The sequence below is a fragment of the Microbacterium sp. DMC48 genome, from assembly GCF_056313825.1.
Genome location: NZ_JBQUZN010000006.1, coordinates 1 through 454,694 on the forward strand (window position 1 = coordinate 1; position 454,694 = coordinate 454,694).

Below are 454,694 nucleotides of genomic sequence, written 5' to 3' on the forward strand. Positions count from 1 at the left end.
GACACCTACGTACGCACGCAGGTCGACGCCCGCTTCGACGTGCTCGCCTCGGACGAGGATGCCGCGGCATCCTCCACCATCGACGCGACCGCCTTCGATCGCTTGCACGACGTTCTCTCGCGCTACTACCGCCTGCTCATCGTCGACACCGGCAACAACATGCGCGCCTCGAACTGGGTTGCCGCCGTCGCCGCAGCCGACCAGCTCGTGATCGTCTCGACGGTGCGCGAAGACACCGCGGCCAGCGCCGCATGGCTGCTCGACGGCCTGCGCGAGAAGGGCTTCGACCACAAGATCGACGAGGCCGTCACGATCCTGGCGGCCCCGTCCGCCAAACCCGACCGCAAGCTGGCCGAGCGCCTGGAGCGCCACTTCTCGCAGGTCACGGCCGAGGTCGTGCACGTGCCCTTCGATGCGGCGCTCGTCGACGGCGGTCCCATCGACTTCGACGCCCTGTCGCCCGAGACCCGCGATGCGTGGCTCACGGTCGCGGCATCCATCGCCCGCCGCCTCTGACGCCGCGCCCTCGCGGGCCCGCCCCGTCCCTTCAGCTCGCTCACCCAACTGCAAGGGCTTTGACGGTGACGCGCCGACGGGGTGCTCCGGTGCCGCGGCGCACTCAGTCCGCGAGCAGACCGCCGCCGAGGTTGACGGGGCTGTCTTCGATGTTGCCGACGATGCCGCGGATGATGCCGGCGCCGTCGGTGCCGCGGAGGCTCTCGTACCAGGCGTCGGTGACGGCCGGGTCGAACGCGTGCGTCTCCCACCCGCGCTTTCGCGCCCGCAGCACCAGCTCGCCCGCCCGTTCGACGCGCATCGCGGCGTACCGGCGGAGGGTGTCGGCGACGCTCAGCGTGTTGGTGGCGAACGCGATGCCGAGCGCGAACGCGTCTTCGAGCGCTGAGCACGCCCCCTGGCCGATGTCGGGGGAGGTGTTGTGCGCCGCGTCGCCGAGGATCGCGACCCGGCCCTTCGTCCAGGTGTCGAACGGGGTGATGTCCCAGATCTCGACGCGGTTGAGCGAGGCGGCCGGATCGATCGCGGCGAGCAGCTCCTGCACCCCGGGTGCCCAGTCGCCGAACGCCTCGCGCAGCGGCGCGAGGTCGCCGCGATCGTACGCGAGTCCCGAGGGCTGCGGGATGTCGAACCAGAAGTAGAAGCGGTCGCCGGCGATCGGCATGACCGCGGCGCGCTTGCCCTCGGCGACATACGTCGTCCAGGCCGTGGCGCGCCCGATGGTTTCCGAGACCGGCACGAGTCCGTTGAAGTTCGTGTACCCCGAGTACTCGCGCGCGATCGGCGGCGCGCCCTCGGGCTGCACGTAGTCGCGGATGATCGAGCGGGCGCCGTCCGCACCGATGAGCATGTCGGCGGTGTCGGTCGTGCCGTCGGCGAACGTGGCGGTCACGCGCGTGCCGTCGTCGGCGATGCCGGTGAGCTTCTTGCCGAGGTGGATGCCGTCGAGCCCGAACCGCTCCATGAGCAGCGCCTGCAGGTCGGCGCGGGCGACGGGGTACGGCTTCTGACCGGTCTGGGTGGTGACGGGTGCGAGCGAGAAGTCGCACATCGTCTCGCCGGTGTGGCCGTCGAGATAGACCATGTCGGCCATGTCGCCGCCCAGGGCTGCGACCTCGGCACCGAGTCCGAGCCAGTTGAGCACCTTCACGCCGTTCGACCACAGCGACAGCGCCGCTCCCACCGGGCGGTTCTCGCGCATCTGGTCGTAGATGACGACATCGTGCCCGAGCCCTTGCAGCGCGATGCCCGCGCTCGTTCCTCCGACACCCGCTCCGACGACGATGACCTTCATGCCCGCCACGCTACGGATGCCGTGTCACCGCAACGTTTCCCCGGGGTAACCGCCGGCGCCCTCCCACCCGTCCCCCGCGCCCGGGGCCCCGCGCGCTCGGCCCCGGCCCGCCGACCGCGAGACACGCGCTGCGCACCGAGACACCGGTGCGCAGCGCGTGTCTCGGTGCGGGGACGGTGTCTCGCGGTTCCACGGGCCGCGCCCGGCCTGTGGCCGCCCCGCGCCGGGTCAGGTGCCGCGGTAGGTCGAGTAGGCGAACGGGCTGAGCAGCAGGGGCACGTGATAGTGACGGGTGTCGGCGATGGTGAAGGCCACCGTGACCGAGGGATAGAACGTCTCGGTGCCGCGGGCTGCGAAGTACGGTGCGGTCGCGAACACGAGCGCGTAGGTGCCCGGGGGCAGCTCGTCGGGTCCGAGGGCGAGACGCCCGTCGGCATCCGTCCGCCCGCTCGCGACGGCGACCCCGTCGGCGTCGAGGAGCTTCACGTCGACGCCGGATGCCGGGGCTCCGGCCGCGCCGTCGAGCACATGCGTGGTGAGGTGGGTCATGCGATCGTCGCCTCCAGGCGCAGCAGCGCGATCTCGCGCAGCTGGTCGAGGGCCTCGGCGGCCTCGGTCTCGTCGTCGTTGCCGAGGCGGCGCTCGAGCTCGTCGCGCATCTGCTCGGGCGTGCGTCCGGCCGCGCGGATGAGGAAGACGCGGCCGAAGCGTTCCTCGTAGGCGGCGTTGCCGTCGGCGATCGCGGTCGCCGTCGCGGCCGCGGCCGACGACATCGACGCCTGTTCGCGGCGCGACGCCTCGGCGTCGGCTCCCGCGCCGCGCGGCTTCTCGCCGATGCGCGGGTGGTGGGCGAGGGCGGTGTCGAGCTCGGTGCGCGTCCAGGTGCGCGCGAGCGCGTCCGCCCGGGCGATCAGCGCGTCGCGCGTTCCGTAGGGACGGCCCGCGACGACGGCGTCGACCCAGGCGGGGACGGCGGCCCAGACGCCGACGGTGGATGCCGCGGTATCCACCGGGAGCGCGTCGAACGCGTCGATGCTCATCTCGGCGACCATCAGTGGGCTCCGTGGACGACGAGCCAGCGGGCGACGACCGGTTCGCCGGACGTGTTGTGCAGTCGGTGCGGACGCGAGCACGGGTAGCTGATCGCGTCGCCGGGGCGCAGGACAACGCGTTCGTCATCGAAGTCGACGGTCAGCTCGCCCGAGATGACGGTGCCGACTTCGTAGCCTTCGTGACGGAAGAGCCCGGCATCGCTGTGGGCGGTCGCGCCGGGCGGGTAGGTCGACTCGAAGTAGTCGACGCCGGGAGTCGGCACCGGAGAGATGCGGCGGAAGGTCACGCCGTCTTCCAGCACGATCGTGGTGTCGTGCTCGGCGCGCCGCAGTCCGAAGCGCGTCGGTGTGGCCGGCGCCTGCGATCCGGAAGGGTCGAAGACCGACGTCAGCGGAACGTCGAGTTCGTCGGTGATCGCGATCAGGCGCGAGACGCTCGGCTGCATCACGCCGCGCTCGATCTGCGACACCGCACTGGGCGAGATGCCGAGTCGACGTGCAAGGTCCCGCGCCGACATGCCACGGGCGACCCGCAGCGCGCGCAGCCGCTCACCGACGCCCTCGGTCGCGCTGTCGGCGCGATCGGCATCGAGCTCCGGCGGATCGACGGCGGGGGCGCGGGTCATGTCGCGATCGTATCGGGCGCGGATGCCGAGCGGGCGCCGCTCCGGTCGGGGTTCACGCACTCGTCACATGTGAAGAGCCAACTTCACACAGCCGTTACATGAGTGAAATCGCGCGCGCAGCGTGAAGCAATAACTTCACATTGCGCACCACCCAGGCCACGGACTCCATGTCGCGGTCCGCTCCACCTCCGTCACTGCCTCGGAACCCCTGGAAGGTACCCATGACCTCTCTGACCCCAACATCGACCCCGCCGTCGACCGGTGTCTACGACATCGTCGAAGCCGCCGGCATGCCCACGGGCGCCGGCAACATGAAGCCGCAGTACGACGAGCGTCTCGCCAACGAGGACCTCGCGCCGCTGCGCAAGCAGAAGTGGAGCGCGTACAACATCTTCGCGTTCTGGATGAGCGACGTGCACTCCGTCGGCGGTTACGTCACCGCCGGCTCGCTGTTCGCGCTGGGCCTGCAGAGCTGGCAGGTGCTGATCGCGCTGCTGGTGGGCATCGTCATCGTGCAGTACTTCGCCAATCTCGTCGCCAAGCCCAGTCAGAAGACGGGGGTGCCGTATCCCGTCGTCAACCGCGCGATCTTCGGCATCCGCGGGGCGAACATCCCCGCCATCATCCGCGGCCTGATCGCCATCGCCTGGTACGGCGTGCAGACGTTCCTGGCCGCCGAGTCGCTGAACATCGTGTTCCTGAAATTCGTGCCCGGCTCGGCCGCCCTGCTCGACGTGTCGTTCCTGGGGCTGTCGGCTCTGGGCTGGATCTCCTACGGCATCCTGTGGGTGGCGCAGTTCCTGCTGTTCTGGAACGGCATGGAGGTCATCCGCCGCTTCATCGACTTCGCCGGCCCCGCCGTCTACGTCGTGATGATCGCGCTCGCCGTCTACCTCGTGTCGCAGGCCGGCTGGCAGAACATCTCGTTCAACCTGTCGACCAAGCAGTTGGACTTCTGGTCGTCGATCCCCGTGATGTGCGCCGCGATCGCGCTGGTCGTGTCGTACTTCTCCGGCCCGATGCTCAACTTCGGCGACTTCGCCCGCTATGGCAAGAGCTTCGCGGCGGTCAAGCGCGGCAACTTCTGGGGTCTGCCGATCAACTTCCTGTTCTTCTCGCTGCTGACGGTGATCACCGCCTCGGCGACCGTGCCCGTGTTCGGTCAGCTCATCACGGACCCGATCAAGACGGTGGAGGCCATCGACGGCTGGTTCGCGATCCTGCTCGGCGGACTCACGTTCGTCACCGCGACGGTGGGCATCAACATCGTCGCGAACTTCATCTCGCCGGCGTTCGACTTCTCCAACGTCGCTCCGAAGAAGATCTCGTGGCGCGCGGGCGGCATGATCGCCGCGGTCGGGTCCGTGTTCCTGACCCCCTGGAACTGGTACTCCAACGACGACGCCATCCACTACACGCTGGGCCTGCTCGGCGCGCTCATCGGTCCGCTGTTCGGCATCCTCATCGCCGGCTACTACGTCGCCGGACGCCAGCGCATCAAGACCGACGCCATGTTCACGATGGACCCGACCGGCCCCTACTGGTACCGCCGCGGTTTCAACCCGAACGCGATGAAGGCGCTGCTGGTCGCCGGCATCCCCGCGGTGTTCCTCGGGGTCTTCCCGAAGCTGTTCGCCGACATGGGTCTGTTCGACATCTCGTGGGTCAGTGACTACAGCTGGTTCATCGGCTGCGGCCTGGGCTACGCCGCGTTCGCGCTCTTCGAGCGCATCGACCCCCGGGTGCCGACGTTCGACGGCGAGAGCGACGGCGTCTCCGACGGCACGATCGACGGTGCCGCGGCGACCGCGGCCGCCGAGCCGCCCGCCATCTCGGCCGAGATCCCCGTGGCCGCAGCCACCGGCACGACAGCGGGATCCGGCGCTCCGTGAGGATCCTCCTGATCAACCCCAACACCTCCCGGGCGATGACCGCGACCGTTGCGGCCGCCGCCCGGGAGGTGTCGGGTGCGGATGTCGAGATCGCCGCCGTGTGTCCCGATCCCAGTCGGGGGCCGGCGGCGGTGGAGAGCCATGTCGACGAGGTGGCTGCGGCCGCCGCCGTCGTGGAGCTGATCCGCGCCGATCTGGCCACCGGCGGCAGTGACGCCTACGTCATCGCCTGTTTCGGCGACCCCGGTCTCGACGCGGCCCGCGAACTCGTCGACGTGCCGGTGATCGGCATCGCGGAGGCCGCCATGCACGTGGCGGCGATCGCCGGGCGTCGCTTCGCGGTCGTGACGACCCTCGGGCGCACGCTCGGTCGGGCCCGCGACCTCGTCGCCCGCTACGGCATGGAGCGCGCCTGCGCGCAGTACCGCGCGGTGGAGATCCCCGTGCTCGACCTCGAGGAGCCGGACGAGCAGACCTTGGCCCGCATCGAACGGGAGTGCCGCGCCGCGCTCGATCCTCCCGTCGGCGGTGCGGCCGGCGGGGCGGCCGGTGACCCGGTCGATGCGATCGTGCTGGGCTGCGCCGGCATGGCCGACCTCTGCGCGCGACTGTCGGCCCGTGTCGATGCTCCCGTCATCGACGGGGTCGCCGCCGCCGTGGGCCTCGCGATCGGCATGGCCCGCATGGGCGTGCGCATCGGCTCTCGGGGCGAGTATGCGCCGCCGCCGGTGCGGAAACACCCGCGAAACGACGCCTGGGTAGCGTCGGAAGTGCGTGCGGGCGACGCGATGACGTCGCTTACGCAACCGACGGTGAGAGAGGCGATGCTGTGGCAGACGTGAGCGTGATCCGGGCCGAGCGCGCCTGGATCGAGGGGGCCTTCCGGCCCGCCGAGGTGCGGATCGTCGACGGCGTGATCGCCGAGGTCGCGGCGTCCGAAGACCTCGCGGGGGTGGATGCCGCGGCATCCGCCGACGTCGTCGTGCTCGGCGCCGACGAGGTGCTGCTGCCGGGACTCGTCGACTCGCACGTGCACCTCGACGAGCCGGGGCGCACCGACTGGGAGGGCTTCGCGACCGGCACCGCCGCGGCCGCGGCGGGCGGCATCACGACCCTGTTCGACATGCCGCTCAACTCGGTACCCGTCACCACGACGCCCGAGGCGCTCGCCGCCAAGCGTGCCGCGGCCGCGGGCAAGCTCGCGGTCGACATCGGCTACTGGGGCGGCGCCGTGCCCGAGAACCTCGGAAGCCTGGCCGCGCTCGCTGCCGCCGGCGTCGTCGGTTTCAAGTGCTTCCTCGTGCCGAGCGGCATCGACGAGTTCGGTCACCTCGACCGCGCCGGCCTGCACGCCGCGCTCACCGAGATCGCCGCCTTCGACGGCCTGCTCATCGCGCACGCCGAAGACGAGGCGCACCTGCACGATGCCGCCGTCGAGGTCGGCGCGGGCCCGGCGGGCGAACTCGGACGTCACTACGACACGTTCCTGCGCAGCCGGCCCCCGGTCAGCGAGGAGGCGGCGATCGCCGCCGTCATCGATGCGGCCCGCGCCACCGGGGCGAGGGCTCACATCGTGCACGTCGCCGACGGGCAGGCGCTCGACGCCGTGCGCGCGGCGAAGGCCGACGGCATCCGCCTCACGGTCGAGACCTGCCCGCACTACCTCACGCTGTCGGCCGAAGAGGTTCCCGACGGCGCGAGCGCGTTCAAGTGCTGCCCGCCCATCCGCGATCGCGCCAACCAGGACCTGCTGTGGGAGGGCGTACTCGACGGCACGATCGACGCCATCGTCAGCGACCACTCGCCCGCCACCCTCGCGCTGAAGACCGCCGGCGGCGGCGACTTCGGGCTGGCGTGGGGAGGCATCGCGGGCGTGCAGACCGGGTTCGCCAGCGTCTGGACCGAGGCGGCGCGCCGCGGCATCCCGCTGGAGAGACTGCTGCCGCTGTTCACGACCGGACCGGCCCGCATCGCCGGGATGCCGGGCCTCGGCGTCATCGCACCGGGCGTGCGGGCGAACCTCACCGTCTTCGCGCCGGAGCGGTCGTGGACCGTCGACGCGCACCGTCTGCTCTACCGGCACAAGCTGTCGCCGTGGGACGGGCGCGATATGCGGGGCGGCGTCGTCACCACCGTGGTCGGCGGCACCGTCGTGTACCGGGCGGGCGACGACGACGTGCGGGCCCGGCCGGGAATCGAACTGCTGACCGACGGTGCGGATGCCGTCGCCGACACGATGCGCGAGGGAGCGACATCATGACCGAGACCATCGAGATCCTGCAGCCCGGATCGGGCCGCATCGCCGGGGAGCACTACCTCGCGGCATCCCCCGAGACGGTGCTCTGGGGGCGGCTGCCGTGCGCCGTCGACGCGCCGGTGCTGACGGTGGCCGCCGGCGCGACGGTGACGATCGACACCGTCAGCCACGAGGGGATCCTGCCCGATCAGGGCCAGAACCCCCTGGGGTACTTCACCGGTCACGGCGTTCCCGCCGCGCACGTGCTGACCGACGCGATCGAGATCGCCGCGACGGTGGCCCGCGACGCCATCGCCGACGGACCGCACGTCGTGACGGGGCCGATCTTCGTCGAGGGCGCCGAGGTCGGCGATCTACTGAAGATCACCGTCGTCGATCTCGCGCCGCGCGTTCCGTACGGGGTCATCTCCAACCGGCACGGCAAGGGCGCGCTCGTCGGGGTCCTGCCGCGCGGGCCCGAGAACGTCAGCGTGTTCACGCCGGTGTCGGACGGTCGCGGCATCCTGCCCCTGGTCGACGGTGGCGAGCGCGTCGTGCGATTCCCGCTCGCGCCCTTCCTCGGCACGATGGGCGTCGCCGTCGCGGGCGACGAGCGCCCCCACTCGGTGCCCCCGGGCGCGCACGGCGGCAACATCGACATCAACCTGCTCGTGGAAGGTGCGGTGCTGTACCTGCCGGTGCAGGTGGCCGGCGCGCTGGCGTACGTCGGCGACCCGCACTTCGCGCAGGGCGACGGCGAGGTCGCGCTGACGGCGCTCGAGGCGTCGCTGCGCGCGACGCTGCGCTTCGACGTGGTGCCGCGCGCGGAGGCGCTCGCTGCGTTCGGGGAGGTGACCGGGCCGCTCGTGCGCACGCCGGAGTATCTGGTGCCGACGGGGCTCGACGTCGACCTCGACGAGGCGATGCGCAAGGCCGTGCGGGCCGCGCTCGATCTGCTGCAGGCCCGGTACGGGATGGCCGAGCACCTGGCCTACGCGTACCTGTCGGCCGCCACCGACTTCGACATCTCGCAGGTCGTCGACATCGTCTGCGGCGTGCACGCGCGCATCCGCGAGTCGGACTTCGCGGCCGTCCGTCCCGCCTGGCTGACCGGCGAGGACGCCTCGTGACCGCGGCTCCGACCATGCCCGACGCGCTGCGCGCGGCGTTCGAGGCGTACGAGCGGGCGATCCTGTCCAACGACCTCGACGCCCTGGATGCCGCGTTCGCTCCCGGTGAGCGCACGCTGCGCGGCGACGGCGCGGGGCTGCTGGTCGGACACGACGCGATCAGCGCGTTCCGCGGCGCCCGCGGCGGGGTGTCGGCCCGCACCATCGAGCGGGTCGAGTACCGGCCGCTCGCCGAGGGGGTCGCGCTCATCGTCGCCGTCTCCCGGTTCGCTGCCGGCGGCACCGGTCTCCAGACACAGGTGTGGCAGCTGATCGACGGGCGGTGGCTCATCACGGCTGCGCACGTCACTCCGCGCTCCGCGGCGTTCGACCGCTCGATCTGGCGCACCGTCGGCGACCCGCTGTATCAGGGCGCCTGGGACGGACCGCTCGCCGGCCTCACCGTCGCGGTGAAGGACCTCTTCGCGATCAAGGGCTATCGCATCGGCGCGGGAAACCCGACCTACCTCGACTCCGCCCGCGCCGAGACCACCAGCGCCCCCGCGGTGGGCGACCTGCTGCGCGGTGGGGCGTCGCTGCGGGGCATCGCGCGCACCGACGAGTTCGCGTACTCGATCGCGGGCGACAACGCGCACTACGGCACCCCGCCGAACGCCGCCGTGCCGGGGGCGCTTCCGGGTGGCTCGTCGAGCGGCCCGGCATCCGCCGTCGCGCTCGGGCAGGCCGACATCGCCCTCGCGACCGACACCGCCGGGTCGGTGCGCGTGCCGGCGTCGTACCAGGGCCTGTGGGGCCTGCGGACGACGCACGACCTCGTGCCGCGGCAGGGGCTGCTGCCGCTCGCGCAGAGCTTCGACACGGTCGGGTGGCTCACCCGCGACGGCGCCACGCTGCAGGCGGTCGCGGACTGGTGTCTCAGCTACGACGGCTCCGACTCGACCGCCTCCGTCTTCGGGGCCTCCGCCGACGACCTGCCCTGGCGGTTCCGGGTGCCGATCGAAGCACTCGCCGCCGCCGAGCCGGCCACGCGCGCGGCCTTCGAGGCGATGCTCGCGGCATCCGCTCTGCCCGTCGAGGAGGTCTCGCTCGGCGACCTCGACGACTACCTCGTGCCGTTTCGCACCGTGCAGGGGGCGGAGGCCTGGCGCAACAACGGGGAGTGGCTGCGCGCGCACCCCGGCTCGACCGGACCTGCCGTGACGGAGCGCTTCCGCGCCGCTGCCGCGGTCACCGCCGCCGACGAGTCCGCGGCGCGCGCGGCCCTGGCCCCCCGGCGCGACGCCCTGCACGCGCTGGTCCGCGACGCCGTGCTGCTGCTGCCGACCGTGCCCGGTCCGGCGCCGTCGCGCACGGCCACCGGCGCCGAGGTGGATGCCGTGCGCACGAACACCCTGCGCCTGACGACGCCGGCCGCCGTGGGCGGCCTTCCCGCGCTGTCGGCCCCGCTGCTGACCGTCGCCGCCGCGGGCGGAACCGCCCCGGTCGGCGTCAGCCTGATCTCGCGCGCCGGCACCGACATCGCCCTCGTGCGCCTCGGCCGCGCCCTCCACACCCGCATCACCGAAACGGAATCCGCATGAGCGCCACCGCCCTTCCCGGCCCGATCGCCCCGCCCGCGCGGCTGCTGATGGGCCCCGGCCCCATCTCGGCCTACCCGAGCGTGCTGACCGCCATGTCGGCGCCGCTGGTCGGTCAGTACGACCCCTTCATGACGGCGACGATGACCGAGACCCAGGAGCTGTATCGCGGGGTGTGGAGCACCCGCAACGACGCGACCCTGCTCGTCGACGGCACGAGCCGTGCCGGCATCGAGGCGGCGATCGTCTCGCTCGTGAAGCCGGGCGATCGCGTGCTGGTCCCCGTGTTCGGCCGCTTCGGGCACCTGTTGGCCGAGATCGCCGAGCGGGCGCTCGCCGAGGTGCACACCATCGAGACCGATTGGGGTCAGGTGTTCCCGGCATCCGTCATCGAGGAGGCGATCGCCCGGGTGAAGCCGAACCTCCTCGCCCTCGTACAGGGCGATACATCCACCACCATGCTGCAGCCGTTGGAGGAGATCGGCGAGATCTGCCGCCGCCACGGCGTGCTGTTCTACACCGACGCGACCGCGTCGCTGGGCGGCAACGCCTTCGAGGCCGACGCGTGGGGGCTGGATGCCGCGACCGCCGGACTGCAGAAGTGCCTGGGCGGTCCGAGTGGATCGTCGCCGATCACGCTCAGTGACCGGGCCGTGGAGGTGATCCGCTCGCGCACCAAGGTCGAGGCGGGCATCCGCGAGCCCGGCGACGAGTCGTCGGCCGACTTCGTGCGCTCGAACTACTTTGACCTGGGGCAGATCCTCGACTACTGGGGTCCGCGCCGGCTCAACCACCACACCGAGGCGACGAGCATGCTCTACGGGGCGCGCGAGTGCGCCCGGCTGCTGCTGCTCGAGGGCCGAGAGGGCGTCATCGCCCGCCACGAGCTCGCCGGCCGTGCGATGCTCGCCGGCGTCGAGGCGCTCGGCCTCGTCGTCTTCGGCGACGTCGCCCACAAGATGAGCAACGTCGTCGCCGTCGAGATCCCCGAAGGGGTGCCCGGGGATGCCGCGCGATCGGCGCTGCTGGACGACTTCGGCATCGAGATCGGGACGTCGTTCGGACCGCTGCACGGCAAGGTGTGGCGCATCGGCACGATGGGCTACAACGCCCGGAAGGATGCCGTGCTCACGACCCTCGCGGCCCTCGAGAGCGTGCTGCGCCGCTTCGGCGCGGCGGTTCCGGCCGGTGGCGGCGTCGAGGCCGCGGCCGACGTGTTCGCCGCCGCCTCGGCGCTGCTGCACGCGCCGCGGACCGGTGCCGCCGTGCCCGCCTCGATCGTCCCCGCGGAGACGGCGTGAGTTCGGCATCCCTCCTGCGGGCCGCGCCCGACGTCATCGCCGCTGCCGCGCGCCGTGTGATGGCGCGGTGCGAGGAGCTCGCGCGGGTGAGCGCGGATGCGGCATCCATCGAGCGGGTCTACCTCTCGCCCGAGCACGCGCGCGTCAACCGGCTGGCGGCCGAGTGGATGCGCGAGCTGGGCATGCGCACGTGGCAGGATGCCGCGGGCAACCAGGTCGGGCGCATCGGTGATCCGGCCGCTCCCGCGCTCATGCTCGGCTCGCACCTGGACACGGTGCTCGACGCGGGCCGCTACGACGGCATCGCCGGTGTGCTGATGGCGCTCGAGGTCGTGCGTCTGCTGCGCGTGCCGGCGGGTCATGACGGCGACGCGGGCGGAGACGGCTGGACCGTGCCGCTGCCCTTCGCGATCGAGGTCGTCGCATTCTCTGACGAGGAGGGCACTCGCTTCGGCAAGGCGCTGCTCGGTTCGTCCGCCGTCGCCGGCACCTGGAACGACGCCTGGTGGGACCTGGCGGATGCCGACGGGGTGAGCCTGCGCCGCGCGTTCCTCGAGTTCGGGCTCGACCCGGCGCGCATCGGTGAGGCTGCGCGGCGGCCGGGCGAACTCGTCGGCTACCTCGAGGCGCACATCGAGCAGGGTCCCGAGCTGGACCGCGCGGGAGAGCCGCTGGCGGTGGTCTCCTCGATCGCCTCGGCGCGGCGCTTCCAGCTGGTGGTGGAGGGTGAGGCGCGCCACGCCGGCGGCACGCCGTACGACATGCGTCGCGACGCGCTGCTGGGCGCGAGCGAGGCGGCGCTGGCGGTCGAGCGCATCTGCTCCGCCGAGCACCACATCGTCGGCACCGTCGGACGTTTCGAAGCGTTCCCCGGCGCGGTCAACGTGATTCCCGGCGAAGTGCAGTTCTCCCTCGACCTGCGCGGCGAGTTCGACGGCGAACGAGATCGCGTGTGGGATGCGCTCGCGCGCGAGCTCGACGAGATCATGGGGCGACGGGCGCTGCGGTGGCGATCCCGCGAGGTGCACAGCGCTCCCGCCGTGTTCTGCGCACCCCTCCTGCGGGAGGTGGTGGCCGGCGGCATCCGGGCGACACTGCCGCCGCGGTCGGACGCGCCGCCGGTGATCTTCAGCCGCGCCGGCCACGACGGCATGGCGCTGGGAGCGGTGACAGACGTCGGCATGCTGTTCCTGCGCAACCCCGACGGTGTCAGTCACCACCCCGACGAGTCCGTCTCTGCGGGCGACGTGGCCCACGGCATCCGCGCCCTCGCCGAGGCTGTGCTGCTGCGCGGCACCGAGCGGATCTGACCCGCCGCCGCGCTCCACACCGCCCGAGAAACACGTTCCGCGCCGAGAAGCCCCCGCTGCGGAGATGTCTCGGCGCGAAAGTGGTTTCTCGCTCCGCGCAGCCCGGCGTCGCCGGCGCGCTCAGGGGCGCACGTGCAACTGCAGGGTGTCGAAGATCGTCGTCCGGCTCCCGGTGGCGATGGTGACGGTGTGCAGGAGCTCGTACCCCATCGCGCCCCATTCGTTCAGCTCCGACCAACGGTGTCGCATCTGATCGGAGTTCTCGGCCTCGGCGTCGGTGCGTGACTGCAGGCGCGTCTCGACGATGACATAGGCGTACTCGCCTGCAAGTTCGGCTCGATCGCCGGCGGCGTGCATGCGGCACCGGCGGTCACTGAAAGTCAAGGAGCGCCCCCACCTGACGCGATCCGATGACGACCACGATCCAGAAGACGGGCGAGAAGATCAGCCCCAAGATGATGGCGCGTGCGATGCGGAGGGACTCGTCGCGCTCGCGCTCGAACGACCGGCCCCCTGGGTTCGTCGTCTGCTTCACGGTCATGGTCTCTCCCCTTTCGTGCATCGAAGGCCGTCCCTTCCGTGCACACCGGAGACCACCGCAGCACGAGCGCAGGTGTCTCCCGCGTGCGTGGGAGGCGTCCGAGTGTGGCGCTGAGTGTCGACCCCCCGGGATTTGAGTGGCGCGGGCGATCCGCACCGCCAGCTGCGCGCCGGCGCGCACCATAGCGGCCCCGCAGGGCAATGCGTGTCATCGCGCGTGGGGATGCGAACACTCCCTGGCGCCGCGTCGATCACTCATTCGGTGGGGGCATGCTCCTGCGCGGCGCTCATTCGGCGGCCCGAAGCACTCTGTGGCGATCGTGTGCGGTGGAGTGATCCCGCACTACCCGCATCGTCGACACGACCGCGCACCACACAGACAAGGAACTGATCCCGATGACATCAACGACCGAAACGACAGCTACCGCCCGCGACGATGATCGCCGCGGCCGCAAGAGGGCCTTCCTCGCCCTGGGCGCGCTGCTCGGCGTGGGTGCGCTCGCCACGAGCGCCTACTTCACCGATTCCGCGCTGCTCGATCTCAACGGCGGCGGCGGGTTCGGCAGCACCGACAACAAGTACAACATCCAGGTCTCGACGGGGATGGAGAACACCGTGAGCGACGTGAAGACCTGGGTCGAAGCGTTCCCGAACTCTGCAGCGATCACCGATATCCCGGGCGCGAGCAACCTCCTTCCTGGAGGTTCGGTGGTCGTGAAGATCCCCGTGCTGAACGAGTCGAAGAACTGGAAGTCGACGCTCAAGCTCTCCCTCAAGAACACGACGCCGGCGGCGTCGACGTCGGATCAGGGCGACCGCAACGCCGCCTACATGAAGCTGCTGTCTGTCGATGTGGCCGAGACGGCCGATGCATCGAAGGTCCCGACGACGTGGACCAAGACGGGGTTGACGATCCCCGCCACGGCGGGATCGAGCAGCACCGGAGTGGACCTGTCCACGCTGAGCCCCAAATCAGGAACGGTGCTCTACCTGAAGCTCACGCTGAAGGAGGGCACCACCCAGGCGGCGACCGACGCTGCGAACGGCGGGGCCGTCGCCATCCAGGCGGTTATCGACGGCACCTCGAAGAGCACGGACTGATCGCATGCGGGCACGACGACCCTCGTCCGCAGCGATGCTGGTCGCGCTGGCGGCCGTCCTGCTGGGCGCCGGCGGGGTCACCGCCACGCTCGGGGTGTCGCGAGGGACGGACGAGGGTCTCGTCGTGTTCTCGGCACCCGGAGAGGATGCCTTCCGGCTGTCGGTCGCCGCGTCGGCCGACAGCCGGTGGCTCCCGACCGCGGAGGATTGGCGTCCGGGAGGCGGTCGCCGCAGCGTCGTGCCGCTGCGCACGGACGGCGGGCCGCTGTACCTGCATCCCGGTGGCGCTGTCACGGTGTACCTCTTCATCCGCAACGCCAGCGCTGAGCTTTCCGGCGCGGTCACGATGAGTATCGTGCCGCCGCTCCAGCAGGAGGCACAGGACGAGTTCTTCGATCACCTCTGCTTCCGCGCCGTGACCGAGGGCCGAGAGGTACTCGAGGGAACCGGCCGCGTCGCGGGACTCGTCGACCGCGAGCTGTCTGCCGGCGACGTCCGCCGCGTCAGCCTGACGGTGGCGCTTTCCGCGGACGCGCCACCGTCCCTCATCGATCGCCTTACCGGTGTGCGTGTTCGCGTGCACGCGGAAAACCGCTGACATGACAGGAGAATCACCGTGACCGCCTTCCTCCTTGGGACCGAGCGCCCGCGCCCTCCGCGCGGCGGCCTCATCGTCCTGGCTACCGCGCTCGTGGTGGCTCTGTCGGCGGCACCCGTCGTGGCGACGAGTGCCGCGTTCACCAGCGGGGTGGATGCCGCGACGACCCAGTCGGGCGGCGTTCGCCTCGCCCAGGGGCCGTCGGAGGACGACCGCTATCCTGACGCGGCCCATCCGCATGAGATCACGGTGGACACCGACGGTGCGCAGAAGGTCGCTTACCTGGCGAGCGCGCCGGTGGGCCCGCCCGCGGTGGCGACGGCTTCCTTCACCGTCAACGTCCACGTGCTCACTCCGTCCCCGCACGTTGTCATGCATGCGCGACTGGTCGACCCCAGCCCCGACGCGCCGTGGCTGCTGTTCGACGTCCGCGCGGCGGGTGCGAGCCTGCTGCCCTCCGGCGCACCCCTGACGGCTGCCGAGATCTCCGCGCTGGACGGCGGGGCGGGGCTTCCTCTGCCCACTCCCGCCGCGGACGGGCTTGCGCTCACCGTGCGTGTGTGGCTCGCGCCGGCCGCGCCGCCATCCGCGTTTGCCGCGACGGTCGTGCCCGCCATCGCCGTCACTGCGGAGACGACGGGTGGTCGCACCGTCACGCTGACGGAGAAGCTCTCGTGACCGCCCCGACGACGACGCGGAGGGCCGGGCGCGTGGCGCGCAGGGCCGGGCGTCTGCGCCGGCCGGCCGCCGTCCTGGCGTTCGGGTTCGGCAGTGCGCTCGTTCTCGCCGCAGCGGTACCGCTGCCGGCTGCGGCACAGAGCAGCCAATCGATCGCCGTTCGTGCGCCGGCGCCGGGCCATGCGGTCGATGCGCGCTACTGTGCACCCTCGCCGGGGTTCACGCGCACCGCCACGCTCACCGTGCCGTCGACGGCGGGGCCGGCGGTGACGGCTGAGGACGGCCTGCGTGTCACCCTGCGAAGTGACAGAGGCATCGTCCTCGCCGACGGGCTGAGCGCCGACGAGCTGCGCCGCACCCGCATCGACCTCGGCCGCCTCGCCGCGGATGAGAGCGCCTGCGTGGTCCTCACGGCGCAGATGCCGACCACCGCCGACGACTCCTTCCGCACGGCGGCGGGCGAGGTCACGCTGCGCGTCGACAGCGAGGGGATCCGGCCCGGTGGAGCCCTCGCGGCGACGGGCATGAACGGCGACCACCTGGCGGTGGCGGTCGTGGCGGGCCTCGCGCTCATCCTCGTCGCCGGTCTGCTGCTCATCGGCGGTGCCCACCGCCGCGCGCGGCGCCTCGCGTGCGTCGCCGTGTGCACGTGTGGCGTCCTCGTCGTCGGCGCGCTCGCCGTCGGATCGTGGGCCGCGTTCACCGACAAGGCGGTGGTCACCGTCGCTGCGTCCGGTCAGTTCGGCATCGCCGTTCGCGACAGCGCGGGTATCGCGCGCCTGCCGCGCGACGGCCGCGTCACCGTCTCCTACGTCGACACCGGCGACCTCGTGCCGGGCAACACCGCCGTTCTCTCCTTGGCAGTTCTCAACAACTCACTCGCCGCGGACGGCCGCATGGCCCTTCGTCTCACCGCCGCCGGCACGCTCGCTCCCTTCGTCCGCTACAGCGTGTCGATGGATGCCGACGGCTCGTCGAGCGTCCTCGCGGGAACGCCCGACACCCCCGCGACCGGTGTCGCGATGAGCGGTGACGGCCTTCGCGCCGACCTCGGTCTCGTCGCCGCGGCCGGTATTCGGCTCGCCGACGGTGACACCGTTCCGAGCTCCGCGGCCCGTGCGGTGCGCACGTTGACCGTGAAGCTGCATCTCCTCGACGATCCCCGCCTTCACGATCTGACCGGCGGAGACCTCGCACTCCACCTGGAGGTCGTCGGGCGCTCGGCCTGACACCCAACCTCCCCCTCCACCACGCTTGAACGGTTGATATCTCATGACGACTTCCCTCCCCTCTTCGCCCATGACAGAGCGCGATGCCGCGGCGGATGCCGGTGCAGCGGCGCCGCGGCGATTCCTGCGTCTGCTTCGAATGCTGCGGGGCGCCGGTCTCTGGCTCGGCGCCCTCCTCGGGGTCGCCAGCGCGCTGATCGTCATCGTGTGCCTCCTCTTCCAGATGCGCCCCCAGGTCGTCATCTCCGGATCGATGGAGCCGGCATTGCCCGTGGGCTCGCTGCTGCTGGTCGTGCCGACGTCCGCGGACGAGATCCGACCGGGCGACATCATCACGGTGAACAGGCCGGGGGGTCGCGGCCTCGTCACGCATCGCGTGGTGACGACGTCGGTCGTCGACGGACGGGCGACTGTCGAGTTGAAAGGGGACGCCAACGCCACGGTCGATCCCGACGCCTATGTCGTCGGGGCAGCGGAGCGCGTCGTGCTCGCGATTCCCTGGGCGGGCTACGTGGCTGTCGCCGTGAAGTCGCCGCCGATCATGGCGGCGCTCGTCGTCGCAGTGATCGCCGTCATCGGCCTCGGGTTGCTCCCCGCGCGCGAGCGCGCGTCTGGTTGAAATGTTCCCCCGGTGACAGAGTGGGGAGACGATGTTCATGTTCACGTACGAGCTCCGAACTCTCCTCGCCTGTGTGCGTGAGGGACGATCCGCCCATGTCTGCGGTCCGGGCGGCGTGGGTGCGACGACGTTGCTCACAGAGCTGCGGACGACGCTCGAAGCGGAGGGCTTCACTCTGCTCGTGATCACTGGAACGCCCTACATGCGCGATCGGGAGTTCTTCGCGCTGCAGCAGTCCCTCGTCACGCTGCCGGCTTCGCGCGCTCCCGTGTCGTACGCCGGTCTCGTGGATGCGGCATCCGCTGCCCTTCTGGGCGCTGCGCAGCGCGCCGTCATCATCGACAGCATCGAGAACGTGGACCGGAGCACGTTGAGTGTGATCCAGGCGGCCGCCGACCGCACGGGGGCACCGGTCGTGCTGTCTCGCGCGTGGAGCATCGGGGCGCTCGTGCGCAACGGGGTGCGCTACACGAGAGACCCGGGCCGGCGCGTCGACCTGCGCCCGCTGGATTTCGTCGCTACTGCGGCGCTGCTCCAGGATCAGCTGGGTGGGCGCCCCGACACCGAGATCGTGTCGCGCATCTTCGCCAAGTCGCACGGCATCACCGGCCTCGCGCTTGCGACCCTCGACGGCGCCCGCGACAACGGCCTGATCGAGCTTCGCGGGGACCGATGGGTCATGACCGGCCAGAACCTCCGCAACCCCCATACGGACGCCTGGCTCGAAACCAGGCTCGCCGGCCTCGATCCCGCATCGTTCGACGGGTTGGAGCATCTGGCCGTCGTCCACTCACGCCCGCAACCCGAGGCCTGTACTCGGGTGGACGAGCAGACCGTGAAAGACCTCGAGGGGCGCGGCCTGATCTCGATGATCACCACATCGGCAGGCCACAGCATCGCCCTGAATCCGCCCGCGCTGAAGGACTTCTTCCTCGACACCTCGGGTCATGCTTTTGCGGGGCTGCAGGGCGATTCTGAGGCCGCCTCCTTCACTCCGGGCGTTCTCGCCCCGGCGAGCGTGGCGCTGTCGGTGCGGGGTTTCCGGGAGCACGTCGATCAACGCCTTCTCGAGCTTGCCGCGGCCTGGGAGCAGACTCCCACCGTGCGCACGGCACTGCCCTACGTGCAGACGCTGCTGGATGTCCCCCGCAGCGAGCGCACCCTGCGCACCGTCTTCGATGTCACCCCGTTGGCATCGGCTGCGACGCCCGAGGAGGGCTTCGACTTCGCCTTCCTCCACTCGTTGTGGGCGGGGCGCAGTCGTCGCGGTGATGCGCGATCGTCGGAGATCTTCCACGAACTGGTCACACTCTTTCCCGTCTGGGCGCGTTCGCTCGAGATCTTCAGTCGGCTTCTCACGCACGGCGCCGACAGCATCGGCGACGATCCGACGCAGGTCTTTTCCGACGTCGGCATCGTCGGAACGGCCGGTGAGGCGCTCTGCATCTCCACCTTCGCCTACGCGAGTCTCATCGAGGGACGCTTCGCGGTCGCGGCGGAGTGGGTCTCGCGGGTTCCGGACTCGGGCTTGCAGATCGTCCGGCGCTTCGTCGGTTTCGTCGAGGCGCTCACCGAACTCGTCGGCGGCGAAGCGCAGCGCGCCCTCGACCGCAGCCTCGCGCGCTTCCAGGAAGCGCAGGACGCTCGCGACCATGCAGGGATTCTGCTGCATGCCTACGTCGCGTCTTTGTCGCTGCTGGGTCTCGCCCGCTGGGATGAGGCCCTCGACGTCGTCGACTCGGCGTTGTCCTACGGGCCGTCGGGCACCGTCAACAATGGCTTGTACCGATCCCTGCTGTGGATGGGTTCCTTCATCAACCTGTGGCTCGGGGACACGAGCATCGCGGCCTTCTTCGAGGCAGAAGCGGAGAGTCTCGATGTCTCCGACGACGCCCTGCCCGGGATGCAGGGCGACCTCGGCGGCATCCTCCGGCTCCTCATCCAAGATGCTCCCACGCGCGCGATGGAGGCGATGCGCGGCTTCGCCGAGCGGTTGAAGGGTGAACGTCGACTCTTCGCCGCCCTCATGACCGTGCGGATCGGGCTCGCGATCTGGCCGGACATCTCCTCCTTGGAGCTCTTCCGCAGCTACATGATCGAGGCGTACGGCCAAGATCCGGAGAAGCTGTTCGCGCTGGGGGTGGCCTCCTTCAGCGACCCCGAGCGCCTCGTCACGATGGCGAGAGAGTTCGGCGACGACCGCACCGTGCCGTTGGCGCTGCTCCTTCTCGCGGCGCGCAGCAGGCAGGAGCGCGAGAGCCCGTCGTCGGAGCTCGGCGTCGCCATCCGGGTGGCGTTCGACGCACTCAAAGCGGATGCCGACATCCCGCTGACCGCAGCGGTCTCTCGAACAGCGGGGGCAGACGACGGTGCCGACGCGCTGTCGGCGCGGGAGACCGAGATCGCGTTGCTCGCTCGCACCCACTCCAACGCGGCGATCGCATCCCGGCTCGGTCTCAGCGTCCGCACGATCGAGAATCACATCCACAGTGCCCTGAAGAAGACGGGTGCCACGAACAGGCAGGAGCTCTTCCAGCTGATCAGCCGGTGAGCGCTCACGAGGACGCGCTGTCACTTCACCCGAACGGTCCCCGTTGCGACCTCGGCCAGCGGACGGGAGAAGACAAGTGCCGGCGCGGACGGGTCGCTCACGTTCAGGAACGAGAACGACTGGGCACCGGAGGGGTATTGTCCGCACCACGCGTAGTCGTAGGCCGCGACGTTCTGCGTGCCGCCCCAGGTGTACAGGCCGTCGTCGCGTGTCACCGCCCAGGTCGTACAGGCCGCCGTCCTGATCTCGCGGACGGCGACGTCGTCGAGGGCCGCGATGCGAGTGGGCAGGAGGACGCGTTCGGCAGGGATCCCTGTCGTGCACGGCACGGAACCGTCCAGATGGCGACCGATGGCCTGGCAGTAGTTGTTCACACCCCAGCCGTAGACGTCGCCGGCGGCGGTGATCGCCGTCACGCTCGTCAGGGTGGCGTTGTAGGAGCGGAACGTGGTCTGCTGCCCCGCGACGCTCACACGTCCGGGGGCGTATCGATAGGTCGGATCGAGACTCCACGTCGAGTCGGTGGTACTCGCGCGGCCAAGGAAGGCGTACCCGTTACGTGCGTCGTTGACAGCCCAGGTGAACAGGGCGCCGTTCTGGAGCAGGAAGCTCCCGGCCAGATCGAACATCGCGGCTTGGCGCACGGGGCAGGTGTCGTCGACGCGGTCGAGCTGCCCGAGGGTGCCGTCGCAGCCGGGCAGCACTTTGTCCTTCATCGCCGTGACGATCGCAACGTACGTGCGGTGTCGAGCCTGCGCCGTCGTCTGCACCTTCGGGTCGTAGACGAGGCCGTCGCCGGTGCGGTAGAGGTCGGGATAGGCCGCGAAGAGTGTGAGGTTTGCGCCCTCGTTCAAGGTCGGCGCGTAGGTGTGCACCTGTCCGGAGCTCAGTCCGTTCGAGTTGTCCCACCCCCAGGTGTAGATCAATCCATTGCGCCCGACGCCCAGACCCAGGTTCGCCCCGTTCCACACCGAGCGCCAACGGATCTTCCCCGCCGTGTCGGGACTGTCCGGCGTGCACCGCCCCGACCCAGGCGTCCAACACGTGTCGTTGGACACAATCGGCAACGGCGTGGCGACGTTGCGACCGTCCGGGCGGGCGATGTTGTCGATGCTTCCCCAGGTCCAGAGGTTGCCGTCGGTGTCGAGGGCGAGAATCTGGTTCTCGGTGCGCGCGATCCGCACGATTCCGCTGAGGACACGTCCGTCGGAGGTCACCACCAGCCCCGCGCGGTACTGCTCCCCCGGGGAGAGGCGCCCTCGACCGATCGAGTCGCGTCCCTTCTCACCGTTGAACGCGTTCTGCGCGGTGCCCCAGGTCCAGACCCGCCCCCGGTCATCGAGTGCGGCGTACCAGCTCTCGCCGATCGGATAGTGGAAGTCGGTGCTTCCTCCGACGGCGTCGATGATCCGGACGTCGTTCGGGATGGCGACCTTGGTCGGCGCGGAACCGTTCGAGGTTGTACCACCCGCCCCGTCTCCCGCGCGGCGATCACCCGACAGATAGAGCTCACCCGACTGTGTGATCCACAGCCCCGAGCCGCTGGCGGAGTTGAAGTACACCGGAGGCTCGTCGAGGCGTGCGGATGCGGTGACGAGACGTGACGCGGCATGGGTCGTGTCGGTGAAACCGGCGGAGGTCATCGCCACGGGTGTCAGCACCGCGAGCGCGACGGCAGTCAGGACAACAATTCTCTTCTGCACGGGATCTCTCTTCCTGAAGATCGCGTGGCCGGCGACGCGTCGTCGGCGGGCACCTGTCTGGCCGCGATCTCCCGGCGAATCTAGGGGTGGTCATCGGGCGCTAGGTGCCGCCGGGCACCGCCGCGATCGACGAGGGGCCGCGGGCTCGAGAAGATGAGTGGCGACCGCTACGCCCGCTGAGTGCTGTGAGGTGCCGGGGATCCTCCGCCCGTCGCCGCGCTCCACACCGCCCGAGAAACACGTTCCGCGCCGAGAAACCCCCGCTGCGGAGATGTCTCGGCGCGAAAGTGGTTTCTCGCTCAGCGCCGCGCGCCGTCCGCCGTCCCCCGCCGACCGGCGCCCGCCGGCGCGCTCAGGGGCGCACGGGCAGCGCCATCGCGCCGGTCATCTCGGCGCCCGGGGAGATCTCCGACCGCGCCGGGGGCACGTAGTCGCGCAGTCGCGCCAGCGCCTCGGTCGCCGCGGTGGCAACGACGAGCATGTCGGTATAACGGGGGTGTGTGAAGCCGCGGTCGCGCATGTTCGCGACGAAGGCGAGCAGCGGATCGAAGTAGCCCGCGACGTTGAGCAGGCCCACCGGCTTCTCGTGGATGCCGAGCTGCGCCCACGTCCACTGCTCGGTGAGCTCTTCGAGCGTGCCCGGCCCGCCGGGAAGGGCGAGGAAGGCGTCGGCGCGGTCGGCCATGAGCATCTTCCGCTCGTGCATCGTGTCCACGACGATCAGCTCGGTCAGATCCTCGTTGACGGCTTCGCGCGCCTGGAGAGCTCGCGGGATGATGCCCGTGACCTCCGCCCCCGCGGCGAGCGCGGCATCGGCGACCGTCCCCATCAGTCCCACGTGGCCCCCGCCGTACACGAGCGCCATGCCCGCCTGGCCGATCGCCGTGCCGACGGCGCGCGCCGCCTCGACATAGACCGGGTCGAATCCGGGCGAGGATCCGCAGAAGACCGTGACCGTGAAACGCGACATGCACAGACGCTAATCGGCGCGTGTTTCCACGACGTGCACGGGTGTTTCCATGCCGTGACAGGTCGGAAACATGGCCTGATTAGCGTGCAGAGCATGTCGCTCCTCGTCACTCACGCTCGTCTGATCACCGTCCCCGCCGGCACCGAGGACCCGGGCTACGTCGAGGACGGGTGGATGCTCGTGGGCGATGACGGCCGCATCGCCGCCCTCGGCGCGGGCACCCCGCCGGTCGGCACCGACGCCGACGAGACGCTCGACGTCGCGGGGGCGTTCGTCGCTCCCGGATTCGTGTCGAGCCACTCACACCTCTTCACGAGCGGTCTGCGTGGGCTCGGCGTGGACGACACCCTCTACGGCTGGTGCGACGCGATGCTCGGCACCACCGCCCACATGAGCGCCGATCAGCTCTACTGGGCGACGCTGCACGGCTCCCTCGACTTCCTGTCGAACGGTGTGACGACGGCGTACAACTTCACCGACCCGTTGCAGGCGTGGGAGCCGATGGTCGATGGCAAGCGCACGGGCACCGCGGGCCTGCGCGGGCTCGAGTACCACTGGCGTCAGGCGGAGGGCACGCGCGACTCCGGCATCCGCTTCGTGGATGCCGCCGGCATGGACGTCACCGCCGGAACTCCCGACGAGGTGTTCGACCGCTTCGCCGCCGAGGTCGCCCACACCCGCACGTTCGATGCGGACTACGCGCTCGGCTCGTCGATCATGGGCCAGGTGCAATGGTCTCCCCACCCGGATGCCGCGGCCTTCGAAGTCGAGGCGATGCGACGGTACGGGGTCACGAACCAGGCGCACTTCCTCGAGTCGCCCGAGGCCGTCGAGCACCAGCAGTCGAAGTTCGCGCTGTACCGCGACGCCGGAGCCCTCGAACTCGGACTCGTGTTCGGCCACTTCATCCAGACGACGCCGGAGATCATCGCGCAGTCGGTGGCCGGGGGCGCGGCGATGTCGTGGCAGCCGGCATCCAACGGTCGTCTCGCCTCGGGCACCGCGCTCGTACCCGAGATGCTCGCGATGGGGATGAAGGTGGGGGTCGGTCTCGACGACCAGGCCTGCACCGACGTCAGCGACCCGTGGCAGAACATGCGCATCGGCATCTACGCGCAGCGGGCGCGGACGAAGGACCCGCTGTCGATGATGCCCGAGCAGATGCTCCGGCTGCACACCCTCGGATCGGCCGAGATCATGGGTGTCGCCGATCGCGTCGGTTCGCTCGAGGTCGGCAAGTTCGCCGACTTCGTCGTGGTGGACCCCCGCCGTCCCGACGTCGGGCCGCTGTGGCACCCCGTGCGCTCGTACGTGCTGGCGATGAGCCCGCGCAATCTGAAGGCCGTCTACGTCGGCGGTCGTCTCGTGAACGCGGAGGGCATCTCGACCAACCCCCTCGCCGAGGAGGCGTCGGCGAAGGTGCACGAGCTGCCCGCCGCCGTGATCCCGCTGCGCGGCCACCCGCACTGAGCCCCTCTGCGCTGTCGCCCCCGCCCGGGCGAACTGCAAGGGATGCCGTGTGACGCGCGGCGCGGGCCCTCAGCGCCCGGTGGCCATGCCCATGCGGGCCAGCACGATGTTCTCCACGATCTGCACGAGGTTGTAGAGCACGAGCGTGATCAGGGTGATGAGGGCGATCGAGGTCCACAGCTGAGCGAACTGCGCCTGCGCGTTGAACTTCAGGATCGATCCGCCGATGCCGGTGCCGGTCGAGAGCCACTCCGCCAGCAGGGCACCGGTCACGGCTCCCGGCACCGATACGCGCGCTGCGGCGAACACCGACGGCAGCGCCCCGGGCAGGTTGACCTTGCGCAGCGCCGTGAACCGGCCGCCGCCGAAGACGTGCACGACGTCGAGGCTCTGCTGGCTGGCGCGGCTCAATCCGAACAGCACGTTGGCCAGGGCCGGGAAGAGCACCACCACGGTGCCGATGACGGCGACGGATGCCGGGGTGCCGCGCCCGGTGACGAGGATGATGACCGGAGCGATCGACACGAGCGGAATGGTGCGCAGCAGCAGTACGAGGGGCATGACGCCCGCCTCGATCGCCTTCGACAGGCTGAACGCGATGGCCAGGATGATCGCGACGATCATGCCGACGACGAATCCGATCCACGCGTCGAGCAGCGTCTGGCCGACGAGCGGGAACATCTGCGCCCGGTTGGCCTCCGCCTTGGGCGCGGTGACGAGGAACGTCCACACGTCCAGCGGACCCTTCGCGATGTAGGGCGAGATGCCGGTGAGGCTGACGATCGCCTGCCAGAGCAGCAGCAGGACCAGCAGCGTGATGCCGGCGTTGCCGAGCGAGCGTCGCAGGGTGCGCCGGAGCCCGCGCCGCCGCTCCGCGCGCAGGCGCGCGACGGCGATCGGGTCGGCCGTGCCGACGTGGGATGCCGCGGGCGTCGCCGGGGACGCGTCGATGACGTTCACACTCACACCGCCTTTCCGGCCACCCACGGGGTGACGAGTCTGATGAGAAGACCGAACAGTCCATAGGCGACGAGGGCGAACACGGCGCACAGGAGGAACACCGACCAGACGCCGGCGGAGTCGAGCTGGCCCTGCAGTCGGATCAGCGTCGGTCCGACGCCGGCCGTGATGGCGCCGAGGTATTCGCCGAGCACTGCGCCGAGGAAGGCGGTCGGCACGGCGATCTGCAACGCCGTGAGGATGGCGGGAAGCGCGGCGATGAGCCGTACCTTGCGCAACTGGGTCCATCGTCCGCCGCCGTAGACGCGCACGACGTCCAGCGCCGCCTTGTCGGCGGAGGTGAATCCGAGGATCGCGCCGACGACCGTCGTGAACACGCACACCAGGGCGGCGAGGAAGATCGCGGTCGCCGAGGGGTCGCCGGGGTTCTTGGCGCCGCCGAGGACGACGATCGAGATTCCTCCGACCGCGACGATCGGGAGGCAATAGGTGACGACCGCGATCTGCGTGATCACCGTCTCGGTGCGCGGGAAGACGAGCACGACCGTCGCCAGCAGCAGGGCGATGCCGTTGCCCCAGAGGTAGCCGATCGCCGCCGCGGTGATGGTCGGCTGGAACACGCCCCAGGCGCCCGCGATGTTGCCCTGCACGAACAGCCAGTCCACGACCGCCCACGGCGACGGGACGGGGGTGTAGCTCGTGCCGTCCGCCGGGCGGAAAGCGGTCAGCGAGAACAGCCACCACACGCCCACCAGGACGACGGCGCCGACGAGTCCCGCGACCCAGCCGGGCACGCGCACGCGAGCCACGGCTACGCCTCGGCCTCGGCGCGGCCGTCGTGTCCGAACAGCAGCTCGGAGGCGCGGTCGACGAGCGCGTGGAACTCGGGCGTGCGCATCATCTCGGGCGTGCGCGGGCGCGGCAGGTCGACCTCGATGATCTCCTTGACCCGCCCGGGCCGCGGCGACATAACGGCGACGCGGTCGGCGAGGAAGATCGCCTCGCTGATGCCGTGGGTCACCAGCAGCGTCGTCGCCGGCTTCTCGGTCCAGATGCGCAGCAGCTCGAGGTTGAGGTTCTGCCGGGTCATGTCGTCGAGGGCGCCGAAAGGTTCGTCCAGCAGCAGCACGGACGGCTTCAGGACGAGGGCGCGTGCGATCGACGCGCGCTGGCGCATGCCGCCCGACAGCTGGGCGGGCTTCGCGTCGGCGAAGTCGCGCAGACCGACGAGGTCGATCAGCTCGTCGACGTAGCCGCGGTCGACTTTGCGACCGGCGACCTCGAAGGGCAGCTCGATGTTCTTCCGGATGCTGCGCCACGGCAGCAGTGCGTGGTCTTGGAAGGCGATACCCAGCTCGCTCTTGGCGCGCAGCTGGTCGGGGGTCTCGCCGTCGACGAGCGCGACGCCGTCGGTCGGGTGATCCAGAGCGGCGAGGATGCGCAGGATCGTCGACTTGCCGCAGCCCGAGGGGCCGAGCAGAGCGAGGAACGAGCCCTTGTCGGTGTGCAGGTCGGTGCCCTGCAGCGCCTGCAGCGAACGTCCGCCGCGCAGCGTGAACGACTTGGAGACTCCGGAGATCTGGATGCCGGTGCCGGCGGCAGTCGCGCCGGCACCGGCATCCATCGTGGATGACACGGACATCTCGTTAGGGCAGGTACTTCTTGAGCTCGGGGTGCTCGGCATAGATCTCGTCGATGATCGACGTGTCGAACAGCTGGTCGGCCGTCAGCTCCCAGCCCGAGGCCTTCAGCGACGCGAGGGTCTGGCTCTTCAGGTCGTCCGAGATCGTGAACAGGCCGTTGGCCTGGGTCTCATCGGTCGAGATGAGCTTCGCCTGCGCCTCGATGCCGGCCTTGACCTTGGCGGGGTTCAGTTCGCCGAAGGTGAGGTCGCCGGCCGCGGCCGAGTCGTTGTAGTGCTTCGTGACGACCGTCACGGTGTCGTCGACGGGCTTGGTGAAGGTGTCGGTCCAGCCCTTGATCTCGGCGATGAGGAAGGCCTTCAGCAGGTCCTTGTGCTCGGCGAGGTACTGGTCGGTGACGGCGTACGACTCGGCGACGTAGGGCAGACCGTTCTCGGCATACGCGAGGTTGGTGGTCTGATAGCCGGCCATCGAGACCGTGATCGCCTCGTTGGTGAGGTAGGCCATGAAGCCGTCGACGTCGCCGTTCATGAGAGGGGTCGGATCGAAGTCGACGGGCACGATCGTCAGCTGGCTCTCCGAGATGCCGTTCGCGGCGAGGAGCGCCTTGAACACCGAGGCGTTGGAGTCCTGCACGCCGATCTTCTTGCCGATGAGGTCCTTCGGCGTCGCGATGTTGCCCTTGTCCTTCAGCGACAGGATCGTGAAGGGGTTCTTCTGGAAGGTCGTCGCGATGATCTTCAGCGGGGCGCTCTGCTCCGACACGGCGGCGCCGACGGACGCGGCATCGGTCAACGCCACCTGCACCGAGCCGGAAAGGAGCTTGGCGACACCCGTGTCGGGGCCGGCGACACCCGTCACCTTGGAGAAGCCCGCCTGGTCGTAGTAGCCGTTGTCGTAGGCGTAGAACTCGCCCGCGAACTCCTCGTTCTTGATCCACGAGTACTGCACGCTGATGTCGCCGTAGCTGGCGGCCTCACCGGATGCCGAGGGGCTCGCCGCCCCTCCGGACGAGGAACAGGCCGAGAGGGCGAGGGCTGCGGCGGTGGCGACCGCCAGAATGATTCCGCCGCGGCGGCGACGGCTGGAGCGTGAGTGCATCGGGTCTCCCGGGTGCTGTGTCTTGTGCTGTGGATGCAGAACGGGCTGCGGTGATTCTGGAGACGATAGGTGTCTCACATTTCCGGCGTTTGCCCGTTCGTGTTTCGGTGGTGTGACGCGAGGCGCCAGACACGGTCGCGGCGAAACGGCTGCTCGTAGGGTCGAGCGCCGAGTGCGCGGGCGATGGCATTGCCGATCGCCGGCGCCACGGGGTTGTACGGCGACTCGCTCATCGACTTCGCGCCGAAGGGTCCGAGGTCGTCGGCGGTGTCGGCGAAGTACACCTCGGTGTCGGGGACATCGCCGAACTGGGGCACCCGGTACAGCCGGAAGACGGGGGTGGTGACCTTGCCGTCCTCGACCATGACCTCTTCGTACAGGGCGCTGCCGATGCCCTGCGCCACCCCGCCCTCGATCTGTCCGCGGCACTGCGCGGGATTCATCACGAATCCGGCATCCGCCGACTGGATCGACTGCAGAATGCGGACGACGCCGGTGCGCGGGTCGACGGCGACGCGGACCGCGTGGACGTTGAACGCCAGCGAACGGTGCTCACCCAGCTCGCTGCCGTCGGCGGTGAGCTCGCCCTCCGCCGTCAGCTCGCCGAGTCGCACGACGCGAACCGGCGTGTATACGCCGTCAGGCATGAGTCGGGCCGCCGCGGCATCCGTGCCGGTCAGCTCGGCCGCACGGGCACGCATTCGCGCGGCGAGCGCGAGGCAGGCGGCGTGCAGCGCCTTGCCCGCGACGGTGATGCCGGCCGATGCGAACGCGCCCGTGTCGTGGGCGACGGCGTCGGTGTCGGCGTGCCAGAGCTCGATGCCGTCGGGGTCGGCACAGAGGTCGGTGACCGCGATCTGGCGGAGCACCGTCGTGGTGCCGTTGCCGAACTCGGCAGTGCCGGCTCGCAGCAGGTACGTGCCGTCGGCGCGGAGGGTCACGCTCGTGTGCGCGACGTGGCCGAAGGGCGCCATCGTGGCGATCATCGCCGCCGCGACCCCTTCGCCGACGAGCCATCCCTCAGGGGCCTGGACGCCGTTGCCGCGACGCAGCGCGGACTCGGCGAGGTCGAGGCACTGATCGAACCCGTAGCTGCCCCACACGAGGTCGTCGTGGCCCGGGTCGTCCTGCGGGGTGACGGCGTTGCGCCGGCGCAGCTCGAACGGGTCGATGCCCAGACGCTCCGACAGCTGGTCCATCGCCGACTCCACGCCGAGCACCACCTGGCCGAGCCCGTATCCGCGGAACGCGCCCGACGGCACGTTGTTCGTGTACACGACCTCCGCGTCGAGCCGTTTGAGCGGAACCCGGTAGATCGTCGTCGACTCGGCGAGGGAGTGGAACATCACGCCGCGCGAATGGTTGCCGTACGCACCCGTGTCGCTCAGCAGGTCGATCGCCATCGCGGTCAGGCGCCCCTCGGCATCCGCGCCGAGCGTGACGCTCACCCGCATCGGATGCCGGACGGCGGCCCGCTGGAACTCGTCGGCGCGGCTGAACTCGAACGCCACCGGGCGGCGGGTGCGCAGCACCGCGAGCGCGACGAGGTCCTCGGTGAACATCTCCTGCTTGCCACCGAATCCGCCCCCGAGGCGGGCCGTGTGCACGCGCACGCGGTCGCGGTCCAGGCCGAAGATGTGCGCGATCTCGTCGCGCGCCAGAAACGGCACCTGCGTCGAGGAGCGCAGCACCAGGCGGCCATCGTCGTCGAGCCAGCCGATCGACCCGTGGGTCTCCAGCTGCGCGTGCGTGACCCTCGCGGTCTGCCACGTCCCGGTCACCGTCACGGCGCTCGCGGCCAGGGCGGCCTCGAGCTCGGCGGCGTCGGGCCCGGCGTGCACGCTCGCGATGACGTTGCGCTCCGCTTCGTCGACGCGGTCGGCCGGCGTGCGGTCGGGGTGCAGCAGCGGAGCGCCGGGGCGGCGCGCCTCGTCCGGGTCGAAGACGGCGGGGAGGGGCTCGTAGTCCACGCGGACGAGCCGGCACGCCTCGTCCGCGGCCTCGGCGGTCTCGGCGACCACCGCGGCGACCCGCTGTCCGATGTGGCGGACCACGTCGTCGAGCATGCGGGTGTCGTCGGGATCGTCGGTGCGGTGCTCATGCCGCCCGGTGGAATAGCGCACGTCGGGGACGTCGGCGTGCGTGAAGATCGCGACGACGCCGGGCACGGCGAGGGCGGCCGCGGTGTCGATCGCCGTGATGCGCGCGTGCGCGTGAGGGCTCGTGAGCAGCCGCAGCACGAGGGCGTCGGCCGCCGGGTGACCCGGCTCGAGATCGAAGGTGAAGCTCTCGCGCCCCTGCGTCAGCCGCGGGCCGGCGGCAGGCACGACAGAGCGGCCGACGACGCCCGGTTCGGATGCCGCGGCATCCGCCCCGCCTCGCTGTGCCGACCGCCCCGTCTCGCGCACCGCGGTCATGATCGCCTCGCGGATCGGGCGATACCCCGTGCAGCGGCAGAGGTTGCCCTTCATGCGACGGTCGAGGTCGTCGAGGTCGCTCTCGCAGAGCGTCGACGCCGTCACGCTCATCCCCGGCGTGCAGAACCCGCACTGGAAGCCGAAGCCGTTCGCCAACGCCTCCTGCAGCGGATGCAGCTCATCGCCCGGTGCGAGTCCGGCCGCCGTGGTGACGTGTCGACCCTCGACACGACCGGCGGGAATGAGGCAGGAGTGCACGGGCTCGCCGTCCAGCAGCACGGTGCAGGCGCCGCAGTCGCCCGCGTCGCAACCCTTCTTGACCTCGGTGTGGCCCGTCTCGCGCAGGAGGGTGCGCAGGCACTGGCCCGGACGCGGCTCGGCATCCACCTCGGCGCCGTCGACGACCCACTTCATGCGAGCTCCCTTCGGATGTCCTCCGCGAGCGCGGCGGCGACACCGCGACGCCAGTCGGCCGACCCGAGCGGGTCGGTGTAGTACCCCGGGGATTCCTCGATGGCGGCGGCGAGGGTCGCGGCATTCGGCAGCGCGGTGAAGCGCAGCACCGTGGGACGCCAGGTCGCCGCCGTCACACCGAAGACACTGGCGCCGTCGGGGTCGACCCGGCCCGTGACGACGGCTCCCGAGCGGCCGTGCTCGGCCAGGGCGATCTTGCGCAGCGCGGCGCGCGAGCGCAGCGCGTGGGCGGGCAGGCGGATCGCGCGCAGCACCTCGCCCCGCGCGAGAGACGTCGTTCCATTGCCCGTCACGAGCTCGGCGACGGGCAGCTCGCGGTCGCCGTCGTCGCTCCAGATCTCGGCGACGCCGTCGAGCCCGGCACACAGCGACACCATCGCGCCCGCCGCGAAAGCGCGGCAGACGTTGCCGCCGACGGTGGCGGTGTTCCAGATCTTGAACGAGGCGAGGAGGGCGTTCGCGGCATCCGGGATGATCGAGGCGGCCGTCCACGGTGCCGGGGCCTTCTGCGCGAACGCGACGAGGCGTGCGATGGTGCACGTCGCGGCGATGCGCAGACCCTCGGCATCGGCGTCGAGGTCGGCCCAGCCCATGCCGGTGAGGTCGACGAACCCGGTCGTTGCGGGCTGCGGCTCGCTCATCAGCCAGGTGCCGCCCGCCATGATCGTCTCGCCCTCGGCGAGCCGGAGGTCGTCACGGGTGCGCGCCGTCCGGAACGAGCGCACGGTGGTGATGTCCATGTGTCGCTCCGATCTGGGTCACGTCCCGTCCGCGGCGTCGGGTGCGCGGGCCGGATCGGGTTCGAGTGAAACAGAGTGCCGTTTCGCCCGTGTTTCACGCGCACGCAACAGGCCCGCAACGAGCGGCGATTACGGTGACGACCATGCGCGAGATCCTGTCCCCGGCAGCCCAGTGGGTGCGCGAGGGGCGCGTGTTCGCGATCGCGACGGTGGTCGCGGTTTCCGGCAGCGCGCCGCGGCCCGTCGGGGCGAGCATGATCGTCTCGGATGCCGGGGTGTTCGGGAACGTGTCCGGCGGCTGCGTCGAGGGGGCCGTGTACGAGCGCTGTCTCGACGCGATCGTCACCGGCGCGGTGTCCATCGACAGCTTCGGCTACAGCGACGGCGAGGGCTTTGCCGCGGGATTGACCTGCGGGGGAGCGGTCGACGTGCTCGTGCGCCCCGTGTCGCCCGGCAGCGCCGCGGCGGCCCAGCTCGCACTGCTGGCCGAGCGGGATGCCGCGGGCATCCCCACCCGCTTCCGGCTCGTCACGTCGGGGGCGCTGCGCGGACAGGGGACGGTGCGGGACGGGTCCGCGCCCGCGTTCGAAGCGGATGCCGCCGCGATCGTCGTCGAGGTCGGCGCGCGCCCGCGACTCATCGTGGTCGGCGCCGTGGAGTTCGCCGTCGCCCTCGCGCGGCTCGGCACGGCGATGGGACACCGCGTGAGCGTGGTCGATCCCCGAGATCTCTTCGCCACCGCCGACCGCTTTCCCGGCGCGGAGGTCGTGGTCGACTGGCCCGACCGCTATCTCGCCGCCGAGAGGCTCGAGGCGGGCACGGCGATCTGCGTCCTGAGTCACGATCCGCGACTGGACGTCCCGGCACTCCGGGTCGCGCTCGGCTCGCCCGCCGATTACGTGGGAGCCATGGGCAGCCGCCGCACCCACGACGATCGCCTCCGCCGCCTCCGCGAGGCCGGCGTGGGCACCGCCGCTCTCGCTCGCCTGCGCTCGCCGATCGGGCTCGATCTGGGTGGCGTGTCGGCGGAGGAGACCGCGCTGTCGATCCTCGCCGAGATCATCGCCGATCGTCGGGGCGGGTCGGGTGCACGGTTGTCGGGTCTGGCCGGACCCGTCCACGCCGCCGCTCGCGGCGGGGGGCAGGCGGTGACCGTGCCGGCGAGCCCCGCGGTCTGCGCGCCGATCAGCGCTGTCGGCCGGGCGCCCGCCGGGCGTTCATGACGGTCTGCGGGGTCGTCCTCGCGGCGGGCGCCGGCACCCGCTTCGGTGGCCCGAAGGCGCTGGCCCGCACCGCCGCGGGAGAGTCGTGGCTGGTGCTCGCCGTCGGCACGCTGCGCGCCGCCGGGTGCGTCCCGGTCGTCGTCGTGCTGGGCACCGGCGCCGACGAGGCGGAACCGCTCGTCCCGACGGGAACGGTCGTGGTGCGCGTCGCGGACGGGTGCCGCGAGCTGTCGGCATCCGTCCGTGCCGGGCTCGAGGCTGCCGCCGGTTCGAGCGCCGTCGCCGCGCTCGTGGTTCCCGTGGACGTGCCGGAGCTGCCGGCATCCGCGTGCCGTCGGGTGATGCGGCGTGCCGACGGCGACGCGCTCCGGCAGGCCGCGTACCGTGGCCGCCCGGGTCATCCGGTGCTGATCGGCCGGGCGCACTGGCCGCGGGTCGCCGGCGAGCTGGCCGGTGACAGGGGTGCCGGCGCCTACCTGCGCGCGCACGGCGCCGAGCGCGTGGAGTGCGCCGACCTGTGGCACGGCCGCGACCGGGATACCCGCGACTGACGCCGCGCCCGCGGTCCACCCACCGTCGCCATTGCCCTGTACGCCGCGCCGAGCGAGGCGGTAGCCTCGCGGCACGGCACCGGCTCACCCACCAGGAGGCGTCATGATTCCCGAGATCAACTATTGGGCCGTGCTCATCGGCACGGTTCTCAGCATGGCGCTGGGCGCCGTCTGGTACTCGCCGGCGCTCTTCGTCGACCGGTGGGCACGCCTGGCCCGCATCGACATGAGCGCACGTCGCGGCTCGCCCGCGATTCCGCTGATCGTGTCGGCGGTCGTGACGTTCCTCACGGCGTGGGTGCTGGCGGGCTCGGTCGCGATCGCGTGGCACTTCTACGGCGGCGGCTACCTCGCCTCGGCGCTCGTGACAGCGGTCACGCTCTGGGCCGGTTTCACCGCGGCGCGGGTCATCACCCACGACGCGTTCGAAGGGCGCCCGTCGCAGCTGACGGTGCTCACGATCGGATTCGAGCTGACATCGGTGCTGCTGATGGCGCTCGTCATCGGACTCTGGCCGCCGATCGGAACCGTCTGACTCAGGCGGCGGCGCCCACCACGGCGGCGATCGCCGAGGTGAAGAAGCCCAGGCCGTCCACGCCCGAGCGCATCGCGTCGGGGGTGTTCGGGCCGAAGCCCGGCTCCACCGCGTGCTCGGGGTGGGGCATGAGGCCGACGACGTTGCCGTGCTCGTTCGTGAGACCCGCGATGTCGTCCAGCGAGCCGTTGGGGTTCACGCCGAGGTAGCGGAACGCGACGAGTCCGTCGCCCTCGATCCGCTTCAGCGTCTCGGCCGAGCAGATGTAGCCGCCGTCCGCGTTCTTGAGGGGGATCGTGATCTCCTGGCCGGTCTCGAACGCCGAGGTCCACGCGGTCGACGCGTTCTCCACGCGCAGGCGCTGGTCGCGCCGGATGAACTGCTGGTGGGCGTTGCGGATCAGACCGCCCGGCAGCAGATGAGCCTCCACGAGCATCTGGAAGCCGTTGCAGATGCCCAGCACGGGCATGCCCTTGGCGGCCGCGTCCTTCACCTCGGTCATGATCGGGGCGAGCGCGGCGATCGCACCGGCGCGCAGGTAGTCGCCGTAGCTGAAGCCACCCGGCAGGACGAGCGCGTCGACGCCCTCGAGGTCGTGCGACCCGTGCCAGAGGGCGACGGGCTCGGCGCCCGCGAGGCGGATCGCCCGCTGGGCGTCGCCGTCGTCGAGCGAGCCCGGAAAGGTGATGACGCCGATGCGTGCGGTCATTCGACGACCTCGATGCCCACGACGTCCTCGATCACCGCGTTGGAGAGCACCTCGTCGGCCAGGGTGCGCACCGTCTCGAGGGTCTTCTCGTCGGCGACGTCGACGGTGAGCTCGAAGCGCTTGCCGATGCGGACGGCCGAGAAGCCCTCCACGCCGAGGCGGCCGAGGGCGCCGGCGACGGCCTTGCCCTGCGGGTCCAGCAGTTCGGCCTTGGGCATGACATCGACGACGATGGTGGGCATTCGGTCCTCCTGAGGGCCGCCTGACGGCCGCGGGGTCGTCCCGCCGACGGATGCCGGAGTCGGCGCGCCACGGGAGGGAAGGGGTCGCCCACAGTCTACGGGCATCCCGCCCTCGGCATCCGTTGCCAGCGCGACGCCGGGCGACGCGGACGCCGGCGAATTGCCACGGCCGCCGTTACGCAACTGTGATCGGCTCATGGGAGCGCTCCCTTGCATTCCTGGGAGCGATCCCATAACGTCGTCGGTGTCCGGTGAGAGCGCTCCCATTCCGATAGCGACGCGGCAACGCGGGGAGACGGGAACGCAACCCACGCACCTGAAACACATCCACAAAGGAGTGACACGTGAACACACGCGCACTGCGGCGCATCGGCCTCGTGGCCGGCGTCGCGACCACCTCCGCCCTCGTCCTCGCCGGCTGCGCCGGTGGCGGCGGCGGAGCAGCCACGGCCGACCCCAACGAGAAGGTCACCCTGACCGTTGCGACCTTCAACGACTTCGGATACTCGGACGCCCTGTTCGCCGAGTACACGAAGGAGCACCCGAACGTCACGATCGTGCACAACAAGGCGGCCACGAGCAACGACGCGCGCGCCAACTACTTCCAGAAGCTCGGCAAGACCGGCCTCGCCGACATCGAGGCCATCGAGGTCGACTGGCTGCCCGAGGTCATGAAGTACTCCGACCTGCTCGCGCCCGTTCCCGCCGACCTGAAGAGCCGCTGGCTGGACTGGAAGACCAAAGCCGCCACCGACCCCAAGGGCAACCTCATCGGCTATGGCACCGACATCGGCCCCGAGGGCGTCTGCTACCGCTCCGACCTGTTCGCCGCGGCGGGACTGCCGACCGACCGCGAGTCGGTCGCGAAGCTGCTCACCGGCGACTGGAAGACCTACTTCGACACCGGTGCCAAGTACACCGCCGCGACCGGAAAGGCGTTCTTCGACTCCGCCGGCGGCACCTACCAGGGCATGATCAACCAGGTCGAGGCCGCGTACGAGAACCCCTCGGACGGCAAGATCACGATCGACCCGCAGGTCGAGACGATCTACAACCAGGTGCTCGACGCCGCCAAGACGCAGTCCGCCCACCTCAGCCAGTGGTCCGACGACTGGATGGCCGGCCTGTCCAACGGCTCGTTCGCGACGATGCTCTGCCCGGGCTGGATGCTCGGTGTCATCTCCGGCAACGCCAAGGACGTCAAGGGCTGGGACATCGCCAACGTCTTCCCCGGCGGCGGCGGTAACTGGGGCGGTTCGTACCTGACCGTCCCCGCCAACGGCAAGAACGTCGCGGCTGCCCAGCAGCTCGCCGACTGGCTGACCAGCCCCGACACGCAGCTCAAGGCGTTCGAGGCGGCCGGCACGTTCCCGAGCCAGGTCGACGCGATGAAGTCCGACACGCTGCTGAGCTCGAAGAACGAGTTCTTCAACAACGCTCCGGTGGGCCAGATCCTCACCGACCGCGCCAACGCGGTCACCGTCTCGCCCTTCAAGGGCCAGTTCTACTTCCAGATCAACGACGCGATGCAGAAGGCTCTGACCCGCGTCGAAGAGGGAACGCAGGACAAGGCCGCCTCGTGGGCGCAGTGGCAGACGGAAGTCGCCGCCATCAAGTAAGGACGACGGCAGACATGTGACAGCGGGCCCGGGGGACCCTCCCGGGCCCGCTCCCTGCCTCAACCACGAGATCGAAGGACTGAAGAGTGGACACCACCAGAACCTCCACGCGCGTGCGCGGCACCGCCGCCATCGCCGCGCGTCAGCCGAAACGGATCGGCTTCGGCAGCCGGCTGAGCTCGTGGGACCTCAAGCTCTCGCCGTACCTGTACATCTCCCCGTTCTTCATCCTGTTCCTCGTCGTCGGGCTCTTCCCGATCGGGTACACCGCGGTGATCTCCTTCATGGACTGGGACCTGGTGCGAAACTCCGGCACGTTCGTCGGGTTCGACCAGTACGCCACCGTGATCTCCGACCCGAAGTTCTGGGCGGCGCTGCGCAACACCTTCAGCATCTTCCTGCTGTCGTCGGTGCCGCAGCTCATCGCCGCCGTGTTCATCGCGGCGTTGCTGGATCAGAACATCCGCGCCAAGACCTTCTGGCGCATGGGCGTGCTCGTCCCGTACGTCATGGCCCCGGTCGCCGTGGCCCTGATCTTCTCGAACATGTTCGGTGACCAGTACGGCATCATCAACACCTGGCTGAGCAGCATCGGGCTGCCTCCCGTCATGTGGCATTCCGACACCTTCGCCAGCCACATCGCGATCGCCACGATGGTGAACTTCCGGTGGACCGGCTACAACACCCTCATCCTGCTGGCGGCGATGCAGGCCATCCCGCGCGACTACTACGAGGCCGCGACGGTGGACGGCGCCGGAAAGGTGCGCCAGTTCTTCGCGATCACCCTGCCGAGCCTGCGCCCCACCCTGATCTTCGTCATCATCACGTCCACGATCGGTGGCCTGCAGATCTTCGACGAGCCGCGCATGTACGACCAGACCGGCACCGGCGGCGCGAACAACCAGTGGCTGACGATCTCGCTCTGGCTCTACGACCTCGGCTGGGGCCAGTGGAACCTGGGCCGCGCCGCCGCGCTGGCCTGGATCCTCTTCATCATCATCCTGGTGATCGGCGTCATCAACCTCTTCATCACCCGCAACCTGGTGCGCGACGAAGGAAGCCGCAACACCCTCACCCGGGCACAGATGCGCGCCGCCCGACGCGCAGCCCGTGCCGCGGTCGCCGCCGATCGCGCGGCGGCATCCGAACCCCGTCGCACGAACGAATCAGCGGAGGTGACGCGATGAGCGTCCTCAACGAACAGGCCGTCCCCGTCGTCGACGACGCGCTGCCGACCCCGGGCCGGGGCGAGAAGAAGCGTCGTCCGCGCCACGTCAAAGGCACCCGCCCGGGCTGGATCGTCTACGCCTGCCTCGCCGCCGTGCTCGTCGGCAGCCTCTTCCCCTTCTACTGGTCGCTGCTGATCGGCTCCGGCGACTCGTACACGATCCGCGACCCCAACATGTCGTGGATCCCGGGCGGCAACTTCTTCGCCAACGCCGCGAAGGTCATGAACGATCCGGCCGTGAACTTCTGGATGGCCCTGTGGAACTCGATCATCAGCTCCGGCCTGATCGCCATCTCGGTCGTGTTTTTCTCCACGCTCGCAGGCTGGGCGTTCGCCAAGCTGAAGTTCAAGGGATCGAGCTGGCTGCTCGTCTTCGTCATCGCGACGATGGCCGTCCCCACCCAGCTCGGCGTCGTGCCGCTGTACATCCTGTTCAGCGACATGGGCTGGACCGGTCAGCTCGGCGCGATCATCGTGCCCGCCCTCGTGAGCGCGTTCGGCGTGTTCTGGATGACGCAGTACCTGCGCCAGGCGGTGCCCGACGAGCTGATCGAGGCGGCCCGCGTAGACGGGGCGAGCTCGTTCCGCACCTTCCTCACCGTCGGCCTGCCGGCCGCGCGGCCCGCCGCTGCCATGCTTGCGCTGTTCACCTTCGTGTCGGCGTGGAACAACTTCTTCTGGCCGTTCATCGTTCTCGACCGGCAGAACCCGACGCTGCCCGTGGCGCTGTCGCTGCTGCAGTCCAACTACTTCATCGACTACTCGATCGTGCTCGCGGGCGTGCTTCTGGCCACGATTCCGCTGCTGATCCTGTTCGTCTTCGCCGGCAAGCAGCTGGTCAGTGGCATCATGCAAGGCGCGGTCAAGGGCTGAGCGCCCGGCCGCTTCAGAAAGGTCGACTCATGACAGAGTTCTCCCGCTCCTTCCCGGAGGGCTTCCTCTTCGGCGCGGCCACCGCCGCGTACCAGATCGAAGGCGCCGCTTTCGAGGACGGTCGCACGGCATCCATCTGGGACGCGTTCAGCCGCGTGCCCGGCGCCGTGATCGCCGCCGACAACGGTGATGTCGCGTGCGATCACTACCACCGCTTCCGCGACGACGTGTCCCTCATGAAGGACCTCGGGCTCGACACGTATCGCTTCTCGGTCTCGTGGTCGCGGGTGCGTCCCGACGGGGGGCCGGTCAACCGCAAGGGGCTCGACTTCTACGAGCGCCTGGTCGACGAGCTGCGGGCCAACGACATCCTGCCGTGGCTCACGCTGTATCACTGGGACATGCCGCAGGCGATCGAGGAGAAGGGCGGCTGGACCGTCCGTTCCACGAGCGAGCAGTTCCTCGAGTACGCGCTGAGCGTTCACGACGCGCTGGGCGACCGGGTGCAGAACTGGACGACGCTCAACGAGCCCTGGTGCTCGTCCTTCCTGAGCTACACCGCGGGCATCCACGCGCCGGGCCGCTACAGCGTGACCGATGGCGTGCTCGCCGCCCACCACCTCATGCTCGGCCATGGGGCGGTCGTGCGCGAGCTGCGTGAGCGCGACGCCGATCTGCGCCTCGGCATCACGCTGAACCTCACGGTGGCCGACGCCGTCGACCCCGCGGATGCCGCGGATGCCGATGCTGCCCGCCGCATCGACGGGCAGTTCAACCGGTGGTTCCTCGCCCCGATCTTCCGCGGCGCGTACCCCGCCGATGTGATCGAGGACATCCGCGCCGTCGCGCCCGAGGCCATCGACGCGCTCGAGGCGGCGAATCAGCCGGGCGACCTGAACACCATCTCGCAGCCGCTGGACGCGCTCGGGGTGAACTACTACCACGGCGAGTTCGTGGGTGGCGCACCCGACCCGCAGCCACCGCTGCCGGGCGATGCGCCGACCGACCGGCCCGCGGCATCCCCCTTCCCGTCGCACGAGGGCATCTACTGGCACGATCGCGGTCTGCCGCGCACCAACATGCACTGGGAGGTGCAGCCCGAGGGGCTGACGCGTCTGCTGCAGCGCGTCTGGGCCGAGTACGCCCAGCCGGCCGGCACCGCCCTGTACGTCACCGAGAACGGCGCTTCCTACGACGACGAGCTCGTCGTCGAGGACGGCGTCGCCCGCGTGCACGACCTCGAGCGCACGCAGTTCCTGCTCGCCCATCTGGACGCGATCCTCGACGCCGCCGATGCGGGCGTGGATGTGCGGGGCTACTTCTACTGGTCGCTCCTGGACAACTTCGAGTGGGCGTGGGGATACGCCAAGCGCTTCGGGATCGTCCACGTCGATTACGACACCCAGGTGCGCACCGCGAAAGACAGCGCGCTGGAGTATCGTCGGGTCATCGCCGCCCGCGCACTCGACGACGCGGCGGTTCCGGTCTCCGGGGCCGTCCCGCATCCCGGCGCACCGATCTCGACTCTTCAGAGGTAGCCCGTGACCATCGACACCCCGCGCGTCGCCCCGACGATCGAAGAGGTCGCGGCCGCCGCGGGAGTGTCGCGGTCGACCGTCTCCCGCGTCGTCAACGGCTCCACGGCCGTGAGCCCGGCGGCTCTGGAAGCGGTGCGGCGCGCCATCGCGGACCTGAACTACGTGCCCAACCGTGCCGCGCGCTCGCTCGCGAGCCGCGCCACGATGGCGATCGCACTCGTCGTGCCCGAGGACACCACCCGGTTCTTCGGCGACCCGTTCTTCGCCTCGGTCGTGTCGGGAATCAACACGCGGCTCAGCCGGTCGGAGTACGTGCTCAACCTGATCATCGCGAGCGACGATCCGGGTGACAAGACCTCGGCATACGTGCGCAGCGGCGCCGTCGACGGTGCGATCGTCGTCTCGCACCACACGAGCGACACGTTCATCGACCGCATCGCGCACGTCGTGCCGGTCGTCTACGGCGGCCGTCCCGTGCGGGAGCGCGAACGCGACTACTACGTCGACGTCGACAACGTCGCCGGCGGACGCGAGGCGACCGAGTATCTGATCGGTCGAGGCTTCCGCCGCATCGCGACGATCGCCGGCCCTGTCACGATGCCGGCCGGCATCGACCGTCTCGTGGGCTTTCGCGATGCGCTCTCCGCCGCCGGGCTCGAGCCGGTCGCCGAGGAGGACGGCAACTTCACGGCCGACGGCGGCTCGGCCGCGATGCAGCGGATCCTCGATGCGGGAGTGGAGTTCGACGCGCTCTTCGTCGCGAGCGATCTGATGGCTCGCGGTGCGCTCGCGGCGCTCGGGCGCGCGGGCATCCGCGTTCCCGAGGACGTCGCGATCGTGGGCTTCGACGACTCGCCCGTCGCGCGCACCGTCAGCCCGCAGCTCACGACGATCCGCCAGCCCTCCCACGAGCAGGGGGAGCGCATGGCTGACATGCTGCTGTCGATCCTCTCCGGCGGCACGCCCGACCGTGTGACGATCCTGCCGACGGAGCTCATCGTCCGCGACTCCGCCTGACCCCGGCATCCGCGGGGCGCCGCGTCGCTCGGCGCCGCCCCGCGTCCGTCGATCCGGCGCCGAGCGTCAGCCGACGTTCTCGGGGTCGCCGCCGAGCGGGCCGATGGGCACGATCGGCCCGCCGTCATCCGCGCCGGTCTTGCGCGCCCGGGCGATGGCGTTGCCGAGGTGGTAGATGACGAGAGCGGCCACGGTGCCCAGGACGATGGCGCCGAAGCTGAGCGTTCCGAGGTTCATCGTGAAGCCCGCGATCGCGATGACGAAGGCCACGGCGACCGTGTACTGGTTGACCGGGCGGGAGAAGTCCACCTGGTTGTCGACCCAGATCTTGATGCCGATGACGCCGATGAGGCCGTAGAGCGCGGTCGTCACGCCGCCGAGCACGCCCGCGGGCATCGCGAAGATCACTGCGCCGATCTTCGGGGAGAAGGCCAGCAGGATCGCCACGGTGCCGGCGACCCAGTAGGCCGCCGTCGAGTACACACGGGTTGCGGCCATGACGCCGATGTTCTCGCCGTAGGTGGTCGTTCCCGAGCCTCCGCCCAAGCCCGCGATGGTGGTCGCCAGGCCGTCGGCGATCAGCGCGCGACCGGTGCGTTTGTTGATCGAGGGGTCGGCGGTCATGGTGGCGACACCGCGCACGTGGCCCACGTTCTCGGCGATCAGCACGAGGATCACGGGCAGGAACATCGGCAGCATCGCCCAGGCGTGCGCGTCGCCGAACGCGGGCAGGTGGAACTGGGGGAGGCCGACCCACGCGGCATCCGCGACGCCGTCCCATTTCACGCGACCCATCAGCGCGGCCACGACGTAGCCGACGACGACGCCGAGGAAGATCGAGATGCGCCCCAGGAAGCCGCGGAAGAACACGGCGAACAGGATGCAGGCGGCCAGCGTGATGCCGCCGAGCAGCGCGTCCTGCTGGAAGTTCGTCCAGGCCACGGGCGCGAGGTTCAGGCCGATCAGGGCCACGATCGCGCCGGAGACGACCGGGGGCATGAGCTTCTCGATCCAGCCGGTGCCGGTGGCCTGCACGAGCAGCCCGATGCCGGCCAGCAGCACGCCGGCGACGAACACGCCGAGAAGGGCCTGACTGATCTGCTCGCCGGTCTCCAGCGCCTTGCCGCCGCCCGGGCCGAGGGCGAGGATCGGCGCGATGAACGCGAACGAGCTGCCGAGGTAGCTGGGCAGGCGGTTGCCGGTGAGGACCAGGAACAGCAGGGTGCCGATGCCGGAGAACAGCAGCGTGGTCGAGACCGGGAACCCGGTGAGCAGCGGCACGAGGAATGTCGCACCGAACATGGCGACCACGTGCTGGGCACCGATCGCGATGGTCGCCGGCCAGCCGAGGCGTTCGTGCGGCTTGACGACGGCGCCGGGCTCGACGGTGCGGCCGTCTCCGTGCTGAGTCCAGATGGGCATGGTCGTGCTCCTTCTTCGGCGGTGCGGTCGGCGAAACGGCGGGGGATGGGGCGGGCGGCGGATGCCCAGGTCAGGCTACCTGGGAGCGGGCTGTGAGCCGCGCACGCGCGCCGTGAAAGAGCGCTCCCGTCTCAGTTGCGCTCGCCCCGCGGCAGATGCTGAGGTGTCACGGCCTGTCGAGTGGCGTCCAGCACCGATCCGAGATCGTCGAAACGCAGCTGCCCGACCCGCAGGAAGAGGAAGTCGACCACGGCGAGCTGCGCCATGCGGCTGGCCAGCGCCGCCGCGCGTAGCGTCGCCTCCCGGGCGGGCGTGCGCAGCACGAGGTCGCAGGCGCCGGCGAGCGCCGAGTCGGGGTCGCCGGTCACGGCGACGGTCAGGGCTCCCGTGCGGGCGGCGACCTCGACCGCGTGCAGCACGTCGCGGGTGCCCCCACTGAACGAGAAGGCGATGACGACGGCGTCGGTGCCGGCGAGCGCAGCGTGCACGAGCTGCAGATGCGTGTCGGGCGCGTTCAGGCAGTTCACGCCGATGCGCTGCAGCTTCTGCGACAGGTCGCCGGCGGCCAGACCCGACGCGCCCACGCCGACGGCGATCACGCGCGCACCCGCGGCGATGCGCCCGGCGACCTCCTCCAGCGCCGCGAGGTCGATCAGCCGCGCCGTCTGTTCGATCGTGCGCGCCTCGTGGAAGGCGACTTTGGAGACCATGTCGGACAGCGAGTCCGACGGGTTCAGCTGCCCTTCGGCGATGTCCGAACGCTCGAGGTCGGCGGCGTTGCGCGACAGCTCCTGCGCCAGCTGCATGCGCAGTGCCGGAAACCCGGCGAAGCCGAGCGCTTTGGAGAAGCGCACGACCGAGGCCTGGGAGACGCCGGCGTGGTCGGCGAGTTCGGCCACGGTCGCGTTGACGACGGCATCCGGATCGTGCAGCACGATCGTGGCGACCCGGGACTCCGCTGGACGCAGACGCGGCACGGCCGTGCGGATCGTCTCGATGACGTCGCCGTCCATGTCGCCTCCCGGGTCTGCGTCAGTCTCCCACGCTTCATGAAATCATGCTTCACATTTGATCGGCTTTGTGAAATAGTCATTCACGCCCACGAAACCGCGCGGGACCGCCATCGACGAGGAGGCCGCATGACCGCTCCCGTGTCCGCCGTCACCACGGAACAGCAGAACCCGCGCACCCGGGCGCTCGACGCCATGAGCGTCACCGAGCTGCTCACCGCGATGAACGACGAGGACCGCCGCGTGCCCGTGGCCGTCGCCGCCGCGATCGGACAGATCGCCCGTGCGGTCGATCTCGCCGTCGCCGCCCTCGGCGCCGGCGGCCGGCTCATCTACCTGGGCGCCGGCACGAGCGGACGGCTCGGGGTGCTGGATGCCGCGGAGTGCCCGCCCACCTTCGGCACCGATCCGGGACAGGTGCGGGGGGTGCTCGCGGGTGGGCGCGCCGCCATGTTCGAGGCCGTGGAGAACGCCGAAGACTCCGTCGAGTTCGCCGTCGCCGACCTGCAGGCCATCGAACTGAGCGCTGCCGACGTCGTCGTGGGAATCGCCGCCTCCGGCCGCACGCCCTACGTCATCGGCGGCCTCGACCACGCGCGCGCGATCGGCGCGGCGACGGTGGCCCTTGCCGCCAACCCGAATGCCGAGATCAGCGAGCATGCCGACGTCGCGATCGAGATCGACAACGGTCCCGAAGTGCTCACCGGTTCCACTCGGCTGAAGGCGGGCACGAGTCAGAAGCTGGTGCTGAACATGATCTCCACGGCGACGATGGTGCGCCTCGGCAAGGTCTACGGCAATCTCATGGTCGATGTCCGCCCGACCAACGAGAAGCTCGTCGACCGCGCAGTCCGCATCGTGCAGGCCGCCACCGGATGCGACCGCTCACGCGCCGAGAGCGCACTGGCCGACGCCGACGGCCACGCGAAGACCGCCATCGTGGCGATCCTCTGCGGAATCGGCGCCGCGGCCGCCCGCGAACGACTCGCGGACGCGCACGGCTTCGTCCGCGCCGCCATCGACGACGCGGCCCCCGCCGGCCCCGCCCCCACCGACCAGCGCTAGTCGCCCCGGACATCACGAAAGGAATCACCGTGGATTACCCGAAACTCAGCCGCGACATCCTCCCGCTCGTCGGCGGCGGCGAGAACATCTCGTCGTTCACCAACTGCATGACCCGCCTGCGGCTCGAGATCATCGATCCCTCCCGCGTCGACGTCGACGCGATCAAGAAGCTCGACGGCGTGATGGGCGTGGTCGACGGCGACCAGCTGCAGGTCGTCGTGGGCCCCGGTCACGCCCAGCGCCTGCGCGACGCGTTCGCGGCGGAGAGCGGGCAGCAGGGCACCGCGCCGGTGGATGCCGACGATGAGGCCCCGCTGAGCGCGGCGGCCGATCTGCGCGCACTGCAGACGAAGAACACCCAGAAGGTGAAGGCGCGCCAGAAGACCGGTGTGCACTCGCTGTTCCGCCACATCGGCAACATCTTCATCCCGATCATCCCCGGCTTCATCGCGTGCGGTCTCATCGTCGCGATCGCGAACGTCTGGAAGCTGATCGCCCCCGGCGTCGCCCTGAACCCCTGGTTCCTCGCGTTCGCCGCGCTGGGTTCGATCGTCGTGGGGGCCCTGAATCTGCTGGTGGGCTACAACACCGCGAAGGAGTTCGGCGGCACCCCCGTGCTCGGCCTCATCGCCGGCGCCGTGTCGTACATGCCCGCTCTCGCCGGCATCCCGGCCTCGAAGGCGGCCGACGGCACGGCGATTGCCGCACAGCCCCTGGTACTGCCCCTGTTCGGCGAGCTCAAGCCGGCACTGGGTGGCATCATCGGCGTGATCGTGACCGCCTGGCTGTTCACGGTGATCGAGAAGTGGGTGCGCACGCGCGTTCCTGCGTGGCTCGACCTGTTCGTGGTTCCCGTCGTCACCGTGCTCGTCGGGGCCGCGGTCTGCATCCTCGTGATCATGCCCATCGCGGGACTGCTGATGCAGGGCATCAACTGGGTGCTGATCGATTTCGCCCTCGAGCGCGGTGGCGTCATCGGCGGGTACCTGCTGTCGTCGCTGTTCCTGCCGCTCGTCATGCTCGGCATCCATCAGGGACTCACCCCCATCCACGCGCAGCTGATCGCCGACCACGGCTTCACCCAGCTGCTCCCCGTGCTGGCGATGGCGGGGGCGGGCGAGGTCGGTATGGCGATCGCGATCTACGTCAAGACCAAGAGCACGCGCCTGAAGAGCATCATCCGTGCGGCGCTGCCCATCGGCGTCCTCGGCGTGGGTGAGCCGCTCATCTACGGCGTCTCGCTGCCCCTGTTCTACCCCCTCATCACCGCCTGCCTCGGCGGCGGTTTCGGCGGCGCGTTCGTGGCCTACGGCATCCAGGCGACGGGCGGGTTCGGCGCCGGCGCGCTGGGACTGTCGGGCGTGCTGATGACGGCCGTCATCACCAACGGGCAATGGCTCTGGTACGTCGGGGGCCTTCTGATCGCCTACGTCATGGGATTCGTTCTGACCTACTTCTTCGGCTTCAAGGAGCACATGGTCGAGCGGCTGAGCTGATGCTGTTCTCGATCTATCCCACCGATACGCCCGAGGTCCGGGCGGCCGTCCTGGATCAGGCGTGCGCGGTCGCCGAGGCCCCGATGCTGTTCACGTCGCTGCACCAGCCGGAGAGCGACGGCCTGCGCGGCTTCGGCGCCGAGCTGGCGGACGCGCACCGGGAGCGGGGTGTGACGTTCTGCGCCGACATCTCGCCGCTCGCCCTCGAGCGCCTGGGTGAGGGGTTCGACGGGCTAGGGCGGCTGCGCGACGGCGGTGTCGAGATGCTGCGGATCGACTTCGGCTTCGCGCCGGAGGAGATCCGCCGCATCGCCCGCGCCTCGGGATGCCGCATCGCGGTGAACGCGAGCACGGCGACCGCGTCGTTCCTCGACGAGCTGGACGGCATCGACGTGGTCGGATGGCACAACTTCTATCCCCGGCCCGAGACCGGCATCGGCACGGAGTTCTTCGTCAGCCAGAACGCGTTGTTCGCCGAGCGGCAGAGCCCCGTGTACGCGTTCCTTCCGGGGGAGACCGCGCTGCGCGCACCCCTTCACCTCGGTCTGCCCACGCTCGAGGAGCATCGTCATCGCACCGCGTGGCGCAACTATCTGCACCTGCGTGCGATCGCGCCCGATGTCGAGATCGTCTGCGCCGAGGGCACCGTGCACGCGGAGCATCTCGAATGGATCGCCCACCACGAGCGCACCGGCGAGGTGACGGTGCCCCTGTCGGACCTCGACCCGGCGGCGGCCTTCCTTCGCGGCGCCGCCTGGCGGCTGCGTGTCGAAGACAGCGCGGCGTCGTTCCGGCTGGAGGAGACGCGCGGGAGCGTCGCTCCGGATGCCGCGCGCAACGCCGACCATCGTGCCGCCGGGTCGCTGCAGATGGATCTCGACAGCCTCGGTCGCTATCGGGGAGAGATCCACCTGATGCGTCGGGATCTGCCGCTCACGGGTCTGCAGGCCCATGTCGGCGAGATCGCGGCGCCCGCCCGCGGCATCGTCGAGAGCCTGCGGCCGGGCGACACGGTGCGTTTCGTCTGAGCCGCTGCGGCGTCTCTACAACGCGGTCGCGTCAGTCGGTGAGCATCTCGAGCAGCTCGCGGTACTTCGCCGCGGTGCGCTCGACGATCTCGGCCGGCAGCTCGGGCGGCGTTCCCTGGCCGTCCCAGGCGGCGGCGAGCCAATCGCGGACGATCTGCTTGTCGAAGCTGGCCATCCGCTCGGCCGCGCTCGTGCCCTGCGCCCACGCGGCGGCATCCCAGTAGCGCGACGAGTCGCTCGTGAGCACCTCGTCGGCCAGGGTGAGCACCCCGTCGGCATCCACGCCGAACTCGAACTTCGTGTCCGCGAGGATCAGGCCCTTCGCCTTCGCGGTCGCCGCCGCCCGGCGGTAGATCTCGAGCGACAGATCTCGCAGCTGCGCGGCGCGTGCTGCACCGACCAGCTCTTCGGCTCTCGCGAAGGAGATGTTCTCGTCGTGCTCGCCCATCGGCGCCTTGTACGCCGGGGTGAACAGCGGCTCGGGGAGGCGATCGCCGTCCTGCAGGCCGGCCGGCAGCGGGATGCCGCAGACCGTCCCCGCGGCGACGTACTCCTTCCAGCCCGAGCCGGTCAGATAACCGCGCACGACGCACTCGATCGGGAGCATGTCGAGGGTGCGCACGATCATCGCCCGACCCGTGACGGCGTCCGGGACGAGATCAACCGCGTCGTCCGATCCGGAGGGGAGCGCGTGGGTCGCGGCGAGGTGGTTCGGGATGCGGCGGCCGCCGTCGGCGCCGGAGAGCTGGTCGAACCACCACAGGCTGAGGGTGGTGAGCAGCTCGCCCTTTCCCGGGATGCCGGGGCTCAGGACGTGATCGAACGCGCTCACCCGGTCGCTGGCGACGACGAGCATGCGCTCGGCCGGTGCGGGGCTGTCCGACGCGGGGCGGTAGAGGTCGCGGACCTTGCCCGAGTAGACGTGGGTCCAGCCGGGCAGATCGGCGGGCGCGGCGGAGGGCGAGGAGGCGTCGGTCACGCGTCCATTATCGCGGGGACGGTGCGGCTGTGCCGCCGCCTGCGCGCGGGGTGATCTCGTCGACGAAGGCGTAGGCCTCCGCCACGACGTCGGGCCAGAGATCCACGGCATCGGTCCCGACGAAGACCCACTCGCGCATCGCACGGCCGCGCATGGTCATCCGTTCCGCCCTGCCGGTCTGCTCGAGCGCGGTCACTCTGCTTTCGGACAGCTTCGCGATCAGTCCCGACCGATAGCCCATGAACGCGAACACCTTCCCTCGGATGCGCAGGCCCTCGCTGCCGAACATCGGGCCGATGTCGACGCCCGGGAGCACCATGTACTCGGCGGCGATGTCGTCGAACACCGCGCGCGCCTCTGCCGTCATGAGCAGACCGTAGCGCGCCGTGACAAATCAGCGTATAGTCCATGTGGACTAATCAAGATGGAATAACAAGCCGCGGAGGAGAACAGTCGTGAAGAGCGCCGTGGACCGGCTCACACCGTTGGGAGTGATGGTGCTCGCGCTGCTGCGCGAGGACGACATGCACCCCTACGAGATGATCCGGCTGATGCGGCACCGTCACGACGATCGCATCGTGTCGGTGACCAACGGCACGATGTACCACACCGTCGCACGTCTGGAGAAGTCCGGTCTGCTCGCCGAGGTCGGCGTCGATCGGGACGGCAACCGGCCGGAGCGCACGACGTACACCCTCACCGATGCCGGCCACGAGGTCGTCCAGGACTGGGTGCGCCGGGAGCTTCCGCTCCTGGACCGGCCCGTCGAGTTCCGCGTGGCGCTGGCCGAGGCGCACAATCTCCCCCGCGAGGACGTCGTGGCGTTGCTGTCGACCCGTCGGGAGCATCTCGCCCGTGCGCGCGACGAGCTCGCCGACGGCATCGCCCATGCGCGCGAGAGCAAGACCGGCCCGGCATCCGTCATCGAGCAGTACCTCATCGAGATCGATCGCGAGCGGGCCCTGCTCGCCGCCGACCACGACTGGCTCGCCGACCTGCTGGAACGGCTCGCCCACCCCGACTTCGTGTGGGGATCACACGAGAAAACCGATCGCTATCTGGCACAGAGAGAAGCTGCTCGCTCATGACCGAACAACGCACGCGCGATGTGACCGCGCCCGCACCCACCCCCGAACGCAACCCGTGGCCCGCCCTCTGGGCGCTCGTCATCGGGTTCTTCATGATCCTGGTCGACACCACGATCGTCTCGGTGGCCAACCCCGCCATCAAGGCGGCCCTCGACCCGTCCACCAACAACCTCGACAATGTCGTGTGGGTCACGTCGGCCTACCTCCTGGCGTATGCCGTGCCGCTGCTGATCACCGGCCGTCTGGGTGATCGATTCGGACCGAAGCGCATCTACCTCATCGGCCTCGCGATCTTCACGCTCGCATCCCTGGGCTGTGGCCTGTCGGGATCCCTCGAGATGCTGATCGTCTTCCGCGCGATCCAGGGCCTGGGTGCCGCACTCATGACCCCGCAGACGATGGCCGTCATCACCCGCACCTTCCCGCCCCAGCGCCGCGGTGCCGCGATGGGCCTGTGGGGAGCGACCTCCGGGGTCGCCATGCTCGTCGGGCCGCTCGCCGGAGGCCTGCTCGTGGACGGCCTCGGCTGGGAGTGGATCTTCTTCGTCAACCTGCCCGTCGGCGTGATCGGCTTCGTCCTCGCGTGGATGCTCGTCCCGAACCTCGAGACGCACCCCCACCGCTTCGATCTGGTCGGGGTCGTCCTGAGCGCGGTCGGCCTGTTCCTCATCGTCTTCGGTCTGCAGGAGGGTGAGCACTTCGACTGGGCCGCCTGGGTCTGGACGATGATCGCGGGCGGCGTCGTGGTCATGGCGCTCTTCATCTGGCAGCAGGCGAAGACCCGCAGCGAGCCGCTCGTGCCGCTCGGACTGTTCCGCGACCGCAACTTCTCGGTGTCCAACTTCACGATCGCCACGGTCGGCTTCACGGTGACGAGCATGTCGCTGCCGCTCATGTTCTTCGTGCAGCTGGCGCGCGGTCTCACGCCCACCGAATCGGCGCTCCTGCTCGTGCCGATGGCCGTCGCCGCGGGTGTGCTCTCGCCGCTGACCGGCCGGCTGCTCGACCGGGTCGACGCCCGCGTCCTGCTGGTGCCGGGGCTGCTCCTGGTCGCCGGATCGCTCTTCTGGTACTCCTCGCTGATGCACGCCGACACTCCGATCTGGATGTTCCTGCTGCCCTCGTTCCTGATGGGCGTCGGAAACTCCGGCATGTGGGGGCCGCTGGCCACCACGGCGACCCGCAACCTCGAGCCGCGCCAGGCCGGCGCCGGCGCGGGCATCTACAACACGACGCGCACGATCGGCTCGGTGCTCGGCTCGGCGGCGATCGCCGCGTTCATGCAGTCGCGTCTCGAGGCGAACCTGCCGGGCGCCTCGAACGCCGGCGGCGACTTCGGTACGGGACAGCTGCCCGCGTTCGTCGTCGACGGCTTCTCGAACGCCATGGCGCAGACGATCCTGCTGCCGGCGATCGTGCTGCTGATCGGCGTCGTCGCCGTGCTGTTCATGCAGCGCCCGCCGCACCTCGTCAAGCGCTGAGCGCGCGCGGCATCGCCCATCGCCGCCCGGTGTGGCCCGACGACGACACGACTCGTCAGTCGAGCGCCACCCGGGCGGCGATGTCGCGTCGGTAGTGCGAGCCCTCCAGGGTGATCCGTTCGAGAGCGGCATACGCCTGTTCGCGCGCGGCGCCGAACGAGGAACCGGTTGCCACGACATTGAGCACGCGTCCCCCCGTCGCCACCAGCTCGTCGCCGCTCACCGCCGTCGCGGCGTGGGCGAGGTGCACTCCCGGGACGGATGCCGCGGCCTCCAGTCCCGTGATGGCACGCCCCGTCCGCGGCGCCTCGGGGTAGCCCTCGCTGGCGAGCACGACCGTGATCGCGGCCGTGTCGGCGAACGTCGGTGCCGGCTCGTCCTCGAGGGTTCCGGATGCCGCGGACATGAGCAGCCGCGACAGCGGGCTCGTCAGACGCGCGAGCACGACCTGCGTCTCGGGGTCGCCGAAGCGGGCGTTGAACTCGATGACCTTGATGCCGTCGGCAGTCAGGATGAGGCCCGCGTAGAGCAGACCGATGAAGGGGGTGCCCTCGGCATCCAGCGTGCGGATGACCGGTTCGGCGACCGTCCGGGTCACCTCGGCGACGAACGCCTCTTCGCTGCCGAAATCGTCGCTCAGCCATGGCAGCGGCGAGTAGGCGCCCATCCCGCCCGTGTTCGGACCCGCGTCGCCGTCGTAGGCGCGTTTGAAGTCCTGTGCGGGGCTGAGCGCCCGCACGGTGTCGCCGTCGCTGACGAAGAAGAGCGACACCTCCGGCCCGGAGAGGAACTCCTCCACCAGCACGGGGCCGGTGGGAAGGTACGCGTCCGCGTGCGCGAGCGCCGCCTCGCGGTCGTCGGTGACGACGACCCCCTTCCCGGCGGCCAGCCCGTCGGCCTTCACGACGTGCGGCGCGCCGTAGGCGTCGAGGGCGGCTTCGACCTCTGCGCGGGTCGTCGCGCGCGTCGCCCGGCCCGTGGGCACGTGGGCGGCATCCATGATCCGCTTCGCGAACGCCTTCGAGCCCTCCAGCTGCGCGGCTGCCCTGCCGGGGCCGAACACCGGAACGCCGTGCTTCCGCAGGGCGTCGGCGACTCCGGCGACCAGCGGCGCCTCGGGGCCGATGATCACGAGGTCGATGTCGTGGTCGTTGGCGTACTCGGTCACTGCGGCCGGGCTGTTCGCATCGAGGTCGGCAACGATCGTGGCGTCCGCGGCGATGCCCGCGTTGCCCGGCGCCGCGAACAGATCGTGCCCCGCGTCCTCCCCCTTCAGAGCGAGGAGGATGGCGTGCTCGCGGGCACCGGAACCGAGGACGAGAATGCGCACCCGGCCAGCCTACCGACGGCCCGCCGCGTCGTCGGTGCGGGCTAGCGTGAAGGCATGGCCCGCAAGATCTCCACCGCCGACGGTCGTGACGCGCTCGCCGCTGTCGCCGCGGCGACGGATGCCGACGTGACACCCCCGCGCACGGCGCTGGCGACCGCCGTGCGCTACCTGCTCCAGCTGCTGGCAGAGAAGGCCCCCGGCAACACCGTCGAGGTGCGCGTGCCGCCGTTCGGCGCGGTGCAGGTGGTCGAGGGCCCGCGGCACACCCGCGGTACCCCGCCGAATGTCGTCGAGACAGACGCGACCACCTGGATCGCGCTCGCGACCGGTGTCGAGTCGTGGGCCCAGGCCCGAGCCGCCGGTCGCATTCTCGCGTCCGGAACCCGGGCCGACCTCGCGCCCCTTCTGCCGCTGCGGCCGTGAGACCGCCGCCGCGGGGCGGGGGCGATCAGACGGTGACGACGATCTTGCCGCGAGTGTGGCCCTCTTCGAGAGCGGCGTACGCGGCGGCGGCCTCGTCGAGCGGATAGGTCGCGGCGATCTCGACGCGCAGCTCACCCGACGCGACCAGTTCAGCCAGCTCGCCCAGCTGCGACGCGTTCGGGCGCACCCACACGTAGTGGCCGCCGAACTCGGTGCGTGCGCGGGCATCGGCGATCGAGGCGACGACGCCGCCGTCGGCGAGCAGATCGGGCGTCGAGTCGAGCGTCGAGCCGCCGACGAAGTCGATGATGACATCGAACCCCTCGGGGGCGATCTCGCGGGCAGCGGGGACGAGGCCCTCGCCGTAGACGACGGGCTCGGCGCCCAGATCGCGGAGGTACGCGTGGTTGCGCTCCGACGCCGTGCCGACGACACGAGCCCCGAGCCGGCGTGCGAGTTGCACGCCGAACGAGCCCACCCCACCGGCGGCGCCGTGGATCAGCACGGTCTGACCCGCGCCGACACCGGCGCGCTCCAGCGTCTGCAGCGCCGTCAGCCCGGCCAGCGGCAGCGCGGCGGCATCCTCGAACGACAGACCTTCGGGCTTCGGAGTCGCGGTGCGCACCGGCACCGGCATGAACTCGGCGACCGAGCCGTTCTCGACGATGTCGGCGCGGGCGTAGGCGAGCACCGCGTCACCGACGGCGAACTCGGGGGTGTCCAGACCCGTCTTCTCGACGATGCCGGCGACGTCCCAGCCGGGCACGACCGGAAGGCGGGTGTCAATGAGGCCGCGCAGGTAGCCCTCGCGGATCTTGTAGTCGACGGGGTTGATCCCGGCCGCGACGACCCTCACCACCAGGGTGTCGGGGCCGACGTGGGGCTCCTCACGGTCGGTGAGCTCGAAGCGGTCGTTGCCGCCGAAATCCGAATAGACGAGTGCCTTCATGCTGAGTTCCAACCGTCGGCGGACACCATCCATTCCTCGGGGCAGGCGCCGCGCCTATTCTGGGGGCGTGATCAGACTCGCCACGATCGGCACCAGCACCATCACTGAGAAGTTCGCGGATGCCGTCGCGCAGACGCCCGGCATCCGCATCGACGTGGTCTTCTCCCGCGACGCAGCACGCGGACGCGCGTTCGCCGACCGACTCGGCGTCGACGGCGTCAGCACCGATCTCGAGGCGCTGCTGGCCTCCGGCGAGGTGGATGCCGTGTACGTCGGTTCGCCGAACGGTGCCCACGCCGCGCAGGCCGAAGCGGCCATCGCGGCGGGCGTGCACGTGTTCCTCGAGAAGCCGGCGACGCCGACGGCCGACGAGTTCGCGCGCCTGGTGGAGGCCGCCCGCTCGCGAGGCGTCGTCGTGTTCGAGGGCATGCGCAACGCCTACGACCCGGGCATGGCCCGCCTCCGTACCCTGCTGCCACAGGTGGGAACGGTGCGGCTCGTGTCGTTCGGGCAGAGCCAGCGCTCGGCACGCTACGACCTCGTGCTGGCCGGCGAGACGCCGAACATCTTCGACCCGGCTCTGGCGGGCGGAGCCCTGTTCGATCTGGGCGTCTATCCGCTCAGCGCCGCCATCGAGCTGTTCGGCCCGCCGCGCGCGGTGGTCGGCGCGACGGCGACGATCGCGACCGGTGCCGACGGAGCGGGTGCGGCCGTGCTCGCCTATGACGGCTTCGTCGTGCAGATCGGCTTCTCCAAGATCGGCGCCTCGCGTCGGCCGAACGAGATCCAGGGCGAGCTCGGCACGATCGAGATCGACGAGATCACGGCGCCGCGCCGGATTACGCTCGACCTCTTCTCCGGTGTCCACGAGGAGATCGAGATCGACGGGCCCGACAACAACATGGGCTTCGAGGTGGCGCGCTTCGCGCAGCTCGTCCGCGCAGGCGCCGACGCGTCGGCCGACCAGCAGCGCAGCCTCGAGGTGCTGCGCGCCGTCGAGGCGATCCGTGCGGATGCCGAGAAGCTGCGCGCCGGATCGGGACGGGCCGCGCGGTGAGCGCCGGGGTCGAGCTCGACACGCTCGTGCGGATGCGACGCGTGCGCGACATGATGGACCGCGATTTCGCCCAGCCCCTCGACCTGCCCACCCTTGCGCGGGCCGTGCACGTCTCGCCGGGTCACCTGTCGCGACAGTTCCGGCGGGCCTACGGTGAAACGCCCTACTCGTACCTGATGACGCGTCGTGTCGAACGCGCCATGACCCTCCTGCGGACGACGCAGCTCGCCGTCACCGACATCGCGCTCGCCGTCGGCTGCCCGTCTCTGGGTACCTTCACCACACGCTTCACCGAGCTGGTGGGCGTGTCTCCGGGACGCTATCGCACCCGCGGCGCGCCCTTCCGCGTCGGCATGCTCCCCTGCATCGCCCGTCGGCTGACCCGACCGGTCAGGAATCGAGAAGCGCTCCCGCGCGAGACCGGCCTATCGTGAGGCCCATGAGCATCAGCATCCACTCCTCCTTCCTGCCGCACGTCGACGCCGAGGCGTCGCTCGCGTTCTACCGCGACGTGCTGGGATTCGAGGTGCGCCTGGATGTGGGCTACGAGCACCTGCGGTGGATCACGGTCGGCCCCGCCGGCCAGCCCGACACCGCGATCGTGCTGCACCCGGTCGGTGTGGGACGCGACATCAGCGACGACGAACGGCGGACGCTCGCAGAGCTCGTCGCGAAGGGCAGCTACTTCGGGGTCAACCTGGCTTCCGACGACCTCGACGGCGACATCGCCCGCCTGGCGGCGGCGGGCGCCGACATCGTGCAGTACCCGACCGATCAGGACTACGGGCTGCGGGATGCCGCGGTGCGCGATCCCGCCGGCAACCTCCTGCGCATCCAGCAGTCCCACTGAGAGGAGACACCCATGAGTGACACCAAGAGCGGCTTCAGCGCCGATGAGCGTGCGGCGATGGCGCAGCGCGCCGAAGAGCTGCGATCCACGAAGGGGCTGAAGGGCGCCGCCAAGCTCGCTGCGGAGTTCGAGGCGTGCATCGCGGCGATCGATGCCTTGTCCGGCACCGACCGCGAGGTGGCCACGCTGCTGCACCGGGTCGTCACCGAGGAAGCGCCCCAGCTCGCGCCGAAGACGTGGTACGGCTTCCCGTCCTATGCCCGCGACGGGAAGGTCGTCGTCTTCTACCAGCCGGCGTCGAAGTTCGACACCCGATACGGCACGGTGGGCTTTCAGGAGGATGCGCTGCTGGATGACGGTGACATGTGGGCGACGTCCTTCGCCGTCGTCGCCGTGACACCGGCCGTGGAAAAGACGCTGCGGGAGCTCGTCGCCCGCTCGGTGGGCTGAGCGCGCACCGCCGGCATCCGGCGAAGGTCGGCGCCGGATCGGCGCGGGCGACGACCTAGACTGGTGGGGTTCCACCGTCCCCGATCCGATGAGTCCGACGTGTCCGACGACGCCCCCGCTCCCAGCCGTACCCACGGTGCCGGAGCGACCCGCACCTTCGACGTGCGTCATGTGCAGCTCGGTCGCGCCCTGCTCGCCGCTCTCGCCGCCGTGATGGTGACCTTCTCGCCCGACCACTCGGCATCCGTCGGTCTCGCCGTCTTCAGCGGCTGGGCGATCGCCACCGCGCTCGTGCTCCTGATCGGCGCCTGGCTCGCCTTCCCGCGCGAGCGCCGTTCCGTTCCGATCCTGCTCGGAGTGCTGACTCTGCTCGCGGGGATGGCCACCGGCATCCCGGGGCTGCGTTCGACGGCCCTGTTCTTCGTCGTCGTCATCGCGTGGGCGCTCATCGCGGGTGTCGCCGAGCTCGTCGGGGGCGTTCGACTGCGCCGCGGCGCTGCGTCACTGGACGGCGTCCTGCGCAGCGAGCGCAGGGACGAGGGGCGCGACGGCGTGCTCGCGGGCGCGCTCACCATCGCCCTCGGTATCGGGCTGCTCCTGGTGAACCCCGCATACAGCCTGGAGTACTTCATCTCCGAGGCCGGGCGTTCCTTCACCCTCACCGGCATCACCATCGGTGTCGGCCTCTTCGGCGGCTACGCCGCCATCATCGCCGTCTTCCTCGGCATCGCCGGCTTCTCGCCGCGACGCTCCGCTGCCGAGGACGGCACCCGTTCAGGAGGATCCGCATGAGCGAGCCGCGTCCCACCCGTCGTGATCTGCTCAAGCCGGTGCAGCTGCTGGGCTTCGCCTTCGCCGCCGCCGTGTTCTCCGGCCTCGTCACTCTCGTCTCGATGGGGTTCTTCCAGGACCTCACCGGCGATGAGCGCGTGCACGTCGTCGTGGTCTCGCTGGTCGTCGCCGGCGTCGCCTTCATCGCGACCCTGGTGATCATCGCCCTGTGCATGCTCGCGATCGACCCGGCCAAGATGGGCGGCGAGATCGACCACGGTGTGCTGATGGACGACACGGATGCCGTCGCGTCGCCCGACGCGACGGACGACGGCGCCGCGCCGCGCGTCTGAGCCCGTCGAACGCGGTCAGACCCGGTCGACGAGCTCGTCCGCGAGGCCGGTGTAGCCGGCCGGGGTGAGGGCCAGCAGGCGCTCCTTGGCGTCGTCGCCGATGTCCAGGCCGCGCACGAACTCCGCCAGCTCGGCGCCGCCGACGCGGCGCCCGCGCGTGAGTTCCTTCAGCAGCGCGTAGGGGTCGGTGATCTGCGACCGACCCGCGACGATCTCCGCGCGCACCACGGTCTGGATCGCCTCGGCCAGCACTTCCCAGTTGGCGTCGAGGTCGGCCAGCAGCACGTCGCGCGACAGTGAGATCTCGGTGAGCCCGCGCTGCAGGTTGTCGAGAGCGAGCAGCGAGTGGCCGAACGCGACGCCGATGTTGCGCTGCGTCGTGGAGTCGGTGAGGTCGCGCTGCATGCGGCTCGTGACCAGGGTCGAGGCGAGGGTCGTGAACAGACCTCCCGAGATCTCGAGGTTCGCCTCGGCGTTCTCGAAGCGGATCGGGTTGATCTTGTGCGGCATGGTCGACGAGCCGGTGGCGCCGGCGACCGGGATCTGGGCGAAGAAACCCATCGCGATGTAGGTCCAGATGTCGGTCGCGAGGTTGTGCAGGATGCCGCCGGCGTGCCGCACGCGGTCGTACAGCTCCACCTGCCAGTCGTGCGACTCGATCTGCGTCGTCAGCACGTTGAAGTCGATGCCGAGGCCCTCGATGAACGCGCGGGAGAGCTCGGGCCAGTCGACGTCGGGCGCGGCGGCCAGATGGGCCGACCACGTGCCGGTGGCGCCGGAGAACTTCGCCAGGTACTCGCCGTCGGCGATCTGGGCGGCCACGCGCTCGAGCCGCCAGGCGAAGACGGCGAGCTCCTTGCCCATCGTCGACGGAGTGGCGGGCTGGCCGTGGGTGCGCGAGAGCATCGCGGCATCCCGGTGCTGGTGTGCGAGCGCCGACAGGGCGTCGATCACGGCGCGCAGCTTCGGCAGCCAGACGCTCTCGACGGCGCGCTTGACCGTCAGCGCGTACGAGGCCGAGTTGATGTCCTCGCTGGTGCACGCGAAGTGGGTGAGCTCGGCGACGGCGTCCAGGCCCAGCGTCTGCAGGCGGTCGCGCACGAGGTACTCGACGGCCTTCACGTCGTGACGGGTCACCGACTCGGTGGAGGCGAGCCACTCGATCTCCGTCGAGCCGAACGCCCGGTAGAGCTCGCGCAGGGCGTCCTTCTGCTCGCCGGTCAGCGCCGTCGACCCGAAGAGGCCGCGGTCGGTGAGCGTGATGATCCACTCGACCTCGACCTCGACCCGCGCGCGGTTGAGCCCCGCCTCGGACAGGTACGCCGACAGGTCGGCGACGGCGCCGCGGTAACGGCCGTCGAGGGGGCTGAGGGGCTGGGGGGCGAGGGTGTTCGCGGTGTTCGCGGTGTTCACGACGTGGGCTCCGATCACGGTGTCTGTCGACGCGCGGCCGATGCGCACGACGACACGCTCACAACGGACGGATGGCCGGTTCGAGCTGCCGGAAGAGCGCCCGACTCGCGCTCTCGATCATACCGAGCACGTCGTCGAACATCTCCGGGCCGGCGTAGTACGGGTCGGGAACGTCGAGGTTGCCGTGGGCCTCGGGGTCGAACGAGAGCAGGAGCGCGAGCTTGTCGGCATCCGTCGTCGTGCGCGCCCAGCTGGCGAGGATGCGCTCGTGCGAACGGTCGAGGGCGACCACGAGGTCGTTGCGTTCGAAGTCGTCGAGGGTGAACTGGCGCGCGCGGTGGCGCGCGCCGTCGTAGCCGCGCCGCGCGAGCGCCTCGAGGGTACGGCTGTCGGCGCGTTCGCCCACGTGCCAGTCGCCCGTCCCCGAGCTGGTCGACACCACGCGTGCGCCGAGGCCGGCGCGTTCGGCGATCTCGCGGAAGACGATCTCGGCCATGGGGGAGCGGCAGATATTGCCGGTGCAGACGAACACGACGCGAAACGGTGCGGCGTCGGCAGTCACCTCCCCATTGTGGTGCAGGTCGCCGGCCGCACGAAAGACCTCCTCCCCACGCGGCTGCGCGCCGAGACGGTCCACGGATGCCGGGACCACCGCCCGGGGCTGCGTCGCCCGGGGCGACGATCGTCGCGTGGACCGACTCGCCGACATCGCCGATGCCCGAGCCGGCCTGCGTCACGCGCGCGACCTCCTCGCGGCGGCGAATCTGCGGATACTCGGGCTGGGGGTCGACGCGCAATGGGAGACAGCGGCGGCAGAGCCGGTCCGGGAACGTCTCGACGCCAGCGCACGGCTGAGCGCGATGGCGATCGACGAGATCGACGAGTGGGATCGTGACCTGGCTCACGCGGCCGAACGGGCACTGATCGAGGCGGACGGATGAGCGATGACGTCGACATCCGCTCCGGCGGGCTCATCGCGGTCGACACCGACGCCCTGCGAGAGCTCTCCGGCGCCCTCGGTCTGATCGCCGCGCATCTCGACGAGGCCGCAGACGCCCTCGCGGCCGCCGGCGCCGCATCGCTGGCGGCCGGGCTCTGGGTCGCCGATCCCGCCGGGCCGGCGCGGCGGGCGCAGTCGATCGTGACCGAGCTGTCGCGCACGCTCGAGGTGCTCGCCGAGGCGTACGACCTCGCCGAGACGGAGGCGCTTCACGCGCTCCACGGCCCCCGCGACGTCGACGCGATGCGGCTCGCCGCCGCGCGGATGCAGGCCGAGGCGGATGTGGCGGCGGCGGCGAGGCGGCTCGCGGCCGAGTGGATCGACGGCCGTCACCGCGACATCGAGGATCAGATGCGGGCCAGCGCCCTCCTGCTCGGTGTCTACGCGCCGCTCGGACCCGCCCTGACGCTGCTGACGGCCGCCGTCCGCCGCGCCGATCGGGGGACGGTGCCCGCCGCGGCGCCCCCGCTGCGGCCCGGGGCCGAAACGGCATCCGTCGAGGAGATCAGCGTGCATGTCGCGACCGGCGCCGCGGCCGCGCCGCGCGGACTGGTCGACGCCATCGACCGGATGCCGGGAGCGGACGGCCTGGACGATGCACGGGTGCGCGTGGAGGAGTACCGCTATGCGTCGGGCGAGCGGGAGTTCGTGGCGTATATCGCGGGCACCCGCGCGGCGTTCGCGCCGGACGAGCCGTGGGACATGACCTCCAACCTCCAGCTCTACTTCGGCGAGCAGTCGTCGTCGTACGTCGCGGTGGAGCGCGCACTGGCGGCGGCCGGGGCGGTCGCGGGAAGCCGCGTGCATCTGTTCAGCCACTCGCAGGGCGGCATGATCGCGGCGCACCTGGCGCGGGACGGCCGCTTCGACGTCGTGACCGAGGTCAGTTTCGGCAGCCCCGTCCAGGCCGACCAGATCGACGATGTGCTCTCCGTCGCCGTCCGCCACACCGACGATCCGGTCGCGGCCTTGGCGGCGGGCGGCATCCCCGGGGTGTCGGGCTCCGCCGACAGCGTCGTCGTCGAACGCGAGGTCGACCCCATGCCGCGCTGGAGCGACGCGACCTTCTCGGTGCACCAGCTCGACGCCTACCGCGAGACGGCGGCGATGGTCGATGCCTCGGCCGATCCGCGCATCGCGGTGCTCCGCGAGCGGCTCGCGCCGTTGGCGAGCGCGGTCGTCGTCACCTCGACGGTCTACGGCGCCCACCGCGAACCGAACCGCTCGGCGGATCGACGCCGGCGCTCGGGAGGAGGAGGGCTCTGACGAGGAGGCGCGACCGTCAGCTGCGGCGCTTCTTCTCCTGGGGGCGCAGCAGAATGCCGAACACCCAGTTGATCAGCGAGATGAGAATCGCGGCAACGACGCCGAGCCAGAAGCTCTCGACGGTCAGGCCCCAGCCCCATGAACTCGTGACCCATGCCGTGATCCACAGCAGCAGTCCGTTGATGACGAACGAGATGAGCCCGAGCGTCAGGATGTACAGCGGGATCGCGACGATCTTGATCACGGTGCCGATGATCGTGTTGACCAGCGCGAAGATCGCGGCGACGGCGAGCAGGGTCAGCACGAGCTGCAGGGTCTCACCGGGCGCGAACGGCGTCACCCCGACCCGGAGGGCGGGGATGAGGGTCACGACCCAGATGGCGAAGGCGTTGACGACGACGCGGACGATGAAGCGCATGGTGCTCACAGTCTTCCACGCGGATGCCGCGCTCGAAAGGTCTACGCCGGCCTCGCATCGCCCCTCGTAGACTCGACGCGTGACCGATCTGCCCGTGCGCATCCGCCCCGAGATCGCCGCCCTTCCCGCCTACAAGCAGGGCAAGCAGGCCGGCGCCGAGGCGTTCAAGCTGTCCAGCAACGAGAACCCCTTCGCGCCGCTGCCGAGCGTCGTGGCCGCGGTGCAGGCGGCCATCGCCGTCAACCGCTATCCCGATGCCTCGTCGCCGCGTCTGCGGGCCCGCCTCGCGGAGCGCTTCGGCGTCGGTGACGACGCGGTGCACATCGCGGCCGGGTCGGTGTCGATCCTCTTCCAGCTTGCCCAGGCCACGAGCGGACCGGGCGATGAGATCCTCTTCTCCTGGCGTTCGTTCGAGGCCTACCCGAGCCTGGCGACGGTGGCCGGCGCGACGGCCGTCACCGTCCCGAACGATCCGGCGGGCGGTCACGACCTCGACGCGATGGCCGACGCCGTCACCGAGCGCACCCGCATGATCATCGTCTGCAGCCCGAACAATCCGACGGGTCCGGTGGTGACCCAGGCGGGCTTCGATGCGTTCCTCGCCCGCGTCCCGAATGACGTCCTCGTCATCCTCGATGAGGCGTACGCCGAGTTCGTCACCGATCCGGGTGCCGTGTCCGGCGCCGACGTCATCGCCGCCGGACACGCGAACGTCGTCGTGCTGCGGACCTTCTCGAAGGCCTACGGTCTCGCCGGCCTGCGCGTCGGCTACGCCGTCGGCGACCCGCGCATCCTGGCGGCCGCGCGCAGCACCGGCATCCCCCTGTCGGTGACGGCCGCCGCCGAGGAAGCGGCCCTGGCCAGCTTGGATGCCGAGGAGGAGCTGCTCGAGCGCGTGCGCACCCTCGCCGCGCACCGCGACGACCTGGCCGCACGGCTTCGCGCGGCGGGGTGGGACGTTCCCGAGGCGCAGGGCAACTTCGTCTGGCTGCCGGCCGGCCCGCGAGCCCTCGAGGTCGCGGCGGCGTTCGAGGAGGCCGGCCTGATCGTGCGCCCCTTCGCCGGTGACGGGGTGCGCATCTCCATCGGCGAGCACGAGGCGATCGAGCCGATCGTGCGAGTGGCGGCATCCGTCGCAGCGCGCCGTTAGTTCCTGCCCGTTGTGCTCGGCACACGGCGGATCGCGATTCCCGTTGTCGATCCCATGCAGTCGGACGCATGCGCGGGGCGTTAGCGTGGGAACATGACCCCGCCTGACGACCCGGCCCTCGTGCGCGTTCTGGCGGCGGACGGGACGTTCGCCCCCACACCCGAAGCCGAGCGCTACCTGCCGCTCATCGACGCGCTCTCCGACGCCGAGCTCGAGACGTTCTACCGCGACATGGTGGTCGTGCGCGCCTTCGATCGGCAGGCCACCAACCTGCAGCGGCAGGGCCAGCTCGCCCTGTGGCCGCCGTCGCTCGGGCAGGAGGCCGCCCAGGTCGGATCGGTGCGTGCCGCCCGGCCGCAGGATCACCTGTTCCCGTCCTATCGCGAGCACGTCGTGGCCACCGCCCGCGGCGTGGACCCGATCGACATCATCCGCGTGATGCGCGGTCTCACGCACGGCGGGTGGGACCCGACCGACCCGAAGAACGGCAACGTGCGCATCTACACGCTCGTCCTCGGATCGCAGACGCTGCACGCGACCGGCTTCGGTATGGGGCTCGTCTTCGACAAGAGATGCGCCACGGGCGATGCGAACCGCGACGAGGCCGTCGTGGTCTACTACGGCGACGGCGCATCCAGCCAGGGCGACGTGCACGAGGCGATGGTGTTCGCCAACACCTACCGGACGCCCCAGGTGTTCTTCCTGCAGAACAACCACTGGGCGATCTCGGTGCCGGTCGCCACGCAGTCGCGAGCGCCTCTCTACCGCCGCGGCGCCGGATACGGCATGCCGTCGACCCTCGTCGACGGCAACGACGTGCTGGCCAGCTACGCGGTCTCCAAGCTCGCGCTCGACGAGGCGCGCGCCGGCGAGGGACCCCGCGCGATCGAGGCGATGACCTACCGCATGGGCGCGCATACGACGAGCGACGACCCCACCAAGTACCGCACGTCCGACGAGGAGCAGTCGTGGGCGCGGCGCGATCCGATCGCCCGCATGCGTGCTTACCTCGAGGCGCGGGGGGCGGCGGCATCCTTCTTCGACGAGGTGGATGCCGCGGCGCAGGCCTATGCGGACGATGTGCGCGTACGCACCAACGCGCTCGGCACGATCGAGCCCGAGTCGATGTTCGCGCACGTCTACAGCGAGGACCACCCGTTGATGGTGGAGCAGCGTCGCTGGCTCGCCGATTACGAGGCGTCGCTGGAGGGAGGAGTCTGATGGTGGAGTCCATGCCCCTCGCGAAGGCGCTCAACGCGGGTCTTCGCGCCGCGATGGCCGCCGACGACCACGTCCTGCTCATGGGCGAGGACATCGGTCGCCTCGGCGGCGTGTTCCGCGTGACGGAAGGCCTGCAGGCCGAGTTCGGCGAGCAGCGGGTGCTCGACACCCCCCTCGCCGAGTCGGGCATCGTCGGCACCGCGATCGGTCTGGCGATGGCCGGGTTCCGTCCGATCATCGAGATCCAGTTCGACGGCTTCGTCTTCCCCGCCTTCGACCAGATCACGACGCAGCTCGCCAAGCTCACCAACCGGCACGAGGGCGCGCTGCAGATGCCGGTCGTCATCCGCATCCCGTACGGCGGCCACATCGGAGCCGTCGAGCACCACCAGGAGAGCCCGGAGGCCTACTTCACGCACACCGCGGGCCTGCGCGTCGTCTCTCCGTCGACGGCGAACGACGCGTACTGGATGATCCAGGATGCCGTCCGCTCGCCCGACCCGGTGATCTTCCTCGAGCCCAAGGCCAAGTACTGGATGAAGGGCGACGTCGACACCGCCGAGCGCCCCCTGCCGCTGCACGCGTCGCGCCTCGTGCGCCGCGGCACCGACGTCACGCTCGTCGGCCACGGCGCGATGGTCACGACGCTGCTGCAGGCGGCCGCGCTCGCCGAGAGCGAGGGCACCTCGTGCGAGGTGATCGACCTGCGCTCGCTCTCGCCGATCGACTACGGTCCCATTCTCGACTCGGTGCGCCGCACGGGCCGCATGGTCTACGCGCAGGAGGCGCCCGGCTTCACGTCGGTGGGTTCCGAGGTGGCCGCGACCGTCATGGAACGGGCGTTCTTCGCCCTGGAGGCGCCGGTGCTGCGCGTGTCGGGCTTCGACGTGCCGTTCCCACCCGCCAAGCTCGAGGGCACCTACCTCCCCGATGCCGACCGCATCCTCGAGGCCGTCGACCGCGCGCTGGCCTACTGACCCGCCCCGCCCCGCCCCGCCCATGACCGCGAGACACCAGCCCCGCACCGAGACACGAGTCGTAGCCCCGTGTCTCGGTGCGCATCACGTGTCTCGCGGACTCAGGCCCTGAAGGAGAACGACATGAGCGAGCAGATCTTCCACCTGCCGGACGTCGGTGAAGGCCTCACCGAGGCCGAGATCGTCCAGTGGCGCGTCGCGCCCGGCGACACCGTCGAGGTCAACGACGTGCTCGTCGAGATCGAGACGGCCAAGTCGCTGGTCGAGCTGCCCTCGCCCTTCTCCGGCACCGTCGGCGAGCTCCTCGCCCCCGAGGGTGAGACCGTGACGGTCGGGGCCCCCATCATCACGATCGGCGGCGCCGCGGCGGATGCCGAGACCCCGGCACCCGCGCAGCCCGAGGCGGCCGCGGCATCCGACGACGGCGGCGCCGTGCTGGTCGGCTACGGCACGGGCGCCGGAGCGACCTCGCGCCGCAAGCGCCCCGCCGAGCGCGGTGAGACCGTGCGGGCGTCCGTCGGGGTCGTCGCCAAGCCGCCGGTGCGAAAGCTCGCGCGCGATCTGGGCGTCACGCTCGCCGAAGTGACCCCCACGGGGCCCGCCGGCGAGGTCACCCGCGACGACGTCGTGCGCCACGCCGAGCAGGCCAGCGTCTTCCGCAACATCGCGACGCCCGCCGCCCCCGCCGAGCGGGAGCAGACCATCTCGGTCTCGGCCTCGCCCGTGCCCGCCCCGCCGGTCGGCGAGCGTGAAGAGGCGATTCCGGTCAAGGGCGTGCGCAAGGCCACGGCATCCGGCATGGTGCGCTCCGCCTACACCGCGCCGCACGTGTCGGTGTGGACCGACGTCGACGCGACCCGCACGATGGAGCTCGTCAAGCGTCTGAAGGCCTCGCCCGACTTCGCCGACATCAAGGTCTCGCCGCTGCTGATCATGGCGCGCGCGGTGATCTGGGCGGTGCGACGCACGCCGCTGATCGGCGCCGCGTGGATCGACAAGGAAGACGGCTCGGCCGAGATCCGGGTGCGCAACTACGTCAACCTCGGCATCGCCGCCGCGACGCCGCGGGGCCTGCTCGTGCCGAACATCAAGGACGCCCAGGACCTCAACCTCCGTGAGCTCGCCAAGGCCCTCGAGAAGCTGACGCTGACGGCCCGAGAGGGAAAGACCACCCCGGCCGACCAGCAGGGCGGCACGATCACGATCACGAACATCGGCGTCTTCGGGATGGATGCCGGCACCCCGATCATCAACCCGGGCGAGTCGGGCATCGTCGCGATGGGCACGATCCGCCAGAAGCCGTGGGTCGTCGACGGCGAGGTGCGTCCCCGCTTCGTCACCACGGTCTCGGGCTCGTTCGACCACCGCGTGATCGACGGCGACGGGATGAGTCGCTTCATCGCCGATGTCGCATCGATCCTGGAGGAGCCGGCGCTGCTGCTGGACTGACCCCCGGCATCCGCTGCGACACAATGAAGGCATGCTGACCGTCTTCGTCGCCGCGCTCGCGGCGCTCGTCCCGATCACGAACCCGATCGGGGCGGTTGCGGCCTACGCCGGGCTGTCCGCCCACCTCGACGAGGCCGACCGGCGCCGGCAGTCGTGGCTCACGGGCATCTACGTCGCCGCCATCCTGACCGTCTTCGCGCTGCTCGGAACCCTGATCCTGCAGTTCTTCGGCATCTCGCTGGGCGCGCTGCAGATCGCCGGCGGCCTCGTCGTGATGCACTCCGGGTTCGGCATGGTCGTGCCGCGCGCGCTGGGCGCGGGGGCCTCGGATGCCGAGAAGGAGCATGCCGCCACGAAGACCGACATCAGCTTCTCGCCGATGGCGCTGCCGCTCATCGCCGGCCCCGGTGCGATCGGCGTGATCGTGGGACTCGCGGCGCGCAATCCCGGCATCCTGGACCGCGTCGGGATCGTGCTCGCCGTCCTCGTCATCGCGGCGGTGATCGCGGTGCTCCTGCGCTACGGCACACCGCTGGCCGAGAAGCTCGGTCCGACCGGTGTCGGCGCGATCACCCGCGTGATGGGGTTTCTCATCCTGGCCATCGGCGCCGAGATCCTCGTGCACGGCCTGACCGCCGCGCTGCCGGGCCTCGCCTGAGCGGACGGCGCCTGGTCCGCGCGACCGCGGGTCAGCGCGACCGCGGGTCGTCGACGGGGTCGACGACGGGATGGAAGTTGCCCGACAGGTTCGCCGGTTGCAGCACGTCGCCGAGGCCACCGCGCTTGCCCGTCCAGAGCGACGGGCCGCGCACACCGGGAAGCTGCGTGAGCACACTGCCGGTGAAGCGGCCCTCCGGCGGAATGTACGGGTTCGCCTTGCGGTTCGCGCGCCACGTGCGGAACCGATCGATCAGTCGCGTCATGACACCCTCCTCCTGTTCACGGTAGGTCCTCGCCGCGTCGCGGGCAAGGAGGGGGCCGTCAGGCGGTGAGGTGCTCGATGAGGATCTGCGTACCGATCCCGATCAGCACCAGGCCACCGACGATCTCCGCCGGGCGGCGAAAGCGCGTGCCGATGCGGTAGCCGATGAAGACGGCGAGAAACGACAGTGCGAAGGTGACGAGACCGATCGTGGTGACGGCGATCGCGACGTCCACGTTCAAGAAGGCGAAGGACACCCCGACGGCGAGCGCGTCGATGCTCGTCGCGACCGACAGGAGCACCACCTCGCGCACGCTGAAGGCCTCGATATCGTGCACGTGCTCGGGGTGCTCCGCGTCCACCGGGGCGTCGGGGCTCAGCGCCTCCCACAGCATCTTCCCGCCGACCAGCGCGAGCAGGCCGAACGAGATCCAGTGGTCCCACGGTGCGATCGCGTCGGCGAACGTCGAACCGAGCAGCCAGCCGAGCAGCGGCATGATCGCCTGCGACACCCCGAATGCGGTCGCGAACACGAGCGCCGTGCGCAGCACGTGCGCGCGCAGCTGCAGGCCCTTTCCGAGGGCGACGGCGAAGGCATCGGCGGAGACGCCGAGCGCGAGCAGCAGCAGAGTCCAGGGGGAGATGACGGCTCCTCGAGAGGCGAAGGCGACAGCGGAGGGGTCGCAGAGAACGTGACACGGTCGTTCGCGAGCGCCGTCGGACGCGAGGACCGAAGAACAGCCTGTCGGCGGCGCGGTCTCGACTTCAAGCGGAGGCTATGAATTGACAGCATTTCGGCCACCCTGGTTTTGATAACGATTATCAGTAGTCCTAGGCTGGGCGGTATGAAGCGTCCCGTCGTCCTCCTGTCCGCCCTCGTCGCGGCATCCGCCCTCGCCCTCACCGGCTGTTCCAGCTCCGCTACCTCGTCGCCCAGCGGCTCCGCGTCGGCGGGCGGCACGATCTCGGTCGTCGCCTCCACCAACGTCTACGGCGACATCGTCAAGACGATCGGTGGTGACCACGTCGAGGTCACCTCGCTCATCGCCGACGAGAGCAAGGATCCGCACGAGTTCGAGGCGACCGCGGCCGATCAGCTCGACGTCCAGAACGCGCAGCTGCTCATCGAGAACGGCGGCGGCTACGACCCGTTCATGGCGTCTCTGAAGGATGCCGCGAAGTCGACCGCCCCGCTGATCAGCGCCGTCACCTTCTCGCCCGAGTGGACGGGCTCCGACCCCACCGCGGCCGTCGACGGCTTCAACGAGCACGTCTTCTACGACCCGCAGACCATCGCCGCCGTCGCCGACGAGATCGCGAAGCAGCTCGGGACGCTCGACCCCGCCGACGCGAGCGCGTTCACCGCCAACGCCACGGCGTTCCGCAGCGACATCGATGCGAAGGTCGCGCCGATCCTCGGCGACATCTCCAAGGCGCACAGCGGCGCCGAGATCTTCGTCACCGAGCCCGTGCCGCTGTACCTCGCCGAGGCCGCCGGACTGAAGAACGTGACCCCGCCCGCCTTCAGCGAAGCCGTCGAAGAGGGCCAGGACGTCCCGCCGGCGACGCTTCTCGACGCGCTCACGCTCATCGGTGGGGGATCGGTGAAGATCCTCTTCGTCAACGCCCAGGCCGCGGGTGCCGAGACCACGCAGGCCGAGGCGAAGGCCGCGGCGGCGAACGTGCCCGTCATCAAAGCCTCGGAGCTGCTCCCGGAGGGCCAGAACTACGTATCGTGGATGACTGACATGGCTACGCAGATCAAGACCGCGCTGGGTTCGTGACCCCCGCCTCCGCTCTTCCCCTTCGCATCATGGCCGCTGCGCTCTCGCGCAGCGGCCATGAGCTGTGGCGCGGCCTCGACCTCGAGTTGCAGCCGGGCGAACTGGTCGCGGTGCTCGGGCCCAGTGGTGCCGGCAAGACCACGCTTCTTCGCGCCGTCCTCGGCCTCGAGCGCCTCAGTGCGGGCTCGATCGAGGCGCTCGGAGCGCCCGTGCGCCGGGCCGGGAATCGTCGCATCGGCTACATTCCGCAGCAGCGCCCGCTGCCCCGGCACACGGCGATGCGCGGCCGCGATCTCGTCCGTCTCGGTGTCGACGGCCACCGCTTCGGCTTCCCGGTGCGCCGCCGCGGCGACCGCGAGCGCGTGCAGACACTGATCGACGCCGTCGGAGCCACGGCCTTCGCCGATCGCCCCGTGGGCCTGCTCTCCGGGGGTGAGCAGCAGCGGCTGCGCGTGGGACAGGCGCTCGCCGACGAGCCCGGTCTGCTGCTGTGCGATGAGCCGTTGACCAGTCTCGACCTGGCCAATCAGCGTGACGTCATCGACCTCATCGACCGCTACCGCACCGCCAGCTGCGCCGGCGTGCTGCTGGTCACGCACGACATCAACCCCGTGCTGGAGAAGGTCGATCGCATCCTCTACCTCACCGGCGGCCGTTTCACCCTCGGCAGCCCGGACGAGGTCCTGACCTCCGAGACCCTCACCGCCCTGTACGGCACCCCGGTGCATGTCGCCCGTGTCGGCGGGCGCCTGGTCGTGGTCGGCGCCCCCGACTCGGATGCCGATCACCACCATCACGGCGACGCCGTCGCCGCACCCGCGGGAGGTGTCGCGTGAGCTGGGGAGACATCGGCAACGCGCTGTTCGGCGGGATGGCGCGCTACGGCGACATCCTCGCCCTGGTGCAGAACTCCGTCTGGGCCGGCGCGGTGCTCGGAATCGTCGGCGGACTCATCGGCGTGTTCGTCATGCAGCGCGACATGGCCTTCGCCGTGCACGGCATCAGCGAGCTGTCCTTCGCCGGCGCGGCGGCGGCGCTCCTTCTCGGCGTCGACGTCGTCACGGGGTCGATCGTGGGCTCGCTCATCGCGGCGGGTCTCATCGGCTGGCTGGGCGCGCGCGCCCGCGACCGCAACTCGATCATCGGCGTGCTCATGCCGTTCGGGCTGGGTATCGGCATCCTGTGCATCTCGCTCTACAACGGCCGCAGCGCCAACCGCTTCAGCCTGCTGACCGGTCAGATCGTGTCGGTGCAGAGCGATCAGCTGACGGTGCTGATCGTCTTGAGCGCGATCGTGCTCGTGGGACTGCTGCTCATCTGGAGACCGCTGAACTTCGACTCGCTCGACCCGCAGTCGGCCGCCGCGCGCGGCGTGCCGACGACGGTCGTCTCGTTCGCGTTCATGATCCTGTTGGGCATCGTCGTGGCGGTGGCGGTGCACATCATCGGTGCCCTCCTGGTGCTCTCGCTGCTGGTGACGCCGGCGGCGGCGGCGATGCGGGTCTCCACCGGCCCCATCGCCGTGCCGCTGTTGGCCGCCGGCTTCGGCGTCACCGCGGCGGTGGGCGGCATTCTGCTCGCCATCGCGGGAACGCTGCCGGTGAGCCCCTACATCACGACGCTGTCGTTCCTCATCTACCTCGTCTGCCGCGTCGTCGACGGCGTGCGTCGGCGCGGCACGGTCGAGGCGTGATATCCCCCCGCGAAGGCATCCAGCCCGCTCCTAGCCCTCGCGGGTAGACTCCCGGCATGGCCCAGCGCAACACCTGGCAGCGCGATCGCGTGCGCGAGGCGTTGACCGACGCCCCCGGTTTCGTCAGCGCCCAGGCGCTGCACGCGACCCTGCGCGACGAGAACACGGGCATCGGATTGGCCACCGTCTACCGGGCGCTCGCGACGCTTGCCGCCAGCGGCGAGGCCGATCAGCTGCAGAGTCCCGACGGCGAAGCCATCTACCGCGCGTGCTCGACGACCGGTCACCATCACCACCTGATCTGCCGCTCGTGCGGTCTCGCCGTCGAGATCGAGGCCCACGAGGTCGAGGCGTGGGCGCAGCGCACCGCCGCCGCGCACGGGTTCACCGCCGCCGAGCACGTCGTCGACATCTTCGGTCTCTGCGCCTCCTGCTCCGCGCTGCGCGCCGCCGATCCGGTCGGAGAGCGTGTCGACTGAGGTGCGCGTCGCGCCGGCCCGTCCCCTGGTGGCCGTCGGCATCGGCGCGCTGGTGGTGGCCGCGCTCATCGCGGTCGCTTTCCTCGCCCCCGGGCCCGCCTTGCCGACCCGGCTGCAGGACGGTCTCACTCTCTCCATCAGCGTCCTGATCGAGTCGCTCCCCTTCGTGATCCTCGGCGTCCTGCTGTCGATCGTGGTGCAGGTGTGGGTGCCGGCCGGTGCGATCGAACGATGGATGCCGCGGGCGCCGTGGGCGCGGCGGGCGGTGCTGTCGCTCCTGGGCATGCTCATCCCCGTCTGCGAGTGCGGAAACGTCCCCTTCGCGCGCGGTCTCATGATGCGCGGGCTGGGGGTCGCCGAGACGCTCACCTTCCTGATCGCCGCGCCGATCGTGAACCCGATCGTGATCATCACCACGCACCAGGCGTTCGGGTTCGACGATGGCATCCTCATCGCGCGCCTCCTCGGCGGCTATGCGGTCGCGAACCTCATCGGGTGGCTCTACAGCCGGCATCCCGACCCCGATGGCCTCATCACGGATCGCTTCCGTGCCAGCTGCGAGATCTCGCTCGAGAACGCGGCGCACGGCCGCGGGCCGGGCAAGGCGCAGCAGAGCCTCGCCCAGTTCGTCGTCGAACTGCGCGCCGTCATGCCCGCGCTCGTGATCGGCTCTGCCCTGGCCGGCGCCGTGCAGGTGCTCGTGCCGCGCTCGGCGCTGCTGGCGATCGGATCGAACCCCGCGCTGTCGATCGTGGCCATGATCACGCTCGCGATGATCGTGTCGATCTGCTCGAACGTCGACGCCTTCTTCGCGCTCTCGTTCGCCTCGACCTTCACGCCCGGCTCGATCGTCGCGTTCCTGCTCGTGGGTCCGCTCGTCGACGTCAAGATGCTCGCGCTGCTGCGCACCACCTTCCGCTCGAAGGTGCTGGTCGGGCTCGTCGTGATCGTCGTGCTGTTCGCCGTGGCCGTCGGATCGGTGGTGAACCTCCTTGCGTGAACTGATCGGATCGCGCCTGCTCGGGGTGGGACTGGCGGCGGGCCTGGCCGCGGTCACGGTGGTGCTGTGGCTGAACGGCCAGCTGGCGCTGTACATCAACCCCTCGTCGAACTGGTTCGCGGTGCCGATGGCGGTCATCGCCCTCGTCGGTGCGGTGATCAGCTTCGCGCTGCCGAAGGGCGCCGAATCCGACCACGGGCACGATCACGGCGATGGCGTCGAGGTCGGCGCCGGCGTTTCGACGCGCTCCGCTCGCTCGACGACCGGGGGTGCGCACGACCACGGGCATGACCACGACCACGGCCACGAGCGCCGCAGCGGCTGGGGCACCGCCGCGACCGTGACCGGCGGTGTGCTGTCGGTCGGCGTCGTCGCGGCGATCATGCTGACGCCTCCGGCGACGCTGTCCGCCGAGCTCGCGATGCAGCGCGACACGGGTGCCCCACCGCTGTTCCAAGGCTCCGACACCGTGGCGCTGGCCTCCACAGGAGACACCTCGAAGTTCGGCGTCGGGGAGTGGGCGAGCGTGTTCGCGACGGCGACGAACCCCGAGGCGTTCGACGGCGACACCATCACGCTCACCGGGTTCGTGACCCCCACCGACGGCGGTTTCGGACTGACGCGCCTGGTCATCACGCACTGCGTCATCGATGCGCAGCCGGCGAGTGTGCCGGTTGCCTCGGGCGACATCCCGGCCACCGGAACGTGGGTCACCGTGACGGGCACGATCCGCGACGCGGGGGGACGACTGCAGATCCAGCCGGCCTCCGTGCAGACGGTCGATCAGCCCAAGGACCCGTATGAGTACTGATCGTGCGACGCGTCGCGAGCGGACACGTCGCCGCCGCGCGCGCGCGTTCCTCGCCGGGTTCGCGATCGTCGTCGCCGCGCTGGCCGTCATCGGACTCGCCGGCGCCGCCGTCACGGTCGCGCAGGGTCCGCGCGTCACGAACGTGAGCGTCGACCCGGATGCCGCGGTCAGCGCGGCCGGCTCGCGGCTGATCATCACGACCACCCAGTCCCTCGCCAAGGTCACGCCGACCCAGGTCACCGTCTCGCCCGCCGCGCCTTTCACCGTGGACACGTCCGGACGCAGCGTGGGCATCCGCTTCACCCAGCCGCTGTGGGACGACACCTCGTACACCGTGACGATCGATGGGGTCAGCGGCATCGGCGGCGCCCCGACGGCATCCGTCTCGCAGAGCTTCACCACGCCGGCGCTGCAGGCCTTTGTCCTGCAGCGCGGCGACGGCGGCGATCGGATCCTGCGCACCGGCCTCGCCGGTCAAGACCCCGAACCGGTCTACACCAACGCGCACATCGAAGACTTCCGTGCGACCGCCGGCCATCTCGTCATGTCGACGCTCGACGACGACAAGAAGTCGCACCTCGTGGTCACCGATCTCGACGGCGGCAACGTGCGCGAGCTCGCCCTCCCCGGCGACGGCACGGTCACCGACCTGCAGAGCGCCGATCGGGGCGATCTCATCGGCTACACCTACACGGATGCCACCGTCGGCACGCCGGGCGCTCGCGAAGCCCGGCTGTTCACGGCCTCGCTCGCCTCCGCGCAGAGCGATGCGCAGCCGACGATGATCCAGCGCAGCGGCGGCGAGTCCCGCGTCGACGACTGGCGGTTCGTGCCCGGCACCGACAGCATCCTCATGCTCACGTACGACGGAGCCCTCACTCTCATCTCCCCGTCCGGCGGCGACCCGGTCACCCTCGGCAACGCTGTGTCGATCGACGGCATCGCGCGCGGCACGACCACCGCGATCGTCGAGCGTGTGGAGGGGCCCGCGGCCATCGACCTGGCCACGGCCAAGCAGGTCGACCTGCCGCCGACCGACAAGGCTCTGGGCCAGACGAACAAGATGGTGCCGATGAGCAACGGCGACACGCTGCGGGTGCTCGCCGTCGTCGACGGCTTCACCGTGCGCTCGACCACCGTCAACGTCGTCGACACCGCGGGTCAGGCGACGCCGGTCTTCTCCGTCGACCCGAAAGACATCCTCATCCAGTCGTGCGTGTCCCCGAGTGGGAGATATGCCGCCTTCCTGGTGGCCCCGGATGCCGTGTCGAACCCGTATGACGGGTACAAGCTGCCGATGCCGACGCACCTGCGCACGCACGTCGTGGCTCTTACCGGCGCGGAGGCCGGCACCGAGGTCGGCGCCCTCGCGGGCTTCGACATCTCGTGGTGCCAGACGCCGCCGCGCACATGAGCGAGCGCTCGGGCCTGATTCCCGCGACCCGGGCAGCGCTCACGGCGCTGCCGGTGGAGGTGGCGCCGCGCCTGCTCGGCGGCGTGCTGGAGGTCACCGTCGGCGAGGCGCGGGTGGCCGTGCGCCTCACCGAGGTGGAGGCGTACCACGGCGCGGGCACCGGGCCCGAGCCCGATCCCGGATCCCACGCGCGGATGGGGCGAACCGCCCGCAACGCCACGATGTGGGGCGAGCCGGGCCACCTCTACGTCTACTTGAGCCACGGCATCCACTCGTGCGTCAACGTCGTCTGCGCCCCCGAGGGTCAGGCCGGAGGGATCCTGCTGCGCGCGGGGGCCGTGATCGAGGGCGAGGATGTCGCCTTCGCCCGCCGCCCCGCCGCGCGGGTCGCGCGGGATCTGGCTCGCGGCCCCGGTCGCCTCGGGGATGCCGTGGGCCTGCGCCATCCCGTGCACGACGGCATCGACGCGGTCACCGCTCGTCCGCGGGCCGGCGCGTCCGCTCGACTGTGGCTGCCGGTGGTGGCCCGCGCCGACGTCGAGGCGGGTCCCCGCGTCGGAGTGGCGGGCGTCGCGGGGACGGCCGCATTCCCGTGGCGGTTCTGGATCCCGGGGGATCCGACCGTCTCGCCGTTTCGCTGGGGGCGCGGAGCCGGTCCGACGCTCTGAGCTCTCAGTCGACGGCGAACCGCTGCACCATGACCTCGCGCAGTGCCATCGCGGCCGGACCGGCGTGTGGTCGGGTGCTCACGCTCAGCGGCCACTCGATCACCGGTGTGACGGGCACCGCGATCGTACCGGCCGTCGGAACGACGAGCACCTCGGGCACCAGCGCCACGCCGAAGCCGGCGGCGACGAACGACGGGATGTCGCCGACGGCGGAGACCTCCGTCGCCACCTCGCGCACGAGGCCGGCGCGTGCGAGGGCTCGTTCGAGGAGCACGCGGTGACCGAAGCCGTGCGGTGCGTCGATCCAGGCCTCGGTCGCCAGACGCTCCAGAGGAATCTCCGCCAGCGCGCTGAGCTCGTGAGCGTCGGGGAGAAGCGCGACGAAGGGCGAGCGCACGAGCTCGACCGTCTCCAGATCGGGCAGCTCCGTCGACGGCAGCCCCATGAAAGCGAGGTCGATCCGTCCGCGCCGCAGCTCGTCGGCGAGCCCGGTGGAACCGGACGGCGACGAGACGAGTCGTAGGCGCACGAGGGGATGCTGGGCGCGGAAGGCGGCGAACAGCTCGGGCATGCGCAGGGTCGGAAGATTGACGAAGATCCCGACGCGCAGCAGGCCCTCGATGCGACCGGTCGCTGCGCTCTGCAATCTGCTCGTCGCATCGACGATCTCCCGAGCGGGCTCCAGCAGGTGCTCACCGGCGGCCGTCAGCGCGACGCGGCGGCCGGAGCGTTCGATGAGCCGGGTTCCCATGCGCTGCTCGAGAGTCTGGATGCCGGCCGACACCGTCGACTGCACGACGTACAGCCGAGCCGCGGCGCGCGTGAAGCTCGACTCCTCGGCGACGGCGACGAAGTACTCCAGCAGCCTCGTGTCCATGGAGACAAACTATCGATGATGTCGATGAACAGCATCAATCGAATTCGTTGGACTCGATGCGACGGTAAGCGCATCCTGAGGTCATGACCACCACCAGCCTCCCCGCCGCCGGGGCGCCCGCCTCGGCATCCGCGTCCTCCCCGCGCCGCTCGCGTGCGGCGCACTCCGCCGGCTTCTGGACGGCCGTGCTCGCCTTCGCCATCGCGATGGCGTTCTCGACCATTCCCACCCCGATCTACGCGCTCTATCAGCAGCGCGACGGCTTCTCGCCGATCGTGGTGACCGTCATCTTCGCCGCCTATGCCGTCGGTGTCGCCGTGAGCCTGTACCTCGTCGGCCACGTCAGCGATTGGTGGGGCCGCCGCGTCGTGTTCATCGCCGCGCTCGCCGTCGAGATCGTCGCCGCCGTGATGTTCCTGCTCTGGCAGGACGTCACGGGACTCATCGTGGCCCGCTTCGTCTCCGGCGTCGGCATCGGCGGGTTGACCGCCACCGCGACGGCGCACATCGCCGAACTGCGCGCCGTGGCGGTGCCGTCGTCGACGATCGCCCCGGTCGTCTCCAACTTCGCGAACATCGGGGGACTGGCCGTCGGGCCGCTCGTCGCCGGTGCGCTGATCACCTGGGTGCCCGCTCCGCTGGAGACGCCGTACGCGGTGTTCCTCGGGCTGCTCGTCCTCGCTCTCGTGGCGACAGCGGTGATTCCCGAGACCGTCGACCGCGGGCAGCAGCGCCGGAGCTACCGTCCGCAGCGCGTCGCGATTCCGGCCGCCGCGCGGGGCGCGTTCTGGGCGGCGGGGACCGGCGCCTTCACCGGCTTCGCCGTCTTCGGTCTGATGATGGCGCTCACCCCGACGGTGCTGGCGCAGGCCATGGGCGTCACGTCGCGACTCGCCGCCGGAGCCGTGCCGTTCGCCGTCTTCATGTCGGCAGCGGTCGCCCAGGTGGTCACCGTACGACTCAGCCTGCGTCGTCAGCTGCTGCTGTCGTGGATCCTGATGGGTGTCGGGATCGTGCTCGTCGCGGTCGCCGTCGCGATGGGCGCCCTGGCCGCGTTCGTGATCGGCGGCGTGGCCGCGGGGGCGGGCGTGGGCGTGATGTTCCGTGCGTCGCTGGGTGTCGCCGGCTCGCTCGCGCCGGCGGGCTCTCGCGGCGAGGTGCTCGCCGCGATCTTCCTGATCGCCTACGTCGGACTCGCCGTCCCGACCCTGCTGATCGGAGCCGCCCTCGCGTGGCTCGCCCTGCCCGTCGTCCTCGGGGTCTTCGCCGGTTTGGTGCTCGTCCTGATCTCGGTGGCGACACCTCGCATGGTGCGCCGCCTCGCCGCGTGATCGGCGACGGCGCGACGTCAAGCCGACACGCCCGGCCGTGCTAGACTGACTCTTTGTCTGCGCGCACTCCAGCACGCAGTTCGTATCCCTGTGTTCTCAGAGGGATGCAGACAAGGGATCTTGGGTGGCACCGTCCGGTGTCACGGTACTAAGGAGAATCACTATGGCAGCAGTGTGCCAGGTGACCGGAGCAGTTCCCGGCTTCGGTCACAACATCTCGCACTCGCACCGCCGGACGAAGCGTCGCTTCGACCCGAACGTGCAGAAGAAGACCTACTACGTTCCTTCGCTCGGTCGCAAGATCACGCTGAACGTGTCGGCCAAGGGCATCAAGGTCATTGACGCCCGCGGCATCGAGTCGGTCGTCAAGGACCTCATCGCGAAGGGTGTGAAGCTCTAATGGCGAAGAAGGCTCAGGACGTTCGTCCGATCATCAAGCTCCGGTCGACCGCCGGCACGGGGTACACCTACGTGACGCGTAAGAACCGTCGCAACAACCCCGACCGCATCGTGCTCAAGAAGTACGACCCGGTGATCCGCAAGCACGTCGAATTCCGAGAGGAGCGCTGATCTCATGGCCAAGAAGAGCAAGATCGCGCGCAACAACCAGCGCGAGGAGGTCGTCGCCCGTTACGCCGAGAAGCGTGCCGAGCTGAAGAAGACCCTCGTCGACCCGAACGCGACCGACGAGGCCCGCGAGGCCGCCCGTGTCGGCCTGCAGAAGCTGCCCCGCAACGCGTCGCCCGTGCGCCTGCGTGGTCGCGACGCCATCGACGGTCGCCCCCGCGGCTACCTGTCGAAGTTCGGCATCTCGCGTGTTCGCTTCCGCGACATGGCGCACAAGGGCGAGCTGCCCGGTGTGACCAAGTCGAGCTGGTAAGCACCGACGCACACGTCTCGAAGGCCCGTCCCGTCAGGGACGGGCCTTCTGCGTTCCCACGCGACGCCGGATTCGGAGACCGTCATCGGATGCGGACGGGGCGGCCCTCGGCATCCGATTCCGGTGTCGATGTCCGCATCCGCGGCCGCGCGGCCAGCGGATGCCGTGGTCACACCAGCCCCATCCGTCACCGTACGACGCCGACACGCCGGGGAGAATGACGTCTGGAGGGCGTAAATCCGCGGATTTCCGCGGATCGTGGGTATATTCGGGGGCGGTCCCATCGACCAAACCGGGCGCTCGTCGTCCGGTCCGATCTCACTGAAGGCGGCATTCGCTGCCGTCTGGAGGACAACCCCAATGGCTATCACCAAGACTGAGCTCGTCGCAAGCATCGCCAGCGCCACCGGCGAGAGCCAGGCCACCGTCGGCCGCGTCGTCGACGGCCTGTTCTCGGCTGTCTCCGAGGCCGTCGCCAAGGGCGAGAAGGTCACGATCCCCGGCTTCCTCTCGTTCGAGCAGGTCGCCACCGCCGCGCGTACGGGCCGCAACCCGCAGACGGGCGAGGAGATCAAGATCGCCGCCGGCAAGCGCGTCAAGGTCACCGCGGGCTCCAAGCTCAAGGCCGCCGTCAAGTAAGTACGGCCCTGCACGAGGGGGGATGCCGTTCGGCATCCCCCCTTCGGCGTGTCCGGCGCCGCGTAGGCTGGACGGGTGATCCCGACCCGTGTGATGCGTTTCGTGGGCCCGGCGATCCTCGTCGCGGCCGCCCTCGTCTCCCTCGTGCTCGGGCTCGTGTTCGGCGGAGGTGCCGCCCCGCTGCTCGTCGGTGACGCCGGCCCGGTCGTGCGCTGGGGACTGCCGATCGTCACTCTCGGCGTGAACCTGTCGGCGGCGGGCATGATCGGATCGCTCGTGCTCGCCCTGTTCGCGCTGCGCGCGGGGGAGCGCCCCTTCGACACGGCGCTGGACGTGGCATCCATCTCGGCCGCCCTCTTCACGGTCGCGAGCGGGTTCACCGCCTTCTTCACGTTCGTCAACATCTTCAATGCCACCCCGAACGCCGGCGCCGAGTTCGGTGGCCAGTTGGGGCGCTTCCTGGTGTCGACCGACCCCGGTCGCGCCTGGGCGCTGACCACCCTTGCCGGAGCCGCGCTGACGGTGCTCACCTTCGCCGTCCGTGGATGGACCTCGACGTTGTTCGTGGCCGCCCTGGCGATCGCCAGCCTCGTGCCGATGGCCACCCAGGGCCACTCCGGCGACGACGCCGGCCACAACATCGCCGTCTCCGCACTCGCTTTGCACATCATCGCCGCCGCCGCCTGGCTCGGCGGCCTGCTGCTGTTGATGGTGCTGCGACCCCAGCTGCGGGGAGCCGAGCTGGGCGACGTCCTGGCGCGGTACTCGAGCATCGCCCTCGTGGCCTTCGTCGTCGTCTCACTGTCGGGCGTCGCACGTGCCGCCGTCGGCGTCGTCGAGCCCAAGTATCTGCTGTCGGCCTACGGGGCCCTGCTCGGCGTGAAGGTCGTCGCGCTGCTGCTGATGGGGGCGCTCGGCGCGCGGTACCGCACCGGGCTGATCTCGCGTATCCAGCGGGACGAGAAGCCGAGCGGCGAGCGCTCGTCGCGCCGGTTCTGGGGTCTGGTCACGCTCGAGCTCGTGTTCATGGGCATCGCCAGCGGGGCGGCGGTCGCGCTGTCGCGAACTCCCCCACCGGTCGACACGCGCCTTCCCGACGTCAAGACGCCCGCGGAGATCCTCACCGAGGTGCCGCTGCCGCCCGAATTGACCATCTCGCGCTGGTTCACGCAGTGGGACATCGACATCCTGTGGGTGTTCGCCGTCGGCTTCGGCCTCTTCTTCTACCTCGCCGGCGCGTGGCGCCTGCATCGCCGCGGCGACCGCTGGCCGGTGTACCGCACGCTGCTGTGGGTCCTGGGCATGCTCTCGCTGCTGTGGGTGACGAGCGGTCCGATCAACGCGTACCAGGACTATCTGTTCAGCATGCACATGATGGGCCACATGCTGCTGACGATGGCCATTCCGATGATGCTCGTCTTCGGTGCCCCCGTGACGCTCGCCTCGCGGGCCATCGCCAAGCGCGACGACGGCTCGCGCGGCGGGCGCGAGTGGATCCTGTGGGCGGTGCACACGCCGTTCGCGCGCGTCGTCACCCATCCGCTGTTCGCGGCCGCGATGTTCGTCGGATCACTCTGGGCGTTCTACTACACCGATCTCTTCCGCTGGACCCTCTACGACCACCTCGGACACGAGTGGATGGTCGCCCACTTCCTCATCTCGGGCTACCTGTTCGTGCAGTCGCTCGTCGGCATCGACCCGGTGCCCCTGCGCTACCCCTACCCGTTCCGGCTGCTCACGCTGATCGGCGTCATGGCCATGCACGCGTTCTTCGGCATCTCGATCATGATGTCGTCGGGGCTGTTCGTCGCCGAGTGGTTCGGTTCGATGGGACGCACCTGGGGAGAGCCGCCGCTGGTCGACCAGTACACCGGGGGTGGCATCGCGTGGTCGATCGGCGAGATCCCGACCCTGATCCTCGCGATCACCGTGGCGATCCAGTGGAGCCGCACCGACGAACGTGCCCAGCGTCGCGGCGATCGTCACGCCGATCGGACGGGGGATGCCGAGCTCGAGGCCTACAACGCGAAGCTCGCCCAGCTCGCAGCCCGCGATGCGCGGGAGGCCCGCCTCACACGCTGAGGGCGGCGGCCCGTCGGGGTCAACCGGCGGACTGCACCTGAATCGAGGCGGTGCCGTCGGGCAGCATCGTGATCGTGCCGCCGACCCGGAACGGCACATCCTCGTCGACGTGGGTCACCGTGCCGTCGAAGATCGACTTGATGTCGACGACCACGTGCGCCGCGGCATCCGCGGGGACGATCGACCATCCGGCGCCGTCGGGCTGCAGGGCGATCTTGGGCGGGGTGACCATCGACCACACGGGCGGCTCGAGGATGCGGTTGCGTACCTGCAGACCGAAGGGGCAGCCGGTGGGCTGCAGCACCTGCTGCGTCGTGCACGCGGTGAGGAACGACTCCACACGTTCCTGCACGACGTCGACGAAGGTGGAGGTCGGCTGAGTCTGGATGTCCACGGGCACCTCGGCCTGGGGCGTATCGGAGAGAACCGCCACCCCCGGGCTGGACGAGACCGGCGTGTCGACGGAGATCGAGTAGAGGCCGGGCGAGAACACGAGCAACGCGACCGGTGCCAGAGGATCGGCCTTCGTGCCGTCGGGCGAGACCTGGCGGGTGTCGACCGCGAACCCGTTCACGGAGAAGGCGGTCGCACCGCGCAGGGTCAGATCGATCACCGCCAGCGGGCTCTGCGCGAATCGCCAGGTGGGTGCCAGTCCGACCCATCCCGCCCGCTCCACGCGGAACGTGGAGGTCCCGGCGTGCGGGCCGGCCTGGTACGACACCGTCACGAGCTCGACGCCGTCGGACGCCTGCTCGCCCACCACACGGATGTCGCTGAGCGGAGCGAGCGCCGCGCGGCGCAAGAGCGCTTCGCTCGCGTCGCCGGGAAGCCCGGCATCCGTGAGATCGGAGGATGCGATCGGAACCCCGGGCAGGGCGAGCGCTTCGGGGACCCGCCCCTCGCTGAGCAGGCTGAGATAGCGCGTGACGAAAGCGCCGGGGCTGTACAGGTCGCGGTACACCGTGACCGTCGCCGCCCCGATCGCGCCGACCAGGAGCAGCCCGACGACGGACAGGGCGGCCAGGTCGAGCGCCAGCCGGCGGCTTCTGCGACGGGCCGGGGATCGGCGCGTCGCGGCATCCGTACCCGCCTCTGCGGCGCGCGCCTGCTCACCCACCACCCCGTCCACAGCTCCAGTCTAGGAAACCCTTCCTGATGGCTAGCATGGATCCGGTGACCATCCCCTCCCTCTCCGCCGAGCAGGAGGAGCTCTTCCGCCTCATCGAGGACACGCGGGAGCACGTGTTCGTGACCGGGCGCGCGGGAACGGGGAAGTCCACCCTCCTCCAGCACCTCGCCTGGAACACCGAGAAGCAGATCGCCGTCTGCGCCCCGACAGGAGTGGCCGCCCTGAACGTCGAGGGGCAGACGATCCACTCCCTCTTCCGGCTGCCGATCGGACTCATCGCCGACAGCGAGCTCGAGCAGTCCGAGCCTGCGCGTCGCGTGCTCAAAGCGATAGACACCCTCGTGATCGATGAGGTGTCGATGGTCAACGCCGATCTGATGGATGCCATCGACCGCTCACTGCGTCAGGCGCGGGGGCGGCGCTCCGAACCCTTCGGCGGCGTGCAGATCATCATGTTCGGCGACCCCTACCAGCTCTCGCCCGTGCCGCCGCGCGGTGACGAGCTGCGCTACATCCAGGACCACTACCGGTCGTTCTGGTTCTTCGACGCGCAGGTGTGGGCGGGCCCGTCGACGGACGGCTCCGCGATCCGTTCCAACGGGTTGCTCGACCTCGGCCGGGTCGGGGCGCCGCTGCACATCCGCGAACTGCGTCAGATCCATCGCCAGGCCGACGACGGGTTCAAGGCGATGCTGAACGCCGTGCGCCACGGGGTGGTGACCGCAGAGATCGCGGGCATGCTGAACGCGGCGGGAGCACGCCCGGTGCCCGAGCCGGTCGAGGGCGAGCCTCCGATCATCACGCTCGCGACGCGCAACGACATCGTCTCGCGCATCAACCAGCGTCATCTCGACGCCCTGCCCGGTCCGGTTCAGACGGCGCGCGCCGACGTCAGTGGCGACTTCGGGCGCGGTGAGGCGTCGTACCCCGCCGACACCGAGCTGCAGCTCAAGGTCGGCGCGCAGGTCATGTTCCTCCGCAACGATGTGGGCGGTCGTGGGGACGGCCCGCGGTGGGTGAACGGCTCGATCGGCACCGTCACGCGCATCGCCGGAGGCACGGTGCGCGTCGAGCTCGACGGCGAGGAGGTCGACGTCGAGCCGGCCGTCTGGGAGAGGTTCCGCTACGCGTACGATCCCGGGTCGCGAAAGCTCACCCGCGAGATCGTGGCCGAGTTCACTCAGTTCCCGCTGCGACTGGCATGGGCGGTGACGATCCACAAGTCGCAGGGCAAGACGTACGACCGCGCCGTCATCGACCTGGGCTCGGGGGCGTTCGCGCCGGGGCAGACCTACGTGGCGCTGTCACGGCTGACCTCGCTCGACGGCCTCTACCTGTCGCGCCCGCTGCGCCCGAGCGACATCCTCGTGGATGCCGACGTCCGCCGGTTCATGGCCGGGGTCCGCGCCGCCGGCTTCTGACCCTCGGGTGAAACGCGGGGTCAGGCGGATGCCGCGGCGGCGGCCTTGGCGGTGGCGAGATCGACGAAGAGGTCGGTGTTGAACTGGTACGCGGCGAGCACCTCGTCGATGACGCGCTCGCGCTCCGCGGCATCCCAGGCGACGGCGTCGAGCTGCTCGCGGTAGACGTCCTTGAAGGCGGCGGGGTCGGCGATCTCGTCGAAGAGGTAGAAGCCGATGCCGTTCGTCTCGAAGCCGAACTGGCGTGCCATCAGCTTTCCGATGAACAGGCCTCCGGACAGGTCGCCGAGATACCGGGTGTAGTGGTGGGCAACGAAGCCGCCCGGCCAGCTCGCGCCGACTTCTCGGATGCGCTCGACGTAGCGGGTGGTCGTCGGAAGCGGCGCGATCCGTTCGCGCCAGTCGTCGCCGATCAGGAAGGCGAGGTCGGACTCGATCGCGGGCAGGCGCGTGAGCTTCTCGCTGATGAACGGTGCCGCGATCGGATCGTCTCGCATGGTCTCGGCGGCGGCCTCGAGTGCCTCGTAGATGAACCAGTGCTGTGCGACGAGCGCGACGTAGTCGTCGCGCGTGCCGCGACCGCGCATCAGATCGTCCATGAATCCGGCGTGCTCGCTGCCGGAGTGGGCGGTACGCGAACGCTCGCGCAGGGCGGTGGAGAACGGGATCGGCTGGGTCACAACCGTCAGTGTAGTTGAAACTAAGGCTCACCTAAACTGAAGGTTGCCTGCGGGATCGCTGAGCGCCCGGTCCGCCCCGACTATCCGTGCGGCCGAGGCGTGATCCCTAGGCGCGCGCACGCCTCGTCGTACAGGGCGACGATCTCGCGGCGCACGTCCCGTCGCTCGCTGATCTGGCCGCCAGGCCAGGGGATGCGGATGACGTCGTCACCACCGTCGGCGCGAGTGACATGCCAATGGCCGGCCTCGCCGTCGAACGTGACCATCTCGGAGGCGACGACATCGGCATCGGGGGAGAATGCCCGCGCGATGAGCAGGTTGTCGTCGGAGTGGTCGTCGTTCATGTGGCCGAGAACGCCGGTCAGAGTGTCGTCGTCGAAGGTGTGCGCCATGGCACCCACCTTAGGGGCGGGTCCGCCCGGCGCCGCAGCCCGCCTCCCGGGGCAATGGCCCCGCGACGCAATCGTCACAGGAGCGTCACGGCGGTCGGGTCGTATGCGCATCGTGATCTACGCTGAGAGGACTGACCAGGGGGTGAGTATGCGGGCTCTTCGTCGATCGCGGCGTCTTGCGGCGATGGCCGGTACGCTCGCGCTGGCGCTCGCGCTGGCTGCGTGCTCGTCGAGCCAAACGGTGTCGTTGCCGTTGCCGGACCAGGTGGATGCCGCCATCGGTGGCGATGTTCAGGCCCAGCTGCAGACGGCCGTCGAGCGCGCCGTGGCCGCATCGGGCGCATCGGGCGCGATCGTCGGCGTGCGCGTTCCGTGGGCAGGTGTCTGGGACGCGGGCGTCGGCACGGTCGCTCCCGGCGGCGCCGCGGTGAACGACTCCATGACCTTCCATGCCGGTGCCGTCACCCGGTCGATGACCTGTGACGTGCTCTACGGCCTCGTCCACGACGGCGTGGTCTCGTTGGACGACCCGGTCGGCAAATACGTGACGGGTTTGGGCGATCAGGGTGCTCGGGACGGCCTGACGCTCGGTCAGCTCTGCGATTCGACATCGGGTATCGGCGCGTACGATCCGACCGTCGACGCGCGCATGCGCGCGACACCCTCCCGCGTCTGGACACCGCGGGAGCTGATGGCTTTCGGAATGTCCCAGGCATCGAACGTGCAGCCGGGCACCGTGTTCGCCGACTCCGACACCGGTTACGTGCTGCTCGGGTTCGCCCTCGAGCGCGCGACCAGCAAGACGGCGGCGCAGCTCTATCAGCAGTACGTGTTCGGTCCGAACGGCATGACCTCCACGTCACTTCCCGACAACGGCACCGCCGAGCTGAACGGTCTGTGGACGGGAAACGCTGCCGATGGCAGCGCCGCGTGCACCGCGCCGACCCCGATCGTCGGCTTGTCCTCGAGCGCCGGCTTCACGGCATCCGGGGTCATCAGCGACCTCGCCGATATGGGCCGATACGTGCAGGCGCTGGCGATGGGGCTGCGTCCCTACGACGCCCCCGGCCGCTTCGAGAACCCGCTGCCGGCGGTGGCGAACGGCCCGTCATGGTTCACGGCGCGCGGAGGGAGCTACCAAGCCGGCAGCCTCATCGGGCAGTACGGCTCGGTCCCCGGCGCGCTGACGGCGGCGTTCGCCGACCGCACGACCGGCATGAGCGTCGTCGTCACCTTGAACAACTCGCGGGCGTCGGCCGACCTCGTCCGCAGTCTCGCCTGGGAGCTCGCTGCCATCGCGTCGAAGGCGCCGGCGGCGGCGGGACGCACCGCCCCGCAAGCGGGGCTGCCCTGGACGGCGGAGGACATGGCCGCGCAGGTGACGGCCGCCGCGGTCTGCCCGATCCCGTGAGTCCGAGCGCCGCGTGAGCCGCCGATGAGCGCCGCGCGACCACCTACTTCGGGGGCGCCGGGCGCGGTCGGCCTCGTCGTTGCCGGCCTCGTGTGTCAGGAGGGCGGCGCCGCGATCGCGGTCACGCTCTTTCCGCACGTCGGCCCGCTCGGCATGGTGATGCTGCGCCTCGCGTTCTCCGCGCTGATCCTCCTCGCCGTCGCGCGGCCACGGCTGCGCGGCCACGCGGCGCGGGCGTGGCGCGACGTCATCGTGTTCGGGGTCGTTCTCGGCACGATGAACGGGTTGTTCTACCTCGCGCTGCAGCGGCTTCCGCTGGGAGTGACCGTGACGATCGAGGTGCTCGGACCGCTCACGCTGTCGATCATCGCGGGGCGACGTCGCTCGTCCTGGCTCTGGGCCGGCATCGCGCTCGTCGGCGTCGTCGCCCTTGCCGGCGGCGGATGGGATCGACTCGACGTCCTCGGGGTGCTGTTCGCCCTCGCAGCCGCGGCGAGCTGGGCGATCTACATCCTTGCGTCGGCGCGTGTCGGCGCGGCGTTCCCGCGCCTGGACGGTCTGGCCGTCGCGATGGCCATCGGCGCCCTCCTGTCGCTGCCGTTCGGCATCGTCCAGGCGGGCGCAGCGCTGCTGCGACCGGAGATGCTCGGGCTCGGCGCTGCGGTCGCCCTGCTGTCGTCGACCCTGCCGTACGCGTTCGAGCTGATCGCCCTGCGCCGGCTTCCGGCGGCGGCGTTCGCCATCCTGATGTCGCTCGCCCCGGCCGTGGCGGCGTTGGCCGGGTGGGCGCTGCTCGGACAGCACCTGGCGTGGCTCGAGCTCGTGGGAATCGTGATGGTGATCGCGGCATCCATCGGAGCCGTGCGCGCCGCTGGACGCCGTGTTCGCGCTGCCGTCGAGCCCATCGGTTGAGTCGAAAGCCTCCCCGCTGCCGGAAGCCCTGCGGGCGGTGATCAGCCGACGTTCGGGTGACGGATAGTCGCGCGTGACAGGATGCCGCGGTGACCTCGCGCTCCTCGACATCCGGCCGCGGCGGCTCGACGAGGCGTCGGCCCGTTCGTCGCCGTCCGGCCCTCAGCGCCCGGCGGCGACGTCAGCTGCGACGTCGCCGGGCACTCGCGTGGGCGGTCGTGGCGGTGCTCGCCACCGGTCTCGGCGTCGCGGGGGTGGCGATCGGTCAGGCCGTCCGTCATGCCGCGGTCTGCGCGGAGGCGGAGGGATTCGGACGGCAGCAGCTGGACAACGCGCGCAGCATCGTGGCGGCCGGACGCGACGCGGGGTTGCCTGCGCGCGACCAGACGATCGCAGTGATGACGGCGCTGGGGGAGTCCAGTCTGCAGAACATCGACTACGGCGATTGGGAGACGAGCGGGGTGACCAACCCCGACGGCTCACGCACGACCTCGATCGGTCTCTTCCAGCAGCAGGACGGCTGGGGAACGCGGGAGCAGCGGCTCGACCCCTACACGGCGGCGAGCCTGTTCTACCGCGCCATGGTCGAGAAGGTGCCCGAGCCCGAGCGGTCGGCGACGGCGCCCACGGAGGTCGCCCATCGGGTGCAGATCAATCGCGATCCGACGCACTACGCCCCGTACTGGCCGCTGGCCGAGCGGATCGTCGCCGTGCTCGACGATCAGACCGTCGTCGACACCTGCCTCTGACGGGCCTGCCCCTGGGGTCGTCCTGTCTCGACCGCGACGACCGCGGCCACGGTTCCTGCTGCGGCGGTGAGCAGCATGCCGAGTGTCGAGGGTGCGAAGGTGGCGCCCACGATCGCGGCGGCCCCGAGCAGCAGGATCGTGTTTCCGGTCGCGGTCAGCTGGCTGCGCAGGTTCAGTGCCCAGATGCCGAGGACGAAGAGCACCACGGGAACCGTCAGGGTCGCATGGGCGGCGATGCTCGACAGGTGCGCCTCATGACCGATGTCGTCGACCGCGATCTCGATGCCGGCCGAGAAGGCGCCGGCGGCGGCGAAGATCGCGTAGTGGAAGTAGCCGTAGCGGATCGAGGAGCCGAGGGTGCGGATGTGTCCGGTGTGCTCGCGGGAGAAGTACACCCACCACATGCCGGCGGCGATGACGAGGCCCGCTGCCGACACGACGATCAGTTCGGTCAGGTGCTCCTGCTCCTGGAGCGCGGCGATGATGGCTCCCGCCGAGGCCAGGATCGACTCGCCGAGGAGGATGAGGGTGAACAGGCTGTAGCGCTCGGTGATGTGGTGGGCGTTCCACGGCGCGTGTTCGCGATGCTCGGCCCAGACCGGCACGAGCACCTCGGCCGCCACCAGCACGAAGAACGCGACGAGGTCCGCCGTCGGCGGGAGCAGCAGCCGCAGCACCCATGCGAGCTGCACGACGGTGATGCCGGCGGCGTAGCGCAGGCAGACGCGACGGAACTCGGGCACGGATGCCGCCGCGCGCAGCCATTGCCCCACCATCGCCAACCGCATGATGACGTAGCCGAGAGTGACGATCGTGAAGTCCTGATGTTCCATCGCGGCGGCGCTGCCGCTGGCCAGGACGAGCACTCCCGCCATCTGCACGATGGTCGTCACGCGGTAGGCCCAGTCGTCCACCGCGAACGAGGTGCCGAACCAGGTGAAGTTCATCCACGCCCACCAGATGGCGAAGAAGAGCATGAGGTAGCTGCCCACCCCCGCGCCGAGGTGGCCGTGCGATTCCATGTGGTGCAGCTGTTGGGACGACAGAGACACGGCGACCACGAACACCAGGTCGAAGAAGAGCTCGAGCGGGCTGGCGGCGCGGTGTTGCTCGCCCGCGTCGCGCGCTGTCATCCGTCGCAGGCCCCAGCGTGTGCGGTGCGGAGCGGCGTCGTGCGTCATGATCCCCCGATCGCCGCCCCCGTGCGGTGCGCGGCACGGGGAAAGATACCAGGCGCGTCGACGTCGGTGGGGCCGGGGAGCGTGTCCCCGACCCCACCGGGTCGCGGCGGCTCAGGCGCGGCGGCGCCGCAGGAGCACCGCGCCCGCGGCGATGAGCAGCACGGCGATGCCCGCCAGGGCGGTCCAGGGGCGGGCGTCGCCCCCGGTGCTCGCCAATGCCGCCGACGTCCCGGTCGTTCCCGTGGCCGTTCCTGCCGTGCCCGTCCCGGCGCCCGGATCGGTCCCGCCGTCCACGACCGCCGTCACGGTGGGGGCGAACGTCGAGGAGACGACCGTGCCACGGGTGTCGGCCACCCGATAGGTCACGGGAGCCGGGCTTCCCGTGTAGCCGGCGTCGGGGGTGAAGACGATCCGGTCGCCGACGAGGTCGTACCGGCCGCCGGTCACGGTGATACGGCGGACGATCCCGGCATCCGCCGCGGTGACGCTCGCGCGGGCGAACGTCTCGAACTCCTCCGATTCGGCGAGGGTGAGGGTGGCGGGGTCGAACGGGACGTCGGGATCGCCCGGTTCGTCGTTCGCCAGCGGTGCGATGCTGATCGGTGCGCCCGCGGGGCCGCTGGCCGTGTCGGGGCGTGCGATCGGGGTCACGGCGACGTAGCCGTCACCGAGATCGCCGACGAAGGAGGCGACCCAGGCGAGTGCCGAGTTCCAGTTGACGGTGATCTCGTTGACCGACCACGCTCCGATGTCGTCGACGTAGCACGCCTGCGCCGCGCACCCTTGCAGCCGGGCGCCCGCCACCGGGTCCTGGATGGAGGAGTTCGGTCCACCCGCCACCGTGCCCTTCGGCGGGTGCGGCAGCGACGGATCGAGCGCGTGGGCGTACCACCGGCTGTGCTGGTTCTGCGAGTACTTCGTGCCGTAGCCGGTGATGTACGACTGTGCGAGCACATTGCGCCCGAACAGGTAGTCGTAGCCTTCGATCACGGCGTCCGCGTAGCGCGGCCGGTGCGTGAGGTCGAACGCCGTCGCGATGACGACCTGGTTGTTGAGCACGGCCGAGTTGGATCCCCAGTCGTAGAGGCCCTCCTTCGGCGCGTAGGGCTGACCGAACGGCTGCGCCTTCTGATCCGCGATGAGCGCGTCGGCGGCATCCACCACCGACTGGCGGATCTGCGCGATGTCCGGCAGGTCGGCCCCGAAGCGGGCGAGCTGCAGGCGCGCGAGCGCCGCAACGTCGCCCCAGAAGAACCCGCCGGCGGTGAAGATGTCGGCATCGGTGTTCATCGCGAGGTGCAGGGGGTTCGTCTCGACGTCGGTGCGGTAGTCGCCCGCGCCCGTCGTGAGGTACAGCTCGGCGGCCGCCCAGTAGAACTCGTCGGTCACGTCGTCGTCGTCGTACGTGCCGCCGCCGGTGCCGTCTTCCGCCGGGGCGAGCAGCACCGGGTTGGTGCGAGCCGCCTCGTACGCCGTCTCGGCCGCGGTGAGCAACCGGGCCGCGAACGCGGGGTCGAACTCGGCGAACAGGCGCGAGCCCTGTGCCGCGACCGCGGCGAGGTTGAGCGTCGCCGCGGTCGACGGGCGGTGCAGCAGGCGCTCCTGCGGGTCCTGGTCGGGCAGCAGCGGCAGTCCGGTCCAGTTGCGGTCGGTCACCTTGTGCCACGCCATGCCCGCGAGCGGGTCGCCGGCCGGCACCTGCATCTTCAGCATCCACTCGAGCTCCCACCGGGCCTCGTCGAGGATGTCGGGCACGCCGTTGCCGTGCTCGGGCACCGCGAGCGTGCCGTCGGCGAGGGATGCCGTCGTGCCGGCGGCCTTGGCGCGCTCCCACGCCGACAGCAGCTGCGCGACGGCGATGCCGCCGTTGACGACGTACTTGCCGTGGTCGCCCGCGTCGTACCAGCCGCCGCTCACGTCGTGGCGGTCGGTGCACGTCCAACCGTCCGACCAGGTCTGCGGCTCGAGGCAGGCCACATCGGTGTCGCCCTGGTTGGGAGCGACGCCGAGGTGACCGGCCGGACGCGCGTACTCGGCGCCGGCGATGGCGCCGTCGATCGCGATGCCGGACCGGTTCGTGTAGAAGAAGCGCAGCGAGTCTGCGCGCAGCGACTGGAACACGTCGTCGGAGATGGCGAACGGGAAGCTCTGCTGATCGCCGACGTGGAGGGTGTACCCGGAGCCGGGGGCCTGCACGCCGCTGAAATCGACGGTGTGCACGCTCGTGCCCGCGCTCGGATCGAGGCCGGCAGGGGCGGTCGTGCCGGTGGCGACGACCGCGCCGCCCGGCGCCTGCAACGACCACTCCAACGGCGTGGTGGCCTCGGTGACGACCGTCGCGCGCTTGGGCCCTCGTGTGAGGTAGCCGACCTGGTTCACCTTCACGGCGGGGCCGGTGTCGGCGCGGTAGGTGTACTTCGTTCCGGTCAGGGTGACGTCGTCGACGCAGACGACGGTGCCGCTCGGCATCCCGCCGATGCGGAACTGGATCTGCCCGAGGTGGAAGGTGTCGGCCGCGGTGGTCGTGAAGGTGAACGCCTGCGTGGTGGGCGTGGCGGTGAGCTCGAACGACTTCTGCAGCCACGACACCTGGTCGGGGCCGGAGTACGTGCCGACCTGCGTCGAGGCGTTCAGCGTGGCGGGGGATCCGCCGGGGGCGACGGCGGATGCCGTGAAGCTCAGCCGGAAGGCGGTGTCGCCGGGCATCGGGATGTCGTTGTGGCCGAGCAGCAGGTCCCACACGTTGGCGGTGTCGGCGCCGATAGTGGCGCACATCTGCTGATCGGGGTTGGAGAGGGTGACCGCTCCGGCCGTCCACCAGGGGCTCGTCCCCGTCGCGAAGGTGGGGTTGGGCAGCAGCTGATCGGTGCCGACGGTCGGTTCGGTGGGCTCGGTGGGGCCGGTGCCGCCGCCGTCTCCACCGCCGGTGCCGGTCGCGACGATCGAGACGTCGTCGAGCCAGAACGTGCCGGCGGCGTTGCCACCAAGACGGAACTGCACGTCGGAGGCGGTGCCCTGCCCGAAGTCCTCGGCCGTGAACGTCGCGGTCACCTGCTGCCAGTCGGCGGTCAGCGGCGTCTCGATCGCGGTGTAGGTGCTGAAGGTGGCGTTGGGCGTCGTGGGCGCGACCTGCGTGCGTAGCGTGATTCCGGTGCGGTCGGCGCGGACCTTGGCCGAGAACGAGTATTCGGTGCCGGCGACGAGCGCGACGCCGCCCTGCCCCACGATCACCTCCCAGGGGTTCGTGGAGGCGGGGAAGTCAGCGCGCAGGGCGCCGTCTTCTGTCGTGAGGGAGCCCGCGCTCGACCACCAGTGATCGGTCGTGGCGGCGATGTCTCCGTTGAGTACCAGGTTCTCGACGCCCACCGCCGACGCCGCTGCGGGAAGCGCGGCAGCGGCTCCTCCGATCAGGGCTCCGACGACGAGGACGGCAGTCAGGCGCCGGAGGCGCCCTCTTCTCGCATGCATGCAGGCTCCTTCGCTCTGTGATGACGCCGCCGTCTTTGCGACGCGTGGGAGCGCTCTCAGAGAGCGCTCCCACGAAACATAGCAGAATCTATGCGAACGCATCAGGGAGGCCGGCGGCCCGGGTGTGAGGGGTCGACGGTGTTACGCGGCGCGCACGGCGACGAATGCCGAGGGCTCGAGATCGCCGGTCGGCGAGACGAAGATACGCTTCGCCTCCGCCGGAGTGCGGGGGTCGAACACGAGCGGACGCGTCTCGCCCTCGGCGGGTACTTCGCGTGGCGGCAGGAGGGCGAGGCACGTCACCCAGCGCCGTGCACCCTGCCCGTCGTCGAACGCGAACGTGAGGGAGACGGCCGCGCGCGAGGCGGTCATGGCCTCCGCCGACAACAGCGGCGACGAGGTGACCTCCGCGTCGACGAGGCGGCCGCTGGCGAGGAGTTCGGCGGCCAGGTCGGTGTTGCGCCGGCGGAAGCGCTGGGCGCGCAGGCGGCCGATGATGCTCGTGAGACCCAGGGCGATGAAGATGCCCGGCAGCCACCAGATGCCCGCGTACATGATCCACGAGCCGACGCCCCAGGCCTCGTCCTCGTGGAAGACGGGGTCGACGGCGACGCCCACGGCATCCGGCGTCGCCCACATCGGCAGCGAGAGGAGCACGCCGGTCGCGAGGCCGAGAAGGACGATCGATGTCGGGCCGAGAAAGGCGTAGTACGTGCGCCGGCCCGTGTAGCGGTGGTTCCACGCCGAGTAGGCGCCCATCGTGATGATGCTGCCGATGATGCCCACCGGCAGCGCCGTCGATCGGACGGCGACGGGGATGCCGCCGTCCCAGGTGCTGAACACGCTGTTGAGCGACACGATGCGCACTTGGTCGAAGAAGCCGCCGATGCCGAAGCCGACGATCGCCGCCGCGGCAAACCCGGCGAGTCCCCAGAGGATCGTTGCGGTCAGTGCGCGTCCGGAGCCGACGAGCTTTCGATCCCGTTCGGCGGCCGCGGCTTTCGGGTCGATGAGACTCATGGCTTCCAGCCTATGAGGCCGGTGGGGGAGCCGGTGGAGGGGCTGACGGGAATCGAACCCGCGCTGTCTGCTTGGGAAGCAGAAGTTCTGCCATTGAACTACAGCCCCGTGACGACCTGACGGCCGTGCCCGTCCAGCATACCCACGAAAGCCGCAGCCCCGAACGTCTGTACAGATGTAGGAACAGGTCAGTGGATGCCGCGGTTAGCGTGAACACGCTCAGATCGAGCGCACCCATCCACACGACCCGGAGGACCGATCATGGCCTACGTCACCACCGAAGACGGCGCGGAGATCTACTACAAGGACTGGGGCAGCGCCGACGCCCAGCCCATCGTCTTCCACCACGGCTGGCCCCTCTCGTCCGACGACTGGGACGCGCAGCTGCTCTACTTCCTCGACAAGGGCTACCGCGTCGTCGCCTCCGACCGCCGCGGCCACGGGCGCTCGTCGCAGATCGGCACCGGTCACGACATGGACCACTACGCCAGTGACGTGAGCGCCGTCGTCGAGCACCTCGACCTGCGAAACGCCGTCCACATCGGCCACTCCACGGGAGGCGGCCAGGTCGCGCGCTACGTCGCGAAGTACGGTGAGCCCCAGGGGCGCGTCGCCAAGGCCGTGCTCGTCGCCGCGGTGCCCCCGATCATGCTGCAGAGCGACAGCAACCCCGAGGGCACCCCGCTGGCTGTGTTCGACGGGTTCCGCGAGGCGCTCGCCGCCAACCGCGCCGAGTTCTTCGAGGCGGTGGCGTCCGGACCCTTCTACGGCTTCAACCGCGAGGGTGTCACGCCGTCCCAGCCCGTCATCGACAACTGGTGGCGGCAGGGAATGACCGGTAGTGCGCAGGCCCACTACCTCGGCATCAAGGCGTTCTCCGAGACCGACCAGACCGAAGACCTGAAGGCCATCACGGTGCCGGTGCTCGTGCTGCAGGGTGACGACGACCAGGTCGTGCCGTACAAGGCCGCGGCGCTTCTGCAGCACGAGCTGCTGCAGAACTCGACCCTCAAGATCTACGAGGGCTACCCGCACGGCATGCTGACCACGCACGCGGACGTCATCAACCCCGACATCCTCGCGTTCATCCAGTCCTGACCACCCGGTCGCGAACCGCCCGCTGCGCGCCGGGCGCCGCACTCCCCGTCACTCCGACAGGTGCTGCACCGTGTTCGTGTAGGTGATCGAATCGGCCGTCGATCCGACGAGGCCGAGGGTCACGCCGAACATCGAGTCGAGGCCTTCGGCGGGCGGCGGGGTGTCGGCGCCCAGCGTGAGCAGCTTTCCGCCCGGAAGCGTCGCGCTGAGCGAGTTGATGTAGACGGCCACGTGCCCGTCGAGGGTCATCGTGTCGGCCGTCGTCGTCAGGATGGGGCCGGTGTCGCGCCGGACGGTCAGGCTGAATCCGGAGATCGTGATGCGGTCGGCTTCGAGCTTCAGCGCCGTCGTCCGTGACCCGTCTGCGAGGGGAACGGTCACGACCGAGATGCCGCGCAGCCCGCTGAACGACAGCGACTTCGACCCGAGCTGGGCCGACGGCTGCGTGAACACGGGACCCTGCTGGTCGGCGACGGGCGCCACCGCCGGCGGGGTGGTGCCTTCCGACGGCGACGGAGACGGCGAGGGCTGCCCGGGCTCCGGAAGACCGGGGATGGTCGGCAGGCTCGGGACGCCGGGAATCGACGCGCTCGCCGACGGTGACGGACTGGGCGTCGGGGACGGCGACGAGTGGCAGGGCATGATGATCGGGATGCACCACTCAGTGGGCCGTGCGCCGGAGGTCTCGGCGGCGGCCGCGGGGAGGGCTGCGGCACCGACGGCGCTCGGCACGAGCGCGAGGAGCGCGGCTGCCAGCAGCGCGGAACGAGCGCGCCGCGTGGTCATCGCGTGACCGCCTCGTCGGAAACGATCGCCTCCTCGGCATCCGCCTCAGCCGTCGGCTCCGACTCCGCGGTGCGCGCGGCTCTCGGCATCCACGACACCGCGAGGATGCCTCCGATCGCCGACAGCACGAACCCGATCAGGAACCCGCCGAGGTTCACCCCCACGATCGAGTAGACGCTCGTCGCCAGCGCGATCACGCCGTACAGGATGCGGTGCGCCGGCGTGGCGATCACGAGGGCGCCCAGCACGATGAGCAGCAGCGGGATCACGACCGCCTGCAGTCCCTCGATGCCGAGGTGGATGTGCAGCCGCCCGAAGTCGAGCTGACTCGAGCCGAACATCGCGAGGCCGCCGACGATGAGCAGGATGCCGCCTACGAGCGGCCGATCCTTCCGCCACGCGCGCGCAGGTCGATCGGCCGCGGGCGCCGGCTCTGTCCGGTCCTCGGGCTCGGATGCGGACTCGGCAGTGGGCTCAGCGGTGCGCGCGGCCCGGCGTGTCAGAAGCATCCGCTCGACCCGTCCGTCAGCTTCAGCGACATTCCGGTGAGCGTGAAGACCGAAGCCTGCGTGCTCCACGAGATCTGCTGGAGGTTGTTGATCGTGACGCTGTCGGCATCCTGGGCGAAGTCTCCCGCCGAGCCCTTCGCCGCGGTGTTCACGGTGGAGGCGTCGACGCCGATGCGGATGTTGGAGAACGATGAATCGCCCTTGAGGTCGGTCATGCCGATCTGCAGGTCGCTCGCGGTGGCGGGGTTGCCGCCGCCACCGGCCGTGATGAGCACACCCACCTTGCCGAGCGGGGTGTCGGAGATCACCGATTGGCAGAGATCGTAGAGCTGCGCCGACGCGATGTTGGCGATCGCGACGTTGTGCGAGCCGCCCGCCGTGTCTTGCGTCACGCCCGCGTACTGCGAGAACCCGGTGCCCTCGAGCTTGGACGCGCTGATCTGGAACTGGCTGCCGGAGACGGCGAAGGAGACCGGAACGGCGCCCTGCGCGACGCCGCCGAGGAGGAACGTGGAGGCGAGGACGACGGGAATGGTGGCGAGGGTGATGCGTCCCGCGCGGGAGCGAGTCGGGTTCGAGAGTCTCATCGATCCTCCGGATGCCGGGGCGCCGGCTCCGCTGCCGACGCGTTCGATCATCGACTGTGCGCCTCAATTGACAATCAGTCAATAAGAGAGGGGCCACTGTGAGAGAACTCTCACGAAAAGTGCCCGTGGGACCGCGCCCACCTCGTCGGTAGGGTCGAGGACATGTCCACCGAGCAGCGGCGGCGCCTGTCGCGCGAGGATCGGCGTGCCCAGCTGATCGCCTCGGGCGTCGCGTTCCTCGCGTCGCAGCCGCTGGACGAGCTGACCATCGAGGCACTCGCCGAGCGCGAGGATGTCTCGCGCGCACTGGTGTTCCACTACTTCGGCACCCGGCAGGGCCTGCACACCGCGGTGGTCACGACCGCCCGCGACGCGCTGATCGCGGCATCCGCCCCGCGCGCGGAGCTGGCTCCGCGCGCCCGCCTCGACGACACGATCGAGCGGATCGTCGCCTTCGTGCGCGCGCATCGCGGCACTTTCTATTCGCTGGTGCGCGGTGTCGCCAGCGGCGACCCCGTCGTCCGCCAACTCGTCGACGAGGCCCGCGACGAGAACGCGCACCGCATCGTCGACGTGTTCCACGAGCTGGGTCACGCCGACTCGCCCATGCTGTCGGTGGCCGCACGCGCCTGGGTCGCGTTCGCCGAGGACGTGCTCATCGAGCTCGGGCTCGAATCCGACCGGCCCGCCGGTGAGATCGTCGCCTTCCTGTCGCGTTCGGCGCTGGCGATCGCGGCATCCGTCGACCGCTGAGCGCGCCGCACTGTCGCCGTGCGGCCAGTAGGCTGGCCGCGTGCTGCTCAGTGACCGCGACATCCGCACCGAGATCTCCTCCGGCCGCGTCGGACTCGACCCGTGGGATGCCGCGATGGTGCAGCCGTCAAGCGTGGACGTGCGTCTGGATCGCTACTTCCGGCTGTTCGACAACCACAAGTACCCCTTCATCGATCCCGCCGAGGACCAGCCCGATCTCACCCACCTCATCGAGGTGCGCCCCGACGAGCCGTTCATCCTGCACCCGGGCGAGTTCGTCCTCGGGTCGACGTTCGAACAGGTGACGCTGCCCGACGACATCGCCGCGCGCCTGGAGGGGAAGTCCTCGCTCGGACGCCTCGGACTGTTGACGCACTCGACCGCGGGCTTCATCGACCCCGGATTCTCCGGTCACGTCACCCTCGAGCTGTCGAACGTCGCGACGCTGCCGATCAAGCTGTGGCCGGGGATGAAGATCGGTCAGCTGTGCTTCTTCCGTCTGTCCTCTGCGGCAGAGAACCCTTACGGAACGGGCCCGTACCTCAACCGCTACCACGGGCAGCGGGGCCCGACCGCGTCGCGGTCGTTCCAGAACTTCCACCGCACCGATGTCGGCGCGACGGACGCCGGGTCGCGGGGCGCCTGAGCGCACGACGGGCGGGCCCGTCGCTTTAGCAGAGTGGCCGCGCGGAGGCCAGGTCTCGGTCGTCGCCGCCGGCCTGGCTACCCTGGAACGATGACCGAGATCGCCCCGGCCGCCGACCCGCTCGCTCCTCGTCCCCTCGCCCGCTGGGTGTTCTGGCCGGCCGCGGTCATCATCGTCGCCGTCGCGGCCTTCGCGGTGCTCTTCCCCGCAGCGGCGGAGGCCGCGTTCGCCACCATCCAGGGGGCGATCATCCGGACCTTCAGCTGGTACTACGTCCTGATCGCCGCGTTCTTCGTCGCGTTCGCGCTCGTCCTGGGCTTCAGCCGCTTCGGCGACATCAAACTCGGCAAGGACGAGGACGAGCCCGAGTTCTCCCTGGGAGCCTGGTTCTCGCTGCTGTTCGCGGCGGGGATGGGCATCGGTCTCGTCTTCTACGGCGTCAGCGAGCCGCTCAGCCACTACGTCACACCGCGTCCCGGCGTCACCGGCACCGACGCGCAGCTGGCGCAGAGCGCATTGACCCAGACCTACCTGCACTGGGGTGTGCAGGCGTGGGCGATCTACGTCGTGATCGGCGTCGCCCTCGCCTACGCGATCCACCGCCGGCGCCGTCCGATCTCGATCCGCTGGGCGCTGGAGCCGCTGCTCGGCCATCGCGTGCGCGGGGCATGGGGAAACGCGATCGACACCCTCGCTCTCGTCGGCACCGTCTTCGGTGTCGCGACCTCACTGGGGCTGGGCGTCATGCAGATCGGCGCGGGCCTGTCCAGCGCGGGCCTCGGTACGCCCGACACCGCGATGCAGATCGTGATCATCGGGGTGATCACGGTCTTCGTGCTGCTGTCGGTGCTGTCGGGCGTCGGCAAGGGCATGAAGTGGCTGTCGAGCTTCAACCTGATCCTCGCCGCGGCGCTGCTCGTGTTCATCCTCTTCGCGGGTCACACCGAGTACCTCCTGCGGGAGTGGGTGCAGTCGATCGGCGCCTACCTGCAGAACTTCGTCGGGCTGAGCTTCACGGTCAGCGCCTTCCAGGGCGCAGCCGGCGAGCAGTGGCAGGCGTCGTGGACGTCGTTCTACTGGGGCTGGTGGATCTCGTGGGCGCCCTTCGTCGGCATCTTCATCGCCCGGGTGAGCAAGGGGCGGACGGTCCGTGAGTTCGTGCTGGGCGTGCTCATCGTTCCCACGCTCGTCGGCATCCTCTGGTTCGCCGTTCTCGGAGGCTCGGCGCTGTACCAGGAGCTCACCGTGCCCGGCTCGATGCTCGCCGCCGACGGCACGGTCGATCTGCAGGGTGCACTCTTCCAGCTGTTCACCCACCTGCCGGCCGGACCGGTGCTGACCGTGGGCGCCATCCTGCTGATCGGCATCTTCTTCGTCACCTCGGCAGACTCGGGTGCGCTCGTGATGGGCATGCTGGCCACCGGCGGCGACGTCGAGCCGAAGCGGTGGGTGCGGGTGTTCTTCACGCTCGCGACGGCGGTGCTGGCCGTCGCCCTGCTGCTGGCCGGGGGGCTGTCGGCGCTGCAGACCGCGGCGGTCACGATCGCCCTGCCGTTCAGCGTCGTGATGCTTCTCATCTGCTGGTCGACGGTGATCGCCTTCCGGCGCGAGCGACGGGTCTACGACCGTGCGCAGCGTGCTCAGCTCGTCGACTACGTCGGTGAGCACTACGGGCTCGACGTCGAACACGGCAACGAGCAGGGCGTACGGATGCCGGGATGGTGGCGCCGCCCGCCCCGCTGACCGCGCTGACCTCGCTGGCGCCCCGCGGGCGCATCGCCTTCGGGACGGCGCGCCCGCGGGCAGGCGGTCAGGCGCTCGCAGCGGAGCGCCCTGCGCTGAATCCGGCGGCGAAGCCGCGCTCGTAGGCGCCCTCGGCGGCGCGCTGGCGGGGTGAGTGGTCGCGACATCCTTCGCCGTCGGGTCCGGCGTGGTGGTGGATGCCGCGTCCGAATCCCGGTCCGCCGGCTGCGAAGCCGTGCTGGTGGGGGCCGAAGCGGTGCCCGCGGGGGCCGAATCCACGACGGTGGCGCGGGTGGTCGCCGTCATCGAGGTCGTCCGGCGCGCCGAGCGCGCGGGCGACGGCGTCGAGGGTGGCGCCGGCGGCGGCCAGCTCCTCCGCGGACGCGGCCTCGTGCAGGCGGGCGTCGAACTGCTCGGCGTGCCGGCGCAGCCCGTCCGCGGCGTCGCGCCCCGCGTCGGTGAGCGACCAGGTGCCGTCGGTCTCGGCGATCCAGCCGCGTTCGGCGAGTCGACGCAGGCCCTTGCCGCCATGCGGGTGCTGGCGAAGGCGCGTGAGCAGTTCCGCCGCCTGTTCGGAGGTGAGGGCACGCAGAAGGCGCGCCTCGCGCGGACGGATGCCGTCGGCGGCGAGGGCCCGTGCGCGATCGTGCCAGAGGGCGCGATCGACCGCGCGGACGCTGCGGACGAAGTCGCGAGGGTCGGGGGTGGTGGGGGTGTTGTCGGGGGTGTCGGTGGGGGTCTCCATGGGAGGTCCTTTCATCGGGTGATCGCCGGGCGATCTCATTTACATGTCAAAGTGCATGTGCATGTAGTGTGACATGCAGTCTGAGAACATGTCAAGCGACATGTAAATTTGAGGGATGACGGATGCCGACTCCCCCTCCTCCGCCACGGACCTCGACGCGATCGATGCGGCCCTCGGCCGGCTGCGCGGGCGGGGACCCCGGCCCGGTGGCGCCGGAGGCCATCGCGGCGCTCCGCACGGGTTCGGCCCCCGCGGGCACTGGCCCGCTCCGCCGGAGGGCGGCCCCGCGATGCGGATGGGCGGCGGTCCCGCGCGCCTGCGTCTGATCGAGGCGCTGCACGCGGCATCCCACCCCCTGAGCGTGAGCGAACTGGGCGAGGCGATCGGTGTCGATCAACCCCGGGCGTCGCGGCTGGTGCAGCAGAGCGTCGAGATGGGCCTCGTGCAGCGCGAAGCCGACCCCGACGACGCCCGTCGCACCCGGATCGCTCTCACGCCCGTGGGTGAGCAGTTCGCGCGCGGGTTCCGGGGCCGGCGCCGCGAGCATCTGACCGCGGCGTTGAGCGATTTCAACGCGGACGAGCGTGCGGAGCTGGCCCGCCTGCTCACGAAGCTCGCTGCGGCCTGGCCACGCGACTGAGGCGGGGACTCACCCCTCGGGCCAGATCTCGTCGACCTCGAGCGTCAGATCGATGATCTGCTGAAGCAGCCCTCCCATGGTCGTTGCCCGCAGCAGGCGCTGCTGGTCGTACTCGACCAGGGGCGCGATCGCGGCGACCTGCCAGGCGGCGGCGACGGGATCGGACGACAGCTCGATGTGCGCGCCCCAGGGGGCATCCGGAAAGCGGCCGAGCACGCGGCGCACGATGGCCTCGGCCTCGGTGCGCAGCGGCGTCAGCGCGTCGTTCCAGGCCAGCGGCTCCTGCAGCGAGACCTCCGCCCGGGGGTACGGGTCGTCGTCGAGCCAGCGGTCGACGGTGAAGCGGTCGGTGCCGATGGCGACCACCTGGAGGGCATCGGCGCCGGCGGCGACATCGACCAGGCGGGCCAGTGTGCCGATGCCGGAGCGCTGGTCGCCGCCGCCGGTCTCGTGCCCGCGGTCGATGAGGACGACCCCGAACTGCGGATCATCGCTGTCGAGCAGTTCGCCCATCAGGCGCAGGTAGCGCGGCTCGAAGACGCGCAGCGGCAGGGGTGTGTGGGGAAAGAGCACCGATCCGAGAGGGAACATCGGCATGACGGTCATGCGCCCAGTCAACACCGACGGACGTACAGTGGGCGCGTGCCTCGCCTTCCCGCATCGATCCGCCCCGACGTTCCCGGCCCCGGACAGGAGTCGGTCTGGGACTATCCGCGCCCGCCACGCGTCGAGCAGGTGCCCGTGCGTGTGACCGTCCGTCTCGGCGGCCAGCTCATCGCCGACACCCACGATGCCGTGCGCGTGCTCGAGACGAGCCACCCGCCCGTCTACTACCTTCCGATCGCCGACTTCGCGCCGGGCTCCCTCGTGGATGCCGAGGGGTCGTCGTTCTGCGAGTTCAAGGGCGCCGCGCGCTATCTCGACGTGGTCGGCGGCGGCATCACGCGGGCACAGGCCGCGTGGAACTATCCGCATCCCGCGCCGGGGTACGCGGCGCTGAGCGACCGGGTGGCGGTCTACGCCGCTGCGATGGACGAGTGCACGGTCGATGGGGAAGTCGTCACGCCGCAGCCGGGTGGCTTCTACGGCGGCTGGATCACGGCGAACGTGCTCGGCCCGTACAAGGGCATCCCGGGTTCGATGGGGTGGTGACGGCGCCGGACGGCTACCGTGGGTGTATGGCCTCTGACAGCTTGACCGATCCCCTCGAGGCCGCGCCCGCGCCCGACACCCAGACCGACGCCGACTCCGCGGCATCCACCGACATCCCGTCGACCCCCGGCTTCGCCGATCTCGGCCTCGACGCCGCCGTGCTGAAGGCGCTGAAGGATGTCGGCTACGAGACGCCGTCGGCGATCCAGGCGGCGACGATCCCGCCGCTGCTCGCCGGCCGCGACGTGCTGGGCACCGCGCAGACCGGCACGGGCAAGACGGCGGCCTTCGCGCTGCCGATCCTCTCGCAGCTCGACCTCGCCCAGAAGACGCCGCAGGCGCTCGTGCTCGCCCCCACGCGCGAGCTCGCGCTGCAGGTGTGCGAAGCCTTCGAGTCCTACGCGGGCCACCTCCGCGGCGTGCACGTGCTGCCGGTCTACGGCGGCCAGGGCTACGGGCAGCAGCTGTCGGCGCTCCGCCGCGGCGTGCACATCGTCGTCGGCACCCCCGGTCGCATCATGGACCACCTCGACAAGGGCACGCTCGACCTCTCCGAACTGCGCTTCCTCGTGCTCGACGAGGCCGACGAGATGCTGAAGATGGGCTTCGCCGAGGATGTCGAGACGATCCTCGCCGACACCCCCTCCGGTAAGCAGGTCGCACTCTTCTCCGCGACCATGCCTGCGCAGATCCGCCGCCTCGCCGGCACGTATCTGAAGGATGCCGAGGAGATCAACGTCAAGGCGAAGACCTCGACCGCGACGAACATCACGCAGCGCTACCTGATCGTGTCGTATCCGCAGAAGGTCGACGCGCTCACCCGCATCCTCGAGGTCGAGAACTTCGAGGGCATGATCGTCTTCACCCGCACCAAGAACGAGACCGAGACCCTCGCCGAGAAGCTGCGCGCCCGCGGGTACGCGGCGGCCGCCATTAACGGCGACGTCGCCCAGGTGCAACGCGAGCGGACCGTCAATCAGCTCAAGGACGGCAAGCTCGACATCCTGGTCGCGACCGATGTCGCCGCGCGCGGCCTCGACGTCGAGCGCATCAGCCACGTCGTCAACTTCGATCTGCCCATCGACACCGAGTCGTACGTCCACCGCATCGGCCGCACCGGCCGCGCGGGCCGCTCGGGCGACGCGATCAGCTTCGTGACGCCGCGCGAGCGCCGCATGCTGGCGTCGATCGAGAAGGCCACGCGCCAGCCCCTCACCGAGATGGCGCTGCCCAGTGCCGACGACGTCAACGCGACGCGTCTGACCCGCTTCGACGACGCCATCACGGCGGCGCTCGCCGAGACCGAGCGCATCGACCGCTTCCGCGACATCATCAACCACTACGTCACCCACCACGACGTACCCGAGGCGGATGTCGCGGCGGCGCTCGCCGTCGTCGCACAGGGGGAGACCCCGCTGTTGCTGGACGAGGACCCGCCCGCTCCGGCGCGCCGCGAACGGTTCGAGCGCGACGATCGCGGACGCGACCGCAGCGACCGCGACCGCGACGACCGGCCCCGCCGCGACGATCGCCGTCGCTCGGGAGGCCCGACCGCGACCTACCGCATCGAGGTCGGTCGTCGGCACAAGGTCGAGCCGCGTCAGATCGTGGGAGCGCTCGCCAATGAAGGCGGTCTTCGCCGTGAGGACTTCGGCGCGATCCAGATCCGTCCCGACTTCTCGCTGGTCGAACTGCCCGCCGACCTTCCCCGCGAGACGCTCCAGCGGCTGGAGGGCACCCGCATCAGCGGTCGCCTGATCGAGATCAAGCCCGACCGCTTCCAGCGCTCCGCCAAGCGTCCGGACCGCGACCGTGACGACCGCGGCGATCGGCGCCCGCGCCGCGATTGAGCGCGGCTCGGCATCCGGGCCGGGTTCTGCGTTTCGACTCGCCGCGCTCGCTCAATGGCCAGTGGGACTCCGCCCGCGTCGAGAAGCCTGAGTCAGCTCAGCGGATCTCGACCTGAGCGGTCTTGACGGGCAGCATGAGCAGCAGTCCCGCGAGCAGGATGAGAACGATGCCCAGGATGCCGAGGCGCGTGTCGCCGCTGAGGCTGACGAAGAGTGCGAACAGGCCGGGTGCCAGGAACGACACCGCGCGTCCGGTGGTGGCGTAGAGGCCGAAGATCTCGCCCTCGCGCCCTTCCGGAGTGATGCGGGCCAAGAACGATCGCGATGCCGATTGCACCGGGCCGACGAACATGCAGAGCACGAGTCCCACGATCCAGAAGCCGAGCTGACCGCTGCCGATGACCAGCACGGCCAGGCCCGCGACGACGAGGCCGATGAGCGACGTGAGGATCACGTTCTTCGGTCCGAAGCGGTCGTCGAGTCGGCCGGCGAAGATCGTCGAGATGCCGGCGACGACGTTGGCGGCGACGGCGAAGTAGAGCACCTGCGTCGACGTGAAGCCGAACACCTGCGCGGCGATGATCGCGCCGAAGGTGAAGACGCCGGCGAGGCCGTCGCGGAAGACGGCGCTGGAGAGCAGGAACAGGAGCACCTGGCGGTTGCCGTGCCAGAGGCCACGCAGCGTCTGCCACAGCAGCACGTAGGAGCGGAAGAATCCGACCTTCACCCGACGATCGGATGCCGGGATCTCCGGCACCCGCACGAGCACCGGGATCGCGAAGACGCCGAACCACACGGCTGACGCGAGGACGGCCAGGCGGATGTGGAGCCCGCCCTCGGTGGTGATGCCGAGGGGGCCGGGGCTTGAGGAGAGCCCGATGAAGCCGACGAGCAGGATGAGCAGCAGGACGATGCCGCCGACGTAGCCCATGCCCCAGCCGAAGCCGGAGACGCGCCCCATCGTCTGACGGGTGGAGACCTGCACGAGCATGGCGTTGTAGTTCACGCTCGCGAACTCGAAGAACACGTTGCCGACGGCCAGCAGCGTGGCGCCGAGCACGAGATAGCCCGGCGCGCCGTCGACGAACACCATGGCCGCCATCGCGAGCACCACGACGCCGGTGTTGATCCCGAGCCAGAGCTTGCGTCGACCGGATCCGTCGGAGCGCTGCCCGAGGACCGGGGCGAGGAGCGCGACGAGGATGCCGGCGATCATCAGGGCGATGCCGATCAGCGATGCATTGTCGGCTTTGGCGGCCACGAGCGCCGGGTTCTTGTCGTCGCCGGCGGCGGCGACGATCGCCGGGTCGATGAAGTAGCTGCTCGACAGGTAGGTGCTGAACACGAAGGTGGTCACGACCGCGTTGAACGCGGCCGAGCCCCAGTCCCACAGCGCCCATGCGCGCACGCCGCGCCGGTCGGCCGCGATCGCTCGCGCTCCGGTGGCGGCGAGGGAGTCGGGCGCGGGCTGGTCGGGCAGTGACATGTTCGTCACGGTATGTCCCTTCGGTGAACACCGGGTGGCGCGTCGTCGCGTGCAGGTCACGTTACTCGCGGCATCCCGCCGTTCTGCGCTAAGGAGCGGGGTGGCGAGCCGCGGCATCCGCTGGGGCGTGTCCCACTTACTGCTGTCCACGGAGGCCAGAAGGGACAGCAAGTGGGACGCTCTGCGCCGCAAATGGGACAAGGGATGTCGCAAGTGGGACAAGGCGCGCGATCGAAAGTTGAGCCGATTCATATCAACTTGCGTTTGACACCCGGAAGCGCCGCGGCTATCGTGGAAGTCATTGAAGTTGAGCCGTCAAGACTCAACCCCGCAGACTTCTCAGAGCCGTTTCACGAAAGGGAACAGACATGGCACGTGCAGTGGGTATCGACCTCGGGACGACGAACTCCGTCGTCTCCGTCCTCGAGGGCGGCGAGCCGAAGGTCATCGCCAACGCCGAGGGCTTCCGCACCACCCCCTCGGTGGTCGCCTTCACGAAGGACGGCGAGGTGCTCGTCGGCGAGACCGCCAAGCGCCAGGCCGTCACCAACGTCGACCGCACCCTCTCCTCCGTCAAGCGCCACATGGGCACCGACTGGAAGACGCAGGCGATCGACGGCAAGCAGTACACGCCGCAGGAGATCTCCGCGCGCATCCTCCAGAAGCTCAAGCGCGACGCCGAGGAGTACCTGGGCGACAGCGTGACCGACGCGGTCATCACCGTCCCCGCCTACTTCAACGACGCCGAGCGTCAGGCGACGAAGGATGCCGGTGAGATCGCGGGCCTGAACGTCCTGCGCATCATCAACGAGCCGACCGCCGCGGCCCTCGCCTACGGCCTCGACAAGGGCAAGGAAGATGAGCTCATCCTGGTCTTCGACCTCGGCGGCGGCACGTTCGACGTGTCCCTGCTCGAGGTGGGCAAGGACGACGACTTCTCCACCATCCAGGTGCGCGCCACGGCCGGTGACAACCGCCTCGGCGGTGACGACTGGGACCAGCGCGTCGTCGACTACCTCATCAAGCAGTTCAAGGACACCACGGGTGTCGACGTCTCGGGCGACAAGATCGCCCTGCAGCGTCTAAAGGAGGCGGCCGAGCAGGCGAAGAAGGAGCTCTCCAGCTCCAGCAGCACCTCCATCAACCTGCCGTACCTCTCGCTGACCGATTCGGGCCCCGTGTCGCTGTCCGAGACGCTGACCCGTGCCAAGTTCGAGGACCTCACCAAGGACCTCCTCGACCGCACGAAGAAGCCGTTCAACGACGTCATCGCCGAAGCGGGCATCAAGGTCGGCGACATCGACCACGTCGTGCTCGTCGGCGGTTCGACCCGTATGCCGCAGGTCACCGAGCTGGTCAAGCAGCTCACCGGCGGCAAGGAGCCCAACAAGGGCGTCAACCCGGACGAGGTCGTCGCCGTCGGCGCCGCCCTGCAGGCCGGTGTCCTCAAGGGTGAGCGCAAGGACGTGCTGCTCATCGACGTCACCCCCCTGAGCCTCGGCATCGAGACCAAGGGCGGCATCATGACCAAGCTCATCGAGCGCAACACGGCCATCCCCACCAAGCGCAGCGAGACCTTCACGACCGCCGACGACAACCAGCCGTCGGTCGCCATCCAGGTCTTCCAGGGCGAGCGTGACTTCACGCGCGACAACAAGCCGCTCGGCACCTTCGAGCTGACCGGCATCGCGCCCGCGCCCCGCGGCATCCCGCAGATCGAGGTCACCTTCGACATCGACGCCAACGGCATCGTGCACGTGTCCGCGAAGGACAAGGGCACGGGCAAGGAGCAGTCGATGACGATCACCGGCGGCTCGTCGCTGCCGAAGGACGACATCGAACGCATGGTGCGCGAGGCGGAGGAGCACGCGGCCGAGGACAAGAAGCGCCGTGAGGCCGCCGAGGTCCGCAACCAGGCCGAGACCCTCTCGTACTCGATCGAGAAGCTCATCAAGGACAACGAGGACAAGCTCCCCGACGAGGTGAAGACCTCGGTCCAGGCCGACGTGGATGCGCTCAAGACCGCGCTCGCGGGCGACGACGAGGACGCCGTGAAGACGGCGTTCGACAAGCTCAACGCATCGCAGCAGCAGCTCGGCGAGGCCATCTACGCCTCGGCGCAGGCCGCCGGCGAGCCGGCCGACCCGACGGTCGCCGACCCGGGCAACGGCAGCGTGCCGAACCCCGAGGAAGACGTCATCGACGCCGAGGTCGTCGAGGACGAGGACGACAAGAAGCCGGGAACCGGAAAGTAAGAGAATCGAACCATGACGAACAAGGACTTCGAAGAGCCCATCGACGAAGTCCCCGGTGACGAGGGGTCGGAGGCGCACGCCTCCGGCCCCGACTCGCAGGGGGACCAGCGTGAGGGCGACGACCTGACCGTCGACGACATCCTCGATGCGCCGCAGACCGACGAGGCCGCCGTCGCAGAGGCCTCCGCCGAGGACCGCGACCTGATCCTGGACCTCAAGCGGGTCCAGGCCGAGTACGCCAACTACCGCCGTCGCACCGAGGACCAGCGCGAGGTGGAGATCGCCCGCGCCAAGGGATCGGTCGCCAAGGGGCTGCTGCCAGTGCTCGACGACCTCGACCGTGCCGAGAAGCACGGCGACCTGGTCGAAGGCTCGCCGCTGGCGGCGATCGCGGAGAAGCTGCGGGGCGTGGTCGCACGCCTCGGTGTGGAGACCTACGGCGTCGCGGGCGAGGTGTTCGACCCGCAGCAGCACGAGGCGATCTTCCACGCCCCGAACCCCGGAGGGGTCGAGGACGGCACGATCCTCGACGTCGTCGAGGTCGGCTACCGCCTGGGCACGATCGAACTGCGACCGGCCAAGGTCGTCGTCGCCGGTTCCGCTGACTGACGGGAGGAGGTGTCCATGGCCAGTCAGGATTGGTTCGACAAGGACTTCTACAAGGTCTTGGGCGTCTCCAAGGACGTGTCCGAGGCCGACCTGAAGAAGGCGTACCGCAAGCTCGCCCGGACGTATCACCCCGACTCGACGCAGGGTGATCCTGCCAAAGAGGCGAAGTTCAAGGAGATGAGCGAGGCGTACGCCGTGCTCTCCGACAAGAGCCAGCGCGAGGAGTACGACCAGATCCGCGCGATGGGCGCCGGTGGTGCGCGCTTCCAGGCGCCCGGCGCGGGTTCCGGCGGGTTCGAGGACGTCTTCAGCCGCTTCGGTCAGTCGCGCGGATCGGCGCAGTCGGCCGACTTCGACGACCTGTTCTCGATGTTCGGCCAGGGCGGCGGCTTCGGCTCCGGACGGTTCGGGCAGTCCACCGGTGGATTCCGAGGCTACGGCGGCCCGCAGCGCGGCGCCGACGTGACCGCACGGACCACCCTCGACTTCCAGACCGCGGTCAAGGGCGAGACGATCACCCTCGCGGGCGAGGACGGCAAGCCGTTCAAGGTGAAGATCCCCGCCGGCGTCGCCGACGGACAGAAGATCCGTCTGCGCGGGCGCGGGCGCCCGTCGCCGGACGGCGGCGAGTCCGGCGACATCGTCGTGAGCGTCTCGGTGCGCCCGCACCCGGTGTTCGTCCGCGACGGGCTGAACCTGCGCGTGACGGTTCCGGTCACCTTCACGGAAGCCGCGCTCGGCGCCACGATCGAGGTGCCGACTCTGGGGGGAGATCCGGTCAAGCTGCGTGTGGCGCCGGGTACGCCCTCGGGGCGCGTGCTGCGCGTCAAGGGTCGCGGCGTGCACACGGCGAAGGGCGCCGGCGACCTTCTCGCCGAGGTGCAGGTGGCGGTGCCGTCGCATCTGGACGACCAGGCGAAGGAGGCACTGCAGCGCTTCCACGAGCTGGAGCCGAAGGAGAACCCGCGCGCCGACCTCATGGCCAAGGCCCGGGAGTGAGCATGGTCGACGAGCACCCCGATGAGGAAGCGCCGATCTTCGCGATCGCCGTCGCGGCGGAGCTTGCCGGCATGCACCCGCAGACCCTCCGTCAGTACGATCGGCTGGGCCTCGTCGTTCCCGGGCGCACGCAGGGCGGGTCGCGGCGGTATTCGCTGCGGCACGTGAAGCAGTTGCGCGAGGTGGCCGCCCTCTCGGCCGAGGGCATGAGTCTGCCGGCGATCTCGCGCCTGATCGAGCTCGAGAACGAGGCGCGCGGACTGCGCCGTCGCGTCGCCGAACTCGAGCAGCGTCTGCAGGAGGAGCTGGCCCGTCGCTCCCGCGTCTTCGCGGCGGGGGCGACGGGATCGGTCGTGACCCTCCGCCACGGCACGCGCGTGCGTCGGGCGACCGAGGTGGTGCTGTGGCGTCCGCTTCCGTCGGCGGATGCCGAGTCCGACGACTAGCCGCTACGAGGCGGTGCCGGCGGCGACGGCATCCACGAACGCGCCGTAGTCCGCCCGCGAGAGGGCGGCGTAGCCGTAGGCCCACTCCACGATGGCCTCGGCGCACGCGCGCCCCTCACCGAGGTACCCGATGACCTTCGCGGCGTTCGGGGACTGGCCGTGGGCCCGGGCCAACACCGTCGCGCACGCCTGCGCGTAGAGACGGAACGGGCCGTCCTCGAGCGTTTCGGCGTCGATGCCGCCCTTCATGTCGCGGAACTGGCGCACGTAGTAGTCGGCGCGCTCACCGCGGAAGTGTCCGAGGAACGGGTCGGACGACCCCTGCAGAATGCGCTGCAGCGCCACGACACGCCCGCCCTGACCGTGGCGGTCGACGAACGCCGTGAGCTCGTCCGGCTGTGCGCAGCCGCCGTACTGCTCGAGCACGCTGCGCCCCGCCTCCTTCACCTGCATCAGCAGTGCGGCGCCGTCTCCGTCGACGAAGACGGCGATGTAGCAGCGGGTGCCCACGCTGCCCACCCCGACGACCCGACGCGCCACGTCGGAGAAGGTGTAGTGGGAGAGCACGAGCTGCACATCCGCGCGCGTCGTCGCGATGTACTGGGCCAGGGACGCATCGACCGCGGCCGCCACGTCGGGCGTGACGCGCGTCAGCGTCGGAGGCTGCTCGACGAAGCGCAGTCGCCCATCGGCATCGGCCTCCGTGATCTTGCGCACGGCCTTGTCGCCGGTGCGCTTCTCGGCATCCGCGATCGCGGCGCGCAGCACCTTGCGCGACGCCTTGTCGCTCGTGACGAGCGCGCCCGCGGCGTCGAAGTGCTGGTAGAACCGGGCGAGCGGAGTGGCTTCCTCGCCGACGGCCAGGGCGCGAGCGTAACGGCGGACGGCGGCGCGCGCGGCATCCGCGGTCACCGCATCGTCGCGTCCGGTCGCTTGACCTGCCACGACGATGCTCGTCACGAGGCGCTTGAGATCCCACTCCCAGCTCGCCCACGCCGACTCGTCGAAGTCGTTGAGATCGAACACGAGCGTGCGCTGCGGAGACGCGTAGAAGCCGAAGTTGGCGACGTGCGCGTCGCCGCAGGAGGCGACGAGGATGTCGCTGCGCGGTCCGGCGGCGAGGTCGTCCGCCATCAGCGCCGCCGTGCCCCGGTAGAACGCGAAGGGACTGGCGGACATCCGCTCATCGCGGAGAGGCAGGAGCTCGGCGACCCGCGTGGCGGCCTGCGCGGCCAGGATGCCGAGGGGATCACGCGGACGTGTCGGCAGCTCCGCCAGCATCCGGCGGGGCAGCTCCCTCCGCAGCGCGCGGCCCTGGTCGAAGGCGACCTGGCGAGAGGCGGGCGCGGTCCAGGCGGCGGTGGTCATGCGCTCATGATGGCACCGAATCGGGGCCGCCCGCGGCGTCTGCGTCCGCGCGGTCCGGGGTGGGGGCAGACGCCGACGCCATGCCGCGTCCGATCGCTGCCGCCCGGTCGTCCTCGAGCCGCTGCCCCACGCGCTGCATCTGGTCGGTGAGGGCGGAGATGACCGTGGCGCTGGTGACGCCCAGCACGACGAGCCCGCCCATCATCAGCCCGACCGCGATCGTGCGCCCAAGCGGGGTGACAGGGACGTAGTCGCCGTACCCGACGGTCGCCAGAGTCGAGAAGCCCCACCAGATCGCGTCGCCGAGGTCGACGATGTTGGCATGCGCGTCCTGCCGCTCCGCGAGCCAGACGAGAGTCGAGGCGGTGAACACGAACAGCAGGGTGAACAGGGACACGAGAATGACCAGACGCACGCGTTGGCGAGACGGGCGTATGCGAAACCAGGGCAGACGCCAGAGGTAGGCGAGGATGACGAACGGGCGGAGGTACACGATCACCAGCGAGACGGCCTCGAACCAGCGCGTGCGGAAGAACTCGCGCGGAGACCCGCAGATGCTCAGGCGCACGAGGAAGTCGGCGATGAAGACCGCCCACAGCACACCGATCGCGCCCAACAGGAGGCTCTGCTGACGGCCATCGAGCTTCGTGTCGGCGAGGCTCCAGACCCATCCCGCGAAGAAGAGCAGCGAGAGAGCGAACATCGGCCACGCCGTGCGATCCTCCCAGCGCAGCACACGCGGTGACAGGGTTCGCCGGGGACGCTCCCGCTCGCTCATAACGCCACGATAGCGGCCGACGCTCGCGCGATCGGAGGACGCGATCAGTGGTCGGCGTCGAGGTCGAACAGCTCGATCTGGCGCACACGCACCTCGCGCGCCGCTCGGACGCGCACGGCGCGCGCGGCGAGAGCGTCGGTGAAGCGGAAGGGGGTCGTCCGATCGGCGGCGAGCGGCATTGGAGCCGTCACCTCGGCCGCATGCCACGACGTCCCGTCGGCGGACCACTCCCACTCCAGCGCGTCGTCGCCCACCGCGTCCACGGCGGTCAGGGTGGCATCCGTCACGGACGTGATCTCGGGGAACAGCCACCCCACCCAGGCCCCCGGCCGCAGGCGCACGCCGCGGTCGCCGCCCGCAGCGCCGTCGTCGACGAGTCGGCGGGCGTGGCGCACGCCGGGCGCGTGGACGATGCGACCCGACCCGCCCGTCAGATCGGGGTGCCACGGGCGCACGGGGGTCGGCTCGTCGGCGCCCAGGCTCTCGGCGGGGTCGTCGCCGAACTCGAGCTCCAGGTCGACGTCGGCGCCGAGCGCATCCACCTCCAGCACGGCACGGGTGAGCGGCGCACCGTTGACCCGGGCGGCGCGCAGCACATGGGCGTCCGCGTGCGGTCGCTGTGAGCGGATGCGCAGACGCGACCCGTCGCTGCGCGCGACGGTCACGTCGTCGAGCAGCGGCGAGCCGATGACGAGCTCGCCGGAACCCAGCTCGAGCGGATACAGTCCGATCGCCGCCCACAGCCACCACGCGCTCATCTCGCCGTTGTCCTCGTCACCGGGAAAGCCCTGGCCGATGTGGCCGCCCGCGAACAGGCGTCGTGCCAACCGATGTGCTGTCGCGCCGGCGAGCCAGGGCTGATCGGTCCCGGTGTACATGTACGGGATGTGATGCGCCGGCTGATTGGAGATGGCGCACATGCCGCTGCGCAGCGCCCGCGCCTCGCGCTGCTCGTGGATGACCTGACGGTAGGCGCCGGCGAACGCGGCATCCGCGGTCTCGGGCTCGGCGAACAGGCGATCGAGGTGGATGCGCAGGCCCTGTCGGCCGTCGTAGAGGGCGGCCAGGCCGGCGCGGTCGTGCACCGCGCTCACCGACATCCCCCAGGCGTTCGTCTCGACGTAGTCGCCGCCCCAGACGCGCGGATCGAAGCGCCCGCCCGCCGTCCGGCCGTCGGCGTCTCGTCCGCGGAAGAAGCCGACGACAGGATCGAACAGCTGCCGGTAGGCGAGGGCGCGGTTTCCCAGCCAGCGCGACATCGCCTCATCGCGCGCGGCGTCGTCGCCCGCTGACGCCGCCGACAGTCGGTCTGCCAGCCGCGCCAGCGCGGCGTCGCTGACGGCGTTCTCGATGCTCCAGCTCATGCCCTCGTGGATGGCCCGCGGGATGAAACCCAGGAAGCGTCCCCGATCGATGCCCTTGCGTCCGCGGCGGGCGTCGGGTGCGCGCTCGGCGGCGTTGCGCCATCCCGATGACAGGGCCGTGCGCGGGTCGTCGAGCAGTCCCCACCTCTCCCCGTCGGCGAGGATCTGATCGCTGGAGGTGCCCACCATCGCGTCCACGTATCCTGGCGCCGTCCACCGCGGCATCCAGCCGTGACGTCGCTGCGGCTCGAGCATCCCGTCCAGCAGCTCCCGGGCCCGCACCGGGTCGACCAGGCTCATCATCGGCCACGCGGTGCGGTAGGTGTCCCAGTACCCGTTGTTGACGGGGAGGCGCCCGGCCGCGATCGGCGCTCCGGTGCGCGTGTCGGTGTGCGCCCCGGCGGGGGTGAACGGATCGGCGTACGCCCACCGGGGACTCTCGGCGGATCCGACGTTCTCCTCCGCCGCGTTCGGGTAGAGGTGCAGGCGGTACAGCGCCGAGGCGAGCTGCGCACGGAGGTCGGTGTCGGCGAGGCCGCGGAAGGGGCGCTCGGATGCCGTGAGCTGCGGGATCTGCACGCTGTCGAGCACCGCGTCCCAGGCGCCGCGGGTACGATCGCGGATCTCGTCGAACGTCATCTCTTCCGGTGCCTCCAGGGCGAGCGCGCGCTGTGCCTGCTCGAGGGAGATGAAGGAGATCGCGATGCGCAGCTCGAGGGCGCCCGTGCCGGCGACGAAGCCCGCGCGTTCGCCTCGCCCGTCGTCGTCTAGGCGGCCCGAGCGGGCCGCATCACCTCGCACGACACCCGCGAAGAACGTCCGTGGCCCGTTGCCCCACCACGGGTCGGCCTCGCCCACCCAGCCCCGCACGCTGTCGCCCTGCGCGATGACGGTGCCGTGGGCTCCCGGCTGGTCGATGATGAAGCCGACCTCCGCGTCGGAGTCGTCGCCCTCGACGCGGAAGAGGCCCACGTGGTCGGTCGCCGTCGTCTCGATGCGCAGGCCGCCGTCGAGCATCGCCGACCAGACATGCGGGTGGGCGCGCTCGCTGCCCGGGGCGATCCAACGTCGCCGCGCGGTCGGCGCCGAGACCGGGGTGCCGTCGAACGGCATGACCTGCAGCACGCCGCGGTCGCCGATCCACGGACTCGGCTGGTGGGAGAACTGCACGGCCTCGAGGCGGCGACCCCGCTCGTCGTCGTGAACGAAGGGGCGGTACGGCCAGCGCTGGTCGCGGGCGTCGGTCGCCGGGGTGAGGAAGGTGAACCCGTGGGGCACCGCGACCGCCGGCACCGTGTTGCCGCGCGAGAACCGGTCGCCGGCGTGCGAGCCCCGCCGGGTGTCCACGCGTTCGGCGGGTGAGGGGGTGGATGCCGACAGCTCCTCGACACAAAGCTCGACGAAACCGGTCACCTCGTCGGGGGTGCCGGCATCGGTCGCGAGCGCGCTCGTCCCCAGGACGATCTCGACCTCCGCGGTCCGCCCTGCGAAGGGGGCGAGGCTCACGGTGTCGGCGTTCCACTGCTCGGGCATGGTCCAGGCCGCCGCGAACTGGCTGTCCGCGTCGAGGCGAAAGCCGTAGCGGTCGCGCACGCGCGTGTCGTCGCTGAGCCGCTCTTCGCCGACGCGGGCGTCGACCGTCACGGCCAGCGGTGCCCAGGGCGCGCTGACCGCGGCATCCCCGTCGGCGTAGAACGCCCAGTGCAGCACCGTGTCGGGTGTGCAGCGGAGCGCATCCAGTCCCGGCGCGCAGAGGCGCTGTTCGCCGTCCGCGGGGCGGAACGCGAAGCGGTGCACCTGGCCGCCGAGCACACCGGCATGGGGGCGCGAGGAGGGCGGATCGGCGGGGCCGTCCGCCGGCTGCAGAAAGATCATGCGGGGTCGATCCGCAGCACCGGCCCCGCTTCGCCGCTGACGACGTCATCGACGACCCGGAGCGATCGGGCGAGCTCGTCGACGGCGGGGATCACCGTGCCGAAGCGCTCGCGATCGCCCCCGGTCGCCGTCACGGTGATCAGATGCGTCCCGGTGTCCCAGGTGTAGGTGGCGAACGGCGGCGGCGTCGCGGTGCCGCTCCGGGCCGGCGGCGTCGGCATGACCAGCCGTTCTCCCGTGCCCAGATACGTTCCGCGGAAGTCTTCGGTGTCGTCGTACTCCATCGGCATCATGGCTCGCGCGGTGCGCAACTGCGGGGTGAGCTGCTGGATCTGCGCCATGACGACGACCAGCTCGGGGTCGGACCTCCACACCCAGACCAAGACGCGGCCGGCGGCCTTGCGCATCAGTGCGGGCGCGGCTTGGCTCATGGCCCAGGCGGCGAACGCCCCGCCGGGGCGGGGCTCGGCGCCCAGCATGCCGTTGGCCTGACCCAGCAGCATTCGGATCGCCTTCTTACGCGCGCGGCGGCCCCGCAGCCCGAAGGAGTCGGTGACGGGAACCCAGCGTGTCGGGTCGGCATCGGCGGTGAGTCGGGCCATGACACCACGTTACGCGGGGCGGCTGGTTCCCGGCGGCAACGGGGCCCTCGGGTAGACTCCTCGGGGTGGCTCCGCGATCCGCGGTCTTGCCGCCGCCGCACAGATAGGCCTCGCACCCCGTGACCGACTCCGCGACACCCGACGACCCGCACCCCGCTCATCGGCCGCTCACGATCGTCATTGCCGCCGACACCTTCAGCCCCGACGTCAACGGCGCTGCGCGCTTCGCGGAGCGCCTCGCGGCCGGCCTCGCCGCTCGTGGGCACGACGTGCACGTCATGACGCCGAGCGTGAAGCACTCTGTGCACGGCACCTTCCACGAGATCATCGAGGGCCAGCGGATCACCGTGCACCGTCCACCCGGGTGGCGCTGGCCTCCGCACGACTGGCTGCGCTTCGTGCTGCCGTGGATGGCCAAGCACTACTCGCGCAGACTTCTCGACGAGGTGGCCGCCGACGTGGTCCACAGCCAGTCGCACATCGTGCTCGGACGCGCCCTCACGCGCATCGCGCGACAGCGCGGCATCCCCGTCGTCGCGACGAACCACGTGATGGCGGAGAACATCCTCGACTTCACGACCCTCCCGCCGCTGCTGGACAAGGTCGTCGTCAAACTCGCGTGGGACGACGCCAAGCGCACCTTCGACATGTCGCGCGCCGTCACGACACCCACCCGCAAGGCCGCGGAGTTCCTCGAGAACACCATCGACATCGAGGGCGTCATCCCGATCAGCTGCGGCATCGACAAGCGCAACTACACGCCGAACCTCGAGCCCCGCGCGCACAACCGGGTGCTGTTCGTGGGTCGGCTCACCACCGAGAAGCACGTCGAGGTGACCCTCGCAGCCGTCGCCAAGCTCGCGCCGGAGATTCCCGAGATCACCTTCGACATCGTCGGCGGCGGTGATCAGCGGCGGGCGCTCGAGCAGGCCGCGCAGCGCCTCGGCATCCAGGATCGGGTCACGTTCTACGGGCGCGTCGAGGAAGACGAGCTGCGCGCTGCGTACACGCGCGCCGACGTCTTCGCGATCGCCTCGATCGCCGAGCTGCAGTCCATCGCCACCATGGAGGCGATGGCCTCGGGGCTGCCGGTCGTCGGTGCGAACGCCGTGGCTCTGCCGCACCTCGTGCACGACGGCGAGAACGGCTACCTGTTCGAGCCGGGCGATGTCAACGATCTCGCCGACAAGCTGCGTCGCGTGCTGACGGCGACGCCCGAAGAGTACAGCCGCATGCAGCAGGCGTCGCTCGACGGCGTCGAGATCCACGACATCGAGAAGACTCTCGACACGTTCGAGAAGCTCTACCGCGGCGAGCCCCTCGACGGCTGACATGCGCCTGCTGTTCGACGCGCGGTACATCCGCACCGACTTCCACGACGGCATCAGCCGGTACTCGGCCGAGCTTGCGGCGGCCGTCGCCGCGGCGGCGCCCGCTCGGGAGGTCGACGTCGCCTTCCTGATCCACGACGAGGCCCAGCGGGCGTTTCTGCCCGGCGGTGCCCGCGTGGTGCGCATCCACGCCCCCACCTCGGTGCGCGAGCCGTTCACGGCGCTCCTGCTGAACCGGTATCGTCCGGACGCCCTGTTCTCACCGATGCAGACGATCGGGGTGCTCGGCCGTCGCTTCGGTGTGATCCTCACCCTCCATGACACGATCTACTACCGGCATCGCACGCCGCCGCGGAATCTTCCCTGGTACGTCCGCGTCGGCTGGCGGCTGTTCCATCTCTCATACGTTCCGCAGCGCCTCACGCTCAACGCCGCCGATCTGGTCGCGACCGTCAGCGAGACGAGCGCGGCCGAGTTCGCCCGCGTGCGCCTGACGAAGCGGCCCGTCATCGTCGTCGCGAACGCGCCGCAGCGCCTCGGCGACCTGCTGCCGGCGGGCGTCCGGGTCGAGCCCGGTGCCGAGAACCTCGTCTACATGGGCTCGTTCATGGGGTATAAGAACGTCGAGACCCTCATCCGCGCCATGGCGGAGCTTCCCGGACGTACGCTCCATCTGCTGTCGCGCATCTCACCCGACCGTCGCGCCGAGCTCGAGCGTCTCGTCGATGGCCGCGGGGGTGCGGTGCGCTTCCACAACGGTGTGACGGATGCCGAGTACGCCGGGCTTCTGGCCGAGCGGGCCGTGCTGGTCTCGGCATCCCTCGACGAGGGCTACGGGCTTCCGGTCGCCGAGGCTCTCGCGCTGGGTGTTCCCGCTGTCGTCACCGACATGCCGATCTTCCGAGAGGTCGCCGGCGACGGTGCGCTGTACGCGCCGGGCACGGATGCCGCGGCTTTCGCCGCCGCGGTGCGTGCGATCGACGATCCCGAGCGCCGTGACGCGCTCATCGCCGCCGGATCGGCGCACATCGCGCGCTTCTCGTGGCAGCGATCGGCCGACGTGCTGCTGGATGCGCTCGACCGGCTGCCGCGACGGCGCTGACACCCCGGGTGGCGGCGTTTCGACTCGTTGAGCGAGCGCACGGCGCCAAGTCGAAACGGCGTCAGGAACTGCATCTTGACAGCCGCAGGCTTGGGGGTGTTGCATCGATCCAGTAAACACGTGCAAGCCTGGCGGCCGGTACGCACTCCGACAGCGAAGTCGTAAGGAGTCCACCGCATGATCCGTGAAGACACCACCGTTCCGACGAAACGCCGAAAGGCGCTCGGCCTCGGGGCGATCACCACCTTCGTGGCCGCTCTGCTCATGACCCCCGCGCTCAGTGCGCCCGCCGCCGCCACCACCGCGGTCCCGTCGCCCGGCCCGCTGGCGGAAGGCGACGTCATCTACCAGGTCCTCGTCGACCGCTTCTCGGACGGCGACTCGACGAACAACAACCAGGGCGCCGGCGAGTACAACCCGTCGGATCTCGGCTTCTACCACGGCGGAGACTGGAAGGGCCTCACCCAGAAGCTGGACTACATCGCCGGGCTCGGCGTGACGGCCATCTGGATCTCGCCGGTGTCGGAGCAACAACCGTTGTCGCGCGACGGGCTGGAGGCCAGCTACCACGGCTACTTCACCAAGAACTTCGCCACGCCCAACCAGCACTTCGGCAGCACCGCAGAACTTCAGACCCTGATCGACACGGCGCACGCCAAAGGCCTGAAGATGATCCTCGACGTCGTCCCGAACCACACCGCGGACTACCTCGCGGGTACGGCGACGACCTACTCCCCGAGCACCTACAAGCCCGCGTCGCCGCTGGACAACCCCGCCTACTTCCATCACAACGGCGACTGCCTGTTCAACGGCACAGAGACCCAGACGCAGATCGAGAACTGCGACCTGGGTGGACTCGACGATCTCGACCAGTCGAACCCCACCGTGTCGAACTACCTGATCAACACCTACAAGGACTGGGTCGACATGGGCTTCGACGGCATCCGTGTCGATGCCGCGCGCTCCATCCCCCAGTCGTGGCTGGCAAGTTTTCAGACGGCAATGGGCGTTCCCACGTTCGGTGAGGTCTTCGTCGGCGATGTCGACTACGTCGCGCCTTATCAGAACTACGAGTGGGGCGTCCTCGACTTCCCCTACTTCTTCGCCGCCCGCAGCGCCTTCGCCGCTGACACGAGCATGACGGGACTGAGCACCCTGTTCGCGCAGGACTACAAGTACCAGAATCCGAACCGGCTCGAGACCTTCCTCGACAATCACGACCGGGCGCGCTTTCTGACCTGGGCGGACGACAACTATCAGCGCCTGCGCTCCTCGCTCACGTTCCTGCTGACGTCTCGCGGCGTGCCGGTGATCTACTACGGCACCGAGCAGGCAGATAACGGCAACGGGAATGCGAGTGAGGTGCCGATCGCCAACAAGGACAACCGCAAGGACATGTCCAGCTTCAGCCAGACCTCTCCGATCTACACGCACATCCAGCGTCTGACCGCGATCAAGAAGGCGTACCCGGCCCTGCAGGTCGGCACCCAGCGCGAGATGTGGGCGGACACCAACGTCTACGGGTTCTCGCGCCGGGTCGATTCCACGGGCGCGGAGGCCATCACGATCTCGTCCAACTCATGGAACACGCAGACCCGCACGATCCCGCTGCGCGCCGAGAGCTCGCTGCCCGTCGGCACGGTGCTCACGAACCTCATGAACACCTCCGACACGGTCACGGTGACCGCCGGTGGCACCACGGGCAAGCAGATCACCGTAAGCCTCGGTGAGCATGAGTCGAAGGTGTACGCACCGGGGACGCCCGTATCGGCCTACGCGCCCGCCGCGCGCAACACGACGAAGATCCGCGTGCACTACAACACCGGGCTCGGCCACTCGATCGCGATCCGCGGGGATGCCTATCCCTTCACCTGGACCGCGGGTCGCGGCGCCAGGAACGTCGCCAGTGACGTGTGGGAGTTCGAACTCGAGCGCATCCCCGCAGGACAGACGTTCCAGTTCAAACCGCTGATCGACGACGCGACCTGGTCCAGCGGAGGCAACTTCACCGGCACCGGCGGAAGCACGATCGACATCTATCCCACCTTCTGAGCGGAAGGACACAGCCGCCCGGGCGGTGCGGCCGCCATATGCGCCGCCCGGGCACCACCTCAGGAATCTCCATGACTCTTCTCGAACCACGCGTCGTGACCGACACCGTCACCGTCACCGACACCGCCACTCCGGCTCCTGCCTGGTGGCAGGGGGCCGTCGTCTACCAGGTGTACCTGCGGTCGTTCCGCGACAGCGACGGAGACGGCATCGGTGACCTCCGCGGACTCATTGCCGGTCTCACCGACATCGCCGCCCTCGGCTGCGACGCCATCTGGCTCAACCCCTGCTATGTCTCGCCCCAGGCTGATCACGGCTACGACATCGCGGACTACCGTGCGATCGATCCCACCTACGGCACGCTCGAGGATTTCGACGCGCTGGTGGCGCACGCCCATCGCCTCGGCATCCGCGTCCTCATGGACATGGTCGCCAACCACTGCTCCGTGCGGCATGCCTGGTTCCAAGCGGCCCTGCGGGCGGGGCCGGGCAGCCGAGAGCGTCGACGCTTCCACTTCGCCGCCGGCGCCGGGCCCGACGGCGAGCTTCCGCCCAACAACTGGCTGAGCGTGTTCGGCGGATCTGCGTGGACGCGCATCGTCGAAGCCGACGGGCAACCGGGCCAGTGGTACCTGCACTCGTTCGACTCCGCGCAACCCGACCTCAACTGGCGTAACCCCGACGTTGCCGAGGACTTCCGCGACGTCATGCGGTTCTGGTTCGATCGCGGGGTCGACGGCTTCCGGATCGATGTCGCACACGGCCACGTCAAAGCGCTGGGGCTGCCCGATTGGCCCGGAGCCGACGACGGCACCGGCGGTCACAATGCAGCGATGTGGGACCAGCCGGAAGTGCACGAGATCTACCGGGACTGGCGGGCGGTGGGCGACGCCTACCCCGACCCGAAGTACTTCGTCGGTGAGGTCTGGGTGCCGTCGGCGAGCCGACTCTCGGCCTACCTCAGACCGGACGAGCTGCATCAGGCGTTCAGCTTCGATCTCCTCGTCCAGCCGTGGGACGCGGCCCGCCTCCGGGAGGCGATCTCGACGGGGCTCGCCGCATCCGAGGGTCCGCCTGCCTGGACGCTGTCCAACCATGACGTGCACCGCACCGTCACCCGATATGGGCAGACCCAGCTGCTGGACGCGGTCGATCCGTCAGACATGATCTCGGCGGCGCGCCGCACCGGATCGGTCGACATCGCTCTGGGGTCTCGCCGCGCTGCCGCGGCGGTCGCGATGCTGCTGGCGCTGCCCGGCACCGTGTACCTCTATCAGGGCGAGGAGTTGGGGCTTCCGGAGGTCTTCGATCTGCCGCAGGCATCGAGACAGGACCCGATCTGGCTCCGCTCTGCGGGCGCGGATCTTGGCCGAGACGGATGTCGCGTCCCGCTGCCCTGGACGAAGGATCCCGGCGACTTCGGCTTCGGAAGCGGGGCGAGCGCCACCTGGCTTCCGCAGCCGGCGTGGTTCGGAGCCTACGCGCGAGCGGCGCAGGACGTGGACCCCGATTCGATGCTCTCGCTCTACCGCACGCTTCTCCGGCGGCGCCGCGAGCGGTTTGCGCCGACCGACCCGCTCCTCTGGCTCGAGACCGGCGTGAGCAACGTGCTCGCGTTCCAACGCGGTTGCACGCTGTGCGTCGTCAACACGGGGCCGGACGCTTTCGTCATCCCCGAGATCTGGCCCACCGGCGAGCTCATCCTCGCCACGGCTCCGGCCGCACCAGACAACGTTGCCTCGGACAGCACGGCCTGGTTCGCGCTGCCCGTGCGCGCGCCGGCGTCGTCCGATCCGACCTCCCCCGAACACCACTGAGAACACCACCCGATTGGAGCAATGATGCACCGCAGAATGACCGCCGCACTCGCCGTGGGGGTGGCCGGCACCCTCGCCTTCGTCGGCTGTTCCTCGTCGACCGGCGCGGCCACCGACACCACCACCGTGACGATCTGGCACTACTGGGACGGCACGAACGCCGACACCTTCGATGCCATGGTCGACTCCTACAACGCCTCTCATCCGGGTGTGAAGATCGTCACCACGAACGTCCCAAACGCCGACTTCCTCACCAAGCTCCGGGCGTCCGCGACCTCGAAGACGCTTCCCGATGTCGCAATCGGCGATCTCGTCTGGGTCCCGCAGATCGCGCAGATCGGATCGCTTGCGAATCTGTCCCCTCTGCTGGCCGCCGACACGCTCTCGGACATCAATCCGGCGCTCACCGGATTCGGCACGATCGACGGGTCGCAGGTATCCGTTCCTGTCTCGGCCAACAACCTCGGCTACATGTACAACAAGACCCTCTTCCAGAAGGCGGGCCTCGATCCGGACAAGCCCCCGACCACGTGGGATGAGCTCAAGGCTGATGCGAAGAAGATCCTCGACGCCACCGGCATGCCCGGGTACGACCTGTATACGCAGGCCGGCGACAACGGCGAGGGTCTGACCTGGAACTTCCAGGTCAACCTGTGGCAGGCGGGCGGCGAGTTCCTCACTGCCGACAACTCGGCGGCGGCCTTCAACACCCCAGAGGGTGCGAAGGCCCTGCAGTACTGGGTCGATCTGATCTCCTCCGGCGCCAGCCCCTACGCCCGGTGGGGCGAGTTCGAGAAGGGGCAGGGTGGGTCCGCGCAGGAGGGCTCGTGGATGGTCGGCATCTGGGCCGCCGACCCACCGTTCGAGTTCGGCGCCGCGCAGGTGCCGTATCCGAAGGATGGTGCCCCGGCGACCAATCTCGGCGGCGAGCAGGCGATGGTCTTCCAGAACTCCGACGCCAAGACGAAGGCGGCGGCCGACTTCCTGGGATGGTTCCTCCAGCCCGCGCAGGTCACCGATTGGAGCGAGAAGACCGGCATGCTCCCCGTGCTGAACTCGGTAGCCACCGGCTCGGATTACCTCGGCTGGGTGGATAAGACTCAGCCCCTGCTGCGACCGTTCGTCGAGCAGATGGCTGTCGCTCACGCCCGCCCCAACACGCCCCTCTACCCCCAGATCTCGCTCGCGTTCGCGCAGCAGATCGAGAAGGCGCTCGCGGGCGAGGCGACGGTGTCCGACGCGTTGGCAGCGGCAGAGAAAGCCGTCAACGCCGTCATCGCAAAGGGCTGAGCACTGCGGTGACGATCACAACCCGAGGGACCCGTCCGACGTCTGCGACGTCGGGCGGGTCCCACCCCCGCGTCAGACACCGCTACGACCGCGAGCAGGTGTTCACGGCGGCGCTGTTTCTCGCGCCCGCCCTCGTCGTGTTGGCGATCTTCGTCCTCTACCCGATCGTTTCGGCCGGGTACATCAGTCTCACGGCCTGGAACGGCTTCGACCCCACGAAGGAGTTCATCGGTGTCGGCAACTACCTCCGGCTGTCGCAGGATCCCGAGTTCTGGAACAGCCTCTTCGTCACCGTGCTCTACGCGACGGGTGTCTGCGTCCTGAGCGTCGTCACGGGGCTCGCGGTGGCCCTGCTGCTCGACGCGCCCTTGCGCGGGCGCGGTCTCTACCGGGGGATCTACTTCCTTCCGGCGGTCACGTCTTCGGTCGCGGCCGCCATCGTCTGGCGCTACATGCTCGACCCGTCGGGCTTCGTCAATGCGCTCCTTGCTCAGATCGGCATCGACGGGCCGGACTGGTTGCAGGACCGCTGGCTCGCGTTGGGGGCACTCACCCTGTTGACGGTCTGGAAGAACATCGGGTTCAACGCGGTGTTGTATCTGACGGCGATGCAAGCCCTCCCGCACGGCATCTACGAGGCCGCACAGCTGGACGGTGCGTCGGCACGACAGCGGCTGAGGTTCCTGACGATTCCGCTGCTGTCGCCCATGACGTTCTTCGTGGTGGTCCAGGCGCTCATCACCAGCTTCCAAGCGTTCGACCTGGTCTACGTCCTCACCGAAGGTGGCCCGCGCGGCGGCACGGATGTGCTGGGGATGTTCATGTACCGCACGGCGTTCCGGCTCGGGGACTTCGGCTACGGCACGGCTATCGCGTTCGTGACGCTGCTGCTCGTGCTCGGAGTGACCCTTGTGCAGTGGCGGGTCAGTGGCTCGGGGAAGGACGCGCGATGAGGCAATCGCTCGGTGCACGCGCGGCGCGCCACATCGTCCTGATTCTGGGGGCCGTGGTCGTGGTCGTCCCGTTCCTGTGGATGTTCACGACGTCGCTCCTCAGTCGTGCGGAAACCTACACCAACACATCGATCCTGCCGACGTCGTGGCACTGGGAGAACTACGTCAGAGCCTGGCAGGCCGCGCCGTTCGCCCAGTACTACCTCAACAGCATCATCATGACCGTGGGCATCGTGCTCGGACACCTCGTCCTCGACGCGCTCGCGGCCTACGCGTTCGCGCGCCTGCGTTTCCCTCTTCGCAATACGCTCTTCGTGGTCCTGCTCGCGATGCTGCTGATCCCGACGTTCGTGACCGTGATCCCCGCGTACGCCATCGTGGCCGATCTTGGATGGATCGACTCGTACGCCGGATTGATCGTGCCGCGCCTGGCCGACGTGTTCGGCATCGTGCTGCTGCGCCAGTACTTCTCGACGATTCCGACCGAGCTCGAGGATGCCGCGCGCATCGATGGTTGCAGCCGGATCGGCACCTTCTTCCGCATCATCGTGCCACTGTCGAGGCCCGCGTTCGCCACCCTCGCGATCTTCAGTTTCCTCTTCGCATGGAACGACTTCCTTTGGCCGCTGCTCGTCACCAACACCGATGACTTCCGCACGATCCAGATCGGGCTCTCGTCGTTCGTCGGTCGCTACGGCACGAGCTGGAACTATCTGATGGCCGGCACGTTGACGGCGACGATCCCGGCCATCGTGGTGTTCCTCGTCTTCCAGCGCGCGCTCGTTCGCGGCATCTCCACCACCGGATTGAAGGATTGACCATGCCCGCTCCCGATTGGCTCGCCGATGCCGTCTTCTACCAGATCTTCCCCGACCGCTTCGCCAACGGGGATCCGTCGCTGAACCCGCCGGACGTGGTGGCCTGGGATGCCGAGCCGACGCGCGACAACTTCTTCGGCGGGGATCTTGCTGGCATCCGCGCACGCCTGGATCACATCGCCGCAGTGGGAGCGAACGCGATCTACCTCACGCCCATCTTCGAGGCAGGTACCAACCATCGCTACGACGCGGTCGACTACTTTCGTATCGACCATCGTCTCGGCGACCTCGATGCGTTCCGATCGCTCATCGACGATGCTCACGCGCGCGGCATTCGCGTCGTGCTCGATGCCGTGCTCAACCATTGCGGCGATGGACACTGGGCATTCCGTGACGTCGTCGAACGTGAGGCGGCCTCCCCCTACGTGAACTGGTTCTCCGTCGAAGGCTTTCCGGTGAACGTCGAAGAGGGCAACCCCAACTACCGCACGTGCTCCGGCTGCTGGTACCTCCCCAAGTGGAACACCTACAACCCCGAGGTGCGCGCGCACCACGGCGATGTGGCGCGCTACTGGATCGACCAGGGAATCGACGGGTGGAGGCTCGATGTCCCGTACTTCATCAACCAGAGCTTCTGGCGCGAATTCCACCGGATCGTGAAGGACCGCGACGATCAGCTCTACATCGTCGCGGAGGAGTGGCGCGAGCCCGAGCAGTGGCTCACGGGTGACCTCGCCGACGGGACCATGAACTACACCCTGCGCGACCTGGTGCTCGGTTTCACCGCGGATCGTACGATCGACGGCTTCGCGTTCGCGGAGGGGATGAATCGCCTGCGTGCTCGCATCCCGGAGGGATTCCATCGCGGAATGCTCAACCTGCTCGGCAGCCACGACACGGAACGCCTGCTGACGCGACACGGTGACGACGAGCAGTCGGCTCTCGCTGCATTCACGCTGTTGTTCGCCGCCGAGGGAGCGCCCATGCTCTATTACGGCGACGAGGTCGGCATGCGCGGGCAGAACGATCCGGGATGCCGGGCGGGCATGGTGTGGGATCGCAAGCGCTGGTCGACGGCCCTGTACGAGGGTGTCCGTGCGCTTGCGCGACGGCGAGCGCAGTGGCCGGCGCTGCGTCGCGGAACGCAGCAGGTGTCGGCGCTGGATGCCGACACCGTCCTCGTGTCGCGTCTCTGGGAGGATGAGCAGGTGGTGGCGATCGTGCATCGGGGACAGGGCATCGACGTCGACCCGGCGGCGCACGCCGAGCTGCGCGGAGATCAGGACTGGACGGTCGTCGACGTCGACGGAGACGCCTCGGCCCGGAACTGGCGCATTCGCGCCGGCGGCGCGCTGATGGCACGCCGCCCATTCGGCGGGGCCGGCGCATGAACCGGCGACCGACGATGCAGGACGTCGCGGACCGCGCAAAGGTCTCGAAGTCGGCCGTCTCTTTGGCCTACAACGACCCGCGGAAGCTCTCTGCGACGACGCTCGAGAACATTCTCGCCGCGGCGTCCGAGCTCGGGTACTCCCAGGACCCGGCCGCCCGGATGCTGCGTCGGCGCCGTACCGACAGCCTCGGTCTGCTGCTGCCGCAGCAACTCGACCGCGTTCTGGAAAACCCCTACTACACGCTCTTCATGCAGGGGATCGGGCAGGTGTGTCAGCGCGAGGGCTTCACTCTGCTGCTGGCTCCGCCCCTGCGCGGATCGATGCTCAAAGCCATCCCCTACGCGGCCGTGGATGGCTTCATCGTTTGCGGTCTGGAGTTCGATCGGGGCGAAGTGACGGCGCTGCAACAGCGGGGAGTGCCTTTCGTGCTTGTCGACAGTGAGGATCACGATGGTGTCTCCCGCGTCGACATCGACGATGGTGCGGCGATGGAGGAAGTCGTCGACTACCTCGTCGGTCTCGGACATCGCCGATTCACCTTCGTCGCCTTCGAGACGGAGGCCGATGGGGGCCGCGCGGCGTGGCGGGGCGCCGTCCGACAGCGTTTGGACGGGGCGGTCCGCGCGTTGGCGAAGGTCGGTATCGACTTGTTGGACGACGGGATCGACATCGTCGAAGCGCCCAACACGCGTGCCGGCGGCGCGTCCGCATTCCGTCGCGCATGGGAGGCATCTCGTCGTCCGACGGCCATCGTGGCGTTCAGCGACATCCTGGCCGTGGGCGTGCTCGACGGTGCGCGAGAGGCGGGGGTGGACGTTCCGCGCGACCTGTCCGTCTCGGGATTCGACGACCTCATCGAAGCGGGATGGACGCGACCGACTCTCACGACAGTGCGCCAGCCGATCGTCTCGAAGGGCCGGTTGGCGGCGGAGTATCTCGTGGAGGCTATCGCCGCGTCAGACGAAACGACGATCGATGTGCATCAGCGGCGGTTGAGCACGGCGCTGCTGGTTCGCGAGTCCACGGGCCCGGCGCCCGCCGGGTAGGCGGCGTCCTCACGGCAGGCGTGACCGGTCGGTCCGCACCGGCCGGTAGTCGTCGGTGATGAGGGCGCGAACGGTCGCGCCGACCGATACGACGATGACGAGTGCGAGAACGAGGAAGAAGATGAGCATGGCAGAAAAGCTATGCCCGTAGCCGGAGAGTCACGAGTGGCAGAACTGCTCAAAGGAGTAGGATTCCTGCCATGAAGACCATCGCCTGCGTCGTCCAGCCCGGTTTCGCTCCCTTCGAGTTCGGTCTGGCCTGCGAGGCGTTCGGGCTTGATCGCTCGGACGACGGCATCCCGAACTTCGACTTCCGCGTCGTCGCGCCCGACCCGGGCGCGGTGCCGAGCAACCTGCGCTTCTCGATCAACGTCGACGACGATCTGTCGTTCGCCGACGAGGCCGATCTGGTCGTCATCACCCCGATCCCGCGCGACCAGTGGGCACACGTGGACGAACGCGTGTCCGCCGTGGTGCGCCGCGCCGTCGAGCGAGGCGCCTGGGTGCTCACGGTCTGCAGCGGCTCGTTCGTGGTGGCGGCTGCCGGGGTGCTGGATGGCCGGCGTGCGACGACACATTGGCGCTACGCCGACACGATGGCCGAGATGTATCCGCGCATCGACGTCGACCCCAACGTTCTGTACGTCCAGGACGAGCGCATCATCACCAGCGCCGGCACGGCAGCGGGGCTGGACGCATGCCTTCACCTGCTGCGCCTCGAGCTCGGCGCCGAGATGACCAACACGATCGCGCGCCGCATGGTCGTCCCTCCCCAGCGCGACGGCGGCCAGGCGCAGTTCATCGCGAAGCCGCTGCCCGAATCCACGTCGCTCTCGCTCACACCGGTCACCGAGTGGATGCTCGAGAACCTCACGCTCGATCTGTCGGTGGATCAGCTCGCCGCCCGTGCTCACATGTCACCGCGCACCTTCGCGCGTCGATTCAAAGCCGACTACGGCACGACGCCGGCGGCCTGGCTGGGACGCCAGCGGATCATCCACGCACAGCGTCTGCTCGAGCAGACCGACCTAGGCCTGGACGCCATCGCGTCGGCGTGCGGCTTCGGGTCGGCGGCCGTGCTGCGGCAGAACTTCGGGCGCACTCTGGGGCTGACGCCCACCGCCTACCGCGCGCGCTTCACGTGCACGACGCCGGTGCCTGCAGATCTGGAGGCGATGGCCTCCTGATCGCGGCCTCAGGCCAGGCGGATCGTACGGGCCAGTTCGTCGACCACCGGGTCGAGAGCCTCGGCGAGAGGGAGGTCGGAGCTGGCGGTCATCACCACGATGTCGCGCTCGCCGGTGCGCCAGACCCAGTTGGTGGCTCGGACGATCGCGTCGGCCTCGGTGCGCACCCATCGCGTGGATTTGATCCCCGCGCCGAGATGCTCGGAGTCGAACGGGACGACCTCGGGCTCGCGCACTGCAGGTCCCTGCTTCTCATGCGTGAGGTCGATCAGTGCGACGTCGTCGCGATGCGGCATGTCGTAGACGTCGACGATGGCGTGCGGTGCGGTGATGTTCGGTAGATGCACGAAGCGGATCGTTCCCGATCGGTTGCTGCGCACGGCGCCGACCAGGTAGGCCCGCAGCCAGTCGACCAGCTCTGCGGGTGCGGCCGTGCGGCCTTCGCCGCCGAAGGCGCGTGCGACGGCATCCGCCCACTGCTCCTCGTCGCCGAATGACTCCCAGGGGAAGAGGTTCGGCACGTAGACCCAGCGGTCCAGGTCGTAGTCCATGTCGATGGCCATGAGGTTCCTCTCAGTCCCAGCGAAGCGTCTGCAGCAGCAGATCGCCGAGCTCCGCGAGGGCGTCGACGATCGGCGCGAGTTCGGGGTCGACCGTGCCGCTGATCGTGCAGATCGCGACCAGCTGCCGGTCGCTATCGGGAATCGGCCATCGGAAGCGCACTCTCATCAACGGTGCCATCTCGTCGGCTCTTGTGGGCACGGCGAACCTCTCGGTCGCTCGAACGGCCTCGCCTGCGGATGTCGTGACGGTCTCGCTGATCTCGGATGCCGAGGGCTCCGGGTCGTCGACGGCGGGTGCCGTGCCGGTGCTGATCGCGATCGCCAGCGACACCGGCGCGCGCCACAGCACTCCCATCGGCACTATGAGGTCGAGCACGCCGGCCTCGCGGGCGCTGCGTGCAGCGGCGACCAGCTGAGCGGCAGTCCGGTCGATCTGCGGGCCGTAGCTGTCGCGTGGCAGGTCTCGATAATGCCGACGGACGAGGTCGGTGATGTCGTCGTCGGTGGAGTGGGCGACGGGGATGAGCAGGAAGCCCGGCGGCAGCACGAGCCGGTAGCGCGGGGGCGCGATCTCGTTCATGGTGTCCTTCACTGCCCCGGCGGACGGCGCTGCATCCGGTTGCGATTCCAGTCCCACGGGCGGCGCGGGGCGCGACGCACGATCTCTTTCGGCGGCACCACCGTACCGTCGTCGTCTCTGTACTCCCGCCACGTTCGCGGCAGCAGGCGCAGTCCGCTCAGCAGCATGCGTGCGACGGTGACGAGGATCAGGAAGAACTGGATGAACACGAGGTTGTCGACCCCGAAGAAATGGACGCGACCCTCGTGGGCTTCCGCCGCCCCGGTGGCTGCGGCGATGTAGAGCGTCGTGCTGAAGGTCAGCACGAGCACCGTCAGAAGTGTGCTCCGCGTGGTTGCCCGCGGACCCCGCAGGGGCAGTGGCAGCGACCCCAGGGCCAACACCACGAGCAGCAGGGTCATGGGGTAGGCCGCCCACCACGGTGGCATGAAGGCGGGAAAGCTGTCGGGCACGATGCCTTTGCTCACGAACGAACCGGTCACGAGCTGTCCCACCAGCAAGCCGATCGTCGGGAGTGCACCGAAGACGATCCAGAGGATGGTGGCGAGGAAGAGGCCGTCCCCGAAGCGGGCCTCCCATGCCACGCGGCGCTCGAGCGTCACGGGGTGGAGGCGGAGCGCCAGTCCGCTCCCATCGGCGCCTCGAACAGCCCCGGAACGAATCCGTACACCTCGTTGAGGCCGGTCGTGAGGGTACCCAGCGGTGTCTGGACCCCGGTCTGGTCCTGAACCCAGTTGACCAGCTGGTCGCTGCGGTTGATCCCGGTTCCGACCAGGTTGTAGGCGTCGAGCGACGAGCCGATCTTGCCCATCGTCCCGACGACTCCCTTCAGGCTGTCGACGCCGCTCGTCACGAGGTTGTCGATGGCGCCGCCGGCGCCGAGCCGCGCCTGCGACGCGATCTGGTCGAACTCGGAGATGATGATGCTGTCCGACTCGCGGATGCCCTTCATCGCGTCGTCGCCCCAGTGCGTGACGACCTGTGCGAAGTTCGGCCGTGCCGACAGGACGCTCGCGCTCTCCTCGGCCACCATCCGCAGCGGCTGGCGGATCGAGCCGACCAGGCCCCGATCGAGCAGATTGCCGATGACCTGGCGTGCGCCGTTGCCCCAGACCATCCCGGGGCTGCGCACCGCGAGTGTGGCCGCGCGGCCGCCGCGCAGGGCGACGGTGCCGAGTTTGATGCCGGCCAGCGCGGCGCTGCCGACGCCGAAGGTCAGCACGCCGATGGCGTCCAGCGCGAAGTCGAACCACGATCCGTCGCCCGATGATGCGAGGAGGAAGCTCAGCCCCATCGACAGGACGGCGAGCCCCAGGGCGATGGGTGCGAGCACGGGGAAGAAGATCGACAGCACGCCGACGATGGCGGTGACGACCGTCAGAATGTCCTTGACGACCTTCAGCCACTCCGCGTTCTGGTTCACCCAGTCCAGGACGTTGTCCCACCACGAGTCGTTGAGCGAATCGCTGGACACCGTCTGCGAGATCGTGGATGCCGCGGCGTCGCCCGCCTGCTGCACGCGCTGGACCGCGGCATCGTAGGCGGCTTGCGCCTGCGACAGATCACTCGCGGCCGTCGTGCTCATCGAGGAGTAGCGGCGCGCGGCATCCGTCGCCTCCGCGAGCTCGTTCGGGTCGACGGTCTGCTGCGTGGCCTCGCGAGCCTCCGAGAGGTTGCGCTGCGCGTAGGTGTGCCGACGCTGGGCGTCGTCATGCGCGGCGATGGCTCCGGCAGCCTGCTGCTGCGCCTGCTCGAGTTCGTTCGCGAAGGCGGACAGCGCGGAGCCGGCCACTTCGTAGCGCTCGCGGATGCGGGAGAGGTAGGTCTTCGTGTCACCGATCGTCCCGGCCAGCGCTTCGACCGCGTCGCTCGTCTCCTGCTGCGACGCGTCGATCACCGCCTGCAGCATCTCGACCGCTTCCGACACCGCGCGGGCGGTGGAGCTGTAGCGCGAGGCGTGCCCGCGGATGCCGGCGACGTCGCCGCCGATGGGTGCCATGGTCATCCGTTGCTTCCCTCCGTGAGCTTGTCGGCCAGCTGGCCGTCGACGCCTTCGAAGGCATCGGCGGCGCCATCGGCGCGCTTCTGCAGCTGGTCCACGCGATCCGCGAGGTCTTTGCGGCGCCGGTCCCACCCCGAGGTGAACTCGTCCACGGCGGAGGCGAGCCCGGCGTGCGGGATCATCCTCGCCAGGTCGCGCGCATCGCCGTCCGCGGCGGTGAGGGTGCCGTGGACGGTCGCGAGCTGGTTCGCGAGGTTTCGGAGGTTCTCCGTATTGACGACGAGATCGGCCACGTCGTCACTTTAGGTGAGCCCCGGCGTCGTCGCGATGGGGAGGACTGCCCATCGCGCGGCCCCTTGCCGCCCGCATCACGTTTTGATAAAGTTGAGTCCAGATGGCTCAAGTTTGAGCCTCGCAGATTTCCTCAGGAGCTTCAAGGAGAAGTGATGAACGCACAGCCCCAGCCCGGGCAGGAGGAGCAGCAGAGCGCGCTCGAACAGTTCGGGATCAATCTCACCGACCGCGCTCGGCAGGGCAAGCTCGATCCGGTGATCGGACGCGACAGTGAGATCCGGCGCGTCAGCCAGGTGCTCACCCGTCGCACGAAGAACAACCCCGTCCTCATCGGCGAGCCCGGCGTCGGCAAGACGGCGGTGGTCGAGGGCCTCGCCCAGCGCATCGTCGCCGGCGACGTGGCCGAGTCGCTCAAGGACAAGGAGCTCGTCTCGCTCGACATCTCCGCGCTCGTGGCCGGTGCCATGTACCGCGGGCAGTTCGAGGAGCGCCTCAAGAGCGTGCTCAAAGAGATCACCGAGTCCGAGGGTCGCATCATCACCTTCATCGACGAGCTGCACGTGCTCATGGGTGCCGGAGGTGGCGAGGGATCGGTCGCCGCCTCCAACATGCTCAAGCCGATGCTCGCGCGCGGCGAGCTCCGCCTCATCGGCGCGACGACGCTCGACGAGTATCGCGAGTTCATCGAGAAGGATGCGGCGCTGGAGCGTCGCTTCCAGCAGGTGTACGTCGGTGAGCCCAGCGTCGAGGACACCGTCGCGATCCTGCGCGGCCTCAAGGAGCGCTACGAGGCGCACCACAAGGTCGCCATCGCCGACGGCGCGCTCGTGGCCGCGGCATCCCTCTCGAACCGCTACATCCCGAGCCGTCAGCTCCCCGACAAGGCGATCGACCTGATCGACGAGGCCGCGTCGCGCCTGCGCATGGAGATCGACTCCGCCCCGCTCGAGATCGACGAGCTGCGCCGCCACGTCGATCGCCTCAAGCTCGAAGAGCTCGCGTTGAAGCGCGAGAAGGATGCCGCGTCGAAGGAGCGCCTGGCGACGCTTCGCGAAACCCTGACCGTCGAACAGGCCCGCCTCGACGAGCTGCAGGCGCGATGGGAGCGCGAGCGCGCTTCGCTCAACGCGGTCGGTGACCTCAAGACGCGCCTGGACCAGGCGCGCGTCGAGGCGGAGCGCGCCCAGCGCGAGGGCAATCTCGAGAAGGCCTCGCGACTGTACTACGCCGAGATTCCGGCGCTGGAGCGACAGGTCGCGCAGGCCGAGAACGCGGAGGCCGCCGAGGGCGGCGAGCGGATGGTGGGTGACCAGGTGACGGATGCCGATATCGCCGCCGTCATCGCCGCGTGGACCGGCATCCCCGTCGGACGCCTGCTGCAGGGCGAGAGCGAGAAGCTCGTGCACCTCGAGGCCGAGCTCGGCAAGCGGCTGATCGGCCAGAAGGACGCCGTGAAGGCCGTCTCGGATGCGGTGCGCCGCTCGCGCGCCGGCATCAGCGACCCGAACCGCCCGACGGGCTCGTTCCTCTTCCTCGGGCCCACCGGTGTCGGCAAGACCGAGCTGGCGAAGGCGCTCGCCGAGTTCCTGTTCGACGATGAGCGTGCGATGGTGCGCATCGACATGAGCGAGTACGGCGAGAAGCACTCCGTCGCGCGGCTGGTCGGCGCCCCTCCCGGCTACATCGGCTACGAACAGGGCGGTCAGCTCACCGAGGCCGTGCGGCGTCGGCCGTACTCGGTGGTGCTCCTCGACGAGGTCGAGAAGGCGCATCCCGAGGTGTTCGACATCCTGCTGCAGGTGCTCGACGACGGCCGGCTCACCGACGGTCAGGGGCGCACGGTCGACTTCACCAACACGATCCTGATCCTGACGTCGAACCTCGGCTCGCCGATCCTCATCGACCCGACGCTGACGCTCACGCAGAAGCGTGAGCAGGTCATGGCGCTCGTGCGCACGGCGTTCCGCCCCGAGTTCCTCAACCGGCTCGACGACATCGTGATGTTCCAGGCGCTCAGTCAGGACGACCTGGCACAGATCGTGGAGCTGTCGGTCGACGCCCTCCAGCGACGGCTGCGCGATCGTCGGCTCACGCTGGCGGTCACCCCCGACGCGCGAGCGTGGCTCGCCGAGCGCGGGTACGACCCGATCTTCGGGGCCCGGCCGCTGCGTCGCCTCATCCAGTCCGAGATCCAGGACCGGCTCGCGATGGCGCTGCTCTCGGGCGGTGTCCGAGACGGCGACCTCGTGCGCGTCGACGTCGCCGCCGACGGCTCGAGCCTCGTGCTCACCAGCGCGGGAGCGGCGCCCGACGAAGGCGCGGATGCCGCGGCATCCGACGATGACGACGTGATCGAGGCCGAGCTGCTCGACGACTGACGACCTTCGAAAAACCACTCCGCACGCGAAAAACCACTCCTGCACGGGTTTCTCGGGCGGGGAGTGGTTTCTCGCGGGGCGGGGCGGGGTGTCGGGGGAGGCGCCGCGCGTCAGTCGTTGACGATGAGCGACTCCGCGATGGGGCGACGCGCGCGCGGGGCGAGCTCGCGCTCGCGCAGCGCCTCGGGAGCGGCGTCGATGTCGCCGAGGGCGCCGACGGCCATCACGGTCACGGCCACGAGGTCGTCGCCGAAGCCGAACGCCGCGGCGATAGCGTCACGGTCGAAGCCGCCCATCTGATGGGTGTGCAGGCCCGAGGCGTGCGCCTGAACCGTGAAGTGGGCGGCCGCCTGGCCGGTGTCGTACGCGGCCCACGGCAGCGGCTTGCCGTCGAGCGCGGCGGCCGATGCGAAGACGACGAGAGCGGCGGCGTCTGCAGCCCACGACTGGTTGAAGCCCATCAGGGCGTCCACGATCTGCGCGTGCGCGGCCGAGCCGCGGCGGGCGACCACGAAGCGCCACGGCTGCGTGTTGTTGGCGGAAGGTGCCCAGCGGGCCGCCTCGAGTGCGCTGGCGAGCGCATCCTCGTCGATCGGCGTCGCGGGGTCGAAGATACGGGTGCTCCAGCGCTCGGCGAGGACGTCGAGAATCGGCGCGTCGGTGTCGGCGGGGTGTGCGGCGATGGTGCTCATGGTCGTCTCCTGAAGAAGGATGAAGGACGGTTTGTCGGTGGGACGCCATCGGCCCGGTCGATGCAACCGTATGGAACCGACGTCTTGTTCCCGTCAGGACCTATGAGTTTGCTGGCGGCGGAAGGATGCCGGAACTTCCGCGCTCATGACGGCGCCCCGCGCCCCCGCTTCTCGTTAGCGTGGCGTCATGACCACCATCGCGACGGCCGACCTGTACGACGAGCGCGGGGACGCACTGGACTCGCTCGCCCTGCAGCTGCACGACTTCGGCGGACGGGCCGCGTTCGACGGCCCGGTCCGCACGATCCGCTGCCACCGTGACAACGCGCTCGTCAAGGCGACGCTCGCGACCCCGGGCGAGGGCGCCGTGCTCGTGATCGACGGCGGCGGCTCGCTGGAATCGGCGCTCGTGGGTGACCTGATCGCGGCATCCGCGGTCGCGAACGGTTGGGCCGGCCTCATCGTGCACGGCGCGATCCGCGACCGGGTTGCGATCGCCGCGCTCGATCTCGGTGTCAAGGCCCTCGGCTCGAACCCCCGCAAGAGCGCCAAGGCGGGCGTCGGCGAGCTCGACGTGCCGGTGGAGATCGCCGGCGTCGTGTTCCGTCCCGGGGCCCATGTCTGGGCGGATGCCGACGGTGTGCTCGTGGAGCGCTGACACGCGGCGGCGGCATCGACTGGCAGACTGATCCCGGAAACCGGGGGCCGTGCGCCCGAGACAGCCGAGGAGAGGTGAACGGTGCCGCTGATCTTCCTGCTGGGCTTCGTCGTGATCGGTCTGTGGTCGGTCGTCGCTCATCGTTTCGAACGCACCGGCGTGGCCGGTCCGGCCGTGCTCGCTCTCGCCGGAGCAGTGCTCGTGCTCATCGACGTCACCGGCTTCTCCGATGCGGTGGGCAGTGACGCCGCCGAGCACGTCGTGGAGCTGATCCTCGCCGTGCTGCTGTTCGTCGATGCGTGCGAGGTGAGCGGGGGCGTCTTCGGCGGCGAAGGGCGAACGATCGCGCGCCTCGTGCTCGTCGCCCTGCCGCTGTCGATCTTGGCGGTCGTGGTGAGCGGACTGTTCCTGCTGCCCCATCTCAGCGTCTTCATCCTCATCGTCGTCGCGTGCGTCATCATGCCGACCGACTTCGCGCCGGCGGCGACGCTGCTGCGCTCGCCGCGCATTCCCGCCCGGGTGCGCCAGATCTTGAATGTCGAAAGCGGCTACAACGACGGGTTGGTCTCGCCGGTGTTCGCCATGGCGCTGGCCGCGGCGATCGCCTGGCCGACGATCCTGGCGGCCGTCAACTCCGACACCCTGTCACCCGAGAACGAATCGCAGCTCGAAGAGCGGTTGGGGGAGTTCTTCGAGGCCTTCTTCGGGGCCGTTCCCGCCACCGCGATCGCGATTGTCGTCGGCGCGGTCATCGGCGGTGTCTTCGGCGTGTGCGTGCGATGGGCCTCGCGCCGCGGCTGGGCCGACGCCCCCGGCATCCGCTACGTCATGCTTCTCGTTCCCCTCATCGCCTTCGGCGTCGCGACACTCAGCAGCGTCGCGGCGAACGGCTTCGTCGCGGCGTTCGTCGCCGGCATCGTCTATCGCATCGCACGGACCAAGCGCACCGACGAGCGCACGATCCCGCACCCCGAGATCCTTCTCGTCGAAGAAGCCGGCACCCTCGCCGCCAACATCGTGTGGTTCGTCCTGGGAGCGATGACCACCGTCGTCATCATCAACGGCGTGGACTGGCGCCTGCTCGTGCTCGTCGTCCTGGCGTTGACGTTGTTCCGTATCGTGCCGGTGTACCTGTCGATGCTGGGATCGCCCGTGCCCTGGGGGTCGCGCACCCTCATCGGAGTCGTCGGCCCACGCGGCACCGCGACGATCGTCTTCGGGCTGCTCGCCTTCAACAAGCTGCCCGACGCGGAGGCCTACGACGTCCTCGCGATCATGGTGTTCACCGTCGTCGGCAGCATCCTGCTGCACGGCATCGCGGTCCCCCAGTTCGTCAATCGGCGGATGCCGGTGCTCGCGCCGCCCGCGAAGGCACCGGCATCCGCCGATCACTGACCCGTCTCGAGGTGTGTCCTCGTCATCCGGCGAGCGCCTCGGAGAGCTTGACGCGCGCTCCCATGCGCAGCAGCGAGTTCTGATAGATCTTCGCGCCCACCCAGATGGCCGCCGCGCAGGTGACCAGCATGACCCCGAGCGACAGCAGCGGCTCCCACCACTGCGCGTCCCCGAGGAAGATGCGCACGGGCATGCCGACGGGGGCCGAGAACGGCACGTAGGACATGATCGTCATCACCAGCGGATTGTCGTTGAAGAAGATGACGAGGAAGTACGGCGCCATCACCAGCATGGTCAGCGGTGTCGTCGTGGAGCCGATGTCCTCCATCCGCGACACCATCGCCGCAGCCGCGGCGAACAGCGCGGCGAGCAGGATGAATCCGAAGAGGAAGAAGACCGCGAACCAGGCGATGGGGGCGCCGAGCCCGGCGAGCAGACTGCTTTGGCCGGTCACCGTGAAGCCGATGATCGCGATCGCCGCGAGGCCGATGATCTGGCCCATCGCGAGGATCGTGTTGCCGATGACCTTGCCGGCGAGCAGCGCCCGCACGGGTACGGCCGAGATGAGCAGTTCGACGACGCGCGTCTGCTTCTCCTCCACGACCGACTGCGCGATCGTCGAGCCGAAGGTCAGGGCCGCCATGAAGAAGATGAGCCCGAATCCGAGCGCGACCAGGTACCGCAGTCCCGGGTTCACGCCCGACGGGTCGAGCAGCTCCACCTGGGGGGTGAGGCTCAGCGCCTGCAGGAGCGACGAGGGAGCTGTGTCCTTCGCGACGACGGTGTACTCGAACGGCGCGGCGCCGCCCGGGATCAGTGCGGCGTCGACCGTGCCGTCCTGCACCAGAGCTCGCGCCGCATCGGCGTCGGCGACCTCGGTCGACTTCACGAGCGGGTTCTCGGCGACCGAAGCCGCGGTGTCGGCGGTGACGGCGACGGGGGTGCGGCTGTCGGACTGTGCCGAGAAGCCTCCCCACAGCACACCGACGAGCGCGAGCACGAAGAGGATGCCGGTGGAGATGAGATAGGCCTTGCTGCGCAGCTTGGATCCCACCTCGCGTTCGGCGACGAGCCACGTGCTCTGGGCGAAGGACGGAGCGCTGACGTTCACTGGATGACCTCCTTGAAGATCTGGGCGAGAGAGGGCTGCTGGGGGGAGAAGCTCGCGACATCGCCGGAGGAGACCGCGCGCTGCAGCACGCGCTGCGCGGCGGCATCCCCGTCGACGTCGAAGAGTGCATAGCCGCCGTCGAAGGAGAGCACATCGACTCCGGGCTCGTCGCGGAGCCAGCCGAGATCGCCCCCGGAGATCAGCTCGTAACGGTGCTGGGCGTGCTCGGCGCGGAGGGCGTCGCGCGTGCCCGCCGCGCGGATCGTGCCGTCCGCGATGATGACCAGGTCGTCGCAGAGCCGTTCGACGACGTCGAGCTGGTGCGACGAGAACAGGACGGCCGCGCCCTGAGCCGCACGCGCCTGCAGCACGCCCGCGACGACGTCCACCGCGAGGGGGTCCAGACCCGAGAAGGGCTCGTCGAGGATGAGCACCTGCGGGTCGTGCACGAGAGCGGCAGCGATCTGAGCGCGCTGCTGATTGCCGAGCGAGAGGGTCTCGACGTTGTCGCGGAGGCGCTCGCCGAGACCGAGCTCCACGAGCAGCGCCTCAGCGCGCGCGGTGGCCTCGGCCTTGTCGAACCCGTGCAGACGGGCGAGGTAGACGATGTGCTCCAGAACCCGCATCTTCGGGTACAGCCCGCGCTCCTCCGGCATGTAGCCGAACAGGCGTCGGTCGGACGCGGTGACGGGCGCGTCGTCGAGGGTGACCTCGCCGCTGTCGCGGCCGAGCACGCCGAGCACGATGCGCATGGTCGTCGTCTTGCCCGCGCCGTTGCCGCCCACGAATCCGGTCAGACGTCCCGACGGAACCCGGAAGCTCACGTCGTCGAGCACTCGCTTTACGCCGTAGCTCTTGGTGATGCCGTTCAGTTCGAGCATGTTCTCCTCCTCTGCGTGCCGATGACTCCACGTTAGGAAAGGCGGATGCCGCAGACCTCCCCCCTGGGGCGGGAATCCGCAGCGTGATCCGGTGCGCGGCGGCATCCGCCGGATGACCATCTCCCCCGTGCGGGGGAGCGGTCGGGCGGAGTAATCACGGCGAAGAACCGCGGCGCACTCGGCGAACTCCCAGGAACGGGTAACACGGCGTCCACCATTTGCTCAGGCGGCTTCTCCTAAACTCTGTCGAGTGACGAGCGCTCCTGAGGTGACCCGCGCCCTCGGCGCCCGTGTATCCGACCGTGCCCGCGAGTGGTGGCCCCGCGCCCTGCACTTCGCGTTCACCCGTCGAGGCCTGCTCATCGGCTTCGCCGTCGTGCACGCCCTGTTCTTCCTCGCCCTGCTGAAGGTGATGATCTTCGGCGGAACCGAGGGCGACCTGCCGCTGTACCGTCTGTGGGCGGAGCAGGCGGCCCACGGGCACTGGCCCGTGATCGACATGCCGTGGGTCTACCCGGCCGGCGCTCTGGCGCCGATCATGGCCGCGATCGTCGCCGGCCCCTGGAACTACCAGCTCGTCTGGCTTCTGATGATGGTGGGAGCGAACTTCTTCGCCGTCCTCGCGCTCACCGACAATCTGCGCAACCGCAAGGGCTACGTCGCCGCCTGGTACTGGCTGGCCATCCAGGTCTTGCTCGCGCCCGTGTCGATGCTGCGTCTCGAGGGCTTCGCCGCGCCGCTGGCCATCGCCGGTCTCGTCTGGCTCGTTCGTCGGCCGTTCATCGCCGGCGTGCTGATCGCCGCCGCGACCTGGATCAAGGTCGCCCCGGCTGCTCTGGCCGCCGCCGCTGTTGCGGTCTCGTCGTTGCGTATGCGCATCATCGCCGGTGGACTGGCCCTGAGCGCGGCGATCGCCGGTGTCGTGGTCGCCTTCGGCGGTGCGTCGAACCTCTTCAGCTTCGCGACCATCCAGGGCGACCGTGCGCTGCAGCTCGAGGCTCCCGTCGCGACGCCGTGGGTGTGGGCGACGGTGCTGGGTCTTCCCGGTGCTCAGATCCACCAGAACTACGTGCTCGCGACGCGTGAGGTCGCCGGTCCCGGCGCCACCGCCGCGGGCGTGCTGGTCGGCTACGCCATGCCGATCGCCTTCATGGTGATCCTCGTGCTGCTGTGGCGTGCGCGTCGTCGCGCGCTTCAGGAGGGTGCCCTCTCCCGTATCGGGGAGCAGCACCTCATCCTTCGCGGCGCGTTCGCGCTGACCTCGGCGCTCATCGTGTTCAACAAGGTCGGCTCGCCCCAGTACATGCTGTGGCTCGCGCCCGTCGTTGCCGCCGGTCTGCTGATCGACCGCAAGGCCTGGACGTCGATCGCCGTCTGGCTCGCGGTCACGTGCTTCCTGACGACGCTCGTGTTCCCGGTGCTCTACCTCCCGCTCATCGACGCGCATCCGTTCGCGGCCGGTGTGCTGCTCGCCCGCAACGTGCTGCTGGTCGGCATGTTCGGCTGGAGCCTCGTGGTGCTGTGGCGTCCCGACGCGACCCTGGTATCGCTGCGCGAGCGCCTGGCGCGCGCCGCGACGACGGCCACCACCGGCTCCATCCCGGTCGCCGCTCGCTGACGAGGCCTCACCACCGACCGCGCCTCGCGGGCGGTGTGCGTCGACCGTGTCGGCTCAGACCATGCCGTGCCGGTGTGCGTAGACCACGGCGGCCACGCGGTCTCGCGCTCCGAGCTTCTGCAGCACGTTCGACACGTGCGTCTTGACGGTCGCCTCGCCGATGAACAGGGCGGCGGCGATCTCGGCGTTGCTGTAGGCCTCGGCGAGCAGACGCAGCACCTCGCGCTCGCGCTCGGTGAGCTCGACGGGCGGAGCTGTGCGCTCCGTCGCCGATGGCGCCGGCGGCTGTGCCGATGACGGCGCGGCTGCGACCCCGGTGTCGGTGTCGCGGGTGGATGCCGCAAAGCGCTCGATGACGCGGCGGGTCACGGCCGGCGCCAGCAGGGCATCGCCCGCGGCAGCGACGCGCACCGCCGTGACGAGTTCTTCCGGACCGGCGTTCTTGAGCAGGAAGCCGCTCGCGCCCGCGTGCAGGGCTTGGAAGAGATAGTCGTCACGGTCGAAAGTGGTCACCACGACCACGACCGCGTCGATCGACGGGTCGGCCACGATCCGTCGGGTCGCCTCGAGTCCGTCCATGTCCGGCATCTGCACGTCCATGCAGATCACGTCAGGGTGCAGCGAGGATGCGGCGGCCACGGCCTCAGCGCCCGTCCCGGCTTCCCCGACGACCACGATGTCGCTCTGGGCCTCCAGGATCATGCGGAACCCCGCCCGCATCACGGCGTGGTCGTCGACGAGCAGCACCCGCACCGGCGCGCTCATCGCGGCCCCGCGCTGACCGGTGTCGGGGGCGCGATTCTCGTCGTGCCGAGTCTGGCGGGTACCCGCGCCCGAACGACGAAGCCGCCGCGGGTGCGCGGACCCGCCTCGAGGGTGCCGCCCGATGCGGCTGCACGCTCGCGCATGCCGACGATGCCGAGTCCCGTGCGCCCGGCCACCTGGGCGCGGCCGCGGTTGGCGACCTCCAGCTCGACGTGGTCGTCGTCGAATCGCAGCCGGACATCGGCCGCGGCATCCGGACCTCCGTGACGCCGCGCGTTGGTGAGCGCCTCCTGGGCGATGCGGTACAGGTTCACCTGCACGAGCTCGGGCAGATCGATCGGGTCACCGACCACCGCGAACGTCGTGGGCATGCCGTTGTCGTTCGCGTGTGCGACGAGGTCGGGGATCGACTGCAGGCGCACCGTCGAGGCGGCGGGGGTGTCGGCGTCGGGGGTGCGGAGGGTCTCGAGCAGCTGGCGCAGCTCGGTGAGCGCGTCGCGGGCGGACGACTCGACGGTGACCAGTGCCTCGCGCGCCGCCGCCGCGTCGTGGTCCAGCACCGTGCGCGCGGCCCCTGCCTGCACACCCATGGCGGAGACATGGTGGGCGACGACGTCGTGCAGTTCACGGGCGATACGGACGCGATCCAGGGCGACCGCCTGGGCGGCGGTGATCTCGCGTTCGCGTTCGAGTTCGGCGGTGCGCTCTTCGAGCACCGCGCGCGCACGGGCGTCGGCCCAGGCGCGCTCTCCGAAGAAGTACGCGCCGCCGAAGTAGGCCGCGTTCACGAGGAACTGGATGATCATGTACGCGGCGAACGGGGAGAACAGGCCCGCCCGGGAGGGCCCGTCGCCGTCCGGATCGATCGCGCTCTGGAAGGTCACCACGAGAAGCCAGATGAACATGCCCGCGATCACCGCGAGCCGCACGACGGTTGCGCGCCGGCGGTCGCTCACCCACGCCCCGACGGTGTACATGGCGATGAACAGGGCCACGTTGCCGACGTAGATCTCCGGGATGCGTACCGAGACACCGACGAAGAATGCGAGCGCGACGACGATGAGCGTCGCTTCGGGAAAGCGCCGGCGCAGGGCCAGAGGGAGAGTGAGGGCGGCGACGTACACGAGCGCCCAGCCGAAGGCGGGGGTGTTCTCGCCGTAGAAGCCTGCCACCGTGCCCAGCCACGCGCTGATCACGGCACTGATCAACAGTGCGAGCGCGAGCCACACATCGTTGCGACGCTGCGCGGGCGTGGTCGTGCGGACGAGGGCGGCGGAGCTCATCCTTCCACGCTAGGGGCAGCCGGATGCCGCGGCATCCCCCCTGAGAGGGAGAGGGTCTCGACCTCATCGCGCCGGGGGTGCATGCTCTGGGTATGACGAGCATCTTCGTGAACATTCCGACGAACGACCTCGAGCGCAGCGTCGCCTTCTACCGGGCGCTCGGCTGCGCCATCAACCCCAACTTCACCGACGAGAACGCCGCGTGCGTCGTCTGGTCGGACGACATCTTCTTCATGGTGCTGCGGCGGGAGTTCTTCGCCACGTTCACCGAGAAGCCCGTCGGAGAGCCCAGGGAGTGGGCGCAGGCCTCGCTCTCGTTCTCCCGAGATTCACGCGCCGACGTCGACGCGATCGTGGAGGCGGGCCTGGCTGCCGGTGGCACCGAGCCGCACCCCGCTCAGGACTACGGCTTCATGTACAGCCGTGACCTGGACGACCCCGATGGCAACAGCCTCGGCTTCCTCTACATGGACCCCGTCGCCGCCGAGCAGGGCCCTCCGGCGGAGGCGTCGTGATGCGCGGGCGGATCGTCATCGACCTGTTCACGACGCTCGACGGCGTCGCCCAGGCACCGGGCGGCCCCGACGAAGACACCAGCGGCGGGTTCCCGTTCGGCGGCTGGCAGGCGCCGTTCGAGGACGCCGTCATCGGCGAGGACGTCGGCAGCGGCATCCGCCGGATGGACGCGCTGCTGCTCGGCCGACGCACCTACGACATCTTCGCCGGGTACTGGCCGCATCACACCGACGGGCCGGAGGGGTTCATCGGTCGGCACTTCGATGCCATCCCGAAGTATGTGGCGACCCGGGCCGGTGTCGACCCGGAATGGGCGGGCACCAGCGTGCTGACCGGCTCGGACGCCGAGGTCGCGGCGGCCGTGGATGCGCTGCGCGATCGCCACGCCGAGGTGCACGTGATCGGCAGCGTCGACTTCTCGCAGACGCTGCTTCGCACCCGTCTGTACGACGAGCTGAAGCTGTGGGTGCACCCGGTGGTGCTCGGTCAGGGCAAGAAGGTGTTTCCGGACGGCGCGGCACCGGCACGGCTGCGGCTGATCGCACCCGCCGTGTCGGGACCGACCGGCACGCTTCTGCTGCGCTACGCCCCCGACGGTGACGTCGTCACGGGCGACATGACCTGAGTTCGCCCGGTCACCAGATCATGGGGCGGTCGTCGTCGTCCGAGCCGTCGAGGTCGAGGTCGACGACGACGGGGACGTGGTCGCTGGGGATCTCGCCCTTGCGCTCGTCACGGTGGATGGATGCCGCGGTCACCGCGTCGGCGAACGCGTGCGAGCCGAGGATGAAGTCGATGCGCAGGCCCTCGTTGCGGGGGAAGCGCAGCTGCTTGTAGTCCCAGTAGGTGTACCCCGTGGGAACGAGGGGGCGGACGGTGTCGGCCAAGCCGGCATCCAGGAGCGCCTGGAAGGCGGCGCGCTCGGGCGGGGAGACGTGGGTGGTCACGCCTTCGATGACGGTGGGGTCGCCGTTGTCGGCATCCGTCGGGGCGATGTTGAAGTCGCCGGTGAGCGCCAGCGCCCGGTCGGGGTCGGCGGCGAGCGTGTCGGCGGTGTAGCCGCGGAGGGCCTCCAGCCAGTCGAGCTTGTAGCGGTAGTGCGGGTCCTCGAGGCCGCGCCCGTTGGGCACGTAGAGGCTCCACACCTCGACGCCGCCGATCGTGGCGCCGAGCGCGCGGGCCTCGAGTGGAGCGCCGGGGCCGTCGTGACCCTTCGCGAAGCCGGGCATGCCCGGGAACCCGACCTGCAGGTTCTCGATCGGCTCACGGCTGGCGATCGCGACCCCGTTCCACTGGTTGAGCCCGTGCGCCTCGACGGTGTAGCCCGCGTCTTCGAACGCTTCGTACGGGAACTGCTCGGGCTTGCACTTGATCTCCTGCATCGCGAGCACATCGATGCCCTCGCGGACGGCGAAGTCGACGGTGCGGACGACGCGGGCGCGGATCGAGTTGACGTTCCAGGTGGCGATGCGCATGGCATCCAGCGTATTGGCCCCCGCCGACGCAGCCGTCACGGGCCGCCCGCGTGCACAACTCCTGCTCAGCGTGGCCTCGGTGCCTTCGCAGCCGGGATGGGTGCCGTTCAGGCGGAGTTGTGCACGCGGGTGCGGGTCAGAGCGCCCGCAGGATGTCCTCCACCCGCTGCTTGGCGTCACCGAACAGCATCTGCGTGTTGTCGCGGAAGAACAGCGGGTTCTGGACCCCGGCGTAACCGGAGGCCATCGACCGCTTGAAAACCACGACGCTGCGGGCCTCCCACACGTGCAGCACGGGCATGCCCGCGATGGGCGAGCCCGGGTCCTCTGCGGCGGCGGGGTTGACCGTGTCGTTCGCCCCGATGACGAGCACCACATCCGTGTCGGCGAAGTCGTCGTTGATCTCGTCGAGCTCCAGCACGATGTCGTAGGGCACCTTGGCCTCGGCCAGCAGCACGTTCATGTGGCCCGGCAGGCGTCCGGCGACGGGATGGATGCCGAAGCGCACCTCGACGCCGCGCTCGCGCAGCCGCTTCGTGAGGTCGGCGACCGGGTATTGCGCCTGGGCGACGGCCATGCCGTAGCCGGGGGTGATGATGACCGACCGCGCGTCACGGAGGAGCTCGGCGACAGCCGCGGCATCCGTCTCGTGGTGTTCGCCCTCTTCGGCGTCGGCACTTCGGGGCGCCTCGATGCCGAAGCCGCCTGCGATCACCGAGAGGAACGACCGGTTCATGGCCTTGCACATGATGTACGACAGGTACGCACCGGACGAGCCGACGAGGGCGCCGGTGACGATCAGGAGGTCGTTGTTGAGGAGGAAGCCCGCCGCGGCCGCGGCCCAGCCGGAGTAGCTGTTGAGCATCGAGACGACGACCGGCATGTCGCCGCCGCCGATCGAGGCGACCAGGTGCCAGCCGAGCGCGAGGGCCAGCACGGTCACGGCGACGAGCAGCCAGATCGACGGGGTCGCGACATACCAGACGGTCAGAACGACGAACAGTGCCAGGGCGCCGATGTTGAGGGCGTTCTTGCCGGGCAGCATGAGCGGCTTCGACGACATCCGGCCCGAGAGCTTGAGGAAGGCGACGATCGACCCCGTGAAGGTCACGGCGCCGATGAAGACGCCGATGAACACCTCGGCGTGGTGGATGCCGACCAGTTCCTCCGGCAACCCTTCGGCGTAGAGGCTGCCGTTCCAGCCGACGAGCACGGCCGCGAGGCCGACGAAGGAGTGCAGCAGGGCGATGAGCTCGGGCATGCCGGTCATCTCGACCACGCGCGCCCGCCACAGCCCGATGGCGCCGCCGACCACGACCGCGGCGACGAGGAGGCCGATGCCGAGCGCGGCGGTCGCACCCTCCGACGCGAGGGTGCCGTTCGCGATGACGAGCACGAGGGTGGCGAGGAGGGCGATCGTCATGCCGACGATGCCGTAGACGACGCCGCGGCGGGCAGTCTCCTGTTTGCTGAGGCCGGCGAGGGCGAGGATGAACAGCAGGGCCGCGACGATGTACGCGGCGGTCGAGACGGACTGGGCGAGCAGAAGCGCGTCGTATGCCTCGGAGGTGGTGATGATCGTCACTTCTGGTCACCCTTCTGGAACATGGCGAGCATGCGACGGGTCACCGCGAAGCCTCCGAAGATGTTGATGGATGCCAGGAGCACCGCGATCGCCGCGAGCACCTGCACGACGGGGTTCGGCACGACGATCTGGCTCATGGCGCCGACGACGATGATGCCGCTGATCGCGTTGGTCACGCTCATCAGTGGAGTGTGCAGGGCGTGGGCGACCTTGCCGATGACGTAGAACCCGATCACGACCGACAGCGTGAGCACGAGGATGTGCTGCGGCAGGGGCGCGGGCGCGACGGCGCACACGAGGAACAGTGCGGCGACGCCGGCGACGATCAGGCCGGTCTTCGCTCCCGCCGAGAGCCCCTTCTTGGCGGCCGGCGCGGGAGTGGATGCCGCGGCATCCGTACCCGGCGTCGTGGGCGCGGCAGAGACCTGCACGGGAGGCGGCGGCCAGGTGACGGCGCCGTCACGCGTGACGGTGACGGCGCGCTGCACGACGTCGGTGTCGTCGATCGCGAGCTGCCCGTCTTTGCCCGGGGTGAGGAGGGTGAGGAGGTTCACCAGGTTGGTTCCGTAGAGCTGCGACGCCTGCTGAGGGAGGCGGCCGGCGAGATCGGTGTAGCCGAGGATGATGACGCCACCGTCGGTGACGATGCGCTGGCCCGCCACCGAGCCCTCGACGTTTCCGCCCTGGCCCGCGGCCATGTCGACGATGACGCTGCCGGGCTTCATCGCGGCGACGTCGGAGGCCGTGAGCAGGCGCGGGGCGGCGCGGCCCGGGATGAGCGCCGTCGTGATGACGATGTCGACGTCGGCGGCCTGGTCGCTGTAGAGCTTGGCGGCCGCGGCGTCGTAGGCGGCACTGGTGGCCTTGGCGTAGCCGTCGGCCGAGACCTCCTTCTGCTCGTCGGGCACGACGACCTCGAGGTAGGTGCCGCCGATCGACGCGACCTGGTCGGCGACCTCGGGGCGGGGATCGGTGGCGCGGACGATCGCGCCGAGGCTTGAGGCGGCGCCGATCGCGGCGAGACCGGCGACGCCGGCACCGGCGACCAGCACCTTCGCGGGCGGCACCTTGCCGGCGGCGGTGACCTGTCCGGTGAAGAAGCGGCCGAACTCGTTCGCGGCCTCGACGACCGCGCGGTAGCCGGCAATGTTGGCCATCGAGCTGAGCACGTCCATCGACTGCGCGCGCGAGATGCGGGGCACGGCGTCCATGGCGAGGGCCGTGACACCGCGGGCGGCGAGCGCGGCGAGCAGGTCGGGGCTGAGCGCGGGGCTCAGGATGCCGACGAGCGTCGCCCCCGGCTGCAGCAGCGCGATCTCGGCATCCGTGGGGGCCGCGACCGACAGGACGACATCGGCGCCCCAGGCCTCGTCGCGGGTGGCGATGGCGGCGCCGGCGGCGGTGTACGCGGCATCCGGGAACGACGATGCGGCGCCGGCGCCGGCCTCGACGCTCACGTCGTATCCGAGCGCACGGATCTTGCCGACGGTGGTGGGGGAGGCGGCGACGCGGGTCTCGCCGGGGCGCTCGCGGACGATGCCGATACGGGCCATGGTGCTCCTTCGATCCGGTCGGCCGCAGCGCCCGGGATCGCTCGGGCACCGCGCCGGGTGACGTTCCCGACTCTAGGGTGCGGGGTGGATGCCGCGGGCAGAGATGCTGCGGAAATAATCCCGGTTCTTCGCTTCCGTAGACTCTTCAGCATGACCGCCGCCTCTACGCCCGAGCTCGAGTCCGAGCGTCGCGCCCTCGTCGACCTGATCGCCGCCGAAGCCGTCTTCCACGGCGACTTCACGCTCTCCAGCGGCAAGAAGGCGACGTACTACGTCGACATGCGCAAGCTCACGCTCGACCACCGCGCGGCTCCCGCGATCGGCCGCCTCGTGCTCGATGCGGTGCGCGACCTGAACGCGGATGCCGTGGGCGGCCTCACCCTGGGCGCGGACCCGATCGCGAACGCCGTCATGCACGCGTCGGTCGCCGCCGGCACGCCCGTGGATGCGTTCGTCGTGCGCAAGGAGCCGAAGGACCACGGCCGCGGTCGCCAGATCGAGGGCGCCGAGGTGACCGGCAAGCGTGTCGTCATCGTCGAGGACACCTCCACGACGGGCGGCTCGCCCCTGAAGGCCGCCGAGGTCGTCGCGGCTGCCGGTGCCGAGATCGTGGCGGTCGTCACGGTCGTCGATCGCAAGACCGGCGCGCAGGCGGCGGTGGAGGCCGCCGGCTATGAGTGGCGCTCGATCATCGACCTCGACGACCTGGGACTGCAGGCCCAGTAGCGCGGCGCCTCTGCCGCAACGGATTCGGAGAGCAGCACCGGATTCGGATGCCGCGAGCTCACGCCTCCGTATCCGTTGTCGGCATCCGATTCTGATGAGGTGGCCGGGGAGAGGTGGCGTCAGTGGAAGACGGGCAGCTGCGACGCCAGCGCGAGCACGAGGCCGGCGAGGGTGAGCAGGAGGATGCCGCGGCCGTTGGGCAGCGGGGTTCCCTGCGGCGCATCGCGGCGGCCCCGCACGAAGAGCACGAGTGCGACGATCAGCAGCGCCATCGCGGTCACGACGAAGACGATGGCGATCACTGGTTGCTCCCGTCGCCGCCGTCGCGCCCGCGACCGCGGATGAACTGCACGACGAACACCACCAGCGTCCCGACCAGCACCAGGCCGGTCGAGGCGAACAGCAGCGTCTGCTCGGTCGCGTTCACGATGTCTCCTCCGCCCGTGCGGAGTCGGGCAGTCTCAGCCTAGCCCGGCGCGCGGCACGAGTCCGTCGGCACCGAACACGGCGGCGGAGAAGCGCGCGGCGATCTCGGCATACAGCTCCGTGTCGGGATGCAGGCTGTCGGGCAGCGTGTAGCGCTCCTGGTCGTCGGCGCCGTACAGGCTCAGCCCGTCGAGGTACGCGATCCGTTCCCCGGATGCCGCGCGCACCCGCACCACCTCGGCCAGCTGTCGCCGCGACTCGGTCATGGTCAGCGCACCGCGGGCGACGTCGTCGGCGTCCCCGGCGGCGTAGCAACGGACATGCCCGTCGTCGAAGAACTCCACGTCGGAGGGGCCCGGTGTGTCCTCACTGCCCGGCCACAGGATCGACGACGCCAGCACGATCGGGGTGTCGGGATGACCGGCGCGCACCCGGTCGAGGAAGCCGTGCACCGCGGGCGTGAACGTGCGCTGATCGAACGAGCGCGCGCCCACGATGTTGATGCCCACCTTGAGCGTGATGACGTCGGCGGGCGTGGCGGCGATCGTGTCGGCGACGAACGGATCGAGCATGCACTGCCCGCCGAAGCCGAGGTTGATGAGCGACAGATCGCTCGTGCGCGCCGCGATCACCGGCCACACCCCGGTCGGCGAGGGCGTCTCGACGCAGTGGCTGATCGAGCTGCCGTGGTGGATCCAGACGGGTGCCGGGGAGGGCTCCGCTGCGACCACGGGGGCGTCGGCGCGAAGATCGAGGAGGTCGACGATCATCCCCTGCGGCAGCCAGACGGTCACCGTGCGCGGGCCTGGGCCGCCCGCGCCGCCGAGCGCGATCTCGAGCGTCGCGGGTTCGCTCGCGGGCTCGTCGGTCGCGGCATCCCCGATCCACGAGAGTCGACGGATGTCGGTGACGGGGGCGCGCACGACGTGCACCGGCTCGCCCTCGACCTCCACGACCACGTCGTTGACCGGGCCGGCGAGCTCGGCGAAGTGCAGCTGGGTGCACCGCATCGTCAGGCTCAGCGTGGTCGCGGCCGTCGTGAACCGCACGCGCACGCCGCTCGCGTTGGCCGTGATCGCGCGAAGGATCTCGCCGTTCGGCGGGAAGTGCGCCCACGTGCGGCGGGGCAGGCGCAGGGGGCGGATGCCGCGACTGTCATCGACGTCGAGGTGCCCTTCGAGCAGCACCTCGGCGTCTCCGAGGCGCACGACCTCGCCGATGCCGATCCGGGACGGGGTCAGGGGGGTGGTCACGAAGCGGTCCTCTCGGAGTGGGACTGGATGAAGGAGACGGTGCGGGCGATCAGTTCGTCACGCTGAGGCAGTTGCGCCCAGCCGTGGTCGGCGCCGTCCACGACGACGACCTCGGCGCGCTCGCCGAAGACGTCCGCCTCGGCGTAACGCTGGGCGTAGCGCACCGGGACGAAGTCGGCCGTGCCGTGCAGCAGCAGGGCCGGGCCGTCGTAGGCCGCGGCTCGCGCATACGGATCGAACGTGAGAGCGTCGGCGCGCATCGCCGGGCCCAGTCGCATCCCGAGGAAGTCGAAGAACCCGTCCGGCCCGTCGAGCGCGGCGAGCGAGCGCCCCTGGATCTGTCCCGAGCGGATGTCGTCGACGAACACGGCGGCCGTCGACCACATCGTCAGCGAGCGGATGCCGCCCGCTCCCGCCTCCGCCGCGACGACCGCGGCGATCACGGAGCCGAGGCTCATGCCGACGAGGTGGAGGTTCTCGGCATCTACGTCGGGACTCTCTCGCACGGCGCCGAGCACGGCGAGCGTGTCGGCGATATCGGCCGACGCCGTCGTGTCGAAGAACTCGCCGTCGCTCTCGCCGTGCCCCGCGCGATCGAACGCGATCACGCCGAACCCGGCCGCGACCAGCGCGCGCGCCAGAGCGACGAAGACGCCGGTGGTCTCCACTCGCGATCCGCCGAAGCCGTGCAGCAGCACGACGGTCGGCCGCGGTGCCGGCTCGGCGCCCGTCGCGGCATCCGGAAGGTAGTGCGTGCCCCGCAGCGTGAGCGAGCGGACGGTGGTCTCGAAGGGGACGAGTCGCATGGGTGTTCTTTCCTCGGGGAAGCCGGTTCAGCGGGCCAGTGTCGCGGCAGACGCGTTCGCGTCGGATGCCGAGACCACGTCCGCCTCGACGTCGAACGCATTGGTCACACCGCGCCGGAACCCGATCCACCCGATCAGGAAGCCTGCGGCGGCCACCACCGAGACGGCGACGTAGACGGCGCTCGGGTTGAGAAGCAGCAGGGCGGGGGTGACGACGTTGAACGCCGCGGTCGCGAAGCGGGCGACGGCGTAGACCGTTCCCTGCGCCGTGGAGCGCAGCATGGTGGGGAAGGACTCCTGCGTCCACACCTTCATGATCGTCTCGAAGCAGAACGCGCCGGCGAAGGTCGTCACCACGACCGAGACGATCAGGGCGGGCAGGGTGAAGCCGAACACCACCGGCACCAGGTTCGCGACGACCACGGCGATCGCCCCGATGACGTAGTAGCTCATGCGGAATCGCGTGTCGGCGACGGCCATGAACCAGACGGCGCCGAGGATGGCGGCGGGCATCGCCAGCAGCGTCCATCCCTGGTATTCGTTCACCGGGATGCCGGCGACGTTGACTGCCACGAAGGTGCCGAAGCTGCCGGCGACGCTGATCGCGATCGAGGCGAGCGTGTAGTAGACGAGCAGGGTCACGAACGGCCGGCGGTACTGCGGGCGCCCGAAGTCGCGGAGACGGCCGCGCTCGGCGCGGACGGTCTGCACGCCGTTGCGGCGCTCGTCGCGGGCGGCGATCCAGTCCGCCGACTCGGGGATCGTGAGGCGCAGTGCCAGCACGACGAGACCGACGCCGCCGAAGGCCCCGAACATGATGCGTCCGCCGACCTCGCCGAGCTGACCGAAGTTGATGCCGATGAGCACCGCGAGCAGGATGCCGAAGCCGCCGAGCAGATTCGAGAACACGAGGATCTTGCCGCGGTTGCGGTCGGTGGCCGCTTCGGAGATCGATGCGAGAGCGGCGGGTAGGTCGGCGCCGACGCCCAGTCCGATCAGTGCGATGCCGGGCAGGAGAAGGCCGAAGGAGACGCCGAAGAACGGCGTGAGCGATCCGAGCACGATGAGGCTCATCGTCACCAGGAAGATACGGCGACGGCCGAATCGGTCGGCCAGGCGTCCTCCGACGAGCGAACCGATCGCGACGCCCGCGGTCAGCACGCCCGTCAGCAGGCCGACCTGGTCGGGCGTGAGGCCCGGAGTTCCGGGGACGAACGACTGGAAGAGGACGAGCGCGACACCGATGCCGGTGGTCGCGGCGGCGTCGACGAAGGTCGCCATTCCGCAGACGAAGCCCACCCACCAGGGGTTCGGGGCGGGGCGAGCCGAGAGTGCGCTCATGGTCATACTCCTTTGTACGTGCGGGTGACGAAGGCGGGCGGCAGTGGGTGGTCCCGGCGGGCTTCACCGCCACCGGGACTTAAGCTATACCGATATAGCAGGCGAGGCAAGCGTGGATATCGCACGATCGGCCGGAGGAAACTCTCCTCTGGCCCCGGAGAGCGCACGGCCTTGCCGCCACCCGGCGGATGCGACCGCGCCGAGTGCGAGCGAGTTGCGGCTTCGCGGGTCTTGACGCTCTGGCGAGAATTCTTCGGACAGGGTCAATGTCGATACCAAAGGAGAATCCCATGAGCCCGATCACAGCAAAGAGGCGCGGGCGGCACACCAGGGTGAGTCACGTGCTCGTCACCGCGGCCGTCGCCACCGCAGCCCTCGCCCTCACGGCGTGTGCCCCTCCCGGAGCAGGCGGAGCGAACACCGGCCCCGCAACCGCCGCCGCCAACGTCTCGACCACTCTGCCTGCGGACCCCATCAAGCTGCAGATCATGACAAGCCAGGAAGCGGCGGATGTCGTGACGAAGCTGACCGCAGAGTTCACCCGCCAGAACCCGACGGTGACGTTCGATGTCGTCGCGGAGGCGAACTCGAACATCAACACGAACCTGTCGCGCATCCTGACGCGCGACACCCCGCCCGACATCCTGTTCACTCCCGCGCTCGCACAGCCGGCGCGCGACGGACTGCTCACGAACCTCGACCCGTATTTCGACGCGTACAAGTGGAGCAGCTGGTCGCAGGAGCTTCTGCGCATCGCTCGCATCGCCCCCAACGGTGACCGCGGCACGGGCTCGCTCTATGCCGTCGGCATCGGCTACAACGTCACCGGCATCTACTACAACAAGAAGATCGCGGCGGAAATCGGCATGTCGGGCCCGCCGACCACGTTCGCGCAGTTCGAGAAGTCGGTGACGGACGCCGTCGCGGCCGGACACCTGGGTGTCTCGCTCGCCGCGAAGGACGCCGGCACCCCATTCCTGCTGCAGGAGCTCCAGAACGCCTACGGCAACGCTCCGGAGATCAACGACTGGATCTACCAGCGCCCCGGCGCGAGCTTCGATCAGCCCGGCATGTTGAAGGCCGCGCAGAAGCTCCAGGAGTGGACGAAGAACGGTGTGATCTCGCCCGATGCGGTATCGGTGGACTACCCCACGATGATGGCCGACTTCCAGGCAGGCAAGGCGCTGTACGTTCCCGTCGGCGACTGGGAGAACGCCCGTCTCGCGGCTGCCATGGGCGACAACGTCGGCTTCTTCCTGATCCCGCCGGCCGACGCGGGTGCGAAGCAGTACACGATGGCATCGCCGGCCAACTACTCGATCCCCGCGGGCTCGAAGAACAAGGATGCCGCGGCATACTTCCTCAACTGGGTGCAGTCCAACGACCAGGCCCGCAAGATCATCGTGGACGTGCTCGGCAGCTCGCCCGGCGGCCCCGTCGACATGCCGGTGCCGACGAGCAGCAGCGCGCTGGTCGGTCAGACCCTGGCCGCCTTCCAGCAGGTGCTCGCCGATGACGGCGCGGTGGACTTCATCGCGAACGGATCCGCAGCCTTCACGCTCAACACCCTCAACCCCGAGATGCAGGCGTTGGTGCTCGGTTCGCGCACACCGCAGGAGTTCATCGACACCGTGCAGGCCGGTTACGCCGCCGATCTGGGTCGCTGATGGCTCGCCGGGGAGGTGTGTTCCGCACCTCGTTGACTCGTCGTCGCGCGCTTGTGGGCGTGGTGTTCGTCGCGCCCGCGCTCGCGCTGTACGGCTGGTTGATCTTGGGCTCGTTTGGCAACGCCGTCCAGTACTCCTTCTATGACTGGAACGGGGTCGGGGCCGCGACGTTCGTCGGATTCGAGAACTATGTCAAGGTGCTCACCTCCCCGGCTCGCCTCGAGTCGCTGCTGCATGCCTTCGAGCTGATGATCTTCTTCTGCGGAGCGACGCTCACGCTGGGGCTCGCGGCAGCGGTTCTCACGCGAGCCGCGGTCGGCCGACGCTCGGCGGCGGCCGTGCGCACGATCCTCTTCATGCCGCAGGTGATTCCGATCGTCGCGGCCGCCATCGGGTGGAGCTGGATCTACTCGCGCGAGGGCGCGGCGAACCAGATTCTCGACGCCGTCGGTCTCAGCGGTATCACCCGCGCGTGGTTGGCAGACCCGTCGACGGCACTCGTGGCGGTCGGATTCATCGGCACCTGGGCGCTGCTGGGTCTTGTCACCATGATGCTCACCGCGGGAATCAGCAAGATCGATCCGGCGCTCTACGAGGCTGCCCGACTCGACGGCGCCAATGCGTTCCAGGAGTTCTTCGCTGTCACCGTGCCTGGACTTCGTCGAGAGCTCGTCGTCGCGGCAACGCTGACCATCATCGCCGCGCTCGCGAGCTTCGACATCGTCTATATGACGACGCAGGGAGGCCCCAACCGAGCGACCATCGTGCCCGGCATCGACATCTACAACCTGGCCTTCGGGCAGCAGCAGGTCGGTGGCGCGGCCGCGATGGGGATCGTCCTCATGGTCGTGGTCCTGCTCGTGATCATCCCCCTGCAACGACTGGCCGCGAAGGACTGACCCATGCGCGTCTCACTCACCGAACGCATCACCAGCAGGATCGTGCTGATCCTGCTGATCCTTTTCACGCTCCTTCCGTTCGTCGCGCTGCTGTCGGTCGCACTCTCGCCCGCGAACACGCTGCCGTCGGGCATCTCGTTCTTGCGGGAGTTGCACTGGGAGAACTTCGCCACCGCGTTCGAACTGGCGAACTTCCCGACCTTGATGCTCTCCAGCGCCACGCTCGTCGTCATCGTCGTTCCTCTTGTGGTCCTCGGCGCTACCATGGCCGCCTACGGTCTGACATGGCTGCGCGTACCGCTGGCGGGGGTGATCTTCGTGCTCTTCCTTGCCGGTCTGACGATCCCCACGGAGAGTCTCATCACACCCCTGTATCTGACGATGCAGGGTCTGGGTCTCACCAACACCCCCTGGAGTGTCGCGCTGCCGTTGGCCGCGCTGCAGATGCCGTTCGGGATCTTCTGGATGCGTTCCCACTTCCTGGGCATGCCGGCCGAGCTCGAAGAGGCGGCTCAGCTCGACGGATCGGGGCCGTTCCGCACCTTCTGGCAGGTCCAGCTCCCGCTGGCGCGGCCCGCGATCTCGACGATGGTCATCCTGAGCTTCCTCTGGACCTGGAACCATTTCATCCTCACCCTCGTGATGATCGATGACCCGTCCAAGCGGACGGTCGGTGGTGCCCTTGCGGGCTTCCAAGGGGCCCATGCGACGGACGTCGTGATGCTGTGTGCTGCCGCGCTTCTCATGATGATCCCGACCCTTCTGGTGTTCGTCATCTTCCAGCGCCAGTTCAGCGCCGCACTCCTGCAGGGGTCGGTGAAGTCATGACCGAAGAGATCCCGCCCTCGTCGAAGAGCACGCCGCGGCCTGACTACGATCCCGAGCTCGAAGCGTCTCTGCAGGTCGCCGGGGTCTACGTCCTGGACTTCGAACCCGGCAACCTGGCTTCGGTGCGAGAGGGGGTGCGGGAATGGGCGCTGGCCGGACGAACGGCGCTCGAGGATGCCGGGATCCTGATCGATGATCTCACTGTCACCGCTCACGACGGCGCCGAGATCACGTACCACCACGTCCGTCAGGCGGCATCGCCCGCGCCCCGCCCCTGCATCGTCTACGTGCACGGTGGGGGAATGGTCGTCGGCAGCCCGTGGGACTCGGCGATCGAGTACCGCCGCTGGGTCGAGGAGTTCGGTGCCAGCGTCGTCACCGTCGACTACCGCCTCGTCCCCGAGGTGATCGCGCCGTCACCGGTCGAGGACTGCTACGCGGTGCTGAGCGACGTGCACAAGCGGGCGAGTGAACTCGGAATCGATCCCGACGGCATCGTGATCGCGGGGCTGAGCGCCGGAGGCGGACTCGCGGCCGGAACGGCCATCCTCGCTCGCGAGCGCGGCGGTCCGCCGTTGTGTGGGCAGTTGCTGATGGCGCCCATGCTCGACCCTCGCGCCGAGGGCGACTCCACTCGCCAGGTGCCGGACGGGCCGTGGAATCGTGAGGAGAACCGCGCGGCCTGGGCGCTCACCCTCGGCCCCGATGGCGTCGCAGCAGCGGGCGCCAACGCCCCCGCGTGCGTCGAGTCACTCGCCGGACTTCCCCCCGCGCTGTTGGAGGTGGGATCTGCCGAGATCTTCCGGACTGAGGTCGTCGACTACGCGACGCGAATCTGGCGTGAGGGCGGTGACGCGGAACTGCACGTGTGGAGCGGCGGGTTCCATGGATTCCAGTCCTACACGCACGCGACCGTGACACAGGGAGTCCTCGACTCTCGCCGCAACTGGCTTTCTCGGCGGCTCGGCCGGGCTCTCCAAGGCACCACCGCGCCCCGCGACCACCAACCGACACCGACGTGACGTCCACCCTTATCCGAGGAGTTTCCCGATGGCGCTGTTGACGATGAACACCGAGAGCAAGTACCTCCGCTCGAACCAGGCCTTCAGCGTGATCCTGCCGGACATGCCACGCGAGGAAGACCCGAGGGAGTTCTACGCGAAGCATCGCGATCTGCCCGTCGTCTGGTTGCTTCATGGCACGTTCGGCGACCACACCGACTGGGTGCGCAAAACCAACGTCGAGCGCTACGCCGCACGCAAGGGTGTCGCCGTGGTCATGCCCAGCGGCCTGAACAGCAACTACGTCAATTGGAGCCGTTTCATGCTCGGCTACGACATGAACGACTATCTGCTCCATGAGCTGATGCCACTCGTCTACAACTGGTTGCCGGTCTCTTCGCGCCGTGAGGACAACTTCATCGGGGGCCTGTCGATGGGCGGCCGAGGTACCCTCACCATCGCCGCGAGCAATCCCGAGCGCTTCGCGGCTGCAGCGGCGCTTTCGGCGAGCCCTCGCGAGTTCTCCGATCTGACGCCCGAGTACTTCCGGTCGGGGGATGTGTTCGCCGCGCGGCTGGAGGGAATGGTCGACAACGCCGGCGGCGTGGAGGCGTTCCTCGCCTCCGAGGAGAACGTCTGGCGCGTGCTCGACGAGAACGCCGGCACCGGTGTTCTCCCTCGCCTCCTGTTCGCGTGCGGCGCGGCCGACGACTACGTGATGGAGACGCTGCGACCGTTCCAGGCTCACGCGCAGGAGATCGGCTTGGATGCCGAGTTCCTGATTCGCGATCGGTACACCCACGAGTGGGACTTCTGGGACCTCGCGATTCAGGACGCTTTCGACTTCTTCGGCCTTCCGGACGTCGACGTCGACATGGCCTGAGCGGACGGTCGGGGTGGGCGCCTTCCGTCGCTGGGCCGGTGATACTGTACGACGATCGCCGACCACCGGAGGGGGTGGAACCGAGTGAGAGACTTTCTCGCCCGTCTGGCGCTGAACGATGACTCGGTGGCGGCAGCCTTGCGGGTGGTCGACTACTTCGATGCGCTCGATGCCCGCGGCGTGGGCCCCGAGGCCTACGTCCGGGGCGCGGCGGCGTTGACCGGCCGTGTCGTGGGCGTTCGCCATCCCGAGCGCGGACTGTCCCTGCGTGTCGCGGCCGGCGGCGAGCGCATCCGTGACTCTTCTCCCGCCGAGCTCGATGAGACGTGGCCACGTGTCCCGCTCGGTGCCGGCGGTGACGGCTGGGCGTGGATCGAGACCGAGCAGCTCGACGCCACTCACGGGCTTGTCCTCGAGCGGGTCGCTCACGCCGTTCGGCGATGGGCGGATCGACTGGACGCGCTCGCTCCCGATCCTCGACAGGCCTGGGCGACGCTCCTGAACGATCCCATCCCCGAGGAACGGCGTCGGCAGTTGTTCTCGGCCTTGAAGCTGGATGCGACGCGCACCTACCAGGTCGTCGCGCACCTGCCGGCCGATGCCGGAGACGGATTGCACGCGACCGCGGTCGTGCGGGGCGTCGAGGTGGGGGCCACGATCCGGCCGGCACCCGTCGAGATGGATTCCCAGGTGGGCGGACAGGTGCGCTTCGGCATCGGTCCCGCGGTGGCCGTGCCCGAGCTGCTCTGGTCATGGAAGCGGGCCGTCATCGTGCTGCGCATGGCCCGGCCGGGGGAGGCGCTGGTCTGGGACAAGCTCGGGGTTCTCGCACCATTGTTCCTCCGCGCACGCACCGAGGAGATCCTCGAATCTCCCGTCGTCAGCGCCATCGAGGCCGGCAACTTGCCGTGGCTTGATCAGACCGTCACCGCGGTGACCCAGACGGGTTCGGTGCGCGGCGCCGCGGACCTTCTCGGGCTGCATCATTCCACGGTGCAGAAGCGGATCGACAGGCTTCAGCAGCAGTTCAACCTGAACCTGGGAAACGCCCGACACGCCTATCATCTCTGGCTGGCGTGCGCTGCACATCGCTACGCCTCCTTCGGTACCCCGGAGAACCTCGAACAGGACGTGCGCCTCACCCCACGGCCCTTCGACGACCCCGCCCGTTGAATCGACCGGCGGTCGCTTTCACGAGCGGAACATGGTCACGCTGCTCTCGGCTCCTCGCTGGGCGTCGACCGTGAAGGTGCGTCGGCGGAAGTCGGCGCGAAGGGCGGCCGTGCTCTCGGCATCCTGCCAGGTCAGAACGAGCACCCCGGGTGCTTCCTCGATCACCGTGAAATCGCCGCCGAAGGCGGGGAAGGTGTTACGGAAGCGCAGCACGTCGAGAAAAGTCTGGATCTCGGGCTTGGTGATCTGCTCGGCGATCTCCTCCGTCGTGTAGTTGTGGCGGTTCGCCGCGCGTGCGTCCCCCACCTCTGCCAGCGCCGCGGCGTCGTTCGACCCGAAGAGCGCGCCGACGTAATAGACCTGCGGGATGCCGGGGACGAACAGCTGGAACACCCGCGCGAGGAGGTAGCTCGTGTCGTCCTCGCCGAGCGCCGAGTAGAACGTGGACATGAGCTGGTAGCGCTGAGCGCCCTTCTCGCCTTGGCGGATCACCGATGCGGGCAGGGGGAGGATCTCGCGCAGGTGCTCCGTCCGGGCGTTGACGCGCGCGACGACGACGTCGATCTCATCGTCCTCGAGAAGACCGACGACATCCACCACACCGATCCCATCGTGCGTGTCCAGCGTCGTGAACTGCTTGCGCGGACAGATCTCGAGCCAGTGATGCACCCGATCCGTTCGCCCGGTGAAGAGCGCGTGCAACGTCAGCATGGGCAGCGCGAAGTCATATACCCAATGACCCTTGTCGGCCATCTTGAGTTGGATCCGGTAGTTCTCATGGATTTCCGGCAGCATCTCGGTGCCACGCTCCCGCAGCGGTCGCATGCCGATCTCGAGGACGTCCCAGACCTCCGGCTCGACGAAGAAGCAGCTCGTGCCCGGGCGCTTGGCGGCGTAGGCGAACGCATCGAACCGGACGAGGGCGACATGATCGGCGAGCAGGCCGAGGTTGCGGGCGAAGTACTCCTGCGTGACGGGCTGCCACGGATCGATGTCGACCTGCTCGGCGAAGAACGTGTTCCACAGGCGCACGACCGTGCCGTCGTCGCGCGTCACGTCGAGGTAGGGGCCGTGGGCCTTGCGGCGGTAGAGCGCGTTCATCTCCGCCTCGGTGGGCTCGCGATCACCCCAGAACTCGTTCCAATGGATGAACATCCGTCGGTACGGCGAGTCATCGCCGCGCTGCATGTAGTCGAGGAATTCGGCCGAGCGGATCGAGGCGTGATTGATCATGAAGTCGGCCATCAGGTAGTACCGCGCGCCGAGGGCGTCGATGTCGTTCCAATCGCCGAACGCGGGGTCGACGATGTCGTACTCGATCACCGCAAAGCCGCGATCGCCCGACGATGGGAAGAACGGCAGAATGTGGAGCCCGCCGAAGGCGCCGTCGAAGTGCGTCTTCAGCACCCCGTCCAGTTCCCGGAGGTTGCCGCCGAGGCTGTCCGCGTAGGTGATGAGCATCGCTTGGTTGACGACGGGCTTCATGAGAGGTCCTTTCGAGGGGTCGGCGAGGCCACTAGGGCGCGGTGGGGGCCAGCGTCCGACGAGGGGGACGGTGACGGCGACTGAGCAGGAACAGGATCAGGCCGACGGCGACGGGGACGATGAACGTCAGGTACATCATCGAGTACGCCGCTTGCGTCGATGCTCCCGTGTTGACGTCCGCCGCAACGATCCACCCGCCGACGATCGGCATGATGAGATAGCCGAGGTCGACGCCGATGTAATTGGTGTTGCTCGCAAGCCCGCGGCGATCCGGCTCCACGGACGTCAACGCCCACGTCTGGACGGCGGGCTGACAGATGCCGTAGCCGAGTGCCGAGACCGCCCCCGCCAGGAGGAACCCCGCGAGGCTGTCGACATTGGCGATGAGCACGAACGAGATCGCGAACACCACCATCCCCGGGATGATGACGATCGACAGGCCGCGCGCGTCTCCGAGGGCTCCGGCCAGTGGCCGGGACAGCACGATGAACAGCGCGTAGGCGGCGAAGAAGAGGCCGATCTCCTTCACGCCGCGGGCCTCGCCGTACAGGACGATGAAGGTGTTGACGCCCGAGAACGCGCCGGCCAGGAAGAACATCACTGCCGCCGGCAGAAGCGCTTCGGAGGCGATGAAGGACGACCAGCGGAAGCGGACATCTCGCGGACGTTGCGCCGGAGGAGAGCTCAGGCGCAGGGCCATGATCGCCGACACGAGCATGACGCCCGCGCCGATGAAGAAGCTCGTCCGGTAGCCGACGCTCGCCAGCATCCATAGCCCGACCGAGGGGCCGAGGGCTGTGCTCAGAGCCTGCCCCAGGGAGAAGGTCCCGATTCCCTGCGCCATGCGGCTCGGGGGCAGGGCTTCGCTGGCCATCGCGAGGGTCACGGGGGCGAGGAACCCCATGGCCGCGCCGTGCAGCAGACGTGCGCCGATGAGCACGGGCACGCTGTCCGAGAGCCCATACATCACGAACGCGACCAGAATGAGGCCCACCGTGCCGGCGAGAAGATAGTTGTGGCGCACCACCAGGGTCGTCCAACCGACTGCCGGACGCACCGCGAGGGCTGTCACCGCGAAGACGCCGGCGACGACCCCGACCATCAGCGAGCTCGCACCGAGTGAGGACGCGAGCTTGGGCACCAGAACCAGGGTCATGAACTGCGCGAACGTGATGACGAAGTTGATGAGGAACAGGCTGACGAAACGCGCTGTCCAGATCGGCGGACGATCAGCACGCGGAGGTCTCATCCGCCACCCCTTCTCCTCGGCATTCGCGGCCACCATCACCTCGGCGGTATCGCCGCAGTCGCCCCCGCTTCGGCGGCATAGCCATGGTCGCTGAGGCCGCCTGCGCGGCTGATCCGCCCGGCGGACGCAATCTCGCTGTCGTTATCCGCCACACGGCGGCTGAGAATGAGCGCGTTCTCGGGGGATAGTGAACCAACCGCGCGGTGCCGCTCAGGGCCGCGTGCACACGCAGCAGGAGCGAGGCAGCCTCATGACCACACGGACGGCAGTCAGGCCCGGCATCCCGGATGACGACAACCGCCACTACCTTCCCGAGTACCTGAAGAACACCGAGATCGTCGTCAACGAGAACGGGAACAACTCACAGCCGTATCCACCGCTGCTGCAGGAGTGCACCGGCGAGATCGTCCCGGGTTCGACCGATCGGTGGTACGCCTACGTCCCCGAGTCGTACGCCGCGGACCGGAGCTGTCCGCTCGTGATCTCCCTGCACGGCGGTCTCATGACGGGGTGGGGTCAGGCGGTCTACTCGTCCTGGACCAATGTCGCCGATCGCGAAGGCTTCATCGTCGTCTTTCCGGATGCCGCGGCACGGCGGTTCTGGACGATCGACATCGCCCCGCAGTGGGTTCCGGTGATGACGGCACCCAACCCCGAGGGGCTCTACCTCAATGCGCCGGTGGAGGATCCGGAGGCGAATCACGACATTCTCCTCATCCGCGGCTTGATCGACTGGGCCGCGAGTGCCTACTCGATCGACCGAGAGCGCGTCTTCCTGCACGGGATGTCCATGGGTGAAGCCATGACGTCGACGTTCGCGAGGAAGGTCGGCCACCTCCTGTCGGGGGCTGCGGGATCGGGAGCGCCGATCGACCCGTCGCTGCTGTTCGACGCCGAGGGCGAGGTGATCAACACCGGGGGTCCCGTTCCGCTCTGGCAGTCGCGACTCGACCTCGACGAGGGGCCGCACCCGTTCACCGCCGACAACATCGCGCTGGTGCGCGACAACCGCGAGTATTGGCTGCGCGTCAACGGTGTGAGCGAGAAGCCGGCCATCGCAATCCGCGGTGTGAGCAACTTCGCCTTCTATCGGGGTGAGCGGGCGGACTATGTCTTCCGCGATGTGCGCAACCGCGACCATGGGCAGACCTTCGACGACGCGGAACTCGTATGGGACTACTTCTTCTCGGGTCTTCGGCGTGCGGCGGACGGGCGTCTGCACACGGGCGCCTCCGAGCTTCCTCGCCGTGGCGACGACTTCGCGATCGCTATCGCGGACGGGTGCTCGCACGCGTGGGTGTCGGGCCAATGCCGGCCGCTCCCGACGGCGACCTTCGCATGGGAGAGCGCTCAGTACCACGGTCGAGGCGGTGCGCGGCTGGTGCGCGGCTCGTACCTCTACGCGCCTCTGGGTCTCATCGCGGATGTCTTCGACGCGCAGTTCGAATCGAGTTCAACCGGTGACTGCGTCGTGATCCGGCTGGCCGACGGCCGCGTGCTCCAGTTCGCCCGGGGGAACGTCGGATGCGTCGTGGACGGGCGTGTGACGGCGATGCTCGCCGAGGCTGTGCTGCGTGAGGGAGAGCTGCACGTCGCGCTCGAGTGGTTCGCCGCGGCGATCATGGATCTCCACGTATCCGAACACTCCGGGGTGCTCTACGTCACCGATCACCATGCCCGACTGTCGGGGAACATGGCGGTGCTCATCCGGGATCTGCTGGCCGGCGAGGATGGCAGCAGACGCGGATGACGTTAGGCGCGCGGCGTCGCGATCGTGCCGCCGCCGCTCACCGGCATCTCGACGAGCTCGTGCCGAATGCCCTCATCGGGGGAGAGCAGGAGGTCGGCGGCGCGCCGGCCGATCTCGGCCTGCGGAAGGCGCAGAGAGAACAGTTGCGGATCGGTCGCCTCGGCGAGAACACCGCCGTCGAAGGAGACGAGGGACACGTCGTCCGGTACCCGCAGTCCGGCTCGTCGAAGGGCCTGGAACACGCCCACCCCGACCGCGTCGTTGACGCAGATCACCGCGCGCGGGCGCGCTCCTGACGCGAGCAGACGCTCCGCGGCATCCCGCCCGTCGTGCACCGTCCAGTCGTCGTCCACGGCGACCTCGCCGGCGAGCTGCGTGCCCGCGGCGGCGAGCTGAGCGCGGATGCCCTCCAGTCGGCGGGGGAGCGCGACCGGACCCCACTCGTGCCACGCGCTGCCGCCGGTGCGGCCGGGCGCGAGCGTGCCGACGAACCAGATGTCGCGATCGTGGCCGGCCTCCTGCAGCAGCCGGGCCGCCGTCGCGCCCGCGGCACGCTCGTTGGGGACGACCGAGCTGATCGCCGCATCATCGGCTTCGCAGTTCATGAGTACCAGCGCGGTGTGCCGCGCGGAGGCCGGAGGTGTCACGCGCCGCGTGAACATCGACGCGTACAGGATGCCGTCGATGTCGCGCGCGACGAGATCGTCGAGGAAGCGGCGCTCCATCTCGGCATCGCCCTGCGTGTCGACGGTGAACAGCAGCAGCCCCGCCTCGCGCAGGCGCTCCAGCGCGCCGCGCACCATCGAGTTGGCGAAGGAGGTCGAGCTGACGAAGTCCGATACCAGGGCGACCGTGCCCGAGCGGCCGGTGCGCAGGGTCTTCGCGGTGACGTTCGCGCGGTAGCCGAGCTCGTCGGCTGCCCGACGGACGCGGGCCATCGTCTCGACGGACAGGCGCTGGTCGAGGCGGCCGTTCAGCGCGAACGAGGCCGCCGAGCGCGACACACCTGCCCTCTCTGCGACCTCGGTGAGGGTGACCCGCCGACCGGAGCTGCGCTCCGTCACAGCCCCTCGGGCATCTCGGACTCCGCCGGCTCATCGGCCAGCAGATCGGCCACCGAGTCGACGATCTCGTCGGGGCGGAAAGGATAGCGCTCGATCTCGGCGTCGTCGGAGATGCCGGTGCGGACGAGAATCGTGTGCAGGCCCGCTTCGATGCCGGCGACGACGTCGGTGTCCATGCGGTCGCCGATCATGCCGGTGTTCTCCGAGTGGGCCCCGATCCGGTTCATCGCGGAGCGGAACATCATCGGGTTCGGCTTGCCGACCACATAGGGGGCCTTGCCCGTCGCGTGGGTGATCAGCGCGGCGAACGAGCCGGTCGCCGGCACGATGCCGCTGGGGGTCGGGCCGGTGGCGTCGGGGTTGGTGACGATGAAGCGCGCGCCGTTGTTGATGAAGCGGATCGCCTGGGTGATGCGGTCGAACGAGTAGTTGCGCGTCTCTCCGATCACGACGTAGTCGGGCTGTGTCTCGGTCTGGACGTAGCCCGCTTCGTGGAGCGCGGTCGTCAGACCCGCTTCACCGATGACGAATGCCGTGCCGCCGGGGTGCTGTGAGCGCAGGAACTCGGCCGTCGCCAGCGCGGAGGTCCAGATGCGATCCTCGGGGACCTCCAGCCCCGAGATGCGCAGCCGCGCGCTCAGATCACGTGGTGTGTAGAACGGGTTGTTCGTCAGCACGAGGAACGGCGTGCCCGCGTCGCGCCATTGCTCGAGAAGCGCGGCGGCCCCGGGGATCGGCTTGTTCTCGTGGACGAGGACGCCGTCCATGTCGGTGAGCCAGCATTCGATATCGGCGCGTGTCCGCATGGGGCCAGCCTAGCGGGGCGATCCGGCCGTAGTCTCGACGCGTGGCACGCGACGACTGGGACCCGACGACGCTCCCCGACCTCTCCGGCAGACGCTACCTCGTCACCGGGTCGACGGCTGGGCTCGGCTTCTTCGCGTCGTTGCAGCTCGCCGAGGCGGGCGCCCACGTGATCATGACCGGGCGCAACCCGAACAAGCTGGCCACCGCACGCGTCGCCGTGCGCCGTCAGGTGCCGGATGCCGAGATCACGACCCTCCTGCTCGACACGAGCAACCTGGGCTCCGTACGCGCCGCCGCCGCGACGGTGCGCGGTCGCGCGGGGCTGCACGGGCTTCTGCTGAACGCCGGCGTCGTGCACCCGCCGCGCCACCGCGAGACCACCGCCGACGGGCACGAGGTGGTCTTCGCGACGAACGCCCTCGGCCACTACGCGCTCGCCGGCGAGCTGCTGCTACCGCTCGCCGCCGGTCGAGGTCGCATGGTGTGGGTCGGGTCGATGTCGACCGCGATGGGCAACTACGACCCCGTCGACCCGGAGCTGGCGACGAACTACTCGCCGTGGCGGGCCTACGTGCAGTCGAAGGTCGCGACGACCGCTCTCGGCTTCGAGGCCGATCGGCGCCTGCGGGCCGCGAACGTGCCGATTGCCAGCCTCGTCGCCCATCCCGGGTACGCGATCAGCGGGCGCACCCGCGGCATCCTGGGCATCAACGAGCCCACGCGGATGACGCGCTTCGTCGACAACCTGCAGGCTCCGATCACGCAGTCCAAGGAGCGCGGAGCGTGGCCGCTCGTGCGGGCGCTCGTCGATCCGGATGCGATCGGTGGCCAGTTCTGGGGGCCGTCGCGACTGGTCGCCGGCCCGCCCGCGCTCGGTCAAGCCAGCAAGCTGGCCCGGCGCGAAGACATCGCGACCCGACTCTGGGACTACTGCGAGCACGCCACCGGCATCACCTGGCCTTACCTCAAGGCCAGCCGTCCGCGGCGCCTCTGGCGGCGCTGAGGCTGTCGGCCAGCCCCTCCGCGCCACGGTCGCGATGCCCCCCATCGCTCCCGACCGTGTCCCACTTATAGCGGGGCGTGTCCCACTTATGGCGGGGCGTGTCCCAGATTGTGCGGTGTGGAGGCCCCGGAGGGGACGGCTTTTGGGACATCCCCGCGGGGGGCATCCTCGCGCAGGGGGCAGCCTCGCCGGGCGAGGGCGGGGCGCAACCCGGGTCAGGCGGTCAGCCAGACTGCACCGGCCGCGCCGGCGGGCAGCGTCACGGTCGCGCCGTCGTCGACGCGGACCACGTCGGCTCCCGCGACCACGAGGCGGTGCCCCACATCGATGCCCGCTCCCTCCAGCGCGCGCAGGAGCTCGGGGTCACGGTCGCTGACCCGCAGCACCTCACCCGCGTGCCCGAGCTCGGCGGCCGACAGCAGCACGAACGGCAGGCGGTGGACGTTGCCCTCGGCATCCGGGATCGCGTCGCCGTGCGGGTCGAAGCGAGGATGCCCGAGCCGCTCTGCGATGCCGGCGAGCAGGCGGTCGCTGATCGTATGCTCGAGCACCTCGGCCTCGTCGTGCACCTCGTCCCACGCGTAGCCGAACTCCTGCACCAGCCACGTCTCGATCAGGCGATGGCGACGGATGATGGATGCCGCGCGCAGCCGGCCCTGCTCGGTGAGCGCCACCGGCCCGTACGGACGGTGGTCGACGAGACCCTGTGCGACGAGCTTCTGCACCATCTCCGTGACCGTCGACGGGGCGAGCTTCAGCTCGGCCGCCAGCTGCGACGAGGTGATGAGCGCGGGCTGCCACTCGGTGTGGTGGTAGATCGTCTTCAGGTAGTCGTCGATCGCGACGGAGTTCGCAGCCACGCTCTCAGGCTACCGGCCGTGACTATCGGCCCGTCAGCACGAGCCACAGCAGCAGTGCGTTCAGAGCGATGAGGAACACCGACGCGACGACACCCGCAAGGGTCGTCCACCAGCGGTTGCGGTGCGCCCCCAGCACGTCGCGGCGGGCGGTGAGGGCGACGAGCGGCACGAGCGCGAACGGGATGCCGAAGCTCAGCACCACCTGGCTGAGGATCAGCGCCCAGGTCGGGTCGGCCCCGAGCGCGAGGATCACGATGGCCGGCACCAGCGTGACGAGGCGCCGCGCGATCAGCGGCACGCGCACGCGCAGCAGGCCGTGCATGATCTCCGCGCCGGCATAGGCGCCGACGGCGGTGCTCGCCAGACCGCTCGCGAGCAGGCCGATCGCGAACATCGTCGCGACGGCGCCACCGAGGCCCGCCGACAGCGCGGTGTACGCGCCCTCGAGGCCGTCGGTGCCTTCGACGCCGGCGAGGTTGGCGGCGGCGAGCAGCAGGATCGCGAGGTTCACCGTGCCCGCGACGACCAGGGCGATCGTGACGTCCCACCGGGTCGCGCGCAGCAGGCGTGGTGTCGCGACGGCGCGGTCGGCGGCGCGCGCGCCGACCGCGGAGAAACGGTCGCGGGCGAGGGCGCTGTGGGCATAGATCGCGTGCGGCATGATCGTCGCGCCCAGAATGGATGCCGCGAGCAGCACCGACTCCGATCCCTCGAATCGAGGGATCATGCCGGCGGCGACGCCCGCGGCATCCGGCGGGGCGATGAAGACTCCGTAGGTGAAGCCGATCGAGATCACCACGAGCAGACCGATCACGACGAACTCGAAGCTGCGGGCTCCGCGGCGCTGCTGGATGAGCAGCAGCGCGATCGAGACGGCCCCGGTGATGAGGCCGCCGACGGGCAGGGGCACGCCGAAGAGCAGCCAGAGCGCGACGGCACCGCCGATCACCTCGGCGACGTCGGTGGCGACGGCGACGAGCTCGGCCTGCAGCCAGTAGGCGCGGCGCGCCCAGGGACGGCGCAGGCGGTCGCCGAGGGTCTCGGCGAGGCTCTGTCCCGTCACGATGCCGAGCTTGGCGGACAGGTACTGGATGAGCCACGCCATCGCGTTGCCGAGCACGACGACCCAGACAAGCAGGTAGCCGAAGCGCGCCCCCGCGGTCATGTTGCTCGCGACATTGCCGGGATCGAGGTAGGCGACGCCGGCGACCAGCGCCGGTCCCAGCAGCCATGCCGCACGGCGTGCTCGCGACGGCGCGGCATCGTTGTGCGCGGCTCGAACCGTGCGACCGGGCGTCTCCAGCATGGGCGAGAGATTTTTCGGCATGCCGAAAAATTACCAGAGATTTCGGGAGGCCGAAATATTGCAGGCGTGGGGCGGTGTGCGCGTAACTCCGCCTGAGTAGCGGGAAGTGCCTGCGCGACGCGCTTTCCGGCACCCTCAGGCGGAGTTACGCAGGGCGGCCGGCAGGCCGGTCGATCAGGGTCGGTAGCCTGGAGCGATGACCGAGCGCACCGACCCCGAGCTCGAGGATGCGGCGGCCGAGCCGCAGCTCCCCGTCGGGGTCGGGCCGTGGCCGGGCGGCCCGCCGGCGTGGCCCGATGATCCGCGCTACGACCGGGAGCTGCTCGCGACCGGCGATCGACGCAACGTCGTGGATCGCTACCGCTACTGGACGATGGCGGCGATCGTGGCCGATCTCGATGAGCACCGGCATCCGTTCCACGTCGCCATCGAGAATTGGCAGCACGACATGAACATCGGCTCGATCGTGCGCAGCGCCAATGCGTTCGGCGCCGCCGAGGTGCACATCATCGGCAAGCGGCGGTGGAACCGTCGTGGCGCGATGGTCACCGACCGTTATCAGCACGTGCGGCACCACGAGGACGTCGCCGCATTCGCCGCATGGGCCGAGGATGCCGCGATCCCCGTGATCGCAGTCGACAACGTCGACGGCTCGCTGCCGGTCGATCGCGCCCAACTGCCCGAACGCTGTGTGCTGCTGTTCGGTCAAGAGGGGCCGGGATTGTCGGCCGAGGCGGTCGCGGCGGCATCCGCCGTCGTCGAGATCACCCAGTACGGGTCGACGCGCTCGATCAATGCGAGCGCGGCGGCCGCCGTCGTGATGTACGAGTGGTGCCGTCGCTGGGCGTGACAGCACGCAGGCCGCTCACGCCCCGGCGGTGACCCACTGCGGCCGCCGCACGCGCCAGGTGAGCGTCGCGAGCCGCGCCAGCATGTACACGCCGAAGAAGCAGACGGCGAGCCACATCAGGCCGACGGCCCCGGTGGGATGCACGAGCCACAGCACCGCGAGGGCCGGCAGGTACGGGACGAGGTTGAGGCCGCCCGCCGCCGCGAGGTAGCGCACGTCGCCGGCTCCCATCAGCACGCCGTCGAGCACGAAGACCACGCCGCACACCGGCTGCGCGGCCGCGAGCACGAGAAGCGCGGGCTGCACGAGCGCGGCGACCTCGGGTGACCCGGTGAACACGAGTCCGATCCCGCCCGACAGCGCCGCGATCGCAGCGCCCACGATCACGCCGAACCACACCCCCCACGCGACGGTGCGGCCGAGTACACGGCGGACGAACGACTCATCGCCGGCCCCGAGGCCCCGACCGATGAGCGCTTGCGCGGCGATCGCCAACGCATCGAGCGCGAAGGCGGCGGTCGAGAAGATCGTGAACGCGACCTGCCACCCGGCCAGCTCATCGGTGCCCAGCGCGGTCGCGGCGAACACGGTCGCGAGAAACGCCGCGCGCAACGACACGGTGCGCAGGAACAGCCAGCCACCCGACGCGGCCGATCCGCGCAGACCGTCGCGCTGCGGACGCAGGGATGCCGAGTGCCGCTGCGCCAGTCGGCCGATCACGACCGCGTAGGCGCCGACCATGCCCCACTGTGCCGCGACGGTTCCGGCGGCCGACCCGGCGATGCCCCAGCCGAACCCGTAGATGAACAGTGCGTTCAGTGCCGCGTTCAGGGCGAAGCCGATGCCCGCGATCCACAGCGGCGTGACGGTGTCCTGCATGCCGCGCAGCAGTCCCGTCGCCGCGAACACGATGAGCATCGCGGGAAGGCCCCACATCGACAGCTGCAGGTAGATCAGCGCCTGGTGGGAGACGTCGGGCGCCGCGCCGAACAGCGCCACGAGCGCCGGGGTCGCCAATGATCCCGCGATCGCCAGCACGACGCCCAGACCGAGAGCGAGCCAGAGTCCGTCGACACCGGCGCGTACGGCATCGGCATGATCGCCGGCGCCGAAGCGACGAGCCACCGCGGGTGTGGTCGAGTAGGCGAGGAAGACCATGAGCCCGACGATCGTCTGGAGCACGGCCGATGCGATGCCGAGGCCGGCCAGCGGCACGACGCCGAGGTGTCCGACCAGTGCGGCATCCACGATCAGGAACAAGGGCTCTGCGACCAGCGCACCCAGGGCCGGCACCGCCAGCCGGAGGATCTCGCGGTTGAGGGTCGACGCGGGCATGCGTCGAGCCTACGGGGGGCGGACGACGCGGGCCGCGGGAGGGGGACGTGTCGACGCGCGGCGCGCGCTCGGCGACCGACGGTGCTCGGGCAACGACCCCCCCGGGCGAACGGGTGGTGAACTCGGATCGTGGGAACAGAAGCGGCGCGTATCCTGTACGGCATGACCGCCCCCACCCTTCGCTCGGGTATCGAGCTGTCCGCGTTGAGCCCCGGCATCCGTCCTCAGGACGACCTGTTCCGGCACGTCAACGGAGCCTGGCTGGAACGTACGGATATCCCCGACGACAAGGCGCGTTGGGGCTCGTTCCACCTGATCGCCGAGCAGGCCGAGAAGGACGTGCGGGCCATCATCGAGGAGTCGACGACGGCGGAGCCGGGCACGGAGGCGCGCAAGATCGGCGACCTGTTCGCGAGCTTCATGGACATCGAGCGCATCGAGCGGCTCGGGGCCGAGCCCCTCGCGGCCCAGTTGGCCCGCGTGGACGCCATCGACTCCATCCCGGCGCTGCTGCGCACCGTCGGCGAGATGGAGCGGGAAGGCGTCGGCAGCATGATCGGCGTCTACATCGAGCCCGACCCGGGAAATCCCGAGCGTTACGTCGCGTTCTTCGTGCAGGCCGGACTGTCGTTGCCGGACGAGAGCTACTACCGCCTCGACAACTTCGACAAGACCCGCGTCGCCTTCCGCGACTACGTGCAGACGGTCCTCGGCCTTGCCGGGGTGGGTGCGCAGGGTGAGGATGCCGGGCGGCAGGCCGACCGCGTGCTGGCGCTGGAGACCGAGCTGGCGACCCACCACTGGGACAACGTGCGCACGCGCGACGCCGTCGCCACGTACAACCTCATGACGTGGGATGACGTGCAGCGGCTCGTCGGCGTCGACCTCGCGCCGTGGCTGGATGCGGTCGCCCCTGGACGCCGCGACGGCTTCGCCGAGATCAACGTGAACGAGCCCAGCTACTTCGAGGGCCTGGGTTCGCTGCTCGTCGAGGATCGCCTCGAGGACTGGAAGGCGTGGCTGCGGCTGCACATCGTTCGCGCCTCCGCGGCGTTCCTGTCGTCGGACTTCGTCGACGCGAACTTCGCGTTCTACGGCACCGAGCTCACGGGCGTTCCTGTCAACCGCGAGCGCTGGAAGCGCGGCGTCAGCTTCGTCGAGGCGGCGATGGGCGAGGCCGTGGGCAAGGTCTACGTCGAGCGTCACTTCCCGCCCGCGGCCAAGGAGGCGATGGACGAGCTCGTCGCGAACCTCATCGAGGCCTACCGGCGTTCGATCGAGACCCTCGACTGGATGACCCCGGAGACCCGCGGCCGTGCCCTCGAGAAGCTCGACGCGTTCACGCCGAAGGTCGGCTACCCCGTGACGTGGAAGGACTACTCCGCGCTCGAGGTCGACGGCGCCGATCTGATCGGCAACGTGCGTCGCACGAACGCGTGGGAGCACGAGCGGCAGATCGCGAAGCTCGGCGCCCCCATCGACCGCGACGAGTGGTACATGACGCCCCAGACGGTCAATGCGTATTACAACCCGCTGATGAACGAGATCGTTTTCCCCGCGGCGATCCTGCAGTACCCGTTCTTCGAGCTGGACCGGGATGCCGCGGCCAACTATGGCGGCATCGGCGCCGTGATCGGCCACGAGATCGGCCACGGCTTCGACGACCAGGGGTCGGCCTTCGACGGCACCGGTGCCCTTCGCGACTGGTGGACGGATGACGACCGCGCCGCGTTCGAGCAGCGCACAGGTGCCCTCATCGCCCAGTATGACGAACTCGTGCCGCAGGGTCTCGCCGCGGAGCACCACGTCAACGGCGCCCTGACGATCGGCGAGAACATCGGGGATCTCGGCGGACTCGGCATCGCGATCAAGGCCTATCGCCTGTCGCTCGGCGCCGACACGACCGACGAGGATGCCGATGGTCCCGTGATCGACGGCTACACCGGCATTCAGCGGCTGCTGCTCAGCTGGGCGCAGATCTGGCAGCAGAAGGGTCGCGAGGCCGAGACGATCCGCCTGCTGACGATCGATCCGCACTCGCCCAACGAGTTCCGCTGCAACCAGATCGTTCGCAACGTCGACGAGTTCTACCGCGCGTTCGACGTCACCGAGACCGACGCGCTGTGGCTCGACGCCGACCAGCGTGTCACCATCTGGTGACCACGGCGTCGCCGGGCCGGCGATCGTCGGCCCGGCGCCAAGGTCACGACGCCGACGCCGGCGAGAACATCGAGGACGGGGCATCTCGCGTGGACAGTGCAGGTCGGGCATCGTCGACACGTCGAGGTGAGGTGCGCGCGCAGCGCAGCGAGGCGCGTGGCGAGCGGGCGTCGACCCGGCGTTCGCCGCGACGCTCGTCCGGCCGTTCGCGTTCGTTCGCCACCGCGCTCGCCGCACTGGACGCCGTCGCCGCGGCCGGGGCGCAGGTGTCGGTGTGCGTCACGGATCTGGACTCGGGCGAGACGGTGCTTGCGGGTGACGCCCACCTCGTGCTGCCCGTCGCCGGCATCGGCGTCGTTCCGCTGCTGATCGAAGTCGCGGCGCAGATCGACGCGGGCACGCTCGATCCGCTCCAGATCATCGAACGCAGCTCGGTGGCGCCGGTCACCGTCGGCGGCCTCTGGCATCGGTTGGCGGCTCCCGCGCTTCCGGTGCGCGATCTGGCCGTGCTCGCCGCGGCGGCATCCGACGCCGCCGCCGCCAATGCGCTGCTGGAGCGCGTGGGGCTCGAGGCCGTCCGCGCACGGGTCGAGCAGATCGGTCTCGTGAAGACCGCGCTCATCGACGGTTTCCGAGACGAGCGCGGCCCCGACGACGCACCGCACGTCGGTCTCGCATCGACGGGGGAGCTGGTCACGCTGTTCGCGGGGCTCGTCAACGCTCAGGTCGTCTCCCCGGCGGTGAGCGCGCAGGTGTCGGAGTGGCTCAGCCTCAACCAGGATCTGGCGCTCGTCGCGGCGAGCACCGCGCTGGACCCCTTCGCGCACGACGACGACCGCCACGGCCTGCTCTTCGTCAACAAGACCGGTCGCGGTGACGGCATCCGCGCCGAGGCCGGCGTGATCGCGGGCCCGCGCGCCGGTGCCGCCTACGCCCTCATCGTGTGCTTCGACGACCTGTCTGTGGCCCACCGGCTGCGCGCGCACGAGGCCTTCCGTGCTCTCGGACTGGATCTCATGGAGTACGTGTACTGACGCGCGCCCGACGACGTCAGAAGACGATCGTGTGGTTGCCGTGACGGATGACGCGGTCCTGCGCGTGCCACAGCACCGCGCGGGAGAGAACTTGACGCTCGACGTCGGCGCCGCGCCGGGCGAGCTCGGCGGATGACTCGGCATGGGTGACCCGCACGGTGTCCTGCTCGATGATGGGACCCTCGTCGAGGTCGCCCGTCACGTAGTGCGAGGTCGCGCCGATGAGCTTCACGCCGCGCTCCTTGGCCTTCTTGTAGGGCTCAGCGCCGATGAAGGCGGGCAGGAACGAGTGGTGGATGTTGATCACGGGCACGCCGAGGCGTTCGAGGAACTCGGGCGAGAGGATCTGCATGTAGCGCGCCAGCACGACGAAGTCGACGTTGCCGACGAGCAGCTTCAGGATCTCTTCCTCCGACGCCGATTTGTCGGGACCCGCGACCGAGGGCACGTGGAAGAACGGCACACCGAAGCTGCGGACGTCTTCGGCCGTCGTGGTGTGGTTCGAGATGACCATCGGGATGGTGACCGGCAGGTCGCCGCGTCGGTGGCGCCACAGCAGGTCGAGGAGGCAATGGTCCTGCTTCGACGCGAGGATCGCCATGCGCTTGGGCACCGACTGATCGGTCAGCGACCATTCCAGCTCGAAGTCGGCCAGCGTCTGAGCGATGTCCGCCTCGATCGCGGGACGCTCGAGGGCGAAGTCGGGGCGGTGGAACACGACCCGCTGGAAGTACGCGCCGCCGCGATGATCGTCGGAGAACTGGTCGAACGCGACGATGTTGCCGCCGACGCGGGTGATCATCGCCGACACGGCCGCGACGATGCCGGGCTTGTCGCTGCCGTGCACGATGAGGCAGGCGTGGTCGGCGGGAAGGTGGGGATCGTGCACGGGAGCCATGGATCGATTCTGCCGGATCGGCGCGACTCACCCGCGCAGGTGGCGCACACGCCCGTCGACCACGGTGGCGTTGACGGACAGCGCCGGGACGTCCTCCGGTGCGCACTGCGTCGGATCGGCGGCGAGAACCGTGAGGTCGGCGCGCATGCCCACCGCCAGCCGGCCCTCGTCAGCCGTGCGCCCAGAGGCGGCGGCGGCGCCGGTCGTGTACCCGGCCAGCGCCTGCGCGGCCGACAACGCTTCGGCCGCGCCGACTGGTTCACCGTCGCCGTGTCGGCGCGTCTGCGCCTCGGCGATGATCTCCCGCGGGTCGAACGGTGCGATCGGCCAATCCGAGCCCAATGCAAGCACCACGCCGCGATCGGCGAGGGCGCGGGTGCGCCACGACTGCCCCGCCCGCGCCCGACCCACGCGCGCGCTCCAGTTGTCGCGGCCGTCAGCGCGGATGAACCGCGTGCAGTGAGTGGGCTGCATACTCGCGATCGCGCCGCTGCCGGCGACGGCGTCGACGATGTCGTCGCCGGTCAGCTCCAGGTGCTCGATCCGGTGCAGCGAGCCGGGGTAGGCGGCACGCGCGGCGGCGATGGATGCCGCAGCGTGGCGCACCGCGGCATCCCCGATCGCGTGGGTCGCCGTGGGGACCCTGGCCGCCGCGAAGCGCGTGATCGCCGCGGCGTAGTGTGACGGCGACGGCCAGGTGCTGCGCACCGACTGTCCGTGGCAGTCGGCGTGGGTGAGCCACGCCGTGCCGTTGTCGATCGTCCCGTCGAGGAAGAACTTGACGCCGTGCAGCCGCCAGAGCCTGCCACCCGATCCGGTGGCGCCGATGAGCGCGTCCCAGTCCTGCTCCGTCGTCGCCGGGTCGACCCACGGATGGATCCGCAGGCGCAGCGGCATCCGGTCCGCCTCTTCGACCGCCGCGTAGAGGGCTGCGGGGTCGCCCTCGAAGTCCATGACGTGCGCGCCGGTCAAACCCGCCGCGGCCATGCGCTCCAGGTGGTCGGCGAGGCGCTCGGCCACCTCGGCCAGCGGTTCGACCGGCACGAGCCGCTCGACCAGGTCGATCGCCTCGTGCTCCTGCAGCACCCCGGTCGGAGTGCCCGCGGCATCCACCGCGACGCCCGCGCCCGAGGGGAACGTGCGCGGACCGTCGACGCCCGCCTGGGCGAGCGCCGCGGAGCTGGCGAGCGCGGAGTGGGCGTCGAACATCCGCAGCAGCACGAGGGCGCCGTCGACAGCGGAGCCCAGAGAGGCGGCGGTGATCGGGGCGCCCTCCCACACGTCGTGGGAGAGCCCCCAACCGAGCACCCAGGCACCCGGCGCGGCCTCGTGGCAGGCGCGCGTCAGGATCGTCCGGAGCTCGCCGAGAGTGCGGACACCCTGCAGGTCGAGCCCGCGCGTTACCCGCGCACCGAGAACGGGGTGCGCGTGGCTGTCGACGAGGCCGGGGAGGACGACGCCGGGTAGATGTACGGTGCGTGTCCCGCGGCCGGCCCACCCCGACGTGTCACGTCGATCACCGATCGCGACGATCCGCCCGTCAGCGACGGCCAGAGCTTCGCCGGTCGTGCCATGGAGCGCGTCGGCGATGACGACGAGGTCGGCCGCGGTCACTGCTCCGGACCGCCGATGCCCGCGTAGGCGGCCGGTCGAACGCGTCGCAGCACCTCGGCGAGCACGGTTCCGACGAGGAACGCCACCGGGATGACACCAATGATGACCGCGTTGGTCGTGTCGTCGGCGCCGGTCAGGACGCCGATGTTGACGACGATGAGCACGAGGAAGACGAGCATCAGCACGCCGCCGGCGATACCCGCGGGCACCGCGTATCGGGGCCGGTCGGCGCGGCCGGCGCGGCGGATGAAGAAGACGACGACGGATGCCGCGGCCAGGATTTGCAGCACGACGACGCCGACGACGCCCGGGGTGTTGACCCAGATCAGCAACTGGCGGTAAGGGTCGGCACCCGCGAGGGCGAAGCCACCGACGATGATCGCGGCGAGGACCGACTGCGCGAGGCCGGCGACCCAGGGCGTGCCGTTGCGCGGACGGGTGCGGCCGAGCGCGGCGGGCAGTACGCCGTCGCGGGCGAGGGCGTACGTGTACCGGTTGATCGAGTTGTGGAAGGCGAGCAGCGCGGCGAAGACACTCGTGACGATCAGCAGCAGGAAGACGCTCGTCGCAACCTGGCCGAGCCGGCTGCCCGCGGTGGCGAACAGGAATGTCTCGACGCCGTTCTCGCCGATGAAGGCCTGCACGGCGCTCTCGCCGTACGCCTGGACGAGCAGCCACGTCAGCACGAAGTAGAACAGTGTCATGGCGGCGACCGCGATGTAGGTCGCGCGGGGGATCGTGCGGTGGGGGGTGCGCGCCTCTGCCCGGTACAGCACCGTCGATTCGAAGCCGATGAAGGCGGCGAAGGCGAGACCGAGCACCACGGCGAACTGCGGCGTGAAGACGTTGACGGGGGCGAAGACGCCCGTGCCGAAGCCCTCGGGGCTGCCCCCCGTGACGAGGATCGCGACCCCGAGCACCGCGAGTGCGATGGTCTCGGCGACCAGCAGCACGCCCAGCACGCGCGCTCCGATGTCGATGCCGGTGAAGCCCATCGCCCAGACGCCGATCAGCGCGACGCCGGCGAGGACGGGCCACGGCACGTCGATGCCGAAGATCGTGGCGAGCATCGCCTTGGCGTTCACGGCGAAAAGGCCGTAGATGCCGATCTGCATGGCGTTGTAGGAGACGAGGGCGAGGATGCCGGCGCCGAGGCCCATGTGCTTGCCGAGGGCGGCGGCGATGTAGGTGTAGAAGCCGCCGGTGCGGGAGATGCGATTGGTCATCGCCATGAAACCGACGGCGAAGATCGCCAGCGCGATGCCGACGACGAGGTAGGCCGTGGGGGCTGCGGGGCCGGCGATGAGGATGGCGAGCGGGACGGTTCCTGCGATGACCGTCAGCGGCGCGGCGGCCGAGACGACGAGGAACGTGATGCCCCTCGCACCGAGGGAGTTCTTCTTCAGGGTGCCGATGGCACCGGACGGTTCCGCTGTCGCGGAGGGTGTGGGCGTCGCCGTTGACATGTGTCCTCCAAAGGGTGAGTCTTCCCCGGTCGATGCGCCGGGTTTATCTAACGGTGTTAGGCAGTATGTCTCTCGTATGCGTCGCCGACAAGTACGCTGTGTAACTGTCTTGTTTCGGGAGGTGCGTGTGGGCAGACCGTCGGTGGCGCGGCTCTCGATCGAGGGCATCGTCGACGAGGCGCTCGCGCTCATCGACAGCGGCGACACCTTTTCGATGCGTGCCCTCGGCAAACGGCTCGGCGTCGCCGCGCCCTCGCTCTACTATCACGTGGGCGGACTCGACCACCTCGTCGACCTCATCCGCGACCGCATGGTGCGGGACTTCCCGCCGCCCGCGCCGGATGACGGGCGGCCCTGGCGCGAGGAGCTGGAGGCGATCCTCCGTTCGATGCGCGCGGGCTACGCCGCCCACCCGCGACTGGTCGCCCTGCTCGTCGGCACTCCGATCACCTCCGAGATGGTGCTTGGCATCTACGAGCGGATGGCGGCGTCGCTGGACGCCGCTGGCTTCGCCCCGCACGCCGTCTCGGTCTACCTCGAAGCGCTCGACAGCTTCGCCTTGGGCATCGCGCTCGAACGCGCCGCCCCGTCCGAGGTGTGGCGGACGTCTCCCGCGACGGGCGCGCTCGCCGCGGCGAGCAGCGCGTGGACGGATGCCGACGCGCGCCTGGACGCGGCCTTCGAGATGGGCCTGCAGGCCCTGCTCGACGCGATCGATCGCGCTTCGCGCGCCTGACGCCCCGGCATCCGGTCCTGCGGCTCACGCGCGGCGGGCGCCCTCGCCGAGCGTCTCGAGCTTCGCCCAGGCGAGGTCGGGGTGGATGCGCCCGCCCAGTCCGCAGTCGGTGGAGGCGATGACGCGGTCGGCGCCGACGATGTCGGTGAACCGGCGGATGCGCTGCGCGACCAGCTCGGGGTGCTCGACGACGTTCGTCGCGTGGCTGACCACCCCCGGCACGAGAACGAGGTCGTCGGGGACGTCGGCGTCGGCCCACGCGCCGAACTCGTGCTCATGACGGACGTTGCCCGCCTCGAACGAGATCGCCCCGACGTTCGCCTGCAGCACGACCGGCAGGATGTGGCGCAGTTCGATGTCCGTGGTGTGGGGGCCGTGCCACGACCCCCAGCACACGTGCAGACGAACCTGCTCCCGGGGAAGCCCCGCGATCGCGTGATTGATCGCCTCGATGCGGATCTTCGTGAAGGCCTGATAGTCCGCGATCGAGGGCTCGGGACTGATCTGGTCGAAGTTCTCGGCGAGGGAGGGGTCATCCAACTGCAGGATGAGCCCGGCGTCGACGATCGCGCGGTACTCCTCGCGGAGGGCATTGGCCCACGCGAAGATGTGCTCCTCGTCGGTGGCGTAGTAGTCGTTGCGCACGCGCGCCGCGGATCCCGGCGCGATCGCGGTGAGGAAGCCCCGCTCACCCGGTCGCACCGCCGCGGTGAGATGGCGGATGTCGGCGGCCACGGCATCCTGACCTCGGTACGCGAGCGGTCCGGTCGTCGTGGGGAACGCCGTCGCGGTGCGACCCGCTTCGACCGCCTCCGCATAGACGGCAGGGAACCGCTGACGGTCACGGCGGTCGAGGAAGCTGGTGAGGCGGATCTCGCCCGGCGCGGAGCGCACCGGGGGCTCGTTGAAGGCGTTGATCTCGGTGAGCGAGAGACCGCTCACCCGCTGGAAGGAGTACGACCACCAGGCGCCGTAGTCGACGGCGTTGGACATCGCCTTCCCGAACTCGCCGTCGCCGACGAGAGTGATCCCCGCGGCCCGCTGGCGCTCCACGACGTCGGCGACGGCCGCCGCGGTGAGCGCCCCGAAGGCGGGCGTCGACTGCAGCGTGAAGCCGTCGTCGTCGAGGGTTCGCGCGGCGTTCGCCTCGATCAGCGCGGCCGTGCGCGGGAGGCTGCCGGAGGTGGTGGTGGCGACGGACATGGTTCTCCTCCTGAAGACGATGGCCCACGATGCGGGCGAGTGTCAGAAGGCTCTTGCAGCGGCGACGGTCGCGGGCTGCTCAAGGCGGAGGCTTCCGGTTTTCGAGCCGTCGTCAGGATAGAGCGACAACCGTCTGCAGCGCACGCGTGTGACATCGGGTGACGCGGCGCGGGTGGGCGGGGATGCCGCCGTCAGCGCACGCCGCGCATGAGTGTCAGCACGGGGCGCACGAACAGCAGCAGGAGCACGCCGACACCGATCGCGATGAGGCCCAGCACGCAGAAGTAGGGCACTTCGTTCTCGGGGTCGTAGAGCGTCGCGAGCTGACCGGCGATCGCGGTGCCGAGGGCGACCGACAGGAAGAACAGCGCCACCATCTGGGTGTGGAAGGCTTCCGGCGCGAGCTTCGTGGTCACCGACAGTCCCACCGGCGACAGCAGCAGCTCGGCGACGGTGAACACGAAGAGGATGCCGATGATCGCCCACAGCGGGGTGGAGTTCTCGCCGCCGCCGGCGAACGGCAGGAACAGCAGGAACGCCGCCCCCATGACGATCGCGGCGACACCGAACTTGACCGGAGTCGCGGGCTGGCGCGCGCCGAGCTTCGTCCACACCGCGGCGAACACGCCCGAGAGCACGATGATGAAGATCGGGTTGATGGAGTTGACCCACGACACCGGCATCTCCCAGCCGAACAGGTCGCGGTTCAGCCGCTTGTCGGAGTAGACCGTCAGTACCGTGAACTGCTGCTGGTAGAGCGACCAGAACGCGACCGATGTCAGAAACAGCGGCACGAAGCCCCAGACACGGCTGCGCTCCTCGGCATCCACCCGACGACTCGACAGGATGACCGCGAAGTAGGCGAGCGCCGCCGCGATCACGACCACGATGACGATGAGAGCCAGGTTGTCGGCGCGGATGACGCCGACGAGCACCAGCACGACGATCAGCACGATGCCTGCCGCAGCGATCCCCGCCATGAGCGGGTAGCGCTCGCGCGGCAGGGGGTTGGGCACCGCGCGCGCCGCGGCCGGCAGTTGCCGGCGGCCGAACGAGTACTGCACGAGGCCCAGCGCCATGCCGACGGCGGCCAGCCCGAAGCCCCAGTGGAAGCCCAGCGTCGACTGCAGCACACCGGTCAGCAGCGGTCCGGCGAAGGCGCCCAGGTTGATGCCGAGGTAGAACAGCGAGAAGCCGCCGTCGCGCCGCGTGTCGTCGGGGCCGTAGAGCGTGCCGACGACGCTGGTGGCGGTGGCCTTGAGCCCTCCCGAGCCGATCGCGACGAGCACGAGCCCGACGCCGACGCCGACGAATCCGGGCAGCACCGCCAGCGCGATGTGCCCCGCCATGATGACGATCGCGCTGCCGAACAGCACGCGCTCCGCGCCGAGGAGCCGGTCGGCGATCCAGGCGCCGAGGATCGTGGAGAGGTACACGGCACCGCCATACGCGCCGACGATGCCGGCGGCCACCCCCTCCTCGACGCCGAGTCCACCGTCGCTCACGGAGTAGTACAGATAGATCAGCAGGATGCCCTGCATGCCGTAGAAGCTGAACCGCTCCCACATCTCCACCCCGAACACGTGCGCGAGGGCCCATGGCTGGCCGAAGAAGCGGGCGTCGCGGTCTCCGGAGGGAGCCGCGGGTGCGGGGCTGGCGGACGGGACGACGGTCATGGTGCGAGGTTAGTGGTCCGGCGGCAGCGCGGGGTGGTGCTCGTCGGCGGGGCGCAGCGGGATGAAGGCGGCGACCGTGAGGGCGACCACCGCAGCGAGCAGCCCCAGCCAGAACGACACCTGGAAGGCGGATGCCGTGGGGAGGGCGCGGCCGTCCTGCACGCTCGACATGCTCGCGAGCACGGCGCCGACCACCGCCGCGGCCGAACTCGTTCCGAGCGAGCGGAAGAGGGCGTTCAGGCCGTTGGAGGCGCCGGTCTCGCTCTGCGGGACCGAGCGCATGATCAGCATGGGCATGGCCGCGTAGCCGAACCCGATCCCGACACCGATGAGGAGGTTCGCGATGAGGATGTGCCAGACGGCGGAGGCGAACAGGAGGCTGAAGCCGTAGGCGGCGATCAGGGCGATCGCACCGAGGATCAGCAGGCGCCGCGGGCCGACGGTGCTCGCAAGGCGCCCCGAGAATGGCGAGAGCACCATCATCACCAGTCCGGAGGGCATGATCACCAGGCTGGCCGCCAGCAGCGTGAGCCCGAACCCGGTCGGCGCCGGAAGCTCCAGCAGCTGCGGGTAGGAGACGTTGGACGAGAAGAGGGAGAAGCCCATCGCGACCGACGCGATGTTGGTGAGCAGCACGGGGCGTCGCGCGGCGACCCGGAGATCCAGCAGAGGCTCGGCGATGCGCAGCTCGTACCAGCCCCACACCAGCAGCACCGCCAGCCCGCCGAGACCGCAGCCGAGCGTCGCCGCCGACCCCCATCCCCAGGCGTCACCGCGCGAGATCGCCAGCAGGATGCCGAGAAGCCCCAACGCCAGCCCGAGCGCGCCCGCATAGTCGAAGCGGCCCGCGGTACGAAGAACGCTGACCGGAACGACGAGAAGGACGAGCACGAACACCACGGCGCCGAGGGCCGCGGCCGTCCAGAACAGCGCGTGCCAGTCCGCGTTCTCGGTGACGAGCGCGCTGATCGGCAGTCCCAGCGCGCCGCCCACGCCGAGCGTCGCACTGATGAGGGCGATGGCGGGATCGACGCGGTCTTCGTGGAGCACGTCCCGCAGGATGGAGATGCCGAGGGGGATGACGCCGGTCACCGCGCCCTGCAGCGCACGTCCGACGATCAGCCCGATCAGTCCGGTCGACACCGCCGCGATCACCGAGCCGATCACGAGCGTCGCCAGCAGCACCAGGACGATGCGCCGCTTGCCGTACATGTCGCCCAGCCGCCCCGCGATGGGAGTGATGACGGCGGCCGCGAGCAGCGTCGCGGTGACCACCCACGCCGTGTCGTCGCGGTTCGCGTGCAGCAGATCCGGCAGGCGCGTCTGAATCGGGACGACGAGCGTGAACATGAACGACGAAGCGAGCCCCGCCAGCGCCAGCACGGCGACGATGGCGCCTTGCGGCGGCATCCGGGTCAATCGTCGGCGGGCATCGTCGTCAGCAGGCATCGTTTCAGGCTATCGCCCGGGTGACGCGGCGGCTCCGGCGTAGGGTGACCGCATGGTGGATCTCGACAGCCGGACCCCCGACGGGATCCGCATCCGACCGCTGCGCACGATCGAGCAGGTCACGGCGGCATCCGCCGTGCTCAGCGAGGTGTGGGGCGGTGACCGCACGGGCATGCCCGCCAACCTCCTGCGGGCACTCGCGCACGTCGGCAACTACGCCGTCGGGCTGTATGCCGAGGACCCCACGCGCGGCGCCGAGCCGGAGCGCATGATCGGCGCCTCCGTCGGCTTCTTCTCCGCGCCCGACGACCGCTCGCTGCACTCGCACATCACCGGCATCGTCGACGACAGGCGCGGCCAGGGTCTCGGGCGGCTGCTGAAACACCACCAGCGCGAGTGGGCGCTGGCGCGCGGCGTCCACCGGATTACGTGGACCTTCGACCCCCTCGTCGCCCGCAACGCGTCGTTCAACCTCCGCGTACTCGGCGCGCGGGTGGAGGAGTACTACGTGGATCACTACGGCGCGATGGATGACGGGGTCAACCGCGGAGACGAGACGGACCGCATCTTCGCCGTCTGGGACCTCGACGCACCGTCCGCGCCGCCGCGCGAGCAGGACATCGTCACCACCGTCGAGGTGCCGACCGACATTGAACGGCTGCGACGCGAGGCGCCCGGTGAGGCGCTGGACTGGCGGTACCGCGTGCGTGAAGCCATCCTCGGGCTGACCCAGGACGGCTTCGCGGTGGGCGGGTTCGACGAGCGCGGCTATCTCTTCGTGCGCTCCGGGGCCACGTCGTGAGCGGGAGCGGGGCCGTTCCCGACGACTGGACGCCGCACCGGCGCGACGACGGAGAGCGGCTGGGGTGGATCCGCCCCGACGGAGCCGCGTGGACGGCGATCGACGTGCTGGGGCGGGTGGTCGCGGCATCCGTCGAGTGGCTGGATGCCGAGGACGCGCTCGAACGGCGCGGCCTCGCCTTCCTCGCCGAGCCCTGGATGCTCGAGCGCGGCGCGGAGCAGCCGGTTCGCGTCCGGCTCGTCGAGGTGACGCCGGCGCGGATCGTCGTGAAGGTCGAGGACTACGGCGACATGAGCAGGCCGCACGAGCCGATCGTGCTGCCGTGGCCGTTGCCCCCGCAGCTGCGACCGCCCCGGCCGGGCGACCCGGACGGGTTCACCCTGTCGCGCTGACGCCGCCCTTGCGGGAAACATTGTGCACAATTCAATTGTGTGCAATGCTTCTCTTATGCCCGCTCCCGCCACGCTCGACGAGTTCGTCTGCTTCGCGATGTACACCGCCTCGCATGCCACGACGCAGGCCTACCGCGAGGTGCTCAAGCCGTGGAAGCTGACGTATCCGCAGTACCTGGCGATGGTCGTCCTGGCGACGGGCGAGCGCACCGTGAGCGGTCTCGGCGAGGAACTGGGCCTCGACTCCGGCACCCTGTCGCCGCTGCTGCGCCGGCTGGAGGAGCGCGGTCTCGTGGGCCGTCGCCGTGACGCCGACGACGAGCGGGTCGTTCGCGTCGAGCTCACGGCCGCCGGCCGGGACACGCACGCCGAGGTCGTCGCGGCCGCGGGGTGCCTCGTGCCGGCCTTCGTCGACAGCGGTCGCGGGCTCGGTGAGCTGCTCGAACAGCTCGCCGCCATCACGGCCAACATGCGCGCGGTCGCCTCCGATCTGCGCACCGCTGCCTGACCGATGGTCGCCGGCGCGACTCTCTGACCTCCACGAAAGGAACACCCATGGAAACCCTCTACACCGCTGAAGCCCTCGCGACCGGTGGCGGCCGCAACGGACACGTCCGCACGACCGACGGCATCCTCGACTTCGACGTGCGCGTCCCCAAGGAGATGGGCGGCGCCGGTGAGGCGCCGAACCCCGAGCTGCTGTTCGCCGCCGGGTACGCCGCCTGCTTCCACAGCGCGCTGCAGAGCGTGGCCCGCGCGCAGAAGGTGAGCATCGAGGGCTCGAGCGTCGGCTCGCGCGTCGGCATCGGCCCGAACGGCCAGGGCGGCTTCCAGCTCGCCGTCGAGCTCGAGGTCAACATCCCCGAGATCGACCTCGCCGTCGCGCAGCAGCTCGCCGACGCCGCCCACCAGGTGTGCCCGTATTCGAACGCCACCCGCGGCAACATCGAGGTCAGCGTCACCGTCGTCGACGACTGATTTCGCGAACACGCGTCATAGCGCACGGCATTCGTCATCTCTTGAGTGAAGACCTCGAGAGGACGGATGCCGTGCGCACTTTCATCACCGCCATCACCGAAGCCCTGCTGCCGCGGGCGCCGCGCCGCAGCACTTACGTCGCCCCGCGCTTCGCGGCGCTGCGGGCGCACCGCTGAGGGGACCCACGGCGCACATCGGCCCGGTGCGCGCGCGGCGCGCGGCGTAACCTGAGCGCATGCCGATCGCCCGCCCCGCCGCACCCGTGCGCCTCGACGCGATCGAGCTTCGCGTGCTCCATCTGCCGCTCGTCTCGCCGTTCGCGACCTCCTTCGGCACCGAGACCGTGCGGGAGGTCATCGTGGTGCGCGTTCGCACCGCCGACGGCGACGGGTGGGGAGAGATCGTCACCCAGCAGTCCCCCCTCTACTCCAGCGAATACACGCAGGGCGCGTGGGACGTCGCCCAGCGCTTCCTCGCGCCCGCGCTTCTGGATGCCGCGGCGCACGCTCTCGCGCCCGAAGAGGTGGCGGGCGTGCTCGAGCCGTTCGTCGGGCACCGCATGGTCAAGGCGGGGCTCGAACTCGCCGTCCTCGATGCGGCCCTGCGTGCCGAGTCGCGCGCGTTGGGGGAGTACCTCGGCGCGGTGGTCGATCGGATACCCAGCGGTGTCTCGGTCGGGATCCAACGCGATCCGTCGGCCCTCGTCGACGCCGTCGGCGGCTACCTCGACGAGGGTTACGTGCGCATCAAGATCAAGATCAAGCCCGGTCGCGACATCGCCGACACCGCGGCGGTGCGCGACGCGTTCGGGGCGATTGCGTTGCAGGTGGATGCGAACTCGGCCTACACGCTCGCGGACGCCGACACCCTCGCCGAGCTCGACCGCTTCGACCTCCTGCTGATCGAGCAGCCGTTGCAGGAGGACGACATCGTCGACCATGCACACCTCGCCGCGCGGCTTCGCACGCCCATCTGCCTCGACGAGTCGATCGTGTCGGCCAAGGCGGCGCGCGATGCGCTCGCTCTGCGGGCCGCCGCGATCATCAACATCAAGGCGGGCCGCGTCGGCGGCTACCTCGAAGCGGTCCGCATCCACGATCTGTGCCGCGAGGCGGGCATCCCCGTGTGGTGCGGCGGCATGCTCGAGACCGGCATCGGCCGCGCGGCCAACGCGGCGCTGGCCGCGCTGCCGGGCTTTACGCTGACCGGCGACGTCTCGGCATCCGACCGCTTCTACTCACGCGACATCGTGCGCGACCCGATCGTGTTGGACGGCGGGCACGTCCGCGTGCCGACGGGACCGGGCATCGGCGTTGAGATCGATCCCGTCGCGCTCGAGGACGCGACCGTCGCTCGGGTCGAGCTACGCCGCTGACCGGGCGGGAGGCTTGCCCGGTCGTTGAGCGACGAGCGCAGCGAGGAGTTGAAACGCGTCAGCTCTCGGTGGTCACCGGCGGCTCAGCGGCGACCGACTGCTCGTCGCGGAGCCCCTGGGCCATCCCGCGGCCGGTCGCCTGCCCCTGGATGACCTGACGCAGGTCGATGCCGGTGGCCGCCTGGATGGCGTCGAAGCTCGCCCGCATGCTCGAGGCCGATTCGGCGGCCATGTGGCTGGACGCCCCCTCGCCGCCGAGCACCGTGATCGATCCGACCTTGTCGAAGCCGCGCGCGAACTCGGTCATCATCGGCACGAGCGCCTCGAGCGCGCGCTGCGCGAGCAGAGCCTCCTGGTTCTTGGAGAGGGCTTCGGCCTCGGCCTCGATGGCCGCCGCCCGCGCCTCGCCCACGAGCCGCACCGCGTCGGCCTCGGCCTGGGCGCGAAGCCGGGTGGCCTCCGCCTCCTGCGCTGCGATCTGCGCGCGCGCCTCGGCGGCCTTGACCTCGCCGTACGCGGCGGCATCCGCCGCGCGCTGGCGCTCGTAGAGGGAGGCGTCGGCGACCTTCTTGATGTCGGCATCCAGCTGGGCCTGCTTGTTCTCGGCTCCCTGCAGCAGCACGGCCTGCTCACGCTCGGCACGCGCGAGCGCTTCGGCCTGCTCGGCCTCGGCGCGGGCGCGACCGACTTCGGCCGCCGCGGCGGCGGAGTTCTTGTCGAACGCGGTCTGCTCGACGAGGTTCGCCTCGTCGGTCGCGATCTGTCGGGCGCGAACCTCGCGGGCGGCGTTGATACGGGCGACCTCGGCCTCTCGGCGCACACGCTCGACCTCGGTCGCGCCGAGGGCGTCGATGTAGCCGTTCTTGTCGGTGACGCCCTGGATCTGGAACGAGTCGAGGATGAGTCCCTGGGCGAGCAGGTCGCTCTTGATGCCCTCGGCGATCTGGTCCGACAGCTTCTGCCGATCCTTCATCAGCTGCTCGACCGTCAGGGTCGCGACGACGCCGCGCAGGGCGCCTTCGAGCTGCTCGGTCGTGAACTGCTCGATCGCGCCGTCCTGGGAGAGGAAGCGCTCCGCTGCGCGGCGCACGAACTCGGGGTCGGAGCCGATCTTGACCAGTGCGACGCCCGAGACGTTGACCGTCACACCGTTGGAGGCCTGTGCCGTCGGCTCCATCTTGATCTGGCGGGCGCGCAGCGAGATCATCTCGGCGCGCTGCGTGAGCGGGTTGACGAGGGCGCCCCCGCCGGTGATCACCGAGATGCGCGACGACTCGCCGCTGGCGTTCTTCTGGCTCTTGCCGACCACCACGAGCGCCTGGTCGGCCTTGGCGACCTTGTACCACGCGCGCACCATGATCAGCAGGAAAATCAGGAGGACGATCACGGCGACGACGGCGATGCCGACGATCACCAGCGCGCCCCCAGCGGCAAGAATCTCCACGTTACGAACCCACTTCCTGTGTATTGCCGATGTCCTTCGACCGTATCGAACGATGCCGCCGGATGCCGACGATTCGGCGGATCTCGGGATAACCCCCTCGGTGTGCACGACACGCGCCCCCTACGCTGGTGGCATGACCACTCCGCCGTACCCGCAGCCCGCCGTCCCCTCCGGCCCGCAGCCCATGAGCCCCTCGGATGAGAAGCTGTGGGCGACCCTGGTCCACATCGGCGGCATCTTCTACTTCCTGCCGTCGCTGATCGGCTACCTCGTGCTGAAGGACCGCGGCCCGTTCGTGCGGGCCCACACGGCCGCCGCGCTGAACTTCCAGCTCACGATGCTGATCGCGTCCCTCGTCGGCACGGTGCTCTCCATCATCGGCATCGGGCTGCTCATCCTGCTCGCCGTGTACGTGGTGAACATCGTCTTCTCGATCATCGCCGCCGTGAAGGCGAACAAGGGGGAGTGGTACACCTACCCCCTTTCGATCTCGTTCGTCAGCTGACTCGCTCCCGCCGACTGCCCGCCGAACCGTGATCGTCACGCTGATGGACGCGCCCCTGTGGCTGGGGATGACGGTCTTCTGCGTCGGCTTCGTCGGCTTGTCGTGCCTCGTCCTGCTGGCACTGCGGCGCTGGGTCGCGCGCATGGCGCATGATCAGTCCGAGTGGGACCGGGTGCTCAGCTACGCCGTCGGTGCGTACGGGGTCTTCTACGGCGTCACGCTCGCCCTCATCGCCGCCGCCTCGTACTCCACGTACGCCGACGTGGACCAGGTCGCGCTCAGTGAGTCCTCCTCCATCGCCGTGCTCTACCGCTCGGCGGAGGACTTTCCCGAGCCGCAACGAGCCGAGCTCCGCGATGCGCTCGTCACCTACACGAGGAACGTCATCGAGGTCGACTGGCCGCAGCAGGCTCAGCTCATCGAGCCGGTGAGCGGCGACGCCGATGTCACGGCGATCCAGCGGGCGATCACCGGGTTCGTCCCCGCCGACGCTCGGGAGATCAACGTACAGGCGCAGACACTGCAGTCCTTCGAGACCTTCGTCGGCCAGCGACGCGAGCGGATCGAGGTGACGGATCTCGGGCTGCCGAGCATCCTGTGGACGGTGCTCTGGGTGGGGGCGCTGCTGAATGCGATCCTGCTGTCACTCATCCAGGTGCGAAACCTCCGCATCCACCTCATCATGGCGGGGCTCATCGCCGTGTTCGTCGCCCTGCTGCTGTACGCCATCGCCGGCTTCGATCGCCCCTACTCCGGGCCCATCTCCGTCACCCCGACGTACTACCAGTCGCTACTGGACGGCCTGTTCCAGCGCGTTCCGTAGCGCCACCCGCCGCCGCGGCGACGACTCCTTACCACGCGCAGCGCATATTCGGCGAGGGCGGCGCTCGCAGCCCGTCGCGGGTCTATCGTTTTCGAGTGACCTCGACCGACTCGCTCCCCGCCGGCACGTTCTCGATGAAGAGCCCGTATGGGCGAAGGGCCGCGGCACTGTCGGTCGCCGCCGCGGTGGGCGGGTTCCTGTTCGGCTTCGACTCCTCGGTCATCAACGGCGCGGTCTCCTCGATTGAGTCCACGTACACGAAGGACGCCCTGCTCACCGGGTTCGTCGTCGCCGTCGCCCTGCTCGGCTGCGCGCTCGGGGCGATCATCGCCGGAGCCCTCTCCGATCGCTGGGGCCGGCTGCGCGTCATGCTCCTCGGCTCCGCCATGTTCCTCGCGAGCTCGATCGGCTCGGCGCTGACCTTCAGCGTTCCCGACCTCATCGTCTGGCGCGTCCTGGGCGGCATCGGCATCGGCATCGCGTCGGTCGTCGCTCCCGCCTACATCGCCGAGGTCGCACCGCGTCAGGTGCGCGGCAGTCTCGCCTCTCTGCAGCAGCTCGCGATCACGATCGGCATCTTCACCGCATTGCTCAGCAACGCGGTGCTCGCCGGTGCCGCCGGCAGCGCCGACAACGTGCTGTGGTGGGGCCTCGAAGCGTGGCGGTGGATGTTCCTCATCGGCGTCGCGCCGGCCGCCGTCTACGGCATCCTGGCGCTGACGATGCCGGAGTCTCCGCGATTCCTGCTCGCCAAGGGACGCAGCGACGAGGCGCGCGCGATCTTCGAGCGACTCGTTCCCGCCGCCGACCTCGACAAGACGATGAACGAGCTGATCAGCGGCATCGAAGACGACCGCAAGAACCGGAGCGCCTCTCTGCGTGGAAAGGCGCTGGGTCTGCAGCCCGTCGTCTGGATCGGCATCCTGCTGTCGGCCTTCCAGCAGCTCGTCGGCATCAACGTCATCTTCTACTATTCGACGACGCTGTGGCGTGCGGTCGGATTCGATGAGAGCAACTCGCTGCTGATCAGCGTCTTCACGTCCGTGACGAACGTGCTGGTGACGCTCGTCGCGATCTTCCTCGTCGACCGGGTCGGACGCAAGCCGATTCTGATGACCGGCTCGCTGCTGATGACCCTGTCGCTGGCCACGATGTCCCTGGCCTTCGCGTTCGCACAGACGGTGGACGGCGAGGTGACCCTCCCGGGGGCGTGGGGTCCGATCGCCCTGGTGGCGGCCAACCTGTTCGTCGTCGGATTCGGAGCGTCGTGGGGTCCCATCGTCTGGGTGCTGCTCGGCGAGATCTTCCCCAGCCGCATCCGCGGCAAGGCCCTCGGTGTCGCGGCGAGTGCCCAGTGGATCGCGAACTTCCTCGTGTCCTGGACCTTCCCCCAGCTTGCGGCCTTCTCGCTTCCGTTCACGTACGGCATGTACGCCGTGTTCGCGGCGCTGTCGTTCGTCTTCGTGCTGTGGAAGATCCCCGAGACGAAGGGCATGGCGCTCGAGCAGAGCGAGACGCTGTTCGTCCCCAAGCCCAAGCGGTCCGCGCGGGCCCGCTGAGGCGGTTCACGCCGCGACGGTGCGCAGCGTCCTGTCGGCGACGCCGACGCTCACGCGCTGACCCCACGACAGCGACAGGCGGTCGTCCTCCATCCCATCGCCGAACGCGACGAGCACGTCCGACTCGACGCGGAGGGTCACCTCCCCGCCGTCGAGTCGACCCGCGAACAGGTCTGCGCCCGTGCTCGGCGACGGCCACGGCTCCCGGACGAACCAGGCGAGTGCGCTCTCGGTGGCGGTGGGCAGCGGCATCCCTGGTGCCTGCAAACGTGCGATCGAGGAGCACCATCCCGTCGCTCCCGTGCCGGTGCCGACGATCACGCCCGACGAGGACTGTCGCTCCCGGCGACCGCCGACCTCGAGCGTGTAGCGCGCCGACTGGTGGCCGCTCTGGCCGATCATCACCTCGTTCAGCGCCGTGAGCGACTGACCGTCGTCGGTGCGCACCTGCACCATCGTGCGTTCGCAGATCGGTGCGGTTCCCGCCTGCGCGGCGGCGGCGAGGGCGACTCCCGCCGCGGGGGTGTGCGGAACGAGCACCCCGGCATTGACGCCGGGCAACGGGTCGATGCCGATGACGGGTTGGATGCCGAGATACTTCGCGGCGTTGGCGACGAGCCCGTCCTGTCCGACGACGAGCACGACGTCGTCGGGTTCGAAGACGAAGCGGGCGAGGTCGCTGCGTTCGACCGTGGCTCGCCGCCAATCGACCGGGAGCCCCGCGGACACGTCGGCCAGGGCGGCGCGGGTGCGCTCGTGCCGCTCTTCGACGGCGGCGAGGCTCTGGCCTCGCTGATCGAGGAAAAAGGCGACCTGGCCGCGCGTGCCGTGCCGGGCGAGCAGTTCGGTGAGCTCGCTCGCCCGATGCACGATGACGGCTCGAGGAGCGGTCATCTCAGCGTCCCGTCGGTGTCGCGGTCTGCGCGGCGGCCCGGCCGCCGAGGCGTCCCACGAGGTCGGTGAGCAGGTCGGGCGTGACGGTCAGGTGGTCGATGCTGGGCAGGTTGCCCGCCAGCTCGCGCATCGCCAGGGCGGTCAGTACCTCGACGGGCACGTCGCGCAGTGCCGCCATTCGGGCCTGCTCGGCCGCGCCGGCCGCCTCGCCGAGCGCACGGTCGGCGTCGGCCCGGGCCTGGGCGTTCGTGCGGATGCGCTCGGCCTCCGCCTCCACGGCGATCGCGGCAGCGGCGGCCGCCTGCTCCGCCTCGATGCGGGAGTTGCGTCCCCGCGCTTGGACGAGCTCCTCCTGTCGGCGCGCGAGCTCGACCTGGTTGGACAGCTCGTTCTCACCGATCGCGGCCTCGCGCTCGACCGCGAGGGCGCGGCGGGCGAAGGTGGCCTTGTCGGCATCCTGCTGGATCGTCTCGCGGGCGGGGGTCTGCAGGGCCCGCTCGACGTCGGGCTCGGCGCGCAGCAGCGAGAACCGCACCCCGACGATAGCGATGCCCAGGTCGGTCAGGCGCGTGTCGGCGGCGAGCATGGCGGTCGCCGCGGCGCCGAGCTCGGCGAGGTCGGCGCGCAGGGCGTTGTCGAGGGTGCGCGGCTGCAGCAGGTGCACGACGGCGGCGGTCGTCGCGCCGTGCAGGGGTGCGGCGATCGCGTCGAGCGGCTGCTCGGTCCACGTGCCGGTCACCAGATCGATGGAGAAGTCGATGCGGCGCGCGGCGAGGTCGGGATCGACGATGCGATACGTCGCCGTGACCGGAGCCGACAGCTGCTGCAGGTCGGCGGTGCGCAGGCTTACGACGACCGACAGCTCGCGGTCGTCGAGCGGCACCTCGCTGATCGCGGCATCCAGGGGGCGGAACCAGAACGCCTGTCCTGCGCCGGCGTGGCGGATGCCGCCGCGACGGAAGTGGGTGACGTGCATCGTGGGCGTCGTGCTCAGGTGGCGGACGAACGGGCGGCGGGTGATGGTGGCCATGATGTCCTCTTTCTCTCGTTAGTGTCACTTTGACGATAACCCCGCAAGTAGTTATCGTCAAGATGACGATTTGAGGTAGCCTGGGCGCGTGGACCCCTTCTCCTTCGCGGTCGCGGCCGACCTCGTGGTGCTGACCATCCGCGACCGTGCGCTCCATGTCCTCCTCGTCGAGCGCGGCATCGCGCCGGTGGCGGGGATGTGGGCGTTGCCGGGGGGCTTCGTCCTCGCCGATGAGGATGCCGAGAGCGCCGCGTACCGCGAGCTCGCCGAGGAGACGGGGGTGACCGCGGGCGTGCACCTCGAGCAGGTGCGCACCTACAGCGCGCCGGATCGCGATCCGCGCGGACGCGTGGTCACCGTCGCCTGGTTGGCCCTCGCCCCCGATCTGGGCGAACCTGCGGCGGGATCGGATGCCCGCTCTGCTCGCTGGTGGCCGGTCGCGGACGTCGAGGGCGGTGCGCTGCCGCTGGCGTTCGACCACGTCGCGATCTTCGCCGACGCCCTCGAGAGGGCGCGCGCGAAGCTCGAGTACTCGGCGCTCGCGATGGCTTTCTGTCCGCCCGAGTTCACGATCGCGCAGCTGCGCGCGGTCTACGAAGCGGTCTGGGGAGTGCCCGTCGACCCGCGCAACTTCCACCGCAAGATCACCGGCGCCGCCGGGTTCGTCGAGCCGGCCGGCGGCATGGCCCGCGACGGTGGTCGTCCCGCGCAGCTGTTCCGTCGCGGCCCCGTCGGCCAGCTGCAGCCGCCGTTCACCCGCCCCGAGCGCTGAGCGGCCGGGACGCCGCACGGGCGGTCAACGGATTCGGAGGGTGTGAACGGATGCGGATGCCGCCGCGCGCGGCATCCGATTCTGTTGACCTGATCCGAATCCGCGACGCGGAAGACGACGCGGCCGACGCCGCCCGCCGGCGTCGGCCTCAGCCGTCGAGCGGGCGGCGGGCGACGAGCAGCATGTGCGTGTCGGGCCAGTCCAGCGGCTCGTCGTCGAGCCCGAGGAGGGATGCCGCGGGCGCGAACCGATTCTCCACGAGCCAGTCGTTGCGCCACGGCCCCGAGCGCTCGTCGATCTCGAGCCCGACCGATGCGACCAGCTCTCGCCAGTCGCTCCACGACAGGGCGCAGAACTGCTCGTGCATCTCCGACAGCCAGTTGCGCGTGTATGAGACGGTCTCGAGGAACTCCATGGCATCCGCCAGACGCAGCTCGATCGTCCGCTCGTCGCGCACCTCGTACTCCCACGCGGCGCCGCTGAGCGCGCGGAAGTCCTGCGCGAACTGGGCGACCCGGCTGCCCACCGGCAGCGCGTCGAGGGATGCCGCGACCTCGTCGTTGGATCCCGTCAGCTCGCGCGCGGGCGTCGTGACGTCGCCGCCCCGCATCCGCAGCCGCACGATGCGATCGGGATCGGCCGGCCCGCAGACATCGGAGTTGATCCACACGCCACCGGGCACGGTATGGTCGGCGATCGCCGACGCGAAGGCCCGCAGCGACGGCATCCCCTCGCCGTAGGAGGAGATCTCGTGCGTCAGCGCGAAGCTGAGCGTCGTGGCGATGCTGCGATCCCGGAACAGGCGCCCGGCCAGGATGTTGCGCCGGTAGAAGAACGTGTTCGGGTTCGCGAACGCGCCCTCTGACTTCTTGTGCTCGCAGGCCGCGAACAGCTCCGGTGCGATCTCCACTCCGATGAGATCGGACTCGGCCAGGGCCGGCTCCTGCGATGCCAGCTCGAGCATCGCCCCCGTCGCGCAGCCCAGGTCGACGATGCGGCCGGGCACGATCCAGGGGCGCGCCTGGGCCCACTTGCGCTCCGCGGCATCCTCGAACGCGCGGCTGTAGGTGCGGTAGTCGCGGGTCGGGGTGAGCCCGCCCTCGTCGCCGATGACGGGGTCGGCCGCGATCTCGCGCGCCTGCGCCGCCAGGCCGTAACGGTCGACGATATCGAGGCTCGCCGGGTGGGCGTCGGCGCGCCAGTCGTCCGAGCCGGCCATGAGCTCGTCGAGCAGCTGCCAGGGCGTGCGCGGCGTGTCGGGATGCTCCCGTTCCATCGGGGCGATGCGGTAGCCCCGAGCGCGGTACATGTCGGCGACCTGCGGCGTCGAGGTGGCGATGATCGCCGTCTCGGGCGCGGGGATCACCCCCTGTGCGGTCGCGTACCCGATCTCCTTGAGCGTGATCTCGGCGAAGCGGGGCGTGGGGGCGACGTCGACCACCGGCACGACGATCGACGGCATGCGCTCGACGTGCGCGAGGATCTCGATCGCCGCCTCGCGCCGATGTCCCGGAAACGGGTTGCGCCGTGTCGCGGAGTGATTCGCGCTCGTGACCGCCCAGACGACGACGGCGCTGTCGGCGACCGCGATCGGCTCGCCGTTCTCGTCGCGCCCGCGACCGGCGAGCAGTTCGCCGAGGTAGGCCGCCTGGAACCTCGTCAGCAGGTGGTGACGCCCGGGGACGATGATGTGCTGGATCTCGCGGTCTGCGCTCACCCGTTCCACGTTAGTCACGGGCCGTCCGGGAAGCCGCAGCGGCGGAAGACTAGAATCGACGGATGCCGGAACTGTCGGCATCCACACCCTTTTCGCATTCGCGACACGACCATTTGGAGCCACCTGTGGCCGAGCAGTCCCGCCTCGACAAAGTCATCGCCCTCGCCCGTCACCGGGGTTTCGTCTTCCAGGCCGGGGAGATCTACGGCGGATCGCGGTCGGCCTGGGACTACGGTCCCCTCGGCACCGAGCTGAAGGAGAACATCCGTCGCCAGTGGTGGCAGACGTTCGTGCGCGGACGTGCCGACATGGTGGGTCTGGACTCGAGCATCATCCTGCCCAAGCGCGTGTGGGAGGCCTCCGGCCACGTCGCGACGTTCACCGATCCCCTCGTCGAGTGCCTGCACTGCCACAAGCGCTTCCGCGCCGACAACCTCATCGAGGACTTCGAGGCGCGCAAGGGCCGCCCGGCCGAGAACGGCCTCGCCGACATCCCCTGCCCCAATTGCGGCACCAAGGGCCAGTACACCGAGCCGAAGGCGTTCTCCGGGCTGGTGAAGACCTACCTGGGAGTCGTGGATGACGAGTCGGGTCTGTACTTCCTGCGCCCCGAGACCGCGCAGGGCATCTTCGTGAACTTCTCGAACGTGCTCACCGCCTCGCGCCGCAAGCCCCCGTTCGGTGTGGGCCAGGTCGGCAAGGCCTTCCGCAACGAGATCACCCCCGGCAACTTCATCTTCCGCACCCGCGAGTTCGAGCAGATGGAGATCGAGTACTTCACGCCGCCCGCGGAGGCACAGGAGTGGTTCGAGCACTGGGTGGAGGCGTGCTGGAACTGGTTCGTCGACCTCGGTGTCGATCCGGTGAACATGAAGCGGTTCGACGTTCCCGAGGAGGACCGCGCGCACTACTCCGCCGGCACGATCGACGTGGAGTACCGCTTCGGCTTCCCCGGCAAGGAGTGGGGCGAGCTGATGGGTGTCGCCAACCGCACCGACTACGACCTGAAGAGCCACTCCGACGCGTCGGGCCAGTCGCTCACCTTCTTCGACCAGGCCTCGGGTGAGAAGTACACGCCCTTCGTCATCGAGCCGTCCTTCGGCCTCACCCGCGCGATGATGGCCTTCCTCGTCGACGCGTATCGCGAGGAGGAGGTGCCCAACGCCAAGGGCGGCACCGACACCCGTACGGTGCTGGCGCTGGACCCGCGCCTGGCGCCCGTCAAGGTGGCCGTGCTGCCGCTGTCGCGCAACGAGCGCCTGTCGCCGCTGGCACGCGAGGTCGCCGACGATCTGCGGGCACAGGGGTGGAACGTCGACTTCGACGACGCCGGCGCCATCGGCCGCCGCTACCGCCGCCAGGACGAGATCGGTACGCCGTTCTGTGTCACCGTCGACTTCGACTCGCTCGATGATCGCGCCGTGACCGTGCGCGATCGCGACACGATGGCGCAGGAACGTATCGCGCTCGACGAGCTCGTCGGCTATCTCGGCTCGCGCCTGCGGGGCGCCTGAGCCTCGGCATCCCCCGATCCGCGCCGCGTCTCGGGTCCGCGAGACACCGTCCACGCACCGAGACACGCGTTGTGCACCGGTGTTTCGGTGCGCCGCGCGTGTCTCGCGGTCAGAGGCACGCGGCGCAGCGCGAGAGACCGGCTACCGTGGAGGCATGGCATCCGGCGCACCCGAGTCCACGCTCAGCATCCGCGACCTCGACACGCTCGACGAGATCTTCGCCGCCCATCGGGTGATCGTGGAGATCTGGGGGGGACGAGACCCCATGCCCGCGCCGCTCATGCGGGCGCTGCAGTACTCGGGCAACTACGTGGTCGGCCTCTACGACGGTGAGCGCATCGTCGGAGCGTCCATCGCCTTCTTCTCGCCGCCGGAGCGGCATGCGATGCACTCCCACGTGACGGGTGTGCTGCCGGAGTACCAGCGCCGCGGGTTCGGGCGCCTGCTCAAACAACAGCAGCGTCAGTGGGCCATCGCGCGCGACATCGGCACCGTCACCTGGACGTTCGATCCGCTCGTGCGCCGCAATGCCCACTTCAACGCCAAGACGATCGGCGTGCGTTTCGTGGAGTATCTCGTCGACCAGTACGGCTCGGTCTACGACGGCGCCGAACTCGACCAGAACGGTCAGGGTGTCGACAGCGACCGGCTGCTGGTCTCGTGGGCCCTCGCGTCGGCTCCCGTGCGAGACCCGGATGCCGCGGACGTCGTCGCGACCGTCCAGATCCCCGAGGACATCGAGGCCCTGCGCCGCACACATCCGGCCGAGGCGGCGGCGTGGCGTCTGCGCGTGCGCGAGGAGATGCTGTCCCACTACGGGCGCGGCCTCGTCATCGGTGGCTTCGACGACGAGCGCGGTTACCTGTTCGTGCAGGGCTGAACCCGTCACGTTTCGACTCGCTGCGCTCGCTCGACGACCGGTGAGAGCGCAACTCCCGTCGTTGAGCGAGGAGCGGCGCGACGAGTCGAAAGGCCTCAGCCCTTCGCGGACGTCGCTGCGGCTTTCGCCGCCTTCTTGAACTCGCGGACCTTGGCGAGAGACTCGGGCGAGACGATGTCGGCGACGGAGCGGAACGAGCCGTCCTCGCCGTAGGCGCCCGCGGCCTCGCGCCAGCCGGCGCCGGTGAAGCCGTACTGCTTGCCGAGCAGCGCGAGGAAGATCTTGGCCTTCTGCTCGCCGAAACCGGGCAGCGCCTTGAGGCGCTTCAACACTGTCGGCCCGTCCGGGTCGCCTTCGGTCCACAGGGCCGCGGCATCGCCGCCCCACTCCTGCTCGAGCGTGCGGCAGAGGGTCTGGACGCGACCGGCCATCGACCCGGGGTAGCGGTGCACCGCGGGCGACTGCTGGAAGGCGGCGACGAGGGCATCGGGATCGTAGCCGGCGATGGTCGCGGCATCCACCGCGCCGATGCGCTCCTGGATCTTCAGCGGACCGCTGAACGCGGTCTCCATGGCGACCTGCTGGTCGAGGAGCATGCCGATCAGCAGCGCCAGCGGGTTCTCGGTGAGCAGGGTGTCGGCGGCGGGGTCGTCGGTGATGTGCAGGCTCATCCCTCGAGTGTGTCACCCGCAGACCCGCCGTGACAGCACGGTGACAGCGCCGTCGCCCGCGTGACAGGGGCGCGACAGTGCGCCCGGCGCACAGTGGATGCCATGACCACTTCCACCTCACCATCCACCCTCGCGGTGCGCGCGGAGGGCCTCGTGAAGGTCTTCGGCGACAACCGCGCTGTCGACGGCGTCGACCTGGCCGTCGACGCCGGCACGGTCTACGGCGTGCTCGGTCCGAACGGGGCCGGCAAGACCACCACCATCAATATGCTCGCGACGCTGATGCGTCCCGACGCCGGCCGCGCCGAGATCTTCGGCCACGACGTCTCGCGGGAGCCGAACGTCGTCCGTCAGCTGATCGGCGTCACCGGGCAGTTCGCGTCGGTCGACGAGACGCTGTCGGCGACGGAGAACCTGATGATCTTCGGTCGGCTCCTGGGCCTGACGCGCAACGAGGCGAAGCGCAAGGCCGAGGACCTCCTCGAACGCTTCTCCTTGACGGATGCCGCGCGGCGGCCCTTGAAGAAGTTCTCGGGCGGCATGCGGCGTCGACTGGATCTCGCCGCATCGCTTCTGGCCCAGCCTCCGCTCATCTTCCTCGACGAACCCACCACGGGTCTCGACCCGCGCACGCGCGGGCAGATGTGGGACACGATCCGCGAGCTCGTCGCGACCGGCTCCACCGTGCTGCTCACGACGCAGTACCTCGATGAGGCGGATCAGCTCGCCGACCGCATCGCCGTCATCGATCACGGCCGCGTGGTCGCCGAGGGCACGGCCGACGACCTCAAGGCCTCGGTGGGCACGTCGTCGCTGATCCTGCGGATGTCCGATCCCGCCGACGTGGATGACGCCCTGCGCGCGATCGCGCAGGTGCTGGGGGTGCGCGGCACCCTCTCGCCCGAGGCGGCGCGCATCACCGCGCCGATGTCCGACCCCGACCGTGTCACCGATCTGCTGATCACCCTGCGCGAGGCCGGCATCCACCTGACCGAGATGAGCGTGCAGAAGCCGACGCTCGATGAGGTGTTCCTGACCATCACCGGCCGACCGGCGGATGCCGCGGCCCCCGACTCCGCGTCTGCGGACGCCGCCTCAGAGGAGGTCCACGCATGAGCGCCATCGCCCCGACCCGCATCGATCTGACGCCCATCACCCCGGCATCCGAGCGCCGGCTCTCCAACCGCACGAGCCTGCGCCAGACTCTCGAGAACACGCTGACGATGGCGTATCGCGGGCTGGTGAAGATTCGTCGCACGCCCGAGCAGCTCGTCGACGTGACGGTGCAGCCGATCATCTTCACGCTGATGTTCGCGTACATCTTCGGCGGCGCGATCGCCGGAAACGTCGAGAGCTACCTTCCGGCGTTGATTCCGGGCATCCTCGTGCAGACCGTCATCACGACCTCGGTCGTGACCGGCACGCAGTTGCGCGAAGACATGGACAAGGGTGTGTTCGACCGCTTCCGGTCGCTGCCGATCGCACGCATCGCTCCGCTGTCGGGCGCGCTGCTGGCCGACACCCTGCGTTATGCGATCGCGACCTCCATCACGTTCGTCGTCGGCTTCCTCATGGGCTACCACCCGGCCGGGGGCTTCGGCGCGGTCGTCGCGGCCGGACTGCTCGTCATCGCCTGCTCGTGGGCCATCAGCTGGATCTTCGCGTTCTTCGGCGTCATCGCTCGCACGGCGTCCAGCGTGCAGGGCATCTCGATGCTCATCCTGTTCCCGCTCACGTTCCTGTCGAACGCATACGTGCCGATCGACTCGCTGCCCGCACCGCTCGCCTGGTTCGCGAGTGTGAACCCGATCTCTCACCTCGTGACCGCGGTGCGCGATCTCGCGAACACGGGGGTCATCGCGGGGGACTTCTGGGCCTCGCTCTTGGGCGCCGCCGTCATCGTCCTCGTCTTCGCGCCGCTCACGGTGCGGGCGTACATGCGGAAGGCCTAGCGCTCGTCCAGACGATCGACGAGTGCGGTGAGCTCCGCCGGATCGGATGCCGCGGCATCCCGTCCGGCGGCGCTCACCGCATCGCGCACGGGCAGGGCGATCGGGTCGCTGAGGTCGGCGCGCCCCCGCAGCCGGTCGGCCTCGGCGAGCGCCGCCGCCGCATCGCTCAGGCGATCCGCGGCCAGGAACCAGCGGGCGAAAGCGACCGCGACGTCCGACATGATCGGTTGATCGCCCGTGCGGACGGCGACCGGCGCGGCCCGTCGCAGGGCGTCCGCGGCCCCCGCCGCGTCTCCGGTGAGCAGCAGCGCGAGCGCGCGCTTGCTCTCCTGCCACGCGGCGACCTGTGCGGGAAAGCCCGCCAGTGCCTGCTGCTGTTCGAGGCTGCCGGCACGCTCCAGCTCGCGCAGGGCGGCGGCGCCGTCGCCGCGCACCAGCTCGAGCGCGGCTGCCGTCGCGGCGGCCTGGGCGACGGCTCGTTCGGAGCCGTCGGCCCGCGCGCGGGCGAGCATCTGGTCGACGCGCTGCCGGGCCTCGCTCTCGCGACCGAGACGGAGCAGGATCGACACGGAGAGCGCCTGCTGCTGCAGCAGATCGCTGACCGACGTCAGACCTTCGAGCGCCTGCGTCGACTCGTCCGCGATGCGCAGCGACTCCTCCAGGCGCCCCTGCAGCATGAGCCACTCCGATCGCATCTGGCTGGCCAGAGCCGTGCCCCACGCATCGCCGAGGTGCCGGAAGGCATCCAGCGCGCGGCCGCTGGCGTCGCCGAGTCCCTCGATGTCACCGTTGTTCTGCGCGGTGGCCGCGTTCATGACCGCAGCGAACGCCCGGCTCCAGGCGGGGCCGTCCGTCAGCTCGCTCTCATCCAGCCGCAGGTACGTCGACCACGGTTCGTCTCCGCGCCGATCCTGGCGGGCGCGCAGTGCCCCGCGCAGGACGACGGGGAGGATGGCCGCGAGCTCCGAGTCGTACCTCTGCGCGGCCGCGGCGATGCGCGCCACGCTCTGCGCGGACAGGTGCGTGGTCGTCGGATCGAGCATCGTGCGCATCAGCATCGCCATGGCCGCCACCACGACATCCGCCTCGCTGGCGAGGGCGTCGGCGGGGGTCGCGGTCGCGTTCAGAACGGACGTCAGCAGATCGAACCGCTCGCGCAGCTGCCAGATCCACAGCTGCGCCCGCGCTAGACGCACCTCGAGCTCGCCGTGACCGATGGAGAAGCGGGTCGCGGCAGCGAGGTTCTCCTCGTTGGCGTCGAACCAGGCGATGGCAGGCCGGGCGGCCGGGGTCCGCAGCGCCCGGTCCTGCGCGAGTGCGAGCTGCGCCATCACGGCGGCCTGGCGTCCGCGAGCGTCCTCCAGCCTGCCCGATCGGTGGAGCGCGTCCAGTCCGTACTCGCGCACGGTCTCCAGCAGGCGGTAGCGGCCGCGGGAGCGCTGCACGAGTGAACGCTCGACGAGGTCGTCGATCGCCGTCTCGGGAAGCCCGAACGCCGCCGTGACCTCGGCCAGGTCCGCGGAGGAGATGCCGTCGGGGAAGACGGCCAACGCGAGCAGCGCGTCCCGCTGCGCGTCGTCGAGCAGGCTCCAGCTCCAGTCGATGACAGCCCGCAGTGTCTGGTGCCGCGGCTCCGCCGTGCGCGGTCCTCGGTCGAGAAGCGCGAATCGATCCGCGAGGCCGTCCTCGATCTCGGCGATCGACAGCACCCGTGCCTTCGCCCCGGCGAGCTCGAGTGCCAGCGGCAGGCCGTCCAGGCGCCGTGCGATGCGGGCGACGGCCTCCGTCTCGCCGGCGTCCGGCGCGTGCCCGCGGGCGGCGCGGATGCGCGCGGCCAGCAAGGCCACGGCATCGCCCTCCGGCAGCGATCCCACCGTGACGAACGCCTCGCCAGGAACGCCCAGCGGTTCGCGGCTCGTGGCCAGCAGTCGCAGCGCCGGTGCCACCCGCAAGGCATCGGTCGCCACCTGGGCGGCGTCGCTCACGACGTGCTCGGCGTTGTCGAGCACGAGCAGCAGGGGCCGGCCGGCGAGGGCGGCGAGGGCACGCTCGCGGGAGCCCTGGGCCTGCCCGACAGTGCCGTCGGACAGGCGGACGCCGCGTCCGAGAGCGGTGGCGACGGCATCCCAGACGCCCCCCGCGTCGGCCGGTGCCAGCTCGACGAACACCGCGGGCGCGTGACGGCGGGCGAGCTCCAGTGCGAGAGTTGTCTTTCCCGCACCGCCGGGACCGATCAGGGTGAGCAGCCGCTCATCGGTCAGCTGAGCCTCGGCGAGGGCGATCTCGTCGGCTCGCCCGATCAGCGCCGTCAAGGCTGCCGGAATGCGTGTGTCGTCCACAGCCCCCACCGTGGGCGCGCCGTGCGGACCCGCGATCCGCTGCGCGTGCGCGCGGTCTTCGAGCAGATCGCGCCGCGCCCAGTCGAAGTCGTCCGGCACCCAGGGGTCCGCCGTCCAGAGATCGAGCGCGTTGCGCGCCAGCGCCGCGGCCCGTTCGGGGTCGTCCTCACGGCGGGCCGCCGCCACGAGGTCCTGGAAGCGGGTCAGGTCGATCTCTTCCCGGCCGAGCGTCAGACGGTAGCCGCCGGACACCGCCTCGATCGTCGCCGAACCGAGGGCGCGGCGCAGACGCGAGACGAGGGACTGCACCGCGGCGCGCGGATCGTCGGGCGCATCGACCGGCCAGAGGTCGTCCGCCAGTGCCCGCACGGACACCGCGGCGCCCGCATCGACCGCGAGTCGGAACAGCAGGCTCTCCTGCCCGCGACCGCGCGCCGGAAGAGGCCCGGCATCCCACGCCGGTCCGCCGAAGTAGGTGAGCCGCACGGCTCCACTCTAGGTGCGAGGCGCCACCTCCCTTCCGGCCCCTCTCCACGACGCGGTGAAAGGATGGGGGCGTGTCCGACAAGCCTGCAGCCGACCTCGCCGACCGTGCCCGCACCACCCGGGTCGTGGTGATCGGTGGGGGGATCGCAGGTCTGGTCGCCGCGTGGGAGTGCGCTCGCATAGGCATGCCCGTCACGCTCATCGAACAGCAGCCCCGGCTCGGCGGCCGGATCGAGACGGACGAGCTGGACGGCATCACCGTCGATCTGGCCCCCGAAGCGTTCTCGCTCTCGGCGCCCGCGCTCGCGGGGCTGCTCGATGAGCTGGAACTGCGTACCGAGGTGGAGCCGGCGCGCGAGGGCTCGGTCGCAGTGGCGCTCGCCACCCCCGGTGGCCCACGCGTGGTCACGCTGCCACCGAATCGGGCCGGCATCCCGGCCAACGTGTGGGCTGAACCGGTGCGCGCCCTCGTGGGCGGTCGGGGGGTGTGGCGGGCCTACCTCGATCGGTTGCGCCCTCCGTTGACCATCGGTCGTGAGCGCAGCCTGGGTGCGCTCGTGCGCTCACGCATGGGCGCGCGCCTGCGTGAGCGTCTCGTCGCCCCCCTCACTCTCGGCACCTGGGGTGTCGATCCCGACCAGATCGATGTGGACCTCGCCGTTCCGGGCCTCAGCGCCGCGCTGACCCGCGCGGGCTCGCTCGCCGGCGCGGTCGGCCAACTGCTGCCCGACGACGCCGCGACGAGAGGTCCGCGCCGGGCGCGGTTGCGAGGTGGGCTGACACAGCTGGTCACGGCGCTCACCGAGCGACTGCTGCTGCTCGACGCCGACCTGCGGGTGAACCACCGCGCACGGGGCCTGACGCGAACGCCGGACGGCTGGCTGGTCCATCTCGACCCCGCGGACCCGCGGGACGAGGCCGAGCTTTCCTCCACGCAAGAGTCCGCGGAGCCGCTGCCTGCGGACATCGTGGTGCTCGCCGGCGGGGCGGCGAGCGGTGCCGCTCTCCTGCGTGAGCACGGCATCGTCGTCGAGGCGGCGCCGCTGCCGGTGCGCGACGTCGTGACCCTCGTCATGGATGCTGGGACCGCCGCCTCCGACGGCCCCTCGACGATCTATCCCGTGCCGGGGGCGATGGCGGCGGCATCCGTGATCGACGTCGGCTCGGCGTGGTCGGGTGTGCACGCCCAGGCCGGGCCCGATCGGCGTGTGTTTCGTGTGACCCTCGACGCGTCGCCGACGGACGATGCGACGGAGATCGCCGCGCGCGCCGCCGCCGACGTGACGAGGTTGTGGCCCGGAATCGGGCACGTTCGCGCGGCGACGCATCGACGGGCGCGCCTGGCCCCGCCCGCCTCCGTGCTCGGGCACGCCGAGCGCAGTGCGGCGACCCGCGCGGCGATCGGCCGCGGGCACGGTGGCCTCATCGCGGTGGGCGAGGACCTTGCCGGCGGCGGCGTGTCCGGCATCGTCGCGGACACCCTCGCCGAGGTCGAGCGCGTCCGCCACGACGTGCTGTGGACGCGCTCCTAGCACACGCCTCCCGTCAGGGACAGCCCCGTGACCGGAGGATGCCGGAATCGGAATATTGCGACTACCCTGGAGTCACGAAGCACTCCCGGCACGGACGTGAGGAGACGCCATGAAGGGCAAGATCGGCATCGTCGTGGGACTCGCCGCGGGCTACGTGCTCGGGTCGCGCGCCGGCCGCGAGCGCTACGAGCAGATCAAGGCGGGCTACCTCAAGCTCTGGAACACCGCACCGGTGCAGAAGCAGGTCGCCACCGTGAAGGAGCTCGGCAAGAGCGCCGCCCTGGCTCTGCCGAGCGCCCTGTGGGACGGAGCGGTCAAGGTCACGCGCGCGGCGAGCCGCAGCGGCTCGCCGGGACAGAAGCTCGACTCGGCGATCCGTGCCGGTCGGGCCTCGGCGGACGACGTCGCGCGCGGGGCGGAGAAGACCGCCGCCGAGGTCAAGAAGGCCGCTGACAAGGCCGTCGCGGACGCGAAGACCGCGGCCAAGAAGGCAGCGGACGACTGACATGGCGACGCCTCGGGGATTCCGCGACCGCGCCGACGACAGCCTGCTGACACTCGTCGGCGAGGTGCCGGAGCTCGTCCGCAACCTGGTGGTCGCCGAGATCGACTCGGCGAAGAACTGGGCCAAGAAGGCGGGCAAGGATGCCGGCATGGGCGGCGTCTGGTTCATCGTCGCCCTGTTCTTCCTCTTCTGGTCTCTGCCCGCGCTGGCCGCCTTCGCCATCATCGGACTGTCCTCGTGGATGCCGGCGTGGCTCGCCAGCCTCATCGTGGTCGTGATCGCGCTCGTCGGAGCCGCCGTCTTCGCGTGGCTGGGGCTCTTGCGTTTCAAGCATTTGAGTCGTTCGACCAACCCCGTCGACGCCGTGAAGGTCGACGCGCGCATCGTGAAGGACGTGGCCGATGAGTTCTGACCAGCCGATTCCGCGCACCGCCGTCGCCCTCGGCATCACCGACCCGGTGGAGAGCGCCCGTGCCGAGTTGAAGGCCGCCCTGGCGGCGATCGAGGTCAAGGCGAATGTGCCCAAGCGCGTCGCGCAGGCCACCGATCGTCGGATCGCCGACGCGCGTCGTTACGCACGGCGCAACCCCACGCAGGCCTCGCTCGCCGTGCTCGGTGCGGCGGCGGTGGTGGGACTGGCGGTCTGGGGGATGGTCCGCGCCTACACGCGCTGAGTCGTGGTCGGGCACGCTCGCGCGTGTTCTGACACCTGCCGCGGGCACTGTCAACCCCGTGTCCGAGCCGTGCGTCGCCCGGGGTATGCTCGTGTCTCAGGCAGCGGCAATGGTGCGCAAGCTGCCGGCAACGACGACCCGAGCCGCGCAGCCATCGCGTTCGCGCGTGCACGAACGTCGTTGCCGGATGCGCGAAACCGTGCGTCCCGACTGAGCATCACGAAAGTCGAGCATGATTCCTGACCCGCACGCCGCCAAGCCCCTGAAGGGGTGGCGTGTGCTCGTTCCGCGCGGGGGTCCCTGGGGGGACTCCGTCGCGGCGACGCTGCGGGTGCAGGGCGCCGTGCCGGTCATCGCCCCGCTCATCAACTTCGCTCCCTCGACCGATCAGGCCACGCTGGAGCAGGCTCTCGCCGATCTCGCCGCCGGCGCGTTCGACTGGGTGACCCTGACAAGTGCCACCACGGTGGACGTCCTCTACGCCTATCGCGCCGTCATTCCCGCCACGACGCGGGTGGCGGCCGTCGGTGAGACCACCGCCGCCGCACTGGCCGCCGTCGGCTATCGCGTCGACCTCGTCCCCGACGAGGACAACTCCGCGGCGGGAATGGCCTCGCAGCTGATCGAGCTCGAGCCGGCAGCGCGGCGCATCCTGACGCTGCGCAGCGAGATCGCCAAGCCGGTGCTCACGCGCCGCCTCACCGAAGCGGGACACGACGTGCGCAGCGTCGTCGCCTACCGCACGGTCGGGGTGCCGGTGACGGAGCGGATCGCGCACGACGTCGCCAGCGGCCGCATCAACGCGATTCTCGTCACCAGCGGCTCGGTCGCCGAGCAGGTGCGGCTGCAGTTCCCCGAGATCCCCGACACCACCGTGATCGCCGCCATCGGACCGCGCACCGCGAAGGATGCCCGGAAGGTGGGTCTCGGCGTGAGCGCGGTGGCGCGGGAGCAGACCGTGGACGGGCTCATCACGGCGGTGTCGAACTTTCCGCTGCCGCACGCCAAGGACGAGTTCCACCTCTGACGCGCGATCCGTGCTCTCCGTTCAGCCGAGGATCTGCGCGAGGAAGCGCGCCTGCTCCTCCCACTGGAACGCCTGACCGCCCTCGTGCTCGTTGAAGTCGTAGACGCGGATCTGCTTGTCATCTCGCTCGACGTGGTTGTAGGCCGCGTAGACGGTCGAGGGCGGGCACACCGGGTCGAGCAGGCCGACCGAGAACAGGGCGGGCGCACTCAGACGGCGCGCGAAGTTCACGCCGTCGAAGTAGGAGAGCGTGTCGAGCACCCGTTGCGTGGCACCGCGGTGCACCGAGAGGTAGCGCACCACTTCGTGATACGGCTCGCGGTCGGTCATCCCGATCGCGCGTTCGAAATGGCAGAGGAAGGGCACGTCGGGCATGACCGCGACGAGTCCCTCGCTCAGTGCCGCCGCGGCCAACGTGATGCCGCCGCCCTGGCTGCCGCCGGTCACGGCGATGCGCGCGGCATCCACGACCGGAAGGGTGCGAGCGGCGTCGATGAGGCGCACGGCGTCGGTGAACACGCGGCGGTAGTAGTAGTCCTCGGGCGATTCGATGCCGCGAGTCATATAGCCGTTGGTCGAGGGCCCGGTGCCGTGCGGATCCGGTGTCGATCCCGGAGCTCCCCAGGTGGATCCCTGCCCACGCGTGTCCATGAACAGATGCGCGTAGCCGGCCGAGGCCCAGCCGAGCCGTTCGGTCGGAAGCCCGCGACCTCCGCCGTAACCGTTGAACTCGATGACGGTGGGCAGCGCAGCGGCAGCGTCGGCACGTCGGGGCGTGTGCAGCCACGCCTTGACGGGTTCGCCGGCGAACCCCGGGAACGTCACGTCGAAGACATCGATGGTGCTCAGCACGGTCTCCACGGGCTCGACCACGATCTCGCCTCCGGCCGCGCGCGACTGCGCGATCGTCCGCGCCCAGAACTCGTCGAAGTCGACGGGCTCGCGCACCGCGGGACGAAAGGCTTCCAGGGCGGGGAGATCGAGATCGAATCGAGGCATCGGGAGACTCCGTGTCGGGTGACGCCGGCGCATCGTCGCCGACGTTCCACGATATCGCCCGCGCCGAGACCGGATCGTTGCGGGGCTGTGAGCATCCGCACATGGTGACGCTGGCAGACTGAAGTCATGGTGACCCTGCTGCTCGATTCGACGCAGCTCGAGATCGTGCTGTCGGGCGTCGAACGCGCCCTGTCGCGGCGATCGGAGAGCGTGCGCGTCGACAGGTCTCACATCCTCCGGGTGCAGCTGACCGACGACGCCTGGACCTGGCTGCGCGGAGTGCCCAGCCCCGGCACGCAGGTGCGGGGCACCGTCGCGATGGGAACCTGGCGCTCCGCGAGCGGCAACGATTTCGTCCTGGTGCGCCGTCGTCGCCCGGCGGTGGTCGTCGATCTCTCCGACGATGCCGAGTTCGAGCGCCTCGTGCTGACGACTCGTCACGGGGTCGCGCTCGTCCAGGCATTGCGTCTGGACGGCGACGACGCGTCGGACGTCGTCGAACTCGCCGACTCCTGACGGCGGGTCAGGCGACGTCGCGCCGCCAGCTCGTCAGATAGCCGAGGCCGACGAACACCACGGCGTAGCCGAGCAGGACCATGCCTCCGCCCCACCATGCGAGAGGGACGGCCCCGCCGGCGCCCATCGTCGCGTAGATGCTGGTGCCGACCAGGGCGTCCGAGGCCGCACCCGGTAGGTAGGCGGTGACACCCGACAGGCCCTCGACCAGCGTCGACACAGTTCGCGCGATGGGCTCGACGAACTGAGTGAACGCCAGCACGCCGACGACGGCGGCGACTTGATTGCGCACGAGGGTGCCGATGCCGACGCCGATCAGCGTCCACAGAACGAAACTCGCCACGATGCGCCCGATCATCGCCCAGGTGTCGCTCTCGCCCAGCCTCGTGTCGACGCCGAACGCGGCGAGTGCCGCCGCGCCGATCCCGACCGCCGCGACGAGCGCGACGCCGGCGTAGAGCAGGCCCATGACGACACCCGCGGTCAGCTTGCCGCCGAGGGCGATCCCTCGCCGCGGCGTGGCCAGGAACGTCGGCGTCAGCGTCTTGTGCCGGAACTCGTTGGTCACCAGGAGGGTGCCGATGAGCAGGGGGAATACGTAGCCGACGGAGGTGGCGAGGCTGTAGATGAGCGGAGGCAGCATCGTCGGCGACATCTCGGCACCGCTGGTCGAGCTGCCCGGCAGCGCCCCGCTGGCGACCGCACCGAACACGGCGGACAGGCCGCCCGCGGTCACCCCGACGTAGGCGAGCAGAACGACGGCGAGAATCCACCACATCGCCGTGGTGAACTGCTTCGTGAGCTCCGACCGGGACGCGTTGACGAGACTCATCGCACATCTCCTTCCCCGGCGGCGACCGTATCGTTCGGGTCGTCCTCGACGGCGTGGATGTACTCGGCGTCCTCGACGCCCGGCTCCGGGTCTTCGGGCGAGGTCGTGACGGGCGCGGCAGCGGCCGCGAGCGGCGCGGGGAGGTCGTTCACCGGGGATGACGCCGGCGTCGCCGGCGCCGGCACACGCGTGCCGTTCACCAGCTCGAGGAACACCTCCTCCAGCACCGGGCCGCGCCGCTGCAGATGCGACAGGGCGACTTCCGCGGCCGCGGCGATGGCGCCGAGTCGCGCCGGCTCGGCGCCGCGCACGGAGAAGCCCGAGCGCAGGGGTGTGTACGCGATGCCTGCGGCATCCAGAGCATTCGCCAGGGCGGTGCGGTCGGGGGCATCGATGATCGTCGCCACGTCGTCCGCGGCGATGAGGTCGCCGATATCGCCCTCGTAGACGAGTCGGCCGCGGGAGATGACCAGCAGTGCCGACACCGTCTGCTGCACCTCGGCGAGCATGTGCGACGACACGAGCACCGTGCGTCCTTCGCCGGCCAGTTGGCCGAGGAAGCCGCGCAGCCACTTGATCCCCTCGGGGTCCAGACCGTTCGCGGGCTCGTCGAGCACCAGCACGCCGGGGTCTCCGAGCAGCGTGTAGGCCAGGCTGAGGCGCTGTCGCATGCCGAGCGAGAAGCCGCCCACCTTGCGGCCGGCAGCGTCGGCGAGCCCCACGAGGCCCAGGACTTCGTCCACTCGTGCGCGGGGGAGCCCCGCCGCGTCTGCGGCGACGGTGAGGTGACCGGCGGCGGTGCGCCCGGGATGGAAGCTGGAGGCCTCGAGTGCGGCGCCGACGGTCTGCAGCGGATGGCGCAGCTCCGAGTACCGCCGGCCGCCGATGGTGGCGGTGCCGGAGGTGGCGCGCACGAGCGCGAGCAGAATGCGCAACGATGTCGTCTTGCCCGCGCCGTTGGGGCCGAGAAACCCCGTCACGCGTCCGGGCTCGACGCGGGCGGTGAAGTCGTCGACGGCGCGAATCGCGCCGAATGTCTTCGTGACCCCACGGAACTCGAGGAGGTGTCCTTCGGGCATCGTCGTCCTCTCGTCAGCACCGGCCGTCGTCGGCCGCCGTCTCCATCCTGCCCGATCGGCCCGCGCGGGCCTTGCGCCCGCGCGGGCGGCGCCGATACCGACGGCGCGGGTAACGTTGCGAGAGTGAGCGATGCCGCCGAACCCACCGTGCTGGTCCGCACCGTCCGGGGAGTGGGCCACCTGACCCTGAACCGTCCACGGGCCATCAACGCACTCGACCTGGGCATGATCGAGATCATCTCCGCTGCCCTGGATCGCTGGGAGCACGACGCCGACATCGAGGTGGTGCTCCTCGACGGCGCGGGCGAGCGCGGCCTGTGCGCCGGGGGAGACGTGCGGAGCCTTCGCGAGTGGATCCTCGCGGGACGCGTCGAGGAGACGGCGCACTTCTTCCGCGCCGAGTACGCCCTGAATCTCCGGATCGCCACGTATGCGAAACCGGTCGTCGTCGTCGCCGACGGCGTGACGATGGGCGGCGGCATCGGGCTGGCCGGCCACGCGGCGGTCCGCGTCGTCACCGAGCGCTCGCGGCTGGCCATGCCCGAGACGCGCATCGGCTTCACCCCGGACGTCGGCGGCTCGTGGCTGCTGGCGCACGCGCCCGGACGGCTCGGCGAGTATCTCGCGCTCACCGGTGAGTCGATGGATGCCGCGGACGCCCTCGCCGCCGGCTTCGCCGATGCGCTGGTGCCGAGCGAGCGGATCGGAGACCTCCGCGCCGCGCTCGCCGATCGTGCCGATCCGGCGACCCCGGCCGAGATCGTGCTGCTGTTCGACGAGACGCCGGGTCCGTCGCGGCTCGTCGCAGCCCGTTCGTGGATCGACGATGCCTTCGCCGCCGACACCGTCGCTGAGATCATCGCGCGGCTGCGTGAGCGGCCCGAGCCCGATGCCGTCGCCACCGCCGACGCGCTCTCGGCACTCGCGCCGACCGCGCTGACCGTGACGCTCGCCGCCGTGCGCGCTGCCCGGCGGCTGCCGGATCTCCGCGCCGCGCTCGCGCAGGAGTACGGGCTCGTGCTGTGGTTCGCCCAGACCCAGCCCGACCTGCCCGAGGGCATTCGCGCGCAGCTGGTCGACAAGGACCGCGACCCGCACTGGCATCCGGCCGCGTTCGACGACCTCGAGGACGGGCTGGCAGAGCGGGCGCTCGCGTGGGAGCCGCCGCTGGCGCTGTGGGAACAGTGATGAGCCGGACCCGGTCTTCGCGCAGATGGTCGATCGGCGTCGCGATCGACCAGTTCTTCTTCGTCTTCGCGGGCCTGGCGGCCATCTGGCTCGCCTATCTGGGCTTCACCGAGAGCTTGACGGTCGGATGGTGGGGCATTCTCGGCTTCCTGCTGTTCTGGTTGCTGCTGGCCTACCTCGTCCTGCCCCGACTGCATCGGATCCTCACGACGATCTACGTGCCCGACTACTTCATCGGACGTGCGCGCACGAGTGACGGCCTTCTCGGCGATCCGGTCAACCTCGCCTTTCTGGGAGAGGGCGCGCAGATCGAGCGAGCGATGCGGGCATCGGGGTGGACGAAGGCAGATCCCGTCACCTTCGCGTCGTCGTGGCGCATCGTGACCTCGACCCTGCGCCGCCGCAGCTACCACGAGGCTCCGGTGAGCCCCCTGTTCCTCTTCGGTCGCCAACAGGACTTCGCCTACCAGCAGGAGGTCGACGGCAACCCGGCGCAGCGCCACCACGTGCGCTTCTGGAAGTGCCCGGACGGCTGGCTGCTGCCGGGAGGCCGGCGCGTCGACTGGTTGGCTGCGGGCACGTTCGACACCTCGGTGGGCCTGTCGCTGTTCACCCTGCAGGTCACCCACCGCATCGACGCCGACACCGACGTCGAGCGCGATCACATCGTCGCGACCCTCCGCGCCGGAGAGCCGGCCGTGCGCGTGGACGTGATCGCCGACTTCTCCACCGGGTACCACGCCCGCAACGGCGGTGGCGACAGCATCCGCACCGACGGTGACCTGCCCGTGGTCGACGTGCGCGGGGTACACGTCTCCGAGGAGGCCGTGGCATGAGCGAGGAGCGGAACGTGCGGCCCGAACGGCGACCGTCGTATGAACCGGTGACCCGGCTCCTGCAGCCGATCGCCCACGACCCGGCCATGTCGCGGCCGTCCACGACGGTGACCGGCGCCGCTCTGGTGCTGCTGAGCGCGCTGGTCGGGATCGGCTCGATGGTCGAGGTGGCGGTGAACTGGAAGAGCTACGCGAGCGCGGTCGTGCTCGACCTCGACGGCATCGATGCCACCCCCGATCTGGCTGACGCCTCACTCGCCGTCCTGCTCGTCGTCTTCGGCGCCGCCGTGGTGATCCAGCTCGTGTGCGTGATCCTCCTGTTCTTCGGCAGCAACCTCGCACGCGTCGCCGTGATGACCGTCGCCACCCTGTCCATCGCCAGCGCCTTCGCGAGCTGGTGGGCGCGCGATCAGGAGATCACACTGTTCACGACCCTGCCCGCGCTGGCGCTCGACATCCTCGTGCTGCTCGCGCTGTCCAGCCGCAGCGCCGCGGCGTACGCCCGTCGCACCGAGAAGCGCTGAGAGGTCCCGTGTTCGACAGTCCCCTTTCCGCGTCCGCCTACGAGGTGCTCGGGGTCACCGCGGATGCCGACGGCGAAGAGCTCCGCAAGGCGTACCGCCTGCGGCTGCGTCAGACCCATCCCGACACGGGCGGAGATGCCGCGCTCTTCGTGCAGGTGCAGCGCGCGTGGGAGCTCGTCGGCACACCGGAGGCGCGCACCGCCTACGACCGCGGTCACGGCTTCGGCGCCTCGGCGCCCTCCTACGGTCCGGAAGGCGCCGACGGCAGCGGCGCCGGTACGAGCTGGCGTCCGCCGTCGCGACCGGCCGACACCCGCCCGCGGGCGCGCTCGTTCGGCCAGCCCGGGGGGTGGCGTCGCGAGCGCTACCTCGATCTCATCCGCGAGTGGGCGGGACGCGGCACCGAGGTGCCCGACCCCTACGACCCGGCGCTGGTGCGCGCGGCCCCGCGCGAGCTGAAGCGGATGCTCGCGGACGCCCTCGCCGAAGAGGCCAGCGCGCGTGTCATCGGCGACCTGGGCATGGGATACACGGTGTGGCATGACGTCGCCGTCGACCCGCGTGATCCGTCGCTGAAGGTCGATCACATCGTGCTGGGACCCAGCGGCCTCTACGCCCTGCTCAGTGAGGATCTCGGAGGTCCGGTGCGACTGCGACGCGGCGAGCTGATCGGTGAGGGCGTCGAGGGCTCTCCGATCGCCGACCTGGTCGCGGGGGCCCGCGTGCTGGCGCGCGCGGCGCGCGTCCGCTTCAGCGGCGCGATCGTGGTGCTGCCCGACGAGGACGTCGTGAGCGCGATCGAGGAGATCGGCCGGGTGCGCTCGCTGCCCGTGGCGGTCGTCGCGCGATCGGCGCTGGCGACGGTGCTCCGGCGGGGCCTGACCGGTGCCCGCGACATCGGCGGCAATGAGCTGTTCGATGTGCGCACCCGTCTGCAGCAGAGCGTGCGCTTCGTCTGAGGGGCGTGCGGGCTGGCCCGTCTAGGGTGAGGACATGGACCCCGCCGGCTGGACCTTCGTGATCCTCGCGCTCGCGGTCGTCGCGTTCGTCAGCGGCAAGGTGCCGTTGGCGCTCGTCGCCGTGGGCGTCGCGCTCGCGCTCTGGGCCACCGGGGTGCTCACCCTCCCGGAGGCGTTCGCGGGCTTCGGCGACCCCACGGTGCTGTTCATCGCGTCGCTGTTCGTCGTGAGCGAGGCGCTGGATGCCACGGGTGTCACGGCCTGGCTCGGCCATCAGGTCGTCACACGCGCGGGCGCGGGGCGGGCCCGTCTCACCGTCATCATCGGTGCGCTGGCGGCGGTTCTGACCGCCTTCATCTCCATCAACGGCGCGGTCGCCGCCTTGCTGCCGGTCGTGGTCGTCGTCGCCGTGCGCGCCGGCATCGTTCCGTCGAAACTGCTGATCCCGCTCGCCTTCGCCGCCAGTGCGGGCTCGCTGCTCACCCTCACCGGCACCCCCGTGAACATCGTCGTCAGCGAGGCGGCCGTCGCGGCCGGCGGCCGGGAGTTCGGCTTCTTCGAGTTCGCGCTCGCCGGCATCCCGCTGGTGCTGTCGACGGTCGCCGTCGTCGCGCTCGGCGGCGGACGGCTGCTTCCGGCTCGTGCCGCCGAGCGCCTGGCCGATCTCGCCCCCGATCCTCGCGCGCACGCTCAGACCCTTCGCGACAGCTACGACGTCGACCTCGACACGGGCCGCCTGTTCAGCGCGCGCGAGGGTGTCGCCGAGGTGCTCGTGTCCCCCCGCTCGCGTCTCATCGGGCTCACGGCGTCGGCCGGCATGACCACGAACGACGAGAACCTGGTGATCCTCGCCGTCCGCCGCGGCGAGGAGGACGGGCCGAACGCCTCGCGCGGCACCGGTGTTGCCGGATCACTCGTGCTGCGCGCCGGCGATGCGGTGCTGGTCCAGGGGCCGTGGGCCGCGCTGACGCGCTACACGCGGTCGCCCGACGTCATCGCCGTCACCCCTCCCCAGGTCCTGCAGCGCGCCGTTCCGCTGGGCCGGGGCGCCAAGCGGGCGATCGGCATCCTCGCGGCGATGGTCGTGCTGCTCGCGACCGGACTCGTGCCCGCTGCCGTGGCGGGACTGCTGGCGGCCGGTGCCCTCGTGCTGACCCGGGTCTTGAGCGTGCCGCAGACCTATCGCGCCATCTCGTGGACCACCGTCATCCTCATCGCCGGGATGGTTCCGCTGTCGTCCGCCTTCGTATCGACGGGTGCCGCCGACGTCGTCGCCGACGCCGTCCTCGGCGTCATCGGTACCGGCTCGCCGCACCTGGCGCTCCTGGTGCTCTGCGTGCTGACGATGGTGCTCGGCCAGTTCATCTCCAACGTCGCGACCGTCCTGGTCGTGATCCCCATCGCCGTCGCGATCTCGCAGTCGCTCGACGTGAGCGTGCAGCCGTTCATGATGGCGCTCACCGTCGCCGGGGCCGCGGCATTCCTCACTCCGGTTGCGACGCCCGCCAATCTGATGGTGATGCAGCCGGGCGGCTATCGATTCGGCGACTACGGCCGGCTCGGGCTGCCGCTGATGTTCGTGTACCTCGCGGTCGCCGTGCTGTACGTGCCGTTCATCTGGCCGTTCTGACGCGTCGCGCCGGGCGGGATCAGCGCACCAGCCCCCAGAGCTGCAGCGGGTGGGTGAGACGCCACCACGCGTCGGGATCGGGGATGTCGGCCGTCAGGTGCACCCCGACCGTCGCCGCGTTCAACGGGCCGCGCACCAGCACCTGGCCGACGGCGGCGTTCGCCGTGCGGGCCTGTCCCAGATCGAGCGTCGTGGTCGTCACCGCCGCGGCGCCGTTCCAGAGGATGACTGCCGCGTCGGCATCCGTCACGATGTTCGCCGTCGCCCCCCAGGCGGTGCTCACCACGCCGGCGAGCGTGCCGGCCGGCAGGGCGAGGGGTGTCGAGACCTCGGTGGTGACCTCGGACAGCAGACGTGCCGTCTCCTGGTCGCGTGCCTCGGCAGTGGGCTGACCCAGAGCGGTGGCATAGACGCGCACCTGGGTGGTCCCGACGGTGATGTCCTTCGCCGCGAGCAGGTTGTAGAACGCTGCCAAACTGCCCGTCTTCAGCCCCACGACGCCGGGGTCGGTCAGCAGATCGTTCGTGTTCGTCACCTCACCCGCCCCGGGCAGCTCGACGCTGCGAGTGCGTGCGATCTCGGCCACCACGGGGTTGGCGAGGGCGAGCTGCGCCAGCGTCACCAGAGCGGCCGGCTCGGCGGTGTTGGCGGGGTCGATTCCCGTCGGCTCGGACAGCGTGATGGCCCCGAGGCCGTGCCGGTCCAGCCATGCCCGCGCGGCCTGGGCGAAGACCTCGTCGGTTGGCCAGAGGGTGCTGGCCAGTCGATTCGTGTAGTTGCCCGCCGACCCCATCAGAATGCCCTGCAGCATCTGGTACTCGGTGAGCGTGCCTCCGACGGGGACATCCAGCGCTGACTCGTCGTCCGCCAGATAGTCCCAGTACGTCTGGCGGTCGCGCGAGGTGAAGGTGAACTCCGGCCCGGGCTGTCCGACGCTCAGCGGCATCTCGTCGAGGATCATCAGGACGGTGACGACCTTGGAGATGCTCGCCATCGAGACGGGTGCGCTCGAGGATGCCGCGACGGCCTCGAATCCCGCGACGCCGACGGCGCCGGCGCCCGCGGACGGCCACGCCACGGCCGACACGGTCGCCACCGGTCCGTCGGGCGTGATCTCCCGCACGGTCGGCGCCACGGCCCAGAGCGGCCAGAGCAGCGTCGCGGCCGCGTAGGCGCCGCAGACGCCGATGGCGGTGAGCAACGGCACGACGACGCCGGCGCGCAGCGGGGAGCGTCGCGGGCGTCGAGCAAGCAGGTCGGGAGCCGCACCGGCCGCGATCGGCGTATCGACCGCGCCGGTGACGGTCTCATCGTCCACCCAGGCGAGCGCGCGGCGGCCTGCGCGGTTGCGGACGACGACGGTATCGGTCGGGGCGGTGCTCTCGCGCAGCGCGCGGCGCGACGGCGGGGGCGCGTCGTCCGAGGTCACCCGCTCAACGTACCCGTTCGCCGCTATACTCGAGCGCACAACCACGGGAGTCCGGTGAGCCGGGCTGAGAGGAAGCGATCCACGCTTCGACCGTCGAACCTGATCCGGATCATGCCGGCGCAGGGAGGAGAGAATATGCACGCGTCTGCGTCCCCGTCCACCGTCACCTCGTCGGATGCCGCGGCATCCCGTTCCGCCGTCGGCGTCGGCCGTCTGCGCTGGAGAGTCGTCGACATCGTGGTCGCCAGCGTCATCGGCGTCGCGTCGGGCCTGATCTTCCTGCTCTGGAACATCGGCTACCTCGGCCCGAAGAGCCTGCTGGAACCCCTGCTGCCCGGCATGCAGGGACTGCTGGACGGCCCGTGGCTGTTCGCCGGCGTGCTGGGTGCTCTCCTCATCCGCAAGCCGGGAGCGGCGATCTACACCGAGACGCTCGCGGCCGTCGTCTCGGCCCTCGTCGGCAACCAGTGGGGCGGCTTCCTGACCCTCGAGGCGGGACTCGTTCAGGGTCTCGGAGCCGAGCTCGTCTTCCTGTTGTTCTTCTACCGGGCGTGGAAGCTCCCCGTCGCCATCCTCGCCGGCGCCGGGGCTGCCCTTGCGGGGGGCATCAACAATCTGATCCTCTGGTACGCCGGGGCCGACGCCGCGTTCACGGTGATCTACCTGATCTGCACCACCATCTCGGGCGCCGTCATCGCCGGTGCCCTCTCGTGGGTGCTCGCGCGCGGTCTCGCCGCGACCGGTGCGCTGGATCGTTTCGCCGCGGGGCGCGAACGCCGCGACCTCGTCTGAGCGTGGCCGTCGACCTCGGCGGGCCGGTCGCGCCGGTCACGGTCAGCGCCCACGGATGGGGCTGGCGGCACGCGTCACGCCGGGCCTGGGCGGTGCGCGACGTGTCGTTTCGCATCGAACCCGGCGAACGCGTGCTGCTGCTCGGTGCTTCCGGCGCGGGCAAGTCGACCCTGCTGCAGGGGCTTGCGGGCGTGCTCGGCGGCGACGAGGAGGGCGAGTCGGCGGGAGTACTGCTGATCGACGGCGTCCCGGCCGCGCAGACCCGCGGCCGGGCGGGCCTCGTGCTGCAGGATCCCGACGCGCAGGTGATCCTCGCGCGAGTGGGTGACGACGTCGCGTTCGGCTGCGAGAACCTGGGCGTGCCGCGTGAGGAGATCTGGCCGCGCGTGCACGCGGCACTGGATGCCGTGCGGCTCGACGTCGAGATCGACCGGCCGACGCAGGCGCTGTCGGGCGGGCAGAAGCAGCGGCTCGCGCTCGCCGGCGCGTTGGCCATGCGGCCGGGCCTGCTCCTGCTGGACGAGCCGACCGCCAATCTCGACCCGGCCGGTGTCGCCGACGTCCGCGACGCTGTGGGGCGCGTTCTCGACGGCACCGGGGCGACGCTCGTGGTCGTGGAGCATCGGGTCGACGTCTGGCTCCCGCTCGTGGACCGGGTGATCGTGCTCGGGGCGGAGGGGCTGCTCGCCGACGGCCCGCCGCAGAGCGTGCTCGGCGCGCGGGCGGCCGAGCTCGCCGACGCGGGTGTCTGGGTTCCCGGCATCCCGGCGGCGGTGCCGCCTCCGCCCGCCGCAGCCGCGGGCGACGACCTGCTGCGCGCGGGGGACCTGGCCGTCGCGCGCGTGCGCGGCGTGCCGGTCGCCACGGGCATCGATCTCGAGGTCCGCGCCGGGGAGGCGCTCGCCATCACGGGGCCCAACGGGGCCGGCAAGTCGACTCTCGGCCTCACTCTCGCGGGACTGCTGCGGCCGGCATCCGGCGACCTGTCGGCCTCGGCGACGCTCGCCGCCGGCGCCGCGCCGGCACCGATCGCGTGGCGCTCACGTGAGCTTCTCACCCGTATCGGCACCGTCTTCCAGGACCCGGAGCATCAGCTGCTCGCCCGGTCGGTACGCGGCGAGCTCGAGGTCGGGCCGCGCGCGCTCGGAATGGACGAGGCCGCGTCTGCCGCCCGCGTGGACGAGCTGCTGGAGCGGCTGCGGCTGACCGCGCTGGCCGCCGCCAACCCGTACACGCTCTCGGGAGGGGAGAAGCGCCGGCTCACCGTCGCCGCCGTCCTCGCCACCGCCCCGCGCGTCCTGGTGCTGGACGAGCCGACCTTCGGCCAGGACGCGCGCACGTGGGCGGAGCTGGTCGCGCTGCTGGCTCGCCTGCGCGACGAGGGGTCGGCCATCGTGGCGATCACCCATGACGAGGCCGTCGTCGATGCGCTCCACGCCCGGCGTTTCGCGCTGACTGCGGATGCCGCAGCATGAGCATGCTCGCCGCCGACACCCGCACCCGGCCCGGCGTCATCGCGCGGGTCAATCCGGTCGCCAAACTCGCCGCCAGCGCGGTGATCGCCCTGCCGCTGATCGTGACGCTGGATTGGGTGTCGGCCGCGGTCGCGCTGGCGCTGGAGAGCGTCCTGTTCGTGTTCGCGGGGCTGCGGTGGCGGGAGTTCTGGATGCGGACCTGGCCCGTGTGGCTGGCCGCGCCGCTGACGGCGCTGACGATCGCGCTCTACGGCGCGGCGTCCGGGCAGGTCTACGTCGAGTGGTTCGTCCTGCGCATCAGCGAGGGGTCGCTCGCGCTGGCGGTCGCGACCTTCTTCCGCGTGCTGGCCGTGGCCCTGCCCTCGGTCGTGCTGTTCGTCACCGTCGATCCCACTGATCTCGCCGACGGCCTGGCCCAGGTGTGGCGCCTGCCCGCACGGTTCGTGCTCGGCGCGCTGGCGGGCCTGCGCATGGTCGGACTGTTCCTCGAGGACTGGAGGGCTCTGGAACTCGCCCGCCGGGCACGCGGCATCGCCGATCAGGGGCGTGTTCGCCGCTTCGCCGGCATGGCCTTCGCGCTGCTCGTGCTCTCCATCCGCCGCGGTTCCAAGCTCGCCACCGCGATGGAGGCGCGCGGCTTCGGCGCTCCCGGCCGCCGCACGTGGGCCCGCGCCTCCCGCTTCGGCAGGCGCGAGTGGATGCTCGTGGCGGTGGGCGTCGCGATCTCCGCCGTCTCGGTGTCGGCCGCGGTTGCGGCGGGCACGTGGAACTTCATCCTCGGGCCGCGCTGAGCGGCAGCTCCACGATGCGGCGGGCGAGAGCCTCCTCGACGACCAGTTCGGTGATGAGCCCCGCCGCCAGCGCGCCGCGCAGCGCGTCGATCTTCGACAGGCTCGACACCGCACACAGGCGACGGGGGATGCGGCGGATGACGTCGAACGACGGACCGCTCGAGCGATCGTTGAGCTCGATGCCGCCGGTCGAGCCATCCAGCCGGTAGAACACCGTGGCGCAGTCGCCGACGACGCCGTCGCGCAGCAGCACCCGCAGATCCTCGCCGGTCAGGTAGCCGCCGGCATAGACGTGCGAGGGAACGTCCGCCTGGGGCGAGCCGAGCCCGAAGACGAACACCTGCACGCGCGCCTGCGCCTCCACGACGCGGCGGATGGAGCGCTCCCGCCACAGCAGCTGCTTCGTGTGCGGATCATCGAACAGCGCCGGCACGGGAAACTGCTGCACGTCGGTGCCGAAGGCCTGTCCGAAGCGTTCCAGAATGGCCCCCGAGTAGCTGATGCCCGAGGTCGACTCGTTGGCCGCGCCGTTCATCTGCACGATCTGCGATTCGTGCAGCCGCTTGGTCGGTAGATGACGGGCGATCGCCGACACGGTCGCGCCCCAGGCGATGCCGATGCTCGCCTGGGGATCGAGCGTGGTCGACAGGACGTGCGCCGCGGTGCGCGCGGTGCGCTCGAGGCGCTCGGCGTCGGTGGAACGCGGCGGCGTGCTGACGACGTGCACGGTGATGCCGTAGCGCTCGGACAGACGCCGGGCGACGACGCTCGTGGCCTCCTGTGGCGAATGAACCGTGATCTCCACCAGGCCGATCTCGCGGGCGTGAGCGATCAGGCGCGAGACCGATGATCGCGACAGCTTCATCTCGGAGGCGATCTGCTCCATCGTCTGGTCCTGCACGTAGTAGAGCTGCGCGGCGTGCAGCGCGTCACGGGCTCGCGTCTCGGCATCGGTCTCGATGCTCACGTGTCCTCCTGATCATGAACATTCCTCCTGCACATTCGTGCAGGGCGCGGGCTACGATGCACGTATGTTCAGATCGTTTGCGCGTTCGTTCACCGGCGTTTCAGTGTAGATCCGTTCCACCGTGAAAAACGCGCGGCGAGACACTGCGAAGCCGCGGAAGGAAGAGCGATGACCGAGTCGAAGGCGACGATCCGTCCGAACATCCAGGCCCTGAAGGACCGCCCCCACGCGGACGTTCTCATCATCGGGGGTGGAATCAACGGCATCGCGACGTTCCGCGACCTCGCGCTGCAGGGCGTCGACGTCGCCCTCGTGGAACGCGACGACTACGTGAGCGGCGCGTCCTCGGCATCCAGCCACATGATCCACGGCGGTGTGCGGTATCTGGAGAACGGCGAGTTCCGCCTCGTGAAGGAGTCGGTGACCGAGCGCAACCGGCTCGTGCGCAACGCGCCCCACTTCGTGCGCCCGCTGCCCACGACGATTCCGATCCACCGCACCATCTCGGGCATCCTCACCGCGCCCTTCCGTCTGCTCGTCACGCACGGCCGCGGCAAGCCGAGCGAGCGCGGTGCGCTGCTGATCAAGCTCGGTCTCGTCATGTACGACACCTTCTCGCGCGACGGGGGTGCCGTCCCGCGCCACCGGTTCCACGGGCGTCGCCGCTCGCGCGAGCTGTTCCCCGACCTCGACGACCGGTTCCGCTACACCGCGACCTACTACGACGCCTCCATGCACGACCCCGAGCGCCTCGCGCTGGACGTGCTGCGCGACGGTACCCGGGAGGAGTCCGCGCGCGCCGCGAACTACGCGCCCGTCGTCGGCGCCGACGGGAAGGCGGTCATCATCCGCGATGCCGTCACCGGCGAGGAGTTCCCCTTCACCGCCGACGTCGTCGTCAACACGAGCGGCCCCTGGACCGACATCACCAATGACGCTCTGGGCACCCCCACCCGATTCATGGGCGGCACGAAGGGCTCGCACATCGTCCTCGAGAACGCGGAGCTGCTGGAGGCGACCCGCGGCAACGAGATCTTCTTCGAGGCGGCCGACGGCCGGATCGTGCTGATCTACCCGCTCAAGGGCCGCGTCATGGTCGGAACGACCGACATCGACGCCGACCCGTCGACGCCGACCGTCTGCACCGACGACGAGATCTCGTACTTCTTCGACCTCATCGCACAGGTCTTCCCGCACATCGCGGTCGACCGCTCGCAGATCGTCTACACGTTCTCGGGCATCCGCCCGCTGCCCCGGCACGACGACCTCGCGCCGGGCTTCGTGTCGCGCGACTACCGCATCGAGAAGGCGCGCCTGGGCGGTGCCGCCGGCGTTCCGGTGATGAGCCTGGTCGGCGGGAAGTGGACCACCTTCCGTGCCCTCGCCGAGCACCTGTCCACCGAGGTGCTCGCCGCGCTCGGGCGTCCGCGCCGGATCTCGACGCTCGATCTCGCCATCGGCGGCGGCGCCGGATACCCGCGCACCGACTCCGACCGCTCGCGCTGGCTCGAGGCCCATCGTGGAGCGCACAGCGCCGCGTTCGCCGATCGCATGCTGGAGCGCTACGGCACCTACGCGACCGAGATGCTCGGAACGCTGCCGGTCAACCAGCGCCCCCTCGAGCACGCCCCGGGCTACTCGGCGGAGGAGATCGCCTTCCTGGCCGAGCGTGAGGAGGTCGTCACGCTCATCGATCTGCTGCTGCGCCGCACGCACATCGCGTTCGTCGGCGGCGTGACCGCCGACACCCTCGCCGAGGTCGCGGAGGCGGCTGCCCCCGTGCTCGGGTGGGATGCCGATGCCATCCGAGCCCAGATCGACGACGCGGCCCGCGAGCTCCAGGAGCGGCACCGCATCGATGTGGAAACCTCCCACCTGGCGCCCTTGAGCGCATGAGAGGCAGGAGGAGCCGCTTCTAGAATCCGGCGCGGCCTGACGCCGGCATCCCCTTCAGGCCATCCTTCCCACCCGGCGGCGTCGCCGGGGGAACCTCTGCAGAAAGGTCAATGCTGACATGCACGACATCAATCTCGGGCTCTACTTCGTGTCAGAGCTCGTCGGGACGGCGATGCTGCTCCTGCTCGGCGGTGGCGTCGTCGCCAACGTCATCCTCGCCAAGTCGAAGGGCTTCGGCGGCGGGACGCTGATGATCAACTGGGGCTGGGGCCTCGCGGTGTTCGCGGGTGTGCTCGTCTCCTCCTACTCCGGTGCACAGCTGAACCCGGCCGTCTCCATCGCCCTGCTGATCGCCGGCAAGATCGGCGTCGCGCAGTTCTTCGTCGCGATCGCCGCGCAGCTGGTCGGCGCGTTCATCGGTGCGGTGCTCTGCTGGCTCGCCTACAAGCAGCACTTCGACGAGGAGCCGGACGCGGCCACCAAGCTCGGCGTCTTCTCCACCGGTCCCGCCATCCGCTCCTATGGCTGGAACCTGATCACCGAGGTCATCGGCACCTTCGTGCTCGTGTTCGTCATCTTCGCGTTCGCCGACTACGGCGACGTGCAGATCGGTGTTCCGGGTGCGCTCGGACCGCTCACCGCCGTGCCCGTCGCCCTCCTGGTGGTCGGCATCGGCGCCTCGCTCGGTGGCCCCACCGGCTACGCCATCAACCCGGCTCGTGACCTCGGACCCCGCATCGCCCACGCGATCCTCCCGATCAAGGGCAAGGGCTCCAGCGACTGGTCCTACGCCTGGGTGCCGGTCGTCGGCCCGCTGCTCGGTGGCACGATCGCCGCGCTCGCCGCTCCGGTGCTGCTGCACCTCGCGCACCTCTGATCCCGTTCCCGATCCTCACTACAGACACCTAGACAAGGACGTCCACTCATGAGCGACTACATCATCGCCCTCGACCAGGGCACCACCTCCAGCCGCGCGATCATCTTCGACAAGAAGGGCTCGATCATCTCCGTCGGCCAGAAGGAGCACGAGCAGATCATGCCGCGCGCCGGCTGGGTCGAGCACGACCCGATCGAGATCCGCGACAACATGCGCGAGGTCATCGGCATCGCGCTCGGTCGCGCGAACCTGACGCGGCACGACATCGCCGCGGTCGGCATCACGAACCAGCGCGAGACCGCCGTCGTGTGGGACAAGAACACCGGCATCCCGGTGTACAACGCGATCGTCTGGCAGGACACCCGCACGCAGCCCATCGTCGACCGGCTCGCGGGCGATGCGGGAGTCGAGCGGTACAAGGACATCGTGGGTCTGCCGCTCGCGACCTACTTCTCGGGCACCAAGATCGTCTGGATCCTCGAGAACGTCGAGGGTGCGCGCGAGAAGGCCGAAGCCGGTGATCTGATCTTCGGCACGACCGACACGTGGGTGCTCTGGAACCTCACGGGCGGCCCCGACGGCGGCGTGCACGCGACCGACGTCACGAACGCGTCGCGGACGCTGTTCATGGACCTGAAGACCCTCGAATGGCGCGACGACATCCTCGCCGACTTCGGTGTGCCGCGCTCGATGATGCCCGAGATCCGCTCCTCCAGCGAGGTCTACGGCGAGGCGCGCGACACGTCGCTCCTGCGCGAGACTCCGGTGGCCGGCATCCTCGGCGACCAGCAGGCGGCGACGTTCGGCCAGGCGGCGTTCGATGCCGGCGAGAGCAAGAACACCTACGGCACCGGCAACTTCCTCATCTTCCAGACCGGAACCGAGATCGTGAAGAGCGAGAACGGTCTGCTCACGACGGTCGGCTACAAGCTCGGCGACGGGCCCGCCCACTACGCGCTGGAGGGGTCGATCGCCGTCACCGGGTCGCTCATCCAGTGGCTGCGCGATCAGCTCGGCATCATCTCCTCCGCCCCCGAGGTGGAAGAGCTGGCCAAGAAGGTCGACGACAACGGCGGTGTCTACTTCGTGCCCGCCTTCTCGGGTCTGTTCGCACCGTACTGGCGTCCGGACGCCCGCGGTGCGATCGTCGGTCTCACCCGCTACGCGAACCGCAACCACATCGCCCGCGCTGCGCTGGAGGCCACCGCCTTCCAGACGCGCGAGGTGCTGGATGCCGTCAACGCGGACTCCGGTGTCGACCTCACCGAGCTCAAGGTCGACGGCGGCATGATCGCCAACGACACGCTGATGCAGTTCCAGGCCGACATCCTGGGCGTTCCGGTCGTGCGGCCGGTGGTCGCCGAGACCACCGCCCTCGGTGCGGCCTACGCGGCCGGTCTCGCGGTCGGGTTCTGGAACGACCTCGACGAGCTGCGGGCGAACTGGCAGGAAGACAAGCGCTGGACGCCGAACGACGACGTCGCCGAGCGCGAGCGTCAGCTGCGCCTGTGGAAGAAGGCCGTCACCAAGTCGATGGACTGGGTCGACGCCGACGTGAACTGATCTCGCTCAGCGCGATACCCGGATCGGGGTCGCAGACGGTCGCCTCTCGCGAGGCATGACGACCGTGTGCGACCCCGATCTCGCGTGCGTGGGCGGTCCCGTGGCGGCGGGAACACGGAGGATTACGTCGCGTTCCAGAGGTCGCGGTAGAAGCTCATGCGCCCGGCATCCGCGTCGATGCCGTAGCCGTCGAGCAGGGCGCGCTCCCAGCCCGGCCCGTAGTTCCATTCGGTGCTCATGGCGGCGACCGCGATGTCGGCCCACCGGTCGGCGACGCCGAGCGCCCCGAGGTCGACGTGTCCGCTCCAGCGCCCGTCGCCCCCGATGAGCGTGTTCGGGCAGCAGGCGTCGCCATGGCACACGACGAGCCGGTCGACGACGGGGCCCTCGGTGAGCGCGACGGGCAGGCGGATGCCGCGGCGGCGGGCCGCGGCGACGCGCGCCGGCACCGACCAGTCGAACGGACAGTCCGCGACCGGGAGGGCGTCGTGCAGGGCCCGCAACCCCGCGCCGACGGCGGCCACCGCGGTCGCCGGCTCGCCGACCCACCGCGGGTCGACCGCCGACAGGCCCGTGCGAGCCCGGCACCCGACGCGAGGCGTCGCACCGGGACCGGGACCGGAAAGTGCTCGCTCGGGATGCTCACAGCATCCATCCTGCCCCTCGCGCCCGCGGCGGCGTCCGTGGTGAGATGAACTGTGCCCACCTCTGTCGCCCGCCGTGTCGGCGTGCTCACCGCTCTCGACGACACCGACGGGCCGGCCCTCGCCCTCGGGGATGCCGCCGCGCGTCACGTCCGCCTGCGCCCCGACGGCCTGCAGCCCGCGCTCGGGGACGCGCCCGCCGGCTTCGTACCCTGGGGGCAGGTGCGCGCGGTGGTCGCTGACGTGCCCGCGACGTGGTGGCCGCATCCCGCCGTCGGCGACACCCTCGTGCCGCTGATCGAGGGCATCTTCGGCGGCTCGTCGGGAGAGATCTCCGAGACGCCGACCTTTCCCGTTCGGGTCACCACCGACGACGGGGCGGTCGTGGAGTGGCGAGCGACGCCGCACTACCTCTCCGGCTATCGGCGGCGGGATGCCGCGTTGGCCCGTCGCCTCGTCGATCACCTGGTCGCCGTGCCGGAGGCACGCGTGCTGCTCGCCCGTCCCGACGATCTGCTGGCGCGGCTGGGGGAGATCCTCCGAGCACACTGAGGCGGCATGTTGAGACCTAGTACCGCGTATGCTGGCACTCAGTAGCACGACCCGTCGCTGAGCGACGGGAGCAGTCCGGACTTCGAAGGAGAATCCATGGATATCGCCGGCGCATCCGCGCTCGTCACCGGCGGGGCCAGCGGCCTCGGCCTGGCCACCGCGAGACGCCTCGCCGATGCGGGCGCGCACGTCGTGATCGTCGACCTCCCCACCTCCGCCGGCACCGACCGGGCTGCGGAACTCGGCGGCTCCTTCGCGGCCGCCGACGTCACCGACCCGACGCAGATCGCTGCCGCCGTCGACGCCGCCGTGGCGCAGGCGCCGCTGCGGGTCGTCGTCAACTGCGCCGGTATCGCTCCGCCCGCCAAGGTGCTCGAGCGCGACGGGTCGCCGAGCGATCTCGCACACTTCGAGCGCATCGTGCGTGTCAACCTCGTGGGCACGTACAACGTCATCGCGCAGACCTCCGCCGCCATCGCGAAGACGGAGCCCACCGACGGCGGCGACCGCGGCGTCATCGTCAACACGGCCTCGGTGGCGGCCTTCGACGGTCAGATCGGCCAGCCCGCCTACTCCGCGAGCAAGGGCGGTGTGCACGCGATGACGCTGCCGATCGCCCGCGAGCTCGCGCGCTATGGCATCCGTGTGGTCACCATCGCCCCCGGGATCATGGAGACCCCGATGCTCGCCGGTCTCCCGGAGGCCGCGCAGCACAGTCTCGGTCAGCAGGTTCCCTACCCGGCCCGCCTCGGAAGGCCGGACGAATACGCGAGCCTGGTCGCCGAGATCGTGCGCAACGGCTACCTCAACGGTGAGACCATCCGCCTCGACGGCGCCATCCGGATGGCGCCGAAGTGACCGCCTCGATCATCCACACCCGCGACGGCGCGCTCGCCCGGCTCACGTTCAACCGGCCCGCGTCGCTGAACGCCATGGGCTTCGAGATGGGCAGGCTCTGGCGCGACCTCGCCCACGAGATCACCGCCGATCCGACGGTCGGCGCCATCGTGCTGGATGCCGCAGGCCCCGCCTTCTGCGCCGGCGGCGACGTCGTCGAGATGGCGGCCTCCGGGTCGAGCGGCGACGACATCACAGCGATGGCACGCGTGATCCACGACGGCATCCTCACGTTCGTCGACTCCGACATTCCGATCGTCGCGGCGGTGCAGGGCGCCGTCGCGGGTGGGGGACTCGGTCTGATGCTCACGGCCGACTACGTTGTCGCAGGGCCCCGGGCGCGCTTCGTGAGCAAGTACGCCAATATCGGCCTCACCCCCGATCTCGGCGTCTCGACGCTGCTTCCGGCGGCGGTGGGGCAGACCCGCGCGCTGCGGATGCTGCTCGATGACCTCACCATCGACGCGGCCACCGCGCTCGAGTGGGGTCTGGTCACCGAGATCGCCGACGACCCGGGTGCACGTGCCGCCGAGCTGGCCCGATTCTGGCTCGACGGCGCGACCGCGGCCTTCGGTCAGGCCAAGCGCCTCGTCCGCGCCGGCGCGCGTCGCGCCTTCGCCGACAACCTCGACGACGAAGCCCGCACGATCGGCGCCAGCTTCGACACCCCGCAGGCGAAGGCCCGGGTCGCGGCGTTCGCCGCGGCATCCACCTCGCCCACCTCTGAGAAGGGACGCGCATGACTCTCGCCGGAAAGACCATCCTCATGTCGGGCGGCAGCCGTGGCATCGGCCTCGCGATCGCTCTGCGGGCGGCCCGCGACGGCGCCAACATCGCCCTCATGGCCAAGACCGACACCCCGCACCCCAAGCTCGCCGGCACCGTGCACAGCGCCGCGGCCGAGATCGAGGCGGCTGGCGGTCGGGCTCTGCCGATCGTCGGCGACGTGCGCAACGACGACGACATCACCGCTGCGGTGCTGAAGACCCACGGCGAGTTCGGGGGCATCGACATCGTCGTCAACAACGCCTCGGTGATCGACCTGTCCGGCTCGCTCGAGCTCGCCGCGAAGAAGTACGACCTCATGCAGGACGTCAACGTGCGCGGCACGTTCATGCTCAGCCGTGCCGCCGTGCCGATTCTGAAGGATGCCGAGAACCCGCACATCCTCTCGCTGTCGCCGCCCCTGAACATCACGCCGCGCTGGCTGGGTGCGCACACCGGCTACACCCTCGCCAAGTACGGCATGACGATGGCGACGCTGGGGATGGCTGCGGAGTTCGCGAAGGACGGCATCGCCGCAAATACCCTGTGGCCCGAGACGACGATCGCCACGGCCGCCGTGCAGTTCGCCCTCGGCGGCGACCGGATGATGAAGGTCAGTCGCACCCCCGAGGTCTACGCCGACGCGGCGTACGAAGTGCTCACGCGTCCGGCGCGCGAGTACACCGGTCAGACACTCATCGTCGAGCAGGTGCTGCGCGATGCCGGGGTGACGGACTTCTCCCGCTATGCCGCGACACCCGGCACGCCCGACCACGAGCTGTTCCCCGACATCTTCCTCTGAGCCCTGCGTTTCGACTCGTCGCTGCGCTCCTCGCTCAACGACCGGAGGTGTGACACCCGGTCGTTGAGCGAGCCGAGCGAGTCGAAACGCGGTGTCAGATCAGCCCGAGACGCGTCAGCGCGTTGCTGACGCCGTCCTCCAGCACGCCGGTGGTGACGAGGTCGGCCATCGCCTGCAGTTCGGGATCGGCACCGCCCATCGCGACCGACGTGCCGACGACCTCGAACATCTCGACGTCGTTCCAGCTGTCGCCGATGCCGATGGCGTCGGCGGCATCCATCCCCAGCACGGCGAGCACCTCGGTGATCGCCGCGCCCTTGTTGACGCCCTGCTGGCAGATCTCGCCGTTCGAGCCGCCGGGCAGCGGGATGGAACCGGGGATCACGTGGAACTGCGGCCCCAGCTCGTCGGCGGCGCGGGTGAGCGTGTCGCTGGCCGTGCTGAGGAAGGTCGCCTTGACCACGGCATCGAGGTCGACCTCGTCCAGCGGCCGGTAGTGGTTGAGGAGGGCGACATCCTCCGAGGCGGCGGCCGCCGCGCGTTCGTCGACCGGGGGGTGGGTTCGCACGAAGCGGCGGGCATGATCGAGCACGCCGGGGCTGACGTAGACGGTGCCGTCGGTCTGCAGGAAGTAGTGCGCACCGTGCTCTTCGAAGTACGCGATCATCCGGTCGACGAGGGGGCGCGGCATGAGGTGCGCGACGATCTGCTCGTCGCCGCGGACGGCGAAGGCGCCGCCGTTGGTGATGGCGCCGTCGACGGAGATGGTGCGCACCTTCGGGTTGATGTCGCCGGCCGAGCGACCCGTGCACAGGTACACCAGGTGACCGTTCGCGCGCGCGGCGGCGATCGCGACCGGCGTCGAGGCCGACATTTGGGCCCCGTGTTCGAGGATCGTCCCGTCGATGTCGATGAAGATGATGCGGCGGCGGGACGGGGATATCGACGAGGAGCTCACGGCATCCATTCTCCCCGGTGCGCCTGAACGTCCGGTGTCGCGACCGTCGCCGGCCCGAACCTCAGTGCTTCGGCCCGGCGACGAGCAGGATGCCGCCGAGCCCGATCATCATTCCGCCCCCGGTCGCGCTCAGCCGCTCGATGCGCTTCGGTGAGCGCGCGAACCACACGCGCGCCGCCGCGGCGGCGAGCACCCACATCGAATCGGACACGACCGCGAGCACCGCGAACACCAGGCCGAGCTCGAGGAGCTGCAGCGGCACCGCGCCGGCCTTCAGATCGACGAACTGCGGCAGCACCGCGACGAAGAAGGCGAGCGTCTTCGGATTGGTGACACCCACGACGAAGCCCTGCCAGAGCTGACGGGCGTGCCCGCGCGGCAGCCCGGTCAGATCGGGTGCCGCCGCGGCGCTCTTGCGGTGGCGGATCGCCTGGATGCCGAGGTAGACGAGGTACAGCGAGCCGACGACCTTGAGGATCGTGAACAGCACGATCGACTGCGCTACGAGGCCCCCGACCCCGACCGCGACGAGTGCGACGATCGGGATGAGCGCGAGGCTCACTCCGGCGACGCTCAGCAGTCCGCCGGTGCGCCCGAGCGCGAGGGTACGTCCGACCGAGAACAGCACCGCCGGGCCGGGGATGAGAATCAGCACCAGCGCCGTCAGCGTGAACGCGAGCAGGTTCTCCCAGGGCACCATGGCGTCAGTCTAGGGGCGCGGTGCGCCCCCTCCTCGCCCACGCCTCTCGCCCAGAGCGGCTACGGTGGCAGCGATGGCTCCCTCCGTAGACCTGCGCTCCGCACTCCGCGACCGTCCCCTCGTGCTCGACGGCGGTCTCGGCACGCTGCTCGAGTCGCGCGGCAATGACCTGAGCGGTCACCTGTGGTCGGCGCGGCTGCTGCGCGACGACCCCGACGAGGTCCGTGCCGCCCACGCCGAGTTCGTCGATGCCGGCGCGGACGTGCTCGTCACGTCCTCGTATCAGCTCGCCTACGGCATCGGCATGGACGACGACGAGGTCGACGACCTGCTGCGCCGCAGCGTCGCGCTCGCGAAGGGCGCGGGCGATGCGTTCGTCGCGGCATCAGTGGGCCCGTTCGGGGCCGTCCGTGCCGACGGCAGCGAGTACACCGGTGCGTACGACGTCGACGTCGAGACGCTGCGCACCTTCCACCGCCGCCGGCTGGAGGTGCTGGCCGATGCCGGGGCCGACGCCCTCGCCATCGAGACGATTCCGAGCCGACTCGAGGTGCAGGCGCTCACCGCCGAGCTCGACCGTCTCGGCCGCCCCGATCTGCCGGTGTGGATCAGCCTCTCCGCAGCCAGCAGTGGCTTCGTGGGGGCGGATCTCGCCGCCGCGCTCGCCGACGCGGCCGAGGTCGCCGGTGTCGTCGCGGTGGGCGTCAACTGCTGCCCGCCCGAGGCGGTGTCACCCGCCCTCGCGGCTGTGCCATCGGGCGTTGCCGGCATCGCCTATCCGAACTCCGGTGAGCGCTGGGATGCCGAGGCCCGCACCTGGGTGGGCGAGGGGGGTGTGCCGACCGCGCTGGCGAGCGCGTGGATCGCGACCGGTGCCCGACTCGTCGGCGGTTGCTGCCGCACGACTCCGGCGCATATCGCGGCGCTGGCGGCGTCGCTGCGCTGACGACCACCGCGCTGCGTCCGGCGCCTCGGGTCAGACCAGGCCGTTACGGAGGAACGCGAGGGAAAGGCCGTCCTCGTCGATCGCGGCGGTGACCTGATCGGCGAGCGCTTTCACGCCGTCGACCGCATTACCCATCGCGACGGCGGTGCCGACCGCGGCGAACATCTCGACGTCGTTCCAGTTGTCGCCGATGCCGACCGCATCGCGTGCGTCGAGGTCGAGCTCGGCGAGCAGCGAGCGGATCGCGGCTCCCTTGTGCACGCCGCGGGGCGCGATCTCGCCCGAGGCCGCGAACGCGACCGGAATGGTGCCCCCGACGACCTCGAAGTCATCCGCCAGCTCGGTCAGCGCGCGCGCCGCGGCATCCTCGTCGTCGGTCACGAACACGAGCTTCGCGAGGAGCGTCGGATCGATCTCGTGCGGCTCGCGGAAGACCTTGCCGGGAAGGCCGGCGGCCCCGAACCTCTCGGCGAAGAGCGCGGACAGCTCCGCCGAGCCGAACAGCTGGTCGTACGACTGGAAGTATCCGTGCAGGTCGTTGTCGACCAGATAGCGCTGCAAGCGCGCGACCTCGTCGGGGGTGAACAGGGTGGCGGACACGATCCGCCCGCCGAGGCTGGCGAACGCGCCGCCGTTGGTCACGGCGCCGTCGAAGCCGATGTCCATGAGCTCGTCGTGCAGTTCCGCCGTGCCGCGCCCCGTGCTCAGGAACACCAGGTGTCCCCGAGCACGGGCGGCGCGGATCGCCTCCACCGCGGTGGGCGGGATGTGCCGGCCGCCGTGCATGATCGTCCCGTCGACGTCCAGGAAGATCGCACGTGTCCGGGCGGAGCCGACCGTCGCGGAGGAGGGGCGGGTCATACGGTCAAGGCTCCGCCGTTGGTGCGGATCACGTCGGCGTACCAGTGGAAGGACTTCTTCTTGTAGCGATCGAGGGTGCCCGACCCGTCGTCGTTGCGGTCGACGTAGATGAAGCCGTATCGCTTGCTGAGCTGGGCGGTGGATGCCGAGACCAGGTCGATGCATCCCCAGGAGGTGTAGCCCAGCACGTTCACGCCGTCGGCGATCGCCTCCCCGACCTGCACGAGGTGGTCGTTCAGATACGCGATCCGGTAGTCGTCGACGACCGTCTTCACGCCGTCGATCTCGACGAGCTCATCCTTCGCGCCCAGGCCGTTCTCCACGATGAACAGCGGCTTCTGCCACCGGTCCCAGAACTGGTTCAGCACCAGGCGCAGGCCGACCGGGTCGATCTGCCAGCCCCACTCGCTCGCCTCCAGCGTCGGGTTCGGCACGCCGCCCATGATGTTGCCCTCGCCCGTCACCTTCTTCGCGGGGTCGGCCGTGGCGGCGACGGACATGTAGTAGCTGAATGAGACGAAGTCGACGGTGTTCTGCAGATCCTCGCGATCCTGCTCCGTGATCTCGAGCTCGATGCCCTTCTCGCGAAGAGTCCGCAGGAAGTACCCGGGGTAGGCGCCGCGGGTGTGCACGTCGCCGTAGACCAGGTTGGAGTGATCGAAGGCCATGACCTCCCGTGCGTCGGCCGGTGAGGGCGTCAGCGGGTAGACCGGCATCGACAGCACCATGCACCCGATCTGGGCGTTCGGGGCGACCTCCCGTGCGATCCGGGTGGCCCGCGCCGAGGCGACGAGCTCGTGATGCATGGCCTGGTAGAGGGTCTGTGCGCTGAGCTGATCCTTCGGGGTGTTGATGCCGCCCGACATGAACGGCGCGTGCAGCAGCGAGTTGATCTCGTTGAAGGTCAGCCAGTACTTCACCCGGGCGCCGAAACGCTCGAAGAGGGTACGGGCGTAGCGCTCGTAGAAGCCGATGAGCCGGCGGTCGGTCCATCCGTCGTAGGTCTCGGCGAGATGCAGCGGCGTCTCGTAGTGCGAGATCGTGACGAGCGGCTCGATGCCGTGCTTCTCGAGCTCGTCGAGCAGGCGGTCGTAGAACGCCAGACCCTCCTCGTTGGGCTCCGTTTCGTCGCCCTTCGGGAAGATGCGGCTCCATGCGATCGAGAACCGGTACGTCGTGAAGCCCATCTCCGCGAACAGTGCGATGTCTTCGGCGTAGCGGTGATAGTGGTCGATGCCGACCAGCTTGAGGTTGTCGTCGGTGGGGCCCGCGGTGCGCGGGCCGACGATGCCGTGGGGCATGACGTCCTGGACCGACAGGCCCTTGCCCCCCTCGCGGTAGGCGCCCTCCAGCTGGTTGGCGGCGGTGGCACCGCCCCAGAGGAAACCCTCGGGGAAGGCGGGTGTGGTGGTGCTCATGATGATTCTCCTTGTGTCCGCGGTCACTTCGTCGCGGCGACCGAGTCGACCGACACGGCGGTGAACAGGGGCTCACCGTGGGCGATCGGGCCGGACGCGGCATCTGCGATGGCGGGGTACAGGTCGGGGTTGGTCACGATGACGGGGGTGGTGAGGTCGTAGCCGGCCTTCTCGATGGCGTCACCGTCGAACTCGACGAGCAGATCGCCGGCGGCTACCTGCTGTCCGGCGGCCACCTTCACGGAGAAGTGGGCGCCGCCGAGCTTCACGGTGTCCAGGCCGATGTGGATCAGCACCTCGGTGCCGTCGGCGTGACGCAGACCGAACGCGTGACCGGTCGGGAAGGCGGCGACGACGGTGCCGGCGAACGGCGCGTAGACGGCGCCGGAGCGCGGCTGGATCGCGACGCCCTGGCCGAGCGCGCCGTCGGCGAAGGCTGCATCGGCCACCTCGTTCAGCGCGATGACGGTGCCGTCGACGGGGGCGAGCACCGTGACGTCGTTCGCGGCGACCGGGACGGCGGCCGGTGCGGCGTCGTCGGCGGGCTCCTTGAATCCGACGATCACGACGAGCGCGAACGGCAGCACGATCGCGACGAGCAGGCCGAGACCGAGCATCACCATGTTGCCGTTGCCGAGCAGGGCGGTGATGGCGAGACCGGAGGGGACGACGAACGCCTTGGAGAAGACACCGCCCAGCGCGATGATCGCGCCGCCGAGGGCGCCGCCGGCGACGCCGAAGGCGAACGGCCGCTTGAGGGGCAGGTTGATGCCGTAGATCGCGGGCTCGGTGATGCCGGCGAGGAAGCCGGAGAGCGTCGCGGGAGCGGCGAGGGACTTGAGGTTCTTGTTGCGGGCGCGCACCCAGACGCCGGCGACGGCTCCCGCCTGGGCGAGCACGGCGGCGAACACGGGGCCGAGCAGGAGGATCTGTCCGGTCGTCTGGAACTCGACCTGGAAGACCGGTACGAGGCCCCAGTGCAGACCGAAGATGACGAAGACCTGCCAGAGGCCGCCCATGATCGCGCCGCCGGCCCAGGGCGCGACGTCCCAGACCCAGCTGACCGCGCCGCCGACGCCGCGCGAGAGCAGGTCGGAGATGGGGCCGATGACGACGAAGACGAGGGGAACCGCGATGAGCACGACGATCATCGGCGTGACGAAGCGGCGGATCGCGCCCGGCAGCTTCGCGTAGAGGAGCTTCTCGGCGTGGCTCTGCAGCCACACGATGATGATGATCGGGATGACGCTGGAGACGTAGCTGACCATCGTGAAGGGGATGCCGAAGAACGTGAGGCCCGGGGCACCGTTCGCGGCGACGATCGTCGGGTAGACCAGCGCGCCGGCGATGGCGAGCGAGGTCCATTCGTTCGCCTTGAAGTAGCGGGCGGCGGTGATGGAAAGGACCATCGGCAGGAAGTTGATGAAGGCGTCCGACAGCGCGTAGAGCACGACATAGGTCGACGAGGTGGCGTCGATCCATCCGAAGGTCGCCGCCGCCGACAGGAACGCCTTGAGCAGGCCGGTGCCCGCCAGCGTCCACAGTGCAGGCGTGAAGATCGCGGAGATCATCGAGATGAAGCGGTTGAACAGGTTGCCCTTCGGGCCCTCGGCCGGAGCGCTGTCCTGGCCGCCGCCGACGCGGGAGATCTTGCCGATCTCCGCGAACACCTCGGGCACGTCGTTGCCGATGACCACCTGGTACTGGCCGCCGGCCTGGGCGACCGTGATGACGCCCGGAACCGCCTTGACCGTTGCGGCATCCGCCTTGCTCTCGTCCTTGAGGACGAAGCGCAGACGCGTCGCGCAATGCACGAGCGAGGTGACGTTGTCTTCGCCGCCGACGCCGGCGAGGACGCCGGCCGCGGTCTTTGCGTAATCCGCCATCGGATTCGCCTTTCCTTGTGTGTGAAGGGATGCCGGGCACCTCTGCCCGGGCAACAAAAAAACCTGGACTCGATGAAAGCCGAAGCAATCGGTGAGTCCAGGTTTCGCCCGCTTGCGCGGTAACGATCCAGGGATCTGCGATCAAGTTACCACAGGGTCGGGATCTGCGCCAGGGGCGACCTGAGCGCGCAGGCGTTCGACGTGGACGATGAGATACAGCAGCTCCTCGTCGGTGAGATCCGACCCGGTCGCGCCGTGCACGTAGGCCTTCACATGCTCGGCGATCTCGTACGAGCGCGGGTAGCTGTGCTTGGCGAACTCGAAGAACGATGTATCGCCGCTGGCCAGCATCGTGCGGCTCACGAGACGCTGCAGCAGGAACTGCACATGCAGGATGAAACGCGCGTAGTCGGGACCGTCGACGTCCAGGCGCACACCGAGCGACTGCTCGACGACCTCCACGACGTGCTGCACCCGGCGAAACAGCAGCGCGGCCGTGCCGTTCGGCTCGTCGCGAGTGGCATTGAGCAGATGCATCGTGAGGAACACGGCCTCTTCGGCGGGCAGTTCGCGCTCGAGGCTCGTGGCGATGGAGGTGGCCATGTGCTCGGCAGCCCCGAACTCGTGCGGGTGGAGCACGCGCAGCTCGGGCATGGATGCCGTCGTGATCCGCATGCCCTTGTCGAGGCGCTCGATCACGTAGGCGACGTGGTCGATCACGGCAATGGTGAACCGTCGCCCGAGGTCGCGTCCGAGTCGGCGCTCGGCCTCGTCGACCGCCCGCGTGGCCGCCTCGACGATCGGATACGGCACGTCGGCCAGCAGACGCCGTTCGCGCTCGCCGTCGGCGCCGTTGTCGAGGATGAACGTCTTCTCGACCTTGGCCGGATCGAGGACGTCATCGGGCTTGAGCCCGAACGCGAGGCCGCGTCCCATGAGAACCCGCTCGCGCCCCGACTCGTCGATGGCGATCACGACGTTGTTGTTGAGCACCTTGTGCACCGGGACGGCGTGCGACGCGGGGGTGCGCCGAGCGGATGCCGCAGCGTCGGGGGTGCTCATGCTGAGAAGTCTAGAAGCCGCCCGAGGGAGGACTCCGTCGATTTCGTCGTTGTAAAGGTTTCATTACGTACTGAAAGTTCGAAAGATTTAACCCCTACTGTGTGGGTATCTCGCCGGTCCTGCTCCTCGCCGGTGAGGCGCAGCACCTCACCCGTCCCGCAACCCGCAATGAGGAAACCATGAAGAAGAGGCTCTTGGCTGCAGCGGCCACGGTGGTCGCCGCCGCCCTCGCCCTGTCCGCGTGCAGCGCGACATCGTCCGATTCCGGCGCTGATCAGAAGAAGGAGATCCGCGTCGCCTCCACCGATCCGCAGTTGATCATTCCCGGACGTCAATCCGTGGCGTACGACGTGAACATGGCGGTCTGGTCCCCGCTGGCGTTCCTGAACTCCGACGGATCACTCGACTACGTCCAGGCGCAGTCGATCGAGTCGCCGGACGCGACGACCTGGACCGTGAAGCTCCGTGACGGCTGGACCTTCCAGGACGGCACGCCGGTCACCGCGCAGAGCTACGTGGACTCGTGGAATGCGGTCGCGTACGGCCCGAACGCCTTCGAGAACTCGGGCCAGCTGGCCAACATCGTCGGCTACGCCGACCTCAACCCGAAGTCCGGGACGCCGGCCACCGACAAGATGTCGGGCCTGAAGGTCGTCGACACCGATACCTTCACCGTCACGCTGATCGGGCCCGACAGCCAGTTCCCCCTCCAGGTGACGCAGGCGCAGACCGCGATGTATCCGATGCCCGCATCCGCGTTCACGGACTTCACGGCCTACAACAAGCATCCCGTCGGCAACGGCCCGTTCCAGTTCGCGCAGGACTACGTCGAGAACGAGCCGATCGTGCTCGACACGTACTCGGGGTACAAGGGCGACAAGCCCACCATCGATCGCATCACCTTCGTCCCCTACACCGACAGCGAGACGGCGTACACCGATGTCCTCGCCGGCAACCTGGATGTGGCCGGGGTCCCGGCGTCCAAGCTCACGCAGGCCTCGACGGACTTCGGACAGCGTCTCTACTCGTTCGCTGCGCCCGGCATCTCCTTCCTCGGTCTGCCGCTGTGGAACGCCGCCTATCAGGACGTGCGCGTACGCCAGGCCATCTCGATGGCGATCGACCGGCAGGCGATCATCGATGTGATCTACGGCGGCACCTACGATCCCGCGACGGCGTGGACGCCCGCGATCGAGCCCGGCACGCCGACCGGCATCTGCGGTCAGTACTGCACGTTCGATCCCACGGCGGCCAAGGCGCTGCTCGCGCAGGCCGGCGGCTTCAGCGGCCCCATGGAGATCTACTACCCGGGAGGCAGCGGTCTCGACCCGCTGTACCAGGCGATCGCGAACCAGCTGCGACAGAACCTCGGCATCGATGCGACCGCGAAGCCCAGCGCTGACTGGGCGGAGTTCCTGCAGAACCGCAACGACCAGAACATCACCGGTCCCTTCTTCTCGCGCTGGGGCGCCCTCTACCCCAGCCAGCAGGCGACGCTGCGCGTGTTCTTCATCAAGGGCGGCGGCTGCAACAACTGCATCCCGTGGTACAGCGACGAGGTGGCCTCCGCGATGACGGCGGCCGACGGCGACCTGTCGACGGACGGATCCGCGTACGCCTCGGTGCAGCAGATCATCCAGAAGAACTTCCCTGCAGTGCCGCTGTTCTTCGAGAAGTACTCGTACGTCACCTCTCCGCGAGTCGCCGAACTCGTGACATCTCCGGTAGGCAACCCCACCTACCGATCGATCGTCCTCTCGAAGTGACGATCGGGGTGCGGAGCGTCCACCCCCCCGCCGGACGCTCCGCACCCGCCCCTGACCCCGCCGACCGTGCAGGAGAGCACGTCATGCCCTTCCCCTCCCTCGCCGACCTCGCCACGAGCGGTGTGCCGGCCGATGGCTTTCCCACCGTCGACGAGCTGCGCGACGACCTGATGGAGCTCAGTCGCGCTCACCCCGATCGCATCACGGCATCCGTCATCGGACGATCCCGGCTCGGCGATCCGATCCACCTCTTCACGATCGTCGGCGGGGAGCGCAGCGTGGTGGTGGCAGCGGGCGTGCATCCGAACGAACCGATCGGCTTTCGCACTGTCCAGCACCTGGCACGCGTGCTGATCGCCGACCCCGATACGTTCGGATTCGACGCGACCTGGCACCTCGTTCCCTGCATCGACCCCGACGGCACCCGGCTGAACGAAGGATGGTTCGCGGCGCCGCTGCGTCGCGACGACTACTATCGCGGCTTCTACCGCCCGGCCCCCGACGAGCAGGTCGAGTGGTCGTTTCCGTTCTCGTACCGCGGGTTCGGCTTCGACGCGCCGATCCCGGAGACGTCGGCACTGATGGAGCTGTTCGATCGCGTGCGTCCGGACGTCTTCGTCGGACTGCACAATGGCGAGTTCGGCGGCGTGTACTTCTACACGAACGAGGCCGACGCCGTGCTCGCCCGTGAACTCAGCGCCATCCCGGCGCGTTTCGGGCTTCCCCTCGACGTCGGCGAGCCCGAGATCGCCGGGCTCGACCTGCTCGCCGATGCGGTGTTCCGAGCTCCGCTCACCCGCGAGCAGATCGACCGGCGCATCGCTCTCGGACTCGCCGAACCGCGCGCGGGTGGCGCGGGCACCGCGGATTACCTGGAGAGATTCGGTACGACGACGATGATCGCCGAACTGCCGTACTGGTGTCATCCGGATGCCGCCGACACGACCGACACCGGCACCTCATACCGAGCGGTGCTCACCGCGAAGGCCGCCGCGCTGGAGGAGTTGCACGACGTGATGACCGGCATCCTGGACGGCGTGCGCGGCGACATGACGATCGACTCGCCGTTCCGCCGCGCGAGCGAGGCGTTCGCTCCGGGGATGGGCAGCGTCGCCGCGGCCGAGCGGGTGCGCATCGCCAGCCCCGAGACCGACCGGCCGGCCACGGTGGCCGAGGTGTTCGGCAACGCGGAGGTGGTGCGCACCTTCCGGCTGCGCTTCGGCGGCATCCTGCGGCGAGCGCTGGCTGCAGAGGTGCACGCTGGCACGGCGTCGCCGTCGGTACGCGCGGCGCTCACCGCCCTCACGGCGCGCTGGGAGGACTGGCTTGCGGCCGACCCGCACGCGCAGCTCGCCCCCGCGCCGCTGAACGCCCTCGTCGGCGTGCAGCTGGCCGCTCTCTTCGCCACCGTGCGCCGACGCGTCGCCGAGGACGCCGAGTGATCGCCGCGCGCCGCGTCGGTGGGCGCCTGCTCGAGTTCCTGATCGTCGTCGTGGGGGTGACCTTCATCATCTACGCGACCGTCTGGGCGCTGCCGGGCGATCCGATCGCGGCGCTGGGGGGAGACCGGCCGCTGCCGGCCAACGTCGTGGCGCAGCTTCGCGAGCAGTTTCACCTAGACGAGCCCCTCTGGCAGCAGTACCTCCGCTACCTCGGCGGACTGTTCACCGGGAACCTCGGCACGACCTTCAGCGGCGTGCCGGTCGCCGACCGCATGGCGTCGCGGTGGCCCGTGACGATCACGCTCGCCCTCACCGCTTGGGTGATCGAGGTCGTCCTCGGTGTCGCGTTGGGGCTGATCTCGGGCCTGCGCCGCGACGGCGCCATCGACCGCACGGTGCTGTTCGGCACCATCCTCGCCACCTCGGTCCCCGTCTTCGTGGTCGCCGTCAGCGCGCAGCTCGTCTTCGGTCTGCAGCTGGGCTGGTTTCCCATCGCGGGAACGGATGCCGGGTGGCCGGTGTCGTACCTGCTCCCGGCTTTCGTCATCGCCCTGTTCGGCCTGGCCTCCATCACCCGTCTGATGCGCGGCAGTGTCGTCGACTCGATGGAGTCCGACTTCGTCCGGACCCTGCGCGCGAAAGGCATGCCGCGCCGCCGCATTGTCGGCCTCCACGTCATGCGCAACTCCGTGGCGCCGGTGCTCACCTTCGTGGCGATCGACCTCGGGTTCCTCCTCGGCGGCGCCGTCGTCGTGGAGGGCATCTTCAACCTGCCCGGCATCGGACAGCTGCTCTTCGGAGCCATCCGCACGCACGAAGGGCCGACGATCGTCGGGGTCGGGACGACGCTGATCCTGATCTTCCTGGTGCTGAACGTGCTCGTCGATCTGCTCAACTCGCTGCTGGACCCCCGGAGTCGTCATGACTGAGACCGCTGTCGTCGCCCTCGAGCACATCACCGTCAGCAGAGGTGTCTGGGCGAGTCTGCGCCGGCGCGTCCTGTTCTGGCTGAGCGTCGTGATCCTCGCCGCACTCGCCGTGATCTCGCTTCTTCCGGCATCCATCGGTGGGCTGTTCGGCCAGCCCGACCCGCGCGCCTGCAACCTGCGTGACAGTGCCAAGCCGCCGAGCTCCGCGCACGTGTTCGGCACCGACCTGCAGGGGTGCGACGTCTACGCGAACGTCATCCACGGTACGCGGACATCGCTGTTCATCGGCCTCACCGCCACGGTGATCGCGCTTCTGGTCGCCGTGGTCGTCGGCACTCTGGCGGCGTACTACGGGGGCATCGCCGACACGATCATCTCCCGGCTGACCGACGTGTTCCTCGGTTTCCCGTTCATCCTCGGGGCCATCATCGTCCTCAACAGCGTGGGAGAGCGCACCCCTGTGATCGTGGCCGTCGTGCTGGCCGCGTTCAGCTGGCCGACCCTCGCCCGGCTCGTCCGCACGTCCGTGCGCACCGTTCGTCGCATGGACTACGTCAGCGCGGCGCGCGCGATGGGCATCTCTCACGCACGGACCCTCTTCACCCACGTCGTGCCGAACGCGCTCGGCCCGGTGCTCGCGATCACCTCGACGATGGTCGGCAGCATCATCGTCGCCGAGTCGACGCTGACCTTCCTCGGGGTGGGTCTGCGGGCCCCGTCGATCTCGTGGGGACTGCAGATGGCGAATGCCCAGTCGTACTTCGGCACCTCACCGCACATGCTCTTCTTCCCCGCCCTCTTCCTCAGCGTGACGGTGTTCGCGCTCATCACCCTCGGCGACATCCTCCGCGATGCGCTCGACCCGAAAGGACGTCGTCTGTGAACGTCACCGCCTCCGCCCCCGAGGACGCCGCCGCACCGCGCGCGAGCGCGCGACGCCGCGCCGTCGAGGATGCCGCACGGTACGCCGCCCGCTGGTTCGCCTTCGCCGGAGCGCAGCGGCAGGTTCCCGGCATCCAAGCGGCGATCCGTCTGGGCGGCGAGCTCGTGCTCGACTTCGCGTGGGGAGTCGCCGACGCCGCGACCGGTGCTGCGCTGACCGGAGAGCACCTGTTCCGCATCGCGTCCCATTCGAAGACCTTCACGGCCACCGCCGTGCTGCAGCTGGCCGACCGCGGCGACCTCCGTCTGGACGACACGATCGCCGGCTGGATTCCCGAGCTCGTCGACACCGAGCTGGCGTCCGTGACGCTGAGGGAACTGCTCGCTCACCAGGGCGGCGTGGTGCGCGACGGACGCGATGCCGACTACTGGCAGCGCGGGGGGCCCTTCCCCGATCGAGCGCGACTCGTGGAGATCTGCCGCGCGGAGGGACGCGTGTTCGCCCGCAACGAGTTCTTCAAGTACTCCAACATCGCCTACGGGCTGCTCGGTCTTGTGGTCGAGGCGGCATCCGGCGTCGATTACGACGAGTTCACCCGTGCGCACATCTGCGCTCCGCTCGGGCTCGAGCGGTCGGGTTCGGAATGGCAGGCCGCCCGCGAAGCGGAGTATGCCGCGGGTCACACCGCCCGTCTCGCAGACGGCGAGCGTCGCGTCATCGGTCACGTCGACACGCGGGCGCTCGCCGCGGCGACGGGATGGTTCTCCACCGCCGCCGAGACGACGGCCTACCTCAGCGCCCACCGCCTCGGTGACGAACGTCTCGTCTCCGACGACGCCAAGCGGCAGGCTCAGCACCCGCACTCGCGCATCGACATCGGCGGCGCGTTGCGCGACTACGGGCTGGGATTCGAACTGCACACCCTCGGCGGGCGGCGCCTGGTCGGCCACAGTGGCGGGTATCCCGGACACATCACGCGCACCTGGCTCGACCCGGACGAGGGTGTCTCCGTCAGCGTGTTCACGAATGCCATCGACGGACCCGCGGATCTTCTCGCCACCGGAGCGATGGCGCTGATCCACCTCGCGCTCAGCCACGCCGACGACGAAGAGCGGGCGGAGCTGCCGGAGGAACGGTTCGCGAGCCTCTGGAGCGTGCTGGACATCGCGCACCTCGGCGGTGCGACGTTTGCGCTGCACCCCGTCGCCGACGAGCCGACACGCGGCGCCGAACGCGTCGAGATCGCCGCCGACGGGACGCTCCACCAGTCCCGGCGTGACGGCTTCGGCGCCACCGGCGAACCCGTCGAGGTGGCGCGAGCGGCCGACGGTGCGGTGGAATCGATCTCGTGGAGCGGCATGACCATGTGGCCTCATGCCGTGTTCACTGAGGCCATGGCGCTTCCCGATCCGGGGGCAGTGTTGGAGAGGATGTCGCTGTGAGCGAGGAGATCGACCGACCATCGGAGCCGTTGAGCGAGGAGGCGCGTACGTTCGTCGAGGACTTCGCCTTCTCCTGGGGAGCCGCCGGCAACCCCCGGATGGACGGGCGGGTGCTCGGCCTGCTGCTGATCGTCGACCGGCCGTTCCTGTCGTCCGCTCAGATCGCCGACCTGCTCGGGGCGAGCGCAGGCGCGGTGTCCATGTCCACGCGGGCCCTCGTGAGCCTCGGCTTCTTGAAGCCGCACTCGCTGCCCGGTGACCGCAACCGCTACTTCCGCGTGGAGGAGGACGTCTGGGGCAGCTTCCTCGCCGGGGAGCGCGACTATGCGCGCCGGGTGACATCGACGATCGAGTACGGTCTCGACATCCTGCCGGACGACGCCTCCGGCCCCCGCACCCGGTTGCAGAACGCGCGACGGTACATGATCTGGCTCATGGGCTATCACCGCAAGATGCTCGCCGACTGGCAGGCGTATCGTGACGCCGACATCGACGAGGACGTCGCGCCGTGACGCCGCTGCTCGATGTCCGCGATCTCACCGTCGACTTCGTCGTCGGCGGCGAGACGACCACAGCGGTGCGCGGTGTCTCCTTCGCGGTCGACCGCGGCGAGGTGCTCGCCCTCGTCGGCGAGTCCGGTTCGGGCAAGAGCGTCAGCGCACTCTCGCTCGTGGGCCTGCTGCCGCGCAACGCCGTCGTCCACGGCGAGGCGCTGCTCGACGGTGAGGATCTGTTCGCGATGGCGCCCGCTCGACGCGAGGCGGTGCGGGGAACGCGTATCGGTGTCGTCTTCCAGGATCCCGGCAGCGCTCTGGACCCGGTGTTCTCCGTCGGGGCGCAGATCGAAGAGATGCTGATCGTGCACCGTCCGGAGATGACCCGCGCAGAGCGTCGCGCCCGGGTGATCGAGCTGCTCGAGATGGTCGAGATCGCCGAACCGCACAAGCGCGTCTTGAGCTACCCGCACCAGCTGTCCGGGGGACAGGCCCAGCGCGTCATGATCGCGATCGCGCTGGCGTGCGATCCCGAAGTGCTCATCGCGGACGAGCCGACGACGGCACTGGATGTCACCGTCCAGCGTGAGGTGCTCGACGTGCTCCGCCGCCTGCGGGAGCGCGTGGGCACCGCGATCATCATGATCACCCACGACATGGGCGTGGTGGCGGACATCGCCGATCGCGTCGTGGTGCTCCACGACGGCATGGTCGAGGAGTCCGCGGCGGTGCGGGAGCTGTTCTCCGCACCGAATGCCGACTACACGCGCCGGCTGCTTGCCGCTGTGCCGCGTCTGGGAGCGCCCGAACGCCCGGACCCGGCCGGCAGTGCGATCGTCCTCGATGTCGACCGACTCTCGGTCGTGTACGGACGGGGGCGCCACGCCGTGCATGCGGTGGACGACGTCTCGCTCCGGGTGCGGGAGGGCGAGATCGTCGCGCTCGCGGGTGAATCGGGGTCGGGAAAGTCCACCATCGGGCGCTGCGCTCTCGGACTCACTCCCATCTCGTCCGGCACGGTGCGCATCGCCGACGTCGACCTCCGTGCTGCGCGCGGACGCCGAGCTGTGGAGGTCAAGCGCCAGGTCGGCGTCGTCTTCCAGAACTCCACCGCGGCCCTGGATCCGCGGCGCACCATCGGCGAGGCCGTCGCCGAACCCCTCCGCGTACACGCGGGTCTTCGTGGCGGTGCCCTCGAGGCGCGGGTGGGCGGGCTCCTGGATGCGGTCGGTCTTCCGGCCGCGTGGCGCCGCAGGTACCCGCACGAACTGTCGGGAGGTCAGCGTCAGCGCGTCGCGATCGCGCGATCGATCGCGCTACGCCCGCGTTTGCTGATCGCCGACGAACCGACGAGCGCCCTGGACGTCTCGGTACAGGCCACGGTGCTGGAGCTGCTGCGCGATCTGCAGCGCGACCTCCGGTTCGCCTGCCTGTTCATCAGTCATGACCTCGCGGTCGTCGACGAGCTGTGCGATCGCATCGTCGTCCTGCAGCACGGGCGCGTCGTCGAAGAGGGTCCGCGCACCCGTGTGCTGCGCGAGCCGCGGCATCCGTACACGCGTGCCCTGATCGCGGCGGCGCCGGTGCCCGATCCTGTCGCACAGGCCGAACGCCGCAGCGCCTGACAACCCTTTTTCGTCCCGGCGCTTGACGTGCGCGCCGCGGTAGGTCAATAATCACTCCTGACGATAAATCGATTTATCACGAGGAAGTGATGACATGGCACGGGTGCGCATCTCCGATGTGGCGGCGGCGGCCGGAGTGTCGGTCACGACGGTGTCCCTCGTGCTCAACGATGTCGAGTCGCGTATCTCGCAGGAGACGCGCGACCGCGTCCGCGCGGCGGCGACCGCGGTCGGATACGAGCCCAGCGCTCTCGCGCGCGGGCTGCGCAGACAGCGCACCAAGACGGTGGGCCTGATCTCCGACCAGATCGCGACGACACCCTTCGCGGGGCGCATGCTCGCCGGCGCACAGGACGTCGCCCGCGCCAACGACCACCTCGTCTTCCTCGTCGACACCGGGTCGGACGCGGAGGTGGAGGACGCCGCCATCCGCGCTCTGACAGCGCAGCAGGTCGACGCGCTCATCTACGCCGCGATGTGGCATCGCGTCGTGCCTGCGGAGGTCAGCCTGCCCGCGGGCACCGTGCTGCTCGACTGCCGTCCCGAGGACGGCGTCGCCGGCTATCCCAGCGTCGTCCCCGACGACCGCGAGGGCGGGGTGGCGGCGACGCGCGAGCTCGTCGCCGCCGGTCACACCCGCATCGCCTACATCGACACGGCCGAGGACGCCACCCGACCCATCGCCGCCGACCTGCGTCTTCAGGGATACCGCGCGGTGCTCACCGAGGCCGGCATCGCGATCGACGACCGACTGCACGTGCACGGGGAGACCTCGCACCGCGGCGGTCGCGAGGCCGCGGACCGTCTTCTCGATCTGCCCGAGCAGCACCGCCCCACGGCGATCTTCTGCTTCAACGACCGCATGGCGACGGGCGCGTACACCGCGATCCATGCGCGCGGGCTGCGCATCCCGGGCGACATCTCGATCATCGGCTACGACGATCAGCAGTTCATCGCCGCCGAACAAGACCCTCCCTTGACCACGATCGCCCTGCCCCATTACGAGATGGGCCGCTGGGCGATGGAGGTTGCACTCGGCATCCGTGAGGGGGGAGTGGATGCCGTCCACCAGATGGAGTGTCCCGTCATTCGACGAGACTCCGTGGGTCCGCCGCCGGCGCACGTCGCCAAACAGAACCGGCGACGGACCTCATAACACACCGAGCGGTCGCTTTCGGCGACCCCCGACCGGTGACCGGCGCGCGCGTCGGTCACGAGACAAGGAAATCACAATGAAGCGCACATCCGTGTCGTTCCTCGCTGCGGCGGGGCTCGTCGGTGTGTTGGCGCTGACCGGCTGTGGACAAGCCGGCACGGGCGACAGCACGACCGCGGACGGTCGTACCAAGCTGACCATGTGGACCCATTCGGCCGGAAACCCCGCCGAATTGGCGGTCTATCAGCAGATCATCTCGGACTTCAACGCGTCGCAGGACAAGTACGAAGTGGTCGAGGAATCCTTCCCCCAGGGCGCGTACAACGACGCCGTCGTCGCGGCCGCGGCATCCGGGGACCTTCCCTGCCTGCTCGACCTCGACGGGCCGATCATGCCCAACTGGGCGTGGGCCGGCTACCTGCAGCCGCTGGGCATCGACACGAAGATCACCGATGCGCTGCTGCCGACCGCCGTCGGAAAGTGGGACGGGCAGATCTACTCCGCCGGCTACTGGGATGCCGCGCTGTCGATCTTCGCCCGGAAGTCGGTGCTGGAGAAGAACGGCATCCGCATCCCGACCGTCGACAAGCCGTGGACGAAGGACGAGTTCGGCGCGGTCCTGGCGACGTTGAAGGCCGCCGGCTACGACACCCCGATCGACATCGGCGCCGAGGACAAGGGCGAGTGGTGGCCCTACGCGTACTCGCCGTTCCTGCAGAGCTTCGGCGGCGATCTCATCGACCGCTCCACCATGCTCACCGCCGACGGCGCGCTCAACGGCAGCGACGCGGTGGCGTGGGGTACGTGGTTCCAGAACCTGTTCAAGGACGGCTACGCCAACGCGAACGGCACGGTCGGCAACCAGGAGTTCGTCGACAACAAGGTGGCTCTCAGCTACACGGGCGTGTGGAACGCGCTCGCGTCGGTCGACGCCGTCGGCGACGACCTCGCGATCCTGCCTCCGCCGGACCTCGGCACCGGCCCGAAGATCGGCGGCGGATCCTGGCAGTGGGCCATCTCCAAGGGATGCAACGACGCCGACGGCGCGCGCAAGTACCTCGAGTTCAGCTTCCAGGACAAGTACATCACCCAGTTCGCCGACCAGCAGATCGTCATTCCCGCGACCGACTCCGCCGCGCAGGCGTCGAAGTACTTCAACGACAAGGGCGTCCTGCGTCCGTTCGTCGAGCTCTCGCAGAAGTTCGCCGTTCTGCGACCGGAGACGCCGGCCTATGCCGTCATCTCGACCACGTTCGAGACTGCGGCGAAAGACATCATGAACGGCGCTGACGTCAAGACCTCGCTCGACCAGGCGGTCAGCGAGATCGACGCCAACATCTCGTCCAACGACGGGTACGGCTTCAAGAAGTGAGCCTGGGCGGGTGGGGCGCTCACACGTCCCACCCGCTCCGCTCGACGACCTCGAAAGAGTCACCATGACTGTCACCCCTGCCACGATCGTGGCCGAGAAGCCGCGCCGCGCCCTCAGCCGGTTCCGGTCCATCCGCGGACGCGAGACCTGGGCGGGCCTGGCGATGATCGCTCCCGCCGGCATCCTCCTCGTCCTGTTCCTCGTCATCCCCGTGCTGCTCGCGTTCGGGCTCTCGTTCACGAACGCACGCCTCATCTCGCCGAACCCGCCGCGCTTCGTCGGCCTGGACAACTTCGCTCGTGCCTTCGGCGCCGACCCGATGTTCCTGCAGTCGGCCTGGAACACCTTCCTGTTCGCGCTCGTCGTGGTGCCGGTGCAGGCCGGTCTCGGCCTGCTGCTGGCGGTGCTGGTCAACCGCCGGATGCGGGGGGTCACCGCATTTCGCGTGATCTTCTTCATCCCCGTCGTGACCTCGATCGTCGTCGTGTCGATCCTCTGGAAGTTCATGTACCAGAAGGACGGGCTCATTAACTCCTTCATCGACACGCTCACCTTCGGCGCATGGCAGAGCGTGGACTGGCTGAACAATCCGGCGACCGCACTGCCCGCGATCATCGTGCTGTCGATCTGGCAGGCGGTCGGCTTCCACATGATCATCTGGCTCTCGGGGCTGCAGACGATTCCCGAGGAGCTCTACGAGGCCGCGAAGATGGACGGCGCGAGCCCCTGGCGCCAGTTCACGAGCGTCACCTGGCCGGGCTTGCGTCCCACCATGGTCTTCGTCCTCGTCACGATCACGATCGCCGCGCTCGGACTGTTCGTGCAGGTGGACGTCATGACGCAGGGCGGGCCGACCGGCTCGACCTCCACGATCGTCTACCACGCCGTGCGCAAGGGCTACCAGCAGCAGGAGATCGGATACGCCGCGGCGATCTCGCTGATCTTCTTTGTCGCGGTACTGATCATCGCGCTCATCCAGCGCCGGCTCACGCGAGACAAGGACTGAGTCATGACCGCCACTGTCACCCCCGCCCCGGCTCCGGCGTCCGCCCCGGCATCCGCGCCGCGCCCCGTGCGCAAAGACGCGAGCGAGCGCCGTCGTCGGCGCATCGGGAAGATCCTCATGTACGTCGTGATGAGCGGCTTCGGCGTGCTCTTCCTCTTCCCGCTCGTCTTCATGTTCGTCTCGAGCCTCAAGCCCGACGCGCAGATCCTGCGCGACGTCAACTCACCGGCGGCCTTCCTCCCCGTCGGCGACATCAGCCTCGACAACTACTTCGGCGTCTTCGACCGCGTTCCCGTCGCCCAGTTCATGTTCAACTCGGTGCTGGTCACTGTGCTGACCGTGGGACTGGGGCTCATCGTCAACTCGATGGCCGGCTTCGCTCTGTCGCGACTGAGGTGGAAGGGGCGCCTCGTCGTGATGGCGCTGATCATCGCGACCCTCATCGTGCCGTTCGAGACGATCGCCGTGCCGATGGTCTACTGGGTGTCCCACCTGCCGACTCTGGTGATGGAAGGCGGCGTGCTGAAGTACGACTTCGGCTGGCTGAACACCTACCAGGTGCAGATCGTGCCATTCATCGCCAACGCGTTCTCGATCTTCCTGTTCGCGCAGTACTTCTCGACGATCCCGGCCTCGCTCGATGAGGCGGCGCGCATCGACGGCGCCAGCTGGTTCACCGTCTACCGCCGCATCATCGTGCCGCTGTCGGGGCCGGCGTTCGCGACCGTCGCGATCCTCACGTTCCTTCCCGCGTGGAACCAGTACCTGTGGCCGCTCATGGTGGTGCAGAAGGAGGGCCTGCGGCCCGTGATGGTCGGGATGCAGTACTTCTTCCAACTGAACACGGCGTGGGGAGAGGTCATGGCCTACACCTCGCTGATCACGCTCCCCGTCCTCATCGTGTTCCTCGTCTTCCAGCGCGCGTTCGTCAGCAGCATCGCGGCCAGCGGAGTGAAGGGCTAAGCGCACATGTTCGACCTCTCCTCCTCCTGGGTCTGGGACTACTGGTTCGCCGACGACGGTGAGACCTACCACCTCTTCTTCCTCTATGCCTCGCGCGCCCTGCACGATCCGGACGCGCGCCACTACCGGGCCTCGGTCGGCCACGCCATGTCCGACGACCTCATCACGTGGACGCCGGTCGCCGACGCCATCGTCCGCGGCGAGGCGGGCAGCTTCGACGATCTCGCGACCTGGACCGGCTCGACCGTCCGCGGCGGCGACGGGCTCTGGTACCTCTTCTACACCGGGTCGTCGCTGGCTCCCGATGGCAAGAACGTCCAGCGGATCGGCTGTGCGACCTCGCCCGACCTCCTGGTGTGGACGAAGGTGCCGGGGCCGCTGCTGTCGGCATCCGGCCCCTGGTACGAGACGCTCGCCGACGGTGACTGGCACGACGAGGCGTTCCGCGACCCCTGGGTGTTCGCCGACCCCGATGGCGACGGCTGGCACATGCTGGTGACCGCCCGTGCCCCCGAGGGTCCGGCCTTCGGCCGCGGCGTCATCGGCCACGCCTGGTCGCCCGACCTGAAGACGTGGGAGCTGCGACCGCCGCTGTCGGCGCCCAGCGAGCGGGGCTTCGGACAGCTCGAGGTCATGCAGGTCGAGGTCGTCGACGGGCGGCCCGTGCTGCTGTTCTCCTGCCTGGCGGAGCACGCGATGCCGGCCCGCGCTGCCGAACGCGGCGGGACGTGGGCGGTTCCCGCGGCGAGCGTGCTCGGGCCGTTCGAGATCGAGGAGGCCTACCCCCTCACCGACGCGAGCCTCTACGTCGGGCGGCTGCTCCGACGGCGCGACGACGGCCAGTGGCTGCTGTTTGCTTTCCGCAACCTCGACGAGCAGGGTGCGTTCGTGGGCGGCATCACCGACCCGCTTCCCATCGGCTGGGTCGATGGTCGCCTCACCGTGCGGGAATCGACGATCCGTCCGCCCGCCGCGCATCCAGGCGGCCTCGGTACCCTGGAGACATGACCGAGTCCAGCCCCGTGCGCACCACCCGTCCCCGTCAGGTGCGCCCGCGCGCGGAAGGCTGGACCCAGCGGCTCGACGCCGACGGCAAACCCCTGCTGCAGTTCGCCGCGCCCAAGCGCGGGATGCCGCCCGTGCACCTCGCCGACCTGACGCCCGAGCAGCGCGTCGAGAAGGTCAAGGAGCTGGGGCTGCCGGGCTTCCGGGCCAAGCAGGTCGAGAAGCACTACTTCCAGCACTACACGTCGGATCCCGCCGCGATGACCGACCTCCCGGCATCCGGTCGGGAGGAGCTCGTCGCGGGCCTGCTGCCGCATCTGCTCACCGAGGTGCGACGGCTGGAGACCGACCGCGGCGACACGATCAAGTTCCTCTGGAAGCTGCACGACGGCGCGCTCGTCGAATCGGTGCTCATGCGCTACCCCGGTCGCATCACGCTGTGCGTGTCGTCGCAAGCGGGGTGCGGCATGAACTGTCCGTTCTGCGCGACCGGTCAGGCGGGGCTCACCCGCAACATGTCGGCGGCGGAGATCATCGAGCAGGTCGTCCGGGCGAACGCCGCCATCCGAGCCGGTGAGCTGGGCCCCGCCGAACACGCCGACGAGCGGGTCACCAACATCGTGTTCATGGGGATGGGGGAGCCCCTCGCCAACTACAACCGGGTGATGCAGGCCGTCCGCACGATGGTCGACAAGGATCACGGCCTGGGGATGAGCGCGCGCGGCGTGACGGTGTCGACCGTGGGCCTCGTGCCGGCGATCAACAAACTCGCCGCCGAGGACATCCCGGTGACCTTCGCGCTGTCCCTCCACGCTCCCGACGACCAGCTGCGCGACGAGATGATCCCGATCAACTCGCGCTGGAAGGTCGACGAGGCGCTGGATGCCGCGCGCGGCTACTTCGAGAAGACCGGACGCCGCGTGTCGATCGAGTACGCCCTGATCAAGGACATGAACGACCACGCGTGGCGCGCCGATCTGCTCGCGACGAAGCTCAACGAGCGCGGCCGCGGCTGGGTGCACGTGAACCCGATTCCGCTGAACCCGACGCCCGGGTCGGTGTGGACGGCCTCCGAGAAGGAGGTGCAGCGCGAGTTCGTGCGCCGCCTCAACGAGGCCGGCATTCCGACGACCCTCCGCGACACCCGCGGCAAGGAGATCGACGGCGCGTGCGGCCAGCTCGTCGCCACCGAGGAAGACCGCGCGGTCGCGGCATCCGTGCCCGTCGACTGAACCCGTCGACGCGTCCTGTCAAGGCTGGCCCCGTGCATCGGCGGCGGCAGTAGCGTGGAGTCATGGTCAACTATCGCTATCTCGGCAACAGCGGCTTCAAGGTTTCGGAGATCACCTACGGCAACTGGGTGACCCACGCCTCCCAGGTGGAGAACGACGCCGCCATCGCCACCGTGCACAAGGCACTCGATCTCGGCATCACGTCGTTCGATACCGCGGATGCCTACGCCAACACCGCCGCGGAGGTCGTGTTGGCCGACGCACTGAAGGGCCTCGAGCGCACCGACTACGAGGTCTTCACGAAGGTCTACTGGCCGATCGGCAAGAAGGGTCCGAACGACCAGGGTCTGTCGCGCAAGCACCTCTTCGACGGCATCCACGGCTCGCTCCGCCGGCTGAACGTCGACTACGTCGACCTGTACCAGGCGCACCGCTTCGACTACGAGACCCCGCTCGAGGAGACGATGCAGGCGTTCGCCGACATCGTGCGCCAGGGCAAGGCCCTCTACATCGGCGTCAGCGAGTGGACGGCCGAGCAGCTGCGCGAGGGCGCCGCACTCGCCAAGGAGCTGAACTTCCAGCTCGTGAGCAACCAGCCGCAGTACTCGGCGCTCTGGCGCGTCATCGAGGGCAAGGTCGTGCCGACCTCCGAGGAGCTCGGCATCTCGCAGATCGTCTGGTCGCCGATGGCGCAGGGCGTGCTCAGCGGCAAGTACCTGCCCGGTCAGCCCGTTCCCGAGGGCTCGCGGGCGACCGACGAGAAGAGCGGGGCGAACTTCATCAAGCGCTTCCTGCAGGACGACACGCTCGCCGCCGTGCAGAAGCTCAAGCCGATCGCCGAGCAGGCGGGCCTCACCATGCCGCAGCTGGCGATCGCGTGGGTGCTGCAGAACCCGAACGTCTCGGCGGCGCTCGTGGGCGCCTCGCGCCCCGAGCAGCTCGAGGACTCGGTCAAGGCGTCCGGCGTCGTCCTCGATGCCGAGGTGATGTCGGCGATCGATGAGGCCCTCGCCCCCGCCGCGGTCACCGACCCCGAAGAGACCTACACGGTCTCGCCGGCTTCGCGTCCGCTCTGAGCGCTCTCACGATGAGAGACGTCGTCTGACGATGGTCACGACGAGCGCCGGCATCCTGCTGTACCGGACCGATCCGGACGGCACGGTGTCGGCGCTCGTCGCACATATGGGCGGTCCGTTCTGGGCGCGTAAGGACGAGGGGGCCTGGTCGATCCCCAAGGGAGAATTCGACCCGCGGTCGGAGTCGGCTAGGGATGCCGCCGCGCGCGAGTTCCGCGAAGAACTCGGTGTCGATCCGCCGGATGTCCCGTATGTCGAGCTCGGCACCTTCGCGTACTCTTCGGGGGCGAAGTCCGTCACGGTGTTCTGTGGCGACGGCACGGGATTCCTCGCCTCCGATGCCGACCGCGCCGCGCTCGTGTTCGGCGCGTTCGAGATGGAGTGGCCGCCGCGGTCGGGACGCCGTCAGAGCTTTCCCGAGATCGACCGCGTGGCCTGGATGCCGCTCGCAGAAGCCCGCCCCCGACTGGTCGCCGGGCAGCGGCCGGCGCTGGACGCGTGTGAACGGTTGACGCGCAAGATGTGACCCTCTTGCGGGCGCACCCCCGGTGGCGAAGACTGTGCGCGACGAAGGGGGCCCTCATGGCACACGGCGACATCACGCACATCGACATCCCGGTCGCGGACGTGGCGACGGCGGCGGCGTTCTACTCCGAGCTGTTCGGCTGGCAGATCGCGGAGCCGCCCGGCTTCGAGGGCTACCCGATGTGGTCGGCTCCCAACGGCATCAGCGGCGGCGGACTCGCCCCGCGTAGCGAGGGGTTCACCCAGCCGCGTTCGTACGTCGAGGTCGATTCGATCGACGACACGATCGCCAAGGCCGAGGCCGCCGGGGCGACGGTCGCCATGGGCAAGCAGCCGATCACGGCGAAGAGCTGGTGGGCAGTGATCGTCGACCCCGACGGCAACCACATCGGCCTGTTCGAGGGGACGACCCAGGACTAGCGCTTCTTCTTCGGTGCTGCGGACACGTCGAGCTGAGGGTGCAGGCCGCCCAACGACGACCACGCACTCGCGGTGCCCTTCGCGGCGTGCTCGGCGCCGCGGACGGCGCGTTCGTCCGCCCACTCGTTGAGCACGTGTCCCCGGTGGCCGCGCACGTGCTCGAGTACCACGTCGGGCAGTCCCGCCGCGCGACGGGCGTCGCGGGCGACGATGAGCTGTTCGAGTAGGTCGCGATTCTTCGTCGGCGCACCCGTCGAGGTTTTCCACCCGCGTCGACGATGTCCGTCCATCCACGAGGAGTACGTGTCGATCGCGTACTTCGAGTCGGCCTGCACGACGAGATGTGCGACGTCCGCGTGGTCCTCGATCGCCTTCAGCAGCCCCATGAGCTCACCGATGTTGTTGGTGCCCACCGGGATCGCGCCCGCCGCCCAGTGACCGTCCTCGCCGACCCACGCCCAGCCGGTCGGCCCCGGATTGCCCTTGCAGGCGCCGTCGGTGGCCACGGTGTAGGTGTCGGTCGGATCGGTCGCGGAAGTCACCGTTCGACGGTACTCGATGGGGCAGGCGGCGGATGCCGCGGGTGCGTCCGGGCTCCTCTCGTATGCTGACGACATGACCGGTGTGCGCGTGACGACAGAGCTGGACGAGATCGACCTGAACCTCGTGCACCGCTGGCTCTCCGAGGAGGCGTATTGGGCGCTCGGGCGCAGCCGTGAGCTCGTCGAACGCGCCGCCCGGGCGTCGCTGAACTTCGGGGCGTTGGATGCCGACGGCATACTCGTCGGCTACGCGCGCGTCGTCACCGATGCTGCGACGTTCGCGTGGGTGTGCGACGTGTTCGTCACGCCGTCCGCACGCGGCGCGGGTGTCGGAACGCTGCTCGCCGAGACGATCGCGGCCGCGGTTCGGCCGTGGGGACTGAAGCGGACCATGCTCGCGACCGCCGACGCCCACGGCGTGTACGAGAAGGTCGGGTTCGTGCCGCTGCCGAATCCCGAGCGGATGATGGTCCTGGGAGGCTGAATCTTCTCCTGAACTGCGGTTTTCGGTGCCTCTCCGACGAGGAATGTCGGAGGTTGCCGGTAGCGTCGGGGCTATGAAGGTCGTCGACGGTAGTTCCTCCCCGGATGTTCCGGGCGGGTGGGATGCCGTCGAAGACGATGCGTTTCCGTGCGATCCGGGCTGGGTTCCGCCCGATGCGGTGGACCTGGTCTGTGATGCGGATGCGATGGTCGCCGTTTTCGCCGCGGAACGCTACCGACGGGTCGCCACGTACCGGCGAGAAGCTCTCGCAGACGCTGCTGGTCGCGGTCGGGGCCTCATCGATGTGGCCGAGCGGGCGATCCGGTTGGAACTGGCGGCGGCGCTGCGGGTCACGGAGCATGCCGCCGGGATGCTGGTCGCCGAGGCGCAGGCGCTCGAGACCCGCTACCCCGCCGCGCTGGCCGCGTTGGGGGCGGCGCGGGTGACGGAACGGCACGTGCACGTGTTGGTCGAACTGCTCGACCCGCTCGCCGCGACCGAGCGCGACGCGGTCTTTCCGCGGGCGCTCGTCCTCGCGGAGGCGGAACCGGTCGGCACATTCCGTCGCCGGCTGCGGGCGCTGATCGACCAGACCCGTGTGGAGAGCCTCCCGGAGCGGCACGAGCGGGCGCTGGACGAGCGGCGGGTGTTCGTGGAACCGGCGGACGACGGGATGGCGTGGCTGAATGCCTACCTCCCGGCGGTGGAAGCCCACGCCATCCACGGACGGCTCACCGCGATCGCGAAGGCGGTGACTGCTGCTGACGGCGATAAGCGCACGCTGGAGCAGGCGCGCGCAGACGTGTTCGGCGACCTGCTGATCGACGGCACCTGCACCGCTCACCCGGACGCCGCCCGCGGCATCCGAGCCACCGTCGTCGTCACCGTTCCCGCCCTCGCCCTCCTCGACGCACCCACCGACGCGCTGAACAGCGGGGTCGCCGTCGTCGACGGTGTCGGGCCGATCCCGATCGACAGAGCCCGCGAGCTGTGCGGCGGGGGAGACGGGTGGATGCGGATCCTCACCCACCCCGACACCGGCGCCGTCGTCTCCGTCGGGCGAGAACGCTACCGGCCCCCACCCGCGCTGCAGCAGCTCGCCCGCTGGCGCGCGGCGCGATGCATGGCACCTGGCTGCGGAATGCCCGCCGACCGATGCGACCTCGACCACACCCTCGCCTGGGAACACGGCGGCCATACCGCGCTGACCAACCTCGCCCCACTGTGTCGCGGACACCACACCGTCAAACACCACGGTGGCTGGCAGGTGCGCCAACTCAGCGAGGGCACCTCTTCCGGATCGCTCGAATGGATCTCCCCCTACGGACGCCGGTACGTGGTCGCGCCCGAACGCACCCTCCCCGTCTTCACCCACTGACGCGTGCTCGGCTCCGGCGGAGGTCGTGGGCCGAGAGAGAATGGGAGGATGACCTCACCGCGCCCCGTGCTCACTCTCGTCGGCGGTCCCACGGCGATCATCGAGTACGCCGGCATCCGCGTCCTCACGGATCCGACGTTCGACGAGCCGGGTGACTACCCGTCGGGAACGGTGACGCTTCACAAGCTCACCGGTCCTGCCCTGACGCCCGAAGACGTCGGCCGGATCGACGTCGTGCTCCTGTCGCACGACCAGCATCCCGACAACCTGGATGCCGCGGGCCGCGCGTTCCTGGCGCGCGCCACAACCGTGCTCTCCACGCCCGCAGCGGCCTCGCGCATCGAGGGCATCCACGGCCTCGCGTCGTGGCAGTGCCACACCGTCGGCAGTGTCGAGATCATCGCCGTCCCGGCTCTCCACGGTCCGGCCGGCGCCGAGGAGCTTTCCGGGCCGGTGACGGGTTTCGTCCTGCGCGCCGCGGGCGAGCCCGTCGTCTACGTCTCCGGCGACAATGCCGATAGTGCGCTCGTCGCCGAGATCGTCGAACGCGTCGGCCCGATCGACATCGCCGTCCTGTTCACCGGTGCGGCCAACGTCGGGCGTTTCGGCGACAGCGACCTCACCCTCAACGCACGCACCGCGGTCGAGGCCGCACGGGCGTTGGGCGAGGCGATCATCATTCCGGTGCATGCCGAGGGATGGCACCACTTCACCGAGACGATCGACCGCCTCGAGCGTGAGTTCGCCTACGCGGGACTCGCGGACAGGTTGCGTGTGCCGACCGCCGGAGTGCCGCTCGCGCTCTGAGAGCCGTCGGACTCGGCTGGCGCGACGCGGGACGGTGATCACCCTACGCCGGGCGCCTCGACAGCGGCCGACTTCGACAGTCGCAGCCACGTCTCGACGACCGTGTCGGGATTGAGCGACACCGACTCGATCCCCTCGGCGACGAGCCACTCCGCAAGATCGGGATGATCCGACGGTCCCTGCCCGCAGATGCCCACGTACTTGCCGGCCGCGCGGCAGGCGCCGATCGCCATCGACAGCAGACGCAACACCGCCGGGTCGCGCTCGTCGAACGTCGCCGCGACCAGTCCCGAATCGCGATCCAGGCCGAGGGTCAGCTGGGTCATGTCGTTCGAGCCGATCGAGAAGCCGTCGAAGAACTCCAGGAACTGATCCGCCAGCAGCGCGTTGGAGGGCAACTCGCACATCATGATGACCTTCAGGTCGTTCTCGCCTCGGCGCAGGCCGTTCTCGGCCAGCAGCTCCACGACCGCGTGGCCCTCACCGACGGTGCGGACGAATGGCACCATCACCTGCACATTCGTGAAGCCCATCTCGTCGCGCACGAACCGCAGCGCCTCGCACTCCATGTCGAAGCAGGCGCGGAAGTCGGGCGAGATGTAGCGCGAGGCGCCGCGGTAGCCCAGCATCGGGTTCTCCTCGTGCGGCTCGTAGAGCTCCCCGCCGACGAGGTTGGCGTACTCGTTCGACTTGAAGTCACTGAGTCGCACGATCACCGGCTCGGGCCAGAACGCCGCCGCGATCATCGACACGCCCTCCGCGACCCGCCGCACGAAGTAGTCGCGCGGCGCGTCGTAGGCGGCGGTCGCGTCGGCCACCCGATCCCGCAGCTCGCCGTTCAGCGAATCGAACTCCAGCAGCGCTCGCGGATGGATGCCGATCTGTCGATTGATGATGAACTCCAGCCGCGCCAGCCCGACACCGCGGTGAGGCAGCCGTGAGAACGAGAAGGCCTGATCGGGCGTGCCGACGTTCATCATGATCTTCACCGGCGCCTCCGGCATGGAATCCAGCCGGGTCACCTCCTCCTCGAACGGAAGGATGCCGCGGTACACGAACCCCGTGTCGCCCTCCGCGCACGAGACGGTGACCTCCTCTCCGTCCACGAGCGCGGCGGTGGCATCGCCCGTGCCGACGACGGCGGGAATGCCGAGCTCGCGCGCGATGATCGCGGCGTGGCACGTGCGACCGCCGCGATTGGTCACGATGGCACTCGCGCGCTTCATGATGGGCTCCCAATCGGGATCGGTCATGTCGGCGATGAGCACCTCACCCGGCTGGAAGTCGGCCATCTGGTCGAGACTGCGCAGCACTCGCACCGGTCCCGCGCCGATGCGCTGACCGATCGCCCGCCCGGCCGTCACGACCTCACCGCGCGCGTCCAGCACGAAGCGGCGGATGACCCCGGCTTCGACGCGCGAGACGACCGTCTCGGGTCGAGCCTGCAGGATGTAGAGCCGACCATCGACGCCGTCCTTGCCCCACTCGATGTCCATCGGCCGGCCGTAGTGCTCCTCGATGATCAGCGCCTGGCGCGCGAGCTCGACCAGGTCGGCGTCATCGATCGAGAACCGTCGACGCTCTGCCGTCGGAACGTCTTCGAACCGCGTCGAGGCTCCCGCTTCGCGCGCATCGGTGTAGCGCATCGCGATGGCCTTCTCGCCGACCGAGCGCTTGAGCACCGCCGGACGGCCCGCGCGCAGTGCCACCTTCGAGACGTAGAACTCGTCGGGGTTGACCGCTCCCTGCACGACGGCCTCGCCGAGTCCGTACGAACTGGTGATGAAGACGGCGTTCTCGAAGCCCGACTCGGTGTCGACGGTGAACATGACACCGGCAGCGCCCACGTCGGAGCGCACCATCTTCTGGATGCCGGCCGACAGGGCGACCTCGTCGTGGTCGAACCCGTGGTGAGCGCGGTACGCGATGGCGCGGTCGTTGTACAGCGACGCGAACACCGAGCGGATCGCAGCCAGCACGTTGTCGATGCCGGCGACGTTGAGGAAGGTCTCCTGCTGCCCGGCGAAAGAGGCGTCGGGCAGGTCCTCAGCGGTCGCCGAGGAGCGCACCGCGAACGAGGCATCGGGGTGCTCCGCCGTCAGCCGCTCGTACGCGGTGCGGATCGACGACTCGAGATCTGCGGGAAAGGGCTGCTCCTCCACCCACGCCCGGATCTGCGTGCCGGCGTGGGTGAGGGCCGCGACATCCTCGACATCGACCTCGGCGATCGCCGCCGCAATGCGTTCGCGCAGCCCGCCTTCGGCCAGGAACTCGCGATAGGCGTCGGCGGTCGTTGCGAAGCCGCCGGGAACGCTGACCCCGGCGGCGGCGAGGTGCGACACCATCTCGCCGAGCGACGCGTTCTTTCCGCCCACGGCGGGGAGGTCGGCCATGCCGAGCTGGTCGAACCAGAGGATGCTGCTCATGTGTCGGGCCTTTCGGTGGGAGGGGCGATGCTCAGGCGCGGAGCTTGAGGGACTGCATGATCACGGCGGACATCTCCTCGACGCTCTTGGTCGACGAGTTCACGAACGGGATATGGGTACGCCGGTAGAGGTCCTCGGCGCGCCGCAGCTCGAGGGTGCACTGCGCGAGGCTCGCGTAGGTCGAGTCGGGCCTGCGCTCGTGACGCACCTGGCTGAGTCGCAGCGGTGTCGTCGTCAGCCCGAAGCAGCGCGCCGCGAACGGGGCGATCGCTCGCGGGAGGCCCTCGGTGGGAAAGTCGTCGTCGGTCAGCGGGTAGTTCGCCACGAGAAGCCCGTACTGCAGTGCCAGGTACATGGTCGTCGGCGTCTTGCCACAGCGCGACGGCGCGACGATCAGGACGTCGGCCTGATCGAGAGCGCGCATGCTCTGACCGTCGTCGTGCTCGATGGCGTATTCGACCGCGCGCATCCGGGCGAAGTACTGCTCGGTGTCGCCGACCGTGTGGAAGGAGCCGAGCTGCTCGGACGCGGTCGTTCCGAGCGCCGCCTCCAGCTCGGTGAGGTGGCCGCTCAGCAGATCGATGTGCGTCGCCCGCGCGCCGCCGAGCACGCGCGCCACGGCGGGGGAGCGCACGGTGTGGAACACGAGAGGGTGCATCCCGGCATCCGCCGCTCGGTCGATCTCTCGGGCGACCGCGGCGGCGCCCTCGGCCGAGTCGACGAACGGCACGGTGTGGTGACGAAACGACACCCCCGGGAAGTTGACGAGCAGAGCCCGCCCCAGCGTCTCCGCGGTGATGCCCGTCGAGTCGGAGACGAAGTAGGCGGCACGGGGCGTGGTGGTCACATGCGCTCCTCGTCGTCTCGGCGGATCCCGACGGCAGATCGGGCGGCGGTCCTACGACCGATTGCTTCGAGGCTACGAAAGATGACGTATCTCTCCGCTCGCTTTCAAGCGAAAGAATGCCGCTTCTTGTCGCTCGGGGAGGATTCGCCCGGCGTCAGGACCGGAGCTCGCGGCGGCGCATGCCCGCGAGCGCGATGAGGGCCGCGGATGCCGCGACCACCACGAGCACGGCGACGCCGCGCGGATCGACGCCGTTTCCGCTCGGTACGGGAGCGGCGGCGAAGGGCGAGGCGTCCACGAGTGACGCACTCAGACCGAAGAGCGGGCCGAACAGCGCGACGACGGCGGCGACGGCCAGCAGCGCCCACGCGAGCACGACCGCCGCACGCGGAAGCGCGACCACCAGGGCGGCGGTCACCGCGGCGAACAGGCAGGCCGGGACGATCTGCCCCGCACCGGCCACCGCCGCATCGCGCAGGAGCCCTCCACCGACGCCCCCGGTAAGTGCTCCGACAGCGGCGCCGACGATTCCCGCCACGATCGTGAGGGCCGCGGCGGTCGCAGCGACCGAGATGTGGTCGGCGAGCCACCGCGTGCGTGTGAGTGCGGTACCGAGGACCAGCTCCGCCGTCCCGCGAGTCTCGTCCTGGCGCGCGCGCAGAGCGGTCTGTGTTGCGGCGCACGCCGCGATGACTCCGAGCATGACGAAGAAGATCACGACCAGACCGCGTGAGAGGTCCTCGGACGTTCCGCTCAACGCCTCCAGCAGCGCGGTGACGGCCGCGTTCCCCTGGCCGATCCGCCCGGCAAGACCGGCGAGCGACGTCGACAGAATGCCGACGAGCATCCCTGCCACGATCCAGCCGACAGCCGCAGCACGGCTCTGGCGCACCACCAGCGCCAGATGTGTCGCGAAGCCCGGTCGAGCCTCGGCGCGACCGACGCGTGGCGGGACGAAGGAGGATCCCAGGTCGCGGCGCGCGTGCAGCAGGGCGCACCCGCCGAGGAGGAGGAACGTCGTGAGTGCCGCGGCCGCCAAAGGAAGGGGGTCGTCGGCATCGAACGGGCGGGTGTTTTCGGCCCAGCCGAACGGCGAGAACCACGTCAGGGCGGAGCTCGTCATCCGGGTGAGGTCGGCGTTCGGCGTCCCGAGCGCATTCCCGGTGCCGGCAAGGGCGAACGTGCCGACCAGGATCCACACCGCCAGCGCGTTGGCGGCGCGCGAGGAGGGCATGAGTTCGCCGGTCACGAGCCCGACGCCGAGGAAGACCGTGCCGACGAGTGTGCAGCATGCTCCGGTCAGTGTTGCTCCCGCCGGTGGCGCGCCATTGCCGATGAAGAGGAGAGCGACCACCGCGCCTGAGAGGACGGCGACGCCGATGCCGTGCACGGCGGTCGAGGCGAGCGGCGCGGTGCGCCCGGCCGGGGTGGCCGACACCAACTCGAGACGGCCGTCCTCCTCATCCCCGCGGGTATGGCGCACCGCCAGAAACGAGCACATGAGGGCGACGACGAGCAGCAGCCAGGGCAGCAGGAGGAAGGAGACCAGCTGTGACTCCGACGTGCCGGAAGGAAGCCCGCGGAACAGGAGCACGACGGGGTTCGTCATGACCGTGGCCAGCAGAGCGAGGCGTTCCTGCTCGTCGCCGTACGACCCCCGCACGCCCGGATATCCGGCCGCGGCCAGGGCGGCGAGTCCGAGGATCCAGACGGTGAGCGATACGGCGTCGCGCCGCAGGCGCTGGCGCAGCAGCAGCCCGAACGGTCTCACCGCCGGGCGCCTTCGCTCGGCTCTGCGCCCGCGCCGTAGTGGCGCAGGAACAGCTCCTCCACCGACGGCGGCGCGATGCGCAGTCCTTCGGCGCCGAGCTCGGCGAGGCGGGGCAGAGCGAGGGCGACGGCATCGCTGGCGAGCGTCAGCGAGATCCGCCCGCCCTCCTCCCGCACGTCCTCGGCGCCGGGCACGGTCGCGGCGGTGGCCGGGGTCGCGCGCGCGGATGCCGCGAACGACACCTCGGTGCGCGTGAGATGGCGCATCTCGGCAAGAGAGCCCGTGTCGACGATGCGCCCGGCCCGTACGATCGACACCCGGTCGCAGAGCAGCTCGACCTCCGAGAGGATGTGGCTCGACAGCAGCACCGTGGCGCCGGCATCCCGTACTCGCGCGACCTCCTGGCGGAACACCACCTCCATCAGCGGATCCAGACCGCTCGTGGGCTCGTCGAAGATGTAGAGCTCGGCAGGGACGGCGAAGGCGGCGATGAGCGCGACCTTCTGCCGATTGCCCTTCGAGTAGGCGCGTCCCTTCGTGCGGGTGTCGAGCTGGAAGGCGTCGCACAGTCGCCGCCGCGCGGTGGCGTAGTGCGGGCCGGTGCCCCCGCCGCGGAGGCGACTGAGCAGATCAATGGCCTCGCCGCCGGAGATGTTCGGCCAGAGACTGACGTCGCCGGGAACCGATGCCACCCGTCGATGCAGACGCGCGGCATCGCCCCACGGGTCGGCGTCGAGTACGGTCGCCGTGCCCGAGGTGGGACGTGCGAGGCCGAGGAGGATGCGGATGGTGGTCGACTTGCCCGCGCCGTTGGGGCCGAGGAAGCCGTGCACCTGGCCCGCCTCGACGACGAGGTCGAGCCCGTCGAGGGCGTGCACGCGGCCGTAGTGCTTCGTGAGGGCGTCCGTGCGGATGACGGCGGTCATGCGCCGGATGCTACGCCGAGGGCGGGTGCCGCGGTAGATGCGACACCCGCCCTTTACCCCCGGTGCGTCGGGGACTGCGCTCAGATCTGCGAGCGCGGCCCGGGTTCGACGATCTTGTTGAAACCGGTCACCGGCTGGTTCTCATCGAACGACACCACGGGGCGACGGAACCCCCGGGTGAGGAAGACGAGATACACGAGCCCGAGCCCCGTCCAGATGAGGCCGACGATGAGCGCGTGGTCGTCCAGGTTCACCCACAGCAGTCCGGTCAGCGCCATGCCGATCGCGGGCATCACGATGTAGTTGATGATGTCGCGCGGCGTCCGTCGACGTCCCTGGCGAACCGCGAACCAGGCGATCACCGAGATGTTCACGAAGGTGAACGCGATGAGGGCGCCGTAGTTGATGTAGTCGACGATCTGATCGAGGGTGAAGGCGATGGCCGCCAGGCTCACGATGCCGACCAGCACCACCGTGAACGCCGGGGTGTGGGTGCGCGGACTGATGTAGCCGAAGAAGCGCTTGGGCAGCACGCCGTTGCGGCCCATGACCAGCAGCATGCGCGCGACCGACGCGTGCGAGGCGAGCCACGACGCCAAGGTCGCCGCGAAGCCGGCGGCCGTCAGCACCGACTGCAGCACGATGCCGCCGACCTGCGAGCCGATCTCCGGCAGCGTCGAGTCGGCGATCGCCTCGGGCGGGAACGCCTCGTGGGCCGGGAAGCGCAGCTGCGTGAAGTAGGCCGCGACGAGGAAGATCGCGCCGCCCACCAGCACGGTCAGCAGGATCGCGCGCGGCATGGTCTTCGGGTTCTTCGCCTCCTCCGCGTACATCGTCACCGCGTCGAAGCCGATGAACGAGAAGCAGACGATGGTCGCACCGGCCAGCACCGCGCCGAACTCGACCTCGGGGTGGAAGAACGGCTGCACGGAGGCGACCGTGCCGGCGCCGGCGCCCTGCACCAACTGCACGATGACCATGACGACGAACACCGCCATGACCACGATCGAGAAGATCAGCAGGATCATGTTGACGTTGGAGGTGCCGCGCATCGTCAGGTAGATGATCCCGGTGACGCCCGCGGTGAAGGCCACGACCCACACCCATCCCGGGATGTCGGGGAAGAGCGCCTCCATGTAGCTGCGCAGGATCAGGGCGTTGACCATCGGCAGCAGCAGGTAGTCGATGAGCGACGTCCAGCCGACGAGGAAGCCGAGGCTCGGGTGCATCGACTCGCGGACGTAGGTGTACGCGGAGCCGGCGCTCGGGATGACGCCGACCATCTTGCCGTAGCTGATCGCGGTGAAGCCCATGACGACGAGGGCGAGCGCGTAGGCGGCGGGGACGACGTTGTTGGTCTCGACGGCGACATTGCCGAACGTGTCGAACACGACCGTCGGGGTCATGTAGCCGAGGCCGAGACCGACGATGGACCAGACTCCCAGAGAGCGCGCAAGGGTGGCGGAGCGAGAGGATGCCGACGTGGCGGCCAGTGACTCGTTCGTGATTCCTCCTGATGGTGAGGTGTTTCGGGTGCTCGAATACTAGGGTCGCCCTGTTTCGTTTGTGTAGCGTCGCCGTCACCTCCGATGACGCGTGGACACCATGTTCGGACGATTCGACCGGGGATCGCCCCTTCGCGGACGAAGGGTGTGGGCTCAGACCCCGCGCAGCCCGTCGGTGCGCTCGAAGATGAGGCTCGTGTTGGTCGCCGCGACGATGGAGTGCGTGGAGAGGTGGTCGGTGACGAAAGAGCGCAGGTCGGCGCTGTCGCGCCCGCGGAAGTGGATCACGAAGTCCTCCGCGCCGGCGACATAGAAGTACTGGGCGACGTCGGGGTGGGTGCGCAGCTCCTCGGCGAAGCGGGTCAGCTGCGCGCGTGCCCCCGGGCGGATCCGCACCGAGACCAGAGCCTCGGTGCGGTACCCCAGTGCTCCCGGATCGACGTCGATCGTGAAGCGACGGATCACCCCGCGCGATACGAGGCGCGAGATGCGTGCGTGCACGGTCGACGCCGCGACGCCCAGGGTCGCCGCAAGACGACTCAGCGGCTGGCGGGCATCGTCGCGCAACTCGTCGATGAGTCGGAGATCGGCGGCATCCAGCGAAGAATTCGCGGCAGAAGTGGACATGTGCCGAGCATAGTTCGACGAGATCCGCAAGTTTGAACGAATCTTCGGCGGCCCTTGTCGACCGTCCGGAGGGCTGACATCGTGATCGCGCTGCACCGCTCCACTCCCTTTCCCGCGGACCATGTCGAAGGAGTCCCGCCCATGATCATCGGTGTTCCCACAGAGATCAAAGACAGTGAGCGCCGCGTCGGCATGACGCCCACGGGGGTCGACGAGCTCTCTGCACACGGCCACCGGGTGCTCATCCAGAGCGGAGCCGGCGTCGGGTCGGGGTTCAGCGACGACGCCTATCGCGCCGCTGGGGCCGAGATCGTGGCCGAGGCCGCCGAAGTCTGGGGCGGCGCGGACCTTCTCGTGAAGGTCAAGGAGCCGATCGCGCCCGAGTACGGCTTCCTGCGCTCAGACCTGACGCTGTTCACCTACCTGCATCTGGCCGCCGCGCCGGCGCTGACGACCGCTCTCCTGGATGCCGGGACCACCGCCATCGCCTACGAGACGGTGCAGCTGCCCGACCGGTCGCTGCCGCTGCTGGCCCCGATGAGCGAGATCGCCGGTCGACTGTCGGTGCAGGTGGGCGCGCAGCAGCTGCTCGGTCCGGCCGGGGGACGCGGCATCCTGCTCGGTGGCGTGCCCGGCACACCGCGCGGCCGTGTCGTCGTGATCGGTGGCGGCGTCGCCGGCACCCACGCCGCACAGATGGCCGTGGGACTCGGCGCGCACGTGACCATCGTCGACCTGTCGATCCCGCAGCTGCGCCGGCTCGACGAGCGTTTCGACGGCCGCGTCGACACGCGCGTGTCGACGCGTTCGACGATTGCCGACCTCGTTGCCGACGCCGACCTCGTCATCGGCTCGGTGCTGGTGCCCGGCGCGGCGGCGCCCAAGCTCGTGACGCTCGACATGGTCGAGCGCATGCGCCCGGGCTCGGTGCTCGTGGACATCGCGGTCGACCAGGGTGGCTGCTTCGAGGGCACGCATGCGACCACGCACACCGATCCGACCTACCGGGTGCACGACGCCATCTACTACGCCGTCGCCAACATGCCGGGAGCGGTGCCGTTGACCTCGACCCTCGCTCTCACCAACGCGACGCTGCGGTACACGCTCGCGCTCGCCGATCGCGGCACCGATGCGGCGCTCGAGGCCGACGCCTCGCTGCGTGCGGGTCTGTCGATCCGCGGCGGCGAGGTCATCGACACCCGCATCCTCGCCTGACCTCGCCCACCAGGCTCGCGAGCCGCGACGTTTCTGCCGAGCCGCCATGTTTTCGCGTGTCGAAACATGGCGGCTCGGCGAGAAGATGGCGGCTCGCGAGCGGCGGGGTGGGGGAGAGGGGTCAGAGGCGGGACCAGGCTTCTGTGAGCACGGAGCGCAGGATCTGCTCGATTTCGGTGAACTCGGCCGGGCCGATGGTCAGCGGCGGGGCGAGCTGGATCACCGGGTCGCCGCGATCGTCGGCGCGGCAGTACAGGCCCGCGTCGAACAGCGCCTTGGAGAGGAAGCCGCGCAGCAGCCGCTCCGACTCGTCGTCGTCGAAGGTCTCCTTCGTGGCCTTGTCCTTGACCAGCTCGATGCCGAAGAAGTAGCCGTCGCCGCGCACGTCGCCGACGATCGGCAGGTCGAGGAGCTTCTCGAGCGTGGCGCGGAAGACGGGCGAGTTCTCGCGGACGTTCTCCAGCAGCTTCTCCTCCTCGAACACGTCGAGGTTCTCCAGGGCGACGGCAGCCGACACGGGGTGGCCGCCGAAGGTGTAGCCGTGCGGGAACGACAGATCGCCGTGCGCGAAGGGCTCGTAGACGCGGTCGCTCACGATCGTGCCGCCCAGCGGCGCGTAGCCGCTGGTGACGGCCTTCGCGAACGTGATCATGTCGGGCTGGTAGTCGTAGGCCTGCGCGCCGAAATAGTGGCCCAGGCGCCCGAAGGCGCAGATGACCTCGTCGGAGACGAGCAGCACGTCGTAGCGGTCGCAGATCTCACGCACCCGCTGGAAGTAGCCCGCGGGAGCGGGGAAGCATCCGCCCGCGTTCTGCACGGGCTCGAGGAACACGGCGGCGACCGTCTCGGGACCCTCGAACTGGATCATCTGCTCGATGCGGTCGGCCGCCCACAGGCCGAACTCCTCGGGCGTCCCCCCGCCGAAGCCGGACTCCGCGGCTCGATAGTAGTTGGTGTTGGGCACGCGGAAGCCGCCCGGGGTGACGGGCTCGAACATGTGCTTCATGACGGGCAGGCCGGTGATCGCGAGGGCGCCCTGCGTGGTGCCGTGGTACGCGATGGCACGGGAGATGACCTTGTGCTTGGTGGGCTTTCCCTGCAGCTTCCAGTAGTGCTTGGCGAGCTTGAACGCGGTCTCGACCGCCTCGCCGCCGCCCGTGGAGAAGAAGACGTGGTTGAGGTCGCCGGGCGCGAGGTTCGCGATGCGGTCGGCGGCCTCGATGCCCGAGGGGTGTGCGTACGACCAGAGCGGGAAGAACGCGAGCTCCTCCGCCTGTTTCGCCGCGGCCTGGGCGATGCGGGAGCGTCCGTGGCCGGCGTTGACGACGAACAGGCCGGCGAGCCCGTCGATGTAGCGCTTGCCGCGGGAGTCCCAGATGTGGTGCCCCTCGCCCTTGACGATGATGGGCACTCCGGAGCCCTCGGTCATCACCGACTGGCGTGCGAAATGCATCCAGAGGTGGTCGCGGGCCTTGGCCTGCAGGTCGGCGTCGTCGATGGTCATCGTGTCCCCCAGTTGTAGAGCTGACGGTGGAGTTTGAGGTAGACGAAGGTCTCGGTCGAGACCACCTCGGGAAGGGCGCGGATCTGCTCGTTGAGCAGGTCCATGAGGTCGTCGTCGTTCTCGCAGACGACCTCGACGAGCAGATCGAACGAGCCCGCCGTCGACACCACATAGCTGATGCCGGGCAGGGTCGACAGCCGCGCGGCGATGCCGCGGGTGTCGCCGGCGACCCGGATGCCGATCATCGCCTGACGGGCGAAGCCGAGCTGGAGCGGGTCGGTGACGGCCACGATCTGCATCACGCCCTGGTCGACGAGCTTCTGTACGCGCTGGCGCGTGGCGGCCTCGCTGAGGCCGACGGCCTTCGCGATCTCGGCGTAGGGTCGGCGCCCGTCCTCCTGCAGCTGCTCGATGATCGCTTTGGATGCGGCATCCAGCGGCTGTCGGCGCGAAGGTGCGGTTTCCGTCGTTTGAGGCATGATCGGCGACGATATCAATCGCGGCAGTGAATAATCAAGACTGATTCAGGCGTCACCGGGCGGGCTCCCGTGCGACGTGCGGCGCTCAGCGCATGGTGTCGAGGATGCCGGTGAGGTCGTCGAACGTGGTGCGGGGGTTCAGGATCGCGAACCGGGCGTTGGGGCGGCCATCGTGGCTCGACGGCGTCACGAACGCGTGCTGCACGTCGAGGAGGCGCTGCGACCAGGCCTCGTAGTCGGCGCGCGTCCAGCCGTCGCGCTCGAACACGACCACGCCCAGCTGCGGCCGGCGCACCAGCGAGAAGCCGGAGCGCGCCTCGATCTCATCCGCGATCCGACGGGCCAGCACGATCGAGGCGCTGACGGCCTCGCGGTACGCGGCCGCGCCGTGCGTGGCCAGCGAGAACCACAGCGGCAGGCCGCGGGCGCGACGGGTGAGGTGTGCGGCGTAGTCGGAGGGGCTGTAGTCGGAGCGGTCGGTCAGGGTGTCGAGGTACTCCGCGTGCTGGGTGTGCGCGCGTCGGCCCTGCTCGGGGTCGCGGTAGATGAGCGCGCACGCATCGAACGGGGCGAACAGCCACTTGTGCGGATCGACGATCACCGAGTCGGCCTGCTCGACTCCGGCGTACAGGTGGCGGGCGAGGGGCGAGAGCATGCCGGCGAGGCCGTAGGCGCCGTCGACGTGCAGCCAGATCCCGTGGGCGTGGGCTGCCGCCGCGACACCGGCGATGTCGTCGACGATGCCGAAGTTGGTCGAGCCGGCCGTCGCGACGACGGCGAAGACCCGCTCCTGCACGTCGGCGAGCACCGCCGCGACGGCCTCGCCGCGCAGCACGCCGTCGGCATCCGTCGGCACCGTGATGACGTCGACGTCCATGACGCGCGCCGCCGACGCGATGGAGGAGTGCGCCTGCGAGCTGCAGACGACCGCCCAGCGGGTCGGCGCGGCGGCACCGGTGTCGGTCCGGTGCGCGCGCGCCGCCTCGCGCGCGGCGACGAGCGCGGACAGGTTGCCGAGCGTGCCGCCCTGCACGAAGACGCCTCCCGCGGATGCCGGCAGGCCGAACTCGTCGGCCAGCCAGCGCAGCACCTCGTTCTCGGCGTGCACGGCGCCGGCGCCCTCCAGCCAGGAGCCGCCGTAGAGGGCGCTCGCCGACACGACGAGGTCGAAGGCCGCGGCCGCCTTCGTGGGCGCGGTCGGGATGAACGAGAGGTACCGCGGGTCGTCGGTCGTGATGCAGGCGGGGGCCAGGACGTGCGTGAACACGCCGAGCGCACGCTCGGCGCCGACCCCCTCTTCGGAGATCGTCCGCCCCGCCAGTCGGCTGAGTTCCGCGGCGGGCAGCGGCTTGTCCAGCGGGGTGTCCTGGGCGAGCAGGCGCTCGCGCGAGTAGTCGAGCACCAGGTCGACGATGCGCCGGGTCTCGGCGGTGACGTCGTGCATGCGGGCGGCATCGGTCATGAATGATCCTCGGAGGAAGAAGGGGCGGGGGTGGATGCCGGGAGGGCGGGAGTCCGCGGCGGCACCGGCCGCTCGTCGGTCAGTGTCTCGATCGCGCACCCGAGCCGCAGCAGGGCGGCATCGTCGCCGGAGCGCCCGGCGATCGTGAGTCCCACCGGCATCCGGATGTCGTCCATCAGCCCGAGCGGAACGGTCACCGTCGGGATGCCGAGGTGGCGGATCGCGAGGTTGCCGTTGGCGACCCAGACGCCGTTGCGCCAACCGAGGTCGGCGGAGGCGGGGTTCACGTCCATGTCGGCGGGGCCGACATCGGCGACGGCGGGGAAGACGACGGCGTCGAGGCCGAGGCCGTCCATCCACTCCTCCAGGTCGACCTCTCGCGTGCGCTCCAGGCCGCGAAGGCCGTCTTCGAGCTCGGGCATGTCGCGCCAGGTGACGCCCGGGTGCGCTCGCACCCAGTCGGGATAGCTCGGCAGGTCGTCGTCGAAGCCGTCGTAGCGGTCGGGGAGGGCGCCGGCGGGGTGCGGGAAGATCAGCGCGCCGTCGACGTCGGCGAGCGTGTGCAGCTTCGGGTCGCCGTTGGCGGCGAGGAAGTCGTCCCACGACCACGCCGACAGGTCGAGGATCTCGCGATCCAGGTAGGCGCGGGTCACGAGCCCCCGGGTGAAGATCGTCGGCGCTCCGGGCCGGTCGCCTTCGTAGTTCGACACGGCCGGGAAGTCGACATCGACGACTTCCGCCCCGGCGGCGGTCAGCGCCGCGCGGGTCTTCTCCCACAGTGCGATGATCGACGCGCGCGTCTCGATGCGCTGTCCGGTCGGCCCGCCGATGCCGGGTGTCGGAGCGGTCCCGGCATCCGGGTCGGCGTTGATGTACATACGGGGCACGCCGATCCGCCGTCCCGCAGGCGTCGCGCCGTCGGCCAGGGCGGGGTACGACGCGGGGCGCACCGCGGACGGGCGCGGCAGCGGCACCCACGGCTGTGTCCGCCAGAAGTCGCCGCGCGTGTCGGGGTCGTCCGCGACGATGACGTCGAGGATCTCCAGCAGATCGGCCATCGTGCGCGCGTGCGGCACGACGACGTCTTGCGTGGGCACCAGCGGCCAGTTGCCGCGTGTGGAGATGACGCCGCGCGAGGGTGTGTAGGCGCACAGCGCGTTGTTCGAGGCCGGCCCGCGTCCGCTCGACCAGGTCTCTTCGCCGAGGCCGAACGCGGCGAACGAGGCCGCCGTCGCCGTTCCGGAGCCGTTCGAGGAGCCCGAGGCGAACGGGGCGGTGAGCCAATCGGCGGCGTAGGGGCTCTCGGCGCGGCCGTAGAGCCCGCGCTGCATGCCGCCGCCGGCCATCGGCGGCATGTTGGTCAGCCCCAGGCAGATGGCACCCCCGGCGCGCAGCCGCTCGATCGTGAAGGCGTCGCGCTGCGCGACGAGTGTGGCGAAGGCGGGGGAGCCGGATGCCGCGGTCAGCCCGCGGACGAGGTAGCTGTCCTTCGCGGTGTAGGGGATGCCGTCCAACGGCGAGAGCACCTCGCCGCGGGCCCGGCGGGCGTCGGAGGCGGCTGCTTCCGCCTGCGCGTCGGGGTTGCGCACGACGACCGCGTTGAGCGCGGTCGCGGTGTCGGGTCCGTCGTAGGCGTCGACGCGCGCGAGGTAGGCCTCGACGAGCTCGACGGCGGTCGTGCGCCCCGTCTCGAGGGCGGTGCGCAGCTCGGCGATCGAGGCTTCGACGACGTCGATCATCGCCGGACCTCCTGCCCGCCGAGCGCCGGCTGCTGCTGAGTGATGCAGTGGATGCCGCCGCCGCGCGCGAAGATCGGGCGGGCGTCGACCGTGACGATCTCGCGCCCCGGGTACGCATCGGCCAGGATCGCGCGGGCCTCGGCATCCGCTCTGTCCTCACCGAAGCCGCAGGCGATGACGCCGGCATTGACGACGAGGTGGTTGACGTAGCTCCAGTCGACGAAGCCCTCGTCGTCGCGCAGGGTCGCCGGCGCGGGCAGCTCGACGATCTCGAGGCGGCGTCCGGCGGCATCGGTCTGGCCGGCGAGCAGCTCGCGCAGCGCCGCGCTGACGGCGTGGTCGGGGTGTGCCGCATCGCGCTGGGTGTGCAGCAGCACGCGGCCCGGAGAGGGGAAGGTCGCCACGATGTCGACGTGGCCGTTCGTGCCGAAGTCGTCGTAGTCGCGGGTGAGGCCGCGCGGAAGCCAGATCGCCGTCGTCGTGCCGAGGGTGCGGGCGAACTCCGCCTCGACGCGCGCGCGATCGGCGTAGGGGTTGCGGCGCGGATCGAGCTGCACCGTGTCGGTCAGCAGCACCGTGCCCTCGCCGTCGACGTGGAAGCCGCCGCCCTCGGCGACCAGCGTCGAGGAGATGAGTTCTGCGCCGACCTCGGCCGCGACGATGCGGGCGTGCTCGGCAGAGCGTTCCCAGCGCGCCCAGTCGTGTGCGCCCCAGCCGTTGAAGATCCAGTCGACGGCGCCCAGGATGCCGGGGCGCTCGTCGTCCACGACGAAGGTCGGGCCGTGATCGCGCATCCAGAACTCGTCGACGGGGGCCTCGAGGATCGCGACCTCGCCGGGCAGCATCCGCCGGGCGCGCGCGAGCTCGGACGGGTCGACGACCATGGTGACCGGCTCGAACCGGGCGATGGCCGCGGCGACCTCCGTCCACGCCGCGTACCCCTCTTCGCGTTCCGCGTCGGTGTCGCCCAGGGTCGGGCCCTCCACCGGGAAGGCCATCCATGTGCGCGTGTGCGGCGCGGTCTCGCTCGGCATGCGCCAGCTCATCGGCATCCTCGACTCTCGTCCGGTTCTGGAGTAGCTTATTGATCACATGATCAACTCATCGGAGGCTACCGAGTCGATGCCGCAGACGTCAACCACCGGACGCGCACGATTGAGCGCCGAGCAGCGCCGGGAGCAGATCGCCCGCGCCGCGCGCGAGATCGCGCTCGCCGAGGGGCTGGACGCGGTCACGCTGCGCGCCGTCGCCGCGCGGGTGGGTGTGGCCTCCGGGTTGGTCGCCCACTACATCCCGAGCATGGACGACCTGGTTGCCGACACGTTCTTCGACATCGTCTCGGCCGAGCTCGACGAGGTGCGCGCGCTGCTTCCCGACGCGCCCGCGCCGGCACGACTGGGGGCGATGCTGCGCGAGACGCTCGACCCGCACCGCCGGGACGTCACGCTCGTCTGGGTGCAGGCGTGGGCGCTCGGCACGCGCAACGCCCCGCTCGCCGAGCGGGTGCGCACGGCGATGGATGCCTGGCGTGCCGTGATCGCCGCCGAGATCGCGCGGGGAATGGATGCCGGAGTGATTCCGATGGCCGATCCGGAGCCGCTCGCCTGGCATCTGCTGGCGATGATCGACGGGCTCGGTGCCCACGGGCTCGTGGGGTGGGGGTCGGACATCGATCCCGTCTCGCCGCTGCGACGAGCCGTCGCGGGACTGCTGCGCGTCGAGGTCGGTGCTCTCAGCGCGGACTGAGTCGGGCGCCGGTCTGTCTTCGCACGCCGCGCCAGGCGAGCACTCCCCACGCGATGATCGCCGCGTGCAGGATGATGAACCCGAGGAACGGCAGGGGTGGGTACCCGCGCGTGATCATGTAGACGTCGTCGGCGATGCCGCGGACGACGCCCAGCGCGATCGTCAGCCAGAGCAGCGGCAGCCAGGCCATCGGGCGGCGTGAGCCGACCAGGAGGAACGCGCCGAGAACCAACAGGTCGAGGCTGAACACCAGCATCCAGTCGGCGAACCCCGTCACTGCGGTGCCCCCGGGGGTACCGTCGAAGTCGGGGATCTTCTGGCTCACCGTGGCCATGGTGACGACGGGGAGCCAGCTGAGACCGAGAAGAACGTAGACCACGCCCGTCACGCGATACCACCAGGTGAGACTCTTCATGTCGTGGTTCTCCTCGCCGGGAACAAGCGGGCGCGGTGTCTGCGGAACGACGAGCGTCCGACCAGCCTCCAGGCGGCTCGGGCGGGAGCGGGCAGTGCCCGAAGGAACGCCCCCTGCTCGGCGGCAGGCATGGACTCGAGCATGAATCCCAGCTGGATGAACAGCCACCGCGGCGGCACCGTGCGCCGTCCGTGGTGTTCGAGGCGCCCCCACTCCGCCGGCGTGAAGGACGTGGCGGCGACCGGCAGAATGTCGATCTCTTCCTGGCCGAGATGATCGTCGAGCGCCGCAGTGAGACGGTCGAGCTGCTCCCGCACCGCGATGGCCTCGCGGCGTCGCGCGCTGGCACGCCAGGCGTCGACGCTCGCGCCGAGAGCGGTCAGGTGCTTCTCGATCTCTGCGTGCTGGGCGCGCATCTGCCCGACGTGGAGGGCGCACGCCGGTGAGCGCCGCTCGAGGTCGTCCCAGAGGAACATGTCCTCGCCGTGGTGGTGGCTCTCCAGTGCGTGGGCGATCTGGCGCAGATGCCGCACGGCGATCGTCGTGCGGCGGCGGTCGCCGTCGGCCACGGCGTCGACGACGCTCCCCGCATCGCGGAAGGCCATGCGCAGGAAGCGGTGGAACATCACGACGTCGGCGGTGTCGCATCCCCACGAGCCCGACCGGGGGTCGGCGTGGGGCTCGGTGGGTGATCCGGTCGCCGGAAGGCGTTCAGCAGCCACGGCGCCGGACCTGTGTGCGGGCCGCGGCAGGGGCGGCAAGGAGAGACGGCACGAGGATTCCTCTCGGGAAATGGGTTGTGCGTCACACTATTCATTAGATCGGCAATCTAGTCAATGCCGACTACAGTGGACGTCGAAGGGGGCACGATGAGCGGGAGAAAGCCGTACGCGTCGCCGTTGCGCGAGGCCGAAGCGGCGGCGACGCGGGCGCGGATCGTGGATGCCGCCGCGGAGCTGTTCGTCCGCGACGGCTACGCCGCCACGTCGCTGAAGGCGATCGCCGCTGCGGCGGGCGTGTCGGTGCAGACGGTCAATCTGCACGGGCCGAAGCATGCGCTCCTGGCCGCGGCGTACGAGCGCGCCCTTGCGGATCGTGAGGGCTGGGCGTCGCTGAACGACACCGACCCGATGCAGCAGATCATCGCGGAGCCCGATCCTGAGCGGCTCATCGCGATGTACGCGGCGTTCATGACCGCCGCGAACGCGCGCATCGCCGCGCTGCTGCGGACGCTGCGCGCCGCCGCGGACGCCGACCCGGCCGTCCGCGACGTGTACGCGGCGATCGACGAACGTCGTCTTCGCAGCATCCGCGAGGGTGTCGCCCTGCTGGCCGCGCGCGGCGTCGTGCCGCCGGACCGAAGCGACGACGCGACGGCGTTGGTCACGATGCTCGTCTCCACCGACACGTACCTGCACTTCCGCGAGGCCGGCTGGAGCGCAGAGCGTTACCGGGAGTGGCTCGCCGCCGAGCTGCGGCGGGCTGTCGCCGGCTGACGAACGCCGACGCCGACGTGCCCTCGCGTCAGTCCAGGCTCGCCATGACGTGCTTGAGGCGGGTGTAGTCCTCGAAGCCGTAGACCGAGAGGTCCTTGCCGTACCCGGAGTGCTTGAAGCCGCCGTGGGGCATATCCGAGACGAACGGGATGTGCGCGTTGATCCAGACGCAGCCGAAGTCGAGGTCGCGCGAGAACCGCAGCGCCCGCGCGTGCTCGCGCGTCCAGACGGATGCCGCGAGGGCGTACGGCACGCCGTTCGCCAGCGCGAGCGCTTCCTCTTCCGACGCGAACGGCTGCACCGTGAGCACGGGGCCGAAGATCTCCTGCTGTACGACCTCGTCGTCCTGGCGGACGCCCGTGACGATCGTCGCCTCGAAGAAGCAGCCGGCATCGCCCTGGCGGCGGCCGCCGATCGCGATCGTCGCGTGCGCGGGGAGGCGATCGACGAAACCCTCCACGCGCGCGAGCTGGTCGGGGTTGTTCACCGGCCCGAAGAAGGCATCCGGGTCGTCCGGCGCGCCCGTCTTCGCGTGATCGCGGGTGTGGGCGACGAGCGTGGCGACCAGCTCGTCGTGCACGGCGGCATCCACGAGTACGCGCGTCGCGGCGGTGCAATCCTGTCCGGCGTTGAAGAACGCGGCCTCCACGATGCCGCGGGCGGCGCGGTCGAGGTCGGCGTCGGCGAAGACGAGGGCCGGCGCCTTGCCGCCGAGCTCCAGGTGCACACGCTTGAGGTCCTGCGCGGCCGAAGCGGCCACCTGCATGCCCGCGCGCACCGAACCGGTGATCGCGACCAGCTGCGGGGTCGGGTGCTCCACCAGCATCCGGCCGGTCTCCCGGTCGCCGAGGACGACGTTGAAGACCCCGGCGGGCAAGATCTCGGCGGCGATCTCAGCGAGGCGCACGGTCGTCTGGGGCGTCGTCTCGCTCGGCTTCAGCACGACGGTGTTGCCGGCCGCGAGAGCCGGCCCGATCTTCCACACGGCCATGTTCAGCGGGTAGTTCCACGGCGTCACCTGGGCGACGACGCCGATCGGCTCGCGGCGCACGTACGACGTGAACCCCTCCGCGTACTCGGCCGCCGCCCGCCCGTCCAGGTCGCGGGCGGCACCCGCGAAGAAGCGGAGCTGATCGACGGACTGGACGATCTCGTCGGCGACCAGGTTCGCGCGGGGCTTGCCCGTGTCCTGCGACTCCAGATCGGCGAACTCGTCGGCCCGCGCCTCCAGCGCATCCGCGAGCCGGAACAGCAGCAGCTGGCGCTGCGCGGGCGTCGTGCGCTTCCACGTCTCGAAGGCGCGGGATGCCGCCGCGAACGCGGCATCCACCTCCTCCGCCGTCGACACCGGAGCGTGGCCGTACACCTCGCCGGTCACGGGGCTGACGAGCGGCAGCGACGCGCCGGCAGAGGCGACCGGTGCCCCGTCGATGACGTTGCGGAGCACGGCCTGCGCCCCGGTCACGACGCCGCCTCGGCGTCGGTGACCTCCAGGGCGCGGTCGATGATGTCGAGGCCGCGCACCAGGTCGTCCTCCGAGACGATCAGCGGGGGTGCCACGTGCACGCGGTTGAAGTGCGTGAACGGCCACAGGCCCGCCTTCTTGCACGCCGCCGCGAACGCGGCCATCGGCGCGGCGTCTGCCCCCGCCGCATTGAACGGAACCAGCGGCTCGCGGCTCTCGCGGTCGCGCACGAGCTCGATCGCCCAGAACAGACCGAGGCCGCGCACCTCTCCGACGGACGGATGCCGCGCGGCCATCTGCTCCAGTCGCGGACGTACGACGCGCTCGCCGAGGTCGCGGACCCGCTCCAGGATGCCGTCGCGCCGGAAGACCTCGAAGGTCGCCACACCCGGGGCGCAGGCCAGCGGGTGACCGGAGTAGGTCAGCCCTCCCGGGAAGGAGACCGTGTCGAAGTGCGCGGCGATCCGGTCGGAGATGACGACGCCGCCCAGCGGCACGTAGCCCGAGTTCACGCCCTTCGCGAAGGTGATGAGGTCGGGCACGACGTCGAAGTTCTCGAACCCCCACCAGGTGCCGAGGCGTCCGAAACCGACCATGACCTCGTCGGCGATGTAGACGATGCCGTAGCGATCGCAGAGCTCGCGCACGCCGGGCAGGTAGCCGGGCGGCGGGATCAGCACGCCGTTGGTGCCCACGACCGACTCGATGATGATCGCGCCGATCGTCGAGGCGCCCTCCAGGATGATCGTCTGCTCGAGGTGCGCGAGCGCACGCTCCGTCTCCTGCTCGGGGGAGGCCGCGTGGAACGGCGAGCGGTAGGCGTAGGGCCCGAAGAAGTGCACGACGGACGCATCGGCCGGCTCGTTCGCCCACCGGCGTGGGTCACCGGTCAGCGTGATGGCGGTCGAGGTGTTGCCGTGGTAGCTGCGGTACATCGCCAGCACCTTGCGCTTGCCGGTGACCAGGCGCGCCATGCGCACCGCGTTCTCGTTGGCATCGGCCCCGCCGTTGGTGAAGAAGACCTTCGAGAAGCCGTCGGGAGCGATCTCACTGATGCGGCGCGCCAGCTCGCCGCGCGTGTCGTTGGCCATCGACGGCTGGATCGTGGCGAGGCGCCCGGCTTGCTCCTGGATCGCCGCGACCAGGTCGGGGTGCTGGTGGCCGAGGTTGAGGTTCACCAGCTGTGACGAGAAGTCGAGGTAGCTGTTTCCGGCGTAGTCCCAGAACGTCGCGCCCGCACCTCCCGCGACCGGCAGCGGGTCGATGAGCGCCTGCGCGCTCCACGAGTGGAACACGTGGCTGCGGTCGTCGCCGCGGACCGCGGCGTCGGCCGCCGGGTCGGCGACGGGGTCGATGGTGCTCATGATGTCTCCTTCGGATGCCGCGGACTCAGTGGTTGCTCGGGAAGCCCAGGCTGATCTGGCTCTCGCTGGGGTCGGGCCAGCGGGTCGTCACGACCTTGCTCCGCGTGTAGAAGTGGATCGACTCGGGGCCGTAGATGTGCGTGTCGCCGAACAGCGAGTTGCGCCAGCCGCCGAACGAGAACGCGCCCACCGGCACCGGGATCGGCACGTTGATGCCGACCATACCGACTTCGATGTCGAACTCGAACTGGCGGGCGGTGCCGCCGTCGCGCGTGAACACCGCGGTGCCGTTGGCGAACGGGCTCGCATTGACGAGGGCGACCGCCTCGTCGTACGTCGCCACGCGGGCGACGGAGAGCACCGGACCGAAGATCTCCTCGTCGTAGACCTTCATGCCGGGAGCGACCCGGTCGACGAGCGAGACGCCGATGAAGAAGCCGTCGCCCTCGAAGCGCTGCGCGGTGCCGTCGACGACGACCGTCGCACCCTCCGCGGCGGCGCCGGCGACGTAGGAGGCCACCTTGTCGCGGTGCTCGCGGGTGATGAGCGGTCCCATCTCGCTCGCCGCATCCGTGCCCGGTCCGATCGTCAGGCCCGCGATGCGCTCGGCGACCTTCTCCACGAGCGCATCGGCGACCTCGTCACCCACCGCGACGAGAACGGACACGGCCATGCAGCGCTCGCCGGCCGAGCCGTACGCGGCCGAGACGGCGGCGTCGGCCGCGGCATCCAGGTCGGCGTCGGGCATGACGACCATGTGGTTCTTCGCGCCGCCGAGAGCCTGCACGCGCTTGCCCGCGGCGGCGGCGCGCTCGTAGATCGAGCGGGCGATCGGAGTCGAGCCCACGAAGCTGACGGCACGCACGGTGGGGGAGTCGAGGATCGCGTCGACGGCCACCTTGTCGCCCTGCACGACGTTCAGCACGCCGGCGGGAAGGCCCGCTTCCTCGTACAGACGCGCCAGGAAGAGGGCGGCGGAGGGGTCCTTCTCGCTCGGCTTGAGGACGACCGTGTTGCCGCAGGCGATCGCGGATGCCGTCATCCACAGCGGCACCATCACGGGGAAGTTGAACGGCGTGATCGCGCCCACCACGCCCACCGGCTGCTTCACCGAGTGCACGTCGACGCCGCGCGAGACCTGTTCGGCGTGCTCGCCCTTCAGAAGGTGGACCAGTCCCGCCGCGAACTCGACGTTCTCGATGCCGCGGCTGATCTCGCCCTTCGCGTCGGAGAGCACCTTGCCGTGCTCGGCGGTGATGATCGCGGCCAGCTCGTCGGCGCGTTCGACCAGCAGGTGGCGGAGGCGGAAGAAGACGTCGGCCCGCTTGATGAGGCTCGTGGCGCGCCAGGCCGGCAGCGCCGCCGCGGCCGCCGCGATCGCGGCATCCGTCTCGGCGGTCGAGGCGAAGGCCACCTCGGCCTGTACGGCACCGGTCGCGGGATCGTAGACGGGCCCCGTGCGCTCGGCAGATCCGACGGACTGGCCGGCGACGTGATGACGGATGAGGTCCATGGGGGCTCCTGTTCGGACAGTTCGACCGGGTCGTGACATGCTTATGCTGACGGAGCGCAGGGGGGAGATGCAGGTGTCTGATCGTCGCGATGTGGACGGTTCTCGGACAGAACGTCCGACCGCGGATCTTCCCGCCGTGCTCCCCACCGTCTCCGAGGTGCTGACGCTCGATGCCTTCACCCCCGGTGCGCCGGTCGTGGTCGTGGGCGGTGCCGCGCTGGAGGCATCCGTGCGCTGGGTGCACGTCTCCGACAGTGCGGACGTCGCGCGACTGCTCGAAGGCGGCGAGCTGCTGCTGTCCACCGGATCGGGATGGCCCGACGATCCCCGGAGGCTGGCGCTGTTCGTCACGCAGCTGGCCGAGGTGGGTGCCGCGGGCATCGTGCTCGAGCTGGGCGCCCACTACCGCTACGTGCCGGCGGTTCTGGCCGACGCCGCGCGCAGCGCCGACATCGCCCTGATCGTGCTGCACCGCGAGGTGAAGTTCGTCACCATCACCGAGGCCGTGCACCGCCGGATCATCGCCGATCAGACGGCGGCGCTGGAAGCCCGCGACGCGGTGCGCACACTGTTCACGGGGCTCGCGCTGCGCGGTGCGCCGACGGAGTTCATCGTCGAACAGGTGGGGCTCACGCTGGCCGCTCCCGTCGTCTTGGAGACCGTCGGTCACGAGGTCGTCGTCGCTCACGTCGGCGGAGCCGCCGAGACCCGCACACTTCGCGACTGGGCGCGCCGATCCCGGTCGGCCGCCGCGGCGCCCGACCGGGACGGGCGGACGATCGTGCCCGTGGAAGCCCGCGGCATCAGATGGGGATGGCTCGTGGCGCTGCCCGGCCCCGCCCACCTCGCGGGACGCGACGCCGTACTCGAGCAGGCTGCCACCGCGCTCGCCCTGGGCAGACTCGCCGATCCCGGCGGTGAGGAGTGGTCGCGGCTGGGACGGCGCCGCGTGGTCGACTCGCTGATCGACGGACGATTCACCGGTCTGTCCGCGGTGGCGGCTCGACTGGATGCCGCGGGCATGCCGCTCGTCGGCACGGTGGCCTTCGCCGCAGTCGCGCTCGTGTCGTCGGGCCAGGGCGGCGACGCGGTCGCGGTCGCGGCGGCCGCCGACATCGCCGCTGCGGCGATCGGCGCGCGCGTCGTGTGCGGCACGAGCACGACCGTCGACGACGGGTCCGCCCTGGTGCGTACGCCCCTGATCCTCGCCGTGGCGGGCCGCGCGACGAGTGCCGCTGACAACCGGGCCGACGCCTTCACCGTCGCACTCGAGGACGCCCTGCGGGCGGGGTCGACGTCGGCGCGGGCGCGCGTCGTGCTCGGCCCGGGCACGGTCGTTCCCGCGCTCGAGCCCGCAGCCGAGTACGAGCGCGCGGTGGGTGCGCTCGTCGCGGGTCTGCGCGAAACCATCGACCTCGTCGGCGCCGACGAGGGGTTGCGCGGCTCCTCCCGCCGGGGCGCGGACGGGAGGCGTGTGGCGGAGCGTCCCCTCACCCGGGTGGTCGCGGCGTTGCGCGACGATCACCGCCTCGTCGCTCATGCGGAGCGGATGCTCGATCCGTTGCTGGCCGAGACCCGTGCTCGGGGCGGCGACCTTCTCGACGTGCTGACGGCGCTGCTCGCGCACCCGTCCAACCGCACGGCGGCCGCCGAAGCGGCGCACCTGTCGCGCTCGGTGTTCTATCAGCGCATCGCCCTGCTCGAAGACCTTCTCGGCGTCGACTTCGACGATGGCGAGCAGGTCGCCGCTCTCCATGTCGCCGTGTTGACCCACCGGCTCCACGCGGGCGGGTGAGCAGGGCACGCCTCACACTCTGTATGCATTAGTCGCCGAAAGAGGCCGCCTCCTTTCATTATTGATCCTCCGTGTATACAATCGGAGGGTCGAGAGGAGACCGCGTGCGTGCCAGTGACCGTGCCTACCGGGCGCTGCTCGACGAGATCCAGTCCGGCGTGCTGGCGCCCGGAGCGGTGCTGGCCGAAGTCGAGCAGTCGGTGCGCCTGGGGGTGAGCCGCACGCCGCTGCGTGAAGCGCTGGGGCGCCTGCTCGCCGACGGCCTCGTCGTGCAACCGTCGCCGCGGCTCACCGTGGTCAGCGACATCGATGCCGGCGACATCCGAGAGCTCTTCGAGGTGCGTCGCGCCCTGGAGGAGACGGCTGCACGCCTCGCCGCACGCGGGGCCGATGCCGATCTGTTCGCTGCGCTGGCCGGTGAGTTCGCGCGGACGGATGCCGCCGCCGACCCCGACGCCTACTACGCCCTCATCGCCCGCTTCGACGACGCCCTCGACGCGGCCGTCGCCAACGACTATCTGACCGCGGCCCTCAAGACGGTGCGGACCCACCTCGTCCGGGTCCGCCGGCTCGCGCGCGACAACCCCGCACGCCTGGCGGCATCCGTCGCCGAGCACCGACTGATCGCGTCCGCCGTCGCCGCCGGCGACGCCGACCTCGCCGCGCACGCCACCCATGTCCACCTGCACAACGCGCTCGTCGCGATCCTCGCCTCGCTGGAAGGAACCCCATGACCGTCATCCACCACGTCCGTGTGCACCGGAGCGAAGAGAACCTCGCCCGCGAGGACCAGCTCGCGCACAAGATCGCCGAGGTCGCCGCCGACCCGGTGGCCGTCGAGTCCGACGTCGTCGAGATGATCATCAACCGCGTCATCGACAACGCGGCGGTGGCCGCGGCATCCCTCACCCGCGGCCCCGTCACCGCGGCGCGCGCCCAGGCGCTCGATCACCCGGTCTCGCGGGGAGGGGCGGGCGCCACGGTGTTCGGCGAGCCGAACACGGTGCACACGAGCCCCGAGTGGGCGGCGTGGGCGAACGGTGTGGCGGTGCGCGAACTCGACTATCACGACACGTTCCTCGCTGCGGAGTATTCGCACCCCGGCGACAACATCCCGCCGATCGCCGCCGTCGCCCAGCACGTCGGCGCCGACGGCGCGGCGCTGGTGCGCGCCATCGCGACCGGATACGAGATCCAGATGGATCTCGTGCGCGCCATCAGCCTGCACAAGCACAAGATCGATCACGTCGCGCACCTGGGCCCGTCGGCGGCGGCCGGCATCGGCACGCTGCTGGGTCTCGACGCCGACACGATCGCCCAGGCCGTCGCGCAGGCCCTGCACACGACCACCGCGACGCGGCAGTCGCGCAAGGGTGAGATCTCCACCTGGAAGGCGCACGCCCCCGCCTTTGCCGGCAAGATGGCGGTCGAAGCCGTCGACCGCGCGATGCGCGGACAGACCTCGCCGTCCCCGATCTACGAGGGCGAAGACGGCGTGATCGCCTGGATGCTCGACGGCAAGGACGCCGCGTACGACGTGCCGCTTCCCGCGCCCGGCGAGCCCAAGCGCGCGATCCTCGACTCCTATACGAAGGAGCACTCCGCCGAGTATCAGGCGCAGGCGTGGATCGACCTCGCGCGCAAGCTTCACAGCTCCCACCCCGAGCTCGCCGATCCCGCCACCGTCGAGAGCATCGTGCTGCACACCAGCCATCACACCCACTACGTGATCGGCTCCGGCGCGAACGATCCGCAGAAGTACGACCCGACCGCCTCTCGCGAGACCCTCGACCACTCGATTCCCTACATCTTCGCCGTCGCACTGCAGGACGGCGGGTGGCATCACGTCGACTCGTACCTGCCCGCTCGCGCCGCCCGCGAGGACACGGTTGCGCTGTGGCACAAGATCACCACGGCGGAGGATGCCGAGTGGACGCGCCGCTACCACTCCGAGGACCCCGATGAGAAGGCGTTCGGGGGCCGCGTGGAGATCCGCCTCGCGGACGGTTCGACGATCGTGGACGAGATCGCGGTCGCCGACGCCCACCCGCTGGGTGCGCGCCCGTTCGCTCGCGCCGACTACGTGCGCAAGTTCCGTCTGCTCGCCGAGCCGGTGCTCGAGCCCGCCGAGATCGAGCGGTTCCTGGCCCTGGCCGAGCGGCTTGCCGAGCTGACCGTCGACGAGGTGCGCGAGCTCAACATCGTCGCCCGCGTCGGCGTGCTGGCCGCGGTGGCGAGCCCGAAGGGGCTGTTCTGATGCTGTACAGCCAGACCCCGGCATCCGAGAAGCGGCGCCTGCTGCGCGAGCGCCTGCGGGCGGGTGAGCTCGTCCGTTTTCCCGGAGCGTTCAACCCGCTGTCGGCCCGGATGATCGAGCAGAAGGGCTTCGAGGGCGTCTACATCTCGGGGGCGGTGCTGAGTGCCGATCTGGGGCTTCCGGACATCGGTCTGACGACGCTGACCGAGGTCGCCGGTCGCGGTCAGCAGATCGCCCGCATGACCGAGCTTCCCGCCATCATCGACGCCGACACCGGCTTCGGCGAGCCCATGAACGTCGCGCGGACCATCCAGACGCTGGAAGACGCGGGGCTGTCGGGCACGCACATCGAAGACCAGGTGAACCCCAAGCGCTGCGGTCACCTCGACGGCAAACAGGTCGTCGACACCGACACCGCCCTCCAGCGCATCCGCGCCGCCGTCGACGCCCGCCGCGACCCGAACTTCCTCATCATGGCGCGCACCGACATCCGCGCCATCGAGGGGCTGGACGCCGCCATCGATCGGGCCAAGGCGCTCGTGGATGCCGGGGCCGACGCGATCTTCCCCGAGGCGATGCGCGACCTCGCGGAGTTCGCCGCCGTGTGCGCCGCCGTCGACGTGCCCGTGCTGGCGAACATGACCGAGTTCGGTAAGAGCGATCTGTTCAGCGTCGACCAGCTCCGCGATGCGGGCGTGCAGATCGTCATCTGGCCCGTCTCGCTGCTGCGGATCGCGATGGGTGCGGCATCCCGTGCGCTGGATACCCTGAACGACGAGGGACATCTGACCTCGCGCCTGGGTGAGATGCAGCACCGCGCCGACCTGTACGACCTCATCGACTACCCGTCGTACAACCAGTTCGACGCGAACGTCTTCAACTTTCAGATCACCCGCTGATCACCCCTTCACCCTCCCCTCCCCTTGACCCTCGTCCCACTTGCGACCGACCATGTCCCACAAGAGGTCGCAATCGGGGCATCCACAGGACAGAAACTGGGACATGGTTGCAGCCGCAACCGGCCCGCACGTGCAAAGGAGCAGTCATGAGCGACCAGCAGACCCCGCCCCAGATCCACAAGGGGCTCGCGGGCGTCGTCGCCGATGCGACCGCCATCAGCAAGGTCAACCCGGAGACCAACTCGCTGCTCTACCGCGGCTATCCGGTGCACGAGCTGGCCGCTACGCAGTCGGCCGAAGCGGTCGCGTACCTGCTGTGGAACGGCGAGTTGCCGACCGGCGAGCAGCTCGCCGCGCTCCGAGCCACCGAGCGGCAGCACCGGAGTCTCGCCGACGACGTCAAGGCCGTGATCGATCTGACCCCGACCGATGCCCACCCGATGGATGAGGTGCGCTCGGCGGTGAGCGTGCTGGGCGCGCGCGAGCTTGCCGGCACCGGGTCCGTGCTCGATGCGAGCGGGTCTCGCGACGAGAACCTCGAGCGCAGCATCCGCCTGTTCGCCGCGCTGCCGGCGATCGTCGCCTACGGGCAGCGTCGCCGCCGCGGTGAAGAGCTCATCGCCCCGCGCGACGATCTCGATTACGCAGCGAATTTCCTCTGGATGACCTTCGGCGAAGAGTTCGACCCGGTCGTGGTCGACGCGTTCAACCGCTCGATGATCCTGTACGCGGAGCACTCGTTCAACGCGTCCACCTTCACGGCGCGGGTGATCACCTCCACCCTCAGCGACCTGTACTCGGCCGTGGTCGGCGCGATCGGAGCGCTCAAGGGGCCGCTGCACGGCGGGGCCAACGAAGCCGTGCTGCACATCTTCGACGAGATCGGCGACGCCGACAACGTGGCGCCCTGGCTCGAGCGGGCTCTCGCCGAGAAGCGCAAGATCATGGGCTTCGGTCACCGCGTCTACAAGCACGGCGACTCGCGCGTGCCCACGATGAAAGCTGCGCTCGACACGCTCATCACGTACTACGACCGTCCCGATGTCGAGGCCCTCTACGCGACGCTGGAGCGCGAGTTCGTCGCCCGTAAGGGCATCTACCCGAACCTCGACTACCCGTCGGGGCCGGCGTACAACCTGATGGGCTTCGACACCCTGACCTTCACTCCGCTGTTCGTTGCGGCGCGGGTCGTGGGGTGGACGGCGCACATCATGGAACAGGCGGCATCCAACGCGCTTATCCGTCCGCTGTCGGCCTACAGCGGCGTGGACGAGCGTCACATCGAGGGGTTCGTCGACGAGGCCGGCACCTCGACGATCTCGCTGCGCGCCGCCGAAGCCGAGGGCTGAGCGCTCGTGCGTACCGCGGTCATCGTCGACGCCGTCCGCACCCCGTCCGGCCGTGGCAAGCCGGGGGGCGCGCTCAGCGGCATCCATCCCGTCGACCTCGCCGCGCTGGTGCTGCGGGCGACGCTCGAGCGCAACGGCCTGGAATCGGCGCAGATCGACGACGTGCTGCTCGGCTGCGTCAGCCAGGTCGGCGAACAGACGATGAACATCGCGCGTCAGGCGGTGCTCGCGGCTGGATTCGACGAGCGCGTTCCGGCGACGACGATCGATCGGCAGTGCGGATCGAGCCAGCAGGCCGCGCAGTTCGCGGCGCAGGGCGTCACGGCCGGACAGTACGACATCGTCATCGCCGGCGGCGTCGAATCGATGAGCCGCGTGCCTCTCGGGGTCGCGGCATCCGTCGCCGGTTCACCCTTCTCACCGGGGTTGCACGCGCGCTATCCCGACGGACTCGTGAACCAGGGCGTGTCGGCCGAGCTGATCGCGGCGCGCTGGGGCTTCTCGCGCGACGAGCTCGACGCGTACGCGGCCGAGTCGCACGAACGCGCTGCCGAGGCGCAGGTCCAGGGCAGATTCGCCTCGCAGCTGCTGGCCGTCGACGGTGTCGAGATCGACGAGACGGTGCGCCCGGGCACCACCGTCGCAGGTCTTTCCGGCCTCGCGCCGGCCTTCCGCACCGATGCCATGGCGGAGCGCTTTCCCGAGATCGACTGGCTGATCACACCCGGCAACTCTTCTCCGCTGACCGACGGCGCCTCCGCCGTCCTCATCATGAGCGAGCAGAAGGCGCGCGAGCTCGGGCTCACGCCGCGAGCGCGCTTCCACGCCTTCTCCGTCGTCGGCGACGACCCTCTGATGATGCTCACGGGGCCGATTCCCGCGACACGTCGCGTGCTGGAGCGCGGTGGACTGACGATCGACGATCTCGACGCGTACGAGGTCAACGAGGCGTTCGCCCCGGTGCCGCTCGCGTGGGCTGCCGAACTCGGCGCGGATGCCGCCAAGCTCAACCCCTGGGGCGGCGCGATCGCCCTCGGGCACGCGCTCGGCTCCAGCGGCACGCGACTTCTCGGTACGCTCCTCGCGCACCTCGAGTCCACCGGCGGACGGTACGGACTGCAGACCATGTGCGAGGGCGGGGGCATGGCGAACGCCACCATCATCGAACGGCTGTAGAACGCCGCGTCCATTTACTAGGACGTCCATGTAAAATGATCGCTGTGCCCTACCGGGCGCACTTCCGGCTGTCGATCTGTTTCACAAGGACGTGACGCGATGAGCATGACTGTGTCCCCTTCCCTCTCCGCCGATGAGCGGGGAGCCATCCTCGAAGCCGTCCGCGACTTCGCCCGGACGCGGCTGGAGCCGCACGCGCTGGAATGGGATCGCGACAAGCACTTTCCGCGGGATGTGCTCGCCGACGCCGGCGAACTCGGCCTCGGAGGGCTGTACGTACGTGAGGACGTCGGCGGCACCGCGCTGACGCGTGAGGACGCCGCACTCGTCTTCGAGCAGCTGTCGATGGGCGATCCCACGATCGCCGCGTACATCAGCATCCACAACATGGTCGCCTGGATGATCGACAGCTACGGCACTCCGGCGCAGCGCGAGCAGTGGCTGCCGCGTCTGATCACGCTTCGCGACCTCGGCGCCTACTGCCTCACGGAGCCCGGCGCGGGCTCGGATGCCGCGGCCATCACGACCAGCGCGATCGCCGACGGCGACGGCTATGTGCTCACCGGGGTCAAGCAGTTCATCTCCGGGGCGGGGGAGGCGGCGGTCTATGTCGTCATGGCCCGCACCGGCGAGCCCGGTGCGCGGGGCATCAGCGCCTTCCTGGTGCCGGCGGATGCCGAGGGTCTGAGCTTCGGACCCCACGAGCGCAAGATGGGGTGGAACGCGCAGCCCACCCGTCAGGTGATCCTCGACGAGGTGCGGGTGCCGGCATCCGCTCTGCTGGGCGGCGTGGGCGAGGGGTTCCGCATCGCGATGAGCGGGCTCAACGGGGGGCGGGTCAACATCGCGGCCTGCTCCGTCGGCGGCGCCCAGTGGGCGCTCGATCGTGCCGTGCGCTACGTGCACGAGCGGTTCACGTTCGGCGAGGCCCTCGCCGAACGGCAGAGCGTCGTGTTCGCCCTCGCCGACATGGCCACGCAGCTGCAGGCGGCCCGGGCGATGGTGCGCGACGCGGCTCGCGCGATCGACGCCCGTGCCGACGACGTCGCCGTGCAGTGCGCCATGGCCAAGCGCTTCGCCACCGACGCCGGCTTCGAGGTGGCCAACCGGGCGCTGCAGCTGCACGGCGGCTACGGGTATCTGCAGGAGTACGGGATCGAGAAGGTGGTGCGCGATCTTCGTGTGCATCAGATCCTGGAGGGCACGAACGAGATCATGCGGGTCATCATCGGTCGCGACGTTCTGGGAGCATGAGCACATGAGCGACTACTCCACGATCCTCGTCTCCACCCGCGGCCGCGTCGGATGGATCACCCTGAACCGGCCCGAGGCGCTCAACGCGCTGAACTCGACCCTGGTCGAAGAACTCGCCGCCGCGGCGGCCGCGTTCGATGCCGACGAGCAGATCGGTTGCATCGTCGTCACCGGCTCGGAGCGCGCCTTCGCCGCCGGCGCCGACATCAAGCAGATGGAGGACCGCTCTGCCGTCGAGATGTCGCTGCGCAACCCCTTCGTGGGCCTCGAGGCCTTCTCGCGCGTGCGCACGCCCGTCATCGCGGCCGTCGCGGGGTACGCGCTCGGAGGCGGCTGCGAGCTGGCGATGGCGTGCGACATCATCCTGGCTGCCGACACCGCCCGCTTCGGTCAGCCCGAGATCACTCTCGGCGTCATCCCCGGCCTCGGCGGCACGCAGCGTCTGCCGCGTGCGATCGGTTACTACAAGGCGGCAGAGCTCGTGCTCACCGGACGGATGATGGATGCCGCCGAAGCCGAGCGGGCCGGCCTGGTCTCCCGCATCGTGCCCGCCGCCGACCTGCTCGCAGAGGCAGAAGCGATGGCCGAGCAGATCGCCGCGAAGTCGCTTCCCGTCCTGTACGCCGCCAAGGAGTCGCTGCGCGCCTCGCTGGAGACCGCCGCCGCCGAGGGGCTGCGCTTCGAGAAGCAGGTCTTCACATCACTGTTCGCGCTGGACGACCAGAAGGAGGGCATGGCCGCCTTCCGGGAGAAGCGTGCGCCGCGATTCACGAATCGCTGACGACATCGCCCGCCGACCGGCGCAGTCGGGCGACGATCGCGACGAGGTCTTCCACGTCGTCGGCTGTCAGGCCGGGCGCGGCGAACACGGCGTCGTTGAGCGCCGCGGTGGCCTGAGCCGCGAGGTCACGCCCCGCCCTCGTCAGGGCGACCAGCGTCGCCCGACGATCGCCGGGGTGCGGCTCGCGCGCGACGAGCCCGGCCGCTTCAAGGCGGTCGACGGTGTTCGTCACGCTCGTCGGGTGCACTTGCAAGCGGCTCGCCGCCGACGACAGCGGCATCCGTCCGTCACGGGTGAAACTCAGCAGCGTCAGCAGTTCGTAGCGGGCGAACGTGAGCGAGAACGGCTTCAGGGCCTCGTCGACGCGCGCGAGCAGAATCTGGTGCGCCCGCATGATGCTCGTCACCGCCGTCATCCCTGCCGCGGCGTCGACCCAGCCGTGCGCCACCCACTGGCGGCGGGCCTCTGCGATCGGATCGCGTGGCGACGACGGCGTGCGGCTCACGGGCATCTCCTCGAACGGCTCGGCGCCCGGAGTGCCGTGCGCGCTGGTCTCACGCTAGCGCGGACCTCGATCCGTCCCCACGGATGATCCTGAGTCTCAACGGATGCGATACTGAGTCGCACCTTCTAGAATGAATGCGTCGCAAGGAGAACCGATGAAGATCGTGGTGCTGGTCAAAGAAGTCCCCGACACCTACGGCGACCGCAAGCTCGACCTCGAGACCGGTCTCGCCGAGCGCTCGGCCTCTGAGCGCGTGCTCGATGAGATCGGGGAGCGCGCACTGGAGGTGGCGCTGTCGTATGCCGACGCCCACCCCGGCACGGAGGTCGCTGTCGTCTCGATGGCATCGGAGGAGGCTGCGGCCACCATCCGCAAGGGGCTCGCGATGGGCGCGACATCCGCTCTGCAGGTCGTCGACCCGGCGCTGGCCGGCGCAGATCTGGGCGTGACCGCGGCCGTGCTCGCCGCTGCGGTGCGGCGAGCCGGGTTCGACCTGGTCATCACCGGCAATCTCTCCACCGACGGCACCGGCGGCGTCCTTCCGGCGATGATCGCCGAGCACCTGCAGGTGCCGCAGGCGACCGCGCTGTCGTCGGTCACGATCGGCGAGGGGGAGATCACCGGCACGCGCGCCACCGACTTCGGCACCGCGCAGGTCAGTGCGACGCTGCCGGCCGTCATCTCGATCACCGAAGCCCTCCCGGATGCCCGGTTCCCGAACTTCAAGGGCATCATGGCGGCGAAGAAGAAGCCGTTCGAGACCGTGTCGCTGGCCGACCTCGGCGTCGACGTCGACCCGTCCGCGGCCGCGCAGTCGATCATGACGGCGGTCGCCGAGAAGCCTCCGCGCGGTGCGGGAATCAAGATCGTGGATGAGGGCGACGCGGGCGACAAGCTCGCCGCCTTCCTCGTCGAGAACCGACTGGCCTGAGAACGGTGCTGGGAACGATGACGATGGAGAACGTGATGGTGGATGTCGCCTCGGACGCGATTCTCGTGCTGCTGGATGTCACCCCGGCCGGTGAGCTGGCCGGCTCGGCCGCCGGACTGCTCGGCGCCGCCGCCGGCATCGGCACGCCGGTCGCGCTGGTCGTCGCCGGTGACGAGGCGCATGCCGCACTCGCCGAGGCTGCGGGTGCGCTGGGGGCTGCGGTCGTGCTCACCGCGGGGCTGGGCGGTGCGGACGGATCGCTGACGGTTCCTCTGGTCGATGCCGTGGACGCGGCATCCGCGCTCGTGAAGCCCGACGCCGTGCTCGTGTCGAACTCCATCGAGGGCCGCGACATCGCCGGACGGTACGCGGCACGCTCGCGCGCGGCTCTGGCCGTGGATGCGGTCGGCGTTTCCCGCGACGACGAGGGCGTGCTCGCGCAGCATTCCGTCTACGGCGGGGCGTACAACGTCACGAGCGCAGCCACCTTCGGTCCTCTCGTGGTCACGGTGCGCCAGGGGGCGGTCGACGCCCGTGCCGCGGCCGTCGCCGAGCCGCGGGTGGTGCCGCTGGAGGTCGCCGCCTCGGGCGCGCCGGCGGCGCGCATCACCGGATTCGAAGCCGAGGTCGCGGCGTCGTCGCGGCCGGAGCTGCGCGGCGCGGCGAAGGTCGTCTCGGGAGGGCGCGGACTCGGCTCGGCCGAGAAGTTCGCGCTCGTCGAACAGCTCGCCGATGCCCTCGGCGCGGCTGTGGGCGCGTCTCGCGCGGCCGTGGATGCCGGATACATCCCCTACTCGCACCAGGTCGGGCAGACCGGGGTATCGGTGTCGCCCCAGCTGTACGTGGCTCTCGGCATCTCGGGGGCCATCCAGCACAAGGCCGGCATGCAGACCGCGAAGACGATCGTCGCGATCAATAAAGACGGCGACGCCCCGATCTTCGACATCGCCGACTTCGGCATCGTGGGGGACGTGTTCACGGTCGTCCCGCAGCTGATCGCCGCCCTCGACGCCAGGAAGGCCTGATGGCGACCGGCGGATCGTCCATGCGCCGCGGCTTGCCGCGCGTCGCCGGTGGAGAACCGTGGCCGCCGGCCGCGAGCGCGCCCGCCGAGGCCGTCGTGGACGCCTCTGCGCCCCCGGCAGCGGTCGTCGAGGCGGCCGTGGAGCGACCCGCCGGGCCGTCGACGGGCTCGGGCGAGCCGCCGGCGCTCGCGACGGCGTCCGTGCCCGAGCGCAGCGGGACGACGGTCGTCCGCCGCGGCCTGCCCCGCGTCGCCGGCGGCGAGCCGTGGCCGTCCGCGGTCGTCGTGGCTGCCGCGGGCCCGGGGGCGACGCCCGCTGAGGCCGCCTCCGCCGCTCCGGCGCCCCCGCTCGCCGCCGCCCCTCCGGCGCCCCCGCTCGCCGCTGGCGACGGTGACACCTCCGTGCGCCGCGGGCTGCCGCGCATCGCGGGTGGCGACGCGTGGCCACCCGCCGGCACAGCCGCCGCCGTGTCTTCCCCGATCGCCGCCGTCTCCTCCCCGGCGGCCGCCGATGCTGCGGCGGACGGCGCGGGTGCTGCTGCCGAGGAGGCCGCCCCCGCGGCCGACCTCCCGCTCATCGGCACAGCCACCGAGGGGCCGCGCGCACCGTTGAGCGTTCCGCAGACCGCGTGGGCCGGTCGCGCCGCGTCGCGTCGGCCGCAGCCGAAGCCCGAGCCGCAACGGATCGGGCCTTTCACGACGACGCAGTGGGCGGGCGCCGTCGTGGTCGGCGGAATCGGCCTGCTGTTCGCGGCGGGCATGGCGGTGCTCGCGGTGCGATTCCTGCTGAGCCTGGACGGCATGCGCGACTTCCTCGCGACCTACCCCGGGGAGTACCACCTGCCTGCCGGTGCGCCCGTCGGCATCCCCGCGTGGCTCGGCTGGCAGCACTTCTTCAACGTCTTCTTGATGGTGCTGATCATCCGCTCGGGGCTCACGATCCGCCGCGAGAAGCGGCCGAGCGTCTTCTGGGCGCCCAAGAACAACCCCAAGGGCAAGACGAGCCTGACGATCTGGTTCCATCAGGCGCTCGACATCCTGTGGCTCATCAACGGCGTCGTCTTCATCGTGCTGCTTTTCGTCACCGGCCAGTGGATGCGGATCGTCCCCACGAGCTGGGAAGTCGTCCCCAACGCCCTCAGCGCCGCGCTGCAGTACGTCTCGCTGGACTGGCCGACCGAGAACGGCTGGGTCAACTACAACGCGCTGCAGCAGCTCGCCTACTTCTCGACGGTCTTCATCGCCGCCCCGCTCGCCGCGATCACCGGCTTCCGGATGAGCGGGATGTGGCCGAAGAAGAACCTGAAGCTCAGCGCCGCCTACCCGATCGAGTGGGCGCGCAAGGTGCACTTCCCGGTGATGCTGTTCTTCGTCGTGTTCATCGTCATCCACGTCGTTCTCGTGCTCGCGACCGGGGCGCTGCGCAACCTCAACCACATGTACGCCGCGCAGGGCTCGGTCGACCCGACGGCCTATGCCGACAACTGGACCGGCTTCTGGCTGTTCGTGGTCTCGCTCGTGGTCATCGCCGCCGCGTGGGTCGCCGCCCGCCCGCTCGTGCTCGCCCCGATCGCCCGCCTGTTCGGCACGGTCAGCGGGCGCTGACGCGCGCGATCAGCGTCCCGACAGCGGCCGGCGCTCAGCCGAGCATCTCCGCAGAATGCGACAAACTCCGCATCCGATCGGCGATCTGGATGCGGAGTTCGTCAGAATCTGCGGAGTTTGTCAGCGCGGTGGGGCCGGCGGAACCCGCGACGCGGCAGGCGCGATCAGCGCACGAAGCGGACCTCGGTGAGCGTCTCGCCGAGGAACGGCTCGGTGTGCGTCGCGCCGTCGAGCGTGAAGCCGTTGCGCGCGTAGAAGCGGTGAGCACGCGGGTTGTCCGCGGCGACCCAGAGGTAGAGCTCCTCGTCGGCGTCGACCGTCGCGTCGAACAGCTGCTGCCCGATGCCGGTGCCGTGGAACTGGTCGAGCAGGTAGATGAAGTAGAGCTCACGCGTGCGCGGAGCGTCGCGGTCGCGCGCCGGGCCCGAGCCGGCGAATCCGACGATCTCGCCGCCGACGAGGGCGGCGAACATCTTGAACTCGGGGCCCTGCTGGGCCCAGTGCGTCCACAGCTCGGCGAGGCGCTTGGGAGAGACGTTCTCGAGAGCGGCCTTGCTGATGAGGTGGTCGTAGGTCTCGTGCCAGCACGTCGCGTGGACCCGTCCGAGGGCCTCGGCATCCACGTCACGAACGGGACGGACGACGGTGTCGGTCTGCGCGGTGATGTCGGTGGGGGCTTCCATGGCCAGACTCTACGGCGGCCCTTCCGATTCACGAAATCGATGGATGCCGCGCTCCACCCTCGTCGCGGCGACACCACGAGGACTGTGGGAAGCCCACAAGAGATGCCGGGAGCCCATCGGGGAATCCGCTAGCATCGCGCTTCGTGAATGTATGGTGGCGGACCCTCCTGACGATCTGGCGCGCGAAGGTGCTGCTGCATCGGCGCGGCCCCATGCCGCCACGCAGTGTCGGTCGGCTGCGGCTTCGGACGCTGCCCACCGACATCGATCTGCTCGGCCATATGAACAACGGTCGATACGCCTCGCTGTTCGACCTCGGCCGCTTCGACCTGCTGATCCGCACCGGCATCTGGGATGCGATGAACGCGCAGGGCTGGTACGCGGTGGTCGCCAGCGAGACGGTGACCTTCCGCAAGTCGCTGCAGCTCTGGCAGCGCTTCACGGTCGAATCCCGCCTGTACGCCCACGATGACAAGGCCGTCTACCAGATGCACCGCGCGGTCGTGGACGGCGAGGTCTATGCCGAGATGATCGTCCGCGCGCGCTTCCTGCGCCGCACCGGCGGCGTGGTGAACACCGACGAGCTCTTCGAGGCGCTCGAGCGGCCGGATGATCTCCCACCGCTGCCGCAGTGGGTGGCCGAATGGGCTCGCGACAGCGCGCTGCCCTCGACGAAGGCCCCCGCGCCGAGCGAGTGGGACTGATCCCGCAGGGATGCCGGCGTCAGACCCGACGCGCGACGAACGCGTCGGCGAGAGCCTCGCGGACGCTGCGGATGCCGGGACGGTTGCGGCTGGATCGGCGAGCCGCCGTGAAGATCTCACGCGCCGGGTCGCCCGGAAGCGCGCTGAGGTGCACCGGGGGCGCACCGCCGGCCCACAGCAGATCGGGCAGCAGTCCGACGGCGTGACCGGTGGCGATCAGCTCGGCATGCCCGCTGAGATCGGCGAGCTCGAAGCGGACATCCGGCTCGAACCCGGCGGCGCGGCACTGCTGCATCGCCCACTCGCGCGCCGCCGTGCCGCGCGGCTCCATCACCCAGGCGTGTTCGGCCAGGTCGGCCAGCGGCCCGATGGCGCGCGCCGTCGCCAGCCGGATCGGGTCGACGCCGAGCAGATCCCGATCGAGCGCCGATCGATGCGGGCGAGTGAGCCCCGGGTACTGCTCGGCGATCGCGAGGTCGAAGCCGCGCGCTCCGAGCTCGAACAGCCCCTCTTCGGGCGGCAGCTCGGAGATCTCCACGCGCAGGCCCGGCGTCCGCTCGGCGAGCAGGGTCAGGGCTGCGGGCACGAGAGCGCGGGCGGCCGTCTGCAGCACGGCGAGACGCACCGGTGCGATCCCGAGGCGGGTGTCTTCCAGTTCGCCGCGGATCTCCTCGTCGGCATCGAGGGCGCGCGCCGCGTAGGCGGCCAGCGCCTCGCCGTGCGCGGTCAGCCGCACGCGGCGTCCATCCGGAGCGAGCAGCGCCACTCCCGCCTCGCGCTCCAACTGCGACAACTGCTGCGAGATCGTGGACGGGCTGTACGCCAACGCCTGTGCGACGGCGGCGATCGTGCCGCGCTGGGCGAGTTCGTGCAGCAGTCGGAGGCGTCTCAACTCGAACACGCGCGCTCCTTCCGTCACCCGTCGCCGTCGTCTCGGCTGCGTCGTGGTCGCGCCGGAGAAAACATCGCCGTCATCGAACGATATCCGTCAAAGATCATCGCTTTTGCCGAATCATATGCGTGCCTCACGCTGGACGCATGGACACAGTGCACTCTGGAGACGTGACCGACGACACCACCACGCCTCCTTCGGCATCCGCGCTCGCCGACAGCGCCATCTCGCTGGCGCGACGCTGGGTGGACGAGTCTGCGGCTGCCGACGTCGATCCCGCCGCCGAACGGCTGGCGGGCGTGCTCAAGGATCCGCACGGGCTGCCGTTCACGATCGGCTTCGTCGACGGTGTCATGCGTCCCGAGTCGTTGAGCGCCGCCGCGGCGAACCTGCAGCGCGTCGCGCCTCTGGTTCCGCAGTTCTTGCCCTGGTACCTGCGGGCGGCGGTGCGCACCGCGGGTGCCGTCGGGCCGATTCTTCCGGCGCCGACGGTGCCGATCGCGCGCAAAGCGCTGCGCGAGATGGTCGGGCACCTCATCGTCGATGCCCGGCCCGACAAGCTGGGCCCCGCTCTGACGGCCATCCGGGAATCCGGTGCGCGCCTCAATCTGAACCTCCTGGGCGAAGCCGTGCTGGGCGAAGCCGAAGCGCTGCGCCGCCTGGAGGGCATCCACGATCTCATCCGTCGCGACGACGTCGACTATGTCTCGGTGAAGGTGTCGGCCATCGCGAGCCACATCTCGATGTGGGCCTTCGACCAGGTCGTCGACCGGGTGGTCGACCGCCTGCTCCCGCTGTACCTGACGGCCGCCTCCTCGGCGGGGCCCGAGTCCGCTCAGACGTTCATCAATCTGGACATGGAGGAGTACCGCGACCTCGACCTGACGATCGCGGTGTTCACCCGGCTGCTGGAGGATCCGCGGCTGCGTGACCTGGAGGCGGGCATCGTCCTGCAGGCCTACCTTCCCGATGCGTTGCCGGCCCTGCGGCAGCTCACCGCCTGGGCTCAGCAGCGGGTCGACGGCGGGGGCGCCCGCATCAAGGTGCGACTCGTCAAGGGCGCGAACCTCGCGATGGAACGGGTGGATGCCGTCATGCACGGCTGGCCGCTGGCCACCCATGCGAGCAAGCTCGACGCCGACGCCAGCTACCTCCGGTGCCTCGACGAGGCGCTGCGGCCGGAGAACTCGCGCGCGGTGCGCCTCGGCGTCGCCGGCCACAACCTCTTCGACATCGCGTACGCGTGGTTGCTCGCGGGGGAGCGCGGCGTCCGGGACGACGTCGAGTTCGAGATGCTCCTCGGCATGGCACAGGGACAGGTGGCGGCGGTCTCGCGCGAGGTCGGCCACGTGCTGCTGTACGTGCCGGTCGTGCGGCCTGACGAGTTCGATGTGGCCATCAGCTACCTCGTGCGCCGATTGGAGGAGAACGCGTCGAGCGACAACTTCCTCTCGGCCGCTTTCGATCTTGCCGAAGATCCGGCGATGTTCGCGCGGGAGCGCGACCGCTTCCTCGCCTCGCTGCAGCGGGCGGCCGACCCGGCGCTTCCCGTGGGGCCTCAGCGGACGCAGACCCGGCGGGACGACGCGGCGAGCGGCGCAGCGACCCCCGCCCTCACCCGTCCGGAGCCCGCAGCCGAAACGGCGGAGGGAGCCGCCGACGGCGATCTGACGCAGGTGGTTCTCGGTATCGCCGACGGTCGGGGTGACGGCGGGTCGTTCGTCGACACCGCGGTCTTCGACCTCCGTGAATCCGTCCGCGCCGAGGGTGCGCCGGGGTTCGCGAACGCGCCCGACACGGACCCCGCGCTGCCGGCCAACCGTGCCTGGGCCGACGAGATTCTGGCGCGGATCGCCGGGTCGAGCGCCGGAGAGTCGACCATCGCCGCTGCGCGCATCGACGATTCGGCGTCGCTCGAAGAGACGGTCGCGCGCGTTCGGGCCGCCGGCACACGGTGGGGCGCCGTGCCCGCGGACGATCGAGCGAAGGTTCTGCGTGCGGTCGCGCGTGCGCTCGAGGCTCGGCGCGGCGAGCTCATCGAGGTGGCCGCGAGCGAGACCGGCAAGGTGTTCGCCGAAGCCGATGTCGAAGTCAGCGAAGCCGTCGACTTCGCCAACTACTACGCCGCGACGGCGCGCGAGCTCGATCGGGTGAGCGGCGCGGTCTTCGTGCCTGCGGCGCTCACGGTGGTCGCGCCGCCCTGGAACTTCCCCGTCGCGATCCCCGCCGGCGGAGTGCTCGCTGCGCTCGCGGCGGGCTCGGGTGTCGTGTTCAAGCCGGCTCCTCAGGCGCGCCGCTGCGCGGCCGTGGTCGCCGAGGCCGTCTGGGCGGCGTTGGACCTCGAGGGCGTCGACCGCGACATCCTCGCGCTGGTCGACGTCGACGAGGAGGAGCACGGCCAGCAGCTGATCGCGCACCCCGACGTGGATCGTGTGATTCTCACCGGCTCGTGGGAGACCGCGCAGCTGTTCCGCTCGTGGCGGCGCGACCTGCCGCTGCTCGCCGAGACGAGCGGCAAGAACGCCATGATCGTCATGCCCTCCGCCGACCTGGATCTCGCGGCATCCGATCTGGTGAAGAGCGCCTTCGGTCACGCCGGGCAGAAGTGCTCCGCCGCCTCGCTCGCGATCCTGGTGGGACCGGTGGCGCGCTCCGAGCGGTTCGCGCGCCAGCTCGTCGATGCCGTCCGCTCACTGCGCGTGGGAGCGCCCTCCGACCCGTCGAGCGAGGTCGGGCCGGTGATCGAGACGCCGCGCGGCAAGCTCGAGTGGGCCCTCACGACCCTCGAGGAGGGTGAGAGCTGGCTGGTCGCTCCCGAACTCATCGAGGGTTCGGCCGACGCCGATGCTGCTCTGGCCGGGCGCCTGTGGCGGCCCGGCATCCGCGTGGGGGTGCGGCCGGGGTCGCGCACGCATCTGGAGGAGTTCTTCGGCCCGATGCTCGGCATCATGCACGCCTCCTCGCTGTCGGAGGCGGTCGAGATGCAGAACGCCGTCGCGTACGGCCTGACGGCGGGGCTGTACACCCAGGACCCCGCCGACCTCGAACTGTGGCTCGATCAGGTCGAGGCGGGCAACCTCTACGTCAACCGCGGCATCACCGGGGCGATCGTGCAGCGTCAGCCCTTCGGCGGCTGGAAGCGCTCGTCGGTCGGCGCCGGCACGAAGGCCGGCGGCCCGAACTATCTGATCGGACTCGGCTCGTGGCGGCCCTCGGCGGGTGGCGCGCCGTCATCGACGCTGCACCTGCGTGGGCTGGATGCGCGCATCACGACGCTCATCGAGTCCGCCCAGCCCTCGCTGGACTACGAGGCCTTCGAGTGGCTGCGTCGCGGCGCGCTGTCCGATGCCGTCGCCTGGGATCGGGAGTTCGGCCGCGTCAAGGACGTGTCACGGCTCGGTGTGGAGCGGAACCTCTTCCGGTATCGGCCCGTCGAGGTGGCGGTGCGCGCGACGAAGGATGCCGCGTGGCAGGCCCTGCTGCGCGTCGTGGTGGCGGGCGTTCGCGCGGGTGGCGGGATGACGATCAGTGCACCGGTGGGGCTTCCGGCCGGCGTGCGTCGCGCGCTCGGGGATCTCGACATCGCGGTGTTCGTCGAGACCGACGAGCAGTGGATCGAGCGCCTGCAGGCGGCACGCGAAGATGGTGACGCACCGCGCGTGCGGCTGGTCGGGCCTGCGGCATCCGTCGCCCGCGTCCACGACGCCCTCGTCAGTGCGACCGACGGTGACGTCGACATCGCCGTCTACGCCGGAGAGGTCACCACCGCCGGCCGCATCGAACTGCTGCCGTTCCTGCGCGAGCAGGCCGTGTCGATCACTGCGCACCGCTTCGGCAACCCCGACGACTGGAGCGCGGAGGTCATCTGATGCGACCGGCGTTCGTCGAGGTCCGTGAGCTCTCGGCATCCGACGTCGATCGGATCGAGGCGGATGAGCCACCCGGCAAGGGCTTCGTCCGCGAGATGTGGCGGCTTCAGGTGTTCGGCCGCAGCATGCTGCTGGTCGCGTGGGTCGGCGACGTCCCGGTCGGGTCGGGACAGCTCGATCTCGGCGCGGCGCCGATCGAGCTGAAGAACCTGAACGTCCGGCCGGACCGCCGGGGTCAGGGCGTCGGCACGGCGCTCGTCGTCGCCGCCGAAGCGTGGATGTGTGCACACGGCCATACCCGGTTGAGCCTGGGCGTCGCCGTGGACAACCCCGCTGCGCGGCGCCTGTACGAGCGCCTGGGCTACGTCGCAACGGGTGAGATGTCCACGGTCACCTATGACTATGTGGACGCCGAGGGCCTGGCGCGCACGGCGACCGAGACCGACGAGCGCCTCGTGAAGGTGTGGAACGCAACCGTCGTCGACGCCCCAGCGAGAGAAACAACTTATCTTTCTGGTGATGGAAGGTCGCGCGAGCGAGCATGATTCTGGCGCATCTGGGGAGCGCCAGACGGGGATCGGCTCACGCGCGGTTGCGCGTCCGATCGGACCGTCTTGTGACACGCCGGGGGGAGTGTCGCTCTGGGGCCGGGGGATTCACTCGACCCCAGAGCTCCCGCCCGATTCGGAGTCGCGCTCGTCCGTCTCGACCGGAACCATCAGCCCATACACCAGTGCGCGCACTCCGAGACCGAGAAGGGTCCACGCGCCTTCGGGGAATTCGTCCGATGCGCTCGCCGCGACGATCGGGTGGGGAATGCCCTCGATCGCCCGCAACGCGAACCCCTCCGACATCGCGGCCAGCAGCTCGGTGAAGTCTTCGATGGTGAGCGGAGAGCGCAGACGCAGCCCGTACGCCTCCATGAGGTAGACGTAGAACTGCGCGAACGCCGCGATGGATCCCTGATGGCGCTCTCGGGTCGCCTCCTGCAGCTCGGGCCAGGTCTCGGCCGTCGCCCGCAGGGCCAGGGTCACGAGGAACTGCTGCGCGTCCAGATCGTGGGTCGGATCGTCGGTGTCGAGTGTGATGCTCTGCACATGCGCGGCAGTCGCCGTGCGGATCACCTCGTCACCGTCGGCACCCGCCGCCACGAGATCCTCGATCGCGGCGCGCGGATACTCGGCGGGGTCGCTGCGGATGCGCAGCCGCACCATCGCCACTGCGAGGTCACGCTGATAGTCGCTCTGATCGGCCCACAACCGATACGCCGCGCCGGTGGTCAGCCCCGCCCGTCGCAGTACCTCCTGCAGGCGGATGTGCTGCACACCGGCCGCCACGCCGCGCTCCAGCAGCATCTGCATGCCGACGCGCAACAACAGTGCGCGCGTTTCCTCTCCCGTGCGGCGGGCCATGGGACGAATCTACTCAGGGGAATGAAACCCGCAACGGTCTTGACAGTCTCGGCGGATGCCGAGGGTGCTCTGGCAGAATGGGGATGGCGAGGAACGAGGATCTCGAATGCCCGACCGTATCGCCCACCACCGCCGCTACCTAATGTGCCGACCGGAGTACTTCACGGTGCGCTATTCGATCAATCCGTGGATGGAGCCGGCGCGACCGACCGACACGGCCAAGGCCGTGCGTCAGTGGCAGACGCTGTACGACACGTATCTCGCCCTCGGGCACGAGGTCGAACTGATCGACCCGCTGCCGGGACTTCCCGACATGGTCTACACGGCCAACGGCGGTTTCGTCGTCGACGGCCGAGCGCTCGGAGTCCGCTTTCGTGTTCCGGAACGGCGAGGGGAAGAGCGTGCGTTCATGGACTGGTTCGCCGCCGCCGGCTTCGAGGTGATCGAACCGGTCGAGGTGCAGGAGGGCGAGGGGGACTTCCTTCTCGTCGGCGACACGATCCTCGCCGGCACCGGATTCCGCTCCACCGGTGACAGTCATCGCGAGGTCGCCGATGTCTTCGGCCGCGAGGTCGTCTCCCTCCGCCTGATCGATCCTCGGTTCTACCACCTCGACACCGCGATCTGCGTGCTCGACCCGGTCGAAGGTGAGGGCGGGGTGGATGCCGCGAACATCGCCTACCTGCCCTCGGCGTTCGACGAGGCGTCGCTGCGGCTGCTGGAAGAGCGTTACCCCGACGCGATCCTCGTGTCGGACGAGGACGGCGCCGTGTTCGGCCTGAACGCGGCATCCGATGGCCGTCACGTCTTCCTCTCCCCGCGCGCCACCGGGTTCGATGCCCAGCTGCGCGATCGGGGCTACGTTCCCGTTCCCGTCGACCTGTCGGAGCTGCTGCTCGGCGGCGGGGGCATCAAATGCTGCACGCTCGAACTGCGAGGAATGAAATGAGCTCCGCCATCTCCATCGACGAATCCTCCGCCGCCCTCATCGCGGCCGAGGACGAGCACGTCGCGCACAACTACCACCCGCTGCCGGTCGTCATCGCCCGCGGTGAGGGGGCCTGGGTGACCGACGTCGAGGGCAAGCGCTACCTCGATCTGCTGGCCGCCTACTCCGCCCTCAACTTCGGTCACCGCCACCCCGCCCTGGTGGCCGCGGCCACCGCGCAGCTGGGCCGGGTCACGCTGACGAGCCGAGCGTTCCACAACGATCAGCTCGGCACCTTCGCCGCGGCGCTCGCGGAGCTGTGCGGCAAGGACCTCGTGCTGCCGATGAACACCGGTGCGGAGGCCGTCGAGACGGGTATCAAGGTCGCCCGCGCATGGGCGTACCGCACGAAGGGGGTGGCCGCGGATGCCGCGACCATCATCGTCGCCGACGGCAACTTCCACGGGCGCACCACGACGATCGTCGGCTTCAGCGACGACGAGCAGGCTCGCGCCGGCTTCGGCCCCTTCACGCCCGGATTCGTCCGCGTGCCCTACGGGGATGCCGACGCCATCGCCGCCGCGATCGACGAGAACACCGCCGCCGTGCTCGTGGAGCCGATCCAGGGCGAGGCCGGCGTCGTCATTCCGCCCGACGGGTATCTGCGCGCCATCCGCGCGCTGTGCGACCGGGAGGGCGTGCTCTTCATCGCGGACGAGATCCAGTCCGGGCTCGCGCGGGTCGGCACGACGTTCGCGTGCGACCGCGAACAGGTCGTGCCCGACGTGTATCTGCTGGGCAAGGCGCTCGGCGGCGGGATCGTGCCCCTGTCGGCGGTGGTCGCCGACCGCGACGTCCTCGGGGTCATCCGTCCCGGCGAGCACGGGTCCACGTTCGGGGGCAACCCGCTCGCGGCGGCCATCGGTGCCCAGGTGGTGCAGATGCTGGCATCGGGCGAGTTCCAGGCGCGCGCCACCGCGCTCGGTGCGCACCTGGAGGCCACCCTCGAGCCCCTTGTCGGCAATGGCGTCACCGCGATCCGCGTCGCGGGGCTCTGGGCGGGCGTCGACATCGATCCGACACGGGGGACGGGACGCGAGATCGCCGAGCGGCTGCTCGCGCGGGGGGTTCTCGTGAAAGACACGCACGGCCAGACGATCCGCATCGCTCCGCCGCTCGTGGTCCGGGCCACCGAGCTGGACTGGGCGATCGAGCAGCTACGGCTCGTCCTCGAGGGCTGAGCCCCGCCCGGCCTCAGGCCACGGAGACCGAGACCCGCGGCCATCCGGTCGCGCCGTCCGGCGCCGGTGGGGCGACCGTCTGCGTCTGCGGCTGCCCGTCGATGCCGATCGCGCGGGCCACGATCGTGTGCTGTCCCGCCGTCGCCCGCCACGGGAGCGACCACTGCACCCAGGTGTCGGCCGAGATGGCGGTCGCGAGCGTCGCGTCCTGCCACTCGCCGCCGTCGATCTGCACCTGCACACCGCGAACGCCCACGTGTTGCTGCCAGGCGACGCCGGCGATCACCGTGTCGCCGGCCGCGACCGTGTCGCCCCGCCGGGGGGCGTCGATGCGGCTGGCGAGCTTGATCGGGCCCCGCTCCGACCACCCGCGCGGCGTCCAGTACCCCTGCGCATCGGAGAAACGGGTGACCTCCAGGTCGGTCACCCACTTCGTCGCCGACACATAGCCGTACAAGCCCGGCACGACCATCCGCACGGGGAAGCCGTGGGCGAGCGGAAGCGGCTCACCGTTCATCCCGACGGCGAGGATCGCATCGCGCTCGTCGGTGAGCGCCTCCAGCGGGGTGCCGGCCGTGAAGCCGTCGATCGACGTCGAGAGCACCATGTCGGCATCCGCCTGCACGCCGGCCCGCGACAGCAGGTGTCGGATCGGGTAGCCGAGCCAGCGCGCAGTGCCGATCAGATCGCCGCCCACCTCGTTCGAGACGCACGTGAGGGTGGTCACGCTCTCTTCCAGGGGAAGGGCGAGCAACTCGTCCCAGCCGATCTCCACCTCGGTGTCGACCTTGCCGTGGATACGCAGCCGCCAGGTCGCCGGGTCGATCTGCGGCACCGCGAGCGCCGTGTCGATCCGGTAGAAATCGCCCGTGGGCGTGATGACCGGCGTGAGCTGCGGGATGCCGAGGTCGGCGCCGGCCGGCACGCTCACCGTCTTCGTGGCGCGCGGAAGCGTGATCGCCGCGCGAACCGCGGTCGCGGCACGGGCCCCCGTCTGCAGCGCCCACCCGCCGACGGCGGCCAGAGCGCCCGTCGCCGCCGCGCCGGCGGTCCACAGGAGGAAGGTGCGGCGGGAGGTGCCCGCGGCATCGTCGGCGGAGGGCGCGGTCACGGCGCGCGGCGCGAGCAGGCTCAGGGCGAGGAGCGTGGCGCCGGCGCCCACGGCGGGGGCCACGACGGCCAGCGCGGCGGCATCGGCCCGTGACACGGCGGCCACCGCGCCCACCAGCCCCAGCACGACGACGAGAGCCTGCGCGGCGCCCATCGAGCGGCGGGCGAGCAGACCGGCGCCGGCTCCGATCAGCAGCAGCGCGATGGCGACCGCGGTGACGAGCGCCGCCTTGTCGCCGGTGCCGAACAAGGCGATCGCGAGGTCCTTTCCCCACGGCGGGGCGAGGTCGATCAGTGCCCCGCCGACGGCGGCGATGGGACTCGCCCCCACGAGGGCGCCGGCAAGCTCGCCGAGCCCGGCACCGAAGGCGGCGGAGGCCGCGCCGGCGGCGGCTGCCCGTGCTCGCGTACGCATGCGCTGATCCTAAGTCGCCGCGGACGGCGCGCGGGCGGATGCCGCGGCATCCGTCGTCACACTCAGGAAACACGGCCCGGACTAGGCTCATGGCATGGGTGACCTGTTCGACGGATACGGCTCGACGCTGGCTCCGCGCAAGACCGTCTCCGGCGTTCCGGCCTTCGACGAGATGTTCGCCGCGCCCGCCTCCGCCGGCGCCGCAGCGACCTCCCGTCCGGCGTACCGCGAGCTGTATCAGGCGCTCGCCAAGATGACGCAGGAGGAGCTGCGCGGACGCACCGAGTCGCTCGCCAGCTCGTACCTCGCGCAGGGCGTGACCTTCGACTTCGCCGGAGAGGAGCGTCCGTTCCCGCTGGACGCCGTGCCCCGTGTGATCCAGTACGACGAGTGGTCGAACATCGAGAAGGGCGTGCAGCAGCGCGTGCGCGCCCTCGAGGCGTTCCTCGACGACGCCTACGGCCACCAGCACTGCGTGCGCGACGGCGTGCTGCCGGCCGCGCTGATCGCCTCCAGCCAGTACTTCTATCGCCAGGCCGCCGGCATCCACTCGGCCAACGGGGTGCGCATCCAGGTGGCCGGCATCGACCTCATCCGCGACGAGAACGGCGAGATGCGGGTTCTCGAAGACAACGTGCGGGTGCCGTCCGGCGTCAGCTACGTCATCTCCAACCGCCGGGTCATGGCCCAGACGCTGCCCGAATTGTTCGTCTCGATGCGGGTGCGCCCGGTCGGCGACTACCCCAACAAGCTGCTGCAGGCCCTTCGCGCCTCGGCCCCGCCCGGCATCGACGACCCGAACGTCGTCGTGCTGACGCCGGGTGTGTACAACTCGGCCTACTTCGAGCACACGCTGCTCGCACGCCTCATGGGCGTCGAGCTGGTCGAAGGGCGCGACCTGCAGTGCGTCGGAGGCAAGGTCTTCATGCGCACCACTCGCGGGCCGCGCCGCGTCGACGTCATCTACCGCCGTGTGGACGACAACTTCCTCGACCCGCTGCAGTTCCGCGCCGATTCGATGCTGGGAGCGCCCGGCCTCATGCTCGCCGCGCGGCTGGGCAACGTGACGATCGCCAATGCCGTGGGCAATGGGGTGGCCGACGACAAGCTGCTCTACACGTACGTGCCCGACCTCATCCGCTACTACCTCGCGGAGGAGCCGATCCTCAAGAACGTGGACACGTGGCGGCTGGAGGAGCCGGACGCCCTCGAAGAGGTGCTCGACCGGCTGGACGAGCTCGTCGTGAAGCCGGTCGACGGCTCGGGCGGAAAGGGCCTCGTGGTGGGCCCCGACGCGTCGCCCGCCGAGCTCGAGAAGCTGCGCAAGAAGCTCGTCCGCGACCCGCGTGGGTGGATCGCTCAACCGGTCGTGATGCTCTCGACCATCCCGACCCTCGTCGAGGACGGGATGCGCCCGCGCCATGCGGACCTCCGTCCGTTCGCGGTCAACAACGGCGACGAGGTCTGGGTGCTGCCCGGCGGCCTGACGCGCGTGGCCCTGCCGGAGGGGCAGCTCGTCGTCAACTCCTCACAGGGTGGCGGCTCGAAGGACACCTGGATCGTCGGCGGCGACGCCCCCCACCGCGGTGACCGCGTCGTGCAGACCGCGGGCGGCCTGGCGGGTCTGGTCGCCGATCAGGCCTCGGTCACCGAGGCGATCCCGATCATCTACGACGCGCAGGGCGAGCAGTCGCATTCCCCGCAGGATCGTCCTCTGAGCACGCAGGAGCAGCAGGAGCAGCAGCAGCAGGGCCGCGACACCCAGGAGGTGAAGCGACAGCCGGCGGTGCGGCGACAGTCGCCGGTGCGGCGACAGTCGCCGGTGCGGGATGCCACGGCATCCACCCGCCAGCATGTCCCAGAATCTGTCGTCTGCAAGGGTCTGGGGCGACCAGAAGTGGGACACGGTGTGCAACAAGTGGGACACGGTGGGCTGCAAGGGGGACGCGCGGATACGGCGGATGCTGCGGGTGCGGTGCGTGCCGCGGGTGCGGATGCGGAGGTGACGCCATGCTGAGCCGCATCGCCGAGAGCCTGTTCTGGATCGGGCGCTACATCGAGCGCAGCGACGGCACCGCGCGCATCCTCGACGTGCACCTCCAGCTGCTGCTGGAGGACCCGTGGATCGATGAGGACACGGCGTGCCGCTCGCTCATGGGTGTCATGGGCTCGGTGCCGCCACCGCCGACGGTCGAGGTCACCCGCTCCGACGTGCTGACCAGCCTCGCCGTCGACCGCGCCAATCCGTCGAGCATCGCCTACGCCGTGCAGGCGTCGCGAGAGAACGCCCGCCGGGCGCGCGAGATCGTCTCGACGGAGCTGTGGGAGACCCTGAACACGACCAACTCGCGGATGCCGCGCCGCCTGCACAACGAGAAGGTGCACGAGTTCTTCCAGTGGGTGCGGGAGCGCTCCGCGCTCGCCGTCGGCATCACCGACTCCTCCACGAGCCGGGACGAGGCGTGGCAGTTCCTGACGCTGGGGCGGGCGATCGAACGCACCGACATGACCGCACGGCTTCTCGCGACGCGCGCGCTGACCGAGGCATCCGGTCCGTCGTGGACGACGATCCTGCGCTCCTGCGGCGCCTACGAGGCGTATCTACGCACCTACCGCGGGATGCCGAGCGCGTCCAACGCAGCTGAGTTCCTGCTGCTGGACCGGCTGTTCCCGCGCTCGATCATCTACTCGATCGCCCAGGCCGAAGCGTGCATGCGGGAGATCGATCCGGTCGCCGACCGCGTCGGCCATTCCAACACCGTGCTGCGGGCGCTGGGACGCATCCGCAACGACCTCGAGTACCGGCCGATCGGCGAGATCCTCAGCGAGCTGCCCGATCACATGGAGCGTGTGCAGAAGGTCACGCGGGAGGCCTCGGAAGCCATCCGCGGGCGCTTCTTCCCCACGCACGCCGAGCCGAGCTGGATCGGAGAGACATCATGATGCGGCTGCGCATCGAGCACACCACCGGCTTCGCCTATCAAGGAGACGTGGGGGCGTCGTACAACGAGGCGCGGATGCTGCCGATCTCCACCGACAGTCAGTTCGTGCTGAGCTCGCAGTTGGACATCGACCCCTCGACGAGCGTCAACTACTACCTCGACTACTTCGGCACCCGGGTCGCCGCGTTCGACGTGCTCGCCGGCCACCGGGCGCTGGAGATCACGGCACGCTCTCTCGTCGAGGTGCGCCCGCGTCCGCTCGAATTCCCCGAACTGAGCTGGGAGCGGCTCGCTGCCGAGAGCGTGCGCTCGATCGGCACGGTCGAGATGCTGGGGCAGTCGACCCGCACCAGTCCGCACCCCGAGGTCGCCGAGCTCGCGCGCACCATCGCCGGCCGCCACGACGAACCGGCCCGCGCGGCGCTGGAGATCGCGACCTCCGTGGGCGACGCGATGGAGTACATGCACGGCATCACCGGGGTGCATTCGACCGGTGCGGAGGCATGGGCGGAGCGCAAGGGGGTCTGCCAGGACATCACCCACATCACCCTCGGGGCGCTGCGCGAAGTCGGCATCCCCGCGCGCTATGTGTCGGGGTACCTGCATCCGCAGCCGGATGCCGAGGTCGGCGTGCCCGTGACGGGTGAGTCGCACGCCTGGGTGGAGTGGTTCTCGGGCGGCTGGCAGGGCTTCGACCCGACGAACAACGCCGAGATCGGTGACCGGCACGTGCTGGTCGGCCGCGGCCGTGACTACAACGACATCCCGCCGCTGCGGGGCGTCTACGCCGGCCCGTTCAAGAGCAACCTGCACGTGAAGGTCACCATCACCCGGGAAGCGTAACGCCTCCGCGGGGACTCCGCAGCGGCTCGGTAGGCTGAACCGGTGACGACGTGGCGCAGCTCGCAGAAGGCTGATCGTCGAGCACGCCTTCTCACGGAGGCCGCCGCGCTGTTCGCCCGGCGCGGATTCGCGGCGGTGACCACCGTCGAGATCGGGGAAGCCGTCGGGATGAGCGGCCCGGCCCTGTACAAGCACTTCCGGAGCAAGGATGCGCTGCTGGCGGAGCTGCTTCTCGACGCGAGTGAGCGTCTGCTCCAGGGCGCTCGGGAGATCCTCGGTGCCGGCCCGGTGACGGATGCCGCCGCGGCGCGTGCCGCACTGGACAAGCTCATCGCGTTCCACATCGGCTTCGCGACCGCCGCCCCCGACATCATCCGCATCCAGGACCGGGAGCTCGCCGGACTCGATGCCGAGACGAACCAGCGCGTACGGCGGCTGCAGCGCGAATACGTGCAGGACTGGGACACCGTGCTCGCAACCGCCGTTCCCGGCCTGAGCGCGCCCGAACGCGAGACGCGGCTGCTCGGGGTCTTCGGGCTGCTCAACTCCACGCCCCACAGCGCGCCCGCCGGTGGCGAGGAGGCCGCCGGCATCCTCGCCGCGATGGCGCGCCGGGCTCTGGTCGAGGCGGCCTCGTTGTCCGGGGCGGATAGCGCGGGGGGCGATTCTTATCCTGAGAGCACGTGAGTCGTGAGCGCCTGCGCGCGAGTGTGGAGGCACGACGCGACAAAGACGCCGCGCGGCACGTACCCGAACGAGGAGGATCGGCGTGACAGTTCTCGCTGAGGGCTTCAATGCCTTCGAAACCGACAAGCAGCCCGAAGGCGTGGTCAAGTATCTGGGCTCGCCGCAGGACGTCATCGCCCTGCTGTCCAGCGGAAAGCTCAAGGAGCACATCCTGCTCGTGCGGGGCGGCACGACGACCTTCCTCTCGCCCGCGCTCAGCATGGGGGCCATCGGCATCATCACGATGTCGGGGGCGCCCGAGTCGCATCTCGGCATCCTCTCGCGAGAGTTTCAGACGCCGTGCGTGATGACGGCGCACCTGACCTCCAGCGACTCGCGCTACGAGGTCGGCAACACCGACGATGCGCACTTCCAGGAGATCCGCGCGGGCCTCGAAGGCAAGCGCGTCCGTCTCGAGGTCGATGACTCCGAGACCGGCCGGGTCGTCGAAGTCTGACCCGGCATCCGCAGAATTCACCCACACGAAGAAGTGAGGAACGAGACATGACGATGCAGTTCGAGGCCGGGCAGAAGGCCACGTACAAAGACCGCTACCGCGACGAGGACGACGGGCTCCGCTTCCAGGACCTCGAGTTCGTCGGCAACTTCGTCGGGCAGGAGCCGTTGAAGGACGGCATCCTCGGCGACAAGGTGCAGAAGCAGCGCGCGAAGTCGAAGGTGCTCGAGCGCGTCAGCCGCGAGGAGGTCCTGAAGGACCAGTTCACGATCGACGAGCTCAACGACCTCAACAACTATCTCGCGTGGAACATCTGGGACGTGCTGGTCATGCGCGCCACGGAGGGTGTCTCGGGCATGATCCCACGTCAGGAGTACGAGATCCTCGCGTTCATGCACGAGTTCTACCGCTGGCCCGAGTTCCTGCGCAAGACGACCGATCAGGTGGGCGCGGAGGGCGTGCTCGAGATCGGCGCGTCGGCGCGGCGGGAGATCGGCACCAAGATCAACGCCGTCCACGACTGGTCGATCGGTGCCGTCGGCTTCGGCATGGGACGGTGCGGTCTGCTCGCGCTCGAGGCGATCAAGCCCGACGACTACGTCGCCGAGAGCAACGACATCCTCAAGTTCATGCAGCGCGTCCTGTGGGGCAAGAAGCAGGACGGATACCTGCTGAACTCGCAGGACCGCTATCGCTGCACGATCCATGACGACGACTTCCTGCAGCCGATCATCTCCCAGGTGGAGCAGCTCGAACCGGGCAGCCCGCTGCACGACTCGTTCACGCGGTTCAACGCGGCGGCGGAGCTGCTGTCGTTCCTCGACCACTTCGACTGCCGTCTCGGACTCGGCGACACCGGTCCGTACGAGCTGCCCGACGGGAACATCCTGATCCTGCGCGACCTGTTCGTGAACGAAGCCGAGTATCACTGGAGCGACGTCTGCGAGGACGAGGGGCTGCCTCACGCGTACACGCTGGCCATCGTGCTCGACGCCAACGCCATGGGACTGCAGGAGATCCGCGTCAACGACATCGGCACGACCTTCACCCGTCCGAAGAACTACATCCCCTACATCGTCGGGGGCGCCGTCTTCTCGCGGGAGAAGTGGGACACGCCGATGGGTGAGGTGCGCAACATCCCCATCGCCGAGCTCGGTGCGGACCTCGAGAAGATCCAGCGCGCGACGCTGAAGCTATACCGCAAGGTGTCCACGATGTCCAAGCGCGAGCTGATCTGGGCGGGTCACGACGTGTACTACTACGGCATGATCCTTCCGCACCTGCGCAAGGCCGGCACGTGGGACCAGGCGGTCGCCGACTGGCAGATCAAAGAGGTCGATCAGCGCGTCGCGAACTACTACTACGACATCCAGAAGCGCGGGTTCGCGCAGGAGACCGTGCCGCTGAAGATCTTCTCCGGCGCCGGATACCTCCCCTTCGGGCAGAACGCCGACATCCGCTCGTCGAAGTACGCGCAGCTGTTCTGACACCGCGCCGGCCCGACCGGCACGAACCCGGTGCGGCCGCGGACGGAACATCCCGCGGCCGCACCGACATCCCCACCTCTCGTCTTCCCCCTTCCGGAGGCCACGACCGTGACCGACACCCTGACCGACACCGACTACACCGTCCTCAACGCGGTCGCGCTGAAGAAGATGGCGACCTCCGCGCAGATCTCCGCGGCGACGGATGTGGCCGAAGCCGATGCGCGCGCCGCTCTGGATCGCCTCGCCGCTCAGGGCGCGGTGGTCATGGTCGGCGACGCGGCGCTGCCCAGCGACGACGCCGCCGAGCAGCTGGGCCGCGCCGCCGCCGACAGATACGCGCAGCTCCGCGAGGAGCCCGAGATCCACGAGATGGCCGAGCGCTTCGAGGTGGTCAACACGCAGTTCCTTCAGACCATCAGCGCATGGCAGCTCGTCGAGGTCGGCGGCAAGAAGGTCGCCAACGACCATTCCGACGCCGACTACGACGGCAAGATCCTCGACCGGCTCGACAAGCTGGTGGCTCGCCTCTCCCGTCTGATCGAAGTGCTGGAGGCGCGGGATCCGCGCTTCCGTGCGTATGTGCGGCGCTTCGCGGATGCCGGCGATGCGGTCAACCGCGGCGATGTCGACCTGGTCTCCTCCCCCGTGCGCGATTCGATCCACAACGTGTGGTTCGAATTCCACGAAGACCTGCTGCGCACCCTCGGGCGCGCCCGGAAGGAGTGAGCGTGACGGCCGCAGCGACCGGGACGGTCGCGTTCGACACCGACCTCACCTACTTCGTCGCCGATGCCGAGACGGACGACCGGACGCTGCTGGGCGGCAAAGGCGCGGGACTGGTCTCGATGACGCGTCGAGGGCTGCGGGTGCCGCCGGCATTCGTGCTCGCGACCTCCTGCTGCGCCGCGTACCTTCGCGAGCGGTCGCTGCCGGAGAGTCTCGTCCGTGACGTCCACCGACGTCTCGCTCAGATCGAGGCTGCGACGGGACGCACCTTCGGCGGTGCCGACGACCCGCTTCTGCTTTCGGTGCGCTCGGGTGCGCCGATCTCCATGCCCGGCATGATGGACACCGTCCTGAACCTCGGGCTCGACCGGAGCGCCGCGATCGCCGTCGCACGTCGCGCGGGCAGCGTGCGGTTCATGGCCGACATCCTCGCGCGCTTCCACGCGATGTACGCCGAGATCGTGCTCGACGTGATGGAGGTTCCCGCCTCGCCCGTCGACGCCGTGATCGACGAGCTGGGCGATGATGCCGAGCCCGGAGCCGTCTACGACGCCGTCTGGCGCCGCCTGCAGGACGCGCTGGAGGCGGCGGGCGAGGACACCGTCCCCGACGAGCCGCACGCGCAGCTTCTCGGCGCGATCGCCGCGGTGTTCCGTTCCTGGAACACGCGGCGCGCGATCACGTACCGTGAGCTCCACGGCATCGATCACGCGATGGGTACCGCCGTCGTCGTTCAGACGATGGTGTTCGGCAACCGTGACGAGGACTCCGGCTCGGGTGTGGTGTTCTCCCGCAACCCGGTCACGGGCGAGCCCGGCCTCTACGGGGAGTACCTCGCGGCGAGCCAGGGCGAGGACGTCGTCGCCGGCATCCGCACCCCGGAACCGGTCGCCTCCCTCGCGGAGCATCAGCCGGATCTGTTCGAGGAGCTGCGCCGGACCGTGGCCGCACTCGAGGAGGCGCATCGCGACGTCCTCGATATCGAGTTCACTGTGGAGTCGGGGGTGTTGTACTTCCTCCAGGTGCGTTCGGCGAAGCGCACGGCCCCCGCGGCGGTCCGCATCGCCGCCGACTTTCTGCGCGAGCACGGCGATGCCGCGGCATCGATCCTCGAGACGGTGACCCTCGACCACATTCGCGGCGTCGTGCGCCCCGCCTTCGACGAGGAGGCCGTCGGCGACGCGCGCGCGTCGGGCGACCTGCTGGTCGAGGGGACGGGGGCCTCTCCGGGCAACGTCAGCGGCATCGTGGCCCTCGACCCCGATCGGGCGGGCGAGCTCGCGCGCTCCGGCGTGCCGGTGATCCTCGTGCGAGAGGTGACGAGCCCGACCGATCTGCACGGCATGATCGCCGCCACCGGCGTCGTGACCGCGACCGGGGGTGCGACATCGCACGCGGCGGTGGTCGCACGCGCACTCGGCAAGACGTGCGTGGTCGGCTGCGCCGCTCTGTCGATCGACGCAGACGTCCTGCGCGTCGGTGGCCGCGCTCTCCGAGAGGGCGACTGGATCTCTGTCGACGGCGGCACCGGCGAGGTCTTCGCCGGACGGATCCCCGTGGTGGACGCGCTGACGGGCAACGCCGACCTCGACGCCGTGATGGCCTACTGCCGCACCATCGCAGGCGTCGAGCTCCTCGCTCGCGCCGCGACCGCGGAGGAGATCGCCCGCGCACGTCACCTCGGCGCCGTGGGCGTCGTCGTCGCAGCGGCGGACGCACTCGCGACGAGCCCAGACCTCGCCGACATCCTGCGCGAGATCGGCGCGCCCGAACCCGGTGACGCCGGGCTCGGGCGGTTGTCGGCCGTGATCGAGACCGCGTTCGCGCCGCTGTTCGCCGCCGCCGGCGACCTGGAGTTCGGCGTGCGCGCCATCGACTTCCTCGTCGATGAGACGAGCGAGTTGCTGCAGTCCGTGGCGCTGACCGATCTTCGACCGGAGTTGGCGCTGCCCGTCGGAGTTCCGGCGCTCCTGGTCTCCCAGCTGCGTGGTCTCGCCGCGGCGCGACGGCGCATCGCGGACGACGACGGACCGCGGGTGCATCTGTCGGTGCGCAACGTCTCGGATGCCGGCGAGGCCGACGCGATCGTCGCGCTCGCCGAGCCCTTCGCTCCCGCCGTCGTCGCCGGGGCCTATATCGCGAGCCCGCGCGGCGCACTCGCCGCGGCATCCCTCTCCGAGCGGCTGGACCCGATCTGGGTCGAGTTGCGTCTTTTGCAGGCCGCGATGCTCGGACTCCCCCCTCGCGTACTGCTGACCGCACAGCCCCTCGAGCGTTATGTGTCCGCAGGGCTGCTGAGCGCCGACCCCCGACACGAGATCGACGCCAGCGTCGAGCCGCTGCTGCAGGCGGTCATGGACGCGGCCGCGACGGGTGGCGGTCATCGCATCGGATGGCGCGTCAGCGGGCCGGTCTCGGAGCCGATGCTCGCGCGGTTGCGGCGGTCGGGCCTCAGCCGCATCGCGGTCGACGTCGATGAGGCAGGCCCGGCGCTGCTGGCGCTGGCGAAGGCGGCGGTCGCCGACCGGCGCGGGAACGGCCCCGGACTCGACCGGTGACGGTGGCCGCCGCCACAGCTCAGAACGATGCGTCGCCGGGCTGCTCGCTCAGCTGCAGCATGCGCAGCGCGAGGTCGGCGCGCATGCGGTCGTCGTGCCTCGAGAGGTCGAGGCTGCTCAGCTCGCTGATCTGCGCCAGTCGATAACTGAGCGTCTTCGGATGGATGAAGAGCGCGTCTGCGGCGCGGCGCTGGGAGCAGTCGTTGTCGAAGAAGGCCCGAAGAGTCTGGACGAGTGAGCCATCGTGCTTTCGGTCGTATTCGCGCAGCGGGCCGGTGACGTCGTCGACGAACGTCTGCAGATCCGGATTGTCGCCGCCGCTGCCGAGCAGCAGGCGCACGATGCCGAGTTCGTCGTAGAGCGAGAACTGCCCGGGTCGCATGCGGCGAGCACCGTCGAGGGCAGTGACCGCCTCGCGGTAGGCCGTCGGCAGCATCAGGAGGTCCGTGTACGCCGAGCTGGCCCCCCACGTCATCCTCAGCCCCGGGAGCGCCGAGGTCGCCGCTTCGCGCAACGCGCCGACCGTCTCCCGGGCGTCGGCGGTCGTGTCGGTGCCGACGATCGCGACGATCCAGTCGCCGCGCATACTGAGCAGTCGCGTCCTGCGCGCCGTGTCCCCGGCGCGTACGGCGCGAAGTACCGCGCGGCGAGCATCCTCCTGGGCGGCGTTGTGCCAGCCCTTTTCGCGGGCGAGGTCTCCGAGGTTGTCGAAACCTCCCTGCACGACACGGTGCGCCCCGTGCAGGGAGATGCCGAGCTCGGAGGCGCGACTGAGTGCGGCGGAGCGATGCTCGGGCGGGCCTTCGACGAGGTCCCAGACGATCTGCTCGTAGGCGGCGTTGCGCGCCTGACTCGCGGCGCGCTGCTCGAGGCGCGCGAGCGCGCACGCCATGGCGACCTGGGCGGCCGCGGCCGCCATCGCCTCATCGGATTCCGTCCCGCCGACGAGGACGACCCAACCGATCTCCTGATCTCCCGAGACGACGGGATGCGTCCACGCGGCGCGGTCGCCGCCGATCGAGTGTCGGGAGGCGGCCCGGCCCGTTCGCGAGCCCTGGACCGCCGGCACCACGCGCGTGATGTCGTCCTCGCCGAGGTCACCGGCGCGCGCTTCGAGAGTGCCGTTGCGGCGCACATACGCCGCGCCGCATGAGAACTCGTCCGCGACGGTCCGCATGATCTGGTCGAAGGCGCCGGTGCGATCCAGCACGACCCTCAGTAAGGCGTTCTGCAGCCGGGACGTGCGATCCAGCAGGGCCACCTGGTGCTCCATCGCCTCGTGCGCAGCGCTCAGCCGGGCGAGCGTCACCTTCTGCAGGTCGTACAGGCGGGCGTTCTCGATCGCGATCGTCGCGAGCGAGCCGAGGGCGATCATCCGCCGTACGTCGGTCTCGGTGAAGACGCTGTCACGTCGCCTCCACACCTCGAGAACGCCGATCACGTCGTCGTGGGCGAGGAGCGGGACGGCCAGGGCGGAGCGCGTGTCCTCCTGGCCCGCAAGGGGAATGAAGTCCGCGCTGATCGTGCGATCGTCGGCGTAGCTGTCGACAACGCCGTGTCGGCGCTGTTCGAAGACGAGTCCGGCAAGCCCTTGGCCGCGCTGCATGCGCAGGTGCGCCGTCTCGACCATCCGGTGGCCGACGCATGCCGTCATCTTGATCACGTCGCCGTCGCGCAGCAGGACACCGCAGATGTCCGAGTCGAGCAGCACGAGGGTGCGGTTCACGATCGACAGCAGCACCTGCTCCAGGTCACGGACCTCGAGGATCTCGTGGGCGACGTCCGACTGCGATTCGGCCTCCGCCGTCGTCGCATCGAGATCGACACGGTAGCGGTCGCGTTCCGCGACGAGCCGGATCCACGACTCGATCGCACGGCGCGCGTCGTCGGCATCTTGCGCGGTGTCCTCGGGGCCCGAGACCCGCACCACGCGCACACCTTCCTCGAGTTCGGGTAATGACGCTCCGCGGCCGACGATGTCCATCCAGCGTCGACCGTCGCAGAGGGCGATGGACCACTCGCCGCCGTAGGCCCCGGTGAGAGCGGATGCCGCGATGGCGGCGGCTTCATGCACGTTCGCCGGCTGCGTCGTTGCGACACGCAGCACGGCGCGTGCACGGTCCACGTCGGATGCGTTCGTCGCAGTGTCGGTCATCTTCGACCTCCTCTCGCCCCAGGCTATAGCTCGATCACGGCCTTGAGCTCGGCCATGGCCTCCGCTCGCGCATACAGCTCGCGCGCGTCGGCCAGGGGCGCGGAGCCGCTGATGACGGCGCTCGGCGTCAGCAGCCCCGCAGACACGAGGGGCGTGAACCTGTCGCGATCGCGGATGGCGTCGCCGACCGCGAACGACAGGGTCACCTCGCGGACGAAGGCTTCGCGCACCGGCGCCGTCCAGTGCTCGGTGTGCGGGACACCCACCGAGCAGATCCGCCCACGAGAGCGGACGAGGCGCACCGCGGCATCCAGTCCCGGCGCTCCGCCGACCCCGTCGATGACGATGTCGGCACCGCGACCCGAGGTCATCTCGTGGACGATCTCGGGCGCCTCGGCCGGAGACACCGCGGTCGCGCCGAGTGCGGCGGCGACCTTGCGTCGCCCGGCATCCGGTTCGCTGACGATCACGGGGCCGGCGCCGATGGCCTGCGCCACGAGGCTCGCCACCTGCCCGACGGGGCCGCCGCCGGTGATGACGACGGTCTCGCCGTGGCGCAACCCCGCCCGCTCGAGGGCGGCCCAGCCGGTGGGGATGAGATCGCCGAGGAAGACGGCATCGCGGTCGTTCACGCCATCGGGCACCTCCGCGAGGACGGTGTCGGCGAAGGGCACGCGTACATACTCGGCCTGGCCGCCCGGCAGCATCTGTCCGAAGGCTTCGCCCGTGCCGAAGAAGCGGCGCTCCGCGCAGTGCCAGTGGGCGCCCTCGCGGCACCACCAGCACAGGCCGCACGCCGTGTAGTCGCAGGCGACGACGCGCATGCCGGGCCGTATTCCGCGGACCGCAGCACCGACCGACTGGACGACCCCGACGAACTCATGACCGATGATGGTGCCGCGCGGAAGGCGACCGGGCTCGCGCAGCAGTCCGAGATCCGTGCCACAGATCGCCGCAGTGGTCACCCGCACGATCGCGTCGGTGTCGCGGGAGAGTGTGGGCTTGGCGGCTTCGACGACGTCGACGGTGCCGTCGCCGAGAGCGATGACGGCGCGCATCTCACCCGCCCGTCACGGCGGCAGGCAGTGCGCTCACACGTGCCCGGATCTTCGCCGCCGCTTCGCGCAGCGCCGAGACCTCGGCGGCATCGAGGGGAAGGCTGACGATCTCCTCGAGGCCCGAGCGTCCCAATCGCACGGGCAATCCGACATACACTCCGTCGATGCCGTATTCGCCGTGCGGGCGCACGGTAGCCGACAGCAGCGCGCCGTCGCCCCGGATCATGCTCTCCACCATGCGGGCCGCAGCAAGTCCCGGGGTGATGAAGGCGCTGCCCTTGCCGAGCAGTCCCACGACCTCCGCGCCCGAGTCGCGGGCCCGATCGACGGTCGCGGGGAACCGGTCGCCGAGCCGGGCCGACGCGCTCTCGGAGCCGATGCGGGCCTGGCTGGCGGGAAAGACCATCTCGTCGCCGTGGCTGCCGAGCGCGATACCGCTGACCGTGTCGGCCCGACCGTCCGACGCGAGAGCGGCGAGCGCCTGGAACCGGGCAGAGTCGAGCAGACCGGCCATGCCGATCACGTGCGTTTCGGGCAGATGGGAGCGCCGCCAGGCCAGCTCCGTCATCTCGTCCAGAGGGTTGGTCACGACGACGATGACACCGTCCGGCGACACCCGTCCCGCCGCCTCGGCGAGGGCGCCGACGATCTCGGCGTTGGTCGCCGTCAGGTCGGTCCGGCTCATTCCGGGCTGGCGTGGGCGCCCCGCCGTGATGATCGTGTACTCGGAGCGGCCGGCGGCCTCGATCGAGGACTCGCCGCGGATGCGCGATGCGAAGCGCAGCAGCCCCGCGGCGTGCGTGAGGTCGAGGGCGACGCCGCGAGCGAGACCGTCGACGACGTCGACCAGCACGACCTCGTCCACGAGGTCGGTCTCAGCCAGACGCATGGCGGCATGGGTGCCGACGTTGCCGGCGCCCACCACCGTGACGCGGTTGACCCGTCCGCCCCCGGCCGTCGGACGCGAGCGCGACCCCGCGCTCGCCGGTGCGGGAGTCGCCCGTCCGCGAAGCCCCGGGTAGGGAGCGCCGCGTCGGAAGAGTGCGGGCACGGGCGGTGACGGGAGAAGGCCGTGCGCAGACAGGTCGACGCGCGGCAGGGAGTCGCGGGCCGCGTTCGCCGGAACGCTCGCCCGGGCAGAGTCGCCCGTGCCCGTCGAAGCCGCCTCGTCCTCGACGATCTCGACACCGAGCTCCGCTGCGCGATCGCGCGCGAGCGGCGTGACCCGGTCGCCGGCAGCGACGACGAGTCGGCCGGAGGCGGCGGCCGCATCGACCGCGTCGGCGCCCACGATGCTCATCGCCGACCCTCCTCGACTCCGGTGATGTCGGCGAGGGCGGCCACGGCCGCCTCCATGGCGGTGCGAACGTCCGACTCGGTGCCGGAGAGGAACATCCGCCCGAACCGTCCCACGGCGCGGATCTCGATGACCTTGATGTTCGCGGCCTTCTCGGCTTCGTTGGCGGCCAGCGCGACGTATGCCGCCGGTGCGCACTCGAGGATGAACAAGCTGTCGCCGGGCATGAGGAGCGATCCCTTGCGCCACTTGTTGAGCAGCTGCGCCTGGTAGGGGTGCACGTTCGTAATGAACTGTGTCGAGGAGACCTGCGGCTTGATGCGGTCACCCTCGGTGAGCCCCAGTGTGTCGAGGATCGCCTGACCAGAGGCGAGCACCTCGGCCTGCTGCTCGGAGTGGATCTCCAACAAGCCGTACTCGCGTTCGACGATCTGCAGCGCGGGTCGCACACCGGCGGCCTTCAGCGCGATGTCCGCGGCGCGGAAGACCTCGTTGCCGGGGGCCATCTCGATGAACAGCTCGGCCATTCCCGCGATCGGCACGTCACCGGGGCTGGTGGCGGCGACGTGCGCCGCGCACTGCGGCTGCATTCGATCGATGAACGCATACGTGCGAAGCGAACTCATAGCAGGGTCCTCGCGATTCCGACGGGGGTGATGAACAGGGAGTGCGGGTAGATGTGCACCTCGCGACCGAGTTCGGCCGCGATGATCTCGCGGGCGCCGTCGACCATGACGGCGCCGCCGGCCAGGTGCACCGGAAGCTCGTCGGCATCCGGGCTCATGGCGGCGATCGATGCCGCGATGCGCTGGATGCCGGGTTTGAGGATGCTCCGGTAGGGCGCGGAATCGTCGCGCTTGCGACGCTCCGCCTCGGCGACGTCGACCCCGAGCCCTCCCGCGAGGATCAGGTCCAGGTGAGTGCCGCCGCCGGGACGGTCGTCGACATGGACGAGTTCGCCCCCGCGGAAGATGCCGACACCCGTCGACCCGCCGCCGACGTCGACCAGCACGCCGTCGACGAGGTCGAGCGCCGCCTGCGCCGCGGAGACCTCGTCCAGAAGGATCACGTCCTCGATCCCGGCGGACTCGAGCACGAAGCGGCACGCCGCCGCATCCGACGCGCGGACACCGGGGGGATGGGCGACGCCGGCCCGGGTGATCTCGATACCGAGTGCTGCTTCGGCATCCGCCTTCAGCGACGCGGTGGCGTCACGTGCGCCGAAGAAGTCGACGACGACGCCGTCGCGCACCGCCGCGGTCGGCCGGGCGTCGACCCACACCGGGTCGCCGTTCGCATCGACGACGACGATGACGCACGTCGCCGTGCCGAGGTCGATGCCGACCGCGGCGGGCTTCGCACCTGCGATCGGCTGCCGGAACGCGGCCGCCGCGCGGTTCAGGAGAGCCGCGGCCCGGGCGCTCGCGGCGCCCGGGGCGGTGGCTGCGCGATCGGCCACGGCCGCGCCGATCACGCGAACACCGAACGCCACGGGCGCACTTCGTGAGCGACCCGCTTGACGTTGACCAGGTGGAGGGGGGTGACGTTGTCGGAGCAGATGGAGCCCGACCAGGTGCCCGTGCCGAGCTGGAAGGACGGATCCATCTCGCACGAGTACCCCATGCCCCCGAACAGCGCGGGGCTGTTGACGATGATGCGTCCCGCGGGCAGAGCCGCGAAGTTCGCGAGGACGTCCGGATCGGTCGCGTGCACCGCGACCGAGTGTCCCTCGCCGCCGAGCGCGAGGATCTCACGCGAGCGCTTCCAGCCCGCCTGCGCATCGGGTTCGCGATACACGGACAGCACGGGGCCGAGGATCTCGCGGCTGAGGAACTCGTCCTTGTGCACCCGGTCCAGCCGAGCGGCCAGGACCTTCGTGCCCGTGGGCACACGGAATCCGGAGAGCTCGGCGAGACGGCTCGCCGACTGGCCGACCGCGTCCGGGCGCAGCCCGCCGCGCTCGTCGAAGATCGTGCGCGTCAGCTGCTTCTGCGCGTGGGCGTCGAGCCAGAACGCACCCTCCGCCTCCATCGCTCGGAAGAGCTCGTCGGCAATCGCCTCGTGTGCGACCACTGACTGCTCCGCGACGCACGCCGTGCCGTTGTCGAACGACTTCGACGCGATGATCATCGTCGCCGACTCGCGGACGTCGGCAGTGGAAGCGTCGACGTACGCCGGCACGTTGCCCGCGCCGACGGCGATCGTCGGCTTTCCGCTCGAGTAGGCCGCCGCGACCATTCCCGGGCCGCCGGTAGCGAGAACGAGCCGTACGGCCCGATGCCGCATGAGCGCGGCCGTCGCCTCGAGGGTGGGCATCGTGAGGCATCCGATGACGCCTTCTGGCGCTCCCGCCTTGATCGCAGCCTCCGCCACGATCTCCGCGGCCAGGTTCGAGCATCTCGCGGCGCGCGGGTGGGGAGCGTGGACGATCGCGTTGCCGGCTTTCACGGCGGCGAGCGATTTGAACAGGACCGTGGCCGTCGGGTTGGTCACGGGGATGATTCCCGCGATGAGTCCCATGGGCGAGCCGATCGCCGTGACTTTGCGCTCTTCGTCGACCCACAGCACTCCCACGGCCCGTCGCTCGAGCATCCAATCGGCGACGAAGCCCGTGTTGAAGCGGTTCTTCACGACCTTGTCCTCGTAGACGCCGTAGCCCGTCTCGTCTGCTGCGAGCCGCGCGAGCTGTTCGGAGGCGGCGTAGCCGGCCCGCGACATCGCCCGCACCAGCTCGTCGAGGAAGCCCTGGTCGGCATCTTCGAGCGCCTTCGCGGCCTGCGCCCCGGCGTCCGCTTTGCGGCGCACCTCGGCGAGGGCCTGGAGATCGGCATCCAGCGTGATCGTCATCTCATCTCTCCGTCTGTTGTGGGCACGCGTATGCCCGGTTCATCCGTGCGGGAGTGTGCGCCGCGGGGCGCTCACTTGCCGCGGACGATGATCGAGAGGATGTCCTCGGTCTCGTCGTGCGGGCGGGGGATGACGTGCACGGAGACGACCTCGCCCGCCTTTCCGGCGGCAACGGCCCCCGCGTCGGTGGCAGCCTTGACGGCGCCGACGTCACCGCGCACGAGCACCGTCACGAGGCCTCCGCCGATCTCGCGTGTGCCGACGACGTGGACATTCGCAGCCTTGACCATGGCGTCCGCCGCCTCGATCGCGCCGACGAGTCCCTTGGTCTCGATGAGACCCAGCGCGCCGATGCGCTGCGGGGTCGTTTCGGTTGCAGCCATTTGTCTGTTCCGTTCTCTTGCGTTTCTTCTGGTGGATCGTCTACTTGCTGTAGACGACGTCTCCGGCGTCGATCACCGAGTCCGCGATGGCGACTGCGGCGCAGTCGACGACCGCGCCGCGGGTAGCCGCCGCCTCGCGTGCCGCGCTCCCCATGACGCAGAGCACGACCTCTCCGCGGCCTGCGCCGACGAGGTCGGCGGCGACGAATGGCTCGCGGTTGGGATCGCCGGGCAGCAGAGGCTCGACGACAAGGAGCGTCAGCCCTGCGAGCGACGGGTCTTTGGCGGTCGACACGACCTGACCGGTGACCTTTCCGAGCCTCATCTGCTCGCTCCTTCGCGTGCGTGTCGGACTCATCCGACGCCTTCGTCGTGGGGACGGCCCCGTCATCGGGACGCCTTCACGCTAGGTCCGCCACGGCTGGTCGACGGTTATCCCGTCCGGATAGCACATCCCGAGGTCGTTATCCCCTCCCCGCGTTTGCTCGCAACGCCGCAGCGCGGGATGCTGGCACCCGGGCGTCACCGCAGACGCTCGGCGCACTCGATGAGGAGGACCAGCGTGATCACCGACGCCGATGCCGATTTCCACGAGCCGACAAGTGACGGCCAGACGTGGGCGGAGACCAACTTCTTCGGCTGCTATGTGCCGGGCGCGACGCCCGATGCCGCGCCGATCAACATCGGCGTGTATGCCCTCTTCCGCCCGAACGCCGGAGTCGTGATCTCGACCGTCCACATCAACTCGCGCTTCGTCGACCAGCCGTGGCAGGGCGACTTCTGGGACGCGCAGCATCACCTCGCGATTCCCGAGCCGCGAAGCCTCCGCGACTACACGCTCGCAAACGGCCTGCGCGTCACGACGATCGAACCGAACCGCGTGTGGGACGTCGCGTACTCGAACGGCCGCAACGTCGATCTCCACTTCCGCTACACGGCTCTGATGCCTGCCTACGACATCTCCGACCCCGCCCAGGACCCCATCACCGCCGCGCAGCAGGCGGATACCTCGTTCGCGTGGGGCGCGGCCTACAAGGGTCACTTCGACCAGACCGGCCACTTCGAGGGCGAGCTGAACCTGCGCGGACAGAAGCACGTGATCGACTGCGTCTCGACGATGGATCACTCCTGGGGACTTCGCGACGAGCATCAGGGGCACAACATGACGTGGCTGCACGCGCACTTCTCGAAGGACTTCGCGATCCACGGCATCTTCGACCTCGACCACACCGCCGGGCCCGACAGTCCCACCGAGGGCGAGGTCACGCACGGGTACGTCCTCGACCACGGCGAGGTCTACGGCATCCGTGCGGGACGCAACCGTGTCATCCGTCAGGGCTTCTACGCCAGAGCGCTGGAGATCGAGGTCGAGGATGTGCGGGGCACGACGCATCACCTCACGGGCTTCGGCCGCACGAGCTTCCCGTGGCAGGCGGGGCCGGGCACCGTCGGCTACAACGTGCTCGCCGAGTGGCGACGTCGTGAAGACCCGGATGCCCGTGGCTGGGGCGAGATCCAAGAGTTCGTCGGCCCGCAGTTCCTCACCGATCTGTACTCCGCCCGCGCGGCGCACTGAGCAGGACCGACGCAAACATGTCCGCGCAGCCCGCTACCCGCATCGTCTTCGATCTGGACGGCACCCTCGTCCAGACGCGTCTTGCGTCCTGGGCGGTTTTCGAGGACGTCCAGGCGGAGTTCGGGCTCGGCATCGACACCGTCGAGGACTTCTTCTCGCACTTCGAGGGCAACTTCTTCGCGTCAATCCGTGCCTTCTGCAAGGACGAGGAGCTGGCCGATGCCGTCATCGAGCGCTTCTTCGACAAGCTCGAATCGGACTACCGCCCGACGCTCGTTCCCGGCATCGCGGACGTCGTCCACGCCCTCGCCCCGCGCGCCACGCTCGCGGTGCTCTCGTCGAACGCGACGAGCGTGATCCGGCGCGTGCTCGATGACAACGGGCTGCAGTTCTGCTTCGCGCACGTGTTCGGCGGTGATGTCGAGCCCGACAAGAGCGCGGGGCTGCGGCGCTTCCTCGCGGATGCGGCGCAAGGCGTCGGCCGGCGGTGCTCGCCGTCGTTCGACGAGGGATCGGAGGATGCCGGCGCCGCGGCGTCCGACACGGTGCTCGTCACCGACACCGTGGGCGACGCGGAAGCGGCGTTGGCGGCGGGTGTTCGCGTGGTCGGGGTCAGCTGGGGGATGCACCCGGCTGAGCGGCTGCGGGCGGCCGGAGCGGAGTTCATCGCGGTGTGGCCGCAGGAGCTCATCGCCTACCTCGCGCCGACCGGGCACGCGCAGTCGTGCGCGGTCGCCCTCCCCGCGGCGCGCCCTGAGCCGACGCCCCGGTCGTCTGCGCCGTCGCCCGCGGACATCCGTCGCGCGCGACGGCTGACGGCCGTTTCGCGCCCCGCGTCTCGAGCGGTCGCTGCCGTCGCGTCGAGCTGCGGGTGTCCGGTGGCCACGCCGCCGCCGTCCCCGCCGGCCGCACGGCGGCCGGGCGCGGACGCCGAGCTCTCCGCGGCGATGCGCGCGATCGCGGCCGTCCGGTGACGGCGGCGCGGCCCCTCGTCCTGGAGGGCGCCTTCAATACACGCGCGTTCTTCGGCCCTGGCGCCGCCCAGCCGTGGCTCGTGCGGTCTTCCGCGCTGCACGAGTTGACGCCTGCGGGAGCGGATGCGCTGCGCGCTCTCGGGGTGACGAGCGTCATCGACCTGCGTGAACCCGGAGAGGGCGGTGCTGCCGCGCACGCCATCGACGTCACGTTCTTGCCGGTCTACCGCTTCCCCGGAAACACCGTCCCCGTCGACGGCGACCTGGAACAGCTCATGCAGCGGGTCATCGAGACGCGCGCCGACGTGCTCGCCGAGATCGTCGAGGCCGTGGCATCCGCCGACGGGCCCGTCGCCGTGCACTGCACGATCGGCAAGGATCGGACGGGCCTGGTCGTCGCCCTCGTGCTCTCGGCAGCAGGAGTGTCGGATGCCGACATCGTCGCCGACTACGCCCTGTCGGGCGAACAGGTGTACCCGCATCGGCGCGCGTACGTCGAGCAGGTGCTCGCGCAGCGCGACCTCGCCGCCGACGAGGTCGCCGCGGCGTGGCGCCTGAACGTCGAGAGCCCTCCCGAGGTCATGCAGCACATCCTGACCCTGCTGCGCGAACGCGGGGGCGCAGCGCAGTACCTTCGCGCCCACGGCCTGAGCCTGCGCGCGCTGGAAAGGCTCCGTGCTCGCGTCACCGGCGCGCCTCTCGAGTGAGTCCCCTCTCAGCGGCGAGGTCGACGCAGCTGCCGTGCCTGGCGCAGAACCGGCTCGTCGATCATCCGGCCTTCGAAGCGGAAGACTCCGGGCTGGCGCGTCGCCTCGTCCAGAACGCGCTCTGCCCAGGCCTGTTCCTCGGGCGTCGGGGTGTAGGCGTCGCGGATCACCGCGATCTGCGAGGGGTGGATGCAGGCGGTCGCCTGAAAGCCCGAGGCTGCGGCATCCTCGGCTTCGCTGCGCAGCCCCTCGACATCGGCGATGTCGATGTGCACCGCATCGATCGCCACCGCGCCGTATGCGCGCGCTGCGAGCAGGATCGTCGACCGCGCGTGGCGTGCGACGTCGCGGTAGCGCCCGCTGGTGAATCGACTGGTGCGCCCCGCCATGCTGGCGATGAGATCCTCTGCGCCCCACATCATGCCGATGACGGCGGGGTGCGCGGCGATCTCTCCCGCGCGAACGACGCCCAGTGCCGTCTCGCACAGGGCGATCGCCTCGACGCCGTCGGCCGCGGAGGCGAGCGCATCCACCTGTGCGGCGCTCTCGGTCTTGGCGAGCATGAGCCTGCGGTAGGGCGTCCGTCGGACCGTCGCAAGATCCCGCGTGAACTCCGGTGTCGTCGCCGGGTTCACGCGCACGATCGTCTTGGCAGGATCGAGGGATGCCGCGAGCAGGGCGTCGCGCGCACGCGGCTTGTCCGCCGGGGCGACGGCGTCTTCGAGGTCGATGATCACCGTGTCGGCGACGGCCGCGGCTTTCGCGTACCGCTCCGGCCGGTCGCCGGGGCAGAACAGCAGAGCCGGACCGTCGATCACCGCGGCTCCGTCGCCGCGGCGGGCAGGCATCGCATGAGGGTGGTGCGCGTTGCGGTGGCCACCACTTCGCTGCGCTGGTTGCGCATCGTGTGCGCGAACTCCACGATGCCCTGCCCCGGTCGGGACGACGAGAGGCGGGTGCCGACGACGACCGTCTCGGCGTAGAGGGTGTCGCCGACGCGTACCGGCGCCGGGAACGCCACCTGGCCGAAGCCCAGGTTCGCCACGATCGTTCCCTGCGTGAGCTGGGCGACCGACAGGCCGACCAGCGTCGACAGGGTGAACATGCTGTTGACGAGGCGCTCCCCGAACTCGGTGCCCGCAGCCCACGCCGCGTCGAGGTGGAGCGACTGCGTGTTCATGGTGAGCGTCGTGAACAGCACGTTGTCGGCTTCCGTGACGGTACGCCCGGGGGCATGCACGTAGAGCGCCCCCTCGATGAACTCCTCGAAATAGAGCCCCCGCTGCTCGATCCGTGCCGCGGCGATGCCGTCGCTCATGCGTCTTCCCTCTCGATCGTGGCCACGACGCCGCCGCGGGCGACCTGATCGCCGGCGGCAACGGTCAGCCGCACGGTGCCGCCCACCGTTGCGCGCAGCACATGCTCCATCTTCATCGCCTCCACCGCGACGATCGCGTCGCCCACCTCGACATGGGCGCCCTCGTCGACCGCCACCATGACGACCGTGCCCGGGAGAGGGGAGGTGAGTGTGGGGGAGGCGTCGGCGGTGCGGTCCGCTCCATATGTCGCGCGGTGCTCGCGCACGAGAACCGCGTCTGCGTCAGTACGGAGCCAGACCCCGCCCGATCCCGCCGCGAACGGGAAGGAACGCCCGCGACCGCCGATGCCGACGCTCGCCCGGCCGTCGTCGAGAGCGACGGTGGCCGCTTGCGGGTCGCCGTCGTCGACCGCGACGCGCAGCGGCGACGCCCACACGCGGACGCGAGCGCGGCGCGCCGGTGTCTCCAGATCGAAGACGGTCGCCGCCGCCGCGCCCAGGCGCCATCCGTCGGCGCGCGCCCAGGGTCCTGTCGGACCCGTCGCGGTGGTGCCGGTCGGCTGTGCGTGCATGACGAGCGCGGCTTCCGCGAAGGTGCGCTCCGAGGTCTCCGGAAAGGGCAGGTGCTCGAAGACGCGGGCGATGAGCCCGGTGTCGAGCTCACCGGCGATGACTTCGGGCCGCTCGAGCAACAGCTTCAGGAAGGTGAGGTTGGTCTCGAACCCGAAGATCGCGGTCTCGGCGATGGCATCCACGAGACGACGCCGCGCCTCTTCGCGGTTCGGAGCCCACGCGATGAGCTTCGCGAGCATCGGGTCGTAGTCGGTGGAAACGTCGAGGCCGTCCTCGAGCGAGGTGTCCACGCGGATGCCGGGTCCCGACGGGTGCACGACCCGTTCGACCCGGCCGCCGGTGGGCAGGAACCCCGCTTGCGGATCCTCGGCGTAGACGCGCACCTCGATGGCGTGGCCGTTCAGGCGCACGTCCTGTTGCTGGAACGGCAGCGCCTCGCCCGCCGCGATGCGCAGCTGCAGCTCCACCAGGTCGAGGCCGGCGACCAGTTCGGTGACGGGATGTTCCACCTGCAGGCGCGTGTTCATCTCCATGAAGAAGAACTCGTCCGGACGGTCCGCGGGGACGATGAACTCCACGGTGCCGGCGCCCACGTACCCGACGCTGCGCGCCGTCTCGCATGCGGCGGCCCCGATGCGGGCACGCGTCGCGGCATCCAGCAGGGGAGAGGGAGCCTCCTCGACGACCTTCTGATGCCGTCGCTGCAGCGAGCACTCGCGTTCGCCGAGGTGCACGATGTTGCCGTGGGAGTCGGCGATCACCTGCACCTCGATGTGCCGTGGCGTCGTGACGTAGCGCTCCAGAAACAGGGTGTCGTCACCGAAGGACGCCGCCGCCTCGCGCCGGGCGGCGGCGACCGCGGCCGGAAGCTGCGCCTCCTCCTCGACGACGTGCATCCCTTTGCCGCCTCCGCCCGCGGAGGGCTTGATGAGGACGGGGAAGCCGACTCCGGCAGCGCCGTCGATCAGCTCCGCGTCGGTGAGGCCGGCGCGCGCAAGACCCGGCACGGTGGGCACACCCCGGGCTTCCACCGTCCGCTTGGCCGAGATCTTGTCGCCCATGATCTCGATCGCCTCGGGGCTCGGGCCGATGAAGACGACGCCGGCTTCGGCGCAGGCGCTCGCGAAGGCGGCGTTCTCGGCAAGGAAGCCGAAACCGGGGTGGACGGCCTGCGCGCCCGTCTGCCGCGCGGCATCCAGCACGCGCTCGATGGACAGGTAGCTCTGGGCGGCGGGGGCGGGCCCGAGGCGCACCGCCTCGTCGGCGAGGCGGACGTGCACGGCATCCGCGTCGGCGTCGCTGAAGACGGCGACCGAGCGGATGCCGAGGCTCCGGAGCGTACGGATGATGCGCACGGCGATCTCGCCGCGGTTGGCGACGAGCACCTTCGTGATGGTGGTCATGCGATCACATCCGGAAGACGCCGTAGCCGGCGTCGGTCATCGGGACACGGGAGACGACGTCGAGGGCGAGTCCGAGCACGTCGCGGGTCTGCGCGGGCTCGATCACGCCGTCGTCCCAGAGCCGCGCGGTGGAGTAGTAGGGGCTGCCCTGGCGTTCGTACTGGTCGCGGATGGGCGCTTCGAACGCCGCCTTCTCCTCCTCGGTCCAGGCGTTGCCGGCGGCGCTGAGCTGGTCGCCCCGCACGGTGGACAGCACGGATGCCGCCTGTGCGCCGCCCATGACCGACACCCGTGCTCCCGGCCACAACCAGAGGAAGCGCGGCGAGTAGGCGCGACCGCACATGGAGTAGGTCCCGGCACCGAACGACCCGCCCACGACGACCGTAAGCTTGGGCACGCGGGCGCAGGCGACGGCGTTGACCATCTTCGCGCCGTGCTTGGCGATGCCGCCGTGCTCGTATTCGCGCCCCACCATGAAACCGGTGATGTTCTGGAGGAACAGCAGCGGGATGCCGCGTTGGTCGCACAATTCGATGAAGTGCGCCCCCTTCATCGCCGATTCGGCGAACAGGACGCCGTTGTTGGCGACGATGCCGACCGGGTGGCCGTGGATGTGTGCGAAGCCGGTGACGAGGGTCTCGCCGTACTCCTGCTTGAACTCCGCGAACCGGCTGCCGTCGACGAGCCGTGTGATGATCTCGCGCGCGTCGTAGGGAGTGGTCAGCTCGACCGGGACGACGTCGTAGAGGGTGTCGGCGTCGTGCGCGGGCGGATCGGCCGGGCCGAGATCGTACGGCAGCGCGGCGCAGCGCGGCAGCGTCTCGACGATGTCGCGAACGATCTGAAGGGCGTGATGATCGTTCTCGGCGAGATGATCGGTGACACCCGAGATGCGCGAGTGCGTCACCCCGCCCCCGAGTTCCTCCGCCGTGACGACCTCGCCGGTCGCGGCCTTGACCAGAGGCGGACCGCCGAGGAAGATCGTGCCCTGGTCGCGCACGATCACGGTCTCGTCGCTCATCGCCGGGACGTAGGCGCCGCCGGCGGTCGAGGAGCCCATCACCGCGGAGATCTGCGCGATGCCGTCGCGCGACAGCCGCGCCTGGTTGTAGAAGATGCGGCCGAAGTGCTCGCGATCGGGGAACACCTCGTCCTGGAGGGGCAGGAACGCGCCGCCGGAGTCGACGAGGTAGATGCACGGGAGGCGATTCTCGGCCGCGACCTCCTGTGCGCGCAGGTGCTTCTTCACCGTCATCGGATAGTACGTGCCGCCTTTGACGGTGGCGTCGTTGGCGACGACCATCACGTGCCGCCCGTGGACGAGGCCGATGCCGGCGATGACGCCGGCGGCGGGAGCGTCGCCGCCGTAGAGACCGTGCGCGGCGAGGGGGGCGAGCTCGAGGAACGGGCTTCCGCGGTCCAGCAGCAGGTCGATCCTGTCGCGAGCCAGGAGTTTGCCGCGGGCGGTGTGCCGCTGGCGCGCGCTGTCGGGGCCGCCCCGCGCGGCCTCCTCGCGCACCTCGCGCAGCGTCGCCACGAGCTCGCGGTACCCGTTCGTCGTCGTCGACACGGCATCCTCATTTCGGTTATCAATCAGTAACCCAATCAGGAACATAGCGCCTGAGGCGAGGATTGTCCACCGTCATCATCGATCTGGGACCGGAGCACGATGGTGCGGCACAATATTGCGATGAGCACGTCCGCCGAGCAGCCGCCGTCCTACTGGTACGTGGACGAGGACGCGCGCTCGACGTCGGTCATGGAGGCCATGCGCTCCTACCGGGCTGCCGAGGTCGCGATGCGGCGGAGGACCCAGCAGTCGATGGACATGGGGGAGAACGAGCTCCTCGTGCTGCGCTTTCTCGCACGCGCGCATATGCGCGGCGAGAACGTGACGCCCGTCACCCTGAGCCGCTATCTCGGGATCACGTCAGCGTCGACGACCGCGCTGCTGGATCGGCTCGAGAAATCGGGCCACATCACGCGCACGCCCAATCCGGACGACCGCCGCAGCGTCCTCATCCGATCGAGCGAGAAGTCCGACGACGAGGTGCGTCACACCCTGTCGGCCATGCACGAGCGCATGATGGCGGTCGTGCGGGAGATGGATCAGGACCAGCGCGACACCGTCATCCACTTCCTCGACGCGATGCGCGTCGCGGTCGATCACATCGACGCGTAGTCGCGAGCGCCCGCGGGGTCGGCGATATCGTCGGCGGCGCCGGTCGCCGCATCCAGGAAGGCCAGCACTGCTGCGCGACCGTCGTCGGAGAGCTGATCGATGGCGCGCGCGACACGGTCCTCGAACGCGTCGACGAGGGCGGCGACCTCGGCTGCCGCGCGCTCGGTTGGTGCGATGAGGATGCTGCGACGGTCGGTGGGGTGGCTCACGCGCTGAACGCTGCCGAGCCGCTCCAAGCGATCGAGCAGCGCCGTCGTCGATGCCGAGCTGATGCCCAGGTGGCGCGAGATCTCGCTCGGCTTGACATCGGTGCCCGCGCGGTCGCAGGCCAGCACGTACTGGAGAATGCGGAGTTCGTTCTCACCCAGGGCGGCATGGGTGCGCACGCGCTGATGCATCTGCGCGTCTGCCGCTCGAAAGCGTGCGAGCGCTTCCAGCACGGGGGCCGTGTCGGATGTGTGTGCGGTCGTCACCTCACTCACCTCCCAGAAGAAGTCGTCGCCGAAAAAGTCCGGTGTCACCAATATAGCTCATGAATTATCTCGCTTGACTAACTACTTATCCACGGAATAACCTTTCTCGTAACAGACCTGGCGTACCGCGCCACACGGAGGGAGTCACGATGGGACGCATGTACTACGGCAACAGCGCCGACGCCATCGAGATCGACGATGTCGACCTCGCCCACCTTCGGATGGTGACGATGACGAAGCTGCGCCGGTCGGAGGGCTTCAGCCTGACGTTCTCCTCGCCCGCCTACGGACGGACCGCCCTGTGGGTGCACAGTGCGATTCCCCTGCGCTTCGAGTTCGACGACGCGGAGCCGATTCGCCTCGACCCCGCGCGGGTGAACGAGATCGCCCAGGCGGCGGCTTCGGCGGCTGGAGTGGTGATGGAGCGTGCGCTGACCACCGCGCCGTCGCGCGCGGAGCTGGCGGCCGTCGCATGAGCATCATCGCTCCCGCGTCGCCGGGGCGCGTCACCTGGGCTCGCGTCAGCGAGGGCTTCTTCGTCGCCTCGCGTGCCGGCGACTACGTGGGCTGTGTGGAGGCCACGCCCGACGGTCACTTCGTCGGCTTCGACTCGCGATCGACCCCGGTGGGCCGCTACGTGAGCCTTGCGGAGGCCCAGCGCGCGGTGTTCACCGCGCACGCGGTGCGGCCCGAATCCGGTGTCGAGTCCTCGCCGCGGGCGCAGGTGCTGTGGCAGACAGCGGCAACGGTGAGCGGTGTCGTCGCGCTGGGAGCCTTGGCGACCGCCGTCCTCACGACTCCTCTGATCTAGATCGCGTGATCTAGACCGCGAGATCCCAGGGGCCTCGCGATGCTCAGACTCCGGCGGCGGTTGCCTCGGCGATGGCCTGCTCGGTGCGTCCCTGCAGGTAGCCGCACAACTCGGCGAGGTCGGACAGATCCGCTGACAGTCGCGCAACGCCCGTGGCATCGAGGTCGAAACTCTCGGTCCGGGGCTCGAACGTCACCATCCACCGCGGGTGGCCGTCGGCGATGACCGGCTGGATGTAGGTGACCGTGGACGCGTTGCTCAAGGCGACGACGACGAGGCCGGAGTCCGGTCCCGGAGTGAAGTCCTTCTCGAGAACCGATACGGAGGAGGCCTCGACGTTGCGGTCCTCGAGGTAATCGCGCACCCATGAGGCGACCGTTTCCTGGTTGCGATAGGGCATGGGGCCTCGATTCTCGGCTTCAGCGTGCCGGAAGGCACAAGCCCATTATGCCGCCCGTGGTCGCAGTGCACTCGACAGAAGCAGGGACATGGCCGCCACGGGGTCCGAATCATCGGCGAGCCAGCGGATCTGAACGCCCTCCCACCCCGTGATGACCAGGGCGGCCAGAGCGGTGTCGTCGCCGACGGGCGGGTCGATCCTTCCGGCGGCGCGATCGGCGGCGATCGCGCCGGCGTAGTCGGCGATGACGCGCGCGTACCGCTGGCGCAGCCAGTCGTGCGCCTCGTGTCCGGGGTAGGTGGCTTCCGCCGAGACGATGGAGAACATGCGCACCAGCTCGCGACGGTCGAGATTGCGTTCGACGATGCCCAGCACGGTCGGGATGAGTCCGTCGCGACGGGTGCGTCCGAGGAAGTCGGCATCTGCGGCATCCTCCTGCTCCAAGACCGCTGCCAGCAGCGACACCTTCGTCGGGAAGTGATGCATGACCGTCGTCAGGCCGAGCCCCAGTTCAGCGGCGATCTGACGCAGGGAACCTCCGCGGTAGCCGTGGGCGCTGAAGATCGCCGTCGCCGACGCGATGATCTCCGCGCGCCGTTCGGCCGACTTCGCGTACGGACCGCGGCGAGCCGGAGTCGGGGTCGTCATGGCATGACAGCGTACCGTGGCGCGCGCCGAAAAAACCGTGCATGTGCACGATATTCGATATAGGATGCCGTCATGGCAACGCAGGCACGGGAGTATCGCTGGGTCCGAGACGGCGCGACGGGGGCGCGGCGCATGCGCTACGGCGCCGACTACAACCCAGAGCAGTGGTCGCGCGACGTCTGGGCTGAGGACATGCGTCTGATGCGCGAGGCCGGAGTGAACGTCGTGTCACTCGCGATCTTCTCGTGGGCGCTGCTGGAGCCGCGTCCGGGCGAGTACGACTTCGCCTGGCTCGACGAGGTCATCGATCTGCTGCACGAGAACGGCATCGACGTCGACCTTGCCACGGCGACGGCGTCGCCTCCGGCCTGGCTGTCGCAGCGGCATCCCGAGATCCTCCCGCAGACCGAGGACGGCGACGTGCTGTGGCCGGGTGCGCGTCAGCACTGGCGGCCCACCTCGCCCGTGTTCCGCGAGCACGCGCTGCGACTGGTGCGCGCCCTCGCAGAGCGCTACGGCGATCACCCTGCGATCATCGCCTGGCACATCTCGAACGAACTGGGCTGCCACAACATCTACGACTACTCCGACGACGCCGCCCGGGCCTTCCGTGCGTGGCTGCGGCAGCGTTACGGCACGCTCGACGCCCTCAACGACGCCTGGGGAACGGCCTTCTGGTCGCAGCACTACACCGAGTGGGATCAGATCCTGCCGCCGCGCACCGCGCCCACGCACCGCAACCCCGGCCAGCGGCTCGACTTCGAGCGGTTCTCGTCGGACGCGGTGCGCGATCACCTGCGCGCCGAGGCCGCCGTGCTCGCCGAGGTGACGCCCGACATCCCGTTCACGACGAACTTCATGGTCGCGCAGAACGTTCGGGACATCGACTACCCCTCGTGGGCCGGGGATGTCGACTTCGTCTCCAACGACCACTACCTGCGGCCTGGCGAGGTCGGCCGTGATGACCTCTCCTTCTGGGCGAACCTCACCGGCAACATCGCCGAGGGGCGGCCCTGGTTCCTGATGGAGCACGCGCCGAGTGCGATCAACTGGCGCGAGGTGAACCCGCCCAAGCGGCCGGGCGTGCTGCTGCGCGACGCGCTGACCCACGTCGGGCACGGGGCGGATGCGGTCTGCTTCTTCCAGTGGCGCCAGTCCCGCGCCGGCGGCGAGCGGTATCACTCGGGCATGGTGCCGCACGCTGGCGAGCACAGCCGCGTGTTCCGTGACGTCGTGGCGCTCGGTGCACGTCTGCAGGGACTGTCGGAGGTCACCGGCTCGCACCGGGAGCGTGCACGCGTCGCGGTCGTCTTCGACTACGAGTCCTGGTGGGTCAGCGGGCGCGACTCGCACCCCACCGACGCGATCCGCTACGACGACGAGACGCTGGCCTGGTATCGCGCGCTGCTGGACCTCGGCGTGCGCGCCGACGTCGTTCCCGTCTCGGCATCCCTCGACGACTACGAGGTCGTCATCGCGCCGATGCTGCACGTCGTGCCCGACGCGTTGCGCACCCGGCTGGAGACCGTCGTGCGCAGCGGCCGCCATCTCGTGACGACGTACTTCTCCGGAATCGTCGACGAGCACGACCGGGTCTGGCTGGGCGGCTACCCCGGCGCGCTTCGCGAGGTGCTCGGCGTGACGGTCGAAGAGTTCGTGCCGCTTCTGCCCGAGGAGGAGGCCGTGCTCGCCTCCGGGGCACGGGCGGCGCACTGGAGCGAGCGGATCGCCCGCGTCGGCGCCGACGTCGAGGTGCTGGACACCTATGCGGCCGGCGACCTCGCCGGGATGCCCGCCGTCACCCGTCGCAGGGCCGGCGACGGGTCGGCGACCTACGTCTCCGCCGATCTCGGTCGGGAGGGCGTCCGCGCCGTGATCGAGCGTCTCGCCGGTGACATCGACGCGCTCGCGGCGGACCCGCTCGCGGCGGGAGGGCGACTGGAGGTCATCGTCCGCGAGGACGCGACGAACCGGTACGTGTTCCTCGTCAACCGCACCGACGAGGAGGTCGTCGTCGATGCCGGAGACGGTCTGCGCGTCGCCCCGCGCGGCGTGGAGGTGCTGACCCTTCGCGTCGGTGCGTCCGACGAGGCGGCCGTCGGGGCCGCGCACGGCAGGATGGTCTCATGAGAGAACGTGTCGCCTGGGATGCCGGAACGTGGACGAGTCCGCCGGCCGCGGTGAGTGAGCGGGACGGCGCGCTGGTGGTCATGGCCGTCGAAGGCAGTGACGCTTGGCGCCGCACGGCGTATGGGTTCATCCACGACACCGAGCATGCGCTGATCGCACCGCTGCCGGTCGGGACGGCCATGGAGGTCGTCTTCGAGGCCGACTTCACGGCGCAGTTCGATCAGGCGGGACTGTTCGTGCGCGCCGACGATGAGCGCTGGATGAAGGCCGGAGTCGAGAACGCCGACGGTGTGCTGGGCGTCGGCGCCGTCGTCACCGACATCATGTCGGACTGGTCGGTCGGGGCGGTGCCGGAGTGGGCCGGGCGGCCGTTGCGCGTGCGCGTGAGTCGTGGCGAGGATGCCCTCACGGTGCGTGCCGGCGTCGACGGCGAGCCGTTGCGTCTGGTGCGGGTCGCGCCGTTCCGCGGCGATCTCGACGCGCAGGCGGGACCGATGGTGTGCGCGCCGACGCGCGCCGGCCTCGAGGTCGTGTTCACCGAGTGGCTGCACACCGACGCCGACGCGTCGCTGCACTGATTCGCTGCGCGGGAGGGGCCGCGCTCAGGCGCGCGGTGATGAGGACTGCACCATCCGCGCGTCGGGCGAGGCCCCCGCGCCGGCTTTCGCGCGGTTGAGTGCCCGCTGCAGTTGACGCGCGGAGGTGAAACCCGACCGCATGGCGAGTTCGGCCGGGGCCATCCAAGTGATCCGCAGGAGGCGGGTCGCCTCCGCCAGGCGCATTCTTTCCAGCTCGCGGCGCGGTGTTGTTCCCATGGCGTTGAACGCGCCATGCAGTGTCCGCTCGCTCACGGCGAGATCCTTCGCGAGGCGGGCGACGCTGAAGGCCGGGTCCCGGAAATGCGCTTCGAGCGAGGCCAGCGCGCCCATGAAGAGAGATTCCCGGTGCGGGGCGAGCTCCCGGGCCCGCGGGTTCGCATCCTCCAAAGCTCCCAGGAGAAGACTCTCGAATGCGGTGGCGACGTGGGCGCGCGCGATCTCCGTGCTCGGGGGCGGCGCGGACAGCATCGACTTGGTCAGCGCCATGAGTGCGGTCAGCGCCGATCCCCCGGTGGTCAAGGGTTCGCCGTATGCGAATCGTGTGTGCTCCGGCCGCAACAGGGCGGGCTCGAAGTGCCAGACGAAGCGCGCCGTCTGGGTGAGTGTTCGAGCCAGCGTCGGCACCGCGCCATCGAGCAGGATGAGCGATCCCGGTGCCGTCTGCACGGCGGATCCGCCCACCTCGAACTCGAATCCGCCTTCGATCGTCAGCACGACGTATGTGCGTGGTGGAGCGGTGGTCAGGCGATAGCCAGCCGATCGCGACCACGCGTGCCCGAAGCCGAGCCGAGAGTGCTGTGTGGTGTGGGCGACAAGCGTCGGATCTATCTCGCCGCGGGGGTGCCAGCCAAAGTCGTCGCACTGTTCCGCTGCTGCATGTCCACGGGGCATCGTCACCTCTTCCGGAGAGCATCCTGCCTGTTTTTTTCCGGCGGGTGCGTCCGTCATCGCCCCGTATGCCAAAACCCGCACGATGTGCAGCCAATAGCCGCACGATTCATCGAAAGCGCTCAGCGCCCGTCCGGCCTCCGCGAAAAATGGACGCGCTGGCGGTGCGCCAGTGCTCACCCATCGGGGGTGAGGGCGAGGGGAGACAGCGTGAAACTGCATCGTGGACCGGACCGTCGCCGTGGGGGGAGTCCCGCGGGCGCGAGGCGCCGACGCCAGGTGATGGGCGGTGAGTCCGGCCGGTCGCCGCGCATGCGTCTGGCTGCCTCACTCGGCGCCTTCGCCCTATTCGTCTCGACGATGAGCGCCGCTGCTGTGCTCGCTGGCCCGGTGTCGCCCGCGGCAGCGGCCGAGATCCCGACCGTGGGCTGCACGACCGATCCGGCGATCTTCAACACCGGCTATGACGCCGCGACCGGCGGCCAGGCGGCGACGGCCAGCGTGGATGCGCGGTGGACCGTGGCAGGTGGCGTCGATGGACTGAACCACGTCACCACCACGACGGCGCCCGTCTTCCCGTCCCCGGCCGCGCTTCCGCCGGCCGGCACCACCTACGCGCCTGCTTATGTCGGCAAAGTCAACAACGCGTGGAGCGACAGCCAGTCCGGAGCCTCACAGTGGATCTCGGCGAACTACGTCGATCCGGCCACCGGCGGACAGAACCAGTCCACCGGCTACGGCGACTGGTATTACCGCTACCAGTTCATGCTGGACCCGGCTGTGGACACGTCCTCGTTCCAGCTCGACATGTCGTGGCTCGCGGACAACAGCGTCGTCGGCGTCTGGGTGAACGACCAGGCCCAGAACGGAGCCAACCTGCCGCAGAACCCGGCGAACCCCTACGTGGGCGGCGGCTTCCTCGCCGGCAACGCGGCCACGACCTCGTTGACGACGAACTGGCAGACCGGCTTGAACACGATCCTCGTGCAGGTCAAGAGCTATTACACGGCGGAGGGGTTCAGCGCCGAGGTGCGTTCGAACGTCCTGTGCCCGAACCCTGGCTACACGGTCGCGAAGAGCGCCTCCGCACCGTCGGTCAAGCCTGGTGAGACCCTGACCTACACGGTGAAGGTCACCAACACGGGCAACGTCGACTACACGACGCAGAATCCCGCGACCATCAGCGACGACCTCTCCGGCGCGCTCGACGACGCGACCTACAACGGCGACGCCGCCGTGGTCTCCTCCGACGGATCGACCTCCGCGTCGCCGGCGGTGGCAGACTCGACGCTCACCTGGTCGGGGCCGCTGAAAGTGGGAGAGACCGCGACGATCACCTACTCCGTCACGGTGCGCTCACCCAACACCGGCGACAACACGTTGACCAACGCCGTCACCCCGGGAACCAACGGCGGCAGCTGCGCGCCGGCGTCCGAATGCACCACATCCACACCTGTGCAGTCGTACTCGGTGACCAAGACCGCCAATGCGAGCGAGGTCGTCCCCGGGGCGACGGTGGTCTACACGATCACTGTCAAGAACACCGGGCAGGTCGATTACACGGCTCAGGCGCCGGCATCGTTCACCGACGATCTGTCCGCTGTGCTCGATGACGCCACCTACAACGGCGACGCATCGAACGGGGCGAGCTACGCGGCCCCGACGCTGTCGTGGTCGGGCCCGCTCGCGGTGGGTGCGACGCAGGTGGTCACGTACTCGGTGACCGTGAACACTCCGCCCAGTGGCGACAGGCGCCTGGAGAACACGGTGGTCACGCCGCCCGGCAACGGCGGCGACTGCGATCCGAACTCGGGCAACCCCGCGTGCTCGGCGAACATCCCTACCGGCTCGTACACCGTCGCGAAGAAGGCCTCCACCACCACCGCGCGTGAAGGCGACACCGTGACGTACACGGTGACGGTCACGAACACGGGTCAGGTCGACTACACGACCTCGTCGCCGGCATCGTTCACCGACGATCTGTCCGGCGTGCTCGACGATGCGACGGTCACCACGGGGCCCGACAACGGTGCGACGATCACCGGCAACACCCTGTCTTGGTCCGGCGCCCTGCCGGTGGGACAGACGGCCACGATCACCTACACCGTGACGATCAACACGCCCGACACGGGCAACCGCGTGCTGACCAACGTGGTGCAGCCGCAGACTCCGGGCGGCAGCTGTGTCGACGGTGAGTGCTCCACGACGACGAACGTGCAGTCCTTCAGCGTTGCGAAGACCTCCACGCCGGACGGCGCGGTGCACCCCGGGGACACGGTGACGTACGCGGTCACCGTCGTCAACACCGGAACGGCTCCGTTCACCGCGCAGGAGCCCGCATCGTTCACCGACGATCTGTCGAGCGTGCTGGACGATGCCAGGGTGACCACCGCGCCGGACAACGGCGCGACGATCACCGGAACGACGCTGTCGTGGTCGGGCCCCCTCGCGGTCGGCGAGAAGGTCATCGTCACGTACACCGTCACGGTGAACGATCCGGATCTCGGCGACAAGACACTCACCAACAGCGTCGTCCCGGGAGACGGGGGACGGTGCATCGACGACGGATGCGTCACCACGAATCCCGTGCAGTCCTACACCGTGGCGAAGACCGCATCCGGAAACGGCATCGTCCACCCCGGTGACACCGTCACCTACACGGTCACCGTGACCAACACCGGTCAGGCCGCCTATACGGCATCCACGCCGGCAACCGTGAGCGATGACCTCTCGAAGGTGCTCGACGACGCCACCTATGTCGCCGGCTCGGCCACGAACGGCGCGACCGTCACCGGCACGACGCTCACGTGGTCCGGACCGCTCGCCGTCGGCGCGGTCGAGACCATCACATATCAGGTCGTCGCCGGTCCCGCCGGGTCCGGGGACGGCACGCTCACCAATGTGGTCGTGGGTGACCCCGACAACGGCGGCGGATGCGCCACCGCAGGCGGCTGCGAGACGACGACACTGCTTCAGTCCTACACGACGCTGAAGACCGCCGACGTCACCACGGTGGTCCCGGGCACGACGGTCACCTACACGATCTCTGTGGAGAACACGGGTCAGGTCGCGTACACGGCGGACCAGCCGGCATCCTTCACGGATGACCTCACGGCCGTCCTCGACGACGCCACATACAACGACGATGCGACCGCCGGAGCGGCATTCGCCGCGCCCACGCTCTCGTGGTCGGGTCCGCTCGCTGTGGGACAGACGGTGACCGTCACCTACTCGGTCACCGTCAACACCCCCGACACCGGCGACAAGGTGCTCCGCAACACGGTCGTCACCCCGCCCGACAACGGCGGCGGCTGCGCACCCGGGAGCACCGACCCTGCGTGCACCGTGATCATTCCGAGCGGCTCGTACACCACGGCCAAGTCGGCCTCGGCGACGAAGGCGGCACCCGGAGGCGTGGTGATCTACACGATCACCGTCACCAACACGGGGAAGGCGGCCTACACCGCCGACGCGCCGGCAACCTTCACGGACGACATGGGCGATGTCCTCGACGACGCGACCTACAACGGCGATGCCACGCAGGGCGCCGTCCTTACGGGGACGACCCTCTCTTGGGCAGGGCCGCTCGAGGTCGGTCAGACACTCACCGTCACGTACTCGGTGACGGTGAACAACCCGGACGCCGGTAATAAGGTGCTGCACAACACCGTCGCCGGCGGAACGTGTGATCCGGCCGGCAGCTGCGAGACGACGACGACGATCACGCCGCCGCCGAGTCTGGCCGTCACCGGTGGCGACGTCCTGACTCCGGGTCTGATCGCCCTCGGCCTGCTCGGATCAGGAGCGGTCCTGGTTCTGATCCGCCGACGTCGCATCGCCGGAGAGTAAAGCCCCCCAATGAGGGCGGGTGTCCTTCCCCAGAGGAGGCCCGCCCCCACCGGGAGAGATCGCCGACGCTGCCTGGGGGCGCGTCGGTGAGAACCGGAGGACGTTGCGTCCTTCGCCTGGTGCCGGGAGCGTGGCCCCCACGGGTCGCGCTCCCGGTTTTCCGGTGGCGCCGGCGCCGGAGCTGCACTGATCACCCGCGCGGCTCGTACCGTCGCAGCTCCTGCGTCCGCGCGACCAGATCCCGCAGCTCCTCGAGCTCGCCGGTGACCATCCCGGCGGCGCGCGCCTGAATCAGGATGTTGCCGAGCGCCGTCGCCTCGACCGGCCCCGCCACGACGGGCAGGCCGCACCGGTCGGCCGTGCGCTGGCAGAGCAGTTCGTTGAGTGCACCGCCGCCGACGAGGTGCACGGTGCGTACGCTCACTCCGCCCAGCCGGGACGTCGTTGCCACGGCGTCCGCGAAGGCCACTGCGAGCGACTCGACGATCGCGCGGACGTACGCGGGCCGCGTACGGGGCGGGGCCATGCCGTGCTCGTCGCACCATGCGTCGATGCGCGCCGGCATGTCGCCGGGCGCGAGGAAGCGGGGATCGTCGACGTCGAACACGGGTGCCGCCGATGCGGGCACCTCCGCCGCGGCCGCGAGCAGCGCGCCCAGATCGGCCGGTGCGCCATCGCGCGACCAGCCGCGGACGGTCTCGCTGAGGATCCACAGCCCCATGACGTTGTGCAGCAGGCGCACACGCCCGTCGACCCCGCCCTCGTTGGTGACGTTCGCCGCCCGCACCGCGGGGGTGAGTACCGGATGGGCGACCTCGACGCCGACCAGCCCCCACGTCCCGCAGGAGATGTAGGCGGCGGCGTCGGCGTGCATGGGGACGGCGACGACGGCGGATGCCGTGTCGTGCGAGCCCACGGCGATGACGGGCGCGGTGCCGCCCACACTCGCCTGGACGTGGGGGAGGAGCTCTCCGATCCGCTCGCCCGGAGCGATGAGCGGCGGGAGCACGGTGCGCGGCAGTCTGAGAGCGGACACGAGCTCGTCGTCCCATGTTCGCCTGCGCGCGTCGAGCAGCCCCGTCGTCGATGCGTTGGTGAGCTCGGCGCGGCGAGCGCCGGTGAGCCAGAAGGCGATGAGGTCGGGGATCAGCAGCAGCGTGTCGGCGGTCGCCATCAGCTCGGGCGGCTCGGCGGCCAGTTGGTACGCCGTGGTGAACGGCAGGAACTGCAGGCCGTTGCGCGCGAACAGGTCGTCGCGTGCGATGGCGGTCTCCACCGCCGCGACGCCGCGGGCGGTGCGCTCGTCGCGATAGTGGAACGGGATGCCGAGGAGTCGTCCCTCGCGCAGCAGCCCGTAGTCGACCGCCCACGAGTCGACGCCGATGCTCGCGATCTGCGGTTCGCGGCGGAAGGCGTCCCGCAGGCCGTGCACGGATGCGGCATAGAGCCCTGCGGCATCCCAGTGCAGGCCCGTGCCCAGGCGGATCGGATCGTTGGGAAATCGCGCCACCGTCTCGGTGTCGAGGATGCCGCGCCCGACCCGCCCGAGCACGACGCGCCCGCTGGTCGCGCCCAGATCGATCGCGGCGACCGCGCGTGGCGTGTGGATCATCGCAGGAACGCGGCCGCGACGCCGGAGTCCACCGGGACGTGCAGGCCCGTGGTGCGCGACAGCTCGGGTCCGGTGAGCACGAAGACCGCGTCGGCGACGTTCTCGGGCACCACCTCGCGCTTGAGGATCGTGCGGTTGGCGTAGAACTGGCCGAGATCCTCCTCCTTGACCCCGTAGGTCGCCGCGCGGTTCGCGCCCCAGCCCGCGGCGAAGATCCCGGAGCCGCGCACCACGCCGTCGGGGTTGACGCCGTTCACCCGCACCCCGTGCGCACCCAGCTCGACCGCGAGCAGACGCACCTGGTGCGCCTGGTCGGCTTTCGTCGCCGAGTAGGCGATGTTGTTCGGTCCGGCGAAGACGGAGTTCTTCGAGGAGATGTAGATGACGTCGCCGCCCATCCTCTGCGCGATGAGCGCCGCTGCGGCGGCCTTCGACACCAGGAACGAGCCCTTGGCCATGACGTCGTGCTGCAGGTCCCAGTCCTTCTCCGTCGTCTCCAGCAGCGGCTTCGACAGCGAGAGACCGGCATTGTTGACGACGAGGTCGACGCCGCCGAAGGCCAGGATCGTCTCGTCGATCGCGGCCTGGACGGCCTCGGCATCCGCCACGTTCGCCGCGACGCCGATCGCCACGTCCGGCCCGCCCAGCTCCGCGGCGGCGGCCCGGGCCTTCTCGAGGTCGAGGTCGGCGACCACGACGCACGCACCCTCGGCGGCCAGGCGTGCGGCGATCGCTTTGCCGATGCCGGAGGCCGCGCCCGTGACGAACGCGATGCGCCCCTGGTGGCTCTTCGGCTTCGGCATCCGCTGGAGCTTGGCCTCCTCCAGGGCCCAGTATTCGATGCGGAACTTCTCGGCGTCCGAGATCGGGGTGTACGTGGAGACCGCCTCGGCGCCGCGCATGACGCTGATGGCGTTGACGTAGAACTCGCCCGCCACTCGCGCCGTCTGCTTCGTCGCGCCGTAGGAGAACATCCCCACCCCCGGCACGAGCACGATGAGCGGGTCGGCGCCGCGCATCGCGGGACTGTCGGCGTCGGCGTGCGCGTCGTAGTACGCCCGGTAGTCGACACGGTAGTCCTCGACCAGCTCGTGCAGGCGGGCGAGCTGGTCGTCGAGGGATGCCGTCGCGGGCAGGTCGAGCAGCAGCGGCTTCACCTTGGTGCGCAGGAAGTGGTCGGGGCAGCTCGTGCCCAACGCTGCGAGGCGTGGCGACGCCTCGGACGCGAGGAATTCCAGCACGGTATCGCTGTCGGTGAAGTGACCGAGCATCGGACGATCGCTGGAGACGAGGCCGCGGATGGTGGGCGCGAGCGCCGCCGCGCGGGCACGCCGCTGCGCGAGGGGAAGGGCCTGGTAGCCGTCCCGAACTCCTCCGAACGGAGCCGGATCGCCGTGTTCGGCGAGGTAGGCGGCGGCCATCGCGATGATAGTGGAGGAGTTTCGCTCGGCCTCGGCGCTGGTCTCGCCCCATGCGGTGATGCCGTGGCCGCCGAGGATCGTGCCGATCGCCCGGGGGTTCTCGGCCCTGATCGCCGCGATGTCCAGCCCGAGCTGGAAGCCCGGACGGCGCCAGGGCACCCAGACGACCGTGTCGCCGAAGATCGCGCGGGTGAGCGCGGGGCCGTCGGCGGCGGTGGCGATCGCGATGCCCGCATCGGGGTGCAGGTGGTCGACGTGGGCGGCATCCACGAGCGCGTGCATCGCGGTGTCGATCGAGGGAGCGGCGCCGCCCTTGCCGTGGAGGCAGTAGTCGAACGCGGCGACCATCTCGTCCTCGCGGTCGACGCCGGGGTACACGTCGACGAGCGCGCGCACGCGGTCGAGGCGGAGCACGGCCAGTCCCGGCTCGGTGAGCGTGCCCAGGTCGCCGCCGGAGCCCTTGACCCAGAGCAGCTCGACGGGGGCTCCGGTGACCGGGTCGATGTCCGTGCCCTTGGCGGACGTGTTGCCGCCGGCGTAGTTCGTGTTCGCGGGGTCGGCGCCCAGACGGTTGCTCCGGGCGAGGAGTTCGGCGACGGTGGGGTTCGTCATCTCAGGCACCCCATCCTGCCTGCACGCCGCCGACGCGCTCGGCCGCACTGCGTTCCGCGTAGCCGGATGCCGCATAGGCGGCCATCGGGTCGGCGGGAAGTCCCCGCTCCACGCGCCAGGCGGCCAGCTGAGGCCGGACATCCGTCTGGAACGCGTCCATGAGGATCGCGTTCGCAGCGAGCACGTCGTCGTTCTGCTGAGCGGCGCTCAGCGCCTCGCGGTCGAGCAGGAGTGCGCGCGCCGTCATCTCCTGCACGTTGAGCACCGAGCGGATCTGGCCCGGGATCTTGTCCTCGATGTTGTGACACTGATCGAGCATGAACGCGACATCCGGATTGTTCAGACCGCCGCCGCGGATGACCTCCACGAGGATGCGGAACAGCTGGAAAGGGTCGGCCGCTCCGACGATGAGGTCGTCGTCTGCGTAGAAGCGGCTGTTGAAGTCGAAGGAGCCGAGTCGTCCGAGTCGCAGCAACTGCATGACGATGAACTCGATGTTGGTGCCGGGGGCATGGTGGCCGGTGTCGAGGCAGACCATCGCCCTCTCGCCCAGGGCCGCCACCTGCACGTAGGAGGTGCCCCAGTCGGGAACGTCGGTGTGGTAGAACGCCGGCTCGAAGAACTTGTACTCCAACACGAGGCGCTGCTCGTCGCCCAGGCGTGCGTAGATCTGCTGCAGCGAGTCGTGGAGGCGATCCTGTCGGTCCCGCATGTCGTTCTGGCCGGGGTAGTTGGATCCTTCGGCCAGCCAGATCTTCAGGTCGCGCGAGCCCGTGGCATCCATGATGTCGATGCACGCGAGGTGATGGTCGATCGCCTTGCGGCGGATGCGTTCGTCGTGGTGCGTCAGCGCGCCGAACTTGTAGTCCTCGTCCTGGAAGGTGTTCGAGTTGACGGTGCCCAGGCGCACGCCGTGGTCTTCGGCGTGGCGGCGCAGGGCAGCGTAGTCCTCGACCGCGTCCCAGGGGATGTGCAGCGCGACGCTCGGTGCGAGCGCCGTGTGACGGTGCACCTGCGCGGCATCCGCGATCTTCTCGAACGGATCGCGGGGCGTGCCGAGGGTGGGGAAGACCCGGAAGCGGGTTCCCGAGTTGCCGAAAGCCCACGAGGGCAGCTCGATCGCCTGGGCGGCGAGGGTGGACAGGTTCTCTGGTGACAGCGTCGTCATTCTCGGGCTTCTCTCGACAGGCGTCTGATTCTCGAACGCGCATTGAATCGTTTCAAACGGTAGTGTCGTTGAAACGATTCGTCAAGATCGACAAGGGGCGGAGATGGGCGTCAGTGTGAAGGACGTCGCTGCCGCCGCGGGCGTCTCGGTGGGCACAGTCTCCAACGTGCTCAACCGACCCGAGAAGGTCGCCGCCGAGACCGTCACCCGGGTGCAGAGCGCCATCGAGCGTCTCGGATTCGTGCGCAACGACGCGGCGCGCCAGCTGCGCGTGGGGCGCAGCCGCGCGATCGGGCTCGTCGTGCTCGACACCGCGAACCCCTTCTTCGCCGAGGTCGCCCGCGGGGCCGAGGAGCGCGCCGCGGCCGAGGATCTCGCGGTGCTTTTGGGCAACAGTGATCATCTGCACGACCGCGAGGACGCCTACCTCGACCTGTTCCGCGAGCAGCGTGTCAACGGTGTGCTCCTCACGCCGACCGCGCGTGATGCGTGGCCGATCGAGCGGCTGCGCGCCGCGGGAATCCCCGTGGTGCTCGTCGATGCGGAAGATCACGAACGGCGGGTGCCTTCCGTCGCCGTCGACGACGTCGAGGGCGGATTCCTCGCCGCGGCACACCTGCTGGCCCTCGGCCGGCGTCGACTGGCCTTCGTCGGCGGGCCCGCCCACGTGCGGCAGGTCGCCGACCGACTCGCCGGCGCACGCCGTGCGCTCGACGCCGTCTCGGATGCGACGCTCGAGGTCGTCGACGTCGACGCGCTCACGGTGCTCGCCGGACGCCGTGTCGGCGACGCGCTCGCCGCCCGAGCGCCCGCGGATCGGCCCGACGCCGTGTTCTGCGCCAACGATCTGCTCGCCGTGGGGCTGCTGCAGGGGGCAGCGATCCTCGGCGGCATCCGCGTCCCCGAGCAGCTCGCCCTCATCGGCTACGACGACATCGATTTCGCGGCGACGGCCGTCGTGCCCCTCTCCTCCATCCGCCAACCCGCGCGGAGCATCGGGGCGACCGCAGTGGAGCTGCTGCTCGAGACGCTCGACGATCCCGCGGCGACGCGCGCCGTCCGCTTCCGTCCGGAGTTGGTGGTGCGGGCCTCGACCGGCTCGTGAGCGCGGGCGCGACTCACTCGACGCTGCGCACCCACCTCTGCGCCGGCACCGCCAGGGTGCGCTCTCGCGCGCCGAGCACCGTGATCGTGCGGTCGGTGTCGCCGAGATTCGCAGCAAGCAGCGTGGCGGCACCCCTGTCGTCGACCGCTCCCACCACCCACAGCAGCCCGTCGCGACTGCCGCCGTACAGCAGCCTCTGCCCGGACAGCTCCGAGAGCGCGCGCACGGCGGCGGCGACGGGATAGGGGGTGCCGCGCTCGTCGCGGATGCCGCGCGGACCCCACTCCTCGAAGAAGGCCAGGCTTGCGACACCGGGCACCGCCAGCGCCGCAGCGGAGGCGATCGTCCACGCGGCCATCGGCGCGCTGCGCTGGCGCGCGTCGTCCGGCGCGACCAGAGCCGCTCCGTACCCGCGGGTGAGCGCGCTCGTCGCCGGAGACGACGCGGGCGTCGTCGCGACGTCGTTCACCCGCGGATGCAACGTGACCGGGCCGATGTGCACGGGCACTCCGGCCGCCAGAACGACGGCCTGTGAGGCGACGAGGCGCTGGATGCCGAGCGACTCGATCAGCTGGGCGGTTCCGGTGCTGTGGAAGAGGGGTGTGAGGCTGAAGGCGACGCCGTCGACCGTGTCGTCCAGGCGATGGTGCTCGCGATTGAGCTGGGTGAAGTGCGTCCGCACGCCCCCGATCACCGCCGCCGCGACGTGGTGACCGCGGTGCGCGAGTGCGGCGCGCAGCAGCGCCGTCGCCTCCCGATCCGCGAGCTGGGCGGCATCGCCGTCGCGCCAGAAGGCACCGAGGCGGGAGACATCGTGGTGTGCGAGCGCGGCGACGGCGCGATCCAGCGCGTCCACGGTCGCTTCCCGCGCGTTCGAGGCGGACGGCAGCAGCAGCCGCACATCCAGGCGTCCGCCCGACCGTGCCGCGCGCTCGAGCGCGGCCGGCCAGCCGGCCCATCCGAGATCGAGCTCGACGAGCACAGGGAGTGATCCGACCGCGTCATCCGCGCGTGGCTCGGGTGCAGGATCGGCTCCCGTGGCCGCCCCGACGGCGATCTCCGGAAAGCGGCCGGCGGTGATCAGAGCGACCGCGTCCGTCTGTGGGGCGGGGGCCTCCCCGGCGGGTGCGGGCGTCGCCCGCCGGGCCGTCACCCTCACCGCCTGCGTGATCCGTGCGCCGGCGGCCAGCTGCACCGGGAACGGGAGAGCGAGCGGCCGGCTGTAGGTCTTGAACGAGGCGTCGGTCCAGTTGCGCTGGTCTTCCATCTCGAAGACGTCGCCAGAGACCACGACCTCGACCGCGAGGCCGGCGTGCGTCCATCGCAGCGCGCCGATGTCGAGAACGGGTTGGTGGGGGCTGATCGCGCGGGGGAACGTCGTCGACTGCTCGCTGCCGTCGGTGTGGGTCACCGACAGCGTGGTACCCGCCACTGTCGGCGGGTGGAGGACCACGAGTCCGGTGCGATTCGTCTCGAAGGGCCGCGTCGTCTGGAGATCGCACGCGACGGTCAGCGTGAAATCCGCCGCGTGCACGCGGACCGTGCCGACGAAGGAGGACCCGTGACCGCGCGAGCGCACGTGCAGCGTGAGCGACGCGTCGTGCTCCTGGACGCGTTCGACGACCAGTGCAACGGTGTTCCAGTCGCGGTCGCGGACCACGGCGCGCACCGACCGGAGAACCAGCGCACCGTCGACCGAGATGTCGGCGAGCTCGTCGCCGCGCAGGTCGAGCGACCAGCGCCCCGCGCTCCAGCGCCGCGGATCCTCACCCCACCACTGCTCCGTCACAGCGACGTCATGCCCCCGTCGACCTGGAACGTTGCACCCGTCGCGAAAGCGCCGTCGTCGGACGCGAGGTAGACCATGATGCCGGCGACGTCGTCGGGGGTGCCCGCCCGCCCGATCGGGATGCGCTCGACGATCGCGGCCCGTGCCTCGGGATCATCGGTGATGGCCGCCACCAGCGGCGTCTCGGTGTACGCAGGCTGCACGGTGTTCACACGGATGTCGGTGCCGGCGTACGCCGCAGCCACCGTGCGCGCGAGGCCGTGCACGCCGGCCTTCGACGCACTGTACGCGGTGAAGTCCTTCCCCTCCCCGTTGACCGCCGTCGGGCTGCCGGTGAGGATGATCGAACCGCCGCCGCGGGCCAGGAGCGAGCGGACCGCGTACTTGACCGTCAGGAAGGTGCCGGTGAGGTTGACGTCGATCGTGCGGCGCCAGACGTCGAGGTCGAGGTCCGCGATGGGCGCGTCGTGGCCGAAGAGTTGCACGCCGGCGTTGGCGACGACCACATCGGGCGCCCAGCCGGCCGCGTGCACCTCCGCGAACCCCGCGGCCACCGACGCCTCGTCGGAGATGTCCATCGTCAGCGCTCGCGCAGCTGCGCCGATGCGCGCGGCTGCCTCGGCGGCCCCGTCGCCGTTGCGATCGGCGAGGATGACGCGGGCTCCCTCCCGGGCGAACCGTGTGGCGACCGCCAGGCCGATACCCAACGCGCCACCCGTGATGAGGGCCGTCTTGTCGTTCAGCTGTCCCATGGGGTCCTCAGTTCTTCGGCGCGAGCGGGCGCTCGATGCGGTCGAGGTGGAGCATCCGCGCGAGGTTCTTATCGAGCTCGTCGTCGCGGAAGATCTTCTTCCAGTCATCTTTGATGATGCTCTCGCGACCGTAGTCCATCGCGATGAGGCAGGCGTCGCTGAAGGGGTTGTCGCCGCGGAGCCCATTGGCCAGCGCCACCTGCGTGTGCCCGTACAGGATGCTGCGCGCCGCCGCCTCGGGAACTCCCATCGTGTGGATCGCCTCGTGCAGGGCCTCGTTCAGGAGCGCGCCGATCATGCAGGCGACCGTCTCGACAAGCGTCGGCTCGAGCTGGGCGAGCTGCTTGACGCTCACCCAGTGCACGTCCACGACGGGTGCGTAGATCGCCCGCACCGTGTCCTCGACGATCGCCCTCTTCTGCGGGTCGTCGCTCTCGATCGCGGCGATCGCGTCCTGCGGTGCGGCGACGCCGCCGAAGGTGTCGGCCCATTCCTCGGCGCTCTGCCGCTGGAGGAACACCGACGGATGACAGGGGTGCGCGACCGCCTGCACGATGTCGTCGCGCGTCGTCAGGAGCCCGGCATAGGCGGCGGCGGGGTCGAGGGTCAGGACGATCGTGCCCGGTCGCAGCTGGGGCACGAGCTCCGCGGTCACCGGCGCCAGAGCGAGATCGGGCACGGCGAGCACGACGATGTCGGCGTCGACGACGGCAGTGGCGGCGTCGGACAGCGTGCGACCCGCGGCGAGGACGCGCTCGCGACCGGCCGGCGAGGTCTCGACGTAGTGGACCGTGTGGGCGGTGCGTACGAGGTTGTCGGACACGCGCGTGCCCATCTTGCCGCCGGCGCCGAAGACGGCGATGGTGTGGCTCACGGGGTTCTCCTCAGGTATTCCAGGGTGGTGCGGGTCCAGTCCCGCTCGGTGCGGATGGTGGTCTCGGCGTCGCCCTGCCACGGCAGCCAATGCTCGACGATCTCGTCGATGCCGCGCTCGACCGGGCGGACGGTGGTGCGCAGGTGCGCGTAGTCGTGCAGTCCTGTCCCCATCGGGGCGCCGGCGTAGGTGAAGCCCACCCATCCGTCGCGCCGGCTGAACGCGAAGTCCTTGACGTGCACATTGCGCGTGGCGGATGCCGCGGCCTCCACGCAGGCGCGGGGATCCTCGAGCCGGGCGACCACGTTGGCGGGGTCGAGGCAGATGCCGAGGTGCGCGCTGCCGACATCGTCGACGAGGCGCACCAGGTCGTCGGTCGCGACCTGCTCGTACGTCTCGAGCGCCAACGTGACCCCCGCCTGTTCGTACGAGGACACGGTCGCCGTCAGCCACGCCCGGGCCTCGGACGGCGACGGCTGCGCGTGGGGTGCGCCGACCATGGTGCGCACGAGGTCCGCCTCGAAGACCGCGGCGAGGCGGAGGTAGCGCTCGAGGTGTGCGGGGGAGATGCCCTTGGTTCCGAGCTGGATCCGCAGGCCCAGCTCGCGGGCGACGCCGGCCGCGGTGCGCAGCTCGGCATCCGTCATGGCCTCCAACGGCGCGTAGTCGCAGATCTGGAACAGTCCCACATCGAGCGCGCGCGTCGCGTGGAAGGCGTCGATGAGGCTGAGCGGCTTCGGGGCGCGATCGGAGTGCTGCCAGAAGAACGCGTAGGTGCCGAGCCCGATCACGGTGTCGACGTCCGTGTGAGGGCCGCCGCCTCGTCGACCACGGCGGCGAGCGCCGCGGGGTCGTGCGCGAAGCGGCCGAGGAACACGCCGTCGACGTCGCCGTCCAGTCGCGTGAGCAGGCCGGGACCGGCGGAGCCGCCGTAGATGACACGGGAGCCTCCGCGCGCGGGATCGGCGTCGAGCGCAGCGCGCAGGGCGCGGGTGACGACGCGGATGTGATCGGTCGGTGCCGGCTCGGGAGCGCCGATCGCCCAGACGGGCTCGTAGGCGACCATCACGGGCGCCGCCGGAGCATCGGCGAGGGCCGTGCGCAGCTGTGCGAGCGTCGCGGATGCCGCGGCATCCGGGTCTTGCCGGCTCGTCTCACCGACGCAGAGAAGGGGAGTGAGGCCCTCGCTGAGTGCCGAGGACGCTTTCGCCGCCACGTCCGCGTCGGTCTCGCCCCGCAGCCGCCGGCGCTCGGCGTGCCCGATCTCGACGAGCGTGACTCCGGAAGCGGACAGTTCGGAGGCGGTGGTCTCGCCGGTGAAGGCGCCCGGGGGGAAGGCGGACACGTCCTGGGCCCCGACGCGTATACGCGTGGGGGCGCAGGTGGCCACGGCATCCGCGATCTGGAGATAGGTGGGCACGACGAACACCTCCACGGCTCCGGAGCGGACGGCGGGCAGGGTGCCGACGCGGAACGCGACCTCCTCGAACCACTCGCGCGCCTGCTGGCGACCGAAGTGCGCCTTCAGGCTCACTCCGACGGTGAGCGCCGCCATCAGCAGGAACCGGTGCTCTCGTACTGTGCGATGACGGCGACTTTCTCCGCCGATGCGGACGCGTCGTCGAAACGGTAGGTGAGCCACTCCCGGACGAGTCGGCGCGCCAGCTCCACTCCCACGACGCGCTGGCCCATCGTGAGCACCTGGGCGTTGTTCGAAAGCACGCCGCGCTCGACGGAGAACGAGTCATGGGCGGTGACGGCCCGGATGCCGGGAACCTTGTTGGCCGCGATCGCGACGCCGAGCCCCGTGCCGCAGATGAGCAGGGCCCGATCGGCCTCGCCACGCGCCACACGCTCGGCGGCTTCGATGGCCACGCGGGGGTACGCGGTGTGCCCGTCGGCATCGACTCCCACGTCGACGACGTCGATGACGCCGGGGTGGGCGAGCAGATCCTGCTTCAGGATCTCCTTGTAGTCGAATCCGGCGTCGTCACTGCCGATCACGAGGCGGAGGGGCGTGGTCATGCGTGAGTCCTCTCGGAGTCGGCGAGTGCGCCGGCGGTCGCGTCGGCGATGAGAGCGAGCGAGTGCGCGCCGGGGTCGGGGGTGCCGACGCTGGCGGTCCCGTGCGTGCGGGCGCGCCCGCGCCGGGGGAGCAGGTCGGCGGTGGCGGTCGCCGCCGTTCGCGCGGCGGATGCCGCCGCGGTCCAGGCGTCGGCCAGAGGGGTGCCCGCCGCGACCGCTCGGGAGAGCGCGTCGCTGAAGGGCACGAGGGCGTCGACGAGGGTCTTGTCGCCGACGGCGGCGCCCCCGTGAGCCTGCACGGTGCGGGCCGCGTCCGCGACGCCCGCCGCGACCTGAGCGGGCGCGGGGGTGCCCGCATCGCCCAGGTGCGCGGCGATCGCGGTGAGGATCAGACCCCACAGCGCCCCCGAGGTTCCGCCGGCCCGATCCGACCATGCGTCGGCGGCGCGGCGCAGGACGCTCTCGGCTCCGGCGCCGGCCGCGACCGCCTCCGCGGCGGCCGCGCGGGCAGCGCGTGCCCCGCGCTGCATCCCGATGCCGTGGTCCCCGTCGCCGGCGATGGCGTCCATGCGCCCGAGCTCGTCGGCGTGCCTGTCGATGGTGGTCGTGGCGGTGTCGAGAAGATGCAGCACCGTGGTCGCGCAGCGGCGCGACTGGTCGTCGCCGGAGGTCACGGGCGCGGCGGGCGTTGGGGGCGTCGATGCGGCGAGCGCCTCGTCGGTGGCGGGGCGGCCTCCGCCGACGCGGGCCCGGTCGACCTCCTGCGGTGCACGGCGGTAGGCGGGCGTGTCGACGGGGGTGTCCCAGAGCGTCGCCAGCTCGTCATCGAGCCAGAACAGCGTCAGCGAGGTTCCCGCCATGTCGAAGCTCGTGCAGTAGTCGCCCACGTGCGGATCGACGATGACCGCGCCGGCCTCGGTGAGCCGCGCGGCGACGCGGCGGTAGAGCACGAAGAGCTCCTCCGCGGCGAGCGAGCCGAGTCCGTTGAGGATGGGAACGACCCGGCATCCGCTCACTTCGACGCCATCGGGCACCTCGGCCAGCAGGTGATCCACGAGGAGGTCGGCCAGCTCGTCGGCGGTCGGCACGTCGGTCTCGCCGATTCCGGGCTCGCCGTGGATGCCGAGTCCCACCGCCATGCGGCCGATCGGCACCGAGAACAGGGGTGCCGGGTCACCGGGGAGCGTGCAGCCCGAGAACGCGACGCCGAAGGAGCGGGTGCGCTCGTTCGCGTGCGCGGCGATCCGGGTCACGCCGTCGAGGTCGTAGCCGGCCTCGGCGGCGGCCCCGGCGATGCGGAAGACGGTCAGATCGCCCGCGATCCCGCGACGGCGGTGACGCTCGTCGGGCCCGGCGCTCGAGATGTCGTCGGTGACGGTCACGGTCGCGCAGGCGATGCCGTCCGCCCGCAGGCGCTCCTGGGCCGCGTCGAAGTTCAGGACGTCGCCCGCGTAGTTGCCGTACGAGAAGAACACCCCGCCGCCGCGGTGTGCGGCGCCCGCCACGGCGTGCACCTGCTGCGTCGACGGCGAGGCGAAGAGGTTGCCCATCGCCGCACCGTGGGCGAGCCCCCGACCGACGAGGCCGCCGAAGGCGGGGTAGTGGCCCGAGCCGCCGCCGATGACGACGGCGACCTGACCCGGTCGCGCGCCCTCCCGGCGGACGACGCCCCCGGGCACGCGTCGCACGTAGGCGGCATGGGCGGCCACGAAGCCGTCGATCATCTCCTCGGCGAAGTCTGCCGGGTCGTTCCAGAGGCGCGTCATCGCGGGGTTCTCCTGAAGATCAGAGCCGGAGAGAGCGCACCGGCACTCGGACATTCTGACAAACCGGTTGACCAATTGCAAGAACCGGTTGACCAATCGTGGGAGGGGACGGCGGTGCTGCCGTATGTTGGACCCGTGCCCGCTTACCCCGACGACCGCTCTGCCGAGATCGCGGCGGCGTTGGAGGTGCTGCCCACCGGCTCGCCGGTGTCGCAGGTCGCCCGTCGTCTGATGGATCTCTTCACCGGCGGCTCGCTCGAGCCCGGCACACGGCTTCCTCCGGAGCGTCAGCTGGCGACGACGCTGAATGTCGGGCGCTCCGCGGTTCGCGAAGCGCTCGCCGCGCTCGAGATCCTCGGCATCGTGGACGTGCGCGCCGGCTCCGGCACGTACCTTCGCGGCACCGCGAGCGACCTGCTGCCGCAGACGCTCCGGTGGGGACTGCTGATCGGGCAGAAGAACACCGATGAGATGCTCGAGCTGCGCTCGGGGCTCGAGATCTATGTCGCGCGCCTGGCCGCCGGTCGCGCGAGTGCCGACCAGCGCGCCGCGCTCGCGGCATCCGTCGCTCGCATGCGCGAGACCACCGCCGAGCTGACGGCATTCGCCCGGGCGGATGCCGAGTTCCACGAGACGCTCGCCGCGGCCGCCGGCAACGACACGCTCGTCGATCTGCTGCACGTCGTCCGCTCACTGCTGCAGGTCTACGCGGATCGTGCGGTGCACGATGCCGCCGCGGCGGAGCTCGCGATCGAGGAGCATGCGGCGGTGCGTGCCGCCGTCGACGCCGGTGACGCCGACCTCGCCGCCTCGGCGATGGCGGCGCACATGGCCACGGCGTCGCGCCGGCTGTCGGAGGACTCCGGTCGCCTCAGGGCGCGATGACGACGGTGCTGAACGACGCCGCCGGAAGCTCCAGCGACAGCACCTCAGCACCGAGCAGCAGGCTGATCGGCATGACCTCGTCGAGCTCGTTGTGCAGCACGACGACGAGCGAGCCGTCGGGGTTTCGGAACACCAGCTGATTGTCGTGACCGGCGACGCACCAGGTCGGCAGCACACGGGCGCCGGGGGCGACGAAGGCACTGACGTGCTTGAGCACCAGGTAGTCGGGCGTGTAGCGGAAGGTGCGGGTGTCGGGATCGACCACGACGAGCGAGTTCTGCGTCCAGCCCCAGCGACTGCGGCCGCCCTCCTGCAGTGCGATGTTCCAGTACTGGTAGGCGTTGGTGCCGTTGCCGAGGAAGTGCTTCATGAGCCGCCACGCGTAGCGCGCGTGACGCCAGTCGTTGCGTCCGTCGCCGCACTCCTGCTCGCTCTGATAGATCCGCAGCTCCGGGTGCAGGCGGTGCACGGCGGCGACCGCCCCTTTGCCCGCCCACTGCAGGCCGACACCGGACACGACGGCGGCGGCCTCCGGATCGGCGAGGACCCCCTCGATGAGCCGGTCGTCCGCGCGCTCGAGCGTTCCCAGGAAGACCTCGACGCCGCGCGCGGCCATCTCCGGGCCGAGGTGGCGCAGGAACGCCGACAGCCCTGACGGCGTCCACGTGCAGCTCGGAAAGACCTGTGCCGAGTTGAACTCGTTCTGCGGCATGACCATCGACACCCGGATGCCGCGCTCGGCGTACCCGTCGACGAACCTGCCGAAGTATGCCGCGTAGGCCGCGAGGTGCTCCTCGTCGACGCGGAACATGTCCGTGCCCTCGGCGCCGACCTGGTCGGGTCGCAGCCCGTTGTCGACGTCGCCGAAGAAGGGGTGCGGAAGGGCCCCGGCGTAGTGCCCGTTGCGCTTCATCCACGTGGGCGGACTCCACGGAGAGGCCCACAGGACGAGGTCGGGGCGATGCGTGCGCGCGGCGCGGATGAACGGCACGAGGGTGTCGTCGTCGTGCGACAGATCGAAGTGGGCGAGACCCAGGTCGCCCGGGGTCTCGTCGTAGGAGTACCAGTCGCGTGAGAAGTCGTTCGCGCCGATCGGCATGCGGCAGATGCCGAACGAGGCGCCCACGCCGGGGGCGAACAGCTCGCGGAGGATGCCGGTGCGTTCGGCCTCGGTGAGCAGGTCGAGAGCCTGCCAGCCCAGCTCGTTGAAGCAGGCGCCGAAGCCCTCGATCTCCTGTTGCGGATCGTCCACGGCGACGACCACGTCGGGCATGGCCGACGGGCCCGTCAGCGCCGCCGCCTCCCGCGTCTGCCACACGGCATCCGCGGTGCTGACGATCCAGCGCGGCCCGGTCATCGAGCGACTCGCGTGAGACGCACGGCCATGAACTGCCGTCCCGGGAGGTCGACGCGCAACGGACCCGTGTGCGTTCCGGCCACCTCTTCGACGGTCATGTTCCACGTGTCGATCACCTCGACGCGCCAGCGGCCTTCGCCCAGGAGGACGTTGCGAAAGCGCGGACGGTTGAAGCCGAAGTAGGCCACCCGTACGTCGCCGGTTCCGCCCCACGGAACGTCCCAGTCGCCGGGCAGCGGGTCCCAGACGCCGTCGGGCGCCTCGGCGAGCAGCCGCTCGAGGAAGGCGATCCGGGCGGGCGAGGTGCCGTGCAGCGCGCCGCCCTTCGACCACCACAGCACCTCGTCGTCGTCGGCATCCCCGGGGGCGTCCAGAGCAGGCGGATAGTAGGTCTCGCCGTGTCCGACGTAGCCGCCGCGCACGGCGCCCTCCCAGAAGCGTCGGGTCATCTCCTCGCCGGTGATGTTGCCCCAACCCTGGTCGATGTCGCCCTCGTAGGCGCACTCGTCGATGACGACCGGCTTGCCCCAGCGCTCCCGCCACTGATCGGTGTTCTCCGCCGTGCGGTAGACGTCCACCCGCTGGATCGAGACGTGCGTGATCCACGGGCGGTCGTAGTCGTAGAACGGACGACAGTTGTGGATGGAGTTGAGGTGTCCGAACGGATCCTCCTCGCCGACGATCGCCGCCAGGCGCTCCCAGTCGTCGAGATCCTTCGACCACATGAGGTCGTACTCGTTCGCCATCGACCACCAGACGTTCGCGTAGCCGGAGAGGCGGCGCACGACGTAACGCAGGTAGCGTTCGTCGACCGCGGGGCCGAGGTCCGAGAAGCCCCACCGGTCGTAGGCGTGGAAGAGGATGAGGTCGGCTTGGATGCCGAGCTCCGCCAGATCGCGGATGCGCTGCTCGAGACGGCGGAAGTGCGCGGGGTCGAACCGGGTGAGGTCGAAACCGGTCTCCAGCGAGCCGACGAAGGGGAAGTCGATCGGTTCGTTCGCGTTGTAGAGGTACGACTTGGGGAACACGCACATCCGCAGCTTGGTGAACGGCGACGCGGCGAGGGTGGCGAGAGTCTGCTGCTGACGCGCCTCGCTCTGGTGCGTCCACGCGTACGCGGTCGTTCCCAGCGGCCGATGGCGCGTGCCGTCCGCGTGGCGGAAGTGGAACCCGTCGACGCGCACCGGGCCGTGCGCGTCGACGGGAGCGGGAGCGACGTCCACGGTGCCGGCGATGCCGTCGAGCGACCGGGCCGTGGAGCGGGTGCGGAAGCGCCAGGTGCCCTCGGCATCCGCGAGAGCCCGGATGACGTACACACCGTCGCCGTCGTAGAACCCGCCGACGCGCACGACGCTGCCGTCCGGTCGGGTGAACAGGGCGTCCAGTTCCACGTCGACGAAGGGGTTGCCGTGCGACGGGCCGACGAGGCGCACCTCGAGGGGGTCCCACTGTCGCGCCTTCGAGGCCGGGGCGAGCGTCGCCGAGGCGGGGGCGACCTCGTCGGCCTCGTACGCCGGGTCGGGAGCGATCGCCGGGGGGTAGGGGGCGCGGGCGGTGCCGTCACCGACCTCGGCGAGCGCAGCCCAGAGCGCGTCGCGGGCGGCCGGCTCCTCCAACTCCGGAACGAGCGCGACGAGCTGGCCGAGGCGGGCGCTGCGGAACTGCTGCGCCATGGGAGAGGCGGCGATGCCGGGAAGGTGCTTCTCGAGCACCGCGCGGCCGGCGGGGCTGTCGAGCGTCTCGCCGAACGTGCTGGCGCGATCGAACATGGAACTCCTCAGATCAGGGGGTCGTCGCCGCGCGGATCGCGTGATCGACGGCGTCGAGCACCGACGGCGGCGTGAACATCAGGGCGGACACGAGCGGACGACCCGCCGCCCACGTCGTCTCCTCGCGGACGGCGTCGACGCGCTCGGGCGCGACGTCGGCCAGCGTGTCGAGCAGCGCGCGGTAGGCGCGCGGATCGTCGATGACGGCGGCGAGGTCGGCGTCGAGTCCGGGCAGTTCGGGTCGCTGCGCACCGGCCGCCGCAGCGACACGCCACTCGTGCGAACCGGGCCCGACGGTCGCGGCGATGCCGGGCAGATCGATGTCGGCAGTGGTGTTCGCCGGTACGGTCGCGGTCACGACGATGCTGTCGCCGTCGCGACGCCAGGAAACGGCAGCCTCGCCGTAGGGGGTCAGGTGCCGCGCCGACGCGCGCGTCAGCGCCGAGAGGGGGCGCGGCGCGATGCGCAGGCGTCGATAGCCGGGCGCGGCCGGCGCGAGCCCTGCGACCGAGCGGTGCAGCCAGTCGGCGACCGCGCCGAGCGCGTAGTGGTTGAACGAGGTCATCTCGCCGGGATTGACCGACCCGTCCGGCAGCAGCGAGTCCCACCGCTCCCACACCGTCGTCGCGCCCTGCGTGATCGGATACAGCCACGACGGGCACTGCGTCTGCAGCAGCAGGCGCTCGGCGGCATCCACGTGGCCGGTGGCGGTCAGTGCGTCGGCGACCAGCGGTGTGCCGACGAAGCCGGTGCCGATGCGGTAGCCGCCCTCGCGGACCAGTGCCGCCAGGCGGCGACCGAGCGCGGCGCGGGTGTCGGCGTCGACGACGAGGTCGAACTGCAGCGCGAGGGCGTAGGCCGTCGGAGCATCGCTCATCATGCGTCCTGCCGGGGTGATGTACTCCGCGGTGAACGCCCGGCGCGCGGCCTCGGCGAGGGTTCCGTAGGTCTCGGCATCCTCGTCGTGTCCGAGCAGCGCTGCGGCATCAGCGACCTGGCGCAGCGACCGGGCGAAGTAGGCGCTGGCGACGATGTCGGCGTCGACCTTCGCCTTGCCGGGCTTGTCCGGCGGGGCGGCCGGGTCGAGCCAGTCGCCGAGCTGCATACGGCCGGCCCACAGGCCTGAGTCGCCCGCATCGCGGCGCACCGCCTCTACCCACGCACGCATGCTCGGATACTGCGCGGCGAGCACGTCACGGTCGCCGAAGCGCTGCCACAGCACGCTTGGCACGACCGTTGCGGCGTCACCCCACGCGGCGACCGGTCCGCCGCCCGCGAACGACGGCAGCGCTGCGGGGACGACGACCGGAACGATCCCGCCGTCGCGGTTCTGCTCGTGCGCCAGGTCGCGCAGCCACGAGGTCAGGAAGCCGTCGCAGTCGTAGAGGAACGTCGCGGTCGGCGCGAACACCTGGATGTCGCCCGTCCAGCCCAGGCGCTCGTCGCGCTGCGGACAGTCGGTGGGAATCGACAGGAAGTTGCCGCGCATGCCCCAGCGCACGTTCTCGTGCAGCTTCTGCACGAGCGGGTCGGATGCCGAGAACCATCCGGTCCGGGCGAGGTCGGAGTGCAGCACCACGGCCTCGATGTCCGCGGGGTCGACGTCGAGTCCGGTGATCTGCGCGTAGCGGAAGCCGTAGAAGCTGAAACGCGACTCCAGCACGTCGTCGCCGCCCGAGAGATCGAACGTCGCCGTCGCCTCGGCGTTGCGCAGGGGGCGAAGAGCCAGCTCACCCGCATCGAGCACTTCGGCATGACGGATGACGATGCGGGTGCCGGCCGCTCCTCGCGCACGGATGCGCAGGCGCCCGACCAGGTTCTGTCCGAAGTCGAGGATCGTGGCGCCGGAGGGCGAGGCGAGAACCTCCGCGACCGGCAGCGTCTCGATGCGGCGTACGGGCGGAGCGATCCGCGGCTCGGGGACGGGGACGTTCTCGTAGCCGGGCCGCGCCGCCGCGCCGACGCGCGCCGACGTCCACACCGCGTCGTCGAGGCTCCGGCGCAGGTCTTGGTGTTCGCCCGCGTAGATGCCGCTGTCGACGACGGGGCCGTCGCCCGTCGCCTCCCAGCCGGGGCCGGTGGCCGCGAGGGTCGCGCTCGTGCCGTCTGCGTACGTCACGCGCAGCTGGGCCAGCCACGAGGGCTGATCGCCGTAGACGCGGTCGGTGAAGGTGAAGAAGCCGTACTTCTCCGTGTACCAGGCGCCCGCGATCGTCGCCGCGAGCTCGTTCTCGCCGTCACGCAGGAGGGCGGTGACGTCGACGCTCTCGTGCACGAGCCGGTCGCGGTAGGCGGTCCATCCGGGCGAGAGCACATCGTCGCTCACCGGGGCGCCGTTGACGGTCGGTTCGGCCACGCCCAGCGCGGTCCAGAAGAGGACGGCGCGCGTGACTTCGCGCTCGATCATGAAACGGGTGCGCACCGCGGCGGGCTGCGCTGCGCGCGACGGGTCGGCCAGGCCGACCGGGAGGGCGACCCACTCGTCGTCGGCGAGGAAGCCCGCCTCGACGACGAGCGCATCGCTCCACGTCGTCGATCGTCCATCGGTGCTGTGCGCTCGCACCCGCACCGATCGGCTCTCACCGGGTGCCAGAGGGCGAAACGGCCAGGGAGCGAGGGCACTCTCGCCGTCGTCCAGGGTGAGCGTGATCTCCCCGTCGCTGAGCTCCGCGCTCGCCTGCTGCCAGCCGGTGATGTCGCCGCCGACCACCCAGCTCAGGCGAGGGGTCGCCGTGGCGACCACGGCGCTGTCGTGGCGCAGCTCCGCGCGCAGGCTCGTGATGACCGCGGTCATGCTGTCGCTTCCAGAAGCACGCCGAGCTCGCGCGCCAGTGCGACGGCGCGCGGGTCGGCCCCGCCGGGCCACGGTCCGCGGACGATCGTCCAGGCGAAAGTGATCCCGGTGTCGGGGTCGGCGCAGGCGAGCGCACCGGCCGCGCCGTCGTGACCGAACGCGCGGGGACCGCCGAAGGAGAGTTGCTGCGACGGCTTCTGGAAGACGATCGCGTGGGCCCGGTCGTGCTGGTGGAGCACCTCGTCGTAGCCACGGATCTGCTGCTGGCCGATCTGCTCGACGGTGTCGGCCGACAGGAACGGGGCGCGACCGTCGACGCCCGTGACCGCGGCGGCGAAGAGGCGTGCGAGCCCCCGCGCGGTGCCCGTGCCCGCGGTGGCGGCATGGCCGTACCGGTAGTTGCGGGGCGAGTTGGTGTGGTCGATGTCGCGGCTGAGGGCGCCGAAGACCACCGGGCCCAGCGCCGAGAACTGCGGAGTGCCCGTCGCCGATACGGGACGGATCATCGGGCGCAGCGGCGCGAACCGGTGCTCCTGGTCCTCCGGCAGACCGAGGTAGAAGTCGACGTCGTGCGGGGCGCGGATCTCATCCTCGTAGAACTCGTGCAGGGTTCGCCCCGTCACGCGGTACACCAGCTCGTCGCCCAGGCTGCCGATCGTGATCGCGTGGTAGCCGAACGCGCTGCCCGGGTACCAGTACGGCCGGGTGTCGGCGAGGCGCGCGGCCGCCGCGTGGTGGTCCCAGAGTTCGTCCCACGTCAGGGCTGTGGTCGCCTGCGGAAGCCCCGCCTGGTGCGAGAGCAACTGGCGCACCGTGACGGCATCCTTCCCCTTCGCGGCGAATTCGGGCCAGTAGTGCGCGACGCGCTCATCGAGATCGATGAGACCGCGTTCCAGGAGCAGGCCCACCGACAGTCCGATCGTGTTCTTGGTGACCGAGAACGGGATCAGCACGGACGTGCCCGTCAGGTGCGGGCCGCCCCACGCGTCGAGCACCGGCACGCCGCGGTGGAAGGCCGCGACCTGGAAGGAGAGGTCGTCGTCTTCGCGCAGGAATCCGTCGAGACGGTCGACCACCGCGGCCAGGCGCGCGTCGGCCGCGCCCTGCAGGTGGGTCGCGTTCACCGGCGACACCGTCGTCGTCATCACTCCGACACCTCCCAGGCGAGCGAGAGCGGCAGCTCTGCGACGGAGGAGCCGATGCGCAGCGTATACGTGCCGGCCTCGACGTCCCAGTGCTCACCGGTCCAGTGGGCCAGGCGTCGCTCGGGAAGGCCGATCGAGACGGTCGCGGATGCGCCGGCGTCGACGCGGAGGGTCGCGAATCCGACGAGCCAGCGCTCGGGGCGCTCGATCGCCGAGCCCGGCCGTTCGGCGTACACCTGCACCACCTGCTTGCCGGAGCGCGCGCCGGTGTTGGTGACCGTCACCGCGACCTCGCCGCCCTCGCGGCGCGCATTGTCCCACGACCACGTCGTGTAGCCGAGTCCGTGGCCGAACGGGAAGGCGGGAGTCGCGTCGTCCTTCAACCACGCGCGGTAGCCGATGTGGATGCCCTCGGTGTAGCGCAGCACGCCGTCCTGCGGGGTCACATCCGTGACGGGGACGTCGGCCAGTGCGGCCGGCCAGGTGGTGGGCAGGCGCCCCCCGGGCTCCTGGGCGCCCGTGAGGATGTCGGCGATCGCGTGTCCGAACTCCTGGCCGCCGAAGTAGCCCTGCACGACGGCGGCGACCTCGTCGGCCCAGGGCAGGACGACGGGCGAGCCCGCGTTGACCACGACGACGGTCGGGGTGCCGGTCGCCGCGACGGCCCGCACGAGCTCGTCCTGCGCGCCGGGGAGGTCCAGGCTCGTGCGGTCGTAGCCCTCGGACTCGACGCGAGAGTTCGTCCCGACGACCACGACGGCGACATCGGCGGATGCCGCGGCATGCGCCGCCCGGGCGATCAACTCGGCATCGGGCGTGCGCTCGGGGGCGATGCCGACCGTGGCGCTGAGCGCACCGGCGAGGGCGCCCGCCGCTTCGCGCGAGAACTCGACGCGGACCGTGCGCGCCACGCCCGCCTCCACGGCGACAGCGGTCGTCAGCGACGGCGGGTTCAGGAACGCGGCGCCGAGGTCGGTGCCCTCGATGACGGGGCTGTCGTCGAGCACCAGCTCGTCGTCGACGTAGAGGCGCCCGTGGTTGGCACCGGCGAAGCCCAGCTCGATCGTGCCGGACTCGTCGGGCGTGAACCGCGTCTCGAAGATGACGGTGCGGCTCGCCTCGATGGGGGCGTCCCCGCCGAACCAGACGAGCGCCGTCGACCGGCGATCTTCGGCGAAGAGCTCGGTGCCCTCGGCATCCAAGAAGCGCACCCGCAGTCCCGGCTCTCCGGTGACGGGGTTCTGCAGCTGGGCGAGAGGAATCTCGGCGACGCCTTCCTGCACGAGCGCGCCGAGCTCGTAGGAGACCTCCACGCCGGGCAGGGCGGCGCGCAGCCCGTCCAGCGGCGAGACGACGTGCGCGGGGACGACGGTCGCGCTGCCGCCTCCCTGTGTGCGGGCATCACGGGCATTCTGGCCGATGACGGCCACCGACCGGAGGGACGCCGGGTTCAGCGGCAGGGTGCCGTCGTTGCGCAGCAGCACGGTCCCCGCCACGGCCGCCTCGCGTGCGAAGGCCGGGCCGTCGATCTCATCGGTCGCCGCCGGAGCGCTGTCGCCCAGGGCGCCGACGCGCTCGGCCAGCAGCAGCAGACGCAGCACCTTGCGGTCGAGGTCGGCCTCCTGGACACGCCCGTCGCGGACGGCCTCGGCGAGTTCGGCCCAGGCGGGAGCCGGGCCGGGCATGGCGAGGTCCTGCGCGGCGGCGACCGCGTCGAGCGAACGCACGGCGGTCCAGTCGCTGATCACGACGCCGTCGAAGCCCCAGTCGGTGTTCAGGGGCGTCTCGAGCAGGTCGTTCTCGGTCATGGTCACGCCGTCGACGGAGTTGTACGAGCTCATGATGGTCCACGCGTGCGCGTCGGTGACGGCCCGCTCGAACGGCGCGAGATACAGCTCGCGCAGCGCGCGGTCGTCGACGCGGACATCCACCGTGAAGCGGTCGGTCTCGGAATCGTTCGCGACGTAGTGCTTGGGGCACGCCGCGACGCCGCGCTCCTGCATGCCCGCGACGTACGCCGCAGCCAGCTCGCCCGACAGCTGGGGATCTTCGCTGAAGCACTCGAAGTGGCGTCCGCCGAGGGGGCTGCGGTGCAGGTTGATGGTCGGACCGAGCACGACGTCGACGTTCTTGGCCCGTGCTTCGGCGGCCGCCGCGGCGCCGTAACGGTACGCCAGTCCGGCATCCCACGAGGCGGCCAGCGCCGAGCCGGACGGGAGGTTCAGCGACGGCTCGCGCTCATCCCAGCGGGGACCGCGCACGCCGGCGGGCCCATCCGAGAGCGTCATCGCGCGCAGACCGATCTCCGGCAGCGGCACCGTCGTCCAGAAGTCGGCGCCCTGGACGAGAGCGGCCTTCTGCTCGAGCGTCAGCTTCTCGAGCAGGGGGCGCAGGTGGTCGGCGGCGGCGGTCATGGAGGTCCTTCCGGGGGTGGGGGTGGTCGCGGTCATCAGGAGGATGCGCGGATCTGGGTGACGTACTGCTCGACGCGCGCCAGCAGCTCGTGGTCGTACGGCCCCCAGTCCGGTCGGGGGGTGTCGGGGCCGGTATAGGGCAGGTCGCGATAGTGGTCCTGGTACTCGCGAAGGGTGTGCTCGAGCTGGGCGCGCACCTCCGCGTACGCGGGATCGTCGGCCACGTTGCGCAGCTCGGCCGGATCGGCGACGAGGTCGTACAGCTCCCATTCGGGCTCGAACTCGGCCTCCGAGGCACCGGGCACGCCCATGCCGACCCCGTAGTAGTGGATGAGCTTGTGCGTCGCGGTGCGGATGCCGTAGTGCGCGGGAGCGGCGTGGATGGGGTCGTCGTGCTCCCAATAGCGGTAGTAGGCGGCCTCCGGCCAGTCCTCCACCTCTTCGCCGCGCAGCAGCGGGCGGAAGCTGCGACCCTGCGAGGTGGGAAGAGCGGATGCCGCGTCGATCCCGCACACGTCCAGGAAGGTCGCGGCGAAATCGACGTTGGTGACGATGCCCGCGCAGCGGCTCGCGGCCGGGATCTCGGCCGGCCAGCGGATGAGCATCGGCATCTGCAGCGACTCGTCGAACATGAGGCGCTTGTCGAACCAGCCGTGATCGCCGAGGAAGAACCCCTGGTCGGACGTGTAGACGACCATCGTGTTCTCGGCGAGCCCGCGCTCGGCGAGGTGGTCGAGCAGCCTGCCCACGTTGTCGTCGATGGACTGCACGCACTGCAGATAGTCGCGCATGTAGATCTGGTACTTCCAGCGCATGCGCGCTTCGCGGTTCTCGGGGCCGCGAAGGTGCGCCGGCACCTCTTCCTTCAGGTCGTCCGCCCCCATGTCGTCGGCGATCGTCATACGCACGCCCTGCACGGCCTTGCTGCGCGTCGCGTGGTCGTCGAAGAACGTGTCGGGCTCGGGGATCGTGCCGTCCGCGTAGAGGTGGCGGTGCTTCTCGTCCGGAACCCACGGCCGGTGCGGCGCCTTGTGGTGGACCATCATGCAGAACGGTTCATCACCACTCGTGGTGACCTCGTCGATCCAGTCGATCGCGAGGTCCGTGACGATGTCCGTCGCGTAGCCGGGGACCGGCCCGCTGCCGTTCTCGTCGACCATCTCCGGGTCGACGTAGTCGCCCTGGCCGGGGAAGATCTTCCATGCGTCGAACCCGCGCGGCAGCGCGTTGCCGTGCTCGCCGAGATGCCACTTGCCGAACATCGCGGTGCGGTATCCGGCGCCGTGGAGCACATCGATGAACGTCGGCACCCGGTAGTCCATCTCGGTCCAGATCGAGGAGACGCCGTTGATGTGGCTGTAGGTCCCGGTCAGGATCGTGGCCCGCGACGGGCTGCAGATGGAGTTCGTGCAGTACACGGCATCCATGCGCACCCCCTCCTGTGCCAGTCGGTCCAGGTGCGGCGTCGCGTTGACCGTGCTGCCGTAGGCCGAGATCGCATGGGCGGCGTGGTCGTCCGACATCACGAAGACGATGTTCGGGCGACTCATCGTGCGGCAGCCTCCGCGGAGAGGATCGCGCGGCGGGCGGCGCGGCGCTCCTCCTGCTTGTCGGGATCGGGGACGGGCGCGGCCATGAACAGACGCTGCGTGTACGGATGCTGCGGACGCGAGGTGACCTGGTCGCCGTCGCCGGACTCCACGATCTCGCCGCGGTACATGACGGCCACCCGGTGGCTGACGTGGCGGACCACGGCCAGGTCGTGCGTCACGAACAGGTAGGCGACGCCCGTCCGCTCCTGGATCTCGATGAACAGATCCAGGACGCGCGCCTGCGTGGACAGGTCCAGTGCGGAGACCGGCTCATCGCACACGATCAGCCGCGGGCTCAGCGCGAGGGCGCGGGCGATGGCGACGCGCTGGCGCTGGCCGCCGGAGAACTCGCGGGGAAGGCGACTGCGCGCATCGGCGGGAAGGCCCACCTGGTCGAGCAGATCGCGTACGCGCGTCTTCGCCTCGGCAGATCCGACACCGGCGACGGTGAGGGGCTCGGTGAGGATCTGCTCGACGGTCATCGACGGGTTCAGCGAGGAGTACGGGTCCTGGAACACCACCTGGATCTGCGAGCTGAGCGCACGGCGCTCGCGCCGGCTCAGGTGCGAGATGTCCTGGTCGTCGAAGCGGATCGTTCCGGCGGTGACGGGAGCCAGGCCCAGTGCGGCGCGCCCGAGTGTCGTCTTTCCCGAGCCGGATTCGCCGACCAGGCCCACCGTCTCGCCCGGCTTGATGTCGAGTGAGACGCCCTTCAGCGCGCGGAAGGGCTCGGCCCGGAACCCCTTGCCCGGGTACTCGACGACGAGGTCGGTGACCTCCAGCAGTGACGCGCTCATGCTCCGGCTCCGTTCGTGGCAGGGGTGAGGGGCCCGCGGGCCGGACCCTCGTCGAGGATCGCGTCGAGCAGCGTCTTCGTGTAGGGGTGTCGCGCATCGTTGAAGATGGCGCGCACGGGGCCTTGCTCGACGAAGAGCCCGTTCTGCATGACCGTCACGCGGTCGCACAGGTCGGCGACGACGCCGAAGTTGTGCGTCACGAGCAGCATCGCCATGTTGCGTTCCGCCTGCAGATCGCGCAGCAGATCCAGCACCTCGGCCTGCACCGTCACGTCCAGAGCCGTGGTCGGCTCGTCCGCGATGATCAGGTCGGGGTCGGTCGAGACGGCGCCGGCGATGAGCACCCGCTGCGCCATGCCACCGGAGACCTCGAACGGGTACGCGTCGAACGTGCGCTTCGGCTGCGGGATGCCCACGCGCTCGAGCAGACCGAGCGCGCGCTCACGCGCCTCCGCCTTGGACAGGCCCAGGTTCTTGCGCAGGGGCTCGACCAGCTGGCTGCCGATCGTGAAGGACGGATCGAGGTTGCTCATCGGCTCCTGAGGGATGTAGCCGATGCGCTTGCCGCGGACACCCGCGTAGACGCGCTCCGACGCATCGGCCAGCTCGGTGCCTTCGTAGACGATCGAGCCGGAGGTGACGCTGCCGCCGCGCGGGAGCAGCCCGAGCACGGCGAAGGCGGTCTGGGTCTTGCCCGAACCCGACTCTCCGATCAGGCCGTGCACCTCGCCGCGGCGGATGTCGAGCGAGACGCCGTGGACGACCTCGATGTGCGAGCCGTCGGGCTGGTCGTAGCCCACGTGCAGGTCGCGCACCTGCAGGATGGCGTCGCTCGCCTTGCTGCGCGTGTCTTCGGGGTGGACGATCACCTCGATGTTCTCGATCACGGGCGGCTCGTCGAGGTCGACCAGGTCGCCGCCGCCGGTGCGCACCGATGTGGTGACCGCCGCGATCGATCCGGTCGCGGTCGTCACCGCGCGCCGGCGCTTGCGGCGGACGGTGACGGTGCGCTCCAGTTCGTCGCGCATGACGTTGGCGAGCAGGGTCAGGGCGATGCAGGTGAGTGCGATGGCCAGCGAGGGCCACAGCATGAGCATCGGCTGCTTGTAGATGCTCTTGAAACCGTCGTTGAGCATGGCGCCCCACGTCGGCACCGACGAGTCGCCGAGACCCAGGAACTCGAGGCCCGACTGGATCGCGATCGCGATGCCGGCGATGATCGCCGACTGGATGATGATGGGCGCGCGCACGACCGACAGCACGTGCCGACCGATGATGCGGGCGTCGCTGAGGCCCGAGACCCGCGCGGCATCCACGTAGAGTTCCGCGCGCACGGCGGTGACCGAGGCGAAGACGAGCCGGAAGGAGCCGGGGGAGAGCAGGATGCCGAAGATGAACATCGACAGCCAGACGGACGGACCCAGGGCGGCACGTGCCGCGAGCAGCACCACCATCGCCGGCAGGGCCATGTTCAGCTCTGTCACCCACGTGGCGACCGTGTTGAACCAGCCCTGGTAGTAGCCGGCGATCAGACCCGACACGACGCCGAGCACCAGCGCGGTCACCAGCGCCACGAGAGCGGCGGCGATGCTCGTCTGGGTGGCCAGCAGCAGACGCGAGAAGACGTCGCGCCCGGCGCTGTCGGTGCCCAGCAGGTGGTCGGCGCCGGGAGGGGCGAGGATCGCGCGGATGTCGGCGTAGTTCGGATCCTGCGGAGCGATGAAGGGGCCGATGATCGCGATCAGGATGACCAGCGCGAGAAAGCCCAGCGAGACCAGGCCGAGGGGGCGGCGCACGAGCCGGCGCATCAGCGAGACGCGCACCGGCGCGACGGGGACGGAGTTGGGAACGTCGACAGCGGTCATGACAGACGCACCTTCGGGTTGAGAGCGGCCTGAGCCAGATCGATCAGGAGGTTGACGATGACCACGATGATCGCGAAGACGATCACGAGGCCCATGACGGCGGGGATGTCGCCCTGCGTCGTCGCCTTGACGGTGAGCTGACCCATGCCGGGGATGGCGAAGACCTGCTCGACGATGACGGCGCCGCCCAGCAGGCCGATGAACTGCACGGCGAGCACGGCCAGTGCCGGGCCGCCGGCGTTTCGCAGCACGTGCTTGTAGACGACGGAGGCACTGGACAGGCCGCGCGAGCGGAGCGTGCGGACGTAGTCGCGCGACATCGCGTCGATGACGGAGCCTCGCACCTGCTGGGCGACCGTGGCGATCGCGCCGAGGGAGAGCGCGACGATCGGCAGGGTCACCGAGGCGACCCACCCGCCGAACGAGGTCGTGAGCGGCACGAAGCCGGTGGCCTTGAACCAGTGCAGTTCGATCGCGAACACGAGCACGAGGCCCAGGGCGATGAGGAAGCCGGGAATGGCGAAGCCGATGAGAGAGAGGAACTGCACGAGTCCGTCGATCCAGCCCCCGCGGCGCGCGGCCAGCACGCCCAGGACGACCGACAGGATGGCCGAGACCAGCGTCGCGCCGATCACGATCGAGAGGGTCACTCCGACGCGTCCGGAGACGCTGACGCTGACGAGCTCTCCGCTGAACCAGCTGCGGCCGAGGTTTCCCGTCAGCGCCGATGTCAGCCAGTCCCAGTACTGCACGAGGAGCGGGCGGTTCAGCCCGAGCTCCTCGGTCTTCTTGGCGACCGTCTCGGCGGTCGCGGTCTCGCCCAGGATACGGCGGGCGATGTCGCCACCGGCGGCGTAGAGCAGCACGTAGGCGAGGAAGGAGATGACGGCGACGAGGACGACGCCCGAGGCGATCCGCCTGAGGATGAAGCTGAGCATGGCTCTCTCCGGGTTCGAGCGGCGCTGTCCGCCTGCGGGTGCGCAGGCGGACAGCGCAGCGGGTCAGTTCTTCGGCGCGAAGCTGAAGATCGACGGGTAGGCGTTCGTCGGCCAGAAGTCGACGGTCGTGTTGGCGTCGGTGGCGAACGAGCCCTGAACGCGGAAGAACGGAGCGAACCAGGCCTGGTCGACCAGGTACTTGTTCAGGTCCTTGAGCGCCTGTGTGGCCTCGTCCGTGCTGCCGAACTGGATCGTCTTGATGAAGGCGTCGATCTTGGGGTCTTCGGCCTTGAACGGGTTGAAGGTCGCGCCCGGAGCGATCATGAAGTTGATCAGCTGCCAGTCGGGGTCCTGCTGCAGCGCCATCCAGGTGGCGGGGAACTTCGGGGTCAGCATGTCGCTGATGAAGTTGCCCGTGCCGCTTTCCGTGTACTGCACCGTGATGCCGATGTCCTGCAGCTGCTGCTTGATCAGGTCGAACGACGTCTGGAAGGCGGGCACCGACGGCATGTTGATGGTCAGGCCGCTCGCGTAGCCCGCGTCGGCGAGGAGCTTCTTGGCGCCGGCCGGGTCGTACGCGTAGGTGCTGTCCAGGGCCGGGTCGTAGGCGACCGAGGACTTCGGGAAGACCTGCTCGGTGACGGTGCCGAATCCGCTCTGGAGGGACTTCAGCAGCGCCTCGCGGTCGAAGGCCATGTTGATCGCCTGGCGGACGCGAACATCGCCGAGCGCCGGGTTCATCGTGCCGGCGCGGTCGAGCAGCAGTAGGCCCTGGAAGTCGAGTTCGTTGGACGCGATCGACCAGCCCGAGCCCTCGACCTCGCTGATCGTGGTGTTGTCCGCGACCTTCGCGCCGTTCGCCTCGCCGGCCTTGATGGCGTTGAGGATGGCGGTCGTGTCGTCGATGACGTTGACGGTCAGGTTGTCGTACTTGACGGCATCCTTGTTCCAGTAGTCGGGGTTCGCCTTGTACACGTAGGTCGTGCCGGTCACGGTCGCCGAGGTGTCCAGGATGTACGGGCCGGAGCCGACGGGGCGCGTGGCGACGTCGGAGTCGGAGAACGACGACGGCGCGGCGACGAGGCCCTGGGCGAGCGAGAGCGAGTTGAGCAGAGCCGGGTTCGGCGCCGGCAGCGTGATGGTGACGGTGTGGTCGTCGGTGGCCGCGTACTGGTTGCCCTTCATAGTGCCCGCCTGCGGTGAGGTGCCGTCGCGGAAGCGCTCCATGCTGGCGACGACGGCCTTCGCGTCGACGGGGGTGCCGTCGGTGAACTTCGCGTCGGTGCGCAGCGTCAGGGTGAGGACGGTCTTGTCGTCGTTGTACGACCACTCGGTCGCCAGGTTGGGCTGGAGCTCACCCTTGGAGTCCTGTCGCAGGAGGGTGTCGAACACTGCCTCGAAGTACTCGCTGCGGTTGCCCCACTCGGCGCCCGCGCCGATGTCGTAGCTCGTGGGTGCGGCGATGGAGATGAGTGTGAGGCGGTCTGCGCGTGCGCCGCCTGAGCCGCTCTCGCCTCCGGACTCGCCGCCACCGGCGCAGCCGGTGAGTGCGAGTGCCGCGACGACCGCGAGGGCTGCTGTGGCCTTCCAACGGAACATCTTTGGTCCCTTTCTCGGGTGGGCGATACCCCTGCGGATCGCTCTGTCGGGGGACGCTAGCAGGAAATCCGAGTGCGCACTAGGTTTTTGGATCAAATATCGAGTGATCGCTAGGTTTTTGTTATGAGAGCGTGCACACTGGGGGCATCGGCGCCGACTCGCGGCGACCGGGATAGGGCACGATGGTCACGATGACCGACACGAACACACCGCGGCGCAGCCAGCGCGGCGAGTACGCGAAGAGCGAGGTGACGCGCGGAGCGATCCTCGACGCCGCGCTGGAGGTCTTCGCTCAAGGCGGGTACCGCGCCGGATCGCTGCGAGAGATCGCTCAGCGCGTCGGGATGAGCGAAGCGGGACTGCTGCATCACTTCAAGAGCAAGAGCACCCTGCTGCTGGCCGTGCTCGACCATCGCGACGAGCAGTCGCGTCAGATCGTGAACTTCGACGACGCCGACGGCGTCGAGACGTTGCGCGCGCTCGTGAAGCTCGCGCGGTACAACGCGTCGATCCCGGGTGTCATCGAGCTGTTCTGCACGCTGTCGGCCGAGGCGACGTCGCCGTCCCACCCGGCGCACGAGTACTTCCTGCGCCGTTACGAGTACGTGCGCGAGAGCATCACGGCGGCGTTCCGGAGGATTGCGGCAGAGGGGCGACTGATCCGCGAGATCGATCCGTATCGCGCGGCCGTCGCGACCACGGCGATGATGGACGGTCTCCAGGTGCAGTGGCTGCTGGATCCGACCTCCACCGACATGGCCGATGCCCTGGCAGAGTTCTTCCGGGGCTACGTGCGCGGGTACGACCTCGACGCGCTCGAGCAGTTGCTCGACGCGCGCGCCGCCGGATCGTTCCCGAGCGGCGAGGGCGCCGGCTCGGTACCCACGTCGTGAAGCGGGTTCCCTTCCACGTCGGCTGGACGGTCGGACCGAAGCTCGGCGCCTTCGAGAGTCGTGAGGGCGCCGCTGCTGCCGTGCCGGTCACCATCCCGCACGACGCGCTGCGCGACCTGCCGCGTTCCGCCGAGAACGACGGCGGTGTGCATTCCGGCTACATCCCGGGTGGGGTCTTCGTCTACGAACGCTCCTTCGAGGTGCCGGACGACTGGCGCGAGCGGAGTGTGCTGATCGAGTTCGAGGGCGTGTACCGCGACGCCGTCGTGTTCATCAACGGAGACTTCGCCGCGCATCAGCCCGACGGCTACGCGGCCTTCGTCGTCGCCGCGGACGCGTTCCTGCGCTTCGGCGAGACCAACACGGTCACCGTCGAGGCGCGCGCCCACCGCGACAGCCGGTGGTACACGGGCGCCGGCATCTACCGGCCCGTGCATCTCATCGTGGCCGATCCGGTGCACCTGGCTCTCGACGGCACGACGGTGACGACCCCCGACATCGACGACGAACGAGCGATGGTCGAGGTCGCGACCATCGTGGAGAACCTCACGCGTCACACGCGCACGCTGCGGGTGCACTGGCATCTCGCGGATCCGTCGGGAGCCGTCATCGTGCAGGCGAACGCGCCGGTGACCGTGCTGCCCGGTGAGCAGGCGGTGGCACGGGCGCGCCTGTTCGTCGCGCGTCCCGAGCTGTGGTCGCCCGATCATCCCGCCCAGCACGAGGTGCGCATCAGCCTGGAAGACGCCGACGGCACGGTCGTCGACACGGATGCGGTGCGATTCGGCATCCGCCGCCTGCAGGTGGACGCGCGCCACGGGCTTCGCATCAACGGTGTGGGGGTGGATCTGCGCGGAGCATCCGTGCACCACGACAACGGCGCTCTCGGGGCGATCACCCATCCCGATGCCGAGGATCGGCGGGTGCGGCTGCTGAAGGACGCCGGATTCAATGCGATCCGCAGTGCACACAACCCGGCCTCGCGCGCCCTGCTCGACGCGTGCGATCGACACGGGATGCTCGTCATGGATGAGCTCAGCGACGTGTGGACTCATGCCAAGACCGGGTTCGACGCGTCCGTCGGGTTCGCGTCGCGCTGGCAGGCAGCAGTGGCGGCCCTCGTGGCGAAGGACCGCAACCGTCCGAGCGTGATCTTGTACTCGATCGGCAACGAGATCCTCGAGCTGGCGACGCCGCAGGGGGCCACCTGGAGCCGGCGCATCGCGGAGGAGTTCCGGCGGCTCGACCCGACGCGCTACATCACGAACGGCATCAACGGAGTCATCGCCAACATGCAGCGACTGCCCGAGATCCTCGGCGAGATCGCAGCGACCGACCCGAACACGATGATGGCCGGGCTCGGCGCCCAGATGGCCGCCGCGAACGCGTCGGAGCTCATCACGCGTTCGACGGAGGAGTCGGCGGCGGTGCTCGACGTGGTGGGCTTCAACTACGGCGATGCCCGATACGAGATGGATGCGGAGCTGTTCCCGGGGCGGGTCATCGTGGGGTCGGAGACATTCCCCGATCGGATCGCCGACCTGTGGGATCAGGTGCGCAGGCTTCCGCACGTCATCGGGGACTTCACCTGGACGGGATGGGACTACGTCGGCGAGGCCGGCATCGGTCGCGTCGAGTACACGGACGTCGACGACTACCGATCGACCGGGACCGCAGGCCCCTTCCCGTGGTTGCTGGCGCGGTGCGGCGACATCGACCTCACGGGTCGGCGAACGCCCGCCTCGTACTACCGTCAGATCGCGTTCGGTCTTCGCAGCGATCCGGCGATCGCCGTGCATCGCCCCGCACATCACGGGCGGCCGGTCGAGAAGACGCCGTGGTCGTGGGACGACGTGGTCTCGTCGTGGTCGTGGGGTGTCGAGCCGGGCTCGCCGGTGACGGTGGACGTGTACGCGGATGCCGAGGAGGTCGAGCTGCGCCTCATCGACGCGACCGGCGAGGTCGTGGTCGGTCGCGCGCCGGTGGGCGACCCGCGGCCGCTCATCGCTCGATTCGAAACGCGGTATCGGCCGGGCCGGCTTCTCGCGATCGCACGCCGGGGCGGGGCGGAGATCGGGCGGACCGAGCTGGCGAGCGCGGGCTCGCCGGCGCTGCGTGTCCGCGCCGAAGACCTCACCATCGCGGCCGACGGGGGCCTCGCGCACGTCGTCATCGAGCTGGCGGACGCGGACGGCATCGTCGCGTGCGATGGCGACACGGAGGTCACGGTCACGGTGGCCGGCGCCGGCGAACTCGCCGCGCTCGGTTCGAGCCGAGGCCGGACGACCGAGTCCTTCGCGGGACCCTCGCGTCTGACCCACGACGGGCGTGCGCTCGCCGTGGTGCGTGCCACCGGCGGCGGGGAGATCATCGTCACCGTCGATGCGCCGGGGTACAGCCCCGCCGCGGTGCGGGTCGTTGCGCAAGCGCCGGCTGCTCGGACGTCCTGACAGCGCTGCCGCAACGAGCCGCCGTGCTACCGCCGCGTCGGGTCCGGGAGGGAGATGGGCGTGGTTCCCGCCACCTCGTCGCTGAACTCCTCCGGCGTCACGATGGACAGGGGCCGTGTCTCGTCCAGCGACAGCGCGAAGCGGCGCGACTCGTGGCGATGCAGCCGGCCTGACCACAGCAGCCATCCGAAGCCGACGGCGAAGGCGACGAACGCCGCGGCGGCTCCGAGCAGAATGGCGGCGCGGGCACCGTACTCCGCGGCCACCCAGCCCACGATGGGCGCGCCGATCGGCGTTCCGCCCATGAGGATCGCCATGTACAGGGCGAGCACGCGCCCGCGCAGCGCGGGATCGGTCGTCGTCTGCACGTAGCCGTTCGCCGTCGTGAGCGTCGTGACGACCGAGAATCCGGTGAACATCAGGGTGATGGCGTACAACCAGTAGTCCGGCATGAATGCCGAGACCGTTCCGACGACCGCGAACATGCCGGTGCCCACGATCACGAGACGCATCCGTGCGCGATCGCGCCGAGCGGCGAGCAGGGCCCCGGCGAGCGAGCCGATGGCGAGGATCGAGCTCAGCAGCCCGTAGCCGTCGGCATCCCGTCCGAACTCCAGGGCCATCGTGGAGGCGAAGATCGGGAAGTTCATGCCGAACGCGCCGAGCAGGAACACCATCACGAACGTCACCATGAGGTCGGGGCGACTGCCGACATAGCGGAAGCCGTCGGCCAGACGCGATGCTCCGGGCGCCGTGATGCGCGGCACGAGTTCCTCGGAGCGGATCAGCCGCAGAGCCACGATCATCGCGAGGAACGTCACCGCGTTGACCAGGAACACCCAGCCGGTGCCGACCGCGACGATCACGACGCCGGCGGCGGCGGGCCCGATCATCCGAGCGCCGTTGAAGGATGCCGCGTTCAGCGCCACCGCGTTCGAGGCGTTCTCGCGGTCGACGAGGTCGGACACGAACGCCTGGCGCGTCGGGTTGTCGAACGCCGCCACGAGACCCAGCGCGAAGGCGAAGACGTACATGAGGGGAAGCGTCATGACGCCGGTGAGGATCAGGATGCCGATGGTAGCGCCGAGCACCAGCAGCGAGCTCTGGGTCACCATCAGCAGCCGTCGCCGCTCGAACTTGTCGGCGACCCAGCCGGTCACGCTCACCAGCAGCAGGGGAGGAGCGAACTGCAACGCCATGGTGACGCCCATCGCACCCGCGTCGTTGTGCGTGAGCTGCGTGAGGACGACCCAGCTGAGAGCCGTGGCCTGCATCCACGCGCCGATGTTGGACACCAGGGCGCCGATGAACCAGACGCGGTAGTTGAAGACGGAGAACGAGCGGAACATCGCATTCGACGCGCGGGTGGGCGAGCTCATCGGGCGGCCACCTCCCGCATCAGCTCAGCCGCCGAGCGCAGCAGCTCGCGCTGCGCCGGCGTCAATGCGGCCAGGGCGTCTTCGAGCCAGGAGTCGCGCCGGCGGACGGTCTCGTCGACCACCGCGCGGCCCGAGTCCGTCAGCGCGATGTTGACCTTGCGGCGGTCGTCGGTGTCGGTCGTGCGGGTGAGATACCCGGACTCTTCGAGGCAGTTCACCGTACGGTTCATCGACGGCGCCGACACGCGCTCCCGGTCGGCGAGTTCGCCGAGGGTGTGCTGCCCGTGCACCGACAGCGCGGCGAGCACCGCGAACTGTGCGTCGCTCATGGTGTCGACGGCCCGCTGGGAGCGAAGTCGTCGTGCCAGGCGAAAGGTCGCCATGCGCAGTTCGGCGGCGGGTGTGGACAGGTCGGGTGCGGCGGTGGCGGGCGTCTCGGTGCTCATGCTGATACTTAGCATAGCTCATTAGTCATGCTAAGTATCGGGGATGCGGCTGTCGCCGCCGGTCCTCAGCTCTGCACGGACGGCCGCGCCGCGTCGGTCTCGTCGCGCCGCCGCTCGCGGCCCAGCGGAATCGTCGCGAGCAGTCCCACCACGAGGAAGCCTCCGGCGGTGAACGCCGACAGCCGTGTCGCGTCGGAGAACGCCGCCTTCGCGTCGGCGGCGATCGGCGCGGTCGCCGGGTTCGCAGCGAGGCCGGCGATGGCCCCGCCCGAGCTGTCGACCACCGCCGACACGATCTGATCGCGCTCCTGTGCCGGCAGTCCGCGATCGTCGAGGGATGAGGACAGGATGCCGGCGGTGCCGGTGAACAGCACGGTGCCGAGGATCGCGATGCCCAGCGCCGATCCGACCTGACGGGCCGTCGACTGCGTCCCCGACCCCTGTCCGGACAGCTCGACCGGCACGTCCTGCAGGATGACCCCCGTCAGCTGCGCCGTCGCGAGGCCCACGCCGAAGCCGTAGACGAACAGGGCGGGCAGCAGCCAGAGCCAGGCCGACTGCGTCCCGGCATCCCAGCCGACGACCAGCCCCGCTGCGACCACGCCCACGATCTCGGCGACGAGGCCGGCGCGGACGATGAGCACGGCGCTGATCTTGCCGCTGGATGCGCCCGCGAACCCGCTGGCCACGAACGAGCCCGCGGCCAGCGCGATGAGGATGAGGCCGGTCTGCAGGGCGTCGAAGCCGAGCACGAACTGCAGCCAGAGCGGCAGGGACAGGATGATTCCGAATTCGCCGAGTGCGACGACGAGGGCGGCGATGTTGCCGCTGCGGAAGGTCGCGATGGAGAAGAGGCGGGGATCGAGCAGGGTCGGACGTCCTCGATGTGCCTGGCGCCGCGACCACGTCACGAAGCCCACGGCCGCGAGCAGCGCCATCGCGAAGGCCACCGGCACGGGCGAGACGGAGAACGGCCAGCTCCAGCCGCCGATGGTGAGGGGGTCGTTGACCTCCCACCATCCGAGGGTGCGGCCTTCGATCAGGCCGAAGACGAGGGCGCCGAAGAGGATGACAGACAGGACGGCGCCGATCGCGTCGATCGTGGGAGCGTTCTTGGCGCGCGACTCGCCCACCGCCCACAGCACTCCGATCGCGATGATGACACCGAGCGGGATGTTGATGCCGAAAGCCCAGCGCCACGAGAACGAGGTGGTCAGCCAGCCGCCGAGCAGGGGGCCGACGGCCGCCATGCCGCCGATCGTCGATCCCCAGACGGCGAAGGCGATGCCGCGCTCGCGACCCTGGAAGGTCGCGTTCAGCAGCGACAGCGTGCTCGGCAGCATCATGGCACCGCCCACGCCCTGGATGAGACGCGCGAGGATCAGCAGGTCGCCTGTCGGCGCGAACGAGGCCAGCACCGATGCGCCCGCGAACAGGGCGACGCCGATCAGCAGCAGCCGTCGCCGTCCGATGCGGTCGGCCAACGACCCGAACAGCAGCAGCAGGGAGGCGAAGACGAGGGTGTATGCCTCCTGCACCCACTGCACCTGGGTGGAGGTGATGCCCAGGTCGTCCACGATCGCCGGAATCGCGACGTTGACGATGGTCGAGTCGACGATGATGAGCGCGACCGCGAGGCTGATGAAGACCAGACCGATCCAGCGGCGTGACGTGACGTCCTTCATGAATGGCTAGCTTATCTAGCAATATCCGGAATGCCAACCACCGGTCCTAGACTCGGGCCATGACAGCAGTGCGGCGCGAGGAACGTTCCTTCATCGATCCTCACGGCATCCGCATCGTCTACGACCTCTACGAGCCCGACGGCGACGCCCCGCCCGTGCGCGGCGCCGTGCAGATCCTCCACGGGGTCGGGGAGCACGCCGGCCGCTACACGCACGTCGCCGAGGCTCTCACAGCCGCAGGATTCCTCGTCTACGCCGACGATCACCGCGGACACGGGCGCACCGGCCTGGAGCAGCACGGCGGTGATGCGAGCCGGCTCGGTCGACTCGGCCCCGGTGGGCTGAGGGCGGCCGTCGCGGCCTGCGCACAGCTGAGCGGCATCATCCGCGCCGACCACCCCGAGCTGCCCCTCATCCTCATCGGGCATTCGTGGGGCTCGTTCCTCGCGCAGATGCTGCTCGACCGGCATCCGCGGGACTACGACGCGCTCGTCCTCACCGGCTCGGCGCTGCGCTGGCCGGGATCCCTGAACTCGGGTGACCTCAACGCGCCGTGGGCGGGGCCCGAAGCGATGGGATCGGAGTGGCTGTCCTCCGACCTCTCGGTCGGCCGCGCATTCCTCGACGACCCGCTGACCACCTCGGAACCGCTGGCGAAGCTTTTCGGGCCGCTGGACACGCTGCGGCTGATCGGCAAGCCCGCGAAGAACCTTCCCCGCGACGTTCCCGTGCTGCTGATCATCGGCCGCGACGACACCGTCGGCGGTCCGCGCAGCATCCACCGTCTCGCCGCGGCGTACCGGCGGCGCTCCGGCCTCACCGACGTCACGACGCTCATCTACCCCGACATCCGGCACGAGGTGTTCAACGACGTGACACGTGACGAGGTGATCGCCGACCTGATCGCATGGATCGACCGGCACCTCCCGCCCTCGGGATAACGCCGCGCAGCGATCTTCGTGCGCGGCGACGCGTGGGGGAAACGGATGATTTCCGCATCGCGTGCGGTCTCCCCGTTTCGCGGCGCGCGCTCCCGTGTCAAGATTCCGGCAGAATCCGGCGTGAGCGCCGGTCAGTGCGGAGGAATGCGCGCGATGGCGAGGAGCACGGACCGCGACCGTGAGCAGGCTCGGGTCGCTCTGGATGCGACGCTCGTGAGCGTCTTCTCCGGCGACGCCGCGGATCATCTGTCCCGCCTGCAGGGCATGCTCGACACCGTGGGCGCCGACCCCGATGCGGCCGAGTCGCGAACCCGGCTCGCCGTCGCTGCCGCGATGGCCGCGGTCATCGCCTGTCGGTTCGACGTCGCCGCGGACTATGCCGCGCGCGCGACCGATGCGGCCGTCGGCCTGTCGGCGGAGCTGACGCGCATGGTGGGCGCCGTCGTGCTGATGACCGACGCAATGGCGGGGACGGCGAATGCGTCTCGACGGGGGATCACGCTGCCCGCGCTCCTTCCCGGCGACTCCGGTCCGCGCCGCACGAGCGTGCGTGCCCGCCGCGATGACCTGCTGACGCGTTATCTCCTCGCCGAAGCCGCGCTCAGCGTCGCCGAATTCGACGTCGCCGAGCAGCTGATCGAGGGTGCCGGGCTCGCGCCGGGGCAGGTGAGCGCCCCTACAAGCGACGGCGAACCCGATGCGGCGGGCGCGCCGCCGGCGCGCATCGACGGCGCCGCGCTGACCCTCCAGCTTCTGCGAGCGCGGCTCAGCGCGTTCCGGGGGCGCGCCGCCCAGGCTCGGGTCATCGGCGAGGGTTTCGCCGCGGCGGGCGTCGCGGTACCGGAGCGCGCCTTCCTGGTGATCGACGCGATCGCCGCGTACGGTCACGCCCAGGCTGGCGATCGGCGCGCTTTCGAGCGCGCCGCCGCGGAGGTGCTCGCCCGTGCGCGCGACGACGCGAACTATCTGAGCGTCGGCTCCTGCCTCTACGTCGGTTGGGGCATGCGCACGCTCGGCCAGCTCCAGGCCTCCGCCGCGCTGCTCACCGCGATCGGCGGTCCCGGCCTCGCGCGCTGCAAGCTGTGGGATCGTGCCTTCGCGTCCGAGATCATCATCACCGCCGCTGCTCAGCGCGGTGATCTCTTGCGCGCAGAGGAGTTGCTCGCCGAGGCGACAGCCCTCAGTTCGCACCTCGTCGCAGCCTCCGCGGTCACCCGTGCGCGCGGAGCGATCGCGGCGATGCGCGGACGGCTCGAGGAGGCGAGAGCCCACGCCGTCGCGTCGGTCCATCTCGACGAAGCGGTGGGTTCCGACATCGAGGCTCTGCGCGGGCGGCACCTGCACGCGAGTCTCGATCCCGACACCCGCCGCGCTGCCGCAGCCTTGCGCCGCATCGCGTCCGAGGCCGATCGGTTGGGGATCGAGTCGGTGAGGGCGCTCGCGGCCCGCGACTGGCGGCGCCTGTCGGCGAACGATCCCTCGATCGTCGGGGACATCAGCGTTCTCAGCTCACGGGAGCGCGAGATCGCGGCGCTGATGGCGGAAGGGCACAGCAACCCCGCGATCGCGAGGTTGCGATTTCTGTCGCTGGGCACGGTGAAGTCCCACGCCGCCGAGGTGCTGGCCGTCCTGGGGTTGCGCTCGCGGGTCCACCTCGCTGCCCTGCTCGCGCCGGTCGGCGACGAGGATGCCGCGGCGCATCTCAGCCCGCGCCAGGCGCAGGTCGCACGGCTGATCGCGGCCGGATTGCGCAATGCCGAGATCGCCAGCCGGCTCGGGCTCAGCGAGCGTACCGTCGAGAAGCACGTGTCCGCCGTGCTGGACCGTCTGGATGTGACCTCACGCGCCGCCGTCGCGGCGCGTGTACCGCACGAGGCGGCGTCGCGTGAGAAGGACGCCGCCTCCGGCGAGCAGCATCACTCCGACGCCGAGGACGGGGCCGTTCACCGCACCGCCGCTGTCGGCGAGCCGGTGTGAGTCGCTCTCACCGTTCGCGGGCGCGGGCGCGGCCGCGGCCGGTGCGGCGCCGACGGCGATGGTCCACGTGGTCGTCGCCGCCGCCCCGTCGGACGATGACGCCGTGATCGTGTAGGCCGTCGCGGGGCTCTCGAGGCTCGGTGTGCCCGAGACCGAGCCGGTTGCCGGATCGAGCGTCAGACCGGCCGGCAGGGCCGGCGTCGCGGCGTAGGTCACCGGCAGGTCGAACCCGGATGCCGTGAGCATCGCGGAGAACATCGCGCCGACGGTCGCATTCGCCGCGGGAGCCGTCACCGCGGGGTCCGCGAGCATGGCGATGCCTCCCGGCACGTGCGCGTCGGCGACCCACACGCGCGCGCCGGACGGCGAGACGGCGATCGCCGCTGCGCTCGTCTCGTCGATGGCGAACGACGTCTCTGCGGTGCCGGTGACCGGGTCGACGACGGTGACGGTGTTCGCGCCGACCACGTAGAGCGCGGATCCGTCGGGGCTGTACGCGACCCGCGTCGCGGGCACGGCGGACACCGTTGCGCTGACGCTGCCGAAGCCGGGCGAGGTGGGATCGACGTCCACGAGGAAGACCAGCCCGTCGATGGGGGAGGTGACCGCGGCCTGCGCGCCGTCGGGAGACAGCGCGACGTCGTACGCGCCGGAGCTTGACGGCAGGGTGATCGCCGTCGTCGGCCCGGTGAGGGCGAACGGGCCGTCGAACAGGTACAGAACGCCCACTGCGCCGGCCGTGCCTGCGAGCAGGATCAGGTTGTCGTTGCCGTTTCCCGCTCCGACGGCGACGCGGCCGAGCGTCGATGGCGTCGCGGTCCCGAGGGGGATCGGGCTGATGGTGCCCGCCCCGACGTTGACGCGGTAGATCGCGCTCGGGCTCACCGCGCTCGGCACGACCACGATGCTCGGCCCGTTCGCAACCGCCGCCAGCGCCCCGAAACCGGTGCCGGGAAGTGCGCTGACCGCGTCGACGCTGCCGTCGCCGTGGACGAGCGAAACCCAACCGTCGTCGGTGACCACGTAGGCGCCGGTGTCGTCGGGAGCTGTGGCGAGATCCGTCGGCACGCCGAGCCATGCCGGCGGCGACGAGGTCGCTCCCGTCATCGCGTTGGTCGCGGTGTCGATCAGGCCGACGGCATCCGACCCGTCGACGACGAACGCCACGCCGCCCGATGTCGACAGCGTCATCGCCGTCACCCCTCCCGCGGCGCCGCTCACGGACGCGACGACTCGCACCGCGGACGAGCTCGCCGCCGCCGGGGCCCCGCCGAGGGTCACGGCCACACCCATCGAGAACAGGGCGGCGCTCACGGCGGCGAGCGGCGCGACGGCGCGCCGTGTCGGGTGCGTGACGGGAGAGAGGGCGGGGCGGACCGAGAGAGGGGGCACCCCGTCATCATCGGGTGGAGCGTGCGGCGCGTATATGGGTGGACGGAGTGATTCCGGCGTGCGCCGCAGGGCTGTCCCGACCTCGTACGCTGGAGTCATGCACGGGGAGTACAAGGTTCCGGGCGGCAAGCTCGTGGTCGTCGACCTCGAGGTCGACAACGGACGCATCGCCGATTTCCACCTCGCGGGGGACTTCTTCCTCGAGCCCGACGACGCGCTGGCCGACATCGATGCCGCCGTCACCGGGCTTCCCGTGGAGACGGATGCCGCGGGGATCGCGGCCGCCGTCCGCGGGGCGCTGCCCGACGGCGCTCAGCTTCTCGGGTTCACGCCCGAATCCGTGGGCACGGCCGTGCGCCGCGCGCTCGTGACCGCCCCCGGCTGGCGCGATTTCCCGTGGGAGGTCGTGCACGAGAAGGCGGTCTCGCCGGCGATGAACCTCGCGCTCGACGAGGTGCTCACGACGCGGGTCGGCGACGGGCGACGCAAGCCGACCCTGCGCATCTGGGAGTGGAACGAGTCGGCCGTCGTGATCGGCTCCTTCCAGTCGTACCGCAACGAGGTCGACCCCGACGGTGCGGCGCGGCACGGCTTCGACGTCGTGCGGCGCATCTCGGGCGGCGGCGCCATGCTGATGGCGGCCGGTTCGATCGTCACCTACTCGCTCTATGTGCCCGCATCGCTCGTCGCCGGTCTCACCTTCGCCGACTCCTATGCGTTCCTCGACGACTGGGCCCTGCAGGCCCTGCGCTCGCTCGGAGTGGATGCCGTGTACCAGCCGCTCAACGACATCGCCTCGCCGGCCGGCAAGATCGGCGGTGCCGCGCAGAAGCGGCTCGCCAACGGCGGTGTGCTGCATCACGCGACACTCTCCTACGACATGGACGGTCAGGTGATGACCGAGGTGCTGCGGATCGGGCGCGAGAAGCTGAGCGACAAGGGCACCGTGTCTGCGGCCAAACGCGTCGACCCGCTGCGGAGTCAGACGGGACTGCCCCGCGAGGCGATCATCGAACGATTCGTGCAGACGTTCTCCACGCTCTACGGCGCCGAACCCGGTCATATCACCGAGGAGGAATATGCCGAGGCCGCGACCCTCGTCGAGGAGAAGTTCTCCACCGACGCGTGGCTGCACCGCGTTCCGTGACGGACGCATCGGCACCCGGCGCCGTCGATCCTGCCGGCGCCGTCGAGATCCATCACGGTGACAACCTCGCGGTCGCGCATGCTCTGCCGGATGCCGCGTTCACCCTGATCTATCTCGACCCACCGTTCAACACGGGGCGGCTGCAAGGCAAGGCGATCGAGTCCGCGGACCGCAGCGGCGTGCGCGGCGAGGTCAAGACCGGCTTCCGGGGCACGAGCTATGCACGCCTGCGTGGTGATCTCCGCCGCTACGACGACCGCTTCGACGACTACTGGGAGTTCCTCGAACCGCGCCTGCGCGAGGCGTGGCGACTGCTCGCCGACGACGGCACGCTCTACGTGCATCTCGACTATCGCGAAGCCCATTATGCGAAGGTGCTGCTGGACGCGCTCTTCGGGCGGGAGTGCTTCCTCAACGAGCTGATCTGGGCCTACGACTACGGCGCCAAGAGCCGCCGCCGGTGGCCCACGAAGCACGACACGATACTGGTCTACGTGAAGGACCCACGCGGGTACTGGTTCGACTCGGATGCCGTCGACCGAGAGCCCTACATGGCCCCCGGGCTCGTCACGGCCGAGAAGGCGGCCCGGGGCAAACTCCCGACCGACGTGTGGTGGCACACGATCGTGCCGACCAGCGGCCGCGAGAAGACGGGCTACCCCACGCAGAAGCCCGAAGGCATCCTTCGTCGGATCGTCCAGGCGTCCAGCCGACCCGGCGATCGCGTGCTCGATCTGTTCGCCGGCAGCGGCACCACGGGGGCGGTGTGCAGCACACTGGGGCGCGACGCCGTGCTCGTCGACGACAACCCCGAGGCCATCGCGGTGATGCGCCGGCGCATGCCGCATGCGCGCATCGTGGCGGCCGAGCCGCGACCGCCCGTGCCGTGATCGACCCGGCCCCGATCGGGCCGTGCCATGATCGGACCGTGAAGAGCGATCCCGAGATCCTGATCACCGCCGGACGTGTGCGCGGTCGCTGGCGGACGGCGGCGGACGGGAGCCGTTCGGCCGCGTTCCTCGGCATCCCGTTCGCGGAGCCGCCGGTGGGAGAGCGGCGCTTCGGCGCGCCGGTGCGCGTCGCGGCGTGGGAGGGCACGCGGGACGCGGGCGCGTTCGGCGCCACGGCGCAACGCGGTGACCCCGGGATCACCCTCATCCCCGAGCCCAGCATTCCCGGGGACGGCACGCTGAACGTCAACGTCTTCACCCCCGACCCGGGAGCCGCCGGGCTTCCGGTGCTCGTGTGGATCCACGGGGGAGGCTTCTTCTCCGGCTCGCCCGCCAGCCCCTGGTACGACGGCCGTGCCTTCGCGCGTGACGGTGCGGTGACCGTCACCGTCTCGTACCGGCTCGGCGTGGACGGTTTCGGCCACATCGACGGCGCGCCGTCCAACCGCGGCGTCCGCGACTGGCTCGCGGCGCTGGAGTGGGTACAGGAGAACATCGCCGCCTTCGGGGGCGATCCGGCCCGCGTGACGATCGCCGGCCAGTCGGCCGGAGGCGGTGCGGTGCTGACCCTCCTCGGGATGCCGTCGGCACAACACCTGTTCCACCGGGTGTGGTCGCTGTCTGCCGCTCTCGGCGACGTGGAGCCCGAGCGCGCTCGGGCTCTCACCGCCGCGATCGCCGCCGCAGCCGGGGTCTCCGCCGACCGCGACGGGTTCGCGTCGATCCCCGAGGAACGCCTGCTCGCGCTGCAGAAGCAGGCGACCGCGATCGATCCGAAGGCGGCGGCGCAGATGCTCGCTGTCGGGCTCGCCCTCGGTCCCGAGATCGACGGCGAGCTGCTGCCGCGCGCGACCGGCGCGTCGTTCGCGGCCAGCGTGGGAGCGGACAAGCCGCTCGTGCTGGGCACGACCGACGACGAGTTCACGATGATCTTCGCGCGCGCGGCCCGGGCGATGCGCTGGGTGCCCAGAAGCATCGTCCTCGGTCGTCTCGGGCTGGAACGACGACGGCGCCGCGCCTACCTCGCGGCCAACCGCGACGTCGCCGCGCACGGGACGGCCCGCGTCGCCGGTCGCTATCTCACCGACCGCATGTTCCGAGAGAAGAACGTGCAGCTCGCGGATGCGCGCGGTGCGGCGCCCACCTGGATGTACCGATTCTCGTGGCCGTCGGGGCGCTTCGGATTCGCGGAGCACTGCCTCGACGTGCCCTTCTTCTTCGACTGTCTGGATGCCGAGGGCATCGCCCCGCTGGCGGGCGATGCGCCGCCCCCGCAGCTCGCCGACGCGGTGCACGCCGACGCGGTCGCATTCGTCGCCGGCGGCGATCCCGGATGGACCCGGTGGAGTGCGGCGCAGGCGGCGCGGATCTACGACGTGCCGGTCTCGGAGCGGGTCGGCGCCTACGCCTCGGTGGCGCCCCTGCGCTGAGCACCCGAGACGGCGTCCTCGCCGGCGCGCACGCCGATGACCGCTCGGTTCGCGGCGGCCATGGCGGCGGCGCGGCCGGCCGAGCGCGCCGCGACGAAATCGTAGAAGGTGAGCGCGAGTCGCAGGGGGCCGAGCTCGAGCGGGCGGAAGTCGCGGGTGCGGCGAAGACGCGCCCACAGGTGCGGATCGAGCTCGCGCAGGTAGCCGCGGGCGCGGTGGGCGTGCGCCGTGTTCGAGGCGATGCGGATGGTGCGGGCCTCCCGCAGCCACGGCAGGCTGAACGACAGGTTCTCCCGTGTGCTCTCGGCCGCCGACTCGATGGCGACGGCATCCGGCGGCACGCCCAGACGAACAGTCGCGTGACGCGCCATCACCACCGCCTCCGGTTCGGTTCCGCGTACGGTGCCGCCGGAGAAGACGAAGAGTGCGTCGGGCGGTGCCGAGCGCACCGCGATGCGCGTCCGCCATGCCTGCAGGGCGTTCAGTCGACCGTCCGCCCGCGAGCGGAAGCCGAGCACGAGCACGACGTCGCGCCCGCCGGCGGGGCCGGCGGTGGGGGCCGCGGGGTAGTCCGCGCGCGAGGTACGCCACGCCTGCACCTCACCGAACGCGATGATCGCCCCACCCGCCGCGGCGACCCACGGCATCCACCCGAGGAGCCTCACACGCGGAGGAAGGCGAGCAGCGCCTCGTTCACCTCGGCGCCGTGGGTGCGCAGCAGGCCGTGCGGCGCGCCGTCGATCTCGACGTAGGTGAGATCCGTGCCCTCCGGGATCAGATCCTTGAAGCGCCGCGCCGTCTTGTCGATCGGGAGGATGTTGTCGGCGGTGCCGTGCAGGATCAGCGTCGGGACGGTGATGGCCGGGATATCGCCCCGGAAGTCCGTCGGCCACGTCAGGGGAGCGGCGGCGATCGCGGCGTTGCCGGCCTGGTTCGCGACCTGGACGGAGGCGTCGACGGCTTCGTGCGAGATCCGCCGGCCGAGAAGGTCGTCGAGGTTGTAGAAGTCGCGGAAGAAGCCCGTGAGGAACGCGGCGCGATCGGCGGCGACTGCCGCCGCGGTGTCGTCGAAGTACGCCTGGTCGCCGGCGCCGTCGGGATTGTCGTCGGTGATCAGCAGGAACGGCTCGAGCGACCCCAGGAACGCCGCCTTCGCGACGCGCTCCGTGCCGTAGCGGGAGAGGTAGCGGGCGATCTCGCCGGTTCCCATCGAGAAGCCCACGAGGACGACATCATCGAGATCGAGGTCTTCGATGAGCGCGTGCAGATCGGCGGCGAAGGTGTCGTAGTCGGAACCCGAAGCCGTCTTGCTCGAGAGTCCGAAGCCTCGGCGGTCGTAGGAGATCACGCGGTATCCGGCATCGCGCAGGGCGCGCTGCTGCAGGTCCCATGACTCGCCGTTCAGCGGGAAGCCGTGGATCAGCACGACCGGCTGAGCCTCTGACGGACCGTGATCGGTGTAGAAGATGTCGATATCGGTCGAGTTCTCGGTCCCGACGGTGATGTAGGCCACGACTGCTCCTTCCGGGATGCCGCGGATCGACCTCCCGCCCTCGACGCTACCCGTCCCGGCGCGCGCCGTCCGAGGGATGCACGGTGAACACGTGCGCAGCGCCGAAGCCCGCGGCTTCGAATGCCGCGCCGACGCGGGCGGTCGCCTCCTCGACCAGGGTGCGATCGATGAGCGCGATCGCGGCGCCGCCGAAGCCGCCGCCGGTCATGCGGGCGCCGACGGCTCCTGCCGCCCGTGCGGTCTCCACGGCGAGATCGAGTTCGGGTGTCGAGATCTCGAAGTCGTCGCGCATCGACACGTGCGACGCGTCGAGCAGCGCGCCGATGGCCCGAGGTCCCTCCGCGCGCAGCAGACGCACGGCGTCGAGGACCCGCTGGTCCTCCGTGACGACGTGGCGCACACGCCGGAAGGTGACGTCATCCATCAGCGCGCGAGCGCGGTCGAGGTCGGCCGGCACGAGATCGCGCAGGGCGGCGACCCCCATGATCTGCGCGCCGCGTTCACAGGCTTCGCGCCGCTCGCCGTAGCCACCGGTGGAGTGCGCGTGGCTCACGCGGGTGTCGATGACGAGCACCTCCAGCCCTGCGTCGGCGAATCCGAGCGGCACGACATCGACCTCCAGCGAGCGGCAGTCGAGGAAGATGCCGGCATCGGCGCGTCCGAGCATCGAGGCCATCTGGTCCATGATCCCGGTGGGCGCGCCTACGGCCAGGTTCTCGGCGCGGCGACCGGCCTGAGCGAGATCCACCGGCGAAAGGGAGAGCTGCCACACGTCGTTGAGGGCCGATGCCGTGGCACCTTCGATCGCCGCCGACGACGACAGCCCCGCGCCGACGGGCACGTCGGAGGCCAGAGCGATGTCGACGCCCGTCAGCGCGTCGGCGTCGCGGCCGGCGGCGCGTGCGGCATCCCGCAGCGCCCACGCCACCCCGAGCGGGTAGCGCGCCCACTCGACGATCTCGTCGCGATGGTCGGGGAAGAGGGCGTCGAGGTCGGCCAGCGCGACCTCGACCGGCACCGGATCGAAGGTCGATACGACGCGGATGCGGCCGTCGTCGCGCGTACCCAGCGCCGCGATCGTGCGGCCGTCGATCGCGAAGGGGAACACGAAGCCGTCGTTGTAATCGGTGTGCTCCCCGATGAGGTTCACCCGTCCCGGAGCCGACCAGTAGCCCACGGGCGCTGCGCCGGTGAGCTCGCCGAACAGGTCGTGCGCATCGGTGCGCGGTGTGGCCGTGGTCGTCACAGCTGGACTCCTTCGATGGCGGATCGCAGCCGGTCGGCCGCGGTCTCGGGGGGGACGTCGCCGATCCAGGCGCCCATGGCGGCTTCGGATCCGGCGAGGAACTTGAGCTTGTCGGCCGCGCGGCGCGGGCTCGTGATCTGCAGGTTCAGGCGCACCGTGTCGCGGCCCACGTGCACCGGGGCCTGATGCCACGCGGCGATGTAGGGCGTGGGGTCGCCGTACAGGGCATCGATGCCGCGCAGCAGGCGCAGATAGATCGGCGCGAGCTCGTCGCGTTCGGCGTCGTCGAGGGCGGCGAAGTCGGGCACGTGGCGGTGGGGAAGCAGGTGCACCTCGAGCGGCCAGCGGGCGGCGAACGGCACGAACGCGGTCCAGTGCTCGCCCCGCAGCAGCACGCGGGGGCCTGCCTGCTCGAACGCGAGGATACGAGCGAAGAGGTCCGGTGCCGTCCGGTCGATCGCGTCGAGGAGTCGGGTCGTGCGCGGGGTGATGTACGGATACGAGTAGATCTGACCGTGCGGGTGCTGCAGCGTGACGCCGATCGCCTCGCCGCGGTTCTCGAACGGGAACACCTGCTGCACGCCGGGCAGCGCCGACAGCGCCGCCGTGCGGTCGGCCCAGGCCTCGATCACCGTGCGTGCGCGTGTCGGTGTCTGCGTGCCGAACGAGCCGCTGCGCTCCGGTGAGAAGCAGACGACTTCGCAGCGGCCGACGCTCGTGCGGGTGCGCCCGAGGCCCAGGTGTGCGAGGTCGTCGAGTCCGCGCGGAGGGTCGGATGCCGCGGGGGCGTCTCCGGTGGCCTCCGCCAGAGCCGGGCCGAAGGAGGGGGAGCGGTTCTCGAAGACGGCGACGTCGTACTGAGAGGGGATCTCGGAGGGGTTGGTCGGCGTCTGCGGCGCGAGCGGGTCGAGTTCCGCCGGGGGCAGGAAGGCGCGGTTCTGCCGAGCTGCGGCGACGGAGATCCAGTCTCCGGTGAGGATGTCCTGGCGCATCGTCGCTGTCGCCGGACGAGGGTCGAGGCTGCGCGCATCGACGGCTCGGTCGGCTCCGAGCGTCGTGTCGGGGTCGTCGAAGTAGATGAGATCGCGCCCGTCGGCCAGCCGTGTGGGGCGCTTCACCACGCCCGCGCCCAGGGACACCGCGGGCAGGGGCAGCGGCTGAGGGGTCGCGGCAGCGAGGTGAGGAGGCGGCTCCGGCATGTTCACGATAACACGATAGGGCTATGTGCGTGCTATCGTCAACACGGAGGTCGGGATGGCACACAAGCGCGCGTCGATGGCGGATGTCGCACGAATCGCGGGGGTGTCGGCGCAGACCGTCTCTCGGGTCGTGAACGCCAGTCCCCGGGTCGATCCCGCCACCCGCGCCCGCGTCGAGGAGGCGATGGCCCGCAGCGGCTACCGCATCCACCGCGCCGCCCGGGCGCTGCGGACCGGGAGATCCGGCACGATCGGCGTCGTCGTCTCGACGCTCGCGACCGTCGGCAACTCGCTCATGCTCGAAGCCGTGACCGATGCCGCCGCCGAACGCGAGCACGACGTGGCCGTCGTCACTCTGGGTTCCGGAGACGCGGCCGAAGCGCTCCAGCGACTCAACGAGCAGGGTGTGGACGGTGTGGTCGTCATCAACGAGGCCTCCGCACTCGTCCGCTCTGCCGATCTGCCGACCGCTCTTCGACTGGTCGTCGTCGACTCGGCGCCCGACGACCGCTTCGCCGGCGTGGAGACTGATCATGCCGGGGGAGCCGCCGAGGCGACCGCGCATCTGCTCGCGCTCGGCCACGTGTCGGTCGCGCACATCGCCGGCCCGGCGACCTCCTACGCGGCGGCCGAGCGCGAGCGGGGCTGGCGCGACACCCTCGAGGCGGCGGGGCGGCCGGTCGGCGCGCTCGTGCGCGGCTCCTGGACCTCGGCATCCGGCTACGAGGCAGCCCAGACACTCATCGACGACGGCGCCGTCGGCACCGCCCTGTTCGTCGCCAACGACCAGATGGCCCTCGGGGCGCTGCGCGCCCTCGCCGAGCACGGTGCGCGGGTGCCCGAAGACGTCAGCGTCGTCGGCTTCGACGACGTCGACGACGCGGCGAACTACCGGCCCCCGCTCACGACCGTGCGACAGCTCTTCGACCGGCTCGGTGCGCAGGCCGTCGCCGCTCTTCTCGACGAGGGCGACGACCTCGAGTCCACGTCGGCGACCGGGGCGACCCGCGCCGTCATGCCGGCTCCCCTCATCGTGCGCGACAGCACGGGCCCCGCGCCGGTCTGATCGCGGGGCGACGTTCGCGAGGTCAGTCGACGGCGACGGCGTCGATCAGCGCCGCGGCCTGCGGCTGCAGCACCGGCGGCCGGAGCCCTACCGATGCCGCCGCGCGGCCCGTCATCGTGACCGGCGCGGCCTCCCAGGCCAGCGGTGACTGCCCGAGGTAGCCACCGGCCCCGTCCGGGATGGTGATCGACACCCGGTACCGGCGGTCGGGGTCGAGACCCGGCAGGGTGATCGGCGCCGGCGGGTGCAGTGCGCTCGTCCGCACCTGCGTGTGCACGTAGACGGCGCGCGAGCGGTCGCGGGCCACGGTGCCGCGCAGGTCGAGGGCGGGGTCGGCGAGGTCGGCGTGCACGCGTCGGCCGGTGGCGATCAGGTCGCGGTGCTCCCGGTAGAGCTCCACCCACGCGGCGATCTGCGCGAGGGTCGTCTCGTCCTCGGCGGTGAGGTTCCACTCGATTCCGAGGTGACCGAACAGCGCGGTCAGCGCGCTGAACGGCAGCGAGACGCTCCGTCCCGTCGAGTGCACGACCGGGCTCGTCAGGTGGGCGCCCATCATCTCGGGCGGGACGATCAGGCCGGTGTAACGCTGGGTGTCGAGGCGCTCGACGGGATCGAGGCAGTCGCTGGTCCAGATGCGATGGGTGCGCTGCAGGATGCCGAGGTCCACCCGCGCCCCGCCCGACGCGCACGACTCGATCTCGAGCCCGGAGTGCCGCTCGAGCAGCTCGTCCAGCAGACGGTACAGCGCGAGGACGTTCTCGTGCGTCCGGGGGGTGCCGTGCGCACCCGATCCCGCCTCGGCGAGATCCCGGTTGTGATCCCATTTCAGATAGGCGATCGGGTACTCGTCCAGGAGGGCGTGCAACCGGTGCGCGATGTAGGCGTAGGCCTCGGGGTGGGACAGATCGAGCACCTGCTGCTGACGTCCCGGCGGGGGCAGCTCATCTCGCGCGCGCAGGATCCAGTCGGGATGCCGCCGCGCGAGCTCGCTGTCGGGGCTGATCATCTCCGGCTCGACCCAGAGCCCGAATTCCATCCCCAACCCGCGCACGTGCTCGATCAGCGGGCCCAGCCCGTCGGGCCAGACCTCGGCATCCACCCACCAGTCCCCGAGTGCGGCCGTGTCGTCCCGGCGTCCGTGGAACCATCCGTCGTCCAGGACGAAGCGTTCCACGCCGACACGCGCACCGCGGTCGGCGAGGGCGCGGAGGGTGTCGAGGTCCTGGCGGAAGTACACCGCCTCCCACGTGTTGAGGGTGACCGGTCTCGGCCGTCTCGGATGCGCCTCGCGTGCCCGCAGCTCGTCGTGGAAGCGGGCCGCGAGCTCATCGAGGCCATCGCCCCACGAGCCGATCGCCTCGGGAGTCTCGTAGCTCTCGCGCGTGGCGAGGAGAACCTCGCCGGGCTGCAGGAGCTCGCCGGCGCGCAGCACCGCGTCTCCGGTGGGCGTGCGCTCCGCGAGAAGGCGGTGATCGCCCGACCACGCCACGTGCACCCCGTGCACGAGTCCGCGCTCGAAGCCGAAGCCGGGGACCCCCGCCGCGAGTAGCAGGGTCGCGTCCGCACCCGGCCGGCCGCGACGGCTCTCGCGGACGAATCCGCCGATCGTGAACGGCTGACGCTGCGGCGCGCGCTCGCGCAGGTGGTGACCGGTCGTGCTCAACAGCTCGGCGGCGCCGGGGGGCAGGGGGAATCCGGCGGTGAGCGCATCCACGCGGTAGGGCGCGGCGCCGAGGTTGGTCACCCGCAGGCGCTGGTGCAGAAGGCCGCTCACGCCGACGGCGAGAGCGATCCGCACCTCGAGTGCGGCGGCATCGCCCCGGAGCGTGAAGGTCGCGGCGTCCGGGGTCACGTCGGCGTCGACGAGGGTGAGACGCGTCGAGAAGTCCGCGCCCGCGCGATCGCCGCTCAGCCCGGGGGTCGTCAGCCAGCCTCCGGACTGCTGGGGCAGCAGGGTCAGTCTCGCCGTCGTGTCCAGGCCGCCCGAGACACGCTGCGGGACGGCGGCCCGGGCGAGGTCGGCGAGATCGGATGCCGCGAGCTCGCCGAGATCGGGCCCCCAGTGCACGATGATCGGCTGGTCGGCCGACACGAGATCGAGCACGACGCTCGTGCCGCCGGCGCGAAGGTGGGCATGAGGGGGAACGGCGGTGGAGGCAGAGGTCACGAGCGGTCGTCCTTCGTCGGGCAGCGGGGATGCGGTGCGGTGGAGGCGCGCGTCACGAGCGCCGTCGACACATGGTGCACGCCGCCCGCGACCGGGCGGCCCTCGATCTGGTCGACGACGAGAGAGACGGCGAGCGAGCCGGCGGTTCCGAAGTCCTGGCGCACCGTGGTCAGCGGCGGCCAGAAGTAGGCCGCTTCGGCCATGTCGTCGAAGCCGACGACGCTGACCTCGGCGGGCACGGCGCGACCGCGCTCGTGGAAGGCGCGCATCGCGCCGAGCGCCATCTGGTCGTTCGCGGCGAACAGGGCCGTCAGCTCGGGCTGCGCCGCCAGGAGGCGACCGATGCGGTAGCCCGACTCGGCGGTCCAGTCGCCCACGTGGACGTGCGGCACCGCCCTGCCCGCCGCCTCCAGCGTCGACTGCCACGCCCGTCGACGCAGCTCGGCGGCACGCGAAGCGGGGGGTCCGGCGATGTGCCAGACCGTCTCGTGGCCCAGCGAGAGCAGGTGCTCGACGGCGAGGCGGCTGCCCTGGTCCTGGTCGGCGGTCACGGAGGGGTGCTCGTCGCCGGCGCCGGACTGGATGAGCACGCTCGGCATGCCTGCGGGAAAGCCGACCGATGCCGAGGACATCAGATGTGACTCGATCACGACGATGATGCCGTCGACGGCGTCCTGGTCCAGGCGTGACACCGCCGAGGCCACGGCGTCGCCGGCGGTGAGGGCCGGCTGGGCCTGGATGAGCTCGATGGCGTAGCCGCGGGCGGCTGCGGCGGTGAGGATGCCGCCGATCGTGCCGATGTTGCCGAGCGAGTCGAGGCTGAAGACCACGACCCCGATGGAGCCGAAGGCGCCGCGGCGCAGGGCGCGTGCCGCGACGTTGGGGCGATAGCCCAGCTCGTTCATCGCGGCGAGCACACGGTGGCGGGTCGCATCCGCGACTCGTTCGGAATTGTTAGCGACTCGTGACACGGTCTGTCCGGAGACCCCCGCGCGCCGCGCGACATCTTGCAGCGAGGCGCTGCGCGCGCGTTCCGCTGAGCCGTTCATCCGCGTTCTCCCTTGAGCGTCGATCCGGAACTCTTGACACATGTTGACGTCAACATGCTACTCTCGACCTCGCCATGTTGACGTAAACATGGCCCCGTCCCACAGAAGGCTCTGACGAAGATGTCCGCACTCACCGCACCCGCACCGGCTCGACGCCGCGTGCGTCGGACCGACCGCCAATGGGCGGGGTTCTGGTTCGTCCTGCCCTTCCTGATCGTGTTCGCCGTGACGTTCCTCGCGCCGCTGGCCTACTCGATCTATCTCAGCGTCTTTCGCACGAAGCTGATCGGCGGCACGTCCTTCGTCGGTGCCGACAACTACCTGCAGGCGTTCTCCGACCCCCAGTTCTGGGCGGGGTTCGCAAACGTCTTCCTCGTGCTCGTCATCCAGGTGCCGATCATGCTGCTGCTGGCGCTCATCGCCGCCCTCGCCCTGGACTCGCGCCGCCTGGCCGGCAGCTCCTTCTTCCGCATCGGCATCTTCCTGCCCTACGCGGTGCCCGGCGTCGTCGCGGTGCTCATGTGGGGCTTCATGTACTCCGACCGTCTGGGGCTGGCGGGCAACATCAACCAGCTCGTCGGCTTCGACCTCGTGACCCCGTTCACCCAGCAGTGGATCCTGCTGGCGATCGGCAACATCATCACGTGGGAGTTCATCGGCTACAACATGCTGATCTTCTACTCGGCACTGCGCACCATCCCCGAGGACCTCTACGAGGCGGCGGCGCTGGATGGCGCCGGTCAGTTCCGCATCATCCGCGCGATCAAGCTGCCTGCCCTGCGCGGTGCGCTGGTGATCGCGACGATCTTCTCGATCATCGGCAGCTTCCAGCTGTTCAACGAACCCAACATCCTCAAGACGCTGGTCCCGAACCTGCTCACGACGTACTTCACCCCGAACATGTACGCCTACAACCTGAGCTTCATCGGCCAGCAGGTCAACTACGCCGCCACCATCGCGATCATCATGGGCGTCATCACCGCCGTCATCGCCTACGTCGTCCAGCTGCGCGGCACCCGTAAGGAGAACCGCTGATGGCCGGCCTGCCCCTCGACCACACCGGCACCATGACCGGTCGTCCCCGTCGCCGTCGGCGCTCCGAGATCGGCGAGAAGGGGCCGCGTAAGTCGCCCCTGCTCACGATCATCATGTCGCTGTTCCTGATCTACTCCTTCCTGCCGCTGCTGTGGCTCGTGATCAGCTCGACCAAGACGCAGCAGTCCCTCATCGGATCGTTCGGCCTGTGGTTCTCGGGGCCCTTCGCCCTGTTCGACAACATCGGCCAGGTCCTCACGTACAACGACGGCATCTTCCTGCGGTGGTTCCTGAACACGCTGATCTACGTCGTGATCGGAGCCGGCGGCGCCACGCTGCTGGCGACGCTGGCCGGCTACGGGCTCGCGAAGTACAACTTCCCCGGCAAGCGCGCCGTCTTCGCCGTGATCCTCGGTGCCATCGCGGTGCCGGGAACGGCCCTCGCGGTTCCCACGTTCCTCATGTTCAGCCAGCTGGGCCTCACGAACACGATGTGGGCGATCATCATCCCGTCCCTGATCTCGCCCTTCGGCCTGTACCTGATCTGGGTCTACGCGGTCGACTCCGTGCCCACCGAACTGCTCGAAGCGGCCCGCGTGGACGGATCGGGTGAGTTCCGGACGTTCTTCACGATCTCACTGCGTCTGTTGGCGCCCGGTGTCGTCACCGTGGCCCTCTTCGCGATCGTGGCGACGTGGAACAACTACTTCCTGCCCCTCATCATGCTCAACGACCCCAACCTGTTCCCGCTGACCATCGGTCTGCAGCAGTGGAACCTCCAAGCCGTCGGCGTCAGCTCGCAGCCGATCTTCAACCTGGTCATCACCGGGTCGCTCCTCACGATCGTTCCGATCGTCATCGCCTTCCTCCTCCTCCAGCGCTACTGGCAGTCCGGCCTGAGCGCGGGAAGCGTCAAGCAGTGACAGGGGTGTCACTGCGCGGCGTCCCATACCCACCCACCCACCCATATCCGACAAAGAAGCGGAAGGACACAGCATGACAAGCACCAAGAAGATCGCGCGTGTGGTCGCGATCGGAGCCACCGCGCTCCTGATCGGCGGCGGCCTCGCGGCGTGCGCCGGCGGCAACGGCGGCTCGAGCTCGGGCGGCAGCGCGTCGTCGATCGACGAGGCCCTGAAGGCCGGCGGCGAGATCACCTACTGGACGTGGACCCCTTCCGCCAAGGATCAGGTCGCCGCGTTCGAGAAGGCCTACCCGAACGTCAAGGTCAACCTCGTCAACACCGGTGGCGCGAACGACAACAACACCAAGCTGCAGAACGCGATCTCGGCCGGCTCGGGCATCCCCGACGTCGTCCAGATCGAGTACCAGTCGCTCCCGCAGTTCCAGCTGGCCGGTTCGCTCCTGGACCTCAGCGCCTACGGCTTCGGCGACCTCAAGGGCGACTACACGGCATCCACGTGGGGTGCAGTGTCGCAGAACGGTGGCATCTGGGGCCTTCCGCAGGACTCGGGCCCCATGGCCCTGTTCTACAACAAGGAGGTCTTCGACAAGTTCGGTCTGACCGTGCCGAAGACGTGGGACGAGTTCGTCGCGGCGGGTGAGAAGCTGCACGCGGCAGACCCGACGAAGTTCATCACGAACGACCAGGGCACCGACGCCGGCTTCGGCACCTCGATGATCTGGCAGGCCGGCGGCCGCCCGTTCAAGACCGATGGCGAGAACGTCACGATCGACCTGAGCGATGCGGGCGCGCAGAAGTGGACCGCTGTCTGGGACAAGCTGCTCGCCAGTGGCTCGCTCGGCAACATCCCCGGCTGGAGCGACCAGTGGTTCCAGGCTCTGGGTGACGGCACGATCGCCTCGCTGCCGATCGGCGCCTGGATGCCGGGTGTTCTCGAGGCCAACGTCCCCGGCGGCAAGGGCAAGTGGGCTGTCGCGCCCATGCCGACCTACGACGGCACCCCGGCCACGGCCGAGAACGGCGGATCGTCCGAGGTCGTCATGAAGGGCTCGAAGAACCAGGCTCTCGCGGCCGGCTTCCTCAAGTGGCTGAACAACTCGCAGGATTCGATCGACGTCTTCCTGAAGTCGGGCGGCTTCCCCGCGACGACGAAGGACCTCGAGTCGTCTGACTTCCTGAACAAGACCTCGGACTACTTCGGTGGCCAGGCCATCAACCAGGTTCTCGTCGACGCGACCAAGTCGGTGGGCACCGGATGGCAGTACCTGCCGTGGCAGTCGTACGCCAACAGCATCTACGCCGACACCGTCGGCAAGGCCTACCTGAACAAGACGTCCATCGCGGACGGACTGAAGGCCTGGCAGGACAAGAACGTGTCGTACGGCACGGACCAGGGCTTCAGCGTCAACAAGTAAGCCCTTCGCAGGATCTGCGGCGGTGGGGTGGTCCCGATCACCCCACCGCCGCGGCTGTGAGAAGACAGTGATTGAGAGGCCCGCATGGCTACCGGATCCTTCCGCATCGGCGAGAGCGACTTTCTGCTCGACGACCAGCCGTACCGGGTGCTGAGCGGCGCCCTCCACTATTTCCGTGTGCACCCCGACCAGTGGGCAGATCGCATCCGCGCCGCCCGCCTCATGGGGCTGAACACGATCGAGACCTACGTTCCCTGGAACGAGCACGAGCCCGAGCCGGGAGTCTTCCGCGCCGACGGTGCGCTCGATCTCGCCCGCTTCCTCGATCTGATCGCGGCCGAAGGAATGCACGCGATCGTTCGCCCCGGGCCCTACATCTGCGCCGAGTGGGACGGCGGGGGTCTTCCCGCCTGGCTGTTCTTCGACGGCGACATGGGCGTCCGTTCGGCCGACCCTCGTTTCCTCGCCCCCGTGACGGCTTTCCTTCGCAGAGTGCTCGAGATCGTGGTGCCGCGCCAGATCGATCGCGGCGGCCCGGTCATCCTGATGCAGGTCGAGAACGAGTACGGCGCCTACGGCGATTTCACGACGCAGGAGCGCGAGAGCTACCTGCGCGCCCTCCGCGACACGTATCTCGATGCGGGCGTGACGGTCCCGCTCACGAGCGTCGACCAGCCGACCGACGAGATGCTCTCGCGCGGCAGTCTGCCCGAGCTGCACCGCACCGGCTCCTTCGGCGGCAACGTCGCCGATCGCCTGCGCGTCCTTCGCACGCACCAGCCCACCGGCCCCCTCATGTGCTCGGAGTTCTGGTGCGGATGGTTCGACTACTGGGGATCGTTCCATCGCACGTCCTCGACGGAGGCATCCGTCGCGTCACTGGAGGCTCTGCTGCAGGCGGGCGCCTCGGTCAACATCTACATGTTCCACGGCGGCACGAACTTCGGCCTGACGAACGGTGCCAACGACAAGGGCGTCTTCGAGCCGACCATCACGAGCTACGACTACGACGCCCCGCTCGACGAGGCCGGCCGTCCCACGGAGAAGTTCTGGGCGTTCCGAGAGGTCATCGCCCGCTACGCGCCCGTTCCCGAGGCGACCGCGGCCGATCTACTGCCGCCCCTCGCGGCGGCCCCCGCGCCGGTCCCGCTCGAAGGCGTCGTCACGCTCGCCGACCTTCTGCGCGCCGAGCCCGCACAGCACCACGATCACGCGCCGACGATGGACGAGCTCGGCGTCTCGCGCGGCTTCCTGCGCTACGAGACCCGTCTGGCGCAGGGCGAGGCGCCGGTGGTGCTCGCGATCGGCGAGGTGCGCGACCGTGCCTGGGTGAGCCTGGACGGCGTGCCCGTCGGCGTCCTCTCGCGCGACCGCCGTGAACGCACGCTCGTGCTGCCGCGCGGCACCGGCGTTCTCGGCATCCTCGTCGAAGACCAGGGACGCGTGAACTACGGACCGCGGATCGGTGAGGAAAAGGGTCTGATCGGTCCGGTCACCGTGGGCGGGCTGGTTCCCGCCGCGTGGGACGTCGTCGTCGTGCCCTGGGAGCAGCTGCCGGCGCGCGCCGCCGAAGCATCCGGTGCGGATGCCGGGCCCGTCGCCGGTGCCGCGGTGCTTCGCGCTGTCGTCGACCTCGACGCGCCGCGTGACCTCGTCGTCGATCTCACGGCGCTCGGAACGGGGCTGGCGTGGATCGGAGAGTTCTGCCTGGGTCGCTTCTGGCAGACGGGTCCGCAGCACTCGCTGTTCGTCCCCGCCCCGCTGACGCGGGCGGGTCGTAACGTGTTCACGGTGCTCGACCTGGAGCCGACCGGCGCCGCCGAACTCGCGTTCAGCGATCGGCTGCTGCTCGGGCCTGTCGAATGGTGAGGCCTGTCGAATGGTGAGGCCCGTCGAATGGTGAGGAGAGAACCCATGACCGCACGTGTGCGTGCTGCCGAGATCGTCGGCGACGTCGACGACCGAGTGTTCGGCGGGTTCGTCGAGCATCTCGGACGGCACATCTACGACGGCATCCACGAGCCCGGACACCCCGCTGCCGATGCCGAGGGCTTCCGCACCGACGTGATCGCGCTCGTGCAGGAGCTCGGCGTCACGACCATCCGCTACCCGGGTGGCAACTTCGTCTCCGGCTATCGCTGGGAAGACGGCATCGGCCCGCGCGAGGATCGGCCGCGGCGCCTGGACCTCGCGTGGCGATCGACCGAGACCAACCAGGTGGGCCTGCACGAGTTCTCCTCGTGGCTGGAGAAGGTCGGCAGCGACCTCATGCTCGCCGTGAACCTCGGCACGCGCGATGTCGCCGAGGCCCTCGACCTGCTCGAGTACGCGAACGTCGCCGCCGACACCGCCTGGACTCGCGTGCGCGCCGCGAACGGACGCGAGACCCCCTTCGACGTGCGGATGTGGTGCCTGGGCAACGAGATGGACGGTCCGTGGCAGCTCGGTCACCGCAACGCCGAGGACTACGGCACGCTCGCCTCGCGTGCGGCCAAGGCGATGCGCATGCTCGATCCCACCATCGAGCTCGTCGCCTGCGGCTCGTCGGCCCGTGACATGCCCACGTTCGGGGCGTGGGAGCGCGACGTCCTGCGGCACACGTTCGACGACGTCGACTTCATCTCCTGCCACGCGTACTACCAGGAGCGCAACGGCCAGGCGCAGGAGTTCCTCGTCTCGGCCGTCGACACCGACCTGTTCGTCCGCGAGGTGGTGGCCGCCGCCGACGAGATCGCGCACGAGCGCGGATCGGACAAGCGCATCATGCTCTCGTTCGACGAGTGGAACGTCTGGTACCAGTTCGCCGACGACGGCACGAAGGCGGGAGACCTCGTTCCCGACGGTTGGCCGGTGGCGCCGCGGCTGCTGGAGGACCAGTACAACGTGATGGATGCCGTCGTCGTGGGCGATCTGCTCATCACGCTGCTCCAGCACGCCGATCGCGTGCGCTCCGCCTCGCTCGCACAGCTCGTGAACGTCATCGCACCGATCATGACCGAGCCCGGCGGTCCCGCGTGGCGCCAGACGACCTTCTACCCCTTCTCGCTCACGTCCCGCCTCGGCCGCGGCACCGCGCGGCGGGTCGAGATCGACGGCGCGCCGCGCGTGCAGAGCGCGCGCTTCGGCGACGTCTCCGCCGTCAACGCGGTCGCCACGACCGACGACGCCGGCACGAGCGTGTTCCTCGTGAACCGCTCGGTGTCGGATGCCGCGGAGCTCATGATCGATCTGCGCGAGCTCGACGCGGCATCCCTCGCCGTCGTCGAGTCGTGGATGATCACCGATGCCGATTACCGGGTCGCCAACACGCTCGCCGACCCGGACCGGGTGCGGCCGCAGTCGCTGGAGGTCATCCGCCAGGGCGACGAGCTGCGCGTGTCACTGCCGGCCGTCTCGTGGGCGGTCGTGCGACTCGGCTAGCCTCCGCTCCGCGCGTTCTCCCGCGCGAGAAACCACATCCGCCACGAGAAACCAACGCGGCGGGTGTTTCTTGCGCTGAATGTGGTTTCTCGCGGCGCGGCGCGCGCCCGCGCTGCGCCTCAGTCGGCGATGAGCTCCGCAGAGCTGAGCTCGTTCCACAGCACCGGATGCCACGCGCCGGCGAGTCGAAAGCGGAGCGTCGGCGTCGTCGCCGTGTCGGTGTCCGTCATCGACCTGTGCCGAGAGCGTCGTCGATCCCGTCGCTGCTGACGTCGATCCCATCACCGATCTTGCTGTAGAGAATGCCCAGCTGGTCGGCTGCGGCGGTGAGGTCGAGCGAGGCGCTCGACTGACTCTTCGTGAAGAGATCGATGTGACCGGGCTCGCGGCTGCCCGCATGGCGCGCGGCCAGCAGGAGTGCAGAGAGCTCATCGGAGGTGACGGGGTCTTCACCGGACGTGACGACTTCCACGATCCCGCCCGAGGAGAAACCACTCTGCCCCTGCGCGACCGTTGCGCTCGCGACGCGAGAATCGGCCGCTTCCACGGCGCTGACGGCGGCCGATGCGTCAGCATCCCCACTTTTCCCGATCACGGCGAGCACGCCGTGCACAACACGACAGCCGCCGCAACAGCGGCCGCGACCGTCCATCCGCGTCTCATTCCTGCCATGAGTAGTACTCCGTTTCGGTGTAGCTGTTCGCCTCGTGCGTACTGCCCGGCGTCGTGGATCTTCGTCACGTCGGTCGGGTTGCCAGGCGCGGCCGACGTGATCGTCTGCCAGTTCGGGCGAGTGGGAGGAAGCGTGAAGAAGTCGAGCTTCGGGACGGGGTCGCCCTCGTGCTGCACGGAGATCACGCGCGCGCGGTCCGGGATCGGCATGTTGTCGATCGGTGCGCCGCAGACGACGACGGCACCGAAGTTGTCGTCGTCCGAGCGGTAGGCGGCGAGGTGGCCCGCGAGGATGCCGCCCTGACTGAACCCGACGAGCATGACGGACTCCCCTCGGCCCGCCCTTGATCCCGGCCTGGTCCGCCTCCTGGTGTCGATGCGAGCCTAGGCGCTGGTGGCGGCCATGCGACATGGGCAGGACTCCCCATGCGAGTCGCACGCCGCCGTGCGTCAGCGCGCGGCGCGGCGCGCCTCCCAGCCCGTGCGCACCATCTCGTCGACCGTGTAGCGGTTGGCCCAGTCGAGGTCGCGCGCGGCCAGCTCGCCGGTGGCGACGATGCGGTCGGGGTCGCCGGGGCGGCGGGGCCCGATCTTCGGCGTGAAGTCGATGCCGGTCACGCGGGCCATGGCATCCATGATCTCGCGCACGCTCAGTCCGTTCTGCGAGCCGAGGTTGTAGGCGGCCTCCACGGGCTCACCCGCCTCCAGGCGCTGCGCCGCCACGACATGCGCCGCGGCGATGTCGCCGACGTGCACGTAGTCGCGGACGTTGGTGCCGTCGGGAGTGTCGTAGTCGTCGCCGTTGATCTGCGGCGTCTCGCCCGCGAGCAGCTTCTCGAACACGATCGGGAAGAGGTTGTGGGGGCTGGTGTCGTAGACCGCGGGGTCGGCCGAGCCGACGACGTTGAAGTAGCGCAGCGCGGTGTGCCGCAGCGGGTTCTCGTCGGATGCCGTGGCGACCGCCTGGTCGCGCAGCAGCCATTCTCCGATGAGCTTCGACTCGCCGTACGGCGACGCGGGGCGCTTGGGAAGGTCCTCGGTCACCAGCGGCACGTCAGGGGTGCCGTAGACCGCGGCCGAGGAAGAGAAGACGATGTTGTGCACACCGGCATCCGCCATGGCCGCCAGCACCACGCGGGTGCCCTCGACGTTCTGCTCGTAGGTGTGCAGCGGGCGCTGTACGGAGACGCCCGCGTACTTGAATCCGGCGACGTGGATCACGCCCGTGACGCCGTGTTCGCGCATCGTGTCGGCCAGCAGTGCGCGATGCAGGATCGTGCCCTCCACGAACGGTACGCCCTCCGGCACGAACGACGCGTGGCCGCTCGAGAGGTCGTCCACGACGACCGGGGCGATGCCCGACGCCTGTAGAGCGCGCACCACGTGCGCACCGATGTATCCCGCTCCGCCGGTCACAAGCCACGTCATGTGTCCATCCTGCCCGATGCGAGCGGGTACCCGATGCCGCAGGCAGGTGAACGCGTAGCATCGCGCCCATGACCCGCGTCGTCCTCGCCCCCGACAGCTTCAAGGGCTCGATCCCCGCCGCCGCGGTCGCCGCCGCACTGCGCGACGGGTGGCGGTCGGTGCGACCCGCCGACGAGGTAGTGCTGCGGCCGATGGCCGACGGGGGAGAGGGCACGCTCGACGCGTTCGCCGCCGCCGTCCCGGCCGCGACGCGGATGCCGCTCACCGTCACCGGGCCGGCGGGAACGCCCGCTGAGACGGCATGGCTGCTGCTGCCGGACGGCACCGGGGTGGTCGAGCTCGCGGCGGCCAGCGGGATCGAACTGCTGGGCGGCCGGTTGCGTCCGTGGGACGCGTCGACGCGCGGGTTCGGCGAGGCGATCGCCGCTGCGCTCGACCACGGCGTGGAGCGCCTCGTCCTCGGCATCGGATCGAGCGCGTCCACGGAGCTTGGCGTCGGCATGCTCTCGGCGCTCGGCGCCGGGTTCGTCGACGGCGACGGCGCCGCGGTGCCCGACGGCGCCGGAGGGCTGGCGGCGATCGCCCGCGTCGACACCGCCGCGCTGCGACCGCCTCCTGCCGGCGGCATCGTCGTGCTCTCCGATGTGACCACTCCGCTGCTCGGCCCCGCGGGTGCGGCCGCGGTCTTCGGCCCGCAGAAGGGCATCGACGACATCGCGCGCGCCGAGGCGGGCCTCGCGCACGCCGCGTCGCTGTTCCCGCTCGATCCGATGATGGCGGGCGCGGGTGCGGCGGGGGGCACCGGCTTCGCCCTGCTGACGTGGGGAGCACGACTCGTCTCCGGCGCCGAGGAGATCGCCCGCCTCGTCGGGCTCGCGGATGCCGTCGCGACGGCCGATGTCGTCGTCACGGGTGAGGGGGCCTACGACGATCAGTCCGCGGCGGGAAAGGCGCCCTCCGTGGTCGCCGCGGCGGCCGCCGCGGCCGGGGTGCCGACGGCCCTCGTCGCCGGACGGATCGCCCCCACGGCGGATGCGACCGCGTTCTTCGCGGCGATCGCGCTCACCGACCTCGCCGGGTCGGCAGGCGCCGCGCTCGCCGATCCTGCGCGGTGGCTGCGCGCCGCCGGGGCGCAGCTCGCAGCGGGCGTCGCACGCGTGGCCTGATGAGGGGGCGCCGCCGCGCCGCGCACGTCGCGTGTTGACGTCAACATCGCGACTCCTCTAGGCTGGGACCGAGCCATGTTAACGGTAACATGACGCGCTCCCGGTTCGCGACGACGCGACACAGAGAGGAATCCCCCACGATGAAGTCCTCCGGCCTGATCGCGCTCGCCGCCGTCACCGCCCTCGGTATCACCGGACTCGTGGCGCCGCTCGCGGCTGCCGAGCCTGCGGCGGCGGCATCCGCGCCCCCCACGGTGACGATCACCCCCAACCCCGCCTACGCCTCCGAGCCCTTCGAAGGGTGGGGGACGAGCCTGGTCTGGTTCGCGAACGCCACCGGTGGCTACCCGGAGGCGGTTCGCCAGGACCTCCTCGACAAGGTGTTCGGCGAAGACGGGCTGAACCTCAACATCGCCCGCTACAACATCGGCGGCGGCAACGCGACCGACGTCCCGTCGTATCTGCGTCCGGGCGGTGCCGTGCAGGGGTGGTGGAACCCCGATCTCGGCAAGAGCGACGGCTCCGGCCCGATCACCTCCACCTACGCCGACCGTGCGCGCTACGCCGCCGCCTGGAACCCCGACGACCCGTCCGCGTTCAACTGGAACGCCGATGCGACCCAGCGCTGGTGGATCGAAGCGCTCAAGGACAAGATCACCAAGTGGGAGGCATTCAGCAACTCCCCGCCCTACTTCCTGACGCAGAGCGGGTACGTCTCGGGTGGCATCAACAACGCCAGCGCCGAGCAGCTCGCGCCCGCCGACATGGACAAGTTCGCCGGGTATCTCGTGAAGGTCGTCGAGCACCTCGAGCAGACCTACGGCATCACCTTCGACTCCCTCGACCCGTTCAACGAGCCGAACACGAACTACTGGGGCACGACCATCCCGCAGGGCGCGACCTGGCCGACCTCGGCCAGTCGCCAGGAGGGGGCGCACATCGGCCCGCAGCGCCAGGATCAGATGATCCAGGCGCTCGCGGCGCGTCTCGCGGCCCCGTCGACCACGACCAAGGTTCCGATCTCGGCCATGGACGAGACGAACCCGTCCACCTTCGTCACGGACTGGAACGGGTGGTCGCAGTCCTCGAAGGACGCCGTCGCCCAACTCAACGTGCACACGTACGGAACCTCCAACCGCACGATGGTGCGCGACATCGCCAAGACCGCTGACAAGCCGCTGTGGATGAGCGAGGTCGAAGGCGACTGGGACACCTCGAAGTCCGGCTTCAACCAGACCAACATCGACAACGGTCTGGGCATGGCGGGCCACATGATCGATGACCTCCGCGAGCTCGAACCGCGGGCCTGGGTGTTCTGGCAGCCGGTCGAAGACCTCTACAACATGCAGAAGGTGGAAAAGCTCAACTGGGGCAGCGTCCTCGTCGACTTCGACTGCAACGCCGACGGGAACTCGAAGCGGCGCCTCACGGACGGCGACGCCGACCCCTCGTGCAAGGTCGTCACCAACGCGAAGTACAACACGGTGCGCAACTTCACCCACTTCATCCGTCCGGGCGACCACATCGTCCCCACCAACGACACGCAGACCACCGCCGCCGTCTCGGCATCCGGTACCGGCGTGAACCTCGTTCACGTCAACACGGAGACCACCGCGCGCACCGTGCGTCTTGACCTGTCGAACTTCGCATCGATCGCGCCGGGTGCGACGGTGACGCCGGTCGTCACGACGCAGTCTCCGGCCGATGATGTCGAGAAGAACGCGCTCGTCACCGGTTCCGCCGTGGCCGTCGACCCGATCACGCGCACGGCGACCCTCACGGTGCCGGCCAAGTCCGTCACGACCTTCGTGGTGTCGGGCGTGTCGGGCGTTGCGGCGTCCGCGCCGCAGGTGAAGGACGGCGCGGCCTACCAGCTCTTGGGCGTGCAGAGCGGCAAGGCCCTCACCGTGCAGGGGACGGCGCTCACCATCCGCAGTGCGGCGACGACGGCGGATGCCGCGACGGCGCAGACCTGGACGGCGACCTCGCTCACCGGCGCCGGCTCCGACCGCCAGCGTGTGCTGTTGCGGGCAGCCGACGGGCGCTACCTGGCCTCATCCGGGACGAACCTGACGGTGATCAGCGCAACACCGGAGCAGGCCGCGACCAACCCGGCGGCGCAGTGGATGCCCACCACGCTCGACGGACGCGGATTCTCGCTGCTGAACGTCGCGTCCACCCGTGTGCTCGACGTCAACGGCGCCGGTACGGCCGACGGCACCAGCGTGGGGCTGTGGACCTCGAACAACGGCGCGAACCAGGCCTGGACGCTCGCCCCGACCGCGGTGCAGAGCGTGCCCGACGTGACGACCACGACCGCCGTGGGCGTCGCGCCGGTGCTTCCGACGACGGTGCCGATCCGTTACGTGGGCGGTGGCACGCGCACGGCCGCCGTGACGTGGAGCCTCGACGGCCACGACTGGGCCCCGGGCACCACCATCGTCGCCGGCAGCGGCACCGATCTGTTCGGTACGCCGTTCACCGTGCGGGCGGTGGTCGACGTCGGCGCCTTTACGGCGGCACTGCCCGTCTCGCTCACCACGTACACGGGAGCCTCCGCGGCCACGGTCGCCGCCGCGTCGCCGACGACCGTGCCTCTCGAGGTGCGCGCCGGCGGAGCGACGGCCTCGGCGCCGGTGACCTGGTCGTGGTCGGGCGTGACGGATGCCGCGTTCGCGCAGCCCGGCATCGCCTCGATCAGCGGCAGCGCGAGCGTCGCAGGCGGCGGCACGCTCCCGGCCACGCTCAGCGTCATCGTCACGGAGCCGACGGAGAACAACGTCGCACGCACGAGCACGGCGTCCGCGACCTACACCGAGAGCGGCTACCCCGCCTCGAACACGATCAACGGCATCACGACGGACAAGGGATGGTCGAACTGGCGCAGCGGCACGCTCAACGCCGCCGACACGCTGACCTACGCCCTGTCCGCTGCGGTTCCCGTCCCGCACGTGAAGGTGTACTTCAAGCGCGACGGGGGCACCTCGTGGGCCCAGACGATGCACGTCGACTACCGACTCGGCTCGGGGTCCTGGGTCACCGGAGACACGATCACCGTCGGAACCCCGGCGACCGGCGATCCCTCCGTCGACGTCCCCGTCGGCGCGGCATCGGCCGATCAGATCCGTGTCGTGATGAACGCCTACCCCAACACGCACATCATCGTGTCGGAGGTCGAGATCTACGCGCCGGCTCCCTCGGCATCGTCGGTCGCGGACCTCGCACGGCTGAGCGTCGGCTCCACATCCGTGCAGGACTTCACCGCCGACCGCACGGCCTATGCGGTGTCGGTGCCCGGATCGACGTGGCCGACGGTGGCCGCGACAGCGGTCGACGAGGATGCGACGGTCGCGATCGTCCAGCCCGCCGACGGCGGGGGCACGGCCACTGTCCGCGTCACGGCCGTCTCCGGCGCCGAGAAGGTGTACACGATCGCCGTCACGCGCGATGCCGTCGTCTCGGGCGTGACGATCACCGGCGCGCCCACGGTCGGTGCGACGTTGACGGCTGTCGCCGGCACCGTCGACCCGTCGACGGCGCAGCTCACCTACGCCTGGCGTCGGGACGGGGTGCCGATCGATGGAGCGGTGTCGACGCAGTACACCGTGACCACCGCCGATGTCGGACACGCGCTGACGGTCGCTCTCACGGCATCCGCCGACGGGTTCACGGCTGCCACCACGGTCTCCGACGCCGTCACGGGTCAGGGGGCGACGACCACGCCGACGCCGGATCCCTCGCCGTCGCCGAGTGGCTCCACCTCCCCGTCCCCGAGCGGCCCCGTTTCGCCGTCGCCGTCGGCCTCCGCCGGAACGGGAGCGCCTGGTGAGGGCGACCTCACGGCGGCGCTGCAGGGCGCGATCTCGGGGCCGGCGACCATCGCCGCCGGCTCCACCGTGTCGATCCAGGTCGGCAGCGATCGCGCCGGCAGCTCGGTGGGGGCGTGGCTGTTCTCGACGCCGCGAGCCCTCGGCACCGCGACCGTCTCGGCAGCGGGAACCATCGCGGTGACCGTTCCGCTCGACGTCCCCGCAGGCGCACACCGGCTTGCGGTCACCGACGCCTCCGGAGCGGTGATCGGGTGGTACGCGGTCACGGTGACGGCAGCGCCGACGGCGCTCGCGACGACCGGTGCCACGGCTCCGTTCGGCGTGGCTCTGGTCATCGCGATGCTCCTGGTCCTCGCCGGCGCGGCGCTGGTCATGCGTCGCCGCCCCGTGCGGGCCTGAGAGACGGAAGCGGCCCCGTCCCCCTCGTCGGGGGCCGGGGCCGCTTCCGTTCGTGCGGTCAGCGATCGGTGCGTGTCACGCGTCGCCCAGCGCGGCAGCGACGACGGCGCGGGCTTCGGCCTGCACTTCGCGCAGGTGTTCCTCGCCGCGCAGCGACTCGGCGTACAGCTTGTAGACGTCCTCCGTGCCGGAGGGGCGTGCGGCGAACCAGGCGTGCGCGGTCTGCACCTTGAGGCCACCGATCGCGGCGCCGTTGCCGGGCGCGTGCGACAGTTTCGCGGTGATCGGCTCGCCGGCGAGCTCGGTCGCGGTGACCGCCTCCGGGGCGAGCTTGGACAGGGCGGACTTCTGCGCCGGCGTCGCCGGGGCGTCCACGCGCTGATAGGCGGAGGCGCCGAACTGGGCCTCCAGCTCGGCATAGCGCTGCGACGGCGTCTTGCCGGTCACCGCGAGGATCTCCGCGGCGAGAAGGCACAGGAGGATGCCGTCCTTGTCGGTCGTCCACACCGAGCCATCGAAACGCAGGAAGGAGGCTCCCGCCGACTCCTCGCCGCCGAACGCGACCGACCCGTCGAGGAGGCCGGGAACGAACCACTTGAACCCGACCGGCACTTCGAGCAGGCGCCGGCCGAGCGCCTCAGCGACCCGGTCGATGATCATCGACGAGACGAGGGTCTTGCCGACGGCGGCGTCGGCCGCCCACTGTGGGCGGTGCGCGTACAGGTAGTCGATCGCCACCGCCAGGTAGTGGTTCGGGTTCATCAGCCCGGCATCCGGCGTCACGATGCCGTGGCGGTCGGCGTCGGCGTCGTTGCCCGTGAGGATGTCGTACTCATGGCGTCGCGCCACGAGTGCGGCCATCGCGGACGGCGACGACGGGTCCATGCGGATCTTCTCATCCCAGTCCAGTGTCATGAAGCGCCACGTCGGGTCGACCTCGGGGTTCACGACGGTGAGATCGAGCCCGTAGCGCTCGCCGATCAGCTGCCAGTACTCGACCGAGGCGCCGCCCAGGGAATCCGCGCCGATGCGCACGCCCGCCTTCGCGATGGCGGCGACGTCGATGATGCTGCCGAGGTCGGCGACATAGCCTTCACGGAAGTCGTACGAACCGAGGGTGTCGGCGTCGATGTCCTTGAAGGGCGTGCGCCGCACGCCCTCGAGGCCGGCGGCGATGAGGGCATTGGCGCGGTCGGCGATCCAGCCGGTGGCATCGGTGTCGGCCGGGCCGCCGTGGGGCGGGTTGTACTTGAAGCCCCCGTCTCGCGGCGGGTTGTGCGAGGGGGTGACCACGATGCCGTCGGCGCGAGCGGGATCGTCGGCGGCGAGGTCGCGGTTGTAGGTGAGGATGGCGTGGCTGAGGGCCGGTGTCGGCACCCACGAATCGCGGGAGTCGGTACGGACGTCCACACCGTTGGCGACCAGGACCTCCACCGCCGTCCGCTCTGCCGGAAGCGACAGGCCGTGCGTGTCGCGACCGAGGAAGAGCGGACCGCTGATGCCCTGCGCCGTGCGGTAGTCGACGATCGCCTGGGTGGTCGCGAGGATGTGGTCCTCGTTGAAGCTCGTGCTCAGCGACGAGCCGCGGTGGCCGCTCGTACCGAAGGCGACACGCTGTTCGGCGACGGTGGGATCGGGCTTGAGGTCGTAGTAGGCGGCGATGAGCTCATCGATGTCGACGAGGTCGGAGGCTTCGGCTGGCTGTCCTGCGCGGCTCATGTCCACAGTCTGTCACTGCCGCGGCGCCCCCGCTCACTCCCGGTGCAGGACCGAGGTCGCGGTGCTGTCGGACAGCTTGTTGATGAGCGTCAGCGTCTCGGGCTTGCACCCGTACTTCGCGTCGCTGATCGGCGCGACCGAGATCTGCTGGCTGATGGCCCCGGCGTCCGTGCCCTTGCCGTCGATCGTCGCGACGATCTCCAAGCCCGACGTGTCCTGGGTCTGGCTGCCGATCCCGTTGCCGGTGACCGTGTAGGTGCCCGTGATCGAGCCCTTGAAGTTGATGAGGATGGTCGTTCCCGACACGTTCGCGGTGACCTGCTCGGCCGGGGTCCACTTGTAGGTCCCGTCCTTGCGGAGGATGAGATCCGCGGTGCCCACCGGAGTGAACTTGGCACCCGATCCCGCCATGAGCGAGTTCACGTCGTTGTAGAAGGCCGTGACCTGGTCCTGGCCCATGTGCCACTCGCCGACGAGGCAGGCGAGGTCGGCCGTGGGCGACGGCGAGGGCGTCGCTGTCGGAGTGGGCGTCGGCGTCGGGGTTGCGCTCGCAGAACCGGTCGGCGTGGGCTGGGTCGCCGGCTTCTCATCGACGGGCGCGCACGCGCTCAAGCCGAGTGCGAGCATGGCGGCGGTGACGACGGCGAGGGAGGAGAATCGGCGGATCACCCCTTCAGCGTAGGCTGTCACCCGTGACTTCCGCGCCTTCGTCGACCGAGGCGTCTGCGGCATCCGTGCCCGCGCGCCGTACCTACAGCTATCTCGGACCGGCCGGAACGTTCACCGAAGCGGCGCTGGCGCAGGTGCCTGAGGCGCGCGACCAGATCTGGCGTCCGGTGCGCAATGTCGCCGAAGCGCTCGCCGACGTGGTCGAAGGCCGGTCGGATGCCGCGATGATCGCGATCGAGAACTCGGTCGACGGCGGTGTGTCCACCGCACAGGATGCGCTGGCCACGATGCCGGGGCTGAGAATCATCGGTGAGTATCTGGTCCGCGTGAACTTCGTGCTCGTCGGCCGCCCGGGAACCCGCCTCGAGGACGTCACCCTCGTGGCTGCGCACCCGGTCGCCTACGCGCAGTGCCTGCGGTGGCTGTCGGCCCATGTGCCCGACCATGCGCACCTGCCGGCGTCGAGCAACGTGGCCTCCGCGGTCGACATGTTGGAGGGCATCAGCGACGCGGATGCCGCGGTGGCGCCGCCCGCGATCCTCGAACACCACGACCTTCAGCTGCTCGCCGAGGAGATCGGCGACAACGCCAATGCCGTCACCCGTTTCGTGCTGGTGGGCCGCACCGTCGCGCCGCCCGCGCCGACCGGCGCCGACAAGACCTCGCTGATCGTCGAGCTGCCTGAGGAGTACCCGGGCGCGTTGATGGAGATGCTCGAGCAGTTCGCCACGCGCGGGATCAACCTGTCGCTGCTCGCCTCGCGACCCATCGGCGACGCCCTGGGGCGCTACCGATTCGTCATCGATGCGGACGGGCACATCCAGGACGAGCGCATGGCCGACGCGCTGCTGGGTCTGCGGCGGTTCAGCCCGAAGATGATCTACCTCGGCTCCTATCCGCGCGCCGACCGTGCGATCGTCCACTACCCCGAGCGCTACTCGGACGAGGTGTTCGTCGAGGCCCGCGACTGGCTTCGCGGTCTCATCTCCGGCGCCCCCGAGGCCTGACCTCCGGCTTCGCCGTTTCGACCGGGGGGTGTATCTCTTGCCGGTCGTTGAGCGAGCGCAGCGAGTCGAAACGCAGAGCGCAGCGAGTCGAAACGCCCCGATCCGCGGCCTCAGGCTGCGAGGAGTTCCAGCGTCTGGACGCGGCCGGTCGCGGCGTTCATCGGCTCCCCGTCGTAGGCTCCCGACACGGGCGAGACCATGACCTCGTCGACGCCGTGGCGATCGGCGAAGGCCGCAATCGCCCCGCGCGCGTCGTCCCCGGTCCCGACGAACCAGCGCCGCCGCAGCGCGTCGAGAAGAGGGCCGGCGAGACGGTCCTCCGCCTCGGACGCGGCGGCCTGCTCGACGGTTTCCAGCGCCGTGAGCGGGCGCCCACCGCGCAGACGTGCCATCATCCGCGCCTGCGGCAGCATGCGCTCCTCGGCCTCGGCGGTGGTGGGGGCGACGACCGCGTTGGCGGTGAGGAAGGTGCGGGGCGCGTCGAGGTGCGCCGAGGGCTGGAACTGGCCGCGATAGAGGTCCAGTGCCCGCTCGAGGCCCTCGCCCGAGAAGTGGTTGGCGAACACGTAGGGCAGCCCGAATGCGGCCGCGAGCTGCGCCGAGTAGTCACTCGATCCGAGAAGCCACACCTCGGGCGCGCCCGTCGCCGCGGGCGTCGCGTGGATGCCGTAGCGGTCGTCGTCGCCGGCGCGGCCCGTGAGGCGCACCGTCGCGCCGTCGGGCGACATCAGCGCGCTGATGTCGCGGACGTGCTCGGGGAAGCGGTCGACGTCGCTGGAGGTGCCGCTCATGCGCAGCAGCTGGGTGATGACCGGGTCGCTTCCCGGTGCTCGCCCGAGGCCCAGGTCGACGCGTCCGGGCGCGATGGCCTCGAGCGCGGCGAACTGCTCCGCGACGACGAGCGGCGCGTGGTTCGGCAGCATCACGCCGCCGGAGCCGACGCGGATGCGCGAGGTGCGTGCGGCGGTGGCAGCGATCAGCACCGGCGGCGTCGTCGACGCGACGGCCGGCATGTTGTGGTGCTCTGCGAACCAGTAACGGCGATAGCCCAGGTCGTCGGCGCGCTGCGCCAGCGCGAGCGAGGCGGCGACGGCCTGGCTGCTGGTCTGGCCGGAACGGACGGGAACGAGGTCGAGAACGGAGAGTACGGGAGACATCGACAGCGACAACCCCGCGCGCGCCTCTCGCATTCCGGCGCCGGATCTCAGCCGGCGTTCTTCACGACCTCGTAGGCCGCCAGGGCCGCGTCGCGCGATGCCTTCAGATCGACGATGGGGTCCCTGTCCTCGGCATCCGGCGCCCACTCGCGGACGTACCGCCCGTCGCCATCGAACTTCTTCGCCTGCAGCTCCGGGTTGAAGATGCGGAAATAGGGGGCCGCGTCGGCGCCGGAGCCGGCGACCCACTGCCAGTTGAACGGGTTGCTGGCGGCATCCGCATCGACGAGGGTGTCCCAGAACCACTCCTCGCCGCGTCGCCAGTCGATGAGGAGGTTCTTGATGAGGAAGGATGCCGTCACCATCCGCACCCGGTTGTGCATGAAGCCCGACGCCCAGAGCTCGCGCATGCCGGCATCCACCAGGGGAACCCCGGTCTCGCCGCGCTGCCACGCGCGCAGCATCGAGGGCCTCAGTCGGGGCCAGGGGAACGCGTCGTACGCGGGCTTGAGGTTCGTGGTCGCCAGATCCGGCGCGTGGAAGAGGGTGTGCCAGGCGAACTCGCGCCAGCCGACCTCGGAGAGGAAGCCGGACACGCGGGCGCCCGATTCGACGGCCGCGTGCCACACCTGGAACGGGCTCAGCTCTCCCCACCGCAGCCGTGGCGACAGCATCGAGGTCGCGCCCCCGGCGGGCTCGTCGCGGGCGCGGTCGTAGTCGGCGACATCCTCGGCGAGGAACTCCCGCAGGCGGTGGCGTGCGGCGAGTTCGCCGGGAGTCCAGCGCTCGCGCAGCCCGCCCGCCCAGTCCGGTCTCGTCGGCAGCAGCCCCCAGTCGTCGAGGTCGTCGGATGCCGGGTACGTCGACGCCCCGCGCAGCTCGCGCGGCTCCGCGAGCGGCTCGCGCGGAGCGGGAAGCTGCTGACACGCTTTCCAGAACGGCGTGAACACCCCGTAGGGCGTCCCCGCGCCGGTGCGGACGGTCCACGGTTCGAACAGCAACGATGCCGCGAACGAGCTGACCTCGAGGCCGTCGGCTCGCAGTGACGTCTTGAGGCCCGCGTCCACCTCGCGTTCGGGCGCGCTGTACCGCCGGTTCCAGAACACCGCGCCGGCGCCGACCTCGCGGGCGAGTGAAGGGATGACCTCGGATGCGGCGCCGCGGCGCAGGACGAGGCGGGTGCCCTTCTCGCGCAGGCGCTCGCCGAGCGCGGTGAGGGAATGATGCAGCCACCACCGGGCGGCGCCGCCGAGCGGACGCATACCCGGCGACTCCTCGTCGAGTACATACACCGCGATCACGGGCTCGGCGCGGTCGACGCCCGCACGCAGCGCGGGGTTGTCCGCGAGGCGGAGGTCGTCGCGGAACCAGACGAGACTCGGGGATGCCGGCATGGCTCCATCGTGCCGGGTGCGTCGGGCTGCGGCGAGCCCTTGCGTGTGCGGTGGCGATGGCGGTACGAGGCGGGAATCTTTGTGAGTACAGTTGTGCTCACAAACATGGAGAGGCGGGTCGCATGATCGTCATACTGATCGTGGCGTGCGAGGTCGGGTTCTGGGTAGCCGTGCTCGCCGGCCTCCTCGCGCGCTACCCGCTGCGGCGACCGCGGCTGGGGGCAGCGCTGCTGATCGCGGCTCCGGCGATCGACGTGATGCTGTTGATCCTCGTGGCCGTCGACTTGCTTCGCGGAGGGACCGCCTCGTGGCAGCACGGGCTGGCCGCGATCTACATCGGCTTCTCGGTCGCCTTCGGCCATCAGGTCATCTCGTGGGCCGACGTGCGCTTCGCGCACCGTTTCGCCTCCGGGCCTCCGCCCGTCAGGCTCTCGGGTACCGCGTACACGATCGCGTGTTGGAAGGACGTGCTGCGCACCATCGTCATGGTGGTGATCGCGGGCGGTGTCACGTGGGGGCTGATCGCGCTCGCCCGCGACGGCAACGGGGCTGACGAACTGCTGGTCAACGTTCGGATCCTCGGGATCATCCTCGCCGCCGACGTGATCTGGGCCGTGAGCTACACCATCTGGCCGCGACGCGCGTCGTCAGCGCCGCCCGTCGGGGCACACTAGCTCTCATGCCCCGGCTCATCGACCAAGACGCTCGCACGCAAGACATCGCCGCGGCCTCGCTGCGCGTGCTCGAGCGCGACGGCCTCGCGGGACTGTCGGTGCGCGGCGTGGCAGACGAGGCAGGCATCGCCGTCGCGTCGCTGCGGCGCACCTTTCCCACGCAGCATGCGCTGCGCGAGCACTGTCTGCTGCTCATCGATCGGCGGGTGTCCGCGCGCATCGCCGGGCTTCTCGGGCACTCCGCGGGACGTCGGCTCGCTGAGGAGATCCTGGAGCAGCTGTTGCCTCTCGATCATGACCGGCGGGTGGAGCTGCTCGCCCAGATCCAGCTCGGCGTGCTCGCTCTCACCGATGCGCGGCTGCGCGACTCGGTCCTGCGCCTCAACGGCGGGGTCGCCGCGGCGTGTCGCGCGTGCATCGAGCTTCTGCGAGAGGCGGACGACCTCGGCGTCGGGCGCGACCCGAACCTGGAGGCCCAGCGGCTGCACGCCCTGCTGGATGGCGCCGCCCTGCACGCGGTGTGGGGCGGGGAGGATGACGCGGAGGCGGCGCGCCGCCTGGTCGTCGCGCACCTCGACGACATTGCCCGCCGTCCCCGCTAGAGCGTGGGGGAGGTGTGCCCGGTGGGTACGGCGAGCCGGAGCGCGCCGGCGTGGATGCGCACGTCGACGGCCGTGGCCTCGCCGAACTCGTCCCCGTCGAGCTGCACCGGCGTGGCGACGCCGGCGGCGATCTGGATGCCGGTACCGCGTGCGTACCGGATGGAGTTGTCCCGGGTGCGCAGCCGCAGAATGCGCCGTCCGGCGCGGAACCTGCGCAGCACGCTGTTGTCCCAGGCGACACGGCGCCACACCGCGAGCCAGCCGAAGGCCGTCTTGGGTTGGAAGATCGCGATGTCGAGCTGCCCGTCGGCGACCGACGCCTCGGGGATCAGCTCCAGACCGGCCGGCAGCGAGCCGCAGTTGGCGAAGAGCACGCTCTGCACGTGTGCGCGGTGCATCCGGTGGCCGGCGACCTGGTACATGATGCCGAAGGGTTTGGCCTTCACGAGCGAGCGGGCGGCGCCGTCGACGTAGGCGACCCACCCGACCTTCTTCTTCAGATCGCCGCTGGTGTTGGCGATCATGGCGGCATCCAGACCCATGCCGCCCATCACGACGAACGCACGCTCCTCCCGCTGTCCGTCGGGGCGCACCAGCTCCGCGAACCCCACATCGATCGCGTGGACATCGCCCGCGAAGGTCGCCGCGATCATGGCGTCGGGATCGGAAAGGGGAAGCTGGAGGTTGCGGGCGAGCAGATTGCCGGTGCCGCTCGGCACGATCGTCAGCGGCACCTCCACGCCCGCCATGGCCTCGCTGACCGCGCGGACCGTGCCGTCGCCGCCCGCGACGAGCACCGCATCGGCTCCGGCCGCAATCGCCTCGCGCGCCAGACCGTCGCCGAGTTCGTCGACGGTCGTCTCGTAGAAGAGCGGCTCGGCCCACCCTGCGTCGGCGGAGTGACGGGTCACCGCATCGCGCAGCTGATCGACCTCGACCTTGATCGGGTTGTAGACCAGAGCCGCGCGGCGAGGCGACGCCTCGTCACCGGAGGGTGCAGTGACGTCAGCGGATGCCATGCGGCTAAACATACCCGGCGGTGAACATCAGCGGCGGGGCGGGCGGATCGTGGCGCCGCGGCACTCGCTGCGACCGTGGCCATGGACGGGTAGAACGGAGGGATGGGACAAGCGCGTCAGATCCGCTCCGCCGTTCGCTGGGCGGGCTGGATCGCCCTGTTTTTCGCCCTTGCGATCCCGCTGGGCACCTCCCTCGTCGCCATGGCGGTATTCAGGAACCCGTCCTGCGCCACCGCGCGATGGAGTGTGGCGCCGTTGCTCGCGACATGCGAGCCCGTCACCGAGCAGCTCACGGCCTACGGCTGGTTCGGCACCGTGCTGATCCTCCTCCTGTTCGCAACCGCGATCGGGATCGCCGCGATGGGCACCGCTCGGATCGGCACGTTCCGCGGGATGCAACGCGCCGACGCCCTCCACTTCGGCGTGACCGTGATCGTCGTGGTCGTCATCGCCGCGATGGCACTCGTGCGTCAGTTGGATCCGACGCAACCCGTGAACGCATGGGTGTTCTTCGCCTCCGCGGGAGGCATGGCTGCCTACATCGTGTCCTCGCTGATCCTCGGACTGCGCCTCGCGGCTCGGCACCGTCTCTAGACACACGCCGTCTGCGACGGCTCCCCGAGCCGTCGTGCCCGACGACCGAGCAGGGGCGACCCCGCGAACTAGACTTGTCGGGTGATCGATCTCGCCCTTCTCCGCGACAATCCGGACCTCGTCAAGCGCTCGCAGGAGGCGCGCGGCGAGTCGGCCGACACCGTCGACGCAGCGATCGAAGCCGACCGCGCCCGGCGCGCGGCGATCACGGCCTTCGAAGAGCTGCGCGCCGCACAGAACGCGCACGGCAAGACCGTCGCCTCGGCGCCGAAGGAGGACAAGCCCGCGCTCGTCGCGCAGGCCAAGGAGCTGAGCGACCGTGTGAAGGCGGCGCAGCAGGCGGTCACCGCGGCCGAGGAGGCCGCCGACGCGGCCCTCGCCCGCATCGAGAACATCGTCATCGACGGGGTTCCCGCCGGCGGCGAGGAGAACTTCGTCACCGTCCGTACGCACGGCGAACCGGCATCCTTCGACTTCGAGCCCCTCGACCACCTCGCCCTTGGTGAAAAGCTCGGCGCGATCGACATGGAGCGCGGCACCAAGGTCTCCGGCAGCCGCTTCTACTTCCTCACCGGCATCGGCGCCCGCCTCGAGTACGCCCTCATGTCCCTCGCGCTCCAGCGCGCGGTGGATGCCGGGTTCATCCCCATGATCCCGCCGACGCTCGTGCGCCCCGAGGTCATGCGCGGCACCGGCTTCCTCGGACAGCACGCCGACGAGGTCTACAAGCTCGAGGCCGACGACCTCTACCTCGTCGGCACGAGCGAGGTCCCCCTTGCGGGTTACCACATGGGCGAGATCCTCGACCTGACCGCCGGCGCGAAGCGCTACGCCGGCTGGTCCACCTGCTACCGGCGCGAAGCCGGGTCGTACGGCAAGGACACCCGCGGCATCATCCGGGTGCACCAGTTCAACAAGCTCGAGATGTTCGTCTACACGACTCCCGACGACGCCGAGGCCGAGCACCTGCGCCTCGTCGCTCTGCAGGAGCAGATGCTGCAGGACCTCGGTCTCAGCTACCGCGTGATCGACGTGGCCGCGGGAGACCTCGGATCCAGCGCGGCGCGCAAGTACGACGTCGAGGCCTGGGTTCCGACGCAGGGCTCGTACCGGGAGCTCACCTCCACCAGCAACTGCACGACCTACCAGGCGCGCCGCCTCGACGTGCGCTACCGGCCGAGCGCCGACGGCGTGGCGAGCAAGACCGCTCCGGTCGCGACGCTGAACGGCACCCTCGCGACCACCCGATGGATCGTGGCGCTGCTGGAGACGCACCAGCGCGCCGACGGGTCGGTGGTGATCCCCGAGGTGCTGCGACCCTACCTCGGCGGCCTCGAGGTGGCGGAGCCGATCGCATGAGCGGCCCGCGCGCCGAAGACCGTCTGCCGCCCACGGGTGCGATCGAGGTCGTCGACGCGCCGAAGGCCGCGCACCTCGTCGACGATCTGGCGACGGATGCCGAGAACCCCGCCGTCGCGACGGAGCGCCTGCTCATCGCGCTCGACGTCGACGGCACCGTGCTGCTGGAGGACGAGACCCTCAGCCCGGGTGTCGTGGACGCCGTCGCGCACGCCCATCGCGCCGGACACGAGGTGATGCTCGCCACGGGCCGCAGCTGGGAGGGCACCCGCGGCATCCAGCACGTGCTCGAGCTCGCCCCGGAGTACGCGGTCTGCTCCAACGGCGCCGTCATCATGAAGCGCGTCGGGGGCGACTTCGCGGAAGAAGGCCGCTACGAGCGCTTCCACGTCGAGACGTTCGACCCCTCGGAGGTCGTCGACCTCTTGCGCGCGCACCTGCCGCACGCGAAGTACATGGTGGAACTCGCCGACGGCGAGCGGCTCTACACCGAGCGGCTCGACGACTGGAACCTGGCGCACGCGCGCCGAGTCGACTTCGCCGAGCTCGTCGCGCAGCCCGTCTGCCGCGTCGTCGTGGTCGCACCCGATGAGACCGACGAGGACTTCCTGGCCCTCGTCGAACGCATCGGCCTCACCAAGGTCTCGTATGCCGTGGGCTGGTCGGCGTGGCTCGACATCGCGCCGCAGGGTGTCGACAAGTCGACCGCCCTGGAGCGCGTGCGCACCTGGCTCGGCGTGGAGAGCGAGCGCGTGCTGGTGATGGGCGACGGTCGCAACGACCTCGGCATGTTCCGCTGGGCCCTCGATCACGGCGGCCGTGCCATCGCGATGGGACAGGGGCCCGACGAGGTGCGCCGTGAAGCGGGAGAGGTCACGGCTTCGGTGCACGCCGGCGGCGTCGCCGACATCCTGCGCGAACTCTGACGTCTTTTCAGCCGCCGCCCAGGACGACGCGCGATGATGGGCATCGTGCGTCGACTAGACTCGTCGCCTGTCTGAGGGATGCCGCGGCATCCATCGGGAGGGTTGTCCGAGCGGCCGATGGACCCGGTCTTGAAAACCGGTGGGCAGAGATGTCCCGTGGGTTCGAATCCCACACCCTCCGCAGAAGCGGTCGTGCCCGCTGTCGAAAGGTCCCCCGTGAGTCCACGCCCCGAGCGCCCTCGTCGGCAGCCCGTCGCCCGCCACGGCATCCTGAAGTCTCCGCACCCGCTTTCGCAGGTGCTCGCGATCCTCGCGGCGATCGTCGCGGTCGCCGTGGTGAGCACGACGGCCGTGGGCGCGTTCTATGTGTGGGATGCCGCGCGTGCCGTACAGGCCGCCGGTGTCTCGATCGGCGGCGATGACGAAGCGCTTCCGCCCACGCTCGGCGAGATCGAGGGCGGCGCCAACATCCTCGTCGTCGGCACCGACTCGTGCGAGGGGCCCAACGCCGCCCTCTCCGGTGCTTGCCAGGCCGGCGACACCGACGGCGAGCGCAACGACGTCACGATGCTCGTGCACATCTCCGATCAGCCGCGTCGCGTCACGGTCGTTTCCTTCCCGCGCGACATGATCGTGCCGATCCCTTCGTGCACCGGCCCGGACGGCACGCAGTACTCCGCGATGAGCGGTCAGATGCTCAACGCGTCGTACATGTACGGCGGCCTGTCGTGCACCGTGGCGACCATCGAGAAGCTGACCGGCATCGACATCCAGTTCGCCGCCGCGACGCGATGGACGGGTGTCATCGCGATGTCCGACGCCATCGGCGGCGTCGACGTCTGTGTCGCCGACGACATCAGCGACAGCCACACCGGGCTCAACCTGACCAAGGGCGAGCACACGCTGATGGGCGTCGAAGCCCTGCAGTTCCTCCGCATCCGTCACGGCATCGGCGACGGTTCGGACCTCGGCCGCATCTCGAACCAGCAGCAGTTCCTGAGCTCTCTGGTGCGCAAGCTGCAGTCCGAGGGCGTGCTGGGCAACCCGGCGACCCTCTTCAACCTCGCCAACACCGCGATCTCGCAGGTGACCGCCGACCCGCCACAGGTCGTGCTGAGCTCCACCCTCGCGAACCCGCAGCGGATGGTGCAGATCGCGATGGCGGTGCGCAGCGTGCCGTACCAGGACATCGTCTTCGTGCAGTACCCCACGGTGTATGCGACCGGCGGTTCCCGTGTCGACCCCGTCACCTCGGCGGCCAAGGTGCTCTTCGACGCGCTCGCCAACAACCAGCCGATCCAGCTGACCGGGTCGACCAGCGACGGCTACGGCACCGAGGTCGTCGGTGAGGCGACGCCGTCGCCCGCCGACCCGGGCGCCACGCCCAGCCCGACCGCCACCGGCGACGCCGGCGCGACGGCTGCGGCACCCACGCCCACGCAGGAGGCCGTGCAGCTGCCGTCCTCGATCACCGGGCAGACCGCGGCCCAGGTGACCTGCACCGTCGCCCAGCGCTGATCGTGCCGTCGACCGGATGCGGCGGCATCCGGTTCGGCAGCACGCTCCGAAACCGTTATGCTTGCGGGGTGCGTTCGCGCGGTTTCGACCGGCAGCGCCTGGAGACGTCGCATAGTCAGGCCTAGTGCACCACCCTGCTAAGGTGGAGTCCCCTTACGGGGACCGAGGGTTCAAATCCCTCCGTCTCCGCCACTTTGCCTTTCGCTGCGGCGGTACGCTCCCCGTCAGTTGATGATCTCGCCGCGCTTCTCGGGCGGTCGGGACGTGATGCGCTCGCGCCACAGTTGCCGCTCCTCCGGTGTCAACCGCGGCCAGTCCGCGACCTCCTCGACCACACGCAATGCCTGCGCGCTGCGGTAGGAGCGGGTCGGGTTTCCGGGGAACTTCTTGTCGGTGACGTTCGGATCGTCCTCGAAGGCACCTGTCGGCTCGACGAGGTACACGCGAGGAGCGCGGCCGTCGGCGGCGAGGTCGGCGGCGAGCTCGGCCGCGAGGCCGGCGCCGGGCAGCAGCGCGGTGAAGTAGATGTGGTTCATCACGACCTCGGGTCGATAGTTCGATCGAAACCCCGGGCTCAGGACGTCGCCCGGGTGCAGGTCGGCGACCGTGCCGTGGAAGAAGGGACCTGTCTCGTCGGCTGCGCTCATGCTGTCAGCGTAGGTCGCCGGCGGTTCTCGAGTGCGCGTGCCGAGTTCTCCTGCCGAGAGAACCGGCAAGGGGATTGACGTTCATGCGGAATCCGCGTCAGTCTCGTGAGGTCGTCAGGAGACCCCCCATGCCCCAGATCACCATCCGCCCCATCCACCCGTCCGACGCGGGCGAGGTGCTGACCGTGCAGCGGGCGGCCTTCGTCGCCGAGGCGCTCATCTACGGCGACCCCGATATGGCCCCGCTCACTCAGACGCTGGAGGAAGTCGAGTTCGAACTGCGCGACAACCTCGGCTGCGTCGCGATCGCGGGGACGCGACTGGTGGGGGTCGCGCGCGCCGTCGCCGATGGGGATATGCTCCTCGTCGGCCGGATCGCGATCGCTCCCGATCAGCAGGGTGAGGGCATCGGATCGAGATTGCTGGAGGCCGTCGAACAGCGAGGCGTCGAGAGCGGATGCCGGCGGGCGGAGCTGTTCACCGGATCGCTGAGTGCGCAGAACATCGCGTTGTACGAGAGCCGCGGCTATCGGGAGAGCGCACGCATCGATCAGGGGGACGGCACCGCGCAGGTGTTCCTGCAGAAGGAGATCGCAGCGGCGGACGCCACCGGGGGCTGACGTCCTCCGCTGCGCAGGCGTACGGTCCCCGTCAGAACACGTCGCCCATGTCCCACCCGTCGTCACCGTCGTCGTCGCCACCGTCGGCGGACGGCGCGGGGGCTGCGGGGGGAGGTGTGAACATGCTGGAGATGCCCTGCGCGAGCAGCACACCGCCCGCGACGCCTGCTGCTCCGGCGGCCGCGGTGCGCAGGAAGCTGCCACCACCGCCACCACCGGCGGGTGCCGCCTGATCGGCTCCGCCGTCGCGCCGGGACCCGAACAGGCCTCCCCAGCGTGGGCGCGGGCTCTCCTCCGCGGCGGCGGGCGCGGCGGTCGCGGGCGCTGCCGGAGGCGTGGCGGCGGGCGCGCCCGCTGCGGCGAGAGCCTCCTTCTGCAGCAGCACGGTCTGCACGAGGAAGTACAGGGCGTCCGGCTGCGTGCCGATCAGCTGATCGATCAGGCGGGCCGCCTCGGCATCCTTCTGGATCGGTCCCGCACCGCGCACCGCGTCGGCGAGGTCGACGATCAGTCGCACATCCGAAGTCTGCATGGCATGTCCTTTCGTTCGGCGCGGATCGGCGTCGGGTGCCGTGGCCGCGCTCTTCCATGCTCGGTCGCCGGGGACTGCGGGCCCATCCGCCGGGCGGCCGGGAACGCTCGCCGACCGGCGGACACCCCTCGCCCGACGGCGGGGCGGGATCAGTCCGTGCGGCGCGGCAGGGTCAGGCGCACGAGGAAGCCGTCATCGAGAGGGTGGGCGTCGAGGGTTCCCCCCAGGATCTCGGCACGCTCGCGGAGGCCTCTCAGCCCCAGACCCGCGCCGGGCAGATCGAGAGCCGGCTCCGTCATCGCGCCATTGGTGATCGTGACACCGCACGCACGGTCGTCCTGCCAGAACGCGACGGCGACGGGCGAGCCGGGCGCGTGCTTGCGGACGTTGGTCAGCGCCTCCTGCACGGTGCGGTAGACGGCGCGTTGCGCCGCGGGCCCGAGATCTTCGGGTGGGGCTCCGGTGACCGCCAAGGCCATGCCGGTCGATGCGAGCAGTGCGGGAAGCTCCGCGATCGTCGGCTGCGGCGCGAGACCGGGACTGCGGGTGCCGGCGGCGCGCAGCAGCATGACCATCGAGCGCAGCTCCTCCAGAGTCGTCGAACTCAAGGACCGGATGGATGCCGCGCCCTCCCGCGCCGCGGCATCCGCCGCCGTCACCTGCAGAGCGGCCGCCTGCACCGCGATCAGACTGACCTGATGCGACACGACGTCGTGCATCTCGCGCGCCAGCTGGTTGCGCTCTTGGGCGAGGACGGACTGCGCGTACAACTCCTGTTCGTGGCGCTTGGTCGCCTCGATCTCCTCGAGGCGCGCGTGCAGCTCCTCCGTCGTCTGTAGGAGTTGGCCGAGCAGGATGGGCGCCGCCGCGGTGGCCGCTTGGTACACGAAGGTGACCGCGGTCCAACTCTGGTCGACGACGAGCTGATCGACGATCGGCCACCCGATGGCCTCGGCCGCGGCGAACGCCGCTCCCGCGAGAATCAGCAGCCCGCGGGCCCGCGTGCGCGCCGACAGGCTGAACAGCGCGATGACGGGTGCGGCGAGCACATTCGCGATGAGTGCGGCAGGCAGGGTGAGTGCGAAGGCCAGCGCCGGCCAGCGACGCCGCAGCAGCAGTGCGGCGCACCCGAGGATGCAGACCGCGAGCGTCAGGGGGTCGTCGGTGTTGGCCGAGAGGTAGGCGTCGGCGGCGGCCACGGCGACGGCGAGAAGATCGACGACGAGCGGCGGGATCCGCCGCCACCATGCTCGGATGGCGTTCACACCGTGTCGTCCCGTTCGGCGCCGTCGTGCGCGTCGAGCAGGCCCGCGCGCTGCGCTGCGAGCGCCGCCTGCACGCGACCGGCGACTCCCAGCTTCGCGAGGATCGCGCTGACGTGGTCCTTGACGGTGCCGGCGCCCAGGTAGAGCCGCCCGCCGATCTCCGCATTGGAGAGCCCCTGAGCGACGAGCGCGAGCACCTGCTGCTCGCGACCGGTGAGCGTCGCGACGCGCTCGGCCTCGGCATCCACGGCCAGGCGGCCCGGCTGCGTGTCCAGAAGCCGACGCGACGCGCGCGGGGCGAGCACGACGCCGCCCGCGGCGAGAGCCCGCACGTACTGCGCGAGCTGATCGGGCTCGGTGTCCTTCAGCAGAAACCCGGAGGCGCCGGCGTTGAGCGCAGTGAGCACGTACTCGTCCGCGTCGAACGTCGTCAGCATCGCGATCGCCGGCCGATCGGGCATCGCGGTGAGCACGTTCAACAGCGTGAGCCCGTCCACCTGGGGCATGCGGATGTCGAGGAGCAGCACGTCGGGCTTCTCCGCCTTGATCACCTCGAGTGCGTCGACACCGCTCGCGCTGGCGACCACACGGATGTCGGGTGTCGCATTCAGGATGAGTGTGAAGCCGCTGCGCACCAGCGCTTCATCGTCCACGATGACGACACGGATCATCGACGCCACCTCCCTCCCTCAGAACCTAGATCATGGTGCTCGCGGTCGCGTCCACGTCGGCCGACGTTCCGCCATCCGCCGGGAGGGAGGCCCGCCGATCGGCGGGGGCGGATGACACCTGCCGACCGATGCGTCGACGCGCGGATCGAGGTTGGCTCGATGGTGTGAAACCTGCCTTCTCCGCCGTCGTCCGTGCTGTGCTGCGCCACCCCGTGTCGCTCGCCGTCGCCGCGGGGGCCCTGGGGATGGGGGTCGCCCATGTCACCGCGGCGGGAGAGGTCGCGCTGGACGGGGCGGCCTTCAGCGTGCTGTCGTGGCTCGGCCTGGTCGTGATGCTCGCGATCGTCGAGCGCATGATGGGAAGCGTGCGGGCGGTGCTCGTGACCGCTGCGGGCACGGCGACGGCCGTCCTGCTCGCCTGGGGCGTCTTGTCCACTCTTGCCGCCCTCGGGGAGCAGCTGTCGGTAACGGCCCTGCGGTACCAACCGTGGGTGCCCTCGGTCACGACCGCGCTTCTGGTGACGGTCGCGTCGGGCTCGCTGCGTCCCGCGACGCGGCGACGCGTCCGCTGGGCTGCCGTCACGGTCATCGTCGCGATGCTCCTGGTCAACGGCCATGCCTCCGACCTGGCCCGTGCGGCGGCGGTGCTGCCCGGCCTCGCCGCAGCGGCGTGGTGGGCGCCGTCCGCCGCGGTGCGCCCGTGGCCGGCCGGAGCGCGCAGCACGTGGCGACGCCTCGTCTCATCCGCGCTCATCGTCCTGGCCAGCGCCCTCGCGCTGGCGGCGGTGACCCCCGACGCCAGCGGAATCCTGGCGTGGACGGGCGCCGCGGTCGATGCATCCCTCGCGCCCCTGGCCGCCGCGCTTCTTCTGGTCAGCGCGTTGCTGATCGATCTCGGTCGGATCGTGGGCGTCGTGCTCGCCGGGGCTGTGCTCGTCACGGTCGCCGCCGTCGTGTTCGTCGAGGTGCTGCTCACACCTCTGGTCGAGGGGGACCTCTGGTGGTCCGGGATCAGCGCCGGCGAGATGGAATGGCAGATCGTCATCGCACTCGCCGGTGTCCTTCCGGCGCTGGCCGCGCTGAGCGTGGTGATCGGCGCTCGCGCGATCGTCCGGCGCACGGCGCCGGCGGCGACGGCGGAAGACCGCGCCGCCGCCCGGGACGCCGCGCGCGCTCTCGGAACGGGCACCTTCGCCCACATGGCGACCTGGGCGGGCAACTCGGTGTGGGTCGGCCCGGACGGCGCGGTGGTCGCGTATCGCGTGCGCGGCGGCGTGGCGATCACGGTGGGTGATCCGATCTGCTCCGACCGCGCGGCCACCGTCCGCGCATTCTCCGACTTCTGCGATCAGCGGGGGTGGATGCCGGTCCTGTACAGCGTCCATGCCGAGACGGCCGCCGATCTGGCCGGCGCAGGCTGGTCCACGATGCCCGTCGGCACCGAAGCGGTGCTCGCGACCGCCGGCTTCAGCCTCTCCGGCAAGCGGCGTCAGGACCTGCGGACCGCCGTCAACCGTGCCGCACGCGAATCGGTCGAGGCAGTATGGACTCGCTACGTCGATCTCGACGCGGCCGCGCGAGAGCAGGTCGACCGCATCTGCGGGCGTTGGGCGCAGGACAAGGCGCTTCCGGAAATGGGCTTCACCCTCGGCGGCCTTGCCGAACTGAAGGACGAGGAGGTGCGCCTGATGCTCGTCGTCGGCGCCGACGGCGAGATCCACGCCGTCACGAGCTGGCTTCCCCGTCGACGGGCGGGCGTCGTCGTGGGATGGACCCTGGATGTCATGCGCCGCGCCGAAGCGGCCATGCCGGGAGCGATGGAGTTCGCGATCGTGTCGACCATCCGGCAGGCGGAGGTCGACGGCATCCCGACGATCAGCCTGTCCGGCACACCGCTCGCTCCGCACGAGGGTGCCGTACCCGGACGGCTCTCGCGTCGGGTGGTGCGTGCCCTCGAGCCGGCCTACGGGTTCGCCTCCCTGGAGAGGTTCAAGGCGAAGTTCGGCGCCGAGCACCGCCCCCTCTGGATGTGTTACCCCGAGGGCCTCCAGCTCGGGCGCGTCGGATCGGCTCTGGTCCGCGCCTATGTTCCCGGCCTGCGGCTGCGCGCCATCTTCGCGACGCTGAAGGCGATGGCGTGAGGTCACCGTGCTGACGACATTCCTGCTCGTCACCGGTGTCGCCCTGTTGATCTGGTCGCTGTGGAGCCGGACGTTTCGGCGTGCAACGGTGAACGGGCCGATCGTGATGACCGGGCTCGGTCTGATCGCCGGGGCCGTGCTGCCCACTCAGGGCATTCTCTTCATGGAGTCGAAAGCGACGCTCTTCCTCGCCGAGATCGTCCTCGCGTTCCTGCTGTTCGTCGACGCGCTGGATGTGCGCGGCTCGGTGCGTTCGCAGTTCACGGGGGTGCCGGTCCGCCTGCTCGGTATCGGCCTGCCGCTCTCGCTCGTGCTCGTCCTCGCGGTCGGGTTGATGCTCCCGCTCGGCTTGTCGGTCGCCGTCGTGCTCGCCATCGCCTGCATCGCAGTTCCCGCCGACTTCTCGCCCGAAACCTCCCTCGTCCGCGACGAGCGGATTCCCGCGCGCGTGCGGCGCTGGCTCAGCGTCGAGAGCGGCTACAACGACGGCCTCGTCTCTCCGCTCCTGCTCGCCGCGCTCGCGTTCGCGTCGGCGGGAACCACGGGCGACGCCGGGCGCGCGTTCGCCGTCGCGGCCCCCGCCGGGCTCATCGCCGTTCTCGTCGGTGCGGCGGTGGGCGCGGCCATCGGCGGCGCGACCCGCTTCGCCGATGAGCGTGGGTGGACCGAGCCGCAGAGCATGCGCATCGCCTTCGTCGCCGCACCGCTCATCGTCTTCGCGGCCGCCGTCATGCTGCACGGCAACGGCTTCGTCGCCGTGTTCGTCGCCGGTATCGCCATCCGGCTGACGCGCGGGGAGAAGGGGCTCGACCGCGCTGAGCTCACGCTGTTGGAGGATGTGTCGTGGCTGACCAATCTGCTGCTGTGGCTGGCCTTCGGCTTCGCCGCCGTCGTGCTGCTGAGCGAGACGTATGACTGGTGGCCGGCGATCGCCCTGGCGCTCGTCGCGCTCACCATCGGGCGGATCATCCCCGTCGGCATCGCCCTGCTCGGAAGCGAGGCATCTCGCCAGGAGCGGATCTTCGTCGCGGTGGTGGGGCCGCGCGGCGCGGCATCCATCGTGTTCGGGCTCATCGCCGCGAACGCCCTGCCCGGCGAGCAGGGGTTTCTCGTGCTGGCGGCGACCTGCATGGTCGTGCTGGGAAGCGTCGCGATCCACGGGATCGGCGGGCCCCTGCTCGTTCGGCGCCTGTGGGGAGCACGCGCAGCGGATGCCGCACCGCCCCCGGTAGGTGCCGCGGCGGCATCCGTCAAGCCCCCGGCGTGATCCGGTCATGTGCGCGAGGCTGGGGGCGGAGGCGCACCATGACCATCGACACCACGCCGTCCCGTCGCGCTGAGCGACCGGAGGAGGGCCATCGATCCGGTCCCGGTGCGGACGCTCCCGCCGCCGGCGCCGACGAGGCGTATCGGCTGGTCATCGACGATATCGACCGCTACCGCGTGATCGCCGACGGCCTTGTCGTCGGGTACGTCGACGTGGTCGGTGCCGTCTTCGTGGCGCTCGCGGGGGCGTCCTATGCGCAGGCGACCGAGGTGCACCAGGCTCTCGTGCTCGAGGACGCGCTCGCAGCTCTCATGAGGCGGCGGTAACGCGCGGGCGGGTGGCGTCCGTCATCGGCACGGCGACGCCGGAGACGCGGACGCGCCCCGTCGCCGGAATGTCGACGACGAGCAGGCCGGGGCGACCGACGTGCAGGCCCTGCTCGATCGCGATGCGTGCCGGCACGCGCACGGCGTCGAGCTCGCGCAGGTAGGCGCCCAGTGCGGCGGCCGCGGAGCCGGTGGCGGGGTCTTCGGTGATCCGCCCGACGGGGAACAGGTTGCGCACGGTGAAACGATCCTCCGCCACGCGGTGCGCGACGGTGATCGTCGCGGGCCAACCGCGCGCATCCATGAGGGCCCGCACGCGGTGTGGGTCGAAGGTGAACGCATCGAAGCGGGTGCGGTCGGACAGCACGATGACCGGATGCGGATTGCCCGCATCGGCGATGCGCGGTGGCAGCGTCGAGTCGAGCTCGTCGCTGCTGAGCCCGAGCAGCAGGAGGATCGCGTCCCGGTCATCGGGATCGAGGGCGCGTACGGAGGTCGGAGCGCTCGTGAAGGCCGCGCGGATGCCGCCGGCGCCGCGTTCGATCTCGATGCGGATGTCGCCGACGGGGGTGTCGAAGACGATGGCATCGGCGTCGCTGCGCTCGGCCAGGGCAACGGCCGTGGCGATCGTGGCGTGTCCGCAGAACGGCACTTCGGCGATGGGGGAGAAGTAGCGCACCGCGCGCGCCCCGTCCTCGCGCATCCCGGTCACGAAGGCGGTCTCGGCGAAGTCGACCTCGGCGGCGATCCGCTGCATGTCGGCATCGTCCAGCCCGCCGGCATCGAGCACCACGCCCGCCGGGTTGCCGCCGGCGGGGTCAGAGCTGAAGGCGGTGTAGCGGAGGATCTCGGGTGCGGCCATCCTCTCAGGCTACGGGCGCGCCAAGCCGGTCGGGGCCGGTGCCGAGGATGCCGCGGGGACGAGCAGTCGCCCGGTGACGATCGCGCCATGGAAGGTGCGTGCCGCGACCGTGAACCATGCCGCCAGCAGCAGGGCGAACAGCGCGTACGCCATGATCGCGAGCATCGTCGAGCCGGTGTGCAGCGCCAGGCCGCTCGCCGCCGTGACGCAGGTGCCGACGGGGAAGGTGAACGACCACCATGTCAGGGTGAACGGCAGGCCGGCGCGCGCGGTGCGCACCGTGATCGCCGCCGCGATCGCGAGCCACAGCAGGGCGAATCCGAAGACCGGAACGCCCAGCACGACCGCCGCGGCGGTCACGGTGGCGGCTCCGCTCGCTCCGACGGCGGCAGGCGCGTGGGTGGCCAACAGGTTCGCCGCCGTGACCGACTGACCGAGCGGCCCCAGAACGATCCACAGGGTGGGCACCATCACCGGCGCGGGGAGTTTGTGCTGGGCCAGCCGGGACCACAGCTGGGGAAGGATCGCCAGCGTCGACACGAAGGCCACGCCGACCATGAGTCCGCAGGCCACCAGCATCGTCAGGCGCGCCTGTCCCGCAGGCAGATGCTCGATCAGCAGAGCTCCGGTCGCCGCCGACACCATCGGCGGCACGACGGGCATCAACCATCCGCCGAAGGCGGCGTCGGCCGTCGCCTCGTGCCGAGTGAACTGGAGGTAGGGGATCGCCACCGCCGTCGCGAGCCCGAGGATGGTTCCGGCCGTCCAGAGCACCGCGTCGACGGCGACGGCCAGTGTCTCGCCGAGAATCGACGCGCCGACCAGGACGGCGCCTGCGCCCACGGTCAGCAGCGCCATCGCCGGGGCGCCGTAGAAGTGCGCGATCACCGGGTGCAGGTGATGGCTGCGTGCGATCTCGGGGAACCATGCCGCGTGCAGCGCCGACGCGATGAGGAGCACAATGAGCAGCGCCGCGGCGACCAGCCATGCGGCCAGGGCGAGCACCCGCAGCGCCGAGGGTGAGCCGGGAAGCGTCGCTGCCGCCGTGGCGACGATGCCGGTACCCATGACGGAGGCGAACCAGTTGGGCGTGATCGCCGACACGAGCATGCGCCCGCCGGGGACATCGCGGAACAGGCGCCGTGTGCGTGGAGTCGACATCGTCATGTCACCAGCGTCGTGGGCTCTGCGCTGCCGCGGAAGAGCCGTATCTTTGGCAGGGTACAAACTCGGCTTGTGGCTGGAGGGTTCGTGGTCGACATCGAGGCGCTGCGTCTTCTGACGGCACTCGCCGACACCGGCAGTCTGACGGCGGCGGGGCGCCGTCTGGGCGTGACCCAGCAGGCCGCGTCTGCGCGGTTGCGGGCGCTGGAGGGCGACGTCGGTGCGGTGCTGGTCGAGCGTTCTGCGCGCGGCTCGCGGCTCACGCGCGTGGGCGAGCTGGTCGAGGGGTGGGGTCGGGAGGTGATGGCCGCCGCCGACCGCTTCGACGAGTCGGTCGGCGCGTTGCGGGAGCGGCGCCGGGGGACGTTGCGGGTTGCCGCCAGCCTCACGGTCGCCGAGCACCTGCTGCCCGCGTGGGTGGCGGCGTGGCGGGAGCGGGACCCGGCGGCGCCGGGCGTTCGGCTGGATGCCGAGAACAGCGCTGCCGTCATCGCTCGGGTGCGCCGCGGCGGTGCGGATCTCGGCTTCATCGAGACCCCGGATCTGCCGACGGACCTGCGGAACGTCGTGATCGCGCGGGACGAGATCGTGATCGTGGTCTCGCCGTCGCACCCATGGGCACAGCGGCGCCGCCTCGATCCGGCGGAGGTCGCCGGCACCGCGTTGGTGCTGCGGGAGCGCGGCAGCGGCACGCGCCGCGCTCTGGAAGCGGCGCTGGATGCCGCGGGCACCCCCCTGACGGCGGCTCCCGCGGCGGAACTGCCCTCCTCGTCGGCCGTGCGCACGACCGCGGCCACCGGCTTCGCGCCGGCCGCGGTCAGCGCGCTCGCCGTGCGCGACGATCTCCACTCGGGGCGCCTCGTCCGCGTCGAGATGGACGGTGAGGTGATCACGCGCCCGGTCGCGGCCGTCTGGGCCGGTCGCGAGCCCGAGCCCGCGGCATCCCGCCTGCTCGCCGTCATCGCCGACACGCTCGGTATCGGCTGACCGCTGCGCTCAGCGCGGTGGTTGCAGCAGGCGCCCGAACGTGCGGAGGGTCTCGCTGAGTCCGATCGACGGCTCGAGCAGCCACTGGATCTGCAGGCCGTCGGAGGCGGCGATCAAGAGCGCCGCGAGGTCCTCGGCGGGGACGTCGTCGCGGATGTCGCCATCGGCCTGCTGCCGACGAAACGATGACGTGAGCTCGTCGCGCACGCGCTCGAAGCGGGCCGAGAAGAACTCTCGGCCGACGTCGTTGCCCGCCTCCAGCGAGGCCGCCAGCAGCGTCGTATACAGCTGGACCAGTCCCGGCACGTCGACGTTCGCGATCGCCGCAGCGATCATCGTGTCGACGCCGGGGGTGACGATCGGGTCCGCAGCGGCGTTGCGCCGGATCTCGGCATGCGCGTAGACGGCGACCAGCAGCTGCTCCCGGGAGTCGAAGTAGTGCAGCAGAGCGGCATGCGAGACGCCGATCGCCTCGGCGATGCGACGCAGCGACGTGCCGTCGGCCCCGCGCTCGCGGAACACCTCGATCGCGCGGTCCAGGATCTCCTGGCGCCGCGCCACCCCCTTCGGCTGCAGGCCGCGGCGCCCGATCACCGCCTCGTCGCCCGTGCCGTCCGTCGTGCTCACGGCATCCAACCTAGCCGATCCTCGAAGAAGAAACCTCCATGTGGAGGTTTTGTGATACCGTCGCCTCAGCGCCACGCGGACGATGCGCCGCCAACGCCGCACACACGAGACAACGAGGTTCGAAGGACGCACGTCATGACACTGCCCGTCGCTTCCGTCCAGCTCTACACGCTGGCCAAGGAGTTCACCGCCGACATGGGAGGCTCGCTCGACAAGCTCGCCGCGATCGGCCTGCGCAACGTGGAGGCGTTCGATTTCGTCTCCCGCCCCACGCAGATCCGCGCCGCGCTGGACGCCAGCGGACTCGCCTCGCCCACCGGACATGCACCGCTGCTGTCCGACACCCTCTGGACTCCGGACGGCGAGATTCCGACCCCGGCACCCGAGGTCGTGTTCGCCGCCGCGGCGGAGATCGGCATGACCACGGTCATCGACCCGTTCGTCGCTCCCGAGCGCTGGCTGACGGCCGACGGTGTCGCCGACATCGCCGACCGGCTCAACCGCGCCGCCGAGAAGGCGGCGGAGTTCGGCCTCAGCGTCGGCTACCACAACCACGCCCAGGAGTTCGTCGCCTCCTTCGACGGCGCCACCGCCTACGAGCGCTTCGTCGCGCTGACCGACGAGCGCGTCCAGCTCGAGCTCGACCTCTTCTGGGCGCTCACCGGCGGCCAGGACGTGCCCGCGCTCGTGTCCGCGCTCGGCGACCGCCTCGTCGCGGTGCACGTCAAGGACGGCGTCGTCCCGGCATCCAACCCCTGGGCTCCCGGCGCCGGTTCCTTCGGGTCGGACAGCCTCGACCAGCGCCACGCCGGCACTGCCGACGTCCCTCTCGCGGAGGCGCTGAAGGCCGGTACGGCGATCCGCTACGCCGTGATCGAGTACGACAAGGCCCCCGGAGACGTGTTCGAGGACATCGCCGCCAGCTACGCCTTCCTCCGCGACGGGGGGTACGTCCAGTGAGCGCCCTGCGCGTCGGTGTCATCGGCACCGGAGTCATCAGCCAGACCTACCTGGAGAACCTGACCTCGTTCCCCGACGTCGAGGTCGTGGCCGTGGGCGATCTCCTGCCCGAACGCGCACAGGCCAAGGCCGAGGAGCACGGCGTGCCCAGCTGGGGCACGGGGGAGGACGTGCTGTCGAATCCCGACGTCGACCTCGTCGTCAACCTCACGATCCCGGCGGTGCACGTCGAGGTGTCGAAGGCCGCCGTCGCCGCCGGCAAGCACGTGTGGACCGAGAAGCCGCTGGGCCTGGATCGTGAGAGCACGCGTGAACTGCTCGCGCAAGCCGAGGCGGCCGGTGTGCGCATCGGGTCGGCCCCCGACACGATCCTCGGCCCGGGCTTCCAGACCGCCAAGCGCGCCATCCGCGAGGGCGTCATCGGAACGCCGCTGTTCGTGCAGACGTCGTTCCAGACGCAGGGGCCCGACCTGTGGCATCCCGAGCCGGCGTTCCTGTTCGCACACGGTGCGGGGCCGCTGCTGGACATGGGGCCGTATTACTTCTCGGCGCTGGTGAGCTTGCTCGGTCCGGTCGCGGGCGTCACGGCGCGCGGATCGCGCTGGCAGACGACCCGTCAGATCCACACCGGTGCGCGGGCGGGCGAGACCTTCCCCGTCGAGGTACCCTCGACCGTCCAGGTGCTGACCTCGTTCGCCGGTGGCCAGCACGGCACCCACCTGCTCAGCTTCGACTCGGCGCTGGAGCGACACGGCGTCATCGAGATCCACGGCTCTGAGGGCACGATCGTGCTGCCCGACCCGAACGCCTTCACCGGACGCATCGCGTACGTGAAGCCGCTCGGTGTGATCCGTGACGGCATGCGGTTCGAGCAGGAGTGGGTCGAGATCCCCGCGCAGGGCACCGTCGTCGGTCGCGGCCTCGGCGTGCTCGACATGGCACGCGCCATCGCGGACGGGCGGCCGCATGTCGCCACCGGTGAGCTCGGGTATCACGTCCTCGACGTCATGCTGTCGGCGCAGGAATCCGCCGGTACCGGCGAGACGCTGACGATCGACAGCACCGTCGCCGACGTGCCCCTTCTGCCCGAGGGGTTCGATCCCTTCGAGAGCACGCTCGCCTGAGTCGCCGCTGGGCGCACGCGGAGAGGGGTGGATGCCGGGAGCACCGGCATCCACCCCTCTTCGTCGCCTGATCGACGACCGGCCTCGCGGTCAGTGACCCGCGTGCGGATCGACGGTCATCACGGTGCCGTCGGGTCGCACGAGCGCCGCATCCTGCACGGCGCCGAGCGCCGGTGTGGTCACGACCGCCACGAGACCCGCGGCCAGAAGCAGAGGAACCAAGCGGATCGCGCTGGCCGGCGCCACGGGGCGGCGACCGTCGGCGATGATCATGACGGCGGTGGTCAGCAGGAGGACGACCGCGACCGCCGCGGCGAGAATGCTCGCGCGGCCTCCGGTCAGAACGACGAGCGCGGCGACGCCGATGACAGTGACGAGCGTCGACGCCGCCGCGGTCCGGGAGAGGAGCAGGCGGCCGGTGGTCAGCGCCGCCGCGCCCCAGGCCAGCCACAGCAGTCCCGCCACGGCGAGGACGACGCCCGCCCCGCGGGCCGCGCCCGAAGACACGTCACCCGTGATGGCGGCCGCGCCCATGCCGATCGAGACCAGACCCGCCCCCCACGCGAGCGGCACGGTCCAGGCGCGCACGGCGGCTCCCGGAGCGGCCGCCGCGCGGGAGGGCGCGCTCATGCCGTGACCGACCGTGCGCCGCGCTCGGCGCCGAGAGCCACACCGAGCAGCACGATCGCGCTGGCGAGGTGCAGGAAGTGGTCGGGCACGTTCAGCGCGAGGATGTTCGCCGACGTGCCGACGAGGAAGAATCCGACCACGCCCAGCAGCAGATAGGCGGCGCCGATGGTGGCGTTGACCGTCTTGGCGGCGCGCACGCCGCTCAGGCCCGCGATCACGAGTGCCGCGCCGATGAGAAGGTGCGCGATGTTGTGCAGTGGGTTGACGGCGAAGATCCCCAGCAGCAGTCCACCATCGGTGGCGAGGAATCCGACGCCTCCGGTGACGGCGAAACCCAGGGCCCCGACGACGAGGTAGACGGCGCCGAAGACGGTGGCGACGAGACGGTTCGGTGACGAGCTCATGACTGACCTCCTGTTCGGGTCGCGACCGATGTCGTGACGGAGGTTGTTCGCTGCGCCGCCCCGAACGGATTGCGGGCGGGCCGTGCCTCAGCTCAGCCGCGCGGTCACGATCCGCGTCGCGGCGGCGGGGTCGAGGCGGTGGCCGACCGATTCGGGAGAGACGATGAGCTCGGCGTGCGGCATCGCCGCCGCCAGGCGTTCGGCGGCCGCGGTGAGGATCGGGAAGGTCTGCTGGCCGCAGAGGATCGTCACCGGCACGTCGACGGTGAGCATGGCGTCCGTCGGCGTGGACAGCTCGCGGGCCAGCGTCGCGTCGTACACGGTCGACTGGGCCAGCGGCACGATGCCGGCGAAGGCGTCGGTGGCGCGGAACTGCGCGATCATCGCGTCGGGAAGCCCGACGGCCTCGCGCTGGAAGAGGACGACGGCCTCTTCGCGGTCTCCCGCGTCGACGAACGCCTGGATGCGCGACGGCAGATCCGGCGCCGGCTCGTCGATGCCGAAGTGGAACGGGGGTTCGGACAGGAACAGCGCGCGCACCGGCACCCCCGTCTCGACAGCGAGGGATGCCGCGTACAGCGCGATCACCGCACCCGAGGAGTGCCCCAGCACCGCGACCTCTCCGCCGGCGTCGGCGATGACGGCGGCCAGATCTTCCGCCTCACGACGCGGTGAGAACGGGGTCGTGTCGCCGCTGTCGCCCCGAGCGCGCCGGTCGTAGGTGATCGCCCTCATGCCGGACTCGGCCAGCGTCGTGGCGAGCGCCGCGGCATCCTTCGCGGTCGACAGGGCGCCGTTGACGATCACGACGGCGGGCCCCGATCCGGTGTCGTGGACGGCGAGGCGGGTTCCGTCGGCGGAGATCACGTGATGCATGGCCCGATGCAAGCACTGCCCTCCGACATCGTCAAGGCGCAGGCGCGCTGACGTCGTCGTCTCGGTGTCAGAGGAGGTCGGCGCGGTGCACAAGGGCGCCGGCGCCGATGAGCGGGGCATCCCCGCCCAGTCCGGCACGCACGACCTTCAACCGCCCGGCGTACGCGTTGACGGCGCTCTCGCGAACGACTCGTTCGATGCGTTCCGGATAATCGTCCGCCACGAACGAGAACCCGCCGCCGACGACCGCCAGCTCCAGATCGAGCAGGGTCGCCGCGCTCGTGAGGCCGACACCCACCGCGTGCGCGGACCGTGCCACCGCCGCGATGGCCACGTCCTCGCCCGCGCGGTAGGAGACAGCGAGCTCTTCGCCCGTCGTGCCCACCCAGCCCTGCATCCGCGCCCACGAGACCGTGTGCGGGCCCGAGGCACGGTGTTCGAGGGTGGATGCCGCCGGATCGCCGGCGACGTCGGCGACGATCATCTGACCGAGGTGGCCGGCATTGCCGGAACCGCCGGCGAGGAGGCGCCCATCCGACACGATGCCGCCGCCGACGCCCGTCGACACGACGAACACGATCGCATTGCGCACCCCCGCCGCCGCACCGCGCCAGGCTTCGGCCAGGGCGATGCACGTGCCATCCAGGCGCAGCGTCACGGCGTCCAGCCCGCTCGCGGCTCGCACCGCCTCGACGATGCGAAACCCGTGCGCGGCGGGAAGGTTGATCGGCGCGATGGTGCCGGCGGCGACGTCGACCGGTCCGGCTGCGCCGATGCCCGCCGCGACGACCTCGTCCCATCTCTGGTGCGCGCGACATCCGTCGATCACCGCGGTGAGACCGCGCTCGAGCACCGTGACGTCCGTGGCCGCGCCCGCGCCGGTCGGGCTGCGGTGGCGCGACCCCTCGATGATCGCGCCGTTCGCGTCGACGAGGGCGCCCTCGATCTTCGTGCCGCCGAGATCGATCGCCAGTGCCAGAGTCAAACCGCGTCCTTGAGGGAGTGAGAGACGACGCAGTCCGGGCCGTATGCCCGGAGCCGTATAGACCTAAGCGTAGTGTCGGCACCAGCGATCGGCACCCGCCTTTGGCTTCGCCCAACGGACATCGTTGCTCACGATGGACGCCGATCAACGGAGTCGGTCATGACCACACTCGCCCCCACCTCCACCCTCGGACCGATCAGACAGACCTACGCGACGTCCGAGACGTTCCCCTCGGTCGCCTGTTCGTACACTCAGGTGTCCCAGGTAGTGAAGGAGCTCGGGCTTCTGCGGCGCGCGCCGGTCTTCTACGCGCTCGTCGGTTCGGCGCTGGCCCTCTGCCTCGCCGGGTGTGTCGCCGGCTTCGTGCTCCTCGGCCAGAGCTGGTTCCAACTGCTGATCGCAGCGGCGCTCGGGATCGTCCTCACTCAGGTCGCGTTCCTCGCCCACGAGGCGGCCCACCGCCAGATCCTCTCGACGGGACCCGCCAACGACCGCCTCGCACGCATCCTCGCCGCCGGCGTCGTCGGCATCAGCTACTCGTGGTGGGACTCCAAGCACTCGCGCCACCACGCGAACCCCAACCGGGTCGGCAAAGACCCCGACATCGAGGTCGACACGATCTCGTTCCTCGTCGAGGATGCCGTTCAGGCACGGGGAATCCGCCGCGTCATCACGCTGCACCAGGGGTGGTTCTTCTTCCCTCTGCTGACGCTGGAGGGGCTGAATCTGCACGCGCACGGCATCCGTCACCTGCTGTCCCGCCAGCCGGTGAAGAAGCGCGGGCTGGAGCTGGCGCTCATCACGACGCGCCTCGCCGTGGTCGTCGTCCCCGTCTTCCTCCTGTTGCCGCTCGGCATGGCCTTCGCGTTCCTCGGCGTGCAGCTCGCCGTGTTCGGCGTCTACATGGGTGCGTCGTTCGCGCCGAACCACAAGGGAATGCCGATCGTCGACGCGAACGCCCGGCTCGACTTCTTCACCAAGCAGGTCCGCACGTCTCGCAACATCACGGGCGGCTGGTGGGCGACCTGGATGTTCGGCGGGCTCAACCACCAGGTCGAGCACCACCTCTTCCCGAGCATGGCGCGCCCGCACCTCTCGCGCGCACGCGCCGTCGTCCGCGACTACTGCAAGAGCGCCGGCATCCCCTACACGGAGACGAGCGTCTGGCGCTCGTACGCCGTCGTCATCGACTACCTCAACCGTGTCGGCCTCGCGGCACGCGACCCGTTCGACTGCCCGATGGTCGCCGGCTACCGCCGCGCCTGACGCCCCCGGCGGTGCCGGCTGCGGTCGCGTCAGGCGTTGCGCTTCACGACGCGCATGAGCCACGCGATGATCGCGATCAGCAGGATCACCAGTCCGATCCACAGCAGGAACTTCGCCGCTTCGACGAAGACGCCGAGGAGGATCAGGACGATGCCGACGATGAGAAGGATGAGTGCGAGTGCCATGGTTCCAGTGTGCCCGTGTCGCTCGCCCGGGCGCGGGGGCTTGACATCGCCGCGGGAGGCTGTCAAGCCCCTCGTCGCGACCGGCCGCTTCGGCTGTACTGAGGATCACCATCCGACGTACTGATGATCCCCGGCGAGGTCGAAGCGTGAAAGACATCCTGATTGAGGGGCATCGCATCCTCACGACCGATGACGTCGCGGATGCGGTCCTGACGTACGCGCAGCGCCTGAATCAGGCGGGCTCCACCGACATCGTGGAGTTCCCCAGCATCGACGACGGCGCCCTCAGCGTCTGCCGGATGCTCCTCGGCAGCGGCATCCCCGTCGCCGTCTTGGATGCGACGACCTCGCTTGCCTCCGACATCCTGGGGGCCGACCGCGCGTGCGCGGAGATCTCCCGGCGCACGGCGGCGCTCGCTAGCGGCTCGAGTCGATCGGGGCGCGCGTTACTGTAGAGCAGTGGGACGGTTCAGTTACGACGGCAGCGTCAAAGCGGAGTTCGACGATCGCGTGCTCGCGCACCTGCAGGTCGTCATCAGTCAGAAACTCCGCCGCGGCGAGACATTCACCTTCACGTGGCGCAACGACACGAGCCTCGGTGACGGGCGCACGGCCATCTGGCTGCACCCGCACGCATCGATCGTCTACTCGTACCACGGCAGCCGTCAGCCCGCCCTGAACCGGGCGTGGCTGGAGGCGCTGACACACGCCGCGAACTCGACGGCGGGGTTGCAGATCGTCCCCGAGCCCGAGGGCCCCTACTCCGGTGAGGTCTTGACCGGCTGACGGCCTCGCGCGTCGCACGGGCGCGGGGACCTGTCAATCCCCTCGCCTCGCCGCCGAGCGTCCCGGAGAGTGGGGGAGAAGGCGGTGACGACGATGACGCAGACAGCGCATGTCGGCGGCCACCTCGAACTGCTCCCCATCGATGAGGACGCCTGGCGGTTGTGTGATCGCCGCGTGAGCGCACGCGACGCCGAATTCGTCGTGGCCTACATCGAGCGCACGGACGGCGGGTTCGAGACGGTCTGGATGCGAGGCGGTGCGCGGCGTGCGCGTCTGTCCTCGCTGGAGGAGTGTGTCGAGAGGGGCGAACGGATCCTCTGCGAGCAGGAACGTTCCACCGCGAGCCGACCGATCCCGATCGCCCACTTCCCGCCGGCACGCGGCTTCTGACGCGATCAGTCGTCGGCGACCGCGACCGTCTGCGGCGCGTTGTCCGCGTCGCCGTCGACCGATTCGATCTGCTCCTCGGTGAGCTGGATGCCGCCGGACGAACTGGCGGATTGCGCCAGCTCTTCGATCCACGCGCGGTTCAGCTCCGTGGGCTCCGGATCGTCGAAGACGAAGCGCAGCGGAATCGACGGATGCAGCCAGATGGTGCTGCGGCCGCGGGTCTCGCCGTCGGGGTGCTGCCACGACACGGTGAAGCTCTCGCCGCGACGGAGCTTCGTGGCGACGACCACCTTCAGGTGGGCGAGCACTCTGTCCTCGATATGGATCGGAGTCGCCGAGCCCCCGTAATAGATCGTGCCCACGATGCGATTGTAGGCCGCGGGACAGCGATCAGGGAGTGATCAGGCTCACGCCGGCCTGCAGGAGCGCGCTCGTCAGGGGAGGCGGCGGCGCCGCATCGGTGATGAGGTAGTCGACGCCCTCGAGGGGAGCGACCTGGGCGAAGAGTCGGCGGCCGAGCTTGGAGGAGTCGGCGAGCACCGCCGTGCGGTCAGCGCGGTCGATCATCTCCGCCATCATCGTCGCGTCGCCGAGGTTGCTCGTCGAGTAGCCGGACTCGTCGACGGCGCCGACGGCGACGAGCGCGAGGTCGCAGCGGATGTCGAGTTCACGGCCACCGGCCGCCATCGCGAAGGTGACGGGGCCGGTGGTGGCCTGTGTGATCGTCCGGACGGCGCCGCCGAAGACGTAGAGGTCGCGAAACGCCGACGGGGCGATCTCCGCCGGGATCCTCAGATTGTTGGTCGCGATCGTCAGGTCGCGGTGTCCTCGGAGCGCGCGGGCGACGGCGAGCGTCGTCGTGCCGGCGTTGAGCATGACGACCGCGCCGTCGTCGACCATCTCGGCGGCGAGCCGGGCGATCTTCTCCTTCTCCTCCACCTGCACGCGCAGGCGCACGTCGAGACCCCGATCGCGCAGCGCCCCGTCGGTGGCGCTCACGGCGCCGCCGTGGGTGCGGATGAGCGCGCCCTCGCGATGGAGCTGGTCGAGGTCGCGGCGCACGGTGTCGATCGACACGTCGAAGTGCTCCGACAGCTCGGCCACCGTGACCTGCCCCTGTTCGGCGACGTAGGCCGCCAGGTCGGCTTTGCGGCCGGCGGGAAGCCGGCGGCCACGGGGGGCTGCTTTGTCCATGTCTTCATCCCTAGCACAGTGGATGCTGTTTTCGCGCCCATAACCGGCATAAGAGTGCAGAAGATGGCAATTTGTGGAGCAGACCTCTTGACCGAGCGGCAAAAGACGGCATAATGGTGCTGAAAGACGCATTTATCCGCAGTGGTGCGGAGGGCGCACAAACTCAAAGAGGAGAAACGATGTCCAGAGTGGGACGGGGTCACAGCACGGCCCGCACGGTTCTCGGCGCGGTCGCGGCGGCGGCGACGCTGGTTGCGATGGCGGGCTGCTCCAGCAGCGCGTCGCCGTCCGGCAGCGGCGACGCCGGCGGAGATGTCACGATCGAGTTCGCGCAGTGGTGGGAGCCGGAGCTGCCCGACGGACAGTTCCGCGCGCTGATGGACCAGTTCGAGTCCGAGAACCCGGGCATCAAGGTCAAGCTCGTCAGCGGCCCGTACGCGTCGACGAAGGAGCAGCTGTTCGCGGGGGCCGCGTCCGGCACCATGCCCGACGTCGTCGGCCTCGACGGCGCGTGGGTCAACGACTTCGCCTCCAAGGGCGTGATCGCGAACCTCACCGACCTGATGACGCAGAACAACTACGACGAGAGTCAGCTGGCGAGCCAGATCAAGGTCGACGGCAGCACCTACATGATCCCGGTCGTCAACTTCGTCTACCCGATGTTCACGAACGACGACCTGCTCGCCAAGGCCGGCGTCACCGCACCCCCGTCCACGCGCACCGAGTTCGCCGACGCCGCGAAGAAGATCAAGGCCCTCGGCGGTGACGTCTCCGGCTGGGTCCTGCCGCTCTCGCTCGAAGCCCCCAACGGCGTGCAGAACGACGTGATGTCCTGGGTGTGGGCGTCGGGCGGATCGATGCTGAAGGACGGCAAGCCCGATCTCACCAACAAGGACGTGACCTCCGCGATGAACTACATCGACGGGCTGTGGAAGGACGGTGTCATCGCCTCCGGATCCTTCACGATGAAGGAGCAGGACAAGGTCGAGGAGTTCACCAACGGTCGCGTCGGCATGATGATCGACTCGCTGGCGCACATCAACCTGATCCGTCAGTCGAACCCCAACCTCAAGTTCTCGATCTCGGCGATCCCCGCCGCCGACGGCTACACCGGACAGCGCGGCATCCCCTACGCGTCGTGGGGCATCGGCGTCGCCGAGAACTCCGCGCACAAGGATGCCGCGTTCAAGCTGGTGTCGTTCCTGATGAGCAAGGACACCAACTCGAAGCTGTCGACGCTGGCCAAGGCGTTCCCCGGTAACACGCAGTCCACCCCGGACTTCTCGGGCAGCGACGAACTGTTCAAGAAGGCGTTCGACATCTACAAGGCGGGCTACCCCGCGAACGAGTTCACCGGGCTGCCGACCGCGGAGGACCTCATGCGCCAGCTCGGCCAGCAGCTGCAGACGGCGCTGGACGGTCAGCAGTCCATGGACGATGCGCTCAAGAACGCGCAGACATCCTGGGCCGCAGCGTTCTGAGCCGCCTCGCCCCCACCCGGGTGCCGCATCGCTGCGCGACAGCGGTGCGGCACCCACCCACCCACCCGTCCGGCGCCGGCCGGAACCCCGCAAGGAGCCGTGCGGTCTCATGACCCTGAAAACCCCCGTCTCGCTCGACACCGAGGTGCTCGTCACCGGCGTCGCGCACTCGCGTCGCCGGCGCCAGCTGCGCCGCACGACCGAGTCGTACGCCTTCCTCGCGCCGACGCTGATCCTCCTGCTCGTGCTGATGATCGTCCCGATCGTCATGGTCATCGGCTACTCGCTGCAGAGCAACGTCATCCTCAGCAAGAACGGCCAGTTCGTCGGCATCCAGAACTACTTGACGGTGCTCGGCGACGGCGCGTTCTGGAAGGCGACCTCCAACACGGTCGTCTTCACCGTGGTCAGCGTCGCCGCCCACCTCGTGCTCGGCCTCGGCTTCGCCCTCATGCTCAACAGCACGCTGATCGGGGCCGTGCCGCGCGCGATCTTCCGAGGGCTCTACGTTCTGCCGTGGCTGTTCACCGTCGCCGTCATCGCCGTCCTCTGGCGGATGCTGCTGGCTCCCAACGGAGTGATCAACTTCCTCCTGAATGCCAACGTCGAATGGCTCGCCTCCCCGCAGCTCGCTCTGGGCACCGTGACGTTCATCAACATCTGGGCCGGCTACCCGTTCTTCATGGTGAGCCTTCTGGCGGGCCTGCAGGGCATCCCCAGCGACCTCTACGAGGCCGCCACGGTCGACGGGGCCAGCAGCGTGCAGCGGTTCTGGAACGTCACCCTGCCGCAGCTTCGGCCCATCATCGTCAGCCTGCTGCTGCTCGATCTCATCTGGACTTCTCAGCAGTTCGCCCTCATCTGGATGACGACCGGCGGAGGCCCGATCGATGTGACCGAGGTGCTCAGCACCTACACCTACAAGTTGGCCTTCGCGAAGTACGACTTCTCGCTCGCGGCGACCGCCGCCGTGCTCGTCTTGCTCATGTCGATGGTCCTCGCCGTGTTCTACGTGCGGCACCAGAAGGCGAGGGATTGACATGGCCATGTCCGTACAGACACGTCGGCGCACCGCGCGCGTCGGCATCGTGATCGGCCTCGTCCTCGGGGCGGTGTTCGCCGCCGGTCCCGTGGTGTGGATGCTCTCGAACTCGTTCAAATCGAACACCGAGATCTTCGAGCTGCCGCCACGACTGATCACCGACACGTTCTCCCTGAACGCCTACGTCGCCATCTTCACGAACCCCGAGACGATGCGGTTCTTCCTCAACAGCTACATCGTCGCCGGTGCCGTGACGGTGCTGACGCTGCTGGTCGCCATCCAGGCGGCGTACGCGTTCAGCAGGTTCGATTTCCGCGGCAAGCGCGTGCTCAACGTCATCATCGTGAGCGTGCAGGCGGTGCCACCCATCACGCTGCTCATCCCCTACTTCGGCCTGATGGTCGGCCTCGGCCTGTACAACACCTATCCCGGCCTGATCCTCACGTACATGGTGTTCACGCTGCCCTACGCGATCATCATGATGACCGGCTACTTCAACACCCTGCCGCGCGAACTGGACGAAGCCGTCCGCGTCGACGGTGCCGGTTCGATGACCGCCCTGTGGCGGGTGCTCGTGCCCATCTCGGTGCCCGGCATCGTGTCGGTGGGCATCTACACGTTCATGATCGCGTGGAACGAGTACCTGTTCGCCCTGACACTGACCCGCACGATCGACATGCGCACGGTCCCCATCGGCATCCAGCTGCTGATGGGCCAGCACTCCTACGAGTGGAACCAGATCATGGCCATGAGCGTGCTCGGCTCGATCCCCGTCCTCATCCTCTTCCTCTTCTTCCAGCGCTTCTTCATCAGCGGCCTGACGGCCGGCTCGGTGAAGAGCTGATCAGACCCGTCCGCACGGACGCCTCTCACCACCCCCACCGACAGGAGAATCCACCGTGGTGCTGTACACCGGCAAGTCCATCCTCGACATCGCCAACCAGAACAACTTCGCCATCCCGGCCTTCAACATCAGCGATTGGGCGATGTTCCTCGGCGTCATGGACATCAGCGAGGAGAAGAACGCGCCCGTCATCATCGCGATCCACCCCGACGAGGTCGCGCACGTGACGACCGACCTCATCGTCGCGATCCGCGAACGCGCGCACCGCTCGTCGGTACCGGTCGCGATCCACTGGGATCACGGCGGCACGTACGAGCAGATGATCGTGGCCATCCAGGCCGGCTTCACGTCGGTCATGATCGACGCATCGCTGTTGCCGTTCGAGGAGAACGTCGCACTCACCCGCAAGGTCGTCGAGGCCGCGCACGCCGTCGGCATCCAGGTGGAGGGCGAGCTCGGCACGATCGGCGCGAACGACAGCTACGGCGAATCCGGGGCCGCGGAGATCATCTACACGAACGTCGACGACGCGGTGCGCTTCGTCGCCGAGACCGGAGTCGACAGCCTCGCCATCGCCATCGGCACCTCGCACGGGCTGTACCCGTCCGACAAGAACCCGGAGTTGCGCCACGACCTGCTCGAGCAGATCAAGGCCGCGGTGAAGATCCCTCTCGTCCTCCACGGCGGCTCGGGCAACCCCGACGCAGAGCTCGCCCGCGCCGTCTCGCTCGGCATCAACAAGATCAACATCTCCAGTGACATCAAGGTCAGTTACCACAACCGGATGCGCGAGATCCTCGGCACCGACGAGCGCCTGCGCGAGCCGAACGCCATCCAGCCCGAGCCGATCGCCGCCCTCAAGGCGACGGCCGCCCAGAAGATCGACCTGTTCGGCGCCGCCGGCAAGGCCGACCTGTACTGACGCACGTCGGCAGGAGATCATCGACACCATGAGCGCGCGACTCGTCCTCGGACTCGGCGGCACCGTCGACTACGAGATCCGGTGGGATGCCGCGGTCATCAGCGATCTGGCCCGCCACCACGGCGTGCGCCGGGCGGAGCTGGCGGCCCCGGGCCCCATCGACGACGAGCGCGCGCTCATCGTCGCGATCCTCGCCCTGCTCGAACGCGGCGTCGGAGGGGAGCGGTTCGCCGCCTCCTCCGACCTGCTCGAGACCTTCGCTGCGCGTTTCGAGACGGCGGTGACGCTCGGCGGCACGGGGGTGCGCGCGGGAATCGCGCTGGCCAATCTCGGCATCCCCAGCACGCAGCACCTCGTGAGCATCGACGACAACGTGCGACGTCTCATGCCCCCGATCGTCGACTGGGTGTGCTCGGCCTCCGCGGACACCCTCGATCCGCACCTGATCGTGCAGTACCCGGCGGGGGCGGTCGTCGCGCTCGCCGACGGCGAGGTCGCAGCGCCCGCGGCGAATCGGGTGATCGTCGCCAACGATCGACCCAACCGCGAGATGGCGATCGCTGCGCAACTGGGCGAGCGCCTGCGCGACGCCGACGCCTTCCTCGTGTCGGGATTCAACACGATGCAGGATGCCGAGCTTCTGGCCCTGCGCCTCGACGAGCTGGGGGTCGCGATGAGTCGGCTTCCGGCGGGGGCGCTGGTCTACTACGAGGATGCCGGGTTCTATCGCCGGGAATTCGCCGCGATCGTCCGCGATCGCCTCATCTCGCGCATCGATGTGTACGGCATGAACGAAGACGAGCTGCAGGAGTACGTCGGCCGGACGATCGATCTGCGCGATCCCGCGGATGTCGCCGCCGCCCTGGCCGAGGCGCACCGGCTCGTCCCGGTGCCGGCGCTCGTCGTGCATACGCGCTTCTGGTCGATCGCGGTCGGTGACGGCGCGCAGCGCCACCGTTCCGCCCTCGAAGCCGCGGTGCGGGTCTCGGCGACGCGCTACCGTCTCGGCGACGTGTTCGACGCGTCCGACCTCGACGACACCGGACGGCTGCCGCGGCATCCGGACGGCGCCCGCGTCGTCGCGGCCGTCGAGGGGTCGCGACCGGATGCCGTCGGGGTGGCCGCTGTCGTGGTCGACACCCCGACTCCGACCACCATCGGCCTCGGCGACAGCTTCGTCGGCGGATTCCTGTCGGTCACGCGCGTCGCCGACGCGGTGTCTGCGCCCTGACGGGCCTCGTCATGCCCATCCGGCTGCCCTCGAACCGTCCCGCGGATCGCTTCTACCGCGGCGGCGCGCGCCTGTGCGCGTTCCGGGGCGAAGCGCCACCGGCCGGACGCGAACCGGAGGACTGGATCGCCTCCACGACCACGGTGTCCGGTGCGGCGCTCACGGGGCTGACGGCGCTTCCCGACGGCGGCGGAGGGCGCGGCATCCTGCTGCGCGATGCCGTCGCCGCCGACCCCGTGCACTGGCTGGGCGGTGCGCACGCGCAGCGGTGGGGTGCCGATACGCGTCTGCTCGTGAAGCTCCTCGACGCCGGTCAGCGCCTGCCCGTACACGCCCATCCCGACGACGCCTTTGCGGCCGCCCATCTCGGGCGCGCGCACGGGAAGGCCGAGGCCTGGTACATCCTCTCCGGCGGAACGGTGCACCTGGGGCTGCGTGAGGACGTCGACCTCGACCGGTTGGCGCAGATGGTGGCCCGCCAGCGCACCGAGGAGCTGCTGGCGCTGCTGCACCGCGTGGAGGTGCACCCGGGCGACGTGGTGTGGGTGCCTCCCGGAGAGCTGCACGCGATCGGTGAGGGCGTGCTCCTGCTGGAGCTGCAGCAACCCGAGGACCTCTCGATCCTTCTCGAGTGGCGCGGCTTCGCACTGGACGGCGCGGCCGATGGCCACGTGGGGATCGGGTTCGACCGGGCCCTCACCGCCGTCACCCGTCGGGCGCGCAGCGCCGCCGAGATCGACGAGCTCGTCCACCCGGCGCCGGTCGGGCATGAGGGGTCGGTGTTTCCCGCGGCGGCGGATGCGTACTTCCGTCTCGAGCGTCGTGTCGTGGAGGGTACGGCCGTGATCTCCGCGGGCTTCGCCGTCATCGTGGTGACGGACGGCGACGTGGTGATCAGTGGCGCCCCCGCTCGGGTGGGGACGACCTGGCTGGTCGCTGCGGCGGAGGGCGATGTGGTCGTCAGCGGCCGCGGTGAGCTCCTGGTCGCGCGACCGCCGGCGCCGTAGCCCGTCGCGTTCGGTGCCCCGGCGGTCGGCGACCTCAGGAGATGCGGGAGTGCTCGCCGAGACGGTGCCAGGTGCGGTTGTGGTAGACCAGCGCGTCGCCGGGCTCTCCCGGGGCGACGTCGCGCTCGAGCTGCGACTGCAGTGCGTGTGCCGCGAACACGGTGGAGCCCCCGGCATCCATGCGTTCGATGACGGCGCACCGCACCCAGGCGCGCACGTCGTGGTAGACCGGCTCGCCGGTGACCAGCCGCGACCACGGCTGCGACCCGTCGAAACGATCGACGCCGCTGGTGGCGCCGAGGCGGGCGAGGTCGAGGTCATGCGCATCGAGCAGATGCACGACGACGGTCTCGGCCTTGGCGAGCACGGCGGCCGACGACGACAGGGCGGACACCGAGAAGATCAGCAGCGGCGGCTCGGCGCTGACGCTGGCGACGCTCGTCGCCGTGAGCGCGACCGGTCCGTCGCCGGCATCGGCGGTGATGACCGCCACGCCGCCCGGGTGGCCGCGGAAGAGCGCCTTGAACTCGTCGGACGACAGCGACGAGGAGAAACCCGGTGAAGTGAGATCGGTGGCGTGGTGCGCGGGGGCATCGACCGGCACGGCGATGGGTGCGGTGGGCGACGAGGTCATATCTCCACGGTAAACGCACTGAGGAAGGCGGGCTCCGTCAGGCGCAACACGGCGACATGTCCGGGGCCGCGCTCCGCTCAGGAGGACGCCGCCAGCGCCCGGTCGAGGTCGGCGATGAGGTCGCATGCCGTCTCGATGCCGATCGAGAGCCGGATGAGCCCGTCGCCGATTCCGAGCCGCTCCCGCTCCTCGGGCGGGAACGACACGTGCGTCGTCGTCGCCGGATGCAGCGCCATCGAGCGGACATCGCCGATGTTCGTCATGCGGCTGATGAGGTGCAGGCCGTCGAAGAAGCGCTCGGCGGCGGGCCGCCCGCCGCGGACGGTGAACGCGAACACCGATCCGGCGTGGCCGCCGAAGCGCTCCTGTGCGATGCGGTGGTAGGGGCTCGAGGGCAGAGCCGCGAAGTCGACGCTCTCCACGGCGGGATGCCTCGCGAGCCACGCGGCGACGATCTCGGCGTTCTCGAGGTGCTTCGCCATGCGCAGCGACAGCGTCTCGATGCCCTGCTGCAGCAGGAACGAGTTGACCGGCGACAGGGCGGCGCCGAGATCGTTGACGATGCCGAAGCGCAGGTACGCCTCCAGCGCACGGGCGCCGTGGCTGTCCACGAGCGCGGGACGGCCGGGGGCGGCAGGTGCGGTCAGCCCCGGATAGTCGCGCGACGAGCCGGCCCAGTCGAAGCGGCCGCCGTCGACGATGACGCCCGACAGGGCGGCGCCGTGACCGGTGAGGAACTTCGTCGAGGAGTGCACGACGACATCGGCGCCGTGCTCGAGCGGGCGGATGAGGTACGGGGTCGCGACGGTGTTGTCCACGATCAGGGGGATCGTGTGCCGCCGCGCGATGCGGGCGACCGCGGCGACATCGACGAGGTCGTTCTTCGGACTGGGGATCGTCTCGACGAAGATGGCCTTCGTCTGCGGCGTGATCAGACGCTCCCACTCGTCTTCGTCCGCAGGATCGCGGACGTAGTCGGTCGACACGCCCAGACGGGCGAAGGTGCGATCGAAGAGGATGCGCGTGCCGCTGTAGATGCTCGCGGTCGACACGAGACGCTCGCCGGCGCCGGCGAGCCCCAGCAGCAGCGCCGTGATCGCCGCCTGTCCGGAGCCCACGACGATCGCTCCCATCCCGCCTTCGAGCGAGGCGATGCGGCGCTCGGCGACCTCGTGCGTCGGATTGAGGTTGCGGGAGTACAGCTGACCCGTCTCCGCTCCCGTGAAGCGGTCCTCGGCCTGCGCGAACGAGTCGAAGCGGTAGGCGGCCGTGAGGTAGATGGGGGTGATGCGTGCGCCGTGGTTGCGGTCGTCGACCTCACCGGCGTGCACCTGGCGGGTGTCGAAGCCGTAGTCGTCGCTGTCGGGCTGCGTGCTCACCAGCACAGATTAGGGCGGACAGGGCGAATGTGACGGATCGGCCGTAACACTTCGCGCTCCGTTCCGCACACGCGGATTCGGAGATCGGCAACGGATTCGGATCATGTGGCGCCTCGCATCCGCATCCGTTGCCGGCATCCGCATCCGTGCGCACCCGGCGGAGGGGGGAGAGGGCGACAGGGAGAGGGAGGGGCAAGCGCGAGCGCCCTCGCCGCTAGCGTGGAGCCATGAGCGAGAAAGCACGCTGGGCGGTTCTGGGCGCCGGTGTCATCACGGGCGACTTCCTCGCGGCGCTGCCGCACGCGGAACACGGGGTTCTGCACGCGGTGGGAGCGCGCGACGGCATCCGGGCGCGTGAGTTCGCCGACCGCCACGGCGCGCCGGTGGCCGGTACCTACCACGAGGTGCTGGCGCGCGAGGACGTGGATGCCGTCTACATCGGCACCGTCCACACGACGCACGCCGAGCTCGCGCACGCCGCCCTCGATGCGGGCAAGGCGGTGCTCTGCGAAAAGCCCCTCGGGATCTCGACGGCCGAGACCGAGGCCGTGCTCGACCATGCGGCGCGGGCCGGGCTGCCGCTCGTGGAGGCGTTCAAGTACCGCTTCGGTCCGTTCGCAGAGCAGCTGCGCCGGCTCGTCTCCTCCGGTGCGATCGGCGAGCTGCGGTCGGTGGACTCCACGCTCGGGTTCGCCGCCGACGCTCATGACGGGCGTCTGTTCGACCCGGCGACCGCCGGCGGTGCGATCCTCGATGTCGGGTGCTACCCGGCATCCCTCGTCGTGGGGCTGGCCGCGTGGGCGGGCATCGCCCACCCGCCCGTGATCGTGGACGCCGACGGTGTCGTGGGCGCCGTTGACGAGCAGGCGCGGGCGACGATCGCGTTCGGCGGGTTCGAGGCGCGGATCGCGACCGCCATCACCGCCGATCTGCCCCGTCGCGCGGTGGTGCACGGAACGGAGGGCGTGCTCGAGATCGAGAACGTCTGGGGCAGCCGTGTGGTCTCGACCGCCGACGCGGTGCTGCGCCGCCCCGACGGCACGATCGAGCGCATCCATACGGACACGATCAGCCCGATGGCCGCCGAGGCCGACGCGACGATCCTGGCGCTGCGGGACGGCCGCACCGAGGCGCCCGAGATGCCGTGGGCGCAGACCCGCGCGACCGCGCGCCTGCTCGAGGAGTGGCGGGCCGCGCTCGGCTGACCCGGCTCGTGCTGTGCGCTCGCCGCTGCGGAGTTCACAGAATCGGACACCATCGACGGATGCGGATCCGCTGCCGGTTCAGCGTCGGCGGAACAGACCGCGCCGGCGTCGAGGCTCGGGCGGCGACGGCGGGGTGGATGCCGCCGCGAGGCGCTGCCGACGGCGCTCGTGCCACGCCGCGACCTCGGCGTCGGCGTCGCGGGTCGCCGTCACCACCGGCGGACCGCCCTGCAGCTGGCGGCGGGCCTCGACCACGCGCCGGTTGAAGTCGTCGACGTGGGCGCGCACGTCGGCTTCGCGCGTCAGGGCGTCGAGGGTCTGCGCGAACTCGGCATCCTCGGTGCGCAGCATCAGCGCGGCGGGTCCGAGGCCGGTGAGGCGCTCGTTCTGGATCTTGCGGCGGATCCACCAGTCGGGGTCGTGGTGGTCGCCGAGGCCTTCCAACGGTTTACCGGCGCCGGGCAGATCGTCGAAGTCTCCGCGGCGGATCGCCTGCTGGATGGCCGTCTCGACGTACATCGCGCGGTCGTGGGCGGTGGGCGTGCCGTGCGCGGGCGACGGCGCATCGGTGGCGCCCACCGCGGGGGCGCCCTCGCCGGACGCGCGCGCCTCCTGCGCGATCCGGTAGCGCGCCGCCTCCAGGCGCGGATCCTCGCTCATGCGTCCAGGTTAGGCGCCGGCACGCTCAGACGGCTCGGATCGCCGCAGAGGCCGGACCGTGCAGCTGTCCGTGCAGGCGTTCCATGCGGGCATCCAGCAGGGATGCCGAGTCGGCCGCCTCTTTGAGTTCGGCGAGCAGTCCGTCGGGAACCGCGCCGGCGTACTTGTAGTAGATCTTGTGCTCCAGGCTCGCCCAGAAATCCATCGCGATCGTGCGGAACTGCACCTCGACGGCGACGTCGACGCGCCCCGACGAGAGGAACACGGGGACCTCGACGATCACGTGCAGACTCTTGTAGCCGTTGGCCTTCGGGTGGGCGATGTAGTCCTTCACCTCGCGCACGGTGATGTCGTCCTGCTGGGTGAGCAGGTCGAACAGGCGGTAGGCGTCCTTCGTGAAGCTCGTCGTCACCCGGATGCCGGCGATGTCGGTGATGGCCGCGCGGATCGCGTCGAAGCTGGGATCGACACCCTTGCGCGTGATCTTGTCGACGAGGCTGTCGGCCGACTTCACCCGACTGGAGACGTGCTCGATCGGGTTGTAGTCGTGCATCAGCAGGAACTCGTCGCGGAGGATGCCGAGCTTGGTCTCGACCTCCCGCAGGCCGAACTGGTACTCGAGCAGGAAACGCTGGAACTCGTCGCGCATCATCCGCAGCTGCTCGGCCGAGAAGGTCGTCACTCCCTCGTCGGTCGAGATGGACAGGGGCTGCGAAATCGCTTCCATGGTCTCGACCGTAGCCAGCCCTCCTCGGCGCCGGCTGTGCGAACCGGGGGAGTCGGCCCGAGCGGCGAGGGAGAATGAGGGGATGCCGTCGTCCACCCCGTCGCCCCGCTTCGGCGCCCGCGTGCGCGCGGAGGCGGCCCACCTCGCGCGGAGCCTTGCGACGTTCGGTCCCGCGCGCGGCCGGCGCTGGCCACTCGCGTTGCAGGCGGGACTCGCCATGGCAGTGCCGATCGTTGCGCTCGCGGCATCCGGCCACGCCGACCTCGCGCTCCTGTCGGCGACCGGGGCTTTCGCCGTGATCTACGGCGGCTGGCTGCGCCCTCGCGAGCGCGCCCGCGTCGCGCCGCTGTTGGCGCTGGTGCTGTGGGTGTGCGCCGCCGGCGGCACGCTGGCGGCGCAGGGCGGCGTTGCGTTCGTGCTCGGCGGGGTGCTGGTCACCACGATCGTCGTGTCGGCGCTGGCCGGTGCCGTCTCGCTCGGGCCACCCGGACCGGTGTTCTTCGTGCTGGTCTTCGGTCTGTCTGCACAGATCACCTCGCGGCACGGCGGTGCGCGTGCCGTGGACCCGGCGGTCTACCTCGCCGTCGTCGCCGCGTCGGGCGCGTTCGCCTGCCTGCTGGTCGCGGCACCGCTGCTGTTGCCGCGGTACCGCCGCGAGCGGCCTCGACCGCGTGCGGAGCTCTTTCCGCTGCAGTGGTCGGCGCTCGCGCAGACCCTCACGCTGCGTGCGGCGATCGTGGGCGTCACGGGCGTGGCCGCGGCGGTGGTCGTCGACCCGGCACGCTCGTACTGGATCGTCTGCGCGGGTCTGGCCGTGGTCGGGCTGCCGGTGGGGCGGCGGGATGCGGCGACGCGCGGCGTCCACCGCACCGTGGGCACCGTGGTCGGCGGCGCGCTGTATCTCGGGCTGGCATTCGTGCCGCTGCCCGTCTGGGCGCTCGGGCTGCTGCTGGGCGTACTGCAGTTCGCGATCGAGATGGTCGTGGTGCGCCACTACGCGCTCGCACTGGTGTTCATCACGCCGCTCGTGCTGCTGCTGATCGGCGCGGCGACGGGCACGGGCGAGACGCTGCCGCTCGCTCTGGAGCGGATCGTCGACACGATGGTCGGGGCGGCGGTGGGGACGGTCGCGGCGCTCGCGGTGCGGCTTCGCGCAGGGGACTGACGGCTGGCGGCCGCCAGCCGCACGCCCTGTGCGGGCCGATTTTCCGCGTATGCATATACTGAGAAATTACATACTGGAAGGTCGGGGGAGCACAGATGTCGGTGCGTCACAGCCTGCTGGCGATCCTCGATCAAGCGCCGTGCTACGGGTATCAGCTGCGCGCCGAGTTCACGCGACGCACGGGGGCGAGCTCGCTGAACGTCGGCCAGATCTACAACACCCTGGAGCGCCTGGAGCGCGACGGGCTCGTCTCCAAAGACGACGTCGACGCCCAGGGCCACGTGTACTGGCGCATCACGGACGACGGATCGGCCGCCGTGCGCGAATGGTTCGACACTCCTGTCGAGCGGGGGGAAGCAACCCGCGACGAACTGGCGGTGAAGGTCGCTCTCGCAGCGACCCTGCCCGGAGTCGATGTGCTGTACCTGGTGCGCGCGCAGCGTGCGGCATCTCAGGGGCGGCTCGACGAACTGACGGCGCGCTACGCCGGCGTGGATGTCGACGATCCGGCATCCGTGGTCGGAGCGCTGCCGCTGTCGGCGTCGCTGTTCACCGCCGAGTCGGAGGTGCGCTGGCTCGCACACGTCGAAGAGCGGCTGTCCAGCCCGTCGATCGCCTCGCTTGCGCAGGGGCTTTCGTCTGAGCGGCCCAAGCGGGGACGGCCGGCGCGGAGCGCCGCCGCGACTCCGTGAGAGGCGCACCGAGACGTGACACGTGTCATGTTCCGCTCGTGACAGCGCCCTCCTGACGTTCCGGGCGTGCGCGATCAGAGTGGATGTGTGACCACCGCACGCGCCGCCACCCTCACATCCGTCGTCCTTCGCCTCGACGGCCTGGAGCGCTCCTTCGGTCTCGGCGAGCGCACCGTGCGCGCGGTCGACGGCATCGACCTCACCGTCCGCCGGGGCGAGATCGTGGCCCTGCTGGGACCCAACGGCGCCGGCAAGACCACGACCCTCGACATGCTGCTCGGGCTGGTCGAGCCCACCGCGGGCACGGTGCGGGTGCTCGGGCAGCGGGCGGCGGATGCCGCGGCATCCGGTCGCATCGCCGCCGTCCTGCAGACCGGAGGGCTGCTCGGCGACATCACGGTGCGTGAGAGCGTCGAGGTGATTGCCTCGCTGCACGGGCGTGCGGCCCTGCAACGAGTGCCGGAAGTGATGCGGCAGACGGCGTTGGAGCCGCTCGCCAGGCGTCGGGTGTCGAAGTGCTCCGGCGGTGAGCAGCAGCGGGTGCGCTTCGCGCTGGCGCTCGTGGCCGATCCCGAGATCCTCGTGCTCGATGAGCCGACCGCGGGCATGGACGTGACGGCGCGCCAGCGGTTCTGGGACGTGATGCGAGCGCAGGCGGATGCCGGGCGCACGATCGTCTTCGCCACCCACTACCTCGAAGAGGCGGAGCACTTCGCGCAACGCACCGTCGTGATGCACCGAGGGCGGATCGTCGCGGACGCTCCGACTGCGCAGCTGCGGGCGAGCCTCGGCGCCCGCACGGTGGCCGCGACCCTTCCCGCCGACGGCGCTGCGGCGCTGGTCGACGTTCTCGCTGCGACGAACGGTGTCACCGACCTGCGCGAGGACGGCGGGCGCGTTCACCTGCGCGCCGTCGACGCCGACGCCGCGGCGTTCGCTCTGCTGCGCGCCGGCGCCCGCGACCTCGAGGTCACGGCTCCCACACTCGAGACCGCCTTCACGGCACTGACGGAGGACTGACCCATGGCTCACGCGTTCACGATCTCGCCCACGATGCTGCGCGTGGAGGCGCTGCGTCAGGTGCGAAACCCGTACACGCTCGCGTTCACTCTCGCGATGCCGGTGGGGATGTACCTGCTGTTCGGTGCGGGCGCCGCCTATGGCGGGATGTCGGCCGGACACGGCAACGTCCGCTTCTACGTCATGGTGTCGATGGCGGCCTATGGTGCGGCGGTGGCGATGACCTCGGCGACGTCGACGGCGGCTGTCGAGGCGGCGCAGGGATGGGGACGCCAGCTGGCCATGACGCCGCTGCGCACCGCCGGGTACGCGGCGACGAAGCTGATCACCGCGCTGGCGGCGGCGACGCTCGCGGTGGCGCTCGTCTTCGTGGTCGGCGCCGCCACGGGAGCGGAGGCGTCGGACGGATGGCGCTGGGCCGCCTCTGCGGTTCTCGTTCTCGGCGGTGCGCTGCTGTTCGGGCTCTACGGGCTGGGGATGGGGCTCGTGTTCCGCTCGGACGGCGCGGCGACGCTCGCCTCGATCTCGCTGACCTTCTTCGGATTCTTCGGAAACGTCTTCATGCCGTTGGACGGCACGATGCTCGACATCGCCCGGTTCACACCGA

General features: G+C 70.1%; 421 protein-coding genes, 3 tRNA genes, 2 pseudogenes and 1 riboswitch (1 of these 427 running past the window's edge). Of the genes and pseudogenes, 238 read left to right on the plus strand and 188 right to left on the minus strand.

All coding sequences use genetic code 11. The features are described 5' to 3' along the window. A partial coding sequence (locus ACT53O_RS11990; protein ID WP_476152637.1) for a MinD/ParA family ATP-binding protein occupies positions 1-516 on the plus strand: 516 nt, incomplete at its 5' end. A gap of 103 nt (positions 517-619) precedes the next feature. Here the strand turns inward: ACT53O_RS11990 and hpxO are convergent. The 4 genes from hpxO to ACT53O_RS12010 form a co-directional block, all read right to left on the minus strand. Beyond that, positions 620-1,810, minus strand: coding sequence for an FAD-dependent urate hydroxylase HpxO (hpxO, locus tag ACT53O_RS11995; protein WP_476152639.1), 1,191 nt, complete (start codon positions 1,808-1,810; stop codon positions 620-622). Between the two features lie 228 nt (positions 1,811-2,038). Then, entirely contained in the window at positions 2,039-2,359 is a 321-nt protein-coding gene (gene uraH, locus ACT53O_RS12000; RefSeq protein WP_036318807.1) for a hydroxyisourate hydrolase, read from the minus strand. Further along, positions 2,356-2,850 carry a 2-oxo-4-hydroxy-4-carboxy-5-ureidoimidazoline decarboxylase gene (gene uraD, locus ACT53O_RS12005; protein ID WP_476152642.1) on the minus strand — a complete coding sequence of 165 codons (495 nt, stop codon included), beginning with the start codon at positions 2,848-2,850 and terminating at the stop codon, positions 2,356-2,358. Before uraD ends, uraH begins: the two co-directional genes overlap by 4 nt. A gap of 11 nt (positions 2,851-2,861) precedes the next feature. Then, positions 2,862-3,488: a helix-turn-helix domain-containing protein gene (locus tag ACT53O_RS12010; protein WP_476152644.1), complete on the minus strand. Its 627-nt coding sequence runs from the start codon at positions 3,486-3,488 to the stop codon at positions 2,862-2,864. A gap of 221 nt (positions 3,489-3,709) precedes the next feature. On the opposite strand from ACT53O_RS12010, the gene ACT53O_RS12015 reads away from it, so the two are divergent. Genes ACT53O_RS12015 through ACT53O_RS12045 form a run of 7 tightly spaced genes read left to right on the plus strand, consistent with a single transcriptional unit; the run spans position 3,710 to position 12,934 of the window. Beyond that, positions 3,710-5,380, plus strand: a complete 1,671-nt coding sequence (locus tag ACT53O_RS12015) for an NCS1 family nucleobase:cation symporter-1 (RefSeq protein ID WP_112932084.1) — start codon at positions 3,710-3,712, stop codon at positions 5,378-5,380. Then, positions 5,377-6,222 (plus strand): aspartate/glutamate racemase family protein, encoded by an 846-nt coding sequence (locus ACT53O_RS12020; RefSeq protein ID WP_476152646.1) that lies wholly within the window; start codon positions 5,377-5,379, stop codon positions 6,220-6,222. The genes ACT53O_RS12015 and ACT53O_RS12020 overlap by 4 nt, the downstream gene beginning before the upstream one ends. Next, positions 6,210-7,640 carry an allantoinase AllB gene (gene allB, locus ACT53O_RS12025; protein ID WP_476152648.1) on the plus strand — a complete coding sequence of 477 codons (1,431 nt, stop codon included), beginning with the start codon at positions 6,210-6,212 and terminating at the stop codon, positions 7,638-7,640. Before ACT53O_RS12020 ends, allB begins: the two co-directional genes overlap by 13 nt. After that, a complete protein-coding gene (locus ACT53O_RS12030) occupies positions 7,637-8,746 on the plus strand; it encodes an acetamidase/formamidase family protein (RefSeq protein ID WP_476152650.1) in 1,110 nt (369 codons plus the stop codon). Before allB ends, ACT53O_RS12030 begins: the two co-directional genes overlap by 4 nt. Next, complete coding sequence (locus tag ACT53O_RS12035; protein WP_476152652.1) at positions 8,743-10,326, plus strand: AtzH-like domain-containing protein; 1,584 nt, start codon at positions 8,743-8,745, stop codon at positions 10,324-10,326. The genes ACT53O_RS12030 and ACT53O_RS12035 overlap by 4 nt, the downstream gene beginning before the upstream one ends. Next, a complete protein-coding gene (locus tag ACT53O_RS12040) occupies positions 10,323-11,624 on the plus strand; it encodes a pyridoxal-phosphate-dependent aminotransferase family protein (protein ID WP_476152654.1) in 1,302 nt (433 codons plus the stop codon). The genes ACT53O_RS12035 and ACT53O_RS12040 overlap by 4 nt, the downstream gene beginning before the upstream one ends. Next, positions 11,621-12,934: a hydantoinase/carbamoylase family amidase gene (locus tag ACT53O_RS12045; protein WP_476152656.1), complete on the plus strand. Its 1,314-nt coding sequence runs from the start codon at positions 11,621-11,623 to the stop codon at positions 12,932-12,934. The genes ACT53O_RS12040 and ACT53O_RS12045 overlap by 4 nt, the downstream gene beginning before the upstream one ends. Positions 12,935-13,054: 120 nt before the next feature. Here the strand turns inward: ACT53O_RS12045 and ACT53O_RS12050 are convergent, their stop codons facing one another. Beyond that, a complete protein-coding gene (locus ACT53O_RS12050) occupies positions 13,055-13,318 on the minus strand; it encodes a hypothetical protein (RefSeq protein WP_476152658.1) in 264 nt (87 codons plus the stop codon). Beyond that, positions 13,305-13,475 (minus strand): hypothetical protein, encoded by a 171-nt coding sequence (locus ACT53O_RS12055; RefSeq protein ID WP_476152660.1) that lies wholly within the window; start codon positions 13,473-13,475, stop codon positions 13,305-13,307. Before ACT53O_RS12055 ends, ACT53O_RS12050 begins: the two co-directional genes overlap by 14 nt. Positions 13,476-13,870: 395 nt before the next feature. Between ACT53O_RS12055 and ACT53O_RS12060 the strand changes: the two genes are divergently transcribed. From ACT53O_RS12060 to ACT53O_RS12085, 6 genes are read left to right on the plus strand one after another with little or no spacing between them, the layout of a single operon-like run. Beyond that, the gene (locus ACT53O_RS12060) at positions 13,871-14,575 is read left to right on the plus strand and encodes a hypothetical protein (protein ID WP_036318834.1); all 705 of its coding nucleotides are present in this window, start codon (positions 13,871-13,873) and stop codon (positions 14,573-14,575) included. A gap of 4 nt (positions 14,576-14,579) precedes the next feature. After that, positions 14,580-15,173, plus strand: coding sequence for a hypothetical protein (locus ACT53O_RS12065; protein WP_148285528.1), 594 nt, complete (start codon positions 14,580-14,582; stop codon positions 15,171-15,173). 18 nt (positions 15,174-15,191) lie between these two features. Further along, positions 15,192-15,851, plus strand: a complete 660-nt coding sequence (locus tag ACT53O_RS12070; protein ID WP_036318839.1) for a hypothetical protein — start codon at positions 15,192-15,194, stop codon at positions 15,849-15,851. Between the two features lie 32 nt (positions 15,852-15,883). Then, the gene (locus ACT53O_RS12075) at positions 15,884-17,080 is read left to right on the plus strand and encodes a hypothetical protein (RefSeq protein WP_187289935.1); all 1,197 of its coding nucleotides are present in this window, start codon (positions 15,884-15,886) and stop codon (positions 17,078-17,080) included. Between the two features lie 43 nt (positions 17,081-17,123). After that, complete coding sequence (locus ACT53O_RS12080) at positions 17,124-17,699, plus strand: signal peptidase I (protein WP_083867985.1); 576 nt, start codon at positions 17,124-17,126, stop codon at positions 17,697-17,699. 37 nt (positions 17,700-17,736) lie between these two features. Continuing rightward, positions 17,737-20,250, plus strand: a complete 2,514-nt coding sequence (locus tag ACT53O_RS12085) for a helix-turn-helix transcriptional regulator (RefSeq protein ID WP_476152664.1) — start codon at positions 17,737-17,739, stop codon at positions 20,248-20,250. A gap of 20 nt (positions 20,251-20,270) precedes the next feature. Here the strand turns inward: ACT53O_RS12085 and ACT53O_RS12090 are convergent, their stop codons facing one another. Together ACT53O_RS12090 and ACT53O_RS12095 are read right to left on the minus strand one after the other, a co-directional pair. Next, a complete protein-coding gene (locus ACT53O_RS12090; protein ID WP_476152666.1) occupies positions 20,271-21,953 on the minus strand; it encodes an RCC1 domain-containing protein in 1,683 nt (560 codons plus the stop codon). Positions 21,954-22,305: 352 nt separating this feature from the next. Then, positions 22,306-22,923 (minus strand): LOG family protein, encoded by a 618-nt coding sequence (locus tag ACT53O_RS12095; protein WP_036321118.1) that lies wholly within the window; start codon positions 22,921-22,923, stop codon positions 22,306-22,308. Positions 22,924-23,016: 93 nt separating this feature from the next. On the opposite strand from ACT53O_RS12095, the gene ACT53O_RS12100 reads away from it, so the two are divergent. Further along, complete coding sequence (locus ACT53O_RS12100; RefSeq protein ID WP_476152669.1) at positions 23,017-24,393, plus strand: amidohydrolase family protein; 1,377 nt, start codon at positions 23,017-23,019, stop codon at positions 24,391-24,393. 69 nt (positions 24,394-24,462) lie between these two features. Here the strand turns inward: ACT53O_RS12100 and ACT53O_RS12105 are convergent, their stop codons facing one another. From ACT53O_RS12105 to ACT53O_RS12130, 6 genes are all read right to left on the minus strand, one after another. After that, positions 24,463-25,353: an ABC transporter permease gene (locus ACT53O_RS12105; RefSeq protein WP_036321122.1), complete on the minus strand. Its 891-nt coding sequence runs from the start codon at positions 25,351-25,353 to the stop codon at positions 24,463-24,465. A gap of 2 nt (positions 25,354-25,355) precedes the next feature. Continuing rightward, positions 25,356-26,162 carry an ABC transporter permease gene (locus tag ACT53O_RS12110; RefSeq protein ID WP_036321123.1) on the minus strand — a complete coding sequence of 269 codons (807 nt, stop codon included), beginning with the start codon at positions 26,160-26,162 and terminating at the stop codon, positions 25,356-25,358. A 2-nt stretch (positions 26,163-26,164) separates the two neighbouring features. Continuing rightward, positions 26,165-26,977 carry an ABC transporter ATP-binding protein gene (locus ACT53O_RS12115; RefSeq protein WP_036321127.1) on the minus strand — a complete coding sequence of 271 codons (813 nt, stop codon included), beginning with the start codon at positions 26,975-26,977 and terminating at the stop codon, positions 26,165-26,167. Between the two features lie 22 nt (positions 26,978-26,999). After that, a complete protein-coding gene (locus ACT53O_RS12120) occupies positions 27,000-28,097 on the minus strand; it encodes an ABC transporter substrate-binding protein (RefSeq protein WP_135948739.1) in 1,098 nt (365 codons plus the stop codon). 74 nt (positions 28,098-28,171) lie between these two features. Further along, positions 28,172-30,928 carry a molybdopterin-dependent oxidoreductase gene (locus tag ACT53O_RS12125; protein ID WP_476152673.1) on the minus strand — a complete coding sequence of 919 codons (2,757 nt, stop codon included), beginning with the start codon at positions 30,926-30,928 and terminating at the stop codon, positions 28,172-28,174. Continuing rightward, on the minus strand, positions 30,925-31,728 hold the full coding sequence (locus tag ACT53O_RS12130) for an FAD binding domain-containing protein (RefSeq protein WP_476152675.1): 804 nt from the start codon (positions 31,726-31,728) through the stop codon (positions 30,925-30,927). The genes ACT53O_RS12125 and ACT53O_RS12130 overlap by 4 nt, the downstream gene beginning before the upstream one ends. A 143-nt stretch (positions 31,729-31,871) precedes the next feature. Between ACT53O_RS12130 and ACT53O_RS12135 the strand changes: the two genes are divergently transcribed. The 3 genes from ACT53O_RS12135 to ACT53O_RS12145 all read left to right on the plus strand — a co-directional run bounded on the left by ACT53O_RS12135 (position 31,872) and on the right by ACT53O_RS12145 (position 34,037). Next, a complete protein-coding gene (locus ACT53O_RS12135) occupies positions 31,872-32,951 on the plus strand; it encodes an XdhC family protein (protein ID WP_476152677.1) in 1,080 nt (359 codons plus the stop codon). Then, a complete protein-coding gene (locus tag ACT53O_RS12140) occupies positions 32,948-33,502 on the plus strand; it encodes a nucleotidyltransferase family protein (protein ID WP_476152679.1) in 555 nt (184 codons plus the stop codon). The genes ACT53O_RS12135 and ACT53O_RS12140 overlap by 4 nt, the downstream gene beginning before the upstream one ends. Before the next feature lie 103 nt (positions 33,503-33,605). Further along, positions 33,606-34,037 carry a DUF1761 domain-containing protein gene (locus ACT53O_RS12145; protein ID WP_294980969.1) on the plus strand — a complete coding sequence of 144 codons (432 nt, stop codon included), beginning with the start codon at positions 33,606-33,608 and terminating at the stop codon, positions 34,035-34,037. Position 34,038: 1 nt separating this feature from the next. On the opposite strand, the gene purQ is transcribed toward ACT53O_RS12145, so the two are convergent. Both purQ and purS read right to left on the minus strand, forming a co-directional pair. Next, on the minus strand, positions 34,039-34,746 hold the full coding sequence (purQ, locus tag ACT53O_RS12150; RefSeq protein WP_036321138.1) for a phosphoribosylformylglycinamidine synthase subunit PurQ: 708 nt from the start codon (positions 34,744-34,746) through the stop codon (positions 34,039-34,041). After that, positions 34,743-34,988 carry a phosphoribosylformylglycinamidine synthase subunit PurS gene (gene purS / locus ACT53O_RS12155; RefSeq protein ID WP_036289123.1) on the minus strand — a complete coding sequence of 82 codons (246 nt, stop codon included), beginning with the start codon at positions 34,986-34,988 and terminating at the stop codon, positions 34,743-34,745. Before purS ends, purQ begins: the two co-directional genes overlap by 4 nt. A gap of 344 nt (positions 34,989-35,332) precedes the next feature. Between purS and ACT53O_RS12160 the strand changes: the two genes are divergently transcribed. The 5 genes from ACT53O_RS12160 to ACT53O_RS12180 all read left to right on the plus strand — a co-directional run bounded on the left by ACT53O_RS12160 (position 35,333) and on the right by ACT53O_RS12180 (position 41,263). Then, positions 35,333-36,607, plus strand: coding sequence for an ABC transporter substrate-binding protein (locus tag ACT53O_RS12160; protein WP_036321140.1), 1,275 nt, complete (start codon positions 35,333-35,335; stop codon positions 36,605-36,607). An 86-nt stretch (positions 36,608-36,693) separates the two neighbouring features. Further along, on the plus strand, positions 36,694-37,794 hold the full coding sequence (locus ACT53O_RS12165) for a carbohydrate ABC transporter permease (protein WP_036321142.1): 1,101 nt from the start codon (positions 36,694-36,696) through the stop codon (positions 37,792-37,794). Next, the gene (locus tag ACT53O_RS12170; protein ID WP_294943862.1) at positions 37,791-38,708 is read left to right on the plus strand and encodes a carbohydrate ABC transporter permease; all 918 of its coding nucleotides are present in this window, start codon (positions 37,791-37,793) and stop codon (positions 38,706-38,708) included. Before ACT53O_RS12165 ends, ACT53O_RS12170 begins: the two co-directional genes overlap by 4 nt. 29 nt (positions 38,709-38,737) lie before the next feature. Next, positions 38,738-40,246 (plus strand): GH1 family beta-glucosidase, encoded by a 1,509-nt coding sequence (locus tag ACT53O_RS12175; RefSeq protein ID WP_476152683.1) that lies wholly within the window; start codon positions 38,738-38,740, stop codon positions 40,244-40,246. A 3-nt stretch (positions 40,247-40,249) separates the two neighbouring features. Continuing rightward, positions 40,250-41,263, plus strand: coding sequence for a LacI family DNA-binding transcriptional regulator (locus ACT53O_RS12180; protein WP_476152685.1), 1,014 nt, complete (start codon positions 40,250-40,252; stop codon positions 41,261-41,263). 66 nt (positions 41,264-41,329) lie between these two features. Here ACT53O_RS12180 and ACT53O_RS12185 read toward each other — a convergent pair whose 3' ends face one another. Then, positions 41,330-42,685, minus strand: coding sequence for a uracil-xanthine permease family protein (locus ACT53O_RS12185; RefSeq protein ID WP_294943868.1), 1,356 nt, complete (start codon positions 42,683-42,685; stop codon positions 41,330-41,332). 131 nt (positions 42,686-42,816) lie between these two features. Continuing rightward, positions 42,817-43,698 carry a MurR/RpiR family transcriptional regulator gene (locus ACT53O_RS12190; RefSeq protein WP_112932062.1) on the minus strand — a complete coding sequence of 294 codons (882 nt, stop codon included), beginning with the start codon at positions 43,696-43,698 and terminating at the stop codon, positions 42,817-42,819. A 126-nt stretch (positions 43,699-43,824) separates the two neighbouring features. Here ACT53O_RS12190 and murQ point away from each other — a divergent pair, with 126 nt between their 5' ends. From murQ to ACT53O_RS12205, 3 genes are read left to right on the plus strand one after another with little or no spacing between them, the layout of a single operon-like run. Next, complete coding sequence (murQ, locus tag ACT53O_RS12195; RefSeq protein ID WP_294943871.1) at positions 43,825-44,760, plus strand: N-acetylmuramic acid 6-phosphate etherase; 936 nt, start codon at positions 43,825-43,827, stop codon at positions 44,758-44,760. 29 nt (positions 44,761-44,789) lie between these two features. After that, positions 44,790-46,256: a PTS transporter subunit EIIC gene (locus ACT53O_RS12200; protein WP_112932060.1), complete on the plus strand. Its 1,467-nt coding sequence runs from the start codon at positions 44,790-44,792 to the stop codon at positions 46,254-46,256. Continuing rightward, complete coding sequence (locus tag ACT53O_RS12205) at positions 46,256-47,284, plus strand: MupG family TIM beta-alpha barrel fold protein (protein ID WP_294943875.1); 1,029 nt, start codon at positions 46,256-46,258, stop codon at positions 47,282-47,284. Before ACT53O_RS12200 ends, ACT53O_RS12205 begins: the two co-directional genes overlap by 1 nt. 31 nt (positions 47,285-47,315) lie before the next feature. Here ACT53O_RS12205 and ACT53O_RS12210 read toward each other — a convergent pair whose 3' ends face one another. Continuing rightward, positions 47,316-48,263: a phosphoribosylaminoimidazolesuccinocarboxamide synthase gene (locus ACT53O_RS12210; RefSeq protein WP_135948752.1), complete on the minus strand. Its 948-nt coding sequence runs from the start codon at positions 48,261-48,263 to the stop codon at positions 47,316-47,318. Positions 48,264-48,270: 7 nt separating this feature from the next. Then, complete coding sequence (locus tag ACT53O_RS12215; protein WP_476152690.1) at positions 48,271-48,630, minus strand: hypothetical protein; 360 nt, start codon at positions 48,628-48,630, stop codon at positions 48,271-48,273. Positions 48,631-48,718: 88 nt separating this feature from the next. On the opposite strand from ACT53O_RS12215, the gene ACT53O_RS12220 reads away from it, so the two are divergent. After that, entirely contained in the window at positions 48,719-49,351 is a 633-nt protein-coding gene (locus tag ACT53O_RS12220) for a PadR family transcriptional regulator (RefSeq protein WP_036321304.1), read from the plus strand. Then, complete coding sequence (locus tag ACT53O_RS12225; RefSeq protein WP_135948755.1) at positions 49,348-50,832, plus strand: DHA2 family efflux MFS transporter permease subunit; 1,485 nt, start codon at positions 49,348-49,350, stop codon at positions 50,830-50,832. Before ACT53O_RS12220 ends, ACT53O_RS12225 begins: the two co-directional genes overlap by 4 nt. A 55-nt stretch (positions 50,833-50,887) precedes the next feature. Here ACT53O_RS12225 and purD read toward each other — a convergent pair whose 3' ends face one another. Then, complete coding sequence (gene purD / locus ACT53O_RS12230; RefSeq protein WP_476152693.1) at positions 50,888-52,162, minus strand: phosphoribosylamine--glycine ligase; 1,275 nt, start codon at positions 52,160-52,162, stop codon at positions 50,888-50,890. A 54-nt stretch (positions 52,163-52,216) separates the two neighbouring features. Between purD and ACT53O_RS12235 the strand changes: the two genes are divergently transcribed. Next, positions 52,217-52,585, plus strand: a complete 369-nt coding sequence (locus tag ACT53O_RS12235; RefSeq protein ID WP_476152695.1) for a sterol carrier family protein — start codon at positions 52,217-52,219, stop codon at positions 52,583-52,585. 25 nt (positions 52,586-52,610) lie between these two features. On the opposite strand, the gene ACT53O_RS12240 is transcribed toward ACT53O_RS12235, so the two are convergent. Beyond that, positions 52,611-53,534, minus strand: coding sequence for an NADP-dependent oxidoreductase (locus tag ACT53O_RS12240; RefSeq protein ID WP_036321313.1), 924 nt, complete (start codon positions 53,532-53,534; stop codon positions 52,611-52,613). A gap of 67 nt (positions 53,535-53,601) precedes the next feature. Here ACT53O_RS12240 and ACT53O_RS12245 point away from each other — a divergent pair, with 67 nt between their 5' ends. The 6 genes from ACT53O_RS12245 (at position 53,602) to ACT53O_RS12270 (ending at position 57,015) form a co-directional block, all read left to right on the plus strand. Then, positions 53,602-54,591: a Gfo/Idh/MocA family protein gene (locus ACT53O_RS12245; RefSeq protein WP_476152697.1), complete on the plus strand. Its 990-nt coding sequence runs from the start codon at positions 53,602-53,604 to the stop codon at positions 54,589-54,591. Then, positions 54,588-55,025, plus strand: coding sequence for a helix-turn-helix transcriptional regulator (locus ACT53O_RS12250; RefSeq protein WP_378792723.1), 438 nt, complete (start codon positions 54,588-54,590; stop codon positions 55,023-55,025). Before ACT53O_RS12245 ends, ACT53O_RS12250 begins: the two co-directional genes overlap by 4 nt. A gap of 5 nt (positions 55,026-55,030) precedes the next feature. Continuing rightward, a complete protein-coding gene (locus ACT53O_RS12255; protein WP_036321319.1) occupies positions 55,031-55,441 on the plus strand; it encodes a VOC family protein in 411 nt (136 codons plus the stop codon). A 12-nt stretch (positions 55,442-55,453) separates the two neighbouring features. Next, complete coding sequence (locus ACT53O_RS12260; RefSeq protein WP_039413814.1) at positions 55,454-55,891, plus strand: hypothetical protein; 438 nt, start codon at positions 55,454-55,456, stop codon at positions 55,889-55,891. Positions 55,892-55,990: 99 nt separating this feature from the next. Next, positions 55,991-56,683 carry an acyl-CoA synthetase gene (locus ACT53O_RS12265; protein ID WP_112932932.1) on the plus strand — a complete coding sequence of 231 codons (693 nt, stop codon included), beginning with the start codon at positions 55,991-55,993 and terminating at the stop codon, positions 56,681-56,683. After that, complete coding sequence (locus ACT53O_RS12270) at positions 56,680-57,015, plus strand: hypothetical protein (RefSeq protein ID WP_036321323.1); 336 nt, start codon at positions 56,680-56,682, stop codon at positions 57,013-57,015. Before ACT53O_RS12265 ends, ACT53O_RS12270 begins: the two co-directional genes overlap by 4 nt. Positions 57,016-57,030: 15 nt before the next feature. Here the strand turns inward: ACT53O_RS12270 and purB are convergent, their stop codons facing one another. After that, entirely contained in the window at positions 57,031-58,428 is a 1,398-nt protein-coding gene (gene purB / locus ACT53O_RS12275; protein WP_476153155.1) for an adenylosuccinate lyase, read from the minus strand. Positions 58,429-58,486: 58 nt separating this feature from the next. Beyond that, positions 58,487-58,990: a low molecular weight protein-tyrosine-phosphatase gene (locus tag ACT53O_RS12280; protein WP_036321343.1), complete on the minus strand. Its 504-nt coding sequence runs from the start codon at positions 58,988-58,990 to the stop codon at positions 58,487-58,489. Between the two features lie 127 nt (positions 58,991-59,117). Between ACT53O_RS12280 and ACT53O_RS12285 the strand changes: the two genes are divergently transcribed. Continuing rightward, positions 59,118-59,369, plus strand: a complete 252-nt coding sequence (locus ACT53O_RS12285; protein ID WP_294943893.1) for a hypothetical protein — start codon at positions 59,118-59,120, stop codon at positions 59,367-59,369. Beyond that, on the plus strand, positions 59,366-60,694 hold the full coding sequence (locus tag ACT53O_RS12290) for a hypothetical protein (RefSeq protein ID WP_476152702.1): 1,329 nt from the start codon (positions 59,366-59,368) through the stop codon (positions 60,692-60,694). Before ACT53O_RS12285 ends, ACT53O_RS12290 begins: the two co-directional genes overlap by 4 nt. Positions 60,695-60,710: 16 nt before the next feature. On the opposite strand, the gene ACT53O_RS12295 is transcribed toward ACT53O_RS12290, so the two are convergent. Continuing rightward, on the minus strand, positions 60,711-61,112 hold the full coding sequence (locus ACT53O_RS12295; protein ID WP_005051743.1) for a phage holin family protein: 402 nt from the start codon (positions 61,110-61,112) through the stop codon (positions 60,711-60,713). A 79-nt stretch (positions 61,113-61,191) separates the two neighbouring features. Between ACT53O_RS12295 and ACT53O_RS12300 the strand changes: the two genes are divergently transcribed. The 5 genes from ACT53O_RS12300 (at position 61,192) to ACT53O_RS12320 (ending at position 66,567) form a co-directional block, all read left to right on the plus strand. Then, complete coding sequence (locus tag ACT53O_RS12300; RefSeq protein ID WP_476152704.1) at positions 61,192-62,262, plus strand: histidinol-phosphate transaminase; 1,071 nt, start codon at positions 61,192-61,194, stop codon at positions 62,260-62,262. Between the two features lie 93 nt (positions 62,263-62,355). Then, the gene (locus ACT53O_RS12305) at positions 62,356-63,483 is read left to right on the plus strand and encodes a thiamine pyrophosphate-dependent enzyme (RefSeq protein WP_294943899.1); all 1,128 of its coding nucleotides are present in this window, start codon (positions 62,356-62,358) and stop codon (positions 63,481-63,483) included. Further along, on the plus strand, positions 63,483-64,460 hold the full coding sequence (locus ACT53O_RS12310; RefSeq protein ID WP_294943901.1) for an alpha-ketoacid dehydrogenase subunit beta: 978 nt from the start codon (positions 63,483-63,485) through the stop codon (positions 64,458-64,460). The genes ACT53O_RS12305 and ACT53O_RS12310 overlap by 1 nt, the downstream gene beginning before the upstream one ends. Before the next feature lie 123 nt (positions 64,461-64,583). Beyond that, a complete protein-coding gene (locus tag ACT53O_RS12315) occupies positions 64,584-65,909 on the plus strand; it encodes a dihydrolipoamide acetyltransferase family protein (protein WP_476152707.1) in 1,326 nt (441 codons plus the stop codon). Positions 65,910-65,940: 31 nt separating this feature from the next. Further along, positions 65,941-66,567 (plus strand): MarC family protein, encoded by a 627-nt coding sequence (locus ACT53O_RS12320; RefSeq protein WP_112932047.1) that lies wholly within the window; start codon positions 65,941-65,943, stop codon positions 66,565-66,567. Between the two features lie 31 nt (positions 66,568-66,598). Here ACT53O_RS12320 and ACT53O_RS12325 read toward each other — a convergent pair whose 3' ends face one another. Next, positions 66,599-66,832 carry a hypothetical protein gene (locus ACT53O_RS12325; RefSeq protein WP_036321353.1) on the minus strand — a complete coding sequence of 78 codons (234 nt, stop codon included), beginning with the start codon at positions 66,830-66,832 and terminating at the stop codon, positions 66,599-66,601. Positions 66,833-66,890: 58 nt separating this feature from the next. Continuing rightward, complete coding sequence (locus ACT53O_RS12330) at positions 66,891-67,382, minus strand: manganese efflux pump MntP (protein WP_231477160.1); 492 nt, start codon at positions 67,380-67,382, stop codon at positions 66,891-66,893. Between the two features lie 294 nt (positions 67,383-67,676). Here ACT53O_RS12330 and ACT53O_RS12335 point away from each other — a divergent pair, with 294 nt between their 5' ends. From ACT53O_RS12335 to ACT53O_RS12370, 8 genes are read left to right on the plus strand one after another with little or no spacing between them, the layout of a single operon-like run. Beyond that, positions 67,677-68,615 carry a metal ABC transporter solute-binding protein, Zn/Mn family gene (locus ACT53O_RS12335; RefSeq protein ID WP_476152710.1) on the plus strand — a complete coding sequence of 313 codons (939 nt, stop codon included), beginning with the start codon at positions 67,677-67,679 and terminating at the stop codon, positions 68,613-68,615. Between the two features lie 29 nt (positions 68,616-68,644). Further along, a complete protein-coding gene (locus ACT53O_RS12340; protein WP_476153157.1) occupies positions 68,645-69,451 on the plus strand; it encodes a metal ABC transporter ATP-binding protein in 807 nt (268 codons plus the stop codon). Next, entirely contained in the window at positions 69,448-70,308 is an 861-nt protein-coding gene (locus ACT53O_RS12345) for a metal ABC transporter permease (protein ID WP_295818319.1), read from the plus strand. The genes ACT53O_RS12340 and ACT53O_RS12345 overlap by 4 nt, the downstream gene beginning before the upstream one ends. A 56-nt stretch (positions 70,309-70,364) precedes the next feature. Further along, a complete protein-coding gene (locus tag ACT53O_RS12350; protein ID WP_036321364.1) occupies positions 70,365-70,787 on the plus strand; it encodes a Fur family transcriptional regulator in 423 nt (140 codons plus the stop codon). Continuing rightward, positions 70,777-71,787 carry a permease gene (locus ACT53O_RS12355; RefSeq protein WP_051039652.1) on the plus strand — a complete coding sequence of 337 codons (1,011 nt, stop codon included), beginning with the start codon at positions 70,777-70,779 and terminating at the stop codon, positions 71,785-71,787. The genes ACT53O_RS12350 and ACT53O_RS12355 overlap by 11 nt, the downstream gene beginning before the upstream one ends. After that, complete coding sequence (locus tag ACT53O_RS12360) at positions 71,780-72,598, plus strand: TIGR03943 family putative permease subunit (protein WP_208656988.1); 819 nt, start codon at positions 71,780-71,782, stop codon at positions 72,596-72,598. Before ACT53O_RS12355 ends, ACT53O_RS12360 begins: the two co-directional genes overlap by 8 nt. After that, on the plus strand, positions 72,588-74,012 hold the full coding sequence (locus tag ACT53O_RS12365; protein ID WP_476152714.1) for an Ig-like domain-containing domain: 1,425 nt from the start codon (positions 72,588-72,590) through the stop codon (positions 74,010-74,012). Before ACT53O_RS12360 ends, ACT53O_RS12365 begins: the two co-directional genes overlap by 11 nt. Then, on the plus strand, positions 74,009-74,680 hold the full coding sequence (locus ACT53O_RS12370) for a DNA-3-methyladenine glycosylase (RefSeq protein WP_476152716.1): 672 nt from the start codon (positions 74,009-74,011) through the stop codon (positions 74,678-74,680). Before ACT53O_RS12365 ends, ACT53O_RS12370 begins: the two co-directional genes overlap by 4 nt. A 4-nt stretch (positions 74,681-74,684) precedes the next feature. On the opposite strand, the gene ACT53O_RS12375 is transcribed toward ACT53O_RS12370, so the two are convergent. Next, the gene (locus ACT53O_RS12375; protein ID WP_135948769.1) at positions 74,685-75,557 is read right to left on the minus strand and encodes a LysR family transcriptional regulator; all 873 of its coding nucleotides are present in this window, start codon (positions 75,555-75,557) and stop codon (positions 74,685-74,687) included. A gap of 83 nt (positions 75,558-75,640) precedes the next feature. On the opposite strand from ACT53O_RS12375, the gene ACT53O_RS12380 reads away from it, so the two are divergent. From ACT53O_RS12380 to ACT53O_RS12405, 6 genes are all read left to right on the plus strand, one after another. Further along, positions 75,641-76,888 (plus strand): MFS transporter, encoded by a 1,248-nt coding sequence (locus ACT53O_RS12380; protein ID WP_039413857.1) that lies wholly within the window; start codon positions 75,641-75,643, stop codon positions 76,886-76,888. A gap of 163 nt (positions 76,889-77,051) precedes the next feature. Beyond that, positions 77,052-77,288 (plus strand): 50S ribosomal protein L28, encoded by a 237-nt coding sequence (gene rpmB, locus ACT53O_RS12385; protein ID WP_005051771.1) that lies wholly within the window; start codon positions 77,052-77,054, stop codon positions 77,286-77,288. Then, on the plus strand, positions 77,288-77,458 hold the full coding sequence (rpmG, locus tag ACT53O_RS12390) for a 50S ribosomal protein L33 (RefSeq protein ID WP_005051772.1): 171 nt from the start codon (positions 77,288-77,290) through the stop codon (positions 77,456-77,458). Before rpmB ends, rpmG begins: the two co-directional genes overlap by 1 nt. A 4-nt stretch (positions 77,459-77,462) precedes the next feature. Continuing rightward, complete coding sequence (gene rpsN / locus ACT53O_RS12395) at positions 77,463-77,768, plus strand: 30S ribosomal protein S14 (protein WP_005051773.1); 306 nt, start codon at positions 77,463-77,465, stop codon at positions 77,766-77,768. Positions 77,769-78,128: 360 nt separating this feature from the next. Next, complete coding sequence (locus tag ACT53O_RS12400) at positions 78,129-78,407, plus strand: HU family DNA-binding protein (RefSeq protein ID WP_005051774.1); 279 nt, start codon at positions 78,129-78,131, stop codon at positions 78,405-78,407. Positions 78,408-78,500: 93 nt separating this feature from the next. Then, the gene (locus ACT53O_RS12405) at positions 78,501-80,489 is read left to right on the plus strand and encodes a bifunctional copper resistance protein CopD/cytochrome c oxidase assembly protein (protein WP_204359887.1); all 1,989 of its coding nucleotides are present in this window, start codon (positions 78,501-78,503) and stop codon (positions 80,487-80,489) included. Positions 80,490-80,508: 19 nt separating this feature from the next. On the opposite strand, the gene ACT53O_RS12410 is transcribed toward ACT53O_RS12405, so the two are convergent. Then, complete coding sequence (locus tag ACT53O_RS12410) at positions 80,509-81,606, minus strand: hypothetical protein (RefSeq protein ID WP_476153159.1); 1,098 nt, start codon at positions 81,604-81,606, stop codon at positions 80,509-80,511. A gap of 47 nt (positions 81,607-81,653) precedes the next feature. Here ACT53O_RS12410 and ACT53O_RS12415 point away from each other — a divergent pair, with 47 nt between their 5' ends. Beyond that, a complete protein-coding gene (locus tag ACT53O_RS12415; protein ID WP_476153161.1) occupies positions 81,654-83,039 on the plus strand; it encodes an ATP-dependent DNA helicase in 1,386 nt (461 codons plus the stop codon). A 20-nt stretch (positions 83,040-83,059) separates the two neighbouring features. On the opposite strand, the gene ACT53O_RS12420 is transcribed toward ACT53O_RS12415, so the two are convergent. Together ACT53O_RS12420 and ACT53O_RS12425 are read right to left on the minus strand one after the other, a co-directional pair. Beyond that, entirely contained in the window at positions 83,060-83,719 is a 660-nt protein-coding gene (locus ACT53O_RS12420) for a biliverdin-producing heme oxygenase (RefSeq protein WP_112932038.1), read from the minus strand. Between the two features lie 80 nt (positions 83,720-83,799). Continuing rightward, positions 83,800-84,111, minus strand: coding sequence for a DUF2470 domain-containing protein (locus tag ACT53O_RS12425; RefSeq protein WP_476152722.1), 312 nt, complete (start codon positions 84,109-84,111; stop codon positions 83,800-83,802). 148 nt (positions 84,112-84,259) lie between these two features. On the opposite strand from ACT53O_RS12425, the gene ACT53O_RS12430 reads away from it, so the two are divergent. The 3 genes from ACT53O_RS12430 (at position 84,260) to ACT53O_RS12440 (ending at position 87,183) form a co-directional block, all read left to right on the plus strand. Further along, positions 84,260-85,522 carry a serine hydrolase domain-containing protein gene (locus tag ACT53O_RS12430; RefSeq protein WP_476152724.1) on the plus strand — a complete coding sequence of 421 codons (1,263 nt, stop codon included), beginning with the start codon at positions 84,260-84,262 and terminating at the stop codon, positions 85,520-85,522. A gap of 24 nt (positions 85,523-85,546) precedes the next feature. Continuing rightward, positions 85,547-86,434 carry an EamA family transporter gene (locus tag ACT53O_RS12435; protein WP_476152726.1) on the plus strand — a complete coding sequence of 296 codons (888 nt, stop codon included), beginning with the start codon at positions 85,547-85,549 and terminating at the stop codon, positions 86,432-86,434. Positions 86,435-86,523: 89 nt separating this feature from the next. Further along, positions 86,524-87,183, plus strand: a complete 660-nt coding sequence (locus ACT53O_RS12440; RefSeq protein ID WP_239498488.1) for a peptidase M23 — start codon at positions 86,524-86,526, stop codon at positions 87,181-87,183. Here ACT53O_RS12440 and ACT53O_RS12445 read toward each other — a convergent pair. The 4 genes from ACT53O_RS12445 to ACT53O_RS12460 form a co-directional block, all read right to left on the minus strand. Then, positions 87,156-88,316: a low temperature requirement protein A gene (locus tag ACT53O_RS12445; protein ID WP_476153163.1), complete on the minus strand. Its 1,161-nt coding sequence runs from the start codon at positions 88,314-88,316 to the stop codon at positions 87,156-87,158. The two genes, ACT53O_RS12440 and ACT53O_RS12445, sit on opposite strands and share 28 nt — an antisense overlap. 159 nt (positions 88,317-88,475) lie before the next feature. Next, positions 88,476-91,832, minus strand: coding sequence for a glycoside hydrolase family 9 protein (locus tag ACT53O_RS12450; protein ID WP_476152728.1), 3,357 nt, complete (start codon positions 91,830-91,832; stop codon positions 88,476-88,478). 141 nt (positions 91,833-91,973) lie between these two features. Next, on the minus strand, positions 91,974-92,852 hold the full coding sequence (locus ACT53O_RS12455) for a hypothetical protein (RefSeq protein ID WP_476152730.1): 879 nt from the start codon (positions 92,850-92,852) through the stop codon (positions 91,974-91,976). Between the two features lie 34 nt (positions 92,853-92,886). After that, positions 92,887-92,960 (minus strand) — tRNA-Gly (locus ACT53O_RS12460). A gap of 153 nt (positions 92,961-93,113) precedes the next feature. Here ACT53O_RS12460 and ACT53O_RS12465 point away from each other — a divergent pair. After that, positions 93,114-93,950, plus strand: coding sequence for an alpha/beta fold hydrolase (locus tag ACT53O_RS12465; RefSeq protein ID WP_112932033.1), 837 nt, complete (start codon positions 93,114-93,116; stop codon positions 93,948-93,950). Positions 93,951-93,998: 48 nt separating this feature from the next. On the opposite strand, the gene ACT53O_RS12470 is transcribed toward ACT53O_RS12465, so the two are convergent. From ACT53O_RS12470 to ACT53O_RS12480, 3 genes are read right to left on the minus strand one after another with little or no spacing between them, the layout of a single operon-like run. After that, a complete protein-coding gene (locus tag ACT53O_RS12470; protein ID WP_476152732.1) occupies positions 93,999-94,736 on the minus strand; it encodes a hypothetical protein in 738 nt (245 codons plus the stop codon). Then, positions 94,733-95,245, minus strand: a complete 513-nt coding sequence (locus ACT53O_RS12475) for a DUF6114 domain-containing protein (protein WP_476152734.1) — start codon at positions 95,243-95,245, stop codon at positions 94,733-94,735. The genes ACT53O_RS12470 and ACT53O_RS12475 overlap by 4 nt, the downstream gene beginning before the upstream one ends. Continuing rightward, positions 95,236-95,832 carry a DUF6230 family protein gene (locus ACT53O_RS12480; RefSeq protein WP_016464019.1) on the minus strand — a complete coding sequence of 199 codons (597 nt, stop codon included), beginning with the start codon at positions 95,830-95,832 and terminating at the stop codon, positions 95,236-95,238. Before ACT53O_RS12480 ends, ACT53O_RS12475 begins: the two co-directional genes overlap by 10 nt. A 162-nt stretch (positions 95,833-95,994) precedes the next feature. Between ACT53O_RS12480 and ACT53O_RS12485 the strand changes: the two genes are divergently transcribed. The 3 genes from ACT53O_RS12485 (at position 95,995) to ACT53O_RS12495 (ending at position 98,974) form a co-directional block, all read left to right on the plus strand. Next, positions 95,995-96,585: a TetR/AcrR family transcriptional regulator gene (locus tag ACT53O_RS12485; protein ID WP_036320209.1), complete on the plus strand. Its 591-nt coding sequence runs from the start codon at positions 95,995-95,997 to the stop codon at positions 96,583-96,585. A 40-nt stretch (positions 96,586-96,625) separates the two neighbouring features. Continuing rightward, positions 96,626-97,231 (plus strand): dCTP deaminase, encoded by a 606-nt coding sequence (gene dcd / locus ACT53O_RS12490; RefSeq protein WP_036320211.1) that lies wholly within the window; start codon positions 96,626-96,628, stop codon positions 97,229-97,231. 90 nt (positions 97,232-97,321) lie between these two features. Beyond that, the gene (locus ACT53O_RS12495) at positions 97,322-98,974 is read left to right on the plus strand and encodes a BCCT family transporter (protein WP_476152737.1); all 1,653 of its coding nucleotides are present in this window, start codon (positions 97,322-97,324) and stop codon (positions 98,972-98,974) included. 67 nt (positions 98,975-99,041) lie between these two features. Here ACT53O_RS12495 and ACT53O_RS12500 read toward each other — a convergent pair whose 3' ends face one another. Next, positions 99,042-99,719 carry a hypothetical protein gene (locus ACT53O_RS12500; RefSeq protein WP_476152739.1) on the minus strand — a complete coding sequence of 226 codons (678 nt, stop codon included), beginning with the start codon at positions 99,717-99,719 and terminating at the stop codon, positions 99,042-99,044. 115 nt (positions 99,720-99,834) lie between these two features. Between ACT53O_RS12500 and ACT53O_RS12505 the strand changes: the two genes are divergently transcribed. Further along, positions 99,835-100,359, plus strand: a complete 525-nt coding sequence (locus ACT53O_RS12505) for a MarR family winged helix-turn-helix transcriptional regulator (protein WP_476152741.1) — start codon at positions 99,835-99,837, stop codon at positions 100,357-100,359. A 9-nt stretch (positions 100,360-100,368) separates the two neighbouring features. On the opposite strand, the gene ACT53O_RS12510 is transcribed toward ACT53O_RS12505, so the two are convergent. After that, positions 100,369-100,965, minus strand: a complete 597-nt coding sequence (locus ACT53O_RS12510) for an LON peptidase substrate-binding domain-containing protein (RefSeq protein WP_036320217.1) — start codon at positions 100,963-100,965, stop codon at positions 100,369-100,371. 36 nt (positions 100,966-101,001) lie between these two features. Here ACT53O_RS12510 and ACT53O_RS12515 point away from each other — a divergent pair, with 36 nt between their 5' ends. Then, positions 101,002-101,511: a DUF427 domain-containing protein gene (locus ACT53O_RS12515; protein ID WP_476152743.1), complete on the plus strand. Its 510-nt coding sequence runs from the start codon at positions 101,002-101,004 to the stop codon at positions 101,509-101,511. 26 nt (positions 101,512-101,537) lie between these two features. Continuing rightward, positions 101,538-103,361 (plus strand): DEAD/DEAH box helicase, encoded by a 1,824-nt coding sequence (locus tag ACT53O_RS12520; protein WP_476152745.1) that lies wholly within the window; start codon positions 101,538-101,540, stop codon positions 103,359-103,361. Between the two features lie 97 nt (positions 103,362-103,458). Here the strand turns inward: ACT53O_RS12520 and ACT53O_RS12525 are convergent, their stop codons facing one another. Further along, on the minus strand, positions 103,459-104,847 hold the full coding sequence (locus ACT53O_RS12525) for an MFS transporter (RefSeq protein ID WP_476152747.1): 1,389 nt from the start codon (positions 104,845-104,847) through the stop codon (positions 103,459-103,461). Between the two features lie 368 nt (positions 104,848-105,215). Here ACT53O_RS12525 and dnaK point away from each other — a divergent pair, with 368 nt between their 5' ends. From dnaK to ACT53O_RS12545, 4 genes are read left to right on the plus strand one after another with little or no spacing between them, the layout of a single operon-like run. Continuing rightward, entirely contained in the window at positions 105,216-107,102 is a 1,887-nt protein-coding gene (dnaK, locus tag ACT53O_RS12530) for a molecular chaperone DnaK (RefSeq protein WP_295776846.1), read from the plus strand. Positions 107,103-107,114: 12 nt separating this feature from the next. Next, positions 107,115-107,711 carry a nucleotide exchange factor GrpE gene (locus ACT53O_RS12535; RefSeq protein ID WP_476152750.1) on the plus strand — a complete coding sequence of 199 codons (597 nt, stop codon included), beginning with the start codon at positions 107,115-107,117 and terminating at the stop codon, positions 107,709-107,711. A gap of 15 nt (positions 107,712-107,726) precedes the next feature. Then, positions 107,727-108,710: a DnaJ C-terminal domain-containing protein gene (locus ACT53O_RS12540; RefSeq protein WP_036320982.1), complete on the plus strand. Its 984-nt coding sequence runs from the start codon at positions 107,727-107,729 to the stop codon at positions 108,708-108,710. A 2-nt stretch (positions 108,711-108,712) separates the two neighbouring features. Next, positions 108,713-109,156, plus strand: coding sequence for a heat shock protein transcriptional repressor HspR (locus tag ACT53O_RS12545; protein WP_112932027.1), 444 nt, complete (start codon positions 108,713-108,715; stop codon positions 109,154-109,156). A gap of 3 nt (positions 109,157-109,159) precedes the next feature. On the opposite strand, the gene ACT53O_RS12550 is transcribed toward ACT53O_RS12545, so the two are convergent. Genes ACT53O_RS12550 through ACT53O_RS12565 form a run of 4 tightly spaced genes read right to left on the minus strand, consistent with a single transcriptional unit; the run spans position 109,160 to position 115,143 of the window. Beyond that, a complete protein-coding gene (locus tag ACT53O_RS12550; RefSeq protein WP_476152752.1) occupies positions 109,160-110,524 on the minus strand; it encodes a DUF2252 domain-containing protein in 1,365 nt (454 codons plus the stop codon). Positions 110,525-110,528: 4 nt separating this feature from the next. Continuing rightward, a complete protein-coding gene (locus tag ACT53O_RS12555; protein ID WP_476152754.1) occupies positions 110,529-111,302 on the minus strand; it encodes a potassium channel family protein in 774 nt (257 codons plus the stop codon). Between the two features lie 44 nt (positions 111,303-111,346). Continuing rightward, on the minus strand, positions 111,347-114,541 hold the full coding sequence (locus ACT53O_RS12560; RefSeq protein WP_476152756.1) for a glycoside hydrolase domain-containing protein: 3,195 nt from the start codon (positions 114,539-114,541) through the stop codon (positions 111,347-111,349). Next, entirely contained in the window at positions 114,538-115,143 is a 606-nt protein-coding gene (locus ACT53O_RS12565) for a hypothetical protein (protein WP_036320991.1), read from the minus strand. The genes ACT53O_RS12560 and ACT53O_RS12565 overlap by 4 nt, the downstream gene beginning before the upstream one ends. A gap of 119 nt (positions 115,144-115,262) precedes the next feature. Here ACT53O_RS12565 and ACT53O_RS12570 point away from each other — a divergent pair, with 119 nt between their 5' ends. The 10 genes from ACT53O_RS12570 (at position 115,263) to ACT53O_RS12615 (ending at position 128,133) form a co-directional block, all read left to right on the plus strand. Continuing rightward, complete coding sequence (locus ACT53O_RS12570; RefSeq protein ID WP_476152758.1) at positions 115,263-116,474, plus strand: glycosyltransferase; 1,212 nt, start codon at positions 115,263-115,265, stop codon at positions 116,472-116,474. 1 nt (position 116,475) lies between these two features. After that, a complete protein-coding gene (locus tag ACT53O_RS12575; RefSeq protein ID WP_476152760.1) occupies positions 116,476-117,576 on the plus strand; it encodes a glycosyltransferase in 1,101 nt (366 codons plus the stop codon). 177 nt (positions 117,577-117,753) lie between these two features. Further along, positions 117,754-119,628 (plus strand): alpha-amylase family glycosyl hydrolase, encoded by a 1,875-nt coding sequence (locus tag ACT53O_RS12580; RefSeq protein ID WP_476152762.1) that lies wholly within the window; start codon positions 117,754-117,756, stop codon positions 119,626-119,628. A 71-nt stretch (positions 119,629-119,699) separates the two neighbouring features. Continuing rightward, entirely contained in the window at positions 119,700-121,445 is a 1,746-nt protein-coding gene (locus ACT53O_RS12585) for a glycoside hydrolase family 13 protein (RefSeq protein ID WP_476152764.1), read from the plus strand. Between the two features lie 36 nt (positions 121,446-121,481). Next, entirely contained in the window at positions 121,482-122,735 is a 1,254-nt protein-coding gene (locus tag ACT53O_RS12590) for an ABC transporter substrate-binding protein (protein WP_476152766.1), read from the plus strand. Positions 122,736-122,743: 8 nt separating this feature from the next. Next, positions 122,744-123,688: a carbohydrate ABC transporter permease gene (locus tag ACT53O_RS12595; protein ID WP_112932020.1), complete on the plus strand. Its 945-nt coding sequence runs from the start codon at positions 122,744-122,746 to the stop codon at positions 123,686-123,688. Next, positions 123,685-124,506, plus strand: coding sequence for a carbohydrate ABC transporter permease (locus ACT53O_RS12600; RefSeq protein ID WP_036320471.1), 822 nt, complete (start codon positions 123,685-123,687; stop codon positions 124,504-124,506). Before ACT53O_RS12595 ends, ACT53O_RS12600 begins: the two co-directional genes overlap by 4 nt. Before the next feature lie 2 nt (positions 124,507-124,508). Further along, complete coding sequence (locus tag ACT53O_RS12605) at positions 124,509-125,897, plus strand: glycoside hydrolase family 13 protein (protein ID WP_476152769.1); 1,389 nt, start codon at positions 124,509-124,511, stop codon at positions 125,895-125,897. Further along, positions 125,894-126,946 carry a LacI family DNA-binding transcriptional regulator gene (locus ACT53O_RS12610; protein WP_005051831.1) on the plus strand — a complete coding sequence of 351 codons (1,053 nt, stop codon included), beginning with the start codon at positions 125,894-125,896 and terminating at the stop codon, positions 126,944-126,946. The genes ACT53O_RS12605 and ACT53O_RS12610 overlap by 4 nt, the downstream gene beginning before the upstream one ends. A gap of 200 nt (positions 126,947-127,146) precedes the next feature. Then, positions 127,147-128,133 (plus strand): GlxA family transcriptional regulator, encoded by a 987-nt coding sequence (locus ACT53O_RS12615; RefSeq protein ID WP_476152771.1) that lies wholly within the window; start codon positions 127,147-127,149, stop codon positions 128,131-128,133. An 8-nt stretch (positions 128,134-128,141) separates the two neighbouring features. On the opposite strand, the gene ACT53O_RS12620 is transcribed toward ACT53O_RS12615, so the two are convergent. From ACT53O_RS12620 to ACT53O_RS12640, 5 genes are read right to left on the minus strand one after another with little or no spacing between them, the layout of a single operon-like run. Beyond that, complete coding sequence (locus ACT53O_RS12620; protein WP_295819865.1) at positions 128,142-128,696, minus strand: hypothetical protein; 555 nt, start codon at positions 128,694-128,696, stop codon at positions 128,142-128,144. 10 nt (positions 128,697-128,706) lie between these two features. After that, positions 128,707-129,276 (minus strand): hypothetical protein, encoded by a 570-nt coding sequence (locus ACT53O_RS12625; protein WP_476152774.1) that lies wholly within the window; start codon positions 129,274-129,276, stop codon positions 128,707-128,709. 8 nt (positions 129,277-129,284) lie between these two features. Beyond that, the gene (locus tag ACT53O_RS12630) at positions 129,285-129,878 is read right to left on the minus strand and encodes a hypothetical protein (RefSeq protein ID WP_476152776.1); all 594 of its coding nucleotides are present in this window, start codon (positions 129,876-129,878) and stop codon (positions 129,285-129,287) included. Further along, positions 129,875-131,281 (minus strand): hypothetical protein, encoded by a 1,407-nt coding sequence (locus tag ACT53O_RS12635; RefSeq protein ID WP_476152778.1) that lies wholly within the window; start codon positions 131,279-131,281, stop codon positions 129,875-129,877. The genes ACT53O_RS12630 and ACT53O_RS12635 overlap by 4 nt, the downstream gene beginning before the upstream one ends. Then, on the minus strand, positions 131,278-131,571 hold the full coding sequence (locus tag ACT53O_RS12640; RefSeq protein ID WP_476152780.1) for a type VII secretion target: 294 nt from the start codon (positions 131,569-131,571) through the stop codon (positions 131,278-131,280). The genes ACT53O_RS12635 and ACT53O_RS12640 overlap by 4 nt, the downstream gene beginning before the upstream one ends. A gap of 153 nt (positions 131,572-131,724) precedes the next feature. Between ACT53O_RS12640 and ACT53O_RS12645 the strand changes: the two genes are divergently transcribed. Next, positions 131,725-133,950: an ATP-dependent Clp protease ATP-binding subunit gene (locus ACT53O_RS12645; protein ID WP_476152781.1), complete on the plus strand. Its 2,226-nt coding sequence runs from the start codon at positions 131,725-131,727 to the stop codon at positions 133,948-133,950. A 110-nt stretch (positions 133,951-134,060) separates the two neighbouring features. On the opposite strand, the gene ACT53O_RS12650 is transcribed toward ACT53O_RS12645, so the two are convergent. Further along, positions 134,061-134,642, minus strand: a complete 582-nt coding sequence (locus ACT53O_RS12650; RefSeq protein ID WP_036320443.1) for a nitroreductase family protein — start codon at positions 134,640-134,642, stop codon at positions 134,061-134,063. Between the two features lie 187 nt (positions 134,643-134,829). Here ACT53O_RS12650 and rraA point away from each other — a divergent pair, with 187 nt between their 5' ends. Continuing rightward, complete coding sequence (gene rraA, locus ACT53O_RS12655; RefSeq protein WP_036320440.1) at positions 134,830-135,300, plus strand: ribonuclease E activity regulator RraA; 471 nt, start codon at positions 134,830-134,832, stop codon at positions 135,298-135,300. Between the two features lie 81 nt (positions 135,301-135,381). Continuing rightward, positions 135,382-136,695: a cation:proton antiporter domain-containing protein gene (locus ACT53O_RS12660; protein ID WP_036320437.1), complete on the plus strand. Its 1,314-nt coding sequence runs from the start codon at positions 135,382-135,384 to the stop codon at positions 136,693-136,695. 22 nt (positions 136,696-136,717) lie between these two features. On the opposite strand, the gene ACT53O_RS12665 is transcribed toward ACT53O_RS12660, so the two are convergent. Together ACT53O_RS12665 and ACT53O_RS12670 are read right to left on the minus strand one after the other, a co-directional pair. Continuing rightward, positions 136,718-137,806 carry an ABC transporter permease gene (locus tag ACT53O_RS12665; protein ID WP_112932009.1) on the minus strand — a complete coding sequence of 363 codons (1,089 nt, stop codon included), beginning with the start codon at positions 137,804-137,806 and terminating at the stop codon, positions 136,718-136,720. Further along, positions 137,803-138,687: an ABC transporter ATP-binding protein gene (locus ACT53O_RS12670; protein WP_036320432.1), complete on the minus strand. Its 885-nt coding sequence runs from the start codon at positions 138,685-138,687 to the stop codon at positions 137,803-137,805. The genes ACT53O_RS12665 and ACT53O_RS12670 overlap by 4 nt, the downstream gene beginning before the upstream one ends. 250 nt (positions 138,688-138,937) lie before the next feature. Here ACT53O_RS12670 and ACT53O_RS12675 point away from each other — a divergent pair, with 250 nt between their 5' ends. Continuing rightward, positions 138,938-140,305, plus strand: coding sequence for a hypothetical protein (locus ACT53O_RS12675; RefSeq protein WP_239498485.1), 1,368 nt, complete (start codon positions 138,938-138,940; stop codon positions 140,303-140,305). Positions 140,306-140,359: 54 nt separating this feature from the next. Here the strand turns inward: ACT53O_RS12675 and ACT53O_RS12680 are convergent, their stop codons facing one another. Together ACT53O_RS12680 and ACT53O_RS12685 are read right to left on the minus strand one after the other, a co-directional pair. After that, positions 140,360-141,070, minus strand: coding sequence for a response regulator (locus ACT53O_RS12680; protein WP_294979606.1), 711 nt, complete (start codon positions 141,068-141,070; stop codon positions 140,360-140,362). Further along, a complete protein-coding gene (locus ACT53O_RS12685) occupies positions 141,067-142,353 on the minus strand; it encodes a sensor histidine kinase (protein WP_036320420.1) in 1,287 nt (428 codons plus the stop codon). The genes ACT53O_RS12680 and ACT53O_RS12685 overlap by 4 nt, the downstream gene beginning before the upstream one ends. A 92-nt stretch (positions 142,354-142,445) precedes the next feature. Between ACT53O_RS12685 and ACT53O_RS12690 the strand changes: the two genes are divergently transcribed. Both ACT53O_RS12690 and ACT53O_RS12695 read left to right on the plus strand, forming a co-directional pair. Further along, a complete protein-coding gene (locus tag ACT53O_RS12690) occupies positions 142,446-142,868 on the plus strand; it encodes a VOC family protein (protein ID WP_036320418.1) in 423 nt (140 codons plus the stop codon). Next, complete coding sequence (locus ACT53O_RS12695) at positions 142,868-143,494, plus strand: dihydrofolate reductase family protein (protein WP_112932007.1); 627 nt, start codon at positions 142,868-142,870, stop codon at positions 143,492-143,494. Before ACT53O_RS12690 ends, ACT53O_RS12695 begins: the two co-directional genes overlap by 1 nt. 10 nt (positions 143,495-143,504) lie before the next feature. Here ACT53O_RS12695 and ACT53O_RS12700 read toward each other — a convergent pair whose 3' ends face one another. From ACT53O_RS12700 to ACT53O_RS12710, 3 genes are all read right to left on the minus strand, one after another. Next, positions 143,505-144,344: an exodeoxyribonuclease III gene (locus ACT53O_RS12700; RefSeq protein WP_036320413.1), complete on the minus strand. Its 840-nt coding sequence runs from the start codon at positions 144,342-144,344 to the stop codon at positions 143,505-143,507. 136 nt (positions 144,345-144,480) lie between these two features. Further along, positions 144,481-145,923 (minus strand): Re/Si-specific NAD(P)(+) transhydrogenase subunit beta, encoded by a 1,443-nt coding sequence (gene pntB, locus ACT53O_RS12705; RefSeq protein WP_476153165.1) that lies wholly within the window; start codon positions 145,921-145,923, stop codon positions 144,481-144,483. 2 nt (positions 145,924-145,925) lie between these two features. Then, on the minus strand, positions 145,926-147,482 hold the full coding sequence (locus ACT53O_RS12710; RefSeq protein ID WP_476152787.1) for a Re/Si-specific NAD(P)(+) transhydrogenase subunit alpha: 1,557 nt from the start codon (positions 147,480-147,482) through the stop codon (positions 145,926-145,928). A 150-nt stretch (positions 147,483-147,632) separates the two neighbouring features. On the opposite strand from ACT53O_RS12710, the gene pyrE reads away from it, so the two are divergent. Beyond that, positions 147,633-148,208, plus strand: a complete 576-nt coding sequence (gene pyrE, locus ACT53O_RS12715; RefSeq protein ID WP_112932004.1) for an orotate phosphoribosyltransferase — start codon at positions 147,633-147,635, stop codon at positions 148,206-148,208. Between the two features lie 119 nt (positions 148,209-148,327). Here the strand turns inward: pyrE and ACT53O_RS12720 are convergent, their stop codons facing one another. Genes ACT53O_RS12720 through ACT53O_RS12740 form a run of 5 tightly spaced genes read right to left on the minus strand, consistent with a single transcriptional unit; the run spans position 148,328 to position 152,034 of the window. Continuing rightward, entirely contained in the window at positions 148,328-148,510 is a 183-nt protein-coding gene (locus tag ACT53O_RS12720) for a hypothetical protein (protein WP_036320403.1), read from the minus strand. Then, positions 148,507-148,635: a hypothetical protein gene (locus tag ACT53O_RS12725; RefSeq protein ID WP_476152790.1), complete on the minus strand. Its 129-nt coding sequence runs from the start codon at positions 148,633-148,635 to the stop codon at positions 148,507-148,509. Before ACT53O_RS12725 ends, ACT53O_RS12720 begins: the two co-directional genes overlap by 4 nt. Before the next feature lie 34 nt (positions 148,636-148,669). Continuing rightward, the gene (locus ACT53O_RS12730) at positions 148,670-149,887 is read right to left on the minus strand and encodes a GDSL-type esterase/lipase family protein (protein WP_051039624.1); all 1,218 of its coding nucleotides are present in this window, start codon (positions 149,885-149,887) and stop codon (positions 148,670-148,672) included. Beyond that, complete coding sequence (locus tag ACT53O_RS12735; RefSeq protein ID WP_476152792.1) at positions 149,884-150,693, minus strand: alpha/beta hydrolase family protein; 810 nt, start codon at positions 150,691-150,693, stop codon at positions 149,884-149,886. The genes ACT53O_RS12730 and ACT53O_RS12735 overlap by 4 nt, the downstream gene beginning before the upstream one ends. Positions 150,694-150,720: 27 nt before the next feature. Then, positions 150,721-152,034 (minus strand): MFS transporter, encoded by a 1,314-nt coding sequence (locus tag ACT53O_RS12740; RefSeq protein ID WP_476152794.1) that lies wholly within the window; start codon positions 152,032-152,034, stop codon positions 150,721-150,723. 341 nt (positions 152,035-152,375) lie between these two features. Here ACT53O_RS12740 and ACT53O_RS12745 point away from each other — a divergent pair, with 341 nt between their 5' ends. The 6 genes from ACT53O_RS12745 (at position 152,376) to ACT53O_RS12770 (ending at position 158,485) form a co-directional block, all read left to right on the plus strand. Continuing rightward, the gene (locus ACT53O_RS12745; RefSeq protein ID WP_347417930.1) at positions 152,376-153,701 is read left to right on the plus strand and encodes an ABC transporter substrate-binding protein; all 1,326 of its coding nucleotides are present in this window, start codon (positions 152,376-152,378) and stop codon (positions 153,699-153,701) included. Continuing rightward, on the plus strand, positions 153,701-154,600 hold the full coding sequence (locus ACT53O_RS12750; protein ID WP_347417929.1) for a carbohydrate ABC transporter permease: 900 nt from the start codon (positions 153,701-153,703) through the stop codon (positions 154,598-154,600). Before ACT53O_RS12745 ends, ACT53O_RS12750 begins: the two co-directional genes overlap by 1 nt. A 3-nt stretch (positions 154,601-154,603) precedes the next feature. Further along, entirely contained in the window at positions 154,604-155,428 is an 825-nt protein-coding gene (locus tag ACT53O_RS12755; RefSeq protein ID WP_476152797.1) for a carbohydrate ABC transporter permease, read from the plus strand. Continuing rightward, complete coding sequence (locus ACT53O_RS12760; protein ID WP_476152799.1) at positions 155,425-156,450, plus strand: alpha/beta hydrolase; 1,026 nt, start codon at positions 155,425-155,427, stop codon at positions 156,448-156,450. Before ACT53O_RS12755 ends, ACT53O_RS12760 begins: the two co-directional genes overlap by 4 nt. A 28-nt stretch (positions 156,451-156,478) precedes the next feature. Next, positions 156,479-157,312 carry an alpha/beta hydrolase gene (locus ACT53O_RS12765; protein WP_476152801.1) on the plus strand — a complete coding sequence of 278 codons (834 nt, stop codon included), beginning with the start codon at positions 156,479-156,481 and terminating at the stop codon, positions 157,310-157,312. Between the two features lie 126 nt (positions 157,313-157,438). After that, complete coding sequence (locus ACT53O_RS12770) at positions 157,439-158,485, plus strand: helix-turn-helix domain-containing protein (protein ID WP_476152803.1); 1,047 nt, start codon at positions 157,439-157,441, stop codon at positions 158,483-158,485. A gap of 18 nt (positions 158,486-158,503) precedes the next feature. On the opposite strand, the gene gtfA is transcribed toward ACT53O_RS12770, so the two are convergent. Together gtfA and ACT53O_RS12780 are read right to left on the minus strand one after the other, a co-directional pair. After that, positions 158,504-159,970 carry a sucrose phosphorylase gene (gene gtfA, locus ACT53O_RS12775; RefSeq protein ID WP_347417924.1) on the minus strand — a complete coding sequence of 489 codons (1,467 nt, stop codon included), beginning with the start codon at positions 159,968-159,970 and terminating at the stop codon, positions 158,504-158,506. Positions 159,971-160,001: 31 nt separating this feature from the next. Next, positions 160,002-161,219: an MFS transporter gene (locus tag ACT53O_RS12780; RefSeq protein WP_476152805.1), complete on the minus strand. Its 1,218-nt coding sequence runs from the start codon at positions 161,217-161,219 to the stop codon at positions 160,002-160,004. A 250-nt stretch (positions 161,220-161,469) separates the two neighbouring features. On the opposite strand from ACT53O_RS12780, the gene ACT53O_RS12785 reads away from it, so the two are divergent. After that, positions 161,470-162,969, plus strand: a complete 1,500-nt coding sequence (locus tag ACT53O_RS12785; RefSeq protein ID WP_476152807.1) for a CE1 family esterase — start codon at positions 161,470-161,472, stop codon at positions 162,967-162,969. Positions 162,970-162,971: 2 nt separating this feature from the next. Here ACT53O_RS12785 and ACT53O_RS12790 read toward each other — a convergent pair whose 3' ends face one another. Then, the gene (locus tag ACT53O_RS12790) at positions 162,972-164,033 is read right to left on the minus strand and encodes a LacI family DNA-binding transcriptional regulator (RefSeq protein ID WP_347417921.1); all 1,062 of its coding nucleotides are present in this window, start codon (positions 164,031-164,033) and stop codon (positions 162,972-162,974) included. Further along, positions 164,030-164,839 carry an HAD-IIA family hydrolase gene (locus ACT53O_RS12795; protein WP_294979752.1) on the minus strand — a complete coding sequence of 270 codons (810 nt, stop codon included), beginning with the start codon at positions 164,837-164,839 and terminating at the stop codon, positions 164,030-164,032. Before ACT53O_RS12795 ends, ACT53O_RS12790 begins: the two co-directional genes overlap by 4 nt. A 41-nt stretch (positions 164,840-164,880) precedes the next feature. On the opposite strand from ACT53O_RS12795, the gene ACT53O_RS12800 reads away from it, so the two are divergent. Next, positions 164,881-165,843 carry an SDR family NAD(P)-dependent oxidoreductase gene (locus ACT53O_RS12800; RefSeq protein WP_476152810.1) on the plus strand — a complete coding sequence of 321 codons (963 nt, stop codon included), beginning with the start codon at positions 164,881-164,883 and terminating at the stop codon, positions 165,841-165,843. A 215-nt stretch (positions 165,844-166,058) separates the two neighbouring features. On the opposite strand, the gene ACT53O_RS12805 is transcribed toward ACT53O_RS12800, so the two are convergent. Next, entirely contained in the window at positions 166,059-166,703 is a 645-nt protein-coding gene (locus ACT53O_RS12805) for a metal-dependent transcriptional regulator (protein ID WP_039416231.1), read from the minus strand. Positions 166,704-166,725: 22 nt separating this feature from the next. Continuing rightward, a complete protein-coding gene (locus tag ACT53O_RS12810) occupies positions 166,726-168,009 on the minus strand; it encodes an Nramp family divalent metal transporter (RefSeq protein WP_476153167.1) in 1,284 nt (427 codons plus the stop codon). A 196-nt stretch (positions 168,010-168,205) separates the two neighbouring features. Here ACT53O_RS12810 and ACT53O_RS12815 point away from each other — a divergent pair, with 196 nt between their 5' ends. Then, a complete protein-coding gene (locus ACT53O_RS12815) occupies positions 168,206-168,859 on the plus strand; it encodes a TrmH family RNA methyltransferase (protein WP_476152812.1) in 654 nt (217 codons plus the stop codon). Positions 168,860-168,874: 15 nt separating this feature from the next. Here the strand turns inward: ACT53O_RS12815 and ACT53O_RS12820 are convergent, their stop codons facing one another. Beyond that, positions 168,875-170,194, minus strand: a complete 1,320-nt coding sequence (locus ACT53O_RS12820; RefSeq protein WP_476152814.1) for an MATE family efflux transporter — start codon at positions 170,192-170,194, stop codon at positions 168,875-168,877. A 162-nt stretch (positions 170,195-170,356) separates the two neighbouring features. Between ACT53O_RS12820 and ACT53O_RS12825 the strand changes: the two genes are divergently transcribed. Both ACT53O_RS12825 and ACT53O_RS12830 read left to right on the plus strand, forming a co-directional pair. Then, entirely contained in the window at positions 170,357-172,354 is a 1,998-nt protein-coding gene (locus ACT53O_RS12825) for a M13 family metallopeptidase (RefSeq protein WP_476152816.1), read from the plus strand. Further along, positions 172,351-173,388: a serine hydrolase gene (locus tag ACT53O_RS12830; RefSeq protein WP_476152818.1), complete on the plus strand. Its 1,038-nt coding sequence runs from the start codon at positions 172,351-172,353 to the stop codon at positions 173,386-173,388. The genes ACT53O_RS12825 and ACT53O_RS12830 overlap by 4 nt, the downstream gene beginning before the upstream one ends. Before the next feature lie 16 nt (positions 173,389-173,404). On the opposite strand, the gene purU is transcribed toward ACT53O_RS12830, so the two are convergent. The 3 genes from purU to ACT53O_RS12845 are packed head-to-tail and all read right to left on the minus strand — an operon-like array spanning position 173,405 to position 177,366. Continuing rightward, positions 173,405-174,286, minus strand: coding sequence for a formyltetrahydrofolate deformylase (purU, locus tag ACT53O_RS12835; RefSeq protein WP_476152820.1), 882 nt, complete (start codon positions 174,284-174,286; stop codon positions 173,405-173,407). 27 nt (positions 174,287-174,313) lie between these two features. Next, positions 174,314-175,900 (minus strand): amidohydrolase, encoded by a 1,587-nt coding sequence (locus ACT53O_RS12840; RefSeq protein WP_476152822.1) that lies wholly within the window; start codon positions 175,898-175,900, stop codon positions 174,314-174,316. Next, positions 175,897-177,366, minus strand: coding sequence for an APC family permease (locus tag ACT53O_RS12845; RefSeq protein WP_476152824.1), 1,470 nt, complete (start codon positions 177,364-177,366; stop codon positions 175,897-175,899). Before ACT53O_RS12845 ends, ACT53O_RS12840 begins: the two co-directional genes overlap by 4 nt. Before the next feature lie 142 nt (positions 177,367-177,508). Between ACT53O_RS12845 and ACT53O_RS12850 the strand changes: the two genes are divergently transcribed. Continuing rightward, positions 177,509-178,102: a TetR/AcrR family transcriptional regulator C-terminal domain-containing protein gene (locus ACT53O_RS12850; protein ID WP_378792840.1), complete on the plus strand. Its 594-nt coding sequence runs from the start codon at positions 177,509-177,511 to the stop codon at positions 178,100-178,102. A 24-nt stretch (positions 178,103-178,126) separates the two neighbouring features. Here ACT53O_RS12850 and ACT53O_RS12855 read toward each other — a convergent pair whose 3' ends face one another. The 3 genes from ACT53O_RS12855 to ACT53O_RS12865 form a co-directional block, all read right to left on the minus strand. Further along, positions 178,127-179,305: a cobalamin-independent methionine synthase II family protein gene (locus ACT53O_RS12855; protein WP_476152826.1), complete on the minus strand. Its 1,179-nt coding sequence runs from the start codon at positions 179,303-179,305 to the stop codon at positions 178,127-178,129. A 191-nt stretch (positions 179,306-179,496) separates the two neighbouring features. Then, positions 179,497-180,981: a peptide MFS transporter gene (locus ACT53O_RS12860; protein WP_476152828.1), complete on the minus strand. Its 1,485-nt coding sequence runs from the start codon at positions 180,979-180,981 to the stop codon at positions 179,497-179,499. Positions 180,982-180,990: 9 nt separating this feature from the next. Then, positions 180,991-182,391, minus strand: a complete 1,401-nt coding sequence (locus ACT53O_RS12865) for an MFS transporter (protein WP_112931990.1) — start codon at positions 182,389-182,391, stop codon at positions 180,991-180,993. Between the two features lie 91 nt (positions 182,392-182,482). Here ACT53O_RS12865 and ACT53O_RS12870 point away from each other — a divergent pair, with 91 nt between their 5' ends. The 5 genes from ACT53O_RS12870 (at position 182,483) to menC (ending at position 185,977) form a co-directional block, all read left to right on the plus strand. Next, positions 182,483-183,232, plus strand: a complete 750-nt coding sequence (locus ACT53O_RS12870; RefSeq protein ID WP_476152830.1) for a GNAT family N-acetyltransferase — start codon at positions 182,483-182,485, stop codon at positions 183,230-183,232. Beyond that, positions 183,229-183,624 (plus strand): hypothetical protein, encoded by a 396-nt coding sequence (locus ACT53O_RS12875; RefSeq protein WP_476152832.1) that lies wholly within the window; start codon positions 183,229-183,231, stop codon positions 183,622-183,624. The genes ACT53O_RS12870 and ACT53O_RS12875 overlap by 4 nt, the downstream gene beginning before the upstream one ends. 55 nt (positions 183,625-183,679) lie before the next feature. Further along, complete coding sequence (locus ACT53O_RS12880; RefSeq protein ID WP_476152834.1) at positions 183,680-184,132, plus strand: MarR family winged helix-turn-helix transcriptional regulator; 453 nt, start codon at positions 183,680-183,682, stop codon at positions 184,130-184,132. A 47-nt stretch (positions 184,133-184,179) separates the two neighbouring features. Then, positions 184,180-184,602, plus strand: coding sequence for an organic hydroperoxide resistance protein (locus ACT53O_RS12885; protein ID WP_036321258.1), 423 nt, complete (start codon positions 184,180-184,182; stop codon positions 184,600-184,602). A gap of 235 nt (positions 184,603-184,837) precedes the next feature. Continuing rightward, positions 184,838-185,977, plus strand: a complete 1,140-nt coding sequence (menC, locus tag ACT53O_RS12890) for an o-succinylbenzoate synthase (protein ID WP_476152836.1) — start codon at positions 184,838-184,840, stop codon at positions 185,975-185,977. 58 nt (positions 185,978-186,035) lie between these two features. Here menC and ACT53O_RS12895 read toward each other — a convergent pair whose 3' ends face one another. Further along, positions 186,036-187,391 carry an SPFH domain-containing protein gene (locus tag ACT53O_RS12895; protein WP_135949011.1) on the minus strand — a complete coding sequence of 452 codons (1,356 nt, stop codon included), beginning with the start codon at positions 187,389-187,391 and terminating at the stop codon, positions 186,036-186,038. A gap of 163 nt (positions 187,392-187,554) precedes the next feature. Here ACT53O_RS12895 and ACT53O_RS12900 point away from each other — a divergent pair, with 163 nt between their 5' ends. The 3 genes from ACT53O_RS12900 (at position 187,555) to ACT53O_RS12910 (ending at position 190,308) form a co-directional block, all read left to right on the plus strand. Then, entirely contained in the window at positions 187,555-187,926 is a 372-nt protein-coding gene (locus ACT53O_RS12900; RefSeq protein ID WP_476152838.1) for a DUF4870 domain-containing protein, read from the plus strand. A gap of 43 nt (positions 187,927-187,969) precedes the next feature. Next, complete coding sequence (locus ACT53O_RS12905) at positions 187,970-188,749, plus strand: bestrophin-like domain (RefSeq protein WP_476152840.1); 780 nt, start codon at positions 187,970-187,972, stop codon at positions 188,747-188,749. 134 nt (positions 188,750-188,883) lie between these two features. After that, positions 188,884-190,308 (plus strand): sugar porter family MFS transporter, encoded by a 1,425-nt coding sequence (locus tag ACT53O_RS12910; RefSeq protein ID WP_476153170.1) that lies wholly within the window; start codon positions 188,884-188,886, stop codon positions 190,306-190,308. 6 nt (positions 190,309-190,314) lie between these two features. Here ACT53O_RS12910 and ACT53O_RS12915 read toward each other — a convergent pair whose 3' ends face one another. Both ACT53O_RS12915 and ACT53O_RS12920 read right to left on the minus strand, forming a co-directional pair. Continuing rightward, positions 190,315-191,202, minus strand: coding sequence for an NAD(+)/NADH kinase (locus tag ACT53O_RS12915; RefSeq protein WP_294944914.1), 888 nt, complete (start codon positions 191,200-191,202; stop codon positions 190,315-190,317). Between the two features lies 1 nt (position 191,203). After that, entirely contained in the window at positions 191,204-192,232 is a 1,029-nt protein-coding gene (locus ACT53O_RS12920) for an SPFH domain-containing protein (RefSeq protein ID WP_476152842.1), read from the minus strand. A gap of 88 nt (positions 192,233-192,320) precedes the next feature. On the opposite strand from ACT53O_RS12920, the gene ACT53O_RS12925 reads away from it, so the two are divergent. Next, on the plus strand, positions 192,321-193,004 hold the full coding sequence (locus ACT53O_RS12925; RefSeq protein WP_476152844.1) for an NUDIX hydrolase: 684 nt from the start codon (positions 192,321-192,323) through the stop codon (positions 193,002-193,004). 148 nt (positions 193,005-193,152) lie between these two features. On the opposite strand, the gene ACT53O_RS12930 is transcribed toward ACT53O_RS12925, so the two are convergent. After that, a complete protein-coding gene (locus tag ACT53O_RS12930; RefSeq protein WP_476152846.1) occupies positions 193,153-194,721 on the minus strand; it encodes a nucleotidyl transferase family protein in 1,569 nt (522 codons plus the stop codon). 125 nt (positions 194,722-194,846) lie between these two features. On the opposite strand from ACT53O_RS12930, the gene ACT53O_RS12935 reads away from it, so the two are divergent. Together ACT53O_RS12935 and ACT53O_RS12940 are read left to right on the plus strand one after the other, a co-directional pair. Then, entirely contained in the window at positions 194,847-196,235 is a 1,389-nt protein-coding gene (locus tag ACT53O_RS12935; RefSeq protein ID WP_476152848.1) for a glycine--tRNA ligase, read from the plus strand. Positions 196,236-196,389: 154 nt separating this feature from the next. Further along, positions 196,390-197,115 (plus strand): GNAT family N-acetyltransferase, encoded by a 726-nt coding sequence (locus ACT53O_RS12940; protein ID WP_036318154.1) that lies wholly within the window; start codon positions 196,390-196,392, stop codon positions 197,113-197,115. A gap of 95 nt (positions 197,116-197,210) precedes the next feature. On the opposite strand, the gene ACT53O_RS12945 is transcribed toward ACT53O_RS12940, so the two are convergent. Next, a complete protein-coding gene (locus ACT53O_RS12945; RefSeq protein WP_036318155.1) occupies positions 197,211-197,786 on the minus strand; it encodes an HhH-GPD-type base excision DNA repair protein in 576 nt (191 codons plus the stop codon). A gap of 102 nt (positions 197,787-197,888) precedes the next feature. Between ACT53O_RS12945 and ACT53O_RS12950 the strand changes: the two genes are divergently transcribed. Then, entirely contained in the window at positions 197,889-198,902 is a 1,014-nt protein-coding gene (locus ACT53O_RS12950) for a daunorubicin resistance protein DrrA family ABC transporter ATP-binding protein (protein WP_036318156.1), read from the plus strand. Further along, positions 198,899-199,738, plus strand: coding sequence for an ABC transporter permease (locus tag ACT53O_RS12955; RefSeq protein WP_036318157.1), 840 nt, complete (start codon positions 198,899-198,901; stop codon positions 199,736-199,738). The genes ACT53O_RS12950 and ACT53O_RS12955 overlap by 4 nt, the downstream gene beginning before the upstream one ends. Here the strand turns inward: ACT53O_RS12955 and ACT53O_RS12960 are convergent. Next, a complete protein-coding gene (locus tag ACT53O_RS12960) occupies positions 199,735-202,563 on the minus strand; it encodes an ATP-binding protein (protein ID WP_476152851.1) in 2,829 nt (942 codons plus the stop codon). The two genes, ACT53O_RS12955 and ACT53O_RS12960, sit on opposite strands and share 4 nt — an antisense overlap. A 71-nt stretch (positions 202,564-202,634) precedes the next feature. Here ACT53O_RS12960 and ACT53O_RS12965 point away from each other — a divergent pair, with 71 nt between their 5' ends. From ACT53O_RS12965 to ACT53O_RS12985, 5 genes are all read left to right on the plus strand, one after another. Continuing rightward, positions 202,635-204,095 (plus strand): protoporphyrinogen/coproporphyrinogen oxidase, encoded by a 1,461-nt coding sequence (locus ACT53O_RS12965; protein ID WP_036318161.1) that lies wholly within the window; start codon positions 202,635-202,637, stop codon positions 204,093-204,095. A 109-nt stretch (positions 204,096-204,204) separates the two neighbouring features. Continuing rightward, positions 204,205-204,600 (plus strand): hypothetical protein, encoded by a 396-nt coding sequence (locus tag ACT53O_RS12970; RefSeq protein ID WP_036318162.1) that lies wholly within the window; start codon positions 204,205-204,207, stop codon positions 204,598-204,600. Position 204,601: 1 nt separating this feature from the next. Beyond that, entirely contained in the window at positions 204,602-205,012 is a 411-nt protein-coding gene (locus ACT53O_RS12975) for a phage holin family protein (RefSeq protein WP_036318163.1), read from the plus strand. After that, entirely contained in the window at positions 205,002-205,274 is a 273-nt protein-coding gene (locus tag ACT53O_RS12980) for a hypothetical protein (RefSeq protein ID WP_036318164.1), read from the plus strand. The genes ACT53O_RS12975 and ACT53O_RS12980 overlap by 11 nt, the downstream gene beginning before the upstream one ends. Positions 205,275-205,506: 232 nt before the next feature. Beyond that, positions 205,507-206,301, plus strand: coding sequence for a uroporphyrinogen-III synthase (locus tag ACT53O_RS12985; RefSeq protein WP_476152855.1), 795 nt, complete (start codon positions 205,507-205,509; stop codon positions 206,299-206,301). A gap of 21 nt (positions 206,302-206,322) precedes the next feature. Here ACT53O_RS12985 and ACT53O_RS12990 read toward each other — a convergent pair whose 3' ends face one another. Further along, positions 206,323-207,300 (minus strand): acetylxylan esterase, encoded by a 978-nt coding sequence (locus tag ACT53O_RS12990; protein ID WP_433719491.1) that lies wholly within the window; start codon positions 207,298-207,300, stop codon positions 206,323-206,325. A 126-nt stretch (positions 207,301-207,426) separates the two neighbouring features. Here ACT53O_RS12990 and ACT53O_RS12995 point away from each other — a divergent pair, with 126 nt between their 5' ends. Next, on the plus strand, positions 207,427-207,816 hold the full coding sequence (locus tag ACT53O_RS12995; RefSeq protein ID WP_476152857.1) for a hypothetical protein: 390 nt from the start codon (positions 207,427-207,429) through the stop codon (positions 207,814-207,816). A gap of 7 nt (positions 207,817-207,823) precedes the next feature. Here the strand turns inward: ACT53O_RS12995 and ACT53O_RS13000 are convergent, their stop codons facing one another. Both ACT53O_RS13000 and ACT53O_RS13005 read right to left on the minus strand, forming a co-directional pair. Continuing rightward, positions 207,824-208,648, minus strand: coding sequence for an ABC transporter permease (locus ACT53O_RS13000; RefSeq protein ID WP_476152859.1), 825 nt, complete (start codon positions 208,646-208,648; stop codon positions 207,824-207,826). Continuing rightward, on the minus strand, positions 208,645-209,727 hold the full coding sequence (locus ACT53O_RS13005; RefSeq protein ID WP_476152861.1) for an ATP-binding cassette domain-containing protein: 1,083 nt from the start codon (positions 209,725-209,727) through the stop codon (positions 208,645-208,647). Before ACT53O_RS13005 ends, ACT53O_RS13000 begins: the two co-directional genes overlap by 4 nt. A 123-nt stretch (positions 209,728-209,850) precedes the next feature. Here ACT53O_RS13005 and ACT53O_RS13010 point away from each other — a divergent pair, with 123 nt between their 5' ends. Genes ACT53O_RS13010 through ACT53O_RS13030 form a run of 5 tightly spaced genes read left to right on the plus strand, consistent with a single transcriptional unit; the run spans position 209,851 to position 214,864 of the window. Continuing rightward, positions 209,851-210,915, plus strand: coding sequence for an enoyl-CoA hydratase/isomerase family protein (locus tag ACT53O_RS13010; protein WP_476152863.1), 1,065 nt, complete (start codon positions 209,851-209,853; stop codon positions 210,913-210,915). Next, positions 210,915-211,751: an LssY C-terminal domain-containing protein gene (locus tag ACT53O_RS13015; protein WP_036318151.1), complete on the plus strand. Its 837-nt coding sequence runs from the start codon at positions 210,915-210,917 to the stop codon at positions 211,749-211,751. Before ACT53O_RS13010 ends, ACT53O_RS13015 begins: the two co-directional genes overlap by 1 nt. Further along, positions 211,748-212,275, plus strand: coding sequence for a hypothetical protein (locus tag ACT53O_RS13020; RefSeq protein ID WP_476152865.1), 528 nt, complete (start codon positions 211,748-211,750; stop codon positions 212,273-212,275). Before ACT53O_RS13015 ends, ACT53O_RS13020 begins: the two co-directional genes overlap by 4 nt. 8 nt (positions 212,276-212,283) lie before the next feature. After that, on the plus strand, positions 212,284-213,234 hold the full coding sequence (locus ACT53O_RS13025; protein WP_036318145.1) for a DnaJ domain-containing protein: 951 nt from the start codon (positions 212,284-212,286) through the stop codon (positions 213,232-213,234). Positions 213,235-213,268: 34 nt separating this feature from the next. Beyond that, positions 213,269-214,864, plus strand: a complete 1,596-nt coding sequence (locus ACT53O_RS13030) for an SLC13 family permease (protein WP_476152867.1) — start codon at positions 213,269-213,271, stop codon at positions 214,862-214,864. A gap of 19 nt (positions 214,865-214,883) precedes the next feature. On the opposite strand, the gene ACT53O_RS13035 is transcribed toward ACT53O_RS13030, so the two are convergent. Next, positions 214,884-216,293, minus strand: a complete 1,410-nt coding sequence (locus tag ACT53O_RS13035) for a serine hydrolase family protein (RefSeq protein ID WP_476152869.1) — start codon at positions 216,291-216,293, stop codon at positions 214,884-214,886. Between the two features lie 33 nt (positions 216,294-216,326). Further along, a riboswitch (TPP riboswitch) is annotated at positions 216,327-216,436 on the plus strand. Here ACT53O_RS13035 and ACT53O_RS13040 point away from each other — a divergent pair. The 3 genes from ACT53O_RS13040 to ACT53O_RS13050 all read left to right on the plus strand — a co-directional run bounded on the left by ACT53O_RS13040 (position 216,429) and on the right by ACT53O_RS13050 (position 219,351). After that, positions 216,429-217,085: an ECF transporter S component gene (locus tag ACT53O_RS13040; protein ID WP_294944879.1), complete on the plus strand. Its 657-nt coding sequence runs from the start codon at positions 216,429-216,431 to the stop codon at positions 217,083-217,085. It overlaps the preceding riboswitch by 8 nt. A gap of 2 nt (positions 217,086-217,087) precedes the next feature. After that, complete coding sequence (locus ACT53O_RS13045; RefSeq protein WP_476152872.1) at positions 217,088-218,560, plus strand: ABC transporter ATP-binding protein; 1,473 nt, start codon at positions 217,088-217,090, stop codon at positions 218,558-218,560. Then, positions 218,557-219,351 carry an energy-coupling factor transporter transmembrane component T family protein gene (locus ACT53O_RS13050; protein ID WP_036318513.1) on the plus strand — a complete coding sequence of 265 codons (795 nt, stop codon included), beginning with the start codon at positions 218,557-218,559 and terminating at the stop codon, positions 219,349-219,351. Before ACT53O_RS13045 ends, ACT53O_RS13050 begins: the two co-directional genes overlap by 4 nt. Here the strand turns inward: ACT53O_RS13050 and ACT53O_RS13055 are convergent. Next, complete coding sequence (locus tag ACT53O_RS13055; protein WP_476152874.1) at positions 219,332-220,318, minus strand: sugar-binding transcriptional regulator; 987 nt, start codon at positions 220,316-220,318, stop codon at positions 219,332-219,334. The genes ACT53O_RS13050 and ACT53O_RS13055 overlap by 20 nt on opposite strands. 168 nt (positions 220,319-220,486) lie before the next feature. On the opposite strand from ACT53O_RS13055, the gene ACT53O_RS13060 reads away from it, so the two are divergent. From ACT53O_RS13060 to glpK, 3 genes are all read left to right on the plus strand, one after another. Beyond that, positions 220,487-222,214, plus strand: a complete 1,728-nt coding sequence (locus ACT53O_RS13060) for a glycerol-3-phosphate dehydrogenase/oxidase (protein WP_294944874.1) — start codon at positions 220,487-220,489, stop codon at positions 222,212-222,214. Between the two features lie 118 nt (positions 222,215-222,332). Beyond that, a complete protein-coding gene (locus tag ACT53O_RS13065; protein ID WP_294978245.1) occupies positions 222,333-223,091 on the plus strand; it encodes an MIP/aquaporin family protein in 759 nt (252 codons plus the stop codon). Positions 223,092-223,139: 48 nt separating this feature from the next. Next, positions 223,140-224,654, plus strand: a complete 1,515-nt coding sequence (gene glpK, locus ACT53O_RS13070) for a glycerol kinase GlpK (RefSeq protein WP_036321542.1) — start codon at positions 223,140-223,142, stop codon at positions 224,652-224,654. Between the two features lie 122 nt (positions 224,655-224,776). Here the strand turns inward: glpK and ACT53O_RS13075 are convergent. After that, a pseudogene (locus ACT53O_RS13075) lies at positions 224,777-225,238 on the minus strand (phosphotransferase); the annotation flags it as partial. Between the two features lie 114 nt (positions 225,239-225,352). Here ACT53O_RS13075 and ACT53O_RS13080 point away from each other — a divergent pair. The 4 genes from ACT53O_RS13080 (at position 225,353) to ACT53O_RS13095 (ending at position 228,314) form a co-directional block, all read left to right on the plus strand. Then, complete coding sequence (locus tag ACT53O_RS13080) at positions 225,353-225,850, plus strand: hypothetical protein (RefSeq protein WP_112931964.1); 498 nt, start codon at positions 225,353-225,355, stop codon at positions 225,848-225,850. Positions 225,851-225,946: 96 nt separating this feature from the next. Then, the gene (locus tag ACT53O_RS13085; RefSeq protein ID WP_476152878.1) at positions 225,947-226,708 is read left to right on the plus strand and encodes an SDR family NAD(P)-dependent oxidoreductase; all 762 of its coding nucleotides are present in this window, start codon (positions 225,947-225,949) and stop codon (positions 226,706-226,708) included. After that, positions 226,705-227,490 carry an enoyl-CoA hydratase/isomerase family protein gene (locus ACT53O_RS13090; protein WP_112931962.1) on the plus strand — a complete coding sequence of 262 codons (786 nt, stop codon included), beginning with the start codon at positions 226,705-226,707 and terminating at the stop codon, positions 227,488-227,490. Before ACT53O_RS13085 ends, ACT53O_RS13090 begins: the two co-directional genes overlap by 4 nt. Next, on the plus strand, positions 227,487-228,314 hold the full coding sequence (locus tag ACT53O_RS13095) for an SDR family oxidoreductase (protein WP_036321551.1): 828 nt from the start codon (positions 227,487-227,489) through the stop codon (positions 228,312-228,314). Before ACT53O_RS13090 ends, ACT53O_RS13095 begins: the two co-directional genes overlap by 4 nt. Positions 228,315-228,408: 94 nt before the next feature. Here the strand turns inward: ACT53O_RS13095 and ACT53O_RS13100 are convergent, their stop codons facing one another. Both ACT53O_RS13100 and ACT53O_RS13105 read right to left on the minus strand, forming a co-directional pair. After that, positions 228,409-229,272: a Cof-type HAD-IIB family hydrolase gene (locus tag ACT53O_RS13100; protein ID WP_135948880.1), complete on the minus strand. Its 864-nt coding sequence runs from the start codon at positions 229,270-229,272 to the stop codon at positions 228,409-228,411. Positions 229,273-229,333: 61 nt separating this feature from the next. Further along, positions 229,334-229,972, minus strand: coding sequence for a LysE family translocator (locus ACT53O_RS13105; RefSeq protein WP_433719458.1), 639 nt, complete (start codon positions 229,970-229,972; stop codon positions 229,334-229,336). A 73-nt stretch (positions 229,973-230,045) separates the two neighbouring features. Here ACT53O_RS13105 and mmuM point away from each other — a divergent pair, with 73 nt between their 5' ends. Beyond that, a complete protein-coding gene (gene mmuM / locus ACT53O_RS13110; RefSeq protein WP_135948883.1) occupies positions 230,046-230,918 on the plus strand; it encodes a homocysteine S-methyltransferase in 873 nt (290 codons plus the stop codon). Between the two features lie 30 nt (positions 230,919-230,948). On the opposite strand, the gene ACT53O_RS13115 is transcribed toward mmuM, so the two are convergent. The 4 genes from ACT53O_RS13115 to ACT53O_RS13130 all read right to left on the minus strand — a co-directional run bounded on the left by ACT53O_RS13115 (position 230,949) and on the right by ACT53O_RS13130 (position 236,145). After that, positions 230,949-231,779, minus strand: a complete 831-nt coding sequence (locus ACT53O_RS13115; RefSeq protein WP_051039662.1) for a Cof-type HAD-IIB family hydrolase — start codon at positions 231,777-231,779, stop codon at positions 230,949-230,951. Continuing rightward, entirely contained in the window at positions 231,776-233,197 is a 1,422-nt protein-coding gene (locus ACT53O_RS13120) for a glycoside hydrolase family 1 protein (protein WP_476152882.1), read from the minus strand. Before ACT53O_RS13120 ends, ACT53O_RS13115 begins: the two co-directional genes overlap by 4 nt. A gap of 23 nt (positions 233,198-233,220) precedes the next feature. Beyond that, the gene (locus ACT53O_RS13125; RefSeq protein WP_039416294.1) at positions 233,221-235,083 is read right to left on the minus strand and encodes a beta-glucoside-specific PTS transporter subunit IIABC; all 1,863 of its coding nucleotides are present in this window, start codon (positions 235,081-235,083) and stop codon (positions 233,221-233,223) included. 141 nt (positions 235,084-235,224) lie between these two features. Next, positions 235,225-236,145: a PRD domain-containing protein gene (locus ACT53O_RS13130; RefSeq protein WP_083868049.1), complete on the minus strand. Its 921-nt coding sequence runs from the start codon at positions 236,143-236,145 to the stop codon at positions 235,225-235,227. A 179-nt stretch (positions 236,146-236,324) separates the two neighbouring features. On the opposite strand from ACT53O_RS13130, the gene ACT53O_RS13135 reads away from it, so the two are divergent. The 16 genes from ACT53O_RS13135 (at position 236,325) to ACT53O_RS13210 (ending at position 253,481) form a co-directional block, all read left to right on the plus strand. Then, complete coding sequence (locus tag ACT53O_RS13135; RefSeq protein ID WP_112932913.1) at positions 236,325-237,911, plus strand: peptide ABC transporter substrate-binding protein; 1,587 nt, start codon at positions 236,325-236,327, stop codon at positions 237,909-237,911. Between the two features lie 83 nt (positions 237,912-237,994). Next, the gene (locus ACT53O_RS13140; protein WP_112931958.1) at positions 237,995-239,353 is read left to right on the plus strand and encodes a M14 family zinc carboxypeptidase; all 1,359 of its coding nucleotides are present in this window, start codon (positions 237,995-237,997) and stop codon (positions 239,351-239,353) included. Further along, the gene (locus tag ACT53O_RS13145; protein WP_239498478.1) at positions 239,350-240,282 is read left to right on the plus strand and encodes an ABC transporter permease; all 933 of its coding nucleotides are present in this window, start codon (positions 239,350-239,352) and stop codon (positions 240,280-240,282) included. Before ACT53O_RS13140 ends, ACT53O_RS13145 begins: the two co-directional genes overlap by 4 nt. Continuing rightward, positions 240,275-241,165, plus strand: coding sequence for an ABC transporter permease (locus tag ACT53O_RS13150; protein ID WP_036321581.1), 891 nt, complete (start codon positions 240,275-240,277; stop codon positions 241,163-241,165). The genes ACT53O_RS13145 and ACT53O_RS13150 overlap by 8 nt, the downstream gene beginning before the upstream one ends. Further along, a complete protein-coding gene (locus tag ACT53O_RS13155) occupies positions 241,162-242,607 on the plus strand; it encodes a serine hydrolase domain-containing protein (protein WP_476152887.1) in 1,446 nt (481 codons plus the stop codon). Before ACT53O_RS13150 ends, ACT53O_RS13155 begins: the two co-directional genes overlap by 4 nt. After that, positions 242,604-243,119, plus strand: a complete 516-nt coding sequence (locus ACT53O_RS13160; RefSeq protein WP_112931956.1) for a GbsR/MarR family transcriptional regulator — start codon at positions 242,604-242,606, stop codon at positions 243,117-243,119. Before ACT53O_RS13155 ends, ACT53O_RS13160 begins: the two co-directional genes overlap by 4 nt. After that, the gene (locus tag ACT53O_RS13165; RefSeq protein ID WP_204359818.1) at positions 243,116-244,726 is read left to right on the plus strand and encodes a dipeptide ABC transporter ATP-binding protein; all 1,611 of its coding nucleotides are present in this window, start codon (positions 243,116-243,118) and stop codon (positions 244,724-244,726) included. The genes ACT53O_RS13160 and ACT53O_RS13165 overlap by 4 nt, the downstream gene beginning before the upstream one ends. A 94-nt stretch (positions 244,727-244,820) precedes the next feature. Next, positions 244,821-245,882: a LacI family DNA-binding transcriptional regulator gene (locus ACT53O_RS13170; RefSeq protein ID WP_476152890.1), complete on the plus strand. Its 1,062-nt coding sequence runs from the start codon at positions 244,821-244,823 to the stop codon at positions 245,880-245,882. A 76-nt stretch (positions 245,883-245,958) separates the two neighbouring features. Continuing rightward, positions 245,959-247,254, plus strand: coding sequence for a sugar ABC transporter substrate-binding protein (locus tag ACT53O_RS13175; RefSeq protein ID WP_347417882.1), 1,296 nt, complete (start codon positions 245,959-245,961; stop codon positions 247,252-247,254). Positions 247,255-247,318: 64 nt separating this feature from the next. Next, the gene (locus tag ACT53O_RS13180; RefSeq protein ID WP_347417881.1) at positions 247,319-248,260 is read left to right on the plus strand and encodes a carbohydrate ABC transporter permease; all 942 of its coding nucleotides are present in this window, start codon (positions 247,319-247,321) and stop codon (positions 248,258-248,260) included. A gap of 3 nt (positions 248,261-248,263) precedes the next feature. Continuing rightward, the gene (locus ACT53O_RS13185) at positions 248,264-249,223 is read left to right on the plus strand and encodes a carbohydrate ABC transporter permease (RefSeq protein ID WP_112931952.1); all 960 of its coding nucleotides are present in this window, start codon (positions 248,264-248,266) and stop codon (positions 249,221-249,223) included. A 6-nt stretch (positions 249,224-249,229) separates the two neighbouring features. Beyond that, positions 249,230-250,231, plus strand: coding sequence for a glycosyl hydrolase family 32 (locus ACT53O_RS13190; RefSeq protein ID WP_476152893.1), 1,002 nt, complete (start codon positions 249,230-249,232; stop codon positions 250,229-250,231). Next, positions 250,228-251,460, plus strand: coding sequence for a dual-specificity RNA methyltransferase RlmN (rlmN, locus tag ACT53O_RS13195; RefSeq protein WP_036319717.1), 1,233 nt, complete (start codon positions 250,228-250,230; stop codon positions 251,458-251,460). The genes ACT53O_RS13190 and rlmN overlap by 4 nt, the downstream gene beginning before the upstream one ends. Positions 251,461-251,522: 62 nt before the next feature. After that, a complete protein-coding gene (locus ACT53O_RS13200) occupies positions 251,523-252,536 on the plus strand; it encodes an aldo/keto reductase family protein (protein WP_036319715.1) in 1,014 nt (337 codons plus the stop codon). 31 nt (positions 252,537-252,567) lie between these two features. Then, positions 252,568-253,062, plus strand: a complete 495-nt coding sequence (locus tag ACT53O_RS13205; RefSeq protein ID WP_112931949.1) for an NUDIX hydrolase — start codon at positions 252,568-252,570, stop codon at positions 253,060-253,062. A 56-nt stretch (positions 253,063-253,118) separates the two neighbouring features. Beyond that, a complete protein-coding gene (locus ACT53O_RS13210) occupies positions 253,119-253,481 on the plus strand; it encodes a VOC family protein (protein WP_036319711.1) in 363 nt (120 codons plus the stop codon). Here ACT53O_RS13210 and ACT53O_RS13215 read toward each other — a convergent pair. Continuing rightward, complete coding sequence (locus tag ACT53O_RS13215) at positions 253,478-254,023, minus strand: ribonuclease H family protein (RefSeq protein ID WP_294978223.1); 546 nt, start codon at positions 254,021-254,023, stop codon at positions 253,478-253,480. The two genes, ACT53O_RS13210 and ACT53O_RS13215, sit on opposite strands and share 4 nt — an antisense overlap. Positions 254,024-254,096: 73 nt before the next feature. Between ACT53O_RS13215 and ACT53O_RS13220 the strand changes: the two genes are divergently transcribed. From ACT53O_RS13220 to ACT53O_RS13230, 3 genes are all read left to right on the plus strand, one after another. Further along, positions 254,097-254,507, plus strand: coding sequence for a GNAT family N-acetyltransferase (locus ACT53O_RS13220; protein WP_476152897.1), 411 nt, complete (start codon positions 254,097-254,099; stop codon positions 254,505-254,507). A 73-nt stretch (positions 254,508-254,580) separates the two neighbouring features. Then, on the plus strand, positions 254,581-255,885 hold the full coding sequence (locus tag ACT53O_RS13225; RefSeq protein WP_476152899.1) for an HNH endonuclease signature motif containing protein: 1,305 nt from the start codon (positions 254,581-254,583) through the stop codon (positions 255,883-255,885). A 48-nt stretch (positions 255,886-255,933) separates the two neighbouring features. Beyond that, on the plus strand, positions 255,934-256,692 hold the full coding sequence (locus ACT53O_RS13230; protein ID WP_476152901.1) for an MBL fold metallo-hydrolase: 759 nt from the start codon (positions 255,934-255,936) through the stop codon (positions 256,690-256,692). A gap of 38 nt (positions 256,693-256,730) precedes the next feature. Here ACT53O_RS13230 and ppsA read toward each other — a convergent pair whose 3' ends face one another. From ppsA to ACT53O_RS13260, 6 genes are all read right to left on the minus strand, one after another. Further along, positions 256,731-259,118: a phosphoenolpyruvate synthase gene (gene ppsA / locus ACT53O_RS13235; RefSeq protein WP_476152903.1), complete on the minus strand. Its 2,388-nt coding sequence runs from the start codon at positions 259,116-259,118 to the stop codon at positions 256,731-256,733. Between the two features lie 31 nt (positions 259,119-259,149). Next, positions 259,150-259,965, minus strand: coding sequence for a pyruvate, water dikinase regulatory protein (locus ACT53O_RS13240; protein WP_036319677.1), 816 nt, complete (start codon positions 259,963-259,965; stop codon positions 259,150-259,152). A 154-nt stretch (positions 259,966-260,119) separates the two neighbouring features. After that, positions 260,120-261,736: a polyketide antibiotic transporter gene (locus ACT53O_RS13245; RefSeq protein WP_476152905.1), complete on the minus strand. Its 1,617-nt coding sequence runs from the start codon at positions 261,734-261,736 to the stop codon at positions 260,120-260,122. Next, on the minus strand, positions 261,733-262,662 hold the full coding sequence (locus tag ACT53O_RS13250) for an ABC transporter ATP-binding protein (RefSeq protein WP_135948907.1): 930 nt from the start codon (positions 262,660-262,662) through the stop codon (positions 261,733-261,735). The genes ACT53O_RS13245 and ACT53O_RS13250 overlap by 4 nt, the downstream gene beginning before the upstream one ends. Positions 262,663-262,742: 80 nt before the next feature. Further along, complete coding sequence (locus ACT53O_RS13255) at positions 262,743-264,107, minus strand: APC family permease (protein ID WP_275427330.1); 1,365 nt, start codon at positions 264,105-264,107, stop codon at positions 262,743-262,745. A 213-nt stretch (positions 264,108-264,320) separates the two neighbouring features. After that, complete coding sequence (locus ACT53O_RS13260) at positions 264,321-264,794, minus strand: Lrp/AsnC family transcriptional regulator (protein WP_239640108.1); 474 nt, start codon at positions 264,792-264,794, stop codon at positions 264,321-264,323. Positions 264,795-264,935: 141 nt separating this feature from the next. Here ACT53O_RS13260 and ald point away from each other — a divergent pair, with 141 nt between their 5' ends. After that, positions 264,936-266,009 (plus strand): alanine dehydrogenase, encoded by a 1,074-nt coding sequence (gene ald / locus ACT53O_RS13265; RefSeq protein ID WP_036319666.1) that lies wholly within the window; start codon positions 264,936-264,938, stop codon positions 266,007-266,009. A gap of 121 nt (positions 266,010-266,130) precedes the next feature. Here the strand turns inward: ald and ACT53O_RS13270 are convergent, their stop codons facing one another. The 5 genes from ACT53O_RS13270 to ACT53O_RS13290 all read right to left on the minus strand — a co-directional run bounded on the left by ACT53O_RS13270 (position 266,131) and on the right by ACT53O_RS13290 (position 272,239). Beyond that, positions 266,131-267,513 (minus strand): aspartate aminotransferase family protein, encoded by a 1,383-nt coding sequence (locus ACT53O_RS13270; protein WP_135948908.1) that lies wholly within the window; start codon positions 267,511-267,513, stop codon positions 266,131-266,133. Further along, on the minus strand, positions 267,510-267,992 hold the full coding sequence (locus ACT53O_RS13275) for an Lrp/AsnC family transcriptional regulator (protein WP_036319660.1): 483 nt from the start codon (positions 267,990-267,992) through the stop codon (positions 267,510-267,512). The genes ACT53O_RS13270 and ACT53O_RS13275 overlap by 4 nt, the downstream gene beginning before the upstream one ends. A gap of 85 nt (positions 267,993-268,077) precedes the next feature. After that, positions 268,078-269,454, minus strand: coding sequence for a pyridoxal phosphate-dependent decarboxylase family protein (locus ACT53O_RS13280; RefSeq protein WP_476152909.1), 1,377 nt, complete (start codon positions 269,452-269,454; stop codon positions 268,078-268,080). After that, positions 269,451-271,193, minus strand: coding sequence for an amidase (locus tag ACT53O_RS13285; protein ID WP_476152911.1), 1,743 nt, complete (start codon positions 271,191-271,193; stop codon positions 269,451-269,453). The genes ACT53O_RS13280 and ACT53O_RS13285 overlap by 4 nt, the downstream gene beginning before the upstream one ends. After that, positions 271,190-272,239, minus strand: a complete 1,050-nt coding sequence (locus ACT53O_RS13290; RefSeq protein ID WP_476152913.1) for an agmatine deiminase family protein — start codon at positions 272,237-272,239, stop codon at positions 271,190-271,192. The genes ACT53O_RS13285 and ACT53O_RS13290 overlap by 4 nt, the downstream gene beginning before the upstream one ends. 76 nt (positions 272,240-272,315) lie before the next feature. Here ACT53O_RS13290 and ACT53O_RS13295 point away from each other — a divergent pair, with 76 nt between their 5' ends. Continuing rightward, positions 272,316-272,939, plus strand: coding sequence for a TetR/AcrR family transcriptional regulator (locus ACT53O_RS13295; RefSeq protein ID WP_476152915.1), 624 nt, complete (start codon positions 272,316-272,318; stop codon positions 272,937-272,939). Here the strand turns inward: ACT53O_RS13295 and ACT53O_RS13300 are convergent. Next, a complete protein-coding gene (locus tag ACT53O_RS13300; protein ID WP_476152917.1) occupies positions 272,926-273,354 on the minus strand; it encodes a BphX family protein in 429 nt (142 codons plus the stop codon). The genes ACT53O_RS13295 and ACT53O_RS13300 overlap by 14 nt on opposite strands. Further along, complete coding sequence (locus ACT53O_RS13305) at positions 273,351-274,076, minus strand: hemerythrin domain-containing protein (RefSeq protein ID WP_476152919.1); 726 nt, start codon at positions 274,074-274,076, stop codon at positions 273,351-273,353. Before ACT53O_RS13305 ends, ACT53O_RS13300 begins: the two co-directional genes overlap by 4 nt. A 147-nt stretch (positions 274,077-274,223) precedes the next feature. Here ACT53O_RS13305 and ACT53O_RS13310 point away from each other — a divergent pair, with 147 nt between their 5' ends. Continuing rightward, positions 274,224-274,850, plus strand: coding sequence for a TetR/AcrR family transcriptional regulator (locus tag ACT53O_RS13310; RefSeq protein ID WP_347417864.1), 627 nt, complete (start codon positions 274,224-274,226; stop codon positions 274,848-274,850). Positions 274,851-274,878: 28 nt separating this feature from the next. Here the strand turns inward: ACT53O_RS13310 and ACT53O_RS13315 are convergent, their stop codons facing one another. The 3 genes from ACT53O_RS13315 to ACT53O_RS13325 are packed head-to-tail and all read right to left on the minus strand — an operon-like array spanning position 274,879 to position 279,192. Then, positions 274,879-276,315, minus strand: a complete 1,437-nt coding sequence (locus ACT53O_RS13315; RefSeq protein ID WP_476152921.1) for a gamma-aminobutyraldehyde dehydrogenase — start codon at positions 276,313-276,315, stop codon at positions 274,879-274,881. Continuing rightward, positions 276,312-277,679 carry an aminotransferase class III-fold pyridoxal phosphate-dependent enzyme gene (locus ACT53O_RS13320; RefSeq protein ID WP_476152923.1) on the minus strand — a complete coding sequence of 456 codons (1,368 nt, stop codon included), beginning with the start codon at positions 277,677-277,679 and terminating at the stop codon, positions 276,312-276,314. The genes ACT53O_RS13315 and ACT53O_RS13320 overlap by 4 nt, the downstream gene beginning before the upstream one ends. A gap of 25 nt (positions 277,680-277,704) precedes the next feature. Next, positions 277,705-279,192: a CoA-acylating methylmalonate-semialdehyde dehydrogenase gene (locus ACT53O_RS13325; protein WP_135948916.1), complete on the minus strand. Its 1,488-nt coding sequence runs from the start codon at positions 279,190-279,192 to the stop codon at positions 277,705-277,707. 136 nt (positions 279,193-279,328) lie between these two features. Between ACT53O_RS13325 and ACT53O_RS13330 the strand changes: the two genes are divergently transcribed. From ACT53O_RS13330 to ACT53O_RS13365, 8 genes are all read left to right on the plus strand, one after another. Further along, positions 279,329-280,987, plus strand: coding sequence for a PucR family transcriptional regulator ligand-binding domain-containing protein (locus tag ACT53O_RS13330; protein WP_476152925.1), 1,659 nt, complete (start codon positions 279,329-279,331; stop codon positions 280,985-280,987). A gap of 104 nt (positions 280,988-281,091) precedes the next feature. After that, a complete protein-coding gene (locus tag ACT53O_RS13335; RefSeq protein WP_039414768.1) occupies positions 281,092-281,721 on the plus strand; it encodes a GntR family transcriptional regulator in 630 nt (209 codons plus the stop codon). Next, entirely contained in the window at positions 281,718-283,244 is a 1,527-nt protein-coding gene (locus ACT53O_RS13340; RefSeq protein ID WP_476152927.1) for an MmgE/PrpD family protein, read from the plus strand. The genes ACT53O_RS13335 and ACT53O_RS13340 overlap by 4 nt, the downstream gene beginning before the upstream one ends. Continuing rightward, positions 283,244-284,143, plus strand: coding sequence for a methylisocitrate lyase (gene prpB / locus ACT53O_RS13345; protein ID WP_039414774.1), 900 nt, complete (start codon positions 283,244-283,246; stop codon positions 284,141-284,143). The genes ACT53O_RS13340 and prpB overlap by 1 nt, the downstream gene beginning before the upstream one ends. Before the next feature lie 146 nt (positions 284,144-284,289). Further along, positions 284,290-285,492, plus strand: coding sequence for a bifunctional 2-methylcitrate synthase/citrate synthase (locus ACT53O_RS13350; RefSeq protein ID WP_476152929.1), 1,203 nt, complete (start codon positions 284,290-284,292; stop codon positions 285,490-285,492). A gap of 6 nt (positions 285,493-285,498) precedes the next feature. Further along, positions 285,499-286,668: a thiolase family protein gene (locus ACT53O_RS13355; RefSeq protein ID WP_476152931.1), complete on the plus strand. Its 1,170-nt coding sequence runs from the start codon at positions 285,499-285,501 to the stop codon at positions 286,666-286,668. 99 nt (positions 286,669-286,767) lie between these two features. Beyond that, positions 286,768-287,922, plus strand: a complete 1,155-nt coding sequence (locus tag ACT53O_RS13360) for an acyl-CoA dehydrogenase family protein (protein WP_295776637.1) — start codon at positions 286,768-286,770, stop codon at positions 287,920-287,922. Between the two features lie 4 nt (positions 287,923-287,926). Continuing rightward, positions 287,927-288,703 carry an enoyl-CoA hydratase-related protein gene (locus ACT53O_RS13365; RefSeq protein ID WP_135948923.1) on the plus strand — a complete coding sequence of 259 codons (777 nt, stop codon included), beginning with the start codon at positions 287,927-287,929 and terminating at the stop codon, positions 288,701-288,703. Here the strand turns inward: ACT53O_RS13365 and ACT53O_RS13370 are convergent. Beyond that, positions 288,690-289,208 carry a MarR family winged helix-turn-helix transcriptional regulator gene (locus ACT53O_RS13370; protein WP_036317544.1) on the minus strand — a complete coding sequence of 173 codons (519 nt, stop codon included), beginning with the start codon at positions 289,206-289,208 and terminating at the stop codon, positions 288,690-288,692. The genes ACT53O_RS13365 and ACT53O_RS13370 overlap by 14 nt on opposite strands. Positions 289,209-289,362: 154 nt before the next feature. On the opposite strand from ACT53O_RS13370, the gene ACT53O_RS13375 reads away from it, so the two are divergent. The 3 genes from ACT53O_RS13375 to ACT53O_RS13385 are packed head-to-tail and all read left to right on the plus strand — an operon-like array spanning position 289,363 to position 292,768. Then, the gene (locus tag ACT53O_RS13375) at positions 289,363-290,139 is read left to right on the plus strand and encodes an electron transfer flavoprotein subunit beta/FixA family protein (protein WP_476152934.1); all 777 of its coding nucleotides are present in this window, start codon (positions 289,363-289,365) and stop codon (positions 290,137-290,139) included. Positions 290,140-290,174: 35 nt separating this feature from the next. After that, a complete protein-coding gene (locus ACT53O_RS13380; protein ID WP_061683885.1) occupies positions 290,175-291,164 on the plus strand; it encodes an electron transfer flavoprotein subunit alpha/FixB family protein in 990 nt (329 codons plus the stop codon). Further along, positions 291,164-292,768, plus strand: coding sequence for a cytochrome b/b6 domain-containing protein (locus tag ACT53O_RS13385; RefSeq protein WP_476152935.1), 1,605 nt, complete (start codon positions 291,164-291,166; stop codon positions 292,766-292,768). The genes ACT53O_RS13380 and ACT53O_RS13385 overlap by 1 nt, the downstream gene beginning before the upstream one ends. 164 nt (positions 292,769-292,932) lie before the next feature. Here ACT53O_RS13385 and ACT53O_RS13390 read toward each other — a convergent pair whose 3' ends face one another. After that, positions 292,933-293,451 carry a GNAT family N-acetyltransferase gene (locus ACT53O_RS13390; RefSeq protein ID WP_036289977.1) on the minus strand — a complete coding sequence of 173 codons (519 nt, stop codon included), beginning with the start codon at positions 293,449-293,451 and terminating at the stop codon, positions 292,933-292,935. 143 nt (positions 293,452-293,594) lie between these two features. Here ACT53O_RS13390 and ACT53O_RS13395 point away from each other — a divergent pair, with 143 nt between their 5' ends. Beyond that, a complete protein-coding gene (locus ACT53O_RS13395; protein WP_476152938.1) occupies positions 293,595-294,155 on the plus strand; it encodes a thioesterase family protein in 561 nt (186 codons plus the stop codon). 19 nt (positions 294,156-294,174) lie between these two features. On the opposite strand, the gene ACT53O_RS13400 is transcribed toward ACT53O_RS13395, so the two are convergent. Then, positions 294,175-295,056, minus strand: coding sequence for a LysR family transcriptional regulator (locus ACT53O_RS13400; protein WP_036317547.1), 882 nt, complete (start codon positions 295,054-295,056; stop codon positions 294,175-294,177). A 137-nt stretch (positions 295,057-295,193) separates the two neighbouring features. Here ACT53O_RS13400 and ACT53O_RS13405 point away from each other — a divergent pair, with 137 nt between their 5' ends. Both ACT53O_RS13405 and ACT53O_RS13410 read left to right on the plus strand, forming a co-directional pair. Next, positions 295,194-298,916, plus strand: a complete 3,723-nt coding sequence (locus ACT53O_RS13405) for a proline dehydrogenase family protein (protein ID WP_476152940.1) — start codon at positions 295,194-295,196, stop codon at positions 298,914-298,916. Beyond that, positions 298,916-299,461: a GNAT family N-acetyltransferase gene (locus ACT53O_RS13410; RefSeq protein ID WP_476152942.1), complete on the plus strand. Its 546-nt coding sequence runs from the start codon at positions 298,916-298,918 to the stop codon at positions 299,459-299,461. The genes ACT53O_RS13405 and ACT53O_RS13410 overlap by 1 nt, the downstream gene beginning before the upstream one ends. A 111-nt stretch (positions 299,462-299,572) precedes the next feature. Here ACT53O_RS13410 and ACT53O_RS13415 read toward each other — a convergent pair whose 3' ends face one another. Beyond that, a complete protein-coding gene (locus tag ACT53O_RS13415) occupies positions 299,573-300,328 on the minus strand; it encodes a hypothetical protein (protein WP_135948929.1) in 756 nt (251 codons plus the stop codon). Positions 300,329-300,434: 106 nt separating this feature from the next. On the opposite strand from ACT53O_RS13415, the gene ddaH reads away from it, so the two are divergent. Further along, positions 300,435-301,277, plus strand: a complete 843-nt coding sequence (gene ddaH, locus ACT53O_RS13420; protein ID WP_036317551.1) for a dimethylargininase — start codon at positions 300,435-300,437, stop codon at positions 301,275-301,277. Then, positions 301,274-302,497 (plus strand): ornithine--oxo-acid transaminase, encoded by a 1,224-nt coding sequence (rocD, locus tag ACT53O_RS13425; RefSeq protein WP_036286937.1) that lies wholly within the window; start codon positions 301,274-301,276, stop codon positions 302,495-302,497. Before ddaH ends, rocD begins: the two co-directional genes overlap by 4 nt. Before the next feature lie 13 nt (positions 302,498-302,510). Here rocD and ACT53O_RS13430 read toward each other — a convergent pair whose 3' ends face one another. Beyond that, positions 302,511-304,022 (minus strand): molybdopterin-dependent oxidoreductase, encoded by a 1,512-nt coding sequence (locus tag ACT53O_RS13430; RefSeq protein ID WP_476152945.1) that lies wholly within the window; start codon positions 304,020-304,022, stop codon positions 302,511-302,513. Positions 304,023-304,116: 94 nt separating this feature from the next. On the opposite strand from ACT53O_RS13430, the gene ACT53O_RS13435 reads away from it, so the two are divergent. The 8 genes from ACT53O_RS13435 to ACT53O_RS13470 all read left to right on the plus strand — a co-directional run bounded on the left by ACT53O_RS13435 (position 304,117) and on the right by ACT53O_RS13470 (position 313,761). Continuing rightward, complete coding sequence (locus tag ACT53O_RS13435) at positions 304,117-306,039, plus strand: circularly permuted type 2 ATP-grasp protein (RefSeq protein WP_476152947.1); 1,923 nt, start codon at positions 304,117-304,119, stop codon at positions 306,037-306,039. Beyond that, entirely contained in the window at positions 306,033-306,965 is a 933-nt protein-coding gene (locus tag ACT53O_RS13440) for an alpha-E domain-containing protein (RefSeq protein ID WP_005047726.1), read from the plus strand. Before ACT53O_RS13435 ends, ACT53O_RS13440 begins: the two co-directional genes overlap by 7 nt. Further along, positions 306,962-307,807 (plus strand): transglutaminase family protein, encoded by an 846-nt coding sequence (locus tag ACT53O_RS13445; protein ID WP_476152949.1) that lies wholly within the window; start codon positions 306,962-306,964, stop codon positions 307,805-307,807. The genes ACT53O_RS13440 and ACT53O_RS13445 overlap by 4 nt, the downstream gene beginning before the upstream one ends. A gap of 42 nt (positions 307,808-307,849) precedes the next feature. Continuing rightward, on the plus strand, positions 307,850-308,494 hold the full coding sequence (locus ACT53O_RS13450; protein ID WP_476152951.1) for a TetR/AcrR family transcriptional regulator: 645 nt from the start codon (positions 307,850-307,852) through the stop codon (positions 308,492-308,494). An 82-nt stretch (positions 308,495-308,576) separates the two neighbouring features. Then, positions 308,577-308,990, plus strand: a complete 414-nt coding sequence (locus ACT53O_RS13455; RefSeq protein ID WP_347417845.1) for a PEP-utilizing enzyme — start codon at positions 308,577-308,579, stop codon at positions 308,988-308,990. Between the two features lie 47 nt (positions 308,991-309,037). Next, positions 309,038-310,477, plus strand: a complete 1,440-nt coding sequence (locus ACT53O_RS13460; RefSeq protein ID WP_347417844.1) for a hypothetical protein — start codon at positions 309,038-309,040, stop codon at positions 310,475-310,477. Between the two features lie 108 nt (positions 310,478-310,585). Continuing rightward, complete coding sequence (locus ACT53O_RS13465) at positions 310,586-311,203, plus strand: hypothetical protein (protein WP_476152954.1); 618 nt, start codon at positions 310,586-310,588, stop codon at positions 311,201-311,203. A 2-nt stretch (positions 311,204-311,205) separates the two neighbouring features. Beyond that, positions 311,206-313,761 (plus strand): pyruvate, phosphate dikinase, encoded by a 2,556-nt coding sequence (locus tag ACT53O_RS13470; protein WP_476152956.1) that lies wholly within the window; start codon positions 311,206-311,208, stop codon positions 313,759-313,761. A gap of 19 nt (positions 313,762-313,780) precedes the next feature. On the opposite strand, the gene ACT53O_RS13475 is transcribed toward ACT53O_RS13470, so the two are convergent. The 8 genes from ACT53O_RS13475 to ACT53O_RS13510 form a co-directional block, all read right to left on the minus strand. Next, positions 313,781-315,916, minus strand: a complete 2,136-nt coding sequence (locus ACT53O_RS13475) for a helix-turn-helix domain-containing protein (RefSeq protein WP_476152958.1) — start codon at positions 315,914-315,916, stop codon at positions 313,781-313,783. A gap of 23 nt (positions 315,917-315,939) precedes the next feature. Then, positions 315,940-316,974 carry an alcohol dehydrogenase catalytic domain-containing protein gene (locus ACT53O_RS13480; protein ID WP_347417840.1) on the minus strand — a complete coding sequence of 345 codons (1,035 nt, stop codon included), beginning with the start codon at positions 316,972-316,974 and terminating at the stop codon, positions 315,940-315,942. A gap of 1 nt (position 316,975) precedes the next feature. Then, positions 316,976-318,274: a malate dehydrogenase gene (locus tag ACT53O_RS13485; RefSeq protein WP_476152960.1), complete on the minus strand. Its 1,299-nt coding sequence runs from the start codon at positions 318,272-318,274 to the stop codon at positions 316,976-316,978. Then, entirely contained in the window at positions 318,271-318,897 is a 627-nt protein-coding gene (locus tag ACT53O_RS13490; RefSeq protein WP_347417838.1) for a BMC domain-containing protein, read from the minus strand. The genes ACT53O_RS13485 and ACT53O_RS13490 overlap by 4 nt, the downstream gene beginning before the upstream one ends. After that, a complete protein-coding gene (gene eutJ / locus ACT53O_RS13495; RefSeq protein ID WP_476152962.1) occupies positions 318,894-319,763 on the minus strand; it encodes an ethanolamine utilization protein EutJ in 870 nt (289 codons plus the stop codon). Before eutJ ends, ACT53O_RS13490 begins: the two co-directional genes overlap by 4 nt. Beyond that, complete coding sequence (locus tag ACT53O_RS13500; RefSeq protein WP_476152964.1) at positions 319,742-321,118, minus strand: aldehyde dehydrogenase family protein; 1,377 nt, start codon at positions 321,116-321,118, stop codon at positions 319,742-319,744. Before ACT53O_RS13500 ends, eutJ begins: the two co-directional genes overlap by 22 nt. Before the next feature lie 71 nt (positions 321,119-321,189). Next, positions 321,190-321,501 (minus strand): BMC domain-containing protein, encoded by a 312-nt coding sequence (locus ACT53O_RS13505; RefSeq protein WP_292859549.1) that lies wholly within the window; start codon positions 321,499-321,501, stop codon positions 321,190-321,192. A gap of 40 nt (positions 321,502-321,541) precedes the next feature. Continuing rightward, positions 321,542-321,826: a EutN/CcmL family microcompartment protein gene (locus ACT53O_RS13510; RefSeq protein WP_347417835.1), complete on the minus strand. Its 285-nt coding sequence runs from the start codon at positions 321,824-321,826 to the stop codon at positions 321,542-321,544. A gap of 237 nt (positions 321,827-322,063) precedes the next feature. On the opposite strand from ACT53O_RS13510, the gene ACT53O_RS13515 reads away from it, so the two are divergent. From ACT53O_RS13515 to ACT53O_RS13525, 3 genes are read left to right on the plus strand one after another with little or no spacing between them, the layout of a single operon-like run. Next, positions 322,064-323,077, plus strand: a complete 1,014-nt coding sequence (locus tag ACT53O_RS13515; RefSeq protein WP_347417834.1) for a DUF7064 domain-containing protein — start codon at positions 322,064-322,066, stop codon at positions 323,075-323,077. Positions 323,078-323,094: 17 nt separating this feature from the next. Then, positions 323,095-324,051 (plus strand): HAD family hydrolase, encoded by a 957-nt coding sequence (locus tag ACT53O_RS13520; protein WP_476152967.1) that lies wholly within the window; start codon positions 323,095-323,097, stop codon positions 324,049-324,051. Further along, the gene (locus ACT53O_RS13525; protein ID WP_476152969.1) at positions 324,048-324,758 is read left to right on the plus strand and encodes a tyrosine-protein phosphatase; all 711 of its coding nucleotides are present in this window, start codon (positions 324,048-324,050) and stop codon (positions 324,756-324,758) included. Before ACT53O_RS13520 ends, ACT53O_RS13525 begins: the two co-directional genes overlap by 4 nt. Before the next feature lie 8 nt (positions 324,759-324,766). On the opposite strand, the gene ACT53O_RS13530 is transcribed toward ACT53O_RS13525, so the two are convergent. The 4 genes from ACT53O_RS13530 to ACT53O_RS13545 are packed head-to-tail and all read right to left on the minus strand — an operon-like array spanning position 324,767 to position 329,667. Next, entirely contained in the window at positions 324,767-325,606 is an 840-nt protein-coding gene (locus ACT53O_RS13530) for an HpcH/HpaI aldolase/citrate lyase family protein (protein ID WP_476152971.1), read from the minus strand. Then, positions 325,573-326,076 (minus strand): MaoC family dehydratase, encoded by a 504-nt coding sequence (locus ACT53O_RS13535; RefSeq protein ID WP_347417830.1) that lies wholly within the window; start codon positions 326,074-326,076, stop codon positions 325,573-325,575. The genes ACT53O_RS13530 and ACT53O_RS13535 overlap by 34 nt, the downstream gene beginning before the upstream one ends. Next, entirely contained in the window at positions 326,073-328,052 is a 1,980-nt protein-coding gene (locus tag ACT53O_RS13540) for an acetyl/propionyl/methylcrotonyl-CoA carboxylase subunit alpha (RefSeq protein WP_476152973.1), read from the minus strand. The genes ACT53O_RS13535 and ACT53O_RS13540 overlap by 4 nt, the downstream gene beginning before the upstream one ends. Before the next feature lie 4 nt (positions 328,053-328,056). Next, complete coding sequence (locus tag ACT53O_RS13545) at positions 328,057-329,667, minus strand: carboxyl transferase domain-containing protein (RefSeq protein ID WP_083867954.1); 1,611 nt, start codon at positions 329,665-329,667, stop codon at positions 328,057-328,059. Positions 329,668-329,742: 75 nt separating this feature from the next. On the opposite strand from ACT53O_RS13545, the gene ACT53O_RS13550 reads away from it, so the two are divergent. Beyond that, complete coding sequence (locus ACT53O_RS13550; RefSeq protein WP_036317576.1) at positions 329,743-330,234, plus strand: MarR family winged helix-turn-helix transcriptional regulator; 492 nt, start codon at positions 329,743-329,745, stop codon at positions 330,232-330,234. Here ACT53O_RS13550 and ACT53O_RS13555 read toward each other — a convergent pair. Beyond that, positions 330,219-330,755, minus strand: a complete 537-nt coding sequence (locus tag ACT53O_RS13555) for a MarR family winged helix-turn-helix transcriptional regulator (protein ID WP_036317577.1) — start codon at positions 330,753-330,755, stop codon at positions 330,219-330,221. The two genes, ACT53O_RS13550 and ACT53O_RS13555, sit on opposite strands and share 16 nt — an antisense overlap. A 101-nt stretch (positions 330,756-330,856) precedes the next feature. Between ACT53O_RS13555 and ACT53O_RS13560 the strand changes: the two genes are divergently transcribed. Next, on the plus strand, positions 330,857-331,183 hold the full coding sequence (locus tag ACT53O_RS13560) for a DUF7882 family protein (protein ID WP_036317578.1): 327 nt from the start codon (positions 330,857-330,859) through the stop codon (positions 331,181-331,183). Continuing rightward, positions 331,180-331,518 (plus strand): hypothetical protein, encoded by a 339-nt coding sequence (locus ACT53O_RS13565; protein WP_005047706.1) that lies wholly within the window; start codon positions 331,180-331,182, stop codon positions 331,516-331,518. Before ACT53O_RS13560 ends, ACT53O_RS13565 begins: the two co-directional genes overlap by 4 nt. A gap of 43 nt (positions 331,519-331,561) precedes the next feature. Here ACT53O_RS13565 and ACT53O_RS13570 read toward each other — a convergent pair whose 3' ends face one another. Next, positions 331,562-331,918 carry a hypothetical protein gene (locus tag ACT53O_RS13570; protein WP_005047703.1) on the minus strand — a complete coding sequence of 119 codons (357 nt, stop codon included), beginning with the start codon at positions 331,916-331,918 and terminating at the stop codon, positions 331,562-331,564. Positions 331,919-331,963: 45 nt separating this feature from the next. Continuing rightward, positions 331,964-332,566, minus strand: a complete 603-nt coding sequence (locus ACT53O_RS13575) for a TetR/AcrR family transcriptional regulator (RefSeq protein ID WP_112931911.1) — start codon at positions 332,564-332,566, stop codon at positions 331,964-331,966. Positions 332,567-332,638: 72 nt separating this feature from the next. Here ACT53O_RS13575 and ACT53O_RS13580 point away from each other — a divergent pair, with 72 nt between their 5' ends. Beyond that, positions 332,639-334,696 carry a beta-galactosidase gene (locus ACT53O_RS13580; RefSeq protein WP_476152980.1) on the plus strand — a complete coding sequence of 686 codons (2,058 nt, stop codon included), beginning with the start codon at positions 332,639-332,641 and terminating at the stop codon, positions 334,694-334,696. After that, a complete protein-coding gene (locus tag ACT53O_RS13585; RefSeq protein WP_476152982.1) occupies positions 334,693-335,274 on the plus strand; it encodes a DUF1349 domain-containing protein in 582 nt (193 codons plus the stop codon). The genes ACT53O_RS13580 and ACT53O_RS13585 overlap by 4 nt, the downstream gene beginning before the upstream one ends. Positions 335,275-335,298: 24 nt before the next feature. On the opposite strand, the gene ACT53O_RS13590 is transcribed toward ACT53O_RS13585, so the two are convergent. Next, positions 335,299-336,363, minus strand: a complete 1,065-nt coding sequence (locus ACT53O_RS13590) for a helix-turn-helix domain-containing protein (protein ID WP_476152984.1) — start codon at positions 336,361-336,363, stop codon at positions 335,299-335,301. A 180-nt stretch (positions 336,364-336,543) separates the two neighbouring features. Here ACT53O_RS13590 and ACT53O_RS13595 point away from each other — a divergent pair, with 180 nt between their 5' ends. Next, a complete protein-coding gene (locus ACT53O_RS13595) occupies positions 336,544-340,032 on the plus strand; it encodes a DUF7927 domain-containing protein (protein WP_476152986.1) in 3,489 nt (1,162 codons plus the stop codon). A 190-nt stretch (positions 340,033-340,222) separates the two neighbouring features. Here the strand turns inward: ACT53O_RS13595 and ACT53O_RS13600 are convergent, their stop codons facing one another. Genes ACT53O_RS13600 through rhaI form a run of 3 tightly spaced genes read right to left on the minus strand, consistent with a single transcriptional unit; the run spans position 340,223 to position 344,845 of the window. Beyond that, the gene (locus ACT53O_RS13600) at positions 340,223-341,644 is read right to left on the minus strand and encodes a rhamnulokinase (RefSeq protein ID WP_476152988.1); all 1,422 of its coding nucleotides are present in this window, start codon (positions 341,642-341,644) and stop codon (positions 340,223-340,225) included. After that, complete coding sequence (locus ACT53O_RS13605) at positions 341,641-343,677, minus strand: bifunctional aldolase/short-chain dehydrogenase (protein ID WP_476152990.1); 2,037 nt, start codon at positions 343,675-343,677, stop codon at positions 341,641-341,643. Before ACT53O_RS13605 ends, ACT53O_RS13600 begins: the two co-directional genes overlap by 4 nt. A gap of 1 nt (position 343,678) precedes the next feature. After that, the gene (rhaI, locus tag ACT53O_RS13610) at positions 343,679-344,845 is read right to left on the minus strand and encodes an L-rhamnose isomerase (protein WP_036317596.1); all 1,167 of its coding nucleotides are present in this window, start codon (positions 344,843-344,845) and stop codon (positions 343,679-343,681) included. A 103-nt stretch (positions 344,846-344,948) separates the two neighbouring features. On the opposite strand from rhaI, the gene ACT53O_RS13615 reads away from it, so the two are divergent. After that, the gene (locus ACT53O_RS13615) at positions 344,949-345,950 is read left to right on the plus strand and encodes a LacI family DNA-binding transcriptional regulator (protein WP_476152992.1); all 1,002 of its coding nucleotides are present in this window, start codon (positions 344,949-344,951) and stop codon (positions 345,948-345,950) included. Between the two features lie 13 nt (positions 345,951-345,963). Here the strand turns inward: ACT53O_RS13615 and ACT53O_RS13620 are convergent, their stop codons facing one another. The 7 genes from ACT53O_RS13620 to ACT53O_RS13650 are packed head-to-tail and all read right to left on the minus strand — an operon-like array spanning position 345,964 to position 353,156. Beyond that, complete coding sequence (locus ACT53O_RS13620) at positions 345,964-347,739, minus strand: D-apionate lactonase family protein (RefSeq protein WP_476152994.1); 1,776 nt, start codon at positions 347,737-347,739, stop codon at positions 345,964-345,966. After that, positions 347,736-348,491, minus strand: a complete 756-nt coding sequence (locus ACT53O_RS13625; RefSeq protein ID WP_476152996.1) for an SDR family NAD(P)-dependent oxidoreductase — start codon at positions 348,489-348,491, stop codon at positions 347,736-347,738. Before ACT53O_RS13625 ends, ACT53O_RS13620 begins: the two co-directional genes overlap by 4 nt. Positions 348,492-348,498: 7 nt before the next feature. Beyond that, entirely contained in the window at positions 348,499-349,365 is an 867-nt protein-coding gene (locus ACT53O_RS13630) for a phosphogluconate dehydrogenase C-terminal domain-containing protein (RefSeq protein WP_083867956.1), read from the minus strand. Further along, positions 349,362-350,156 carry a sugar phosphate isomerase/epimerase family protein gene (locus ACT53O_RS13635; protein WP_476152999.1) on the minus strand — a complete coding sequence of 265 codons (795 nt, stop codon included), beginning with the start codon at positions 350,154-350,156 and terminating at the stop codon, positions 349,362-349,364. Before ACT53O_RS13635 ends, ACT53O_RS13630 begins: the two co-directional genes overlap by 4 nt. Further along, positions 350,153-350,920 (minus strand): triose-phosphate isomerase family protein, encoded by a 768-nt coding sequence (locus tag ACT53O_RS13640; protein ID WP_476153001.1) that lies wholly within the window; start codon positions 350,918-350,920, stop codon positions 350,153-350,155. The genes ACT53O_RS13635 and ACT53O_RS13640 overlap by 4 nt, the downstream gene beginning before the upstream one ends. After that, complete coding sequence (locus ACT53O_RS13645; RefSeq protein ID WP_112931900.1) at positions 350,920-351,390, minus strand: ribose-5-phosphate isomerase; 471 nt, start codon at positions 351,388-351,390, stop codon at positions 350,920-350,922. The genes ACT53O_RS13640 and ACT53O_RS13645 overlap by 1 nt, the downstream gene beginning before the upstream one ends. Beyond that, positions 351,387-353,156, minus strand: coding sequence for a dihydroxyacetone kinase family protein (locus tag ACT53O_RS13650; RefSeq protein ID WP_476153003.1), 1,770 nt, complete (start codon positions 353,154-353,156; stop codon positions 351,387-351,389). The genes ACT53O_RS13645 and ACT53O_RS13650 overlap by 4 nt, the downstream gene beginning before the upstream one ends. A 135-nt stretch (positions 353,157-353,291) precedes the next feature. Here ACT53O_RS13650 and ACT53O_RS13655 point away from each other — a divergent pair, with 135 nt between their 5' ends. Then, positions 353,292-354,041, plus strand: a complete 750-nt coding sequence (locus ACT53O_RS13655) for a FadR/GntR family transcriptional regulator (protein ID WP_112932908.1) — start codon at positions 353,292-353,294, stop codon at positions 354,039-354,041. On the opposite strand, the gene ACT53O_RS13660 is transcribed toward ACT53O_RS13655, so the two are convergent. The 10 genes from ACT53O_RS13660 to ACT53O_RS13705 form a co-directional block, all read right to left on the minus strand. Continuing rightward, positions 354,028-355,398 (minus strand): glycoside hydrolase family 30 protein, encoded by a 1,371-nt coding sequence (locus tag ACT53O_RS13660; protein ID WP_476153005.1) that lies wholly within the window; start codon positions 355,396-355,398, stop codon positions 354,028-354,030. The two genes, ACT53O_RS13655 and ACT53O_RS13660, sit on opposite strands and share 14 nt — an antisense overlap. Next, positions 355,395-357,167 (minus strand): DUF5605 domain-containing protein, encoded by a 1,773-nt coding sequence (locus ACT53O_RS13665; RefSeq protein ID WP_476153007.1) that lies wholly within the window; start codon positions 357,165-357,167, stop codon positions 355,395-355,397. Before ACT53O_RS13665 ends, ACT53O_RS13660 begins: the two co-directional genes overlap by 4 nt. 13 nt (positions 357,168-357,180) lie before the next feature. Beyond that, positions 357,181-359,961 (minus strand): family 78 glycoside hydrolase catalytic domain, encoded by a 2,781-nt coding sequence (locus ACT53O_RS13670; RefSeq protein ID WP_476153009.1) that lies wholly within the window; start codon positions 359,959-359,961, stop codon positions 357,181-357,183. Beyond that, the gene (locus ACT53O_RS13675) at positions 359,958-361,106 is read right to left on the minus strand and encodes a serine hydrolase domain-containing protein (protein ID WP_476153011.1); all 1,149 of its coding nucleotides are present in this window, start codon (positions 361,104-361,106) and stop codon (positions 359,958-359,960) included. The genes ACT53O_RS13670 and ACT53O_RS13675 overlap by 4 nt, the downstream gene beginning before the upstream one ends. After that, the gene (locus ACT53O_RS13680) at positions 361,106-363,520 is read right to left on the minus strand and encodes a beta-glucosidase H (RefSeq protein WP_476153013.1); all 2,415 of its coding nucleotides are present in this window, start codon (positions 363,518-363,520) and stop codon (positions 361,106-361,108) included. The genes ACT53O_RS13675 and ACT53O_RS13680 overlap by 1 nt, the downstream gene beginning before the upstream one ends. 35 nt (positions 363,521-363,555) lie before the next feature. After that, a complete protein-coding gene (locus tag ACT53O_RS13685) occupies positions 363,556-365,070 on the minus strand; it encodes a sulfatase family protein (protein WP_476153015.1) in 1,515 nt (504 codons plus the stop codon). Further along, a complete protein-coding gene (locus ACT53O_RS13690) occupies positions 365,067-365,909 on the minus strand; it encodes an ATP-binding cassette domain-containing protein (RefSeq protein ID WP_476153017.1) in 843 nt (280 codons plus the stop codon). Before ACT53O_RS13690 ends, ACT53O_RS13685 begins: the two co-directional genes overlap by 4 nt. Continuing rightward, positions 365,906-367,774, minus strand: coding sequence for a dipeptide/oligopeptide/nickel ABC transporter permease/ATP-binding protein (locus tag ACT53O_RS13695; protein WP_036316085.1), 1,869 nt, complete (start codon positions 367,772-367,774; stop codon positions 365,906-365,908). Before ACT53O_RS13695 ends, ACT53O_RS13690 begins: the two co-directional genes overlap by 4 nt. After that, the gene (locus tag ACT53O_RS13700; RefSeq protein ID WP_036316087.1) at positions 367,771-368,712 is read right to left on the minus strand and encodes an ABC transporter permease; all 942 of its coding nucleotides are present in this window, start codon (positions 368,710-368,712) and stop codon (positions 367,771-367,773) included. The genes ACT53O_RS13695 and ACT53O_RS13700 overlap by 4 nt, the downstream gene beginning before the upstream one ends. A gap of 63 nt (positions 368,713-368,775) precedes the next feature. After that, positions 368,776-370,311: an ABC transporter substrate-binding protein gene (locus tag ACT53O_RS13705; RefSeq protein ID WP_476153020.1), complete on the minus strand. Its 1,536-nt coding sequence runs from the start codon at positions 370,309-370,311 to the stop codon at positions 368,776-368,778. Positions 370,312-370,502: 191 nt separating this feature from the next. Here ACT53O_RS13705 and ACT53O_RS13710 point away from each other — a divergent pair, with 191 nt between their 5' ends. Together ACT53O_RS13710 and ACT53O_RS13715 are read left to right on the plus strand one after the other, a co-directional pair. Then, the gene (locus ACT53O_RS13710; protein ID WP_051039444.1) at positions 370,503-371,204 is read left to right on the plus strand and encodes a TetR/AcrR family transcriptional regulator; all 702 of its coding nucleotides are present in this window, start codon (positions 370,503-370,505) and stop codon (positions 371,202-371,204) included. Beyond that, positions 371,201-373,654 (plus strand): glycoside hydrolase family 2 TIM barrel-domain containing protein, encoded by a 2,454-nt coding sequence (locus tag ACT53O_RS13715; protein WP_476153022.1) that lies wholly within the window; start codon positions 371,201-371,203, stop codon positions 373,652-373,654. The genes ACT53O_RS13710 and ACT53O_RS13715 overlap by 4 nt, the downstream gene beginning before the upstream one ends. Before the next feature lie 26 nt (positions 373,655-373,680). On the opposite strand, the gene ACT53O_RS13720 is transcribed toward ACT53O_RS13715, so the two are convergent. The 3 genes from ACT53O_RS13720 to ACT53O_RS13730 form a co-directional block, all read right to left on the minus strand. Further along, complete coding sequence (locus ACT53O_RS13720; RefSeq protein ID WP_039414863.1) at positions 373,681-375,033, minus strand: MFS transporter; 1,353 nt, start codon at positions 375,031-375,033, stop codon at positions 373,681-373,683. Continuing rightward, positions 375,030-375,479, minus strand: a complete 450-nt coding sequence (locus ACT53O_RS13725; RefSeq protein WP_433719285.1) for a MarR family winged helix-turn-helix transcriptional regulator — start codon at positions 375,477-375,479, stop codon at positions 375,030-375,032. Before ACT53O_RS13725 ends, ACT53O_RS13720 begins: the two co-directional genes overlap by 4 nt. Before the next feature lie 65 nt (positions 375,480-375,544). Further along, a complete protein-coding gene (locus ACT53O_RS13730) occupies positions 375,545-377,164 on the minus strand; it encodes a DHA2 family efflux MFS transporter permease subunit (RefSeq protein ID WP_476153025.1) in 1,620 nt (539 codons plus the stop codon). A gap of 59 nt (positions 377,165-377,223) precedes the next feature. Between ACT53O_RS13730 and ACT53O_RS13735 the strand changes: the two genes are divergently transcribed. After that, on the plus strand, positions 377,224-378,105 hold the full coding sequence (locus tag ACT53O_RS13735) for an alpha/beta hydrolase (RefSeq protein ID WP_295776563.1): 882 nt from the start codon (positions 377,224-377,226) through the stop codon (positions 378,103-378,105). 153 nt (positions 378,106-378,258) lie between these two features. Next, positions 378,259-380,082, plus strand: coding sequence for a LuxR C-terminal-related transcriptional regulator (locus tag ACT53O_RS13740; RefSeq protein WP_476153027.1), 1,824 nt, complete (start codon positions 378,259-378,261; stop codon positions 380,080-380,082). A gap of 63 nt (positions 380,083-380,145) precedes the next feature. Here ACT53O_RS13740 and ACT53O_RS13745 read toward each other — a convergent pair. Next, a pseudogene (locus tag ACT53O_RS13745) lies at positions 380,146-381,642 on the minus strand (putative Ig domain-containing protein); the annotation flags it as partial. Between ACT53O_RS13745 and ACT53O_RS13750 the strand changes: the two are divergent. The 3 genes from ACT53O_RS13750 to ACT53O_RS13760 are packed head-to-tail and all read left to right on the plus strand — an operon-like array spanning position 381,572 to position 385,001. Next, positions 381,572-382,621 carry a lipoate--protein ligase family protein gene (locus ACT53O_RS13750; RefSeq protein WP_039414944.1) on the plus strand — a complete coding sequence of 350 codons (1,050 nt, stop codon included), beginning with the start codon at positions 381,572-381,574 and terminating at the stop codon, positions 382,619-382,621. The pseudogene ACT53O_RS13745 and the gene ACT53O_RS13750 overlap by 71 nt on opposite strands. Further along, on the plus strand, positions 382,618-383,511 hold the full coding sequence (locus tag ACT53O_RS13755) for a DNA-methyltransferase (RefSeq protein WP_476153029.1): 894 nt from the start codon (positions 382,618-382,620) through the stop codon (positions 383,509-383,511). The genes ACT53O_RS13750 and ACT53O_RS13755 overlap by 4 nt, the downstream gene beginning before the upstream one ends. Before the next feature lie 38 nt (positions 383,512-383,549). Next, positions 383,550-385,001 (plus strand): carboxylesterase/lipase family protein, encoded by a 1,452-nt coding sequence (locus tag ACT53O_RS13760; protein WP_476153031.1) that lies wholly within the window; start codon positions 383,550-383,552, stop codon positions 384,999-385,001. On the opposite strand, the gene ACT53O_RS13765 is transcribed toward ACT53O_RS13760, so the two are convergent. From ACT53O_RS13765 to galT, 4 genes are read right to left on the minus strand one after another with little or no spacing between them, the layout of a single operon-like run. Next, positions 384,974-385,648 carry a YdcF family protein gene (locus ACT53O_RS13765; protein WP_295776555.1) on the minus strand — a complete coding sequence of 225 codons (675 nt, stop codon included), beginning with the start codon at positions 385,646-385,648 and terminating at the stop codon, positions 384,974-384,976. The genes ACT53O_RS13760 and ACT53O_RS13765 overlap by 28 nt on opposite strands. A 14-nt stretch (positions 385,649-385,662) precedes the next feature. Continuing rightward, on the minus strand, positions 385,663-386,514 hold the full coding sequence (locus tag ACT53O_RS13770; RefSeq protein ID WP_476153034.1) for an alpha/beta fold hydrolase: 852 nt from the start codon (positions 386,512-386,514) through the stop codon (positions 385,663-385,665). Positions 386,515-386,560: 46 nt separating this feature from the next. Then, positions 386,561-387,760: a galactokinase gene (galK, locus tag ACT53O_RS13775; RefSeq protein WP_294945859.1), complete on the minus strand. Its 1,200-nt coding sequence runs from the start codon at positions 387,758-387,760 to the stop codon at positions 386,561-386,563. After that, the gene (gene galT / locus ACT53O_RS13780; protein WP_294945917.1) at positions 387,757-388,959 is read right to left on the minus strand and encodes a galactose-1-phosphate uridylyltransferase; all 1,203 of its coding nucleotides are present in this window, start codon (positions 388,957-388,959) and stop codon (positions 387,757-387,759) included. The genes galK and galT overlap by 4 nt, the downstream gene beginning before the upstream one ends. Positions 388,960-389,014: 55 nt before the next feature. Here galT and ACT53O_RS13785 point away from each other — a divergent pair, with 55 nt between their 5' ends. Then, a complete protein-coding gene (locus ACT53O_RS13785; protein WP_433719264.1) occupies positions 389,015-390,025 on the plus strand; it encodes a LacI family DNA-binding transcriptional regulator in 1,011 nt (336 codons plus the stop codon). 22 nt (positions 390,026-390,047) lie between these two features. Here ACT53O_RS13785 and ACT53O_RS13790 read toward each other — a convergent pair whose 3' ends face one another. After that, positions 390,048-392,192: an alpha-galactosidase gene (locus ACT53O_RS13790; RefSeq protein WP_476153036.1), complete on the minus strand. Its 2,145-nt coding sequence runs from the start codon at positions 392,190-392,192 to the stop codon at positions 390,048-390,050. Continuing rightward, complete coding sequence (locus ACT53O_RS13795; RefSeq protein WP_378793031.1) at positions 392,189-393,283, minus strand: LacI family DNA-binding transcriptional regulator; 1,095 nt, start codon at positions 393,281-393,283, stop codon at positions 392,189-392,191. The genes ACT53O_RS13790 and ACT53O_RS13795 overlap by 4 nt, the downstream gene beginning before the upstream one ends. Before the next feature lie 78 nt (positions 393,284-393,361). On the opposite strand from ACT53O_RS13795, the gene ACT53O_RS13800 reads away from it, so the two are divergent. From ACT53O_RS13800 to arfA, 5 genes are all read left to right on the plus strand, one after another. After that, entirely contained in the window at positions 393,362-394,276 is a 915-nt protein-coding gene (locus ACT53O_RS13800; RefSeq protein ID WP_036316119.1) for a carbohydrate ABC transporter permease, read from the plus strand. Positions 394,277-394,308: 32 nt separating this feature from the next. Further along, the gene (locus tag ACT53O_RS13805; RefSeq protein ID WP_239498625.1) at positions 394,309-395,199 is read left to right on the plus strand and encodes a carbohydrate ABC transporter permease; all 891 of its coding nucleotides are present in this window, start codon (positions 394,309-394,311) and stop codon (positions 395,197-395,199) included. A gap of 73 nt (positions 395,200-395,272) precedes the next feature. Then, positions 395,273-396,616, plus strand: coding sequence for an ABC transporter substrate-binding protein (locus ACT53O_RS13810; RefSeq protein ID WP_036316121.1), 1,344 nt, complete (start codon positions 395,273-395,275; stop codon positions 396,614-396,616). 84 nt (positions 396,617-396,700) lie between these two features. Next, entirely contained in the window at positions 396,701-398,485 is a 1,785-nt protein-coding gene (locus ACT53O_RS13815) for a glycoside hydrolase family 35 protein (protein WP_294980869.1), read from the plus strand. Between the two features lie 45 nt (positions 398,486-398,530). Continuing rightward, positions 398,531-400,036 (plus strand): arabinosylfuranosidase ArfA, encoded by a 1,506-nt coding sequence (arfA, locus tag ACT53O_RS13820; RefSeq protein ID WP_476153040.1) that lies wholly within the window; start codon positions 398,531-398,533, stop codon positions 400,034-400,036. Positions 400,037-400,262: 226 nt separating this feature from the next. Here arfA and ACT53O_RS13825 read toward each other — a convergent pair whose 3' ends face one another. From ACT53O_RS13825 to galE, 3 genes are all read right to left on the minus strand, one after another. After that, complete coding sequence (locus tag ACT53O_RS13825) at positions 400,263-400,688, minus strand: hypothetical protein (protein ID WP_476153042.1); 426 nt, start codon at positions 400,686-400,688, stop codon at positions 400,263-400,265. Next, positions 400,628-401,029, minus strand: coding sequence for a hypothetical protein (locus ACT53O_RS13830; RefSeq protein ID WP_036316129.1), 402 nt, complete (start codon positions 401,027-401,029; stop codon positions 400,628-400,630). Before ACT53O_RS13830 ends, ACT53O_RS13825 begins: the two co-directional genes overlap by 61 nt. A gap of 129 nt (positions 401,030-401,158) precedes the next feature. After that, positions 401,159-402,136, minus strand: a complete 978-nt coding sequence (gene galE / locus ACT53O_RS13835; protein ID WP_036316131.1) for a UDP-glucose 4-epimerase GalE — start codon at positions 402,134-402,136, stop codon at positions 401,159-401,161. A 68-nt stretch (positions 402,137-402,204) separates the two neighbouring features. Between galE and ACT53O_RS13840 the strand changes: the two genes are divergently transcribed. After that, positions 402,205-403,302 (plus strand): glycerate kinase, encoded by a 1,098-nt coding sequence (locus tag ACT53O_RS13840; RefSeq protein WP_036316133.1) that lies wholly within the window; start codon positions 402,205-402,207, stop codon positions 403,300-403,302. 140 nt (positions 403,303-403,442) lie between these two features. Next, positions 403,443-407,531 (plus strand): RICIN domain-containing protein, encoded by a 4,089-nt coding sequence (locus ACT53O_RS13845; protein ID WP_476153045.1) that lies wholly within the window; start codon positions 403,443-403,445, stop codon positions 407,529-407,531. A 75-nt stretch (positions 407,532-407,606) separates the two neighbouring features. On the opposite strand, the gene pgm is transcribed toward ACT53O_RS13845, so the two are convergent. After that, entirely contained in the window at positions 407,607-409,250 is a 1,644-nt protein-coding gene (pgm, locus tag ACT53O_RS13850; RefSeq protein WP_476153047.1) for a phosphoglucomutase (alpha-D-glucose-1,6-bisphosphate-dependent), read from the minus strand. Positions 409,251-409,283: 33 nt separating this feature from the next. Next, on the minus strand, positions 409,284-409,919 hold the full coding sequence (locus ACT53O_RS13855) for a hypothetical protein (RefSeq protein WP_231560275.1): 636 nt from the start codon (positions 409,917-409,919) through the stop codon (positions 409,284-409,286). Positions 409,920-409,942: 23 nt separating this feature from the next. Between ACT53O_RS13855 and pheA the strand changes: the two genes are divergently transcribed. Continuing rightward, the gene (gene pheA / locus ACT53O_RS13860; RefSeq protein WP_036316138.1) at positions 409,943-410,926 is read left to right on the plus strand and encodes a prephenate dehydratase; all 984 of its coding nucleotides are present in this window, start codon (positions 409,943-409,945) and stop codon (positions 410,924-410,926) included. A 110-nt stretch (positions 410,927-411,036) separates the two neighbouring features. On the opposite strand, the gene ACT53O_RS13865 is transcribed toward pheA, so the two are convergent. Together ACT53O_RS13865 and ACT53O_RS13870 are read right to left on the minus strand one after the other, a co-directional pair. After that, positions 411,037-412,116, minus strand: a complete 1,080-nt coding sequence (locus ACT53O_RS13865) for an LLM class flavin-dependent oxidoreductase (RefSeq protein ID WP_433719235.1) — start codon at positions 412,114-412,116, stop codon at positions 411,037-411,039. A 14-nt stretch (positions 412,117-412,130) separates the two neighbouring features. Continuing rightward, positions 412,131-413,477, minus strand: a complete 1,347-nt coding sequence (locus tag ACT53O_RS13870) for a cryptochrome/photolyase family protein (protein WP_476153050.1) — start codon at positions 413,475-413,477, stop codon at positions 412,131-412,133. 122 nt (positions 413,478-413,599) lie between these two features. On the opposite strand from ACT53O_RS13870, the gene ACT53O_RS13875 reads away from it, so the two are divergent. Both ACT53O_RS13875 and ACT53O_RS13880 read left to right on the plus strand, forming a co-directional pair. Continuing rightward, positions 413,600-414,151, plus strand: a complete 552-nt coding sequence (locus ACT53O_RS13875; protein WP_378793049.1) for a hypothetical protein — start codon at positions 413,600-413,602, stop codon at positions 414,149-414,151. 5 nt (positions 414,152-414,156) lie between these two features. Further along, the gene (locus tag ACT53O_RS13880; protein ID WP_036317665.1) at positions 414,157-414,753 is read left to right on the plus strand and encodes a TetR/AcrR family transcriptional regulator; all 597 of its coding nucleotides are present in this window, start codon (positions 414,157-414,159) and stop codon (positions 414,751-414,753) included. On the opposite strand, the gene ACT53O_RS13885 is transcribed toward ACT53O_RS13880, so the two are convergent. Further along, positions 414,750-415,772, minus strand: a complete 1,023-nt coding sequence (locus ACT53O_RS13885; RefSeq protein ID WP_204947791.1) for a diacylglycerol/lipid kinase family protein — start codon at positions 415,770-415,772, stop codon at positions 414,750-414,752. The genes ACT53O_RS13880 and ACT53O_RS13885 overlap by 4 nt on opposite strands. A gap of 102 nt (positions 415,773-415,874) precedes the next feature. Here ACT53O_RS13885 and ACT53O_RS13890 point away from each other — a divergent pair, with 102 nt between their 5' ends. The 6 genes from ACT53O_RS13890 to ACT53O_RS13915 all read left to right on the plus strand — a co-directional run bounded on the left by ACT53O_RS13890 (position 415,875) and on the right by ACT53O_RS13915 (position 420,361). Continuing rightward, complete coding sequence (locus tag ACT53O_RS13890; RefSeq protein WP_295776521.1) at positions 415,875-416,366, plus strand: hypothetical protein; 492 nt, start codon at positions 415,875-415,877, stop codon at positions 416,364-416,366. 81 nt (positions 416,367-416,447) lie between these two features. Next, on the plus strand, positions 416,448-417,725 hold the full coding sequence (serS, locus tag ACT53O_RS13895) for a serine--tRNA ligase (RefSeq protein ID WP_476153054.1): 1,278 nt from the start codon (positions 416,448-416,450) through the stop codon (positions 417,723-417,725). After that, positions 417,722-418,651, plus strand: coding sequence for an HAD family hydrolase (locus ACT53O_RS13900; RefSeq protein ID WP_476153056.1), 930 nt, complete (start codon positions 417,722-417,724; stop codon positions 418,649-418,651). The genes serS and ACT53O_RS13900 overlap by 4 nt, the downstream gene beginning before the upstream one ends. Before the next feature lie 96 nt (positions 418,652-418,747). Then, a tRNA-Ser gene (locus ACT53O_RS13905) sits at positions 418,748-418,832 on the plus strand. A gap of 35 nt (positions 418,833-418,867) precedes the next feature. Beyond that, a complete protein-coding gene (locus ACT53O_RS13910; RefSeq protein ID WP_112931866.1) occupies positions 418,868-420,169 on the plus strand; it encodes an LCP family protein in 1,302 nt (433 codons plus the stop codon). Between the two features lie 100 nt (positions 420,170-420,269). Next, a tRNA-Ser gene (locus ACT53O_RS13915) sits at positions 420,270-420,361 on the plus strand. Positions 420,362-420,393: 32 nt separating this feature from the next. Here ACT53O_RS13915 and arr read toward each other — a convergent pair. Continuing rightward, positions 420,394-420,816: an NAD(+)--rifampin ADP-ribosyltransferase gene (gene arr / locus ACT53O_RS13920; RefSeq protein WP_476153058.1), complete on the minus strand. Its 423-nt coding sequence runs from the start codon at positions 420,814-420,816 to the stop codon at positions 420,394-420,396. A gap of 128 nt (positions 420,817-420,944) precedes the next feature. Here arr and ACT53O_RS13925 point away from each other — a divergent pair, with 128 nt between their 5' ends. Continuing rightward, positions 420,945-421,436, plus strand: a complete 492-nt coding sequence (locus tag ACT53O_RS13925) for a GNAT family N-acetyltransferase (protein ID WP_378793059.1) — start codon at positions 420,945-420,947, stop codon at positions 421,434-421,436. 31 nt (positions 421,437-421,467) lie between these two features. Here ACT53O_RS13925 and ACT53O_RS13930 read toward each other — a convergent pair whose 3' ends face one another. The 3 genes from ACT53O_RS13930 to ACT53O_RS13940 form a co-directional block, all read right to left on the minus strand. Beyond that, complete coding sequence (locus ACT53O_RS13930) at positions 421,468-421,968, minus strand: DUF2076 family protein (RefSeq protein WP_378793061.1); 501 nt, start codon at positions 421,966-421,968, stop codon at positions 421,468-421,470. Positions 421,969-422,117: 149 nt separating this feature from the next. Further along, positions 422,118-423,233: a sensor histidine kinase gene (locus ACT53O_RS13935; RefSeq protein WP_036316353.1), complete on the minus strand. Its 1,116-nt coding sequence runs from the start codon at positions 423,231-423,233 to the stop codon at positions 422,118-422,120. Beyond that, on the minus strand, positions 423,230-423,904 hold the full coding sequence (locus tag ACT53O_RS13940; protein ID WP_135948975.1) for a response regulator: 675 nt from the start codon (positions 423,902-423,904) through the stop codon (positions 423,230-423,232). Before ACT53O_RS13940 ends, ACT53O_RS13935 begins: the two co-directional genes overlap by 4 nt. A gap of 164 nt (positions 423,905-424,068) precedes the next feature. Between ACT53O_RS13940 and ACT53O_RS13945 the strand changes: the two genes are divergently transcribed. From ACT53O_RS13945 to ACT53O_RS13955, 3 genes are read left to right on the plus strand one after another with little or no spacing between them, the layout of a single operon-like run. Then, positions 424,069-426,045: a bifunctional lysylphosphatidylglycerol flippase/synthetase MprF gene (locus tag ACT53O_RS13945; protein WP_476153059.1), complete on the plus strand. Its 1,977-nt coding sequence runs from the start codon at positions 424,069-424,071 to the stop codon at positions 426,043-426,045. 7 nt (positions 426,046-426,052) lie between these two features. Next, positions 426,053-427,312, plus strand: coding sequence for a cation:proton antiporter domain-containing protein (locus ACT53O_RS13950; protein ID WP_294982304.1), 1,260 nt, complete (start codon positions 426,053-426,055; stop codon positions 427,310-427,312). A gap of 38 nt (positions 427,313-427,350) precedes the next feature. Continuing rightward, complete coding sequence (locus ACT53O_RS13955) at positions 427,351-427,638, plus strand: hypothetical protein (RefSeq protein WP_135948978.1); 288 nt, start codon at positions 427,351-427,353, stop codon at positions 427,636-427,638. On the opposite strand, the gene ACT53O_RS13960 is transcribed toward ACT53O_RS13955, so the two are convergent. Together ACT53O_RS13960 and ACT53O_RS13965 are read right to left on the minus strand one after the other, a co-directional pair. Next, on the minus strand, positions 427,622-428,500 hold the full coding sequence (locus tag ACT53O_RS13960) for a PhzF family phenazine biosynthesis protein (protein WP_476153060.1): 879 nt from the start codon (positions 428,498-428,500) through the stop codon (positions 427,622-427,624). The genes ACT53O_RS13955 and ACT53O_RS13960 overlap by 17 nt on opposite strands. Before the next feature lie 9 nt (positions 428,501-428,509). After that, on the minus strand, positions 428,510-429,667 hold the full coding sequence (locus tag ACT53O_RS13965) for a TDT family transporter (protein WP_476153061.1): 1,158 nt from the start codon (positions 429,665-429,667) through the stop codon (positions 428,510-428,512). A gap of 69 nt (positions 429,668-429,736) precedes the next feature. Here ACT53O_RS13965 and ACT53O_RS13970 point away from each other — a divergent pair, with 69 nt between their 5' ends. Beyond that, the gene (locus ACT53O_RS13970; protein ID WP_239640002.1) at positions 429,737-430,651 is read left to right on the plus strand and encodes a LysR family transcriptional regulator; all 915 of its coding nucleotides are present in this window, start codon (positions 429,737-429,739) and stop codon (positions 430,649-430,651) included. A gap of 9 nt (positions 430,652-430,660) precedes the next feature. On the opposite strand, the gene ACT53O_RS13975 is transcribed toward ACT53O_RS13970, so the two are convergent. Continuing rightward, positions 430,661-431,278 carry a TetR/AcrR family transcriptional regulator gene (locus ACT53O_RS13975; RefSeq protein WP_016464222.1) on the minus strand — a complete coding sequence of 206 codons (618 nt, stop codon included), beginning with the start codon at positions 431,276-431,278 and terminating at the stop codon, positions 430,661-430,663. A 135-nt stretch (positions 431,279-431,413) separates the two neighbouring features. Here ACT53O_RS13975 and ACT53O_RS13980 point away from each other — a divergent pair, with 135 nt between their 5' ends. Together ACT53O_RS13980 and ACT53O_RS13985 are read left to right on the plus strand one after the other, a co-directional pair. Beyond that, on the plus strand, positions 431,414-432,238 hold the full coding sequence (locus ACT53O_RS13980; protein ID WP_295776468.1) for a sugar phosphate isomerase/epimerase family protein: 825 nt from the start codon (positions 431,414-431,416) through the stop codon (positions 432,236-432,238). Next, positions 432,235-433,362: a Gfo/Idh/MocA family protein gene (locus ACT53O_RS13985; protein WP_476153062.1), complete on the plus strand. Its 1,128-nt coding sequence runs from the start codon at positions 432,235-432,237 to the stop codon at positions 433,360-433,362. Before ACT53O_RS13980 ends, ACT53O_RS13985 begins: the two co-directional genes overlap by 4 nt. 90 nt (positions 433,363-433,452) lie before the next feature. On the opposite strand, the gene ACT53O_RS13990 is transcribed toward ACT53O_RS13985, so the two are convergent. The 4 genes from ACT53O_RS13990 to ACT53O_RS14005 form a co-directional block, all read right to left on the minus strand. Beyond that, positions 433,453-433,992 (minus strand): hypothetical protein, encoded by a 540-nt coding sequence (locus ACT53O_RS13990; RefSeq protein WP_036316377.1) that lies wholly within the window; start codon positions 433,990-433,992, stop codon positions 433,453-433,455. Continuing rightward, positions 433,989-434,396, minus strand: coding sequence for a DUF4383 domain-containing protein (locus ACT53O_RS13995; protein WP_036316378.1), 408 nt, complete (start codon positions 434,394-434,396; stop codon positions 433,989-433,991). Before ACT53O_RS13995 ends, ACT53O_RS13990 begins: the two co-directional genes overlap by 4 nt. Positions 434,397-434,483: 87 nt before the next feature. Beyond that, positions 434,484-435,272, minus strand: coding sequence for an alpha/beta fold hydrolase (locus ACT53O_RS14000; RefSeq protein ID WP_112931851.1), 789 nt, complete (start codon positions 435,270-435,272; stop codon positions 434,484-434,486). A 67-nt stretch (positions 435,273-435,339) separates the two neighbouring features. Beyond that, positions 435,340-436,257 (minus strand): ROK family protein, encoded by a 918-nt coding sequence (locus ACT53O_RS14005; RefSeq protein WP_347417768.1) that lies wholly within the window; start codon positions 436,255-436,257, stop codon positions 435,340-435,342. A 159-nt stretch (positions 436,258-436,416) separates the two neighbouring features. Here ACT53O_RS14005 and ACT53O_RS14010 point away from each other — a divergent pair, with 159 nt between their 5' ends. Next, positions 436,417-437,523, plus strand: coding sequence for a fatty acid desaturase family protein (locus ACT53O_RS14010; RefSeq protein WP_476153063.1), 1,107 nt, complete (start codon positions 436,417-436,419; stop codon positions 437,521-437,523). A gap of 29 nt (positions 437,524-437,552) precedes the next feature. Here ACT53O_RS14010 and ACT53O_RS14015 read toward each other — a convergent pair whose 3' ends face one another. Continuing rightward, the gene (locus ACT53O_RS14015) at positions 437,553-437,708 is read right to left on the minus strand and encodes a hypothetical protein (protein ID WP_016464229.1); all 156 of its coding nucleotides are present in this window, start codon (positions 437,706-437,708) and stop codon (positions 437,553-437,555) included. A 146-nt stretch (positions 437,709-437,854) separates the two neighbouring features. On the opposite strand from ACT53O_RS14015, the gene ACT53O_RS14020 reads away from it, so the two are divergent. The 3 genes from ACT53O_RS14020 to ACT53O_RS14030 all read left to right on the plus strand — a co-directional run bounded on the left by ACT53O_RS14020 (position 437,855) and on the right by ACT53O_RS14030 (position 438,884). Continuing rightward, positions 437,855-438,163 (plus strand): hypothetical protein, encoded by a 309-nt coding sequence (locus ACT53O_RS14020; protein WP_051039455.1) that lies wholly within the window; start codon positions 437,855-437,857, stop codon positions 438,161-438,163. Between the two features lie 4 nt (positions 438,164-438,167). Next, positions 438,168-438,494, plus strand: coding sequence for a DUF7882 family protein (locus tag ACT53O_RS14025; protein ID WP_005049636.1), 327 nt, complete (start codon positions 438,168-438,170; stop codon positions 438,492-438,494). 93 nt (positions 438,495-438,587) lie between these two features. Continuing rightward, complete coding sequence (locus ACT53O_RS14030; protein ID WP_244295603.1) at positions 438,588-438,884, plus strand: hypothetical protein; 297 nt, start codon at positions 438,588-438,590, stop codon at positions 438,882-438,884. A gap of 5 nt (positions 438,885-438,889) precedes the next feature. Here the strand turns inward: ACT53O_RS14030 and ACT53O_RS14035 are convergent, their stop codons facing one another. Beyond that, positions 438,890-439,246, minus strand: a complete 357-nt coding sequence (locus tag ACT53O_RS14035) for a DUF7882 family protein (RefSeq protein WP_036316385.1) — start codon at positions 439,244-439,246, stop codon at positions 438,890-438,892. Between the two features lie 28 nt (positions 439,247-439,274). Next, on the minus strand, positions 439,275-440,078 hold the full coding sequence (locus ACT53O_RS14040) for a DeoR/GlpR family DNA-binding transcription regulator (RefSeq protein WP_112931847.1): 804 nt from the start codon (positions 440,076-440,078) through the stop codon (positions 439,275-439,277). Between the two features lie 179 nt (positions 440,079-440,257). On the opposite strand from ACT53O_RS14040, the gene ACT53O_RS14045 reads away from it, so the two are divergent. The 6 genes from ACT53O_RS14045 (at position 440,258) to ACT53O_RS14070 (ending at position 446,605) form a co-directional block, all read left to right on the plus strand. Beyond that, on the plus strand, positions 440,258-441,559 hold the full coding sequence (locus ACT53O_RS14045) for an ABC transporter substrate-binding protein (RefSeq protein WP_294979864.1): 1,302 nt from the start codon (positions 440,258-440,260) through the stop codon (positions 441,557-441,559). A gap of 109 nt (positions 441,560-441,668) precedes the next feature. After that, the gene (locus ACT53O_RS14050; RefSeq protein WP_135948988.1) at positions 441,669-442,598 is read left to right on the plus strand and encodes a carbohydrate ABC transporter permease; all 930 of its coding nucleotides are present in this window, start codon (positions 441,669-441,671) and stop codon (positions 442,596-442,598) included. A 1-nt stretch (position 442,599) separates the two neighbouring features. After that, complete coding sequence (locus tag ACT53O_RS14055) at positions 442,600-443,445, plus strand: carbohydrate ABC transporter permease (RefSeq protein ID WP_135948989.1); 846 nt, start codon at positions 442,600-442,602, stop codon at positions 443,443-443,445. Positions 443,446-443,500: 55 nt separating this feature from the next. Further along, the gene (locus tag ACT53O_RS14060) at positions 443,501-444,367 is read left to right on the plus strand and encodes a ketose-bisphosphate aldolase (protein WP_476153066.1); all 867 of its coding nucleotides are present in this window, start codon (positions 443,501-443,503) and stop codon (positions 444,365-444,367) included. 28 nt (positions 444,368-444,395) lie between these two features. Then, positions 444,396-445,598 (plus strand): ADP-dependent glucokinase/phosphofructokinase, encoded by a 1,203-nt coding sequence (locus ACT53O_RS14065; protein WP_476153068.1) that lies wholly within the window; start codon positions 444,396-444,398, stop codon positions 445,596-445,598. An 11-nt stretch (positions 445,599-445,609) separates the two neighbouring features. Further along, entirely contained in the window at positions 445,610-446,605 is a 996-nt protein-coding gene (locus ACT53O_RS14070; RefSeq protein ID WP_476153070.1) for a class I mannose-6-phosphate isomerase, read from the plus strand. A 34-nt stretch (positions 446,606-446,639) separates the two neighbouring features. Here the strand turns inward: ACT53O_RS14070 and ACT53O_RS14075 are convergent, their stop codons facing one another. Both ACT53O_RS14075 and ACT53O_RS14080 read right to left on the minus strand, forming a co-directional pair. After that, complete coding sequence (locus ACT53O_RS14075; RefSeq protein ID WP_347417764.1) at positions 446,640-447,239, minus strand: flavin reductase family protein; 600 nt, start codon at positions 447,237-447,239, stop codon at positions 446,640-446,642. Between the two features lie 77 nt (positions 447,240-447,316). Next, complete coding sequence (locus ACT53O_RS14080; protein ID WP_476153072.1) at positions 447,317-448,624, minus strand: O-acetylhomoserine aminocarboxypropyltransferase/cysteine synthase family protein; 1,308 nt, start codon at positions 448,622-448,624, stop codon at positions 447,317-447,319. 221 nt (positions 448,625-448,845) lie between these two features. Between ACT53O_RS14080 and ACT53O_RS14085 the strand changes: the two genes are divergently transcribed. Next, positions 448,846-449,823 carry a Gfo/Idh/MocA family protein gene (locus ACT53O_RS14085; protein WP_476153074.1) on the plus strand — a complete coding sequence of 326 codons (978 nt, stop codon included), beginning with the start codon at positions 448,846-448,848 and terminating at the stop codon, positions 449,821-449,823. Positions 449,824-449,901: 78 nt separating this feature from the next. Here ACT53O_RS14085 and ACT53O_RS14090 read toward each other — a convergent pair whose 3' ends face one another. Together ACT53O_RS14090 and ACT53O_RS14095 are read right to left on the minus strand one after the other, a co-directional pair. Then, complete coding sequence (locus ACT53O_RS14090; RefSeq protein ID WP_476153076.1) at positions 449,902-450,483, minus strand: DnaJ family domain-containing protein; 582 nt, start codon at positions 450,481-450,483, stop codon at positions 449,902-449,904. A 25-nt stretch (positions 450,484-450,508) separates the two neighbouring features. Beyond that, positions 450,509-451,210: a GTP pyrophosphokinase gene (locus ACT53O_RS14095; protein ID WP_036316420.1), complete on the minus strand. Its 702-nt coding sequence runs from the start codon at positions 451,208-451,210 to the stop codon at positions 450,509-450,511. 82 nt (positions 451,211-451,292) lie between these two features. On the opposite strand from ACT53O_RS14095, the gene ACT53O_RS14100 reads away from it, so the two are divergent. The 4 genes from ACT53O_RS14100 to ACT53O_RS14115 form a co-directional block, all read left to right on the plus strand. Beyond that, positions 451,293-452,375 (plus strand): FUSC family protein, encoded by a 1,083-nt coding sequence (locus ACT53O_RS14100; RefSeq protein WP_476153078.1) that lies wholly within the window; start codon positions 451,293-451,295, stop codon positions 452,373-452,375. Between the two features lie 95 nt (positions 452,376-452,470). Next, complete coding sequence (locus tag ACT53O_RS14105) at positions 452,471-453,067, plus strand: PadR family transcriptional regulator (RefSeq protein WP_112931835.1); 597 nt, start codon at positions 452,471-452,473, stop codon at positions 453,065-453,067. Positions 453,068-453,154: 87 nt separating this feature from the next. Beyond that, positions 453,155-454,087 carry an ABC transporter ATP-binding protein gene (locus ACT53O_RS14110; RefSeq protein ID WP_476153081.1) on the plus strand — a complete coding sequence of 311 codons (933 nt, stop codon included), beginning with the start codon at positions 453,155-453,157 and terminating at the stop codon, positions 454,085-454,087. 3 nt (positions 454,088-454,090) lie between these two features. After that, positions 454,091-454,694, plus strand: the 5' portion of a protein-coding gene (locus ACT53O_RS14115; protein ID WP_016464241.1) for an ABC transporter permease. The gene runs 164 nt beyond the window's last position; the window shows 604 of its 768 coding nt (coding positions 1-604); its start codon is at positions 454,091-454,093; its stop codon lies beyond the right edge, outside the window.

Coding starts and splice junctions, on each gene's coding strand:
- ACT53O_RS13890 (WP_295776521.1), top strand. CDS start 415,875: ATGGGACAAGCGCGTCAGATCCGCTCCGCCGTTCGCTGGGCGGGCTGG.
- ACT53O_RS12010 (WP_476152644.1), bottom strand. CDS start 3,488: ATGACCCGCGCCCCCGCCGTCGATCCGCCGGAGCTCGATGCCGATCGC.
- ACT53O_RS12920 (WP_476152842.1), bottom strand. CDS start 192,232: ATGGCCACCATCACCCGCCGCCCGTTCGTCCGCCACCTGAGCACGACG.
- ACT53O_RS13730 (WP_476153025.1), bottom strand. CDS start 377,164: ATGAAGGACGTCACGTCACGCCGCTGGATCGGTCTGGTCTTCATCAGC.
- ACT53O_RS13510 (WP_347417835.1), bottom strand. CDS start 321,826: ATGAGGCTCGGAAAGGTCACCGGTCAGGTCGTGTCGACCGCCAAAGAC.
- ACT53O_RS13575 (WP_112931911.1), bottom strand. CDS start 332,566: ATGACGACCCCGACTCCGGCTCGCCGCGGTCCGTACGCGAAGTCGGCC.
- purS (WP_036289123.1), bottom strand. CDS start 34,988: ATGCCCACCATCGTCGTCGATGTCATGCCCAAGGCCGAACTGCTGGAC.
- ACT53O_RS13660 (WP_476153005.1), bottom strand. CDS start 355,398: ATGACCGGGCCGCGCTGGATCGTCAGCACCGCGGATGCCGTGTGGCAG.
- ACT53O_RS13990 (WP_036316377.1), bottom strand. CDS start 433,992: ATGAGCGCGCCCTCCCGCGCGGCGGCCGCTCCGGGAGCCGCCGTGCGC.
- ACT53O_RS12320 (WP_112932047.1), top strand. CDS start 65,941: ATGCTGACCGTCTTCGTCGCCGCGCTCGCGGCGCTCGTCCCGATCACG.
- ACT53O_RS12680 (WP_294979606.1), bottom strand. CDS start 141,070: ATGAGCGCGCCGGTGCGGGTGCTGCTCGTCGACGACCACGCCGTGATG.
- ACT53O_RS12405 (WP_204359887.1), top strand. CDS start 78,501: ATGCGTTTCGTGGGCCCGGCGATCCTCGTCGCGGCCGCCCTCGTCTCC.
- ACT53O_RS13365 (WP_135948923.1), top strand. CDS start 287,927: ATGAGCGACTACTCCACGATCCTCGTCTCCACCCGCGGCCGCGTCGGA.
- ACT53O_RS13005 (WP_476152861.1), bottom strand. CDS start 209,727: ATGCCCGAAGGACACCTCCTCGAGTTCCGTGGGGTCACGAAGACATTC.
- ACT53O_RS13785 (WP_433719264.1), top strand. CDS start 389,015: ATGGCACACAAGCGCGCGTCGATGGCGGATGTCGCACGAATCGCGGGG.
- ACT53O_RS13880 (WP_036317665.1), top strand. CDS start 414,157: ATGCCCCGGCTCATCGACCAAGACGCTCGCACGCAAGACATCGCCGCG.
- ACT53O_RS13185 (WP_112931952.1), top strand. CDS start 248,264: ATGACCGCCACTGTCACCCCCGCCCCGGCTCCGGCGTCCGCCCCGGCA.
- ACT53O_RS12480 (WP_016464019.1), bottom strand. CDS start 95,832: ATGAGACTCTCGAACCCGACTCGCTCCCGCGCGGGACGCATCACCCTC.
- ACT53O_RS12915 (WP_294944914.1), bottom strand. CDS start 191,202: ATGACCGCTCCTCGAGCCGTCATCGTGCATCGGGCGAGCGAGCTCACC.
- ACT53O_RS13695 (WP_036316085.1), bottom strand. CDS start 367,774: ATGACCGCTGTCGACGTTCCCAACTCCGTCCCCGTCGCGCCGGTGCGC.
- ACT53O_RS12170 (WP_294943862.1), top strand. CDS start 37,791: ATGAGCGTCCTCAACGAACAGGCCGTCCCCGTCGTCGACGACGCGCTG.
- ACT53O_RS12905 (WP_476152840.1), top strand. CDS start 187,970: ATGGACGCGCCCCTGTGGCTGGGGATGACGGTCTTCTGCGTCGGCTTC.
- ACT53O_RS12030 (WP_476152650.1), top strand. CDS start 7,637: ATGACCGAGACCATCGAGATCCTGCAGCCCGGATCGGGCCGCATCGCC.
- ACT53O_RS13350 (WP_476152929.1), top strand. CDS start 284,290: ATGAGCGACCAGCAGACCCCGCCCCAGATCCACAAGGGGCTCGCGGGC.
- ACT53O_RS12670 (WP_036320432.1), bottom strand. CDS start 138,687: ATGCTCGAACTGAACGGCATCACCAAGAGCTACGGCGTAAAGCGAGTG.
- ACT53O_RS12095 (WP_036321118.1), bottom strand. CDS start 22,923: ATGTCGCGTTTCACGGTCACGGTCTTCTGCGGATCCTCGCCCGGATTC.
- ACT53O_RS12580 (WP_476152762.1), top strand. CDS start 117,754: ATGATCCGTGAAGACACCACCGTTCCGACGAAACGCCGAAAGGCGCTC.
- ACT53O_RS12430 (WP_476152724.1), top strand. CDS start 84,260: ATGCGGGCTCTTCGTCGATCGCGGCGTCTTGCGGCGATGGCCGGTACG.
- ACT53O_RS12455 (WP_476152730.1), bottom strand. CDS start 92,852: ATGAGTCTCATCGACCCGAAAGCCGCGGCCGCCGAACGGGATCGAAAG.
- ACT53O_RS13275 (WP_036319660.1), bottom strand. CDS start 267,992: ATGCCTCAAACGACGGAAACCGCACCTTCGCGCCGACAGCCGCTGGAT.
- ACT53O_RS12685 (WP_036320420.1), bottom strand. CDS start 142,353: ATGAGCTCCGCCGCCCTCGTCCGCACGACCACGCCCGCGCAGCGTCGC.
- ACT53O_RS13150 (WP_036321581.1), top strand. CDS start 240,275: ATGACTGAGACCGCTGTCGTCGCCCTCGAGCACATCACCGTCAGCAGA.
- rraA (WP_036320440.1), top strand. CDS start 134,830: ATGACCACCATCGCGACGGCCGACCTGTACGACGAGCGCGGGGACGCA.
- ACT53O_RS13645 (WP_112931900.1), bottom strand. CDS start 351,390: ATGACCACGCCCCTCCGCCTCGTGATCGGCAGTGACGACGCCGGATTC.
- ppsA (WP_476152903.1), bottom strand. CDS start 259,118: ATGAGCAGCATCCTCTGGTTCGACCAGCTCGGCATGGCCGACCTCCCC.
- ACT53O_RS12185 (WP_294943868.1), bottom strand. CDS start 42,685: ATGCCCATCTGGACTCAGCACGGAGACGGCCGCACCGTCGAGCCCGGC.
- ACT53O_RS13550 (WP_036317576.1), top strand. CDS start 329,743: ATGAGCACGTCCGCCGAGCAGCCGCCGTCCTACTGGTACGTGGACGAG.
- ACT53O_RS14105 (WP_112931835.1), top strand. CDS start 452,471: ATGTCGGTGCGTCACAGCCTGCTGGCGATCCTCGATCAAGCGCCGTGC.
- ACT53O_RS13320 (WP_476152923.1), bottom strand. CDS start 277,679: ATGAGCACCATCGACCCCGTCGCCGACCCGGCGGCCGACGCCGCGGTC.
- ACT53O_RS12945 (WP_036318155.1), bottom strand. CDS start 197,786: ATGAGCCTGCACATCACCGACGACCCCGCCGCCGACACCCTGCTCACC.
- ACT53O_RS12550 (WP_476152752.1), bottom strand. CDS start 110,524: ATGACCACCGCCGCCTGGACCGCGCCCGCCTCTCGCCAGGTCGCCTTC.
- ACT53O_RS13430 (WP_476152945.1), bottom strand. CDS start 304,022: ATGCGTACGCGAGCACGGGCAGCCGCCGCCGGCGCGGCCTCCGCCGCC.
- ACT53O_RS13505 (WP_292859549.1), bottom strand. CDS start 321,501: ATGGCTGCAACCGAAACGACCCCGCAGCGCATCGGCGCGCTGGGTCTC.
- ACT53O_RS12120 (WP_135948739.1), bottom strand. CDS start 28,097: ATGCACTCACGCTCCAGCCGTCGCCGCCGCGGCGGAATCATTCTGGCG.
- ACT53O_RS13280 (WP_476152909.1), bottom strand. CDS start 269,454: ATGACCGATGCCGCCCGCATGCACGACGTCACCGCCGAGACCCGGCGC.
- ACT53O_RS12740 (WP_476152794.1), bottom strand. CDS start 152,034: ATGAGCGCACTCTCGGCTCGCCCCGCCCCGAACCCCTGGTGGGTGGGC.
- ACT53O_RS12315 (WP_476152707.1), top strand. CDS start 64,584: ATGAGCGAGCAGATCTTCCACCTGCCGGACGTCGGTGAAGGCCTCACC.
- ACT53O_RS13220 (WP_476152897.1), top strand. CDS start 254,097: ATGACCGGTGTGCGCGTGACGACAGAGCTGGACGAGATCGACCTGAAC.
- ACT53O_RS12310 (WP_294943901.1), top strand. CDS start 63,483: ATGGTGGAGTCCATGCCCCTCGCGAAGGCGCTCAACGCGGGTCTTCGC.
- glpK (WP_036321542.1), top strand. CDS start 223,140: ATGAGCGACTACATCATCGCCCTCGACCAGGGCACCACCTCCAGCCGC.
- ald (WP_036319666.1), top strand. CDS start 264,936: ATGATCATCGGTGTTCCCACAGAGATCAAAGACAGTGAGCGCCGCGTC.
- ACT53O_RS12625 (WP_476152774.1), bottom strand. CDS start 129,276: ATGAACGAGATCGCGCCCCCGCGCTACCGGCTCGTGCTGCCGCCGGGC.
- ACT53O_RS13725 (WP_433719285.1), bottom strand. CDS start 375,479: ATGAGCACCGAGACGCCCGCCACCGCCGCACCCGACCTGTCCACACCC.
- ACT53O_RS13690 (WP_476153017.1), bottom strand. CDS start 365,909: ATGAGCGCGTCACTGCTGGAGGTCACCGACCTCGTCGTCGAGTACCCG.
- ACT53O_RS13375 (WP_476152934.1), top strand. CDS start 289,363: ATGAAGATCGTGGTGCTGGTCAAAGAAGTCCCCGACACCTACGGCGAC.
- ACT53O_RS13250 (WP_135948907.1), bottom strand. CDS start 262,662: ATGACCGCCGTCATCCGCACGGACGCCCTCACGAAGCACTACGGCCGC.
- ACT53O_RS13795 (WP_378793031.1), bottom strand. CDS start 393,283: ATGTGTCAAGAGTTCCGGATCGACGCTCAAGGGAGAACGCGGATGAAC.
- ACT53O_RS13105 (WP_433719458.1), bottom strand. CDS start 229,972: ATGGTGCCCTGGGAGAACCTGCTCGCGTTCACGCTGACGGCGCTGGTG.
- ACT53O_RS12065 (WP_148285528.1), top strand. CDS start 14,580: ATGCGGGCACGACGACCCTCGTCCGCAGCGATGCTGGTCGCGCTGGCG.
- ACT53O_RS12270 (WP_036321323.1), top strand. CDS start 56,680: ATGAGCGAGCCGCGTCCCACCCGTCGTGATCTGCTCAAGCCGGTGCAG.
- rpmB (WP_005051771.1), top strand. CDS start 77,052: ATGGCAGCAGTGTGCCAGGTGACCGGAGCAGTTCCCGGCTTCGGTCAC.
- ACT53O_RS13825 (WP_476153042.1), bottom strand. CDS start 400,688: ATGGACGGTCGCGGCCGCTGTTGCGGCGGCTGTCGTGTTGTGCACGGC.
- ACT53O_RS13260 (WP_239640108.1), bottom strand. CDS start 264,794: ATGTCCACTTCTGCCGCGAATTCTTCGCTGGATGCCGCCGATCTCCGA.
- ddaH (WP_036317551.1), top strand. CDS start 300,435: ATGCCCGACCGTATCGCCCACCACCGCCGCTACCTAATGTGCCGACCG.
- ACT53O_RS13175 (WP_347417882.1), top strand. CDS start 245,959: ATGAAGCGCACATCCGTGTCGTTCCTCGCTGCGGCGGGGCTCGTCGGT.
- ACT53O_RS13560 (WP_036317578.1), top strand. CDS start 330,857: ATGGGACGCATGTACTACGGCAACAGCGCCGACGCCATCGAGATCGAC.
- ACT53O_RS13225 (WP_476152899.1), top strand. CDS start 254,581: ATGAAGGTCGTCGACGGTAGTTCCTCCCCGGATGTTCCGGGCGGGTGG.
- ACT53O_RS13670 (WP_476153009.1), bottom strand. CDS start 359,961: ATGACCGCGGTCATCACGAGCCTGCGCGCGGAGCTGCGCCACGACAGC.
- mmuM (WP_135948883.1), top strand. CDS start 230,046: ATGGCTCCCTCCGTAGACCTGCGCTCCGCACTCCGCGACCGTCCCCTC.
- ACT53O_RS13605 (WP_476152990.1), bottom strand. CDS start 343,677: ATGACGAACCCCACCGTCGCCGAACTCCTCGCCCGGAGCAACCGTCTG.
- ACT53O_RS13960 (WP_476153060.1), bottom strand. CDS start 428,500: ATGGCCGCACCCGAGATCCTCCGCTACACCGCCTTCAGCTCTGACCCC.
- ACT53O_RS13650 (WP_476153003.1), bottom strand. CDS start 353,156: ATGACGCGCCTCTGGAACGACCCGGCAGACTTCGCCGAGGAGATGATC.
- ACT53O_RS13445 (WP_476152949.1), top strand. CDS start 306,962: ATGATGCGGCTGCGCATCGAGCACACCACCGGCTTCGCCTATCAAGGA.
- ACT53O_RS13535 (WP_347417830.1), bottom strand. CDS start 326,076: ATGAGCGACGGCATCGCCGCGGCACGGATCGAGCAGCGGGGGCTCTAT.
- pyrE (WP_112932004.1), top strand. CDS start 147,633: ATGACCGCCGCCTCTACGCCCGAGCTCGAGTCCGAGCGTCGCGCCCTC.
- ACT53O_RS12970 (WP_036318162.1), top strand. CDS start 204,205: ATGAAGGGCAAGATCGGCATCGTCGTGGGACTCGCCGCGGGCTACGTG.
- ACT53O_RS12590 (WP_476152766.1), top strand. CDS start 121,482: ATGACCGCCGCACTCGCCGTGGGGGTGGCCGGCACCCTCGCCTTCGTC.
- ACT53O_RS12380 (WP_039413857.1), top strand. CDS start 75,641: ATGACCACCACCAGCCTCCCCGCCGCCGGGGCGCCCGCCTCGGCATCC.
- ACT53O_RS14030 (WP_244295603.1), top strand. CDS start 438,588: ATGACGCAGACAGCGCATGTCGGCGGCCACCTCGAACTGCTCCCCATC.
- arfA (WP_476153040.1), top strand. CDS start 398,531: ATGACCGCACGTGTGCGTGCTGCCGAGATCGTCGGCGACGTCGACGAC.
- ACT53O_RS13360 (WP_295776637.1), top strand. CDS start 286,768: ATGAGCATGACTGTGTCCCCTTCCCTCTCCGCCGATGAGCGGGGAGCC.
- ACT53O_RS12525 (WP_476152747.1), bottom strand. CDS start 104,847: ATGTCACTGCCCGACCAGCCCGCGCCCGACTCCCTCGCCGCCACCGGA.
- rpmG (WP_005051772.1), top strand. CDS start 77,288: ATGGCGAAGAAGGCTCAGGACGTTCGTCCGATCATCAAGCTCCGGTCG.
- ACT53O_RS13595 (WP_476152986.1), top strand. CDS start 336,544: ATGAGCGCCGCTGCTGTGCTCGCTGGCCCGGTGTCGCCCGCGGCAGCG.
- ACT53O_RS14010 (WP_476153063.1), top strand. CDS start 436,417: ATGACCACACTCGCCCCCACCTCCACCCTCGGACCGATCAGACAGACC.
- ACT53O_RS12825 (WP_476152816.1), top strand. CDS start 170,357: ATGACCGCCCCCACCCTTCGCTCGGGTATCGAGCTGTCCGCGTTGAGC.
- ACT53O_RS13955 (WP_135948978.1), top strand. CDS start 427,351: ATGACCATCGACACCACGCCGTCCCGTCGCGCTGAGCGACCGGAGGAG.
- ACT53O_RS13040 (WP_294944879.1), top strand. CDS start 216,429: ATGCACGCGTCTGCGTCCCCGTCCACCGTCACCTCGTCGGATGCCGCG.
- ACT53O_RS13600 (WP_476152988.1), bottom strand. CDS start 341,644: ATGATCCACACGCCACGCGCGGTCGCCGCGATCGATCTGGGCGCGACC.
- ACT53O_RS13135 (WP_112932913.1), top strand. CDS start 236,325: ATGAAGAAGAGGCTCTTGGCTGCAGCGGCCACGGTGGTCGCCGCCGCC.
- uraH (WP_036318807.1), bottom strand. CDS start 2,359: ATGACCCACCTCACCACGCATGTGCTCGACGGCGCGGCCGGAGCCCCG.
- ACT53O_RS12900 (WP_476152838.1), top strand. CDS start 187,555: ATGACCACTCCGCCGTACCCGCAGCCCGCCGTCCCCTCCGGCCCGCAG.
- rocD (WP_036286937.1), top strand. CDS start 301,274: ATGAGCTCCGCCATCTCCATCGACGAATCCTCCGCCGCCCTCATCGCG.
- ACT53O_RS12565 (WP_036320991.1), bottom strand. CDS start 115,143: ATGGCCCGACTCACCGCCGATGCCGACCCGACACGCTGGGTTCCCGTC.
- ACT53O_RS13980 (WP_295776468.1), top strand. CDS start 431,414: ATGACACTGCCCGTCGCTTCCGTCCAGCTCTACACGCTGGCCAAGGAG.
- ACT53O_RS12135 (WP_476152677.1), top strand. CDS start 31,872: ATGCGCGAGATCCTGTCCCCGGCAGCCCAGTGGGTGCGCGAGGGGCGC.
- ACT53O_RS13140 (WP_112931958.1), top strand. CDS start 237,995: ATGCCCTTCCCCTCCCTCGCCGACCTCGCCACGAGCGGTGTGCCGGCC.
- rhaI (WP_036317596.1), bottom strand. CDS start 344,845: ATGACGACGCTGTCACCAGAGAACCTGTCCACCCTCGCCGCCCAGGCG.
- ACT53O_RS12610 (WP_005051831.1), top strand. CDS start 125,894: ATGAACCGGCGACCGACGATGCAGGACGTCGCGGACCGCGCAAAGGTC.
- ACT53O_RS13830 (WP_036316129.1), bottom strand. CDS start 401,029: ATGCTCGTCGGGTTCAGTCAGGGCGGCATCCTCGCGGGCCACCTCGCC.
- ACT53O_RS13385 (WP_476152935.1), top strand. CDS start 291,164: ATGGCGACCGGCGGATCGTCCATGCGCCGCGGCTTGCCGCGCGTCGCC.
- ACT53O_RS13030 (WP_476152867.1), top strand. CDS start 213,269: ATGGACCCCGCCGGCTGGACCTTCGTGATCCTCGCGCTCGCGGTCGTC.
- ACT53O_RS12370 (WP_476152716.1), top strand. CDS start 74,009: ATGAGCGAGCGCTCGGGCCTGATTCCCGCGACCCGGGCAGCGCTCACG.
- ACT53O_RS13460 (WP_347417844.1), top strand. CDS start 309,038: ATGACGATGCAGTTCGAGGCCGGGCAGAAGGCCACGTACAAAGACCGC.
- ACT53O_RS13300 (WP_476152917.1), bottom strand. CDS start 273,354: ATGAAGAGTCTCACCTGGTGGTATCGCGTGACGGGCGTGGTCTACGTT.
- ACT53O_RS13500 (WP_476152964.1), bottom strand. CDS start 321,118: ATGACGATCACGCTGGATGCCGATCTCCAGGCCCTCGCCGAGGTGCGC.
- ACT53O_RS12620 (WP_295819865.1), bottom strand. CDS start 128,696: ATGGCCATCGACATGGACTACGACCTGGACCGCTGGGTCTACGTGCCG.
- ACT53O_RS13115 (WP_051039662.1), bottom strand. CDS start 231,779: ATGACCCGCCCCTCCTCCGCGACGGTCGGCTCCGCCCGGACACGTGCG.
- ACT53O_RS12950 (WP_036318156.1), top strand. CDS start 197,889: ATGACCACTTCCACCTCACCATCCACCCTCGCGGTGCGCGCGGAGGGC.
- ACT53O_RS13840 (WP_036316133.1), top strand. CDS start 402,205: ATGACCCGCGTCGTCCTCGCCCCCGACAGCTTCAAGGGCTCGATCCCC.
- ACT53O_RS12615 (WP_476152771.1), top strand. CDS start 127,147: ATGAAGACCATCGCCTGCGTCGTCCAGCCCGGTTTCGCTCCCTTCGAG.
- ACT53O_RS12690 (WP_036320418.1), top strand. CDS start 142,446: ATGACGAGCATCTTCGTGAACATTCCGACGAACGACCTCGAGCGCAGC.
- ACT53O_RS13805 (WP_239498625.1), top strand. CDS start 394,309: ATGACCGGTCGTCCCCGTCGCCGTCGGCGCTCCGAGATCGGCGAGAAG.
- ACT53O_RS12855 (WP_476152826.1), bottom strand. CDS start 179,305: ATGTCCGTCGCCACCACCACCTCCGGCAGCCTCCCGCGCACGGCCGCG.
- ACT53O_RS13520 (WP_476152967.1), top strand. CDS start 323,095: ATGTCCGCGCAGCCCGCTACCCGCATCGTCTTCGATCTGGACGGCACC.
- ACT53O_RS13020 (WP_476152865.1), top strand. CDS start 211,748: ATGAGCGAGGAGCGGAACGTGCGGCCCGAACGGCGACCGTCGTATGAA.
- ACT53O_RS12695 (WP_112932007.1), top strand. CDS start 142,868: ATGCGCGGGCGGATCGTCATCGACCTGTTCACGACGCTCGACGGCGTC.
- ACT53O_RS12545 (WP_112932027.1), top strand. CDS start 108,713: ATGGTCGACGAGCACCCCGATGAGGAAGCGCCGATCTTCGCGATCGCC.
- ACT53O_RS12885 (WP_036321258.1), top strand. CDS start 184,180: ATGGAAACCCTCTACACCGCTGAAGCCCTCGCGACCGGTGGCGGCCGC.
- uraD (WP_476152642.1), bottom strand. CDS start 2,850: ATGAGCATCGACGCGTTCGACGCGCTCCCGGTGGATACCGCGGCATCC.
- ACT53O_RS12100 (WP_476152669.1), top strand. CDS start 23,017: ATGTCGCTCCTCGTCACTCACGCTCGTCTGATCACCGTCCCCGCCGGC.
- ACT53O_RS12710 (WP_476152787.1), bottom strand. CDS start 147,482: ATGGCCCGTATCGGCATCGTCCGCGAGCGCCCCGGCGAGACCCGCGTC.
- rpsN (WP_005051773.1), top strand. CDS start 77,463: ATGGCCAAGAAGAGCAAGATCGCGCGCAACAACCAGCGCGAGGAGGTC.
- ACT53O_RS12305 (WP_294943899.1), top strand. CDS start 62,356: ATGACCCCGCCTGACGACCCGGCCCTCGTGCGCGTTCTGGCGGCGGAC.
- ACT53O_RS12470 (WP_476152732.1), bottom strand. CDS start 94,736: ATGACCACGCGGCGCGCTCGTTCCGCGCTGCTGGCAGCCGCGCTCCTC.
- ACT53O_RS14055 (WP_135948989.1), top strand. CDS start 442,600: ATGGCCATGTCCGTACAGACACGTCGGCGCACCGCGCGCGTCGGCATC.
- ACT53O_RS13710 (WP_051039444.1), top strand. CDS start 370,503: ATGACCGACACGAACACACCGCGGCGCAGCCAGCGCGGCGAGTACGCG.
- ACT53O_RS12235 (WP_476152695.1), top strand. CDS start 52,217: ATGGCCCGCAAGATCTCCACCGCCGACGGTCGTGACGCGCTCGCCGCT.
- ACT53O_RS12190 (WP_112932062.1), bottom strand. CDS start 43,698: ATGGACGGCGACGTCATCGAGACGATCCGCACGGCCGTGCCGCGTCTG.
- ACT53O_RS13125 (WP_039416294.1), bottom strand. CDS start 235,083: ATGGCGGATTACGCAAAGACCGCGGCCGGCGTCCTCGCCGGCGTCGGC.
- ACT53O_RS12465 (WP_112932033.1), top strand. CDS start 93,114: ATGGCCTACGTCACCACCGAAGACGGCGCGGAGATCTACTACAAGGAC.
- ACT53O_RS12375 (WP_135948769.1), bottom strand. CDS start 75,557: ATGGACACGAGGCTGCTGGAGTACTTCGTCGCCGTCGCCGAGGAGTCG.
- ACT53O_RS12115 (WP_036321127.1), bottom strand. CDS start 26,977: ATGGATGCCGGTGCCGGCGCGACTGCCGCCGGCACCGGCATCCAGATC.
- ACT53O_RS12755 (WP_476152797.1), top strand. CDS start 154,604: ATGCGCGTCTCACTCACCGAACGCATCACCAGCAGGATCGTGCTGATC.
- ACT53O_RS13675 (WP_476153011.1), bottom strand. CDS start 361,106: ATGACGACGACGGTGTCGCCGGTGAACGCGACCCACCTGCAGGGCGCG.
- ACT53O_RS12510 (WP_036320217.1), bottom strand. CDS start 100,965: ATGACCGTCATGCCGATGTTCCCTCTCGGATCGGTGCTCTTTCCCCAC.
- ACT53O_RS12980 (WP_036318164.1), top strand. CDS start 205,002: ATGAGTTCTGACCAGCCGATTCCGCGCACCGCCGTCGCCCTCGGCATC.
- ACT53O_RS13290 (WP_476152913.1), bottom strand. CDS start 272,239: ATGAGCTGGCGCATGCCGAGCGAGACCGCGCCGCACACGCGCACATGG.
- ACT53O_RS12040 (WP_476152654.1), top strand. CDS start 10,323: ATGAGCGCCACCGCCCTTCCCGGCCCGATCGCCCCGCCCGCGCGGCTG.
- ACT53O_RS12080 (WP_083867985.1), top strand. CDS start 17,124: ATGACGACTTCCCTCCCCTCTTCGCCCATGACAGAGCGCGATGCCGCG.
- ACT53O_RS13000 (WP_476152859.1), bottom strand. CDS start 208,648: ATGAGTCTCGTCAACGCGTCCCGGTCGGAGCTCACGAAGCAGTTCACC.
- ACT53O_RS13865 (WP_433719235.1), bottom strand. CDS start 412,116: ATGCGAGAGGCGCGCGCGGGGTTGTCGCTGTCGATGTCTCCCGTACTC.
- ACT53O_RS13845 (WP_476153045.1), top strand. CDS start 403,443: ATGAAGTCCTCCGGCCTGATCGCGCTCGCCGCCGTCACCGCCCTCGGT.
- ACT53O_RS12600 (WP_036320471.1), top strand. CDS start 123,685: ATGAGGCAATCGCTCGGTGCACGCGCGGCGCGCCACATCGTCCTGATT.
- ACT53O_RS13750 (WP_039414944.1), top strand. CDS start 381,572: ATGCACGGGGAGTACAAGGTTCCGGGCGGCAAGCTCGTGGTCGTCGAC.
- ACT53O_RS13875 (WP_378793049.1), top strand. CDS start 413,600: ATGATCGTCATACTGATCGTGGCGTGCGAGGTCGGGTTCTGGGTAGCC.
- ACT53O_RS12975 (WP_036318163.1), top strand. CDS start 204,602: ATGGCGACGCCTCGGGGATTCCGCGACCGCGCCGACGACAGCCTGCTG.
- ACT53O_RS12795 (WP_294979752.1), bottom strand. CDS start 164,839: ATGCGGACACGCGCCGATATCGAATGCTGGCTCACCGACATGGACGGC.
- ACT53O_RS12485 (WP_036320209.1), top strand. CDS start 95,995: ATGTCCACCGAGCAGCGGCGGCGCCTGTCGCGCGAGGATCGGCGTGCC.
- ACT53O_RS12650 (WP_036320443.1), bottom strand. CDS start 134,642: ATGAGCACCATCGCCGCACACCCCGCCGACACCGACGCGCCGATTCTC.
- ACT53O_RS12125 (WP_476152673.1), bottom strand. CDS start 30,928: ATGAAGTGGGTCGTCGACGGCGCCGAGGTGGATGCCGAGCCGCGTCCG.
- ACT53O_RS13050 (WP_036318513.1), top strand. CDS start 218,557: ATGAGCATGCTCGCCGCCGACACCCGCACCCGGCCCGGCGTCATCGCG.
- ACT53O_RS12015 (WP_112932084.1), top strand. CDS start 3,710: ATGACCTCTCTGACCCCAACATCGACCCCGCCGTCGACCGGTGTCTAC.
- ACT53O_RS14050 (WP_135948988.1), top strand. CDS start 441,669: ATGACCCTGAAAACCCCCGTCTCGCTCGACACCGAGGTGCTCGTCACC.
- ACT53O_RS12340 (WP_476153157.1), top strand. CDS start 68,645: ATGGCCGCTGCGCTCTCGCGCAGCGGCCATGAGCTGTGGCGCGGCCTC.
- ACT53O_RS12785 (WP_476152807.1), top strand. CDS start 161,470: ATGACCACACGGACGGCAGTCAGGCCCGGCATCCCGGATGACGACAAC.
- ACT53O_RS13815 (WP_294980869.1), top strand. CDS start 396,701: ATGGCTACCGGATCCTTCCGCATCGGCGAGAGCGACTTTCTGCTCGAC.
- ACT53O_RS12750 (WP_347417929.1), top strand. CDS start 153,701: ATGGCTCGCCGGGGAGGTGTGTTCCGCACCTCGTTGACTCGTCGTCGC.
- ACT53O_RS12505 (WP_476152741.1), top strand. CDS start 99,835: ATGACGGATGCCGACTCCCCCTCCTCCGCCACGGACCTCGACGCGATC.
- ACT53O_RS13870 (WP_476153050.1), bottom strand. CDS start 413,477: ATGCCGGCATCCCCGAGTCTCGTCTGGTTCCGCGACGACCTCCGCCTC.
- ACT53O_RS12500 (WP_476152739.1), bottom strand. CDS start 99,719: ATGGAGACCCCCACCGACACCCCCGACAACACCCCCACCACCCCCGAC.
- ACT53O_RS12450 (WP_476152728.1), bottom strand. CDS start 91,832: ATGCATGCGAGAAGAGGGCGCCTCCGGCGCCTGACTGCCGTCCTCGTC.
- ACT53O_RS12060 (WP_036318834.1), top strand. CDS start 13,871: ATGACATCAACGACCGAAACGACAGCTACCGCCCGCGACGATGATCGC.
- ACT53O_RS12735 (WP_476152792.1), bottom strand. CDS start 150,693: ATGCGACTCGTCCCCTTCGAGACCACCGTCCGCTCGCTCACGCTGCGG.
- pgm (WP_476153047.1), bottom strand. CDS start 409,250: ATGAGCCGCGCAGGACAGCCAGCCGAAGCCTCCGACCTCGTCGACATC.
- ACT53O_RS12260 (WP_039413814.1), top strand. CDS start 55,454: ATGAGTGACACCAAGAGCGGCTTCAGCGCCGATGAGCGTGCGGCGATG.
- ACT53O_RS14070 (WP_476153070.1), top strand. CDS start 445,610: ATGCCCATCCGGCTGCCCTCGAACCGTCCCGCGGATCGCTTCTACCGC.
- ACT53O_RS12780 (WP_476152805.1), bottom strand. CDS start 161,219: ATGAGACCTCCGCGTGCTGATCGTCCGCCGATCTGGACAGCGCGTTTC.
- ACT53O_RS12880 (WP_476152834.1), top strand. CDS start 183,680: ATGCCCGCTCCCGCCACGCTCGACGAGTTCGTCTGCTTCGCGATGTAC.
- rlmN (WP_036319717.1), top strand. CDS start 250,228: ATGACCGAGTCCAGCCCCGTGCGCACCACCCGTCCCCGTCAGGTGCGC.
- ACT53O_RS12555 (WP_476152754.1), bottom strand. CDS start 111,302: ATGAGCGAGCGGGAGCGTCCCCGGCGAACCCTGTCACCGCGTGTGCTG.
- ACT53O_RS13205 (WP_112931949.1), top strand. CDS start 252,568: ATGGTCACGACGAGCGCCGGCATCCTGCTGTACCGGACCGATCCGGAC.
- ACT53O_RS13540 (WP_476152973.1), bottom strand. CDS start 328,052: ATGACCACCATCACGAAGGTGCTCGTCGCCAACCGCGGCGAGATCGCC.
- ACT53O_RS12605 (WP_476152769.1), top strand. CDS start 124,509: ATGCCCGCTCCCGATTGGCTCGCCGATGCCGTCTTCTACCAGATCTTC.
- ACT53O_RS12540 (WP_036320982.1), top strand. CDS start 107,727: ATGGCCAGTCAGGATTGGTTCGACAAGGACTTCTACAAGGTCTTGGGC.
- ACT53O_RS12495 (WP_476152737.1), top strand. CDS start 97,322: ATGACCGAGATCGCCCCGGCCGCCGACCCGCTCGCTCCTCGTCCCCTC.
- ACT53O_RS12295 (WP_005051743.1), bottom strand. CDS start 61,112: ATGCGCTTCATCGTCCGCGTCGTCGTCAACGCCTTCGCCATCTGGGTC.
- ACT53O_RS13435 (WP_476152947.1), top strand. CDS start 304,117: ATGGGTGACCTGTTCGACGGATACGGCTCGACGCTGGCTCCGCGCAAG.
- ACT53O_RS13940 (WP_135948975.1), bottom strand. CDS start 423,904: ATGATCCGTGTCGTCATCGTGGACGATGAAGCGCTGGTGCGCAGCGGC.
- ACT53O_RS12815 (WP_476152812.1), top strand. CDS start 168,206: ATGACCGAGCGCACCGACCCCGAGCTCGAGGATGCGGCGGCCGAGCCG.
- ACT53O_RS12700 (WP_036320413.1), bottom strand. CDS start 144,344: ATGCGCATCGCCACCTGGAACGTCAACTCGATCCGCGCCCGCGTCGTC.
- ACT53O_RS12215 (WP_476152690.1), bottom strand. CDS start 48,630: ATGACGGCAGAGGCGCGCGCGGTGTTCGACGACATCGCCGCCGAGTAC.
- ACT53O_RS12910 (WP_476153170.1), top strand. CDS start 188,884: ATGAAGAGCCCGTATGGGCGAAGGGCCGCGGCACTGTCGGTCGCCGCC.
- ACT53O_RS12425 (WP_476152722.1), bottom strand. CDS start 84,111: ATGGCGCACACCTTCGACGACGACACTCTGACCGGCGTTCTCGGCCAC.
- ACT53O_RS13625 (WP_476152996.1), bottom strand. CDS start 348,491: ATGGGACAGCTGAACGACAAGACGGCCCTCATCACGGGTGGCGCGTTG.
- ACT53O_RS13270 (WP_135948908.1), bottom strand. CDS start 267,513: ATGACCATCGACGACGCCGACCTGCAGGCCAAGGCCCGCGACCACCTC.
- ACT53O_RS12860 (WP_476152828.1), bottom strand. CDS start 180,981: ATGACCGTCGTCCCGTCCGCCAGCCCCGCACCCGCGGCTCCCTCCGGA.
- galT (WP_294945917.1), bottom strand. CDS start 388,959: ATGCCGGAGCCGCCTCCTCACCTCGCTGCCGCGACCCCTCAGCCGCTG.
- hpxO (WP_476152639.1), bottom strand. CDS start 1,810: ATGAAGGTCATCGTCGTCGGAGCGGGTGTCGGAGGAACGAGCGCGGGC.
- ACT53O_RS12335 (WP_476152710.1), top strand. CDS start 67,677: ATGAAGCGTCCCGTCGTCCTCCTGTCCGCCCTCGTCGCGGCATCCGCC.
- ACT53O_RS13585 (WP_476152982.1), top strand. CDS start 334,693: ATGAGAGAACGTGTCGCCTGGGATGCCGGAACGTGGACGAGTCCGCCG.
- ACT53O_RS13545 (WP_083867954.1), bottom strand. CDS start 329,667: ATGTTCCTGATTGGGTTACTGATTGATAACCGAAATGAGGATGCCGTG.
- ACT53O_RS12365 (WP_476152714.1), top strand. CDS start 72,588: ATGAGTACTGATCGTGCGACGCGTCGCGAGCGGACACGTCGCCGCCGC.
- ACT53O_RS13995 (WP_036316378.1), bottom strand. CDS start 434,396: ATGAGCTCGTCACCGAACCGTCTCGTCGCCACCGTCTTCGGCGCCGTC.
- ACT53O_RS13310 (WP_347417864.1), top strand. CDS start 274,224: ATGAGCGGGAGAAAGCCGTACGCGTCGCCGTTGCGCGAGGCCGAAGCG.
- ACT53O_RS13705 (WP_476153020.1), bottom strand. CDS start 370,311: ATGTTCCGTTGGAAGGCCACAGCAGCCCTCGCGGTCGTCGCGGCACTC.
- ACT53O_RS13325 (WP_135948916.1), bottom strand. CDS start 279,192: ATGGACCTCATCCGTCATCACGTCGCCGGCCAGTCCGTCGGATCTGCC.
- ACT53O_RS13570 (WP_005047703.1), bottom strand. CDS start 331,918: ATGCCCTATCGCAACCAGGAAACGGTCGCCTCATGGGTGCGCGATTAC.
- prpB (WP_039414774.1), top strand. CDS start 283,244: ATGCTGTACAGCCAGACCCCGGCATCCGAGAAGCGGCGCCTGCTGCGC.
- arr (WP_476153058.1), bottom strand. CDS start 420,816: ATGAGCGCAGCCGACGAGACAGGTCCCTTCTTCCACGGCACGGTCGCC.
- ACT53O_RS12325 (WP_036321353.1), bottom strand. CDS start 66,832: ATGACGCGACTGATCGATCGGTTCCGCACGTGGCGCGCGAACCGCAAG.
- ACT53O_RS12435 (WP_476152726.1), top strand. CDS start 85,547: ATGAGCGCCGCGCGACCACCTACTTCGGGGGCGCCGGGCGCGGTCGGC.
- ACT53O_RS13210 (WP_036319711.1), top strand. CDS start 253,119: ATGGCACACGGCGACATCACGCACATCGACATCCCGGTCGCGGACGTG.
- ACT53O_RS13440 (WP_005047726.1), top strand. CDS start 306,033: ATGCTGAGCCGCATCGCCGAGAGCCTGTTCTGGATCGGGCGCTACATC.
- murQ (WP_294943871.1), top strand. CDS start 43,825: ATGACCGCTCCCGTGTCCGCCGTCACCACGGAACAGCAGAACCCGCGC.
- ACT53O_RS13965 (WP_476153061.1), bottom strand. CDS start 429,667: ATGACGATGTCGACTCCACGCACACGGCGCCTGTTCCGCGATGTCCCC.
- ACT53O_RS13765 (WP_295776555.1), bottom strand. CDS start 385,648: ATGCCGTGGGTCGCCGCGGCGGGTGGGGCGATCATCGCGTTCGGTGAG.
- menC (WP_476152836.1), top strand. CDS start 184,838: ATGCCGATCGCCCGCCCCGCCGCACCCGTGCGCCTCGACGCGATCGAG.
- ACT53O_RS13295 (WP_476152915.1), top strand. CDS start 272,316: ATGCCGCAGACGTCAACCACCGGACGCGCACGATTGAGCGCCGAGCAG.
- ACT53O_RS13120 (WP_476152882.1), bottom strand. CDS start 233,197: ATGAGCACCACCACACCCGCCTTCCCCGAGGGTTTCCTCTGGGGCGGT.
- ACT53O_RS12055 (WP_476152660.1), bottom strand. CDS start 13,475: ATGACCGTGAAGCAGACGACGAACCCAGGGGGCCGGTCGTTCGAGCGC.
- ACT53O_RS14000 (WP_112931851.1), bottom strand. CDS start 435,272: ATGCATCACGTGATCTCCGCCGACGGAACCCGCCTCGCCGTCCACGAC.
- ACT53O_RS13925 (WP_378793059.1), top strand. CDS start 420,945: ATGCCCCAGATCACCATCCGCCCCATCCACCCGTCCGACGCGGGCGAG.
- ACT53O_RS14075 (WP_347417764.1), bottom strand. CDS start 447,239: ATGACCTCGTCGCCCACCGCACCCATCGCCGTGCCGGTCGATGCCCCC.
- ACT53O_RS14040 (WP_112931847.1), bottom strand. CDS start 440,078: ATGGACAAAGCAGCCCCCCGTGGCCGCCGGCTTCCCGCCGGCCGCAAA.
- ACT53O_RS12175 (WP_476152683.1), top strand. CDS start 38,738: ATGACAGAGTTCTCCCGCTCCTTCCCGGAGGGCTTCCTCTTCGGCGCG.
- ACT53O_RS13530 (WP_476152971.1), bottom strand. CDS start 325,606: ATGCCTGCCCGCCGCGGCGACGGAGCCGCGGTGATCGACGGTCCGGCT.
- ACT53O_RS13475 (WP_476152958.1), bottom strand. CDS start 315,916: ATGACCGACACTGCGACGAACGCATCCGACGTGGACCGTGCACGCGCC.
- gtfA (WP_347417924.1), bottom strand. CDS start 159,970: ATGAAGCCCGTCGTCAACCAAGCGATGCTCATCACCTACGCGGACAGC.
- ACT53O_RS12205 (WP_294943875.1), top strand. CDS start 46,256: ATGCTGTTCTCGATCTATCCCACCGATACGCCCGAGGTCCGGGCGGCC.
- ACT53O_RS13190 (WP_476152893.1), top strand. CDS start 249,230: ATGTTCGACCTCTCCTCCTCCTGGGTCTGGGACTACTGGTTCGCCGAC.
- ACT53O_RS13015 (WP_036318151.1), top strand. CDS start 210,915: ATGAGCCGGACCCGGTCTTCGCGCAGATGGTCGATCGGCGTCGCGATC.
- ACT53O_RS12225 (WP_135948755.1), top strand. CDS start 49,348: ATGACCGAACAACGCACGCGCGATGTGACCGCGCCCGCACCCACCCCC.
- ACT53O_RS13930 (WP_378793061.1), bottom strand. CDS start 421,968: ATGCAGACTTCGGATGTGCGACTGATCGTCGACCTCGCCGACGCGGTG.
- ACT53O_RS12575 (WP_476152760.1), top strand. CDS start 116,476: ATGCGCCTGCTGTTCGACGCGCGGTACATCCGCACCGACTTCCACGAC.
- ACT53O_RS12820 (WP_476152814.1), bottom strand. CDS start 170,194: ATGCCCGCGTCGACCCTCAACCGCGAGATCCTCCGGCTGGCGGTGCCG.
- ACT53O_RS12240 (WP_036321313.1), bottom strand. CDS start 53,534: ATGAAGGCACTCGTCTATTCGGATTTCGGCGGCAACGACCGCTTCGAG.
- ACT53O_RS13640 (WP_476153001.1), bottom strand. CDS start 350,920: ATGGCGGCGCTCACCGTCGGAGTGAGCCTGAAGGCGCACTTCGGTCGC.
- ACT53O_RS13810 (WP_036316121.1), top strand. CDS start 395,273: ATGACAAGCACCAAGAAGATCGCGCGTGTGGTCGCGATCGGAGCCACC.
- ACT53O_RS12955 (WP_036318157.1), top strand. CDS start 198,899: ATGAGCGCCATCGCCCCGACCCGCATCGATCTGACGCCCATCACCCCG.
- ACT53O_RS13665 (WP_476153007.1), bottom strand. CDS start 357,167: ATGTTCGATCGCGCCAGCACGTTCGGCGAGACGCTCGACAGCCCCGCC.
- ACT53O_RS13740 (WP_476153027.1), top strand. CDS start 378,259: ATGGCGAGGAGCACGGACCGCGACCGTGAGCAGGCTCGGGTCGCTCTG.
- ACT53O_RS12845 (WP_476152824.1), bottom strand. CDS start 177,366: ATGTCAACGGCGACGCCCACACCCTCCGCGACAGCGGAACCGTCCGGT.
- ACT53O_RS14090 (WP_476153076.1), bottom strand. CDS start 450,483: ATGAGCGAGGATCCGCGCCTGGAGGCGGCGCGCTACCGGATCGCGCAG.
- ACT53O_RS13065 (WP_294978245.1), top strand. CDS start 222,333: ATGCACGACATCAATCTCGGGCTCTACTTCGTGTCAGAGCTCGTCGGG.
- ACT53O_RS12585 (WP_476152764.1), top strand. CDS start 119,700: ATGACTCTTCTCGAACCACGCGTCGTGACCGACACCGTCACCGTCACC.
- ACT53O_RS12255 (WP_036321319.1), top strand. CDS start 55,031: ATGAGCATCAGCATCCACTCCTCCTTCCTGCCGCACGTCGACGCCGAG.
- ACT53O_RS12985 (WP_476152855.1), top strand. CDS start 205,507: ATGATTCCTGACCCGCACGCCGCCAAGCCCCTGAAGGGGTGGCGTGTG.
- ACT53O_RS12535 (WP_476152750.1), top strand. CDS start 107,115: ATGACGAACAAGGACTTCGAAGAGCCCATCGACGAAGTCCCCGGTGAC.
- ACT53O_RS14085 (WP_476153074.1), top strand. CDS start 448,846: ATGAGCGAGAAAGCACGCTGGGCGGTTCTGGGCGCCGGTGTCATCACG.
- ACT53O_RS13900 (WP_476153056.1), top strand. CDS start 417,722: ATGAGCGGCCCGCGCGCCGAAGACCGTCTGCCGCCCACGGGTGCGATC.
- ACT53O_RS13170 (WP_476152890.1), top strand. CDS start 244,821: ATGGCACGGGTGCGCATCTCCGATGTGGCGGCGGCGGCCGGAGTGTCG.
- ACT53O_RS12995 (WP_476152857.1), top strand. CDS start 207,427: ATGGTGACCCTGCTGCTCGATTCGACGCAGCTCGAGATCGTGCTGTCG.
- ACT53O_RS13085 (WP_476152878.1), top strand. CDS start 225,947: ATGGATATCGCCGGCGCATCCGCGCTCGTCACCGGCGGGGCCAGCGGC.
- ACT53O_RS13410 (WP_476152942.1), top strand. CDS start 298,916: ATGCGACCGGCGTTCGTCGAGGTCCGTGAGCTCTCGGCATCCGACGTC.
- ACT53O_RS12765 (WP_476152801.1), top strand. CDS start 156,479: ATGGCGCTGTTGACGATGAACACCGAGAGCAAGTACCTCCGCTCGAAC.
- ACT53O_RS12140 (WP_476152679.1), top strand. CDS start 32,948: ATGACGGTCTGCGGGGTCGTCCTCGCGGCGGGCGCCGGCACCCGCTTC.
- ACT53O_RS12990 (WP_433719491.1), bottom strand. CDS start 207,300: ATGCCTCGATTCGATCTCGATCTCCCCGCCCTGGAAGCCTTTCGTCCC.
- ACT53O_RS13180 (WP_347417881.1), top strand. CDS start 247,319: ATGACTGTCACCCCTGCCACGATCGTGGCCGAGAAGCCGCGCCGCGCC.
- ACT53O_RS12085 (WP_476152664.1), top strand. CDS start 17,737: ATGTTCACGTACGAGCTCCGAACTCTCCTCGCCTGTGTGCGTGAGGGA.
- ACT53O_RS13380 (WP_061683885.1), top strand. CDS start 290,175: ATGGTGGATGTCGCCTCGGACGCGATTCTCGTGCTGCTGGATGTCACC.
- ACT53O_RS12350 (WP_036321364.1), top strand. CDS start 70,365: ATGGCCCAGCGCAACACCTGGCAGCGCGATCGCGTGCGCGAGGCGTTG.
- ACT53O_RS13285 (WP_476152911.1), bottom strand. CDS start 271,193: ATGATCGACGTCGTCGAAGCCTCGATCGCCGAGCTGCGCACCGCCCTC.
- ACT53O_RS14065 (WP_476153068.1), top strand. CDS start 444,396: ATGAGCGCGCGACTCGTCCTCGGACTCGGCGGCACCGTCGACTACGAG.
- ACT53O_RS14095 (WP_036316420.1), bottom strand. CDS start 451,210: ATGGAAGCGATTTCGCAGCCCCTGTCCATCTCGACCGACGAGGGAGTG.
- ACT53O_RS13230 (WP_476152901.1), top strand. CDS start 255,934: ATGACCTCACCGCGCCCCGTGCTCACTCTCGTCGGCGGTCCCACGGCG.
- ACT53O_RS13200 (WP_036319715.1), top strand. CDS start 251,523: ATGGTCAACTATCGCTATCTCGGCAACAGCGGCTTCAAGGTTTCGGAG.
- ACT53O_RS12290 (WP_476152702.1), top strand. CDS start 59,366: ATGAGCGATGACGTCGACATCCGCTCCGGCGGGCTCATCGCGGTCGAC.
- ACT53O_RS13095 (WP_036321551.1), top strand. CDS start 227,487: ATGACTCTCGCCGGAAAGACCATCCTCATGTCGGGCGGCAGCCGTGGC.
- ACT53O_RS13130 (WP_083868049.1), bottom strand. CDS start 236,145: ATGAGCACCCCCGACGCTGCGGCATCCGCTCGGCGCACCCCCGCGTCG.
- ACT53O_RS13700 (WP_036316087.1), bottom strand. CDS start 368,712: ATGCTCAGCTTCATCCTCAGGCGGATCGCCTCGGGCGTCGTCCTCGTC.
- ACT53O_RS12145 (WP_294980969.1), top strand. CDS start 33,606: ATGATTCCCGAGATCAACTATTGGGCCGTGCTCATCGGCACGGTTCTC.
- ACT53O_RS12865 (WP_112931990.1), bottom strand. CDS start 182,391: ATGCCGCCGCAAGGCGCCATCGTCGCCGTGCTGGCGCTGGCGGGGCTC.
- purU (WP_476152820.1), bottom strand. CDS start 174,286: ATGGCTCCCGTGCACGATCCCCACCTTCCCGCCGACCACGCCTGCCTC.
- ACT53O_RS12520 (WP_476152745.1), top strand. CDS start 101,538: ATGGCCTCTGACAGCTTGACCGATCCCCTCGAGGCCGCGCCCGCGCCC.
- ACT53O_RS13490 (WP_347417838.1), bottom strand. CDS start 318,897: ATGAGTTCGCTTCGCACGTATGCGTTCATCGATCGAATGCAGCCGCAG.
- ACT53O_RS12645 (WP_476152781.1), top strand. CDS start 131,725: ATGAACGCACAGCCCCAGCCCGGGCAGGAGGAGCAGCAGAGCGCGCTC.
- galE (WP_036316131.1), bottom strand. CDS start 402,136: ATGACGTGGCTTGTGACCGGCGGAGCGGGATACATCGGTGCGCACGTG.
- ACT53O_RS13685 (WP_476153015.1), bottom strand. CDS start 365,070: ATGAGTCGCCCGAACATCGTCTTCGTGATGTCGGACGACCACGCCGCC.
- ACT53O_RS13340 (WP_476152927.1), top strand. CDS start 281,718: ATGACCGTCATCCACCACGTCCGTGTGCACCGGAGCGAAGAGAACCTC.
- ACT53O_RS12445 (WP_476153163.1), bottom strand. CDS start 88,316: ATGACAGCGCGCGACGCGGGCGAGCAACACCGCGCCGCCAGCCCGCTC.
- ACT53O_RS13580 (WP_476152980.1), top strand. CDS start 332,639: ATGGCAACGCAGGCACGGGAGTATCGCTGGGTCCGAGACGGCGCGACG.
- ACT53O_RS13405 (WP_476152940.1), top strand. CDS start 295,194: ATGGACACAGTGCACTCTGGAGACGTGACCGACGACACCACCACGCCT.
- purQ (WP_036321138.1), bottom strand. CDS start 34,746: ATGACCGCACGCATCGGCGTCATCACCTTTCCGGGCTCGCTCGACGAC.
- ACT53O_RS12635 (WP_476152778.1), bottom strand. CDS start 131,281: ATGACCATGGCACCCATCGGCGGCGACGTCGCCGGCATCCGCGGGCAC.
- ACT53O_RS13485 (WP_476152960.1), bottom strand. CDS start 318,274: ATGAGCATCGTGGGCGCCGACGCGGTCGATGCGGCCGCCGCCTCCGGC.
- ACT53O_RS12415 (WP_476153161.1), top strand. CDS start 81,654: ATGGATCCGGTGACCATCCCCTCCCTCTCCGCCGAGCAGGAGGAGCTC.
- ACT53O_RS12475 (WP_476152734.1), bottom strand. CDS start 95,245: ATGCTTCTGACACGCCGGGCCGCGCGCACCGCTGAGCCCACTGCCGAG.
- ACT53O_RS13060 (WP_294944874.1), top strand. CDS start 220,487: ATGACCGAGTCGAAGGCGACGATCCGTCCGAACATCCAGGCCCTGAAG.
- ACT53O_RS12130 (WP_476152675.1), bottom strand. CDS start 31,728: ATGGACATCACCACCGTGCGCTCGTTCCGGACGGCGCGCACCCGTGAC.
- ACT53O_RS14045 (WP_294979864.1), top strand. CDS start 440,258: ATGTCCAGAGTGGGACGGGGTCACAGCACGGCCCGCACGGTTCTCGGC.
- ACT53O_RS12810 (WP_476153167.1), bottom strand. CDS start 168,009: ATGCTGGAGACGCCCGGTCGCACGGTTCGAGCCGCGCACAACGATGCC.
- ACT53O_RS12940 (WP_036318154.1), top strand. CDS start 196,390: ATGGCATCCGGCGCACCCGAGTCCACGCTCAGCATCCGCGACCTCGAC.
- ACT53O_RS12560 (WP_476152756.1), bottom strand. CDS start 114,541: ATGATCTTTCTGCAGCCGGCGGACGGCCCCGCCGATCCGCCCTCCTCG.
- ACT53O_RS14100 (WP_476153078.1), top strand. CDS start 451,293: ATGCCGTCGTCCACCCCGTCGCCCCGCTTCGGCGCCCGCGTGCGCGCG.
- ACT53O_RS13680 (WP_476153013.1), bottom strand. CDS start 363,520: ATGACCGCCGCCGCCGACCACCTGCGCCCCCTGCTCGAGAAGCTGACG.
- ACT53O_RS13800 (WP_036316119.1), top strand. CDS start 393,362: ATGTCCGCACTCACCGCACCCGCACCGGCTCGACGCCGCGTGCGTCGG.
- ACT53O_RS13415 (WP_135948929.1), bottom strand. CDS start 300,328: ATGGCCCGCCGCACGGGAGAGGAAACGCGCGCACTGTTGTTGCGCGTC.
- ACT53O_RS13735 (WP_295776563.1), top strand. CDS start 377,224: ATGACAGCAGTGCGGCGCGAGGAACGTTCCTTCATCGATCCTCACGGC.
- ACT53O_RS13615 (WP_476152992.1), top strand. CDS start 344,949: ATGGGCGTCAGTGTGAAGGACGTCGCTGCCGCCGCGGGCGTCTCGGTG.
- ACT53O_RS14015 (WP_016464229.1), bottom strand. CDS start 437,708: ATGGCACTCGCACTCATCCTTCTCATCGTCGGCATCGTCCTGATCCTC.
- ACT53O_RS13390 (WP_036289977.1), bottom strand. CDS start 293,451: ATGGAAGCCCCCACCGACATCACCGCGCAGACCGACACCGTCGTCCGT.
- ACT53O_RS13885 (WP_204947791.1), bottom strand. CDS start 415,772: ATGGCATCCGCTGACGTCACTGCACCCTCCGGTGACGAGGCGTCGCCT.
- ACT53O_RS12760 (WP_476152799.1), top strand. CDS start 155,425: ATGACCGAAGAGATCCCGCCCTCGTCGAAGAGCACGCCGCGGCCTGAC.
- ACT53O_RS13480 (WP_347417840.1), bottom strand. CDS start 316,974: ATGCGCGCCGTCATCGCTCTCGGCGACGGCACCGTCGACGTCGTCGAA.
- ACT53O_RS13720 (WP_039414863.1), bottom strand. CDS start 375,033: ATGAGCTCGCCCACCCGCGCGTCGAATGCGATGTTCCGCTCGTTCTCC.
- ACT53O_RS12870 (WP_476152830.1), top strand. CDS start 182,483: ATGGTGGATCTCGACAGCCGGACCCCCGACGGGATCCGCATCCGACCG.
- dnaK (WP_295776846.1), top strand. CDS start 105,216: ATGGCACGTGCAGTGGGTATCGACCTCGGGACGACGAACTCCGTCGTC.
- ACT53O_RS13565 (WP_005047706.1), top strand. CDS start 331,180: ATGAGCATCATCGCTCCCGCGTCGCCGGGGCGCGTCACCTGGGCTCGC.
- ACT53O_RS12400 (WP_005051774.1), top strand. CDS start 78,129: ATGGCTATCACCAAGACTGAGCTCGTCGCAAGCATCGCCAGCGCCACC.